Source organism: Rhodococcus oxybenzonivorans, assembly GCF_003130705.1.
Lineage (GTDB): Bacteria > Actinomycetota > Actinomycetes > Mycobacteriales > Mycobacteriaceae > Rhodococcus_F > Rhodococcus_F oxybenzonivorans.
The window spans coordinates 226,930-688,302 of the sequence record NZ_CP021355.1; the positions used below are offsets into that span (position 1 = coordinate 226,930).

Below are 461,373 nucleotides of genomic sequence, written 5' to 3' on the forward strand. Positions count from 1 at the left end.
AACGCCGCCGCGAACCGCTCGTCGGCGAACAGCTCGCCCAGCTCGTCGCGGATTCGGATCGCCAGCGCCCCCCTCGGGAACGCCGCCCGGGCCATCCTCGCCGTCAACACCGGCACACCCACGGGCCGCCGCGGCCGCATCGACACCACACACCCCATCTTGCGGCCGGGTCGGGACCAGCGAAAGACGACCGCTGCACGATCATCCGACAGGAAGATCAACAGTCACGGCACCACCGTCGGCGTGTCAACGAAAATTAGGCAACAGGGTCACGAGAGTAGAAGGATCCTGCTGACTCATTGCACATTCCCGCACAGAATCACCATCGCACCTATCTGCGTCGCGTTATCTCGTGTGTAATCCACGAGAACACGGTGGATCCGGAAGTGGGAGAAGTCCACCGATGGAAGCCGACAGGGCTGCCCTTTCCGAACAACGAGCACTGGCGACGGGATGAGGAACGCAAACTGGCCGCCCCGAGGTAGTTCTCACGTTCGGAGCGCGCCCAAGCAGGCAGGGCAACGAGGAAACCATTGCCGTGCCTACGCGTCGGCATATATCCGCTTGCCGCTCATACGCGGAGACCTTCACATCTGTCGCCCCCACTGCGGTCAGCAGTTCCGGGTCGACTCCAAAGGCGTTGCACATCAACAGACGTCGCACATTCAGGGTCGGCGTGTTCAACGGACGTCGACATATGGACGGCAACCTTCGCGCACCATGCGGTATCGAGTGTCTTCCGCGCGCGCTGTCGCGGGACAATCTTGTCGAGCAACGTCCGGGGGCACAGCAGCTCATCGTTTGGACTGGTCGTGCACTACCGTGAGCACCGGTGTACCTTCCCAACCAGTGTGTTGGCGGGCTGGTATTGATCAATATCGATTCCCGAATGATCACCTCCGGGACGGTGCGTGCTCCCAGAACCTCATCCACAGGCATCGATCATCGCTCGGTCCAGATCCACGCCGAATCCCATACCACAGGAGAGACATGTCTATCGTTTCGGAAATGACCGCACCGCAGAAGGTCGAGCTGACCGACGAGGAGATCTTCGCCGGCCACATCGGGGGGAAGCTCTCGGTTGAGACCACGACCGCCCTCGATACGCAGCGCGCCCTGTCCATTGCCTACACGCCCGGCGTCGCGCAGGTCTCCCGCGCCATCGCCGCCGACGAGACCCTCGCCGACCGGTACACCTGGACCAGCCGCCTGGTGGTCGTCGTCTCCGACGGCTCCGCGGTACTCGGTCTCGGGGACATCGGCCCGCGGGCCTCCCTGCCCGTGATGGAGGGCAAGTCCGCCCTGTTCAAGAACTTCGCGGGCCTGAACTCGATCCCGCTGGTCCTCGACACGAAGGACCCCGACGAGATCGTCGAGACCCTGATCCGGCTGCGCCCGAGCTTCGGTGCGGTCAACTTGGAGGACATCTCCGCACCGCGCTGCTTCGAGATCGAACAGCGCGTCATCGAGGCCCTGGACTGCCCGGTCATGCACGACGACCAGCACGGCACCGCCATCGTCGTGCTCGCCGCCCTCAAGGGTGCGGTCACGGTCCAGGACCGCGACCTCCACCAGCTGCGGGTGGTCATCTCCGGTGCCGGCGCCGCCGGTGTGGCCTGCGCGAACATCCTGCTCGCCGCGGGGATCGCCGACGTGACGGTCCTCGACTCCAAGGGCATCGTCTCCGCCGACCGCCAGGACCTGAACGCGGTCAAGGTCGACCTGGCCGCGCGCACCAACCCGGCCGGCCGCCGCGGCGGCATCGTCGAAGCCCTCGACGGGGCGGATGTGTTCCTCGGGGTGTCCGCGGGCACCGTGCCGGAGGAGCTGATCGCGACGATGGCCAAGGATTCGATCGTGTTCGCGTTGTCGAACCCGGACCCGGAGATCCACCCGGACATCGCCCGTAAGCATGCGGCGATCGTGGCCACCGGACGCTCGGATTTCCCGAACCAGATCAACAATGTGCTTGCCTTCCCCGGGGTGTTCCGTGGTGCCCTGGATGCCGGTGCCCGCCGGATCACCGAAGGTATGAAGCTTGCCGCCGCCGAGGCAATCCTCTCGGTCGTCGGTGACGAGTTGGCTGTGGACAAGATCGTTCCCAGCCCGCTCGATCCTCGCGTCGCTCCCGCTGTCGCGGAGGCAGTCGCCGCCGCTGCCCGCGCAGAAGGCGTCACCGACTAGCGAAACAGATGTCAGGAGAGGGGCGTACACCGCCGCGAGGTTCTCGGCGATCTTGTCGACGCCCCCTGCGTCGACCGCTGTCGCGAAACCGATCTGCAGAGGCAGGGTGCGCAGGACAGCGGGGGCCAGGGATATTGCAGGTCGTCGGCGTCGAGGATGCCGCCGAGCCCGGCCAGCGGGCCGCCTGCAACGCGATGTACGGGTAATAGGCGGTCATGAGCGAAGTCGTGGCCGTCCAAATCCGGGTGGACGCGGTACTGAATAGTGTTGCGGTGCAATTGCACCAGAGCGACTCATCCGGGGTACACACCGGCGCTGGCACTCCCCGACACGTCGCCGGTACCCTGACATCACAAACCCGGGGACATGTCATCACACCAGGTCACAACACCATTACACCCCTCACGCAGCACACGGCCCGCACCCCGGAAGTAGGGTGCGGGCCGCCGTCAGACCAAGCAGATTCAGAGCTTCGCCGGCGGTTCAGTCGGGGGTGAAGAACACAGTTCCATTCCGATCATGAACCACGCGACCATTGCAGCCATCGGCAGGAGCGGGCCCACCAAAGGGTAGAGCGAACTGGCGTGCGGGCCGCCATGGAACCGTCATCAGCCCGCACGCCACCACCACAACGGCTGGTCCCGCCCAGCTCACCCAATACTCGACCGGCGGTGGATCAGGCCCGAACGAGCTGAACGAGCCGTGCGGATACACCCGCGGCTGCAGGACATTGCCGTAGTGCTGCCACAGCATCACCGTCGGCAGATAGCAGAAGAACCCCAGCAGCAGGCCCGCGCACACCCCCAGCGAAATCCGCCAACCTCTCCCCGTCCCCGCCGGTGGTCTCAGCGCATCGGCGCGGGGACCTGCACCGACAGGAACGCCCGCCGCAACCAGGTCATCCGCGGTGAACCGGTCCGCCTCCCCCGCCCGGTCCTTGGTGCTGAACCAGGAGTCGAAGTACGCCCCGACATAGGCGTCGTCGCCCAAGTACGGGCGGCCGTAATACTTCGTCAGCGCCTCGACCGCCACAGCGTCCGAGTCCGTCGCGAGGGTGGTCGGCAACCGCAATGTCATACCCCGCACCCTCTCACCCCTCAGGCGCCGGCGACCGGGAACCGGGAACCGAGGGCGTCGCTACGCGCCGAGCCCGGAAACCAGTGTCGGTGTCGGCCGCGGCGCGGCCAAGGCGAGTTCCTCATCCACTAGCGCGACAGAGGATTTCATCGTGAGCGATCATCTGGTTCACTTACTCCGCAACTGGCAGGCAGAAGCGCCTCAAGCTCAGGGGTTCCGTAGGTGAGCAGCGTGACACCCTCACTGCTATGTTCGCTGACGTCTCGGTCGAAAGTGACTAGGAACTCGGCGTTCTCTTGCCTGACTCGTAAGTAGTCGGCCGCCGCGGTCGTTCCCGAGCTTGTGCCGAACGAAATCGACGCCACCGGCACCGGTGGCGTAACTCGGTACACCCCATCCGTACCATCGACAAGACTCAGGTGGGGCCTGGTCAGCGGGTTGGTGGTGAGCACCCTCTCCAAATCGTCGAGATCGGTCTCGCCGCACAGCTCGGGCGGCTGTTCGATGTGCCCGATGATTTCTGGCGAGTCGCCGAGGTCGGCGGACTTGACGATGTTGTTGTTGAGGCTCTCAACCTCCTCCTTGAGCGCGTCGACCTGCTGCTCGATCGCCTCGTCGCTAGATGTCTAGGACCGGCAGAGCCGGTATTTTGAGTCAAGTTCGTTGTTCTCGGGTCGGCTTCGAACGCGTAGCGTGGAACGTGCTCGCTCCACAGCGCAAAGACAGCGCACCTGACCTGCCGAAACTCATTTCGCGCCATGGTCAACATACATAGGCGTAGCGGGTGGTGGCGATCGGCCATTCTGACCGCGAGTCCCTGCGTAAGCCTGCGCCGAAACCAGAGTCGACCACGGCATGCCTTGTCGGGCTGGGGCGCAGCCCCGGTAGCATCTCCGAGTGCGAGTTGCTCGATCGCCTTCTCGATGTTGGCGAGCACGGGGGCTGCGTCGCCCACGATGTCGGTGAAGTCCCCGTAGTCCTCGGCGATTCCCTCGTAGACGCGCTGCTCGACGGTGTCGGCGTAGAAGTAGTTCGTGACGGTGATGTCCTTGTAAGACGCACCAATACGGTCGACGCGGCCGATGCGCTGCTCGACCCGCATGAGGTTCCAGGGCATGTCGTAGTTGATGAGCCGGCCGGAGGTTTGCAGATTGAGGCCCTCGCTCATGGAGTCGGTGCCGATAAGCACGGTCAACTCACCACCGCGGAACTGGTCCTTGATCACGGCCTTGCTGACTTCGGACCAGGTCTTGTTGGTGTCGTTGTAGATCTGTCCACCGCGGCCGGAGTAGCAGCCGATCTTGGTAATCCCGGCCATGATCAGCCGTTCGCGGACGTAGTCCATCGTGTCGGTGTACTGGGTGAACACGACCAGGCTGTCGTAGGTCAGGAGTGCTTGGTTGACGTCGGTGACCAGGCGTGTCGCTTTGGTGTCCTCGCCAGTGATCTTGTTCAGGTCGTTGAGGAACAGCCGCAGTTCGTGGATCTCGCCCTGGAGGCGGGTGGCGGACCCTTCGAGAGTTTCCGGTTCGAAGAGGAGTCTTCGACATCGATATTGTCGTCGTCCGAGAGGAGGTCGACCAAACTTTTGCCTTGTTCGAGGACGTCCAGACGGCGTGTGAGGGACTTTTTGATCGCCTCGAACGACGAGGTGAGGCGACGACGGTAGATGGTCATGATGAATCCGAGCGCCTGACTGGACTGGTCCTTCTTGTACGAGTTGTAGTGGCGCCGGATGTATTCCTCGATTCGGTCGTATAGCTTTCGCTCACCTGGTGCGAGCTGGATGAAGGCGTCGTTGACGTGCCGGGTCGGGATGACGACGTCGTCGCCTATGATCCCCGCGGCCTGGTATTCCCGCAGGGTGGTTCGGGTGTTTCTGAACACCCGGTCCCGCATCGGGTTGTGGCGGCGTAGCCATTTTTCCATCCATTCGGAGGCTTCGTTTGGCATCTGCGAACGCGCTTCGGCGGACGGTGGATTCGCGTGCAGCTCGGTTACCGCCCATGCGCTGACGAGCCCCAGTGCCGCATTGACCTGATCTTCGAGGTGCTGGTCTCGCTCCGCGTTCGGGTCTGCGAAGTAGTCAGCCAGCATCTCGCACTGGAGCTTCCACGCGCGGGATCGGGGATCGTGACGGAACCGCTCGAAATACTCGAGGAAGTTGGATGCGGATAACGCCCACCTCCCGTTCAACCCGAGCAGAGATCAGATCCCACGCTTCATGTGGGTTCATCTGCATCGGGGTAGCCGACGCAAGGTAGAGCGCCTGCCACATCTCGTTGTCGCGCATCTCTAGCAGCAAGCCGAGCAGCGAGTTCGGCGTGTCGCTCGGTTTCGATCCCCGCCGCCGTGAGTGGTGCGCCTCATCAACAAGGACGACGTCCCATGGTCCCGCCGCCAGGATGTCTTTCCGACGGTCTTTGCGGCGTGCAAGGTGGCTCGAGGCGAGCACGATCGGGAATGCCGACCAGGGGTTTGTCCCGGCCGGTACAGGGACCGGTTCGTCGTTCGGGTCGAGGAATTCGCCCTTCTCGAGCCGTGGCACGTCGAGGTTCATCTTCTCGTGAAGTTCTTCCTGCCACTGTCGCATCACCGATGCCGGCACCAGCAAAAGTGCTTTGCTCGCCTTGCCGGACAGGAACAGTTCACGCAGCACGAGACCTGCTTCGACGGTCTTGCCCAGCCCCACCTCGTCGGCGAACAAGTAGCCGCGCGGGTAGGTGGCTACGACCCGGTCGATCAGGCGCGCTTGGTGTGGCAGCGGCTCGACCTGTGCGGTGCCGACCGCTGTGTACGGCGACGCCTTCGGTCGGCCGGCGAGGTCGACGAGCTGGGTCCATGCCTCCTGCGCATCCACCGGTTGTGCATCTTGCCCGTCTGGTTCGCCATCTTCCTCAGATTCCGAATCCGGTGTCGCCTTCGGCAGCGGAGGCGCAGCCGGTGCATGCTCGATGAGGTGCTCGCGCACCGCCTGGGGCAGCGGCACGATCGCCCAGCCCTCGTCCGGCTGGTCATGCCAGTGTCGCTCGAAATCCCGGACTGCTTCCTGACCGTTCCACTCCCACACGGCTGGCATCCACGAGGGGTACACGTCGAAGGTTTCGTGGTTCACGGCCCACGCCCGCACAGAGGCATTGTTCGATCCGTTGAAGGCGACCCGATTGCCGTATCGGTCCGTGAACACACCGTATTTGGTGTGGAAATACCGGCCCGACTCCTGGTAGGACAGTAGCTTCCCACCGAGGCGCGGAACCCCGACCCGTATCTCGAGCCGGTCGTGGGCGACCATCCAGGCGAGTACGCTCAGGTGCTCGTTCGCGACGATTTTCGTTCCTTCGAGGGCGGGGTCCGCCAATAGTCGCGCGGCTACGACCTCGCTCAACGGCTGCCCGGACAGCACTGCCTGGACATCGGTTCCGTTCAGCTGAGCGCCCACGATGAGGCGCATTCGGCCACCGTTGGCCAGAAACTGGGCGGTCCCCTGTGCCGCGAAGGCGAGCTCAGCCGCTGACCAGTACCCGACCGCGCGATCGTAGGCGATCGCGCGCGAGAGCATCGGGATGTAAAACGTGCTCAGCGGGTGGTCGTTCGGGCTGTAGCGGCCCTGCACCCCGATTCCGACGAACGAGTCGTCGGTATCGGGGAGACCGATCAGCTCCCCCTGGTGAGCCTTTCCAGCAACGGGCAGGCCCATCAACAGTGACTCTTGCGGATCCGGCTTCATCGGTCAGTCGTCCCCGAACAGCGATCCCTGCACTGCCGGCGCGGCCAGGTCCTCGGACTCCGGCACGGTGACAGTCGGGAAGTACAGCGTGCACAGGGTGTCCAGCAGACCGGCTTCTGGAATGATCCACGCCCCCTTCGCCCTCGTGCGTGGGATCGCGTTGACGAGCCCCTGCACGGTTGAGATGAAGCCCGATTCGGCTGTGAACCCATGCTTGTCGAGGAAGCGCTTGGCCGCGGGCATACCGTCTATTTCGGCGATGTAGAGAGCTGTGTCGACGGCGTCGATCGTGTACTCAAATTTTTCGGCTTCGGTTCGGACTCCGGGAAGCTCGCTGTCCGCGTCACGCCGCAGCCGCTCGGACGGTTTTAGAAGAGAGACAGTACCGGTCTTCTTCTTCACGATCTTTGCGCGTTCGAGCTGGTCTACATCCAGGCCACCAACAGCGAGCGCCAGCAGCCGCGCGGTGTCGTAGGGGAACTCGCGGGCTCCGAAGATGTCCCACGACAGGAGCACGAAGTCGGTCATGTCGTCGACGTGAGCGGCCTTGCCGACGAGTCTGGAGCGTCGCAGCTGCACAACCTCCTCTCGCGCAAGGTCAAGTGCGTCCTCCGGGCGCAGGAGCTTGTCTTTTCCATCTTGATCCGGGACAGATGAGTACACCGGCCAGTTCTGCGATATCACGGACAGAGTTGGTCCGTAGGTGGACAGGAGCAGGTCCACGCCGTCGATGCCGTCGTGCTGGAACCGCTGCGCAGCGGCGCGGGCTGCATTGCGGATTTCCTGTTCGATGTCGTCGAGGTACACAAGTCCGGAGCCGTTGGTAGCCTCGCGCTTGCGGCATACAAGCATGATTGTGGATGCCGCCGAGTTCAGGTTCGCTTGGTGCAGCGACTGTTCTTTCTCAGTGTTGACCGGCCAGGAGGTCTCAATGGTAAATCCTGCCTGCAAGAGCCCCATGCCGAGTGTGTCCCATGCCTCGGCGCGTTTGTGGGTGAACATTACCGAGAGGACGTCATCGTCCCGTAGCACCCTGCGTGCCTCGGCGAAGATGGCCGTCATCTTCGCTTCGTAGTCGAGGTCGGCAAGTTCCTTCTTACGTCTTCCCATTGCCGCGAACCGTGCGGGGTTCGCGACCGCCTCGTTCTCCTTGTCCGTTTGGTCGCCGACAAAGTATTCCGGGACGAGGCGGCCGAGTGTTCGCTTCTCCCACACGTAGAAGAAGCCGGCGAGTTCGGCGTACATGACGTTGTCGTAGTAGGGCGGATCCTGCAGATGTGGGCCACTGAGCAGTCCTCAATAGAGGGCATATCTGCAGCGCTGCCCTGCGAGACCGCCACCCGACGTTCGAGGGGAGCTTCGCCGGCCATTCCGGATGCCCCGGTGTCTTCCAACAGTCGTGCGATCTCCGCGTAGTTGGCCTTGAGCCGGTCGAAGCACCACGAATACAGCGCGTTCGCGCCCTCGAACTCGGCGAACGTCCATTTGAATGAGAAATTGTGCTTGTCGAAGACACTGCGCATACCTTGTGAACCGATGTTCCAAGTCGAGGAGCGCGCGTTCCAGTTCACGGCCTTTCCCTGCATAAGTGCTAGCTCGAACAGAACGTCTCCTGCTTGATCGCCCATTGCCTCCTCCACTTCGACGATGAGCTTCGCAAACTCGTCAGAGAACGTGCCATGTACCAGAGCCTGCCGCGGGGTAAACATGTCGAGCCAGGTGTACCGGCCGTACAGCCGATGACCACGGTCGTAGTTCGCTTCGTCGGGAATGTCTTCCGAGGGAAGGATGCCGCGCGCCTGTCATACATCCTTGACGTCGGCGAAGCGTGCTTCAGCGGATCGGAGTGCGGCATGGTCATCTTCGGTCGGAGCGCGGAAGGTGCGTTCACCGGAGGCAGTGCGAATTGCAACGGCATACAGAATCTCTGACATGCGTCCGGCTTGCGCTTCGGCCTTGATGTAGTCACCGTCGATGACCATGTCGTCATAAGGAGAGATCGCTCTGCCTCCGGCAGCGATACCTCTGCTAGCTTCAGCAGCGTCAACGTCCCGACCGAATATGACGTCGAACTGGGGCTCGTCCAAAGCCACACCGTCAGCCTCGGTGCGCATCCGCACTGCGACTTCTTTTCCTTCAATCTTGCGAATCCACATGTCCGGCATCAACGGCACCGTCCGACCTGTCCGGGGACACGCGACAGTGTTCGCGAACAGGTACGTCGCGACCTTTTCTCCTTTGCCATGGGGGAAAAAGTCGACTAATCGCTCTTCGACGCGCTTAACCTGGATCCGTGGAGACTGCGCCAGCCGTAACGGCGTGTGAATGACGAAAGCGCCTCCCGTAGTGGGACAATCAAGATTCTCACATCACGATCGTCCACATACGGAAAGGCACTTTCAGTGCAATCATCGCACACGTTCACGACTGGGTCCGCGGTGTTCGACGAATACAATCTCGTGTCCGCGGCCGGGCTGGTCCCGGTCCTCGAACTGGGCGAACAGGCCGGCCTGTCGGACCTGATCGACACCCATGTCGACCTCGCCTCCACGCGGGTGGCCTCGGGTGCGGCGAACCCGGTGGGGAAACTGACCTCGATCATCGGCGGGATGCTCACCGGAGCCGACAGCATCGACGATGTGGACACGATCCGCGCCGGCGGCACCCCGATTCTCTTCGACCAGGTGTATGCCCCATCGACATTGGGGATCTTCCTGCGCGAGTTCACCTACGGGCACAGCCTGCAGCTCGGGGCGGTGTTGCGTCGGCATCTGATCGGCCTCGCCGCCCGCACCCCGCTGCTGCCCGGCATCGAGGACCGGGCGTTCCTCGACATCGACTCGTTGCTGCGCCCGGTGTACGGGCACCAGAAACAGGGAGCGTCCTACGGGCACGCGAAAATCGCGGGCCGCGCCCTGCTCCGCAAGGGCCTGTCGCCGCTGGTCACGACCCTGTCCACCGCGAACAGCGCCCCGCTGGTCGCGGAGATGCGGCTGCGGGCCGGCAAGACGGGATCCGGCCGCGGCGCCGCCTCCCAGCTGCGCTCGGCGATCAGCACCGCCCGCGCCTGCGGTGCGACAGGCAAGATCATGGTCCGCGGTGATTCGGCGTTCGGCAACAAGGCCGTCATCGGGGCCGCGGTCGCCGCGGGTATCGAGTTCTCCGTGGTGATGACCCGGAATCCGCGGATCACCCGGGCCATGGAGAGCATCGACGAGCAGGAGTGGACGCCGGTGCACTACCCCGGTGCGGTCACCGACCCCGACACCGGGGAGCTGATCTCCGACGCCGAGGTCGCCGAAACCTCATACACCGCGTTCTCCGGACGCCACAAGGTCACCGCCCGCCTGGTCGTGCGCCGGGTCAAGGACGCGAACCACCCGGATGCGTTGTTCCCGATATGGCGCTATCACCCGTTCTTCACCAATTGCGACCTGCCGACCGTCGACGCCGACATCACGCACCGCAAACACGCGATCGTGGAAACGGTGTTCGCGGACCTGATCGACGGACCACTCGCTCACATCCCGTCGGGGCGTTTCGGCGCGAACAGCGCCTGGGTGCTCTGCGCGGCGATCGCTTACAACCTGCTGCGCGCCGCCGGCACCCTCGCCGGCGGCCGCCACGCCGCCGCCCGCGGGGCCACCCTGCGCCGGCACTTGGTCAACGTCCCTGCCCGATTCGCCCGGCCGGCGCGCAAACCCGTGCTCCACCTACCCGCGCACTGGCCCCGACAAGCGGACTGGACAACCCTCTGGGACAACGTCATCGACTACGAACCGCCGCAAGCTGCCTGACCCGGCAACCCGGCAACCCGGCCACCCCGGCCCTGACCCAGGAACACCCAACGTGGACGAGCTGACCACCGGTTAGCAGATCAACCACGCCACCAACGGCGTCGCCCGTCGGCATCACCACAGAATCGACCCGAAAATCACCGAGATCACCGATCCGTCGGGTGGCCCGGGGGAATCGCACCCCCGGGCTCCCACAGATCCCGGCGTGACAGTCTCCCGTCACCGGGCTCTTGTCATCCTGGTCACCAGACAGACGAGACGGATGGAACCCATTTCCAGTGCGCGAACATGCGGGGATACCGTGCGGTGATCCCCTGCCAGCACTCGATGGCTTTCTTCTCAGCCCGCAGCCGACGATATTTCTTGCGGATCCACCGCACCAAGTAGGCGTTGATGCGTGAGAGGACTTGATACAGGGCAGAGCGGTGAAACGCCCCGTAGTACTGCATCCATCCCCGCACGATCGGATTGATGCGTTGCGCGAGGTCGGCGAAGGCGTGACCGGTGCGGGTGTGCAGCCGCCAGGACCGCACCGCCGCACCGATCTTCTTCACAGCGTCCTTGCTGATCGCGGGCAAGAACGCGCTGAAGTGCTGCCCGTGCTTGTTCCGCGCCCTGCGCTGGCGGAACGTGAACCCCAGGAACGTGAACGACGTGTGCTCATACGAGCCGCGCCGCGTGCCGTCCTGGCAGTAGACGATCCGTGTTTTGTCGGGATGCAGACGCAACCCGACCTGTCCCATCCTGTCGCCGATCGCGGCCAGCACCCGCTTCGCTTGATGCTCGCTGGCGCAATGCACCACCGCATCGTCGACATAGCGTTCGAACGCGATACCCGGGAACTCCCGGGCCATCCACGCTCGAACGCATAGTGCAGGAACAGATTAGCCAGTACAGGCGAAACCGCAGAACCCTGCGGGGTCCCCCGGTCTCGTTGTTGCAAGACCCCGTCGGCCCGCTGCAGCGGCGCTTGGAGCCACCGCTTCACATACAGCAGAACCCACGGTTGGTCGGTGTTCGCTTCCACCGCTTTGACGATGAACTCCCAAGGCACGGTGTCGAAGAACTTCTCGATATCGAGGTCGATGACCCAGTTGCTCTTCCAGCACCGTCTCCGGCACGCTCCCACCGCATCGAGCGCCGACCGGCCCGGGCGGTAGCCGTAGGAGTCGGGATGGAAGATCGGTTCGACCCTCGCCTCCAACCGCCTGGCCACCACCGTTTGAGCGACGCGATCGGCCACAGTGGGCACCCCTAGAATTCGGATTCCCGCGTCGTGCGGCTTCGGTATCTCCACCGCCAACACCGGAGGCGGAAAGTAACTCCCCGAGGACATCCGATTCCAGACCTGATAGAGATTGTTCTTCAGGTCCTTCTCGAACTCCTCGATCGAGCACCCGTCCACTCCCGGCGCCCCCTTGTTCGCTCTCACCTTCTCCCACGCCTCGCGCACTTCCCACTTCGAAATCTCGAACGACTTGCCTGACGATGTCAGCTCGCCCATGCGACTCCTCCCGGAACATGCCGGTTGATCGAGTGAACAAACCACGAATGACCTGGCCCCTTGGCTCCACCGCCACCGCGTCAAGCAGCAGTTTCACAGCTACTACGGGCCAGTCCGCCGGCGCGGCAATCCGCATCGGTACTCGATCCCTCACGGTTTCAGCCGCTCGGGACACTCCCTCTCACCCACCTCATCAACCCAGGATGGGCAGTATCGGACCGCGCCTTCTCACGTTCCACGTAAGAGCGGCAGATCGGGCTCACGTCGCCTGTATGCCGGACACCGCCTGGCCAGTAAGCGGGACTCCCGCCAGACTCCTCCCGGGGCTATCCGTATACCCCGGTTTTGATGTCACCCGAACCTGTTACGACATTTCAACGGCTGTGACGCTCGTCTTCCCGATCCCTGCCTGACGCATCACGTGCGCCTTTTCCCACATCGCTCACCACGACGGTCTTCAGCCAACGCAGCAGTGGGCGGCTTGAAGCCCTCCCCCGCAGGACGGCTTCGAGGGGCCATACACCCTCATCTCTTACGCAGCACCGCTTCAAGAAGCTCTTCCTACATCAAGCTCCTTTCAACGTTCGTGACACACACGGATTGAGGCTGATATGTTGGGCGATTTGTCAAGTAGGGCACGCCGAACTGGTCCTGAAACATCCATCAGGACGGGCAAATTCCGTCCCCCGGTAGTTGCCGATGGGATGGCGCCCGCAGTCGGGGTCATGGCTGGGCCGGAGGTCCACGCGGAGCGCTCGGCCTTGACCCCGGCGAGGAGCGGCGTCACGCTTGGGGCGGCGTCGGGGGAAGGGGGAGACCGTTGGTGGGGCGAGTCCGAGGTCAGCGTGTCGTTGCACGACGCGTGGTCAAAGCTGATATGCGCGGGTTGGTTACCGCAGGACCATGTGTTCGGCTGGAGCAGTGCGCTGATCTAAGGACGAGCGTGGCCGAAATCGCTTCGCGCGCTTCGGTTGCTCAATAGCCTGAGGGCGCGTTGCTCCTCGCGCTGCGGTTCCTCGCCTCGTGACCACCAACGGTCAGTTCGGGGTGGCCGGTTCAGTCGGGCATCACCGCCAGCGACCAGCACCAGCCGGCGAGCTCCCGCGCAACGGCGACGTTGGCGATCACCGGCCGTTTCCTGCGGAGGTTCAGGTTGACCCAGCGGGTGTGCAGGCGCTGATTTCCGGCGTGCCCGCGAGCTCGTGCCGCGGCCGGGGCCTGGTCCCAGCGGCGCCGCAACACCACACCCGGGTGGTAGGTGGTCCGATGGTGCCAGGCCGCCTCGACCAGCACCCGCCGCACGTGCGTGTTGCCGGTCTTGGTGATCGCGCCTTGCGAGCGGCTCTGCCCGGAGGAGTGTTCGCTGGGTACCAACCCGAGGTAGGCGCCGATGCCGGCACCGGTGAACCGCTGCCAGTCACCGATCTCGACCGCGAGCGCGAAGCCGGTCAACGTCGCGATGCCTCGCAGACACCCCAGCCGCCGCGTCAAGGCGGTGAATTCGCTGTCCCCGGCCAGCGCGATGATCTTCTCGTCCAACCGGGCGCGGCGGGCGGTGGCCAACACCACCGTCTCGTAGGCGTCGTCGAAGGCCGCCTGCGTCGACGCCTGGTCGAACCTCTGTTGCCGCAGCCACCGATCGCGCAACTCGGTCCACGCCTTGCCGCCGGAATAAACGATCCCGTTCCGCAGCAACAACTTCGACACCCGATGCCGTGACCGCATCAGATCCTGCCGCGCGGCCTCACGGGCGCGGACGAGATCGCGGGCGGATTCCTCGGCCTGGCTGGGGACCCGGACCGACACCACCTCGTCCAACCGCAGCAACCGAGCCAGGTGCAGAGCATCTCGCGCGTCGGTCTTGATTCGATCGCCGGCCGGGCGGTGCAGCTTCGACGACGCCGCCACCTCGCAGCGCCACCCCGTCGACCTCAGGGCGCGGGCCAAGCCGAAACCGGTCGGTCCGGACTCGTACACCACCGCGCACGGGCCCGGAAGTTTGCCGACCCACTCGAGCACGTCGGTGTGCGAGGGCGTCAGCCGCGTCCTGAACACCTCGCCCGTCTGTCCGTCGATCGCCGCCGCGACGACCGAACGGGCATGCACATCCAACCCAACACTCGTACGTTCACAAAACACCGGGGCCTCCTCACACCTGTCGGAAAGGCCGAGCACGGAAAACATCGCTCGGTAACCCATGAGGTTGCGTGAGCGAGGTCCCTGCCAGCAACTACTCCGCTCCGCGAGTAGTCACTACATACGGTCTAAGTGGTCACGCTCGTAAGTTCGTCGGGGGTCAGGTCCAGGTTGTTGGGTCGCCCAGATAGAGGCCGCAGGCGGTGTCGAGGGCGTCTTCGGGTGCCCCGGCCGAGTCGCCGGTCGGCAGGAACGAGTCCTCGTAGCCATCCTTGCTTGCCAGGTAGATCGCGAAGCCCCAGCGGGCGGCGGACCCGCCGTAACGTAGCCGCATCAACGACAGGGGCTCGCCGTCGGCGAGAACTCCGCTGACATAGGCGAATTGGCCGCGGAACCGGACGTCGACACCAGTCAACTGCGGCCATCGTTCGCGGGCACGTTGAGATAACCGCTGCTGCAACGACGTCTTCGTGGACGTGGGCGGTGTGGCCATGGTGTGTGATCCTGCCCGATGGGTGTGTCGCTGGCCAGTGTTGACCCGGTGACACTCGAGACTGAAGTGACTATTGGGAACATCAGTGTGGAGTGGATGAATGTCGTCGATCAGTGCGGAGCGGATCACGTTGACCGGTTCGCAGCGCCGCGAACTCGTCCGGATGGTCCGGGCGGGACGCACCGAGCGGCGTCTTGTCGAGCGGGCCAGGATCGTCCTGTCAGCTGCCGAGGGACTGCCGAACGCGCGGGTCGCGGCAGCGCTGGGGATAGGTGTGGACACCGTCCGCAAGTGGCGTCACCGCTGGCTCGCCGCACCGGGTGTGGCGTCGCTGGGCGACGCAAAACGGTCGGGCCGCCCGCCGCGGTTCACCCCGATGCAGGTCGCCCGAGTCAAGGCGGTGGCCTGCACGCCACCGGCGGAGTGCGGGCTGCCGCTGGCGCGATGGTCGTGCCCGGAACTGGCCCGCCACGTCGTCACCGACGGGATCTGTGGGGCGATCTCGCCGGCCACGATACGCAGGTGGCTGTCGGAGGACGCCCTCAAACCCTGGCAGTTTCGGCCGTGGATCTTCATCACCGACCCCGGCTTCGCCGCCAAAGCCGCGCGGGTGCTCGACCTGTACGCCCGCACTTGGGACGGGAAACCTTTGGGCAACAACGACTACGTGATCTCCGCCGATGAGAAGACCTCGATCCAGGCCCGCTGCCGGTGTCACCCCACACTCCCGCCCGGCAAGTCCCGCGCGGTGCGGGTCAACCACACCTACTACCGGCGCGGCGCGGTCGCCTACCTGGCCGCCTACGATGTTCACCGCGCGCACGTATTCGGTCGTTGCGAGGACACCACGGGCGAGTAGGTGGCGGCGAGATCAGGGTCGAGGCGTTGCCCGTCCTCCAGACGTCGTATGCGCTGGTAGGGAACCGCGAGTGCGGTTGCCACCGTGGTGATCGGGATGGCCAGTGTTCGGTCTATGTGCTGTCTGCCCGCCCGGTCGGTGCGCGTCCACACCGATCGAGGGAAGGGGTCACCGGCGGACATCCGCACGCGCACGATGCGATGGATCGCGGAGTTGGCGGTGCGGTCATCAGTGGGCTCACACCCTGAGAAGGTGGCGGTCCGTCCGGGTTGGTCATCGACTGGACCGCTTCCTCAACGAGGGGGCATGACCTTGGACCATCTTCTCCCGCCGACTCGATCTGGCGGTCCGCGCTCCACTAACTGGTTTACGCGGCAGGCCGATCATCGCTTACATCGGTGATGATCCTACTGTCGCTGACCACTCGTCTTGTGAGGGGTCTCGGTAAGCCGTCGCGGCCAACCACGACGAGGTTGCTCGTGCGTACGCGAGCTGTCGAATCAGCGCGCGTGGCGACATGCATGACCGACCTGTGATGAGGCTGAAAATCGCGATGAGGGCATGGAGGAACAAGGTGGGCACGGGGATCCTGTCGTGTGCGAATGCGTGAGATCTGTGGGGAATCGAGCTACCGATTGGTGCAGCAGGAGCTTGTGCGTCGTGGGATAAGTAACTTGACGGACTTGGCTTCGGATACGAGCCATTAGCTTGTCGTTTAACCTCGGCCATCGCCGGGGCAGTTGGTGCTGGTGTTGTTCGGCGTGTCGTCGCGGCATGAGGCGACCACCGCCTGATCATCTTGAGGTTCCTTCCACAGAACTTTCGAGACGAAAACAGGCGGTGGCCGTGAGTATCAGTGTGCCCGATCGGTGGGCGGTCGGGGAAGAATCGGTCCCCGATCCGCGTGTCGACCTGGTGTCGTTCCGCGAAGAGTTCTACCGGTGTCTGCCGGCCCGAGGTGATGCATTGTTCGAGTTGACCGATGCGCTGCTGTGTTCCGGCACCGCGGTTCGCACCGTGGTCGAGTTGTCACTGGCCGCCGAGCATCGGCGCGGTCACGGCGCATTGTACGACGCAATCAACTGCGGCAGAGTAGATTTCACTCGGCTGCGCTGCGCCCTCGGCGGGCTGACGATCCCGTGTGATCGTGGCGGCCGGATCGTTCTGGCCGTCGATGTCAGTGCCTGGTTGCGCCCGGATGCACCGACGAGTCCGCAGCGCGGGTTCTGCCACGTCTACGGCCGCGGGAACCTGGACGCCCACCCGGATCGAAAAACACCCACCGCGCACCGCATCACCACGTGGGCAAACGCCCCGAAACCAAAGCTAGAAAACCCGTCGGGGCCGCCTGCCCAGGTTAAAAATCAAGATTAGACGATGTTGTTGCTCATATGTCACCCACGCGCAGTGGATTTCGATCAGGCGCCGATATCGCAGACAGCCCGTAGACGAACTTACGGGAGGTGCCACCTTTCCGAAGTTGGGACACTTGGAACCCGACAGCTGCTGTTAGTCGGCGTTTGTACTCGGTGATGTCGATTGCGAATGCGGCGGTGATATCCCTCGGAGCAGGCCCACCAAGCGGCTCCCAAAGAAGCGCAAAGTCCAGAATGTCGTTGTCACAAAGACTGTTCCACATTTCGTTCCTATGTGAGGCGCGTGCTCAAGTTTGCGTAACTGCCGGGGATCTGTCGGATCGCCAGCCGCCCGTTCCGTCCACGTGACCCGCCGAGCGACTCACGGAACGGGACGAGGATCGTCCGTTCGCAGGGGGTGCGGGGTATGTGCCCGCTAAACTGCGTATTTCCCCTTGAGCGCAGTTGGAATCAGGTATGACCTGCCACAAACGTTCGATGAACCGGAGCCGCGACATTCCGAAGTGAACGAGGATCTCTTCCTCGTCCGGACCGCCGTATGGTGCCCACATACTGGCGAACTCGATGAGGCGCTCCGCCTCAGTGTCGCGATGCTTGCTCGTGCGGTTGACCTCGGCCCATGCGGCGCGTCGCCGTTGGGACCATCTGCGATACTCGCGAGAATTCATCGGATTGAACGATCTACTCAGGGCCTGTGGTGGCCTTCGGAATTTGGTCGTCCTCGCCGCGGCAAGGCGTGAAAGCGGAGTGACATCCGTTCAGGGGTAACTGTCAAGTTAATTTCCGCACGGCGCACTAGAGGCGAAGGGGCGCGCTGGCGATATTCGCTGGGGGTCATCCCGTACTCCGCGCGGAAGATCTGGCTGAAATGGGGGGGCGTTGAGCATGCCCGTTGCGGGCGGCGATCTCGCCCACAGGCCGCATGGCCTGGAGCGGGTCGGCGAGGTCCAGTCCGGTCCGTCCTCGGCGTGGACGCTTCGAAATCAGCTCGATTACTGCACGCCGGGCGTTCGGTCGACTTGCCTTGTGCATTGTTCAGTGATGGGGTGGAGTCCGGACGCTCAGCATGTCCGCCGGTGAGCACCGTGGCGCCGTAAATCACAGCATCGTCGACGAGGGCCGCTACGACGCCCAGTTGCCGTTCATCATCCGCCCAGCCGAACTGGTCGCCGACGCGACCCGCACCCTCGCGGAACTGTTGACGGATTGGCCGGCAACTTTCGAGCTGATCTGCGATCCGCTTGAGCGCTCCCGGCCGCGTCGCCGGATCCTGGCGGCCTCGACCGCCATCCTCGTTGCTCGTTCCTTCAGCTCAACGCTGTACTTCCGTAGTGCGGCCATGCTCTCCATCCTTCACAGGTTCGAGAGCCTCCGACAGACCCGGGGGCAATTCAGGTCCTTTGCATATCAGTACATGTCGTTCATACTCGTCGTCAGAAGACCGGGCGGGGCTGCGGTATGCGGCTGGGCAGGCGGTGTTTTCCCGGCTCCGTCCTTCCGTGTGGTGGATTATCTGGGCCACAGCGTCTTCGAGGGCCCAGACAATCCACCAGTGTGATCGCCAGCGCCTGGGTTTGTGGAGACCGTGTTTCCCGCCAGTTCCCGACCGTTCCGCCGACCCAGATGTCGAAGTACCGGTCTCTGGGAACGGCAACGGGAATGAGCTGTACTTCCCGTATCCCTTCGCCGGATGCTCGGTCGAGCTCAACATGGATGGTCGGCTCGTCACCGTCGAGGAATGCGAATCCAAGATCGCCCGTGTAGCGTGTGCGCAATTGGGTGAGCACACGCTGCACGGATGCGTGGTCGATCCCGCTCACCGTGGAACGAAACACGGGGAGGGTGCGAGTGATCTCACCGCGGGTCGCAGACCTCACCGGTAGTCATCCTTGGGGATCAGGGCCCTGATACGCAAGCCGAAAATGCAATGGTGGAACCAGGGCCATTCTGCACAGCACCTGAGCGGAATCGGTTGGCGTCCAGGTCAAAGCGGAGTGCTGCTCCTCCTACGTTCGGCGTAGTCGTTGCACCGGTGACCGGGTCGCGTATTCGCTCAGGCCGGCGAAGATCACCCCTAGTGCCAGCCAGAGCGTGGCCTGTGTCAGCGCGGATGAGATCCGAAAGTCCCACAGCAGGCTCGCGGGGAAGTCGGAACCGACTTCGTTGACAGCGGGCAGTAGCAGGTATCCGGCGGCCACGATGATCGCGAAGACTGCTGCGGCACCCGCAGCACGAACGGAGTCCATGCCGGAGCTACCAAGCCGCCGGTACGCGACGGCCGCTGCGGCTACTGCCGCGAAGCCTACGACCACCGCGGCGAGCCACAGAAGAGTGCGTTGATCAATCGTTTCCGGATCACCCACTGCGGGTGGATTCGCGGGATATTTGAGGAAGGGCACAGCCTCGATCGCGAGCCACCCGCATCCGGCGGTGATCAGGGACAATGTGACCCCGGATAACTGGCTGCGGGTGCGCGCAACGCTGATGAACGCGGCATAGAGCGCCCCCAACGCGCCTCCGCCGAGAGCCGTCGCCAAGAACAGCCCGATCCGCTGGCCGTCGCGGCTGACCAACGCCTCGCCCTCCTCATGGGAGTGTTGTGCCGATTCATGCTGAGGATTGTCGGCTTCGGTTTCGGCGGCGACGGCTGCGTCGTGTCGAGTACTGCTCTGTTCGGCCTGTTCTATCGCGATGGCGGCCTCGATGTGCTGTTCCCCGGCCAGGAATGCGACAGCCCCGGCCAGGAGCCCGGCGAGCAACCCCGCGACCAGTCCCCTGGCCAGCAGTTGGTAGAACGTTCCTTGCAGTCGCGTCGTTCCGATGTGCTGCTGTGGCTGCGCGGTCAGTGACATGGCACCCCCATCAGGTGCCGGCCATCGTGCATGAGCTCATGCAGGTACATTCCGCTCCGGGATACCGCGCCTTGATCAAACCCGACCAAGTACAACGTCAGCATCGCCGCGAGCACGGTGACGATCATCAGGATGGAGGCCAGCGCATCAAGTTTGACCGATGCTTGTCCTGCCGAGAGTGTGGCCATGGCATTTTCTCCTAGTCAATAGCCGTGTAGATATGTGGATCCGGGACTTGTCGGGAACTTCGGGGGCATTGCCGCGGGCCGTAGCGCACTGCGCCGGGCGGGTGCGCTGACCACGCGGGTGCGCGGGGGAAGGCTTTGTTTACGGTGTGGGGACTACCGTTTGGACCGGTGCTTCCATGGCTGCGGTGGTGAGCTGCACCGCAGTGGGGAACCTTGTGACATCGCCGCGCAGCGCGGCGTAGGGAATGTCCAGTTTCCATCCGGTGGCCCCGGCAAGGGGCTTGCCGCACAGGCCTTCGAACTGTTCTGATGGTTCGGATAGCATGACGCCGAGCTCGAGCAGCCATGCGTGGGTTTTGAGACGCTCACTCGGGGAGAGCGCGTCGTAGGCGTCACGGGCTTCGGTGAAGGCGGTGAGATCGGCCTTGGCCGCCCCGGTGATGATGACGTTCGTGTAGAGGGTTAGTTCGTCGAAGAACTCGCCCTCTGTCGTTCGGAGCGTTCCGCTGTCTCCGGGCAGGAGGAACTCGGAGAGCGTGTCTTCGAGCTTTTTCTGCAGGGTGGCATTCCATTTGGCGCGAGCGGCGAAGGTGTGGGCTTCGATGTACTCGGTCTTGAATCCCGGTCGCAACCCGCACCATTGCGGGATGTACCCAATCCAGTCATTGATAGCGTTGCGCCACTTACCGATCGGCTCGCCGGGCAGGACTTGCACTCCCGGGTGCATCAGCTTCGCGACGTCGAAGATCGTCCAGTTCCGGTCGCCGTAGCTGATCCGCTCGTGTGGGGCGCCGGTGAATCCGGCGGGCCGCAGGATCCGGAAGAGTTCACGGCCGTAGTCGTGGACGACGTAGCGGGCGAACGAGTCGTCAACGAACTTGTTGGTGACGTGCACGGCTTGCCGGTGGCGAACCTCGGGACGCACCCCTGGCTTGATGGTGGTGTAGCGGTGCAGGCGTTCCCACGATTGCTGTTGAGGCAGGGCGAGAAACCCACCGGTGAAGGGGTTCTTGTACATGTCTCCCCAGATGGACACGATCTGCTCGTTCTTAGCCTCGTCCAGCATGCAGTCGATGTCGTTGAGCGTCGTGTACACCGACGCGCCCCGCTGGTACTCCGGATCGCCGGTGCAGGGCAGTACACCGACACCGATCACCGGGACCCGGCGGCCGAGCTGGCCGTTGGTCAGGTGTCGTGCCAGGTCGACCACCATGCCGCTGCCGGTGCCGCCGCCGATGCCGAAGGCCATGAGCACCATCGAGGGGAGCTTGGTGTCGTCGATGCTCCTGGCGAACTCCGCGAGTTCACGGTAGAGGGCCCGGTCCCCGTCGTAGTAGGCGCGACCGTAGATCGCTTTGGCCAGAGCCCGCGGGAAGTGCTCGTTCTCAGCGGGTTGCTCGAGCTGCGCGGCGTAGCGCTTCCCGGCGGTGGGGAAAGGCGTTCCCGTCTCGATCCAGGGCGCGAAGTGTTCGGGTGTCCCACCGAACCGGGGGTATTCGGAGTCGAGGAAGGTGGGGAAACGCTGCAGGCTGTCCGCTAGCTCCTGCGGGGTGGGCACTGTGAGGGCGACCGTCTTGATCTGGGCCCGGTCGGCGGGGATTCCGCGTTCGGCGAGTCGCGCGTAGAACGAGTCCGCGTACTGCCGCAGCTGCCGCATGTCCGCTTCGCCGATGTCGACCGCCAGCGCGGTGAACCGGGCGCGCGGGTCGGCCAGGAGGTCCTCGACTTCGCCGGTCCGGAGGAAGGAGTCGATAAGTTGCGCACCCGCTTTGCCGAGGCCGACGATGTGGATGCAGTGCGGGGATTGCTTTCCGGTGGCGCTGTGGTACATCGAAAGTTGTGCCATTTTATCGTCCTTTAGTCCAGGTAGCCGAGGTCTTTGAGCACTGTGGCCGCGGTGGTGGGGCGCTCGTCGGCGATGATGGTCCGGTACTGATCGATGAAGTCGGCCGCGATTCGGGTCATCGTTCCCGCGGAAACCATCTCGATCGCACGCTCGAGATTGGTGCGGCTCAGTGAGTCCTTCCACAGGCGGTGTTTGACATAGATTTTCTCCTCGTCAGCGCCGCTGACCGACAGTGTGGCAGCGCCGGGGAGGGAGTCGATCTCGGCTCCGTCCCGGTACTTTTCGAGCACATTGTCCCAATCGAGTGTCATGGTGATCTTCCCTGCGATTCAGTGCGTGGTCTCGGTCAGTTCCAGTTCTCCGCGGATGGCCGCGTGCGGTACGACCACCCAGCACGCACAGCCGAGGATGCATTCCCCGCCGACGCCTTCGAAGCGGGTGGACGGCTCGCACAACAGCACTCCCAGATCGAGCAGCCACGCATGGCGCATCAGCTTTTCTTCCCAGTCCAGGGAGTCGTACACTTCGCGGCTGGCGACGAAGAATTCCATGTCGAGTTTGCTCAGGCGGGGGATGAAGGCGCTGACGGTGGGTGTTTCATTGGACGGGAAGACGAGGCTCCCGGGCCGCACGGCCGTGGTGACCACCGCGGCGAGTGCGCCGGCGGCCGTGTCGCCGTCCTGGTCGTCCGTCTCCTTTCCGAAGACGCGGACTTCGGCGAAGTCGGGGACGGCACTGGCCGCTAGTTCGCGGGCGCTGACAATGTCCTGACCCGGACCGGCTCCCACGCTCAGCAGGTTGATCCACCGATCGCTTTGTTCTCCGCGCGTGGCCGGATGCCAGGCGTTGGCAGGAACGTTCAGCCAGTTCAGGGCCTTGATGGATTCGTAGAGATGAGTTCCGCCATCACGTAGGACGAAATCGGCGAGGTCGCAGTCGATTTCCGTGTGAGTCTGCTGGACGTCGCCTGTGCGCTCGTAGACAGCGTTCTGCGGCACGGCGAAGAACCCTGCGGTGAAGGGGTTCTTGTAGAGGTCGCCCCACACGGCCATGACGCCCTTGTTCTTTTCCGAGTCGATCATGCAATCCAGCTCGTTGATGGTGGTGAACATGCGGCCGTCCTGCAGCTCCACCGGATCTCCGTCCGAGGGCAGGACACCGATGCCCAGGACCAACGCCCGCCGTCCCAGCCGAATCGTCGACAGATGCCGGGCCAGCTCGACGACAATGCCACTACCGGTTCCGCCAGCGAGACTGAAGACGATGCACACCAGGGGTGTCTGTGTGCTGTTCAGGACCGACTCGGCGAAGGAATCGAGTGCGGAGGTCACCTGGCCGCCCTGGTAGTACTCGATGCCATAGATTCCCTTGGCGAGGGCGCGCGGGAAGTGTGCCCCCGCGGAAGGTACTTCGAGATCGTTGGGCAACCACGGTTCGTAGTTCGGGTTCCAGTAGTAGCGGGGGTATTCCGTCTTGAGGAACTCCCGGTACCGCCGAAGCCCCGCGAACAGGGTGCTGTTGTCCGGTGCCGGAAGGCTGACGGTCTGCACGTGCACTCGGTCGACCGGGGCGTTCTCGGCTGCGTGCCTGACTCCCACGAGTTCCGCGTCCCCGATATCGACGGCAAGTGCATGGAAGGGCGTCTCGGTGTCGGCGGCGACGTCTGCGTGGGCGCCGATCATCTCCTCGATGACGTTGGCGCCGGTCTTCCCCAGACCGAGCACGTGCAGGGAGAACGGGCCCTCGTGGTCCCCAATCCGGTGCACGCCCTGAGTCACCAGCGCCTCGATGCGAGATAGATCGGTGGTAAGCCCCAGCGATTCGCTGTCACAGGCGTCGTGGTTGTGGCCGTGGTCATGTCCGTGGTCGGGCATCTATCTTTTCCTTTGCTCGAAAGTGAAAGTGAACTTGCGCGGGCGGTGACGGCGGAAGTCAGGTCAGGCCGGTATGCGTTGCGGGGTGCAGCGGCTGTTCATTCGGAAGCCCTGGGCAGGACCCGGTGGCACCCAATCCGGCTCCGGTCGAGGTCGACCGAAACGTCTAGCGGGACAAGGGCTTCTCCGGTTGGCCTTCTCGGCCGCGCTCAGGCTTCCGAGACGTTGTCGGTGGGCAGGTCGCCGACCGGGCATTCGGCGACGCCGATCGTGTCCCGGGTGAAGGCTTCGACCGATTCCTGCGCCTTCTGGGCATCGTTGACCCACAGCTTGTAGAAATCGAACGGGCAATCAGCGACGCCCTTGTCGCCGTCGCCGGCAGCGTGAACGCCGGTGTACCCACGGTGCAGAAGCTTGAACAGGTGGTTCTGGGATTGGTCGTGCCTGCGCGCGTTCCGGATTTCCGGAATCGACAGCTGCGCATACTGAATCCCGTATTCTTCCGCTCCCGTCTCCCCCAAGGTGCGGCCATCGAACCCGATGATCGCGGAATGACCGAAGTAGGTGTAGACACCGTCGAAACCGGCGGCGTTTGCGACGGCGACGTACGAATTATTGGCCCAAGCCATAGCTTTGGCCATCAGGACGGTCTGTTCCGCGGCGGGGTACATGTAGCCCTGACTGCGCACGATCAGCTCGGCGCCCTTCATGGCGCAGTCCCGCCAGATTTCCGGGTAGTTGCCGTCGTCGCACACGATCAACGAGACTTTGAGGCCTTTCGGGCCGTCGGCGACGTACGTCTCTCCGCCCGGATACCACCCCTCGATGGGAGTCCACGGCAGGATCTTTCGGTACTTCTGCACGATTTCCCCGCGGTCGTTGATCAATACGAGGGTGTTGTACGGGGGTTTGTTCGGATGATCCTGGTGTTGCTCGCCGGTGATACTGAAGACACCCCAGGTGCCCGCGTCGCGGCACGCGGCGGAGAAGATCGCGGTCTCGGGACCGGGAACCGTTGTCGCGGTGTCAAACATCTCCTGCTGGTCGTACATGATTCCGTGCGTGGAGTATTCCGGAAAGATCAACAGGTCCAGGCCCGGCAAACCGGACTTGATGCCCCGGACCATCTCGCCGATCTTGCAGGCGTTCTCCAGCACCTCGGCCCGGCTGTGAAGCCGCGGCATCTTGTAGTTGATGACTGCTACACCGACGGTGTCGTCGTTGGATGAAATGTCGCCGTGTCGCATGATTCTCCTGATTGGTCATCGAGGGAGTGCGGACATCGTCGTCCCTCAGGGTGGGGAATGTTCCGGCTACGATTCGCGAGGTGGATGTCCGTCCGAGTGGAGCCCGAAACATTCTCATTTGAAAATAGACTGTAGGTGAACGTCCGTCAATGGATAGGCGCCCTTCGGGTTGTCTCGTAGTACGCGGCCCGCCGCGCCGGGATCGTGACGATGATGCGAGCGGGCCGATGCAGTGCCCCGATGTGGTCGGGCAGAGACCGGCGTCGTCGTCGGATATGCGTGGGGCCCGCCGATGGGTGAGTCGTCGTCGAGACCGCCGACTATCACCGGCCTGCCGGTGGCGACGTTCGCTGCGAGAGATTCAGCCAGTTAGCGGTGCAGGCTATAAGGTCGTGAGGGCGTCGAAATCGAGCCCGTTGGCGACCGCCAGGTGTACCGGTTGATGCGCCCTGCGGCCTTTGAATTCGACGGTGCCGCGGGGGCCCTCGTACGCGGTCCCGTCGAGCGCAGCGTCGATGGCGGCGACCGAGGGGCTGCCGGCGCGACCGATCAGCTGCGCCAGAGTCTGCCCGCCTTCGTAACACGACTCCGATACGGCGGTGATCGGTGGGCCGTCCGGTCCGTGGAGGTCGACGTACCTGCCCAGCAGGGCCATCGAGTTCGTATCCACCTTCGACCGAAAGTAGGACGCGGCGGCGAACATTCCCACCAACGCGCCGGGCCCGCTCGCGATCATCATGTTCTCGTCCATCAAGGGTGTGAACCTGATCAGCCGGTCCTGAAGGCCGGCGCGGGCGAAGCTCCGGTTGAAGGCCACAGCGTCTTGTCCGACCAGGAGCATGCACACTCCATCGCACTCGGTCTCGGCGATGTGTCGGACGACGCGCCCGATGTTTCGGCCACCGAGACTGACGAACGACTGACCGACGATGTCCAGTCCGATTTCGTCGGCGAAGGCGTGCACGGCCGCTGCGGAGCGGCGCGGCCAGACGTAGTCGTCGCCGACGACATACCACCTCCGCATTCCCATGTGTTCGCGCATCCAGCGCAACGCGGGTTCGATCTGCAGTCGCGGCGTTTCACCGCTGCAGTAGACACCAGGTCGGTGTTCCCCGCCTTCGTACAATGCCGGATAGACGTAGGGAACTCGGCCCGCGAGCACGGGCGCGAGGGTGTGACGTACGGAGGAAATGTGCCAGCCGGTGACGGCATCGATGCGTCCCTGATCGACCAACGCACCCACTTCGGCCGCAACTCGTGCGGGATCACCACCGCCGTCCACCACCTCCATCCGGACCTCGCGGCCCAGAATGCCGCCCGCGTCGTTCAGGTCACGGGCGACCAGCTCGCTCATCGCCTCACACGAGGGCCCGAAAAGGCCGGCGGGCCCTTGCAGGGGCACCACCATCGCGATCGTCCAGTCCGACGACCGGGTACGTTCGGGTGCGTATATCATCTCAAATGAAAGTATTTGTCATGAATGCAGTTCGGGCAACAGGGGAGAATCGAGATGGCGGAGAGACAGATCCCGGACGAGGATCGGCCGGAGTCCCTGGCGGCGTCGCTGACCCGCGCGTCTCGACGCCTGGCTGCCGATATCGACACGGCACTCAAACCCCACGGGCTTGCCCTCGATCACTGGTTGGTGCTCGAGGCGCTCGCTCGAGAGCGCGGTTTGACGATGGCGGACCTGATTGTCCGGACCGCTGCGAACGGTGCGACGCTGACCCGAATCGTCGACCGTCTGGTGTCCACCGCAGCCGTGTATCGCGAGGTCGACTCGGTGGATCGCCGCAAGGTTCGCGTCTACCTGAGCGCACGCGGACGGGCTCTCCATCGCCGGCTTGCCACCGTCGTACACGAGCACGAACGCATATTCCTCGAGGGGAACCATCTCCCGGAGGCTGCTCTCCATCGACTCTGACTCACTTTCACTACGGTGACCGAGGTCAGAGCCGGGCACCGATGGCGAATCGGCGGTTTGCCTCAGTGCGACTTCACCTATGTCGCCGGCCACGACAACCCCGCCGGACCGCGTGCCGTCCGAGTTGCGGACAGCACGTGGTTCCGGACCAGTCGGCCCGCGCCGTCCGATCAGTGCGGTTTCCGTCGATCCATGGCCGGAGGGGACGTTGGCGTGCAGGCGCGGCATTTTGTAGTCGACTACCGAGGCCCCCACCGTGGCGGGATTTGACGAAATATCGCCTTGACGCATTTACACGACCTTCTTTCATAGCCACGCCCCATGGGGGTCTCGCTCCCTGCTGGCAAGAGGTTAGATGCATCACACGTCGGTGACTGTCCACCCGGCGCAGGGATTGTCCACATAGCGCAGAGACTTTCAGAAACGCAGGGGGTTTTCGTTTACTACGTCGTAGTCAGGGTTTGCGACGGCGACTGCCCATACCGCCTCCGGTACTCGGCAGAGAATCGTCCGGCGTGCCGAAAACCCCAGCGGTAGGCCACATCAGCGACCGCATCGTGGCGCGGATCCGCCTGAATCAGGTCCTGATGGGAGCGCTCGAGCCGGAGGTCCCGAAGATAGGTCACCGGGGAGACGCCGACGAACCGCGCAAATCCGTCCTGCAGGGTGCGCACGCTGACGCCGACGAGCTCCGCCAGCCCGCTGACGGTCCACGGCTCCTCGGGGTGGGCGTGCATCGCATCGAGGGCCAGCTTGATGGTGCGCGGGCGGGCGGGGGCCGGTGTCGGCGCGACCAGCAGTTCGCGGTGATCGTGATTCGCCGCCAGCAACAGACCCGTGGTCAACGCCTGTACCAGCGGACGGGACATCAGCGGATTGTAGAGCAGGCCGGCGTCCTCGTCCAGGTCCGCTGTGAGGGTCCGGACCAGAGCCAACCAGCTTGCCCCCTCCCTACGGGACAGATCGAGTACCGGGTCGAACGTCACCGGAGTTCGCGGCGGCCGTCCCAGGATCGCGCGCAGTTCGGCTTCGAGGTAGTCGCGGTCGAACTTGATGCCGTATTGGATGCCGTCTGCACTCCAGCGCGTGATCCTGGTCGCGCGATGCGGCAGGTAGATGCACGCACGCTCCGGAGTGAACACATTTGTCTCTCCGCCGGACTCCGTCTCGACGCGGCCCGACAACGGAATACTCACGTGGTAGGCGTTTTCGAGCTCACCGAAGTCCAGACTGACTTCCGCTCCGTACGACAGCCGCCCCAGGGTCAGCGGACCGAGCCGGACCGTGCGCAGCGACATGGCGAGGTCGGAGTCCGTGGTGAGCTGGGCCAGACGGTGCGGGTAGTACATCTGACCGACGGCCGCCCGGGCCTCGTCGAGATGACGGGCTTCGAACGCCAACACCCGGCGCGCCGATTCGGGGTCGCACGCTGTGCGCGATGGTTCGTGCATCTTCAGCCTCCGCGACCCAGGTTACGCGTCACCTCGGACGGGTGGCTGCGCCGGTAGTACGCGAAAAAGTGCGTTTGTGGGGCTGTTGCTTTTTGTGTGATGGCCGGTGAGAGTGTGGTGGGTCGGGTTCCGTTGAGGGGTCCGGCTCGCCTGGACTTGCGAGGTGATCGGGTGGCCGGGTCCGGTCGACCGGTCTTGCCGGGGTCTATCCGGTGGCCGGGAGGGGATCGCCGGTCAGGCGGGTGAGGATCTTGCCGATGTTGTGCACGGCGGCGTGGAAGGACCATTCACTGGTCGCCCGGTCGAGTCCGCGGCCGATGAATCGGCGGAATCCGAGGTTGTGTTTCGCGTGGGCGAACGGGGTTTCGGCGATGTGGGAGCGTTTGCGGTATGTCGTGATTCCTTCTTCGGTGCGCAGCCGGTGGGTCCTCGCGCGGATCGGGTCGGCATCGGCCGGTGATGGACCGTCGGCGGGTTGCTCGCTGGCGGCGGCCTCGAGGTCGCGGGATTTGCCGGTCGCGATCAACCGGTCCGGGCCCGGTTCGGTGAGGTTCTCGTTCGAGCAGTACCCGGCGTCGACGAGCATGATCCCGATCAGCTCCTCCGGCGTTTTCTCCTCCGGCGTTTTCTCCTGCGGTGTTGTCGGTGTCGTGCCGGGCGAGTCGGTGCGCCGCCGGGCGCTCGATCAGTGTCGCCGCCTTCCCGGCCTTGGCGACCATCTCGGAAAGTACGCGTAGTCAGCCGAACTCACTCCGACCCCGGTGGCCAGGATGATCCCGTCGGCGATGGTGAAGGCCTGACAGTTGTAGCCCTGCACCTAGCCCCGCCGCGCAACGGCTGCGGCCGGACTCGGGGTGGTTGGGTTGCGGCGCCGTTGTTCGTCGGCCTCCGCCCGGGCCCGATCGTCCGCTTGCCCCTTGGTGCGGGCGGCGTCGAGTTCGGCGCGGCGGGAGGCTGGAACGGTTCTTCCATCTGGACGACGAGGACCGGCGTCTGATCGCCGATCGGCGGCGGAATTACAACCGGCTCGGTTTCGCCGTCCAGCTGGTGACCGTCCGTCACCGCTCGCAAATGAGGTGACCCATGGCCATCACTTAGCCGGAACCGAATTGATGTTGCAGCCGTAGGTGTTTCCCGCTTTGACGCTAGCATCACCGGCGCCCGCACCATAGCCCGTTTGGTCAAACATCTTCAGCTAACGCAGCTCGGGGTAGTTTGAAGCCTCCCATCACAAGGCGACTTAAGAGGGGCCACAAAACCCTCATCTCCTGCACAGCACCGCTTCCAGCAAGGTCACCTACACAACCAAACCTCACCTTCCGCGCTCGTGGCGCACTTAAATAACAAGGAGAACGTCTGAAGACTCTGGGTGATCGGCGTGTGCTGGTGAGGAATGGGTGAACTCCTGGTAGGTCAGTAGGTGCTTAGGCCACGACCCGACCAGGAGTCCACTTGCCATCATCACCCATCGCACTGTGTCCGTCATGCCCTACCCCGGATCAGGGGATCGGGCATCGGTGCGCGGTGTACTCGTCATCCTCGTTGACCGACGCCCAAGGGGCGATTCTCGAACCACTGCTTCCTCCACCCGGCAACACCACGGGCAGTGGTGGTCGTCCCGAAAAGCACTGCCGCCGTCTGCGCCGCCGCCTGCATTCGCGCGCGTGCGGCACCAGTGCGTGGGCGATGAGGCGGCTGACGTGGTTTTCGAGGAACCTCCCTTGGCACTTGATGCGATCTTCTATGTCGTTCGAGGTGGGATCGCCTGGCGGCAGTTGCCCGCCGAGTTCCCTCCCGCGACCACGGTGTACGCGATCTTCGTCCGCTGGTTTCGCGCGGGAGTATGGCAGCGGATTCACGATGCGTTACGTGATCGGGTCGGTGCAGGGCGCCGACACGGTGGCACGGTCGAGCCGAGGCTACGACGCGGGAAGAAAATCAACGGCCGCAAACGTCATATCGCGGTCGACACCAACGGGCTGCTCTGGCGGTCGTGGTAACCATGGCCGGGATTCAGGACCGCGACGGTGCCATCCGGCTGCTGGCCGCGCTGCGTGCCCGATTCTCGACAATCAGCCTGGTGTGGGCGGACGGCGGCTATGCCGGACGCCTGATCGACTGGTCGAAATGGGTGGTGTCCCTGACGGTTCAGGTCGTCAAGCGTACCGACGATGTCAAAAGGGTTCAAGGTTCTTCCCCGGCGTTGGGTAGTCGAGCGAACCTTCGCCTGGATCTGAAAACACCGCCGATGCGTCCGCGACTACGAAACCCGGCCCGACCACCACGAAGCGATGGTCTACATCGCCATGATCGCCACCATGTCACGCCGCCTCGCCCGCACGGCGTGACCCATCCCGGAGTTCTCAGACGCGCGCTTAGCCGCCTGGGACGCCGCGGGCCTGCCTGGCGAGTACCGCGGGGCGGTGCTGACGTTACGAACCCGCCGGTTCGAACACCTGGCAGCTCCGGGCACGAGGAACCGGGTCAGCACCCGATGACATCGGGTAGTCCGCCACACGCGGAATACGACTCCACAGGCCCAGAACACCAATCCGAACACGATCAGGCCGACTCGTCTGCCACGCAAAGATCAAGGCGCGCTGTTTAGCCGGTCTTTAACACCACCCTGAACCGTGCTCCTCCGCTCATCATGTGGTCGTAGGCTTCAGCCGCGCGTTCGAGTGGGAACTCCTCGATCATCGGCCTGACGCCCGCCAGGGCGCTGAAGGCTAAGGTATCCTGCGAGTCCGCCGAGGTCCCCGACGGCCAGCCCTGAACTGAATGTCGTCCCATAATGAACTGGGCGATGGGCACCTCTACCGGCTCCTCCGAGATGCCGACCATAATCAGTTTCCCGTCGAGGCCGAGCCCGCCGGCAGTGGCACTCATTGCCTTGCCGCTTGTGACGGTCGCTAGGATGACCTTCGCCCCGCCGAGGGCGGTGAGCGCCTCTGCCACATTCTGTGCGCCGCTGTCGATGTAGTGGCGGGCGCCCAATTTCTTTGCCAACGCCTCTTTGTCTTTCCCCCTGGCGATCGCCACTGTCTCGAAGCCCATCTTGGTCGCAAATTGCACACCCAAATGTCCAAGACCGCCGACGCCGAGGATGGCGACCACATCGCCGGGTCGCGCCCCGCTGTTACGAAGCGCATTGAAGGTGGTGATGCCGGCGCACATCAGGGGGGCCGCCTCAAGATCAGAGAGGTCGTCCGGAAGCCACGCCAAGGCTTCTACAGGAGAGACCATGTACTCGGCATAGCCCCCGTCATAGCTAATGCCCGGCACAAGCGCGCGCTGGCAGAGGACAAAATCGCCTCGGCGGCATGGTTCGCAACTGCCGCAATGTCCTCCGTGCCACCCCACGCCGACCCGTTGGCCCGGTTTCCAGTCGTCCACGCCCGAACCGACCGCATCGATGATCCCGGCAATTTCATGTCCAGGAACACGGGGAAACCGGAGGCCGGGCCACAATCCCTCCTTGGTGAAAACGTCGCTGTGGCAGATCCCGCAAGCCTGCACCTTGATGAGAACCTGTCCCGTTCCGGGCTTGGGGACGTCGCGCTCTACGAGTTGCAGAGGCCCTCCAGGCTGTCTTACTTCCACTGCTTTCATCTTTCTCATCCTGTGTTCTCCTTCTAATCGTATGCTGGGCAATCGGATCAAAGTCCGAGGGGTGATTGACGTCCCGCATGCACGGGAGCAGCAGGTCATCATCAACTTGCTCTCGGCCCGTTCGGTTTGGTGAGCACCATGTCGCGGTTCGAGGACTGGAGCCTCGCAGGACCCGCACAGGCCCTCCTCACAGCCGCTCTGGATGTCGACTGGCGTCCGCACAATGCGTCGAGCATCCGTCGGGTCGGCCCGACATGGATGGTGAGACCGGAGTCGCGGAGTTCGACATCGAGGTTGTCCGGATCGAGCTTCGCGACGATGTGAAATGCTCGACGTGCAGCGAAGCGACCGGCCAGTAACCGGAGGCCGCCTAGCGCGGAAGCAGACGCTCAGGGCCGCACGAGTAGGTCTGGGTGCCCTCGGCCGGGTCCTTCAGCAGTGCCACGATGTCGAGCCGGGTCATGGGGGCAGGCGGCGTCGACCTCACCGCCATCGCCACCGGCGCGCCGACCGGCGCTGACTCGGACGGGTCAGAGTCCACGTCACACCATCAGCGTCCGGCGAATGCACCGGGGTTTCCTCGGCCTTCAGGGTAGCCCGCTCAGCCGTGTCGCGGGTGGATCCGATATCGGCCCCTCGGTCGTGGTCGAATTCGCGTTCTTGATCGCGTTCCAACCGATGATCGGCAGCGCGATCGCGGCCAGCACTCCGAAGAAGTACGCGGGGCCGAGGCCGAGGACTCCGAAGATGTTGGTCTTGCCGTGGCGATTGGATCCGAAACTCAGGGCGCGGCTCTTCGTGAGGTTCCCGAAGAAGTAGAAGAGCACGTTAGACCAGCCATCGAGGACGACGATCCATCCCAGCCGATTGGCCAGCTTCTCTTTCAGGCCGGTGAACGGCATGACCCAGGCGACCGCAATCACCATCACCCCGTTGAGAACCGGGCCGGTATGAGCACGGGCCCAACCCTCTTCGGTCCCGGGAATGTCGAATCGGACGATACGGCCGGGCCGCACTTCCCATCCCCCGAGCAGCTTGATCCATAACAGCACGCCGGAGATGAGGGTCGAGAAGATCATCAGGACCCCGTGGCCGGCCATTGTTCGTTGCAGTTGTTGTATTTGCATTTCTCCTCCACCGGGCGTGTGACGGGTACGCGGTCTGTCTCGCCGAAGAATTGCCCGCCGACGAACCGGCCTGTGAATCACGGCCTCGGCGCCACGTCGAGGTCGACACGTGTCAGTATGCGCTCGCACCGTCAGTCTGCGTGCGAGTAGTTCTGCGTAGACGTACCAGCGGCATCGACTACGGGGCGTTCCGCCTGCGATCGGAACTCCCGCGGTGGCATCCCGTACGTAGTCTTGAATAGCTTCGAAAAGTACGACGAATCGAGAAGTCCCCACTGCGCGGCGATCGTCGCGATCGGTGTCGTACTGAGCCGTGGGTCGACGAGATCGCGGCGACAGTTCTCGAGACGTCGCCTGCGGATCCACTCCGTTACGGTGGTCCCTTCACCCTCGAACATCTTCTGCAGATAGCGCGGCGAGATGTTGTGGGCGCGGGCGATGAGGTGTGAACTGAGCTCCGGGTCGTAAAGCCGGGCATCGACGAAGGCCTTGATCTGCAAAATCAGAGCAGCCCGGTGTGTCTCGGGCGGCACATTCGATTCGCAGCCGAGTTGCTCGGACAGCGCCGCCGCGAGCAGATTGAGCACCCCATTGGACAGGTGTTGGTTTGCCGTCAGCTCTTCGACGCCCCGCAACTGTTCGGCCATCCCGACGAGGAACTTCGAGACCAGGCCGCCGATCCCCCGGCGGCCGGAGACCCTCCTGGCCGTCATCTCGTCGAGGGCGTCCGGCCGCAGATGGATCAACTCGTGGGGGAACATCACCACCAACTGCGCGAAGTCCCTCTCGAAGCAGACCTGGTACGGCCGTCTGGTGTCGTAGATGCTGAAATCCCCCGGGGTCAGGGCGGCCTCCCGATCGTCCTGGGTCAAGACGCAGTAGCCGCGGATCTGCATCCCCAACTTCAGGTAGCCCGGATCCGAGCGCCGGATCGCATCCGGTGTCCGGCACACCTCCACAGCCCCTCCGCTGACCTCGGAAACCTGCAGCGAACCGACCGCCTCGGTCAGAAGTTCACCATGGAACGGGCCGGTGGTGTGGGACTTCGCGTCCAGTGGCACGAACGCGTTGGAGACCGTCTCACGCCAGGCATCGAACTGTTGGTGGGCGGGCAGATCGTTGCACGAAAAGAGGGCACTCACAGGCTGGTCCTTATTCCACAGGAAGCCGTGCGGCGGGTGGGGGCGCCGCGCTCGGCTGGACGTCGATTGTCATCAGGTAGGAGGCTCAGGCGACTGCGCATCGTCCGGCGGGGGGAACAGTGCCAAAAGCAGCAAGGTTCAGCCGTTCAACAGCAGCACCTTCGGGATGGGGCTGCGTCCCAATGGGTCTGGCCCCCGCTGGCAACGATAGATGCATCACACGGTGGCGACGGTCCATATGGCGCAGGGATTGTCCAGATAGCGCAGGAACTTTCGGGGCGTAGGGATTTTCGTCAACTACGTCGTGGCCAGGGTTTGCGACGGCGACTGCCCGTACCGCCTGCGGTAGTCGGCGGCGAATCGGCCGAGGTGCCGAAAACCCCAGCGGTAGGCCACATCGGCGACCGCATCGTGACGCGCATCCGCCTGAATCAGGTCCTGATGGGCGCGCTCGAGCCGGAGGTCCCGGAGATAGGTCACCGGCGAGATACCGACGTACCGCGCAAATCCGTCCTGCAGGGTGCGCACGCTGACGCCGACCAATTCCGCCAGCCCGCGGACGGTCCATGCCTCCTCGGGATGGGCGTGCATCGCATCGATGGCCAGCTTGATGGTGCGCGGCCGGGCCTCCGGTGCCGGCGAGACCAGCAGGTCGCGGTGCTCATGCTTCGCCGCCAGCAGCAGACCGGTGGTCAACGCGTTTACCAGCTGGCCGGACATCAGCGGGTTGTAGAGCAGGCTGTGGTCTTCGTCCAGGTCAGCGGTAAGGGTCCGGACCAGCGCCAACCAGCTGGCACCCTCTCGGCTGGACAGGTCGAGTACCGGGTCGAACGTCACCGGCGTACGGGCGGGACGGCCGAGGAGGGCGCGCAGCTCGGCTTCGAGGTAGTCGCGGTCGAACTTGATGCCGTATTGGACGCCGTCCGCGCTCCACCGCGTGATCCGGGTCGGCTGGTGTGGCAGGTAGATGCATGCGCGCTCGGGAGTGAAGATGTTGGTCTGTCGGCCGGTCTGCGTCTCGACGCGGCCCGACAGCGGAATACTCACGTGGTAGGCGTTTTCGAGCTCACCGAAGTCCAGGCTGACTTCCGCTCCGTACGACAGTCGCCCAAGGGTCAGTGGACCGAGCCGGACCGTGCGCAGCGACATGGTGAGGTCGGGGTCCGTGGTGAGCTGGTCCAGTCGGTGCGGGTAGTACGTCTGACCGAGGGCTGCCTGGGCTTCGTCGAGGCGGCAGGTGTCGAACGCCGATACCCGGCGCTTCGATTCAGGCTCGGGTACGCCCGTTGTGTCACCCGCTGCGCGCGATGGGTCGTGCATCTTCCCGCCTCCATGCCCCACGCTACCCGTGCACCCTGCGGCGTCGATCGCCGCAACCAGGGGCTGAGAACAGCGCCGACCATGCCGACTCTCCTCGATCAACTCGGAGGACGAGCTCGGCAGTGACTCCCCGCGAAAGCAAGTACACCGAGCATCGCCAGCACATCCCGCCTTCGATGCCAAAGACCCTGTGGGCACCCAGCTTGAGGGGCAGAACGTTGCAAATCCATAACGACGAGGTAGCCGCGGCTCGCGCCCGTTACTCCGCCACAATCAGACAAGTTTGCTGTGCGGGTTTGTCCAACTATCCGTGCGCCCGAGTCAATGAATGGCCGATCAGACCTGCGCATACTCGGTGATGCTGGTCACAGACCACGAACATCGGGTGAAAGACCGCTTGATGCGCCGAAGGCGTTCGGGCCGGTCACCGAACCCCTCGTCCATACCCACCGTCGCGTTCTCCGCGACTGCATGAGGAGACCATCCATGAGCAAGCGAATCGCCATCGTCGGAGCCGGAACCGCTGGCCTGCACCTCGGTCTGTACCTGAACGAGAAGGGGATCGACGCAACGATTTTCACGGATCGGAGGCCCGAGGAGTACGCGAATGTGCGGCTGCTCAACACGGTGGCGCATCACTCGGTGACCGTTGCGCACGAGGATGACCTCGGCGTCAATCACTGGCCGAACGACGGCTACTTCGGTCACTACTACTACATCGGCGTCCCCTCGATGCCGATCGAGTTCTACGGAGATTACGCCAAGCCCAGTCGAGCGGTGGACTACCGGATCTACCTGCCGCAGTTGATGCAGGACTTCGAAGAACGCGGCGGCAAGATCGAGTACCGGCCGGTCGGCGTCGAGGACCTCACCGACCTCTCGGACGAATACGACCTCGTCGTCGTGGGCACCGGCAAGGGTGGACTCGGCCAACTCTTCGCGCGAGACGAGCAGACTTCCCCGTTCAGCGAGCCGCAGCGTCAGCTGTGTGTGGGCCTGTTCAAGGGCATCGCCGAGCCGGAAACCCGCGCCGTCACCTTCTACATCGCGCCTGGTGCCGGAGAGATGATCGAAATCCCCACGGTGACCTTCTGCGGTCACTCGACAGCGTTGGTGATGGAGAATCACCCCGGTGGCGATCTGGAGATCCTCGCCAAGACCCATTATGACGATGACCCGCGCGCCTTCCTCGATCTCCTGCTCGAAAAGCTCCGCACTCACTACCCGACCCTCGTGGAGCGGATCGACGTGGAGGAGTTCGATCTGGCCAACGGTCCATTGGACATCCTCCAGGGCGGGGTGACGCCGACGGTGCGCCACGGCCACATCAGGCTCGCCAACGGCAAACTCGCCGTCCTGCTCGGCGACGCCCACGCGACGGTCGACCCGATGCTGGGCCAGGGCGGCAACATGGCCTCGTACGCTGCGCATGTTCTGGGCGAGGAGATTGCCGGCCACGAGGTGTTCGACGAACTGTTCTGTGAGCGTGTCGACGCGCGCCGCGCGAACCGTGTCCTCGGCGCCACTAGGTGGACCAACTACATGCTGACCAACCTGAGGACTCTTCCCAATGAACTGGTGGAACTCCTCGGCGCGGTCAGCCTGGATCGGAAGTTGGCCGACAAGTTCACCGACAACTTCAACTACCCCGAGGCCCAGTGGGATGTCTTCTCGAGCCCGGAGAACATGAAGGCCTGGGTCGAGCAGAACAGCACCGGCGCCGCAGAGGAGTCCGAGCGTCCTTTCGCGGAGGCGGGAGCGCAGTCATGACCCGCACCGCGCAAGCGCATCCCGAGGCGGCGCCCACCGCGCCTGCGCCCGTCGACACGGTCGCCGACTCGATTCAGTTCCGCACGTCGGTGGCCCTGTTCGCCACCGGGATCGCGGTGGTGACGATGGATGACGGAGCCGGCGGAGTCCATGGTGCCACCATCAACAGTTTCACCTCGATCAGTCTCGATCCCCCGACCGTGATGATCTCACTCAAACCCGGGTACGCCCACGAGCTGATCTCCAAGAGCGGTTGGTACGGCGTCTCCGTCCTCAGCGAGAGCCAGCAGCAACATTCGCGCTACTTCTGCGGCCGCCGGGATGCGGATTGGATTCCGGAATTTGTTGCGGGCGACTATGTTTCCACGCTGCTCGGAAGCCTGGCGCGGTTCGAATGCAAGGTCTTCGACACGATCGACGTGCACGACCACACCCTCTTCCTGGCCCGCGTCACGCGCTGTGAATCCGAGGACGGCTCCCCGCTGATGTTCTTCGCGAGCACCTACCACCAACCTGTTCTGGGCGATCGCTGACGCGATATCCCACCCTCGAGATACACGGAGAAATCATGAAAACCCTCGAACGGAAGATGTACGGTCACGGTGTGCTGATGATCTTCAGCACCCTGGTGTTCGGCCTGTTCCTGTGGATGAATCTCGTCGGCGGATTCGAGATCGTCCCGGGATACATCATCCACTTCAATATCCCGGGCTCGCCGGAAGGGTGGGCGAAGGCGCACATGGGGCCGGCCCTCAACGGCATGATGGTCATCGCGGTCGCCGTGGTCCTACCCAGGCTCGCCTTCCCGCTCAAGACCGCGAAACGGCTCGGCTACATCGTCGTTCTCGACGGATGGTCGAACGTCTGCTTCTACTTCTTCGGCAACTTCGCTCCCAGCCGCGGACTGAGCTTCGGCTCCAACCGGCTCGGCGAGACAAACATCTTCGGCATCATTGCCCTCGCCCCGGCGTACATCTTCGGTGTCCTCGCCCTCGGCGCCCTGGCCATCATCGGCTGGAAGGCGCTGCGGCAGAACACCGCCGAGGACCGCGCACTCGAATCTGCGAATGCCTGAGACCACATTCGGGGCCGAGCCCGACGGCTCGGCTCCCTCTTCACCGCCTCACCACCTATGCAGAAAGACCTAGCGATGACCACAGTAGATGCCCTCCCCGGTCTGGCCACCGCGCTGCCGGCCGGCACACCGACCGAACTGTTCGTCAACGGCCGCTGGCAGCCGGCGTCCGACGGCAGCACCTTCACCAACCTCAACCCTGCCACTGAACAGATCCTTACCGAGGTGTCCGCCGGAACACCGCAAGACATCGACGGGGCCGTCCGCGCCGCCCGCGCCCAATTGGTCGGTGACTGGGGGTCCCTGCCCGGCGTCGCGCGTGGGCAGATTCTCAACAAGATCGCCGACCTGATCGAACGGGACATCGAGATCCTTGCGACGCTCGAGGCGCTCGATGTCGGAAAGCCGGTCGGTCAGCCGAAGATGCTCGACGTCCCCAACGCGGCGGCGACCTTCCGCCACTTCGCCGGCTGGGCCGACAAGGTCACCGGCAGTGTGATCCCGACGGCCGGCTACTTCGGCAAGCCCACCCACTCGTATACGGTCCGTGAACCGGTCGGGGTGATCGGCGCGATCATCCCGTGGAACACCCCACTGATGATCGCGGCGTGGAAGCTTGCCCCCGCGTTGGCGTGCGGAAACACCGTGGTCGTCAAGCCGCCGGAAGAAGCCCCGCTGTCGATCCTGCACCTCGGCAAGCTCCTCGAGGAGGCCGGCCTGCCCCCCGGCACCGTCAACATCGTGCCCGGCAACGGACCGGTGACCGGCAACGCCCTCGTCGAGCACCCGGACGTGGACAAGATCAGCTTCACCGGCAGCCCCTTCGTGGGCCGGTTGATCCAACAGAAGGCCGCGGACACCTTCAAGCGCGTCACCCTCGAGCTGGGCGGCAAGTCACCCCAGATCATCCTCGACGACGCCGACGTCGAAGCCGCGGTGCAAGGCACCGCGATGGGTCTGTTCTTCAACCAGGGTGAGGTCTGCGCCGCAGGAACCCGGGTCCTCGTTCAGCGGTCCCTGTACAGCGACGTGGTCGACGCGCTCAGCGCCGCCGCCGACGCCCAGGTCCTCGGCGACCCGTTCGACCCGTCCACCACGCTCGGCGCGCTGGTCAGTGCCAAGCAGCGGGACACAGTCCTGAGTTACATCGAGCAGGGCAAGAAGGAAGGCGCGAAGGTCGCGGCCGGCGGAACCCGCCCGGATCACCCCGGCTACTTCGTGCGGCCCACCATCTTCGCGAACGCAAACAACAACATGACCATCGCCCGCGAAGAGATCTTCGGCCCGGTCGGCACCGTCATCCCGTTCGACGAACCCGAGGAAGCGATCCGTCTGGCGAATGACACCAAATACGGTCTCGCCGCCAGCATCTGGACCCAGGACGTCTCCCGCGCCCACACCCTGTCCCGGACAGTGCGCGCCGGCGCCGTCTGGGTCAACGGCTGGGCCGCAATCGACCCCGCCCTGCCCTGGGGCGGCATGAAGACCAGCGGCATCGGCCGGGAACTCGGCTACGCCGGAATCCTCGCCAACACCGAGGAAAAGGTCATCACAATCGTCCTCTGACCCGAATTGCGCCGGGTGACCTCACGATCCCCCGGGCCACCCGGCGCGGCCCCATTCTCGATCCATTCTCATCACCCCGGAGAAGCCATGACCACTCGGCGGACACTCACAGACCAGCCCTGCCTGCAGCTGAAAGGACTGGTCAAACGATTCGGTGACATCACCGCAGTAGATGGCCTCGACCTCCAACTCGGACAGGCTCAAGTGCTGGCCCTACTCGGCCCCAATGGCGCCGGGAAAACCACCACCATCGAAATGTGCGAGGGCTTCCTCGAACCGGACGAGGGCGAAATCTCGATCCTCGGGCTCGACCCCACCATGGACGGTGAGCGGCTCCGCGCCCGCATCGGTGTCATGCTCCAGGGCGGTGGCGGCTACCCCGGCGCCCGCGCCGGCGAGATGCTGCGGGTCGTGGCTGCCTGCGCTGCCGACCCGATCGACCCCGACTGGCTGATCCGTACTCTCGGACTTCCCGACGTGGTCCGCACCCCCTACAAACGTCTCTCCGGTGGCCAGCAGCAGCGCCTGTCGCTGGCCTGTGCGATCGTCGGTCGACCCGAACTGGTCTTCCTCGACGAGCCGACCGCCGGGCTCGATCCGCAGGCGAGGCACGTGGTGTGGGAACTGATTCACAGCCTGCGCCGAGACGGGGTAAGCGTGGTGCTCACCACGCACCTGATGGCCGAGGCCGAAGCCCTCGCGGACGAGGTCGTCATTCTCGATCGAGGTCGTGTCGTGGCCGCCGGGCCCCCGAAAGATCTGGTGCGGTGCGGCGCCGAACACCAGTTGCGTTTCACCGCGGTGCCCGGCCTGGACCTCGGATCACTGCAGGAGGTGCTCGCGGGTACTCACCGGGTCGCCGAAACGGCTCCCGGGGCGTACCTGGTGGACGGACTTCTCAGCCCCCAGCTGATCGTGACCGTCACCGGTTGGTGCGCTCGCATGAACGTCCTCATGACCGAATTCCAGGTCGAGCAGAGAAGCCTGGAAGAATACTTCCTTGATCTCACCGGACGAGAGCTGAGCTACCGATGACCAACATGACGTTTCCCGGTACCCATCCGCAGTTCTCGCCCGGCACGTTCACCCCGGCGCCGCGGACCAACACCGTCCCCGCAGTGCTGACGGCATTGACTCGGCTCGAGACCACTCTGCTGCTGCGCAACGGTGAGCAACTGCTACTGACCATGCTGCTCCCGATCACCTTCCTCGTGGGCCTGACGATGTTGCCAATCGGCGATTTTCTGACGCCGCGGGTCGATACCGTCCTCCCGGTCATCCTCGCGGTCGCGATCATGTCCACCGGTTTCACCGGCCAGGCGATCGCGGTGGGCTTCGATCGCCGCTATGGCGCGCTCAAGCGGCTCGGCGCCAACGCGATCCCCAAGTGGGCGATGCTCACCGGCAAGAGCGCCGCAGTGGTGATCGTCGTGTCGGTGCAGTCGATCATCCTCGGCACGATCGGAGCCGCCCTCGGATGGCGGCCGAGCGTCAACGAGACACTTACGCTCGCTGCAGTGATCGCGTTGGGGACAGCAACATTCGCAGCTCTCGGACTTTTGCTCGGCGGAAGTCTGCCCGCCGAAATCGTACTTGCGCTGGCCAACGTCCTCTGGTTCGTTCAGCTGGGATTCTGTGGGATCTCGACCGTGTCGAAGGGTCAGCCCAGCGCCCTGCAGACGGTTGTCGACCTGACCCCCTCCGGAGCCCTCGCCAGCGCACTCCGGTTCGCCAACGAGGGCACGATGCACCTCGCGAATTTTACCGTGCTGACGGCCTGGGCAGTGGCCGCGATCTGGCTTGCCAGAAAGACCTTCAAGTTCTCCTGACCGCCCCACCGAAATGTCAGACTGCCCGCTCTACAGCCCCTCGATGCCCACGCCTTTTGTGCGAACCCGAGGGGCGGGGGCGATTACCCTTCGGGCCATGCCGTTCCGGACTACTCCCATCCGTCGTGGAGAAGTACGGGCGCGCAGGATTCGGCCTACCCGAAATCGAAGGCTCCTCCGCAGCTGACACATTCGGAGGAACTCACGGAATATGGGCCCAGAACCAAGTCTGGCTCGTCGTTGACAGGCCCGCCGCCGTCACCCGGGTCCGGCCGGTTCGGGTCCCCGATCTTGATCACCTCCGCGCCGAAGTCGGCGAGGAGACGACCCGCGGGCCGGCGATCAACGCGCCGGCCTCGAGCACGCATACCCCTGACAGGGCCCGCACCGTGTGCGGGCTGGGCCACGGGCGTCGACGTGCCTGCGTCATGACTTCCTCGATGCCTGTGGTGGCGAGTGACCCGGTCCGCGATGCGCACTGATCCAGAAGGTGCTACCTGAGGTCGTGCTCATCCAGCCAGGCCACGACCTTGTCGCAGAAGGCCGCAACCATCCCAGGATTGCCGGTGAAGTAGTGGTCGGCGCCGGCTATGGGGTACAGCTCCCGCTCGGCATGTCCCACGCCCTCATACAAGGCACGGGCATGGCTCTCGAAGGCTGTGTTGTCCGCGGTGCCGTAGGCCACCAGGACAGGAACCGAGACGCGGGACAGGTGCTCCGGGCCGTTGGCGTTGCTGTCGTCGATGCTCCACTGGCTGAGCCAGGACCTCAGACTTGTCAGGTGTCCGAGCGTGGCCGGAATGAAGTTGGCGGAATATGTCTCGCCCCAGAGAGTCCCGGGCGGTCGGTCTGAAGGCTCCAGGGTGAGGTCCACGAACCTGGGGTCGGCGGCGGTCCCATGGACAACGAAAGGCAGGTCGTTGACCGCGCCGCCGGTACGGCTGCTGGCGGTCTCGAGCTGAGCACGCACCCAGCGTGTGATCCGGCGGTTTCTCTCGACCTGGGCGGCGCGGTACCGCGACATGAACTCCTCGGAGTACGGCGGGCCGTTCCTGATGTCGAACATGTCGAGGCTCGCGTCCCGCTCGAACGGGCGCGTCTCGTCCTTGATCGCCGGGTCCAGCCACTGCGTGTACACAATTGCCCGCCCGGGGTGGGCCATGGCGCAGATGATGCCGTCGACGGGTGGTAAGTCCGCGGCGGTGAGGTCGGGCGGGTCACCCGCCGGGGTGGAGGTGATCGTGGGATTTTCGGCCTGACTCTGGTAGAGCGACACGAGTCCGCCACCGCCGGAGTTGCCCATCAGGATGATCCGCTCGAACCCTGCTTCACGCAGATATTTGACACCCTCCCCCAGGTCGAGCACGCAGTTCTCGACGATGAGAGCGCTGTCGTTCGCGAGGTAGCGCGTGTTCATCCCGACAGCTGTCACCCCGCGCTCGGCCAGCGGTGCGAGTGCGTAGTGACCAAGGAAGTTCGATGATGGGTGCACGATGATGACTGCGGTCTTGGACTGACCGGTAGGGGGACGATGGCAGCTGGCCCACAGCTTGCCGGACAGGCGGGCGACACCGGAGTAGATGTCCATCCGCCCACCGGCGGGCATCGGTATGGCGAGCAGTTCTTGTGAGCTCATCTACTGTCCTCCGGTACCGGCGGTCACTGGGGCTGTTGTCGCCGCAGCTGGGACCGGAGACCCCTCGTTGCTGGTCGCGAGCCAGCTCCAGGCGTATTGATCGTCTGCAATATCGAGAGCCGCTGAGCCAAGCTCGAGGGGGCGAAACGTGTCGACCATGATGGCCAGCTCGTCGGTCGAGTCCTTGCCGAGGGATGCCTCGACCGCGCCGGGTTGGGGTCCGTGGACGAATCCAGAGGGGTGCAGCGAGATCGAGCCCTGTCCGATGCCGGATCCCGCGCGACTTGTATAGTCGCCGCCGACGTAAAAGAGGACCTCGTCGCTGTCAACGTTGGAGTGGTTGTACGGAAGCGGGATCGACAGCGGGTGGTAGTCAAGCTTGCGGGGCACGAAACTGCAGACGACAAAGTTGGGGCCCTGGAAAGTCTGATGGACAGGTGGGGGCTGGTGGAGGCGCCCGGTAATAGGCTCGAAGTCAGCAACATTGAACGCGTAGGGGTACAAGCACCCGTCCCAGCCCACAACGTCGAAAGGGTGCGACTGGTAGGTGAGCTTTGTCAGTCCGTTGCGGTTCTTGACGAGCACGTCGACGTCCCGGCCCTCCACGAGGAGCACCTCACTCGGGCTGCGCAGGTCACGTTCGCAGAACGGCGCCTGCTCTGTGAATTGGCCTCGCTGCGTGAGGTAGCGGTCTGCCGGACCGACGTGACCGGTTGCCTCGATGACGAGCGCCCGCAAAGGTTCGTCCTCACGTAGGACCCATCGGTGCGTCGTCGAGGTGGGGATGACGACGTAGTCGCCACGGCCGACATCGAGGGAGCCGAACGTTGTCTCAACAGACGCGGAGCCTTTCTCGATGTAGAAGACCTCGTCGCCGACAGCGTTTCGAAACAAGGGGCTGGAGTGATTAGCCGCCACGACCGACAGTCGGACATCGGCGTTGGCCATAAGCAGGTGGCGGCTCGAGACCGGGTCACCGCCGACCTCGAGGTCATGCGTCCTCAGATGGCGCGGCGTCAGCGGGTGGTTGGGCACGGTCGTCTCGGGCGGGCAGTCCACGGCGACCGCAGCGGTGATGGCCGTTGGTAACCGGCGGTGATAAAGCAGGGACCAGTCGGAGCCGAAGCCCTCGACCCCCAGCCCCTCCTCGGTGTAGAGGGTTGAATCGTCCCGAGTTTGATGCACACCTTCTTTCTTGGGAAGGTGATCCTTATGCCGAATGTCTATCCAGCCGAGGTGCGGGAGAAGGCCGTGCGCCTGGTCCTCGAACACCGTGACGAGTACGCCTCGGAGTACGAGGCGATCCGTACGATCGCCGAGCGGATGTCCCTGAAGACGGAGACGGTGCGGGTGTGGGTCCGCAAGGCCGAGGCGGCGGGTGGCGGCACCCCGGCTGCGTCGGCATCGGAGGCTGAGGCCGAACTGCGGGCTTTGCGGCGGAAGAACGCCGAGCTCGAGAAGACCATCGAAATATTGAAGGCTGCAACGTCTTTCTTCGCGCGGGAGTGCGACCCGCCACGCAAGTGATCTGCCGGTTCATCGCCGAACACCGCGATCAGTTCGGGGTCGTACCGATCTGCCGGGTGCTCACCGAGCACGGGTGCACGATCGCCCCGAGAACCTTCTACGCCTGGCGCAGCCGGCCGTTGTCGAAACGGGCATTGTGGGACGCCACCATCACCGCGGTGCTGGCCTCCTACTACGTCGAGCGGGACGAGCACGGTCGACGCAGGCCGGAGTCGCTGTACGGCTCGTTGAAGATGTGGGCCCACCTGCGCCGTCAGGGCATCGAGGTGGCCCGCTGCACCGTCGAACGGCTCATGCGCGTCAACGGGTGGCGCGGTGCCAGCAGGGCGAAGAGGGTCCGCACCACCGTGCCGGAGCCGTCGGCGCCGCGGCCGCCGGATCTGGTCGACCGGAACTTCCGGGTCGATCGGCCCGACGCGCTCTATGTCGCGGACTTCACGTACGTCCGGATGGTGTCCGGCTTCGCGTACACGGCGTTCGTCATCGATGCGTTCGCCGGCACGATCGTCGGTTGGGAGGTGTCGACGTCGAAGGAGACCGCGTTCGTGCAGCGGGCGGTGAACCAGGCCTGCACCTTGCGGACGATGCAAGGTAACCCATTGCGCGGAAACACTATTCACCACAGCGACGCGGGGTCGCAATATACGGCTCTGCGCTTCGGGGGAGACCTTGTTCCTGCAGGGACTGCTGCCGTCGATCGGGTCGGTGGCCGACGCCTTCGACAACGCCCTCGCCGAGACGACGGTCGGGCTCTACAAGGCCGAGTGCATCGCCGACGACTCCCCGTTCCGCATCGGGCCGCTACGCACCGTCAGCGACGTCGAGGAGGCCACCTCGGCGTGGGTGCACTGGTACAACACCGACCGGCTGATGCACCGCCTTGGGCGGATCCCACCCACCGAGTACGAGGCCAGGTACTACGCTGCAGAACGTGCCGATCAACCGGTCGCACACAAATAACAGTGTGTGCATCGGACCCGGGATGGTTCAGGTTCCGTGGGTTGACCTCATCTGGGTATGACGCTTGCGTGGGATCTCCCCCCACGGAGCGGTAATACGGCATGAATCGACTCCTTAGTGCGGCGTGGGCTAAATGGTTTGCCGGTTGCTGCTGAGGCCGAAGGTGTTCCTTGGCCCGCCGAAATGGCTTCTACGGAAATCGGCGGGAGGCGAACCAGAGGCTGCGGCACGGCGCAGAGTTGGCCTACTGGGTCGCGCGGTTCGCCTCGGCAAATCCGTCGTCAGCGATCGGTGTCGAATTCGATAACTCTTCTTGTGCACTCCCGACCATGGCTAACCATCTTGAATTAGCGTGTGCAACAGCGATACCCGTGATGATTCGTTGAATAGACACCGGTATCCGACGGGGTGTAAGAAAACTGGCGACCGCAATTACAGCGTGAAGGATGAGCATTGGCATTTGAAGACTCCTAGGCCTGCGGCGAGGCGCTGGTACTCGGCCCTGCTTCGTTATCCGGGGGATGTGATGGCCTCAGCAGTAGCACCCTGAAGGAGGCGTGCCGTCAGAAGACTTCAAGAGCAGGCCACGAGCCCTGTTATCCGGCTTTACTGACAACTGTTTGGGTCCTTGACGGCACCGCTATCGCTGGGACCCAATTCGCTGGGACAAAAGGCTGGCGCGCTGCTTCAGCGCGAGCGCCGAGGCCGAGTCCCAATCAGACGGCATTCTGTCGGCATGACCCATGATCGTGAGTGCACACACGACGAATCCTTGCCGGTCGAACACAGGCACGCTGAAGGCGTTGATCCCTCGTTCGTTGATGTTGGGGACCACATTGCCGATCACGCGGCTCATCCCGTGTTGCCGGACCTCGGCGAGCGTCTGCTCCAGGTTTTCCCATTCCCGGGCCGCCGTTAATTGACGGTCTCGACGACTCGTGAGCTGAATCGTCCCGAGTTTGATGCACACCTTCTTTCTTGGGAAGGTGATCCTTATGCCGAATGTCTATCCAGCCGAGGTGCGGGAGAAGGCCGTGCGCCTGGTCCTCGAACACCGTGACGAGTACGCCTCGGAGTACGAGGCGATCCGTACGATCGCCGAGCGGATGTCCCTGAAGACGGAGACGGTGCGGGTGTGGGTCCGCAAGGCCGAGGCGGCGGGTGGCGGCACCCCGGCTGCGTCGGCATCGGAGGCTGAGGCCGAACTGCGGGCTTTGCGGCGGAAGAACGCCGAGCTCGAGAAGACCATCGAAATATTGAAGGCTGCAACGTCTTTCTTCGCGCGGGAGTGCGACCCGCCACGCAAGTGATCTGCCGGTTCATCGCCGAACACCGCGATCAGTTCGGGGTCGTACCGATCTGCCGGGTGCTCACCGAGCACGGGTGCACGATCGCCCCGAGAACCTTCTACGCCTGGCGCAGCCGGCCGTTGTCGAAACGGGCATTGTGGGACGCCACCATCACCGCGGTGCTGGCCTCCTACTACGTCGAGCGGGACGAGCACGGTCGACGCAGGCCGGAGTCGCTGTACGGCTCGTTGAAGATGTGGGCCCACCTGCGCCGTCAGGGCATCGAGGTGGCCCGCTGCACCGTCGAACGGCTCATGCGCGTCAACGGGTGGCGCGGTGCCAGCAGGGCGAAGAGGGTCCGCACCACCGTGCCGGAGCCGTCGGCGCCGCGGCCGCCGGATCTGGTCGACCGGAACTTCCGGGTCGATCGGCCCGACGCGCTCTATGTCGCGGACTTCACGTACGTCCGGATGGTGTCCGGCTTCGCGTACACGGCGTTCGTCATCGATGCGTTCGCCGGCACGATCGTCGGTTGGGAGGTGTCGACGTCGAAGGAGACCGCGTTCGTGCAGCGGGCGGTGAACCAGGCCTGCACCTTGCGGACGATGCAAGGTAACCCATTGCGCGGAAACACTATTCACCACAGCGACGCGGGGTCGCAATATACGGCTCTGCGCTTCGGGGAGACCTTGTTCCTGCAGGGACTGCTGCCGTCGATCGGGTCGGTGGCCGACGCCTTCGACAACGCCCTCGCCGAGACGACGGTCGGGCTCTACAAGGCCGAGTGCATCGCCGACGACTCCCCGTTCCGCATCGGGCCGCTACGCACCGTCAGCGACGTCGAGGAGGCCACCTCGGCGTGGGTGCACTGGTACAACACCGACCGGCTGATGCACCGCCTTGGGCGGATCCCACCCACCGAGTACGAGGCCAGGTACTACGCTGCAGAACGTGCCGATCAACCGGTCGCACACAAATAACAGTGTGTGCATCGGACCCGGGATGGTTCAAGCAGCTCCTGCTCGGTGAGCTGGGCGGTCCAGGCGGGCGGCAGGTGTGCCGCGAAGACAAGCCCGGTAGCTGAGCTCAGGAGCGGCAAGACCAATCCCGTGCGCAGATTGATACTGACCGGACAGCTGGACTCCTCCCACCGGATCATGGTTGGTCCGTGGTTGCCCCAGACGGCCAGGCCCACCGTTCGGTCGAGGTCGCGAGCCAGTTCCTCGGCCAGATGTGTGGCTTCTCGCACCACGTCGAGACGTGCCGGGCTGGCCAGGGCCAAGTCGGGGGAGAACGGCCCGAGGTCATAGGCGTCTGTAACGAGGTACTTCCCGTTGCCGAAGGCCAGAGGCTTGCGGTCGGGAGTGTGCTCGATGCGCTCGACCCTGCCGAGGAAGATCCCATGGTCACCGCCGGGGTAGCTGGCTTCCATTTGACATTCGACATAGGCGGCGCAGTCATCGATTAGGGGGATGCCCCCGAGCCCCGTTCGTACCGGGATCCCGACGAACTTGTCTTCGGCCGGCCGAGCGAAGTGCTCGGCAACCTGCTTTTGCCCAGAAGACAAAATGTTGATCGCGAAACGCTCGGCTTGGCTGAAGGCCGGAAAGCTACCTGCCGCCACCCGCTGGCTCCACAGAACCAAGGGCGGGTCAAGCGACACCGAGCTGAAGGAGTTGGCGGTGCATCCATGCCGCTGACCGTCGCGATCAACCGTCGTCACCACCGTCACACCGGTCACAAACGATCCGAGGCACTTGCGCAGGTGCCCCGGGTCGATGACGGGGAGAGCGTTCGTGGTGGTCATCGGATCGGGTCGATTCCGAGAGCCTTGTGCACGCGCGGCATGACTTCATCGGCCAGCATGCGCATCGATCGATTCGCCTGGTCGTAGGGCATCAGCCCGAAGTTGTGCAACGTCGAGACGTGCCGAACGCCCATGTCGTAGAGCTCGAGGAGGCGTTCGACCACTGTGTCAACCGATCCGAACAGCCCGAGACGCGAAGCCATGACGTCCTCGTACGTTTGACTCTTTGCATAGAGCCTGGTCGCGACATACAGGTCGAATGGCTCGGTTGCGACCTGGCGCGCCTGCTCGTCGGTGTCCGCGACGTGGGTGTGCAAGGTGACGATGGCGTCGCCGGTCGCCTCGGTCGACCTCTCGGCCAGCCCGCGGTGGTACTCCTCGATGATGAGTGCGACATCCTCGAGTTTGTCGACGGAGGCGTAGGGGACACACATCATGTTGTGGCCCTGCCGGCCGACGTAGTACGCGGCCTGATGTTGAAGAACCGCAACATAAAAGGGCGGGGTCGGGCGCTGGGTAGGCAGGGTGTTGAGAGCCACATCCTTCAGGTGGTTGTAGGTCCCGTCGAAGGTGATCCGCTCCCCCGCCATGGCCCGCTGGACGAGTGCGAAGTTCTCGTCGAAACGCTCTCGCTTGGTGGCCGGATCAATGCCGAAGCCTTCGTACTCGTGCTTGAGGTATCCCGAACCCACGCCCATGACCAGTCGGCCGCCCGAGAGCACATCCACGATGGAGTAGTTCTCGGCGATCGTGATGGGGTTGTGGAAGGTAAGAACTGAAATCGCGGTCCCCAGGCGGATGTTGTTGGTCCGCTGCGAGAGTGCCGCCAGCATGATCGCCGGGTTCGGCACCACTCCGTACTCATGGAAATGGTGTTCGGCAACAAAGAAGGTGTCGTAGCCCAGCTCGTCGGCCAACTCGCCTTGCGCCAGCACCTCCCGATATAGCGCATCGATACTTCGATCACGGCCTGGGTAGTGATCGTTGACCGAGAAGTACGAGTACAGCATTGGCTGCTTGGACGAACCGTTGTGATCCATTGGTGACCTTCCCTCATAAGTTTGGCGCCTCGAAATGCGGTCCATCCTGCGAAAGTCGTTCCCAACAGGATGTGCGTTAATCGCACAAGATATGCTTTTCACCGCACGTTAAATGTCAAACTAGGTGCGCCCCAGTGCCCTGTCAAGGCCCATCAACACCTCGAGCTGAGCCCGACGGCCGGCCAGCTCCGAACAAATCGAGGTGATCCTTGACACACCACTGGCGCCTGACCTACTTTGACTCCACCGAGTGTGCGGTAGTAAGCCTCACATGAGCGATTATCGCACTTATTTCGAAGGACGGGTCTCTCTCGGGACCGGTTGAGTCAGCGGCACCGGCACCAGCTGGGGCCATAAGAACAGGCGCCCGCTCGGACACGAGCGGCCTTCCCTATATGATTGGTAGGAAGCATGGACACGGTCGAGATATTGGATCTCCGTAAGGAACTCGTCACAAGGGCGCAGGCATTGCGCCCCCTGCTCGAGAAGAATGCGGTCGTCGCCGAGGGTGAGCGCGCTCTGCCGGACGAGACCTTCAATGCGCTGATCGAAGCGGGGATGCTGAAGCTGTGCAAGCCCCGTCGTTACGGCGGCCTGGAGGCCGGGCACCGTACCTACCTCGACGTCGTGGCCGAGCTCGCCAAGGGTTGCGGGGCCGCCTCGTGGTATGGCTTCATCCTCAACATGACCGACTGGATTGTCGGCCAGATGCACCAAGATGCCCAGGACGCCGTGTGGGGAGACTCGCCGAATGCCGTCACCTGTTGCCCGCTGAACCCGATTCCCGGTTGGGAGGCTCGTTGGGGGAAGGACGGAGTGACGCTCAGCGGGGAATGGCCCTACACATCTGGCTGCGGACATGCCGATTGGGTCCTGGCGGGTTTCCCTGTCCTCGATGACGCAGGCAATCCCGTGGACAGCGCCGTGGCCCTCATTTCGATGAAGGACACGACGATCAAGGACACATGGTATGTGGCCGGCATGCAGGGAACCGGTAGTAACACCGTGGTCGTGAAAGACGTGTTCGTGCCCAACACCATGATCATGAAGATGTCCGGTCCACTGAGCAACAACCACCCGACCCCGCACAAGTCGGAGCACATGTTCCTCAGTGATCCCGGGGCCACCTTCTGGACATGCGTGGCACCGCCGGTGCTTGGCCTTGCCCAGCTCGCACTCGAGCTCACGGTGGAACGTCTGACCACCAAGCCGAAGCCAATTAGCTACTCCTTCTACACGGACTCGAGCAAAGCTCCCTCTACGCAGTTTGCTGTCGCCCAGGCTGCGACGATGATTGACGCCGCAACTCTGCAGGCACGCGCCGCCTGCGACGAGATCGATGCCCAGTCAAGGACCGGCGAACTCATGGCGCGACTGGACCGCGGTCGAAACATTATGCGGGGCGCCAATGTGATTCGACTCTGTCGTGAAGCAACCGATCTGCTGATCGATGCTCAAGGGGCGGGCTCCTTCGCGCAGGTGAACCCGCTGCAGCGCATCTGGCGGGATCTCAACACCGCGGCCCGGCATGGCTTCAACAGTGTCGGGATGAAGCACGAGATGTACGGACGCATTCTACTTGGGGCCGATGAGCAGCAGATGACACCGTTCGCGTGAGCTAGGGGCCCGCAAGATCTGCCCGCTGCACGCTGCTGAATTCCGCAGTGAGCAGACCTCGCCCCTTTCTCGACGCAGTCGTCGCTGCCGGGGTGGCCGTGTTCCGATGCGTATCGGCTCTTGGCGACCGCGATCCTCCGCCTTACCGCCGAACTGGTGCTGGCGGGCTGTCGTCACGGGGCCCGCGGTTGGTCTGCCGGCCCAGTGCATCACTCAGCGCCTCAGCGGCGGACCGCACAGATGGCAGCCAGTTCTCGCCACCATCGTGCACGTCGTAACCCATTGCACCAACGCATGCGATCGGTCTGGCGGCTGCGTCGAACACGGGAACAGTGACTGCGAGTGCTCCAGACAGAACCTCTCCGCGGGCCATCGCCCAACCTTGGCGGCGAATCGTCGCGAGTTCGTCAGTCAGTTCGGCTTGCATCTTCTCTCGTGGTACCACCCGCTCGACCTCCTCTCGATCCAGATACGCCAGGATCGCCCGTGCCGCGCCGCTCCACAGCGGGATGGCACGGCCGACCGGGAGGACAAGCGCCGCACCGACGGACGGAACCTCGCTATGGGCACAGACGACATCATGATCGCGTCGGAGCAACAGCATTCCAGTCCGCCCCGTGGCTTCGGCGATTCCTCGCAGATGGGGCGGGGCAAGGCGCGGCAATGCAGTGCGCTCCGACGCGATCGAGCCAAGTATGGCTAGTCCCATGCCCAGGTCGTAGGCCTTCGTGTCGGGATCTCGCCAGACCACTGCGGCATGTTCAAGGGAGGTGAGCAGTCTCTGCAGTCCGCGTCGCGGGCCTCCCATGGCGCGGTCAATATCCGCCAGTCGGAGCGGCCCCCGGAGTGCCAGCAAGTGGACCAGTTCCATTGCCCGGTCGACTGATTGGGAGGTTTCGGGGGGTCTTGACATTGCGGCGCACCTCCAGCAGAGTAGGCGTTAAAAGCACAGGATAGGCGATAGTCGCACATCCAGTTGGATGCTGTCAAACTCCGCCAACGACGAGAACTGCTCGGACCGTGGCCCCCGGCGTGCACGCGCACCGGACCGCCGAACCTTGGTGCACCCGTATCTACAGCATCAAACTCGCTATGGCAGAAGGGTAAGAGAGTTGTCTATCTACCGCGTCGGATTGATCGTCCCCAGCTCCAACACAACCGTGGCGACGGAGATCCCGGCGCTGCTCCATCGCCCGCCGGGCGATCCGGCCGGAGACGTTCGGCGTGCACTCCTCGCGCATGTGGATGAAGCACGTCACGCCGGAAGAGTTCAAAGCTATGGATAACGACTCGCTGCGTTGTGCGGCGGAATTGTCCGACGCGCGGGTCGACATCATGGCGTACGCCTGCCTGGTAGCGATCATGGCGCAGGGACCGGGGTACCACCACGACTCACAGAAGCGGCTCGCTTGCGCAGCAGCAGCAGCGGAGTTTGGCAATTGGTTGCCTGTGGTGTCGTCAGCCGGCGCGCTGATCGAGGGTCTGCGTCACCTGAAGGCGCGCAAAGTGGCCAACCTTCAGGAGGAGGGCATCGAGGTGGTCGACTCAATCAGCCTCGAGGTGGCCGACAAACCTCACCGTTGGACGGCTCGATCCAGATGGCCTCATTCACCTCGCCCAACGCCTGGACACATCGCGGGCCGACGCCCTGGTCCACAGCGCCTGCGTTCAGATGCCGTCTCTGTCTGTCCTGGACGCCGTCCAGCAGCGCTTCGACATCCCGGTTGTTTCTGCTGCATCTGCAACGGTGTGGCACACGCTGAGTGAACTCGGGACTGCTCGCCGGTGGGTGACCCACCGGGCGGCTGACGCACCTTGGCCGAGTAATCACGCCTGCGATCGATGACCCGGCAGGTGCATCACTTGTTCCTCGGTCCGGGACCTCGCCCACGGGTGCCAAGCCGAATCGCCAGAAAAACCGCTGGGCGCACCGGGGCGCGCGTCCGCTGACCTATTCACACCACAAGGAGACCATCATGACCGCAGCACATGTTCAGGTTGGAACTGGAGATCGGAAAGTCATCTGTCTGCACGGCTGGTTCGGCTCATCGACCGGGTGGGGCAGCTGGCCGGAGTTGCTGGACGGATCGCGGTTCACGTACGTGTTCGTCGACTACCGAGGCTATGGGGAACGCAAGGATGTGGACGGCGAGCACACGATGGCGGAGATTTCTGCCGACGTGCTCGCGCTGGCCGACGACTTGGGTTGGGACACGTTCGACATCATCGGTCACTCGATGGGAGGCATGGCCGCGCAGCGCGTGCTCGCTGACGCTCCCCACCGGGTACAGAACTTGGTCGCGATCTCACCGGCACCCGCGACGGGTGTGCCGTTGGACGACCAGTCGTGGGCGCTGTTCGCCGATGCGGCGTCGGACGACGCGAACCGGGCGATCATCATTGACTTCTCGACCGGCAGCCGGCTCTCGCGCACATGGGTCGACCAGGTGGTGGCGCACTCCGTGGAACGGTCGGACCGAGCGGCGTTCGGTGACTACCTAACTGCCTGGACGAAGACGGACTTTGCCGACGAGATCGTTGGCAAGGAGCATCCGATCAAGGTGATCGTGGGCGAGCACGATCCGGTGCTTGGTGCCCAGGCCATGGAGCACACGTTTATGCAGCACTATCCGAACGCGTCGGTGGAGGTCGTGCCCAACGCCGGGCATTACGCGATGTTCGAGACACCGGTGGCACTGGCCACCAGCGTTGAGGCGTTCCTCGCCGGCTGACAGCTCGACGCAGGAACAGATGGCCGTGCGCTTTGCACGAAAGGGCCACAACACGTTCGACTGAGTCTATGGAATGACGTTGAGGGGTCCCGCGCCTGGGCGCCGCTCCGCTCCTCATCGGGGGTGCACTCAGTGAAGGTTTGCCGTCGGCGACCACCTCATCGTGACGGCCACGGTCGAGCGAATCGAGCGTTGCGAGAGTGGCCCGTTGACCGATCACGGGCGAACCTTCGGGACGCAGGCGGCACTACCGCTCGGCGAATGAGAACAGAGGATAGCTATGTACTTACTGGTCGATCCGGACGAGATCGGCATCAAGCATGCGGAGGACTCCCCCGGCCTGCACGTAGGGCTCGGGTCCTCGTACGGCAATGGCGAACTCGATGCGCTTCTTCAACGCACAGGCTTCGGCCGCGTTCGCGAGGGCCACGCGTTCCTCCTCGTTGACCGACTGCGCGCCGGGACACTGAACACGGAAGGATTCGAAGCGATGATCTACTTCGCCAGGGGAATGGGTTGGGTGGACGGAGAATCGGTACGGGCGCACCTGGTGCACCCGGATCGGGCGCGGGTGCAGGAGGATCGGCATGAGTACCGGTAGCGCCGGCGTCCCTCGCGCACTGGCGGCGATCGCCGCCGGCTCGATGGTGGTGGTTCTCGACGACCGGGACCGAGAAAACGAGGCGGACCTGATCATGGCCGCGCAGTGTGTCGATACCGACAGCGTTGCTTTCTTCCTGGAACACACCTCCGGCTTTCTGTGCACGGCGATCACCGAAAGCCGGGCAGGCGAGCTCGAGCTTCCGCTGATGGTCGAGCACAACACCGAGAGTATGGGTACGGCGTTTCTCGACAGTGTGGACTTCGTGCACGGCACCTCCACCGGGATCAGCGCTGCTGATCGCGCGGCAACGATTCGTTCTCTCGCACAGACCGATACGAAGCCGGTCGATCTGGCCAGGCCGGGACATGTGCTGCCGCTGCGCGCCCGCGCCGGTGGCGTGCTCGAGCGGCCGGGACATACCGAGGCGGGAGTCGATCTGTGCTCCGCAGCCGGGGTGCTGCCGGCAGCTCTGATCTGCGAACTCATCACCGCAGACAAGCGAGAAATGCTTCGGGGGTCGCAGGCGAGAGCCTTTGCCGACCGGCACGGTCTCGAGGTCATCACCATCGCCGAGATCGTCGCCTATCGCACCGACCAGCTCGGCCCCCCGCAAGCGGAGCACGCGCGGGCCCGGATCCCCACGCCGTACGGCCTGTTCAATGCGATGGCCTATTCCGGGGAGGACGGCATCGAGCATGCGGCATTGGTACACGGTGACGTGGCCGGCCACGCCGAGGTAGCCGTCCGCGTGCACAGCGAATGCCTGACCGGGGACCTCTTCGGCTCGCTGCGCTGCGATTGCCGAACACAGCTGGAGCAGTCCTTGCGAATGGTGACCGCTATCGGAGCCGGAGTCATCATCTATCTGCGTGGGCATGAGGGCCGCGGAATCGGATTGGGACAGAAGCTTCGTGCGTATCGGGTGCAACAGTGTGAGGGACTCGATACCATCGACGCCAATCTTGCGGTCGGCTCGCCGGTGGATGTGCGTGACTATCGGGCGGCCGCCGCGATGCTGACCGAACTGCAGGTGCGGTCGATTCGATTGATCACCAACAATCCGGACAAGATCACTGCGCTCTCGACGCTGGGCGTGAAGGTGTGCGAGCGGATCGCCTCCGGGACCGAACCGACGGCCGAGAACCTCGACTACCTGCGCACCAAAAGAGATCGACTCGGGCATCTGTTGGAACTTCCCACCGAGGAGGAACTGACGGACAGGCCTCTATCCAGCTCAGCCGCCTGGCCGGCATGATGCGCCGCTGAGAGGCGGGCGATCCAGTTACTGGGCGGTGTCGAACAGGACGGAATAGCCCGCACGCGCGGCTTTGACAGCCACCCCGATGCGATGTGCGTCTTTCCCGATCCCGGGCGGAGCAGGATCACGTTCTCCGCCTACGCCACGAATGTTCCGGTCGCCAAATGCGCCAGCACGTCCCAAACGTAAAGGAGGGTAGGTGATCGAGGTTGACGTCCTCGAGCTCTTCACCGCCAGGTAGCAGGGCAGCCAGATATTCCTCATACCAGTTCTCGTCCCGGGCCTAGCCGGGCGGGTCGGCGGCGCGGGCGGACGCTCGAAACGCCACACCCGTATCTCTCGTGATTCCCATTGCCTACACCCACCAACACAAAGCTGACCACGAGCTCGACTCTGTGCTGCACGCACATCGGCACCAGGTCAAATGAAAATACTGCGATTCGACGTGTCCGATCTGGTTCGGAATATTCGCACAATCCGAGCGCGAAATGACAAGACCCAGCACCACCACATGACGCAGGATGTGAGGGCGCTCACAAAGGATGATGTGCCGAGCGCCCGTGGTCGGGGAATGAGACAGCCGCGGTGATCACAGGAGCGGCGCCAGATGTCACCACGGCACCGCCGCAGAAACTCAGGCAATTCTCGAGAACCGAACCACGCCCGCGCGACAACACGAAAGCCTTTGTCCGTTGCGGGAACTCAGATCGAGGAGTACAGGAATGCGATCAACAACAACGGCGGCACCGTCCGCCGTAGCGGCGATCGGTGCCGGCTATACCGTCGGCCTGGTTTCCGTCGGAGCTCCGCCCGCACTGCCCACTCCGGCCAAGGCCGCAGCCGTCGATGAACTGACGCAGACTTTCGCATCGACCGTCACCCACGAGGGAGCCGCCGCGGCCCGGTCGGACATGGCCGTTATCCAGACGATGTCCGATCAGCTGCAGACACAGACCGCTCCCGCCCTGACCGGCGCCCTCGAGATCGACCCGGAACAGTTCCAGGGATTCATGGCCCTGAGCTTCCCCGATGTCGCTAGCGGGATGGCACAAAGGGACGATGTCCTTCCCCGGTTCCGGGGAAGGACATCCGGAATCGAGCAGAACGTCGGCAGCTTCCAGCAGGCTTCGATCCTTCCGACCGCCGCCGCGGCCACGACGACGTCGACCTGGTCGTTCCTGCTTCCCGGGGCGGCACTGCTTTGGTGGGTGGTGCCGGGATGGCCGCCCAGCCGGCCGGAGCGGAGACGGTCCCCGTTCCGAGAGAAAGAGCCCTGACCAACTTCTGACGAAGCCCGACCAGGCTCCGCGAGACCCCCAGCGTCCCCCCGCCGATCGGGCTCCGCCCACACGGTTGCCACTACCCGCGGCGACATTCTCCGAAAACCCCTGAGGTGTGTAGTGATTCACCCGCCTTGCCGGTCTCGGAAGTGATCGAGCGGTGAGCTCCGGACGGTCCGCCCCCGTGGGAGGCACGGCCCGTCCACACAATCCGCAAGGAAACAACCGGCGCAAACCCGCGCTGACCATCAGGAAAAGGAGATTGGATCGATGACCGACAAGCTGAAGTTTTTCTCGCAGGAGTGGTGCGATGCCGCGCTCGAGGCGGCCAACGCGAACGACGCCATGTACGCCGGCTTCAAGGATCCGGCGACGTTCACCAACAAGATGGAGTTCGGCGTCCTCGGGCAGGGCGACGTGGCCAGCCACCTCGAATTCAAAGAGGGAAGAATTATCTCCTGGACGCCGCGCACGTTCGACGAGAGCGAGCTGTGGTTGATCATCAACGGCAGCTTCGAGACCTGGCAGAGCGCCGCCGCAGGTGAAGAAGAAGGCGGGAAACTGCTGATGAAGGGGCAGATCAAGTTCGCCAAGGGCCCGATGTCCGCGGCGATCGAGAACGCCGGCGCGATCAACAACTTCCTGCGTACCTGGGGCCAGATCCCCACCGACTGGGACGTGTAACCCGATCTCGCCCTCGCACGGGGACTCGTCCGTCTCCACCAGTCGAGTCCCCGTGCAGTACCACACGTCCCACCGTCCACCTGCTTGGAAAGGCCAACACCCATGACAACCGTCGAGCACGGCGCGTACGCCGTCACACTGTACGACGGGCAAGACGCCAACGGCGTCGCCGGAATCGTCGGGATGCTGCTCGGGCAGAATCTCGACAACTTCCCGTCCCGGATCAAGTTCGCCCGCAGGATCTCCCGGCCCGTCACGATCTACAGTACCGACACCGCTAGCGCCTGTACGATCGTGTTCGGCACCGACGAGGCGGTCGTCTACAACGACATCGTCGGCAAACCCAGCGTGACGGTCATGGCCACCGTCGACCAGATACTGGAGGTCTCCCAGCTGCCGATGAAGGCCGGCGGGTTGATCCCGGTCGGCTTTTTCACCAGCCGGGGAATGTCAGTGCTCGGCGAAATTCTGAAGCACAAGCTCATCGTCAAAGGCTTGCTGACCCACACCGTAACCGCGCTGCGCACCATCGCGTTGGTCTCGGTCGTCGAGTCATGACCTCGATCTCGGGCCGCAATCGCCCGACCACCCACGCAATCGACGAGCGGACCGACCGCTTCGAACTGCCCGAGGACCTCGACGAGGCCTGGTATGACGGCGCGCCGCCACGGGCGTCGAAGGCGATGAATATCGCACGCGGACTGCTCGTGCTCGCGCTGATCCCGGTCGGGGCGTTTTACCTGTATCCCCGGATCTACGACCTGACCGCGACCCCCTACCGGCTCGACCAGGCAGTAGTTTCCGCGGGCAACTACAACCCGGCGCTGAACCAGATCGTCGAGCACGAGAGGGTCACCCTGTCCGCGTTCGATGCGCTCGACAAGATGAAGGCATCGCTGGCGAGCGTCCTGTCGACCGACGAAACCGTCACAGCGGAACTGAACACCCTCATCGGACAGATCAGCGGCGATGTTCAGGCCACCTTGGATCTCGCGGGCGCGAACGTGACCGACCTCGTGGCCTCGCTCGACACCTTGACCGCGCACATCAATTCGCTGCAACCGGCCGCCGAAGGCGCGACCACGGCGCTCGCCGGCGACCGCGCCACTTTGGACGCCATCCTCACCGATGCACGATCGACCGCTGCCAAGGTTCACAGCGCCCGCCTCTCGGCGGAATCGTCCGCCGACGACCTGTCGGGGAAATAGGAGAAGTGACGTGATTTTCTTCGGACGCCGCGGCGGTCCGGCCCGAATGGTTCTGTCGATCGTCGCGGTAGGTGTCCTCAGCCTGCTCGCTTTCGTGGTGTTCAACTTGAACACTCGACTCGACAACCAGCAACGTGCCAACGAAACCAGCATCGCCGCCTCTCAGGCGATCGTCGATGTCAACGACCGGGTGACCAACCAACTGCAGCAGCTGACCGAGCTCACCCATACCGCACAGACCGCGCTCGATGCCACCACCGCGCTTGGGCCCCTGCTGACCAGGCTGGACGAGGCCATCACACCGGCAGCGCAGATGCTCGCCAGCAGCACCGACGGGGCACAGCTGACCAACCAGCAACTGACCAACATCCAGGGCATCCTCGGCGAAGTCCAGAACACCGTAGTGCCGCTCGTGACGTCGGCCGAAGCATTCGGCGACCAGGGTCGCCAGCTCCTCACCATCGTTCAGGGGCTCGTGAGCGACCTGCAAGGGTCCGTCGCGGCCGCGCAAACCATCAACCAGATGCTCCCGCTCCCGGGCTGAACCGCCCATCTCCTACCCGACCGATCTGTACCTACTCTCGACTGGACGTGACATGCAGCAGGGCACCGACTTACCGCCAGAGGCGTACCCACGCCGCGGTCTGGCCGGCCTTCAGCGATTCGATGTTCCCGCATCGGCGCTGCCATACCGCAAAGGCGTACTGCCCCACCGATCGGACATACCGGTTAGTGCGGCACCCGGCTCCACCGGGTTCGCCGTAGTCACCGAATGGATGGGCCGCCTTGCTGCGGCGGTGGCCCTCGTCCTGTTCGCGTTAGTGCTGGGCGCCATCCATAAGGGCCAACTCGTGCAGGACAGCGCCCGCACCATCGTGGACAACTTCCGGCTGACCAACGACTACTTCGCTCAACGTGCCGACCTGACTGCTCCGGCCACCGCACGCAAGCAACTCGACGAGCTGGCAGGTGTGCTCACCCAGCTCAACACCGCCACCGCAACCGACGTCGATCACCTCTCGGCGCTGCTGCCCGACGCGCGCGCGTTGCTTACCGCCGGCCAGGGCGACACCGCGATTGCCGGGCAGCTCGAAACGGTCGCCAACACACTGCAAGGCTCGGCCGCGTCGCTGCACCAAATTTCCGCGGACGCAAACACCACCGTCTCCGACGTGAACAACCAGCTCAGCACCGCGATCGACCTCGTCAACCAACTCAATGCGGAACTGACACGAACAACGAACAAACTGGCGCTGGTTCCCGAGCAGGGGGCCATCATTCCTGCACCTGGAGGAAACTGAATGATCAACAAAAAGGCATGGCTCGGAGTCGTACTCGCACTGGGTGTGGCGCCGGCGGTGCTGCTCTGTGCAGTCAACGGATTCGTTCCCGGAGCCGACGACGTCGTCGATCCGCTCGGCCGCCCGTCCCAGCTGAGTCTCGAGGTCATCAATTCGGCCGACCAGTTCGACACCCTGACCTCCATTCTCGTGCCCAAGCACGCTCAGTTGTCCTCGGACATCCAGGCCCTGAATCCACTGGCGAACGACCTGGAAGGCCTCACCAACAAGGCAGGGGAACTGGCCGGTCAAGCCACGACACTCAACGCCTCCACAGGCGATGTCAGCACGATCGCTGCGCCGCTACCCGACCTCGTCGCGAACGTGACCGGCCGGGCCAACCAAGCGAGCCCGACGGTCGCAGGACTGTCGACGGCCGTCGGGTCAGTAACCACCCAACTCGAGGCCATCAACCAGGGACTCACCACGATCGAAGGCACACTCGGCGCCCTCGGACCGAAAGCCACCGCCATCGCCGCAACCCTCGAGAACGTCCAGGAAGAGGCACGGCACGTCCAGGAATTCGGCCCCCTCCTCGCGGTCGTCGGCCCCCCGGTCAACTCCCTGAACCTCCCGCCCCTCGGCGTCGCGACCACCCCGTAACGCTCGACGCTGGTCAGACACTGACCACGAAACGAGTGAAAGGCAGAACACACGATGTTTCGGCTCTCCTGGGCGATCGCCCTGGCATTCACCATTGCACTCTTGTCCGGCATTCTGATCGTCACCCGCGACCTGAGCATCACCAACGACATCTTCAAAGACGGTGTCATGCAAGCTAAAACCGTGGACAAGACCACCAACGACGCACTGACCGGAGCGAAGGAGCTTCCGCCGGCCAACGCGGCCATCAACCAGGGACTGCCGCATGTCGTGGGCGTGCTCGACTCCCTCACCCGAGCCGACCACACCCTCGGCGAACTCGGTACCCAACTGCACGCGCTCGGTGACGCCTTGAAATCCGCGGACGCCCCCCTCGGCGGCATCATCGACGCCGGCCAGTCCGCGACAGACCAGGCCAACGCGGCCGCCGTCCCCGCCGAGCAGATCGTACACACCCTCGCCGACGCCGACGCGAAGGTCCAAGCCCTCGCGCCACTGCTGGACCAATCCCTCTCCCTCGGACAGACGATCGACTCGAAACTGCGTATCTCACTGCTGTTTCCGGTTGTAGGGGAATAGGGAGCAACAGCCTCATAGGAGGCTGCTCGAACCCACGCATGCTCGTGCGGTGGCGCGCGATCGACGTGACCACGAGTGGTGGTCTCGCCCGCGCTTGTAGGGGAGCTGCGGGCGGACCACCAGCCGCCGCCGGCGCCGAACAACTGCGCACCATCGCACCCGAGTTTGTGACGGAGAAGGACAATGGATTCATACGACAAGGCGTTGCTCGACTACACCACGAGGTGGTGCAACTTCGGAGGTGGGGACGAGGACATCTTCACCGAGTTCGGGCTCACGCCGGAAGTGTTCTACCGGCGAGTGCTGGCATTGCTGGAACAGCGATTCGTCACGGAACTGGAGTTTCCGGCGAGGCAGTACCTCCGAGCGTATTGTACGGAGAAACTCACGGCGTCGGCCCATCAGAGACGAGCCCACGCCGTCGGACTGTGATCTATCGTCGCTTCTCCGGCGCCGCTGCGGCGCTGTCATCCGACTCCCCTAGCATCCAGGCGCCTGCACCGGATCCCATCCCCTTATCCGTGCCGCGGGGGTGGCACATCGCAGAACCCACCGTCATCCGGACCCAGTGGAAGCGGTGTGCGCGGCGCAGACTTCGTCCACACATCGCCCACAAGCGACTGCTGCAGCCCTGCAATGCCGACGCCGCCGCCGCGCTGGAGGCCGCGTCCACGCGCCTGGACCGCAACCCCAAGGTGTGGGACGTGCTGCTCGATGGCATCAACACCGACGATGCGCACCGCGGCTCCGATTCCGACGCGTTCAAGCTGACCTACCCGTTCTCCCCGGCCCTGATCGCCACCCTGCGGGCGCTGTCTGGGCAGATGCAGCGCGAACGCACCGCGCTGAAGGTCATGCAGCAGATGCTCGAGGACAACGCCGACCGGCTGACCATCGACCACGTCATCCCGGTCGGTGAGGCGTTCGACTACATCATCGACAGCGCCCACGCCACCCCGATCAATGATGCTGCCGCGCAAACCTTCAAGACCGCCCGCAGACTGTGGACAGAGAAGCTGCGGCCGCTGCTGTTCCGCAACGCCGGAGTTCCCGAGTCCACCGCCGACAAGGACGTCCCGGCCGGGTTCTGGGCCGACATCCGTATCGCCAAGACTCTGCTGATGTCCGCGGTGGCACGAAAGTGCCCGCCCTCGCCCAGATCGACGCCTCCCGTCTGGCCTCGCTCAACCACGGCAGCGTCATCAGCCTCATCCCGGGCGATCAGTTCGGGCAGATCACCAACAAGGTCAAGCAGTGGGCCGCGGAGATCCCGGAGCTGTCCGTCACCGCCGGCGCCAACCCGATCATCTCCGTCACCCTCGAATCCGTCGACACCGAGCGCACCGTCACACGCGCCCAGGGTGAGGACACCGACGGACGCCGCCGGGAACTGATGCGGACCCTGCTCGCCGAACACTTCGCGGTGATCGGTGCCGAGCACACCGTCGACATTGCGTTCCTGCGCACCAAGATCTGGGGGCACCGAACGCCGGGTGGAGGTGATCTTCGGCAAGGTCCGCGACCACGGCTACCTCCCGGACGAGGCGTTCCGCCCCTCCCTGGACGGGGCGCTGCGGCTGGTCGTCGACTCAGCGAATAGAGACGAGCTACTTGCAGCGGTGTACTCCAGTGATGTCGAGCTTCTGGTGGCGGCCGCGCCAGCACTGCTCGCGGACAATGATCCACTCGACTCCCGCCGGCTGTGGTTCGACAGAGTGGTGGACTACGCCGAGATCAAGCGCGGGGTGTTCGAAGCGGTCGAGGCGGGAATCTGGCGAACTTGTCCCAGCACAGGCAGGGGCCGATCGGCGATGCTGTAAACACGCTCCTCGCCGCCGGGCAGGCGGACGGCATCATTTGCCCCGATGTCGATGCACGCGACGTCATCCTGCTCATCGGGTATCTAACACGCCTCGAACCCGACGAATGGGAAGGTAGGGCCCGACACCTACTCGACGTGGTTCTAGACGGCCTGCAACAGCATTGACTAGGTGTGTTGCCCCACGGTGCTGCCGTCCTCTCAAGAACAGGAGCCGCAACTGTCGTAGCCTCGGCTCTCGGCGGCATCGTTGCCCGCGGTTCGACGGGGTCGATCGGAGTTCGACTGTCGTCGACACAGTGATGGTCCATCCCTTTGTCCGACGCTGTCATTCGACATGATTGGACAGTGCACGCCGGATCGGCTCGGGCCGCTGACCCAGATCAAAAGACGCCACCGTCGCTGCGACAGTTGAGGTACCAGCGGCCGTTGCTCGCATCCTGGAATCTGACTTCGCCCACCGGTGCAATCGACGGAACACGGCCGTAGAACTGCCCTCAATCGCGCCGCCGACAACATCGGTGTGCTCGGCGGCGTCGGCGAGCAGCTGCGCGGCACCGAGCAGGCAAGCGACGTGGACATCGTGGCCGCAGGCGTGCATCACCGGCACCTCGTCGCCGGCCGCATCGGCCACGGTTACGGTGCTGGCGTACAGCAGACCGGTCGCCTCCCGGATGGGCAGGGCGTCCATGTCCGCCCGCAACAGCACGGCCGAGCCGTCCCCGTTGGCACGTACCCCGATCACTCCGGTGCCGCCGATCCCTTCGTGCACCGCGAACCCGGCGGCGCGGAGTCGCCCCGCGACGATGCCGGCGGTGTGGTGGTGCTCCTGGTGCGCGAGTTCCGGATGCTGGTGCAGGTCCCGGTAGAGCTCCTCCTGCCAGCCCCGGATGCCGCCGAGGCCCGCCAACACGGATGCGCTCCGCGAAATCGTGACCATCACTCTCCCTCCACCGGCGATACCGGAAGCGGTCCGGTCGTCGCCAGGCGATGTGTTCCGGCAGTATCCAGCCGCGCCAGCGCGCGAGCAAGCACAACACGGCCCGACCGCCGTGGCCACGATCAGCCTTACCTGCGGGTACCCGGAATACTGGACGAGCAACAGTGTGCCACTGGCGATCAGCGCGCAGGCCGCAGACTGGGTGTTCCCGCCGAAGACCGCCGGAAACCTGCCCACATCGACCTCACGCACGACTCCGCGTCGCCAACCCACCGCGGTCACCGTGCCCAACAGCACTACCGGCAGCGGGTCGAATGCTTTCGTGCATGCTCCTCACGTCGATGTTTCGGTGGGCGAAGACGTGCGAAAGTCGCGGGGCCGACCTCTACCGCCGAGCCGTCGCCCGCGGACACGACCACCCCCATGCCGTCCACATCCTCGCCCGCGCCTAGCTGTTCGTTATCTGGTACTGCTGGCAGGACAATCTGGCCTACGAACCGGACAAACAGGGCGCCCTCCACCGACTGATCACCCACCAACAACCGGCGGCTTGACATAGGGCAACTCATGCCGTCACCCCCAGCACCGAGTAGCCGTCCACCTCAAGCCGTGACGGCGGAACCCACCGATCCGACGACTCAAAGCCCGCGCCACCATCTCCCGGTCCACGACGTCCTCCGTGATCTCCCGGACTGGGCCGCAAGAATGCGAAACCTCAACCGCATCAAGCATAAACAACACACAGCCTGTATAGGCATGCACAAAACTACGAATTGCCAACCACTACAATCAGTTTCACAGCAAATGCTTCGGCATACATAATTCAATCAACGCCGCGAAATGAGCCTCCCCGCCCGGCGACCGAGCACCGGCCCGCCACCGAGCGTGAGGTACCGGACCAAGGAACCGACCGCTGCTACACCACGGGATGTGCCACCACCGCAGGCCAAGAGCACAGAACCGCGCACCGATACCCGAGCACCACCGCTCCGGCACCTCGCTGAGCTCAAGCACGCCGACACCTGCCAGCTGCTGCGCCTGGCAATGGCCGACGGAATTGACTTCCGTTGAATGGAAAAGCCGCATGGTGACGGCTATCACCCGGTGCTGTACTTCAGGGACCCACGCAGCGCGCGTCGGCCCCCATCCGAAGGAGTCATCAGGTGCCTAGCCTAGAGCGGTCGCAGTGGTACGACCTCACGCGAGACATGAACTGGACATTCACCTACGTTGATGAAAAGGACGTCTTCCCCGAGGAGCTTTCCAACAGTTATGGCGTCGCCGCCGAAGACTGGTGGACCTGGGACGAACCCTACAAGGTGACGTACACCGAGTACGTCCACAATCAGTTCGGCAAGGACTCCTCGGTCTACGCCGTCAACGCGGTCATCGGCCGTTCCAAAATCTTCGAGTCCCTCGACCCGGGCTGGAAGTCGGCGATCCTCGCCCACTACGGCGCCATCGCGGTCCCCGAGTACTCCGCCGGCATCGGCGAGTCCCGTATGGGACGCTTCGGCCGTGCCGCCGCGTGGCGCAACATGGCGATGTACGGCACGCTCGACGAGACCCGCCACGGCCAGATCCAGACGTACTTCCCGTACGGCCTGCTGGCGAAGGAGCCGCGAGCGGACTGGGCCCACAAGGCGCTCCACACTAACGAGTGGGGCGCGCTCGCCGCCCGCAGCCTGTTCGACGACATGTTCACCGCCAACGACGCGGTGTCCACCGCGATCCAGCTGACCTTCACCTTCGAGACCGGCTTCACCAACCTGCAGTTCCTGGGCATGGCAGCCGACGCGATGAGAGTCGGCGACGTGGACTTCGGCTCGCTTATCTCCTCGATCCAAACCGACGAGGCGCGGCACTCCCAACAGGGCGAGCCGACAGTGAAGATACTCATCGAGCAGGGCCACAAGGACGTCGCCCAGAAGCTGGTCGACCATATGTTCTGGCGCTCGTGGAAGGTCTTCGCGCTGCTGACCGGACTGTCTATGGACTACTACACCCCATTGGAGCACCGCGCCCACTCCTTCAAGGAGTTCATGAGCGAGTTCATCGTCAAGCAGTTCCTGGAGCAGTTCCGCGACTTCGGCCTGGAGAAGCCGTGGTACTGGGACGAGTACTTCCTGCCGGAACTCGACTGGCTGCACCACGCCTACCACCTCGGGGTCTACAACTGGCGGCCGACGGTCTGGTGGAACCCCGACGCCGGCGTTTCGCCGGAGGAGCGGGACTATCTGGAGCAGAAGTACCCGGGCTGGAACGAGAACTTCGGACGGCACTGGGACGTCATGGGCGACAACATCCGGGCGGGCAAGCCGGAGGCGACGCTGCCCGAGACGCTGCCGATGGTCTGCAACATGTGCCACATCCCGATTTGCACGCCGGCCGGATTCAACGCGGGCAAACTCGACAGCCCGCTGCCGCAGACGCTGATCCACGAGGGACGCCAGTACAACTTCTGCTCGGTGCCCTGCAGGTGGATCTTCGAGGAGGCCCCGGACCGGTTCAAGGGGCACACCAGCCTGATCGACCGGTTCCTCGGCGGCGAGATCCAGCCGCCCGACCTGGGCGGTGCGCTCGCCTACATGGGCCTCTCGCCCGAGGAGTGCGGCCAAGACGCGACCAACTACGAATGGGCCGCTGAGGCCTATGTTCCCGGCAAGACCCTTGCCGGCACGGACAAGTGAGGGACACGGAAAATGGCACTTTTCCCACTGCAGGGAATGTTCGACGGTGACTTCGTCCTCATGCTGGTCCCGGTCGACGACCAGGACACCATGACGCAGGTCGCCGAGAAGGTGGCCTACCACGCGGTCGGACATCGCGTCCCCGCCCGGGACCGTCCGATGCAGGTCCGCCACAAATCTGTCCCCGTCGCGCCGGACGCCACCGTGACCAGCGCCGGCTTCGGCCCGATGGACGTCGTGGAAGTGGGGTATGTGTGATGGCCGAGATGAAGGTCGCCGCAGACGTCGACATCAAGTGGGTCGAGGTTCCCGAGGCGCAGGACATCTGGGAGGGCGACATCGTCGACGCCGAGGTTGAGGGTGAGCAGGTCATCATCGTGCACCACCTCGACGGCACGTACGCAGCCTTCCAGGGCCTCTGTCCGCACCAGGAGGTGCTCCTGGCCGACGGCACGTGGGACGAGATCACCTGTGTGCTCGCTTGCCCGGGCCACCTCTGGGAGTTCGACATGCAGGCTGGCAACGGCATCAACCCGAAGGGCTCGACGCTGTACCGCTACCAGGTCGAGGAGAACGACGGGGTCATCCGCGTCGGGATCCCGCAGGACGGCCAAACCCACTACCTCAAGTCCTACGAGAGCTGAAGGCCAACCCTATGACCAACACCCACAGTGCCGCCAAGCTGGTCGGCCCGGTAATTCGAGGCTTCGACCCCGCCCTCGCCGAGGCCGTGATGGCCGCCGTCGAGCGGGACAACCCCGATCTGCCGGTGACCATCGACGACCAGGGCGGCTACGTCCGGATCCACACTCCCGGCCGGTGCGTGCTCACGCGAGCCACCCTGGAGGACGAGCTGGGCTATACCTACCCGATAACGCAGCTCGAGCAGGCGCTGGCCTCGTTCTCGGGCCGCGTCCTCACCTCCGACGACAGCATCGAGTGGTACCTGGAGAGGACCAACTGATATGACCACCAACACCCCTGCTAGCCGCCGCAAGCCGCGCACCTGGAGCCAGTTCGGCGAAGTGAAGCGCAAGCCCACGCCGTACGAGGTCGTCACCGGCAAGTTCCACTACCACTTCCGTCGCGAGCCGGCTCCCTTCGAGCTCGACCCGACGACACCGATCAACACCTGGTACCTGAATAACCGTGAGGGCTCGCCGCTCCAGGTCGACGACTGGGAGGGGTTCCGCGACCCCTACAAGCTCACCTACCGCGACTACGTCGCGATGCAGCACGAGCGCGAGCTCTACGTCGACGCGCTGGTGGACCGATCGGAGACCAGTGGCCTTGTCGCCGGCTTGGACCCGGCGTGGGTCGCCACCCTCGAGGACGTCTTCGTTCCGCTGCGGTTCCCGATCCACGTGCTACAGATGGTGAGCCTGTACGTCGGCCAGATGGCCCCGTCGTCCTACATCACGAACTGTGCCCATTTCCAGGCCGCTGACGAGATGCGGCGGATCCAGCGGATCGCCTACTGGACCAAGGCGCTCGCCAACACCCACGGTGACCACATCGCAGAGTCCGCACGGAGTCGGGAGATCTGGCAGTCCGACCCCGCCTGGCAGCCGCTGCGCAAGGCACTCGAGACCCTTCTGATCAGCTACGACTGGGGCGAGGCCTTCACGGCCCTGTGCGTGGTCATCAAGCCCACGCTGGACACGCTCTTCAACGACTGTCTGAGCGACCTCGCAGCACAGAACGGCGACAGCTTCGTCGCCGAGCTGGCCGCGGAGTTCGCCCGCGACTCGGCCCGCAGCCGGGACTGGACGCAGGCCCTGACGAGCTACGCGCTCGAGCGGGACCCGTCGCTGTCCGAGGTGTTCGAGGGCTGGGTCTCGAAGTGGGTGCCCGTCGCCGACGAGGCGGTCGCCGCTCTGGCTCCAGTCTTGGGCAAGGCCCCGGTCCCGCTTGATCCGGTGGCAGTCGTGAAGAGGGCTGGGGCGACCCGCGATGAGTTCATCGTTGGCACCGCCATCTGACTCGGCGGCACCGTCACCGCAGCGGTCGCCGGTGATCCCCCAGGCGGGTGCGTCGCCGCGCGGTGCCCGGTTCGCCGCCGAGCTTCCCGGGCACTACCGCGTGACCGTCGAGCCGTCGGGTGATTCGTTCGTTGTCCAGCCAGGCGAGAACATCCTCGCCGCGGGTCGCCGCGCGGGCGTCTGGCTGCCCTTCGAGTGCGGCTGGGGCTCATGCGGGACGTGCAAGGCGACCCTGATATCCGGGGAGGTCGAGCTGCTCTTCCCCGATGCCCCGGCCATTGACCCCCGGGACGAGCGACGGCGCCGCAAGCTGACCTGTCAGACCACCACCGCGACCGACGTCACGCTCAAGGTCACTCGGCTGGGTCCCTTCGAGGAGCGTCCGACGACCGACCGCGTCGCGCAGCTGGTGGACAAGCGTGAGCTGGGTCCTGGCATCTGCTCGTTCACCTTCGCGCTCGATGCACCGGCCGACTTCCGTCCGGGGCAGTACGCGATCCTCGAGCTGGGCCCGGATCTGCGGCGCTGCTACTCGATGGACGCGGGGCCGGGGGACGAAATCACGTTCGTCGCCAAGCATTACGAAGGCCGGCCGGGGAGCTCTGCCCTGCATGCGCTGAAGGTCGGAGTATCGGTGCCGATCGCGATTCCCTTCGGTGGCATGTGGCTGCGCGACGACGATTCGAGCACGATCCTGATCGCGGGCGGTACCGGCGTGGCTCCGGTGCTGTCACTGGTCCGGCACATGGCCGAGCAGCGGCGTACCCATCCAGTCACGGTTCTGTACGGCGCCAACACGCCCGAGGAACTGGTCTGCTTGGACGAACTCGCGGCCGTGGTCGCGCAATTGCGCCAAGGAAAGCTCGTGCCGGTAGTCGCGCAGGCCGATGACACATGGGAGGGCTGTCGCGGCTTCGCGACCACCCCGCTGGGTGAGATCGCCACGCCGGCGCACCGCTACTACCTGGCCGGGCCCCCGCCAATGGTCGACGCGACGATGGCGGTACTCCGCGAGTGTGGCGCAGGCCTGGACCGGATCCACGTGGACAAGTTCGGTTGATCTACCCGGGCGTATCCGGTTCACCCACCCGTTCAGCCGGGCAACCGGTAAGGGCGTGGGAGGCAGGCTGTCCGGCCGCAGGTGCGGCCCGCCACCGAACGAGACCAGGACCAGCTCGATGCACGAGCTGGCGAACAGAAAAGGAGATGAGACTACATGACCGACAAGCTGAAGTTCTTCTCGCAGGAGTGGTGTGACGCCGCACGCGAGGCTGTCAACTCGAACCCGGACGTCCTCACCGGATTCAAGGACGCATCGTCGTTCACCAACAAGATGGAATTCGGCGTGACCGGCCCCGACGACGTCGTCAGCCACCTCGAATTCAAGGAGGGCAAGGTCGTTTCCTGGTCACCGCGTGTCTTCGACCAGAGCGAGCTGTGGCTTGTCATCAACGGCAGCGTCGCGACCTGGCAGACCGCGGCCGCCAGTGAGGAAGAGGGCGGAAAGCTTCTGATGAAAGGCCTGATCAAGTTCGCCAAGGGACCGATGTCCGCGGCGATCGAGAACGCCGGCGCCCTCAACGCATTCCTGCGCACCTGGGGACAGGTCCCCACCGACTGGGACGTGTAATCGGGCCTCCGCCCAGACCTTCACACCGGCGAGCCCCTCGCATCGTGTCCTCGGCTGGGGAGGAGTCCACTTTCAGCGCCCGTTTATGAGATTCCTCCAGGAGATTTCTCATGTCAACCCGCACTATCGGCGCTGTCATCGCCTGCGCCAGTCTGATCATGCACCCCCGCGCCACGCCGCGGGCAATGGCTCGGCGGTTCCTGACAGACATCGCTGTCGCACGGGCCAACGCGCGACGGGTCTCGATGGTGGCGACACCATGGGACGAGCGCAACGACCTGCGCCAGCAATCATGAGACCGTCGAGCTCACACGGCAGTAGCCGCAATCTGCACGAGAAGCCGGTCGGGATTGGCGGCCATCGACCGGTGATCTGACCGACTGCCGCCCACTTCATTTCATGTCAGTTAGGCCCCCTCGCGCGGGACTCATGTCCTCCGCTGGAACGAGTCCCGCGCGGGTCCGAACCCTCACGAACACCATGCTTGGAAAGGCCTTGACCCATGACAACCGTCGAGAAGGGCTACGCCGTCACGATGTACGACGGCGAGGACGCCAACGGCGTCGCCGGTATTGTCGGGATGCTGCTCGGGCAGAATCTCGAGAACTTCCCCTCCCGCGTGAAGTTCGCGCGTCGCATCTCCCGGCCGGTATCGATCTACAGCACCGACACCGAGACCGCCTGCACCATCATCTTCGGCAGTGACGAGGCCGTCGTCTACAACGACATCGTCGGCAAACCCGCCGTCACGGTGATGGCGACCGTCGATCAGATCCTCGACGTCTCCCAGCTGCCGATGAAGGCCGGCGGTCTGCTGCCGGTCGGATTCTTCACCGGCCGCGGGATGTCCGTTCTCGGGGAAATCCTCAAGCACAAGCTCGTCGTCAAGGGACTGCTGACCCACACCGTGACAGCGCTACGCACGATCGCGTTGGTCTCGGTCGTCGACGCATGACCGCGCTCTCGGGCCGAGGGCGCCCGTCAACTCACGCCCTCGACGATCGCACCGATGTCATCGAATTGCCCTATGTCGGTGACCCCGAGGCATTCGAACCGGATCCGCCGCGGGCGTCGACGACGATTAACATCGCCCGCGGGCTGCTCATGCTCGCATTGATCCCGATCGGCGCGTTATACCTGTATCCGCGGATCTACGATCTGACGGCGACGCCGTACCGGCTCGATCAGGCGGTAGTCTCGGCAGGTAACTACAACCCCGCGCTCGACCACATCGTCGAGCACGAGAAAGTCACTCTCGCCGCGTTCGATTCGCTCGAGAAGATGAAGACCTCGCTGGCCAGTGTGCTGAGCACCGACGCGACGGTGACCGCGGAACTGAACACCTTGACCGGGCAGATCAGCGGCGACGTCCAGGCGACCCTGAATCAGGCCGGGGCGAACGTGACCGACCTGGTCGCGTCCCTCGATACCTTGACCACACACATCAATTCGCTGCAACCGGCGGCCGACGGCGCCACTGCCGCCGTTACCGGCAACCGGGCCACCTTGGACGCGATCCTCGACGACGCCCGATCGACCGCCACGAAGGTCCACAGCGCCCGCCTGTCCGCGGAAGAATCCGCCAACGATCTGTCCGGAAAGTAGGAGATGTTCCCGTGATTTTCTTCGGACGCCGCGGCGGTCCGGCCCGATTGGTGCTGTCGGTCATCGCGGTAGGCGTGCTCGGCCTGCTCGCATTCGTGGTGTTCAACCTCAACACCCGACTCGACAACCAGCAACGGGCCAACGAAACCAGCATCACCGCCTCCTCAGCGATTGTCGACGTCAACGACCGGCTGACCAACCAGCTGCAGCAGCTGACCGAGCTCACCCACACCGCGCAGACCGCGCTCGACGCCACTGCGGCCCTCGGCCCGTTGCTGGTCAAGCTGGACGAGGCGATCTCCCCGGCCGCACAGATGCTGGCCAGTAACACCGAAGGGGCGCAACTGACCAACGATCAGTTGACGAACATTCAGGGCATCCTCGGCGAGGTGCAGAACACCGTGGTGCCGCTAGTGGAATCCGCCCGCGCCTTCGGCGATCAGGGCCAGCAGCTGCTGGCCGTCGTGCAGGGCCTGGTCAGCGACCTGCAAGGGTCGGTCGCTGCGGCGCAGACAATCAACCAGATGCTTCCGCTGCCCGGCTGATCGGCCTTCCCCTCCCCTGTGAACCGACAACCGATCGATGACTGGACGTGACATGAAGATGGGCACCGACCTGCCGGACGAGGCATATCCACGCCGCGACCTGGCCCGATTCCAGCGTTTCGATGTTCCCGCATCAGCGCTTCCGTACCGCAAGGGCGTGATACCGCAACGCCCAGACGTACCGATGACCATGGCAGCGGACAACGGCTTCACCGTGGCCACCGAATGGATGGGCCGATTGGCCGCAGTCCTGGCACTGATCCTGTTCGCCTTGGTCCTCATGGCCATCCACAAAGGCCAGCTCGTTCAGGACAGTGCCCGCACCATCGTGGACAACTTCCGGACCACCAACGAGTACTTCGCCCAGCGGGCTGACCTGACCGCACCGGCGACCGCGCGCAGACAACTCGACGAACTCGCCGGGGTGCTGGCAGATCTCAACACGGCCACCGCAGCCGACGTCGACCACCTCGCGGCGCTGCTGCCTGACGCGCGGGCATTGCTCGCCGCCGGGCAGGGCGACACCGCGATCGCCGGGCAACTCGAAGGTGTCGCCACCATGCTGCAAGGATCGGCCGCGTCCCTGCACCAGATTTCCGCAGACGCCAACACCACGGTCTCCGCTGTCAACAACGAACTCACCACGGCCATCGACCTGGTCAACCAGCTCAACGGTGAGCTCACCCGCACGACCAAAAAGTTGGCGCTCATTCCCGCCCAAGACGCCATCATTCCTGCACCCGGAGGCAACTGAATGATCACCAAGAAGGCATGGTTCGGGGTCGTCCTCGGCCTCGGCGTGGCACCGGCGGTGCTGCTGTGCGCGGTCAACGGCTTCCTTCCCGGTCTCGACGACGTCGTCGACCCTCTTGGTCGGCCGTCCCAGCTCAGCCTCGAAGTCATCGACTCGGCCGGACAGTTCGACACCCTCACCGGCATCCTCGTTCCCAAGCACGCCCAGCTCTCCGGAGACATCCAGACCCTGGGCCCGCTGGCCGACGACCTCGAGGGTCTCACCGACAAGGCCGGCGAACTATCCGGGCAGGCGAAAACGCTCAACTCCTCGACCGGCGACGTCAGCACGATCGCGGGGCCCCTGCCGGATCTGGTCGCGAACGTGACCGGTCGTGCCAATCAGGCCGCCCCGACCGTTGCGGGACTTTCTACCGCCGTCGGGACGGTGACGACCCAACTCGAGGCCGTCAACGATGGCCTTACGACGGTCGGAGGCACTCTGAGCACCCTCGGCCCGAAGGCCACCGCCATCGCCGCAACACTGGCGAACGTGGAGGAAGAAGCACGCCACGTCCAAGAGATGGGTCCGCTGCTCGCAGTCATCGGACCTCCGGTCAACTCCCTCAACCTCCCAGCCCTCGGTGTCGCACCCACTCCCACCCCGTAACGCTCGCCGCGGCCACCCGACCGCACACGAGTGAAAGGCAGAACACAGACGATGTTTCGGCTCTCCTGGGCAATTGCCGCAGCCTTCACCATCGCGCTCCTGTGTGGCATCTTGATCGTCACAAGGGACCTCGCCATCACCAACGACATCTTCAAAGACGGTGTAGTACAGGCGCAAACGGTGGACAAGACCACCAACGACGCGTTGGCGGGTGCGAAAGAGCTTCCTCCCGCCAACGCCGCCATCAACCAGGGTCTGCCCGAGGTGGTGGGAGTCCTCGATTCCCTCACCCGCGCCGACCACACACTGGGCGATCTCGGCACCCAGCTGGCAAATCTCGGTGACGCCCTCAAGTCCGCCGACGCTCCCCTCGGCGGCATCATCGACGCCGGCGCCGCAGCCACGGACCAGGCCAACGCCGCCGCCGTGCCCGCAGAAGAGATCGTGCACACCCTCGTCGACGCCGACGGCAAGGTACAGACTCTGGGTCCCCTGTTGGATCAGGCCCTCGCCCTCGGCCAGGAAATCGACTCGAAACTGCGGATCGCGCTGATCCTTCCCGTCATCGGGGAGTAACTCGAGTAGCCGGCATCCGGCCCCGTGCTCACCGGTTGCCCAAGCAGCACGGTGAGCACGTCGGGCGCCCCTCGTGCTCGTCGGAGAAGCACGAAAACGAGACCGCACCTCGTGCGGAGCACCTCATGTATCAACCATCCGGAGTACGACGGAGAACGACATCGATTGAACCGGACCGAGTTTGATGCAGGCTCCTTAAAGAGGAAGGGCGTCCGTCATGCCCAAGCGTTTCCCTCCCGAAGTTCGTGAGCCGGCGGTCCGACTGATGCTCGATCACGTCGGCTGGTGCGCACGGCCCGAACCAGAAGGAACGCCGTCGTTGATCTCGGCGGTGATCCGCGGCGCCCATAAGGTGTTGTCCAGATCGAGCGATCCTCCTCTATGCCTGGCGGCAGGGCGCGCCCACACCGGCGGACCGGGCCGAGGCCGATGCTGCGCTCGCTCTTAGACCGTATGTAGTGACTACTCGCGGAGCGGAGTAGTTGGTACGGACCCCGCTCACGCAACCTCGTGGGTTACCGAGCGATGTTTTCCGTGCTCGGCCTATCCGACAGGTGTGAGGCGGCCCCGGTGTTTGTGAACGTACGAGTGTCGGGTTGGATGTGCATACCCGTGTTGGATGTGCATGCCCGTTCGGTCGTCGCGGCGGCGATCGACGGACAGACGGGCGAGGTATTCAGGACGCGGTTGACGCCCTCGCACACCGACGTGCTCGAGTGGGTCGGCAAACTTCCGGGCCCGTGCGCGGTGGTGTACGAGTCCGGACCGACCGGTTTCGGCTTGGCCCGCGCCCTGAGGTCGACGGGGTGGCGCTGCGAGGTGGCGGCGTCGTCGAAGCTGCACCGCCCGGCCGGCGATCGAATCAAGACCGACGCGCGAGATGCTCTGCACCTGGCTCGGTTGCTGCGGTTGGACGAGGTGGTGCCGGTCCGGGTCCCGACCCAGGCCGAGGAATCCGCCCGCGATCTCGTCCGCGCCCGTGAGGCCGCGCGGCAGGATCTGATGCGGTCACGGCATCGGGTGTCGAAGTTGTTGCTGCGGAACGGGATCGTTTATTCCGGCGGCAAGGCGTGGACCGAGTTGCGCGATCGGTGGCTGCGGCAACAGAGGTTCGACCAGGCGCCGACGCAGGCGGCCTTCGACGACGCCTACGAGACGGTAGTGTTGGCCACCGTCCCGCCGCGCCCGGTTGGACGAGAAGATCATCGCGCTCGCCGCGGACAGCGAATTCACCGCCATGACACGGCGGCTGGGGTGTCTGCGCGGCATCGCGACGTTGACCGGCTTCGCGCTCGCGGTCGAGATCGGCGACTGGCAGCGGTTCACCGGCGCCGGCATCGGCGCCTACCTCGGGCTGGTACCAGCGAACACTCCTCCGGGCAGAGCCGCTCGCAAGGCGCGATCACCAAGACCGGCAACACGCACGTGCGGCGGTTGCTGGTCGAGGCCGCCTGGCACCATCGGACCACCTACCACCCGGGTGTGGGCTTGCGGCGCCGCTGGGACCAGGCCCCGGGCGGCACGAGCTCGCGGACACGCCGGAAATCAGCGCCTGCACACCCGCTGGGTCAACCTGAACCTCCGCAGGAAACGGCCGGTGATCGCCAACGTCGCCGTTGCACGGGAGCTGGCCGGCTGGTGCTGGTCGCTGGCGGTGATGCCCGACCGAACCGGCACCCCTGAACTGACCGTTGGGGGTCACGAGGCGAGGAACCGCAGCGCGAGGAACAACGCGCCCTCAGGCTATTGAGCAACCGAAGCGCGCGAAGCGATCTCGGCCACGCTCGTCCTTAGATCGGCGCACTGCTCCAGCCGAACATATGGCCCTGCGGTAACCAACCCGCGCATATCAGCTTTGACCACGCGTCGTGCAACGACACGCTGACCTCGGACTCGCTCCACCAACGGTCTCCCCCTTCCCCCGACGCCGCCCAAGCGTGATGCCGCTCCTCACCGGGGTCAAGGCCCCGAGCACTCCGCGTGGGCCTCCGGCTGCGGGCGCCCATCCCAGCGGAAACTACGGGGGACGGCATTCCCCTGTCCCGCTAAATGTTTCAGGACCAGTCCGGCGTGCCTACTTGACAAATCGCCCAACATATCAGCCTGAATCCGTGGCGTCGACGTGGGATTGTCGGCGTGAGAACAGCGAAAACGCCTCTCGTAGTGAGACAATCAAGATTCTGACGTCACGATTGTCCACATACGGAGAGGCCCTTTCAGGGCAATCATTGCACACGTTCACGGCGGGGTCCGCGGTGTTCGACGAACGCAATCTCGTGTCGGCCGCCGGGTTGGTGCGGGTCCTCGAACTGGGCGAACAGGCCGGCCTTCGGAGCTGATCGACACCCATGTCGCCCCTCACCTCTCCGCGGGTGGCCTCGGGTGCTGCGAACCCGGCAGGGAGACTGCTTTTTGGGACAACATCATCGACTACGAATCGCCACACGCTGCCTGATCTCGACAACCCGGCCACCGGGCCACGACCCAGGAACCCGGAACGTGGATGAGCTGACAAACCGGTCAGCAGGTCAACCACGCCCGAGCGGCGTCGCCCGTCGGTATCGCCAAGGAAATCGGCCCGAGAACCACCGCGATCACCGATCCACGGATTCAGGCTTAGTCGCGCCGGTGGATCGATTTGTAGGTGACGTACTGCATGAGCCCCTCGACGCCGTACTCGACACCGAGGCCGGAGTCGTGCCGTCCACCGAACGGCGCGGCGTGGTTGGACGCGAAGAAGTTGATCCCGACGGACCCGGTGTCCATCTGCTCGGCGACCGCCTGAGCGCGCTCGGTGTCGCGGCCGAAAACGATGCCGCCCAGGCCGAAATGCGTCGAGTTCGCGATGTCGATCGCTTCGTCGACGTCGTCGTAGCGCAGGATGGTCACGACGGGCCCGAAGATCTCCTCGCGGGCCACCCTCATCTGTGGGGTGACATCGGCCAGCACGGTCGGCTCGATGAAGTACCCGGGACTTCCTGGGCGCGCGTGGCCGCCCGTGGTGACGCGGGCGCCTTCCTCACGTGCGGAGTCGAGGAAGCCCGAGACGACCTCCCACTGGCGCTTGTTGGCCATCGGGCCGAAGACGGTGCCCGGGTCGAAGGGGTCGCCCTGGGGAGCGGCCCGGACCGTTCGGGTGACCGCCTCGACGACCTCGTCGTAGCGCGCAGCCGGCGCAAGGATCCGGGTCGAGATGTAGCAGGTCTGGCCGGTGTTGCGCATGCAGGACCGGATCAGGACCTCGGAGAAGGCGTCGAGGTCGGCGTCCTCGAGGACGATCGCGGCCGACTTGCCGCCCAGTTCGAGGGTGACCGGCCGGAGCAGCTCCCCGCAGGCAGCAGCGATCCGGCGTCCTACGCCCGTCGACCCGGTGAAGGCCACCTTGTTGATCCCCGGGTGCCGGACCAGCGCATCGCCCACTCGTCCGTCGCCGGTGATGAGGTTGACCACACCCGCCGGGATGCCGGCGGCGGCAGCGGCCTCGACGATGTACCGGATGGACAGCGGGGTCGTCTCGGCTGGCTTGATCACGACCGTGCAGCCCGCCAGAAGCGCAGGGGCCAGCTTGGTCACGACGAGGTTGATCGGGAAGTTCCACGGTGCGATGAGGGCGCAGACGCCGATCGGATCCCGCCGTACGACGGTCGCGCCCCGGCCGCCGGGGAAGGGACGGCGATCCTCCCCGTCGAGGACTCCGGCGAGCCCGGCGACGTGGCGCAGAATGCCGGCCGCGTTCGCCGCGGCACCGGACGTCTCGGCCACCGGCGAGCCGTTCTCGCGGGTGTTCGTGACCGAAATCGGCTCCGCCCGCGTCTCGACCTCGTCGGCCATGCGGAGCAGCAGATCGGCGCGCTCGGCCGCGGTGAGCCGTGGCCAGGGTCCCGAGTCGAATGCTTCGCGGGCGGAGGCAACAGCGGCGTCCAGGTCGGCTGCGCACGCCTGCGGGATGCTGCCCCACTCCTTGCCAGTCGCCGGGTCGATGACCGGCAGTCGTTCCGATGAACCGGACGGTATCCAGCTGCCGCCGAGGAACAGGTCCTCGACGTGGGTGAAGGGGACGGCCACGGTCATCGGATGATGTCGGTCTTCAGTAGGGCCTCGGACCGGTCGAGACAGGCCAGGGCCATCTCGATGCCGGCCTGCGTGAGCAGTTCGGGGATGATCGCGCTGCGCAGCCGACTGCAATAGGTGGCCGGGTCCATCTTGAACCAGCCCGCGGCGAGGGCGATGCCGGCGTGGTCGAAGCGCCACAGGCGGTCGGCGTCACGCATCAGGGCGTCCTCGAGGGAGTGCGCCTCCCTGCGGGTGTCGTGACCGTCGATGATGGCCACGACCTCCTCGACGAACTCCTCGTCGTACCCCAGCGGCGGGAGCACCTCGCGAGCGATTTCGCATCCCTGCTTCTCGTGCTCGAACCGGATGGCGGCCTTGCGCCAGTCGCCGGAGAAGCCCTCGCTGAGGATCCGGCTCTCGTCGACCCGGCCCCAACCGGCGTCGTGCAGCACGATCGCGACCCGCACCAGCAGCGCGTCCGCCTCGGGGTGGGCGACCACCAGCCGCTCTGCGAAGGCGAGCGACACTGGGAGGTGGATGTCGTTCGCGCGGGCCCGGGTCTCCGGCACGATCGACGCCCAGATCGGGTCGAGTTCGACGCCGGATGCCGGACTCAGGGCGATGGGTGAGGTGTCGATCGTGCCAGAGGCGGCGATCGGTATGGGTGGAAGCGGGTGAGTCGTCATGCATGCTCTCCTTCGAGTGCCGCGGTCAGGAGCGGTTTGAGTGGGACGGTCGGGTCAGCGACCTGGTCGGCAGGAAGACTGATTTGGGCACCGAGGGCTTGCTTGACCATCATGAAGTCGAGCGGCACGTTGACGCAGTCGGCAGCGATCAGTCGTCCCTGCCGGTAGTACAGAACCGAGTGTTTGGTGGGATCGGCCGGGCTGCGATCGACGACCTGGTCATGATCGGTCGACAGGCCCGCGATCTGGAGCTTGAGGTCGCCCTGGTTGGACCAGAACCACGGGATGCCGGCGTACTCGGCCTGGCGTCCCCTGGCAGCGTAGGCCGCGACCTTGGCCTGCTCGATGGCATGATTCACGCTCTCGAACCGCACCCGGGCGCCGTCGGGCGCACCCGGGATGGGATTGGGGAGGTTGGCGCAGTCCCCGACGGCCAGGGTGTGCCCGTCGGAGGCAGTTGCGAAGCGGTCCACGACGAAACCGTTGTCGACATCGAGCCCGAGCTGCTCGGCGAGGTCGGTGTTGGGGATGACACCGATGCCGACGAGGACGATGTCCGCCGCGATCACCTCGGTGCCGATGTCGACCCCGGTGACGCGGCCGTCGTCGCCGACGATGGCCTCGACCCCGGTGCCGAGGCGGATGTCGATGCCGCGGCTGCGGTGGTGGTCGGCGAGGAACGCAGAGGTCTGCTCGCCGACGGCGCGAGCCACAAGTCGGTCGGCGTACTCGACGAGCGTGACGTCCTTGCCGAGGGTGTGCAGGCTGGCCGCAGCCTCGATACCGATGAAGCCGCCACCGATCACCACGACCCGCTGCGCCTGGGGCGTTCGCGCCTTCAGCTCGAGGGCGTCGTCGGCGGTGCGCAGATAGAGCACGCCGTCGAGGTCGGCTCCCGGGAGAGCGAGCCGGCGGGCCCGGGCCCCGACCGTGAGGGCGAGGCGGTCGAAGGCGAAGGTGCGGCCGCTGACGGAGTGGGCCGTGCCCGAGCCGTCCGGGTCCGTGTGCACCTTCTCGATGAATTCACCCTTGACGACGTCGATGTCGTGCTCGCGCCAGTAGTCCTCGCTGCGGAAGATCAGCGACTCCTTGGTGATCTTGTCCTGCAGGAACTCCTTGGACAACGCCGGCCGCTGGTAGGGCCGGTGGTCCTCGTCGCCGAGCAGCGTCACCGGGTCGGTGAAGCCCAGCGCGCGCAGCGAGACCGCGAGCTGCACCCCGGCCTGGGAGGAGCCGACGATGAGGAGTCCGTTCCTCGGGCGATTGCCGGTCATCTCAGACCTGCGTCTCGGGAAGGGCGGCGTGCAGGTCCATCCCGTCCGTCACCCGGATCTGGCAGGAGAGCCGCGAGGTCGGGAGGCGGTCGACGGCGGTGCCCCACAGCATCTCGTCCTCCATCTCCTCCATCGGGAGAAGGGTGGCGTAGTCGGTCTCGTCCACGATCACGTGGCAGGTGGCGCAGGACAGTGAGCCGCCGCATTCCGCCACGATGCCGGTGACTCCGTTGCGCACGGCGGTCTCCATGACGGAGTCGCCGGGGTTCGCGTCCAGCACGGTGGTTGCGCCGACGCTGTCGGTCAGGGTGATCTTGGCCATGGCTTTACTCCTAGGTCCTTTCAGATGAACTGTCGGCCGCCGTCGACTACGAGGGTTTGGCCGGAGATGTAGGCGGCGTCGGGGCCGGCGAGGAACAGGGCGGCCCCCACGACGTCGCCCGGCTGGCTCGCCCTGCGCAGCGCACCGCGGTCGACACCGTAGGACGCGGCGTCGTCCATCAGTCCGTAGCTGGCCTCGGTGAGGGTGAAGCCCGGTGCGATCGCGTTGACCGTGATCGCACGGCGACCGAGCTCCTTGGCCATCACCCGGGTGAGCGCGATGACCGCACCCTTGGATGCCACGTAGTGCGCCCACTGCTCCGAGCCGGAATAGACCGTGGCGGACGACAGGTTGATGACACGGCCACCCTCGGGGAGGAACGGACTGGCCGCGCGCGCCATGAGCCAGGGGCCCTTCGCGTTGACGGCCATGACCCTGTCCCACTCGTCCGGATCGATCTTCTCCAGCGGCGACCGCGTCACCGTGGCGTAGATCGCCGCGTTGTTGAGTACGACGTCGATCGTCCCACCGCCGAATGCGGCGGCCGCCGTGCACAGGGCTTCGGTGGAGGCGGTGGACGTCACGTCCACCAGGCCGTGCCAGGCACGGACGCCGGTCTCGCGGACCAGGCGCGCGGTCTCCTCGACCCCGACCGGGTCGATGTCGGCGATGGCGACGTCATACCCTCGCTCAGCGAAGCCGAGGGCGAAAACGCGTCCTAGTCCTCCCGCCGCACCGGTGATGAGCACGGTACGGCGGGAGGTGGTGGTGTCGGGCACGGGGTCAGCTCTCAAGGATCTCGACCCGGCCCGTGTTGCCGTCGACGCGGATGAGCTGGCCCGTCTGGATGGTGGTCGAGCCGTTGCCGGTGCCGGTGACGGCCGGCAGGCCGTACTCCCGGCAGACGATCGCGGCGTGCGACATCATCCCGCCGATGTCGGTGACGGTGGCTTTGATCTTGCCGAAGATCGGGCCCCAGCTCGGCGCCGTGATCGTGGCGACGAGGATCTCGCCGGCCTGGACGTCGCTGAGCTGATCGGCGTGGAAGACCACGCGAGCGGGGCCCTCGGCGACACCGGGGGAGGCAGCCATGCCGCTCACGCCGGTGTCGTCGCCGTCGTCGTCGGCGAGCCACTGCTGGACCTGCTCGGTCGTGATGCCCCACAGCATCTGGGTGAACGGCTCGGTGATCTGCGCCGGCGGGGTGTTCAGCGCTGGAGCGGGCCGCTGCGAGTCCAGCGCCTCGACGATCTTGCGGCGGCGCTCGATCTCGGCAGGCCAATACGTCGGCCCGATGGCCGGCACACCGACCGCCCAGCCGCTGACCAGATCGAAGAGCGCGTCGCGGACCTCGTTGCGGTTCAGGTAGAGGAGGTCGCCCTGCTCGCCCCAGAAACCGGCGCTGACGAACACGCGGCTGAGCTCGCGGACCTTGCGCCAGAACACACCCATCGTCCAGTGCTCGATGTAGAAGTTGTGGTTCTCGACGTACGGGTAGGCGGTGGCGGCCAGCCCGCGCTTGCCGTCGAAGGTGGCGAGGGTGTCGCCGTCGAGCAGCGAGCGGTACTCCTCGATGATGCGGTCGCGCTCAGCGATGAGCCGGTCGACCGGGCGGAGGATGTCTTGGCCGGCCTCCACGCGGCGGATGTAATCCTTGACGTAGGAGAGCGGGATCTCCTGGTGCTCGATCCAGTACTTGTCGTGGCTGTAGAAGCCGTTGCCGACGGTGAAGTTGAACCACGGGTCCTGGGCCGCCTGGTACGCGGCCACCCACTGGTCGCCACCCGGGAGGGCACTAACCGCACTGAGGGTGCCGTCGACGTCGTCGGTGTCGGCGAACGCGGACTGAAGCCCGAGCTCGACGGCCAGCGTTGCCAGCTTCTTGAGCTCGTCGTCGGGACGGAACAGCTCCATGTCGACGCCCTGCACCATCTTCGCGATGGCCTGGTCGGGGATGCCCGGGAAGACCTCCTTCGCGAAGTTGAAGAAGTCGAGGTAGGCGAGGTAGCCGAGGTTGAGGAACTCGAAGTGGTACTGCCAGTTCTGGTAACAGAGCTGGATCAGCCGGTCGTAGTTCTCCAGGAGGACCTCGCTGCCGTCCTTGGCCTTGCCCGAGACGATGTCGTCGAAGGGCACCATGTCCGGCAGCGAGGTGAACTCGAGGGCCTCCATCTCTCGGATCGTCGCGAGGACCTTCTCCTTCCACAGGACGAGCAGGCTGTCCCAGTTCTGGAAGTAGTGGCCTACGCGCCGCTCGAACTCCGGCACGCGTCCGGGAATCTGTTCTTCGGGGACGGGGACCGGGCTCATGTAGAGGTAGCCCAGGTGGATCTTGAACTCGATGCCGTTGGCCGGCGGGATCAGCAGGTGCCGCGTGTTGTACTGCCCGAGGCACTTGACCGCGAACTCGCCGCCGATGGTCTCGAACGGCTTGAACGCTGTCGGCCAGTGCTGGCTGTCACAGAACCAGAACTTCTCGTCGTCGGAGCCCGCGTTGTTGTTGAAGGTCAGGTAGTACGGGTACAGCGTCTCCCACCCCTCGGCGCCTGCCGGCACCGGAAGGGAGGACGGGCTGGGGAACGACTTCACCGTCGGAGCGGCTGAAGCAACGGTCATTACGAGGTGTCCTTGCTCTGGTGGTGGTGGGTAGGGATCGAAGGGGCGTACGAGCCACCGCCCAGCAGGGCGGCGGTGATGCCGCCGATCCCCGAGAATCCGGTGGTTGTTCTCGGCGCAGCGGCGGCAGCAGCGACCGGCTTGTTGACCGAGTGGACGGTCTCGGGACGGGCCTGCAGGAGCAGGAGGTCCTCGCCCTCGGGCAGGTCACGGTCGAGCGCCCACTCGATGTCCTGAGGGGTGCCGTAGTGGCGCTCAGCGCTCTTCGCGAGCATTGCGACCGCGTTCAGCTCGGCGTCGGTGAGACAGCGAACGGCGCAGCGCTCGGGCTCGACCTCACGCTCGGTGAGGCGGCCGGCGGTCGCGTCCGGGACCAGCTCGATGTGCTTGGCGCCGATGTGCTCCTGCACGACGCTGAGCATCACTTTGTCCATGAGGACGTTGTCCGGGGTGACGTGACCGGAGACCACCGATTCACCGACACCGTAGGAGGCGTCGATGGTCACCTTGGAGCGGTCGCCGTTGTGCGGGTTCAGCGTCATCGCAACCCCGGCGACCCGGGCGTTGACCATTTTCTGCACGGCCACGGCCATCGACAGGCCCTCTTCGCTGATCCCGTTCTTGAGCCGGTAGATGATCGCGCGGCTGGTGTAGAGCGAGGCCCAGCAGGACCGGATGTGCGAGAGCACGTCGTCCAGGCTCGTGAGCCACAGGTAGGTGTCCTGCTGGCCGGCGAAGCTCGCGTCCGGCAAATCCTCCGCCGTTGCCGACGATCGCACGGCGACGGGCACCGGCTCGGCGAACCGCGCCTGGAGGGCGGCGTACGCCGCGACCGTGGGCTCGCGCAGATGATCGGGCACCGGACGGGAGTAGATCTCCTCGCGGATCGCCGCGGAGACGAGATCGACCTGGGCGACATCGCTCGGATCGAGGCTCTCGAGCTTCGCTGCGATCACCTCGCCGAGACCCGACGCGGTGATGAAGGCGTCGTATAACGCTGTCGTGACGGCGAATCCGGGAGGGACCGGCATGCCGGCGGCCGTCATCGTCACCAGTGAGGCGCACTTGCCCCCGAGCAGTTCGTGCTCGGGCGGCAGGCCCTCGTCGAAGAACTGGATGTAGGTGGTCATGCCGCTCCTCCCCATGTCACTGGGACGTCCTGTGGAACCCGGAAGGACAAGTTCTCGCGGAACGTGATCGACGCACCGCTGCGCAACCGGAGGTCGGGCGCCAGCCGGACCAGCTCTTCCAGGGCGATCTTCGTTTGGAGCTTTGCGAGCATGTTGCCGAGGCAGTAGTGGATGCCGAAGCCGAATGACAGGTGTTCCCGGGCATTCGGACGGTCGATGTCGAACGTCTCGCCGTCGGCGAACTTGGTCTCGTCGCGGTTCGCCGAACCCATCACCAGCAAGACCTGGTCGCCCGCGGCGATCCGCACCCCGCCGATCGTCGCGTCGGTCAGTGCCTTTCGGCGCCACGCGGTGATCGAGCCGCTGTAGCGCAGCACTTCATCCACCGCCGCCGGGATCTTCGACGGGTTGTCCACCAGCTGCTGCCACTGCCCAGGGTGGCCGAGCAAGGCTCGTACCGCGTTCGAGATGAGCGTCGTGGTGGTCTCGTGGCCGGCGAACAGGAGGCTGTACCCCACCGAGGCGATCTCGTGGTCGCTGATCTCGTCCCCGGCCGCCTGGGCGCGAACCAGGTCGCCGATCAAGCTGTCAGGTTGCTTCTCGTGCGCCTCGGCCACCAGTCGCCGGCACTCGGTCCAGTACTCGACGAGGTTGTGTGCGTGCGGGATCTGCTCCTCGTCGCTCAGGTCGCCCCAGGTCATCGCGGCACGCGAGTCGGACCAGCGTTTGAAGGTCGGGACCTGGCTGGTGTCCGCACCGATCAAGGTCAGGATCGTCACTGTCGGGACGTCGTACGCCAGGTCAGCGACGATGTCGCCCTCCTGCCCCGGGCGCTCCAGCATGTTCTCCAGCAGGTTCACGACCTGCGCGCGGATGCTGGGCTCGAGAACCTTGTACCGCCGCGGGGTGAACGCCTTGGAGGCGATCTTGCGGATCCTGGTGTGGTCGGGTGGCACCCTGGCCGACAGCCCGGAGTACGCCGTGAAGCCGCCCTCCGTCATGATTCGGGTGGCTTCTGCGCCGCGCTCACGCACAGGAGCCTGGGCGTTCTCGCTGCTGAACGTCTGCCAGTCCTCGAAGACCGCCTTGATGTCGGCGTAGCGGGTGACGACCCAGTATCCGATCCGCTCGTCGAAGAACACCGGTGCTTCAGTCCGGAGCTCGGCGTACGACGGGAACGGGTCGTTCTGGTCGAAGGGCTCGTAGCCGTGCTGGGCCGTGTCTCCGTGAGGCACAGGGCATCCCGCCTGCGGGGCCGAGAGATTTGTAGTCACATGCAACTCCCGTTTAGTTGATAGAAGCAGTCTGGATCCGTGTTGCTCCGGTCACAATGGCCCGTTTCCATTCACCGGAAGTCATTTCCATCCAGTCGAGGTGGTTGCGCCCCCGGTCAGCTGGCTCGTCATCGTGAACGGGTAGCGCGCTATTGCCGCCTCGATCCGGGTGGCGGTGCCCGTCAGTACCGGAAGGTGGCGGGTGAGGTTACTGGACTGTGGCGCAGGGAGAACCAGGCCGATCGCCGCTTCGGTGGCGTCCGGTCGTCCGCGGACGGGGACGGGGACGGCGATCGAGCATGCTCCGACCCGGACTTCCTCGTGGGCGATCGCGAATCCCTGGTCGGCGATCTGTGCGAGTTCTCGGGCGAGCGCCTCAGGATTCACGTGGGTGCGTTTCGTGGGTGCCTCCAGGTGTTCGTGGAGGTAGGCGTCGCGGAACCACGGTGCCTCGTAGGCGAGCAGGACCTTGCCGACGGCGGTCGCGTGCAGCGGCAGCCGCCCGCCGATCCGTGATGCCCGGGGGACGCGCTTGGAGCTGTAGATGCGATCGACGTACAGCGCCTCGCTACCTTCACGGATGGCGAGGTGAGCGGTCTCTTGCGTGAGGGAGAAGAGGTCCTGCAGGAATGGTCTCGCGCTGTCGCGCAGGCGGACCCCGCCGCTCTGGGCGAGTCCCCACAGACGTAGACCCACGTGGTAGCGGCCGTTGTCGTCGCGCGCCAGCGCGCCCCATTCCTCGAGCTCGCCCATCAGGCGATGGGCGGTGGAGACCGGCATCTGGGTGTGCTCGGCCACCTGCGAGAGCGTCAGCATCGGGCCGTTGGCCTCGAAGGCCTTGAGAATCGCCAGGACGCGGGAGGTAACGGTGCGCCCGGACTCGTTGGTACGCATCGATCATCCCAGCGCGAGGCGCTCGGGGGCGCAATCAATCGACACAAGCTCGGCGAGGCCGCAGGCCATCGCCCCGGCCGCGTCGGTGGACAGGCGCTCGTGGACGCGGTTGTCTACGCCTGCATCCCTGGGCGTGGATCGGCCACCTCTTCGATCCTGACGTCTCTTGGGTCCGTGGTGAACGGCTGCTCGCATGTCTGCCTTCGTTTCTCGGGTAATGAGTCGGCTTACCCGAAACGGTCGTAGTGGATGGTGTCGATTGATTGGCCGCCTGCACTCAGCAGCTTCAGAACTGCGTCTACCATGGGCGGCGGTCCGGCTAGGTAAATCCGCGCACCGGCGAGGCTGTCAGCATGTGTGGCGAGCGCGTCGGTGACGTAGCCGCTGGACGTTGAGACGTCCGCGGACGGAGTCGATGTGGTGGCGTGAAGGTGGCCGTCGGGCAGTCCGGCCAGGAGGTGGGCCAGTTGCGACCGACCGACCAGTTCGGTGACGGAGGTTGCGCCGTAAAAGGCCCGCACGGGACGGGGGTCGTTGGTCGCCGCCAGTTGGTGCGCAAGGGCGAGTATCGCCGACACTCCTGTGCCGCCGGCAATCAGATAGATGGGTCGCTCGTCCTGGCGTAGCCACATGTCGCCGTAGGGCAACTCGATGGGAACAACCGACCCCAGTGGCAGGGAGAAGAGACGTTCGCTACCTCGACCACCGGCGTAGCGCTTGGCGATGAACTCGACGTGACGTTCTCCGGACGTGGCCGCCATCGAATAGCATCGCCGCAGATCCGGGCCGAGTTCGAGGACTGCGAATTGGCCTTCTCGGTAGTCTGCCGGCCGATCGAGCCGGAAACGGAACCGGCGGATGTCGGGAGCGAGCTCGTCCACCTGCGCCAAGTGCGCGGTGTAGTCGCCGGTGCCGAGATGAGTCCGCGGGGACTCATCGGTCCGGGTCGCCTTGACGACAAGGTCTGAGCCGGCCGCGCTTTGGCACGCCAAGATTCGTCCCCGCCTGGCGTCCCGCGGGTGAATCGCTGGTGCGGTGTCGAAGAGCGTGTCGATCTGGCCCTCGATGAGCGTGAGCTTACAGGTCCCGCACGCTCCCCAGCCGCACTCGAAGGGCAGCCAGACGCCGGAGCGCCGGGCAGCGGCGAGAATCCGTTCCCCCTCGCGGATTTCGAATTCCTCACCGTCCGGCGTCACTCGTACTCGATAGGCCGATGTCACCGTTCGTGGCCCCCGGACGGCATCCTGAGGCCGCACGCCTGCAGGTGCTGATGCTGTGCAGATGCGACGGCCTCGGTCAGGTCGACGGCCGCCATCGGCTGTGGCGCCTTCTCGAACATCTGACCGAGACTGCTGACGGCCTCGAGCATGAGCGGTTGCCATTGCCCGATCCAGCCGACGAGCACGTCCGCCAGCTGCGGGTCACGCTCGATGCAGTACTGAACGAGGGCGGCTGACCAGGTCTGACTGCGAGTGCTGTCTTCGCCGAACTCTGTGAAGAGCATCCGCAGGAACTCGTCCCCGTTCTCCCCGGCCAGAGCCGCGAGCTGCACGTTGAACACCGTGTCGAGAAGTGGCTTGATCACGAGGTTCAAGGCCGCAAAGCTTTCGCCCCAGTCGTACGCGATCAGGAGCCGTTCCAATGCCTCGCGCGCCGGCTGCCATAGGGGATCGTGTTCCCAGCTGGTCCGCGCGGCGTCCGTGGATGCGAGCCGGTCCCCATGGGCGTTCGCGAGAACCTTCGTCCAGTAGGCCACGCGCTGGATACGGCGCATCTCATCCGCGGCCTGGAAGTTGGCGCAGTTGGTGATGAAAGATGATGGGGCCATCTGGCCTACGTACAGTCCCGTCATCTGCAGGATGTGCAGCGGAAAGCGTAGTGGTACGAGTAGCCGTTCGAGCGTCGCCACCCACTCCGGAGTCAGGCCCCGGGCAGACTCCCCGCGTTCGTGTTGGTCGATGAGTTTGTCGACGAACACTTCCCGCTCGTCCTGCACTGCAACGTAGTCCCTATAGGTGAGCTTGTAGGGGGTCGCGGAACTGCTCCCAGTCCTCTACCTGGAATGGTGAGCCTTCCCGGTACTGCAGATACCAACCATTGAGGGGCATTCCTGCATGTTCGAACGGTTGCGGATCGCGACGGAAGTGGGTGTGGAACTTCGATGTGACGACCTCGTACGGCGTCGGCTTGCGCCGCACATCCCCCCAAGAGGCTCCATGTCTTGGGTTTGGGCTTGATCCTCGTCTTGGACGCCATCTCAATCTTTCCTTTCCAGAAACCAAACAATCTCTTCGTCGTTGACCTGCTTCATGCGACCGGCGAATCCGCTCAGTGCCGGCTCGAGTTCCACCAGTGGAAAGGCCCGCCCGAGTTCCCGCTCCAGGCTGAGTTGGGTGAGCCGGCAGTACTCGGGCACTTGAATGCGGACATACCCTCCCTCGTCGTGTACTTGGACATCCGAGTCCGGGTTGTCAGCGATGATCGCGTCCGCAACGGCATCGGCCAGGTCCATGTCGAGTCCGCGCATGAGCGGTCCCACCATCTTGAGTCTCACGTCTGCCATCTCCGCCTTCTAGCTGTCATTCGCTCGGTTGTGATGTCGTACGCCGTCGCTCGGTATGCCAACTTGGATCTGTTCATCGGCGACGCGGACGGGGAACCGGTAGAGCCGGCAGCCTGTGGGGTTGAGTCCGTTTCCGGTTCGCATGTCGAACTGCCAGTGATGTCCGGGACATTCGAGGACACCCGATTCGTCGTTCCAGTTCCCGTCGGCGAGCAACACTTCCTGGTGCGGACACATGCCCTGGAAAGCCAGGATCTCGCCACCGACGTGGTGCACCAGCAGAATCTGCTCCCCGTGCAACTCCACGTCGATGATGTCGCCTTCCCACAGTTCGTCGAGTTCGAGTGCGTCGGCCCATTCGTCCTCCACGTGACTCATCGATACCCCACCTGCAGCACATCGAGCGGGGCTACCCCCGCATCGGCCACGGTGGCGGTGTCCGCGAGTACCTGGCCGTGGAACCGGACTCGCAGAGGCCCGGGCTGGGGCGCGACGCGTCGGCCGGCGGCGTGGTGTGCCACCTTCTCCGCGACGACCGACATCGGGTCCGCGTCGTCGATCGGTATGAGCATGACGACGAAGTCATCGTCGAATATCCCTTGCACTGGAAATAAAGCCATCTCGAGCCTCCTTCTCAGCTGGCCCGGTCGCTGCCGGGTTGCCCGGCGAACGCCCATGCGTAGTTCGTTGCGTCCTGTCCTTGTTCCTCCGGCGACAGACTCATGTAGTCCAGGGCGCCGTCGATAGTCGGTGGTTGGATGACCCCGCTCAAGAAGCGATCAATGATCGTGAGTTGCCCGGCGAAGCGCTCCGGGTTCTGCTCATAGACCCACTTGCATGGTTCTGAACAGAAAAGGAGGCGGCGATCGGCCGTGTCCACTATCAGCGGCTCGGGAGTGTCCAACTTGCCGGCCAGGAAGCCGGCTGGGTTGACGAGCGGGATCTGGCACATGTTGCAGACCATCGGAAACGTTTCGGGCAGTGTGAGTTCGGTCTTTCCGGCGCGGACGTTCTCAGTGATTACGTCCCATACCTTGCCGAACGTATCGTTCCAGCCGGGGTACTTCTCCTCGAGCCATACGCGTTCCTCAGGCGAGACACCTGCATCAGGGTTCCACCAGACGGTCGGTCGCCACGTCCATACGCCAAGATGAAGGCCGTGGTGATACCAGTCCAACTCCTCGAGGAAATGGTCTTCCCAATACCACGGAACCTCGAGCCCGAAGTCTCGAAACTGATCCATGAACTGTTTGATCACCATCTCGCTCATGAACTCCTTGAACGAATGCTTGCGGTGCTCGAGGGGCGTGTAGTAGTCCATCGACAAACCGGTCAGCAGAGCGAAGATATGCCAGGTGCGCCAGAACATATGATCGACGAGCTTTTGCGCGACGTCCGCTCGGCCGTTGGTGATGAGGACCTTGATCGTCGGTTCCCCCTGCTGCGCATGCCGGGCCTCGTCCGTCTGGATAGACGAGATCAATGACGCGAAATCGACGTCGCCGACCTTCATCGCGTCGGCAGCCATTCCAAGGAACTGCAAGTTCGTGAATCCGGTCTCGAAGGTGAAGGTCAGCTGGATGGCCGTGGATACAGCGTCGTTAGCCGTGAACATGTCGTCGAAGAGGCTGCGTGCAGCGACCGCACCCCATTCGTTGGTATGAAACGCCTTGTGCGCCCAATCTGCTCGAGGTTCCTTCGCCAGCAGTCCGTGGGGAACGAAGGTCTGAATCTGGCCGTGCCTGGTCTCGTCGAGCGTCCCGTAAGTGGCCATGTTCCGCCACGCCGCACAACGGCCGAACCGCCCCATGCGGGCTTCACCGAGACCGGCGAGATACTCGGGAACTGCGATGGCACCGTAATGCGCCAGGATCGCCGACTTCCAACCGGGGTCGAGGCTTTCGTACATCGCCGACCGGGCGAGGATGGAATTGACCGCGTATACAGATGTGTCCTTGTCGACCTGATTGTGGACGTACTCCGGGTATGTGATTTTGTACGGTTCGTCCCAGATCCACCACTTCTCCGCCGGTACTCCGTAGCTGTTGGACTGAATCTGCGGCCACACCTGATCTTCCTCGACATATCGGAGTGTCCAGTTCATGTCCCGCGTCAGGTCGTACCATTCGGATCGCGCCAACTGTGGCATGTTGTCTTCCTTACCCTTGTTCTTGGTGTGCGGACCGTGCCGTGCCGCAAGCCGCGGCCGCTGTCGAAGTCTCATGTCCCGGCCCGGTGGCCTGCACCGGACTCGCAATGGTGAATAAAACGCTCGCCGAATGCGTCCGAAAGCCGGCAACAAGGTGTTTCGTATGCCTATGAGGCCGGTACTCGTACGCTCCGCTGTCAAAATCGAGCGCAGGGCCGCGGGCGACTTCGGTCACTCGAGGTGCCCGAATGCGCACTCGGCAACTCCCGCCGATCCGATCCCTCTTATCCGAGCGTTCGATGTAATTCGAAGGTGTGCAGCACAACGAGCGTGCCGTCCCCGAGGCGAGACGGCCGAATTGCAACCTCGCCCTTGCCGATCGGGACGGTGTCGTCCACGACCAGAGAGAACTCGCACCGGTCGTATCCGGGTGCGTTCACGTGTATCTCGATCGCATTGGTAGCAGCACATGAACCATGCGCCAGTATCTCGAAGACTCCCTCGGGCTCGGCGTCGAGGAGTACCCCCCATACTCCGACAACGGCGCCGGTCACTGCGGTGCCATCCTCGCCGACGATCTCACCCGCCAGAAGGAGTTCAGTGGTCCCGATGTCAAATTCACGCATCGTGAACGCCACGGGTGAGGCGAGATGTGTCAAGCTCGCCTTGGGGGGCTCGACGCTGGTGACGGACATATGAATCCTCTCCTCCTTATCCGGACGGCCGGTAGTCCTACCGAGTCCGATCCATGCGGGAATGCCGGTAAAGCACATGAAACAACTAAATTACACAGGCGCACAAAGTAATTCGCGGACTCGACGGTCGAGTGCCAGTCCTCCGCCGTCGATCCAGGTCTCCGACGGAAGCACATGATCCGGACGGGACGGCCCGTGCCTTCCAATCAATGCGTTCTCCCTCGATCGATGACCAGAGGGGAGGCGGTGTGCTGGCGCGGGGTTTTGTCCCCTGTCTGACTCTGACGACATATCGCCATGACGCTCACCTTCTTTCATAGCTACGTCCGAATGGGTCCTCGCTCGTGTAGGCAAAATGTTAGGTGCATCACACATCGACGAGTGTCCACCTGGCGCAGGGACTGGCCGGATTGCGCAACGAGTTCGAAATCGGGCGGATCGCCGTTTACTACGTTCGTAGTACGGGTTTGCGATGGCGGAGGCTCTACCCGCCTTCGGTCGTCGGCGGCGAAACGGCCGGAGTGTCGGAAACCCGGCGATAGGCCACATCGGTGCGGATCCGCCTGAACTCAGGCCCTGGTGGGCGCGTTCGAGCCGGATTTCGCGAGATAGAACAGGGGTGAGAGATAGACGTACCGTGCGGATCTGTCCTGCAGGTGCGTGCGCTGACTCCGACGAGTTGCGCCAGTTTGCTGACGGTGCACGGCTCCTCGGTGGGCGTGGATCACAGCGAGGATCGTCTTGATCGTGCGGGTTGGGCGGCAGCCGGTACCGACCGGATCAGCAGTCCGAGTAGGCATAACTGCCGCGAGGAGTAGACCGGTGCTCAACGCTTGTACCGACTGCGGGAGATGAGCGGTTGTGCCGCAGGCTGTGGTCCGCGTTCCGGTCGCCGGTGAGGGGTCGGACCAGCGCCAACCAGCTTGCGCCCTTCCGGCTGGACAGATCGAGTGCCGGGTCGAACGTCGCCAACGTACAGGGCGTCCGCCCGCCCACGGGCGAAGCGCAATGCGAAGACTTACCGGGCTGCTGTTATCAGTCCCGGGCACCGCCCTGATCGCGCCCGAGTCGATCGAGCGAGACACATTCGTCCAGGGGAGGTGCACCCCTTGACGCCGGCAACCGCGTGCAGGCCGCGGCAGCCACAGGATCGCGCCTCCTTGCTGTAGCGCAAGCTGAACATCTTCGACATGGCAGTCAGTGACGGTTCGCCGCTGCTGCCCGGATGACATGAGCTGCGCTCCACGTCGGCGCTCGTACCGGTACGAGCGCCGAGGCCACCCCGGTCACGCGTGGGCGAGGCCCGAATCGGTCCGCTCACACACAATCGACTTTCGACGACACGTGCCCACCAATCGCGGCCGGGCAGCCACGTGAGGATCGCCACGAGACGCTCCGCGGCAGCACGTGCGCCTGCCCTCGATGAGCGTGATTCCTCCCCGGCAGCCCACACCGGAAACGTCACCCGGATCGTCGTCGCCGACGGATTGGCCGGCGTGCTGTTCCTCGCCTCGCCCTTCACCAAGAACCGGGCACCGAGGCCTCGGCACCGACTAGCACGGTGTGCAGAAACATCGTCTCCACCATCGGCTGGCACCCGTCTACCCGTTCGGCGTCCTGGTCACCTACGCGCTGCCAGCCCGCGACGGGCCGGAACGGGCATGTCGAGTTCGCGTGGCGATGAACCGACCGCGGCGCGGTGTGACCGGCGTCACAATGGCTGTAGACTTTGATGTTGTGACCGAGCCTGTGCCGTCGACTCGGCGGCAGGGGCGGACATGACTGAGAAGCGGACGACCTCCGTTCCCCGCCACGAATCGAACTGCCTATGTCCGAGGCCAAGCCTGAAGACACTCAGCGCGACCAGGGTCCCGATGCAGTCGGTGCCGAACTCGATGCCGAGGGGTTCGAGGAGGCGCACGAGATCGGCCGGGGCGGATTCGGCACGGTCTACCGATGTTGGGAAAGTTCACTCGATCGAGTCGTGGCGGTCAAGATTCTCTCTGCGGACCTCGATACCGAAAGCCGCAGGCGTTTCGTCCGTGAGCAAAAGGCAATGGCTCAGCTCTCTGGACACCCCAACGTGGTGGAAGTGCTTCAGGCCGGAGTCACCATTAGGGGTCGTCCGTTCATCGTGATGCCTTATCACCGTCGCGACTCCCTTCGGGTGCGAATTCACCGCGGTGGTCCGCTCAACTGGCCCGAGGCACTGCGGATAGGAGTGAAACTTGCAGGAGCGCTCGAGACTGCGCACCGCCTCGGCATATTGCATCGCGACGTCAAGCCGGGCAATGTCCTGCTCACCGGATACGGTGAACCGCAGCTCACTGATTTCGGGATCGCGCGCATCATGGGAGCATTCGAGACCGCAACCGGAGCAGTGGTCGGCTCGCCCGCCTACACCGCCCCGGAAGTGCTCAACGGTGCGCGTCCCACCGCCGCATCCGATGTGTACAGCCTCGGCGCCACCTTGTTTTGCCTCGTCACCGGCCATGCGGCCCTCGAGCGTCACAGTGGCGAAGATGTCGTCGCGCAGTTTCTGCGCGTCGCCTCCGCGCCGGTGCCCAACCTCCAAGGGGCGTTCCCTCGGGATTTCGTTCGCGCTATCGAATGTGCGATGGCAAGTGCGCCCGCGGATCGACCGGCATCGGCTGCGGACTTTGGCAACCAGCTCCGCGACGTCCAACGCCGTCATGGCCATCGCGTCGACGACATGGCCCTCGACCAAGACGTCGACCAGCCGCATTCCCGCGAGGAGCCCCACCAGGACGCTTGGCGCGCGAAATCACCGATCAGCCACGCTTCGAGCCCCGTCGCACGTTCGCCCGCGGCCGCACCCCCCAGCGTCGCAACCAAATTTCGGCCGCCCACCGCCGCACGTGCCCTCGTCGGGCGCATGAGATTGATCGATCGGATGCGCGCTGCCGAACGCAAACGGTTGATCGTGATTCACGCACCAGCAGGATTCGGCAAGAGCACCCTGGCCGCACAGTGGCGCGACGTCCTTATTGCCGAGGGCGTTTCGGTTGCCTGGTTCAGCATCGACAATGACGACAACAACGTCATCTGGTTTCTGGGGCATCTGGTCGAAGCCATCCAACAGGTACGGCCCAATCTGGCGACGGAGCTACGACAAGAACTCGAGGAACATGGTGACGAAGCTGAGCGATACGTTGTGACGTCACTGATCAACGAAATACACTCTACACGAGAGCGATTCGCAGTGATAGTCGACGACTGGCACCGGATCTCCGATCCCGAGACCATTGGTGCGATGAAGTTCCTGCTGGAGAACGGCTGTCACCACCTGCAAATCATCGTGACGAGCCGAACCCGAGTCGGCCTGCCGTTGAGTCACATGGGGGTAGCCGATGAACTGGTCGAAATAGACTCCGCTGATTTACGTTTCGACCTCCATGAGTCGTACCAATTCTTGGTCGACCTGTGTGGTCTGACACTCGATGACCGTGAGGTCGCCGAGCTTCGACAATCAACCGACGGATGGGTCGCAGCCCTGCAACTGGCATCTCTGTCACTTCGAAATCTCGAGGACCCGGCCGAGTTGATCAGCCACCTGTCGGGACGACATCGCGCCATTGCCGAATACCTGGCCGAAAACGTGCTGAGCACACTCGAGCCGCGGCTACTCGACTTCATGCTCCGCACCTCGATTGCCGAGCGGATCTGTGCAGACCTGGCAGCAGCGTTGACCGAACGCGAACACTGCCAATCTCTTCTCGAGGAGGTCGAAGAGTGTGACCTGTTTCTTCGTGCGCTCGACGAGGAAAGGGAATGGTTTCGCTATCACCACCTGTTCGCCGATTTCCTCCGCCGCCGCCTCGAATGCGACCATCCCGAGCAAGTTCCCGCGTTACACCGCATAGCGGCGCTGTGGTTCGCCGATCACGCGCTGCTCAGCGAAGCGGTCGACCACTCACTGAAGGCGGGGGATCGAGAACGGGCCGCCGAGTTGATCGAGGCGCACGGAATGGAACTCATCGAGCACTCACAGATGAGCACGCTGCTCGGGTTGATCGCGAAGCTACCAAAGACTCTGGTAGCAGCTCGTTCCCGTCTTCAGATCCTACTCGGATGGGCTCATGTCCTGCTGCACCATCGACCCGAGGCCACCCACGCCTCGTTGGAAACCGTGAAGTCGGCCCTGACGCGTGAAGGGTCGCACTCGACAGACGCCGAAGACCAGATGCTGGAGGCGTCCCTCGTCCAAGCCGTGGGTGACTTGTTTGCCGACCGGGTGGAAGGACTGTTCGAGCGGGCATCGGAGTGCTTGACCAGGCCGGAAACGTTGCGGCCATTCGTCGTAGCCGCCGCTGCCAATGTTGCCTCCTTCGAGGCGCTCTACAGGTTCGATTTCGACTCGACCCGCCGCTGGCAAGAATGGGCCTCGCCCTACCACGAGCGAACCAGCGGTCCGTTCACCGTGTGGTACGGGTATTTTTTCGCTGGCATCGCCGCACACGAGCAACTCGACATCCCAGCTGCCGAGGACTACTTTCGTGAGGCGCTCCGCTTGGCGCGAGAGGCCGGAACCAACTACTCCATCCGACTTGCCGGCGCGGCGCTCGGTGAACTGCTATACGAGCGCGGCGACTTGGACGAGGCCGAACACCTCCTCGACGAAAGTCATCAACTCGGCTCCGAAGGCGGAGTCGTGGACATCATGCTGATCACCTACGGAACCGGGGCACGGATAAAGGCACTCCGCGGCGACATCGACGCAGCCGCACGACGCCTCGACGAGGGAGCCGGGATTTCCGCGACGCTTTCACTCCCGCGCCTGGCAGCTCGGATCGAGAACGAACGAATACGGTGCGGCCTTGTCGATGCCTCCGGCAGTTTCGCCGTGCGAACCCGCAGCGAATCCGCCGATACCGAATCTCTCGCGCAGACGCCGCAACAAGATGGCATCGCCGTGATCACCGAGGAACTTCGAGAAGACTCCTCGATACGTCTGCTGCTTCACGACGGATCCCCGCAGCAGGTCGCTCTCGCGTGTACCCGCGCGGCGGCACACGCGCAGCGAATCCCGCACGAACGGCAGAGAGCGCATCTCCAAGCCCAAATGCTGCTCGCGTCCAGCCTTTTTGCGGCGGGACAAGTCGAGTCGGCCAAGGAAGTCGCTGCACCCGCCGTGCGCAGATCCGCCGAACTTGGACTCAAACAGTTTCTCATCGAGGGCGGACCACAGATGCCCGCACTCGCAAGGAACCTGCTGACGGACAAAGAGCACAACCCATCGGCCTGGCCCCATCTCGACACCGGATTTCTCTCGGAAGTATCCAATCGGCCATCAATCGGAGGACCGCCCATACCTAGCGTCGGCAACGAAATATGTTAGAGGGCGTGGCCTAGGTGGCAAGTTTCTTGAGTCAGGTCAGGGCGGCTGCGAGGTGGAGGAACCCTTGTGCGGCCGCGGCGCTCGTAGCGAATGGTCAGCCGCCCCGTCACAGGGGCGTCCGGGCGCAGCATCTGTGTTACACACCGTCACGTGAAACACAATCGGCTAGCCGCGGTTGGCTTCGGCTGGGCGTTCGCGGCTATTCCGCGACCGGGCCCGCAACGACCTCCGACCGGCGCCGACAGGGCGACCGGCACGCCGCCGCACTGCGCGACGTCTTCAACTGACCGTTAGGTCAGCTCTACCACTGCCTCCAAACTGGCCAAACCTAGGACGAATCGAAGGCGTTTTCCTGGCTCAGCCTCCGTGTGGATCCGGCAACTGCTTGATTTCTACGTTGATCGGAGGAAGCCGGCAAGGAGATTCACTTCTCCGGTGCGTGTATGGATTCAAGACATGTTTGGCTCATCGTCATCAGGACATAGCTGACAGGTCACCGACTGCGGAGACCGTGGCGCGTGCCTTCAACTCAGCCGCTCGAATCCGATTCCGCCGTTGCTGCCCGTATGGCCGTGGGGATCCGACTACGCGCCGTCACAGAGTGCGTGACGGCGCACCATCGTCGACGTTGCCGAGCGGTCCGGGGTCTCCCGGTAAACCGTCACCACATGGCGTAAACGACACGAAGCCGGAGGCCTGTCCGAGATCTCGATGGCCCCATTCGAGCCCGCGACGTATCACGCCCGACGTCGAGGCCGTGATCGTTACTGTGATGGTCGAAGACCACCACTTCCGCGTCCTCGACGGAACAACGGAGCTATCGCTGCATGCCAGAACGACCCACCAAGCCAATCCGCAATTTCAACGCCCACCGACCCGGAAATCGCTAAGCATGTCCTGACTACATTTGGTCAAGCATGTCCCGAGACCACACACGTCACCGGAAGAGCCGTCACCGACGATCACTGCCTGCCACCCGTCTTCGTGGTCCCATTCCGCGGACTGCGGTCGCCAGGTCGGTCTGACTTCTTGTCCCTTCTCGCGAATGATCCGGGGGGGTAATGTCGCCGAACTTGACGGCACCGATCGATGGACCGCTGATAGATCGAGCTGGTCGGCCTGTTCGATCCCATCGCGGGGTGCGGTATCCATTCGATCCGCCGCCGCCGTCGGCGCGGACAACAGTCGGCCGACCTCGGACAACAGAGATGAACAGCGGTGATCTTCAGATCGGTCAACTCCGAAGCTCGCATGCCGGTGGTTACCGCGGTCTGCAGTGTGGTCGCGATCCCCAGGTAGGCCGCGTTGGTGTCGTTTCGGCGGAATGGCCAGGACGCGGCGCATCGTGTCGTCTGTTCCCGATCGCGATTGGGGCGTAGGCGAACAGCGAATGCACCGCCAGTCGGGCACTACGGGTGGGTGGGCGTTGCCGCGGTCCGTTAATTTCTGGAGCCTACGTCGGTGACCCGTCGATGGCCTTACTGCGTTAGCGATGGAAAGTCTCTTGATGCATTCTTGCGTAGTGTCTCCGAGGGCGCCTCGCCGAACTTGTTGCGATAGGCCACAGCAAAGCGTCCGAGGTGCGCGAATCCCCATCGGTACGCACTATCTGACACCGACGTCCACACCGCCGGGTTGCTGAGTTCCGCGCGTACACGCTGAAGGCGGACCTCACGCAAATAGCAGGTCGGGGATACACCGACGTAGCGTTGGAAACCGTACTGCAGCGTTCGGGCGCTGACCCCTGTCGCACGAGAGAGATCGGATATCGACCATGGTTGGTCCGGCTGCTGTTCGAGCAGGTCGATCGCCTGCTTCACGACACGCGGCCGTGCAGGTCCGTGTGTGCTGAGTAGCAGCTCGGAATAGTTGTGCGGTTGGCCGACCAGTAAGCCGGTCATCACTAATTCTTCGACTCGTGCGACCAGCAGCGGCTCGTGACCCGTCTCCGCGTCGCGTTCCATCTCAGCTTGCAGCAGCCTGACACTGTCGACCCAGGTGCGCAGTGACGGGGTGGTCAGATCCATGCTGAAGTCGAAGCACAGCGGCGCCTTGATCTCGCGGCACAGCAAACCTTCGAGCTGCCGTTCCAGCGCGTGGCGCTCGATGCGTACGAAAATCATGCTGTAGTCGGGGCTGAGGGTGATCATCGAGGGGTCTTCCGCCCGATACGCCACGCCGAGGGACGGTATCGACGGAGCGGTCTCGTGCTTGCCCCGCTGAGCTTCTGCTTTTCCGGTGAGCGGCAGCGTGAAAAAATACAGCGCTTCGGTCGTCGGCGCCTCCAGCGTGATACGAGATTCATAGCGCAAGTACGCCAGAGTTGTGTTGCCGAGTTTGGCCGCGTTCATACGGGCATCCGAAGAAACTGCACCCAGGGCCTTGACCTTGTGCGGAACAAGAAGACGCGCGCCGACATCGCGGATCACATCGAGATCACCGGTACGGAACTGAGAGCAATGTGCAAGTGGTTCCCTCAACATGTGGAAAAGTCACCTCTACCTCTGTGGTTCCCCCGGCGCGAGTGCGCGTTGCCATTGACGTTGGGGCAGCCATCCCGCGAGCATGGTGTGACCCGCGTCACGTCAGTATATGTCCTGTGAGAGTTGATCCTTCTTTCTGCCAGTGAATCTTGCTCAAATGCCCATGTCTCTGCAAGTAGAGTTTGCTCGATCTGTAACCGTCGAGGAAAGTAGGTGGGCTCGTGTGGTGACGCTGGTGACGTGCCCTCGCGGACCTGGCCGATTGCCACCAGCCGGGGAGCGTCGATTGCCACCGACCGGGACATCCACACCGTCAACGGCGACTGGGCCCGCAACCCTTCCCGGTGGTGCCCGGCCACGAGATCGTCGGCATCGTCACCGAGGTCGGCGCCGACGTCACCCGCCACAACGTCGGGGACCGCGTCGGCGTCGGCTGTCTGGTCAACTCCTGCGGTCACTGCACCAACTGCCAGGTCCCCACGCCGGCGTCGACCGCGCCGGCACCACCACCCAGGGCGGCTACTCCACTCATGTCGTCGTCGACGCCGACTACGTCCTTTCCGTACCGGAGAGCCTGGACCCGGCCGCCGCAGCTCCCCTGCTGTGCGCCGGCATCACTACGTACGCCCCTCTGCGCCGCTGGGGTGCCGGCCCCGGCAAGAAGGTCGCCATCGTCGGCCTCGGCGGGCTCGGGCACATGGCCGTCAAGATCGCCCACGCCCTCGGCGCCGAGGTCACCGTGCTCTCCCAAACGCTGAAGAAGCAGGAGGACGGCCTGCGCCTCGGCGCCGACGCCTACTACGCCACCTCCGACCCCACCACCTTCGAGCAGCTCACCGGCCGATTCGACCTCATCATCAACACCGTCAGCGCCAGCATCGACCCCCAACGCCTACCTCGGCCTGCTCGCCGTCGACGGCACCCTGGTCAACGTCGGCGCCCCAGCCGAACCGCTCAGCCTGAACGTGATGTCACTGATCGGCGGCCGCCGCAACTTCGCCGGATCGATGATCGGCGGCATCGCACTGACCCAGGGAGATGCTCGACTTCTGCGCCACCCACGGCATCGGATCCGAAGTCGAGGTGATCCCCGCCGACCGGGTCAACGAGGCATACGAGCGGGTCCTCGCCTCGGACGTCCGATACCGGTTCGTCATCGACACCGCTACCCTGAACTGACCGTCCCAGATCGCCCGTTGCACAACGGGTTCCGTCCGGGGTTCGCCACCCGCCACCCCGACACTGCAATAGCGCACGGAGGGAATCAGTTCCGATCTCGCGGCGATCATTCGAGACTGCTGAGCTCATCGAGAACCTGATCCACTGCAGTGGTCGGGATACGCACCTCCTCGACCTTCGACGCCCGGAGGCAAGCGCGTACATAGGCGAGCATGTCCGGTCGCTCACGGGTCTCATTTTGCCCCGAGCGCGGGTCTGCGATCGGAGTTGTGCCCACCAACTGCTACACCTGTTGACGTGCCGGATTCCTGCCGAACCCCGGCGCAGGACGCCTCGGTGGTGACAACGGTGGCCATGCACGAAGCGCCCAGTGCGCCGCCGATCGTGCCCATATTCGCGTTCACGCCGCTCGCGACATCGGTTTGTTCTGGTGGCATCGCTGCGACGACAACATTTCCGTACGACGAGTCAGGTCGTCGCTCTCCGTCTGCGACTTCGAACTCGGCTGACCACGTGAGCCGCTCGAGCTCGCCGCTCCGACGAATCGAAGTACAGGGTGCAGGTTATGCTCGCAATAGTGTTGCTGAGATGGTTAGCGTGACATTGCGACTGCGAACACCGAGCCACGGAATTGAGGTCCGCGGTGGCCGAATACGATCCACTGGCGACGCAGCGTGATCAAAGTCCGGATCTCGCCACGGAGTTGGCCGCGGCGGGGTTCGATGATGCCCGGGAGGTCGGTCGGGGTGGCTTCGGCGTCGTCTACCGCTGCCTGCAGCCATCCCTCGACCGCACCGTCGCAGTGAAGGTTCTCACCGCTGATCTGGATCCGGACAACCTCGAGCGGTTCATTCGTGAGCAACGGGCCATGGGCCGGCTGTCCGGGCATCCGAACATCGCCAACATTCTGCAGGTCGGTGCCACCACCAGCGGGCAACCGTACATTGTGATGCACTACCACCCGTACGGTTCGCTGGCGACACAGATCCACCGCACGGGCCCGATCGAGTGGCAGGAGGCGGTTCGACTCGGCGTGAAGATCTCGGGCGCGCTCGAGACCGCACACCGAATCGGCACCGTACATCGGGACGTCAAGCCCGCGAACATCCTGCTCACGGACTACGGGGAACCGCAGTTGACCGATTTCGGGATCGCACGCATCGCGGGTGGCTTCCACGACCAGAACTGGACCCGACCATCCGAGACACCCTGAGAGCCAGCTAGAGCACGGCACACCTGCCCGACGCAGCGAGCGACACCGGTCTGGCGAACAATCCGCCGCTGTCCGCCGCCCAGAGTCATCGGCCCACGGCGGCGCCAGAGCCCTATTGAGGGTTCCCGGCCGCGGCGACCGAAGTGAACACGGTCGACACGTCGAGCCTCTGCCGTGCTCGCGCCCTGTTAGGGGCGTTCAGGTGGACCAGTTCAGAGCTCGGCGAGAGAGACTAGCCCGTCCTGCAGCGCCCGGATCAGCAGGCCGGACTTGTCGGTAACGGGGCGCCCGACGGCCGCGTACTTCGCCCGGATCCGGATCAGGTGGGTGTTGATCGTGCCCATGCTGATTCCGAGGTCGGATGCGGCAATAGCCTTCGATTCACTCCGCAGCCATAGGCGCAGGATCTCCAGCTCGCGCGGTGTCAACCGGGGCCGCCGTGGCGGTTCCCCGACAGGATCTGGCGTGGAGCCAGGAACAGAAGTCATAGCAACTCTCGCCTTCTCGAGCCACATGATTGCCGCAGGACGCACACTGTGTGATTCGAGGCAGCGCGCCACCCAGATGGGTCTGGCTCGCGACATCGGTTTTCCGTGACCGCGGTAACAAACCATACTTGAAGCCGGTTTTCACGAGACGCAGGTGATGCTCCAGGGGCGCGTCGCTGACGCGCCCTGGTGAAATTGGTTATCGTCGGTGGCCTGTAGAACCAAGGGGGTGCGGTGACCATGAGGTCTTCGACAGTCACGGACGTGTCGACGCTGCTGATGATCGATTCGGCGTCTGCGCGGGACCGGGACGACGCCTTCTCTGTCACCCCGCTCGTCGGTGGCGGTGGGTGGACGGTGGAGGTTCACATCGCCGGCGTGGCCGACGTCGTGGAACTGGGGTCGGTCGCCGACGAGCAGGCGTTCCTGCGGGCTGAAACCCGCTACCTGCGCAGCCGCACCATTCCGATGCTCGGCGAGACGGCGGAGCAGGCTGCCACCCTGACCGCTGATTCCCGGCGCACCAGTCTGCGGGTCACCGGCACTCTCACCACCGACGGCCGGCTGGTCGACACCGCCGTAGGCCGCGCACAGATTCCGTCGGGTCGGTGTGTGGCGGTTGATCACGCCGAGGTGCCCGGCATCCTGACCGACCCGGCACATCCGCTGCACCCGCAGCTGGCCGCGGCGGATGCGGCCGCGCAGGTCCTGCTGACCGCCCGCCGCGACGGCGGTGCCCTCGCGTTCTACGACCTCACCCGCGGCTGGGCGAGCAATGAGGACGGGGCCATCGTGGCGATCGCCGCCGAACTGCGGACCGTCACCTACGTCATCGTGCAGGAACTGATGATCTCCACCAACGAGGCGGTCGCCCTCTGGTGCGTCGAGCAGGGCTTGCCGATCCTGTTCCGCAACCACCGGCCCAACCCGGTCGCCGGCAGCACCGACGAGCTGATGAATGAGATCGCCGCCGCGGCCGGGGATCCGGACCTGTTCGCGAAACTGCGCGGACGCCTGCTCTCGACGCTGCGGGCCGCGACCTACGATCCGACGGTCCACGGACATTACGGCCTGCGCCTGAGCGCCTATAGCCATGTCACGTCCCCGCTGCGGCGGGTGGCCGACCTGATCAACCAGCGGATCATCTTCGCCCACCTCGACTCCTCCCCCGCCCCCTACACCGCGGATCAGCTTGCCGCCCTCGGCGCGGATCTGAACCGGCGCACCCGCGCCGCCCGGGAAGCGAAGAAGAATCACTTCAAACACGCCGACCAACGCATCGTCGCCGAGCAGGCCACCGCCGATCTCACTGCACTCGACAGTCGACGATTCCACAAGGTCCTCAAAGCCGAAGCCGCCGGATCCCTTCGGGCTCAACTCGCCGCCGAGCTCGCCCGCCGCGTCGACGCCGACCTGATGACCGCCCCGGACGTCGCGGTCCTGATCGACGCCGCCGACCCCACCTGGCTTCCCATCCAACTCCGCGTCCTGGACACCCTCGCCGACACTCACCCGGAGATGGGGCCCAGCGTTGCGTCGGTGTGGCGGCAAACTCACCCCGATCAACCGCCCACCGACCTGGAGATCCGGCGGAACGGCGCCGCCCACAACCCACTGTTCGCCGCCCGCGCCACCCACCTCGGGGTCCGGGGGCCATGGGCCACCTCAACTGCGAAGAGGCAGGCCGAACAAGCCGCCCTCTGGGCGGCAGTGCGCGCGCAACTAATCGGCACCGACCAGCCCGACACGGAACCGGACTGGCCCACCACCGAGCCATCCCCGCAACCGACGACTCCCCTACTGGCGCCGCAGGTTTCCGGTTTCGCCGAATCCGCGGAACCACACTGTACGGCCACGCCGGCCGCCCTGAACCTGGACGGGGCGAAGAAGTCCAAGGCTCTGTCGAACCCCATCGCTTGGCTGATGAGTCTCGCCCAAAACAACAACCAGCCCCCACCTGAGTGGAACTTCTGCACAGAGGGGCCCGCACACGCACCTCGGTTCACCGCCACCGTGCGCCTCGCCGGCCACAGCGCCACCGCTGACGCGACCACAAAAACGGCGGCGAAGACCGCATCGGCGACCGCGCTCATCGAGACACTTTTCAGACAGCGCTGAAGACGACAGGTACCTACCGAAGGGGTTCTTGCTATCCGATCCCACCGCGCTTCCGGCATTGCGAGGAGTGCTAAACGAGATAGCACTCCGCGATAGCATCGATTCCGCGATGCTGACCTGCCGAAACGACTTGTCCGCCCGTGGTTCGGTCCGTCTGAGATCAGATCCAGTCGATGTGGACGGATTCGATGTGGTCGAAATGGAATCCGAACTGGTCGCTGTACCTGTCGAAGCCCTTGTTCTCCGGGTAGTCGAGAGTGGCGTGCCGCTCGAGCAAGGCGACGACCCGGGCGTGATCATCGTTAGCGAGGGCGGCGGCGAGTTCGCGGGACTCGTCAGGGCTGAACGGGGTGTCGGAGTTCGCGAAATCCAGGGTGCGGACCCGGTAGTCGTAGCCCTCGTCGGCGCCGTTGCGGACCATCACCCCACCCTTGACCCGGATCACCGCGGTCTTCGGTGTCCCATCCGGGCGCAACACCCCAGCCCGCTTCATGATGTCCTCGGCCCGCACAGTCTTGAGTTTCTTGCTGGCGTCCGCACGCAACTCGTTCGTCTCCCCCGACCGATACCGGGACACCGCCGAGCGAGACCGCCCGATCTTCGCCGCCACTACGTCGATACCACCCAATCGTTCGATCGCCGCCCGCCGTTGCGCCCGCTCGAGCACATCCGCGTGGGGAATGCGGCCCTGTTGCGCCCACCGGCGCAGTGTGCGGTCCGACGGCGGGGTGCGGCCGGCGTCGACCGCCGCCTGACGTAAACCCTCGTTGCCGAGTTCGGTGCGCAGTTGTTTGACCGTCACCTTGCTGGTCAGCCCGGCCAGCCCCCCGGATTTGACCTGCTTCGACTTCTCCACCCCACTAGTCGCAGCGTTGGCGACGGACACCTTGAGGCCGTCGAGCCCGACCGCTTGCTGCGCCGGCTTCGTGGTGCGGGGTTTGGGAAGATGCAGGGCCATCAGAGCACCCCCGCCCCGTCATCGCCGTCGTCGGCGAAGGCGTCCTCGTGGTCGGTGAAGGCGGCCTTGATCGCCAGGTTCACCTCGTGCACATCCGCCGCCGACGCCACAGCGTGCAGGAGGGTGTCGGTGAGGGCCACGTCCTTTTCCACCGTCATCTTCCCCAGCGCGCCTCACTTTCGTCGGCAATGTCCTGACCGTCGGGGAGGAGGTACACCCAGGAGTCGGTGACGGTGCGGACCGGCCAACGATGGTGTTCGCGGGCGATGCGCATCGCGACGCGGCGGCCACGCCACCGGCAGTGCGCGATGATCGACGCCCGCCACAACGGTTGATGATGATGCTGCATCCGGGTCGCGGTCCACATGTCCGGGTTCACCATCCGCCCGATGTACCCCTTGTAGCAGGACCCGATGAACCCCTTCATCGCCGCGTCCCGGGTGTCCACGGCGGTTTTGCGGGCCTCGCGCAGGATCTTCGCCCACTTGTCCAGGACCCGCCCCTGCTGCGGATACACCCAGGCCTCGGTGACGTCGAGGTCGTCGAGATCGGCGCCGATCCCACCGTCCGCGACCGGCTCCCGAAGGGCATCGAGGGTGACGGTGGTGACCCACGTCTGCACCGGCTGATCGGCGAGCATGTGCGGATGCGGCAACGGTAGTTTCTCCGGCAGCGACAAGGTCTGCCCCGCGGGCAGGGTGATCCGCCACAACCCGAACGGGGTGCCCTTCTCCCCCACCGCTGCGGCGGCCGCCGCCCCACCGGTCAGATGTGTGGGTTGCCCGTAACCGAGTTCGAGCATCCCCGCCGAGGCCAAATAGGCGGCGCGTTGATCGATCGACACCAACCGGCACGCATCCTCGAGGTCGGCTGCTTCCGGTACCCGGGTCCAGCCGACCGCGGGCTCGAGGTCCCCGCGCGGGGCCCCATCGAGCGGCGGGATGGCGCCCGGGGTGGTGACGACGATGCCCTTGCCCGATCGGGTGCGTTCGCGTTTGATCTTGTCGATGATCGCCGCCCCGGTGCGGGCCGGTGTCGGCCCGGGGAGCACCCCGAGATGCTGTGCGCACCACGCCAGCCGGCGACCCAACTCCCGGGCAGCCGCCAGGTCGTCGTCCGGGAGATAGGTGCCCGCGGCCGGTGAGCCGAGGACACCCATATCGCCGATCCGGTTGTGCCAACCGAAGTCCTTATTCCAGTAGGTCCACACATACGGTTCGATCACCACATCGACCATCGAGGTGAAGTTCCCGATCGTGCGGGACAGGTGCACCACATGCCCGGGTTCGCCGCGCAGCTCCCACCCCGCACCGAGCAACGGTGGCAGGGTGGCATGGAGGGTGGCGGTCAACTCGGATGCGGCGCTGGTCCGCAACGCTTCCATGTCGTCGACGTCGTCCTCACTGCCCGGATCGATGACCCACCCGAGTAGCTCACACGCAGCCACCCCGACGACCCAGATCTGCGCGGGTGCACCCAACGGGGTCAAAGACGCCCAGCGAATCAGCTTGTCCAGCTTCTCGAGTGAATCGACCGGACCGGTCAGCTCCCGCCCGGACGGGGTATACGTCCCGGCCGCGGTCACGATCAACGCATGCCCATCCGCGGCCTCCCCCGCCGGCAGCGCCTCCCACACCGGCGGATCGGACGCGACGGTCCCGGCCTCGACAGTGTTCACGTCGGCGGTTTCCACGTCGGGAGATTCCGGGCTCGTGGGAGTTTCGGCGACGTCAACCTGCTCGTCCGACTCAGCGTCCCCCTGCTCGTGTGATTCAGGGTGTGTGGCAACGGTGGGTTCCGAGCCCGCCTCGTCGGTGACACCCGCCTGATCGGTTGAGTTGGGGGAACCGTCTTTTTCGCAGGATTCGGGGGGCGTCGTCGGGGTGGTGTCGGGCAGTGTGAACAGGGGAATTTGCTCCCACGGGGAGCTCATGACTCCTGCTCGGCGATCCGGCCGTCGAGATCGGCCGGTGGGACGCGGTAGCGGTCGAAGAATTCTTGCAGGGCAACGTCCACGACATTGGTCACCGTGGATTGGCGATCGTTCACCAGCCAGTTCAACCGGGCCTCAGTCGAGGCCAGGACCCGGGTGTTCAGCGGAACCTTCGTCGGCCCCTTCCTCGGCTCCAGCTTCGCCGTCAACTCCGGACTCGGCATTCCCGACCCGGAGACACCTTCCGCACCGGAACCTTCCTTCCCCGACCGAGCGGCACCGCCGCGCCCACCCCCGGTCGGGCGGCGGGCGCCGCCTCCGGCATTTCCTACCTTCGCCATATCCACCCACCCGTCTTGACCCGTGTACGACCGCGTTTAAATCATCCTACGCACTACACGCCTTATTGCACGCATCTACGCGGGCGAATTCGCTTGCACATCTGCGCGCGGAGTTCGGTGCAGGGTATGCAGAAGTTCCGAGAGGCGGTCGTCACGCGTTTCCATGACCACCGCGCCTTCCTCGCGACACCCGAAGGCGGTGTGATCCCGCCAGATCCGGGACTCGTCACTCCACCAGCGTGATGGGCACCCCGGGTGTGATGTAGAGGTGATGTCGAGCGCCGCCGTGGGTAAGGGACATGGTCACTCCTATGGTGTGTCCCTCGGCGAAGCGGGAGAGCAGTTCGCGGGTGGCCTCGAATCTGGTGGGGCTGATGCCGTAGGTGACGCCATTGAAGATGAGGCTGGGCACCCTATTCTCCTTCTGCTGACCGGTGGATCGTTGCGGAAAGTGTTGTGACACCTCGAACGGCGAGGACGCCAGGTACCGTCGCGGTCCGTGGGGTATCGGCTCTGGGTGGGTTACCAGCGGTAGACGATGCTCGGGTTCGGCTCGTCGCTGCCGCGAATCGCAATCGGAGTCGCCGGTGTAATCAGCAAACGTACCGTCGAGTTTTGGCTGACAAAACCGACGAATCCGCCGTTGCCGTTGTTTTCGAAGATGCCTCTGACAGCGTCCTCGAGGCCGTGCGCGGCGGCCGCGTCGGCGAGCGGATAGCGGACCCCGTCGTAGATCGCTTCGTAACTCATGATCCTTCTCTCGCTGGTGTCGTGGTGCTCACAGCGTAAGAGTGCTGGACCGACGGTTGTGGCCGGTACCGACACATTTTCCTCAGCTGAGACTCGGTCGAATCGCTGCACTTGGGGCGACCGCGGTCAGCCCGCTCCACGCGACTGTCGACGCGCGCCGGGAGCGACGGACCGGCGGCGCCCCCCTTTAGCTTCTTTTAGCGTTGCCGGGACCGGCACCACACCTAAGGCGCGCCGGTTACCGTCTGTCGGTATGGGGACCACCTTCCACGGGCCGAGCCCGTGGCCGCACATCACCCGCGCCATCCGCACCCGCGGCGCCCGATACGCCGCGATCGGCTACCTCGGGCAGGACGCACCCGAGCTGCTCCCGCTGCGCGCCGGGGACCTGTTGGTCGTCAACGCCTCCAAGGCCGCCATCCGGGCGCACGCCACCTCCCCCGCCGCCCTCTCCTACTATCTGAACAAGGGGGTGCGGGTGCTGTCGTCACCGACCCTGCACGCGAAGGTGATCGCTACCAGTACCCGGGCGGTGATCGGGTCGGCCAACGCATCCGAAAACTCCACCCTCGCCGACGACGCCGTAGTCATCACCGACGACCCCGACATCGTCGCCTCGGTGCGCACGTTCATCGACGGCCTCGACGAGATCACCGAGGTCGATCAGGTGTTCCTCGACGACGCGATCCTCGAGTGGGAGATCGGCCGCGCCGTCCCACTGCCCGGGGTCACCGGCCGCGTCCGCACCGACACAGATTTCCTGCCCACACCGGCGCGCCGGATGTTCGTCAAACACGCCGTCGATTACGAACCCACCGACACCGAACAACAGGTCCTCGACAACCAGCGGGGCCGGCATTCGACGGCGGGCGGGCCGGTGGTGAAGTACCAACTCGAGTCGCTCCGCCTCGACACACGCGGCACCCTTCGGCGCGGTGACGTGATTGTCTTCGTCGACACCGGCGACGAGTGGATTCACCCGCCGGCCGTGGTGATCTCCGATCCGATGCGGATCCCGCGGTCCGGTGGAGCGGTGCTGTTTTTCCTGCGCACCCGCACCGACCTGCCACCCGTGCCTCTCACCGACGCCGAGAAGGCGCTCACCGACCTCGGGCACCCCGGGTCACGGCTACGGACCGATCACTACGTCCGCTCCCCCAGCCTGCGGACCGCGATACTCGCACTATGGGACCTCTGAGCGGACATGGCCACGAAATGAGCCGCGCACCAACACCAACCGCCCATTCTCCTCGAAATGCTTCGAGGTCTGCACGGAACTCGTCGGCGCTCTCTCCCACGAGATCCCATACTCGACAATGCCTGGTGTGTAACTGCCGCTTTCACCCTCAACGGCGAACACAGTCTCTGTCGATGCCACCGAACCGATTCCACCACTACCCACTCCCCACGAGAAGTCACTGCCTGGGTGGGTTGATACCCATGAGCCACCAGACGCGCGCCGCGACTTGCACAATATGTCGCCCCGACTTGCGTTGCTAGCTAGCGTAGCGTGGTTAGCTATCCCGGCCTTGTCGTCACGGCCGCGGAGCGTCTGAGCGCATGCTTGATGACGATGTCATTTCTGCGACAGGCCATCCGGTTTCGGCGGGGAAGATAGAGGACCGGGCTGCTGGGGCACTTACGTCACTGTGCTGAAACTATTCCCTCCCTCGCCACGAGGGGCACGACATTCAATCACCGACCACTCAGCGACCGAACGATTCGCCGCGCGAGTACTTCCAGTGCACCGTCGGGACGACGCCGCGTGGGCCGCGGGATGCACCGTGACCCACGCGTCCTCTCTTCGGTCAGTTCGTCTCGAAGGCGTCGTAGCCGTTGGTCTTGATCTCGTCCCACCGCGCGAAGTACTGGGGGACGCCGCCCGAGTAGTTGAGCATCTGCGCCGGCTTGCCGGGCACGTTCGCGCCCCAGTACCACGAGCGGGCTTTTGTGAACATCGAGTTGAGGAACAGTTCGTCGACGTGTGCACGCCATTGCTTTTCGGATTCTTCGGTGTTTTCGAACCGGGTGATGCCGTTGTCTCGCAGGTGCTGCAGGAACTCTACAACGAGCTCACCCTGGTACTCGGCGGACGTCGGGCCGTTGCAGAAGCCGGAGGGGCTCTGCGGGCCGTAGAGGAACATCATGTTGGGGAATCCGCGGGTGGACAGGCCCATGCAGGTGTCGACGCCGGACTTCCACTTGTCCTGGATACTCAATCCGTCGACGCCGGTGATGTCGATGGCCATGATGCCGCCGCTGTTGTTGTCGAAGCCCGTGGCGAGGACGAGCAGATCGCATTCGATGACGCCGTCGTCGGTCTCGATCCCGTGGGGCAGCACCCGGCGAATCGGGGTGAGATTGGAGTCGATGACATCGACGTTGCTCTGGTTGATGACGTCGAAGTAGTCCTGCTCGAGGGAGGGGCGCTTGACGCCGTAGGGGTGCGGCGGTGTCTCGGGCGCCACGATCGCGGCCTTCTTCGGATCGGTGACTCGCTCGAGGACCTTGTTGCGCCAGAAGTCGTAGAAGGTGCGGTTGGCCTCCTCGTCGACGAGGATGTCCTGGAAGTTTCCGAGCCACATCTCGAAACCTCCCTCCGCCCACATCTTCTCGTAGATCGCGTCGCGTTCCTCCTTGCTCAGGTCGGCGGCGTTCTGCGGCAGAAAGTCGAAGTCGAATCCAGCAAAGGCCTTGTAACGTGCCTCGAACCGCTCGGGCAGTCCCTTCCGGAACTGTTCGTTGTCGTCGTGCGTGAGTGTGCGTTGTTGCATTGGAATCGCCAGGTTCGGGGTGCGCTGGAACACCGTGACGTGTTCGGCGACGTGACCGGCTTCCTGGACGACCTGCACGCCACTGGACCCGGTGCCCATGACGACGACCTTGCGGCCGGTCATGTCGACGCCCCCCTGCGGCCAGCGAGCGGTGTGGTAGCAGTCGCCGGCGAACGAGTCGAGCCCCTCGAGGTTCGGATACAGCGGCTTGGCGCCGAATCCGGTCGCGATGATTACCTGACGCGCCTTCTGTACCTTGCCGTCCGCGGACCGTGCGGTCCACTGCCGGACCTGCTCGTCCCATCGGCAGGACTCGGCGAAGGTGTCGAACACGACGTCGCGGGTGAGATTCAGTTGTGAGTCGACATACTCGAAGTAGTTCCGGACTCCGTCGTGCCCCGGATACAGTTCAGCGAAGTCGTACTTCTTCCATAGTTCTTTGTGCGAGAACTGGTAGATCTGGCCGGTGCTGTCGGTGCGTGCACCGGGATAGCAGTTCCACCACCAGATTCCGCCGAGTCCGCCTGCGGCGTCCCAGACCTTGGCGGTGAAGCCGAGGTCGCGAAGCCGGTCCAGCGCGTACAGGCCGGAGAAGCCTCCGCCGATGATCAGGACGTCGAGCACGTTGTTGTCCGAGTGTGAGCCGGTGCGGGTGGCCGTGTCGGCCTGGGATGCCGTCATGTCGTTCCTCCTCGAGATTTTCCCGGGACGTGCATTCCCGCCCGGACGCCTATGACGTTAGAAGCGATTGTGTGATGTGAAGTGTCCGAAATCGAATCACGGGGACACACGTCATCTTTCGTTCACATACGCAGTGCCAGAACACTATCGGGTTCAGAATCCGAGATCACGGCCGATCAGTTCCTTCATGATCTCGTTCGACCCTGCCCAGATTCTCGAGACCCGCGCATCCCGCCACGCCCGAGCCACCCGGTATTCGTTCATGTAGCCGTAGCCACCGTGCAGCTGCACGCAGTGGTCGATCACCCGGTTTTGCACGTCGGCGGTCCACCACTTCGCCTTCGCCGCATCGACGGAGGTGAGGTCACCGGCCACGTGCGCCTCGACGCACCGATCGACATATGCCTGCGTGACCTCGATCTGTGTCACCAGGTCGGCGATCAGGAACTTGTTGTGCTGGAAGGTTCCGATCGCCTGACCGAATGCCTTTCTCTCACGGCAGTAGTCGACGGTCTCGTCGAGAATCTGCGCCGCGTGCGCGAGGTTGGCGATGGCACATCCCAGTCGCTCTTGGGGTAGGAACGACATCATGTGGATGAACCCGTGATCGAGCTCGCCGATCACATCGGCGTCGGTGACCCGCACGTTGTCGAGGAACAATTCTGCGGTGTCCGCTTCGTCCTGGCCGACCTTGTCGAGTTTGCGGCCGCGCTCGAATCCGGGCAGGGATGTCTCGACACCGAAGAGGGTGATGCCCTTGGCCTTCTTCTCCGGCGAGGTCCGTGCCGCGATCACCACCAGATCTGCCGAATACCCGTTGGTGATGAACGTTTTCGCGCCGGAGAGCACCCAGCTGCCGCCGTCGCGTACCGCGGTGGTCTTGAGCGCGGCCAGATCCGAACCTCCGCCTGGCTCGGTCATCCCGATCGCGGTGAGCATCTCGCCCGAGCACACCCCTGGCAGCCACCGGGTCTTCTGCTCGTCGGTGGTCAGATGCACCAGATACGGTGCTACGACGTCACAGTGGATACTGACGCTCGACGCCAGAGCTGCGTTGACCTTCGCCAGTTCCTCGATGAGCACCGCGTTGAAGCGGTAGTCGCCCGCGTCGCTACCTGTGTACTCGGCCGGAACTTCGAGCCCGAGAAGATCGTGTTTTCCGGCTTCGAGCCAGAAGTCTCGGGGCAGCGCCTTGTCGGCCCGGACGTCCTCGGCGCGCGGTTCGAAATACCGCGCCAGGAATTGGCGGACGGAGTCCCGGTAGGCCGCGTGGTCGTCGCCGTAGACTGTGCGTTTCATCGTTGATCATCCTTCGGGTCGGTCCGACGTCACCGCCTGCTGCGGTGGCGCGCGAGGAGGTCGGGTAACCCGAGGGTCACCCGTTCTGCGCCCATCGTCTCCGCTCCGAGTCGGGTGGGGATGTCCCGTTATGCGACAGGGGATTTCGGGAGGTCAGGATCCGTAGCGTCTGTTGTCCAGGCCGAGCGCACGGATTGTGCGGTACAGCGTCGACCGGGCGACCTCGAGCCGATCCGCGGCGAGGGACTTATTGCCGTCGGCTTCGTCGAGGGCACGCACGATCGTGTCCCGCTCGCTGCGTTCGAGGGAGGTGAGTTGTCGACCCGACCCGGGTGCGCGGTAGTCGTCGGGGAGGTGCTCGAGTCTGATGTCGAATCCCATCGACCTCGAGATGGCCGTCGACAGCACCGCCGACGCCACGACTGCTCGAACTCCGGCCGCAGGCCCGATGGAGCACTCTCGTACGCGTCGATGTCACGATCACCCACCCGCGCCCGGATCCGGTCGGTCACCACCCATCACCACCTCGTAAAACCTCGCAGCCAGTAGACCCATCATGTAACCGAGGTCACATCAGTTGTGAGTGTCCCAGACCGCTACACGTCGACGTCCGCGCACCACATTTGCCGCATCCGCGTCTTGTTGAGCTTGCCCACCGACGTCTTGGGGACCTCGTCCACCCGTACGAACATGTCCGGAAGCCAGAATTTCGGCAGGGTCGCCGCCAGATGTGCCCGCAGTCCGTCGTCGGAAACGTCGTCGGTCAGCCGGACCCACGCGACGGGACGTTCCTGCCACGTCTCGTGCGGCACCGCGATGACCGCGGCCTCGAGCACGGCCGGGTGCAGCAGCAGCTTGTTCTCCAGCTCGACGGAGGAGATCCACTCCCCGCCGCTCTTGATGAGGTCCTTGACTCGATCGCGGATCTCGACCTGACCGTCGGGGTGGATCACAGCGACGTCGCCGGTCCGCAACCAACCGTCATGGAACGCGTCGCCGGCATGGTCGTCGTCGAGGTACGTGCCGGTTACCCAGGGTGAGCGAGATTCGAGCTCACCGGTGGTGAATCCGTTCCACGGCAGACTTCGACCCTCCTCGTCGACGATGCGCACCTGGAACAGCGGCAGGGGCCGTCCCTGGCTCGCCGGGACGTGACCGAAGGTCCCCATCGGCGAGGTCTCGGTCATACCCCACCCGTTGACGGTCGAGACTCCGTGCCCGGCCCACCAGTTCACCAGCCCCGACGGCGGTACCTGACCGCCCAGCCACAGAGTGCGCACGCTCCCAAGGTCGTAGCGGCCGGGATCGGCGTCGAATCGCTCGCGCATGAGCGCGGCAACGGCCGGTGCGCCCACGACCACGTCCGGGGTCTGCTCGGTAGTGATGCGCAGCAGCTCGGCCGGCGAGGGGTGTGGCCCGGGAAGGACGAGGCGAGCGCCCTGCAGTACCCCCGCGTGTGGAACACCCCAGCTGTGGACGTGGGACATCTGCGTGGCCAGCAGATACGAGCGCGACCCCTCGATCGCGACACCACCGGCCGCACTGATCGCCATGGCATGCAGCACGGTGCTGCGGTGGCTGTAGACCACTCCCTTGGGCAGCCCTGTGGTGCCGGAAGTGAAACAGATCGACGACGCGGTGGTCTCGTCGAACTCCGGAAACTCCTCGATCGGTACGGCCTCGAGCAGGAGCCGATCGAAGGACCACCACGTCACCGTCGAGGACATAACACGATCGATGCCGTCGAGAGTGCCGAAGACGACCACGTGCCGGATGCGCGGCAGACGCGGGAGGACTTCGGTGAGCACCGGCACAAGGTCGGCGTCGATCAGGACCACCTCGTCCTCGGCTTTGTCCATCGTGTAGGCGATGTTGTCGGGCGACATCCGATGGTTGACAGTGTGCAGGATCGCCCCGGACGCCGGGACGGCATAGTAGGCAACGAGGTGGTCGAAGGTGTTCCACGCCAGCGTCGCAACCCTCGTCCCGAACCCGATTCCCATGTCGTCGAACGCACCGGCGAACCGGCGGGTGGACACGCCGAGATCGCGGTAGGTGAACTCCCGGTCTCCACGGGCCGCGTCGCACGAAACTCCGACCCGGTCGGCGAACACGTTCTCGGCGTGCCACAGCAACGAGCTGATCAGCAGTGGACGATCCATCATCGTGGTGAGCATGGCGGTTTCCTCCGGATCCGGTGGGTGAGCGTGTGACCAGCGTCCATGTCGAACCGCCTTATGGACCGTCCGAATTCGCGACATTCACCCGATCCACACGCCGCTTTGCAGTGCACTGTCGCGTTGTAGGACACCCGCATCGCATCGCAAGTCGCGAGACTGGGCTCACACCACCCGTACGGGTCAATCGAACTTCGACGGATGGCACAGCACGTGGCACGAGCAGAATCCGGGAAAGAGGTACCGACATGTCCGATCGTCAGCTCACCGAGATCGCGGCGGGCTTCACCTACACCGAGGGACCCCGCTGGCGTGAGGGCCGGCTGTGGTTCGTGGACTTCTACACCCACTCGGTCAACGTCGTGAACGCCGACGGATCCGTCGAACGGGTCTGTACCGTCGATCACCAGCCTTCCGGCCTCGGCTGGCTCCCCGACGGGCGCATGCTCGTCGTCTCGATGAAGGACCGCAAGATTCTGCGCCGCGAAACCGACGGCTCGCTCGTCGAACACGCCGACATTTCCGCCCACTGCCGCGGCTACGCCAACGACATGGTGGTCGCTGCGAACGGACAGGCGTACGTCGGCGAATTCGGGTTCGACCTCATGGGCGGAGCCGACCACGAGCACGGCGTCGTCGTTCTCGTCGACACCGACGGCACCTCCCGCGTGGCCGCCGACGGGCTGTCCTTCCCGAACGGCATGTGCATCTCCCCGGACGGAAAAACGCTCTACGTCAACGAATTATTCGGCAACCGCATCTCCAGGTTCGACATCGCCAGTGACGGAACACTCGGCCACCGAGAAGATTTCGCCTCTTTCGAAGACCTCGGCGACGAACCGAACGTCGAGAAGCGGCTCGCGGCATGCACGATAGCCCCCGACGGCCAGGCCCTCGACGCCGAGGGCGCTATCTGGATCGCCGACTGCGTCAACCAACGCGCTGTCCGCTTGGGCGAGGGCGGAGTCGTCCTCGACGAGGTGAGCACCGCACCGCTAGGCGTGTTCGCGGTCGCCCTCGGCGGCGACGACGGACGCACCCTGTTCCTCTCCGTCGCACCGGATTTCGACGAGTCCCGGCGCAGTGCAGCGCGGGAGGCCAAGGTTCTCGCGACGACCATCGACGTTCCGCACGCAGGAAGGCCGTGACGATGCTGAATACACGCTTCACCGAGGCTTTCGGTGTCGAACACCCCATCGTGTGCGGAGGAATGACCGGCGTGGGCACCGCCGAGCTGATCTCCGCAGTCGCCGAAGCCGGCGGACTCGGGTTCCTCACCGCATTGACCCAACCCACACCCGAAGCACTCGCGACCGAGATCGTCCGGTGCCGGGAGATGACCGACAAGCCGTTCGGCGTCAACCTCACCCTGCTCCCGACTGTCAATCCCGTCCCCTACGACGAGTACCGCGCTGCAATTATCGACGGCGGCATCACCATCGTCGAGACCGCCGGCAGCAATCCCCAGGAGCACGTCGCAGCGTTCAAGGCCGCAGGGATCAAGGTCATCCACAAGGCGGTGGCAGTTCGGCACGCCGTGAAGGCCCAATCAATGGGCGTCGACGCGGTGAGCATCGACGGGTTCGAGTGCGCCGGCCACCCCGGCAACGAGGACATCCCGGGGCTCATCCTCATCCCCGCCGCGGCCCGCGTCCTCGACATCCCGATCATCGCCAGCGGCGGGTTCGCCACCGGGGACGGGCTCGTAGCAGCACTCGCCCTCGGGGCTTCCGCGATCAATATGGGCACCCGGTTCGTCGCGAGCGACGAAGCGCCCGTGCATCCGAACGTCAAGGCCCAGATCGTCGCCAACGACGAACGCCAGACCATCCTCGTGTTCCGGGAGTTCCGCAACACCGCTCGGGTGGCCCGGAATTCGATTTCCGAGGAGATCGCAGCCCTTTCGACCCGGCCGGGCGCAGAATTCGCCGATGTCGCGGACCTCGCATCCGGGGTACGCGGACGCACCGAGGTGTTGCAGAACGGCGACATGGACGGCGGAATGTGGTGGGCCGGCCAGTCCCAGGGCCTCATCGAGGCCGTCCTGCCCTGTAAGACGATCATCTCGGACATCGTGAGCGACGCCGAAGCCGCCATCCGCAGGATCGCCGCCGACCTCACCTGACATGTAGGCAAGGAACAATCATGGAATACACGACCATCCGCCACGAGATCGAGGAAGGCATCCTCACTGTCGTGCTCGACCGTTCCGACCACCTCAACGCATTCACCGTCGAGATGGCCGACGAACTCGAGCACACCTTCGTGTCGGTGAACGATAACGACGAGGTCCGAGCGGTGATTGTCACCGGTGAGGGACGCACCTTCTGCGCCGGCATGGACCTGTCGAGCGAAGGAAACGTGTTCGGTCTCGACGAGTCGAAAAGGCCGTCCCTCGCCGACATGCACGATCTCCACGACCCGAGGCTGCGCCGGATCCGCGACACCGGCGGCCGCGTCACCCTCGCGATCCACGGCTGCCGCAAACCGGTGATCGCCGCGATCAACGGTGCGGCTGTCGGAATCGGCGCGACTATGACGTTGGCGATGGACGCGCGTCTATTGTCGAACAGGGCGCGATTCGGGCTGGTGTTCGGCAAGCTCGGAATCGTGCCGGAAGCCTGCTCGACCTGGTTTCTGCCCCGGCTCGTCGGCCTGCCCGCAGCGCTAGATCTGGTGTACCGCGCAGAGATTCTCGATGCCGCCGCCGCGCACGAGGCCGGGCTGGCGCAGGCCATTCATGAACCCGATGCGCTGCTCGGTGAAGCGCGGGCACTGGCGGACGCGTGGACACTCGACCGGTCCCCGGTATCGGTCGCACTCATGCGCCAGATGCTTCTGCGGAATTCGGCGGCACCGCATCCTGTCGAGGCCCATCGCGTCGATTCCCTGGCCATGTTCTACACGAGCATCTGCGACGGCGACGAGGGCGTGCGAGCCTTTCTTGACAAGCGCCCACCCCAGTTCCGCGGGAGGGCATCCGAGATGCCGCCGTTCTACGAGGCGTGGGTCGATGCCCCTTCCTCATGAACGTCTGATCGAGCGCAAACAGACACAGAAGGGCTACTGGCGGATGACCACGGACCGAATCGTCGTCGTGGACGGTGCACGTACTCCTTCGCAAACAGGATATTCGGTTTCGTTTATCGGGAACGCGGCATAACCGATACCCGTCACCATGGAAAAGCTTCCTGGCGTGGTCCGGATCCGTCTCGGCGGCTCCCACGTTCCGGGAAGGAAGGAACCGCAGTGCTGCCCGTAGGACCCTCATCGCCGCCCACCGACGAGATCACCCCCGGCGACCGGGACTGGCGGGAGGACGCCGCGTGCCGCGGTGTCGAATCGTCGGTGTTCTTCTCCCCCGACGGCGAGCGCGGGACCGCCCGAGCCCGCCGCCAATCCCGCGGCAAACAGATCTGCGAGGGGTGCCCGGTTCTCGTGCAGTGCCGCGATCACGCGTTGAGCACCGGCGAGCCGTACGGCGTCTGGGGCGGCATGACCGAAACCGACCGCCGACGACACGCCCGCCGGCTGGGTCGCGGCGAGCACCGGCCCCTCGAGCCGCGGCACCCTCGACCGACCTCCGCCGGCACCGGGGACGCGGCCTCCTGGTAACCAGCGGCCTGCCGATAACTAAGCGGGACGAGCGCGAAGCCCCGGCGGAGTGCCCGATGATGATGCGATGCGGATAACAGTTTCACGAGCAACTCGACGACGTGACCGACCGGCTGGCGTCGATGTGCCACCCGGGCCGGGGAGGCCATCGACGCCCTCATCCGGGCCGACCTTCCTCTGGCCGAGCGGGTGTCGACCTCACCGAGCAGATCGAGAGTCACACGGTCCGTGCGAGGAGCAGGCACTGGCGCTGCTGGCGTTGCAGGCCCGGTCGCCCGGGACCTGCGCCAGGTCGTCACCGGAGTGCATCTGGTGTCGGATCTGAGCCGAATGGGCGGGCTGGCGCAACACGTCGCCGAGAACGTGCGCCGCCGGCACCCGGACCACGTCACCTCCGGGGAGGACAAAGAACTGCTCGCCCGGATGGGGCGGGTGGCGGGCGAGCTGGCCCGACTCGCCGAACAGGTGCTCCGCAAGCGTGATCCGGCGCCTGCGGCGATAGCGGTGCTGACGCAGCTGCGCACTATCCTGGACCTGACCAACACCGAGATCCAGGTCGCCGAGACCCGAGTCACCCAGGCCAGAACCGAAGCAGTCCGGCGCGAACTCCTCGAGAACGCCGAGAACGCCCGCGGCCGGGCCGAGGCCATCGACGCCGCGATCCGTGACGTCGGGGGAATCCCCGAGCTGTGGTCCGCCCGCGGCCTGGACCGGCCCCTGAGCACCGTCCGCGCCACCCCACCCTCCTTAGGGGAACCGCTCAGCCGGGGCGGGCACGCCGAGGACGTCGCAGTCAAAACCCTGACCGCGAGCCGCGACGCCGCTCTCGAGACCGCCGAGAAGGTCACCCGCAGCAGGGCGCCGAGGGCGCCGGGGGTGCCCTGCGTTCAGTCCCCACCGGCACCGCCACCGGTGTCCCGGAATCGGGCGAGTTGCCGATCGAGGACTTCGACGAGCTCAACATCTCTCATGCGTTAATCCACCCCACGGATGATGCGACCAAGCTGCCCGCACCAGGAAGCGCACCTTGTCTAGCTGCACCGCGCCGGCCAGCACACCACAAGCGAACTCGCCGAAAAGCTGTTCAATGTCGCCCGCTCTACGGTCTACCGCGCCATCCGCCGCGCCGACAGCGCACAACGCCCACCGATCGGACCCTGAGTGTCAGATCCCCGATTGGGACGTGCACAGCCCGCCAGGACACGCCCGGACGGGGTCAGCAACGACGAACGCAACTCGCGTCCAGCTGCGCAAGCAACAGTCGGATCCGCGCGAGACGGCGAGCGTCGGTCCACAGCCACATCGACACGGAGATGGCGAAGAGGATGGTCCAGCCGGTGTCAGCAGTCACGCCCCCGCCGAGGAACTCGTCAAGGCACTTGACCGGCAACAAGACCAGCCCAACGGCATTGAAAATGATCCAGCGCGTTCTCGACTTCTTATGGCGGATCAACAGGTCACGGATCACCTCGCCGTCCGCCTCTGCCGGCAGGGGGTCGCCGTGTTCGATGGCTTTCCAGACGACGCACTCCTCGGGGCGAAACCGTCCGGTGCGCAGACGCCAGCGTCCGTAGACGGCACCGGCAAAAACGCACGCAGCCGCGACGACGACTGCGAAGACGAGCGACTCGAGCATGGTAGGTACTCCTGGGATGTCCGGCGCGGTGACCTGTGTCCGCGATGTCATCTCAGCTTCCGCTCGCTCGGCCATCCGGAAATCAACCGTGGGGTGGGCAAACGGCCCACCTAGGTGTTCCGTCCCCAACCAGCGGCTACGCCAAATCCGCCCGATTCTCGGCGGATACTACGGCGACCCCCCTGGCCGGTCCGAGAAATCTTCCGAATCGGCCTTGCTCGTTTGCGGTTGGTGACAACAGCCTCTTTCCGGCGGCCTGGGCAGGCCACCGTCCGCGCCCCCTTTCTGGCGTATACGGTTCCCACCCTCTCCACGTCGTCGAGCAACTGCACCACCTCTCCGTTCGAGGTGATGTCTACCGACCAGATGACTCATACATGGCGAAGGAACCGCGCGTGTCGCCCCGTAGTCCGGTCAACAGATCACCACTGATTCGCCTTCCGTTCAGGCTCGGCGGGGTGGGCGGCTCGAGGCTGCGTGTTTCGCTCCGGGATCCCGCCGGAGTCCGCAGGTTCGAGCTGCGTTGGGGCGCACGGTGCGGCGGGTCGCAGCATGTGGCCGAACTCCTCCAGGCAGCCGGTGCGCACGTCACCGAATTCGGTGACTGAGGTTTCGCAGGTGGGGATGGCACATGGGGTGAAGAGGTCGAGCTGGGTGAGTTGGTGTCTCGGCTCGGTCATGGGGGTTGCGTTGCCTTGTCCTTGGTGCGGGCACTCCGGGCAGATAGCTGCTGCCCGGTGTGCCCGTTTGGGGCCGATCTACGTGGTGGTCAGGATGTGTCCGCCATGCACTGCATCAGCGGGCTTGATCCGGTGTTAGACTTCGGCCACCTGGGCGCTGGCCGCGGCGGCGGCGACGTCGATCGTCACCTTCTCCAGCGCGGTTCGTGGCACATTCCAGTACCGGCCGTCGTCGCCGCCCAGCTCGGCGATCTTCACCTTGGCACCGTTCGAGAGGACCACGAACAGGGTGGTCGGATCGATATTCCGGGCCTGCTACCACTCAGGAGTGGTACGGGGGTTCGATGTCCGGATCGTCGACGACGACGTCGACACGCGAGTCGGCTACAAGCCGATCGATCGCGGCCGGGCTTGCGCCGATCGACGCGAAGTGAGGATCGATGTCGCAGGTCACGCACCACGTGCGATCGGCTGGCCACACGAACGCGGGGGTAGGTGCTTCAATGTCATCCAGCAGTGTCTTGATCTGGGCGTCCCAGTCGGCGACGTCCTCAAGGGTTCCGTGGAACAGGAAGTAGTCGCGGCCCGGGATCGAGATCTTCGGTGTCGGATCGTCTGCGGTGAAGCTCGGCCACCCATCCCAGATGCAGAAGTAGCAGTCATCAGGCGTGCCGGTGTAGTGGGCAAGCTCGGCCAGGACGACCCCAAGTTGTTCGTTGTCCGACAGCCCCTCCGGGTCGCGTTGGGCATCACCTTCCGTTTGTGCCGGATAGGCCGGGTCTGGGATGAACCGTAAGCGTGCGTACTTGTCGAAGGCGACCGGGTCGCGGGCCGCCAGCCGCGACCAGTTCTCGTCTCGTTGTTCGAGCCAGCGCGCGGCCGACAGATCGACACACCGTGTGATGCTCATTCGACCAGTGTGACCGTTCTGGCGTTTCGTGGTGTCACCTGCGACACCACGGAAGCGTCGAGAACGTGCCAGACCTCGATCGCTGACCGGACGAGGACTCGTCACTGCTGGTTGTGTGGCTGCATGTGTTTTGCAATGTTGCAATCGCAATCGTCTGGCGAAGGGCGCGTTCACCATACGCACATTGCTGGAGGCCAGAACGACCGACGCCGGTTGCCCCGGGCGGTGTACGCCTAGCTAGCTGCTCTGGAAGAAATCGCTTCGTGCGGCATCGCAGAGATCGCGATAGTCCATGCCGTAGACGGTCGCGGCGAAGCGAAATGTCTCGATTGCCAGCGCGAGCGGCCTGTCATCGTCGTACGTTGCGCGGGCATAAGTGGTGAGTGCCTCGTATTGCTGGACTTGCTCTGTCGTTCCAGGCAATCCCGACACGATGGTGCGGCTGATTCGAGGATCCTTGTCCAGTCGTGCTCGCGCTGGCCAGTAGTCGGTGAACTCGCGAGGGGGGATATCGCCTGCATCCATTGAGTTCAGAGCGTCGCGAATCCAATCGATATCGGCGATACCCGCCCGTTCGAACGCCCGGTGCACACACCATCGGGCGAATGCTCGCTGCCTCTCCGGCGGAGCCGCCTCAATCCGGTCGATCAAGTCCCGGTCCAGGCCCGCCACGTACTGTGACGCGTACACGGCCTCGAGGGCAGGGGTGAGGGGCCTTCCTCCGAACTCCTGAAGTTGGGCGCGTGTTGCTTCCGCTTCCGCACTGTTGGGGGCGACCCGCTGGATCTGGCCCTCCTGGTCGAAGACGTACACATAGTCCTGGTTGGGTGTTGGATGCTCGACGGTTTCATCTGCGGACCATGCCGCGTCGGTCTTATGGAGCCGTCGGATGCCGGGGGCACCCGCATCCGATGGCTCCATCAGCCATAGCTGAATGAAATATTCTTCGGTCGGTTCGGTGACCTCGAGACCCGCGTTCCGGTCGCGCCCCTTTGCGTGTGCCCGGACGCCGTACCGGCCCGGAGCGATGGGATCGAAGTCGGCGGCGCGGGTGCCGTCGATCTCCATTACAAGGATGTCCGTGACTGCGACAATCTCGGACTCCTCAACCACTTCCCAATCCGAGGTGCGGGTGTCGTCCGGGCCGGCGGAATCGAGGATCTCGATCGAGAGGCGGGCCGGGCCGTAGGAGATCCCGGTAAAGCTCGAGATGAACCCCGGCCCGACCTCGATCAAGGTGCCCTGCTCTACCGCGTCGAGGGTGTAGGCATCGGCCGTTCCAACCGTGAACTGGTGGTGATCAACTCGGACCACGCCTTCCATCAGCATCTGCGTACACCCTCCTTCTCGTCAAGCAGGTCGGCACTGTCCGCCGGCGATCGGCGGTGGTTCCAAGGTCACGGGCGGAGGCGACGCAGTCCCCATCGCGCGGGCACGAGGAAGACCCCTGCGATCAGGAGGACAAGCGCGGCTTCGGTGAGTTGGAACTGTCGGAACCTGTTGTCGGCGTGATAGCGCACTTCGAAGTGGTCGGCACCCTGAGTTCGCAGGCAGGTATCGAAGTCCCGTTGCTGCTCTTGGTAGAGGTTTTCGGTGCGGGCGTTGTAGTCGGCGTACGTTTCGTCCGGGCGTTGGCCGAAGTCGTCGTCGCTGTAGATCGCACGAGCACAGTGCTGCTGGTCGATGTCGACGACGTTCCCGCCGACGTCGACGTAGTCCGATCCGATCGAACAGGAATCGAACCAGTAGCCGGTGTTTCCGGAGGATGCGTATGCCGCAGCACCGCTGAGCGGCCGGGCATCGATACTTGCCGGCGCGTAGTGCGGACGGGCCCCGAGTTGCAGTCCGACCATGATCGCCACCGTCGCACTTCGCCACGATCGGCGGAACCGCCGAAGCGATCGCCGCTACGCTGGCCCTCACAGATGTCGACGTCGTCGCCGACGACCCGGACATCGAGCCGCCTTACTACCACTGAACGAATCCTCGGCTGTGCCTTGCCCCGAAACCTTCGATCCGACCGCGGGATCGATCGACCGCAGCTGCACAGAGACGGTCAACCGATCCCGCGCATGCAACACGGCGTGTTACATAGCCAGTGTTCTGTCGCAGTAGAGCGAATGTCCTCCAGCGCCACTCGCAACTGCACCGGGTCGCCGCCGAGAGGCTCGACCCCGATCGGGATAGATGCTCTCGCCGACGAGGCGGATTGCGCCAATGACATCATTATCAAGTGAGACTGACGATTCCCCGAGAGCGCTCAGCGGCGTCTGTGATCCTGGTTTTCACCGGGCTCGGCGCGCTGCTCAGCGTGCTCGGACTATTGGCGTGGCGTTACGCGACTCCCCTGGGTAACCCCGTCCACGTGGGCATTCCACCGCCACCACCGCCGCCCATGGATGACGGCAAGATCGGCTACATCTACATCATCGATGGCTACACCTACATCGATGGACCTCACTGGTTCCCGGCAACTGTCTGGTTCCTCGTTGTCGGAACCGCAATAGCGTTCATGACCGCGGCGTTGCTGATTCGAACGGGCTGGAGGCTTGTCCACGCCGCGCCGGGAGAGCCGGGGGAACGATGGCCGATCGTCGCCGCCCTATCAGCATTCGGCGGGCTCTTCGGCCTTGCAGTTTCGATCGCTGGTCGAGCCGCCCAGCCGCGGATCTACTCAGTTGTTCAGTCAGAGCCGCGTGACCCTCAAAATCCATATCCCGACTCGAACCTCATTCACTACGACATGGGCCCGACCTGGGTGATGTTCACCGGCGTGGGCGTTGCCGCCGGCCTCATAGTAGGAAGCATGCTACTTCTCGCCAATTTACGAGCAGCGCACACTGACGGCGGCGCGCAAGAGTCGACGTCCTAGGTCGTACCGGTCGTCGATCGGCGTACGGGGCGGGCTGCACACGGACCTTCCGCAGCGTTGTCGAGCCACCCCTGTGTCTAAGCCGATGGGCTGACACGAGAGGTAACGCGCACTTTGCGTCAGCCGATCTACTCGAACACAACAGCGCGAACGTGCGGGCGTCACGGCGGTGTCAGGGCGTATCGGGCGATCACGTCGGGCAACCAGTCGGGTTCGCCGAATTGCAGACCGTAGCGCTCGGCAAGTGCGGCGATCTCTGTGACATCCGGTTCGCCGGCGGCGATCAGTTCGGACATTTCCAGGAAGCAATGTTCGAAGCCTGCCGGACTGATGATCTCGATCATGCGCGCCGGCACGGTGCCGGCGTTCCACATGGCGTGCATCTCCCCTCGGGGCTTGGTGATGTATCCGCCGGGTTCGAGAACGGCCTCCCGGTCGCCGGAGCGGAATCCGATCACACCCTGGGTAACTATCGAGAATTCGTCCTCCCGCGTATGCAGATGCGGCGGCACCAGCGCACCGACCGGGAAGGGGTGCTCGACGACCGACAACACCCCACCGGTGTCACGTCCCCAGAGCTTGAATTCGACCCCAATTGGGCCCAGATCACCGGTCTGGCCGGTCCCCGAGGGCACGACGACCAGCGGTGGGGGATCGGTTGCATCCACGCTTCTCACCTACTCACCGGCGTTGAAGATCGGGTCACGAGTTCTCTGCTCAACTTTTCGCTGACGGTGCAGGCATTGTCAACGTCCTCGAGGCATGGCCGACCGATGTTCTTAGCCGGCCATCGATACGCAGGCGATGAAGACTCCGGATGGGATGGCGACGGCCAGGACTCGACACTGTTCGCAATGTTGGGCTGGCGATGGTGTCGATTGTGGAACCACCAGCGGGACGAGAACGGCGCCGAGCGCATGTCCGGCTGCCGGCGACGCCCGTCCCGGGACGGGATCGGCAACCGGTGAGAGAACAGGGGCTCACGAGTGCGGTCGTCACTGGCCCCTTGTATCGGGCTCGGCGAGGCCGGGTTGTACACAGGGGACTCGCTGTCCGTTCATCATGTGTGCGGTAGCGGTGGGATTACTCCGCCACGGGGCCCGCAGTAGCGCGACGATGAATCCGTCCTCGGCTACTGGAGCTTCGAATTCGTCGAGCGTGCTCCTGATCAGGACGCTGTGTACATCTGCGGCTGCGGTGGCCGTGAGGACCATCCATGACTCTTTCGGCAAACTCCCATCTGGCTCCGGTGGAGCGGAGCGTTGAACGCTCAGCCGTTGAAGATGCGCCGGGGGAATCCCCGATCGAGTGGTGGAGCTAGAGGGTGCGGGCTCAGAGTGAGCATCGAAGGTAACGACCAGACGCCGGAATCCTGCTCGACGAGCACGGTCCACCGGTTCGTGGCGTCCTCAAGTACCACAGCGGCACTGTTCGGGCGAGCGACCAGTCCTACAGGTATGAGCGGGGGCACAATTCTCAGGATCGGTGAGTCCAGTTCGTCAATCGCGCATTTCACCGCTGGATGGCTCCGGAGATCCTCAGGCATAGCGCCGACTCTAGGCTTGTTCCCGACCTGTAGACGGACGTCTAGTCAACTCGATGACCCGTACCAGGACGAGATCGACGCCCAGCGAACAGCCAACAGCAGTCGGCGCGCTTCCCGTAAGCCGATCCGCTTCCGGTGCTACGAGTCGGGGTCGAGGGCCTGGAGTCGACGCCGCACGCTGAGGCAGTCCCGGAATGGGAAGCTATCGCCCCTCGGGTAGTGACTCCGATGGCCCGAACCACTACAAAGGAATGAGGGCTCGTTACGCGTCGGGGCGCGACAGACGAGTCGCTAGCGCGTGATCTGTGTGGAGAGCAACTCCTCTGGGGGCGCAATTCGGAGGAGACCGCATGAGCGTTCCGCGGGCACGATCAGATGCGGATTGGGAGCGGCAGATTTCGACTGAACAGCACGGCCGCCGAGTCCGGGAACGCTCCCGATCGGCACCGGCCGGGAAACTGGCGTCGATCGCCGACTACTACCGGGCTGTTCTCCCTGCCCATGAGGCCGACGCTCCACCTGACGAGCACGACGAGTGACCCCATGTGTTTCCGTATTCTCGAACGCAGGCCGTACCGAAGGAGGACCGCACCCACCGGATGCGGTCCCGCCGACTAGTTAGACAGCCCGCACGTTCGTGGCCTGGGGACCCTTCTGCCCCTGGCCCACCTCGAACTCCACACGCTGGTTCTCATCGAGGGACTTGAAGCCGCTGCCCGAGATTTCCGAATAGTGCACGAAGACGTCCGGAGTTCCGTCGTCGGGTGCGATGAAACCGAAACCCTTCTCACCGTTGAACCATTTCACAATGCCCTGCGCCATGCCGATACTCCCTACGACCTCGATCCGGGCACTCACATCGAGTTCCCGATCTCGATACCACTGATCCTGCCACCCGACGACGGATCGGGGCCGACCGCATCTGACCGGCGGAACGTGCATACTGCACGACATCACCGCAACTCCCGACATTGCCGCCAGTCGCTCATCGAGCGCCGGGAGGGGGATCGGTAAGTGGTATCGATGCGTCCGAAAGCGCTCTCTCGGCGACAGGCACGGCCACTAGGGGCAACGTCGTCACCGAATCCAATCATCGCAATCAGCCGAAGATCGGGCCGAAGATCGTGACCAGTGGGTACACCGTGTACCAGTAATGGTCACCGAGCCAGTACCACATCGGGGAAGGGGACATCGGAGATCCCCTCGTCGATCACACGGCAAGCGCTCGCGGCCACCCCGACCTACGTCAACGTTCGCCCAGCTGGCCGGCCCTGTCAACCGAGCCCCACACATCAAGGACGCCAGGCACTCTGAAGGATCGGTGAACGGCACGGTACATGTTGGTCTTGGCTACCGTTGTTCTCGTGGCCGATGCAAAAGGACCAGAGACGGATTCCCGATGGGAGGCATCCGAGCTGGCGGAGACCGCCGAGGCGGAGTCGAGGTGGATAGACCAACGTCTGGCTCCATTTCGGGCACACACTGTGAGCTCGATAGTTCCGACCGGGTTCGAGTCGTACTGCCGAATCTTTCACCCCGCGTGGACCGCATATGAGCGTGACGGTTCAGGGGAACGGCCCCTCCGCTGGAACGTGGTCACGGCCCTGAGCGGTGCCGTGTCCCATCCCGCGATGGAGTGGGATTCCATCGTTCGGGGCGTCAGTGAGTCGTCGCGAATTTGGGCAGATCCTCCTCGGCCTGGGGAATTGAGAGTCTATGAAGCCGTGGAAGTGGCGAGGGTGCTGGCCGGTCACACCACAACCCCTGATGTCTGTTTCTTTGCCTTTACAGCGCTCGACAACATGGTCGAGTCTTTCTGCGGCGTCACTTCACGGCCGACGAAGGTCGGGAAGCGGCCGTTTCATGTATTCACTGGACCGATTGGCCGCATCGCGTCTTCGATCGGTCCTTCGATCGCTCTGTCGAGGCCGAATCTGTGGTGGCCCAGAGATGCCGCATGGTGTGTTGGTTCAGACGTCGACCTGATGACGACGTACGTGGGAGCATCCCGCAGTTGCGTGGAGCAGCTCGTGGCCCTTCAGTCGATCGAAGCCATGCCCGTGCCAGGGGACCAGTCGATATTGCGGTCAGCCGACACAATCAACGATTGAGTTCGATGCCTGCATCGGGTCGGCCGCTTCGAATTAAGACCCGATCAACGATCCACTTGTGGTGTCTCATGAAGTCGGATCTCGATAACGGCCAATTCTGCGACACATCAGGTCATTGCCGCAGCCGGCAGTCGTCGTTGCGCCATTCCCCATCCTCGAGCACCCACGGCATGTTGTTGTCGGGCTCCTGAGGGGCCGCCCAAACGGTATCGACGAACCCCCGGCTTCCGTCGACGCGTGCCGTGACCGACACGAGCTCGCGCGGCGTGGCTTGGTTGAAGTCACTCAGAGCGACATACTCCTTCTCCGAGAACGTCTCCTTACATGTCTGAGTTAGCAGCTCATAAGCCTTGACTCCGTCCCCCTGATAGAACTCCCGCTGATGGATCTCTGCCACATGCTGCAACGCGGCCTGCGGATCCTCAGCGGGATCAGGACCGTCGGGCTCCGACGAGCACCCCAGTAGAGTGCAGAAACGGTCGCAGTGAGACGACAGTGGCGAGTGAGCTTCTCATCTCACATGAATTCCAAGGTCACCACAGCCGAAACCGCCTAGGACCGACTAGGCGCCAGGCGGGGCCGATTCGCGTAGTCACAGGACCGAGGACGTGGATGATCGCGATGTGCCCTCGCAGGTGCGGTTCCACCGCCCACGAGTACCGGACGCTGCTCGATCAGTTCGGGTGGAGTGGAGTGGAGTGGAGTGGAAAGTTGTCCGGCTGATCAGTCCGGCTGCGTGCGGCGCCGTTCCTGGCGACGGACGTGGCGAGCCAAGAGATACGCCCGGTTCTTCTCGCTGCGGAAGATCTCGTGGTTCACAGCGTGTTCGATCATTCCCGGGGCCTCGAGCACCCGCTCCGCGGCCAAACGCATCAACTCGGCACGATCGGACCCCACCAGTGCGGCCAAGGCGTCGAGCCTGTCCCGCAACGGGGCATCGAAGTGCACATTCACCCTGGCGGAAAAGATCTCGGGCCTAAGATCGCGCAACGGTGCGATGTTCTCCAGGTCCCCCGCGAGATCACCAGGCTCATCGAGCAGGCGCCGAAGGGCAACCCGAACAAGCGCGGTGCTGAGCTTGTCCCCGTGCCGGCCGGCGAGGCCCCAGACCTGTTGCTTCGCTGAGGGGTTGACCATCACCTCGACCTTGTCGGACAGTCCGGTCCGCCCCGCCTCGCGGAGCATCGGATGCTTGTAACGGCCGGGGGCTTCCAGAAATCGGTGCAGCGCAATCCGCATGAGTGCACTGACCGTGGTGCCGTACTCGGCGGCCAACACCCTGAACTTCTGCGCGGTCTCCGGCTCCAGTTTGAGCGTGAGCATGACCAGCGGGACCGCCCGCCGGACTGCCGAGAGTCGCCGCGCCTCCTCGAGACGGTTGCCGACCGCTTTGGGCTGGGTGACCAGTCGTCGGCAGGCGACGCGGATCAGCGCCCCGAACCGGCGCGGGCCGATGCCCTCGGCCATCTCGTCGAGTCGGTATTTGGTCTCCGGGTCGAAGCGCAGCGCGATGGGATCACCCACCGGGATCCGCCCTGGCCTCGACTCCGTCATCCCTCCATCTTCTCGTCCTTCTCGTCCTTCTCGTCCTTCTCGTCCTTCTCGTCCTTCTCGTCCGCCGGTGCGCATGAGTGTGCCCCGGCAGCGGCCAGCCGTTCCATCAATCGCACTCGGCTGTGATCGCCGATGCAGGACACCACTGGGTGATTTCGAGACTCCCCCGCTTGTTACCGGTGGGAATGGTGAACGTACATGCCGCCAGCCATTCGCCCCGGGAGGTACGCCCCCAAGCCCGGAGCAGTCCGCGGACTCGAACATCCAGGTCAAGCCCTTCGGCTCGCACTCGAAGGGGCAGGTCGTTCGCGGATCGTCCGCCGTCGTGAGCGATGGCGGCCGAGACGTCGACCATGACCCGCTGGGGTGGGTCGACGACCCGCCACGGCTTCGGGTCGTAGACCGACTCCCATTGTTCGAACACACATTCGATCCTAGCTGCTAACGTGATGGTCGCCGCCAGCGGCCGGCGAGGGTCCCTGTGTGTTCTGTCAAGAAGGTGCGCGTTCGAACATCGGGGCTTAAAGAGCTTGGTGCGGGTCGATGAGGGAAGCGTCGACCCGCACCTTTCTGCACTCTGTGACGCACCCATCCGCCGGTGATGGTTCGACATTCGGTCGGCGATGTGAGTCGCCTGCACACCCTGAACACGTCGACCCATCCATCCGTCAGCCCTCTGGGTGCCGGTGTCGTTCGTTCTCAGACGGTCAGCGTTCCTTAAGTGGAACGACCAGTCCGATCACGATTGCGGTCGGATGACCTCCTCTGGGACCCTCGAAGAATGGGCGTTGACGGATCAGCTCCACACGAAGAGCCAACCATCGAGATCCTCTCTGGAACGCTCGAAGAAGACCTCGAATGGAAGGTGACCTGCAGGTGGCAGGCGGCTGATCGATCAGCGCCGAAAGGGAACCTTTCGAACATCTCGATGTTCGCCGCAACGGCAAAAGGTTGCTGAGTAGCGGATTCGAGGGCCCTCCTCTCTATCCCGATTCCCCCGTCAACGAATGGCGCGGAACATCTGGCGATCTTCCCTACTTTGTGATGGTGCGAACGCATTCGAGCATTGATCAGGTGGTCGCCGTGACCGGCCGCGGCACCGAGGTCGAGCTCGCCCTTTCGGCCGTAGTTCCTGAATTTGAGCTGCGTTTTGCCTGCGCAGCTCTGCCCAACGGTGAGGACCCCGGCGTGTTGCTTGTCGCGAGAGAAGGGGAAGAGCCAGCGGTCATTCGCACACCTCCACCGCCGCATCGATAGCCCGGTGTGATCGATCCTTTTCGGGACGAGCCCCGACCACTACGGACACGCCTGGGCGCCGATCTCCGTCCCGGTGCAGGTTCCGCTACCGGCGAGTCGCCGGCGATCCAGGCTTGAGAAGCACTGCACTGAATCTATGCGGGTTCGGAGACCGCGTTGAGTTTTTCCAAGTGATCGTCTCTCATGGTGCGCCACAGTCGTTTCGCGACCTGGCGTTTGAGGCAGCGCATCGCTTCCCGTGGGGTTTTACGGTCGTCGATCTCGCGTCGGTAGTACTCATAGCCCGGGCTGCTGGAGGTGCGCGCCTGGGTGACGGCGACGATGTGGATTGCGGAATTGAGCGTGCGATCGCCTGTACGAGAGAGCCGGTGCCGTTGCTTGTCGGCGCTGGCCACCTCCACCGGTGCGGTGCCGGTGTAGGTGGCGTAGGCGGCCTCGTTCGCGAACCGGGTCGGGATTCCGGTCCGAGCGAGGATGCGGCAGGCGGTGACGGTGCCGACGCCAGGAATCTTCGGCAACTTGGTGCCGCACGCGGCCAGCTCGGTCCTGATCCGGGCGGTGAGGTCCTCTATCTGGAACCGGGTCCGACGGATGTCCCCGACGATGTCGAGCCCCACCTTCTTCCGCATCGCATCGGCCTGGCTGGCTGGCCGGATCCGTTTGAGCTGGTCGGCGGCGTCTTCGGTGTCGAAGTCCCGCTCGACTCCGCCTGGTAAAAGTTCCCGCAGGATCGCGTGGAGCTGGTTGATCAGGCGGCCGTTGTGTTTGACCAGGTCGATGCGGCGCTCGTCCAGGATGCGCAGAACATCGGTATGCCCTTCGGGGGCGACCGGCCGGAAATCGCCCTGGCTGAACGCGACGCACGCCGCGGCGGCCTCGTCGATCCGATCGTTCTTGCGCCGGCCACCACGGGAGTTCACGGACCCGGGCCGTCGCGGTCGAGGGCATCCACGACCGCTTCACCTCTACCGATGAGCCATTGGGTGAGGTGATGACCGAGCCCGGAGGCGTTCTCGACCGCCCAGATGCGGTCTGGCCACTGCTTGGACCAGGTCATCAGCTGGGCGTAGTCGTCGAAGGATGCGTTGATCCGTATCGAGCCGAGGTCCTTGTTGGAATCGGAGGCGACCGCTGTCGCGGTGTGAGTGGACTTGTGCGGGTCGATGCCGATCACGATCACCTGGCGTTCTCCTCTTCCGTGCTGGTGGACGGGGTATCCGCTGCTGGCATTCCGACTTACGGTCACCGCGCGGGTGACGTCCCTGTGTTGAGCCAAGCGGCGAACAGAGACCGCGGGAAGAGCAAGACCCTCTGTGAGCCAACCCTCCGGCCGGTCGGTCGAGTGGCAGGAAGCACCTCGAGCCATCCCCACGGTCTCCTACGGCACGCTACGAAACCCGTCGGTTCGAACACGAGCCGCCACGCCATACAAGTCGGAAGCGCAGGCCGCTGGCGTCGCGCTTCGCTTCCACGCCGCGTCGGCTTTCTACCTGGCACCATAAACCCCAAACCCGCCCATTCCTGGGCGATGAGAGTAACGAGGAGACCCGTATATGGCATTGCCCGTCTTGACCCCCGAGCAGCGTGCGGAAGCACTGGAGAAGGCCGCGGTAGCGCGTGTCGCCTGCCATGAGCATGGGACCGTCTTGACCTGATTTTTGCCACCCTCATGGGACCACTCGGATTGCCAGTTATGGGACCACCCGGCGCGTCGCGCCGAAGTCCCGTCGGATCGCTCGTTTGATCGTCGTGTCGGTATCCCCGGTCACGAAGGCGGACGGGCATGGCGTTTCGGGAGGTCAACGTGAACGAAGTCAAGGAAGTGCTCCGGGTATGGCTCGGGGTTCCCGGGTCCAGGCCGCCGGGGTTACGCACGATCGCGGCGCACTGCGGGGTGGACCGCAAAACGGCCCGGCGGTACATCGAGGCCGCCCAGGCCGCGGGCCTGCAGCGCACCGACGGGGTGGAGGCGCTCGACGACGGGCTGATCGGGGCGGTGATCGAGGCGGTGCGCCCGGCCCGCCCGAACGGACACGGGTCTGCCTGGGACCAACTGCTGAGGTTCGAGGACCAGATTCGGGCGTGGGTGGCCGGGGACGGGAACCATCCACCGTTGACGATCACCAAGATCGAGACCCTGCTGGCCCGCCAGGGCTGTGTGGTGCCGTATCGGACATTGCATCGATTCGCCACCGAGCGGTGTGGTTTCGGCCGCAAGGACACCACCGTCCGCATCGTCGACGGCGATCCGGGCAGTGAATGCCAGATCGACTTCGGCTACCTGGGCTATCTGACGGATCCGGAGACCGGGCGGCGCCGCAAGGTGCACGCGTTGATCTTCACCGCGGTGTACTCGCGGCACATGTTCGTGTGGCTGACGTACTCGCAGACCCTGGCGGCGGTGATCGCCGGCTGCGAGGCGGCGTGGGCATTCTTCGGAGGTGTCTTCAGGGTCCTCATTCCGGACAATCTCAAACCGGTGGTGGCCGACGCGGACGCGGTCAATCCGAGGCTGTCGCAGGGCTGGCTGGACTACGCCCAGCACACCGGGTTCGTCACCAATCCGGCCCGGATCCGATCCCCGAAGGACAAACCTAGGGTCGAAAGGGCCGTGCAATATGTGCGCGGAAACTACTGGGCCGGCGAAAACTTCACAGATATCGCCGAGGCGCAACAACGTGCCGAATCATGGTGCCGTGACACCGCTGGGATGCGGACCCACGTCCGCCACCGCCGCCCGCCCGCTCGAGGTGTTCGACGAGGACGAGGCACCGATGCTGCTGCCCGTCCCGCCGGTCTACGACGTGCCGATCTTCAAACAGGTCAAGGTGCACCGCGACTTTCATGCCGAGGTCGCGAGGGCGCTGTATTCGATACCAGGACAGTGGATCGGCAGTGTGCTCGAGGCCCGGGCCGACAGTGCGCTGGTGAAGTTCTACGCCCGCGGAACCCTGGTGAAGGTGCACCCCCGGCAGCCCGCCGGCGGGCGCAGCACCGACCCGGAGGATCTGCCCACCGAGAAGGTGGGATACGCGATGCGGGACCTGGACCGACTCGTCGCCACCTGCACCGGTCACGGCCGCGCCGTCGGCGTCTACGCGCAACGTCTGCTCGACGACCGGTTGCCCTGGACGCGGATGCGGGCGGTCTACCGGCTGCTCGGACTGGTCCGCCGCTACGGACCCGGCCCGGTCGAGTCCGCTTGTTCAACGGCGCTCGATCTAGATGTGGTGTCGGTGAGCAAGATCGCCTCGATGCTCGAACGCGCCACCGAGACCACCGCACCGCTACTGCCGGCCGCCGGGTCGGCGGCACCGTCCCGGTTCACCCGCGACCCCGCCGAGTTCGCCACCGACCGGACCGGCCCCGCCACGTCTGGGACCACCTCCGCCACGGAGAGGACCACCCCTGACACTTCTGGGACCGATAGTGCCACCGAGAGGACCGGGCATCTGACGGTGATCACCGGCGGCAACGCCGCCACGAAGGAGACACGATGACCACCCCACCCACACCGGTGGCGGGGCCGGTCGACCCGATCGGCGCCGACCTGATCGCCCTTCTCAAGGCCCTCAAACTCGGCGCCCTCAAGGACACCCTGCCCGAGCGACTCGCCCTGGCACGCCAGCACCAACTCAGCCACGTCGCCTTCCTGGAACTGATCCTCGCCGACGAAGTATCCCGGCGCGAATCACGCTCGGCCACTTTGCGGTCCGCGAAAGCCGGTCTGGATCAGTCGATGCGGATCGACACCTGGAACGCCCTCGACGACCTCCGTTACGACCGTTCCCTGCTGTCGGATCTGGTGTCGTTGCGGTTCGCCGAGGCCGGCCACTCGGTCCTGGTTCTAGGTCCAGTTGGAGTCGGCAAGTCCCACCTGGCGACCGCCCTCGGGCACGTCGCGATCCGGCGGCGGATGACGGTGCTCTGCGCTCGGGCGGACAAGCTGTTCGCCCGTCTGCGCGCCGCCCGGCTGGACAACTCGGTCGAGGCGGAGATGCGGCGCATCGCCACCGTCGATCTGCTCATACTCGACGATTTCGCGTTGCGCCCCTTAGATGCGACCGAGACCAACGACTTCTACGAGCTCGTGGTCGAGCGGCATCGCCGCAAGGCGACGATCGTCAGCTCGAATAGGGCACCTGATGAGTGGCTGTCGATGACCACCGATGCCCTGCTCGCGCAGTCGGCGATCGACCGGCTCACCTCCGCGGCGCACACCCTCGTCATCGAGGGCCCGTCTTACCGGCAACGCACCCGCCCCGGACGTGGTGCCATTGACAGTTCAGAAGGCGAGGTCGATGCTCGATGACACCTTCGGGTCGTCCCATGCTCGTGGCAACGAGGTGGTCCCATCACCCTGGCAAGCGACAGCGCGGAAAGCACGGACCGAACTGCTGTCCGCGGTAAAGGCCGGTGACCTCACTGTTTCCGATGTCCTCGCGAAGGCGGAGACGGACGAAATAGTCAAGAAGACCAAGGTGTCGGCGTTGGTCAAAGCCCTGCCTGGCGTCGGGAAGGTACGGGCAACGCAAATCCTCGAGGAGCTGGCGATCGCCGACACGCGCCGGATCGGTGGACTGGGTACGAATCAGCGTCAAGCACTCCTCGACATCACCGCCTGACACGGCAAAGACCGGAATATCGGCGCCATCGGCGCCGTTGAAAGACGCGACGGTGTTCGACCCAATGCCCCGGGTACCACATCAGAATCGTCGCTGCGAGCGACCACTTGCCGAGAGGCGCACTGGCGGGCACCGTCACCCTGACCGGGTCAGACCTACAGTGCGTAGCGTGCCCGGGCAGGCACCGAAGCCGCTGACACCACCAGGTGCCGGCGGCTTCCCACATCAAAGGCCCCCCGAAGCGCTAGGTCGGCTGGCTTGCCGTCCTGCATCAGCTCCGCCGATTCACACTGCCCGAACCCTCACGTCGACGCGACGCGTCGAGCGGGACCGTCTGGGGTAAGGCGTGGATCAGGCGTGCCCGGTAGTCCGGAGTATCGGGCGTGTTCAGGCCGCGCCCGGTTCAGCACGGAGCCGGCGCGGCCGCACCGTGCTGGAACGATCAGTGCGCTGCGTCGAACGCTTCCTGGACGTCGGCGGGGATCCGGCCGCGTGCAGACACTTCATAGCCACTCGCGGCCGCCCACTCCCGCACCTCCCGGGCCCGCGACCGGGCCCGCGCCGAGCCCGCTTTGGTGCCGGGACGGCGCTTCTCGCCGCCGACCTTGGTGGCATGTTCGATGTAGAAGTCCATCGTCTTGAGGAATTCGCGGGCGTTCTTCGTCTTCAGGTCGATCTCGTAGTCGACACCATTCACCGAGAACGTGATGTGCTCGCCCTCGCCGGCCTCGATGACACTGCCGTCGAGGTCGTCGACCAGCTCCACGACCGTTTTCCGCGCCACCTGTGCACTCCCCTTTCCTCCGGATACAGCCAGGCAGAGACTACTGCCCAGGCGACGGAAAGCTACCTGCTTCATTGTCGCGCAGGAAGACAATCACCACGGATAACGGCTCGTCGGGGCGGACAATCAGCGGATGGGCGAGGCCGACCGGGGGGCTGATTGCCCCGATGTTGGCGACCCTGGGCGCACCGCCCGAGGGTGAATCGAGCGGGTCGTGGGCGGCGGAGATCAAGTACGACGGCTGCCGACTGCTGGCATCGGCCGGGGGCCACGGCGATCCGGTTCTGTGGTCCCGAAACTTGAACGTGGTGACGTCGTCGTATCCGGAACTGGTCGAGGCCCTGGCCGCCACTTTCGGTGGCCGCCGAAGGGTGGTGCTCGACGGGGAGGTCGTCGCGTTGGGAGCCGATGGGCGGCCCTCGTTCGGCCGTCTGCAACGCCGCATGAACGTGGTGCGCCCATCGGCGGTGCTGCGCCGCCAGGTCACCGTCAATTTCTTCGCGTTCGACCTGCTTGTACTCGACGGCAAGGATCTGATGTCCGCGCCGTATCTCGATCGAAGGGCAGCGCTCGCCGAGCTCGTCCCCGCCCACGGTGCGGGTCTGCCGGTGCAAGCACCTCCGCATTGGCTCGGACTGAGCGCGGACACCATGCTCGGCGTGGCCCGCGAAACCCAGATGGAGGGGTGCGTTTTCAAGAAAATCTCATCAATCTATCTGCCCGGCAGGCGGACCCGGTCATGGGTGAAAACACTCGTCAGACAGAGAATTTCGGCCGTCGTCATCAGCTGGATCCCTGGCGGTGGGCCGCAGCGGACCGTAGTCGGCTCTCTCGTCCTGGGCGCCTATGACCGCGAGGGCGTTCTGGTCCATATCGGTCAGGTCGGCACTGGATTTACTGTCTCGATGCGCCGGCAACTGCGCGACCAACTCGAGCAGCTCGACCAGCCCCCTTACTGTCTCGTCAACCATGCCGACGCCCCTCGTGATGTGTCTTGGGTCGAGCCTCGGGTGGTCGTCGACGTCGAGTTCCGCGAGTTCAGCAAGGCCGGCGGTCTGAGACACTCCTCCTACAAAGGCCGCCGATCGGATATCGCGCCGGAGGCGCAAAATGCGATTTATTGCCGTAGCTGCGACATCACGCATCGCGCAAAGGTGACGTTTCTGCCCGTCGCCGCTTAGCGAGCCCGTGACAACCGATCGAGAGATCACCTGGGACAGCGACACAATCAATCCGCTGCCTTCCGGCCTGTCGGGCCTGTGACCCACCCGCATGCCAGCGAAGGCCCCCACCCACTACGGGATCTGAAGCAGCAAGCGCGCTGATCTCCAAGGAATCGACCCGATCGATAGTCTTCTCTCGTGTGTAACGCCGCCCTCCCTCCGCCCGCTACACCCAGCAGGCCGGAGCCCCGCGACGTAGCGACGAGCGCATGACCAACCCGTGGTATCCGCAATGGTGGGTTGATTTCGTGCCGGCCGTCGCCACGTGGTGGATGAGCGTGACGTGACGGAGGAACGAGAGAGGCACCGGAGATAACTTGCGCCTCGTCGCGGACAAGAGCCCTAGCACCTCTCGCGACCATCCTCACCCTCGTGGTCTAGATATCGCCCCCAGCCGCCGCAGCGTGACAAACCCGTGCCACATCAACCCCCTTGGATGCACTCCATCAACGATCCTCATCCGGCTGCCGAATGAGGACCGCACCCAACGGATGCGGTCCTCCAGAAATGCTAGACAGCCCGCACATTCGTGGCCTGCGGGCCCTTCTGCCCCTGGCCCACCTCGAACTCCACCCGCTGGTTCTCCTCGAGCGACTTGTAGCCGCTGCCCGAGATTTCCGAGTAGTGCACGAAGACGTCCGCAGTTCCGTCGTCGGGTGCGATGAAACCGAAGCCCTTCTCACCGTTGAACCACTTCACAATGCCCTGAGCCATGCCGATACTCCCTGCACCCACGATCCGGGAACCCACATCGGATCCCCGATCTCGATACCGCTGAATCTTGCCACCCGAAGAACGGTTCCGGACGACCGCACCCGAACCGAGGAAAGCGGACAGACTCCTCGACACCTACTGCGACTGTCGACTCTGCCACCTCGCCATCGACGAGAACCGATCCGCCGAGGGGATTGCCCGTCCATGTCGGAGCCAACGTGCCTCTCGACGCGTACGAAATACCTCGCCACTCGACTCCAGAATTTCTGTAGTGACGACTGTAGACATTGAGGATTCGTCGTTGTAGAGTTCCTGTCGTTGCAAGGAAAGAGTTCACGAAGTGCGGGAGAGAATGTACTGCCCGCAGAGCAGTACCGCAAGAGACGGCCGTGACGGGGCACGAGTTTGTGTGAGTGTGTGAGGCCCCGGCACCTCCGGCCGGGCGGTCGAGCAGCACGATGAGCTCGACCGCCGAAAAAGTGCAGTGAATAAGGGAAGTGAAAACCGCTCCGGCCCCCGGTGCCTCACGGCGCCGGGGGCCCTGTCCGTGTGAAAGGTGTTATCCCATTCCGGAAGATTCTCCCGAGCGCAGCCCGGCCGGGGACAAGCTCGATGACGAGGACTACCCGGCCTACAGCATGGGCCGCGCCGCCGAGATCCTCGGCGTAACCCAGGCCTTCCTCCGCAGCCTCGACGCCGCGAAGCTTCTCATCCCCGGACGCTCGGAGGGCGGTCACCGCCGCTACTCCCGATACCAGCTCCGCCTCGCCGCCCGCGCCCGCGAACTGATCGACCAGGGCACCGCGCTCGAGTCCGCGTGCCGCATCATCATCCTCGAAGACCAACTCGCCGAGGCCCGCCGTATCAACGCCGAACTCGAGCACACCCACCGCCCTGCGATGGACGGCCCCTCCCCGCGCCCGGTTGAAACACCTACCGACCGTTGATGGACGCCTGACACGATGCGGCGGGGCGGCCAGGCCGGCTCTTGGCTGAACCGACCTGGCCTGGACATGACCGGTACTCCGGAATATCGGGCACGTCTGAGGACGTGGCACCCGAGCGGGCGGCGTCCGACACTGCCGGTGAGGGACCGATCCACATGGGGGTCGGGGGATCCATCATGGGCTCGATCTTGAGCAGCGAACCGGGACTTCGAGGTCCACGATGCGAGAAACCGCCGGCACCTGGCGGGGCCTGGTCCGCTGATTCGAGGGAGCGCGTCAGGAAAGGCCCTCATCGTCAGTGCAACAGACGGGCGCCACATCGCCACTGTGTGCGGTGTCGACCACGAGCGGACGGCTGACGGCAGCGTCGCGGGGTGGCCGTACGCATCGATTGGTTTGCGCGGCAAACCAAGCCAACTCGGGCGAAGGGACCCCGCCGGGTATTTACGCCAGCGTGTCAATCAGCGGTTTCGTGGCCGCCGACCCGGAATTCTCGTGTCCACTGATCCGGAGAAACCGTGTCCGTCCAACCGGAGCGAACTGACCGCCTACAAGGGTTCTGACGTGTCCGTTGACACGCCGACGCCCTCATCGCGTCGGGTGGCGGTGCCGGTCAGTCCCGTTCTCCTCGGCGGGGCGTCCGGGTGCTCGTGTGCGGGGGTGAGAAGCGCGCCGCGTGGGTTCGCGGCCTGTCCCGGGGATGGATGAAGTACGGCTGGGGCGCGCCGTCACCCGTGTCGGCGGTGCACCCGATAATGGTGCGCACATCAGTCATACCGGCAACAGGAGAACAGGCCCATGCGCCGTCGTCCCCGGGTTTGATGTCACGACCGTGAACTTTCATCAGCGTGCTCGAGGAGCAGGTCGGGCACGTGCCTACGTGTGCTCCCCCATCCGAGCTGCACATCCACATCGGCTGTGCCGCCATCGAAATCACACCTCCGGAGCAAAGTCAGGCGCAACCACAGCCGATCGAGGTCCAACCGACTCGCATAGACCACAGGTCAGAATTTGTCGCCGAACAGCTCCAGCCCGCGTGATGCCGCCGCCGAGGATGACTCCGCACCCGTCGAGGTCACATCGTCACATACGGGTCTGGGCGGGTCCGAATGCCCCTCGAGATCGATGACCGAGCGGGACCCTGGGTTCCGCATACGCACGTCGGGCGGGTCCCCTGACCCAAAGGGGACCCGCCCGCGAGCACGAACCACCCGGTTACCAGGCGTGCATGGTTGCGCAGTGAAATGTGGCCTCGGCGTCAGGAGACATTTCCCGCCTGACGCAAGCCCACCGCGATGAGCCCACTTTGGGGGCTTTGCTTTGCGTGGGTGCCTACAGCTCGTGCTGGGCGCCACAACCGAGAGGTGGAATCTTCTCTTCCGGTCCGACCTTGGTCTGTCGTGGATCCGTACCTCTGGTCTACGCCGCATTTCCAGTTAAAGCAACAGTAAAATACGGTCGGTCATTGACGAACCTCGAGTCTTGGGAAGCGGGCATCGCCGTGACCATCGGTCTGGCGCTGCTGACTACCGTCGTGTGCGCCGTCTTCGGGTCGCTCGCGCTGGCTCGTCTCGTGTTCGCCGCGATCGCCGGCATTGCTGGTCTGATTGCCGCTGTCCTCTAACTTCGTTACCTGGCGGCATCCCGCCGGCGTCAGGGCGATACGCACGGGCACAGTCCCGCCACCGCTTCGGCCATCCACGCCGCCAGAAAAAGCTGGCGCTACTGCCGTCGGGAGCCGATCCGCGGGACGCCCATCAGCACCTGCGAGCGTAGGTGTGGCGGTCGCCGCCGAACCTACCGACCAGGTCATGCTCATCAATGCACACCGTAAAGTTGCATCCAGTGACCCTAACCGCCAACAACATTCGGTCTCGAGCATCGTCCGCGCCAATAAAGGCGCGACCACGAACTTGACGTGCAGCGGGAGCGGGTCAGCACCTTCAGCATTCCCGGATGCATCTCATGCGACCCGCCTTTCGCTCTCAATCCGCTCGCTTGGCACAGCCTGAACAGATCGAAGTGGTCGACAGCAGCACCCAAACCGAGATCGACCACTACCGGAAACGTGCGTGGCGTACGACACACTCTTGGAATGGACGTTGTTAGCGTCATACGATCTGTTTCGCACCGGCTGATCCGATGCGCAGGACGGCGGTGCCGCAACCCGTGAGTTGAATTTTATTCAGCCGTCACGCTTCGCGCTGCATCACCGATTCTCGAACTGCCGGTGTCGCGGCCCCGCCGTCCGCCAGCTCCGGCGGGGTTCCGCGTGCTCGGCGTCGGCGGCAATGCCTCATTCGGTCGTCTTCGCGAAGCAGTGCAAACCTCCCGTTTCGAGTTCGCAGTGTTGTAACCCTCTCCAGCCCTTGAGGATTCATTCAGCCTTGTTTCTCACCGCGATTGACGAGTGCTCCAAGGTCAAACGACGGTCGGATTTCATTGCATGGGAGCAAATTGCACCCTTACGGCACCGTCACCTCCGGGGGTGTCGTCAAACATGGCTTTCCGTAGATATAGAACCATTTCCGGAGAGATGCACCGCTCCCCCTCCCTGGACGTCGTCGTTGCACTACCATCATGAGTGGATGTGGGCGGAGGCCACATCACGCCGCAGGTTTGTTATGAAGTTTTAGCGATTGCCGCAGTTCGCCAAGGCGACATATGAACTCTCACCCTGGCCAACCCTGTTCCGGAATCTTGTCCCTCAGATTTCGCAGACGCTCGAACTTTCCCGCAGCATCAGGGTGATGCACCGTGCATCACCCATCTACCGCGTGATGCACCGTGCATCACTGCGTGGGCGAAGGCGTCGCGAAGCATCGGGAGGTAGACATCTCGAGCCTGTCTGGCGCAGGTCACCCTAATCGCTGCGTAAAATCGGAAGCCGCTTCTAGTCGTCGCGTCCGGTGGACTGCCGTACACCCACGGTCGGATTCGTCACGTGACGAAGACCGGCTAAAGTCCATGTCCTCGTTGCGGACCGCCGCCGATTTCTTAGTGCAGGCCTCCTGTGTCGCAGCGGCTGACACCCCGGCCATCGCTCGCCCGAGCCAAAGACCATTGTCATGGTGCATTCTGTTGGGTCAACCTGCGTATGGCCTCAGTCATCCCCAAGCAAGCCGACACCGCTATTGGATACGGCGATTCCTCAGGTCGCTCAGCGGCGAACTTCTCCCGCCAACCCCCCCGAGCCACCGGTGGCGTGGCCAAAAAGACGGGACGATCCTGGACTACCATCAACGATTTCACCTCAGCCTTACCAAGATTCCCTCCCCGTTGCGTCGACCCACCATCTCCGGGCGAGGTGCGGGGAATAGCCCGAAGCTGCGCACGCACTCGTCGCCGGCACCGCCCACGGAGGGCGGGTCAGGCCGCTCGGAGGAGCACTGCGCAGCTCGCAAGGACACGGTGTACGTCGCCATGAGTACGGGCGGCGTCTCGCGCGACGCTGAATACACCGGTCCACAGCTCGAGCGGCCCCTTGTCTCTAGTCCTATTCGTATGCCACTTGCCGAAGCTGAATCCTTAACGCGCACCCGATCTGCCGTGGCCGTTTACCCGGAATCGACAACAGCTCATTCTTTTTCCATCCCAGAGTCCATAACTCGACAACGTGTAGGATCGACCATCATGCGGTGATGCACCATGCATCATCGACCCACCCGGTGATGCACGGTGCATCACCTCGCGCACAGGTGATGCACCGTGCATCACAGAGACCTATCGCCCGGTATGAGATCGACCCGTTCCGTCGACCTCACCGATCGAGGGAGATGGCGCTTTTCTCTTGGGATTCAAACCGCCATGATGGGACCATTGACCGGTCCACCTCAACGCGAAGCTCGTGTTCAGCCGGCTTTGGGAGTCGCGCCGACGCAATATATTTTGGACTACCCATCCGACTTGAATGCCGCGAGCAGTCTTCGCGGACGTTTCCACATTCTCCCACCAACTCGACTCCCTCCCGTTAGCTAAAGAACGGGCGTCTCCCTGCGGCGATAGTTCGTCAGCGATGACGCATCACTCTTCGCCGTGGGATTCAAGAGTGTGCATCCCACACCGGTGACCGCGAACTCCGGTGCGGTCGGCGTGAATCCCAGTCGTTTCTTGATCGTTCTGCAGGACGAAGCATCAACTCGTGCGGCCAGTACGAAAGCTCGCCAGTCGCCAACTATGCCCTTCTTCGCAGCACCCGACCTGTTAGCGCAATCGCAGAGTCGTCTTGGTTTGTTCGCGAGGACCGCTTCGATCTCGGTCGGGATGGTGAGTAAAGGTCAACGACCGCCGGACATCGCGGAATCTTCTGTTTAGTACCTTCGGATATGTCATGCCGACAGGGATTACGGCGCAACGCGACCTCGAGGCTCCACCGGGGCACGAAGGTCGAGAGTCAGCCCGGCCTCGACGATGAAGCGTAAGCCGTCAAAAAGTCATAGCCGACACGACCGCAAAGCTGGAAGAGTTTGTCCTCCAAATTGCAGCGGTCATTCCGCACGCTGTCCAGTTGTTTTCAGTATTGATAGATCCCTTTCGCGTGCCAGCAACCAGCCAATCGGGTGCATCGGCACCGTCCTAAAAGGTTCGGCGCGATCGACCGTTTCGTGGTCACCCAGAAATGAGCTCCTCCTGGATGCATCCGTCCGTGGTTCTTGCCCGAATCTTCCGCCGATTCGTCGCCGGCCTGATTCACATCAAACAGTGCGCTCCGGCCTATACGCCGGAAAAGACCGCTCGATTCCTTCAACGTGACTAAGCTGCAGATTTGCGCGTGTGATGGTTGGTCGACTGGGGATTGCCGGTGATTTCGCGGTGGACTTCACTTATGCCGTTCCCCATATTTTGTTGTTGGCGGCCCGCGTAAGTCGTGTGTAACTCGATGTATCACCTACTTTCTTTCATCACGTGACGTTTTAAGGGTGCTGTGATTACCTACCCGACCGCAAAGCTGTTTGATCAAATATTTTTGCCTTGGGTAGGTGCGCCGATCGCATACGATTCGGAGCCAGATTCACGCCCAGAGCGGCTTCCGCGCGTCATTTTCGGGTTTTATTTAACTCGGCGTGTCGCTGCGCGGTTTAGTTAAACCGAAAGAGCAGGATTTAAGGCATGACAACTCGGAAAAGTCGGGGCGGGCGCCCAGCCCGCGACGTCGCCGTTCGCCATATCGGGGTTGAGTTTCCCGCGGAGATCGCCGACCGGATTCTCGCACCGGTTGACGATGGTCGGGTTAAGACAATCACCGATCGAATGATCGCGCTCGTTCAGCTGGCACTCGAGAACGAGCCAGCGATTCCGGCGCAGGCCAGACAGGAAGAGTTGCCGATGACGGGCTGAACAGAGCCCAGAAAAGGCGAAACCCCCCTTCGCTCGCCAGCTCCGGGGGTTCCGCTCGTCGTACAAACCGCCACGCAATGGAGGAGGTCTGCCTTCTATGAGTATAGAACGCGCGATTCGTCGTGCGCACGCGACACGACGTGATATTGGTGTCCGTGAGGTCTCGTCTCAGCGTCGACGTGGGAATTCCGTGGACGCAGACACTATGCCGCCGGCTTTTCCGGCGATCACGCACGCCGTGAGGGGGTGCCTCTTCCACTAGCGAAAACGTCGGTGGGTCCCACCCTTTCCGGATGAGACCCACCGCTCATATTTGGCCGTTCCAACACGACCGCTCCTGTGATTGGCAGTCCCGCGAGCAGTCGTGTCGATACCGTGCGCTCTTGCCAGGGTAAGCCATGTCCCGCTGCTGATGCCAGCGACTCACGGCAACAACCTGGTTAAGGGTGCGTGAAAGGCGCGTCATGCACCCCAAATCTGCGACCTCTGCGGTCGCAATTTCCGTCAACTCTGTTCAGAACGCCCCTGTCAATGAGGCACCCTCGCCCATTGACATCGAATGGAACGCACTCGTCTCCGCCGCTGTCGAACGGGTTAATCAAGTCGAGCGGCTCAACGCGGAAAGCCAGCAGCGGGGCCGCTCATGGTCGCTACCCGTTGACCCCGGCCGACAGGCATCGACGCCGGCGTGGACCGGGCGGGCGGCCTGGCAGCACCAAGTCCGCGAGATGCTGAACTCCACGACCGGACGTGAAGTTTGCAGCCGATTCAGGGTCAGCACAGAGTTCGTTTTTGCCGTAGCTGTGACGATGGCCTCGTTCGCAGAGCGGACGACCGGCCGTCGGGTATGCGCGTCGAGGGACAAGATCGCCCACCGCAGCGGAGTCAGCGTGTCGGTAGTGAAACGCGCCCGAAGGGCACTCCAAACATTCTCCGTCGCCCGCGAGATGGTGCGAGGAAGGTACTTGAGAGCTGACGAATCGCACGCTGCTGAATCACACCATGGGCGAATTCAACGTCGCGCGGCCTCCGTCTGGGCACTAACTTCACCGAAGTCGCTGGTCATCGCTGCTAGGCGCGCGGGGAAGTCGCTGTCCAAGACGGTCCGGCGGTCGAAGGATGCGGCTCGCTCGAGTTATCCACAGCTGGGCGCTCGTGGCCCCCTATCCCCTTCCAGGGGATTTAAGTTCTTATCTCTTGTTAGAGAGTTATCACCAAAACGCGCGCAGACGCGCGCAGGCAAGCATTCAAGAAATCCGAAGACCCAGGCACAGCGGCCGCGACCGATCGACGTGCAGCGCACAGCCGCTGAGCTGCTCTCTTATGCACCAGCCTTCGAATCGGCTGGACACATCGGCGCGATCTGCGATGTTCTTACGAGTGCCGGCGTCGATGTGAATCGGTGGCGTGGGCGGGACATCGCCGCCGAACTCACACGTGACACCCAGCAACGAGGCTGGATTTGGCCCGAACGCATCGAGCGGCCCGTTGGCTACCTCCGTTGGCGGTTGACTCAGATCGATTGGAACCGGCCCTCACCATCTGAGATGGCCCAAAAAGCCGCCCAGGAGGCCCGTCAGCGCATTGCTGACCGCGATGCACGCCTCAGCCGCGGCGACCGCCCGATTGCAGCCCCAGATCATCGTCAGCGGTGTCGGGAGGCGTTCGCGTCGGGGCTTCTCAAGCGACGGAAGGCCGATAGTGGAATCTGAATGTTGCCGATATGCCTGCTGAAGGCTTATCCCCACCGGTTACTGGCATGGTGATGGAGAGGGAGAGTGACGGCGCGAGTCCTCAGGGAGTGGCGAGCCGCGGCATCGCTGTCACCCGAACCCCCTCCTCATTCGATTCCGGGCGCGGACAGGCGAGGCGTGAGAGCACATTGACCCGCGGCCTAGGGCGCGCCTCTTAGTGTGGCGAGTGTTAGACCGGCCCCCGAAGTCGTCTGAAGCGGGTGCCCGGGCGGGTGAACCGATCGCATTGCACGTAGCGGGGCCCCGGTCTTGCGACCTGTGGGTGGTGTCGAGGCGAAAAAGGTTTGGCCAATGCGATTGCCCGAGACCGGACCCCGTCAGTTGGCAGGATCGAACCGGAAAGCGCGCACCTCCTTGCAGGACCGGCAGGGGACGCAAATCTCGCAGCCCGTTCCGGTGCGGCCTCGAAGGACGGCGACCCTCGTCCGTTTTGCCACCTTCGAGCGGTCTCCTCTGCGAGTAGGTGCCCTCTTTGGCACCGTCTCATCCTCATCGACCAGTACCGGCGGAACACTCTCGCCTATTCCACCGCCGAACACCCACACGCGGGCGGCCTTCGCCTCCCCCCACCACCGCATCCGATGCATCAGAAACTGCCCGAGAGACTCTGTTCGGGAAATGCGATTAAGAACTTCGACGGCGCCCCGACTCCTCCTTCGCTTGAAAGATCGGACCGTGCTCGCCGATACGGGCGCGGTTCACACAAGGCTCGCTCGCCCAACGAGCGGAACTGGCCGTCTCGACCACGCGTCCACCGCGTACACGGCACCGTGGCGGTCATGCACGCGATCCACCGCGCCCTTGCCGTCTTGTCCGCAGTCCCTATTCATCTCCCCGCTCTCGATTGTGCCCAACTCCCCCAGCGGAAAAATTCAGTTGCTGCCTGTTGCGACAGACGTCTTCGTGTCATTCCATGCGTGTGGACATGCGACCTCTCGCGGAGGATTGCGCGCTGAGAAGACTGCCTGACAACGGAGAGCCACACGGCGATTGAACGCTTCCAACGCTTTAGTGGAACGCGCGTCCACGACGCTCCCGCAGAGTCGTAGGTGAGACATTCGAATCTCACCGTGGTCGTCAGAGGTGCTCGCACCGCCACTTCCCCGCCACCAAAATGTAGCTCCTACTCCTGATCCGGCGGCATCATCGAGTTTGAACGCGTCACTCTTGAGCCAGTCTTCCGACCGGCGGGTGAACGCTGCGCTTGTCGGGAGCGGCGGATGCCTCAATGGAAGCGCATTCGTCATGCTCGATTCCACCGGAAACACTGATTACGGTCGCCAATTCCCGGACGGTGCTGCATTCGGACCGCGTCGGACCGCGTCGGACCGATCGCGATCGTGAGGCTTCGTCTCAGTCGGCGAGGCCGACGCACTCGGTGATGCACCGTGCATCACTCAGGGCTCGGCGGGGCAGTCTCGACGAGTGAACAACCACGGCCGGATGCAGGAGCTCTAGTTTGCCGATCGGAACGTGCGTCGAATCCGACGCTCGTTTCGAGCCGAAAGACTACGCATGCCGCATGCCGCATGCAGGGGCGCCGTACCGGTTCCATCGGCAGAAGGTGTGTCACTTTCCGGAGACAGCCCGATGATGCACGGTGCATCACCGGAAGGTGTACTCGAGTGGACCGCAGAGACCAGCTCGCTCGGAGAAGCAGAGCTCCGGTCCGACTTTCAGGCTCGGATGGTGCTAGTTCATCGGTGATGCACCGTGCATCACCCGGGGCTCAACGGGGCAGTGTATCGACGAGTGAAGAACCGCGGCCAGATGAAGGAACCCTGCCGGAGGTCAGGGGAACGATCGAACGCACCCATCGGCACTTCATGACTCTTTCAACACGCTCGGCGCCGGTCTACAAGGGTGCGCTGACGTGTTCACCGGGTGCCGGGAATTCGGATCGAACTCGCTTGTGCGTGTCGAGTATTCGAGAGACGGCCCGGGTGATGCACGGTGCATCACCAAAAGCTGTACGGCGGAGGACCTCGTGGGCATCTATCAGCCGGAAGGCGTCAGACCCGTTCCCCCAGCCCATATGGTAAATCGTCAATCTCTTTGGTCTGTCCGCGAACAGTCGGATGGAATCGTCAGCCCGTCCGGCCGGTAGAGGTCGCGGAAGTGTCTCGGTAGCCGATGCCGTACAGGCAGCGGTCGAGTGGATCGCGGAGACCGCCCCGCTCGGAGAAGCAGGGTTTCGATCCGGTGCACGCGACTTTCAGGCCGGATGGTGCAACCTCATCGGTGATGCACGGTGCATCACCCCGGGATCCCAACTCGGATTTTGCGTTCGGCGTGACTACATACGGGGGAATCGCTTCCGGTGATGCACCGGGCATCACCGAGGTGCAAACGGGCGGTGGCATCGACGAGTGAACAATCATGGCCAGATCGAGGAGCTTAGATTTGCCGATCGGGATGGAAGTCGAATCTGAAGATGACGGACAAAGCGCCTACCGGTGCCCGATCGGCGCGGGCCGCAAGATCACGCATGCCACATGCAGGGTGGCCGTACCGGATCCCGTCGGCAGAAGGTGCCTCGCCTTCCGGAGGCGGCCCGGTTGACACGACGACCGAAAGACCGGGTGGTGTTAGTTCATCGGTGATGCACCGTGCATCACCGGTGCGCTCACCGATGGTGCGAGTCTCGCCTCGATGAAGCGCATAGCTCGACTTGACCGCTGGCACCGCGCTGATGCACGGTGCATCACCCAGTGTGCGACACGCCGCCGGAGGTCTCGGGCGAAGGGCTCCCCGCCCACTACGCTCCTTCTAAATACATGCAAAGCATGCGCACAGAATGGAGGGTGATGAACGCCGGGGCGACATCTGAAATGGTGGCTACCACTCAATCGACGGGTCCGGCCGCGACCAAGAGGAAGCCGACAGCCCGCAAACCCGCAGGCAGGAAGACCGCGAGTCGATTCCGGAAGTTCGCTGGCGGCGAAGATAGTGAGGAACTCGCGGCCGCGGCGTCCTCCGATGTAACTACGCCAGTGAATGGTGATGCAAACTCTGGCGGCATTACCGCCGCGCTCGCTGGATTGGCCGCGGCTGATGGTCAAACCGTGGTGCAAGTTCCGGTGCTTCAGACCGTCCCTCATCCGTTCAACGACCCGGAGAGGTCCGAGCCTCAGGTCGGCGACCCGAAGTGGGACGAGCTGGTCAATGGCGCTAAGGCCAACGGCATCAAGGTCCCCGGGCTTTTGGTGACACGCAAGGGGTTCCTTGCAAAACGGCCTGACCTCGCCAACGCTATCGGTGACGATGCCGAGTACGTGGTCATCTATGGGCACCGCCGCCGTGCGGCCGCTATTGCGGCCGGTTTGGCGACGATTCCTGCGGTGATCGATGACGCCGTGATGGATGATCATGGCGATCTCGATGCGATGACGCTCGAGAATCTTGGGCGCCAGGATCTTTCCGAGATCGCGGAAGCCCAGATGTTCGCCCGGTACTCCGAGTTGGGGTTGTCGCAGCGTGCCATCGCCGAGAAGCTCGGTGTCGACCAAGCAACGGTATCGCGGCGGCTGTCCCTGTTGCTGCTCGTGCCCGAGATCCAGGCAGCGATCGCGGCGGACGCCATCCGTAGCGCCGAAGGTGCCGCTCTAGCGGGGGCACTCCCCTACGGTCCCGCGCGGAGCTGGCAGAAGAAGGCAGATCCGGCTCAGGGCACGGATGCTCGTCGGTCCGAGCAACTTGCGGCGTTCGCCCTGATTGCTGATCGCGGAATGAGTCCGACTCGTGCCGCGGAACGTGTGTTGACCGAGCGGAAGTCTCGGGAGCAGGCATTGGCTGCGGGACTTGAGATCGTGGATCCGTGTGAGCGGTTCGGAGATAGCTTTCATGAGCATCGACTGTTCGAGGTCTCCGATGTGAATCTTGCGAGCGCAAACGTTGTCGGCGCGATCGATCCCAGCCAGGGAACGCTGGTCTTCTACGCGGTCGACAAGCCCGCCGGTGGAACTGAGGATGCCAGCGAATCGGCTGCGAGGTTAGCTGCGGAAGCTCGGGCGGCGGCACAGAAGGCGCGTCGAGAAGCGGGCAAGAAGCTTGTGGCTTCCGTTCCTTCGCGGGAGAAGTTGGTGACCCATTTCATCGACCAGTACGCCTACGGTGTTTCCGCTTTGGCGACGAGCGCGGAGGGGTGGCGTCTGGCGCAGGCGTATCTGGGACAGGAAGGTCTCGACGCGACCGAGTTCAGAATGAGCGCTCAGAACGGTGACGAGAAGCGTCGCGGTGAGATCGCTTGGGCCTGTGCGGTCGCGGGATACGAGCTTGCGGCGTCCAGTGACTCGGAGGAGTGGGGACCATCGGACCTGACGTACTTGGATCTGCTCTCCGAGCGCGCCGGGTACAAACCGACCGCGTGGGAGGAAGCCCGCCTCGATGCTGCACGCCGGGCATTGCGTGTCGCCGATTGATCGGGGTGATGCACGGTGCATCACCGATCCATATTGCCTCCGCGGGTGATGCACGGTGCATCACCCAAGCGGGCACAGCCAATTCAAGATACTTAACCGCAAGGAGTTCCTGTGGCTACCTATGCAGTAGCAACCCTGTCAGGCAGTGCTGGAAAAACGACCACGGTCACCTCGACCGCCACTTTGCTTGCTCAGGACGGATACCGCGTCCGAGTCATCGACATGGACAGTCAGGCAAACGCGAGTACGTGGCTCGGCTATCCGGAGGCCTCCGGTAAGACCGCCGCCGACGTCCTGCGGCGCCAAGCTTCCATCAAGGAGGTTGAGCGCCCAGCACGGGTGCTGCGGGGGTACGACGAAAGCGACCAGCCCGTATATGAGGAGATCCCGAACCTCACGATCGTGCCCGCCGCACGCGACACACTCGACAAGCTGATCGTGGAGTTACCCGCCGTGACGGGTGGTGTACTTCATCTCCGTGACGCCCTGGAGGAAGCGGAACCGGTCGACGTCACCTTGATTGACTCCCCCGGCTCACTGAACGTTTTGGTGATTGCTGGGATTCTCGCGACGATGGTCGATGAGGAAGGTCCGTACGGTTCGTGGGGTCTGATCACCTGCACGAAGCCGTCCGGTAAGGAGAACGAGGGCATCCCGGCGTTGGAGCAGGAACTGCGGAAGATCAAGCGGACGTACCGAGTCGACGTGCCGCTGCTGTCTATCGTTCCCTGCGCAGTCCCGCCGATCGGCGATGTCTACCGTGAGCAGATGGAAGATTTGCTGAGCGAATATGGGGATAGGGTAACGCCCCCGATCCGCCGTGCGAGCATCGTGGACGAGGCCTACACGAATTACGTTCCTGTACCGATCTACGGTTACCGGGCGAAGACGGTTACCGCCGACTATCGAGCCGCGCTGACTCATATGCAGAAGCTGGGGCTGTTCGGGCAACGGGCGGCAGTCGCGTAGGGGCCGGAGACCACCCGTGGTGAACGATGTTGGGCGGCACATGCGGCCTTCGCGCGGGACCAGCACAGTCAATGTGCCCCATGATCTTCACGCGCTCGTTCGGGCTGCCGTGCGGCTCGTGCGGCGTAAGACTGGGCGGTCGTACTCGCTGATGCAGTTCACACAGGAGGCGTTCGCAGCGCAACTGAGAGTGATTGCGGAGACCTACAACGATGGTCGCGCGATCGAGCCTGACGCCGAGCCTCTGGAGCCCGGCAAGGCGGTGTGAGGCAGCGTGGGCCGCGATGCGGTCCGAGAGTAGGTGACGAAGTTCGGAACGCGGTGTGTCGCCCTACCGAGGTAGGTCCGTCCCTCGCTGGGCTGCCTCAACAGGGATCTTCGCCGCGCTGAAGCAAGTCTCGGTGTCTCTCACCGGCATGCCGGTCTCTGGAAGCCAATGAGAGCGCTACGCGACACACGGTGGGGTGAGGCGTTGAAGCCGCCGAGTCTGTGCCGAGAACGCTGACCTGGCAGCACAGAGCGGGCTGGTCCCCCATCGAGGCACGGATGCTGGTCCGTCCCGGTATCGGCAGAGATCGCCATCAATATCGACCATGGCGGGGACGGCAGCGACCGTCCTGGCCATTCGAGGGCCTTGTTGGTGTTCTCAGTCCGCTCGGACGTCGAGATACAGCCGCAACGCTTGCTCGACCAGTGCGCTGCGGCTCCCCGCAGCCCATTCCTCAGCGAGCGCATCGAGCGTGGCGGTATCTGATGCGATGATTCCGGCGAGCGGTACGCGTGCCTGTATCTCGCTATGCCGGCGCCGCCGAGGCTGGGTGCCGACGTCGCGTCTCTTGAAGAGGCCTCCGCTGGTCTGTACAGGCTCGGCTGTCCAATGACGTTGAAGTTCGTGGGCGTGCTTTTCGACCGCGTCCAGAACGACCTGGCCGTAGGCGCGCGCGGTCGCCCGGTCGCGGTGGCGCTCGTTCAGTGTCAGTTCGCGCAGTGCCGTGTACACGGCTGGGGGTAGATACACCTCGGGTGGAGCGATCCGGGTCGGTGCGGTGTCGCTGCGGGGTTTGGCTTTTCGGCGGGGTGGAGCGACCAGTGTCGCCGCCTCCGGTTGAGGCAGGGCGGGTTCTGGTTCGAGTTCTTCTGCGTCAGTCGACTCTTCGTCGGGGACTGGTGCCGGTTGCGGCGACTCAGCGGTGGGTTCCGCATCGACCTGGAGCGGAGCGTCTTCTCTGTTGTTTGCCGGGGCCGTTGGTTGCGGGTCTGGTGAGTCCGCTGTTGTTTCGGTGACGATGCTCAGCGAGGGAAGTATGTCATCGAGATCGCCGAGAGCACCGGGATCGAATGCGGCCTTTCTGCGTCGTGCACTCATGCTACTCCCCCGGAGACTTCGTCCTTCTCCGCAGCAGAGAGCCGACTGAGGACCTCTCGGGTGAGAGATTGGTAGTCCTTGGCGAGTCCGGAAGGGTCGCGGGACCACAAACGTTCCGCGATGTTCTTCTTTTCGCGTAGCCGTTGTATCCGGTTCTTCAGTGGATCCTCTGCGACTGCAACCAGCTCCGAGGGCGTGATGTGTCGGATTCGGAGATCGACTGCGGCTGCGCGATCAGACCGAATGAAGGTTTCGAACGGGGCGGCGCCGCTCCCTTCGAGTAGCTCCTCTACCTGTTCGAATACCTCGCGGTTGCGGGCGGTCGCGCGGGGGTTTGCGTCAAACAGCACAACACCGAGAAGTTTGATGAGTGAACCGCTCTTGCGGGCTCGAAGGTAGCGGGCTGCGAGGAGTTCCACACCGGACAAGCTGGCGTCGTCATCTTTGGTCGGAACGAGCAGGTATCGCGCGGTACCCAGCAGGGCATCGAGGAGTGGGGCGTCTCCTGGTCCGGAGTCGATGAGGATCAGGTCGTACTGCTCGGCTGCCTGCAAGTCGATGAGGGTGGAGACGAGATTGCCCCTCAGGTCCATTCCTGATTGAGCGGCTGTGGCGGCGATGGCACCGATGACTGCGAGCGCCGGGCCACCGGGAATGAGGTCGAGGTTCGGGCGGACGTCTCGCGTCGGTTCGAGCGGGTGCGCGTATTGAAGGGCCATGCTAAGCCCCTTCCCTCGATCCCCCTCGACACCGAGATCCGAGGACGTGACGTTCGCCTGCTGGTCGGCGTCGACGACGAGCACCCGCCGGCCAGCAGCAGACACCATGCCTGCGACGGCTGAGACGATGGAACTCTTACCGACACCGCCTTTTTGATTGGCGACAAGCACACTGCGCGGGGGCTGCGTTGGCGACATGCCTAGCAGGCTACGACGATGCGGCCGGGTGGACGGCCACCGACACACCCCATTGGTAAGACCTTCTCACAACCCATGACCAGGACCTCGATCATGACCATGCAACAGGAGCTGCCAAAAGGTCTTCGAGAAGGTATGGCACCAGATCAGCATTCAGGTCAGATCCGTGGCCGCTGAAAACTCCGTGTACAAGATCGTGCAACAGCTCTTAGACATGGTCGCAAACAACGCGATATCAAAGGTGGTAACGAAGGCCGAGTTTCTGGTCACCAACATGCCTTTGCAGCAGGTCATCAGTAAGGGGAGTGGTACGACCGCTTACACGGTTTAAGTTACGGGCATCGCGCGGGTGGTGCACACGGACGTAGTTAAGGCCATACGTAAGGCCGCAAGGATAACTGCATGTCAGAGCCATTTTCCGCGGTGCTGCAACAGGAGATTGGACCGCTTTTGCGGGGAGATTATGACGCTGACGCCGCCACGCGCGCTAGACGAATGCACACACAGCGCAGTCGAAAACGGGTAGATCGTCATACGAGTCGGCACTCCGAGAACATGACGAAGAGGGCCAACACTCCCGGTGCCCCAGAGCCCTCAGTGGAGGAGGGGTGTCCGAAGGGTGCTGAATTCCTTACGCAGAGACGGGAAACCATGAAATCTGACATTCTCCACTGAATGAGGGAGGGGTCGCATCGGCGCGTATGGGCAGATTGTGCGAGCACTTACGACGACGGGGGGATCGGCGTGCGAGCGCGCGGCCTCTTTCGTTAGCCGAGTTCCGGACACATGGTCAGATGTACGGCCTCATATACGGCCATACCTAAGGCCATACATGAGGCCGTACGTCACTGAGTAGGCGTGGCGTTCATTTGCGCCATTACCTCTTTAGGGCGCGCCTAGCCCCGGACCACTTTGCCTCGCTGGTCATTAACATCACCCACCGATCAGTGGTCACATCCAATCAAAGCATCCGCAGGCCAATTCGTCACTTGACGAAATGTTGAAAGGGTTGTTCTTCTCGCCGGTGGTGCCAGAGTGGGTGCCGCGCGGCAGGCTCGAGCGCATCACCAAATCGATCGCGTAATGCGTCGCCATTGCTGCGCGGTGATGCGGGTGATGCACGGTGCATCACCCGGGGTCCCGGCTTGGACATAGGCGTTCGGTGCAATATCTGCAGAAGGACGCCTCATGGTGATGCACACCGCCGCCGACGCCCACCGGGGCGGCCTCTGCATCACCGCGGCCAAGCCGCTATCGCATCGCCGCCGTAGAGCGCCGCCGCTTCGGCGAACACCCTTCATCTCCGAGATGCATCCGCTGACGGATGATCGTTTGAGCGATCGGGATGCGCCGACGCTTCGGGACGGAGGCCTGTGGCGTCAGCGCCTCCCCTCGAGTGGGGGCCGCCGCGGTGCCGGCCGAAATTGATATACGAACCAACGCGGAACTCGGGCAACTGAAGTTCCGCGAGCACCAGCCGAATTACCGCAGGAATGGGCGAGAGGCGCAATGTGTGCGTGCCACCACAACGCTCAGAGCGGAATGTCCATCCACATACCGTCGAGGATTCCGAGCGCGAGGTTACGGAGGGGCCGAAGCGGCGCTGGTGAATGCGTGTCACGCCGGGGGACAGGGACCCCAGCGAACGGGGCGCATCCGCCTCGTGTTGGCGACCCCCAAGGGGAGGCGTCCGGATGCGACTACGTGGCCAAGCGCAGGGAGCGTCGCCGATCGCGCTGTTCATCCTGTTTTGTGGCGCTATCTCGGCGATCGGAATTGGTAACGCCTTCAGTTGGCAATGTGGCTCAGTGCCGAGACGGCCATCTGCGTGTTCGTGACATCGTGGCGTGAGTTCAGACTGGTGACACCATGGTCGAGCATGTTCACCTATCGGGAGACCACTCGATCTGCGCCCGTATGCGGGCCCTGGCGTTGACTCGAAGTCGTCTACCGTTGGCGAGTCCGGTCGTCCAGGTGTGGTTTCACCTTGTCCAGGCGTGTGGGCGCGGCAGAAGCCGCCAGTTCACTGCGGGGTGGAATTCGTCTGCCACGTCTCGCTTTCCACCGGTCCAGTTCTTGCGGAACCGTTACGCTCCCGGGGTGACGCGTCACCCGCAGGGACGGCAACGTCGGTCCTCCGGTTCTGCGCTACACGCCGCAGTGCGGCGGCGTGTAGCCGCCGCAGTGCGGCGGCGTGCCCTCGCTAGCACGGGCCCTGAAGTGTCTTCCCATCTAATACGACTGGGTGCGTATGTCAGGTCGTGGAATGACTTCGATGGACTTCGAGATCCAGATACGGTCGACGTCCCCATAGCCCTCCACGACGGTGCCGCCGCTCCGCAATACGGTCGTATGTTTCGCATGCTCGTGAGCGTCGCCTCCACGGTGCTGGTGGCGCTAACTCATGTGCACCCGGACTCTCGAAGTCGCGTGAGTGGTCTTCGTGTGGAGGTTGCATGGACGCAGTGAGAACGTTCCGTTTGGAAGATGAGTCAACGTTGAAGCGGCTGGGCTTTCTCGTCGTTGATGTGTCCACATTCTCTGTGGATCGTCGGTCTCTTTGGTGAATTGGGGGGTGTTACGCCGCGGTCCTTGGTCCACGGGGGCGCGGGCCGGGGGAGACTCCGAGTGCTGCGAGTGGGCCGCGCTCCTCGTCGGGCAGTTGGTCCGCTCGCCACTTCTTCACCGCCCGATAGAGCCACTGACCTACCTGTTCCCCGTCGTCGTTCACATAGTTCGCGGGAACGAGTGCATCGCCGTGTTGCTCACGGTAGGCAGCAATCTCCGCGAGCATGCGACGCCGCTTGCTGTCGGTACGAGTCACGGCAGGTAGAGGGGCGTTGTCTTCGCTCCACACGAATCCGATTGCATCGAGCTCGCGGATCCGCTGGGCAGGCAGCGTTCCGAGCATCCGAGCGACGCGCTGACGGTACTGCCAACGACCGAGCCTAAATCCACACTCTGTGACGTAGTCTTCGGGTATCACGGTTCCGGGGTGTTGTTGCCGGAAGGCCGAGTACAGTTCCACTGCTGAGGCTGCGGACCGCTGAGTTCGCATCGAGATCAGTCCTTCTGTGAAAACCCGATATGTCAAGTAGTTGGTCTCTGCTTCGATTATGTCAATCGCTTTCAGTGTGTGTCACGCATGACCCGGCAATCTGGTCGAGGGAGTCGTCGCAGCGAGCGGCATTCGGCTCGTCGGCAGGTGCAAGATCGCCACAACTCGTAGTGAGAAAAATGCCTGTAGACATGGACGGCTTCGGCACTGAGCGGATGCGTAGTTGCGATGGGGGCATAGCTGGTTTCGGCCGGCTACCGGCAGTGTTGATGGATGACCTGGGGTGAGCGGCGGAATGGGTTCTTTTGTTGGGGCTGCTCGGTGGATTCTGAGCCCGAAGGGGCGCTGACGTGGCCGCGTGTCTCAGTTGGATGCGCGCAAATACCGCAGCGAAAAGTACTCGCTGCAATGGCGATCCGATAGCTTTGTTGGATTCGCAGGTACGCCTTACTTCGCAGTAGTGTTCGCCGGGAATCGACGATGAAGGAGTGGAACTGTAGCGCGCAAAAATTGTTGTCGAACGTCTCGATGACATCGACGGGACGCCGATCAAGGATGGCAAGGGTGAGACCATTGCGTTCTCCGTTAACGGTGTCGACTACGAAATTGATCTGAAGGTTAAGAACGCCAGGGAGTTCCACGGCACTTTCAACTACTACATCGAGCATGCAGCTCGCATGGGTGGGCGGAAGCGTCGGTCGACTCCGGCAGGGGCTTCTTCGGATGGGCGGAAGCGGGCAAATGACATTCGGGAGTGGGCAACGGCCCAGGGGTATGAAGTGTCCTCGCGGGGAAGTATCCCTGCCCAGCTCGAGGATGCGTACAACGCGGCGCATTGATACTTGTGAGTGTACTTGGCCACAGCCTCCAGCCAGGGTATTCGGATTGGCTGGGGGCTGTGGTTGTCTGATCAGGAGGCTGTGGAAGCTTCGATGAGTGCTTGGCGCTGGTTCGCTCCGAGTCCGCCGATCCGGCGGGTCTCGGCGATCGACAGTTCCTCGAGGAGTTTCGCGGCTTTCACTGATCCGACACCGGGAAGTGCCTTCAGCAATGCCGATACCTTCGTCTTCTTCACGATTTCGTCCGTTTCGGCCTTGGCGAGTACCGCGGCCACGGTGAGCTCTCCAGCCTTCACGGCTGAGAGGAGTTCGCTACGCGCTTTGCGGGCTTCGGTTGCCTTCGCCAGCGCGTCGGCGCGTTGTTCGGCAGTTAATACGGGTAGTGCCATGTGGTGCTCCTTGCTGCTTCGCTCAGCCAGTTCGTCTGGCCGCTGTTCGTCATAGTGCCAGGTGGCCCGGACATGGGTGGGTAGTGATCGGCTTGAGTCCGATCGTTCGGTGGTCGATTCGGGGGTCGGACGGCGTTGCTGGGCAGGGGGAGTGAATGGCCATGAAGCAATTTCGCTCCCGAGTGGGAGTGAGATGCGCAGAAAGTCATCAGGCACTGTGGGCGGGGTTAGGTTGGTGAAAGGCGTTGCGCCGTTGACTGTGTACTTGTTCGCGTGGACGTGAACCGGCGGGCGCCGAATAGCTTGGTGTTGACTGACTGTAGGGCTTTCGGCTGAAGCTGTAAAACCAAGGCGGCTATTCTCTGGGTGCTGTAGAGACGCTGACGCCAGGGGTCTCTGCTCGTTGGTTCAGCTGGCGAGTCGATGCTGCACTCACTCGCCTCCTGCCGGAAGATCTCGGAGTGATATTTCGTGGGTACGTTGGCGCGGCCGTGTGGTTTTCGTTGAGGCGATTCGTGGTGGCCGCGGTCGAGCGGCTTCGTGCGCGATGCGGCGGTCGGATGCGCCCGACATGTATACCCGACGGTGCGGGGTGGTGTGTACATGGTGGGTACGGCATGATTCGCGATGTCAGGTGTAGGTGCGGGTGATCAGGGTGGCGTCGGTGGAGGTGAGTGATGGACCCATTCGAGTTCGTTGTTCACATTCCGTGCCCGCATTGTCGTGTGGGCGTTGGGGAGCGCTGTGTCACGAAAGACGGCTATGAACGGAAGATTCCGTGTCTGTATCGTGTGAAGCTCGCGAAATGGCCTGACGCAGAGCAACGACCGGATGCTCCGCCTGATTCGGAGTCAGACTACTGAACTTAATCTCGGCGACTGTGTGTTCGTGATTTGCCGGGTGGGCCGGCCCCTGTCGGCGGCGAAGCGCTCGGTGGACTATCCGGCTGGGTTGCGCACTTTCCATGCGGGCGTTGGGTGGATGCGCCTCATCGCTGCATCGCGTTCCCGTCGCCGACCAACCCATGCGGGCACATCGCTGCTCAGCGGTGGCGGAGCGACTGTGCGATCTGTAGCGGAGTGCTGATTCATCAGTTCCGGTCCGGGCCGCGGGGTGTGATTGCCGTTGCGGGGCACCATTGTGTGACCTTCAATGAGCCGAGTTTGTTGCCAGTAGGAATGGTGAATGTGCAGGCGCCTAGCCAGGCGCCATGGCTTGGGGTGGTGCACTGCCTGCCAGCACTCGAACATGTGTTCGATTATCCGCCAGGGTGACGCTTCTACGCCATTCGGGAGGTGATTTCTGTGTCCGAGGTCAGATGCGTGTTGAAGCGCGGGGATGCTGGTGTGAGTCGACTGGGGAGGCTGGGCGTAGCGGGTGGCGAACTGCGTTGTTCGGTTGGCGGAAGGACGGGCGGATATCTCGACGATTGTGGTCGGGAACTTGCTGGCCAATTGGTCTCAGCGGTGACGTTCCGGGTGACGCCGAGCATTCCGTCGGACAGGCGGCGAGGGTTGTCGGTGGAGCAGGTCATACTTGTGTGCCACTTCAGTCCCACAGGTAACAGGAGAACTGCCCCATGCGTCGTCGTCCCCGGTCCGCTCTTTTCGCTCTCGGTGCGGTCACCGTGCTCGGCTTGACCGGTTGCTCGGCCCTTGCTGATGCGAATCCGGGAGCCGGATCGCTGGGGGACGTACCGGCCGCCCCGTCGGTGGGGTTCGATGCGGCGTCGGCGTTGGCGAAGCTCGACACCCTCGGGGTCAAGGGCCGCGCCCCGAAGACCGGCTACAGCCGTGAGCAGTTCGGTCCGTCGTGGTCCGACGACAACGGTGTCGAGGGCGGCCACAACGGGTGCGACACCCGCAACGACATCCTCCGCCGCGACCTGGTGGACCTGACCTACAAGACCAGTACGCGGGACTGCGTGGTGGCGACCGGCACCCTGCACGACCCCTACACCGGCACCACCATCGCCTTCGTGCGTGGCCAGGACACCTCCACCGCGGTGCAGATCGACCATGTTGTCGCGTTGTCGGATGCGTGGCAGAAGGGCGCCCAGCAGCTGAGCCCGGAGCAGCGCCGCGACCTGGCCAACGACCCGCGGAACCTGCAGGCCGTGGACGGTCCGACCAATTCGAAGAAATCCGATTCCGACGCCGCATCCTGGTTGCCGCCGAACAAGAGCTACCGATGCACCTACGTCTCGCGGCAGATCGACGTCAAAGCCCTCTACCGGTTGTGGGTGACCCAGGCAGAGAAGGACGCGATGAGCCAAGTCCTGCACTCCTGCTGAGAAAAGGTCATCGCGCCGAGAGGGATGCAATTGCGGCAGCTCCTCGATGGTCATCCATTCGGGCCGACCCGGCGCGGAAGCTTTTCCGCGCCGCCGGATGTCGTGAAACCGACACTCGGGGGATACGCGTTACTCGACGGTGCTCAAACAGGGAATCAATCTCTGCGACTAGCCTCACACCGGGTGACCGCCTGATCGACAATCCGATGTGTATCGGCAGATCGAAGAGGTAGAAGGCGACTGGAACGGTGCGCCTCGCTTGGTTCAGGCGCATCTTCTGGGATCTGCCTACGAACTGTCATGGTCGACTCCTCCTCACAGAAGACGTTTCCCACCCCTCGCGGCTATGGAGTCGCTCAGTGGAGGAAGTTCGATGTCGGAGTGCGCTGTGGCATTCCGGGCCGTGTGGTCGATTGAACCGATGTTGGCCACGCGAACGCTCACCGAATGCACGGCGCGCCTCACCTCACGGTATCGAGCCGGGTGTTAGATCGAATCTACTGTTGTGAGCGAGGTGGTTGTCTTGTTCGTGCTGGTCGGGCACGTCGATACACGCGGGAGGACGCTCTGGTACGAACGGGTGCGCGTCACGCCGGGCAACACCGGGCACTTAATGGGCCAGGAGACCAGGCACGGCACTGGAAACGTCCCGTCAACCAGGACTGCCGGGACGGAAGTGTCTCGACCATATTGGACCGACGCAGCCGCAATGCCAGCCGGATCGGCGGGCGTGTCGAGGGAAAGAGGTGATCGACACTGATGTCCATCGCTGGTACTGATGGTTCTGGTGCAGTGTCGCTGCCGATTTGTTCCCGAGGAGGCGCAGTGTCCGATAGCGGTGTGCCGTTGTTGATGGTGGATCGGTCCGAGGCCCTCGACCGCGATGATGCGTTCGCGGTAACCGAACTCGTCGACGGTTCGGGGTGGAAGCTGGAGGTGCACATCGCCGGTGTCGGGGACGTCGTGCCCCTAGGCTCCGCGGCTGACGCGACGGCATTCCTGCGCCGTGAATCGAAGTACCTTTCGCGCCGGACAGTCCCGATGCTTGGCCGCGACACCGAGCAAGCGGCGACGTTGACCGAGACAGCGGAAAGATCCACTCTGCGCGTCCAGGCTGATCTGTCCGCGGACGGGATCGTGTCCGGGGTGCGTGTCGATCGCGGGCGGGTGCCGGCCGGTCGGTGCGTCACGGTTGATCATGCACAGATCGTCGAAATCCTCGGATCGGTCGACGACCCGCTACACAAGTGCGTGAAAGCTGCGAATGAGGCCGCGCAGATACTGCTTCAGGGGCGTCGCAGGTCCGGTGCCTTCGCGCTCTACGACCTCACGCATGGCTGGCGTTCCACCGAGGAAGGGGGAATCGCACCGATTCCATCCGATGTGCGGACGGTCGGGTATGTGATCGTGCAGGAGATGATGATCGCAGCCAATGAGGCGATCGCCATGTGGTGTGTGCAGGAGGATCTCCCGGTCCTGTTTCGCAATCACCGCAGCGCGGTGACCGCGGGCAGCACCGAGGACCTCGCAGCGGAGGTGGCCGTGGCGATGACTGATCCGGTGCTGTTCGAGAAGCTACGTTCGCGTCTGCAATCGTCGTTTCGTGCCGCCACTTACGCCCCGACGGTGCACGGCCATCACGGGCTTCGGTTGGCGGCCTACACGCACGCGACGTCGCCGCTGCGCAGAGTGTCGGACCTGATCACCCAACGGGTGATCTTTGCCCACCTCGACTCCGCGCCTGCCCCGTACACAATCGGACAACTCGGCAACCTCGCCGCCGATATCAACCGGCGCATCGCCGTGGACCGGGAAGAGAAGGCAGCGCACTTCAAGGCACTCGATCGGAAGGTGACCGCGCAGGTCGTCGCAGCAGGCGAACTCGAGGGTCTCGACTCGAAGCGGTGGGCGAAGGTGCTGGCTGCCGCGGCCACACGCGACCCGATCAGTGAGGTGGTCACCGAGCTGCGCCGCCGAATCAGGGCCGACGAGGTATTGGTCACCACCATCGTGACGTTGCTCGACGCTCCGGAGAGTTGGGCACCGATCCGATCCGAGGTCTTCGACTGGGCATCGCAGACGCACCCGGAATTCGGGCCGAGTGTCGTGTCGATGTGGCTACAAGCCCATCCCGATCTGCCCAAACCCGAAATCGACAGCGATCACCGTGGCCCCTCGCACACACCAGTATTCGCCGCCCGCCTCCGAGTGGGCGACGTCCGCGGACCGTGGGCAACCGCGGGCAGTAAGAAACGAGCCGAGCAGGACGCAGCGTGGGGCCTCACCCAGGCGATCGCTGCCGGAGTGAGCCACCCGGAGACGGACTCCCCACTGCGGGACGAGCCGCACACAGTTCCCCCGAGCACCACGCACGCAGGGATACGGGCGCAGCCACCGTCAGCGAGCAACGGAAGCCCGGATGCGGATGACGGGCAGGCCTCGAAACGGCGGGAACGAGCGCACAAGAACCCGATCGCGTGGGTACTTAGCCATTCCCAACACCACGGGCATCCCTCCCCGCAGTGGGCAGTAACGATGGAGGGCGCCGCCCACGCCCCGGTGTTCACATGCGAAGTCCGCTACCGGAACCACACGGCGACTGGCCGCGGAACAACAAAAACACACGCGAAAACCGCTGCAGCGGAGGACCTTATCGATTCGCTTCTCGACGAGGCGTCGCCCGCGAAATCACGCCCGTAAATCGATCTTATCCACGCATCCGCGGATTCGTTCGAACATACGCGGTGCCGTCCGTAGCAAGGTCTCGCCCCGAAGCACACCTGCGTCGGATGGGTGCCGAAAAACCTCTCACAGAACCTATCCCAGCCATGCCCCGAGGTGCTCACATAGGAACAGAAGGCCCGCGGTGCGTCCTGGCAGTTGTGGATCGTGGACTGCTTCGCTCGCCGCTCCGACCGCAGATCACCCAAGAACTCGTCGACATGTGCCGGAGTCCAGCACCACGGATACTGCGTCGAACCAGCCGCTCCCGTTGCTCGATCGTCGAGTGCCCTGGGACGCAGGTACGAGATGGTGGAAAGCTCGAGCACCCGACCAACGTTGTCCACCGCCACGGAGAACCGCCGAATGCTGCGAGCGTCTGATGCCCGAATCATGCAAAGAATGCAAGAACCTGGCAAGCACGCAGACCATCGACGCGCCGATCCATCGTCTAACGGTATAACCGCCCCCGGTGGTCCCATGAGCGGTTAGCCGGGGAGTCGTCCGATGCGCCGGTCTGTATATGACCAGGTCAACACCCGGATTTTGACAAACGGATGGCGTAATTGATGACGATGACCGATCGAATGACAATCGTGCATCAGATGCAATAATGCCCGACATACGGTGCGATAACTGAAATTTTCGTGCCCTAGTGCTCACAAAACATGAGCGACACGGAGCGATGCCAATGGAGACGCGTAGGTTCCACGATTTTTGTAGGTTCCACGTCTCCGTGTCGGTTGTCCAAGTTTCGTGTCGGTAGGAAGCCCTAACAAGACGCGTTTCAGCAGGTCACAAGACCGGATGCCCGACCTGCTATTGCCCAGACGCTTGAGGAATCCGACAGAATGCTGGGAAGCCCGGTCCGACAACTGGCTGGAAAGCCTAGGTCGCCGACATGGACGACCGACGTCGGGACCTACAATTTTTTGAGAGGCCGCTGGCGGGAAATCGCACTCTGGGACCCAGTGTTCACGATGTCCTCACTCAGGGGGTGCCCCGTCGACATCACCGGTGGGTGATGATCGACTGGGCCCTAGCTTCCGGTATCGGATCCGACCCGCGGGTGGGATCGCCTGGCGATATTCTTAGGTGTTACTCGAGAGGTTCTCGGGCAGGTCGACGTGCACCGTGAAGAGATGTGTCGATGAATAACGTGGATCCATTCGCGACCCAACGCGACGTGTCCGGTGCGGTCACGGCGGAACTCGCGGCGGCGGGGTTCGAGGATGCTGTCGAGATCGGTCGTGGCGGGTTCGGGATCGTGTACCGGTGCACGCAGGCGTCGCTCGAACGAACGGTGGCTGTCAAGGTCCTGACTGCGGATCTCGACCAGGAAAACCGGGAACGGTTCATGCGAGAGCAGCGGGCGGCGGGCCGGTTGACCGGTCATCCCAACATCGTCAACATTCTCCATGCCGACGTCACCGCCAACGGCCGACCCTTCATTGTGATGCCATACTGCGCCCGGGGCTCCGTCGACGCCCGAATCAGGCGCCACGGCCCGCTTCCTCTGCCCGATGTGCTCCGGCTCGGGGTGAAGATGGCCGGCGCCCTGGAAGCCGCGCACAAGGTCGGCATCCTCCATCGCGACATCAAGCCCGCGAACATACTGCTCACCGATTACGGCGAGCCGGCATTGACGGACTTCGGCATCGCACACATCACCGGCGGATTCGAGACGACCACCGGGGTCGTCACCGGGTCACCGGCGTTCATCGCCCCCGAAGTCGTAGCCGGACGCCCTCCGAGCACCTCCGCGGACGTGTACGGGCTCGGCGCCACCCTGTTCGCGGCGCTCACCGGCCATGCCGCGTTCGAACGCCGCAGCGGCGAGCAATTGATGGCACACTTCCTGCGAATCACCTCCGAGCCGGTACCGAACCCACGCGAACACGGTGTTCCCGAGGACGTCAGCGCAATCATCGAACATGCCATGGCCAGTGATCCCGAGACTCGCCCATCTGCCGCGGAGCTGAGCCAACATCTGCGCGAAGCCCAACTACGGCATGGATTCGCGGTCGACGAGATCGCTCTGCACACCACCGAGCCAGGAGCAGCGACCGACGCACCTCCCGGGAAAGGTGCGTCGCCTACACCGTCGTGGTCGGCCGATTCGGGGCGAGGGGGTCAACTCCCGCTGGAGTTGACCAGTTTCGTCGACCGACACACGGAGTTGAAGGAGGCGAGGAACGCGTTGTCGAACGCGCGGCTGCTGACCCTGACCGGCACCGGCGGGGTCGGAAAGACCCGTCTGGCGCTTCGTATCGCCGGCAAGGTGCGCCGGGACTTCGCCGACGGCACCACCCTTGTGGAACTCGGGGAGTTGCATGACGAGTTCCTGTTGGCGGGGGTGGTGGCGAACGCGCTGGGATTACGTGACCAATCGGCGCGACCCATTCGCGAGGTGCTTGTCGAGTTCCTCGCCGGGCGCGAACAGTTGCTGATTCTGGATAATTGCGAGCACCTGGTGTCCGCGGTCGCCAAGCTCACCGAGACCCTGCTTCGCACCTGCCCACGGCTGCGGATTCTCGCCACCAGTCGCGAATCACTCGGCATCGGCGGGGAAGCAGTGCTGCTTGTGCCACCGCTCGGCGTCCCGGATCCCGACGACCTGCCGCGAGGGATGGCGGGCAACGACGCGGTCACCCTGTTCGCCGAACGCGGAGCTACCGCGGCCCCGGGATTCGAGGTCACCGAGGACAACAAGACCACGATCGCTCGGATCTGCCAGCGATTGGACGGGCTTCCGTTACCGATCGAGCTTGCCGCCGCACGGTTGCGGGCGATGACGCCGGAACAGATACTGCAACGCTTGACCGACCGGTACGTACTGTTGACCCAGGGCAGCCGGGATGCGCCGTCGAGACAACAAACGCTCCGGATGTGCATCGACTGGAGTTACGACCTGTGTACACCGGCGGAGCAGCGACTGTGGTCGCAGCTGTCGGTCTTCGCCGGCAGTTTCGACCTCGACGCCGCCGAACAAATCTGCGGCCCAGATCTGCCCGCGCAGGAAATACTCGACACGGTGACCTACCTCGTCGACAAGTCGATCCTGATACGGGAGCCGGCCGGTGCCGAGATGCGGTTCCGCATGCTCGAGACCGTTCGCGATTACGGCCGAGAAAAGGCGCATGAGAGCGGTGAATATGCCGAACTGCGTCAGCGACACCGAGATTGGTGTGAGCGCCTGGTACTCGACACGGAATCGCAGTGGATCAGCTCCCGCGAGCTCGCGTTGATCACCACACTCGTGCGCGAGCACCCGAATCTTCGGGACGCCTTGGAGTCCTGTGTCTCCGAGAGCCCAGCCTCCGGGCTCCGGATCGTTGCCGCCCTGTACCCGTTCTGGCTTTCCCGGGGTCTGCTTTCTGAAGGCAGGCGGTGGCTCGACCGGCTCCTCGCCCGTCAACCGGCCCAGCCGACCGTCGATCACGCCAAGGCACTCTACGTCGGCAGCATGATGACTGGAATCCAGGGCGACCTACAGGCGGCGGCCGCCCTGATGAAAGATGCACAGGCGCTTGCCTCGTCGACACGCGACCCGTTGACACGCGCACACACCGACAGCGCAGTCGGCTACGCCGCCCTGTTCGGTGGACAGCCCCTCGACGCACGCGCTCACCTCGAGAAAGCTGTCCGAACCTATACCGGGCGCAACGATGTCGTCGAGGTCGCAGCGCTCATCGGCCTCGGTGTCGCCGACGAATTCCTCGGCGACACCGAACACGCCATCGAATGCTATGAGCGCGTTCTGGCAATCACCGATGCACGGGGCGAATCGGTATTCCGGTCGTATTCCCTGTGGGGGCTGGCGGTCGCCGTATGGCGACGCGGTGAGCGTGAACGAGCGGTCCGACTACTCGAACAGGCACTGCAAGCCGACCTCGAGGTGAACGACCGGCTCAACGCCAGCATGTGCCTGCAGGCGCTGGCATGGATCACTGCCCAGGACCAGAACGCGCGGCGCGCGGTCGTACTGCTGGCAGCCTCAGAAGAGCTCAGCCGGTCCGTAGGCAGTCCGACCGTCGTAGTGCCCAGTACGGGCGAGTACCAACAAGCGTGCGAACACGCGACACGAGACGCCCTGAACAAGGAGGTTTTCGCCTCCGCACACCGCGAAGGCGCGAAGCTAGGTTTCAATGCCGCGATCGCCTACGCCTTGGGTGAGCAGCCTCCTGCGACATCATCACCTGCCGCCCCGGCAGCACGCCTGACGAAGCGCGAGCGGGAGGTCGCAGAACTGATCGCCGAGGGACTGACGAATAAAGAGATCGCCACACGGTTGGTGATCTCCCCACGCACCGCGCAAGGCCACGTTGAACACCTTCTGACGAAACTAGGGTCCACTTCACGCACCCAGATCGCGGCATGGGTCGTCGAAACACGCAGGGAGAATCCCTGAGCGCGCGACTAAAAATCCGGATCATCAACTGGTGTCCGCGGTCGCCAAGCTCCCCGAGACCCTGCTTCGAACCTGCCCACATCAGCCGCCTGCGTGCGAGAGCATAACCCCGCCCGCTAGGGATAGTCGAAACATGCTGCGCTGCAATAGTAGTAGGGGAGGAGCAAAGGATTCAACCAAGGACCGTGATTGCATGCCGGTAACCGATGCCCGCCACATTGCAAGGTGCGTCGACGACCCGAACCCCGCATACGGTCCGCCCGAGTTGGGGCATTACCGGCAGGTAGATCACCTGCCCTGCCGAGCCCATGACCAGCGTGTTCACCGACGGGGTCGTGGTGCCGCTGATGCGGTTGCGCTATGTGGGTTAGGGCCTGCACCTGGGGATTCGCGATCTACCGTGCAGCAGCGCTGCCAAGTACCAGGACCCGTTCCTGGCCAACCGTCAGCTCGCAAGAAGCCCTCGACTTTGCCTGTGGTGGGCTCGGCTCTACCTCGCCGTCCCCAGCGACTGGTAACAACCTCCGGCGAAATTCTGACGCCGACCCTTGAGCGGAATGTCCTCACTCAAGACAAAGTTGCGTTGGGAACAAGCGAAATGAGCTGCTCGGCAACCGCAGTAGCGGTAGCGATGAACGATTCGACCAACGGATCGTCATTGCCACGCAGATAACCGATGCCCGCCACATTGCGAGGTGCGTCGACGACCCGAATCGCGCATGCGGTCGGCTCGCCGAGCCCACCCAGACGCCAACCGCTTTCTCCCATCAGATTTACAGTGGAATGACGCAGGACGTCCAGGGTGTAGTCGACCAAACACACCGCGTTGGTCGGAACCAATCGGTTCTCGCCGTTGCCAAGCTCGCTGAGATTCCAAAAGTTCCGCCACACCCGCGGAGCTCGAACAACCTCGAGTACCGGCTCATCCATCACCACCTGTATCGGTACTTCCGGCTCCCGTGCCAGCGGATGGTCAGGACTGGTCACCAGCACCGTGGGATCGCTGAACAGGGACTTGAACGCCAGGTCAGGATGCTCGAAAGGCGAACGAACAAGCGCAACGTCCACGATGCCCTCGAGCACGGAATCGAACTGATCCGCGAAGTTCAACTCGCGGACGCGGACATGCACACCGGGGTTCAACCTTTGGAATGTATCCAGAATCGGACCGGTCAGCTCGGCAGCAGATACCCTCCCCAGGAGACATCCCACGGTGAAGGTCAGCACCGCTTCCCCGCTGCTCAGCTGAACCTCGGTTCTTGCATCCTCGGCGTACTTGAGGAGGTAACGAGCATGAGGCAGGAGATTGGACCCGGCCGCGGTCAGCGTGACGCCGCGGTGAGAACGTTCGAACAACGCTGTGCCGATCTCGCGCTCGAGTTTCTTGAGCGCGACAGTGAGAGCCGGTTGCGCCACCATCGCGCGCCTCGCACCAGCGTGAACGCTACCTTCTTCAGCAATGAAAATGAAGTACCGAAGCGCGCGCAGGTCCATAGCGCACCTACCTGTCAACTGATGAGAACGATTCAGACCTCAGGGTACTCATATCTGCTGATCGCGCACCAGAGCTGGTGAGCGTGCAACGAGTCGCGGTTTTGGCGCACAGTTTCAGTGTGTCCTCGATACGGAGTGGTGGGCTGTCAGAATCGAGAGCGTCCATGCAATGGACACAGCGGGCCGGTTGTTCTTCAAGTGACCTTCCTGCGAGTAAATAGTTCTCGTAGTTGTCATGTGTGTTCTGTGCTGCTTACTGGGGGCGCGCACCGGAATCACGTTCATTGAGCGGACGGCAGTGCATGCGCCTGTATCACCCGGGTGTCGACCACTGTGTGGCGACGACGCCCGTGGCCGGCGCAGCTAGGTCGAATACGTGATCATGGGCCAGGTTCTCACCGCCGCTGCCGGCCAGATCCCCGCACGCAAGGCAGCTGTGGCCGCGGGTATCCCGATGAACGTGCCCGCCCTGACCATCAACAAGGTGTGTCTGCCCGGCATCAGTGCCATCGCGATGGCAGACCAGCCCATCCGGGCGGGGGAGTTCGACGTCGTCGTCGCCGGTGGCCAGGAGTCGATCAGCCAGGCCCAGCACATGCTCGAGAAACGCCGCGCCGGCTTCAAGTACGGCGACGTCACGTTGCGCGATCACATGGCGTTCGACGGCTGCACGGCATCTTCACCGACCGGGCGATGGGCAACCTGACCGAGTCGGCCAACTCCGGCGACCGTTTCGCCTCCCGTGAGGAGCAGACACCTTCACCGCGGCATCGCACCAGAGGGCCGCGTAGGCCTGGAAGAACGGCCTCGTCGTCGACGAGGGCGTGCCGGTGTCGATTCCGCAGCACGGACGATCCGATCGTCTTCGTTGCCGACGAGGGCATCCGCCCGGAACCACCGTCGAGTCGCTGGGTTCGCTGCGACCGTCGTTCTCGAAGGACGGCATCGTCACCGCCGGCTCCGCCTCACAGATCTCCGACGGTGCCGCTGGGTGTGGTGATGAGCAAGGTGAAGGCCGAGGGGCTTGGTCTGAGCTGGATCGCGGAGATCGGTCGCCACGGCGTCGTCGCGGGCCCCAATTCCACTCTGCAGACCCAGCCGGCTCGCACCATCGCGCAGGCCTGCGAGCGCGAGGGAATCGACCCGGAGGACCTCGAACTCGCGCACCTGGCCGCCTACGAGCAGATCTGCGAGACGATCCATGGCGGCGCTTACCTACGCGGTGAGGGCCTGCACTCGTCGCTGATCAGCGAGTGGCGCGAGCAACGCGACGCCGGTCTCCTCGACGGCAAACCGGCCGACTCGGAGCTCCGGAAGCTGACCACCGAGCAAGCCGACATCGCCCGCCCTGCGCCCCTAACCCGACCGCACCAACAAGCGTCTCACGACCGCCGAGGTCGACCTCAGATCATGGGAAAAGCACACGCACGCACTATTCGGGGCATCGGGACGACGGGCCGAAATCCTTTGACCTACCCACCACTGTCTGATCAACAAACCTGCCGGCGACCAACCTTGGACCTGCGACGGATCAGGCCGCCGCGTAACACCCGCTGGACTCAATCACATTGCAAATTCCGGCGCAGGGGCGGTGCAACTACGGGAGATAACAAAACAATATTACCCACGGCTCCCCTCACGATGTGAGACTCAACACACACCAATCGGCATCCGGAACGTCCGGAGGCGACGAGGGAAACGAACTGCCGGAACCCAAAAAAATTCCTGCACAGCCGCTTTCAGAGCCGAGTTCGAGATCGCACCCCATCACATCCTCCCCGAGGCGCCTCACCTCGCATCGCGCAAACGTTGGTATGCCACTAACAGTAGAAAGGCTCGCACTTCATGAACACGTCTACCACTTCCCCGTCGGTTGTCGAGACATCCTCGTCCGACGACGGTACGGCCCCTACCCACTACGACACGGTGGTGATCGGGGCGGGATTCGGCGGCCTACGGATGCTGCACGAGGCGCGCAAGTTAGGCCTGTCGGTCAAGGTGCTCGAGGCCGGCTCCGACGTCGGCGGGACCTGGTACTGGAACCGCTACCCCGGCGCACGTACCGATACCGAGGCCTGGGCCTACATCATGAGCTTCTCCGAGGAACTCAAGACCGACTGGGTGTGGTCGGAACGCTACCCCGCACAAGCTGAGGTGGAACGGTACCTGAAGTACGTGACCGAACGTTTCGACATGCGCCGCGACATTCAGTTCCACACTCGGGTCACTTCCGCGGTATACGACGAGGCAGCGAATCTGTGGACGATCATCACCGAAGCGGGCCAGTCGTTCACCTGCACCTACTTCGTCAGCGCCAGTGGTGTGCTCAGTGCCCCCCTGGACCCGCCGTTCCCTGGACTGGACTCTTTCACTGGTCAGTGGTACCAGACATCGCGTTGGCCGAAGGAGCCGGTGGACTTCACCGGCAAACGAGTCGCGGTGGTCGGGACCGGGGCGACCGCAGTCCAGGTGATCCCGGAGGTGGCGAGCACCGCAGCCCAACTCACGGTGTTTCAGCGCACCCCGAACTACGTCATCCCGGGCCGCAATCACGCGATCTCCGAGGGGCAGCAAGCTGAGGCCCAACGTGACCACAGCGAGATCGGCCGGAAGTGCCGTGAGCAGGTGTTCGCGTTTCCGATGAACGCTGCTGGGCGCACCATGGACGACGTCACTCCCGAACAGGCGCAGACGATTCTCGAGGCCGGCTGGGAGATCGGCGGATTCCGATTCGTCTTCGAAACATTCGATGACCTTTTCATCAGCGAGGAATCCAACGAGACCGCCGCGGAATTCATCCGCAACAAGATTCGCACCATCGTTCAGGACCCTGAGACCGCTGAGCTGCTGTGCCCGTCCTACCCGCTGTTCTCCAAACGGCCGCCGCTGGGGCACTTCTTCTACGAAACCATGAACCGGGAGAACGTCAACCTCGTCGACGTCAGCGACAACCCCATCCAGGAGGTAACGCCACACGGAATGCGTACGGGCACCGATGAGTACGAGTTCGACGTCATCATCTTCGCGCTCGGTTTCGATGCCGGCACCGGCGCGCTGGCGAGTATCGATGTGCGCGGCACCGGCGGGCAGACGCTCACCGAGAAATGGGCGGACGGCCCGAGAACCTACTTGGGTATCGGTGTGGACGGGTTCCCGAACATGTTCATGATCTCCGGTCCGCAGTCGCCGATCGCGAACATCCCGGTGATCGTCGACAACACCGTCGGCTGGATCGGTCGGCTCATCACGCATATGCGCGACAACGGATACGACCGGATGGAGTCGACAGCCGAGGCCTGCGCTCAGTGGCAAGAGATGTGCAACGCGGTGCTGGATGCCACGGTCCTGGCCAACGAGGACGTGGGATCCTACTTCTTCGGCGCGAATGTTCCGGGCAAACCGCGCGCCTCCATATTCTTCTTCGGTGGCGCTCCCGGATACTTTCAGCAATGCCAGGAGGTCGCCGACAACGACTTCAAGGGCATCGATTTCAGCACGACTCCAAGCGTCGGCTCCGCGAACGAACAAGCGCAGATGGCCTGACGAAGGCAAGTAGCAGATTCGACGGCACGGCTCGACGAGGATCGCGTCGGCGAGCAGCATCGCTGCCGGGTCGCCACAGGAACTCGCCCCGCAGGGCTCAGGCTGAACCGGGCGGAGACGAGGACCGTGCCGAGAAGCTGACCTAAGCACGACACCCAAACCGGCCCACAACGGTGCCGGTCCGCAAGACACGGAGGAATCATGCCCCTTACAGCTCAGAACGCCGAGTTTCTGCAGTCGCTTGCCGACGCTGGAGCCCAGCCGTTCCACACGATGGAGCCGGTTCAGTGTCGGCAGGCCTTCGACGCACTGCTCCTGAGTATGCCGGCCACGACCGCTACCGTCGCAGATATCTCCGACTCCACAATTCCGGGGCCGGGCGGAGACCTTGCGGTTCGCGTCTACACCCCTGACGGTCCTGGCCCGTTCCCTGCGCTGCTTTACCTGCATGGTGGGGGCTGGGTGATCGGAAGTCTGGACGCCAACAACAACCTCTGCACCGAGCTCAGCGCCCGGGCAGAGGCAGTGGTGATCGCTGTCGATTACCGCAAAGCGCCTGAGGCAAAGTTTCCCGCCGGAAGTGACGACTGCATGGAGGCTCTTCGCTGGATCGCAGGCAACGCACAGCAGCTCAATATCGACCCCGCACGCATCGCCGTGGGCGGAGACAGTGCAGGCGCCAATCTTTCGGCGGTAACGGCGCAGCGGACGCGGGACGAGGGGGGGCCCCGGCTGTGCGGTCAACTCCTCTTCTACCCGATGGTCAGGCTCGCGGGCGGACCGACTGCCTCCATGTTGGCCAATGCTGAGGGGCCGCTGCTCTCGCGCACGGACATCGAATACTTCGTCAACCATTACGTCGGAAAGGGAGTCGAAGCACGGCATCCCTACTGCTCGCCGTTGTTGGCAGATTCATTCGCGGATCTGGCGCCCGCGCTCGTACAAACCGCTGAGTTCGACCCCCTGCTCGACGACGGTGAGGACTACGCCAGAGCCTTGAAGGATGCTGGCAATGACGTCGTCCTTACACGTTACGACGGTGCATTTCACGGGATGCTCTGTTTCCCGACAGCTCTGGACCAAAGTAAAGAAATGCTAGCTGAGGCAATCGACTGGCTCCGTAAACGCTTCGCAGACAACTGAACCACAAGCTAATCGAAAGAAGACATATTCAAATGCGTAGACTCGAAGGAAAAGTCGCGGTCGTCACCGGCAGCGCACGGGGTATCGGCGCGGGATGCGCGGAGCGCCTCACGGCCGAGGTCTGATCGGCCACGGGCAGGTGTGGCTGGAGGTGAGGTCGAGCTCGAGATCGCACCCGACCAACGGCGCATCTACATGTCGCTGCAGGTCGTGACGCACAGGCGGACGCGACTATCGAGACCACCGCAGACTGGCTCGAGCCACCTAAACCGCCATTGCGGTTGAACGACCTACTCACCCATAAAAGGTAAGGAAGCATGATGAAATACCACCACATCGCGGTCTTTGTCAGTGACGCGGACGAGTCGCTCAAGCTCTACCGGGATGTACTCGGGTTCAAGGTTGTCGTCGATACGACTCTTCCGGACCACCCGGAGGGCCCGTTCTTCGACCAGCAAACCTTGGACGATATCTTCAAGGTTAAGGACGCGAAGTCGCGCATGGTGCTACTGACACCGCCCGAGGCGGACGGTACCTTCCTCGAGTTTCAGCAGCCGATCAATCCGCCGGTCGAGCGCAAGCCGAGGGAGACGCTCAGGTACGGCCACACCGGAATCTCCGAGCTGGGCTTCGAAGTCACCGACATCGACGACTGGTTCAAGAAGATCAAGAACGCAGGCTACGAGACGCAGACTGACTATGTGTGGGAGGCAGGAGGTATCGTACGCTCGTTCCTTTTCTATGACCCTGACGGCAACATGGTGCAGATCTGCGAGAACCTAGTCGACCTGAAGGAAGCCCTCGCCTAAAGGACATTCCGTGGCGCACACCGGTGTGGACTTGACTGAGGATGCGACACATCCGACCCCTTCTTCCCACGTATGCGGCGTACGACTCGCCCCATGCCGGGCTCAGTGGTCCTGCCCCTGTCGCCATGCACGTCCCACTCTGGCCCGGTCGTCGTGTCGACGACCGGGCGAGAAAGGTCATGGGGGACAGTATCTTTCGGGGCAGATTCGGTTCAGACCCCGAAAGAATTGAGCGATTTACCAGCCACGATGCTCCCGTTGCCGGCGAGCGGCTGTTCCCCGGGAGATAGAAGCATGCCAGGTTTTGCTCCCCAGGGGATGACGCTCTCATCACGTCCGGGCAGTAGAACTGTGATCACCCCCACTCGCTGACGAAGACACCGATCCCTAGTTCCGCTCGGAGACCGGTCTTGGGATGTACGCCCACCTCGTCCGATGCAGCCTCACACCCGGTGAAGCTGCGCACCCGAAGGAGATGAATGTTGTCTACCGAAGCACCTGTCCTCGCCCTCCCGACAGAATTCCCGATGACGATCGGCGGCCGGTCGGTGACCGTGCAGGACACGGCGCCGGTGTACAACCCGGCGACCACCGAGGTGATTGCCCACGTGCCCGTTGCGAGCTCTGACCAACTCGACGAGGCCGTCGCAGCCGCTCAGGCCGCGTTCCCCGAATGGTCGGCCACACCGCTCGCCGAACGCCAGGCCGTCGTCTCGGCGATCGGTGATCGGCTCGAAGCACACGCCGAAGAGTTCTTGGCACTGCTGACTGCCGAGCAGGGCAAGCCGCGTCCGATGGCCGAATGGGAGGTCTACGGTTCGATCGCATGGTTCCGCGAAATTGCGAAGCAGTCCTTGCCCGAGGAGGTCCTCGAGGACACCGCGGACCGTCTGGTGATCAGCCGGCACACGCCGCTCGGGGTAGTTGGTGCCATCGTGCCGTGGAACTTCCCGATCCTGCTGGCGGTGTGGAAGATCGCCCCCGCCCTGGTGGCCGGGAACACCATCATCGTCAAGCCGTCCCCCTTCACCCCCCTGTGTGACCTCAAGCTCGTCGAGCTGGTGCAGGATCTGCTTCCCGCAGGTGTGCTGAGTGCGGTCAGCGGTGACGACGAACTCGGCAAGTGGATCACGGCGCACCCGGGCATCGCGAAGATCGCGTTCACCGGCAGCACCGAAACGGGCAAGCATGTAATGCGTTCCGCTGCCGGCACTCTCAAACGAGTCACTCTCGAGCTCGGCGGTAACGATCCGGCGATCGTCCTCCCGGACGTCGACCCGGCGAAGGTCGCCCCCCAAATTTTCTGGGCGGCGTTCCAGAACAATGCCCAGTTCTGCAACGCTGCCAAGCGCATCTACATCCATGACGATGTCTACGAGGCCGTGCGTGATGAGCTGGTCGCGTACGCGCGAACCGTGGTCGTGGGCGACGGCGCCGACGCAGAGACCCAGTTGGGTCCGATTCAGAACCTGCCCCAGCTGCAGAAGGTGCAGGAGTACTTCGACGACTGCACCGCCAACGGTTACACCTTCGCCCTCGGCGGACAGATCGACTCGGACGCCGACGGCTGGTTCGTCCCGGTCACCCTCGTCGACAACCCGCCGGAGGACTCCCGCCTGGTCGTCGAGGAACCCTTCGGTCCGATCCTTCCGCTGCTGCGCTGGAGGGAAGAAAGCGATGTCATCGCCCGGGCCAACAACACCGTCTGGGGCCTGGGTGCCACCGTCTGGGGTGAGGATCTCGAGGCGATCGATCGGATCGGCCGCCAGCTCGAGGCCGGCACCGTGTGGCTCAACGAAGTCCACCAGTACTCCCCGCATCAGGTCTTCGGCGGACACAAGCAGTCCGGCATCGGCGCCGAGAACTCCCTGCACGGACTCGCCGAATACACCAACCACCAGACCATCACTCTGAACAAGGTCCCCGGCGCGGTCTCGTAAGACCATCCGCGCCCTGACCGTCTTTCGAACAGGAAAGTGCAACTATGAAGACCACAGCAGCCGTCCTGCGCTCGGCGCAGGAGCCGTTGTCGCTCGAGGAGCTCGATATCGGCGAGTTGCGCCCACGCGAGGTCTTGGTGCGGATCGTCGGCTCCGGTATCTGCCACACCGACCTCGGGGTGATCGCGACCGCGGAGGCCGACGCGGCCCCGATTGTGCTCGGTCACGAGGGATCCGGAGTCGTCACCGCGGTCGGTTCAGCGGTCGACAGCGTCGAGCCCGGCGACCACGTGGTGCTCTCGTACAACTTCTGCGCCGAGTGCGACAACTGCGCACGTTCACTTCCGATGCACTGCCGGGACTTCGTCCCACTGAACCTGGTCGGTGCACGCCTGGACGGCTCGAGTGTCCTCAGTTCCGGAGGTGAGCAGGTACGCGGACACTTCTTCGGACAGTCCGCGTGGGCGACCTACGCCGTGGCCAACGAGCAGAACTGCGTCCGCGTCGCCCGCAATCTGCCGCTCGAGTTGCTCGCCCCCCTCGGGTGCGGCATCCAGACGGGCGCCGGGGCGGTGCTCAATACTCTTCACCCGGAGGAGGGGTCGTCGATCGCGATCTTCGGGACCGGATCGGTGGGGCTCGCCGCCCTGCTGGGCGCGGTGGTCGCCGGCTGCGGCACAATCATCGCCGTCGACATCCAGCCCACCCGCCTGGCGAAGGCCACCGAGCTCGGTGCCACCCACACCATCAACTCCGCCGAGGAAGACGTGGTCGACCGGATCCGCGAGATCACCGGCGGTGTCGGAGCGCAGTATTCGGTCGACTGCATCGGCCTGGCGAACGTCGTTCGCAGCGCACTGGAATGTCTGCAGTCGCCGGGGGTCTGTGCCACCGTCGGATTCCAGGGCATCCCGAACGAGATTTCCTTCGACCAGGGGCACCTGCTGTTCGGGCGCAGTCTGATCGGCGTCATCGAGGGCGATGCCATCCCGCAGGAGTTCGTCACCCGCATGATCGACCTCTATCAGGCCGGCAAGTTCCCCTTCACCGAGCTGATCGACACCTTCGAGTTCGATCAGATCAACGAGGCGATCGACGCCGTCCACCACGGGAAGGTCACCAAAGCGGTCCTGACTTTCGGCGACCGCGGCGTCCACGGAGATTCCGGTGAGTAGGCGCAGCGCAGCGTCCCAGCCCTCGGTGGGGCCGGGCGAGATCCTGCCCTACGCCGCCGCACGGCATCCGGACAAAATCGCCCTCGTCGTCGGACACACCAGACTGACCTACCGCGACCTCGACAGAATGTCGGATGCCGTCGCCGTAGCCCTTCGTACCCGGGGGATCGGCGCCGGCGGAGTGTGCTCGCTGTATGGGCAGAACAGCTGGGAGTGGATTGTCGCCTACCACGGCATCCTGAAGGCAGGAGCTGTCGTCAACCCGGTCAATGTCATGCTCACCGGCCCCGAGCTGGCCTTCGTCCTCACCGACTGCGGGTCCGGCGCCCTGTTCACCGGCGGCGCCCAGGCCGCCACCGTCGAGAGCATCCTTGCCGAGGTTCCCTCGCTGGAGACGGTGTGCCAATTCGGTGACCTGGATGACTCGGCTTCCGTGACCGGCGCGATTTCCTTCGCCGATTTGCTCGCCGCCGCGGCGAGCGAGCCGCTGGACTCCCGCCCGCGACCACAGCCCGAGGACCTGTGCAGCATCGGCTACACCTCGGGCACGACGGGGCACCCGAAGGGGGCCATGCAGTCCCAACAATCCGTGCTCCTCAACTGCGCCCTGACCGCCACCATGCACGGCCGCACCACCGACGACATTGTGGTCACCGCCCTGCCGGGCGCACACGTCTACGGCAACGTCGCCATCAACAGCACGTTCCTGGCCGGAGGCACGGTGATCCTGATGGAACGGTTCACCCCGGGTGAGGCGCTGCGCCTGATCGAAGGCGAACACGCGACTCTGTTCGAGGGGGTGCCCGCGATGTACTCGATGATGCTTGCGGACCCAGGCTTCGACACCGCAGATCTGTCCACCTTGCGAGCCGCCACCATCGGCGGCCAGACGTTCGCTCCGGAACTGCTCGCGCGGTGGCAGAAGCGGGCACCCGTCCCGGTCCTCGAGCTGTGGGGGATGACCGAGCTGTCCGGACTCGGCACGACCCACGCGGTCCACGCACCCCCGGTGCCCGGTTCGATCGGAGTGGCGCTCCCCGGCCTCGAGGTCAGGATCGGCCCGATCGACGGCACGAGCGGCGAGGTTCCCATCGGTGAGCATGGTGAGCTACTCGTTCGCGGCCCGCTGGTGACGCTCGGCTACTACGGTCGCCCGGACGCCACTGCGGAGGCGATCACCGACGACGGGTGGCTGCACACCGGCGACGTCGCCTACGTCGACCACACCGGGCATTTCTTCATCGTGGACCGGCTCAAGGACATGATCGTCACCGCCGGATACAACGTGTACCCGGCGGAGATCGAACGCGTCATCGGCGCCCACCCGGACGTCGCGCTGGTCGCTGTCGGAGGCCGGCCCGACCCGGTCAAGGGCGAGGTCGCCGTCGCGTATGTCGTCCCTGCACCGCAGGCGCAGCTCCAGCCGGAAGACATCATCGAGCATTGCCGCGGTCAGCTGGCCGCCTACAAACGACCACGCGAGGTCGTCTTCGTCGATGCCCTGCCGACAACCTCGTCGGGCAAGCTCATGCGCCGCAAGCTTGGGGAACTCGACGGTGACCGAGGCATTGTCCGCGCGAGATAACGGGCACACAGAAAGCTATCCACAGCCCCCATACGGCGGTCCCATCATGACGGGCATTGTGATTAACGCAACACAGCAAGTTCGACGTGATCGAGGACACGAAACTCGATTCGATCAAAGGAGTACCAATGCAGGTTGTAGCCGAAGGGTTCAATGCCTTCGAGACGCAGAAGAGCCCGAAGGGTGAGGTCAAGTTCCTGGGCTCGCCCAAGGACGTGATCGAGGTCGTGCGGTCCGGGAAGTTGCAGGACTACATCCTGCTCGTTCGCGGTGGCACGACGACCTTCCTGACCCCGGCATTGAGCATGGGTGCTTCCGGCGTCATCACGATGTCGGGTGCGCCCGAGTCCCACCTCGGCATCCTTTCGCGTGAGTTCCAGATCCCCTGTGTGATGACCGCGTACCTGACCTCGAGCGAGTCCCGCTACGCCGTGGGCAACACCGACGACGCGCACTTCGAGGAGATCGCCGACACGCTGGTCGGCAAGACCGTCCAGTTGCACTGCGATGACGCCGAGGTCGGTCGCGTCAGCATCGTCAGCTGATCGTTTCCGACCACACCATGGGCAGAGAGGAACAACCCAACATGAGTCTCGAAATGACACCCGGTCTCCGCTCGACGTACAAGCAGCGCTACGAGCCGAACGACGACGGTCTGCGCTTTCAGGATCTGGTCTTCGAGGGCAATTTCGTCGGCCAGGAGCCGCTGCGCGACGGCATCCTCGGCGACAAGGTGCAGAAGCAGCGCGCCAAGAGCAAGGTTCTCGAGAAGGTCAGCAAGGAAGACGTCCTGGTCGACCAATTCACCCTGGACGAGCTCAACGACCTCAACAACTACCTGGCCTGGAACATCTGGGACGTGCTGGTCATGCGTGCCACCGAGGGCGTCTCGGGCATGATCCCGCGCCAGGAATACGAGATCCTCGCGTTCATGCACCAGTTCTACCGGTGGCCGGAAGTTCTGCGCATGACCACCGACGAGGTCGGCGCCCAGGGCATCCTGGACATCGGGGCCTCGGCGCGGCGGGAAATCGGCACCAAGGTCAACGCGGTGCACGACTGGTCGATCGGCGCCGTCGGCTTCGGCATGGGCCGCTGCGGTCTCCTTGCACTCGAGGCGATCGGACCCAATGACTACATCGAGGAGAGCAACGAGCTCCTCAAGTTCATGCAGCGGATCGAGTACGGCAAGCGCCAGGACGGGTACATCCTCAACTCGCAGGACCGCTACCGCTGCCAGATCCACGAGCCGGACTTCCTCGCGGGCATCATCAACCAGCTCGAAACGCTCGAGCCGGGAAGCCCCAAGCACGACTCCTTCACCCGCTTCAACGCGGCCGCCGAACTGCTGGCGTTCCTCGACCACATGGACTGCCGGCTCGGTCTGGGCGATACCGGACCGTACGAACTGGACAACGGCAACATCCTCATTCTCCGGGATCTGTTCGTCAACGAGCCGATCTTCCACTGGTCCGATGTGTGTGACGACGCCGGCCTGCCGCACGCTTACACCATCGCGATCGAGATCGACCCGGAGATTCTGGGGCTGCAGGAAATTCGCGTCAACGACATTTCCACCACCTTCACCCGGCCGAAGAACTACATCCCCGCCATTGTCGGTGGCGCCGTCTTCGCCCGCGAGCAGTGGGACACGCCGATGAAGGATGTGCGGTCCATCGCGATCGACGACCTGGGCGGGGAGCTGCCCAAGATCCAGGACGCCACGCTCAAGATGTACGGGAAGGTCTCTCGGATGTGCCGCCGGGACCTGATCTGGGCCGGTCAGTACGTCTACTACGTCGACATGATCCTGCCGTACCTGCGGAAGGCCGGAACGTACGAGAAGGCGTGCGACGAATACCAGCTGTGGGAAGTCGACCAGCGTGTGTCGAACTACTACTACGACATCAGCAAGCGCGGATTTGCGCAGGAAGTCGTTCCGCAGAAGATTTTCTCCGGTCAGGGCTACCTGCCCTTCGGAGAGGGCGCGGATCTGCGCCGGTCGAAGTATCGCTGGCTGTAGAACCCGTTCACCAGACCCGGGGGCGGCGGGACCGGTAGGGACCTGCCACCGGCCGCCCCCGTTCGATCGTTGGGACACAACATGACTCAAACCCTGCTCGACAAACGTCTCTACGACGTTCTCAATGCCGTGGCGCTCAAGAAAATGGCGTCCGCGGCCGCTGTTGCGGAGATCGTCGACCTCAGCCTCGATGAGGTGCGAGGGATCTTCACCGAGCTCGAAGACGGTGATCTGGTCGCGCTCATGGGTGAGACGGCCCTGCCCACCGACGCGTCCGGCCCGGTGCTGGTCGATTCTGCGGCCGCGATTTACGGACCCCTGCGCGAGGATCCCTCGGTGCTGCAAGTGGCCGACAAGTTCGAGGAGGTCAATTCCCGCTTCCTGCGGACCATGTCCTCCTGGCAGCAGATCGAGGTGGGCGGGCGCAAACTCGCCAACGATCACACCGATTCGGCGTACGACGCGAAAGTAATTACCACCATCGAGCGCCTGGTGTCCCGGCTCGAGGGGTTGCTCGAGGCCCTCGCCGAAAAGGATGCGCGCTTCCGCACGTATGTCGGTCGCTTCGAGCGTTCCCTGGGCAAGGTCGACGCCGGAGACATCGCGTTTGTCTCCGACCCCACCAAGGACTCGGTGCATAACGTGTGGTTCGAGTTCCACGAGGACTTGCTGCGCACCCTCGGTCGCGCACGTAAGGAGTGAACAAGGTGAGCTCTGTGACTGTTACGACTGGACTGACCCGCGCGTTCAGTGAACCAGGTGAAATTGACCGGAATATTCTCGGCGGCAAGGGATACGGCCTGGTCGAAATGACCCAGGAAGGGTTGAACGTGCCCGGCGGGTACGTCATCTCCACGTCGGCCTGTCACGACTACCTCGAGCACGGTTCCATGACGGCGAACCTGATCGAGGAAATACACGGCCGCCTGAGCGAGCTCGAACAGGCGACAGGCAAGACCTTCGGCGGCGGCCCCGTCCCGCTGCTGCTGTCCGTGCGCTCGGGTGCACCGGTGTCCATGCCGGGGATGATGGATACCGTCCTCAACCTGGGGCTCGGCCGCGATGCGGCGATCGCGCTGGCCGATGTCACCGGCGACACCCGATTCATGGCGGACGTGCTGTTCCGGTTCCACGGGATGTACGCCGAAACCGTGATGGGGGCGCTCGAGACGCCCGACCGCGACGATCTCGCCGCGCTGATCGACGACGTCGATGCCGACAGTCAGCCCGGACCGGTCTACGACCGGGTGTGGGAGCACTGCCAGAACCTGGTTCGCGACGAACTCGACGAGGAAGTTCCCAGCGACCCCCGAGCCCAGCTCGTCGGCGCGGTGGAGGCCGTATTCCGGTCCTGGAACACTCGCCGCGCCGTGAAATACCGGGAAGTGCACAAGATCCCGAACGACCTCGGAACCGCGGTCGTCGTGCAGTCCATGGTCTTCGGCAACCTCGACCAGGACTCCGGCTCCGGTGTGGTGTTCACCCGCAACCCCGTCACGGGCGAGCCGGGACTGTTCGGTGAGTTCCTGGCTGCCAGCCAGGGAGAGGACGTTGTCGCCGGCATCCGCACCCCGGACCCGGTGACCGCGCTGCGCGACCGGCTTCCGCACGTGTACACCGAACTGGAAACCACCTGCGCCGAACTCGAACGCCGCCGCGGTGACGTCCTCGACATCGAATTCACCGTCGAGCGCGGCATTTTGTACATGCTCCAGGTCCGCAGCGCCAAACGTACCGCCCAGGCCGCGATCCGGATAGCGGCGGACCTGCTCGCCGAGCAGGTCGTCACCACCTCCGGTGCGCTGTCGGCCCTGACCCTCGATCAGATCCGCCAGGTTCAGCGCCCCGGCTTCGACCCCGATGCCTACGCCCGCGCCCGCGAGGACGGACGGCTCCTGGCCACCGGCGTCGGAGCTGCTCCCGGGCACGTGGTCGGCGAGCTCTACTTCGACTCCGACGCCGCGCAGCAGGCGGTCAAGGAAGGCAAGACGGTCATCCTGGCGCGTCCGGTGACCAGCCCGACGGATCTGCACGGCATGATCGCCGCAGCCGGCATCCTCACCGCCACTGGTGGTTCGACCAGTCACGCCGCCGTGGTGGCCCGTGCGCTGGGGACCACGTGCGTCGTCGGATGCGGGGCGTTGGATATCGATCCCACAGCGGGCACCATGCGGGTGGCGGGCCAGACCCTGACCATCGGCGACGTCGTCTCCCTCGATGGATCGTCGGGTGAGGTGATCGCCGGGGAGATCGCGCTCAGTGAGCCGGCGGCGGAAGACGACCGCCTCTCCGGGCTGCTCGAACTCGCGCGCAAACGTGCCGGCGCACAAGTGTTCGCCCGGGCGACGACCCCCGATCAGGCGCGTCAGGCGCTCACACGCGGGGCGACGGGACTGGTGGCGGGAATCGACGATGTCCTGGCCACCACCGGACACCTCGACTCGATCATCACCACGCTGCGCGAGGGCGAGATCAGCGATGCCAGCGCCGCCCTCGAGGCGGCCGTGGCCACCGAGTTCTCGAAGCTGTTCGCCGGTGCGAGCGTGTCCGAGTTCGGGGTGCGGGCGATCGACTTCCACGCCGACGAATCCAGCGAGCTGCTACGCACTGCCGAGTTGTTCATCGCGCATCCGGAACTGGCGTTGCCGCTCGGATCCGAGGAGATCTTGTCCGCACAGTTGCGGGGTATCGCCACGGCGTTGCGCAGTGCGGACTCCGAGCTGCGCGTGCACTTCACGGTCCGCAAGATCGCCGACGGCGCTGAGATCGCCGCGCTGGTCGCGCTGCGGGACAGTCTGGCCGATTCCGGCCGGGTGGAGATCGGCGGCTATCTCACCAGCCCGCGCGGTATCGCCTCCATCGACGTCATCGCCGAGCGCAGTGACATCGTGTGGATCGAACTGCGGGTGCTCCAAGCGGCAGTGGCCGGCATCTCGCCGCGGCATCTGCTGACCAGTGAGCCGCTCGATTCGTATCTGCGGCGGGGTCTGATCACGGTTGATCCTCGCATCGAGATCGACGATCAGGTCGGAGCGCTGGTGGACACCGTAGCGGCGGTCCTTGCTCAGGATCCCACACTGCGGGTGGGGATCCGGTTGAGCGGACCGGTCTCGGCGGAACTGGTGCAGTCCCTGCAGGAGCGCGGGTTCACCCGCTTCGGCGTCGACGGTGACGAGGTGCGGCCGTCGATCCTGGCTCTGGGGCAGCGAGACCGCCGGAACTAGCCTCGGCGTCCGAGGGTGGTACACGGTGACCCGTTGCAGGTCATCGTGTGCGACCCTCGAGCAATTGCGCGCGCAGGACCACCCGGGACCGGGACGGTGGGGAGTTGTGGAGCGTCTCGGTGCGCTGCCTGTCGTGCTCCTGCCGTTCAGAACAAGAACCGGGCCACAGATCGAACTGGCGACGGGTGGTGTGTGGTGAATACCCGGACCGGGGGACCACACACCACTCTCAGCCGAATGGCGGGTGCGATTGGCCGTCCAAGTCGCTGACCGCCTCGGTCACCTGCAACAAGCGCAGCGCCAGGTCGGCGCGCATCCGATCCGAGTGTTGCGACAAGTCCAGATTGGTGAGTTTGCGGATCAGCTCGAGCCGGTAGGCGAGGGTCTTGGGATGGACGAAGAGCCGCTCGGCGGCATCCTTCTGTGAGCAGTTGGCGTCGAAGAAGGTGCGGAGGGTCTTGAGGAGGGACCCGTCGGACTGCTGGTCGTACTGGAGCAGCGGCTCGGTCACCTCTTTGATGAACCCCTGCAGGTCGGGATTGTCGCTGCTCCCCAGTAGAAGCCGGACAATCCCGAGTTCGTCGTACATCGACACCGTTCCCAGCCGACGGGAGGCGGCGTGCGCCGTCTTCGCTTCACCGAAGGCCGCCGGATAGTCCCCCGGGTCGCTGCGTGCTGAACTGACCCCCCAGGTGATGTGCAGGTCCGGGTGGCACCGCGCAGTGACCTTGTTCAATTCGTCCAGCAGGGCACGGGCACGCTCGCGGTCCTTGATCGGGGCGAGGGCCACGATCCAGTTTCCCCGCACACTGGTCAACGTCATCGGCGCCGGAGTGGTGCAGCCGCGAACACCGTTGAGAACGTTGCGCCGCAGGGCGTCCGCGGCGGAGGTGGTCCACCCCTCCTGGGCGGCAATGGTGTCGGTGTTCTCGAGCACCCCGTAGAAGACCCGGTGAAAACCCTTGAGCCGGATCCCCATCTGATGGGTGCGGCTGCGGGCGGCGGACCGTTGCTCCGGTGTTCCTTCCACCAGGTCCCACAGCAGCTGGTCGAGTGCTTCGGCGCGCGCGGCGCTCGCCGCGCGCTGCTGGAGTTGGGTGAGCGAACAGACCATGGCGGCCTGCCCGCACGCGACCTCCATGATCTCGGCGTCCTCGTTGCCGCCGATCAAACAGACTGCACCATACTGGTTTTCGGCGGCCACGACCGGGTGGGCCCAAATGGTGCGGCCGTCACGTGCCACGAGCTTGGTCGCACGTTTCGGAAGAGCACCGTTCCGGCCGGCCACGTCGTCGAGCAGATCGGCGGTATCGAAGGTGCGAGGAAAGGTGGCTTCGATTTCGCCGGTGTCGGAGATAATGGCGACGTCGCAGCCCAGCTCGGTTCCGACGGTGCGGGCGACGGAGCTGGTGACGGCGGAGTTGGCGAGCACGATCTCGATCAACGAATGCTGCAGGGTGGAGGAACGGTTGAGTAGGCGTAGTTGACGTTCCAGGGAAATGCGGGTGTTGTCGAGTTCGTCGACGGTGGCTCGTTGGGCGTCGTAGAGCCGACCGTTCTCGATGGCGATGGTCGCGAGGTCGGCCAACGCCACCAGCCTGCGGACGTCGCGGTCGGTGAACGACGAGTAGCGGCGCCGCCACACCTCGAGGACACCGATCATGTCTCCGTGCACCACCAGTGGCACTGCCAGCGCCGAACGAGTCGCTTCCTGTTCGGCGAGGGACATGAAATCCTTGCTGATGGTGGCGTCCTGAAGGTAACTGTCGATCTTGGCGACCTTGCCGGTCTCGAAGACCAGTCCGGCCACGCCCTGCCCCTTTTTCATGCGCAGCCGCGCGGTGTCGATCACTCGGTGCCCGGCGCAGCTGCGCATGCGCAGCTCCTCACCCTCCCGGAGGAAGACGCCACAGATGTCGGAGTCGGACATGCGCAGGGTCTGGGTGGTGATGTTGAGAAGCACCTGGTCGAGGTCATGGGCGCTGAGGATCTGGTGCGCCACGGTGCGCATGACCTCGGCCTCGTCGTCGAGCGCTGCAAACTCCTCGGTGGAGGCATGTGCCTGGGCGGTCAGGTCGATCCAGACACACAGCTGGGCCAGCAGAGTGCGGTGCGCCGCGACCATCTCGTCCGGTACCGCCGCGTCGACGACGACGGCGACGTTGCCCACCGTGGCCGCGCGCGGCATGAGCGGCCCGGCGGCGCATTCGAGGGCGGTCAATTCGGTCTGGTCGGCGCGGGCTTTGCTGCCGGCGAGGACGGACCAGTCGAGGTCATGACGGTGGAAGACGGTGACCGGAAGGCTGCTGCCGAACGCGGTCACAACGGCTTCAGCGGCAGCGGCAGCAGTGTCCGGCAAGGTCGCCAGCAGGTCCCACAGCCGCTCGACGGGAAATGCTCCGTTCGGCATCGTGCCGAACGGGGTCGCCTCGTGTGACCGCGGAGAGCGCTGCGCAGTCTGCGGGCCACCGCCGTGCCGGGATCTGCTCGGGTCGTCCATTGCCGCCTCGTCGGTAGTGTGCCTAGGACACCTCGATGACTGCCTTCAGCGTACGGCGCTCGGTCATCGCTTCGTACGCAGCGGGCGAGTCCTCGAGGCCGACTCGCAGGTCGATGATGACGGTCGGGTCTATCGCCCCGGAGGCCACCAGACCAGAGAGCTGGTCACGATCGCGGATCGCGTTCCCGATCGCGAAGCGCAGCGTCAGCTCGTCGGCGAACGCCCGTCCCACCGGTAACGGCCAGGTCGATTGTTGATGCACTCCGACCGAGACGACGGTTCCGCGGCGGCGGACCAACCCGAACGCGGTGTCGAGTCCGCGGGGGCCGCCGACGGCCTCGATGACGGCATCGGCGCCGCGCCCGTCGGTGAGGGCATCGATGAGAGGGCGAGCCTCCTGCGGGGTCGCAACCAGGGCGCCATGCGCCTGGGCGATCGCTCGCCGCTCGGTGACCGGTTCGACCAACACGACCGGCCCGGCCCCGCAGGCCTGCGCGGCGAGGCTGGTCAGCTGTCCGACCGGACCACCGCCGATGACCGCGACGGTGTCGCCGGGGGAGAGGTCACACCGCTGTACCGCCGCGTACCCGGTTGCCAGCACGTCCCCGAAGAACAGGGTGGCCTCGTCCGAGACCCCGTCCGCGATCGGATGCAGGACGACGTCGGCGTGCGGTACGCGGACGATCTCTGCTTGCGCGCCCGCTAGTGCGGGACCGAAAGCCTCTCCGGTGCCGAAGAATTGGCGCTGACTACACTCCCAGTGGTTGCCGTGACGGCACCACCAGCAGTGCCCGCACGCGGTGAAGTCGGCGCCGCTGACGCGATCTCCGGACGCGAAGGTCCGCACCGCGGACCCGACCGCGACGACGGTGCCGGTGAACTCGTGCCCGAGAACGGCTCCACGGTGCATGCCGTCGGGATGGCTGATCGTGTGCAGATCGGTTCCGCAGATCGCCGCCCGATGCACCTTGACCAGAGCGTCTGTCGGATCGACGAGAACGGGATCGGACACACTGGAGACCTCGACGGCGCCGACGCCGGCGAACACCACCGCTCTCATGACGGTGCCGATGTTCGCTCGAGGTCGGCCACCCGTTCCGCGATCCGGGCGGCGGCCGTGCGCACTGCCGCTAGCTCGTCCGCCGCCAGCGGCAGCTCGACGATCTCCCGCAATCCGGTGCGCCCCAACCGGGCGGGCAGGCCGACGTAGCCGTCGGCGATGCCGTACTGCCCGTGCGCACGCACGGTTGCGGCGATGATCTCGTCGGAATTGGTGGCCATGGCCAAGACCATCCGCGCGGCGGAGGCACCGGGAGCGAAGAACGCGCTACCGGATTTGAGTAGTCCGACGATCTCGGCGCCGGAGTTGCGGGCCCGGTCGACCAGTGCGGTGACCTTCGCCTCCGGCAGCGCGGCGGTGATCGTGGTGCCGCCCACCCGGGCTTGGGAGAGCGGGATGACCATCTCGTCGCCGTGACTGCCCAATGCCAACGCGCTCACTGCCGAAGGGGAGGAGTCGGCGGCCAACCCGGTCAACGCCTGGAAGCGGGAGCTGTCGAGCACCCCGGCCATCCCGATTACCCGCTCGGCGGGCAGTCCGGAGGCGCGCCAGGCATGGTGGGTCATCTCGTCGAGCGGATTGGTGACCACCAGCAGCACCGTCTGGGGTGAGATCGCGGCCGCCTCGCGGGCGATGCCGCCGACGATGGCGGCGTTCACCTCCACCAGATCGGTTCGGCTCATCCCGGGTTGGCGGGCACGGCCTGCGGTGATGACCACATAGTCGGCGGACCCGGCCTCCGCGAGGCTGGTCACCCCACGGACCTTGGTATCGAAGCCGAGCAGCGCCGTCGAATGGGTCAGATCCAGCGCGATCCCCGCCGCCAGGCCTTCGGCGATATCGACGAGGACGACCTCCTCGATGATGTTCGCCTCGGCGAGCTTCATCGCGGTGATCATTCCGACATGCCCGGCGCCGACGACCACCACGCGCTTGACCGACTTCCCGGTGCCTACGCCCTCGGGGCGTCGGGGGCGGGCTGATGCAGCGCGGCAGGTGCTACGGAGGGATGCAACGGCGCCCCGCGCCGGTACAGAGCCGGGGCAGGCGGCCGAAGCGGAGCCGGGGGAGTGTGCGCGTCGTTCGACGAGGATCGAGTGAACACCGGTGTCACCGGGGCGGGCGACGGGTGGGTCGACCCGTTCGAGGTGGCCGAGCCGACCGGGGTGGTTTGGTTCGCCGAGGCGAGCGGGGCGGCCGGGCGGGCGGTAGCGACGACGATTCGCACGCCGCGTTCACGGGCCAATTCCCGTGCCAGCGGGGTGATGATGTCCTTCGCGCCGACAACCAGCTCGCCGGTCCCGGCGGACTCGACCGCGTCGACGCCGAAGACGGTCATCGCCGGGCCTCCTCAATCCCCTCGAGAGATTCGAGGGCGGCGACCGCGGCATCGCGGGCGGTCGCCACTTCGCTTTCACTGCCGGCCAGGAACAGACGACCGAACCGGCCCACGGCGCGGATCTCGATGACATCGATGTCGGCGGCCTTTTCCGCTTCGTTCGCGGCCAGCGCCACATACGCTGCGGGGGAAACTTCCATGACGAACAGGCTCGACCCCGGCATCAGGAGCGTGCCCTTGCGCCACTTGTTGAGCAGCTGCGCCTGGTATCCGTGCACGTTGGTGATGAACTGGGTCGAGGCAACGACCGGCTTGATCCGGTCGGTTTCCTTCATGCCGAGCGCGTCGAGCACAGCCTCGCCGGCCGCCAGGACATCCGCCTGATGCTCGGAGTGGATCTCGAGCAGGCCGAATTCTCGCTCGATGATCTGCAGGGCGGGCCGCACACTGGATGACTTCAATGCGATGTCCGCCGCCCGGAATACCTCATTACCCGGGGCCATCTCGACGAACAACTCTGACATGCCAGCCAACGGCGGGTCGCCGGGACTGGTGGCAGCGACGTGCGCCGCACACTGCGGCTGCATTCGATCGATGAATGCGTATGTCCGGAGTGTGGCTGTGCCTGTCATGACGCGTACCTCGCGATTCCCAATGGAGTGATGAGCAGCGCGTGCGGATAAGCCCGCACGCGCCGCCCCAGGTATTTGCTGATGGTCGTATCGGCGCCCGGAAGCATCAGAGCGCCCCCGGCGAGATGAAGGTCGAGGTGTTCGGCACCTCGGGTCAGATCCCGTATCGAGGAGCCGATCCTCTCGATTCCCGGCCGTAGGATGGCGAGGTAGTCGCCGGAACCGGCGCGCTTGCATTCCTCGGCTTCGGCGACGGTGACCCCCAAGGCGCCGGCGAGAATGAGGTCCAGGTGGTGTCCCCCGCCGGGCCGGTCATCGAGGGCAGTCAATTGCCCGGATTCGAAGACCCCCACCCCGGTTGAGCCGCCACCGACGTCGATGACCACCCCGTCGTTGACCTCGAGGGTCTTGTTGGCCGCGCTGACCTCGTCGACCAAAGTGACCTCGTCGAAGCCTGCACTCTCGAGGACGAACCGGCAAGCCCGGCTGTCGGCCTCCCCGATGCACGGGGGAAAAGCGGTGGCCGCATTGACCAGCTCGATCTCCAGTTCGGCCTCGGCGGTGGCCTTGAGTTTGCGTACCGCGGCAGCCGCTGCGGCGAAGTCCACCACGACACCGTCACGGATGGCGGCGGTGCGATCGAAATCGATCCACACCGGTCGGCCCGCGGCATCGACCACGGTGATCACACAGGTAGCGGTCCCCAAGTCGATGCCGGTGCGCAGATCACCGTCGTGATCCGTTCTGGCAGAACGGATGTGCTGGTGCGCCTCCTCGAGTGTCTGCGCGATCTTCTCGGAAGACATCAGTCGAACACTCCACGCCACGGCCGGGCCTCGTGAGCGATGCGCTTGATGTTCACCAGGTGCAGCGGGGTGACGTTGTCCGAGCAGATCGACCCGCTCCAGGTTCCGGTACCGATCTGGAAGGAGGGATCGACGTTCGTCGAATACCCCATCCCACCGAAGAGGGCGGGGGTGTTGACGACGATGCGGCCGGCCGGCAGTTCCCCGAACTTGGCCACCACCGTCGGATCGGAGCTGTGCACGGCCACGGTATGGCCCTCACCACCGAGCGCCAGGATCTCCCGGCAGCGCCGCCACCCGGCCTGGTAATCCGCCTCCCGGTAGATGGTCAGCACCGGACCGAGGATCTCCCGCGAGAGCAGTGCGTGGTCGCCGACCTCGGTCATCTCCGCGGCCAGTACCTTCGTCGTCGCCGGGACGGTGAACCCCGACATCTCGGCCAGCCGGACCGCGGACTGACCCACCGCGTTCGCGCGCAGTCCGCCGCGCTCGTCGAACAGAGTCTTCGTCAACGCGGTCTGCTGGTCCGGGGTCAACCAGGCGGCACCGGCGCGGGAGAGTTCCCCGACGAACCGGTCAGCGACAGCGGTGGCGACCACGACGGATTGCTCGGCGACACAGGCGGTGCCATTGTCGAAGGACTTCGAGGTCACGATCATCGTCGCGGTCTCGGCGAGATCGGTCACCGACGAATCGACGTACGCCGGGACGTTCCCCGCGCCGACCGCAATGGTCGGTTTGCCGCTCGAGTAGGCGGCGGCGACCATGGCGGGACCGCCCGTGGCAAGAACCAGACGGACATCTCCGTGCCGCATCAGCTCCCGGGTCGCCTCCAGGGTGGGCTGCTGCAGGCAGGAAACCAGACTCTCCGGGGCACCGGCACGCACCGCCGCCTCCGCCATGATCTCCGCCGCCCGGGCAGAGCATCGCGCCGCCCGCGGGTGCGGCGCATGCACCACGGCGTTTCCCGCCTTGACCGCGGCCAGGCTCTTGAACAACACGGTCGCAGTGGGGTTGGTGACCGGAATGATCGCAGCGATCACGCCCATCGGCGACCCGACCGCGGTGACCTTGTTCTCCTCGTCGGCCCAGAGCACGCCGACCGCGCGGCGCTCGAGCATCCACTCCGCCACGAAACCGGTGTTGAACCGGTTCTTGATGATCTTGTTCTCGTACACGCCGTAGCCGGTCTCGTCGACCGCCATCCGGGCGAGCTCTTCGGAAGCGGCGTAACCCGCCTTCGCCATGGCCCGGACGATGTTGTCGAGCCACTGCTGGTCGGCGCCTTCGATCGCGTCGAATGCCTTCTTCGTGGCGGAAACCTGCGCGCGAACATCAACCAGCGCCGCCAGGTCCGCGTCAAGCGTTGCTGTCACGGTCTTCTACCTTCCATGGCTCGGTCCGGAGCGCAGACAGAGGTCGCTGCGCTCCGAGCGAGATCGATTCTCAAGCACCCTTGGGCTGAGTCAGGTTCGACAGCACACTCTCGGTTTCGTCGTGCGGGCGCGGGATGACGTGCACCGAGACGACCTCGCCGGCCTTACCTGCGGCAACTGCGCCGGCATCGGTGGCGGCCTTGACTGCGCCGACGTCACCGCGGACCATCACGGTGACCAAGCCTCCACCGATCTCGCGGTGCCCGAGCAGTTGGACGTTGGCCGCCTTGACCATGGCGTCGGCTGCCTCGATCGCCCCGACGAGACCCTTGGTCTCGATCAGGCCGAGGGCGCCGGCGCCGCGGGCGGGCAGGGTGGTCTGAGTGGTTGCCATGGTCTTTCCTCCATTTGTGGTCTTGCTGGGTGAATCGACGGGTGGTGTGGACACTGCGTCAGTTTCTGTGGTCATTTCGAATACGTGACCTCACCGTGAGTGACGATCGTGTCCGCGATGGCGACGATCGCCTGGTCGACCGGGACACCGGTGGTGGCCTGGTCCACTCGTGCCGCGCTTCCGGACACAACCAGGACGACCTCGTCCTGCCCTGCACCGACGAGGTCGACAGCGGCATACCGCCCGCTCTCGCCATCTGATTCGGGGGCGATATCCTCGACGACCAGAATCGTCGTTCCCGACAGTTCGGGAACCTTGGCGGTGGACACCACCTGGCCGACAACACGTGCAAGTCTCACCGTGAGGACCGCCTTCTCTACTGGTCGCCGAAAACGAACGGGGATCGATGCACTCCCGCTCACCCCCTTGTGACCCGGGAGTGCATCGATGAGGACGCTACGGTGACGCACCCCACAAGGTCGTTATCTCTGCGGGACAGCTCTCGCCCGGGCAGTTATCCCACGAGGATGTGGCGGGGGCATCTCGGCTTCGGCAAGGTGTGCGGTGACGAGGACCGCGTCGGGTAATCACACCGTGCGGCAACCGCCAGAGCCTAGGAGAGTCAGATGATCGAAGACATCGACGCCGATTTCCACACCCCCACCAGCGACGATCCCACATGGACGGAGACGAACTTCTTCGGCTTCTACATCCCGGAAGCCACCCTGAACGTCGGCGTCTATGCGCTGTTCCGACCGAACGCGGGCGTCGCGATCTCCACGATCGCCATGAACTCGAAGTTCGTGGAGGCGCCCTGGCAAGCCGAGTACTGGGACGCCCAGCACCACCTTCCGATTCCGGAACCCCGCAACCTGCGCGACTACCGTTTGAACAACGGCCTGCACGTGGTCTGCCGCGAGCCGAACCGGGTGTGGGACGTCGAGTTCGACAACGGTGACGACGTCTCGTTGGCCTTCCGCTACACCGCGATCGCCGACGCCTTCGACATTCACGACCCCAAACAGGATCCGATCGTCGCCAAGCAAGCCGACGAAGGCGTGTTTGCGTGGGGCGAGGCGTACGCCGGGCACTTCGACCAGTCGGGCCACTTCGTGGGTGAGGTGAACCTGCGCGGCAAGAAGTACGCCGTCGACTGCATCTCGACGATGGACCACAGCTGGGGTCTGCGCTCGGAGCACCAGGGGCACACCATGAGCTGGCTGCACGCGCACTTCTCCAAGGACTTCGCCATCCACGGAATCTTCGACTTCGATCCCACCGGTGGCCCCGACGCCGCCACCGAACTGACCCTCCAACACGGTTACGTCGTCGACAAGGGTGAGCTGTACGGGTTGGCCGCAGGCCGCGGCCGCACGATCCGCGAAGGATTCTTCGCGAAATCCGTCGAACTCGAACTCACCGACAGCGAGGGCCGAGTGTACGAGCTCCAAGGCTTCGGGCGGACGAGTTTCCCCTGGCAGGCCGGCCCGGGCACGGTGGGATACAACGTGCTCGCCGAATGGCGTTCGGGAGCACAACGCGGGTGGGGCGAGATCCAGGACTTCATCGGCCCCCAGCAGTTGTGCAAGATCTACAGCGCGTCAGACGCGACCGGCAGCTGACCGTGTGCCGACCAGAGCCGCCCCAGGCTGTGATCTTCGACCTCGACGGCACTCTCGTCCAGACCCGAGAGGCATCCTGGCGCGTTTTCGAAAAGATCAGTGCCGCACACCATCTCGGTGTCACAACACCCGAGCAGTTCTACGAGATGTTCGCCAACAACTTCTTCGTCTCCCTGCGCGGTCTCTGCCGAGATGCCGAGCACGCGCAGGTGGTCGAGGAGGACTTCATGCGCAGCCTCGGCGCCGACTACGCCCCGCTGATGATCCCCGGCATGGTCGACGTCGTGAAATCGCTGGTGCCACATGCGACACTGGCTGTTCTGTCGTCGAACTCGACGGAAGTCATCCGCAGAATCCTGCGCAAGAACAAGCTCGAGTACTGCTTCGGGCACGTGTTCGGTGGCGACGTCGAACCCGACAAGGCCAAGGGCATCGAGCGGTTCCTCGACGACGCCGCTCAGGGCTCTGGTCGGCGCTGCCAGGCGTTCTACGACGAATCGGCGACCGGCGGTGCGGTCCCTGCTGGGGCGACCGCCATCATCACCGACACGGTCGGTGATGTCGAAGCGGCAGTGAGGGCCGGGATCCGTGCGGTCGGAGTCGCCTGGGGCATGCATACCGAAGAGCAACTACTCGCCGCGGGCGCGGAGTTCGTCGCGATTTGGCCGCAGGAAATTTTGGCGCATCTATTCGCCTATGCTCCCGAGACATCGACATGCGCGTGCCCGGCCTCACCGGTCGTAGCGTTGCCGCCGCAGGAGGTGCCGGCGCGGGTGCAGCGCAGAACTTCCGGAGCGAAGGCCTTACAAGCACGAATCACTGCGCACCGGCCGCCGGCGACACAAAATTCGCAGCCGCACGCGACCTCTGTCTCGGCGCCCAGGGCAGAGCCGTTGGTCAACGGCACCGAATCCGCCGCGGACAACGAACTGCTGCTCGCCGTGCGGTTGGCGATGCCATGAGGCGCCGACCACATGTACTGGTCACCAACGATGACGGGATCGACGCGCCAGGGTTGCTCGCTCTCGCTCATACCGCATGCGAGCAGGGGTATGACGTCACGGTCGCCGCTCCTCACCGTCAAGCCAGCGGTTGCGCCGGCGGTCTGACGATGTTCCTGGTCGACGAGCGCATCGAGGTAAGCCATCGTCGGCTGCCGGGTCTACCTGGAGTGGAGGCCTATGCTGTGGCGGCGCATCCGGGCATGATCGCACTCGCTGCCGTGCTCGGCCGTTTCGGCCCGGTGCCCGACCTCGTGCTGTCCGGTATCAACGAGGGTTCGAACCTTGGTGCAGCGGTGCTGCATTCGGGCACGGCCAGCGCGGCAATGGTCGCCGGAGTCCACGGCGTGACCGCGCTGGCGGCATCGCTGCACCTGGACTTCGAGATCGAACAGCCCGCGGCGGTCGGCGCCGCACGTCACTGGGACACCGCCGCGGCCGTGGTCGACGCGATCTTGCCGAACATCATGAGCGCGGATGCCGGATCGGTGTTCAACCTCAACGTGCCCAATCTGCCCGGTGAGCAAGTGCGACCTCTGGTCGCGGCGCCGTGGACGCTCGCCGGCACGGCACCAACCCTGCTGCCGTTCATCGCCGCCTTCGATCGGCACGCCGATGCGTTGCCGGTACAGGACCTGCCGTCCCCAGATATCACCATCGTCGAGGGCTCCGACATCGCGCATGTGCGCGGCGGTCACCCCACGCTGTCACTGCTCCGATGGAACGGCGACACGGCGATCGAGTGGGTCGACAGCGTGCTCACCTAGTTCCATCATTCACCGTAATCGTCGAGATCCCCGTGGCTGTCACAGCCACGGGACCTCGACGATGTGGTCCCGTATGGCGTCAGTTGACCGGGGGAATCGCGGCCGACAGCACGTCCTCGGTATCACCGTGCGGGCGAGCGATGACATGCGAGGTAGCCAGTTCCCCGGTTTCGCGGGCGGCAACGACGCCCGCGTCGACCGCGGCCTTCACCGCTCCGACATCACCGCGCACCATGACCGTGACCTGGCCATTTCGCAGAGTGCGGTAACCCACCAACTCCACGTTGGCAGCCTTCACCATCGAGTCGGCCGCTTGGATCGCTCCGACCAGCCCCACCGTTTCAATCAGACCAACAGCGCCGAAACTCATTGGCCGGCCTCCTTCGCGTTCGTTATGCGATGTCCATCACATCCAGAGCCGACGTTAGTGGCGGCTACCGCAGTGGTCGCTATCCCGCAGGGATATAACCTGCGTCAAATTATCGCTACGGGAGAAGGGGTCATGCAGTAGCAACACCATTAGGTTAAGAGGCATTAACTGAATCTGCGAAGTGATGAGGCGTGATGCTAGGCAATGACCCGAGCAACAGGATTGAGCACACCAAATTGGTGGACGAGCTGCGGTCGAAGCTGGCCGTTGCGGCTCTGGGCGGTAGTGAGAAGTCGCGCGAGCGGCACGTGAGCCGGGGCAAGTTGCTCCCGCGCGATCGAGTAGACACCCTGCTCGACCCCGGAAGCCCGTTCCTCGAGATCGCCCCGCTCGCGGCGAACGGCCTGTACGACGACGAATGCCCCGGTGCGGGTGTGATCGCGGGGATCGGTCGGGTGTCCGGCCGGGAATGCGTGATCGTGGCCAACGACGCCACGGTCAAGGGCGGCACGTATTACCCGATGACGGTGAAGAAGCACCTGCGGGCGCAGGAGATCGCACTGCAGAACCAGCTGCCGTGCATCTATCTCGTCGACTCGGGTGGCGCGTTCCTGCCCCGGCAGGACGAGGTGTTTCCCGATCGCGAGCATTTCGGCCGGATCTTCTACAACCAGGCGACGATGAGCGCGCAGGGCATCCCGCAGATCGCGGCGGTCCTCGGCTCCTGCACGGCGGGCGGCGCTTATGTGCCCGCGATGAGCGACGAGGCGGTCATCGTCCGGAACCAGGGCACGATCTTCCTGGGCGGTCCGCCGCTGGTGAAGGCCGCGACCGGTGAGGTCGTCACCGCGGAAGACCTCGGCGGCGGAGACCTGCACTCGAAGGTGTCGGGAGTGACCGATCACCTCGCCGAAGACGATCAGGACGCGCTGCGGATCGTGCGCAACATCGTCGCCACGCTCGGACCGCGCGCCGCGCGTGCGTGGGATGTGATCAGCGCCGTCCCCGCGTCGGCGCCGCAGGCCGAGTTGTACGACGTGGTCCCGACCGACCCGCGCACCCCGTACGACGTTCACGAGGTCATCGGCCGCATCGTCGACGGCGGGACCTTCCAGGAGTTCAAGGCCGAGTACGGCAAGACGCTGGTCACCGGTTTCGCGCACATCGAGGGTCATCCCGTCGGCATCGTCGCGAACAACGGGGTGTTGTTCGCCGAGTCGGCGATGAAGGGTGCCCACTTCATCGAACTGTGCGACAAACGCAGGATTCCGCTGCTGTTCCTGCAGAACATTGCGGGCTTCATGGTCGGCCGCGACTACGAGGCGGGGGGCATCGCGAAGCACGGCGCGAAGATGGTGACCGCGGTGGCCTGTGCCCGGGTTCCCAAGCTGACTGTCGTGATCGGCGGCTCCTACGGGGCGGGCAACTACTCGATGTGCGGGCGGGCGTACTCCCCGCGTTTCCTGTGGATGTGGCCGAACGCGCGAATTTCGGTGATGGGCGGTGAGCAGGCGGCGTCGGTGCTCTCGACGGTGCGCAGCGAGCAGCTCGACAGTGCGGGCAACCCGTGGTCGGCGGAGGACGAGGAGGCGTTCAAGGCGCCGATCCGCGAGCAGTACGAGGCGCAGGGCAACCCGTACTACTCGACCGCCCGCCTGTGGGACGACGGCATCATCGATCCCGCCGATACCAGAACTGTTCTCGGGCTGGCTCTTTCGGTGTGCGCGAACGCACCGCTCGAACCGGTCTCCTACGGCGTTTTCCGGATGTGAACGGACATGACTGACATGACACGGATAGATACCGTCCTCGTCGCCAACCGCGGTGAGATCGCGGTGCGGGTAATCCGCACCCTGAGGACCATGGGAATCCGCTCGGTCGCGGTATACAGCGAAGCGGATCGGGACGCGCGGCATGTCCGCGAGGCCGACACCGCAGTGCTGCTCGGCCCGGCCGCCGCCCGGGAGAGCTACCTGGTGATCGAGAAGGTGATCGCGGCCGCCCAGACCACCGGAGCTCAGGCGATCCATCCCGGATACGGGTTCCTGTCGGAGAACTCCAAGTTCGCCGGGGCCTGCGCAGACGCCGGCATCGCCTTCCTCGGCCCGTCCGCTCACGCCATCGAGGTGATGGGCGACAAGATCACCGCCAAGAACGCCGTCGCGAAGTTCGACGTGCCCGTCGTACCCGGCATCGCCCGGCCCGGCCTCTCCGACGACGAACTGATCGCGGCCGCAGGCGAGATCGGCTACCCGGTCCTCGTCAAGCCGTCGGCGGGCGGCGGCGGCAAGGGCATGCGTCTGGTCGAGGAGCCCGGGGCGTTGGCCGACGCCCTGCGCAGTGCACGCCGGGAGGCCGCGTCCGCGTTCGGTGACGACACCCTGTTCCTCGAGCGATTCGTGCTGCGGCCCCGGCACATCGAGGTGCAGATCCTCGCCGACGGGCACGGCAACGTTGTCCATCTCGGTGAGCGCGAGTGCAGTCTGCAGCGTCGCCACCAGAAGGTCATCGAGGAGGCGCCCTCGCCCCTGCTCGACGAGGCGACGCGGGCCCGGATCGGCGAGGCGGCGTGCAACACGGCGCGCAGCGTCGACTACTCCGGAGCGGGAACGGTCGAATTCATCGTCTCCGCCGACAAGCCGGACGAGTTCTTCTTCATGGAGATGAACACCCGGCTTCAGGTCGAACACCCGGTGACCGAACTCGTCACCGGCCTGGACCTGGTCGAGTGGCAGGTGCGGGTGGCCGCGGGTGAGCCGCTCGGCTTCACCCAGGGCGACATCACCCTCACCGGACATGCCATCGAAGCCCGCGTCTACGCCGAGGATCCGAGCCGAGGCTTCTTGCCGACCGGTGGTCTCGTCGCCGACGTGATCGAACCCGCCGGCCCCGGAATCCGCGTCGACTCCGGGCTGCAGCCCGGCACCGTGGTGGGCAGCGACTACGACCCGATGCTGGCGAAGGTCATCGCGCACGCCGACGACCGCGCCGGTGCGCTGCGGAAACTGGACCGGGCGCTGGCCGGCACCGGTGTGCTCGGTGTGGTGACCAACATCGAGTTCGCGCGCTTCCTGCTCGCCGATCCCGACGTGGTGGCGGGCAACCTCGACACCGGTCTGCTCGACCGCCGGCTCGAGGACTTCGTCGCTGCGGAGGCCACCGATGCCGCCCTCATCGCCGCGGCCGCTTTCCGCTGGTTGCAGCGCTGGCCCGAGCGTGCACAGGCCGATCCGTGGGACGTGCCCAGCGGCTGGCGGGTCGGGGTTCCCGCGCCCACCAGTATTCGGCTGGCATCGCCGACGCGGACCGACCACGTGCGCATCACGGGCAGTCCGTCCGAGGCCACCGCGCAGGTCGAGGACGGCGACACCCTGTCCCTGACGGCGGCCCTCGACGGAACCACCCTGTCCGTCGTGATCGACGGCAGACGTGAAACCTACCGGGTCGCCCAGACCGACGGGCACATCTGGCTCGCCGGATCCGAGGGCACGACGATGCTCCGGGAAGTCGAGGAGCTCAGCGTCCGCACAGGTGACGTCCACGCCGGCGAGGCCGAGATCACCAGCCCCATGCCCGGATCCGTCATCGCCGTCGGCGCCGAAGCGGGCTCCCACGTCACCGCGGGCCAGAGCCTCGTCGTCGTCGAGGCGATGAAGATGGAGCACTCGCTCACCGCACCCATCGACGGCGTCGTCGACATCCTCGTCGCACCCGGTGACCAGGTGATGGTCGACCAGCTGCTCGCACGAGTCACCCCGCACACCGACACCACCGACACGAAAGAAGATGCGTCATGACCGACCTGCTTGCCCATGACGTCACGCGAATCGTGCAGCGGGGCCTGTGGTTCGAGGAGTTCGAACTCGGAGCGGTCTACGAGCATCGCCCCGGCCGCACCGTCACCGAGGCCGACAACGTCCTCTTCACCACCCAGACGATGAACACCCAGGCCCTGCACCTCGATGCCGCCTACAGCGAGGGCACCCAGTTCGGTGAGCGCCTCGTCAACTCGATGTTCACCCTCTCGACGCTGGTCGGGTTGTCGGTCGCGCAACTCACCCAGGGGACCATCGTCGCGAACCTGGGATTCTCGGAGATCAGTTTCCCGAAACCGCTGTTCCACGGCGACACGCTGTACGCGGAGACACGCATCGCCGACAAGCGGGAGTCGAAGAGCCGACCGGGGGAGGGCATCGTCACCCTCGAGCACACCGGGCGCAACCAGAACGGCGACGTGGTGGCGATCGCCGTGCGCAAGACCCTCGTCCAGAAGAAGCCGTCGTGAGCTGGGCACTGCCCGGACCGGCCTGGCTGTTCTGCCCGGCCGACCGGTCGGAGCGTTACGCGAAGGCGGCTGCGGCAGCGGATGTCGTGATCCTCGATCTCGAGGACGGGGTGGCGCCTGCGGACAAGGAGGCGGCGCGGGTCGCGCTGATCGACACCCCGCTCGATCCGGAGCGAACAGTGGTCCGTGTCAACCCCGTCGGCACCGACGGCCAAATCCGGACGAAACGATCAAACGCCCGATTCGCGGTCCTCTGACCGTGCCAACTGGATGGCAGCCGTTCTGCCGTTGCCGATACTGCCCTGGGGAAACCTGAGCCAGTGGCGATCACAATCCGGGCGCGGTGATCGATCAGATGCTCCGGCGCATCAGTCTGGTCACCCATTTTCTTCCTCCGTCTCCATGAGTTCACGGAGTTTCAGTTTGTTGATCTTTCCGACGGGGGTCAGTGGCATCTCGGTGACGAAGTGGATTCGCTTTGGCGCGGCCACGGGGCCCTTGAGCAAACGGACAGCGTCCGTGATGACCGCCGGATCGATCGTGCTGGCGGGATCCTTCAATGCCACGGCGGCGACAACCGACTCACCCCACTTCTCGTCACGACTGCCGTTTGCGCCGAGGTCGGTCGATTACCGGGCTTGGCGGGCCGAGGATGTGTTTGCTGCTCGTCCCATGGTTGAGGACGGCCAGAGGATTTGGCTGGGCGAAGGGGGCGCTCGGCAGGCTGTCGGGAACGGCCGCGGCCGAGGACGTGGTCGCGTTCCTCTTCGGACATTCCACCCCAGCTGCCGAAGGCTTCTCGGCCGGTGAGCGCGTGGTCGCGGCACGCCTGTCGAACGGGGCACTGGGAGCAGATCTTCTTCGCCTCGACGATCCGCTTGTGCCGTTTAGGCCCGCGCTCGTTGGTGGGGTGGAAGCGCGACTGACGATCCGGCACAGGGCCGCCAGTCGCCAGTTCACTCCCTCAGGGACGGGTGTATCGCTGTGTCTCACGGTTCCAAAAGGCCCGCATCACGAGCACTCCTGCGGGGATCGGTGGTTGGGCCCCGCACCACCATGGGTGCGGGGCACGGGCGGTCAGGGGACGCTGACGAAGTTGGTGAAGCCGCCGTGTCGGGCGGGCAGGTCGGCGAGGGCCTCGTTGATCTTCTCGAGCGGGAAGCTGTGATGCTCGAAGACCGACAGGTCGAGGACACCGGCGCCGGCGAGGTCGGCCATGTCCTGCGCCTCGGCGGTGGAGAACCACAGGCTTCCGAGGACGCTGATCTGGCTGCACATCAGCGAGAACATGTCCAGCGGTGGGCGCTCCATCATGCCGCCGATGTCGACGGCCACGCCGCCGCGGCGCAGGGTGGTGATGGCGTCGAGGAACGACTCTGCCGGGGCGCCGGGGCCGAGTGAGTCTATAACGATGTCGACGCCCTCCCCGTTGTTGTGTTCGCGCACCCAGCTGCGCAGGTCGCCTCCGCCGGCGGGGAGGACGTGGATGCGGTCGGGGGCGATGGATCGGACGTCCTCGAGGAGATCGGCGTTGCGGCCGGTGCCGAAGATGCGGCTCGCACCGAGCGCGAGGGCGCTCAGGCAGGTGCCCAGTCCCAGGGTTCCGGAGATGCCGTCGATCAGGACGGTGGAGCCGGGTCCGGCGCCGGCTTTGCGCAGTGCCGAGTATCCGGTGCCGAGGTATCCGAATCGGGCTCCTTCGTCGAAACTGACGGAGTCGGGCAGCTTCACCAGGTTGCGTTGCGGCGCAGTCAGATACTCGCCGAGCCCGCCGTAGGGGTAGGCGTCGAAGATCTCCTGGCCGTCGGCGCCGAAGGAGAAGTAGCCCATGAAGGTGTACTTGTCGCAGTTCTGATCGTGCCCCTGCCGGCAGGGGCGGCAGCCGCCGCAGGAGATACCGGGGTTGACGTAGACGCGGTCGCCGACGGCGACATCGGTGACGTGGCTGCCGACGGCGGCGACGACGCCGGCGGAGTCGAGGCCGAAGATGGCGGGGAGCTCCGGAAGCGGCAGGTAGGGGAACCATTCGCTGTAGGTGGCGAGCACGTTGGAGAGGTTCGGTACGACGTTGCAGGCCTTGACCTGCACCAGCACGTCGGTCGCCCGCGGTTCGGGGATCGGGAGTTCCTCGATCTTCATCGGCTGGTTGATCTCGTGGAGGCGGGCAACGCGCATGGTCGACTTCATGAAGGGAACTCCTGAGGGGTTGTTCGTCTGGCTGGATAGCGGGATGTCAGGCACACGGAGTGCTGGTGTGGGCGCCGACGGGAGCCCACACCAGTGCGGCCGGCTGCGGTTCGGTGTGGTCAGGCGGTGGTGCCGGTGATCGATGCGGTCAGGGCGGTCCGGATGTCGTCGACGGTGGCGATCTCGGCCAGCAGTCCGAGCGAGTTGATGCTCGCCTCGTGCGCTTCGGGGTTGGCCGCCGAGCACGCGTCTTCGACGATCACGACGCTGTAGCCGAGATCGCTTGCAACGCGGGCTGTTCCCTCGACAGAGGCGTTGGTGGCCACACCGGCGAACAGGAGTGTGGTGATGCCCTTGCCCCGCAGGATGGTGTCGAGGTCGGTCCCGGCGAAGGCGCCGATCCGCTGGTGCGTGAGCACGATGTCGTCGCCGTGCGGCTTCAGCGGTTCGACGATTTCGGCGAGTTCGCTGCCCTCCTTGAGACAGCCGGACTGGGCGACGATGCCCAGCAACGGTGAGTTGACCTCGAGGTCGGAGAAGTCGGGTTTCCAGGCGACCCGGGTGTAGACCACGGGGGCGCCGGCCTCGCGGGCCGCGGCGATAAGCGCGGCGATCTGGTCGATGACGCGGCGTTCGCTCACCTGCTGGTGGAAGAAGTCGGCGAAAGCGCCGGTGGGGCCGACGATGTCGCCCTGGCAGTGAACGGCCACGACGGCGGTGGTGCGGGGGTCGAGTTCCATCAATAGCTCCTGGTTCGGGGGGCGTGTTTAGACGTGAGCGAGGATCGAGTGCCCGATGTTGTCGATGTCACGGGCCGCGGTGAAGGGGTTGGACAGGAAGACCTGGAGGATGTCGACGCCGGCCTCGCGCATCAGGGCGGCCTTGTCCCGCAGCTCGGCGGGTGATCCGTAGAGGCACCAGTAGTCGACGAGTTCCTTGGTGATGATCGGCCGGTGCCGAGGGTCGAGTCCGCGCAGGTACTTCGCCCAGACGTCGAGGTAGTGCGGCTGGTCCGGGGCCTTCGGGTCGCCCAAATACTGCTGCGCGGCGGTGATGGAGGCATCGACGATGGGGTCGCCCAGCTGGTCGCGGTGCTGGTCCATCAGGCCGGCGTTGGTGATGCACGAGCTGATCGGTCCGGAACCGAAGCCGTTGGTGACACCGTCTTCCCAGGTCTCACCGCTGCCGAGTTGGTAGAACCAGGACAGGGAGACGAGTTTGACCGAACCGGGCGCTCGGCCGGCGCCGGCGACCGCCTTGTCGAGGCGACTGCGGATCAGCTTGATCATCTCGACGTTCGGTCCGAGGCAGTAGACGACGGCGTCGGCGTACTTGGCTGCTTCGGCGAGTCCGCGCGGTCCGCCGGCGGCCACCCAGATCGGGATGTGGTCGGTGACGTTGTAGAAACCGCTTTCCTTGTCGAGGAACTCCACCTCCCGGGATTGTCCGAGCCAGTTGTGGGTGACGCGTCGTCCGGCCATCAGCTCCCTCGAGACCTCGATGGCGTGCGTGAGTTCGGAGATCTTCGCGGGGCGGTTACCCATTGAGCGCAGCGCGTTGTTGGCGGTGCCGATGCCGAGGAAGGTGCGCCCCGGTGCCAGGGCGTTGAGGGTGGCCATTGAGTTCGCGGTGACCGGGGCGATCCGGGTCAGCGGATTGGTGACCATGGTGCCCAGATTGATCGAGCTGGTCTGGGTCGCTGCGAGCGCCAGGTACTGGTACGGGTCGGAAAACAGCAAGGGTCCTTCGCCGACACCGAAGTGCGAGAACCCGAGGTCCTCGGCCTGCTTCACCATCGCGACCTGGTCGATCCTGGCGCAGGTGCCGATACAGAGTTCCATCTTCTTCTCCTTGCATTGACCCGCTGGTGTGGTTCGACGCCGTGAACGAGGGCGATTGGCTCGCGGGATGGGCGATCCGGGACTGTGTGTTCGGGTCCCGGGTCAGGGGCTCGCAAGCGCCGGAAGTGAGCGATTCCGTTGAAAGGGAACGGCATTGAGCGGCGCGATCCCGTTCCGGAAGGGTTGCCACCCGACCCGTTGCGCTGGTAAAACAAGCCGTACACCTCAAATTGGAATTCTAGCGTTCCAGATGACCGTAGCTGACAGTGACGCGGACCACAAGTACTAGAATGCAAGTTACTGTGGTGAGCGCCGCAGACGAGGGGGACACCATGGCCAGCGCGCCCGACGAAAGCGTGTACGTATGAGCACCACCAGCACCGATCCGGAGGCTGCCGCCCTTCTCGCGAATGTCCGAAACTCGGGCGCACGGCTCTCGGCCGCCATGTACGACATCCTCAAGACCAGACTGCTCGAGGGACGCTACGCGGCCGGGGAAAAGATCGTCGTCGAGTCCATCCGCCAGGAGTTCGGGGTCAGCAAGCAGCCCGTCATGGACGCCCTGCGCCGACTCTCCAGCGACAAGCTCGTCTACATCTTCCCGCAGAGCGGGTGCGAGGTCGTCTCTTATACCCAGCGTGAGGTCGAGGACTTCTTCACCCTGTTCGGGGGCTTCGAGGGCACGATCGCCGCGGTCGCCGCCGCCCGCCGGACCGAAACCCAGCTCATCGAGCTGGGCCTGATCTCGTCCCGGATCGATGCACTGCTCACCTCCCACGACCCCGAGGTGCGCGCGCACGGATACCGCATCCACAATCGCGAATTCCACGCCGCCATCCACACAATGGCGCATTCGCGGATCATGGCCGAGACCAGCCAGCGGATGTGGGACATGTCCGACTTCCTGATCAACACCACCGGAATCACCAACCCGCTGTCGAGCGCCCTGCCCGAACGCCAGGACGATCACCACGCGATCATCGAGGCGATTCGGCAACAGGACGAGGCGGGAGCCCGCGAGGCCATGGAACGGCACATCGTGGGAACCATTTCGGTCATCCGCGACGAAGCCGACGACTTGGCCGGCTGAGACGCCCCACAGCGGCCCGCCCCCGCAACCACGCGTTGCACGGGCGGGCCTTTTCTATGCCCACCGCCGGTCGAAACACCCCTTTGACGGGGACCGGCACCCTGCGCCAGTCAGTACCGCGGGTCGCATCTCGTCCACCGGAGAGACTTGCGTCACCTTCCACGGAGGCGTAGCTTCTCTTCTAGACGTCTAGCATTCCAGTTGCAATGTTTCTCTCACTTCCCTCAGAGAAAGGAGCGGCCATGACGACCGCTTCGCGCAGGTTGGTCCACGCGGCGCCGGCGTGTTTCGGGCCGCGGATCGGAGAAGCCCGACCGTGAGCAACACCTCCGCTTCCTCGACGAAGCCCGCAGCCACCTCACCGCTACGGGTGGCGATGGCCAGCTTCATCGGCACCACGGTCGAGTATTACGACTTCTTCATCTACGGCACCGCCGCCGCCCTGGTGTTCCCCACGCTGTTCTTCCCCGATGTGTCCCCGGCAATCGGAATCCTGCTGTCCTTCGCGACGTTCGGGGTCGGGTTCCTCGCCCGCCCGCTCGGCGGCATCGTCTTCGGTCACTTCGGTGACCGGGTCGGTCGCAAGAAGATGCTGGTGATCTCGCTGGTCGGAATGGGCTCGGCCACCGTCCTGATGGGACTGTTGCCCGGTTACGCCCAGATCGGAATCGCCGCCCCGATCCTGCTGACCCTGCTGCGCCTGGTGCAGGGCTTCGCGGTCGGCGGCGAGTGGGGTGGGGCCACACTGATGGCCGTCGAGCACGCCCCGACCGCGAAGAAGGGCTTCTTCGGATCCTTCTCCCAGATGGGCGCCCCGGCCGGGACCAGCGTCGCGACCCTGGCGTTCTTCGCGGTCTCCCAATTGCCCGACGAGCAGTTCCTCAGCTGGGGCTGGCGCCTGCCGTTCCTGTTCAGTGCGGTACTGATCGTGATCGGGCTGTTCATCCGCCTGTCGCTGACCGAGAGCCCCGACTTCGCCGAGGTCAAGGCGCAGAGCGCGGTGGTGCGGATGCCGATCGCCGAAGCATTCCGCAAGCACTGGAAGGAAATCCTGCTCATCGCGGGGACCTACCTGTCCCAGGGCGTGTTCGCCTACATCTGCATGGCCTACCTCGTCTCCTACGGCACCACCGCCGCGGGGATCAGCCGCACCTTCGCCCTCGCCGGGGTGTTCGTCGCCGGCATCGTCGCCGTCATCCTCTACCCGGTCTTCGGGGCCCTCTCCGACACCTTCGGCCGCAAGACGATGTATCTGCTCGGGGCCGTGGCCATGGGGGTGGTGATCGCCCCGGCGTTCGCGCTGATCAACACCGGCAACCCCTGGCTATTCATGGCCGCACAGGTGCTGGTCTTCGGGATCGCGATGGCACCCGCCGCCGGAGTCACCGGATCCCTTTTCACCATGGTCTTCGACGCGGACGTGCGCTACAGCGGCGTCTCGATCGGATACACCCTCTCCCAGGTCGTGGGCTCGGCGTTCGCGCCGACGATCGCCACCGCCCTGTATGCCTCCACTAAGTCCAGCACCTCGATCGTCGCCTACCTGCTGGTGGTCTCGGCGATCTCGGTGGTCTCGGTGATCCTGCTGCCCGGCGGCTGGGGCCGCAAAGGCGCAGCGAGCCAACTCGTTCGAGACGAAGCCGGCTCCGCCCGGCCCACCGCCGCGGTGACCACATTCTCAACCCCGGACACGGCCACGGACCTGCGTGTCCTCGACAAGTGAAGTGATGACAGACATGAGTGACCACGACCGAACCTCCTACGACACCGACGTCGTGATCGTCGGACTCGGGCCCGCCGGTGGCACAGCGGCGCTCGCCCTGGCCACCTACGGCCTGCGCGTCCACGCCGTCTCGATGTTCCCCTGGGTGGCGAACTCGCCGCGCGCGCACATCACCAACCAGCGCGCCGTCGAGGTGCTCCGCGACCTGGGCGTCGAAGACGAGGCACGCAAATACGCGACACCGTGGGACCAGATGGGTGACACGCTGTTCACCACGAGCCTGGCCGGCGAGGAAATCGTCCGGATGCAGACCTGGGGAACGGGCGATACCCGATACGGGGACTACCTGTCCGGCAGCCCGTGCACGATGCTCGACATCCCCCAACCGCTGATGGAGCCGGTGCTGATCAAGAACGCCGCCGAACGCGGCGCGATCATCAGCTTCCACACCGAATACCTCGACCACACCCAGGACGCGGACGGGGTGACCGTCCGGTTCCGCGACGTCCGCTCGGGCACCGAATTCACCCAGCGAGCCCGCTTCCTGCTCGGTTTCGACGGTGCTCGCTCGAAGATCGCCGAGGAGATCGACCTTCCCTTCCAAGGCGAACTGGCCCGTGCCGGCACCGCCTACGTGCTCTTCAACGCGGACCTGAGCAAGTACGTCGCGCATCGGCCGTCCATCCTGCACTGGATCGTCAACTCGAAGGCCGGTTTCGGTGAGATCGGCATGGGCCTGCTGCGGGCGATCAAGCCGTGGAACCAGTGGATCGCCGGCTGGGGATTCGACATGGCCAAGGGCCAGCCCGACGTCTCCGACGACGTTGTCCTCGAACAAATCCGGACCCTCGTCGGCGACCCGCACCTGGACGTCGAGATCGTGTCGCGGTCCTTCTGGTACGTCAACCAGCAGTACGCCGAGCACTACCAGTCAGGCCGGGTGCTGTGCGGCGGCGACGCCGTGCACCGGCACCCACCGAGCAGCGGGCTGGGATCGAACACCTCCATCCAGGACGCGTTCAACCTGGCGTGGAAGGTCGCGTTCGTCGTCAAGGGCTACGCCGGGCAGGGCCTACTCGAGTCCTATTCGCCCGAACGGGTCCCGGTCGGCAAGCAGATCGTCGCTCGCGCCAACCAATCCCGCAAGGACTACGCCGGGCTGCGCGAGTGGTTCGACTCAGGCAGCGACGATCCGGTCGCGGCCGGTCTGGCGAAGCTGAAGGAACCCACGCCCGAGGGGGTCGCCCTGCGCGAGCAGCTGTACGAGGCGCTCGAGGTGAAGAACACCGAATTCAACGCCCACGGCGTCGAACTCAACCAGCGCTACGCCTCCTCCGCGGTCGTCCCCGAGCCCGAGGCGGGAGACGAGGTGTGGGCACGAGACCGGCAGTTGTACCTGCAGGCCACCACCCGGCCCGGCGCGAAGCTGCCGCACGCGTGGCTGGTCGGCGCCGATGGCACCCGCATCTCCACTCTCGATGTCACCGGGAAGGGAATGATGACCCTGCTCACCGGAATCGGCGGCCAGGCGTGGAAGCGTGCCGCCGCCAAACTCGACGTTCCGTTCCTGCGGACCGTGGTCGTCGGTGAACCCGGCACCATCGACCCCTACGGCTACTGGCGGCAGATCCGTGACATCGACGAGGCCGGCGCCCTCCTCGTCCGCCCCGACGGGTACATCGCGTGGCGGCACAGCGCCCCAGTCTGGGACGACCGCGAAGCACTGACCAGCCTCGAGGAGGCGCTCACCACGGTCCTCGACCGCCCGTCGGGCAGCAGCGCACCGGCCCCGGACGCCACGCAGGAGCCGCAGTACAACACCCAGGCCGTGCCGATCACCGTCCCGCACACCATCCCCGCGGACGCAGCACCTGCCTCCGCCACCAGCACCACAACCGAGGGAGTAAACCGATGACCCGCCCGTACACCAGCGTCTGGAACGACCTGAACCAGGTCGAATTCAGCCAGGGCTTCATCCAAGCGGGCCCCTACCGGACCCGGTACCTACACGCCGGCGACACCTCCAAGCCCACACTGATCCTGCTGCACGGCATCACCGGCCACGCCGAAGCGTATGTCCGCAACCTGCGATCGCACGCCGAGCACTTCAACGTGTGGGCGATCGACTTCATCGGCCACGGCTACAGCAGCAAGCCCGATCACCCGCTCGAGATCAAGCACTACATCGACCACGTCCTGCAGTTCATGGACGCGATCGGTGTGGAGAAGGCGTCGTTCTCCGGCGAATCGCTCGGTGGCTGGGTCACCGCCCAGTTCGCGCACGATCACCCGGAGAAGGTCGAGCGGATCGTGCTCAACACCATGGGCGGCACCATGGCCAATCCGAAGGTGATGGAACGTCTCTACACCCTATCCATGGAGGCGGCGAAGGACCCGAGCTGGGAACGCGTCCAGGCCCGGCTCGAGTGGCTGATGGCCGACCCGGCGATGGTCACCGACGACCTGATCCGCACCCGGCAGGCGATCTTCCAACAGCCGGACTGGCTCAAGGCCTGCGAGATGAACATGGCTCTGCAGGATCCGGAAACTCGCACACGCAACATGATCACCGATGCCACCCTCGAGGGCATTACGGTGCCGGCGCTGGTGCTGTGGACCACCAAGGACCCCTCCGGTCCCGTCGACGAAGCCAAGCGGATCGCCTCCCACATTCCCGGCGCGAAGCTCGCGATCATGGAGAACTGCGGGCACTGGCCCCAGTACGAGGACGCGGAAACGTTCAACCAGCTGCACCTGGATTTCCTGCTCGACCGCGCCTGATCGTCCCGTGGGTGTCTGCCACCGCGAGCAGGCACCCGCGATCGGCGCCCCTTACATAGCCACCCCTCGCACTCCGTCGACGAACCGCGCGAGAACCAGAAGGAAACAGACGATGCCCGTAGCGCTGTGCACGATGTCGCATTCCCCCCTCATGGGACGAAACGACCCGGCCCAAACCGTGATCGACGACGTCGATGCCGCGTTCGAGAATGCGCGCACGTTCATCGCCGACTTCGCCCCCGACCTGATCGTGATCTTCGCCCCGGATCACTACAACGGGGTCTACTACGATCTGATGCCCCCGTTCTGCATCGGTGCCGCGGCCCAGTCGGTCGGCGATTACGGCACCGAATCCGGACCGCTGAACGTCGACCGCGACGCCGCCTACGCCCTCGCCCGGGAAGTCCTCGCCAGCGGCGTCGACGTCGCGTTCTCCGAACGCATGCACGTCGACCACGGCTTCGCCCAGGCCCTGCAGCTGCTGGTCGGCTCGATCACCGCGGTCCCGACCGTGCCGATCTTCATCAACTCCGTCGCCGAACCACTCGGCCCGGTCAGCCGGGTCCGGCTACTCGGCGAGGCCGTCGGGCGGGCCGCGGCGAACCTGAACAAGCGGGTGTTGTTCGTCGGATCCGGTGGGCTGTCCCACGATCCGCCGGTGCCGCAGTTCGCCACCGCCCCCGCGGAGGTGAAGGAGAAACTCATCGACGGTCGCAACCCCACCGAGGCTGAGCGCAACGCCCGCGAACAGCGGGTCATCGACGCCGGTCGCGACTTCGCTGCCGGAGTGGCCACCATTGCGCCCCTCAACCCGCACTGGGATCGCAACCTGCTCGACGTTCTCGCCTCCGGCGAGATCGAGCAGATCGACTCCTGGACCAACGAATGGTTCGTCGAACAGGCCGGGCACTCCTCCCACGAAGTACGCACCTGGATCGCCGCGTATGCGGCGATGAGCGCCGCCGGGAAGTACCGCGTCACCTCGACCTTCTACCGCGAAATCCCGGAATGGATCGCCGGATTCGGCATCAGTACCGCCGTCGCCGTCGACGAATAGACCCCGCCGCTCCCATCACGCCGACCCACGAAGGGACCCCGGATGGCCTCCGTCCGCTCAGTAGACAATCACCTGATCGAGGACGCCGCCGCACGGCTGGCCGACGCCGAACGTGCTGGCGCCCCGTGCACCCCGGTACGGGATCTGATCGGGCGGACCGACATCGACACCGCCTACCGGGTACAAACCCGCAACGTCGATGCGGCGGTCGCCGCCGGTCACCGGATCGTCGGCCGCAAGATCGGCCTGACCTCACCCGCGCGCATCTGGGAAAAGCTCCGGTCCGCGCTGCTCGCCCGATTCCAGTCAGCTCCGCCCGAACAGCGTGCCGCGATCGATGCCGCACTCGAGGTCGGGCTGCAGAAGGTCCGAGCCGAGCAGTCCGGAGTATCGATAGCTGACGAGCTCGCGGCCGCCTACTCGCGGGCGGATGCGGGCGTGTTCGCCCCCCTGCGTGCGCAACTCGGCCTCGACGAGGTGGTCCTCCTCATGACCGGGGCCGCGCCCATCCCACCCGCCGTCCACGAATTCTTCCTCGCGATCGGTCTGCCGCTCGCTGAGGGCTTCGGAATGTCCGAGACCGGTGCCCTGGGCATGACCAACCTGCCCGGCGACATAAGGCTCGGCAGCGTCGGGAAAGCGATGCCGGGCACCGAGGCACGCACCGCCGACGACGGAGAACTCCTCCTCCGCGGGGCACACGTGATGCGCGGATACCGCAAGGATCCGGTGAAACTACCGAGGCCATCGACGAAGACGGCTGGCTGCACACCGGCGACATCGCCACGATCGACGACGAGGGTTTCGTCCGCATCGTCGACCGCAAGAAGGAGTTGATCATCAACGCGGCGGGCAAGAACATGTCACCCGTCAATATCGAAAGCGCGCTGAAGGGCGCGTCTCCACTCATCGGGCAGGCGTGCTGCGTCGGAGACGGGAGACCCTACAACATCGCACTGCTCGTACTCGACCCCGACGCCGCCGCGGCATTCGCTGCCGAGCACGGTCTACCCGACGCGTCGGCGCACGCGGTCGCGCAGGACCCCCGAGCGCAGGCTGCGGTAGCGAAAGCCGTCGAGAATGCGAACAGTCGGTTGTCCCGGGTCGAGAGCCTGTTGCAGAATGCGTGTCGTCGGGACTGATCGTGACGCTCGTCTGGGAAAATTGGGTATGGCCAAGGGGTATCGTCCGGTGTTGCGCGATCAGGTGTTCCTTTTGCCTCCGAATATGCGGGAATGGCTTCCTGCGGATCATCTTGTCTGGTTTCTGTTGGAGACGATCGAGATGCTCGATACCCATGAGTTCGACCGGCGTCGTCGCCGTGGTGGGGTGGGCGCGGCCGGTTACGACCCGCGGATGCTGCTGGGACTCCTGATTTATGCCTACTGCAGAGGGATTCGATCCTCGCGGCAGATTGAACGGTTGTGCTCGACCGATGTCGCGTTCCGGGTGCTGTGCGCGCAAGACGTCCCCGACCATTGCACGATCGCCCGGTTCCGTGCCGAATGCCAGGACGCGTTCACCGGGTTGTTCACGCAGGTACTGATGATCGCCGGCCACGCCGGTCTAGGGCACTTCGGAACGGTCGCAATCGATGGCACCAAGATCGCCGCGAACGCATCGATCGACGCCAACCGCGGGCATGAGTGGCTGAGCGAGCAGGTCACTCGCATGGTTGCCGAAGCCGAACAGACCGACGCCACCGAGAACATCCGCGCTGCACAGCGTGCACATGATGACGATGATCGGGTTCCTGCCCGGCTGATGGACCAGAGCAGTCGTGCACGGCGAATCCGTCAAGCGGCCGACGAGGTGGCCGCACAATTGAAACGCCAGCGCATCAACGAAGATGAGCGCGATGCAGCGGCACGGGCACGGTTGGCGAAATCTCGAGCGGGTGAACCTGTGGTCGGTCGTATCCCTGACGGACCGCACCGGCTCGCGGAAGCACGCGCCCACCTGGCACGTGAAATCGCCACTCACCAGTCGAAACTCGAACGGCGTGCCGCACTGATCGCCGCGGGGAAGAAGCCGATGGGCGCCCCACCTGTTCCATTGGAACAGCACTCACGAATCATCCGCGCCCGACGAGTCGTCGAAGCCGCACTGGCAGCCGAACGCACAGCTTCCGCCACGAAGCCGGCCACACCTGTATTGCCGAAGACGGTGGCCAACACCACCGATCCACAATCACGGTTAATGCCGACCAGGCGCGGATTCCTCCAGGGCTACAACGCTCAACTCGCCGTTACCAGCGATCAGATCATCGCGGCCGTACAGATTGGTCAAAGTCCCAATGACATTGCATCCCTTGTGCCGATGATGGAGGCAAGTGTGCGCGCCGCCGCGATGCTGCACACCGATACCGGCCGGCCTGAACACATCATCGGTGTCGTCCTCGCTGACGCCGGGTACTGCAGTGACAGCAACCTTTCTGCGCCCGGACCAGAGCGGTTAATCGCGCTGAACAAGACACGCGACCACGCGAAAGCGGTCATAGAACAGCCCGTGACAGGACCACCTCCGGAAGGTGCGAGCCCGAGACAGGCGATGTCGCATCGGCTACGCACGCCAGAAGGATCCCGTCTCTACAAACGCCGCGGGGCCACCGTCGAACCCGGCATCGGCAACCTGAAGAAGGTCCTCGACCGATTCTCCGGCCGTGGTCTAAACAGCGCCCTCGGCGAGCTCAACCTCGCGGCCAGCGCATTCAACCTGATGAAGATCCACCGAGCAACGGCCAGCTGAACGCGCCGGCCCGGAACGAGTCGGCCACCTCAGAATCGGCAGCAAACGAGAAAATCGACTGGACTGCTCCACCTTTTATGTCAGCGCGCATTCTGCGACGGGCTCTCGAACAGATCAAACGGTACGAACTCCTCGACGAAGAGTGGTTGCCGGACAGCGCGGAACTCACCCCCACGATGAAACTCAAGCGCCGGTCGATCTCGGGCAAGTACTCCGACGTGATCGAGAGCCTGTACAGGTAAGGCTCAAGGCGTGGGCGCCAGTCGTCCGGAAACCAGCCGGCGACCGGCCCCCTGAGGCTGCCCCCTTTGAGTGGACACCCCTGACAATGGTTCTAGTAGAGCCAGGAGGGATGTCGAGGTGGGACGCCAGTCTCTGTACCCGGAACAATTCCGGAAGGATGCGATCGCGCTGTACCGCGCGGCCGGGCCGGTGGCTTTTCCTGATGTGCGGTCCCACCGGGCCCGGAGGGTCGTTCGTGTGGCCTGATAGCGCCTCTGTGTGTCAAGCAGCCGTAGGTGGTGCGTGTTGTTGGTCCCTGAGCATTCGGCGATAGAGGACGTTCGCGAGGCGGCGTTTGAGTGCGCGCCGGGCTTCGGCTCGTGTCTTGCCTTCGTCGAGTTTGCGCTGGTAATAGACGCGGCCGGGCCCTGGGTCGCGGGCTTGGCAGACGGCGATGGTGTGCAGCACGGAATTGAGTTGACGATTGCCACCGGTATTGAGCCGGTGGCGTGTGTTCTCGCCGCTCGACGCTGCGAGAGGAGCGGTGCCGGTGGAGCCGGCGAAGTGATCGGCCGAGGGGAATCGGGTGATGTTCCCGATGTGGCCGAGAAGTTTGGCGGCAAGGACGGTGTTGATTCCGTGGACTTCCTGCAGAGTCGTCGTCGTGGCGGCGACTGCGTCGCGCATCTGAGCTTCGTTGGCTTTGATGTTCGAATCGATGCGCCGGAGGTCGGCAAGCACGTCCTTGGCCAAGTCCCGGCGGCAGGCGTCGGTGGCGGTGGTCGGTTTGATCCGTTGCATCGCAGCGCCGGCCTTGTCCGCCGAAGCCCGATCGGAACGCCGCCTGGAATCAGTTCCCGTAGCAGCTGGTGCAACCGGATGACCTCACACGCGTCTTCTCACGTGTGAGGTCATCGCGGCGCTCGGACAGCAGCCGCAAGATCGTGCTCTGGTCCTCGCGGTGAACTTGATGTAAGCCGTGGTGGTACAAGGCGGTCAGCGCGACGGCCCGGGCATCGTCGGGTCGGTTTTGCGTCCGCCGCCGGTGCTCAGGACCCGGACTTTCATTTGCGAGGGTGGAAGGAACGTCAACAACGTCCTCACCACGCGCGACCAGAATCTGCGCGATGCCCGGCCGAGTCCCTTTGCTCCCTCGATCGCGTATTGCCGTTCTGGCCATCGCTGGCACCATTTCACCAACGCGGTGGCGGTGCCGGCATTGACCACGAACCGACGGGACCCGACGGTGACGCCGCTGCGGCCGACGGCAACTGCGGTGAATGACGACTTGTGCGGGTCGATTCCGATGATGACCACCTGGCAGTACTCCTTCGGTAGGCGAAGTCGAACGTGCCTGCGGAGGGCATCCTGACTTGAAGATCTCGTTCACGCCTCTGTCGAGCCACACCGCAGGGCGGGTGTCGACCGGCATGGCACGCTATCAGTGAGCCAACCTCCGAAGATGGTGGCAAGAAGCCTGCGAGCCTGCGCCGATCGACACCCTGGACGCTACGAGACTGCAGATCCCGATCACATCCACAGGTGATTTAACAAGTCAGAAGCCTGCCGCTGGTGCCCGATTGAGGCCTGCCCGCGAACGCACCGATCCGACGCCATAGCCCTCAACCGGATTGGAGTCACCAGTTGATCGTGATCGGAGTCGACGCCCACAAATCCACCACACACTTGTCGCGGTCGACGACATCGGCCGTCAGGTCGGGCAGCGGACCGTCAAGGCCACCACCGAGGGTCATCTGCCGGCGATCGAGTGGGCCGCCCAATGGCCGCAGGTGCAGTTCGCGCTCGACGACTGCCGCCACGTGACTCGGCGACTCGAATCGGATCTGCTGCGCCGCGGTTACGCGGTGGTCCGCGTCAAGACCCAGTTGATGGCCGTGCATCGGCGCAGCGCCCGCCAGCCGGGCAAATCCGACCCCATCGACGCGCAGGCCGTGGCGATGGCCGCGCTGCGTGAGGAGAATTTGCCGATCGCCCAACTGGACGGACCCACCCGGGAGGTCAAGCTCCTGTCCGATCACCGACGCAATTTGGTCTGCGAGAGAACGAAACTTATCAACAGGCTTCGCTGGCACCTGCACGAGCTGGAGACCCTGAACTTGTCATTCCCGTGCGGGGGATCCGGCGGTATCGCGTCATGGATGAGCTCGCCGAACGGCTGACTGCGTTCACCGGTGTGGTCGCCCAGATCGCGGGCGAACTCCTCGACCGGTGCCGGCAGCTGACCGAGCAGGTCAACAATCTCGAGCGCCAGATCCGTGACCGCGTTCGGCGGATCGCGCCGTCGCTACTCGCGATACCCGGGTGCGGGGTTCTCTCCGCCGCCGTCATCATCGGCGAGACGGCCGACGCTCGACGTTTCCACTCGAAAGATGCCTACGCGAAGTCAACGGCACCGCTCCGATCCCGGTCTGGTCGGCCCACGAGCGGGTCCGTCTCAATCGCGGTGGCAACCGTGCCGTGAACTCGGCGCTGCACGCGATCGCCACTACGCAGGTCGCGCGCGGCGGCCCAGGTGAGGACTACGTGGCGAAGCTGCAGGCGGCGGGGAAGACGAAGCGGGAGGCTGTGCGCCTGCTCCGCCGACGTGTTTCCGACCGGGTGTTCCAGGTCCTGCGCACCGCCGAAACTGCAATCAAAAACCGTTCACAAGGGCCACTTTCGGCGGCGGCTTGACATAGAAGCATCAAGGAGGTGAAGTGAAGACCCGCCGCTGGGACTTCATCTCCGACCATCGCGCCGAGTTCTTCCGTGCTGCGGCTGTGCCGGGTGCTCGGGACCTCCCGATCCGGATACTACAAACACTTGGCCACCGAGCCGGCCCGAGTCGAGCGCCAGGCCGACGAGGCCGCGACGGTCGCCGAGATCCGCGCCATCCACGCCGAGCACCGCAGCGCCTACGGCGCCCCGCGCGTGCACGCCGAACTCCGCTCCCGCGGGCGCAAGATCAACCGCAAACGGGTGACCCGATTGATGCGGATCCACCACGTCGTCGGTCGGCACCTGCGCCGCACCAAGCGCACAACCATCGCGGACAAGTCGACTTCACTCGTTCCGGATCTGGTGATGCGGGACTTCACCGCCCCAGCCATGAACATGAAGTGGTGTGGGGACGTCACCTACATTCCAGTGGGATCTTCATGGTTGTTCTTGGCCACGGTGATCGACATCTACTCACGTCGGGTGGTGGGCTGGTCCATCGCCGACCACATGCGCACCGAGCTCGTCACGGACGCGATCGAGATGGCGGTTCGCACCCGCGGTGGTGACGTCCGTGGGGTCGTATTCCACAGCGATCGCGGCTCCCAGTACACCGCAACGGATTTCGGCGATGTATGCCGCCGTCATGGGATCCGCCCGAGTCGAGGACGGGTCGGCTCGAGTTACGACAATGCTCTTGCCGAGTCGTTCTTCCAAGGACTCAAGAGGGAGTGGCTGCACGGACGGAGTTGGATGTCGAAGTCGCAGGCACGGATGGAGCTGTTCGAGTGGCTCTCGTACTTCAACCGACGTCGCCGTCACTCCGCGCTGGGATACCTCACCCCGGTGGAGTTCGAACAACGGCTGATCGCGTCGTCTACGCTGTCAGTTGCCGCATGAAAACAGGTGTCCACTCTCAAGGGTCAACCTCATGCGCGACTACGAAACCAGACCCGACCACCACGAAGCCATGGTTCACATCGCGATGATCGCGACCACGACCAGGCGACTCGCCCGGACCTGACGGTTTTCAAACACACTCTGAGCTTGATCTTTAACCTGGGCAGGCGGCCCCGACGGGTTTTCTAGCTTTGGTTTCGGCGCGTTTGCCCACGTGGTGATGCGGTGCGCGGTGGGTGTTTTTCGATCCGGGTGGGCGTCCGGGTCCGGGTCGACTGGGTTTCGGTGCACTGGCCGGAACAGGCATCGTCGCGCGGGTGCGCGAAAACCCTCGACGAACCTGTGCCGGCGTCAATCGTGTTGGTGGGACGGGTCGTTCCCACGGGCGGCGTAGGTCCTCGGCCAGAGGACGGGCGAGCCGGAGTTGGGCGTAGGCCACCAGCACGATCCAGGTCCAGCGGTCGGCCGCCTCGGGACTGCGGAGCTTCGGGGCGGTCCACCCCAACGTCTGCTTGAAGAAACGGAAGGTGTGTTCGAGGTCGAAGCGCCGCAGAAACATCTGCCACAATCGGTCGATATCGGCGGTTCCCGCACCAGGATGTGAGTACCAGAGCCACACCGGTTTGGGATGCCGGTCCCCGGGCAGGTGATCGACCGTCAGCCGGATCACCGTGCCTTCGACGATCGGTGGCGGTCCCGGGTGGTCCGCCCACGAGCCACGATGGACGAGCCTCGGGTGCAACCGATTCCACGCCGCAGCGGTGGCTGTTCCGTAGCGATCGGTGTCGGTGCTGGTGGTGGTCTCGGGTTCGGGCCAGGTCTGGGGGTCGGCGAATTTGAAGTCGGAACCGTGCCGGGGTGGGCGCCCGGTACGGCCCGGTGGCGGCGCCGGGAAGCACAGCACCCGGTCCGAACGCATCCGACCCAGCACCTGCACCGGGAGATCGGCGAGCACGAACGCCAGCCGGGCCAGCTCGTACCCGGCGTCGAACACCAGCAGAATGTCCGGGTCGCCGTCGCGGTGGTGCCCGGCGTCGCGCAACCGCGTGATCACTTCACGCACCTGGGTGGCCGTCACAGCGGTTTCGTCGTCGTCGGGGCGTAGGCGGACCGCGTCGAGCACCGTCGTCCACGAGGTACGGCCGGTCTCGAGGGCGGCGACGAACGAGTACGGCCACCCCGGGATCAGCTGTGCCTGATTCTTCCCGCGGCCGTAGACGTGGCAGAACCCCCGCTGCGGACTCGTCGGTGCATCCGGGCGCAACCAGGCACTGATGTCGACGGCCAACACGATCCGGCCGCCGCGATCACGCGGGATTGTCAGCCCGCCGAGGGCGCGGCGCAGCCGAGTGTAATCTATTCGGCCGCAGTTGATTGCGTCGTACAAGGCGCCGTGACCGCGCCGATGCTCGGCGGCCAGTGACAACTCGACCAGGGTGCGAACCGCGGTGCCGGAACACAGCAGCGCATCGGTCAACTCGAACAAAGCATCACCTCGGGCCGGCAGGGACCGGTAGAACTCTTCGCGGAACGACACCAGGTCGACACGCGGATCGGGGACCGATTCTTCCCCGACCGCCCGCCGATCGGGCACACTGATACTCACGGCCACCGCCTGTCTTCGTCTCGAAAGTTCTCTGGAAGGAACTTCAAGATGATCAGGCGGTGGTCGCCTCATGCCGCTGCGACACGCCGAACAACACCAGCACCAACTGCCCCACGCCACGGCAGAGGTTAAACGACAAGCTGAGAGCGGTCATTTCTCGGGAATCATCCCGGTCGTGCGACCGTCGTCAAGTGGCCCGAACCCGGGATGGATCGCTGACGCTGGGACTACCCGCCTTGTGCTCTTCCGTCAGTCGGTGCATTGCCTCGAGGCGTCGCTGACGTCGCTTCTGGGCCTCAGGAGCCATCAGGTCGTCATCCCAGTTCAGCCCGTCATCGTGCGTTACCACGACCTCGCTGACGCCCTCCAGTTCGCGTACTTTACGGAGTGCCTCACCTTGCATGAAAGGCACAAACTCGCAGAACGGGGAGGTGAGCCGGAGGATAATCTCCACACGCCCGGTCGAAGTGACATTGACATCCTCGATCAGACCCATTTCGCCAAGACCCATCGACAGCGACATCGACACGCTGCACGGATCTTGGATCTCGTCTAGGACTCGATGGATCTCGTGCACGAGCGCAGCACGGTCCAGCCCCGGTGCGTTCATGAGGCAGGGACCGTCGGGAGGTCGGGCGCGGAAGCCGTCGGACTGCCCTTCCGCCGTTCCTCCTCGATCTGGGTCCACTTCGAGGTAGTGCTCCACGGCTGGGGATTCGGGTCTTCCCTACGTGCCCGGCTGAATTCGTCGTCTGCGATGGCCTTCTTCGTAGCCTCGATATCGAGCCCATGCAGGCGCGCCCAGTTGCCGGCAAAGATGTTGCGCTTGTGGTCGTCTGAAATCTGCTCGATAGGCGCGAAGAGGCCACCCTCTTCGAGCAGGTCCTCGGGAATCAGGTACTCGCAGAAGGCCTCGATACCCGGGCGTGGGTGGGCGACAACGCAGCCGGTTGCCCAAATGAACCGATCGTAGATGGCCGTTCCACCAACCTTCATGAGACCCAGAAGAATCTTGGAGAACATCCGCGGCCGGCGCTCAAGCACGAAGTTCAAGATCTCCATGTTTACATAGACGTTGGGGAAGCGTCCCAGGAGCCAGGCAGTTTCCTCGGTGAAGGCGAGTCCGCCGTGGACAATCTCGAACGCCAAATCGGGGAACGTACCCGCTGCGCCTTCGAGGTCGCCGACCGCGCTGGTGTCTCCATCGATGAGAGGGCCGGTGGGAAGCGACTTGTGAACAGCGACGACCTTGATGCCGAGTTCCATGGCGCGCTCGTAGAGCGGGAACGCGAACTTGGGATCGTCCATCTTGAACGGGATCTGGCGTTGCGCGTCGATGTCCCAGCTGGTCGGATAGAGTTTGAGCCCGGTCGGATTCAACAACTCCACTTGCCGGTCGAGTTCGTCGAGCGCGGCCTTGCCCTGCAGGGGATCGACGGAGGCGTATGCGCGCATGCGGTTCGGCCAGCGCTGAACTGCCTCCAGCGACTTCTCGACCGAACAGTAGCGATCCTTGAACCATCCGCCGAACGGCAAGGTGTGCACGACAGCCAGGTCGTTCGGGCTCTCGCGGAACAGGACGTTCGCGGTGTCTTCCACCGACCAATCAGAGATGTACGTGTCGTGGGGAACCACACACTCAGGATTCGGTGAGCCAGCGTTGAACCCAAACGCCATCTCACAGATCATCGCGGCCGGCTCTGGATCGCGGTAGTTCTCCGGGCTGTGGTTGTACGGATGCGCAACCGCATCAATGATAAATTCTTTAGTGGGATCCAGCATCACAAATCATCCCTAACATAGCTGATCGAATATGAGGTCACATCGAGGTATAGCCGCCATCAACCGAGATGGCCTGGCCTGTTGTATATTGCGACTCGTCTGCGGCCAGGTACACAGCGAGACTGGCGATTTCGTCGGGCCGTCCCCAACGAGAAATGGGCGTAAGTGCAATAGTCTGGTTGCCTGCTTCCGTTGGATCCTTCGGCTGAACCTGGGTAGCCAACTCAATGTCTCCGTTCTTTCCGGATTGTGAGAGCGGGGTCTCGATAGCGCCAGGACAGATCGAGTTCGCGCGGATACCCTTAGCGCCGTACTCGACCGCCGTCGCGCGCGTCAGAGTGATGACACGCCCATAGATGCGCAGTATGCCGGTATACCCGGAACGGCGACGATGCCGACCATTGACGAGATATTGATTATTGAGCCGCCACCTCGTTCGAGCATATGTGGAATCCCTGCCTTCATTGCCAAGAAAACTCCTCGCAAGTTGACGTCGATTACCCGGTCGAAATTCTCGAGGGTGCACTCGGCCGTGGGAAGCCAATCCCCGTCGATGCCAGCGTTATTAACGAGCACATCGAGACCACCAAACTGTTCTACCGCGGTGGAGGCCATTTTCTGAACGTCTTCCCACTTCGTGACATCCGCTTGGACCCCGACCGCGTTCTCACTGAGCTCCGCCGCCGCCTTCTTTACGTCATCGTTGACATCCGCCAGAACCACCTTTGCGCCTTCAGCGTGTAGGGATCGCGCAATGGCGAAGCCAATGCCTTGCGCGGCTCCGGTAACTACGGCAACTTTATCTAGCAGGCGTTCACCCATTTTGTGGTCCATCCTATAATGGGCTGCTGGATCTTTTTAGTATTGGCCTCAATTCACCGCGACATCAGCCCAGCGCACTGCTCGGATCAACGGGTCGCCTGAGAAAAACGTATTATGCCGAACTTGAAGTGTCTGGCCGCGCGTTGCGGGCACCCTCTTGATTGCCTCATTGACAATCTGTATTTGATGATGCCGATTAACCAGAATAGCCCGCACCAGCCAAACAGAGGCTGAAACTGTTCTCTGTCGGTGCGGTTTATCTGCCTGGCCAAAGACCGGTCTTAGGTTTCTGGCCGTCCGCCATGGCGCTACTTGAGCTGTGTCGCTATGGCAAGCTGCAGGTCTCGTGCGGCTACCAGGGTCGACGGCGCGGCGGTGAACGGCTGTTCTCGATTGATGTCTGCCCAGTGGTCTGCCACCGCCTCGATTGTCAGATCCGAACTGGCGAAGCAGGGGCCTTGTGCCATAAATACGCGCGTCACCCCACCGTAGCCTGCGTGGAACACCTCACCGGTCACTTCACACGACTCATGGGCAAGCCACGCTACGACGGGGGAGATATGGTGGGGGGATCCGTCCAGGTCCGTCGGCGTCGAGGCGGGATCGATCACCGACAATTCGGGGGGAATTGCCTCAGTCTCCGCGTTCATAGTTGTCGACAGTGGCGTCGTCGCGTTCGGCCATAGGGCGTTGACGTTGATGCCATGGCGACTGCCCTCGATGCTGAGGGACTTCATGAACCCGTACACGCCCGCCTTCGCGGCACTGTAGTGGGAGAGGTGGGGGAGTCCGACCATGCCGTTTGAGCTCGTCATAATAATACGACCGAAGCCCTGTTCTACCATGTGCGGCCAAGCGGCGCGGGTCACGAGGAACGTTCCCACTGTGTGGACCTTTAACATCAGTTCGAACTCTTCGAGGGACATCGAGTCGAATGGCTGGAAGCGACCGATACCAGCGTTGTTCACGACGATGTCTACGCGCCCGAACTCTTTGAATGTCTGTGCCACCAGCTCACTGGTGGCCGCCTCCGAGGAAACGTCCGCAAAGTTGAGACTGGCGGTGCCTCCTGCGTCGCGGATCTCTGCGACCACTTGCTCGGCAGGCTCCCGAGACGCTCCGCCGCCGAACGCTCCGCCGCCGAGGTCGTTCACCATTACAGCGGCTCCCCGACTGGCCAGCAGCAGCGCATGATCCCGCCCTATACCCCGCCCGGCCCCGGTCACGATCGCTACTCGACCGTCGAAACGAAGCTGACTGTCGGATGTTATCGATTCGTTCGCTTGCGTCATTACACCGCTCCAGTTACGTCGTCGCTCGGTCAGCTGCTCTTGGCGTCCTTGGAGGAGAGGGTCAGGCCGGAGTCGTGGACTGCGCCGGCGTCGAAGTACTCAGTCCAGTGCTCGATCTTGTCGTCGTCATTGAACCGCATGACCCCGACGAGAGGGAATCCATGCACAAGCGTGCCATCCGCTCTGTAGACCTTGTCGACGCGCTCGATGATCACGAAGCGGCCATTCTCCCAGATGTGGTGGATATCGACGTGAAGCGTCTCGAGGCCCTGCATTTCCTTACAGAGACGCCAGATTTCTTTGGCGCCCTCCGGTCCGTGCGTGGTCATGAGCGGCTCGTTCACCCATACATTGTCGGCCGCGAACGTCCGATCGAATCCCTTGAGGGCCTCGTCGTAGCTCACTCGCCAGGAGTTGAAGAGATCGAGTGCGACATTCTTGAGCACATCAGCCATTGTTTCGTCCTTCGTCGAGATGCGTGAGATGTTGTGAATTGCACCGGCCCGACCGGTCAGACGGTCGGGAACAATGTGATCTATGTAACCATGCACCCGGGAAAGTCGTCAACTATAAACTGATGCTGTTTACCTGCGGTGTTTGTGGATTGGGTGACGCGGTGACATCTAGGCTCTTCGACTTATTTCGGGCAGTCAGCATCAAGTCTGAGTCGCGGCCCGCTGTTTGCGGGTGCAGTGGAAGACTATCCGGCGGGCCGAGTTCTCACGATTTCGGAAGCCGCAACCGGCGCGCTTCACAGCCTTCACGAGCCGGTTGTAACCCTCGGTCCGGCATCGGTGATCCCGGTGCTGACGAACGCGTTGATCTCGGCCACCACGCATGACGGTCTTCGCCAACGTCAGTAGTTCGGGGATGTTCGAGTCGATGCACCAGGCGAGGAACCGGTGCAGCCGATGCTGGGTCAGATGGGGATCTCCCCCGATCTTGACGGTGAACAACAGCGTGCGGAGTTCCTCCTTCGTGATGTGCGCCGACAAAATGTGAGAGGTCGGGTCCTCGCCCACGATCACGTTCCACATCTTCGCGAAGTTCCTGTTCGAGAGTCGTTCTCGCGCGGTGAGCAACCGACGTCGGTTGGCCCATTCCGGGTCCCGCTTTCCGCCGCGGCGGATCTTGAGCTCCCAGGTGACCCGGCGCCGGACCTTGGTCACCGCGTCGTTCGCCAACTGAACGAGGTGGAAATGATCGACCACCAGGGTCGCGTTCGGCAGCAATCCATCGGTGGGGACCGCGGCCGCGTACTCGATCGCCTCTCGAAACTCCGGCGTACGTTCTTTCAACCAGGTGATCACGGCCGGGGTGGTGCGCCCCTCCTTCTGCCCCAGTAGACCCTGGTTACCGGACAGGTCGACGAAGCCGGTGTCCCACGGATCGACCCGCACTCACCGGCCGGCTTTGTGCAGTAGTCCCACCTGGGCTTACCGCGTGGGGGATCATCGATCCCGAGGACCCGCACCGGTGTGGGTCCTCGGGCGGTCGGCCAGGACACCCCGTGGGCGGTAGCGACTTCGGATACCGATCTGGCGGCGTCGCCGATCGCCGTCCCGATCTGGGTGCGCAACCGGCCGGTGGTGCGGGCCCGGGCCGGGATCTGCTCGATCGCCTCGGTGAACGATCCGCGAGTGCAGTACTCCTTCTGGCATCTCCACCGGGTCTTATTCCACTGCAACAGTATTCGGTCTTCCCGTAGGGGTTATCCTTCGGTCTGGAGGTCACACGCTCCTTGACGGAGGTCGAGAACACGCCGCACGACGGGCACGCCGCCGCGGTGTCCTCGTCGGTGACCAACTCGACCAGTCGGATGCCACCGGATTCCCGGGACACGCGGCCCACCCCGTACTCCTGGCAGCCCGAACAACACTGTCGTACTCTCGACCACACCCTTGGTCTTCCGTTGCCTGATGTGTCGCAACATCCAGACTTCAGGAGACCAAGGGCCCTCAGTAGATCGACGCGCCGAACACCTCAAATCTCGGGTTGCCCGCTCAAGATGAAGAGTCATATGAGCAGTTCTGTCTTTCAGGTCGCGACAAACACCTCGCGCACGTGTTCTGTATCCATAAATTCTTTAACTTTTTGGATCTTTCCATTACGGATCACAAAGGCGAAGTGATACAAATTGTTGTATACTCGCCCATTGGCGAGTTCTGCATAGGACTCGGTTTCGACGGCGACCCTGTCTGCTTCGGCCGTCCAACGCTTCGGGGTGAGAGTGATCGCCCCGGTTTTGAGATACGCGGATTGAGCCGAGAGGATCTCAGCGAATTCTTTCTTGGTCTTCTCTCCGGAGATTCCGTCGATATTGCCCGCAACCCACCAGGTGGCTGAATCGTCCAAATATGTCAGGATGCGATCGACATCTCCTGTGGAGAAGACCTTCATGAACTCAACTACTAATTCCTTGTTCCTGTGCTCGACGGTGCTCATGCCAAGTACTCCTTCGGTCGGTTCGGTCGGTTCGGTTGGCTGTGCGTGAATCATTCGAGATGAGTCTCTATTCGGCGGGACGGTCAGTCACGCCTGGTGAACCTCGATATTCGGCCCAATCGCAGGGCCGCTGGCGCCCCGTGGCCTTCCGGAACTGGGGCAGGCGTTTCTCTTGCAACGCCCGGACGCCCTCTCGGTGCTCTTCGCTGCCGTTGGACTTTCGGCAACATTAATCACCACGCCGAGAAAGGTCCGGGCGGATCACCATGCGTTCGACACCGGTTTGCGGGTCAACGAGGACTGCTGTATTTGCGGCCGCTGTGTTGCGACGCAATTATGTGTGGCTCATCGCGGACTTATACTGGCATCGTAGTCTTTCGGTACCCCTGAGTCGGATGGCGATCATTCAGACGTGCGGCCCGGCCCGGAAACAGCTTTTCCCGCAGGGTGCCGGGAGCGTATTCGCGTTTCATCATTCCGCGTGCCTGAAGTACCGGCACGACATGATCGATGAATTCGGTATATGTTCCGGGTGTGGTCATCTGGATGATATTGAACCCGTCGACTCCCGCGTCAGCCCAGGCCTGGAGGGTGTCTGCGATCGATTCCGGGGTGCCGACGATGCGGTATTGACTGGAAAAGTACTTTCCCAGATCGGCGACCGTGGGGTTCGAGTCGGCTGGCAGTCTGTCGATGAACATTTCCAGAATGCCTCGCACGGCCGATGTCTGCTGCGCCAGCTCGGCCAGCGGCATGTCCGGGGCGAGCGCCGCGAGATCGGCACCGAAAACTCCGGAATATTGCGCCAGCAAACTTTCACCGTCGACGTATTCGTCCAGTTCTGCGGCCTTGCGCTCGGCCTCTTCCTCGGTGGACCCCACGATGATGCTGGTGCCCGCGATGAACTTCGCGTCATCGGGCTGGCGGCCTGCGGCGACGAGGCGGGCTCGCACATCATCGATGAATGCGGCCGCATCCGCGGGGGAGTCGGCCATGAGGAAGATGCCCTCGGCGTGCCGGGACGCGAAGTCCCGGCCGGCCTCCGAGGCGCCGGCCTGGAACAGCACAGGTGTGCGTTGCGGTGAGGGTTCGACAAGATGTGGTCCCTGCACCGAATAGTGCTCACCGACGTGATCGATCCGGTGGATCTTGGACGGGTCAGCGAAGATTCCCTTTTCCCGGTCGGCAATTATTGCGTCGTCTTCCCACGATCCTTCCCACAGCTTATACACGACCTCCATGTACTCTTGGGCTCGCCGGTAGCGTTCATCGTGATCAGTCAATTCCGTGTGACCGACGTTGAGATACGCGTTCTCCAGGTAGCTCGTCACAATATTCCAGCCGACTCGACCCTTGGAGAGGTGGTCGAGTGTGGAGGCGGCGCGCGCAAAGCTGAAGGGCGGTTGCTGGATCATAGATCTCGTGTATACGAATCCGAGGTTCTCGGTGGTCGCAATCATTGCCGACAGCAGCATCTCCGGATCGCTGACCGGGAAGTTGATGCCACGTTCGGCGAGCATGTCAGTGCTCCCGCGGTACACGCCCTGCTGTCCCGCAAGGTCGGCGATGAAAATGGTGTCGATGCAGCCTCGCTCGGCAAGTCGGGCGAGTTCTAGCCATGTATCGAGATCGTTATGCTGTAGCGCCTTGCTGTCGGGATGACGCCACATGCCGTGGAAAATGTGCGACACGGAGTTCAGGGTGAAGATATTGAAAATCAGTTGTTTTGCCATTTCGCATCCATTCAGGGATTGAAAGCGTATTAGTTAGCTCTTGCTGAATCGTTCTTGTCGGCCGGTCACGACACCTCCTCCTGCCGGGTGGTGGCGGTCTGCAGTCCGTAGGCGCCGCGGTGGAACAGCAGCGGACGTAGGGTTTTGTCCTCACCGAGGTCGGTGACCGATGCGACGACGACGGTGTGATCGCCGCCGTCGTATTCGGCCCACAGACTACAGTCCACCCATGCCACGACGCCGTCGAGAATTGGAGCGCCCTGCAGACTGGGTCGCCATGCCACGCCGGCGAACTTGTCGGTGCCGGAGCGGGCGAAAGCGTTCGATACCCCGTCCTGGCCGTCGGCGAGCACGTTGATGCAAAACTGCTGCGCGCGGCGGACTTTCGGCCAGCTGCTCGACGTGCGGGATGCACCGAAACTGACCAGCGGCGGATCGAGGGACAGCGAGGCGAAGGATTGGCAGGTAAAGCCGATCGGGCCGGCCGGACTCATTGCGGTGATCACCGTGACACCAGAGCAGAAATGCCCGAGCACGTTCCGCATGTCTGCCGGACCGATTTCGGTTGCTTGTTGTGTGATTGTCATGTCGTCACTCCTGGGATGGCAGCAGTCGATGCCAGGCGAATTGGAAGGTGACACGATGCTCCGGTGGATCGCCCCGGCGCCGGCGCTTCATGTCCGGAGTCTTGCTGCGTGTGTAACGTGAATCCTTCGTAGCCGCGTTCGGCGATCCGATCGACATCACGCCGGTACCGCCTGAAGGTGGCAAACTCGATCAGTCCGCCGCGGCGCTGCCGGTATAGGGGGTCCTCGTCGTAGGCCTTCCGTATTCGCTCCGGCAGGAGCATATTTTGTCTGGTGATCAACTCAGAAACACTGGATGTTTCCGCGGGAGAATACGTCATCCCAACCTTCCCCTTCGTGTGAACCGAATGGCTGGCCTTGACCGGCCGCTTGACTTGGCGCGCCGAGGTCGTGACCCAAGCGCTCTCTTTTGGTCCGCAGATACTGCGCGTTGTGCGGGTTTTCTGCGCCCTGCAGAGCAACCCGGCCGAGGATGTCAATGCCGTGACCCGCAAGCCCGCCGTATTTCGCCGGGTTGTTGGTGATCAGACGCATCCGGCGGATGCCGAGGTCCCTCAGGATCTGGACGCCGACGCCATAACTACGCGCGTCCACGGGAAGCCCCTGCGCGATGTTGGCGTCGATGGTGTCGAGCCCGTCGTCCTGCAGGGCGTAGGCGCGGATCTTGTGTGCGAGTCCGATCCCACGTCCTTCATGGCCACGCAGATACACCACCGCACCGCATCCCTCCTCGGCTACGAGGCGCGTCGCCTGCTTGAGCTGCCCGCCACAGTCGCAACGCAAGGAGCCGAGGGCGTCCCCGGTCAAACATTCACTGTGAACGCGCACCAGCGCCCCCTGCTCAGATGCGCTGGCGCGTGCCATGTCGCCGAGTACAAGTGCGAGATGTTCGACGCCATCGAGAGTGGATCGGTAGGCCACGGCGCGGAAGTTGCCGAATTCCGTGGGCATGGTGGAGCTGGCAACGGGTGTGACGAGCCGCTCGGTAGAACGTCGGTAGCGGACCAGATCGTCAATCGCGAGAACCGGCAGCCCGTACTGCTGCGCGAACTGGCGGAGGTGTTCGCCGCGGCGCATGGAGCCGTCCGGGGCAACGATCTCGCCGATGACGGCGACGGGCTCGTGGCCGGCTAGAGTCATCAGATCGACCGCCGCTTCGGTATGCCCCCGGCGAACCAGCACGCCGCCATCGCGAGCACGCAGCGGGAAAATATGGCCGGGCCGGCGGAAGTGTTCGGGACGAGAGGCCGGATCGGCGAGGGCGCGCAGAGTGCGGGCACGGTCGGTGGCTGACACGCCCGTGCCACTGTCGACGTGGTCGACGGTGACGGTGAACGCGGTGCCGTGGAGGTCGGTGTTGCTGGCGACCATCTGCGGTAACTGTAGCGCGTCAGCGTGCTCACCGGTCATCGGCGCGCACAGGATGCCGGTGGTGTGCTGGACCATGAAAGCTGCCTGCTCGGTGGTGACGGTGGCTGCGGGCACGATGAGGTCGCCTTCGTTCTCGCGGTCCGCGTCGTCGATGACGACGACCATGCCGCCGGCGGCGATGGCGGCCACGGCCTCGTGCACAGATCTCGTGGAAGGCTGCGACCCGAGTAGTTCGTCGATGGACTTATCTGCGGAGAGCGTCATCGCAATTCCTTCTCGACTGAGCGTCCTGAAGCAACAAAGAGGTCTGCGGAATCGACTTCCAAGCGCCAAGGTGGGGGTATAAACCGGGGGAGATCAGCGGTGACCGGACCACTGACTTGAACCGATCAGCTGTGTACCGGGTTGTCGTAGTTCTCCGATTGCGTTACCGAGCTAACCAAGCAGGTATTACGTGCGTCACGGGGAGAACTACCTGTTCTCGCCTTCGAAACCGCCGCCGCGGTCCACAGGTGTGGGGTTTTCGTTCGGCGTCGGCATCGACGCCCGCGCTGCGCCGTGGTCGAGATCCTCAGCGACCACCAGCGTGGTAGACCCGGCGATCGGGACCGACGGTGGCATCGCGACCGCGCCCCGGTATGACCAGTGGCGTGCCCCCGGTGAATGGGGCCACCCTGTTTTAGGGTCTTGTCGCCCGTGAACTGGGCGGATAGGACGATGGAGAACATGGCTGGACGGAAGCGGAACTCCGCAGAGGACTGTGCGCACACTGCACCGTGCGGACGAGCTCACTGCTGCTGGTAAGACGCAGGAGGAGATCGCTGCGGAGTTCGAGGTGTCGGCAGCGACGCTGTACAACTGGCGCCGCCATACGGCGGTATGGCCACCGACGCAGCGAAGGAACTCGAGGAGCTGCGCGAGCAGAACAGCAAGCTTAAGAACGTGTCTCATGTGGGGAGCTTCTTGAAGCAGGTGAGTGCGGCGGCGAGGTGAAGGAAGCCGGCGAAGTGTTCGCCGTGGCGCTCGTAGCGGATGGTCATGCGCCGGTAGTCGGTGAGCCAGGCGATGGTGCGTTCGATCTTCCATCGGTACCGGCCTAGGCGATCGTTTCGCTCGATGCCGCGGCGGGCGATCCGTGGGACGATGCCTCGTTCGCGCAGCCACCGTCGGTGAATGTCGTAGTCGTAGCCCTTGTCGGCGCGAAGCTTTCCTGGCTTGCGTCGGCGCGGTCCGCGCCGAGACTTCACGCCCGGAATCGCTGCCACCAATGGTTGCAGCATCGTGCTGTCGTGGGCGTTCGCCCCGGTCACGCCCACGACCAGTGGGATTCCATTCGTTTCGGACAGGACGTGGATCTTCGATCCCTTCTTACCGCGGTCGACCGGGCTGGGACCCGTCAGTGAGCCCCCCTTTTCACCCGCACGCTTGCCGCGTCCAGGATCGCTGCCGTCCAGTCGAGTTCGTCCGCGCTACCGAGTCGATCGAGCACCTCGCGATGGAGTTTCTCGAACACCCCATCCCGCACCCAGGCACTGAACCGTCGATGCGCGGTCGGCACGGTTACCCCGAACGAGGGCGGCAGGTGCCGCCACGCACATCCGCTGGTGAGCACGTACACGATCGCGGTGAACACCGCCCGGTCATCGGCCGGCGCACTGCCACCTCCCTGCGGCCGGGCGACAAAAGGAGGAATCAACGATTCGACTATCTCCCACAACGCATCCGGAACCAACCTCAGTGACAACTCATCTACCACGTGTCACATTATGCCCACAGGCCACTACATCCACATGAGACACGCGCTAAAGCGGCTGCTCGCCGAGGCCGAGCTGGAGAAGGACGCGCTGCGGGAGGTAGCGAAAGGAAAATTCTGAGCCCAGCTGCCAAGCGTCGCGCGGTCGACATGCTCGTCTCCACGATCAGCATGTCGAAGCGGTTGGCATGCAGAGCGGTTGAGCTCGCCCGCTCCATCTACGCCCGAACACCTCTCGCTCAGACACCAGCAGACCCCGATGCCGCTCTGAGAGCGGCGCTGCGCGAATACGCCCGCACGCCACCCGCTGCACGGATTCTGTCGCGCCTGGGCGCATCTGAGGCACGATCAGGGCGCGGTGGGGGACAACAAGAAGGTCCACCGGCTGTGGAAGGAGGAAGGCCTTCAGGTTCGGATTCACCATCCACGCACACGGTCCGGTGCCAGCTCGTGCCCGCAGATCGAAGCCGACGCCCCGCATGTGGTGGCTGTGGATTTCTCGTTCGACTCCACCATCGACGGGAAAGCGATCAGGATCGCCTCGATGATCGACGAGCACACGAGGCAGTCGCTGCTGAAGATCGTCGAGCGATCGATCACCGCGCAGCGGTTGACCGACGAGCACGGCAAGGCATTCGCGTTGTGGGGCGGACTGCCGCTGGTGCTGCGGATGGACAACGGTCCGTAGTTCATTTCGACTGTGCTGCAGCAGTTCTGCAGGGATCGCGTCGGTATTTAGTACATTCCGCCGGGGACGCCGTGGAACAACGGGCACATCGAATCATTCAATAATCGTTTGCGGAAGGAATGCCTGAACCGGAACCACTGGACGAGCCTGCTCGAAGCTCGAGTGGTGATCGAGGACTTCAAGGACGACCACATATCGGCACAGTCGTTGGGCTACCTGACGCCGGCCTGGGGGTCCCTCCCGCTTGCGGGGGCGTACGCTGCCCACTGCACCCACACCCACCAACCGGTGCACGGGTGCGAGATCGACTGAACTCACACAATCGCGACTCTACAACGACGGGGTCCGACTATTGGGGACCTGCCACCAGAGCCACCGATCTGGGGCAGGTCGCCCGGCCCGCCGGGAACCCGCAGGGTGCTTGCTCGAGGAAAGACCTCACCCGGGTGGTGCGCAGCTGCAGTTCAGCGACGCCGACGGAGACCCAGTCACACCGACATCGCGATGGTCTGACCGGGTCTCGGCTCCGCCGAGGTCGACCGGCGCGAAGATCGGTGTCTCGTACAGGCCCAGGTATTCGACCAGCTGTATTTCCAGGCGGTCATCGATGTTTCCGCCGTACGTCACGACGCCGTCGATGTCATTCGCCGACGGTCCCGCATTGTGGATCGCGCGCAGCGTCCACCAATCGCGGCGTTGGGCTGGACCTGTCACGGAACCCACCGGATCGCGCCGCGCGATCGAGGCACAGAACGAGCAAAGTGATGTGGCCTCCTCGCGCCGTTGGTGGGAGACCGGCTGGGTTGTCGGCTTGCCGCACCGCGAAGGCGGAGTCTTCTATTGCCCTCGGTTTCATGCCGTCGACGACGGTTCGGAGACGAAACAGGTAGTTCTCCCCGTGACGCAGGTAATACCTGCTTGGTTAGCTCGGATGCGCGATCTAGGTCGCTGTGAGGACGCCGGTGCTTCGCGACCCGTTGAAACGAGTGACGGATGCGGCCGGTCCCCGGCATGTCCATCTGGACGCGTCTCCGGTAGTGAAACGAGAGGACCTGACAGGTGACGAAACTGGATTTTGAAGATCGCGTGGCGCCAGCGGCACTAGCCCAGTCCGGACGAGGCAACAACCGACCAGTCCGTCTGGTCGGGCGGGCGATCCGTAACCGACGCTTTACCAATGGAGGATGAGGGACGATGACTACGCATTTTTCAGACATACAGCCGGAGGCGATTCGGGAGGAAGCCGCCTCCTACAGCCTTCACGACCAGAGTCTGGCCAAGAGCCCGTGGGATCCCTGGCGGCGCTTCCGCGCAGCGTCGGAGCTGCTGCGCAGTGATCAGGACGGCGGCTTCTGGATTCTCAGCCGCTACAGTCAGATCCGCGAGGCCGCCGGACACGAGGAGACCTTCTGCGCGCGCCACGGCCGGGCGCTACCACCGCATCCCGAAGGCCTGCTGCCGTCAGACGCTGATGGGGCGGTTCACCGAGAGTACCGGCGAATCATCAATCCATGGATGACCGCCTCCGCGATGGCCTACATGGAGCCCGAGGTCACGGCGTTCTGCGCGCAGCGGCTCGATCAGCTGGTCTCCAGGACGGAGTTCGACATCGCCAAGGACTACGTCTCGCCGGCGATCGTAATGAGCGGGATGAAGTGGCTTGACTGGCCCGTTGAGGAGTATGAGAAATTCGGCGACTGGGCGCATGCCATGCTGATTCCCAGCCACGGCACCGTGGAGGAGAAGCTGCGCGCCTGGAGCGAGCTGTCCGACTGGGTGGCCGGCGACATCGAGCGACGCCGCGCCCAACCACGTGAGGGTGTCATCAACGCGGTGATCGACGCCGAGGTTGAGGGACGCCCGATCACCGACAAGGAGATCCTTCAGATCGTGATCTCTCTGTTCCTCGGGGCAGTCGAGACGACCGGCTCGACGCTCAACTCCGCCTTCCATTACCTGGCGGACCATCCCGAGGCGCGCGAGTATCTGCGTGAGGACCCGGAGGGGCGCTTGCCACTTGCCGTTGAGGAATTCCTGCGCACCGCCGGGTCACTTGCCTACACGGCGCGCACGGTAACGGAGGACACGACGCTCGATGGCTGCCCGCTGAAGAGGGGCGACAAAGTTGCGTTGCTGATGAGCTCGGCCAGTCGCGACGCCGACGTGTTCGACAACCCGGACGAGGTGGTACTCGATCGTAAGCCGAACCGGCATTTCGCATTCGGTGCCGGACCGCACAAGTGCGCCGGCGCCACGTTCGCGCGCATGATGCTGCGGATCGCCATCCAGGAGGCCCTGGCGAAGCTGGGTGACTTCCGGGTCGCCGACGAGTCGGCGATCGGGTGGGAGATGGCCCAAGTGCGCGTGTGCACGAGTATGCCGATCATTCATCAGCGAGGCTGAGATGACGGCACAGCTCGATTTCGGTGGCCGGGTGGCGATCGTCACCGGCGCCGGTAAGGGTATGGGACGGGCACATGCACGCATGCTGGCGTCTCGGGGCGCTCGTGTCGTCGTCAACGACATCGTGGCGGCGGACGCCGACATGACCGTCACGGAGATCGGCGGCGACGCGATCGCCGACCACAGCGACGTCGCGCTCGACGCGACGAGCGTCGTCGACGCGGCAATCGGCGCATTCGGCCAGCTCGACATCATCGTCAACAACGCGGCGATCATTCGCGCCGGCCAGTTCGCCGAGCAGGACCCCGACGAATGGTGGAGGGTGTTTGACGTAAGCCTGCGCGGCACCGTCGAAGTGACCCGCGCGAGTTGGCCTCATCTGGTCGCGTCGGGGACTGGTCGGGTGATCAACGTCGCGTCGAGCGGGATGCTTGCGAACTCCGGATTAAGCGCCTACGGGGCGGCGAAGGGTGCAATCTGGGCACTCGGCAACATCCTCGGCGCCGAGGGGGCAGAGGTTGGTGTGCAGGTCTCGACACTGCTGCCGACCGCATGGACGCCGATGGTCGAAAGCGTCCAGACGGATCCGGACGTCGTGGAGACGATGCGAACGAAGCTAACGCCGGAGCAGGTCGCGGCGTTCGTCGCCTTCCTTGCCCATCAGGACACCACCCTCACGGCCGACACCTTCAACGTGGGCGGCGACCGCGTATTCCGGATGGCACTCGCCGGCCTGCCTGCCGTGAGCCCGAAGGCGGCGACACCGGAGGGCTGGGCCGAGGTGTCGGCTGCGCTCGCTCGCGACAGCGACCAGCTCACCCCATACCGCACCACGCTCAGCCTGTTCGTGGACAAGCTAGTCGCGGCGAATCCCGGGCTCGCTGCGTGCTTCGGAGCGAAGCTCCCAACGGATCTGGCCGTCTGAGCGGTCGCCTCACGCCAAGGAGGGCGGATGAAGAGCACGATGATGGATTCGCCACTGACCATAGCCCGCATCCTGGAGCACGGGCGGCAGTGGCACGCGGCGCGCGAGGTCGTGACCGAGATCGAGCACGGACCGCGCCGGCGGGCCAGCTTCGCTGCTGTCGCCGCGCGCGCCGCCCGGCTGGCCAACGGGCTGTCAGCGCTCGGGGTCAGCGGCGACCAGCGTGTGGCCACCTACATGTGGAACAACCAGGAGCACCTTGAGGCATATCTCGCCGTTCCGGCGATGGGCGCGGTGCTGCACCCGGTGAACATCCGCCTGTCCCCCGAACAGGTCGCGTACACCATCGACGTCGCCGAGGACGCGGTGGTGATCGTCGACGAGTCGCTTGCGCCGGACCTGGCACGGCTGCTGCCCGACCTGCCGACCATTCGGGCTGTCGTCGTCAACGGCACGGTCGACCGCGACCTGTTCGCCCGCAGCGGCTGCGAGGTCGTGAGCTACGAGGCGTTGATCGCCGACAGCGGCGCGGAGCGGACCTGGGCCGATGTCGACGAGCGTGACGCGGCCATCCTCTGCTTCACGACCGGAACCACGGGCAATCCGAAGGGCGTCGCCTACAGCCATCGCTCGATCGCGTTGCAGTCACTGGCCTCGGCGACCGCGAACGCGCTGCGGATCGGTGCGGAGGATCGGATACTGATCGCGGTCCCGATGTTCCACGCCACCGCGTGGTGCTACCCATACAGCGGCTTTTGGTTCGGCGCGGACATGGTCATGCTGGACCGCTTCCTCAAGCCAGAGTCGATCGTGGGCGCGATCGAGCAGGAGCGGGTTACCTTCGCCAACGGCGTGCCGACGATCTGGAACGACGTACTGGCCCTGTTGCGGGCAGAGCCCGGGCACGATCTGTCGTCGCTGCGCTGCATCGTCGTTGGCGGCGCCGCGGTTCCGCGGTCCTTGATGGCGGCCTTCGACGCCGAGGTCGGTGTGCCGATCTTCCAGGGCTGGGGTCTGACCGAGACATCCCCGCTAGTGGCCGTGGCGCGGCCACCGGCGGGCGCGACTCCGGCCGACGCCGACGCCGCTCGTCTATCCCAGGGCCGCGTGCTCGCCGGTGTCGAAATTCGGATCGTCGATCCGGACACGCTCGCGGACCTGCCAGCCGACGGGAACACCATCGGCGAGCTGGAGCTACGCGGGCCGTGGGTAACCGGCTCGTACCTCAAAGACGACGGGACAGACAAGTTCCACGACGGCTGGCTGCGTACGGGCGACATCGGCACCCTCGACCCGTCCGGTTACGTTCGGTTGACCGATCGCACCAAGGACGTGATCAAGTCCGGCGGCGAGTGGATCTCGTCGGTCGCGCTCGAGGAAGCACTGCTCGCCCATCCGGGCATCACAGAGGCGGCCGTCATCGGCGTGCCGGATCAGCACTGGGGCGAGCGTCCCTGCGCGCTCGTGGTGGCCGCCTCCGGCGAGTCGCTGGAGCCGGAGGCGATTTACGCTTGGCTTCAGGAGCGGGTGCCGCGCTGGTGGATTCCCGAGTATTGGGTCCGCGTCGGTGCGTTGCCTCGGACGAGCGTCGGCAAGCTAGACAAGAAGCTGTTGCGCAGCCGCCATACGGTCGGCGAGCTGGACGTGATCGTGGTCGGCAAGTGACGTGACGGTGGGACCGCATGGCGCCACCAGCCTCGCAATACTCGTGATTCGGTTGTCGGCCTTGGCTGTACGGTGTGGATGACGCGCTTGCGGAGCAGGTTCAGGTTTGCGCGTCCGTACATCTGGCGTTTGAGCATCTTAAAGGTTACGTGGAATCTGGCTGTGGGGATGATCGTGTCTCCTCGGTGTTGACCACGGAACTGAGGAGACGGCTTGAGCGGCACGGTGGTGTTGGAGGAGAAGTGGCCGGTGCTGGGCCGGCATGTGCAGGCGGCCGGGTGGCTGCGGGTGTGGGCCGATCTCGGGAGGGCGCCTCGGACGATCGACGCCTTCGCACGGGGGCTTACCGAGTACCTGGAGATGTGCGAGCGGGAGGGTGTCGACCCGCTCGCGGCGAGCCGGGCACATGTCGGCGTCTATGTGCGGGAGTTGACCGAACGGCCCAGCCGCCGAGGCGCGAACGTGGTGTCCATCGACTCCGGATCCGGGCTGGCGAATGCCACGATTCAGCAAGCGGCTGGTGCCGGTGCGGCTGTTCTACGACCACCTCATGGAAGAGGGCCTGCGCGAGTCCAATCCCGTTGGCCGGGGCCGTTTCACGCCTGGCCGACGGGGCGGCGGGCATCAGCGTGGGTTGGTGCCCAGGTTGACGAAGCTGCCGTGGATCCCCAGCGAGCGACAGTGGGCGGGCATCCTGACCGTCGCCGCCGAGGAACCTGTCCGTAACCGTGTGATGCTGGCGCTGGCCTACGATGCCGCGCTGCGCCGTGAGGAGCTGGGGGCGCTGCGCACCGACGATCTCGACCCCGCCCACCGCACCCTGCGGATCCGGGCAGAGACGACGAAGAACCGGCTCGAGCGGGCCGTGCCCTACTCGGCTCCCACCAGGGTGCTGCTGTCGGACTATCTCGCGCACCGGGCGAGTCTCAGCAGGGCACGCGGACCGCTGTTCCTGTCGGAGTCCCGCCGCAATCACGCCCAACCGTTGAGCCTGTGGACATGGTCGAAGGTGGTACGACGGATTGCCCTGGCCGCCGATGTTCCGCGGCTTCGCGCTCGTGACACCGGTAACGAAGCGGTTCACCGACGTCGACGGGCTGCGGTGTTGACCGCGTTCGTCACCAACGCCGCTCGCGGTCAACCGGCCGCTCTGGAGTTGCGGCACCGGCGTCGCGCCCGCTGCGAGGATCGCATCCGCACAGCCAAGGACACCGGCCTGACGAACCTGCCGCTGCACGGCTTCGCGCAGAATCACATCTGGCTCGCGGTTGTGGCCCTCGCCGTCGAGCTGACAGCGTGGATGCCGATGATCGCCCTGCCCGACCACGCCGCACGTCGGTGGGAACCGAAACGTCCACGGCTGCGCCTGTTCTCGATCGGCGGCCGGTCGCCCGCGACGCCAGACGAACCCACCTCCGCCTGTCCGTGCACGCACCGTGGAAGGGGCTGATCGGAGCCGCCCTCACCCGGCTCGCGGCGATACCCGCGCCGACCTGACCAGCAGCAACCGCCCGACCAGATGAAAGGACCTCTCACACCGGGACCGTGGAACCCGGCGCCCACCCGACCGCGTCGGCAGGTCGCTCGAGCCCGAGGGCCGGGCACACTACCGAAACAACCAATCCGAACCCGACCAGCACAGCACATCAGCCCGAGGAAAGATCGAGGCTAACTCCGCCCGTTGGCCACAAGCTGGCCACGCTCATGCACATTGGAATAGGTCAGCGACCGTTTTCCTCCTTAGAAAGCCACGCCGCGACCTGCGTACGAGACTTGAAACCTAATTTAGCGAGCGTGCGCTCGACATGACCCTCGGCCGTGCGTTGCGCGATGAAGAGTCGGTCCGCTATCTCTTTGTTCGTCAGACCCCGGGCCACGAGCCGTGCGACCTCAGCCTCTCGTCGAGTGAGGCCCACCTCCTCAAGCACCGAGGAGCCGGATCCAGTACTCGTTTCCGACTGTCGGCTGGCGAGCGCGATCGCCTCCTGCACGAGCAAATGCTCGCCGCGGCGGTATTCTTCATAGAAGGTCTTCACCCCCAGCGCTTTCCGGATGCGTTCGACGTAACGATCGCTGTGATCGATCAGGACCTCCTGTCCGAACAGCGGGCTCCCGCCGACCGAGGACCACAATATGCGTGCGGCGCCGAACAACTGGCATGCCAGCCGTGACCGGCCTTCCTCGGCCGCGATCCAGGCGAGTAACTCGACGCACGCAGACATGCCCAGTTGGTCGTTCAGATCGTATTTCATATCCAGCGCAGCCGTCAGGTCGGCACGTGCCTTTCGATGTTCACTTCGTGTCCAATGCGCCAGACCGGATACCCACAGGGCCCAAGAGAGCGTCCATTGTTCTCCTACGGGTTCACAGGCGGCCCGGCACTGATTGCACAACTGGATCGCCCGGTCGGCTTTCCCTAACATGGTCAATACGAACGCCAGCTGCGAGACCCCGACCAAAGTGAGTGAATTTACAACGCCTTGTTTCTTGTGAAATGCGGTGGGTTCAGCAAGAAGCTCTTCCGCGCGAGAGAAGTTCCCGCGAAACTGTTCCGCCGAACCAAGGAACTGTTGCGCCCACATGCGAGCGGCTTGGTCGTCCAGCTGATCAGCGAGCCGGATGCACTCGTCGAAATATGCGCGAGCGGAGACATTATCGCCCTGATCCATTGCGATCCAGCCATTGACCCACAAAGCATTCGCACGCTCGCGGGTTGGCCGCTTATTCAAGCACAGCATACGGTCGATCCAGTATCGGCCCTCCTGCTCATGGCCACAATTCCAGTAGTAGCACAGCATGGCCACCATGCGGAGTCCGGCTGCCGACTCGGCGGAAGGGCTTAGGCAGGAATCCAGGGCGGCCCAAAGATTTGACTGCACACGTTGGAGTCGATTTACCCATTTCACCTGATCCGGACCGAACCAGGTCTCGTTACACAGCTCGGCAAGATGCAGATAATAGTCCCGATGACGTCGTCGAAACACCGGTTCATCCCCGGACGCCACAAGATGTTCCCGCCCGTAGGCCAGGATCGTCTCGAGCATGCGATAGTGGACTTCGGCACCGGTTCCGTCCCGTATCACAATTGATTTGTTTATCAATCCTGTTAAAACCAGGATAATTTCGTCCGCGCCGAGATCCTCGCCGACACAGACGGCTTCGATCGCTTCCAGGTCAAACCCACCCACAAATACGGAAAGTCTGGACCACAGCAGTCTTTCTTGCGCCGAACAGAGTTCGAAGCTCCAATCAACCATCGCCCGAAGTGTCTGATGGCGACCCGGTCCTCCGCGATTCCCTGAGGTCAGAAGTCGAAAGCGATCACCGAGTCGTCCGACTATCTGGTCTAGCGACAATGCGCGCAGGTGCGCCACCGCCAGTTCGATGGCCAACGGCAACCCATCCAACTGCCGGCACAGCTCCGCTGCGGCCGGCATCGACGCGGAGTCCAATTGGAATGCCGGCTGGACCTCCCGGACCCGTTCTTCGAACAGGTCGAGTGCCTCGTGACCATATCCGCGACGGCCCGGCGTGGACGTGATGTCGGCGATGGAGGGGAACGACAGGGGCGGCACGATGCGGCAATGCTCGCCGAGCACCCCAAGTGGTTCTCGGCTGGTAGCCAGGATGGTCAATTGTGGCGCAGCTCGAAGCATGCCACCGACCAGTCTTCCGCACACTTCGACCAAGTGTTCGCAGTTGTCAAGAACCAGCAGGAGGTGTTTACGTTCCAGATATGCGACGAGGACATCCTCGATGGAGCGCGTGGACTGATCACGGATCCGCAGTGCCGCCGCGATCTCGTGTGGCACCAGATCAGGTTCGGACACGTGTGCCAGTTCAACCAGGTACACGCCATCGCCGAACGCCCCGCTCAATTCGCGCGCGACTTGTGTCGCTAGCCTGGTCTTGCCCACACCCCCTACGCCGGTGAGCGTCACGAGCCGCTTGGATGACAAAAGGCGCTTTGTTTCGGCCATCTCGCGGCGACGTCCCACGAAGCTGGTGACGTCGCTGACGAGCTTGATGGCCGACGGCGCGCGAATCACCTCCTCGTGCCGCGGTGCGGGCTCCCCCCCGCACTCTCGAGGAAGTGCCATTTCGTCCACCACGCCGCCGCCTCGTCGTTCAATCTCACGCAGCTCGTCACCGAACGCAGCGGCCGTCAAGGCTCGATCCGCGGGGTCGGCGGCCATCGCATGTTCGATGGCGGCTGCCACATCTCCTGGGATGCCATTTTTGCGCAGATCCGGAACGGGGTGTTCGGTGATGCGGTCGAATTGGGCGACGACGTCCTCGCCGCTAACGCGTTCGAACGCCGCATGTCCGGTGATCGCGAAGAACAGCGTTGCTCCGAGGCTGTATACATCGGACGCGACCGTCGCCGGCTTGCCCCTTAAGACCTCCGGCGCCGTGAAGGCCGGCGAAGCGATGATCGTGCCCGCGCCAGTTCCGAATCCACCGGCAACGTGTGCGATGCCGAAATCGCTCAGCTCAGGTTCACCATAGTCCGTTAGGAGTATGTTTCCGGGTTTAACGTCGCGGTGCAGGACATCGAGGCGGTGCGCAGCCTCCAACGCTCCCGCCAACTTGACGGCGATATGAAGGGCGTGGGACAGATCGATCGGTCCGCTCCGCCGAATCCGCGTCGCCAGAGAATCGCGCTCATAGAAGGGCGTCACGATGTACGGCTGCCCGCTGTGCAGCGTGCCGGTCTGGTGGATGGTGACGATGTTCGGATGCCCTGACAGCCTGCCCATCGCATGCTGTTCGCGAAAGAAGCGCGCGAGATTTTCCGAATCCCGATCCGTTGTAAGGACCTTTACCGCGACTGTCCGGTCGAGAGTGGGCTGCCTGCATCGATAGACTACCCCAAAGCCGCCATGACCGACCTCTTCTGCCTCCACGAAACCAACCGACGCCAGCTCCGCAGCGATGTCGGGCATCGGTCGGGTGACGGGCGGCTTAACCTCCGCCATTCGCGCCCTCCAAGTTTATTGATACTGACGCAATCGAAGGAGAGGACGGATTCCGGCTCCGGAGCTCCGAGCTACCCGCATTGCCCGACGCTGGTCTCGCCCACCATCGCCCAACCAGTCTATCCTTCCGATCATTTATTAGGCGTGGGCGACGCCGGACGATCCGCACCCCCTCGGCGTGGTTTTTCCTCGAAACGTATCCTGGCATCGACTCGATGGTCTCGGCTTGCGGGTGCTGCGTGAACTCGTGGTGGATCTTCTCGTCCAGCTGACTCGACAGTCACGTCTTCCCGGTCGAGACCCACCATCTGGTCATAGGCGGCCAGACAGATCTGCTCCAGCTGTTCGAACACTCCGGCGTCGATCCACTCGTTGCGCCGGCTGCGGATCGCGCTCGCTGAGCAGGTCGAATCAGCTATGCGTTCGTAGGCGGCACCGAGCACGATCATCTGGTGGAATTTTGCGAACACGACCCGGTCCGGGATCAGCCGTGGCCGGTGACAGCCCAGCGGATGGATCACATTGCGTTCGGGAAGCGCGGCGAACTGATCCCATAGCGGTTCGATGACAGAAGATGGCAGGGAAGGCACAGGCACCTCGCGGGGAAGAACGAGACTTGACACCTCATTCCCCTACCTGTGCTTGTGCCTGCTCCACGTCACCGACGCGCACCTATCCGCGAAATCTCTTACAGGGCGAATGTTCTGGTATCGGGCGTCCGTCACAACTCCGCGACGATGTTTCTGGCCCAGGCGACCGCGATATCAGTGAACGGCTCTCCGCTGACAGCGTCGTGTCGGCCGGTCTCGCCGATCTGGCGTGCACCGAGCGCGGTCAGATCCTTGACGAGGACACCGATCGCGTTGTTGTAGGTTTCGTAAGTGCTGTCACCGAGCCCGAAGGCGGCGAACCGCAACGCGGAAAGGTCGGGCCGGGCATCGAGAAGGGCCTGCTGAAACGGCGCTGCCATCGCAGGCAATTCCCCCTCGCCATAGGTGGAAGTGATGACGGCGATCGTCTCTGTCTCGGAAAGGTCAGCGACGTCGACGTCCTCCATTGCAACAACTTCGGCTTTCACTCCGGCGTCATTGAAGGTACCGGCGATATCGTCGGCGACGAGTTCGGCGTTGCCGGATTCGGTACCGAACAGGATGCTGATTGCGCCCAATTTCATGCTCCTCTTGTCGTGTAGATTCCCGTGCAGTCCGGGGTGAGATGCCGATCGCGGATGGCACTGTCGCTGGCGATCGAGATCATCTGGTTGAGGTCGGTGATCTTGCGGCGGCAGCGATTGGCATTCGCGGTTTTTCGTTCGGCCTCGTCGATCGCCTGCCACCCGGCGAAGCTCGTGGACAATCCCAGCTGCGGCAGGATGGCCCTCAGCCCCCCGCCGTCTCGGTGCGGGATGCGTCCCTCGGCGAAATCGCTGACAATCCCTCTGGCTACCGCCTGCGCGTGCTTCCGGTTCTCGGCGATATTGCCGCGCCCGCCTCGCTCGAGCCAGCCGACCCGATAGACGTGCGAACCCGACCAGGTCTTCGCTGGTACGTCGTCGCGAGCCTCGTCGGCCTGGCAGAAACCGATCGCGGTAATAACCGTGTCTGCGGCGAAGGAGTCCTGCTCGCCAGATGCGCGGATGACGTCAAGGATGGTGCGCCCGTCCTGGTGCCGGACAGCGGCGGGCACGGTCTCGAAGTGGAACGTCACCCGTGTTCTGCCTGTGTGTTCTCCGTCGGAGTTGTGACTCGCGCGTAGCTGGTCACGCAGCAGATCCGCGACAGGGCCTGTCGTGGATGCGTCAAGTCCCTCGGTTCGGATGTCAACGCTGTCGATGTTGCAGAGTTCGCGCAGCATCGCGAGGTCGAACTTCACGTTTGCCGCCGATGATCGGCCCAGGACGCGGACCGAACGTGGCGGTGCCGGGCGCAGCAGCTCGAGTGCAGGGTCGTGGATGTCGGAGCCGGTGAAGTGCCGAGACGGTTTCGTGAGCAAACGCACGACGTCAATCGCCACATTGCCGTTTCCGACCACGATGATCTGCTCGCCCAGCTCCCTGCCTAGCGAGGTGTCCCAGGACGCAACTTCCCCGGGGTACGCATTCAGGGCACGCAGCAGTCCACCCGCCCCGATGACGTGGGCGGCCTCGTCATGCGGGATGGGGAGGGGGCGATCGCTCGGCAGGCCGGTCGCGACGACCACGATGTCGAAGGCACTGGTGATGTCTTCGAAGCGAACGTCCACCCCAATCCGGGTGTTCCCGACGAAGTTGATCGCGCCGCGCTCGAACATGCGGTCGAACTGCCGGGTGACCGCCTTGGTGCCCTGATGGTCGGCCGCAACCCCGTAGCGGGCCAGCCCGTAAGGCACCGGGAGCGCCTCAAAGATGCTGATCTCGGCGTCCGGCAGCTCCTTGCGCAGGAACTGTGCTGTATAGCAGCCCGACGGGCCACTGCCTATGACAGCGACGGTGGGCCTGAACAGCGTAAGTAGCGGACTAGCGGTCACCGGTGGTCTCCTCGTGATCCCGGACGGGCGTATGAGCTTGCCGTGCGTCGTCGACCCACCATCCGGAGGCCGCGCAGTCGGCCGAACTTCCGGAAGCAAGCCATGATGCCCCGGTAGCGAGAAGTGATCGACCGACCATCCAGTCGGTCGGGAAGCATGCGATCTATGTAACCATGTAGCCGGATACTGCGTCAACCATGAATGCCCGGCCCCTACTAACCCCTCGTCCACTTTGTCCCAAAACCGACGCTGCAGTTCTCGTCGATGCCCCGGATGCCCAGGTGAGCGCATCGGCGCGCGTTGCGTGACTTCCGTGACCCAGTTCAACGGTCGTCCCACAGCCCCTCCTCATCTAGGGTGTTGCCTCCACCGGTTGAGCCTGATTCGTCAACCTTCGACGGCGAACACGGACCGATCGAGCACGGGGGCTGATCGACACGGGGTGGGCTCTGGCAATTCTTGACAGCCGACCGGAGTGCCTGTTAAAAAGACCCACCCGACCGACTATACGGGCGACAAGCGGAGATAAATGCAACGATGCAGGACACCCAGCTCTCGGACCTCTGATCGGCCAGTATTCGGGTCTCGGTCGACCCGCTTCTAAGAGAGAAGTCAAATTGTTCAGTGACGCCAGGGCGCCAGGCGCTCAATCGACGGATGTGGCAGGCGATGTGCCTCAGTCGCTGATCGTTGAGGTGCGCGATGGCCTCGCATGGGTCACCCTCAATCGTCCGGCCGCCTTGAATGCCCTGGATCAGGAGGTCATGGATGGGTTGCTCGAGGTCTTGGACTCGCTCGCACGTGACCGTTCCGTGCGGTGCGTTGGCCTTCGTGGTGCCGGTCGTGCCTTCGCGAATTGGCCGCGGAACCGGACGTCGACACCAGTCAACTGCGGCCATCGTTCACGGGCACGTTGAGATAACCGCTGTTGCAACGACGTCTTCGGGGACGTGGGCGGTGTGGCCATGGTGTGTGATCCTGCCCGATGGGTGTGTCGCTGGCCAGTGTCGACCCGGTGACACTCGAGACTGAAGTGACTATTGGGAACTTCAGTGTGGAGTGGATGAATGTGCAAGTCGATATCGTGGGCACTGGTCATCGCGTGGTCCTTCATCGAGTGACTGTGGTAGGTCTCTCGGAGTCACGCGATGGCCACCTTCGTTGGCTACGACACGCCGGTCAGATACGGAACCGGTTCATACGCATAGATGATGGATACGGCCGCGGGGTGACGTGACCCGGTCGTACACCGACGCCCCTATGGGGGACTGTCTTCAGATGGATCTGTCCGTCACCTCGTGGCTGCGCGCATCGACCCGGCAGGCATGGCTTGATAGCGCCTCTGTGTGTCAAGCAGCCGTAGGTGGTGCGTGTTGTTGGTCCCTGAGCATTCGGCGATAGAGGACGTTCGCGAGGCGGCGTTTGAGTGCGCGCCGGGCTTCGGCTCGTGTCTTGCCTTCGTCGAGTTTGCGCTGGTAATAGACGCGGCCGGGCCCTGGGTCGCGGGCTTGGCAGACGGCGATGGTGTGCAGCACGGAATTGAGTTGACGATTGCCACCGGTATTGAGCCGGTGGCGTGTGTTCTCGCCGCTCGACGCTGCGAGAGGAGCGGTGCCGGTGGAGCCGGCGAAGTGATCGGCCGAGGGGAATCGGGTGATGTTCCCGATGTGGCCGAGAAGTTTGGCGGCAAGGACGGTGTTGATTCCGTGGACTTCCTGCAGAGTCGTCGTCGTGGCGGCGACTGCGTCGCGCATCTGAGCTTCGTTGGCTTTGATGTTCGAATCGATGCGCCGGAGGTCGGCAAGCACGTCCTTGGCCAAGTCCCGGCGGCAGGCGTCGGTGGCGGTGGTCGGTTTGATCCGTTGCATCGCAGCGCCGGCCTTGTCCGCCGAAGCCCGATCGGAACGCCGCCTGGAATCAGTTCCCGTAGCAGCTGGTGCAACCGGATGACCTCACACGCGTCTTCTCACGTGTGAGGTCATCGCGGCGCTCGGACAGCAGCCGCAAGATCGTGCTCTGGTCCTCGCGGTGAACTTGATGTAAGCCGTGGTGGTACAAGGCGGTCAGCGCGACGGCCCGGGGCATCGTCGGGGTCGGTTTTGCGTCCGCCGCCGGTGCTCAGGACCCGGACTTTCATTTGCGAGGGTGGAAGGAACGTCAACAACGTCCTCACCACGCGCGACCAGAATCTGCGCGATGCCCCGGCCGAGTCCCTTTGCTCCCTCGATCGCGTATTGCCGTTCTGGCCATCGCTGGCACCATTTCACCAACGCGGTGGCGGTGCCGGCATTGACCACGAACCGACGGGACCCGACGGTGACGCCGCTGCGGCCGACGGCAACTGCGGTGAATGACGACTTGTGCGGGTCGATTCCGATGATGACCACCTGGCAGTACTCCTTCGGTAGGCGAAGTCGAACGTGCCTGCGGAGGGCATCCTGACTTGAAGATCTCGTTCACGCCTCTGTCGAGCCACACCGCAGGGCGGGTGTCGACCGGCATGGCACGCTATCAGTGAGCCAACCTCCGAAGATGGTGGCAAGAAGCCTGCGAGCCTGCGCCGATCGACACCCTGGACGCTACGAGACTGCAGATCCCGATCGCATCCACCGGTGATTTAACAAGTCAGGAGCTTGACCTCCGCAGTCTCATCTATGTGCTGTCTGCCCGCCCGGTCGGTACGTGTCCACACCCATCGAGGGAAGGGGCATCATCTGTGGGCACCGACCACGAGAGCAAGATCAGCGTCTATGGGGGAATCGACACCCACAAGGACACCCATCACGTCGCGGTCATCGACGAACACGGACGGCCACTCGGTGACCGCGGGTTCGGCGCCACCGGCGCCGGCTACCGGAAGGTCATCGATTATCTCCGCGGTTTCGGCGTCGTCGTCGCGGTCGCGGTGGAGGGCACCGGCAGCTACGGCGCCGAACTGGCGCGCATACTGCGCCGTGCCGGGATGACCGTTCTCGAGGTCGCACGGCCCGACCGCCGTGCACGCCGCCTGCACGGCAAGTCCGACCCGCTCGACGCGTTCCAGGCGGCCGTCACTGCACTGTCCGGGCGCGGGCTGGCGACCCCGAAAGACCGCGACGGGCTTGTCGAATCGATGCGGATCCTGCTCACCGAGCGTTCCTCGGCTCGCAAGGCGCGAGGCGCGGCGATGAACCAGATCCATGCTCTGTTGGTGACCGCACCGGAACAGATACGCGCGACCTAAGGAATCTCGGCAGCGTGAAACTCGTTGCCGCACTCGCGCGCGATCACGGCCGACTTCCGGTCACGGCCCAGATCAAACCCTCCGCGGCTCTCTGAAACGACTGGCCGTGCGCCATCAGCAGCACACGTCCGACATCGATGGCATCGACACCCGGCTCGGTGAGTTGGCAGCCCAAGTCAACCCGGCCTTATTGCAGCTGCCCGGCGTCGGCCCCCTCGTCGCCAGCCAGCTTCTGGTCGCCTGCGGTGACAACCCCGAACGACTGAGCAGCGAGCAGCAGTTCGCCGCGCTGTGCGGAACTGCACCCATCCCCGCATCGTCGGGCAAGCATCAGCGGCACCGGCTCTCCCGGGGCGGTGACCGCACCGCCCAACTCCGCGATCCATCGCATCGTGCTCGTGCGAATGTCCGCCGGTGACACACGCACCGTCGACTACATTGCGCGACGCACAGCGGAAGGCAAGTCCGAACGCGAGATCATCGCTGCCTCAAACGCATCGTCGCGCGCGAGGTTTTCAAGCTCATCCAAAATCCGCTGCCAGTGAACAGCAGCACAGGCCGACTTCGCCAACGTCGCCGAACACTGGCCATCCCGATCACGACGGTGGCAACCGCACTCGCGGTTCCCTACCAGCGCGTACGGCGTCTCGAGATCGGGCAACGCCTCGACGCCGATCTCGCCGCCACATACTCGCGGTGGCTCACCGACCGCGAGCAGCAGTCCAGCGCAACCAATTTCTTCCACAGATCAAACGGGTGAGCCGCATAGCTCTGGTTGTGAAAGCGGTAGCAGGCCGCTAACTCTTCCACTGGCGGGTCAAACCTTGTGTTGGCATTCTTCGTCTCTCCGCCGCGTTTGGTTGTGGGTGGTGGATATCTTATGTGCTGTCAACGGTTGGACCGGTCAGCCAAGCCGGGTCGTTGCTGTCCCGCCCGATCGGGCGGTTGAGATGATAGCTCAGACAGCACGTTGTCAAGGTCTCGGCCCGGGTGTTACTGCCGGTTCGGCGGAACCGGGCGTGGTTGCAGAACTAGGTCGTGACGGTCGGGAGTCCGAAACCGTGACCAACAGTCCATCTCCAGTACAACTGAACGGCTGGGATTCTCGTCCGCCAGCCAGGCCGAACCGGCCGTGGCGCCGGTCAATACGGTGGGCAGTTCTTGACAGCCCCGGGGACGCCTGATAGAAAAGGTATCGACCGACCGGACGGGCGAACGGAGAATATAGAACATGAGTGTCCCAGACAGTGACGTGTGGAACGCGGTGGAAACGGTCGACCGGTCCGAGCTGATCGCGAAACAAAATGCGGTTCTGCCGGAACGAATCGAGAAAGCCTACGTAGAGGGCGGTCTCTACCGGAAAATGTACGATGCCGCCGGAGTCTCGCCAGGCGACTACGGCTCCCGCGCCGATCTCGGCCGGCTTCCGCTGGTCTCGAAGGACATGGTCCGCGCCTTCCGGGCGGAGACCGGCGACCCCTACGGTGGGTTGTCCTCGGGTGTGGTTCCGGGCGCCTCGATCAGCCATGGCTCGGGCACGTCCGGCACCCCGACGCTACAGGTCAGCTCGCCCGCCGATCGGGAGACGGTGGCCGACGAGCTGGCGTCGATGTTCTGGATGGCCGGGGCGCGCGAGGGGACGCGGATTTTGACTATGCAGAATTTCGGCGTCCGGGTCGAGCTCACCCTACCGTTGGCCGCGTTCAAGATCGGCGCGGTGCACATCCTGCCCGACCTCGGCTCAGCCTCGGTCGACCAGCTGGAGTTCCTGCGCCCGGAGGTCACCTGGGCCTATCCGGGCTGGCTTGACGGCCTCTCGGCTGCCGCGGCCAAGTCGGGTCGCAAACTGGACGCGGTGCTGGACTCCCTGGAGACGCTGTGGTGGGGCGGGCGGTACCTGTCGCCGCTGAAGCGGTCCCGGCTGCAGGAGCAGGTCGGCGCCACCATCTACGAGATGGGCGGGATGGGCGACGTCGGCCTGCACACGAGCTCGTGCTCCGCCCAGGACGGCATGCACATCCGCGAGGATCTGTTCGTCGTGGAGACCATCGATCCCGACTCCGGACAGCCGTTGACCGACGGGAGTCCGGGCGAGCTGGTGTTCACCTCGCTCTGGGATGAGGGCATGAATCACGTCCGCTGGCGTTCCGACGACATCGGCATGGTCAAGAGCGAGCCGTGCTCGTGCGGACGCACCTCGGCCCGCATCTTCCAGCTGGGCCGGGTCTGGGAGCGCACGGTCGTGGACGGCGTGCTGGTGATGCCAGGGCAGGTCGATGACATCCTCTACGACGTCACCGAGCAGGACGTCCCGTTCCAGCTGGTGCGCAGCGCCGACGGCAGCAGGCCCGCTTTCCTGCGGGTCGCCGTACCCAGCGATGGCGGCGTGAGCGTGGACGATCTCGGTGCGACCGTGTGTTCCCGGCTCGGTGTCGAGCTCGAAGTGCGAGCGACAACGACCGAGGAACTGGTCGGTTCGGCCGGCGCCAAATATGCCCACAAATACGCCCAGGTGAAGGACGAATAGTCATGCCCAGCAACGCGATAGAAACCGCCCGGGCCGCCATCGTGGCGCCCGAGGGCACTGGCATGGGCCGCCTGACGCTAACCGACATCGCCGAGGAACATGCGCGCAGCCGCCCGAACGAGATGGCGGCGATCTGCCAGCAGCACCGGATCACCTACGCCGAGCTCAATGTGCGCGCCAACCGTCTGGCCGCGTGGTTGCTCGCCCAGAACGTGGCGCCGGGTGATCGTATCCTGTGGCTCGGGCAGAACTGCCACCGGATTCTGGAGGGCATCTTGGCTGCCGCGAAGATCGGTGCCGTGTTCTGCCCGGCCAACTGGCGGGGCAGCGCGGAGGAATTTGCGTTCGTGCTCGAGGACCTGCAGCCGACCGTGGTGTTCTGGCAGGAGACCGAGGTCGGCGACAAGACGCGCGCGGCCCGCGGTTCGGTATCGGTGAATGCGGTGTGGGTGCGGCACGACACCGACGAGCCGGGCGGATACGAAGACGTTCTGCGGTCTGGGTCCGGTGACCACGCTTACGGGGAGGCGGACCCGGACGCGCCGGTCCTGCTGCTGTACACCGCCGCCTGGGAAGGCAAGCCCAACGGTGCGATGATCCCGCACCGCGCGATCATCGCGCACAACCTGATATGGGCCTGGCTCTCGGATATCGATCCAGCTTACTGCTATCTCAATTGTGGTCCGCTTTTCCACGTGGCCACGATGTATCCAATGATGGCCACGTTCCACATGGGTGGCAAAAACGTCTTCCTGTCCCGTGCCGATCCTCGTGAGATCTGCGAAACCGTGGACCGGGAACGGTGCAACGGGGCGTTTATCATCGAGCCGACGATCTCGAAGATTCTCGCGCTCGACGATCTCGAGAGGTACGACCTGCACTCGCTCAAGGTGTGGCCGACGCTCAACCCCGAGTGGGTCCAGATCACCTCGCCGGACGCCAGCCTGTGGGGACGGGGCGGCGCCACAGGCTACGGCCAGACCGAGTGCATGGGGCTGCTCACTGCGGCCGGTCTCGGCGGGCAGGGGGCGCACGGGCGGCCTGTTCCCGGCGTGCAGGTCCGCCTGCTCACCCCGGGCGGCGACGAGGTGGGTGTGGGTGAGGTCGGCGAGATCAGCGCCCGGGGCCTGACCGTCATGGTCGGCTACCACAACCGGCCGGAACTGAACGCGCGTCGCTTCGAGAACGGCTGGTACCGGACCGGGGACCTGGGCCGGCGCGAGCCCGACGGCTCACTGTCGTTCGTTGGCCCCCGAGGCCGCATGGTCAAGTCGGGGGCGGAGAACATCTACGTCGCCGAGGTCGAGGTCTGCATCGCCACGCATCCGGACGTGCAGGAGGTCGGCATCATCGGCGTCCCGGACGAGCAGTGGGGGCAGCGGGTCACGGCCATCGTGGTGGCCGACCCGGCAGCCGGGGTGACCGAGACCGCCGTCATCGAGCACTGCCGGACCCGGCTGGCCACCTACAAGAAGCCCTCCGTCGTGGTGATCCGGCCGCAGCCGTTACCCCGCACAGGTGCCGGGATCGACTACGACGCGCTGGACGAGCAGTACGGCGGTGGGGGCTACCCGGGTTCCGAGCAATTCCGCCGGAACGCGCGCTTCTGATGACCTTCGAGGAGGTGGATTGATGACCCTCAAGACCGAATACCGGAACGGTCCGGTTCCTTGTGACGTTCCGGTCGAACGCCCGTACTGGGAAAGCTGCCGCGAGCACGTGATGCGTATCCAGGCGTGCGACGCCTGCGGCAACTACCGGTTCTATCCCGGCTATGTCTGCGATCGGTGCGGCAGCACCGCGCTGACCTGGACTCCCGTCAGCGGCCGGGGCGAGGTGCACACGTTCAGCATCGTGCACCGTCCCGCCGCGGGATTCGCCGACAGCCCCTATGCGTGGGCGCTCATCGAACTCGAAGAAGGCGCCGTGATGGCGTCGAACGTCGTCGGCTGCCCGGTCGAAGACATCCATATCGGCATGGCGGTCGAGGTGGTCTACGACGACCTCACCGCGGAGTGGACCGTGCCCAGGTTCCGGCCGTCGGAGAAAGGGGCCTAGCAGTGGCTGAGGAACTCGCCGTCATTGTCGGGACCGGGACCACGCGGTTCGCCCGCGTCCGCCCGGATACCGACCAGCTCGGCCTGATGGTCGAGGCATCGCTCGCAGCAATTGAGGATGCGGGCCTGAAGACGACCGACATCGACGGCATCGTGGCTTACGGCGGCAACATCGACGACCGCCTGGAAATCCAGATGAGCGAGCATCTAGGTCTCTACGAGACGCCGGTGTTCGCCTCGATAGACGCCGGCGGCGGAGGGTCCGGGCACCACGTCGAGTTCGCCCGCCACGCGCTGCGCCGGGGCCGGGCCCGACACATCCTGTGCGTCACCGGCTTCCAGGAAAGCTCGTGGGGCAAGCCCACCAAACACGCCAGCGGCTCGGTCGAGGACCTGGCTGGCGCCTCTGGCACCAGCGGCCCGACCGCGCACTTCGTCAATACCGAGCGCCCCTATGGCGGCACGCTGCCGGCGCACTACGGCGCGATCGCCCAGCGGCACATGCACCAGTACGGCACCACGCCCGAGCACCTGGCTGCCGTGGCACACGCCATCCGGGCCAACGGTTCGCTCAACCCTGAGGCGATCAACCGGAATGCGCCGAGCATCGAGGAGATCCTGGCCTCACCGATGATCTCCACCCCACTGACCAAGCTGATGTGTTGCCTGATCAACGACGGTGCCGCCGCGTTTGTCATGACCACGGCCGACCGGGCGCGGGACCTACCCCACAAGCCGGTCTACGTGCTGGGCACGGGCGCCGGGGCGCTGGGTTACTCGCCCAACATCCTGGCCAAGGGCAGCAACGGCTACGACCTGGTCAACACCATGGGCAAGGTCGCGGCCGACGAGGCGTTCAAGGAGGGCGGGCTGAAGCCCAGCGATGTCGACGTGGTCACCCTGTGCGACAACTTCGCCATCACCCCGCTGTTGGCGCTGGAGGACTACGGCTTCTGCGCCAAGGGCGAGGGCGGTGACTTCGTCGGGGACGGGAGCAGGTTGAAGATCGGCGGCGAGTTGCCGGTCAATCCGCACGGTGGCTGGCTCTCGTGCAGCCATGCCGGCATCTTCCACACGAACCTGGTCGAGGCGGTGCGCCAGCTCCAGGGAGTGTGCGGCGAGCGCCAGGTCGACGGGGCCGAGGTCGCCCTGCACGGCGCCAACGGCGGCTCGTTGAACACCCACTCCTGCGTGCTGCTGGCGAACGGGGCGTCATGACCCCGGCCGTGGACGCGACACGTATGAGGATCCCCAGCGGCGACGTGACGCTGGTGGCCGATGCATTCGGCGACCCGGGCGACATCCCTGTGGTTCTGCTGCACGGCGGCGGACAGACCCGCCATTCCTGGCGGGACACCGCCGCCGCGCTGGCCAAGGCGGGGTGGTACGCCGTCGCGGTCGACCAGCGCGGACACGGCGAGAGCGGCTGGTCCTCGGACCGTCGCTACGACCTGCAGCGATTCGCAGCGGATGTGGTCAGCGTCGCCGACCATATCGGCCGGCCACCGGTTCTGGTCGGGGCCTCGCTCGGCGGTAACGCCGCGCTGTCCGCGCTGGGCCGCTACCCGGAGCTGGCGCTCGGGCTGGTGATGGTCGACGTCTCGCCGTTCCTGCAACCGAAGGGACGAGAACGGATCCTGGGGTTCATGACCGGTTACCCGGCCGGCTTCGCCTCATTGGATGAGGTGGCCGACGCGGTCGCCGCCTACCTGCCGCACCGGCCCCGCCCGCGCAACCTGGAAGGGCTGCGCAAGAACCTGCGTGAGCGTGACGGACGGCTCTTCTGGCACTGGGATCCCGAGTTGATGCGGAGGCAGACCGACGACGCGGTCCAGCGGGACGTCCTGCTGGACCCGGCCCGCCTCGGCGCGGCGGCCAACTCGCTGCGGATTCCCACCTTGCTGGTGCGTGGGGCTGAGTCGGACGTGCTGAGTCAGCAGGACGCGCGGCGATTCCTCGAGCTCGTGCCGCACGTCGACTTCCGTGAGGTGGCCGGCGCCCATCACATGGTCGCCGGTGATGACAACACGGCATTTGGCTCGGTACTCGACGAATTCCTGCAACAGAGGATACGTCGCAGATATGAGCTGCTCGCTGAACAGAAGCCCGACAACTGAGGTTTCTCAAACACAATCAACAGGGAAGGTCACAGTGTCTGGCGATAGATGGTTGAAGAGGTTCTTCCGCGAGTTGGAAGGCGCCGGGGTGAAGCCGATGCACGAGGGTAGCCCGGACGCGGCCCGCGCGCAGATTCGAGATGTGGCGATGCTGAACGGAATCGGTCCCGTGATGCACCGGGTGACCGATGACAGCGTTGCGGTGGCGGGCGGCGGATCGGTTCCGGTCCGGATCTTGGTGCCTGTGGCGCGGCCCCGAGCGGTGATCGTCTACTACCACGGCGGCGGCTGGATCGGCGGCTCTATCGACTCGTCGGAGACGATCGCCCGCAAGCTGGCCGAGCGCACGGCCAGTGCGTTCGTCCTGGTGGGCTACCGGCTGGCGCCGGAGAACCCGTACCCCGCCGCCGTCGAGGACGCGTACGCGGCGTTGCAATGGGTGTCGAGCCGGCTGGGCGAGATCGCTGGTGGCGAGGTGCCGCTGATCGTGGCCGGGGACGACGCGGGCGGCAACCTCGCGGCTGTGGTCGCGCTGCGGGCCCGCGACCAGCACGGACCTTCGATCGACCGCCAGATCCTGGTCTGCCCGATTCTGGGCTTCGAGGCCGATCGGTCCACCCCGCTGGACGGCGAGAACCTGTGGGTCGGCCCCGAGACGATCGAATGGTTCTGGGAGCAGTACCTGCCCGACGGCGGCCGGGACCAGGCGCACGCGTCGCCGTTGCTGGCGACCGATCTCGGCGGCCTGCCGCCGGCCATTGTGGTGACGGCCGAGCACTCGCCGGCCCGGGCCGGCGCCGAGCAGTACGCGCAGCGGCTGCGGCAGGCCGGCGTCGCTGTCGATCTCCAGCTTTACCACGGGCAGATTCACGGCTTTTTCAACACGCTCATGCTGCCCCAGGGCGAGCGGGCCTTCCAGCAGGTCATCAAAGCCATCCGAGCACGTTCCGTTAGGCCGGCTCCGTCGACGCTCTGACGTCGGCGAGCAGAAGGAGGAAGTAATGGCACTATCCACGCAACGACCCGTATCGGGCCGTTCCGGCGAGCCAGGCGCCTCGAGTACCGCCACGTATGACGCGGTGGTGATCGGGGCGGGCTTCTCCGGGCTCTACGCGCTGCACCGGCTGCGTGACACGCTGGGCCTGTCGGTCCGCGTGTTCGAGGAGGGCGGAGGAGTGGGCGGCACGTGGTACTGGAACCGTTATCCCGGCGCCCGATGCGACTCCGAGAGCTACGTGTACTGCTATTCCTTCTCGAAGGAGCTGTCTCAGGAATGGCAGTGGTCCGGCCGTTATCCCGAGCAGCACGAGCTATCGGCCTATCTCGAGCACGTGGCCGACCGGTTCGAGCTGCGACGCGACATCGAGCTGAACACCCGGGTCACCTCGGCCCACTGGTGCGAGGACCGCGCGCACTGGGAGGTCGAGACCGACCGGGGCGAACGGGTCACCGCGCAGTACCTGCTGACCGGGGTGGGACTGCTGGCGGCCAAGCGCTACGTGCCCCGGATCGAAGGTCTCGACTCCTTCGAGGGCGAGTGGCACCACACCGGGCGGTGGCCGCAGCAGGGCGTCGACCTGCGCGGAAAGCGGGTCGGCATCATCGGCACCGGCTCGACCGGGGTGCAGGCCATCCCGGTGATCGCCAGGGACGCCGAACACCTGCACGTCTTCCAGCGCAGCCCGCAGTTCACGATTCCGGCCCGGCACGAGCTGGTCGACCGGGCCTTTCTGGACGACATCAAGGCCCACTACGACGACGTCTGGCGCAAGACGCACTGGTCCGCCGGCGGGTTCCCATGGGAGCACAATGGTCTCTCAGCGCTGGAGGTGACCCCGGCCGAGCGGCAGGCGACCCTCGAGTGGCTGTGGGCGGAGGGCGGCTTCAAGTTCGTGTTCGGCTCGTACAAGGATTTGCTGGTCGACCGGCGGGCCAACGACTTCGTCTCGGAGTTCATCCGGTCCAAGATCCGCGAGCGAGTGAACGATCCCGCGGTCGCCGAAAAGCTGTTGCCGGTCGACCACCCGTTCGGCTCACGGCGCCCGATCGTGGACACCAACTACTTCGAGACCTACAACCGGGACAACGTCACGCTGGTCGACATCCGGGACAACCCGATCACGGAGATCACGCCCAAGGGAATCCGGACCGAGGACGGTGACGTCGATCTCGACGTGATCGTGTTCGCCACCGGGTTCGACGCGGTGACCGGCCCGTTCTTCCGCATCGACATCCGGGGCAAGGACGGGCTCACGCTCAAGGAACACTGGAACGAAGGTCCCCGGTCCTACCTGGGCCTGGCCAACACCGGCTTCCCCAACCTGTTCACGATTTTCGGACCCGGATCGACGTTCCCCAACGCACCGGTCGGCATCGAGCATCACGTGGACTGGATCGCGGACTGCATCCGTCACATGCGCCAGAATGGTGCGGACGTGGTCGAGGCCTCGCCCGAGGCCGAGGAAGCTTGGATGGACCGGCTGCGTGGGGAGGCGGACAAGACGCTCGTCCCGCTGGCCGACTCCTGGCTGACCGGCGCGAACATCCCCGGGAAACGCCGCCAGGTGCTGATCTTCATCGGGCACTTCGGCCACTACCGCAAGCTGGTCGACGCGGTGGCGACCAACGGCTACCAGGGATTCGAATTCGCCTCGCAGCGGGTGGTCACGGCATGAAGGTAGCCGGGTCATGGTGAATATCGGTCTCGTCTCGGCCAAGTGGGCCGCGCTCACCCCGGAGCGCGACGCGGTGGTCGACACCTCCACAGGTCGCCGTATGAACTGGAGGAAGCTTGATGAGCGGGTGCGCAGGCTGGCCAACGGTCTGCGCGGCAGCCGGGACGGCGGCCTCGGCCTGAGCAAAGGCGACGGAGTCGCGGTTTTGGCTCGCAACAGCATCGAGCTGCTCGAGGTCTACCTGGTTGCCGCCCGGGTCGGCCTGATCGCCGAACCGCTGAACTGGCGGCTGAGCACCGAGGAGCTTGGGCGCATCGTTCGTGACGCCGGCCCGAAGGTCCTGATCAGCTCGGACGAGTTCGCCCACATGACCGTCGACCTGCAGTCCGAGGTCGACGTGGCGCACTGGCTGCAGTGCGGCCCGGACGGGGATGGTTCCTACGAGCAGCTGGTTGCCCGGTCGTCGGATGAGGAGCAGCAGTGGTCGTGCGAGGTGGGCGACGACGATCCGTGCTTCATGCTCTACACGGGAGGTACGACCGGCAAGCCCAAGGGGGCGCTGCACAGCCACCGCTCGGCGTTGCACGGCATGTGGAACCAGACCGTCGCCGAGCGCATCGTGCCCTCGGACGTGCATTTGGTGACCGGGCAGATGTTCCACATCGTGATCCTGCTGGCCTGGAACTATCTGCGGCACGGCTGTCCGATCGTGCTGATGAACTTCGAGGCCCGGACCTCGCTGGAGGTCATCGAGGCCGAGCGGGTCTCAACTTTCCTGGGCGTGACCACGATGCTCAACTGGATGATGGCCGCGCCGGGCTTCTCCGGCTACGACCTCTCCAGCCTACGCAACATCCAGTACGGCGGCGGACCCATGCCCTCCTCGGTGGTCAAGGCGGCGCTGGACGCCTTCCCGTGCACCCTGAACCAGGGCTACGGCATGACCGAGGGCGGCACAATGTGCTTCCTGACCCCGGAAGAGCACGTCGACGCGCTGCGGGGCGTGCACCCGGAACGCCTGCGGTCCTGCGGGCGCGAGGGCATCAACACCACCCTGCGGATCGTGGACGAGTACGGGCGAGAGGTACCGAGGGACGGCCGGACCATCGGCGAGATCGTGGTGCGCTCCGAGGCGAACATGCTGCGCTACTGGAACCAGTCGGAGCTGACCGCGCAGACGCTGCGCGACGGCTGGCTGTGGACCGGCGACCTCGCCGCGTGGGATGACGACCGGTACGTGTTCATCATCGACCGAGCCAAGGACATGATCATCTCGGGCGGCGAGAACATCTACTCGGTGCAGGTCGAGGAGGCGGTCAACCACCACCCGGCGGTGCTCGAATGCGCGGTGATCGGGGTTCCCGACGAGGAGTGGGGCGAGACCGTCAAGGCGTTCGTCGTGCTCAAACCGCGGTCCACGGCGACCGAGGCGGAGATCATCGACACCGCCCGGGTACACCTGGCCTCCTACCAGAAGCCGCGGTCGGTGGAGTTCGTGGACGCCCTGCCGAAGGCCCCAACGGGAAAGATCCTCAAGCGAGAGCTGCGCGAGCGCTATCTGTCCTGAGTGGACGACCGCCGGGCGTGAGTGCACAAGACATCGATGAACGGAGAGGAGAACGCGAATGAAGGTCGATCTTTCGGCGGAACAGACGGAGTTGGGGGAGGCCTCGCGTCAGCTGCTGATGCGGGAGTGGACCTCCGCCGACGTGCGCGCGGCGGCACGGCCCCTGGGGTCGGGCCACGCCCCAAAGCTGTGGCAGCGTCTCGCCGACGCGGGCTGGCTGTCGCTGGCTTTCCCCGAGTCGGTCGGCGGCGATGGGGGCTCCCTGATCGACCTGGCGGTCATTGTCCGCGAGGCCGGCCGGGCGCTGGTACCCACCACGCTGTCCAGCACGCTGCACGCCGGGCTGCTGCTGCACCAGCTGGGCACCGAGGAGCAGCTCGAACGCTGGCTGCGCCCGCTGATGCGAGGCGAGCTGCTGGCCACCGTGGCCTACGCCGAGTCATCGGCCGAGCACAAGCCGGCCGCTTACGAGACGCTGGCCCGGCCGGCGAGCGGCGGGTGGCGCGTGAACGGCCGCAAGATATTCGTCGAGAACGCGTCGGTGAGCGACGTGGTCATCGTCGTCTGCCAGGTCGCCCAGCAGCAGGCCGACCCGGGGTTTGGCCTGTTCGTGGTGCCCCGCGACCGCCCGGGCGTGCGGCTGCGGCCGCTGGCGACCTTCGGGCACGACCTGCAGGACGAGCTCACGCTGGACGACGTGGTGCTCGACTCTGGCGCACGGCTGGGCAGCGGCGCTGACGGCGGGCCGGATGCCCTGTCTCGCTTCTACCACGTGGCCGAGGTGATGGCCGCGCTCACCAGCGTGGAGATGATCGGCGGCGCGCAGGCGGTGATCGACCAGACGAGCGATTACCTGGCCGCGCGGCACGCGTTCGGCAAGCCGATCGGCTCGTTCCAGGCCGTGCAGCACCACATGGCCAACGCGGCGATGGCGGTCAAAGGCGCCGAGCTGGCCGGATGGCAGGCGCTTTGGCGCCTCGCCGAGAGCTTGCCCGCCACCCGGGAGACCGCCATCGCCAAGTCCAGCGCCGGCCGGGCCTACCGGGAGGCGACGGTGATCGCCCACCAGTTGTGGGGCGGCATGGGATACGCCGAGGAGAGCGACCTGCATCTGTGGTCGCGCCGGGCGGTCGCGGCCGACCTGCGGCACGGCTCCTCGGCCTGGTACATCCAGCGGCTGGCCGACCGGTTCGCGCTATGACCGTAACCGACGAACGATTCCAGGGGTGCTTGCGATGAGTGGAGATGACCAGGGCGGAATGCGTTTCGCCCTCACGCCGGACGAGCAGGCGTGGCAGGAGGAGGTGCGGTCGTTCGCGCTGCACTACGTGGAGGCCGGGCTCGATCGGATCGAGGACGAGCGACGGTTCGGCCACAGCGCGGGCCCGCTGCGCGAGCTGGAGCGACGATTCTACGGGGACCTCGGCGAGCGCGGCTGGAACTCGCTGCACTGGCCGCGCGAATACGGCGGCCAGGAGGCGAGCGCGGCGGTCAGCGCCATCCTGAACTTCGAGCTGGAGTATCACGGCCTACCCGAGCTCGACTGGACCGTCTCGACGCTGGCCCCAGCCATCATCAAGCTCGGCAGTCTCGAGAACATCGACATGTGGCTGGAGAGGATCCGCCGTGGCGAGGTCAGCTGCTCGCTGGGCTACTCCGAGCCCGAGGCCGGCACCGATCTGGCCAGCCTGCGCACCAGCGCCGTGCGACGCGGCGACACCTACGTCATCAACGGCGAGAAGTGCTGGCAGAGCGGCGCGCACCACATGACTCACGTCTGGCTGGCCGTGCGGACCGATCCCACCGCGCCCAAGCACCGGGGCATCTCGATCGTGATCGTGCCGCTGGACGCGCCCGGGATACGGATCGACCCGGTCTGGGTCTGGTCCGGCTACCGCACCAACATCATCAGCTTCACCGACGTCGAGGTCCCGGTCTCCCACCTCATCGGGGAGGAGAACGGTGGCTGGAAGCTGATCACCGCGGCGCTGGACTTCGAGCGGGCCGAGGTCGGTGCCCGGGTGATGGGCCGGCTGCGGCGCATGCTCGACGACCTCGTCACGTACTGTCGCACCGCCGTGTGCGACGGCACGGTGCTCATGGCCGATCCCGAGGTCCGCCGCCGGCTGGCCGAGCTGGAGTCGGAGGTCGAGATCGTCAGCCTGCTCACCCACGAGGTGTGCGCGCTGGTCGACCGGGGCGAGACGCCCACCGTAGTCGGCACCATGCAAAAGGTGCTGGCCTCGGAGCTGCGGACGAAGGTCACCAGCGCAGCGTTCGACCTCATGGGGCTACCCGGCCAGCTCGACGGCAGCGACCCGCTGGCCCCGATGTACGGCCAGCTCGAGAAGGAGTATCGGGACGCACCCCGGCAGCGGTTCGGCGGCGGAACCAACGAGGTGCTGCGGGACGTCATTGCCCAGCGCGGGCTGGGACTGCCCCGCACCGCTCGATAACACCAATTTGAGGAGTGAGCATGAACTACGCCGACTACACGATGCTGAAGTTCCGCGAGGACGACGGCGTCCTGACCATTGCACTCAACCGGCCGGAGCGGCTGAACGCCTGGAACGAAGCACTGCACAACGAGTTGTCCCAGGTGTTCGACGACGTCTCGCGGGACTTCAGCATCCGGGCCGTGATCCTCACCGGCAACGGCACGGCGTTCTCCGCTGGCGGTGACATGGACTGGCTGCAGGAGCTGGCCGACGACCAGCAGCGCTGGGACCGCATCGCTGCCGAGGGCCGGCGCATCGTGATGGGGATCCTGGAGTGCCGCCAGCCGGTCATCGCCAAGCTGAACGGGCCAGCAGCCGGTGGTGGCGCGACGATCGCCCTGTACAGCGACGTCGTGTTCGCCTCGGACCGCGCGAGCATCGGTGACCCGCACGTCCGGGTCGGCTTCGCCGCCGGCGACGGGGGCTCGGGAATCTGGCCCTACCTGGTCGGTTTCACCCGAGCCCGGGAGTTCCTGTTCACCGGCGAGATGATCCCGGCGGCCCGGGCGGCAGAGATCGGCCTGATCAACCATGTCGTAGCACACGACGAACTCGATGCCCGAGTCGAACAGTTCGCCCGGCAGCTGGCCGACGGGCCCATTCAGGCGATCCAGTGGACCAAGCAGGCGGTCAACCAGCCGCTGCGCCAGCTGGTGGCGGCCAACCTCGACCTGTCGCTCTCGCTCGAGGCGCAGTCGAACTCGACCGAGGAGCACCGCGAGGGAATCCGAGCGCTCAAGGAGAAGCGCAGCCCCCGGTTCCGTAACGTGCCCAGCCCGGCCTGACGACCGGCGGCGAGGCGGCGAGGCGGAGGTGGCAGCATGCAGCCGATCCACGGCACTGGAACTTCGAACACGGCCGGACGGTGCACCCCGATGCGCGGGTCGTCCGCTACGACGACACCAGCACCGCGAGCCTCACCTTCGCCGAGCTGGCCGATCAGGCGGCACGCCTGGCCGGTGCGCTGCACGGCCTCGGGGTGCGCCGGGACGACCTGGTGGCGACTCTGTGCTGGAAACATCCCTGCTCAGTCGCCACTTCGCGGTGCCGTCTATAGGCCGGTGCTGCACACGCTACGGGTGTATTTGACGGTTCACCCGAGACCTACCACTCGGCGAGTCTCAGGTGGGGGAACCGCAACCTCAGGGTCCAGACGGACCGGGACAACTTCCGCCTTGAGGGCTTTCCGGTATGCCAACGCGGCTATTCCGTTGCGGAGTTTCGGTGTCATCGTCCGCGCCAGACGGGGCGCCGCTTCTCGGCGAATGCTCTGGCTCCTTCCCGTGGTCTGCCCATCTACTTCGCCAATCCCCAACAGCCCTTGGCAACGCGGGACCAACGAAAACACCAGTGGGCTACTACACCAATACTTCCCGAAGGACACCGACCTGTCTTTCCGCGGGCCGGGCATCCTCGACAACGTTGCCGCCGAACTCAACAACCGGCCCCGCAAACATCCACGGATTCCTCAGGCCCGCCGAAAAACTCAACGAAATCCTACACTCACACCTGACCGATCCTGTTGCAAGCGACCGCCTGAATTTACCGATGACACGCTTCGTCGCGCGGATGGCGAGCGCGGCGTTTTCGGCGATCCGCTCCGAGAACTTCAGCGCCGCTTCCAGTGCTTGTCCGTCATCGGCCACGACGTTAACGAACCCGAGATCCGCGCCGATGGGTCGAGGGCGAAGGTACTATAGATTTTTCGGTAATTGAGTGAGAATTTCTCATGGAGAAAGTCCGGTGTGGTCGAGGAAACCGTGACACAGGTCGTAGCTCGAGCACATCCGGGTCAATCCGGTCCCGGCCGCGATGCGGACCTCGTCGAGGATATCGGGGCACAGGTTGGCAGTTCGGTGGACCTCATGTTGCCCCGGACTTGTTCGATGGGATTGAGTTCAGGCGCATACGCTGGCAGTCGTTCGACGTGAAGCCAATCGCGTTGAGTGGCCAGCCACGCGGTCATCGCCTTGGGCCGGTGGGCCATGAGCCCGTCCCGGATCACAATGATCTCCTCGCCCGTGAAGTGGGCGCGCAGTTCGGTGAGGAACTCGATGAGCTTGTCGGTGTTGTACGAGCCGTCGGTCATGGAGAACACAAACGCGCTTTCGCTGCGGTCGGGCCGATAGGCCAGGACTCCGGCCATGGACATGCGTGTCCAGGAGAATCGGTGATGCAGCACAGGTGTCACACCTTTCGGCGCCCAGGTTGCGCGGACCGCCGGGAGCAGTGACACACCACTTTCGTCCTGGAAGCAGATCCACGCACCTCGGCGCCGCGCCCTTTTTTACCGCGGCCGCTCGTTCTCGCTCCAGGCGACGATAGCGTCCTCGCCGCGTTCGACCGCCCGCCGTGCGGGGCGCTGCCGACTCCAGCCCAGTCGGGTCCGCAGGATCGTCCAGGTCTGCGTGGGTCCGTAGGTCACGCCGGTGAGCCGCTCGATCACGATAGCGACCCTGCCCAGGGTCCACACTCCGGTAGCGAAGCCATTCGCTTGGGGTCCTTTGCGTAGTACCTCTCGGATCGCCTCGATCTGGGCGTCATCGAGCCGCGGCCGGCGCCCCGCACGCCCAGCACCTTCCAACGCCTCACGGCCGCCCTCGGCCCACTGCCGAAACCAGCGTGACGCGGTCTGTTGGGACACCTCCAACTCGACAGCGACCTCGACCTGCCGTCGTCCCGCGGCAAACATCTCCGCCGCCCGCATCCGCCGACCACGCAACGCGTCGAGATTGCGGCGACCGCTGCGCTGCTTGACTTTTCGTGCGCCGGACTCCTTGCCGGAACCGGTTTCCTTCCCTGTCATTCATCAATGATCAAGCAACACGATGCGAAACACGCGCAACGACACACCCTATTACCGAAACACCTTTGCCTCGCGCTTTCACCCTGAACCGGAAGTGGGCCTGTGTTGCTCAGAAGGAAAGGTGTCCTGAACTGCAAGAATATGACTTGCTGAGGGTCATGTTCGTGCGAGTTCGAGGAGCCCCGACCACGCCGCACGTCGGTGGGAACCGAAACGTCCACGTCTGCGCCTGTTCTCGATCGGCGGCCGCGTCGCCCGCGACGCCAGACGAACCCACCTCCGCCTGTCCGTGCACGCACCGTGGAAGGGGCTGATCGGAGCCGCCCTCACCCGGCTCGCGGCGATACCCGCGCCGACCTGACCAGCAGCAACCGCCCGACCAGATGAAAGGACCTCTCACACCGGGACCGTGGAACCCGGCGCCCACCCGACCGCGTCGGCAGGTCGCTCGAGCCCGAGGGCCGGGCACACTACCGAAACAACCAATCCGAACCCGACCAGCACAGCACATCAGCCCGAGGAAAGATCGAGGTTAGTAGCTCCCTCACTCGGCCGTGGGGCGACTGATCAGCGCGCCACCTCAGAAGAGTCGCCTTATCCAATGGCTTGCTACCCACCAGCAATCAGGCTTTGATGCCCGACATCACCAGATTCCAGACGTGCTCGGTGATCTTCTCAGTAGTCACCGAGCCACCGGGCCGGTACCAGTTGTATGGCCACCCGCACAGAGCGAAGATGCTGAGCCGGATCATCCGCACGTCCGGAATGACAAAATCACCCGAGTCACGCCCGACCAGCAGTACGTACTCGATTTGCTCGTTGTAGTACTGACGTCGCTCGGAGATACGGGCACGCATGGACGACGGGAGGAACTCTGTTGCATTCTCATAGAAACACCGGACCTGCCCTCGATGGGTGTCCAGGGACGTCAGCATATCCTTCATGAGCAGGAACAGCCGATCTGACGGGGGCAGCTGCCGGCGCTCCGGGTCCTCCGACGCAGTGATCAGCATCTCTAGGTACTCGCCCAGGAGCTGATTCAGGAGCGCGGCCTTGGACGGGAAGTAGTGGTACAGCGTCGGTTTTGCGATACCGGCCCCATCGCAGATAGCATTGAGTGAAGTATTCTGGTAGCCGAGCTCCGCAAACGAGTCCGATGCGGCGCGCAAGATCAGGCCACGGCGATCTAGACTCTTGGTCGGCACCACAGCCTTCGGTTCGAAGCCGATCACGGCATCCTCATAATGACTCGACATAAACGCTAGGCTACCAAATGACCGAACGGGCGGTCGACCGGCCGCTGAGAGTCCCAACCGGTCACTTGTACCGGAGATGAAACCGGTGTCAGGCGTTCACCGGGACCCCACCGCCATCGACCTCGCTAGGCAGCCGTTTCAGGGTCGAGACCCCGACGTGGTGACCACAGAGCTATGCAACACCCTAAACCGATCGATCGGACGGGGAGCACGTCACGCTAGCCGGCGTGATCGCGAGAGGACGGCTAGCGCCGCGCCGGCGTTGATCCCGAGGATCGATCCCTGGATCGGCAGCGGATAGCCGGTGGCGCCCTGCATCAGTGCGCCCGCCAGGCCGAGCGCGGGACCGACGAGGAGCCGCGACCAAGGTCCGGGGAACGCGCACCTCGGATACAACGAGCTGATCCTCGCTCGCCCCGCCACGCGAAGCCAGGATGGCGACGACGTCGGATCACAGGATGGAAGCTCACGGTGTCCGCGTCCGTGGTGGGTGCCCGTTCCGGGCCGAAAATGGTGTGATGGGCACGTCTCGACGCCGTCTCTCTATGGTCCTTCGAGGCCGCCGCCTAGACGATATGGAGTGACGCAAGACTTGTCGTGGGAGAGTTCGCTCCCGCTGAAGCCCAGAGGAGGTTCTCCCCGGTCCGGTGAAGAATTCGCCAGCCGGGAACGGCAACGGCCTCGATGCTCGTCACTGACCGGCGCTGGCAAGATGCTGGCCTCCAGTCTACCGACCCATCGGTCGAGTCAGATCGCCCACCATAATCGGAGGTCGATGACGACATGGTTGCAAGCTGGGACAAGCTGGGACGGGCGAGGCTGGACGTACCAGGATAAGCTTGTTTTGCGTTTCGGCTGGTACGGGCCGTGGCATTCGCGGTTGACGAAGCATCCGGCTACATGGTTACATGTAGCCTACATCGCTCCCGACCGCCTGGATGGTCGGTCAATCCATCTACGAATTCGACAAAGGACATCTCACTCGTGTTGTCAAGAACCTTCGAGGCGGTTGCGCCGATACAAGGGTCGGGAGTGGGAGCTTTGGCGGATCGATATTTGAGCCGACAGGTACATTGCTCGCAGCAGAACTTGGTGGTATCACGTAGGCCGTCGCAGTTTTCCGTTGACGCGGCCGGAATCGCGGGGCTGGGGAGCGAGGTCGGCGAACCCGGCCAGCTGGCCGACGCTGGTGAATGCATTTATGTCGCCGCCTGTGGCGGCGAGGAACTCCGCACCGAGTTTGGGTCCGAATCCGGGCATGCTCATGATGATCTCGGCGGATTGGTCGTCGCAAAATCGGGTCTCGGCGTCGTCGAGGTCGGTGAGCTCCGTGTGGGCCGGCACCCCTTTCGCCAGACGGGCGACTACCTGCGCGGACACGGTGTCGCCGGGCAACGCGATGCTCTGCTGGTCCGCGGCGGCAACAACTTCCAGGGCCAAGGTCGCGGTAGCGCGAACGTGCGGTTTGCGCCGTCACGCCTCCATCCGTGCTGCTCCGGCTCGTCTGATCTGACTTGGGGTTTGATACCGGGTCAGCAAGATCGGCGGGCCTTTGTTGGTCAGAGTCAGCGCACGTTCCAGGGCGGGGAACACTTCGAGCAGTTGTGCCCGCAACCGGTTGATCTGTCGGGTCCGGTCGAAAACCACATCGAGGCGACGTCCGGTCAGTATCCGCATGTCGACGGCGATCTCATCTCCGGGGCACATGAGGCCGATATCGCGTCGAACGCGTGTCTGATCAGCGATGATGAACGCGTCGCGAGCGTCGTCCCCGCCCCGGTTGAGGTCAATCGCCCTCAGCACCTCTTCCCCACCAACGAGGGCGAGGGCTGTGTCGCGATCAGTCCGGCAAGGGCGGTCTCGTCGTTAGTGAGGCGTTCCGACAGCAGTCGGTCACCGGCGGAGTTGATGACCCGTAATGGTGATGTTCTTACTGATATCGCTTCCTGCCCAGACAGTCTCGGGTACCAGCCTTACCCTCTCGATCGGAATGCTCCAGTCGCGCAATCCCCTGGCAGCCTGGACCGACGCACTCGAGTTCGCTGGGCGGCGTGCCCGGCTCGCGGGCGCCCCCGGGCTGACGGGCCGAAAAGAGGAGACTGAGGATGCAACACGCTGCCGCCATCGTTGGCGCGGCCGTGACCGAGGTCGGGAAGGTCTACGGCCGCAGCGGTCGGTCCTTCGCCGCGGAAGCGGTACGGCTCGCCGTTGCCGACGCGGGTCTCACCCTGGCCGACGTCGACGGGCTACTGATCAACACGGGCAAGGCCGGCGGTGTCGACCTCACGCTGGCCCGGCGCCTGGGACTGCGTGACCTGCGGGTGCTCAGCGAGGTCAACGCCTTCGGTGCGTCGGCCGGCATCATGGTCGCCCAGGCCGCTGCCGCGGTTCTCTCGGGAACAGCGGAGGTGGTGGTGTGTGTCTTCGCCGACGCACCTCGGCAGCCCGGCGATTCGTCCGGCGCCGCTTACCGGGCGTCCTCCTTGCAGGCCACCGGGTTCCGCAGCGCAGAGACCGCGGCCGGGTTCACCAGCGTCAACCACCGGTACGCCCTCGCGGCCAGCCGCTATCTGAACCATTACCGGATCCCGCAGGACCATTTGGGCGCCGTTGCGGTGTCCCAGCGAGCGTGGGCCGTGGACAACCCCATGGCCCAGATGCGCACCCCACTGACCTTGGACGACTACCACCGATCGCGCTGGATCGTGGAACCGTTGCACCTGCTTGACTGCTGCCTTGTCTCCAACGGCGGCGCCGCCGTCGTGGTCACGACCCCGGAGCGTGCCGCGGACCTCGCCCAACCGCCCGTACGGGTCCTCGGCTGGGGACAGTCGCATCCGGGCTACATCCTCGAGCGCGGGTCGGACTTCGGGCTGGTCACGGGCGCGGCTTCCGCGGGGCCCGCCGCGCTGAAGATGGCCGGGCTGACCCCCGCCGACATCGACCTGCGGCAGATCTACGACTGCTACACCTACACCGTTCTGGTCACGCTCGAGGACTACGGATTCTGCGGTAAGGGTGAAGCAGGCGAGCTCGCCGCGAGCGGAGCCCTCGCCCCGGGCGGGACACTGCCGACCAACACCGGCGGCGGCCAGCTGTCCGCTTTCTACCTCTGGGGCATGACGCCGCTGATCGAGGCCGTGACCCAGATACGCGGGCATGCCGGCGTACGTCAAGTACCCCGTCACGAGACGGCGATCGTCAGCGGCAACGGCGGAATCCTCGATCATCACGCCACACTCGTGCTGGGAGGTGTCTGATGGCAGAGCTACGCCCACACCGCGACGAGGACTCGGTGGAATGGTTCGACGGGCTCGCCGCAGGCCGGCTGTTGATCAGATGTTGCGTCGCCTGCGGCCGCGAGAGCCGGCCCGACACCACTGCCTGCCCTGGGTGCCGGGGCACGGATCTGGGATGGGCCACGGCTTCGGGCACGGGCACGGTGGTCAGTCTCGTCGTCGACCACAGCCGGCCGGAACCGCTGTCCCTGGGTTTGGTCGAACTCGACGAAGGACCGTGGCTGCACGTGCGGATCACCGGAAATCCGGGTGTGGCGATCGGCGACCGCGTGCGCCTGACCGTGTGCTCGCCGGAAGACAGTAACCCCATCCCCGTGTTCGCCGTCGAACGTTGACGAATCAGGCTAACCAACCGGCACCGTCCTCAGCGGAGGTAACCTCGATTTCCAGGATTTCCCGGTAGCCCTCCGTTGACCCCAACAGCGACCAGGGTGTGCACGTTGACCATCCTCCCGTTCTCGCGGACCTTGAGGACGAGGGCGTCGGCGGCCACGAACGTGTACGGGCCGGCGTCGAGCGGGCGGCTGCGGAACGCCTCCACCTGGGCATCGAGATCCTTGGCCATCACGGACACCTGCGATTTCGGCAGCGAGGTGATACCGAGGGAATCGACGAGCTTTCTCCATCCGCCGAGTGGAGACTCCGAGCAGGTAGCAGGTGGCCACCACCGACGTCAGGGCCTTCTCGACACGCTTGCGGCGCTGCAGCAACCAGTCCGGAAAGTATGAGCCGGAGCGCAGCTTCTTCGATCGCCACGTCGAGAGTGCCGGCACGGGTATCGAAGTCCCGATGGCGATAGCCGTTCCGGCTGTTGACGCGGTCCTGAAGAGCGTTCACCGAAGCCGGCGCCGCATAAGCTGTCGGCCTCGGCGCCCATGAGTGCGTCGATGAACGTGGACAGCAGTTGCGCAGCAGGTCGGGGCTGGCGTGGTGAGGCGGTCGGTCAGGAACTGGTGCAGGTCGATATCGTGGGCAGTGGTCATCGCGTTCCTTCATCGAGTGACTTTGGTCGGTCTCTCGAAGAGTCACGCGATGGCCGCCTTTCTCTGGTTACGAAACGCCGGTCAGATCCGAATCCGGTCCGTACACATAGATGATGGATACGGCCGCGGGCCCCGCGGTTGGTCGCTGGACCGGCCGCAACAAGCCACACCGGGCCGGATCGATGCTGGGTGCAGGCGTGGAGTCCTGAGCAGATCGCGCATCGAATCGGAACCAACTTCCCGGACGATCCGCTGTTGCGAATCAGTCACGAGGCCATCTAGCAGGCTACACGTCGAAGGGCGGGGTGGTCTTGATCGAGAGAGATTCTGACCTGAGTTGCACCAGTTTAGTGTGCCGACCCTGATCGGCGAATCGGGATTTCGAGGGCATCGAGAATGCTCTCTCGGCGTCGTCGGTGAGTGGATCGAGGGCTGTGCTCGTGGCCGGTGATCGAGATGGCGATTTCCTGCAGTGGACGCAGGGTCCGCACAACTTCGCAGCGATCAGGTCAGCGAATCGGTGAATTCAGGACGATTTGTCATCCCCGAAGGGGCGGGGCCTGTCAAAGGGTGCTGTTCAAGCTGTTCCGGCCTCCATGCGGACGGCGCCGGACAAGGGCCGTCGGTCAAGATGCAGCGCCCGCAGCGCAGCGAGGACGAACGATCTTGACGGTGGCCCGGAACGGCGCACACTGATGCGAGAGTCGGGGGCGGTGTGTCGTTGTGTGTGAGGCAACGTCTCCAGTGTGATGCGTATGGGTTTGGGGCAGGGCCAGATTCCTCCGGCTGCCGGTCATCCCTTCGTCCGGCGATGGGGCGGACATGGAGCGGTGCGGTGGCAACACCGCGGGGTCAATCAAGCGGCACGACCACACCGCGATGCGGGGTCAGACAAATTAGCGGCCGCGCGCGTGCTGCGTCCGGGTGCTCACGCCGCCGTCCTCTTGTAGGCCAGGTGCGCGGATGTGCTCGTCGCGCAGCCCGTAGTAGACGAGGGTGAGCAGCTTGGGGGCCGCGGCGACCTTGCCGATGTTCTTGCCGCGGCGGGCCTCGATGCGTGCACGATCGACGGAAAGCTTCGTGGCGGCGGGTTGGTGCTGGATGGCCTCGACCGCCGCCCATCGGACCAGTTTGCTGCCCTGCTTGGTGATGTGCCCACGATGGACGACGGTGTCCGACTCGTGGTGACGCGGGGTCAGTCCCGCCCACGAACACAACCGGTCCGGTCCCGCAAACCGTTAGCCGTCTCCGATTTCGGCGATGAATACCGCACCGAGGATCGGACCAACGCCGGGCAGCTGCTGAATGACGCGGTAGCCGGGATGATTCCGCAGCTGGCCGGCGATCGCGGTGGTGAAGTGTGCCTCATGGCTGTCGAGGACGTCGATCACCTCGAGCAGTGAGACAACCCGCTGCGCGTACGCCGCGCCGAGTAAGACCTTCGCCAGCCGTCGGCGGCCGTCGACGCCGAACAGGTCCGAAACGGGGATCAACTGGCCTTCCTTGGCAAGCACTGCGTGCACCTGCGCCTTGAGGCCAGAACGGATCGCGACCAGCTTTGCCCGGTAGCGCACCAACTCGCGCAGCTCCCGCACCGGAGGAGGCGCGATCCAGGCCTCGGGTAGACGGTTCATCCGCAGCAGATCCGCCAGATCAGACGCGTCGCGGACATCGTTCTTCACACGACGGTAGCGGAATCCTTGGACACCCAACGGGTGTGCCAGATGTACGCGTGCACCGGCAGCCTGCAGTGCGTCGACCGCCCAGTACCAGCCGTAGGTGGCTTCGAGTACCACTTCCTGGTGTTCTCCGGCTTTCTCGAGCTGCAAGACCAGGCGAAACAGGTAGTTCTCCCCGTGACGCAGATAATACCTGCTTGGTTAGCTCGAATGCGAAATCTAAGTCGCTGTGAGGACGCTGGTCCGGACGAGACACGTCGTGACAAACCCGGCCGGCATGGAAGCACCGACTCAATCAGCCCTCCAGGAGGTCGAGAACGATGAAGTTTGGTCTTTTTGCGATGCCCAACCACCTTCCACATGAGAACTGGACACTCTCCTACGACTGGCATATCGCTGAGATTGTCAAGGCCGAGGAGCTCGGTTTCGACGAATACTGGATCGGTGAACACCACACCGGAGGACGTGAGAACGTCCCGTCGCCTGAGCTGCTGTTAGCAAAAGCGTCGGCATTGACCAGTCGCATCCGGCTCGGCACCGGCGTAGTCTCGCTGCCGTACCAGGATCCGTTCCTCGTCGCTGAGCGAATGGCATTTCTCGACCATCTAACGCACGGGCGCTTGGAGTATGGCTTCGGGGGCGGTGGCCTGCCGACCGACAGGGCATTGTTCGAAGTACCCGCCGAGGAGGCCCGGGCACGTACCGACGAAGCACTGGAAATCGTGTGGAAATTCCTGACGTCGGACGATCCGGTCAGCTACGACGGCAAATACTGGACATACAAGGAGCGCCGTATTCAGGTCGCGCCGTATCAGGACGTGCCGCCGTTCGCTGTTGCCGGACTCACGGGGACGCACAACTACGCGAAGTGCGGTGAACGGGGATGGAAGTCGATGAGTACCTTTATCTCGCCGGTGAACACCGATAAGAATCCAGCCGCGCCGGATCTTCGAGCCCACGCGGAAGCAATGTGCAACGCCGCTCAGGAAGCCGGTAGGGACCCGGCGCAGGCGAGGGAAAACTGGCGGATCAGTCGCGAGGTCTACGTTTCCGACAGCAAGGACCAGGCAATAAAGGAGATCCGGCAAAATGCGGAGGAATTCTACAAAGGCTACCTCTTCCCTCTCGGTATCTCGGGAATTCTCAAGACCGACGAGAACATGGCCGACGCGGATCTCACTGTTGAGTGGATGATCGAAAATTCTCCGTGGATCATCGGCAGCCCGGAAGACTGCGTCCGGCAGATTAACGAATTGAACGAGCAAGTGGGCGGTTTCGGCACGCTGCTGATCAACTCTGCGGGCTGGGTGACAATGGACCGGTGGACTCGATCGCTCGAGCTCTTCTCGCGTTATGTCGCCCCGCACTTCCAGCCCAATCAGCGCATACAGCGCCGCCTCGAATCGCAAGCCGACCTATTCTCATTCGGCGAATCGGCCCGCAAAGGCTGAAAGCACATACCCACTAGGTTCTGTCTGCTAATTGCGCAGACGGTGTGTTGTGACTGTTGAGGCGAGGAGTACGCCACCGAGGTAGGTGATGGCGTACTTGTCATACCGAGTTGCTATACCGCGCCAGTGCTTGAGTCGATTGAAACCCACTCAACGGTGTTGCGGTGCCGGTAGAGCGCCGGGTCGAAGGCCGGTGGTCGCCCGCCTCGGAAACCTTTCTCCTTCCGTCGTGCGACCTGATCGGATCGTTCCGGAATCGTGTGCGCGATGCGCTTTAACCGCAGGAGATTTCGAGTCGAAGGATGGGAGTACGCCTTGTCTGCCAGCAACCACATCGCGCCACCGTGGCGATCCGGATAGATCTCGAGCAGCGGCGCCAGCTGGGGGTTATCGCCGACCTGCCCGGCGGTCAGCAGCAGGGCGAGCGGAGCGCAGGTGCCGTCGATGAGGGCGTGGATCTTTGCGGTCCAACCGCCCCAGGGCGTGATCGGTGGGCTCGCCCGCAAACGTGTAATTCGACTCAGCCCCCTGTGGATCTGGCAGCTGGTGCACCCGCCGCGTGCTGGTGGGCACGCACGCTGGTCGAGTCGATCGAGACCAGAGCCGCCAAGGTGTCATCGTTCTCATCACGGACCGCATGCACGGCGTGGAACATCGCCTCGTAAGTTCCGTCGATCGACCAGCGCTTGTGTCGAAATTTCCCGGCTGCACCGCACATCGAGCGCAAACAGCAACAGCGCAGCGAAGCCGCTGACACCGCACGTCCCCACTGTTCAATGAAAAGAAGGCCATCCCCATGTCAATTCGAGAATCTATCGACAGTGCCCCGATGGGCAAGTACCAAATGTCGATTGTCGGAATCTGTTTCGCGATCATCCTTGCCGAAGGATACGACCTTCTGCTGATGGCGTTCGCTGCAACCGTCGTCGCGGAGGAGTGGGGGCTCAGCGGCTCGCAACTCGGGGTCCTGCTCAGCAGCTCGCTGATCGGCATCGGTCTGGGATCACTGTTCGTCGCGCCGCTGGCCGACCGAACCGGCCGGCGGCCGCTCTCACTCGGCTGCCTGCTCTTCGTCGGCCTGTCAATGGTGTTCGCGTCGGTTAGCACAAGCTACGTCCAGCTCGGAATCAGCCGACTGCTCACCGGCATCGGGATTGGCGGTCTGGTCGCATGCCTGCCGGTCATCATCGCCGAGTTCTCCCCGCGCAGGAGAAGGACGAGCATGATCCTTCTGTACACCACCGGGCTGCCGATCGGCGGAATCGCCGCCGGCGCGGTTGCGGTTTCGCTCAACTCCTCCTACGGCTGGCGTGCAAGTTTCGTGGTTGGCGCAATCGTCACTCTGCTGCTGTGCGTTGTGGTGAATCTGCGGATGCCGGAGTCCCTCGACTACCTGGTCTACCGCCGTCCGCCCGGCGCCCTCGAGCAGATCAACGCCACACTGCCCAAAATGGGCCTGGCGCCGATCGCGGCCCTGCCGGAACCGGAGCCACATTCGCAGGGAATGAAAGCGACCATGTTCGAAGGGCGCAACGGTGTGCGCTCACTGCTGCTGTGCAGCGCGTTCTTCTTCGCGATGGCGGCGTTCCACTTTGCCGCCAGCTGGACCCCGCGGCTCCTGCAGCAAAGCGGGATGTCCACCCAGCAGGGAATCAGCGGCGGGATGCTTTTCAACCTTGGTGGCATCGCCGCAACCGTGACGTTCAGTGTTCTAGCGGTGATCGCGACGCACAAGCTCCTGATCATCGTTTCGGCCATCGGCGCGGCGCTGTCCTTCCTGGCAGTGGGAGTCGGGCTCGGCACCCTCACCTTCGCGCTTATCGCGGTAGTCGCAGTCGGCTTCTGCATGCAGGCGACCAACTCAGGCCTGCTCGCGCTCGCACCTGACTGCTACCCCGCGCAGGTGCGTACCACGGCTTTGGGCTGGGCGCTCGCTGTCGGGCGGATCGGGTCGATCCTCTCGCCCATACTGGTGGGCATCCTGGTTGACAGAGAATGGTCTCCGTCATCGATATTCGTCCTCTTCGCGATTCCGCTGCTGGTCACCGCACTGCTCGTCGCTGCGATCAAGATTCCCGTCCAGCCGCCAATGCGGACTGCTACCAAAACGGCACCGGCTTGATCTCCCGTGTCACGATCTTCGGCTCAAAGGAGGAATCCCGGTCACGGGGCACGGCGAGCTCAACCGGTCCGGCCTCGGGCAACACGGTCTTGGCGCGTCTGCCGTTGCGGAGTTGCCGCTGTCCCTGCCTGCCGAGTCATTCTTGCCGTAACCTAGGTGGTCGTCCATTTCGCCCTCGAGCGCGGACTCGACCACCAGCTTGGTCAACATCGCCAGCAACCCACCGTCTCCGGTGAGCTGCAACCCCTCGGCCCGCGCCTGATCCACCAGCTCCTGCAGCCGCGCGTCGCTGACACCCACACGTGCCGAGTTCGACTCGGCCTCATGATCAATCACATCAGTCACAATGGTGTTTTCCGAATGTGCTCGCGACGTATCCGTTGGTTCGACCCGGGACCTCGCCGAAAGCACGGAAGGTTCGATAAATGCACGTACTCATCCTGCACGCTGCGATCGCGTTCGCCAGACTGCTGACACCCCAAGGTGTCACGGAGGTGATCCAACGCACTCTCGCGAATATCGCGATCGCGCAAGCCACTAGGCGATGGTTGGCCATGGCTGCGAACGAACAGTAGGGGGACTCTGGCGATGGTCCATTGAGAGACGGACCGGCCGAGCCGAACACCGTGACCCAAGTGAACCGACCCACTCCCTGGAGCGCAGCCATTCGGTCGGCGTCCGCAAATTCCCGGTCAGCTGGGGAGCAGGCGTATCGATTTTCGCGGAGGAAGCTCGCCGACGCCGTACCGATGAAACGACTCGGCTCACCAGACGACGTAGCCGGCGCCGCACTTTTTGACCTCACCGCTCGCTTCCTACATCACCGGACAGGTCATCGGCGTCGATGGTGGCGCATCGGTCAAATACCCACTAGCCGTGATGACAGATACACACTAAGAGGAGATGGCGAGATGACCACGACAGTCTTCGACCCCAAGGAACTGCGCAGAATCTTCTCCGGCTGCCCCAGCGGTGTCGTCGCCATCTGCGCCGAGATCGACGGCGCACCCACGGGCATGGCGGTCAGCACGTTCGTACCGGTATCCCTCGAACCGGCACTGGTAGGGGTGTTCATCCAGAACACCTCACGCACCTGGCCGATGCTCGAACGAGGAACCCGGCTCGGACTGAGCGTGCTCGGGTCGGACAACGAGTACGCGGCCACCGCGTTGGCCATGAAAGAGGGGAATCGGTTCGAATCGATCACCACCACAGTCGCCGACTCCGGCGCCGTCTATGTCGACGGCGCAACAACATGGCTCGAGGGCGCGGTGTGGTCGAAAACCTCGGCAGGAGACCACTTCATGGTCCTCTTGGAAGTGCACTCGGCCACGATTCACGACGTCGCCGGTCCCCTGATCTTCCATGCCAGCAACTTCCACAGACTTCCGGCCTGACCAAGGGGTGTCCACCATGATTCGATCAGTGACAATGCACAACGAGACGGCGCCGTCCTTCGTGCCGGAACGCATCGTCGAAATCTCGACATGGTCGGGTCCACGAACCTACGAGGAACTCATCGACGCCGACGCCGACGCCGTCGAACTCGACATCGAAAGCCTCGACAGATACGAGCAGGCCGCACTCGGTGTACGCGCGGTTTACGCGGCCGCAAACCTTCCCACACCACCACTGCTGATCCGCATCAATACCTGCCTCGCCGCAACAGCACGCGAGGCGATGCAAGAGTTCGAGCGGACCGTCGGCCGCGGTAGCCAAGCCCACCGCAAACATGTCTGGTTCGTCGGAACCGAGAACGGCCTGCGTGGCCTCGTCCAAGACCTTCAAGTCCTCCGTCTCGGCGACGGCGTGTCATGCATCCCCGCTCCCCAGTTGACGGCATCGGCCCACTGACGACCGGCGCTGATCCGTCCAGCACGGACACCCGAACTCCAACCAACCCCGGACGCAGCTATTCCAACGATGTGACATCGGTCCGCGTTGCTGCGACCGGTCTACGGGCACCAGAAGAAAGGAGCTTCAGATGGGCACGCGAAGATCGCCGAACGTGCCCCGCGTCGCAAGAGCCTCGTACCGCTGGTCACGACCCTGTCCACCGTGATCAGCGCCCCGGTTCACCTGATCCGCCCCTCTGCTCCGGCTTGCTACGGGTCTCTACCTGTCCTAGGTCCGCACAGCCCGGATACGGCGCAAGGAGCGCCTGCAATGCGCAGTGGTGGTGCTGCACCTTGCGGACCGATGGCCAATAGCGCGAGGCTGACCAGTGGTTATCGAGGTAACCGGCGACAGGGTCTGGTGTCGAAGATCTGGATGCATGACGAACCGAGGCTGGTCGGCGTAGTCGATAGGCTCATACCGTGGAGGTGGTGAGACTCTCGAGGGAATTCAAGAGTCCTTCAATACCGCGCAGACCGGAAACAAGCGGATCTCGTTTGCCGACCTTGTCGTGCTCGGTGGCGTCGCTGCCGTCGAGCGGGCCGCGAAGGATGCCGGACACGATGTCGAGGTGCCCTTCACTCCCGGTCGCACCGATGCCACGCAGGAACAGACCGATGTGGAGTCGTTCGCTGCGCTCGAGCCGACTGCGGATGGTTTCCGCAACTACCTCGGCGAGGGCAACCGTCTACCGGCGGAATTCCTGTTGGTCGACAAGGCGAACTTGCTGACGTTGACCGCTCCCGAGATGACCGTTCTCGTCGGGGGCCTGCGCGTGCTCGGCGCGAACTACAACACCAGGTCGGAAGCGGGCGTCTTCACGTCGAAGCCGGGGACGCTGACCAACGATTTCTTCGCGAATCTGATCGACCTCGGCACGACATGGGCGCCGAGGTCCACGGACTCGGAGATCTACGAGGGCCGCGACCGCGTCACCGGGGAGGTGAAGTGGACCGGAACCCGCGTCGACCTCGTGTTCGGGTCGAACTCCGAACTGCGTGCTCTCGCCGAGGTGTACGCCTCCGATGACGCAAAGCAGAAGTTCGTGCGGGACTTCGTGTCCGCGTGGGACAAGGTGATGAACCTCGACCGGTTCGAGATCGCCAAAGCCTGAATCTGAGACGCGTGGCACTCCTGAGTGTCTCATCTCCGTGGGTGCCGCGCGTCTGGTGAATTCGTCATTCTTGTGACGCTGGATTCAGCTGGTGAATACTGAATGCCCCGTGCGGTGTTGCACGGCAAGAATTACACTTTGCGCCGCCGTAATCTCGCCAGCAAGTTGGCCGATGTGCGGGGCACCGCCGGCCGGATCCGTGCCATCGTCGATACCGTCCGCTCCGGACTGTCCAACGACGAGGACCCAGACATATTGAGGCACGCAATTCGCGATGTCGAGGTCACCGGATCACTCGTTACTACTCAATGCTTTTCACCGAACGATTGCGTGGATGATTGCCGCCGAGTCCGATCTGGATGAGGTCGTCGATCTCACACATCGTGTTGCTCTCAATCGGCTGGCGGACCGCTGTGCCAGGTTATTCGATGGGTGCAGTTGGGACTTGACTGAAAGTGTTGGCAACAAGAAAGTATCAGGATGTCGACCGCGAAAAGTGGCGTTCTCTTGCTGGATCGACATCTGAGCCGTCGATCGGTGGTTGACAACGCGATGGACCGTCGACTATACAACAGTGATAGGCATCACAGACGTGAGCCATTCATCGACCCCTCCCACTCTCTGTGGGGTCTCCTGCAGACCGACGTGACATCCGTAGCCATCGCCGAGGACTTGGCGGCTACAGCGGGTTGCTCGGCTCCAACACATCGAAGGTATCCCATGACCAAAGTACGGAAATCGTCGATTGCGTGGTTGGTGATCGGAGTTGTACTGATCCTCGCCGCCGCCGCGATCAAATGGTTGATTCTTCCCTCGCTGACGAAGTTGCCGTCCGATCTGAGTCAGAGCCAGAAGTACGAGGGCACGATGAGCGCCCTGAACCCGCAGGCGTTCGCGGCCAACGATCTCGCGAATCTGATCATCCCGGAGATGCCGATCAGCGCGGACCGATCGCTGACAGTCGATGCGACCGAGGGGGATACCGCGATCGTCACGAGCAACACCGCGATTACGTTGCCGGATGGGTCGACGCAGAAGGATGTGCACAGCTATGCCATCAGCCGGGTCGACTTTGCGCCCGTTCGTCTCTCCGAGCAGGAGAAGCAGTCGTTGGTTCCCGCCCAGTCCCAGTCCACGTTCGAGGGGCACGAGGGCATCGCGGTGAGTTTCCCGATGAGCCCGGCCAAGGACGGCAACCTGCTGTATGACTCGGTCACCCGGACCGGGCAGGAGGCGCGCTTCGTCGACGAGGGCACCGTCGAGGGGCGTGAGGTGTACAACTATGAGGTCGACGCCGCCGGCCCCATTCAGAGCCCCACGGTGTTGGCACAGTTCAAGGACTTCCCTCAGCAGCTCCCGAAGGCCGAGGTCGCAGGTTTGCTTCAGGCCGGTCTCGTGCCTGCGGATTCGCGGACGGTGATCGAGGACAACATCGCCGGTCTCCCGGATCTTCTCGACATCGGTTTCGGTAGTTCCAATATGGCGAAGGTGGCCGTTGATGAGCAGTTCGGTTCACCTCTGGTGGTCGATCAGACGCAGAGCATGTATGTGACCGTGCCGGTGAATGGTGAAGACGTCGCGGTGCTGCCCCTGTCGACAGTGAAGATGCACACCGCCGACAGCGAAGTCACGGCGCTGGCGGCGGACCTGTCGAAGAACGGGACGCTACTGACCGTTGCCGGGGTGTGGGTTCCCGCGGTGCTCGCGATCGCCGGTGTGCTTCTGATCGCGCTTGCGGCGAAGCGGTGGCGGCGACCGGTCAGCGACAGCACGAAAGCAACCTTGGCGCACGTGTAACGACCTTAAATCTGGGCGGCTCATGCCCCAAAGTAGGTATGAGCCGGCCAGATTGGGAGCTCAGCCATCGTTCGGCGCTGATCCGAACAGGGACGCCACCTCAGTTGAGCCGGTCACCGTGGGCGACGACTGCGACGCCCGCACTGACCTCGTCGGGATGCTCGGCGGCTGAGGAAATTGCATTGTTCGTGACCCGAGTCGGCCGGCGGCTCTCATCGGATGTGGTCGAGAAACTGGTCACCAAACACGCCGTCCGAGCCGCGGAGAACTGCCCAACACTGACCGGCAAGAACGTCACCTCGCACACGCTGCGTCACTCGGCGGCAATGGCTTTGCTGCACGCAGGTGTGGACACCTCGGTGATCGCGCTATGGCTCGGCCACGAAGACCTCGCCTCCACCCAGCCCTACCTGCACGCCGACACGACCATCAAGGAGCAAGCCCTCGCCCGCGTCCAACCCCACCACACCAGCCCCGGTCAATACCGAGCACCCGACGGCCTCCTCGCCTTCCTCGACGGAATTTGACCCCCGGCAACAACCCCGGATTATGCCGAACACACCACAGACTCAACCCCACGGACCAGCACCGTCACGCCACGGTCGGCATAATCCGGTGGTCGGCATAAGCGGACGATTTCGTCATCATGGTGGTCGGGACCAAAGCGCATGCGGACGCACTCTGGGACGAAGTTGCGGACGTGATAGCCCCTCTGGGGCTGCGGTTGTCCGCCGAAAAGTCCCGGGTTTGTCACCTGGACGAGCGGTTCGACTTTCTCGGGTTCCGCATCCAGCGGCGCCACAAGAAGGGCACGAATAAGATGAGCGTCTACACCTATCCGTCGAAGAAAGCATTGCTTTCGATCATGGCGAAGGTGCGGGCCCTGACGAAGAAGGCACGTCATCATGGCCTTGCTGATCTCCTTGGGCGCCTCAATCCGGTGCTCCGAGGATGGTGTGCGTATTTCCGCCACGGTGTAGCGAAAGCAACGTTCGGCTACCTCGATGCCTTCGCCTGGCATCGAGTCACCCAATGGCTGCTCAAACGGCACAAACGGATCACGTGGGCGGATCTCTACCGGCGATTCCTGACCGGCAGGCCAGGCAATCGTCCGCAAGAGAAACGGGATCATCATGTGCGACACCACCACCGTCGCGATTACTCGGTATCGGTGGCGGGCAAGCAACATCCCCACACCGTGGACCAGCAGAGCAGAGACCTTGGTCCCTGCTTGACACGACGCAAGGGAAGTCCAGGCGGTTGCCACTGCACTCAACAATCGACCGCGCAAAACGCTTGGGTGGAGAACACCGGCGGAAGTTCTTGCCGATCGAGTACGTTTGCGTAGACGGCGCGGTGTTGCGACGACTGGTTGAATCCGCCCTAGCTCCCCGCATCGCTGTGATGCACCACACCCGTTGAGGTAAAACGGATGTCGACTCTCCTGCGGGTGAACAACGCCTGCTTGAGCACTCCGGTGACCAACACGGTGGTCTTCGATGTCATCACCTGCCACCCGAGGATCCGGCGGGAGAACACGTCGACGCAGAACGCCGTGTACACGAATCCGGTGAGTGTCCACACGTATGTAAAGTCCGCGACCCACCACTGATCGGGACGGTGCGGGACGTTCCATTTTCTGTTGATCAGATCTTCGGTGTCGTGGTGCCCGCTCGTCGCGCTCGGTGGTGGTCGTGCGGCGTTTGCCGCGGACCACTCCTCGGATCCCGCAGATCTTCATCAGGCGGGCCACCTGATCGCGCCCGGTGTCGTGGCCGGTGTGTTTCATCGCCCACCAGATCTTGCGGGCACCGAAGAGGCGCTTGTTGGCCAGTACACCGTGTGCACGGCGTACGCCTCGTCCAGGTCGGTGTCGGAGATGGGGCCGCGCTGCTTGGCCTTGTAATAGGTGGACGGGGCGATGCTGATGCCGTGCTCGGTGAGCACGGCACAGATCGGGTCGACCCCGAATTGAGAACGGTACGCGTCGATGTAGTCGACGATCACCGCAGTCGGCGTGGGGGTACCTCCCGCTTGCGGGGGACGACCTCCGCCGCCGCGAAAAACGCACTCGCGGTCTTCGAGATCTCGTTGGCTCTGCGTAATTCGGATACTTCTCGGCGAAGTCTGGCGACCTCGGCCAACACGTCAGGTGCCGAAGACGATACGCCGGGGCCGGGCGGCTCTCGTCCCGCTCGATCCAGTTCCTCAGCGTCGCCGGTGCGATGTCGAGCAGCTCGCCGACATGGCGATGGGCGGCGACTTTCGAGCCTCCGTGCTCGGCGATCCCGTCCCGATACATCCGGACGGCGCGTTCCTGGGTCTCGGGCGTCGTACTTCTTCGGTGCAGGCATACCGGCATTCTCCCTGTTAGATCAGGAGTCTCCACCTCGTCCAGGACGGTTCATCGCCGGGCTGCCGGGGTGCGTCGGCGAAGACACACACCACCACCTCCGCTGTTCCCGAGAGAACCGCGGCAGCGGCCTGGGCGACCATGATGCCGGCCGACGCACCGAAGGCGTTGACCTCGCTGAGCACCCGCAGGTCACGCAGTCCCAGGCGCCGGGCCAGCGTGAGGTCGACACCGCCGGCCTTGCCCGTGTTGATCAGTAGCCCGTCGACGTCGGCCAGGGTGAGACCCGCGTCGGCAACGGCGAGCCGTACCGCTTCCGCGGCGAAGGACCGACCGCTGCGGCCGTAGACCTTCCCGACCTCGGTCACGGCCGCGCCAACGATGGCGGCAGCGTGTTGCATCCTCAGTCTCCTCTTTTCGGCCCGTCAGCCCGGGGGCGCCCGCGAGCCGGGCACGCCGCCCAGCGAACTCGAGTGCGTCGGTCAGCTCGCCCGTCGGGCGAGCAGCCGGCGGTACTTTGTCACGACGGTCTGGCCGTTGTGGGTCAGCACGCCGCTCAGGCGGTCGCCTCGGCAGTAGAGCGCGACGAAACGGTCCTCGTCCACGGCCGTGCGCCAGAACTGCATCACCCGGTGGGTGGAAACGCCAGGATCTCTTCGATCGCAACTGTGGAGCTGCGGGCGAACCCCAGCTGAAAGAACCGCTGCAACTCGTCTATTGATAAGTGCTTACCGTGCCCACCCGTCCAGCCGTGCGGTCGGTTGGTTTAGAAAATTGTGCAACTGTGGAGACGCCACGTCAAGGTCAGCTCAGGGGTGCGGCTGCCTACGAGGTCGGTGACGGTGTGGGGTGAGGGTTCCGAAACGCGTGATTACCAGTTCTCTCCGGTATCGGCTGGAACTGAACGGTTGGGGCTCTCGCCGGCCGACCGGACCGGCCCGGGGGTTCGGCTGCCTGCATTTCTTGACAATGGGCGGGAGCACCTGTTAGAAATCAACGACCGACCAGTCGGGCGGGTTGGCCGGGATACGGAGACACGTGGACAGCACAACGCAAGACACCGAGCTGGGAGTCTCGGACCGCAGACCGGCTGTGCTCGGTCTCGGTCGACCCGCTTCGGGGCTCGCTTCCAGGAGGAGAAGTCAAATTGTTCAGTGACGCCAGGGCGCCAGGCGCTCAATCGACGGATGTGGCAGGCGATGTGCCTCAGTCGCTGATCGTTGAGGTGCGCGGTGGCCTCGCATGGGTCACCCTCAATCGTCCGGCCGCCTTGAATGCCCTGGATCAGGAGGTCATGGATGGGTTGCTCGAGGTCTTGGACTCGCTCGCACGTGACCGTTCCGTGCGGTGCGTTGGCCTTCGTGGTGCCGGTCGTGCCTTCTGTGCCGGAGGAGATCTGAGCCTCATTGAGCAGCGGCGTGAGGAGGCTGCCGCGGCTCCTTCCCCCGGAACGGTCATAGATGCCCAACACCGAGTCTTAGCTCATCAGGTCAAGGCGGCTCAGATCCTGCGCGAGATGCCGAAGCCGACCATCGCGGCAGTACACGGGCACGCCGTGGGCGGGGGGCTGGCACTGGCCCTGGCATGCGATTTCCGGGTGGTGTCTGAGGATGCGAAGCTGTGCGCTGGCTTCGCCGCCCGTTCGTTGAGCGGTGACTACGGGATCAGCTTTCTCTTAGTTCGCACCGTGGGCTCGGCGAAGGCGCGCGAGTTGCTTCTGTTGGACCCGACCATCGACGGTGTTGAGGCGCATCGGCTTGGTCTAGCCACTGTGGTTTGCGCTTCATCCGAGCTGCGTGCGAGGGCCGACGCGCTAGGCCGACGACTGGCGGAGGGGCCGACGATCGCCCTAGGGAGGATGAAGGACAACATCCTTTTGGCCGAGACAACGAACTTCGAGCGCGTCCTTCAAGCAGAGACGCTCAATCAGCGCGTGAGTGTGAGCACTAGCGACGCCGAAGAAGCGGGTCGCGCGTTCGCGGAGCGCCGAGCTCCTCTTTTCACCGGTAGTTAAGAGTTTGCGCAATCCCGGCCATGCCACGGACACGGTTGACTGCACCGAGGGCGGCGGATGGCTGGAGACATCGATTCGACGTCTGTCCCTCGTCGAGGCAGGGAAGACGGTGGACTGCTCGACTCGATTGAGTGCCCATACTTAACCGGCGCGTTTAGGAGGAACCTGCATGGAGCGCACTATCTTCGACGCGGACCACGAGGCATTTCGCGGCTCGGTTCGGGCGTTCGTCAATCGGCATGTGCGGCCGAACATCAAAGAGATGCAGACCAGCCACGCCATCCCACGCGAGGTCTGGATCGAGGCCGGACGGCAAGGTCTGCTCGGGCTCCAGGTTCCTGTGGAATACGGGGGATCGGATGCAGGGGACTACCGCTACACCGCGGTGCTCACCGAGGAGTTGGCGCGCGAATCTGCCGCGCTCGCCTCCTGCTTCACTATCCACCTCGACGTGAATGCGCCTTACCTGACTGAACTGACCACCGCCGAGCAAAAGGAGCGCTGGCTGCCCGGCTTCTGTTCGGGTGAGATCCTGACCTCCATCGGAATGACTGAACCGGGAGGCGGATCCGACCTCGCCGCGCTCAAGACCACCGCGGTCGCCAGCGGTGACGATTGGGTGCTCAGAGGATCCAAGACGTTCATCACGAACGGGTACTCCAGTGACCTGGTTATCGTCGCCGCGCGGACGAGCCCCGGACGTGGCGCGCACGGGATCAGCCTGTTCGGAGTGGAATCGACAACTGACGGGTTCAGCCGCGGAAGGAAGCTGGACAAGGTCGGTCAGGACGAATCCGACACTGCCGAGCTCTTCTTCGATGACGTCCGCCTCGATCGGTCTGCGCTCATCGGGGAACTCGACCGCGGCTTCATTCACATGATGGAACGGCTCCCTCAAGAACGCCTTGTCTGCGCTGTCGCGAACATCGCGCACGCCGACCAGATTCTCCGGGAGACGATCGACTACGCCAAGGACCGCCAGGCGTTCGGCCAGAGCATCGGCTCCTTCCAGCACAACAAGTTCCTGCTCGCGGAGCTTGTCACCAAGGTCGACGCGACCCAGGTGTACGTCGACCACGCGATCGCTCTCCACACCAGAGGCGCGCTGTCAGCGATCGAGGCTGCCAAGGTCAAGTGGTGGTCCGCCGAAGTTCAGAACAACGTCCTGGACCACTGCGTGCAGTTGTGGGGCGGGTACGGCTACATGAACGAACACCGCGTGGCCCGCGCCTGGCGTGACGCTCGCGTGACCAAAATCTGGGCCGGTTCGAACGAGATCATGAAGGAACTCATCGGGCGTGACCTGGGACTCTGAAAGACGCAGTAACCCGCACGCAAAGCCGCAGACGAGAGTGAACAATGACTGACGCTGCCCCTGAGTATGTTGCGATCGTGACCGGAGCCGGAAGGGGAATCGGCGAAGCTGTGACCCGCCGACTAATCGAGGAGGGCCTTACAGTCGGGCCTCCTCGATCTGGACGACGATGCGGCAGACCAAGTCGCACGCTTCCTTCCGGAAGGCCGGGCACTGGCCGTGGGCGCCGACGTCGGCATTGTCACGCTAATCGAAACCCATAGCAGTGAAGCTCGTTTGGGACAGCGAGTTACGGGACACCGCCCGGCCGTTCACTTCAGGCAGCGGCGTCGGTTGCGGTGACGTGCTGCCAGACCGCGAAACGATCGGCCGTCTCGCTACGCCATTCGGGTGCCGAGAGTTTGTGCCGGTTGGGCCGGAAATGCGGTGAGATGCCTGAGAAGGCGGACAGGAATCGTTGCGCGTGCCCTGACGATTTGAAGCGCTTCATCGCATGTTCTCGCTGCCTGGTGGGTTGATGCGAGTTCTCGGCTCGATTGTTCAAATACTTCGACCGGCGATGCTCGACCGAGGCCAGCATCTCGCGCTGCGCCATCTGGTAACTGGCGAGCTTGTCGGTGATGATCACTCGCGGCACGTACCGCAACCCCTTGAGCAGCTTGCGGAAGAACTTCTTGGCTGCCTCCGCGTTTCGGCGTGACTGGACAAGCACGTCGAGCACGTTGCCGTCTTGGTCGACCGCCCGCCACAGGTAGTGCAGTTTGCCGTTGATTCGGAGGAAGACCTCGTCGAGGTACCATCTGTCACCGGGCAGAGCCCGCTGTCGGCGCAGCTGATTGGCGTAGCTGACCGCGACACCGCGTTCGAGCATCATCTCCTTCGATCTCACGGAGGCTGAGCGGAAACCGGTAGTACAACCACACGCAATGGTTGATGATCTCGGTCGGGTAGCGGTGGCCTTTGTACGACGGCGTTGGGTTGGGCACGCCACCTTCTCCCGGTTTGCCGGCGTTCAACAACGTGACAGTGCCCCCGAAGGCCCGTCCGCGGACGGGGGCGCGCGGTGACTCTGATAGACGCCACAGGATCACCCACCACTCCGATCCCACTCGATGCCGGTGGCAGGATCCGCTTCGGTCTCGAACACCGCCGCCCCTACACCGTCCGCGCACGCTCGGAGCACTTCGTCGTCTGCACCCGCCCACGCGACTTCGCCACCACCGGTGAGTTCGTCTACACGGTCATTGACAGGCGCAACGGAATCCGCGGACCGATCAATGTGATCGAACTACAGGTAGACGTGAGCACTGCTGGACGGTGCCGCGACCTCGTCGAGAACCTGGAAGCCGGCCGGTGGGAAATCAACCACCGCAACCGCGTCCAACTCGACATCCTCGACCGAGACCAGTCATGACAGAGCACCTGCCCGAGAGTCCTCTCGCACTGCTGCTGCTCTACATCGCCGGCAGTTACCGTGCGGGGGCTGCATGCGACGGCGAGACCTATCTCGGAAAGAGTTCGCACAGACTGCTCCGTGGGCGGTCGCCCGTGGCGCTCGTTGACCAGAAGCCAGTTTTCGCAGGCGATACCGTCCTTGTCTCGGTCGAGCTTCGACGAGTAGCCGGGTGTCGGGCGTGAACTGCCGAAACGTCCCGGTAGTGACTGTAGAACGTGGATCGCCCGATATCGGCGCCAGTGGTGCGGATGTATCCCGTTTCCAGCAGCACTTCGATCAGAACTTGGTGCGGGAGCCCCTTCGTCCGCCGAACACGGCGATCGGCTGTCTTCACCATCGGCTGCTCCCGTCGTTACCGAACATTTCGCGATCAACTGTTCCAAATCGGACGCATCCGGGCCATTTGGTTCTGGTCCGGCAATGCTATTGGGGAAATGCTGAACTCATGTCCGATACCGAACAATCACAGTCCACCCCCCGTCGACCCGGGCCGGGCAACGAAGCACCGCCGGGCATTCTCATCACCCGTGTCCGCGGATACAACCTTTTCAACACGGTCTTCTTCGGCGGACGCCGACGACGATTCGCCACCGCGCTCGCGGCGGAAAGCGGGGCGAGCCGCGGTGATCACGTGCTGGACATCGGTTGCGGGCCATGACGATTTGTCCCGACCCCTGGCCGAACAGCGCTGGATCGTCATGTCGAACCCTCCGGCACGGCGTGCCGTGGCGGCAGCGATGCGACCGGAACCGATCAGGCCGAGTGTGGCACCCGTTACATCTTGCCCAGCAACAGGTTCGGCGACCAACCGAAAAACTCGCCTAGCCGAAGGAATCCGTCGGCATCAACGCAACGTCGGGCGGTAGCGAGGATCAGCAGCAGCGCGATGTCCGCTGTCGGCGCGGTGAGCACCCCGAGGGTATTTCCGACCATAATTCCCCGAGCGGTGGCGGCGGCAACGTCGATGTTGTCGAATCCCACCGCGTAGTTCGAGATTCCGTCGATCCGTGCGTCGGCGAGTTCCTCGGCGCCGAGGCGATCGGTGAGCTGGGACAGCACGACCGAGTACGTCCCCGACTCGCAGGCGGCCACCAGTTCCTCCGGGGAGTGCTCGTGTTCCCATACCGTGACCGATCCCGCAGCGGCAAGCAGGCCAGTGGCGGGATCCGGCAGCGGTGTGGTGACGAGGAATCGCGGAGTGCTCACACCGCGTCCTCAAAGAGCGCGGGTGTGCTGATACCTGATGCGTCCAGGTGAGTACATGTCTCGGCGAGGACTGCACCGTCCTGGAGCATTACCGCGTGGAGGGTGCCCCGCGCACCGGTCCAGGCAAGGTCACGCCCCATGGCGGTGTTCACAATGTCGTTGCCCTTTGTGTTCGGGCGTTACCACCAGGCCTGGTGCCAACCACCTAGATATCGCCCGACGCGGTATCGATAGGAATGATCGGCTCGGCAGGTACCGGTGGAAGGTCGAACGCACTATGTGCGCCGCGAGGCGCTCTGTCGTATCCCCGGTTCAGCCGGGAAGGACTTGGAGGGAGGTTCTTGGGTCGGGTGGCTGACCTGGATCCGAAAGGTGAAGGGGACAAGAGCATGCCAGGACACCCGGTGGTCGGGCCCAGTGGTCGGGGCGACGCATTGGGGAGGACCGGCGTGATAGGGCGAAAGAGGGATTGTCTGAAGCCCAATCTCCAGTTGATGCAAGTTCCCATCTACCGGAAGGACCGCTGTAACCGGTGCCGTGCTCTGTGTCGGAGTCGATGGTGACCGACACAACCTCCGGAGCGCGGAGCGACGCCCAGCGAGGGTGTTCAAGGAGATGAATGGGCCGCCTACGTCACGCTGCTACGTACGACAGAGACGAACGCGGGATCGCCTACCGGGCGCGAGCCCCATGGCGACGGAAGCCTCGCAGTAGTCGCCGGAGTCACGACCGGCCGAGGAGGTCGGGAAAGCCGACCACAAGGGCGAAGGAGGCCAGGTGATGTGGACACGACCAGATCGGGAGGTATGCGTAATGCAGAGCGCCGAAACGGTGCTGAGTGTCCTGTGTGAGCGCGGCAGACGCGGGCTGCCGTGCGATGAGCTGTATCGGCAACTGTTCAATCCGCAGCTGTATCTGCTGGCCTACGGGCGAATCTACGCCAACCAGGGTGCGATGACGCCCGGGGTCACACAGGAAACCGTGGACGGCATGTCCCAGGCAAAGATCGGTCGCATCATCGGTGCGATGCGTCACGAGCGCTACCGATCCCGTCCGGTCCGCAGGGTGCGCATCCCGAAGAAGAACGGGACTACGCGCCCGCTGGGATTGCCGACCTGGTCGGACAAGCTCGTCGGTGAAGTGATATGGCTCCGTATGGAGGCGTACTGCGAGCCGACGTTCTCCGATCGTTCACACGGATTCCGTCCCGGTCGCGGTTGTCACACCGCCTCGCGGGAGATCGCCCACACCTGGACCGGGACGGCCTGGTTTATCGAGGGAGACATCGCCGACTGCTTCGGGTCACTCGACCACGACATGATGATCGAGACCCTGTCGGAGAAGATCCACGACAACCGGTTCCTGCGGCTGGTGCGCAACATGCTCGAGGCCGGATACCTCGAGGATTGGACCTGGGGTGCCACGCTGTCGGGTGCTCCCCAAGGCGGAGTGGCTTCCCCAATCCTGTCCTCGATCTACCTGCACAAACTGGACGAGTTCGTCGAGACGGTCCTCATCCCGGAGTACACCCGAGGGGAACGCAGGGCGCGCAACCCTGCCTACCTGGAACTGCAGAACTGGCTGGCCAAGGCCCGTCGACGCGGTGACCGGGCCGAGGCCCGGAGCTGCGGCGGGAAATGGTTCGACCTGCCCAGCTCCGATCCGGATGACCCGGGACATCGGCGGCTGCGCTACTGCAGATACGCAGATGATCATCTGCTCGGGTTCGCCGGACCGAAGGCAGAAGCCGAGGAGATCAAACAGCGGTTGGCGCAGTTCCTGCGTGATGAACTCAAACTGGAACTGTCCCACGACAAGACGCTGATCACCCACGCCCGCACAGGCGCGGCCCGATTCCTCGGTTACGAGATCACCGTTCAGCACAACAGCAGCAAGTTCACCCGGCGCCGCCGTGCGGTCAACGGGCAGGTCGCGCTGCGTGTGCCGCTGGAGGTGATCAAGGCCAAATGCGCCCCGTACCTGCAACGCGGCAAACCCGCCAAGCAGGCAGTCCTGACCAACGGCGACGACTACACCATCGTCTCCACGTTCGGGGCCATCTACCGGGGCATCGTCCAGTACTACCTGCCGGCCGGAGACGTCCACCGGCTGCATCGATTGCGCTGGGTCATGGAGACCTCGATGCTCAAGACCCTGGCGGGTAAGCACCGCTCATCGGTGTCGAAGATGGCGGCCAAGCACAAAGCCACTGTCCAGACACCGCACGGGCCACGCACCTGCTTCGAAGCGCGTATCGAACGCGACGGCAGACAGCCACCGGTCGCACGGTTCGGGGGCATCCCACTCCACCGGCAGAAGTCGGCGACGCTCGTCGACCGCCAGCCGACCCGGGTCGACTATCCGCACAAGGAACTGATCACACGGCTCCTGGCGGATACCTGCGAGATCTGTCGGCAGACGGGCAGCGTGGAGGTCCACCACGTCCGCGCTCGCAGATCACGGCATACCCGGCCCCCTACGCCCCAAATGGGCTGAGGCCATGGCGAAACGGCGGCGCAAGACCCTCGTGGTCTGCACCACCTGCCATGACCACATCTACACGGGGCAGTCGGCCGCATCGCCCACGCAATAGTCACCGGAGAGCCGGATGATCGAGAAACCATCAAGTCCGGTTCGGCCGACCCATCCGCCTGGCTCACCGGCTACCGACGCCTGACCATCCGCTACGAACGCCACGGGGAACACTTCCACCTCGCCGCCGCACTCACCTGTTTCAAGAAACTCCCACAAGAGACAAGCTCTCTAAGAGGAGATGGCGAGATGACCACGACAGTCTTCGACCCCAAGGAACTGCGCAGAATCTTCTCCGGCTGCCCCAGCGGTGTCGTCGCCATCTGCGCCGAGATCGACGGTGCACCCACGGGCATGGCGGTCAGCACGTTCGTACCGGTATCCCTCGAACCGGCACTGGTAGGGGTGTTCATCCAGAACACCTCACGCACCTGGCCGATGCTCGAACGAGGAACCCGGCTCGGACTGAGCGTGCTCGGGTCGGACAACGAGTACGCGGCCACCGCGTTGGCCATGAAAGAGGGGAATCGGTTCGAATCGATCACCACCACAGTCGCCGACTCCGGCGCCGTCTATGTCGACGGCGCAACAACATGGCTCGAGGGCGCGGTGTGGTCGAAAACCTCGGCAGGAGACCACTTCATGGTCCTCTTGGAAGTGCACTCGGCCACGATTCACGACGTCGCCGGTCCCCTGATCTTCCATGCCAGCAACTTCCACAGACTTCCGGCCTGACCAAGGGGTGTCCACCATGATTCGATCAGTGACAATGCACAACGAGACGGCGCCGTCCTTCGTGCCGGAACGCATCGTCGAAATCTCGACATGGTCGGGTCCACGAACCTACGAGGAACTCATCGACGCCGACGCCGTCGAACTCGACATCGAAAGCCTCGACAGATACGAGCAGGCCGCACTCGGTGTACGCGCGGTTTACGCGGCCGCAAACCTTCCCACACCACCGCTGCTGATCCGCATCAATACCTGCCTCGCCGCAACAGCACGCGAGGCGATGCAAGAGTTCGAGCGGACCGTCGGCCGCGGTAGCCAAGCCCACCGCAAACATGTCTGGTTCGTCGGAACCGAGAACGGCCTGCGTGGCCTCGTCCAAGACCTTCAAGTCCTCCGTCTCGGCGACGGCGTGTCATGCATCCCCGCTCCCCAGTTGACGGCATCGGCCCACTGACGACCGGCGCTGATCCGTCCAGCACGGACACCCGAACTCCAACCAACCCCGGACGCAGCTATTCCAACGATGTGACATCGGTCCGCGTTGCTGCGACCGGTCTACGGGCACCAGAAGAAAGGAGCTTCAGATGGGCACGCGAAGATCGCCGAACGTGCCCCGCGTCGCAAGAGCCTCGTACCGCTGGTCACGACCCTGTCCACCGTGATCAGCGCCCCGGTTCACCTGATCCGCCCCTCTGCTCCGGCTTGCTACGGGTCTCTACCTGTCCTAGGTCCGCACAGCCCGGATACGGCGCAAGGAGCGCCTGCAATGCGCAGTGGTGGTGCTGCACCTTGCGGACCGATGGCCAATAGCGCGAGGCTGACCAGTGGTTATCGAGGTAACCGGCGACAGGGTCTGGTGTCGAAGATCTGGATGCATGACGAACCGAGGCTGGTCGGCGTAGTCGATAGGCGCATACCGTGGACGCGGTCGTGGTCGGTCAAGTTCGGTAAGGATGTACGCCCGGCGCTCCGACCGGCGCATCGATCGACCGGAGCCCGCGTACTGCGGAATCGGTTCCGGCCGCGGGTGGGAGCGCCCAGGGATATCCTTAGGTGTTGCTCACTACGTTCGTCGGCCAGTTCGACCTGCAACCGTGAAGAGATGTGGCGATGAACAACGTCGATCCATTCGCGACTCAGCGCGACGTGTCCGGAGCGGTCACGGCGGAGCTTGCCGCGGCTGGGTTCGAGGATGCGCTCGAGATCGGACGCGGCGGGTTCGGGATCGTGTACCGGTGCACGCAGACGGCGCTCGAACGCACGGTGGCTGTCAAGGTCCTTACCGCGGATCTCGACGAACAGAACCGGGAACGGTTCATGCGAGAGCAGCGGGCGGCGGGTCGGCTGACCGGTCATCCCAACATCGTCAACATTCTCCATGCCGACGTCACCGATAACGGCCGACCCTTCATTGTGATGCCTTACTGTGCCCGGGGCTCTGTCGACGCCCGGATCCGGCGTCACGGCCCGCTTCCGCTGGGCGACGTGCTCCGGCTCGGTGTGAAGATGGCCGGCGCCCTGGAAGCCGCGCACGATCTCGGCATCCTCCATCGCGACATCAAGCCCGCGAACATACTGCTCACAGACTACGGCGAGCCGGTGCTGACGGACTTCGGCATCGCACACATCACCGGTGGGTTCGTGACCACCGCAGGGGTGGTCACGGGGTCACCGGCTTTTACTGCGCCGGAAGTCATAGCCGGACGTCCCGCGACCACGTCCGCGGACGTCTACGGTCTCGGCGCGACCCTGTTCACGGCGATCACTGGTCACGCCGCGTTCGAACGTCGCAGCGGCGAGCAACTGATGGCGCAGTTCCTGCGAATCACCTCCGAGCCGGTACCGAACCCACGCGAGCACGGCGTTTCAGAGGACGTCAGCGCAATCATCGAACAGGCCATGGCCAGTGACCCGGCGGCTCGCCCGGCTGCCGCGGAGTTGAGCCACCATCTGCGCGAGGCCCAATTACGGCATGGATTCGCGGTCGACGAGATCGCTCTGCACACCACCGAGCCAGGAGCAGCGACCGACGCACCTCCCGGGAAAGGTGCGTCGCCCACACCGTCGTGGTCGGCCGATTCGGGGCGAGGGGGTCAACTCCCGCTGGAGTTGACCAGTTTCGTCGACCGGCGCACGGAGCTGACCGCGGCGAAGAACGCGTTGACGAGCGCGCGGCTGCTGACCCTGACCGGCACCGGTGGGGTCGGAAAGACCCGCCTGGCACTGCGTATCGCCACCAAGGTGCGCCGCGACTTCGCGGACGGCATCACGCTTGTGGAACTCGGGGAGTTGCGCGACGAGTTGCTCTTGGCAGGGGTGGTGGCAAACGCGCTGGGATTACGTGACCAATCGGCGCGACCGATACGCGAGGTGCTTATCGATTTCCTCGCCGGGCGAGAACAGTTGCTGGTCTTGGACAATTGCGAGCAACTGGTGCCCGCGGTCGCCAAGCTCACCGAGACCCTGCTTCGCACCTGCCCGCGGCTGCGGATTCTCGCCACCAGTCGCGAATCGCTCGGCATCGGCGGGGAAGCGGTGCTGCTTGTGCCACCGCTGGGCGTCCCGGATCCCGACGACCTGCCGCGAGGGATGGCGGGCAACGACGCGGTCACCTTGTTCGCCGAACGCGGAGCCGCCGCGGCCCCGGGATTCGGGGTGACCGACGACAACAGGGTCACCATCGCTCGGATCTGCCAGCGATTGGACGGGCTTCCGTTACCGATCGAGCTGGCCGCCGCGCGGTTGCGGGCGATGACGCCGGAACAGATACTGCAACGCTTGACCGACCGGTACGTACTGTTGACCCAGGGCAGCCGGGATGCGCCGTCGAGACAGCAAACGCTCCGGATGTGCATCGACTGGAGTTACGACCTGTGTACACCGGCGGAGCAGCGGCTGTGGGCGCAGCTGTCGGTGTTCGCCGGCAGTTTCGATCTCGATGCCGCCGAACAAATCTGCGGCCCAGATCTGCCCGCGCAGGAAATACTCGACACGGTGACCTACCTCGTCGACAAGTCGATTCTGACACGGGAGCCGACCGGTGCTGAGATGCGGTTTCGGATGCTCGAGACCGTGCGCGACTACGGCCGAGAAAAGGCCCAGGAGAGTGGCGAGTACACCGAACTGCGTCAGCGACACCGAGACTGGTGTCAACGCCTTGTTCTCGACATGGAATCTCAGTGGATCAGCTCACGCGAGCTCGAGTTGATCACCACACTCGTGCGGGAGCACCCGAATCTTCGGGACGCATTGGAATTCTGTGTCTCCGAGAGCCCCGAAACCGGGCTCCGGATCGTGGCCGCCTTGTACCCGTTCTGGCTTTCCCGGGGTCTGTTCAGTGAAGGCAGGCGATGGCTCGAACGGCTTCTCGCCCATTCACCGTCCGCGCCGACCGCCGATCACGCCAAGGCACTCTATGTCGGCAGCATGATGGCCGGAATCCAAGGGGACCTGCAGGCGGCGGCCGCCCTGATGGACGATGCACGCGAGCTCGCCGCTAAAACACACGACCCGCTGACACGCGCACACATCAACGGTGCAGTCGGCTACGCCGCCCTCTTCGGTGGACATCCGTCAGACGCACGTGCTCACCTTGAGAAAGCTGTCCAGACATACACCGGGCGTAACGATGTCGTCGAGGTCGTAGCGCTCATAGGCCTCGGCTTGGCAGACGAATTCCTCGGCGACACCGAACACGCCATCGAATGCTACGAGCGCGTTCTGGCAATCACCGATGCACGGGGCGAATCGGTATTCCGGTCGTACTCCCAATGGGGGCTGGCGGTCGCCGTATGGCGACGCGGTGAGCGTGAACGAGGTGTCCAGCTCCTCGAGCAGGCCCTGCGAGTTGACCTCGAGGTGAACGACCGGCTCAATGCCAGCCTGTGCCTGCAGGCGCTGGCATGGATCGGCGCCGAGGACCAGAATGCACGACGTGCGGTCGTACTGATGGGCGCCTCACAAGAATTGAGCCGGTCGGTGGGCATGCCGATCGTCTTATTGCCCAACTTGAGTGAGTACCAGGATGAATTCGAAGGCGCCACGCGGCGCGCGTTGAGCAAGGAAGCTTTCGCGTCCGGGCACCGGGATGGTGCGGCACTGACTTTCGACGCCGCCGTCGCCTACGCGTTGGGTCAGCACCATCCTCCTGAAGCGCCGCCACCTGGCGGTCCCGCCGCACACCTGACAAAGCGCGAGCGGGAGGTTGCTGGATTGATCGCCGAAGGCCTGACAAACAAGGAGATCGCCGCTCGGTTGGTGATATCCCCGCGCACTGCACAAGGGCACGTCGAACACCTGCTGACGAAACTGGGATTCACCTCACGTACACAGGTCGCTGCATGGTTTGTCGAAAGGGAAAATTCTTGATCCCGCGACTCAAAACGATATCGCACGCAGTCTCTCCGCCCCACGAAGCCTCGATGAGCGCCTGCGCACGGAACAACGGTGTAACTCAGAAAGGAGATGCGCACTATGACTGATGTGATTCGATCGTGAGATAGAGACGAACTCGGTTCAGCTGACGGTCAACGATCCGCGGCTGAAGGAGCTGGTCGAGCAGGCACGGGCCGAAGGGTTGATCGGTTGCCCGGTGACGGGGAGTTGCTGGCGGAATTGACCAAGCTGGTGGGGGAGTCCGCGCTCGAAGGCGGGACGGGCGACGGTGGCTGTTCCGTCAGGACCTGCCCGAGGACGAGCATCACGCAATCGGAGCGCTGTTACGGCAGCTGGATTTTCTCGGCAGCGAACTCGTCACCGCAGACCGCGAATTGGCGATCGAGGCGCTCGCCGATCCGGTGGTGCGCCGCCTGATGACCATCCCCGGAGTCGATGCGGTGGTCGGGGTGTCGGTGGTCGCTGCCGTCGGTGATTTCGGGCGGTTTGCCTCGGCCGAGAAATTGGTGGCTTACCTGGGTCTGCATCCGAAGATTCGGCAGTCCGGAAATCAGCCGGCCAGTCACGGTCACATCACCAAGTCCGGTCGTGCGCAAACTCGCGGCATGCTGGTCGAGGCGGCGTGGGTAGCCTCCCGCGCACCAGGACCATTGCGGGCGTTCTTCAACCGCATCAAAGCACGGCGCGGACCTCGAGTCGCGGTGGTTGCTACGGCGCGGAAGCTGGCCGTCCTCTGTTGGCATCTGACCGCGTCCGGTGAGGACTATGCGTTCGCCCGACCCAGCCTGGTGGCGTTCAAGCAGCGCAAGCTTGCCCTTACCGCCGGCGCTCCGCGTGCACACGCCCGCCGGGGTCCCGGTTATGACTACAACGACAAGCAGTTGCGCAGGCACGAGCGAGAAGTGATCGAAGTTGCCGAACGCGCCTACGAAACACTTATCGCAGGCTGGCAGCCGCGGCGGCCGAATCACACCGCGACCGCAGCCTTCCGCGGTCGATCCAGCGGATCATAGGGTGCCCGACTCCGCGGTCAAGGCAAACCGCTGCGCGGTGGCCTGGCGGCCAGCCCTGACCACGGACCCTGGCCGCCCACAGCTTGCTCTGAACCGACCGCGGAAAGGACGTAATGAGCTGTCCTGCTTAACCGTGGAGACTTGACGATTACATCCGTCGAGCAGATGACACGCCTGATCTCGACGTCACATAGTCGAGGAAGGGAATGAATTCCGTCCAGGCGTTCTGCCAGAGCCGGATGATCGCCCGATACCTCGAGCCCCATTTGCCGGTGAACTCGTCGAACTGCTCCCGCGCCGCAGCCTCGTTGGCAGCGGTATAGATCGGTCGTAGATCTTGTGACATCTCGTCCCAGTACTTGCGGGACGCGTACCGAAACGTGTTGCGGAGCAGATGAATGACACAGGTCTGGACTATCGTTCGATCCCACACCGCGGTGATCGCGTCCGGCAGGCCGTTGCAGTCCGTCACACACCACAATGCACACATCGGCGACACCTCGGTGCTTGAGCTCGTCGCCCCGAGCATGCAGCTCGCGCCCGCCTTCGTCCAGCATGTTCGCTAGCATCGCGTAGCTGCGGTCCTTGTATTCCGACAACGTGACTCGAATAAATATCAAATCCCCGAGGCGAGAATCCGCTTCGGAATCGTGACCGCTGTAAGCCATGCGTCGGCCGTATTCGGCATAACTAACGCCGTGCTCAATGGCAATATGGTCGATCGTTGCGCCTAGCCTCTCTCGGGGTGCGAGGTCGGGCGCAATCGCATACAGCCCGACGTAAACGGACCCGATTGTTGTAGCGACGAGCCCTGCGAATGTAGGCAGCGCGAGAGCGACGCGAGCAACTCGCCCTGGTAGCTTCCAGATCGCTGTCGAACGTTGCGCTAGCGACGCCGACGGGGCTGGTGGCCGCAACCGTAGTCGCCGACAGTCTGAAGTCGGACGTCTTTGACTTCGAACGTTGTTGGACGTCGCCTTGGACGCTGGCATGCTCGCAATATTCTCATTGACGTACCCGATGTTGGGGAAAAGACTGCACAAACATCAGACTTCGGATTTGGTCGCCAGTTGGCCGATGTTTCTAATGGCGAACGATGACCCGCACGTCCCGAAAGCCGACCCATGACCCGAACGAACTGAGCTGCACGGTCCCAATAGCCCCCCGGTCCGGTGAGAGCCCCGATTCGGGGCGACGAACGGGACGCGGTTGATCGGATCTGGATAGTTATGCGCTGTTTCGGGTTGTCTCTCATTCGGCCGTTACTGGGACGGTCAGAGCTGAGACACCGGCCGGAATTGGGTGTCGGCCGGGCGGCATCGTCCTGGAAGAGCCCGACGGCTGCTCGGCAGACGTTCTGGTGCCGAATCGGCTGTTGGCGTTATCAAACTGTGATGTGTCTCAGAAACCCGTCTCACCCTCTTAAGTGCCCACTGGAACGTGTCGGACGTTTCTGGGACAGTCATCGCCTGTGAGCGCCATATTCGGGTATCTGAGGGTAAGTGGCACCGATCAGGTGCTGGATTTGCAGAGGGGTGCTCTGGCGGCCGCCGGGTGTTCGAGAGTCTGGGAGGAAGTGGCGAGCGGTGCCAAGAAGGACCGCCCCGAACTGCTGGCCCTACTCGGGCATCTTCGCGTCGGCGACACCCTCGTAGTGTGGCGCCTGGACAGGCTCGGGCGATCGTTGAGCCATCTGATCGAGACGGTCGAAGGCCTCCAGGAACGCGGGGTGGCATTCAAATCGCTCACGGAGACGATCGACACTTCGTCTCCCGGTGGGATGCTTATCTTTCAATCTTCGGTGCGCTAGCACAATTCGAAAGAGCGTTGATTCAGGAGCGGACGGTCGCCGGAGCACGGGCCAGGGGGAGGGTCGGTGGGCAGCCCAAGGCAATCGACGCAGCGAAGGCGCGTCATATTCGACAGATGATCGAGGCCGGGACCCCGAAGAGCGAAATCGCCTCAGTTCTGGGGATCGGCCGCGCGACGCTGTACCGGCATCTCTCGGCCACGTCGCTATGAGGCGCTCCCCATAGCGACAGATGTTTGCGCATAGCACTTCTGACCACTGGGGATATCAGAAGCCCTGACGGGGGAGCGTCAGTCGTTGGGATTACCCCCGCGCTCGCGGGGAGCACTCCTGCACGATGACGTCACCGTGCTTGTACTCGGGATCACCCCCGCGTTCGCGGGGAGCACGGTTCGATATCTTTCCCGACCTTGAGAGTGCCGGGATCACACACCCCCGCGTTCGGCGGGAGCACTTGATGTCGCCGGCGTCGGCGTAGCTGTTCATGGGATCACCCCCGCGTTCGCGGGGAGCACAACTCGGCCTCGACACGGATGGCGACCGGGGTGAAGACGTCTGCACCCCAGGGTATCTATCTCGACCGACCGCAGTTCCCGATGATTTATCTACCGCCGCAGAACGCGACGGAAACCAGACAAGAGGACACAGCATGAACACACTCGCCACGAACACCATCGAACCGACCGACGTTATCGACCTCGAAGCCGCGCTGGAACTGGACGCGCTCGAGGAACTCCTCGCGACTCCCGCACTCAGCCCGGACCGGCGCGGCTACATCTCCGCGTACCGGTACTACTGATCAATACCTGGTTCCGGGGGCGAGGCGTCTGCCTCGCCCCCGAACCATGAAGGCGGTAAGTATGAACCTCGGGCATACCCGATCCGTCCAGCAGCTATCGGACAGCAGGTATCTCGTTGCAGGGTATGCGGAGGCATTGGAGGTGCTTGCCGACCGGCGGCTGGCCAACGACCCGTCCAATGCTGCGGCTCAGCACTCCGACATCACATCCCAGGTCGCTGCGCTTCAGCGCCGCGGCACAAGCATGCAGATGTGCGATGCGGCGCGGCACGCTCAGCTTCGGCGGGCCGTGGCGCCCGCCCTGACGCCAAGCCGTTACGATGCGCACCTGGCTCGAATGGAACAGCGGGCACGTCACTCGCTCGACGCCCTCCGTGCCCGCGGTGAAGGCGACCTGGTTACCGAATTCTTGTTGCCGCTGGTGTTCTCAGTAATCTGCGACCTGCTCGGAGTGCCGGCGGCGGACCGCAACCGCGTACTAGCCTGGTCGGAGGACTCCACCATGGAGGATCCCAATATCAGCGCGACCGGCGGCAACGCCCTCGACGAGTACATTGCGTCGCTGCTGGCCGCCAAGGCCGAGTGCCCGTCCAATGACTTGTGCAGCGAGCTCGCCGCCGCCCGACAAGCCGGCCGGCTCTCGGACTCCGAAGCGGTGGGCACCGCCTCCTTGATGGTGGTCGCGGGGTACGAAACGACCGTCAGCTTCCTCAGCACCAGCGCCCTCACCCTGCTGATGGCTCCGCGGCTGCGACAGTTGCTGGTGCAGCGACCGGAGTTGCTGCCAATGACAGTCGAAGAGCTGTTCCGCTACATCACACCCACCCGAGCGACATGGACACGATTCGCCACCGAGAACGTTCCGATCGGTGACACCGTCATACCAGCCGGAAGCACGGTGACGATCGATCTTGCTGCAGCCAACCGCGATCCACTGCACTTCACCAAACCCGACCGCATGGACCCCTCCCGAGGCGACAAAAAGCATCTGGCGTTCGGCCACGGTCCCCACTACTGCCCCGGAGCAACCCTGGCTCGTCGGCAGTCACAGATCGTATTCAAGGCCCTACTCCCGCGCTTGGCTGACCTACGGCTCGCCGCCCCGGTCGACGAACTGCGCTGGCACCAGAACCGATTCAGCAGGCGACCACAATCGTTGCTGGTCACCGTAGTCGACTCCCACCCCGAGGATATGGACACTGAATGAACGCGAACATTAGGACGCTCACCCGTCGCTACATTGTGCTCAATGTGCTCAGCTGGCTGCCGACCGGGCTGTGCGCCCCGGTACTTGTCCTGTTGCTCGCCGCGCGCGGGATCGACGTGGCCACCATGGGCACCCTCCTCGCCGCATACGGGCTGACTGCTGCGTGCCTCGAGCTGCCGACGGGCGGAATCGCCGACGTCCTCGGCCGCCGTCCGGTGCTCATCGCCGCCACGGCGCTATTTCTGCTTTCCACGCTCCTCGTCGGGCTCGGCACGAGCATCCTCGTCATCACCGCTGGAATCCTCCTCGAGGCCGTCGGCCGTGCACTGGACTCGGGCCCGCTGCAGGCCTGGTACGTCGACGCCGTCCACGCCGCGGACAGAGATGCCGACCTCACCCCGGCGTTCGCAAGAGGTCGAACGGCCGGATCGTTCGCGTTGGCCGTCGGAGCGGTCGCGGGCGGGGCTCTGGCGGGCGGTGCCCTTGCCGGATGGGTGCCATTGCCTGCTGCCGGCGACACACCGGTCCTCGGACTATCGCTGCCCTACCTGCTGGCAGCGGGCATTGTCGTGGTCCGCGCCCTCACCCAGCTAGCGTGGGTTTCCGAGGTGAAACGTCGACCGCGAGCGGTCGTTCGCGACGTACTCGCCGATATACCGCGGACAGTGCGCGACGGGGTCCTGATCTGCACCCGAACCAGCACGCTCCGCCGGATCACCATCCTGTGCGGTGTGATCGGTGTCGCGCTCGCAACGATCGAGTTCCTCGCTCCGCTGCGAATAGCCGAACTCCTCGGCGCGGACAGTAAGGCCGTCATTGCCTACGCCGTCTTCACGGCGCTGGGCGGCTTTGCGATGGCAGCCGGGTCGTCCATGTCCCCAGCGCTTTCGCGGCTGCTCGGGACCGGCCGTCGAATGGTGGTCGTGGCGCTCATCGTGACCGCCGTCGCCGTCGCCGCTCTCGGCGCCCCACTGTTCCTCATAGCCGCCGCCGGCTACGTCCTCGTCTACCTCGCGCTCGGCGCACCCGAACCACTGTTGGACACACTCACTCACCGCGCGGTCACATCCGGTGAACGCGCCACGGTCCTTTCCATCCAGTCGCTTGCCTTGCGGCTCTGCGGCAGCGCCGGTGCAATGGCCGCCGGACTAATCGTTGCGCATACCTCCATCGCCTACGCCTGGGCACTCGTCGTAGGCGTACTTGGAATCGGCGCAATCGTTGCGGCCGGGCTTTCGACCCACGATCAATCAGCCGCCGAATCATCCAGCACATCAGCAGAACCCGACGAGGCCGTTCCCCTGGAACTAGTGTGACCAAGGATTCCCTCAGGGCACTGTCCGGCCGCCCAGTCGGATCGCCGATTTGTGCCGCGGTCAGGTGGTGGTGTAGCCGAGCTGACGGGCCGCACCGTCGATCGGCCGGACAAGCCGGGATGCGACAAAGGCAGCGACAACGCTGGCAGCGCTGGGAACGCGTCGGTGGCGCGTTCGACCACGCCAACACACGCACTGCCGGCGAAACGTCCGCGGTAGATGATCCCATCGAGCTTCTCGTGCCCCGGTGAATGGTGCGGGCCCAGTGCTGGGTTCGGCCGCGCGGCGGAGTCGAGGGTGACGGTCGACACCCGACGGACAGAAGAAGGCAATCGCCCGCAAGATGAAAGGCGCCGGCGTCTCCATGACCGCGATCGCACAAACCCTCGGGGTCGCCAGATCGACGCTATACCGCACCCTCGACTAGTTGCTCCCGCGGTGTCACTGTCGCTTCAGATCGACGCCCACCGCGTGCACCGCACTTCTACCTGCAAGATTTCAGAAGACAGCTGCACAGGCGGGGAATCACCAGGATTCCGCGAACACAACTCTTGAAACTGACATCGGGTATCTGAGGGTAAGTGGCACCGATCAGGTGCTGGATTTGCAGAGGGACGCTCTGGCGGCCGCCGGGTGTTCGAGAGTCTGGGAGGAAGTGGCGAGCGGTGCCAAGAAGGACCGCCCCGAACTGCTGGACCTACTTGGGCATCTTCGCGCCGGCGACACCCTCGTAGTGTGGCGCCTGGACAGGCTCGGGCGATCGTTGAGCCATCTGATCGAGACGGTCGAAGGCCTCCAGGAACGCGGGGTGGCATTCAAATCGCTCACGGAGACGATCGACACTTCGTCTCCCGGTGGGATGCTTATCTTTCAAATCGCTGTCGCAAAAGTATCGCTCTCGCGGAAAGCATTGCTATCCCGGCTGGCACGCCCGTGCACTGCTCGGCATGGGAGCGGTGCGGATCGGGTGGCAGGCGAGGTGGATACGACGGTTGGGGGACGGTTATCCCGAACTCACCGGTTGAATTCCGCTGCCGAATTTGGCCACCGTATGCACCTCACTCCACCGGTGCGTCTTCGACAGGTTGCGCGTGGCCTTCTGGAACGCACACCGCAGCTGAGTGTCCGAGCTCGCCAGGCGCTAAGAGTAAGGTGCCCCGTACCCGCGAGATTCGAGAGCCCGCAGCAAGGTCGCTCTCGTTGCATGCGCGACCGTCGCCGGCGTGGCGTCGCGCTGACCGCCCCCCGCGATCGCGCACGCAGACCCCAGGGTGTGACCCAGGTCGAGAAGGACGCGATGAGCCAGGTCCTGCACTCCTGATGAGCAACAACCCGACCTACATGGGTTCGACCCGCGACGGCCGCGGTGGCCATGCTGAAGTTTCGGGCGCAAAGCCGCGATCTTGTCGAGCCGCCGGAATCATCTTAAGGCCAGCGGGATTGACGGTCAGATTCGCGCTTCGCGTTTGTGGTCGTCGGGCGGGGTGACGGACAGCCGATCCGGTGCGCTGGCCGAGGTGCGCGGGCCCCGCGGGCGCGGGCTGGGGGAGACCCCGAGAACGGCGAGGTGACCACGCTCGTCGTCCGAAAGGGCGTCGGCCCGCCACTTCTTGACGGCCCGGTAGAGCCACTGACCAACCTGTTCCCCGTCGTGGGTGACGTAGTTCGCGGGAACCAGTGCGTTCCCGTGCTCTTCGCGGTAAGCGGCGATTTCGGTGAGCATCCGTCGCCGCTTGCTGTCGACCCGGGACACGGCGGGGCAGTGGGTGTCGTCCTCGCTCCGCACGACCCCGATCGCATCGAGTTCCGCATACGGTGCGGTGGCAGGGTGCCGAGCATGTGGGCCACCCGTTGGCGGTCCTGCCAACGGCCGAGGTTAAAACTCCCTTCAGTGACGTAGTCGACCGGAATCGCGGTCGGGATTGTCGCGGCGGAAGAATGCATAGAGCTGCGCCGGGGAGGCTGCGGGCCGGGTCGGGGCATCGCAATCGCATCCTTCCGGAAGCCTTCACACGTTGGCGGAACTTCATTTTGTTCAAGTATGTCCACCAGTTGCGGCAAGAACGTTCGCCCATGTTTGCATGCAACATAGTTCCGACAGGGCATCGTAATGGAGGACTTGAAGGATGAGTGTGTTTATCGGGTAGTTGTTGTCCACCGTGCCGGAGCGACGGGAAGATCGAATAACGTTGCACCGATAGGGCTGTCTGCGCCTGGGGTTGAGGCGACCCGAAACATTTCGCCTACGTGGCTCTGCTCGCGGTGATGCTAGCTATCCCATTGCCCGAGGTGCCGGGAAGCGTCCGGAAGTGGCTCAGGCGCTGATTCCTGCGGTGAGGATGGCGGCGAGTTCGCGGTAGGCGTGGGCGTCGTCGAGGCCGGTGCTGTCGCGGACCCCGCGTTGCTGAATGCGCACCATCATGGTGGTCACGAGATCGGCGGCGAACGCGGCATGGACGTCACGGAAGTCTCCGCCCGCCACACCGTCGTCGATCGAAGCCTTGACGCGCCCGGCCGCGATCTGTGTGTTCTGCTGGTAGACCTCGCGGGCCGGCGGGAAGGCGTCGAGGTCGGCCATGAACTGGTCGGACGCGGCCGTAAGTGCGGTACCGACTGCGGACAGGTAGGCGCGGATCCGCTCTCGGGCCCCGTTGATTTCTGCGATGTGCGACTCGACGTCCTCGGTGGCGCGGCGGAAGAAGTGCACCGTGGCCTCCCGGACGAGCTGCTCCTTGCTGTCGGCGAGGGTGTAGAGGGTGGATTTGGAGCACCGCAGCCGCGCGGCGATCTCGTCGAGAGTCAGATGGGCGAACCCTTCGGCCAGGAAGAGGTCGACCAGCGCGTCGAAGAGCTGGGTGCGCCGTCGCGTCGCGAATCCCGGTCGGGTGATCTGCTCCATACACCGGATAGTACTGGCGCATTCCTTGCAGTACTACTTTCGCATCAGTACTGTGGGCCGTAGCTCAGTACTGTTCTGTCGTCTTCTCGAGGAGAAATTTCGTGGCCGTCGATCGTTTGCTGCCCACCGACGAAGCTCGTGACCTGATTCAGCTCACGCGCGATGTCGCCGACAAGGTCCTGGCGCCGATCGTCGACGAGCACGAAAAGTCCGAAACGTATCCCGAGGGGGTCTTCGCCACTCTCGGTGAGGCCGGACTGCTGAGCCTGCCGTATCCGGAGGAGTGGGGCGGCGGCGGACAGCCCTACGAGGTGTACCTGCAGGTTCTCGAGGAAATCGCCGCCCGGTGGGCGGCGGTCGCGGTGGCGGTCAGCGTCCACAGCCTCGCCTGCCATCCCCTGATGGCCTTCGGCACGGACGAGCAGAAGCAGCAGTGGCTTCCGGACATGCTGGGCGGCAACACCATCGGCGCGTACAGCCTGTCGGAGCCGCAAGCCGGATCGGATGCCGCCGCGCTGGCATGCAAGGCTGCCGCGACTGATGGCGGATATGTGGTGAACGGTGCGAAGGCGTGGATCACCCACGGCGGAATTGCCGATTTCTACAATCTCTTCGCCCGTACCGGCGAGGGGTCGAAGGGCATTTCCTGCTTCCTGGTGCCGAAGGGCACCGAGGGCCTCTCGTTCGGCAAGCCCGAGGAGAAGATGGGCCTGCACGCGGTACCCACGACGTCGGCGCACTACGACGACGCCTTCGTCCCGGTCGAACGGCGGATCGGCGCGGAGGGGCAGGGTCTGCAGATCGCTTTCAGTGCACTCGATTCCGGGCGCCTCGGTATCGCCGCCGTCGCCGTCGGTCTCGCCCAGGCCGCGCTCGACGAAGCCGTGAGCTATGCCAAGGAACGGTCGGCATTCGGCAAGAAGATCATCGACCACCAGGGGCTCGGATTCCTGCTCGCCGACATGGCCGCCGCAGTCGACTCGGCGCGCGCCACCTACATCGACGCAGCGCGCCGCCGTGATGCCGGACTGCCGTACTCCCGCAATGCTTCGGTGGCCAAACTCGTCGCCACTGACGCGGCCATGAAGGTCACCACCGACGCCGTCCAGGTGCTCGGCGGCTACGGCTACACCCGCGACTTCCGCGTCGAGCGGTACATGCGGGAAGCGAAGATCACCCAGATCTTCGAGGGCACCAACCAGATCCAACGATTGGTTATCAGCCGCACCCTCGCCGGCAACTGACGAACCCCCCACCTCAGAAAGGTCTTCCGCATGCCCACCTCTGTGATAGTCGCCGGCGCCCGTACCCCGATCGGCCGCCTGCAGGGCTCACTTGCCGGATTCTCCGGCGCCGACCTCGGCGCCATCGCCATCGACGCGGCGCTCGGCAAGGCCGGTGTTGCCCCGGATCGGGTGCAGTACGTCATCATGGGACAGGTCCTGACCGCCGGTGCCGGGCAGATGCCCGCCCGCCAGGCCGCCGCGAAGGCCGGGATCCCGATGAGCACCCCGTCGCTGAACATCAACAAGGTGTGCCTGTCCGGGGTCGAGTCGATCATCCTGGCCGACCAGTTCATCCGCGCTGGTGCGTTCGATGTGATCGTCGCCGGCGGCATGGAGTCGATGAGCCAGGCACCGCATCTGCTGCCCGGTTCACGCGGTGGGTTCAAGTACGGCGACGTCACCCTCGTCGACCACATGGCCCTCGACGGGTTGCACGACACGTTCACCGATCAGCCGATGGGGTTGCTCACTGAGGCCGGCAACGACAAGGACGTCATCGCCCGCGAGGACCAGGACGCGTTCGCGGCCCGCTCGCATCAGCTGGCCGCGAAGGCCTGGGACAGCGGAATCTTCGACGACGAGGTCGTCCCCGTCGAGATCCCCGCCCGCAGGGGTGAGAGCACCTGGCTGCGCCGCGACGAAGGCATCCGCCCCGACACCACCCCCGAAACCCTGGCCCGGCTGCGCGGCGCATTCCGCAAGGACGGCACGGTCACCGCGGGCAACGCGTCGACGATCAACGACGGCGCCGCCGCCGTCGTGGTGATGAGCAAGGAACGCGCCGAGGCGCAGGGCCTGACCTGGCTCGCGGAGATCGGCGAACATGGCATGGTCGCCGGACCGGATTCGGGTCTGCAGTTCCAGCCCTCCGGCGCCATCGCGAAAGCCTGCGCTGAGGCCAATATCTCGCCGGCCGAGCTGGATCTGATCGAGATCAACGAGGCGTTCGCCGCCGTCGGGATCGCCTCCACCCGCGAACTCGGCGTTGACCCCGACCGGGTCAACGTCCACGGCGGCGCGATCGCCCTCGGCCACCCGATCGGCATGTCCGGCGCCCGGATCACCCTGCACCTGGCGCTCGAACTTCAGCGCCGCGGCGGCGGTACCGGTGCCGTCGCTCTCTGCGGCGGCGGCGGACAGGGCGATGCCCTGATCCTGCGCGTCGCCTGATATTTCCTCTTTTCCACTTTGCCGCAACATATTCGAGGAGAACTCGTGAAGCTTGAAGGAGCCGTAGCCGTCGTTACCGGCGGAGCATCCGGACTCGGCAACGCCACCGCCCGTGCTCTGCACGAGCGCGGCGCCCAAGTCGTGCTGCTCGACCTGCCCTCATCAAGCGGGGAGGTGGCCGCCAAGGAGATCGGAAAGGGCTCCTACTTCACGGCCGCCGACGTCACCTCCGCAGAGGAAGTGGCATCGGCGATCGACTTCGCCGCTTCCCTCGGCGACCTTCGCGTGGTGGTCAACTGCGCCGGAATCGCAACGCCCGGCAAGGTCCTCGGACGCTCGGGGGCTCTGCCCCTCGATGATTTCGAGCGCGTCGTCCGCATCAATCTTGTCGGCACCTTCAACGTGCTCCGCCTGGCTGCGGAGAAAATCGCCCAGACCGAACCCGTCGACGGGGAACGCGGCGTCATCATTGACACTGCCTCCGTCGCCGCGTTCGACGGCCAGATCGGCCAGCCCGCTTACGCGGCATCCAAGGGCGGCGTCGTCGCGATGACGCTGCCGATCGCCCGCGAACTGGCCCGCCACCTGATCCGTGTTGTCACCATCGCACCAGGAATTTTCGAAACGCCGATGATGGCGGGGCTTCCGGAGGATGCGCAGAAGTCTCTCGGGCAGCAGGTACCGCACCCGTCCCGGTTGGGTAAAGCCACCGAGTACGCAGCCCTCGCCGCACACATTGTCGATAACGCCATGCTTAACGGCGAAACCATCCGCCTCGACGGCGCCATCCGAATGGGACCTCGATAGAGGGCCTGACACAGAACACCTTGCCGCCTCCCTTATGTGTCCCAGGAGAGGCGGCAAGGTGTCTTCTCTTACGGAGCCTGGCCGAGGCGAGACGCCCGGTTCACCTCTCCGCGGACAGGGGGGCGCTCCGCCGAAGGTCTGATTGCTGCCCGTCGCTTTGGAACGCGAACCTGTCTCCGGCGATGTCATCCGACCACATTGCGGGACCTCAAGGCCACCTGGGGTGCCGTGGACGTCGGTATGCTGCTGAAACTCGATTGCCGGGCTGCGGCAGATTCGCTCTGATCGAGGCAGGCCGAGCCCTTCGCTGGTGTTGGCCGGTCCAGGGCCTCCGTCCAGCAGAGTCCATTAGCTCGACATCGTGATGCTCTTTCGACCAGTCATCTCCCACGAATGACTGAACCGATACTTCTCCGATCGTCCTCGAGCTCGATCGCGTTCGGCAGCGTGCGGGAGAACCATCAGCGCGCTAATGAAGCAGTGCTCACGCCGGAGCGGGCACGACCCATCAGCGATTCCGTTCTCCCGGCGGACGGGCAGGCTCGATGTCTGGCCCGATCGGTCGGCGCAACTACCCGAATGGGTGACCACGTAGTTGACCACGTGGTCACCCGCCTGTGTGCAGCTCGCGGATCGACCATTGTGATTCAGGTCATACCGCGATCTCGTCCCCGCCGAAATGTGTGGCGGACGACGAGCCGAGTTGCATACCAGGAAGGTCATTTCCATGACGCACACCGTTGATCGATCAGTGTCCGCCCTCGCCGATCGGGCGCCTGTCGACTATCTCGCCCGGGCGAAGGCGGTCGCTCGCATCGTCGAGCAGGAGGCGGATGCGATCGAGCGTGACGCGACGATCACCAGGCCGGTGTACGAGGCCCTCGCAGAGGCGGAGCTCTTCTGGACCCTCGTCCCCACCGAGTTCGGTGGCGGCGGGCTGGGCATCGTGCAGGCACTCGAAGTGATCGAGGAGATCTCGCGGGCCGACGCGTCGACGGGCTGGGCGCTGATGGCCAACTCGTTCAGCACCGGCATCGCCGCCGGGTTCATGAACGACGAGGGCGCCCGCGAGATGTTCGGCGGTCCGGACCGGGGAATCACCGCAGGCATGATCATGCCCACCGGCAAGGCGGTCCGGGTCGAGGGCGGCTACCGCGTCACCGGCCGTTACCAGTTCGCGAGCGGGTCGGCGCACGCCACCTGGATCGGCGCGGGATTCGTCGTCCATGACGACGACGGGAACCCCATCCTGGACGAGGCGGGCACCCCCGACTGCCGCGTCGGGTTCCTGCCGCGCGCCGACGTCGAGTTCCTCGGCAACTGGAACGTGATGGGACTGGTCGGCACGGGCAGCTACGACTACGCCGTCAACGACCGCTTCATTCCGGACAAGTTCACGATGGAGACGTTCTCGACCACCCCCGTCCGCTCCGAGCCCGTGTACCGGCTGGGACTGCTCGGCATCGGCGTCGGCGGGCACGCCCCCGTGGCACTCGGACTGGCGAAGCGGGCGCTCGAGGAGATCGTCCGGATCGTCGCGAAGAAGGCGCGTCCCGGCTACGCCACGGTGGTCGGCGAGTCGGAACTGTTCCGCCGCGAATTCAGCAAGTACGAAGCCCTTTATCAGGCAACCCGCCTGTACGTCTACGCCGCCCACGAGGACGCCGAGGCCAGTGCGCGCGCCGGTGCGGAGATCACCGAGGAGCAGCGCGCCCGGTTGCGTCAGGTCATCACCTGGTCGCAGGAGGTGGCCGGTGAGATCGTCGGTTTCGCGCACCGCTGGGCCGGCAGCCAGTCGATCCGTAACCCCAGCGCCCTCGGCCGGTGCGTGCGTGACGCCACGGTCGCGACACAGCACATGCTGGTCGATCAGATCACCCTCGTCGACGCCGCCACACCGATCATGCGCGCATACCAGAAGCCCACAGTCTGAGAACCCTGTTCACAACCGTAGGCACAACGGAAGGACCCCTGATGGGACAGCTCGAAGGCAAGGTCGCACTGGTGACGGGAGCCGCACGCGGGCAAGGGCGCTCGCACGCCATCCGGCTCGCGGAAGAAGGCGCCGACGTCATCATCGTCGACCTCTGCGCCAAGCCGGCAACAACGAAATACCGCGGAGCGACGGAGGACGAACTCCGGGAAACGGCCCGGCACATCGAGAAGTTCGGGCAGCGTGCGCACGTCGCGGTTGCCGACGTGCGGTCGCTGAGTCAGCTCGAGGACGTGGTCACCGAGGGCGTGGCGAAGCTCGGACGCCTCGACACCGTGGTGGCGAACGCCGGCATCTTCTCGTCCGCTCCGCTGCACGAGCTCACCGAAGAGCAGTGGGACGAGATGGTCGACATCAACTTGTCGGGCGTATGGAAGACGATGCGCGCGACTGTGCCCGTCCTGATCGAGCAGGGTGAGGGCGGATCGATCGTCCTGATCAGCTCCACCGGCGGTTTGCAGGGATTCCCCAACTTCGCCCACTACGTCGCCGCGAAGCACGGCGTCACCGGTCTCGCCCGCACCGCCGCTAATGAGCTGGGCGCCCACCGGATTCGGTGCAACTCCATCCACCCGACGTCGGTGCTGACGGACATGATCGACAACGAGGACATGTACCGCCTGTTCCGTCCGGACCTCGAGAAGCCCACGCACGAGGACTTCCGCGAGGCCTGCGAGACGGCGATGAACGTGCTGCCGACTCCGTGGATCGAACCGGTAGATGTCAGTAACGCCGTGGTGTGGCTGGCTTCAAATGCGGCACGCTACGTCACCGGCATCGCGATGCCCGTCGACGCGGGCGCCCTCAACAAGGTCTGACCAGCACATACTGCGAGTGCGGGGCACCCGGAACTAGCCCGGCGTGCCCCGCTCCGCGTGCGCGAACGCGGCGGCGATCTCGTGACGCCTGCTCATTCCCAGTTTCTCCAGAATGTGTTCGACGTGCCCCTCCACCGTGCGCGGCGACAGCACCAGCTTGGCGGCGATCTCCTTGTTGGTCATGCCGGCGGCAACGTGCGTCGCCACCTCGCGCTCCCTCGGGGAGAGGACGTTCTCCGGGCGGGTGTGACCCGCCAGAGCGGGAGCGCCGGCCGGTACCAGTTCGCCCAGCGCGAATCCGGTGATCTCGGAAACCGACATCGCGGCTCCCCTTGTCTGACACTTCTCGAACTGTGCGTCTCCCAGTGCCTTTCGCGCCTGCTTCTCGAATCGCGCACGTTGCTCGACCCAATGACTGGAGCCATACAGTTGCTGGCCGAAGGACTCCCACATCGACGATGCAGCACCGAGCAGGACGGCTGAGCGTTCGGCCGTGCCGGCCTCGACTTCGGCCCATCCCAGAAGGTCAGCGACCAACGTCGTTCCGATCACGTCTTCGAAGTCTTCCCTCAGACGGAGGCTTTCGGATCCGAACCGCAGCGCTACCTCGAATTCCCCCTTCATCAGGGCCACCAATCCGAGTCCGTAGACGGCATACGATTGGAACCATGATTCTCCTACTGCCACTGCGCGGTCTCGCACCGTCTCGAACTGTTCTGCGGCACGAGTTGTGTCAGAGGTGAAGCTGTAGAGCATGCCCAGATGGATCCGCAGCATGTGCTCGAGATCCTCACGAGTGGGAATCTGTTGATACATCTCGTGCGCGGCCGAGAGCAGCCTCTCCGCTTCGTCGAATTCGCCGGCGAAGAACGCCTTCAAGCCCATCACATGGGAGGTGAACGTTTCGGTGATCGCGTCACCCTCCGTCCTGCTGATGGCATCGGCCTCCGTCAATGCGACGTCGGCTGACTGACGGTCGCCCTGGAGAGTCTCGACGAGACCCAAGGTGGCCAGGGCCCTGGCTCGAGCGATCGTGGGCGCCGTCTCGAGTTCGAGGACCCGGTTCAGCCACATGCGGTGCTCACGTACCGACAACCCGCACGACCAGAGAAACCATGCACGGGAGACCATTTCGCTGGCTGTGAACACGCCGCGGTCGTCCGCGGATTCCACAAGCGCGGTGTGCAAGGCCGCTCGGACGTTGGCATGGTTGCGGCGCAGTCGTTCGCCGGCCGCTCGCTGGTCGGAGCTGAACCAGTTGTCCGCGGTGGTCGCGACCAGTCTCGAGCACCATTGCAGGTGTCGCAATTTGAAGTCGTGCACCTCGGTCGCTGTCAGTTTGCTGTTTCCGTATTCGCGGATTGATTCGAGCATGCTGAATCGGATGTGTGTGCCGCCTTCCTCGCGGCGCAGGATCGACTTGCCGACCAGCGCGGATATGCCGTCGAGAACGGACTCCGCGCGGACGTCCTGGCCGTCGCTGCACACCTCTTCGGCCATGCTCAGTTCGAACCCGCCGGCGAAGACAGAGGCGCGGGACCAGAGGAGTTGCTGTTCGCGAGTACACAGTTCATAGCTCCAGTCCATGGTCGCCTGGAGGCTGCGATGCCGCTGGGGCCCGGTGCGGTTACCGGTGGTGAGCAGGCTCAGCCGGTGATCGAGACGATCAGCCAGTTCGGACACCGACAGCACGGGTAGTCGCGCGCAGGCCAATTCGATGGCGAGGGGTAAGCCGTCGAGTCGATCACAGACGCGCATCACCGCGTCGCGGTTCTCGTCGGTCAGCTCGAATTTCGAGAGCACTGCGGCGGCCCTGTTCACGAACAGCTCCACCGCGCTCCCGGCAGCGTGTCCCGGGAGTGAGCCCGGTCCCGCATGGGTGGACAGCGGTGCGAGTGGATAGACGAATTCGTCGGAAACCGAGAGGATCTCGCGGCTGGTGGTGACGATGCGTAGTTCTGTAGTCGATCGCAGTAGCACCGATACGAATCGGGCACATTCGTCGAGAAGATGCTCACAGTTGTCGAGGATGAGGAGCATCCGCCGCCGTCGGAGATAGTCGATGATCGTCTTCTCCGTCGGGCTTCCGTGCACCTCACGGTTGGCGAGGGCGAGACCGTCCGCGACGGTCTGCGTCAGCAGATCGGGGCTGCGCAGCGCGGCGAGTTCGATCACCCGTACCCCATCGGGAAAGGCGCGCCGATACTCGCCGACCGCAGTGATCGCGAAGCGCGTCTTGCCTATTCCCCCCGGTCCGGTGATGGTCACGAGACGGTGGTCGCCGAGTAATCGCCGCAGTTCGAGCAGTTCGGTCCGGCGCCCCACGAAGCTGGTGCCGTAGACCGGGACCGACGGGATCGCGGACACCGTGTCGGCGGCGCCGTCGTGGGACTCGCTCGTCGACAGCTCTGCGCGGATGCTCGTGACCCGGCGGGCCAGCGTGGTCCTGGACTTGGTCCATTGGATCCGTCGCGCGATCTCTGCGATGGCGATGTCGGGGTCGTCGGCGATCAGGTCCCGGATGGCCGAATCGACGGGGTCTGCGACGGAGCCGCGTCGGCTTCGGTGGTCGGTGGGAGGTTGGTCGAGAGTCAGAGCGCGGCGCACCGTGTTGCGCGACATTCCGAGCTGCACAGCGATGTGCTTGATGGGAGATCCTTGCCGGTGGAGTCGGCGTATCTCTTCCCACTCGTCAGCGTTCACAGGGCCCCTTCTGGACTCGAGACCGGTCGGTCGACCTCCCGGTGATTGAGATCTGGATCACTCTGGGCGCTGATGATGCCCACTGTCAACTTGCGGGGTCAAGATGTGTCACCGCGCCGCGCCCTCTCCAGAATAGCGCCCACGCCTGGCCGTCGTTAATGCCGCTAGCCTGCGCAAACACCGGAATCCTCGATTGAGCACACGTCACCGTAGCGAACCACGTAACTGGACGGTTCCGCCACACCACCGCTCAGGGCAAGGTGATGTACACCACAAAAGACTCGTGGTGCCGACATATCCGAAAAGCGACGATGGAGTCCGCATGACCAACACCAATGCCGCCGCCCTGAAGGCAGCTTTCGCCGCCGCAGACGAGGGAAACCCGGTTCCGCTCGTCGAGCTGTACTCGGACGAGATGACATGGGCCGGTTTCACCCTCGAGGGGACCCTTCGCCTCTACACCAAGGCCGAATTCCTCGAGGCCTTCGGCGTCCTGGCCAAGCTCGACGAATCGCGTAACGAGGTCGTCTCCGTCGACGTCGTTGGTGACGACCTGGTGACCGCCAATGTCCGGGCGTACCGCCGCCTCGGGGAACTCGAACTCGACACGACGATCGTGATGACGCACCGCTTCGAGGACGGCAAGGTCACGCGCGGCACCGATATGTGCTCGGCGACGTTCGAGGAGTTCTGGGCCAAGACCGGGCTGTCGGTCTAGCGGCTGTCGGCCGCCGCCCTCGCGCGGCGGCTGACGAGCTCGGCCCGCCGACCCATTCAGCACAACCGCCCTGCCGGGCGGGCTCTCCACTTCCAGTCTGAAGAAGGTACCGATGCGAACCACAACCCGCCCGCACATCAGCGCCACGACCCCCGACGACATCCGGGACGCGTACCGCACCGTTCTCGGAAAGTTCTGCACCGGTGTCGTTGCCGTCACCGCACTCGACGACAACGGTAACCCTGTCGGGCTGACCGTCGGTTCCTTCAGTTCCGTCTCACTCGACCCCGCCCTGGTCGCCTTCTTCGTCGGATGCAACTCGACGACCTTCCCGAAGGTGTCCCGCTACGGCCGGTTCTGCGCCAATATCCTCTCCGCCGACCAGCACGAACTCGGCCGAGCCTTCGCTCGCAGTGGATCGGACAAGTTCCACGGAATCGACTGGACACCGTCACGCACCGGGTCACCGCGGCTTGCCGGCGCTCACGCCTGGATCGACTGCGACATCGATCTCGTTCAACCCGTCGGCGACCACCACCTCGTCGTCGGCCGCGTCGTCGAACTCGGAGCGACCGACGACCGGGACCCGTTGTTGTTCTATACCTCCACCTTTCACCAGCTCACCCCTGCGAGCCCGGCATGAGCACCATCGAACAGTGCCTCGAACAGTTGCGCGCGGGTAAACCGGTCTTGGTGATCGACGACGAAAGCCGCGAGAACGAAGCCGATCTCGTGATGGCCGCCCAATTCGTCACCACCCAGGACGCCGCCTACTTCCTCGAGCACACCTCCGGCTACTTCTGCGTCGCGATGCCCGCCGACCGCACCCGTGCCCTCGGACTTCCGCAGATGGTCGAGCATCCCACCGACCCGCTGGGCACCGCGTTCACCGTCAGCGTCGACGCCGCCACCGGCACCTCCACCGGCATCAGTGCCGCCGATCGGGCCCGCACCATTCGGCTGCTCGCCGACCGGGAAACGGTCGACACCGACCTCACCCGGCCGGGCCACGTCCTGCCGCTGCGCGCCCGCGACGGCGGAGTCCTCGTCCGGCCCGGTCACACCGAGGCTGCCGTCGACCTGTGTACCCTCGCCGGCCTCTCACCGGTAGGGCTGATCTGCGAAGTCACCACCGCAGACAGGCGTGACATGCTTCGCGGTGACGCGGTACTCGAATTCGCCGCCCACGAGGAACTGCCCGTCGTCACCATCGAGCAACTGGTGGACTACCGGCGCCGCACCGCGAGCATCGAACGCTGCGCCGAGGCCGCCATCCCCACCGACTATGGCACCTTCACCGCCGTCGCCTACCGCTCCACCAGCGGAATCGAGCACCTGGCGATGGTCTTCGGCGAACCGGCCGGCACCACCGCACTCACCCGTGTCCACAGCGAATGCCTCACCGGTGACACCCTCGGCTCGAGACGCTGCGACTGCGGCCCACAACTGTCCGCAGCACTGGAACGTATCGCCGCCGCCGGATCAGGGGTCCTGCTGTACCTCCGCGGGCACGAAGGCCGCGGCATCGGACTCGCCGCGAAGATCGCCGCCTACCAACTCCAGGATCAACTGGGCCTGGACACAGTGGACGCGAACCTGCAACTCGGGTTGCCCGTCGACGCCCGCGACTACGCCGACGCCGCAGCCATCCTCCGCGACCTCCGGATCAAGCAGGTCAACCTGCTCAGCAACAACCCGGCCAAAGCCGCGGGCCTCACCGCAGCCGGCATTGCGATCACCGACATCACACCCCTCGAAATCACACCGAACTTCCACAACACCCACTACCTGGCAACCAAGCGAGATCGGCTCGGCCACATTCTCACCCGAACGAGCCTGACCCCCGCACCACTGTGAACCTCGCAGATAGGCAACAGATGATTCCCGCGTCGACGATGCACACTCTCGTGGCCACCACCAGGCAACAGACACTCGGCGACCTCCCTCGCCGTTCGGCAGCGCGTTTCCCGGACAAGCTTGCAATCGTGCACCGCGACGTGCGACTCACGTTCGCCGAATTCGATGCCGTGATCGATCGGGTCGCGGCAGCATTGCACGCGGAGGGGTTACGGTCTGGCGATCGGCTCGCGTTGTTCATGCACAATTGCTGGCAGTTCCCGGTGCTGAACTTCGCGACCGCCCGGCTCGGCGTCATCCTGGTACCGATCAACTTCATGCTCACAGGTAGCGAGGTGGCCTACATCCTCGACGACTGCGAAGCAGACGTGTTCGTCGTCGAGGACGCCTTGGTGCCCGTCGCCGAGCAGGCACTCGCGGAGTCGAAGGGAAGCGTCCGGTTGCGGGCGACGATCCCGCTCGGCGACACGGTCACACCCGATGGCTGGCGTTCGATGACGGACTGGGCGGAAGGCGAATTCGGTTCGCCACCCGATGTATTCGGGGCGGACGACGACGTGGTCCGCATCATGTACACCTCCGGAACCGAATCCCGGCCCAAGGGTGTGATGCTCACCAACCGGTCGCTGATGTGGCAGTACATCAGCTGCATCGTCACCGGAGGCATGAGCAGCGACGACGTGGAGGTGCACGCGCTGCCGCTGTACCACTGCGCTCAGCTCGACAACTTTCTCAGCACCGACATCTATCTCGGCGCGACGAGCATCATCGTCGACGGGCCCGACCCACGGGTATTGCTCCGCACCATCGAGGCGGAGAAGGTGACCAACCTGTTCTGCCCGCCGACGGTGTGGATTGCGCTGCTGCAGTCGCCCGACTTCGACGGCACCGATCTGCGCTCGCTGCGCAAGGGCTACTACGGGGCGTCACCACTACCGGTGGAGATTCTGCGTGAGATGAACCGTCGACTGCCCGGGATCCGACTGTGGAACTTCTACGGGCAGACGGAAATGGCGTCCCTCGCGACAGCTCTCGGGCCGGAAGATCAAGAGACGCGTGGTGGTTCGGCGGGCAAACCCGCCCTCAACGTGGAGACACGTATCGTGGACGACCGGGATCTGCCGTTGCCGGCGGGCGAGGTCGGCGAGATCGTGCACCGCAGCCCGCACGCCGCGGTCGGCTACCTCGGGCAACCCGAGAAGACAGCGGAAGCATTCGCCGGCGGCTGGTTCCACTCCGGCGACCTCGGTTACCTCGACGACGACGGGTACCTGTGGGTGGTCGACCGCAAGAAGGACATGATCAAGACCGGCGGGGAGAATGTATCCACCCGTGAGGTCGAGGAGACGCTCTACGAATTCGACGGCGTCGGTGAGGCTGCAGTGTTCGCGGTGCCGCACCCGCGGTGGATCGAGGCAGTCGCCGCCGTCGTGGTCCCGTCCGCCGGCGTCGAACTCGACGAGCAGGACATCGTGGCACACTGCCGTGGCCGGCTCGCCGGCTACAAAGTCCCCAAGTACGTGCTGCTGGCCGAGTCGCTGCCGAAGAACCCCAGCGGAAAGATCCTCAAACGGACGCTCCGCGATCAGTTTCGTTTATCGACGTGAAAGCACACTCGGCGAAATGTGTGCGTCGCGGCGGACGGCTGGCCGTGTCCGGGTGTTCGACAGAAACCGGGACAAGCCGTAAATGTGACGCAGATCAATACTGTCCCCCTAAGTGGACTGGGTCACAAAGCAATGAGTTCGTAGCCTTCAACCAGCGCTGATAGGCGCTTTCGAGCCAATCCACGCCCCCGCGCGCGAAACGGAGCAGTGATGAGCGAAAATCTGAACGAGGTCGGGACCGGAGTCAATCTCTTCACCACAAGTCAGGTGCGAGGAACCGCCCGCTGGTTCAACGACACGTCCGACGTTCTGTCGATCGACGACGACGATCTCGAGGACACCATCGCATTTGTCAGCAAAGGCGGAATGACTTTCCTGTCACCGATTCTGCCCGACCTGCGGGCGATCGTCTGCACGGCAGGTAGCCGCGAATCGCACCTGGCGATCTTGTGCCGGGAATCCGACGTGCCCTGTGTGCTCGCCGCCGAACTGACCGGAACAGTCACCGACGGTGACACCGTCGTTCTCGACCTCTCCGACGCCGAGGCAGCGCGGGTTGCCGTCGCCGCAGGGGCGGTGACGGTATGACAGCGCAACTCGCAGCGTCCGCGAATCTGAAGGCGCTCTACACAGACCCGGACTACGAGCCGACGCTCGACGAGTGGAACTGGCTGGTGCATGCTGCCGGTGCGGCCTACAAGTCCGAATTGTCGGCGCGGACGGTATTCGAGTCGGAACTGTTCGGGATGAACACCTACATCTTGATGTCGATGATGGAGGACTACCTTCGTGTGCCGGAACGCCTCCGCACCATCCTGCAGCACGCCACGCCCACCGAACTCGTGCGCAAGGCCCTGCCCATCGGCAACAAGCGCAGCTTCATCAACCTCGCGGCTACCCCACTGCACTATCTCACCGGCCGCGAACTGTTCGTCGACCTCGGTGAAAACAGCTTGTCGGACGGTCTCGCCGATCAGTTGGAGGTCCTCCGATTCTGGCGTGAGGCCACCATTGCGATGCGCACCGACAACGTGCTGTTCAACATGGATGCCGAGCCCGCCAACAGCTCGCACGTCATCGATGACGTTCTGCTGGCCGAAATTCGCGCGAACCTTATTCCGGCCGACGACGCCGTCAAGGCCGGGATCCGCAAGTTCGGTGCACGGCTGACGGGATACGCCTTCCTCGAAAACTGCGATGCACGGACCGCGGTCTGTGACACCGGACCGTATCAGCTAGAGGACGGCAGTTTCCTGGCCCTGCGCGAGACCTGCACGGACGGGGACGGCGACTTCCCGTGGGTCGACGGTATTCGCGAAACGCTGCCGTACCATCACTTCGTCATCGCGTACCGGCTGCCGGCCACCGTGAAAATGGACAACAATGTCTGGGGTACCGCCTGGTTCACGCCGAGCGACTATCAGGCCGACATCATCGACACCCGGGTGTTCTGCACCGACGACGGCACGCTCCGTCCGCTGGGTACCGACGAGGTCGAAGAAGCCACCAAGTCGATCCGGAAGGCGCACCGAGCGCTGTATCAACGCTTGGCCGAGACCGACCCCGAGGAACGCAATCTCTATGCCACTGAGATGTACGCATGGAAACTCAAGGCGTGGGCTCGCCTGGCCGGCTGCTACGACGAAATCGATTGGTCCATTACACCCCGGATCGCCGAATCTTTCGAAAAATTCAGTGATCCGGCACTCGCACTGCAACTGATCGGCGGTGTCTTCGTGCCGGGAGACCGCGACGGCTGTTTCCGACCGTTGGGAGAGTGAACATGTCCGTTCTCGGCAAGGGCGTTCCGTCCTATTCCTTTGCTCCGGTCACCGGCACGCTGCGGTATTTCCGGTCCCCGGATGACGTGATTGCATCCCTCGACAGTGACCTCGAATCGACGATTGCGTTGGTCGCCTCGGGAGGAACCACGTTCCTGTCACCCATCCTCGGACGACTGGGCGGCATTGTCTGCCTCGACGGCACGCTCCGATCGCATTTGGCGATCGTGTCCCGCGAGTTCGAGGTTCCGTGTCTCGTGGGCGCCGAATTGCCGGGCGACATTCCGGACGGCACAACGATCAGCCTGCGCATCGCGGACGGAGCAGGGGTGGTCGCCCAGGAAACGACCAGTCACGAACAGACGCCGTCCACGGCAAGCGTCAGCGAGAACTGGTGGGAATACATCCGCCGTGTCGGCGACGAGATCGCAGTCAAGGACTTCAACCTCGAGATTTCCGCGGAGATTCTCGATCAGCTCATTGCGGAGGATCTGACCGACGAACGGCTCAACGACCTGGTGCAGCACATGGGAAGGGCTTTCAAACCCGAGATCACGCGTCGGTCGGGCTTTACTTCCGAACTCTTTCCCATGCTGCCCTACATGTCTTTGTCGGTCATCGAAGACTTCCACAGTTACGCCGATCGAGTACGGGTGATTGACGACGCGATGCCGGCCGAGGAGTTGGGTCGGCGCCTCCGCGAAGGTCCGAACAAAATCAGCCCTTTATGGATTTGGATGATCGGTTACCACTACCTGTGCGGGCGCGAATGTTTGATTCAGATGGGCAAGCTGGCCCCGGATGAGCGCCTCGAGGACGTCCGTACGGTCGTCGACTTCTGGCGTAGGCTTTCCCTCGCCCACCGCGGAGACGGAACGCTCGATTACAAGGACGCAGGCTTCACCAACCGTTACCTGCCTACGGACGTCGTCGACGACCTGACCAGCGGAGCAACGAGACTGGACCCGATCACGGCAAAGGGCCTGAAGAGGCTCAACGCGACCGTCTCGGGATACTCCTTCCTCTACTTCTGCGACTCACGGGTCGGCATCTGCGACTCCGGTCCCTATCCGCGTCCCGTTGGCAGCCAGCAGACAATCGTGCGTGACTATCTCTCGCTTGCACCCAGTTCCTTGGCGTACCCGTGGGCGGAAGATCTCGATCCGCCCTACACCGGACTGACCATGGCCTTGACCTTCGACCGCTCGGCGTTCACCGAATTCGAAATCAACGACTGGGGGACCACGTTCACCGAACCCGAACAATTACTCGGGTCGGTCACAGAAGCCGCGGTCTACGGATATCGCACCGACGGCACTCGCGAACTGATTCCACCGGCGCAGTGGTCGAGCGTCGCGGCCGAGCTCAGCCGGTGCCACATGAAGCTGTATCAGCGGTTCGCGGCGATGAACCGGACCGAGCGAATCATGGCCGCCACTACCATGTACACCTCGGGGTTGCGGCCGTTCGCGGCGTACGCCGGTGTCACCGACCAGATCGACTGGTCGATGTCCCCTAATACCCTCGCGCTCTATCCGGACCCATTCGACGACGACGATCGGGCCGCTGCGATCTTCGGCAACGCCCTCGTCGCCAACGATCTCCCCGGCTCGTTCTCACCGCTTCGCTAGTCCCCCTGAAAGGAGGCGCCGCCGTGCGCCAATCAATGCAGAAACTCGTTCCCGCCGACGAGCTGTTATACCACCAGACCCCCGAAACGTTCGCGACGATCAGTCAGGCCGATATTGCCTGGACCGAGAAGCTGTGGGGATCACTGTTCGCCCGGGACGGCTCCATCCAATTGGACGTGGGCATCGGCAAGTACCACAACCGGAACGTCATCGACATGTTCGCCGGAATCTCCAGGGGCAAAGAACAGCTCACGGTCCGTGCGAGCCGGCAACTCGATGCCGATCCGGAACGGGTCGGGGTCGGCCCCCTCGACTACGAGGTCCTCGAACCGTTGCGCAAGGTCCGATTCGTTCTGCAGGAGAACGATATCGTCCCGATCCGCTTCGACCTCACCATCACCGGTGTTCTGCCACCATTCCTAGAGCAGAAGGACTCCCAGCGCGAACCGCAGGGATTCCGGGTCCAGTCCGACCTGCTGCGGTACCATCAGGCGTCGACCGTGAGCGGTGAGATTTGGATCGACGGCAAGCGGATCGAGGTACGCGACGAGGAATGGTTTGGCTTCCGCGACCACTCGTGGGGAGTCCGGATGGATGTCGGCGAACCCGCACCGGACGTCTTCAAGCACCAACGACTCGATAGCAACTTCCTTCTCACCTGGAGCCCGATGTGGCTGCAGCGGCCAGACGGGACCAGCTACGAGATCCACCACTACCTGCAGTGGGTCGACGGTGCGGTGACCTACTTCTCAGGTTTCGAGAACCTTCCCGACGGCACCCAACGTCCGCTGCAGGGACTGCGGGACGAGTTGAAGTACGATCCCGACAATCGGCGACTGCTCGGCGGCACGCTGACCTTCGACGCGGGGTGGGGCGAGACCCGCACGATCGAGATCGAACCGGTCAGCGACACCGGGTTCCACCTCGGTACTGGGCTGTATTTCGGTTTCAAGGGCCAGCGGCACGGACAGTGGCATGGGGCAGAGCATCTGGACGGTGAGCGTTACGACGATGTGTCCGAGGCGAACACCGCTCGGGAGGTGCACCAGTTGCGGGACTGCGTAATCCGCTGCCGCGAAGGCGATGCTGTGGGTTACGGCATTTTCGAGTCGATGGTGATCGGTGAACATCCTCGCTACGGACTGACGAAGGAATCGTCCTTCCTCTGACCGGAGCGTGACGGGGCCGCGGACGAATTGTCCGCGGCCCCTTTACCTATATCCGCTGAGCTCGGGCGAGCAGCGCCAGTTCCATCCGCGACTGGCACCCGGTAGTCGTCAAAATACGGGTGACATACTTCTTCACGCTGTCCTCAGCGAGGGAGAGGATCTCGGCGATCTGCGCGTTCGACAAGCCGTCCGCGACGAGCTGGACAACCTGCCGCTGCCGCGCGGAAAGTCGCGTGAGCGCTGCCTGCGGCCTCGACGCCGGCAAGCCGCGGGCCATCGCCGACATCTGCTTGCTGAGCAGTCGTAATGTGGCTGCTTCAGAAGGGCCAATCTTGCCCGGTTCCGGATCGAACATCCCCAGCAGGGCGGTGTGCCCCGAGTTCAGCTCCAAGCGCAGCGCCGCAGCGGTGTTCATCCGCCACGTCGACGACAGAAAATACCTGACGTACGCGTCAGCGCCTGCGGGCAAATGACCCATGGATTGCAACTCGTCCAGTGAGGACAAGCCGCTGGAGACGAGCTGGCGCATCGCGGCGGGGGTACCGAACACGTCGTATCGTGCCCACCGGTCTTGGTATTCCGGAAGCATCTTGGCAGTTTTTCCTGCCGTCAACGGAGCTGCGTCCTCGAAGATGGTGTGAAAGGTCGCGCCGGCGAAGAACGAGACGTGACGGAGCTCGAAATGCTCACTGAGGGCGTCTACGGCGCGTTCTTTGAAATCGGGAAGGCAGGCCGCGTCAGCGCACGCCTCTAGGACATCGAAAGCGCGTTCGTAATCTGCCTGGTGGAGGTTGGCGCGGAGCGGGGAGCGAGTGCGGGGAGTGGACCGTGTGGTCTTCGACGAACCCTCGGAACTGTCCCCCAACGTGGACTGGGTCACAGTGACGATCATAACTAGATTTTCCTCACAAGGAAAAGAAGCTAGGCGTAAGGGCCCAGCTCGAGCCCAGATTCCCGCGTCGGTGGCCGAACGGCCACCACACACATCAGCGAGGTGACATGTCCGACTCCGTGGTTACGACCCCGAAATGGGGATCGACCGAAATGCTGCCATTGCCCGGTCGCTTCAACGCCGCAGTGCGGTCATTGGCAGCGCAACGATTCGCGGCATCCGATGAGCAGTGGAAAGACATTGTATTTGAACGTCAGTTTGATCTCTTCTCCGTGAAGGATGCCCGGGCCATCGAGCTGGAGACCCTCGACTCCGGGTACCGGTTCGAATACTCGGCGACAGCCTCGCTCGAATCCGAACCGGACAAGTACAAGCGCGCAGACCGCCCGGCGAGTTCTTTCACGGACGGGTTGGACTCCGATGGTCGCCGTCACGTCGGCGTCGGTGACAACGTCATCAAGAAGTCTCAGACGGTCAGCGGACCGGTCGCGTTGGTCTCCACCATCGAGCAGGTCATGGAGTTCCTCACGGACGGCATCCCTCCCGGCACGATCGCAGTGATCGACGACTCCGGCGGCACCTTGACCGCCCCGATCATCGAAGGGTTCGCCGGTGTCATCTGCCTCGGCGGCACCGTGCGCTCGCACCTGGGCATTCTCGCCCGCGAGTACGACGTCCCCACCCTGATGAACTGCAAGATCAACGACCTGAAGAACGGCGACATGGTCGAGCTCGAAGTCACCGCTGCACCCCCGGCAGCGGACGCATACGAAACGGGTGACACCGGGCATGCCCGGATCTGGCTGATCGAAAACGAGGGCTGAGACATGGCGAACCTGAATTACCGGTCACTACTGGAAACCAACAACTACCTGCGGAATTTATCCGACACCACATACTGGCTGTGCATCACGCGCACCGTGCAGGAGTCGAAGCTGTTCCCGATGAACCCCTACATGCTGGTGAGCTACCTCAACAGCTTCTACCGGCTGCCGACCCTGCTCCGCGAGATCGACGCGGCGACACCGGCGGAGGAACTCGGCGACCGCGCCCGCGAGGTCAGCCTGAAGGTAGACACGGTGAACGCCGCCTGGGGTATGCCCGCGTTCTATCTCATCGGCCGTGAAATGCTGATGAACTGGGGCCTGCTGCGACCGACCGACGCGGTCGACGATGTGGTCGACGTGCTCGATTTCTCCCGCCGGTTCAATCTGGCGTACCACCGCAACGACGGTCACCTGACCAACAAGGAGTTCGGCGACCGCAGCCAGTTCCTGCCCGAACGAACGCTGCAGGTATTCGAATCGGATCTACACGGTGTCGTTCCCGGCGACCGGCTGCACACCGCCGCCACCAAACTCGTCGCCCAACTGTCCCAGTTCGCGTTCCTCGCACACTGCGAATGCCGAATCGGTCTGCACAACAGTGGACCTTACGACTTCGGCAACAACCGGCAGATGATCATGCGCGACTTCTTCGATCTCGCCGAGGGTGACTACCCCTGGATGGACGGGATCGCCACCCAGTTGCCGCTCAACAACCTGACCATCCCAATCGTGTTCAAAGACACCAACTTCCATCTCATGGACGATTGGGCGTCCTTCGAAGCCGAACCCGGATACAACGCCGCGAACATCGAAGCAGTCGGAATGTACACCTCCGATCCGTTGACCGACGGCTACATCCCGGTCGGCATGGACAACGCAGACACCCTCGCCGACACCATGGAGCAGTACCGCGAGATCCTCAACGAGGCAACCACCGACCTGTGGAAGAGGATCGCGAACTGGTCGCGTGAGCAGATGATCGACGCCGGTGCCCTGGTCTACTCGTCGGTGGGCAAGGACTTCGCGCACCTCGCCGGAACGTACCGGCAGGACGACTGGTTCCAGATCGACGAACGGGTGCAGCGGTTCAAGCCGTTGATGAACGATGAATACGGTCGCGACAACCTGGGCGAGATGGTGGGACTGCTGAGCCTGCCACACCAGAAGTCGAATGAATACACCATGGCGCGGTACTCCGGGATGAACCAGAACATGCTCACCGGAATTCCTTACTCGGTGCTCACCGACGACGATTACGCACCCACCGCAGGCGATCAGTTCTCCGGATCATCCAGCCTGCCCGAGAAGTCCGGACTGTGGACCACCAGCGCCGGCCGGATCGACATCGACGAGTACAACCGGCGTGCGCAGGGATTTGTCCCCGCCGTACTCGACGGGACCCACCGGTACCTCGACGAGGAATGGGTGAAGTGGAACCACGGCACCGCGCAGGCGGACGAGCTGTACCGCCTCACCCAGCGCGGCTCCCGAAACCTCGAAGGCCGCGGTTCCGGGCTGCGCCGCGCCGATCTGCCCACCACCGATACCGCGAAGGGGAGCGACGATGCAGATCGGTGACCTGATCCGCCGCGCCGGTAAGCAGTTCGGTTCCGCCCCCGCCTTGATCGACGGTGGCCGGGTGGTGAGCTTCGCCGAGTTCGACGCGCTCACCGACCGCCTGGGCCACGCATTGCTGGCCCGCGGCCTCGATGCCGGTGACCGCGTCGCAGTCCTGATGCCGAACGGCATCGACGGTGTCGTCGTGTACTACGCCCTCGCGAAGGCCGGCCTGGTTCGTGTCCCGTTGAACGTGCGCGAGACCGTCCATGAGCACGCCTACAAGGTCGAGGACTCACAGGCGCGTGCCCTGGTCTATGCCGGGGATCCGCCTGCCCACGTCGAGGTGATGATCACCGCAGATCAGCTGCCTGACCTCATCGCCGACGCCCCGGACGGCCCGTGCGATGTGCGGCGGGATCAGGATGCGCCGCTGCGCCTCGCCTACACCGGGGGCACGACCGGCAAGCCCAAAGCGGTCGTGCTGACCACGCGCAGCGAGCTCGCCGAAGTCGCGAACTTCCTGGTCGACCTGCTGCCTAACCTGCGGCCGGATTCGGTGATGCTGCACGCCGCGCCGATCACCCACGGCAGCGGCGCGTTCTTCCTGCCGCACCTGGTCAAGGGCGCGCCGAACGTGATCGTGTCGAAGTTCTCGCCCGGCGCCTTCCTCAAGGCTGCGCAAAAGTACAGGGCCACGTCGACGTTCATGGTGCCGACGATGATCGCGATGCTGCTCGAGGACACGGCAACCGCGGCTGCGGACCTGGCGCTCGAGCGCCTGTGCTATGGGGGTGCCCCGATCGCCACCAGCGTGCTCCAACGCGGAATCGACATTCTCGGCCCGGTGTTCACCCAACTCTACGGTCAGGCGGAGGCACCGTTGGCGATCACCTGCCTGCAGCCGTGGGAGCACACCCCCGACCGGCTCACCTCCGCCGGCAAGCCCTACACCTTCGTCGAAGTCCAGGTCCGGTCCACTGCCGGCACCGTCCTCGGGCCAGGTGAGGTCGGGGAGGTCCTGACCCGGGGACCGCACACGATGAGCCGCTACTGGCGCCGCCCCGAGGCGACCGCCGAGACGATCGAGCCGGACGGCTGGTTGCACACCGGCGACATCGGTCGCTGGGACGACGACGGCTATCTGCACCTGCTCGACCGCCGGCACGACGTCATCATTTCGGGCGGCTTCAACGTCTACCCCCGTGAGGTCGAAGATGCCTTGCTGACCCATCCCGCCGTTATCGAGGCCGCGGTCGTGGGCCTGCCCGACGACAAGTGGGGTGAACGTGTCGCCGCCGCTGTCGTCACCCGCTCCGCCGCCGAGCCCGACGAGATCCTCGAGTTCTGCGCCGACCGATTGGCCGGTTTCAAACGACCCCGCTCCCTAGAGATTTGGCCGAACATCCCCACCAGTCCGGTCGGGAAATCCTTGCGCCGCGAGGTGCGCGACCGCATGGTCGCCGCCGCGCGGGCATGACCCCGACACTGAAAGGACCCATCATGCTCGACCCGTATGAACTCACTGTTCACACCCTGACCCTGCGTCAGCTCGGATCTGCCGAACAACTGGCGGAGATCAACGCCCTCCCGATCGGCGATGTCGAGGATGCCTTGGAGAAGGCCGTCGCCGATGGTGCGGTCATGGCTGCGCGCGGCAACTACATGATCACCCCCGCCGGCCGTGCGGTCCTCGACGGCGTGTATCCGCGTGCCTTCGCCGACCTGCGTTCGGATCCGGCCATCACCGAGGCGATGGACTCGTTCGAGACCGGCGTGAACAAGCAGGTACTCGCCCTGACCACCGACTGGCAGACCGTCGAGGTCGACGGCACCCGAGTGAGCAACGACCACGCCGACGCCGACTACGACAACAAGATCATCGCCAAGCTCGGCCGCGTGCACGAGAAGACGCAGAAGGTCCTGCGACCCCTCGCCCACCGGGATCCGTTGGTCGATCGATTCCTCGATCGGATCGGCGCGGCACTGATCCGCGCCGAAGGCGGCGAGAGCGACTACGTCAGCGGCGTCCGCGTCGATTCCGTCCACACCGTGTGGTTCCAGATGCACGAACACATCCTCCGTCTGACTGGACGGGAGCGCCCCGAATGAGCACCGTGACGAGTTTCCGCTGGCTGGTTATTCCCGACGAGACCGCCACGGAGCCGAGCCGAGACCTGGTCGGCGGGAAGGCATGGAGCCTGTGGCGGATGCGGTCACTGGGCCTGCGGGTGCCGCCGGCCTTCGTGGTCACCACCGAGGCCTGCGCGGCCTACTTCGCCGAAGGTGGCCTGCCCGACGGGCTGGCCGACGAACTCGTCTCCGGAATCCGGATGCTGGAGAAGCAACTCGGCCGCACCTTCGGTGGAACGGAACGCCCGTTGCTGGTGTCGGTGCGATCCGGCGCGGCGATCAGCATGCCCGGCATGATGGACACCATCCTCGATCTCGGTTGCAACGACGCGGTCGAGGCCGCGCTGGCAGCCGAAAGCGGTGACCCCGACTTCGCGGCCGAGGTACACCGCCGCTTCACCGGCTTTTACGGCCGCCTCGTCCTCGGTTGCACTGACGACCTCGAGGACCTGCCCGACACCGCGTCGGTGCGCGCCGCGATCGCCGGCGACGTCGACGAAATGGTGCCCGCCGACCCGTGGGAGCAGTTGCGCGCCGCGGTTGCCGCGGTGTTCCAGTCCAGCCGGTCCCGCCGTGCGGTCGCGTACCGCAAGCACTACGGCATCCCGGACGACCTCGGTACGGCGGTCACGGTGCAGGCCATGGTGTTCGGCAACCTCGACGATGACTCCGGCACCGGGGTGCTGTTCACCCGCAACCCCGTCGACGGCACCCGCGAACCCTACGGCGAGTACCTGCAGCGCGGCCAGGGTGAGGACGTCGTGTCTGGCCGTGTCACGCCGAAACCACTGACCGACCTGCACGAGCGCTGGCCCACCGTGCACACCGAACTGCTCGAGGCCGCCGACCGCCTCGACCGCGAAGGAAAAGACGCCCAGGACATCGAATTCACCGTCCAGAGCGGAGAGCTGTTCCTGCTGCAGTCTCGCCCGGCGAAGCGAACCGCCCGCGCCGCAGTGCGGATCGCGGTCGAACTCGTCGACGAGGGCGTCATCGAACCGGCCGAGGCCCTGTCCCGGGTCACCGCAGATCAGATCCGCACCCTGCTCCGGCCGGAAATCGCCGCCGGTGCGGCAGATTCCGCCGAGGTGTTGGTGTCCGGAGTGGCCGCCAGCCCCGGTGTTGCCACGGGCGTCGTGGTGGATACCCCGGAAGCGGCGCAGGCGAACCCGGGGTGCATCCTGGTCCGCAAATCGACCAGCCCGGACGACGTGCACGGCATGATCGCGGCCGCTGCCGTCGTCACCGAGCAGGGTGGTGCAACCTCGCACGCCGCCGTCGTCAGCCGCGCCCTCGATACCCCCTGTGTCGTCGGTTGCGGCACCGGAACAGTCGAAAGCTTGGTCGGTCGTATCGTCACCGTAGACGCGACCACCGGCCGCGTCTACGCCGGCGAACTGCCGACCTCGGCGGTCGACGAGAGTAGGGACGAGGACCTGCGCCGTCTCACCGAATGGGCCGAGGGCGCGACGCCCCTGCAGGTGGGTACCGATGTCGCCGTCGAACCGGTTTTCGACGCCGACACGCTCCCCGCCGAGGAACTCGGCGAGCAACTTCCGGACATTCCATCCGGAACGAAAACCGTTCGCGGAGCGATATTCTGCGCCCCCGACGGCGTCCGCGCCGCCCTCGACTCCGGAGTAGATGCGATCGTCACCGCCCACCGGTTGCCGGTGCTACTCGCCGCCATCGCACACCACAGGAGAACCTCATGAGCACACCGGAGCGCATCACCCACCGCGAAGTGCGGGAAATTCTGCGCACCTTCCACGACTCCGGTTGGGCCGCCATGACGCTGGAAATGGACGGCATGCGCATCACCGTTGGCAAGGACGGCCCCCCGGCAGCACCGACACCCACCGCCGCCCCGACAGCATCCGCCCCGACAGCATCCGCGGCCACGGTGCCGTCGACACCGCCCGCCGCCCCCGCAGCACCGACCACACCCGTGCCCGCCGAGGTACAGGCCACGGCCGGCAACGGCGGTGCGGCACCCGTCGCCGCGGCACCGGTCCCAGCTGCGGCCGCCGACACCACAGGCTGCATCGAGGTGAAATCTCCGACGGTCGGCGCGTTCTGGACGGCGCCGAGCCCCGGCGAGGCACCGTTCGTGAAGGTCGGCCAGACCATCGAGGCAGGCCAACAACTCGCGATCGTCGAGGTGATGAAATTGATGAACCCCGTCGTGGCACCCCAGGGCGGCGAGATCGTGCAAATCTGCGCGAACAACGCCGAACTCGTCGAATTCGACCAGCCACTGTTCCTGATCAGGCCGACCGATGGCTAGCCCGACCACCCTGACCACCGAGGCACCCGCCAGAACGCCGCTGCAACGGGTTCTGGTCGCCAACCGCGGGGAAATCGCCGTGCGAGTGATCCGGGCCTGCCAGGCGCTCGGTATCGAGACGGTGGCCGTGACCTCCACCGTGGACAGAAACGGCCTCGCCGCCCGGATGGCCGACCGCGCCGTGTGCATCGGTCCCGCCCCCGCCGGGCAGAGCTACCTGTCGATCCCGGCGGTGCTGGCCGCGGCACTGGGCACCGGATGCGATGCGGTGCACCCGGGATACGGATTCCTCTCCGAAAATCCCGAGTTCGCGGCCGCATGTGTCGCCGAGGGCCTGATTTTCATCGGTCCCCGTCCCGAGGCGGTCGCCGAGGCCGGCGACAAGGCGCGGGCACGGGAGCTGGCACGCTCGGCCGGAATTCCGGTGCTGTCCGGGTCCCCGGTGCTCGACTCAACCGAGGCGGCGGTCACCGCAGCTGCCGAACTGGGCTACCCGGTACTGGTCAAAGCTGCTGCCGGCGGCGGGGGCCGCGGCATGTCGGTGGTCGAGAACGAGACCGAACTCCGGGCGCGATGGGCCCCGGCCGCGGCCGAGGCGCAGTCGGCGTTCGGTGACGGCCGCACCTACATCGAACGGTTCATCCGCAACGCCCGGCACATCGAGGTGCAAGTCCTCGGGGATAAACACGGCTCGGTCATCCACCTCGGAGAGCGGGACTGCACACTGCAGCGCCGCCACCAGAAGGTGGTCGAGGAATCACCGGCGCCCAACCTTCCGGAGCAAATTCGGCAGGACCTGCGCCGACGCGGCGTCGCCTTCGCCGAGGCGCTGGGTCTCGACAGCGCCGGCACCGTCGAATTCATCTACGACGCCGACACCCACGAGTACGCCTTCCTCGAATTCAACGCACGAATTCAGGTCGAGCATCCGGTCACCGAGATGGTCACCGGGGTCGACCTCGTCGCCGAACAGCTGCGATCGGCGGCCGGTGAACCCCTGCGGCTCACCCAGGACGACATCCACGTAACCGGGCATGCCATCGAGGTCCGCATCACCACCGAAGACCCCGCCCGCGGATTCATCCCCAATCCCGGCACCGTCGAACAGTGGGAGCCACCGACGGGCGAGGGTATCCGCGTCGACAGCCACTGCGAACCCGGCTACGTCGTCACCCCGTACTACGACTCCCTACTGGCCAAGGTCGTGGCCCACGGCCCGAACCGGGACACCGCCGCCGACCGGATGGTGGCCGCGCTCGCAAACCTGGGGGTCTCCGGCGTCCCCACGACCGCGGATTTCGCCCGCGCCGCCCTCGACCATCCGGACTTCCGGGCCGGAACCGTCACCACCGACTGGATCGCCTCTCGGGGCCTACCCGACTATTTGGAGAAGATCTCATGAGTTACCTCGATTGCGCCCCCCGCAACGCCGACGGCAGCCGCCGCAAGATCGACATCGTGGACCAGACCCTGCGGGACGGCCCGCAGAGCTGGTGGGGCATGCGCCTGCGCAAGGACATGGGCCTGCCCATGGCCGCCGAACTCGACCGCACCGGCTTCCACACCATCGACCTCGTCGGTAGCTCCATCTTCGAAGTCCTCGTGCGGCACTGCAAAGAGGACCCCTGGGAGCAGCTGATCTCCCTGTCGAAGGCCATGCCGCAGACCACGGTCCGCGCCGGCACCCGCAGCAACGGCATCGTCACCTTCGGGCTGACCGCCGACAGCGTGATGGACCTGTGGGTGCAGCGGCTGTGCGCCCACGGCATCGGCAGTTTCTGGATCTACGACGGACTGTTCAACATCGACAAGATCGGCCGCCTGGTCAAGACCGTGCAGGCCGAAGGCGCGAAAGCTCTGCCGTGCATCCTCTACGCCGACAGCCCGCACCACACCGACGAGTACTACGCTGCCCGCACCCGCGAACTCGCCGCGCTCGGCGCGGACGGTATCGAGATCGAGGACGCGGCCGGACTGCTCACCCCCGAACGCACCCGCTCGCTGATCGCCGCCATCAAAGGCGCCGCCGGCGACCTGCCCGTGGAGATCCACTTCCACAGCAACAACGCCCTGGCTCCGGTGAACTACCTCGAAGGCGTCCTCGCCGGCGCCGACCGCGTGCACACCGCGAGCCGCCCACTCGCTGCAGGGGTTTCCCTGCCCTCCACCGAGAACACCGTGGCGAACCTGCGCTACGCCGGCTTCGACGTCGATCTCGACGACTCCCACTTCGCCGCGGTAGAAGAGCATCTGCTCCGCGTCGCCGAATATGAGGATCTGCCGGTCGGCCAGCCCGCCGAGTACTCCCTGTTCCAGTACCGTCACCAGCTTCCCGGCGGGATGGCGGGCACCTTCAAGGCGCAGCTGCGCGACCGTGGCATGGAGGACCGTTTCGAGGAGGTCCTCGACGAAATGTCCCGGGTACGTGAGGAACTGGGCTACCCGGTGATGGCGACCCCGTTCTCGCAGCTGGTCGGCACGCAGGCGGTGCTCAACGTGGTGACCGGCTCGCGGTACTCGGTCGTGCCGGACGAGGTGATGATCTACGCGAACGGCTTCTACGGCAAGCCGGTCGCCCCGCTCGATGCCAACGTCCTCGACAAGATCACGAGCTCTCCGAAGGCGAAGACCTACGAGAACTGGGAGCCGCCGCAGCCCACCCTCGGCGAGCTGCGCAAGAAGTTCGGGGAATCGATCAGCGATGACGAGCTGATTCTGCGACTGTTGGTGCCCGAGAACGACATCGATATCATGCGCGCCACCCCGCAACGCCACCGTGATTTCGCGCCGACGAGCAGGGAAATGCGTTACATCCGGGAACTGGTCGAAACCTCGGTGGGTGCCTACCTGCATATCGAGGCCGACGACTTCACGCTCACCCTGGAAGGGGATCACTAATGAGCGAGCTGGGGGTGGGCCGGCCCACCAAACGCCGGGCCGGGGCCGCGGTCGGGGGCCTGCCGGTCGCCGACTCTCGGCCGGTCCTCGACGGCGACGCCGTGCTCGGCTCGCGTTGCACCGTGTGCCGGTACCCGACCACACAGCAAGGGCTCCCGTGGTGTCCGGTGTGTTACGAGGCCACCGAACCGGATCGGTTCGCCCGCACCGGCAAGGTGTGGTCCTCCACGGTGGTCGCTATCCCGGTCGGTACCCGCCGGCCGCCCTTCGGGCTGGCGTATCTCGATCTCGACGACGGCCCCCGGGTGCTCGTGCACCTCGCCGAACCGGCCGTCCTCGAACCCGGTGCACGTCTCGAAATCACCGGAACAGACGACGGCGACCTGGTCGCCACCAGAATGGAGCAGTGATGGAGCAGGCGATGCTGTGGGGTGTCGGAACCTCCGCCTACGGACGGTTCCCGGACCAGCGGGTCGAGTCACTCGCCTGGACCGCGGTGGCCGAAGCGGTCCGCGACGCCGACATCCGACCGGACGCGATCGACGCGATCATCGTCGGCTCGGTCTTCGGTCCCCCCGGGGTGGCCACCCGCATCCAACGCGGCCTCGGGATTTCCTCCGTGCCGATGTGGACGATCGAGAACGCCTGCGCCAGCGGCACCAGCGCCTACCACGAGGCCGTCGAAGCGGTACGGCTCGGCCGGTTCAAGTGCGTCCTGGTACTCGGAGTGGATCAAATGTCCACCCTGTTCTCCGGAGCCATCGTGCCCGAAGCAACCGACCCCGAAGGCGCGTCGTCACTGCCCCTGCCCGGGCTCTACGCCCTCCAGGCACAGCGGTATGTGAGCGAGTTCGGGGTCACCCCCGAACAACTCGCCGCCATCGCGGTGAAGAACAAGAGCAATGGCATGGATAATCCCCGCGCCCAACTGCGGGACACAGTGCCGACGATTCAGGAAGTGCTCGACTCCCGCATGATCGCCGACCCCCTGACCTTCCTGCAGTGCTGCCCGACCAGCGACGGCGCCGGAGCAGCCATTGTCGGTGGTGACCGAGGCAACCCGGACGATCTGCGGATCGAGGCCTCCGCCATGGTCTCCGGTGCCCTGTGGGACCAGCGCAGCGAGGATGTTTGGGGATTCGCCAGCGTTGCCCGCGCCGCTCAGAAGGCCTACGCGCAGGCTGGTCGCAGCCCACAGGAGATCGATGTGCTCGAGGTGCACGATGCCTTCACCATCGGCGAGATCCTCACCCTCGAGGCACTCGGGATCGCCCCGCGCGGCAAGGGCGCCGAACTCGCCCCCTCCGGTCACACCACCCGCGACGGTGTGCAACCGGTCAACCCGAGCGGTGGCCTGCTCTCGCGCGGACACCCGCTGGGCGCGACCGGGATGGCGCAGCTGGCCGAAATAGCATGGCAGCTCCGCGGCCAGGCCGGCGCCCGGCAGGTCGACCGGCACCGCGTCGGTCTCGTGGAGACCATGGGCGGCGGCGCGGCCGGCATGGACGGTAACGCCTGCGTGGTCACAATCCTGTCCGCCCAGGCATGACCACCTCCTACACGGGGCTCCTGGGATTCCGCGATGTCGGAGGCTTGCGCACCAACGATGGAGGACAGGTCCGGCGCGGATTGCTCTACCGCAGTGGAACCCCGCAATTCCTCGACTCGGACGCTGCCCGCGCGCTGATCACGGACACCGGAATCCGCGCCACCATCGACCTGCGGTTGCCGCACGAAGTCGCCGTCGAAGGGCGCGGGCCGCTCGACGAGCTCGGGGTGCGCCACCTTCCGCACCCGTTCAGCATCAACGACACGGTCTCCCCGGACTCGGCGGTGGCCCCGATGCCCGGCGACGACCCCTTGGTTACCAGGTATCTCGCCTACCTGGCACAGGACGCGGCCGGTGTCATCTCCCTGATCTCCCGGCTGCTCGACCCAGGCGTGCTGCCCGTATTGGTGCACTGCACCGTCGGTAAGGACCGCACCGGTGTGGCCGTCGCACTGCTTCTCGACGCCATCGGTGTGCGGCGGGAGGACATCGTCGCCGACTACGCCACCGCCGCCGACGACGTGGTCGCGTCCATGCACCGGTTGCGCGAGATGGCCTCCTATGGTGCCGCGGCCGACCTGTACCCACCGCAGGTGTGGACCGCGCCGCCCGACGCGATGGAACGATTCCTCGACAACCTCGACGACCAGTACGGCGGTGTCTTGACGCTGCTTGCCGACAACGGCGTCGGACCCGAGGCGGTCGACCGGCTGACCGCACTGTTGATCACCCACGACGACACTGTCCCGGAGGACACGACATGCAGATAACCGAATCCCGAGTCATCACTGCTGAACCGGATCGCGTATGGAAAATTGGTGGGGACACCGCCAACGTCGCGGACTGGGTTCCGGCGATCGAGAAGTCGACCCAGCGTGGGGACCTGCGGCACGCCACCTTCGCCGACGGTGGCGGCGAGGCAATCGAACGCATCGTCGAACACGACGACCAGCAACGGCGGTACGCATACGACTACGTGTCAGGCCCGCTGCCGCTGCGCTCGTACCGGTCGACCTTCGCTGTCAACGACCATCCCGATGGTGCTCAGGTCATTTGGGACGCGGAGTTCGCGACCGCCTCCGCGGAGGACGATGCCGCCCTCGCCCAGGCAATCGCAGGCATCTATCGCGCTGCCCTGGACGAACTCGCCAAGCACGTCGCCGCTACCCAGAAGTAGATAGGAGAGCAGGCCAGGCCACGATGAGGCCAACGGCCGATCTGCATTCACCCACGTATGCACGTCAGGTCACCACTGCCCAACTCGAGGCATTCGCCACGCTCATGCGCCGTCTCTGGCGGGGCGCGGCGATCCGCGACTAGCACGGCCGATGGGGAGCTACCCGGCAGTCACTCAATCAGGATTTCGACGAGCACATCGCACCCGCCATCACCGTCGTCGGGCCCTTCACCTTGGCACTGGCCGGCGGACGTCGTCGTTTGCACCCTTCTTCAGCGACGACACAGTCCGCCGAATGTCGAAAACGGTCCGGGTAGTAGCCGAGCAGGCGGGCCGCGACCCGGACGCGGTCAAAATCTGGTCCTGTTACGCCACAGTCACGACCGATCCGGACGGAAACCGTCCTGCTCGAAACAGCCGACCGCATGGCCACCTATTCGCACGTCCACGGTGCGGACCAACAACGGGGACCCGCCGACTACGACCGGTGCACAGTTACCAGGACCAGTTCGTGATTCCGGTCATGCGGGGAACCGGCACTGACGGGCCCCCGGTCTCGACGCAGATTCGGGGCCGCGGTCCCTCTGTGCGTCGGCGCAGAACGATCGTCCGGTGAGGTGAGGATGGATCGCCGGACTAGGTCGTCGCTGGTGTGTAGGTCTCAGCCAGGACGATGGTGAGTGCTTTGCCCTGGTCAGCCCAGCGATGAGATGGTCGCGATGCCAGTTGCGACGGTGATCCGACTGTGTACCGTTGCGGCGACCTTCGCGTGAGCCGAACGACTGCTAGGGCGGCGTTCTCGGCCGAGGCACTATTCTGGGGTGGTCGTGTGATGGGTGGAGCGGGGATGGAGAAACCATGTGTGCTGCGAAGGTGACTGATTCCAGTGCGCGCACCGGGCGGCAGGTGATCCTCGACTCTGCGGTGGCGAATATGAATGAACGCGGATATCACGGCACCTCGATGCGTGACATTGCCCGCGGCGCCGATATCACTGTTGCGTCGATCTACCATCACTTCGCGTCGAAGCAGGAGATTCTGCAGGAGATCATGGTGCGGGCCTTGCACGACGCCCTCGCGATGACTCGGGGCGCATTGTTGCGCTCGGGGGGTTCCCCAGCCGATCAGCTGCAAGCGTTGATGCGGGCATGGATCTTGTTCCACACCACTCGTCAGTTGGATGCGATGGTCGGCGCCACCGAGCTGCGCAGCCTTGACGACGTCGGCCGGCGACTCGTGGTCGCCCTTCGGGACGAACAGGAGCACCTGTTCCGCGACGTCATCGAGCGTGGTGTGGAGGAGGGTGATTTTGCGACGAAATACCCGCGGGACGCCGTCCGAGGAATCATCAACATGGGCCAGTCGGTGTGTGCGTGGTGGCGCCCTGACGGCCCTATGAAGCCCGACGAACTCGCCGATCGCTACGCCGACTTGGCCCTTGCGATGGTGAGACCGGTCGTCCCGCCGCGGGTTTGAGCAAGCCGGTTTCGTCAGCGCACCGATGTGTTGGCGAAGCGTTCCTTCAGCGTGCGTTTGACGAGCTTTCCGGTCGGTGTCCGGGGGAGGTCGTGGGCGAATTCGATCCGGCGGGGCAACTTGTACTTGGTGATGCGTTCGCGGAGGTAGTCGAGTAACTCGGTGGCGAGGGCGTCGTGGCCGTCGACCTCGGTTCCCGGGTCGATGACTGCGGTGACGATTTCTCCCATCTCGTTGTCGGGCAGGCCTATTACGCAGGCGTCGAGAACTTTGGGGTGCTCGACGAGTGCGTTCTCGATCTCCTGGGGGTAGATGTTGACGCCGCCGGAGATGATCATGAACGAGTCACGGTCGGTAAGGAAGAGGTAGCCGTCCTCGTCGAGGTAGCCGACGTCACCGGTGGTGGTCCAGGTGGGGTGGACCGGATGTTGTGCGCCGCGGTTCTCCGGTGCGTTGTGGTACTCGAACGGCAGGGTGTCGCGTTCGAAGTAGATCGTCCCGGTCTGCCCTGCCGGTAATTCCTGGCCCCGATCCCCACAGATGCGGACGATGCGGGAGGTGGCCATGACGCCTCTTTCACGGTAGATCCCAGATGTCGCCTAGCGATCGTTCGGGTGCTGCCGGAGAACCTATGCGACACGGCCCACCGTCGTCAACACCTTCCAGGCGGATGTCGAGAATCGGCACGGATACCACCCCGATATCGGGCGATCACCAGGCCAAGGGATGGAATCGTTCGCCGGGATCGGTCGGCCGCGTCGATCATTCGGCGTTGACTTTAGTGATCGTTAAGGCAACACTGGAAACGGTAGACGATCGATCGTTCGGCGATAAGGATTAACGAAGGGGCCCACGCGAATGACGACGTCCTCCGCCGACGCGACCGCACGTGACGATCGGGAGATGGCCGCGGGTCTCGATGTGGCGGCGCTGACGACCTATCTCGCCGACGCGCTCGACGAAGGACTGGGTGGGCAGCTGACGGCGTCGTTGATCAGCGGTGGTCGGTCCAATCCGACATACCGGGTGACCGACGGGAGCCGAACATGGGTGTTGCGGCGTCCGCCCTACGGGCACGTGTTGCCCAGTGCCCACGACATGAAACGCGAGTTCACCGTGATCCGGGCCCTGTCGGGTACCGGCGTGCCGGTGCCGCAGGCGGTGCTGCTGTGTGAGGACACCGAGGTGCTCGGCGCGTCGTTCTACCTGATGGAACTGGTCGACGGCACACCGATCGGCACCGTCGAACAGGCCTCCACTCTCGCACCGGCCGAGCGGCGGCGACTCGGATTCGCGCTGGCCGACACCCTCGCGGACTTGCACGAGGTGGACCCGGACGCCGTCGGACTCGGTTCCTTCGGCCGGCCCGACGGCTATCTCGAACGCCAACTCGATCGCTGGGCGCGTCAGTGGGAGGCCTCGCGCACCGCAGACCGCCCGGAAGTGGCGGTGCTGCTGGACAAGCTGCGCCGCGCGCTGCCGGAGACCCGATTCCCGGGCATCGTGCACGGCGACGTCAAACTCGACAACGTCCTCGCCGCGCCCGCCGATCCCGGACGGATCGTGGCGGTGCTGGATTGGGAGATGGCCACCCTCGGTGACAGTCTCGCGGACGTCGGGATCATGCTCAGCTTCTGGGACCAGCCCGGCTCGGTGGACAACCCGATCACCAAAGGTCTGGCTCGCCTCGACGGGTTCCCCACCCGCGCGGAACTCCTCGACCGGTACGCCACCCGGCGGGGGATCGAACTCCCGGACGTCGACTGGTACACCGTGTTCGCCGACTTCAAGATCGCCATCATCCTCGAGGGCATCGGCGCCCGGCACGCGCAGGGCGACACCGTGGGGGAGGGCTTCGACCACATCGCCGACATGGTCGGGCCGTTGCTGCAGCGTGCCCTCGACCTGGCCGCGACCTCGACAGTGACCGAACTGCGTCGCTGACCGCATCGACAAGAGAGAAACCGAGAGATGGATTTCGAATACAGCCCGAAAGTGCAAGACCTGCAGGCGAAGCTGACCACGTTCATGCAGGAGCGGGTACTGCCGGCCGAGGCAATCGCCGAGCAGCAACTCGCCGACAAGCCCGACCACTGGGGTGCACCGCCGATCGTGGCCGATTTGAAGGCGGCCGCGAAACGCGAAGGCCTGTGGAACCTCTTCCTGCCCGCGCGAGAGGGTGCGGGCCTGACGAACCTCGAGTACGCACCACTGGCCGAGCTCACCGGGTGGAGCCCGCTGATCGCGCCCGAGGTGTTCAACTGCAACCCGCCGGACACCGGCAACATGGAACTGCTGCACCTCTACGGCACTGACGAGCAGAAGCAGCAGTGGCTCGAACCGCTTCTCGCCGGCGACATCCGGTCGTGCTTCTCGATGACCGAACCAGAGGTCGCGAGTTCGGACGCGAACAACGTCCGGCTCGAGATCGCCGAGGACGGTGACCACTGGGTGCTGACCGGCCGCAAGTGGTGGTCGACTGCGGCGCTCCGGCACGACTGCCGGGTCGCGATGGTCATGGGCGTCACCGACCCGGATGCCCCCGTCGGACAGCGGCACAGCATCGTCCTCGTGCCGATGGACACACCGGGGGTGACCATCTCCCGGTCCACCACCGTTCTCGGCTTCACCGACCGCCACGAGGGCGGGCACGGCGAGGTCGTCTTCGATCAGGTCCGCGTGCCCAAGGCCAACCTTCTCGGCCCGCGCGGCAAGGGCTTCGCCGTCGCGCAGGCCCGCCTCGGTCCCGGTCGTATCCATCACTGCATGCGGTTGATCGGCATGGCCGAGCGGGCGATCGCGTTGATGACCGAACGCGCCCGCACCCGAGTGGCTTTCGGCAAGCCCCTCGCCGACGAGGGCGTCGTGCAGGCGACCGTCGCCGATGCCCGCATCCACGTCGACGCCGCCCGGTTACTGGTGCTCCGGGCCGCCTGGCGGATGGACGCCGAGGGCACCAAGGCGGCCCGCCACGACATCGCCGCCGCCAAGGTGATGGTCCCGCTCACGGTCAAGCGGATCGTCGACGACGCGATGCAGATCTTCGGTGGCGCCGGGCTGTCGCAGGACACCATCCTGCCGGTGCTGTACGCACAGGCGCGGTTCTTGCAGATAGCCGACGGCCCCGACCAGGTGCACCGCCGCTCCCTGGCCCGCGCAGAATTCGCCGCCACCCCGGTATTGAACGAAGTCCGTTAATCACCGCGTGATCGCCACGCCCCGGGGCGCTCGCCATGCTGGACGCCCACACGTCATGGAAGGTAGCAATCACCGTGCCCGGTCCACTCCACGGTCTCGAGGTCCTCGAACTCGCCGGCATCGGCCCCGGGCCGCACGCGGCAATGGTCCTCGGCGACCTCGGAGCCGATGTCGTGCGAGTCGAACGCCCCCAGGGCGGGCTCGATGTGACCAATGGGAAACCCGATCACATGCTGCGAAACCGGCGCTCGGTCAGCGCGGACCTCAAGACCGACGAGGGTCGGGATCGCGTTCTCGCGCTCGCGTCGGTCGCCGATGTGCTGATCGAAGGCTTCCGGCCCGGAACGACGGAACGACTCGGCCTCGGGCCGCAGGACTGTGCCGAGGTCAACCCTGGCCTGATCTACGCCCGCATGACCGGCTGGGGGCAGGACGGTCCGCTCAGTACCCGGGCCGGACACGACATCAACTACATCTCTTTGACCGGAGCTCTGCATGCGATCGGTGACCCTGAGGGCAAGCCGACACCACCGTTGAATCTGGTAGGCGACTTCGGGGGAGGGTCGATGTTCCTCCTCGTCGGCATCCTCTCCGCCCTGTTCGAACGGCAACGATCTGGTTCGGGGCAGGTTGTCGACGCCGCGATGGTCGACGGAACCAGCGTGCTCATGCAGATGATGTGGTCCATGCGCGGTGCGGGGGCGTGGACCGACGAAAGGGGAGCCAACCTCCTCGACGGTGGTGCCCCCTTCTACGACACCTATCCCTGCGCGGACGGCAAGTGGATCGCCGTCGGTGCGATCGAGCCCCAGTTCTATGCCCAGCTGCTCGATGGCCTCGGCCTCGACCCCGCCGAGCTACCCGACCAGAACGACCGCGAGCAGTGGCCGACCCTGCGGCAATGCCTGGCCGACGTCATCGCCACCCACGATCGGGATCACTGGGCGGCGGTGTTCTCAGGAACCGATGCTTGTGTCACACCGGTGCTCGCGCTCGACGAGGTGGGCGCCGATTCCCTCCTGGCACACCGAGGCAGCGTCATCGAGATAGACGGTGTGCGGCAGGCGGCGCCGGCGCCGCGTTTCTCCCGAACACCGTCCGCATCACCGAGGAGCCCGCGACCGGTCGGGGCCGACACCGACGCTGTACTCGTTGATTGGCTGAGGGTCTCTGCCCGGCGAGGTTCCGCAGACGCCTTGTAGATCTGCCACAGTGCCGCTGTGCCCAGCGATACCGGATCTTCAGATGCCCACCAGGGCAATTAATGATCACGCAGCATTGCTGCACTCCCGCAAAGGATTTCGTGATGAGTCTTCCTCCCGTCCTGCAAGACCGGTTGCGCCTGCCCGTCGTCGCCTCACCGATGTTCATCGTGTCCGGTCCCGACCTGGTGATCGCCCAGTGCACCTCGGGCGTGGTCGGCTCTTTCCCGTCCCTCAACGCCCGGCCACAGCCGGTACTGCGGGAATGGCTCACCCGCATCACCGAGGAGCTCGCCAAGCACGACGCCAACAACCCGGAGTCACCGTCCGCACCCTTCGCGGTGAACCTGATCGTCCACAAGAGCAACGACCGGCTCGACGAGGACCTCGCCACCGTCGTCGAGTTCGAGGTCCCGATCGTCATCACCTCCCTCGGCGCCCGCACCGACGTCAACGACGCCGTCCATTCCTACGGCGGCATCGTTCTGCACGACGTCATCAACAACAGGTTCGCGAAGAAGGCCGTCGAGAAGGGTGCCGACGGCCTGATCGCCGTCGCCGGGGGTGCGGGCGGACACGCAGGCACCCAGTCACCGTTCGCGTTGCTGCAGGAAATCCGCGAATGGTTCGACGGCCCCGTGTTGCTGTCCGGCTCGATTGCCCACGGACGTTCGGTACTCGCCGCGCAGGCCGCCGGTGCCGACCTCGCCTACATCGGATCCGCCTTCATCGCCACCGAAGAGGCCAACGCCGACGCCGCCTACAAGCAGATGATCGTCGACTCCACGGCTTCGGACATCGTCTACTCCAACCTCTTCACCGGCGTGCACGGCAACTACCTCCGCGGCAGCATCGAGGCCGCCGGACTCGACCCGCACAACCTCGCCGAGTCGGACCCATCCGCCATGGACTTCGGTGTGGGCGAGACCGCGGACACCGTCGCGAAGTCGGAGGCCAAACCCTGGCGCGACATCTGGGGCGCAGGGCAGGGCATCGGTGCCGTCGACGCGGTGGTCCCGGTTGCCGAGATCGTCGAGCGACTGTCCCGCGAGTACGCCGAAGCACGGGCAGTCCTGCTGCAGCAGGAGTAAAACCTGGCGTGGTTCCGCCACCTGTCCGGCTACCTGGTTGTTCCCACTAAACGAGAAGGCGCAAGCAGGCCGGCGGAGCCGCCTACCGTGAGGCGATATCATGCCCGATGATTTCCTGCATGATCTCGGTTGTTCCGCCGTACATCATCTAAATACTGCTGTCCACGAGCGACCACGCTGCGGGCTCTCGAGCGTTACGCGCGGCCGGTGGGGTACTTGAAGTACCCCTAGCCGTCGTGCAACTGGACACGGCGGTCGACCACTCGGTTATGCGGTTCACTGGCCTACCACTTACCCTTCGACGCGGCGACGGCAGTGAGTTCGCTTACTCAACGCGAGTCAGCACCGGCCGATGTGCGAGTCGGTCACCTCGATCTCGGTTCGGCATCGCCGCCAACGCGAACCAACCGGGTGCTCTGCAGATCGCCGATCGGCTTACCGAACACTTTGCGCTCGAACACGTAGTCCCTTGCCCGCTGGTACGCGACCTTCACCGCAGCAGTCGAAGACTGTGCACCCCACTCCTGACCGACATCGTCAGAAGTCGTCGCACACGATCACCGCGCACCGGCTCGCGGTGCAGTCGTCTTCTGACGCTGGCATGGGCTAGGCGAGGAACTCGACCGCCGAGCAGACCGCTGATTCGCAGAGAGCGTTCTCAGCCCGCCGGCTGTTCGCGCGTGTGGACAGATACCCGAGTGGCGCGACACCATCACGCCCTCAGCTCAAAGATCTCCTCTCACACCTGAGGGAAGGCGACACCGTGGTCGTGTGGCGGCTGGCAAATTTAGTGAGTTGAGGTCGGGCCCGCGTGCGGTGCTCAAGAAGTTCAATCGTAGGGTCCGTGGGGAATGGTTTCTGGCTAGCGCGTGTGTTCGCGAGAGTATCCTGCGTTGGATACTTGGGCTAATGCGCTGTGGGCCTGCCGTAGTTCGCGCTTGAGTATCTTCCCGCTAGGGTTCTTTGGGAGAGCGTCAGCGGTGAGGATGAACTTAGGTATCTTGTAACCGGCCAAACGTTTTCGACAGTGTGCGAGTATCGCTTCCTCGTCGAGTGCTAAGCCTGCAGTGGGCACGATGACTGCTGCGATGGCTTCGATCCAGCGGGGGTGGGGTACCGCGAAGACGGCGGCCTCCTGAACGCCCGGTATTTCGAACAGGACTTCTTCGACTTCGCGGCTGGCGACGTTTTCTCCACCGGTCTTGATCATGTCCTTGTGGCGGTCCACCACCCATAGATAGCCGTCGGCGTCGAGATAGCCGAGGTCGCCGCTGTGGAACCAGCCCCCGTGGAACGCTTCTGTGGTCTTCTCCGGCAGGTTCAGATACCCGATGGTGGCCTGCGGGCTGCGGTGGACGATCTCGCCGACGGTGCCGGGTGCCACGGGTTCGTTGTTCTCGTCCACGATCCGGGTCTGCACGTTGAGTGCGGGGCGTCCTGCCGAACCGCCCCGTGTCGTCTGGTCTTCGGGCCCGAGAGCTGTTGCCAACGAGGCCATCTCGGTTTGACCGTAGAAGTTCCACAACCGCAGCCCTGGCAGCAGGGTTGTTATTTCCCTCAGCACCTCGGCGGGCAATGCGGAGGCGCCGTAGTAGCCCTTGCGCAGCGAGGCCATGGCGTTGGGGGTGAAATCGGGCGATCGGAGCAGCGAGATCCACACCGTCGGTGGGCAGAAGAGTTTGGTTGCCCGCTCGGCGGCGATGGTGCGCAATAGGATTGCCGGATCGGGTCGGTCGACGATGATGCTCGTCGCGCCGAGGAAGATGTCGGTGCTGAGAAAGTTGTCGAGTTGGGCACAGTGGTAGAGCGGCAGGGAGTGCACTTCGATGTCGTCGGCGGTCATGCCGCCGGTGATGATGCAGCTCATGTACTGCCACATCAGGGATCGGCTGGTGTGCATGGCGCCTTTGGGGCGTGACTCTGTTCCGGAGGTGTACATGATTCGGATCAGATCGTCGTCGGCGACGACGATCTCGGGTGCGGGGTCGCTCTGCGCTTCCGACCACTCGGTGATGGACGTCCAGTCTGACCCGTCGGACAGCGGGATCGATAGGTGCAGGCGGACAGTGACGTCTGCTGCCGCCTCGGCGAGTGCGGCCGTTGGAACCAGGGCGTCTTCGACTACCAGTGCGTCGGCTTGGCAATCGGAAAGGATGTAGGCGACCTCGGGAGCCGTCAGCATGAAGTTGATGGGCACCACGACAACGCCGATCCGTGCGGCGGCGAACACCACCACGGGGTACTGCCAGCAGTTGTGGGAGAGCAGGGCGAGCCGGTCGCCCTTGCGTAGGCCGTCGCGGTACATGGCGGCGGCGAAACGGTCGATGGCGTGGTCGAGTTCGGCGAAGGTTAGACGTACGTCGCGGTGGACCACGGCGAGCTTGTCTGGGTACCGTGCGGCGGAGCGGCGCGGAATGTCACCGATCGCCTGACTCCGGACTGTGCCCATCGGATCCGTGGCTGGGTCGGTCATGGTCGGACACCTTTCACGTGGGGACTTGATCAACGAAAGTAGTGAGTACTGGAAGGTAGCTGGGAGTACTATCAGTGGGTATGTGCGGTAAACAGTGCGAATCGGCGCCCGCCCGGCTGTGGGTGGTGTGCGAGTGACTCCCGGTCGGACCTGGCACGAAGCGCTGTCGAAGAAACAGATGATGGGCATCCTCTCCGTGCTCGAGATCTGCGAGGATGCGGGCGGCGGGCCCGAGTTCAAGAAGGCCCTGGTCGAGGCCATCTCCACGTACTTCGACGTCCGTGACGTCACGTTCTTCCACGGCCCCACATTTCCCGAGATCTTCAATGATCCGTCCCCGCTGCTGACCGGCGCCGCGGAGCCGCTGCTCATGGTCTACCACGAGAAGTGGCAGGACAAAGACGTCTTCGCGATGCCGCAGGCGCGCCGCGTCCTCACCACTGCAGGCTTCACCACTCTCGATGAACTGTCCCGGCTGCCGGTGCCGCAACGCTCGTATGTCGTCGATTATCTGAACCCGAACGACATGACGACCGCGTCTGCGATACACCTGCCGCTCGCCGACGGGGAGGCCCTGATTGGGATGTTCGGTCAGGTCCGGACGTGGGGTGAGTCGGACATGCTGGCCGTGCGTATGCTCGCCCGCCAGCTGCGAGCCCGCACTGCGACGATCGCCGCCGCGGCTGAATCTGCAACCGTCGACCCCCTCGAACACCTCACGCCGCGCCAACTCGAGGTTGCCGAACTCGTCAGCGACGGCCTGAGTAACTTCGAGATCGCGCAGGAGCTCTCGCTGTCGGAACTGTCGATCAAGAAGTACATCAGTCGGATCTTCGACATCACGGGTCATCGCAACCGCTCCGAACTCGCGACTGCGGTGCTGCGTCGCGTTCGCAGGCCGCAGGCTTAGCTCGATCACGCAGGCGACACCGGTGTGTAGGCAATCACCGTCAGCCCGCTCGGTGAGGTCAAGGTCAGACGGATCTCGTGGCCACCCTTGGCGGGTTGTCCGACGCTCCAACCGAGTATCCCCGCCCGCGCGGCCACCGCGTCAAGGTCGGAGGTGCGTGCCAGCAAGGCCCATGGCGGGCCGCTCGACTCGTCGGACAGACTGAGTTCCTTCCACGCCGACCAGCTGCTGCCGTCGGAGAACATGGGGTCACCCAGGACGGCGGACAGCTCCGAGAAGGTATTCGACCAGGCCGCACTCGAGTGCATCATGGTCACGCGGTCGAAGAGGTCGCCAAAGGTCTCAGTCATTCAGATCACTGCTTTCTCTGGGGAGAGATGATGGCCGAGCCGGTCTCGTTTGGTCGCCAAATAGCCGAGGCTATCGGCGGTGGCCGTAATCTCGAGTCCGACGACCTCGGCGACGTCGACACCGTGCTCACGCAGCGCCTCTGACTTGGCCGGATTGTTGGTGAGTAACCGAATCCGTCCGGCGCCGAGGTCATGCAAGATGGACGCGGCGTCACGGAAGTCACGGTTGTCGACGGGCATACCCAGGCGCAGATTCGCGTCGACGGTGTCGAGGCCGTCGAGGTCCTGTAGCCGGTAGGCCGCGATCTTTGCGGCCAGCCCGATGCCGCGTCCTTCGTGTCCGCCGAGATAGATCAGGATCCCCGAATCCGCCGCAGCGATCTCAGACATCGCCGTGCGCAACTGCGCGCCACAGTCACAGCGCCGGGAACCGAGGGTGTCGCCGGTGAGGCATTCGCTGTGTACTCGGACGAGGGGGGTGCCGACACCGATCTCACCCTTGATCAGCGCCAGATGCTCAGCGCCGCCCGAGGACCGGTAAGCAATTGTTTCGAAGTAGCCGTAGTCGGTGGGTAGTCGGCACCGGGCGCCACGCGATATCGCACCGGCGCGACGGTGTGCGACGAGCTGATCGATGGTGATCACGGCCAGACCATGGTGTCTCGCGAACGCACCGACGTCGCCGCGCGACAACATTCCTCGACGATCGGCACTGATGATCTCGCAGATGAGCCCCACCGGCTCGAGCCCGGCTTCGGCACAGAGATCGACGGCGGCCTCTGTGTGTCCTCGGCGTTCGAGTACTCCGCCAGCGCGGGCACGCAGCGGCATGACATGACCGGGACGGGTGAAATCGGTGCGGACGGCGTCCGGCGCTGCCAGCATGCGGATCGTCTGGGCACGATCTCCCGCGCTGATCCCGGTGGTGACGCCGACCACCGCATCGACGCTGACGGTGAACGCGGTGCCGAGAGGATCTGTCGAGTCGGTGACCATCTGCGGTAGGTCGAGTTCAACCGTGCGCGATTGCGGCATGGCGACACAGAGGAATCCGGAGGTGTGGTCGAGGAAGAAGGCGATACTGTCGACCGTCGCGAACTCCGCCGCCATCACCAGATCGGCTTCGTCCTCGCGGGATTCATCGTCAACTACGATCACCGGACGCCCGAGGCGTAGCTGCTCCAGGCACCGGGCCACGGAGGAGTTGGCGTCACCCATCATCCGTGAGCTCGCAAACCGTGGAACACCGAGCGATGAAAGACCAGCGGTTCATTCGGTTGTGGGACAACCAGCGCGTCCACATGGCCGACGACCAGGTCGTGGTCGCCGATGCTCTGCCGCTGATCGAGGGTGCAGTCGATCCAGGCGTGCGCTCCGGCCAGGCGCGGTGAACCGTTGGTGGCGGGTGCCCAGTCGGTACCGGCGAACTTGTCGACACCACTGCGCGCGAACGTGCGAGCGAGCCCGTGTTGGTCTTCGGACAGCACATTGACGCAGAACCCGCCCTCGGCGATGATGTGCGGCAGCGTGGTCGAGTTCTGACCCGCGAAGAATCCAACGAGCGGCGGATTCATCGAGATCGACGTGAACGAACCAACCGTCATCCCGACCGGCGAACCGGTGGCATTGGCCGCCGTCACTATCACCACCCCAGAGCAGAAGTGTGCCAGCGCTTCCCGGAATGCGGTGCCGACACCAGTTGGGTCGGCGACGTTGATCGCGTGGTTGCCGTCGGTGATGCAGTGCGTACTCATGGTTCCTCTCCGGCAGCGGTTGGGAGTTGGTCGGCGCGGAGAAAATGCACCGCGCCGACCTCGACAGTTGTGATCACACAGCTACTACTTTGGACTTCAATTCGTTGAGTGCGTCGGAATAGATTCCGTCAATCGCTGCGGCGAGCCCCGCCTCGACCTCGGCCGACTCGGCGCCGAACTCCGCCGACCAGCGCACCAGGCAAGTGTTGTCGGCGGCCTCGAGCACCCGGATGGTCGACTGATAGTGCTGCAACGGGAGTGGTCCGTCGATGTACTGGTAGGTGTAGGTCCGCTCCGCATCGATGTGCTCGATGATCCGTTCGCGGGCCGGTTCCCCGTCGGTGAAGACGACATGGCGCACGTCGTCCTCCATCCGGGACGAACCGATGGCCGGGATCCACGACGCGATGTCGCCGGCGTTTCCGACCCAACTCCACACGGTGTCGGCCGATGCCGGAAAGTCTAGTTCCACAGTTACATTGAACATGGTCCTCTATGCCCGTCCCAATTCGGCTGCGTATTTCTTGGTCATGTGTTCGACAGCCTTGACGTGCTCGGCGGCCTGGCCCTCGCGAACTGCTTGCGCGCGTGCGGCGGCGTCGAGCATCGGCTGCGCCTGACCCTGGAAGTGTGGCATCACGTCTTGCGCGAACAGCTCGTACGAGCGCCGGGTGGCCTGCGGGTTGGCCCAGTCATGGCCCTGGATCAGCAGGGTGCCGAAGCCGCCGGATTGGTCGACGAGCCGCTGCACCTGTGCGCGTGCCTCTTCTGCAGTGCCGATGACGCCGATGCCGGAGGTGTTGATGAAGTCGATCATCTCTTCGCAGTTGGTGCCGCGGACGTCCATCTGCGGGAAGGCGGCGACGTGCTGGAGATAGTTGAACCAGTACTCGATGCCGTATGCGACGTCCTTGTAGGCCTGCTCTTTGGTCTCGGCGATGTGAAACGGGCCGACCAGGCGCCAGGTGGAGCGATCGACCTCGTCGCTACGGCCGGCCTGGGCCGCGAACTCCTCGAGCATGCCCCAGTGATGCTGCAGCGCACTGAAACCGTCGGCGGTGAGCGTGGCTGCGATCGACAGCAGGCCGATGCCGTACTTGCCCGCCAAGCGGGCGCCGGTGGGGGACGCGATGGCGGCGACGACGACGTCGAACAGTGGGTCGGAGTATGGCGCCATTTGGATTTTGGCGTCGAACAGTTCATGGGTGCGCGTCTTTGCCGACACGGTCTCGCCGCGAAGCAGCCGCATGATGATGTCGGTGTTCTCCGCCAACAACTCCCGGGTGTCGATCTGCGAGAGTCCTAGCATGGCGGCGTCGGTGGGCAGCGAGCCCGGACCGAGACCGAATAATGCGCGACCCTGTGTCAGGTGATCGAGCATCACCATGCGCTCGGCCGCCCACAGCGGATTGTGGTACGACACCGACGTGACGCCGGTGCCCAGCTTGATGCGGCTGGTGCGCTCACCTGCGGCGGCGATCATGATCTCCGGCGAGGCGTAAATCTCGGCACCGGCGGAGTGATGTTCACCGAACCAGGCCTCGTCGTATCCGAGAGTTTCGAGATACTGGACGAATTCGAGGTCACGCTGCAGTAGCAGTGTCGGGTTCTGTCCCGGTGTGTGTATTGGTGCGAGGAAGGTTCCAAACTTCAGTCGATTCATGCGACACCCCTTTGTGTGAGTCAAATAACAACAAGGAGAGACATTATGGGCCCGAGCACCGTGCGGACAGTCCGCGAAAGTAGACATCTGGCGGCAACCGTCACGACAACAGCGGCAGTATTGAGGTCAGCAGACGGTGGCGGCACAGACGATGGCCCCCGCATTGCTGAGTGCCGGTTCGAGATTTTTGGTCGCCCTTGGCAAGTTTGCCGCCTGGGGTACGGGAGGCGATTAACCAAGAATTGCAACAGTTCATCGGCGAGTTCGGGTATCCCTTCGACCTCGGGTACGGGTTGAACGGCTGCGAGTGCCGTTTCACCCATCTCGTCGTCGGGGATCCAGATCATCGCAACATCGAGGACTTTTGGGTAGCCGGCCAGCGCGTTCTCGATCTCCTGGAGAGAGATGTTGACACCGCCGGAGATGATCCTTAACGTGGCGCGGTCGGTGAGGAACAGACAAGACAGCGGTCCGCATCGAGGTAGCCCACCGTCGCCGGTGGGGGCCCAGTTGTCGTGCCCGGGATGCTGCGCCGGCTTTCGTCTTGGCCGGGTCATGGTTAGTCTGCGAAAGTGGACAGTCGTCCCAGTGCGCGTTCTCGATAGCTAAGTGGTTGGATTCGCTTATTCGTCGGGGGTCATGCCGCTTGTACGGTTCGGTCGTGGTGGTCGTGTCGTTCGAGGTGCCGGTGCAGGTCCGCGGGGCTGACCATCACCACGACACACCATCCGAGAAAGAACCACTTGGATCACTCAAGTCACATACACCACACCGGTCACAGCACTTCCGAGGCAATGACACGTCGGCCGCCACGAAAGTCACGCTGATCGGGCACCATCACACCCATGCCGACGCCACTGGAATCAACGAAGAGCTCAGTGCGCTGGAAGCTGCTGGATCGGGCCTGGACCCGGTGGCCGGAACTGGCCACGATCATCACCCGATTCCGCAGCAACTTCGCCTACGTCGACGGCGTGCTGACGACGGGACGGTGATCCCGTTGATGCGACTGCGGTACGGCGGATACGCCAGTGTGTGGGGATTCGCGGTCTACCTCGGCAGCAGCGGCAAGTACCAGGACTCGGCCCTGCCCAACGGAAACGTCGCCAGCAGTCCCGAACACGCACTCGACTGCGCGTGTGGGCTGTACCTGGCCGATCCCACCGCCTGGCAACAACGCCCGACGAATTAACGGGTCAGACCACTAAGCCATGCCAATCACTCTGTAGGGCAACATATCCCACTAGACCCCGCTATTCGCCATCGACGACGCGGCAACCGCCGGGCACCGCCGATACATCGAGGGGTCTGGCGGCTGTAAACCCTGTCGAGATGAAAGCGCTATAGCGCAATACTATCGACGTATCCGCAGGAGGAGAGGCCTGTGCCCGGTGGACGGTTGGACGGGGGCGCGGTTCAGGGCCGTACCAGCACCTTGATCTCGTCGTGCTTGTCATATGCCAAGCGGTCGAATCCGGCAGTGATCACATCGTCGAGAGCGATGGTGGATGTGATCATGCCCGCCAACGTTTCCGCTCGCGTTGCCGCGTGCGCGACCGCATCGTCGAAGTCCTTGCTGGTGTACGCCAGACTTCCATGTAGGGACACCTCCCGGAACAGTAGGCTGGTTGGATTGAACTCGACGCCGCGTTCCCACGCCGCGATGTTGATAACACGTCCGTGTACACCCGTGATATCGATCGCGACGTGCAGACTGTCTGGAGCGGCGGCAGCGTCGAAACTCGCCCCGACCCGACCGCCACCGGTGATCTCGGCGATCCTGGTGCGAACGTCCTCAGTGAACGGATCGATGACCGTGGTTGCGCCACACCGGGTGGCGGCCGCGGCTCGAGACGCGCCGGGCTCGACTGCAATGATGGACTCAAGGCCCATGGCGCTCAGGACGCTCAGGACCATCAGCCCGATGGGCCCGGCTCCGAAAACCACAGTGTGGTCACCGGGGTGCAGTTCCGCCATCTTGACGGCATGGATGGCGGTCGCCAGCGGTTCGAGCAGCGCTCCGACCGAAGGGAGTACCGAGTCCGGGATAACGTGCGCGTTGCGCTCGTGAATCACATCGAAGGCAGCGAACGCGCCACCGCCGCCGCTGACCCCGTGGAATCCGATACTCTGGCACACGTTGGTCGAGCCCTCCAGACAGGGCGGGCACTGTCCGCACCACAAGGCGGCGTTTGCGGCCACCTGCTGTCCAACCGCGATGCGCTCGACACCCTCGCCCACCGCCACAACCGTGCCGCAGAACTCGTGCCCGAGCACGATCGGCGTCTGCTCGCCGGTGAGTGGATGCGGCGCCTGCACGGGCGTAGAGATCGGACCGCTCTTGTATTCATGGATGTCGGATCCGCAGATTCCGGCCGCTTCGACTGCAACTTTGATCATTCCTGGGCCGGGCTCTGGTTCGGGAATGTCATCGAGACGAATGTCGTTGGCCCCGTAGTAGCGAAGAGCTCTCACTGGGCCAGCTCCTGGTCGCCAGTGGTGTAGCCGTCGCGTTTGGTGTTGACGAAGAAGCCAAGACCGACAGCGATTGCCATTCCGATCGCGTAGACTAAAAAGACACTCGTGTAGCCGCTTTCGACCGACAATGCGCTGTCTGATATCAGTTCTCGGGTCAGGAGTACGGTTCCGATCGCGGCGGCGAGAGCGCCGTAGATCATCTGCAGGATCAACGCCATGCCGGCAGTGATGCCGATTTCCTCATGTTTTGCCTGCATGGCGAACACCGACCAGCCAGCCGGCAGGAACAACGCCACCCCGACGCCGAACATCGCTGCGTACGCGTACATCTGCCACAGTTCGGACTTGAAAGCCGCCATCAATATGAACTGGAGTGTCAAGATTGCTGATCCGGTGATCAGCACCCATTTCGGCCCGACGACGTGCATCAGCCGCCCGACGACGGGGCCGAGAAGAGTGACCAGAATCCCGACAGGGATGAGGATTAGGCCAGACTCGAAGACGCTGACTCCGAAGCCGTATCCAGTCTGTTCGGGTGGTGCTTGTGCGAACGCTGAGGCTGTCAGGTAGTAGCCGTAGGCAAGCAGGCCGATGCATGCGGTCGCGTAGTAGCCGACGAGTGCGTTACCGCGGAGCATCCGGAGCGGGATGAGCGGGTTGTCCGAGGTCAATTCGAAGCGCAACCAGCATGCGAAAGCGACGATTGCGAACATCAAGACCCCAAGCGCCGACCAGGAAGCCCAACCCCAAGAGTTGCCGAGGCTCAGGTACAGGCAGATCGGCAGTACCCAGGCGCCGATCAGCACCGACGACAAGAACGGAATTCGAACGTTGCGCCACCCCTGAGTGTGTGGAATGGCCAACAGCATCAGGACGCAGGCGGCTGCCAGGACTGCGGTTACCCAGAAGACCGTAGTCAAGCTCGATCCCTGGTCGATGAGGAAGCCGGCCAATAGGAAGGAGGGGACGACACCGAGTCCGTTGCCGAGTGTCACCATCCCCATGCCCATCTGCATCTGCTTCGCTGTTCCCAGCGATTTGAGGATCGCGATACCCATCGCTGCTGCGATGTTGATGCCGACGAGAGCGCGCCCGAATAGCATCAATGCGGGGAAGTGCCACGCCAGCGCCAGGGCGCACAGGGCGTTCCCGATCAGGACCGCGGTCGCCGCGATGACGTAGATTTTCTTCGGTCCGATCCGGTCAGCGAGCCGGCACAGAGGGCCGGTCAGAATGGCTCCAGAGATTAAGGCCGAGAGGACGATCCACGTCGTGACGGTGGCTGATACATCCAGCGATGTTGACAGCAATCCCATTAGCGGGATGACCATCAGTTGTTGGATCTCGAACGACGCTGCGACGACGGCGAGGATCGTTGCGGTGAGCCAGAACTGCTTCGAGGTCAAGCCCTCGGTGGGTGGCAGGGAAGGATCTACAGTACGCCGGTCCCGCGGCTGTGCTGTAGTACCGTGGTCAAGCATCTAATGACCTGGCCTTTCGATTGGGTTGCGTCGGTCACCGGATGACCCGCGCGTGTAGGGTGCTGCGGCGCAGAGCGACTGCGGTCAGGCTGTTCAACAAAAACTCGGGAAGTGATTGGCTAACAGTCAGTTGAAGGCTATGGAGGACATCACTGCGGCGATAGTCCACCGAAGTGGGCATTTCGGCCGACGATTCCCCGGCTACCGACTGGAGAGGAATTCCTCGGCCGCGGCGACCACGTCTGTGGCGAACGCTCCGAGCGTCACGTTTGTGGCACCACCGTCGACCGGAATCAGGGTTCCGTTCACATAGCGGGACAGATCGCTCGCGAGAAATGTTGCGACCGCTGCGATATCGTCCGGGAAACCCACTCGGCGGGACGGCTGGCCGGCGCTCAGACGGTCAGCGAGGAACTCAAGGAATTCGTCGGCGTCGGAGTCGGGTACCCCGAACGTGCGGGACATGATCGGGGTCATGATGATCCCTGGGGCGATCGCGTTGGAGCGGATACCCGACGGACCCAGCTCGGCGGCAGCCTGGCGTACCAGTCCAACAACGGCGTGTTTCGCCGTCGTGTAACCGGTTGTGCTCCACCCACCCTGGATGGCTGCGGCACTGGCCGTGGAGATAATACTGCCCGACGATTGCTGGCTTATGAACTGTCGCGCCGCGTGCTTGTGTCCGAGCAATACCGACCGTGTCAGAAGCGCCAGGGTGTGGTCGAAACCATCCGGGTTCGCGTCGACAATGGGTGATGGATCGCCCTGCGCACCGGCGTTGTTGACCATGATGTCGAGCTTTCCGAACGTGCTCACTGCGGTAGCGATCGCGTCGGCGATGTCGGACTCGGCGGTGACGTCGGTGTGCGCGTACTGGCATGAATCACCCAGCGCATCTGCCAGGGCGGTACCTCCGGCGTCGCTGATGTCAGTGAGCAGCACGGCGGCGCCCTGGGCGACGAAGTGCTCGGCTATCGAGCGTCCGATGCCGCTCGCGGCCCCGGTGACGACTGCGACCTTCCCGTCGAGGAGGCCGTTCTGGATTTGATGTGACATTCGTGGCTCCTTTGCCCGGTGACGGTCGAAGCTGCCCGCATGGACGGCCTGACCTCGCGAAACGCTAACATTGCAATGAGGCGCACCGTAGTCCTCTAAAGTAGACATTGGTGACGCGAGTCACGTGCGCGGTGCGAGGGCGGACGCCGTCATCCGTGGCTACGTAGCTAAAAGCAGACCGCAGGTGAATACCCGCAGCGACGGCAGCGGCGGACCCTTACCGCCAGCCGTCGTATTCGCAGACCATGCGAATAACCAACTAACGATTTGACATAATATCAGTTATCGGCTAGTGAAAGTAGTTGGGGGAGCGGGCCTTTCAGTTCCTCGGCCGTCCTTGATCTGAGCGTTCGTCGAGCATGTTGCGCAGCATGTCGGTGACCTGGTGCTCGTCGCGGAAGCCGCCATAGCTGCCTTACCGCAGCCCCGTTGCGGCACAGCTATCGCGACATCTCAACGGTATGGTCCCAGTGGCGGCCAGTTCGGCTTGGCGGCAACGGGTAGGCCAGCGTGGTCGCCCAGGGATCACTGAGCGGCATATGTGTGGCCCGGACATAAGAGATCTGGGGTGACTGCCCATTCCGCTGCAGTGAGCCATCGTCGAACGGGCTCGGTCAGGTTGCCGTTCTTCGCTTGTTCGGCGAGCGCGCCGGCGAGGATGGGTCCGTCGCCGCAGACGCTGCAGGCGATGTCGAATGCCGGTTGCCCGGGTTCGCAATGCCGACAGTGGTGCCGGCTGAGGACCCTCCCCGGGTGGTGGGGATCGGCGTGGAGCCACGTCACCGCGAGGTCGGCACGTTGGTGCGCTGCCTCGGCGCGAGTGGTCGGCTCATATCCGCAGGATGGGCACGTCCGAGACGGGCGGACAGGAGGATCGGCGACCACGGCGCTCTCCTGCGCGACCGGTGCCCGGCGTGTGTTCAGATGCCCATAGACCGTGGTGCGCGGCACCTTCAGCATGCCCGCGATCTGCGCGACGGTGTGCTCGCCGGCGCCGTAGAGGCGTTGAGCGAGTTCGATCTGATCCGGGCTGAGCTTCGACGGACGGCCGCCCTTGCGGCCGCGGGCGCGGGCGGCCGCGAGGCCGTCACGGGTGTTCGCCACGATCAGCTCGCGCTGAAGCTCGGCGAGGACCGACAACATGCCGCACATGGCGCGGCCCTCGGCGGTGGCGGTATCGATGCCCTGCTCGAGCACCTTCAGGCCGATGCCGCGCTCACGGAGCTCGGCACCGAGGGTGACCAGGTGCAGCACCGACCGTCCGAGCCGGTCGAGCCGGGTGATCACCAGGACATCGCCCTCGCGTAGCCGCGCCAACGCCAGATCCAGCTCGGGACGTGACGCCTTAGCCCCACCCGCATGGTCGATGTGGACGTTCTCGGCGGCCACCCCGGCGCGGACCAAAGCATCGATCTGATGGTTGGGGTTCTCGTCTGCACTGGAGCGGGCGTAACCAATCAGCATGTGTCGACAATACGCAGACGGAGGGTTTATCGACACAGTTTTCGACATTGGTTCTCGACGCCCGTGAGCTCGCGAATGTGCTGTTCGGGGCGGATATCGGAGACGAATCGATTATCGTCAGCCCGGGTCTTGGCTAGCTTGTAGTCGCCCTCGCCTAAGGTCGCTGTTCAGCTCGTAGACCTTCTCTTCCTCCAGTCGGATGCCGGGGTGCCGACCGGCTCGGTGAGCATGATGTCCGCACTTACTGGATAGTCCGTGATCGGCAGCGGATCCACGAGGTACTTTGCCGACTCGCCAGTTGCGGCCGCGCCACTCCCCTGTCGGTGGCGATCCGTAGACTCGAATTCGTTCTGGTGCATCCCCCCATTCATGTTTCCGGAACACCCCTTGTGCCCCAGCGTCACAGATGCTGGGGCACAACTATGCGCATCGGCGGTGGTCGGCGGTCGGCGGTCGGCGGTCGGCGGACGAGAAGAGCGATAAATGACTGAGTCGAGGCCAGGGCGGATCCCGGTGGGCGATCCCATCGCGCTGCGCTTCGACCCAGAAACCAAACACCGACTCGACGAGATGGCCGAGGGCATCGGCCCGCGCCGGTTCGGGGCGCTGATCCGCGTCGCCTGCCGGCGACTGGTCACCCAGCCCAAAGCCGTCCCCAACCGTCTCGAGGAAGCGCGGCGACTCTCGGCAGTCCGGCGGGCGATCCCGCTGGTCATGCTCACGCTCAAGCTGGAACCGGACACAGTGCGGAAGTTCACGGCGCTGGCCGTCGAGTACGACACCACGGTCAGCGCACTCATGCGGATTGCCCTGCACCGATTCCTGGAAACCCCAGGCCGCTACAAACATCCCATGCTCCGCGAGGCAGAGCGGACCGGACTCTCCGACAAGGTCGAGGGCATGGTCAACCCCTCGGCCAAGCACCAGATCTGGCGTCTCGCCGGCCGACACGGGGACAAGCTCAACACCGCGCTTCTCCAGGTTGCTCTTCGCCGCCTACTCGGTAAGCCCGGTGACCTCACCGCAGACCTGGAGAACATCGCACCGCTGCGCGATCTTCGGCCCGAAATCTATCCGGCCAGGGTGAATGTGCACTTCGACGAGCCCCTGCGCGACAGGCTCGACACCTTGGCCGCCCGGCTGGGGTCCGATCGTGCCGAGTTGATGCGTCTGGCCGCGGAGCGTGTGCTCGAGGCCCCCGGCATGATCGAACAGGCTGTGAACGGCGAGATCTTCCGCAGCGAGAAGAACAGAGCGCATCTCATGGCCCGCCACGCCCGCCGCCAGGCGCGACGCCGCACACAGCCCGACTGATCAACCGGACACCCTTCCGCTTCACACGAACTGGTCGACTGCAGCTGCTGGTCAGTAATGCCGGGGCGGGGTGGCGTGTCGATGTACCCACCTCCGGCGGGCCACCTGCGGTGTTCCCTCAAGTCGAGCTGCGCTGTGCTCCCGCCCGTGAGATCGTTCACGTGCGCGCGTGTGAGGTCGGCGGCACGCACGGGATGCCGCCGCACGTCACAGGTGACCGCAGAATGGCGCTCAGCCCGTTTTGCCTTGTCGGCGGACACAGCCAAGTCGTCGGCTGACCGCCCGGCCCAACCGCCTAACGGGCAGTCTGGAGACTGCGAATACGACCACGCGCGGTAGCACTCCTCTTCGGTTGCTGTCGCTGAGGGCATTCCATGGTGGCACCCACCTGCACGGTCCCAAAGGATGGGGTAAGGCGGTGACGTCTCGGTGCGCAGTTTCTGGAGTAGAACCGACCAGGCCGATTATCGGGGGCCCGCCAATCGAGGCTAGACGAGACAAGTGGTCGCCGAAACAGGATCTTGCGTAAATTCAGCACAATTAATTAGACCCTCGTAAACCGCAACCTTCCAAAATGACACGCCGAAATTCTTTACGATAGATGACTTACACCTATTAAGTTGAACCAGCAGTTCAGCAGTCCCTCCTATTTCAAACAATTCACGGAATAAATCGATCTTCTCAAGAAGCTCATTCAGCGCTCCGATGCTAAACGAGTCACGCAATTCAAGCGTATCTAAGTGAAACTCTACGCATTGGCGGACTTCTGGGTCCAGGCTACTACTTCCCTCAAAATCGAAGTAGGGCGTACCATCTTCGACTGTCACAATGCACGTCAACAAGGGAGAACACGCCAAAGGGGATGTGGAAGGATAGATATATCGCCGGCCAGGCACACCTACGCCATCCCGCTTTTTTTGATTGCAACGTGGACACGCCGCGATCAGGTTATCTATTAGTATGCTGTACTCAGGGAATTTCTCCTTGGGCAGGAAGTGATCAATCGTCGAAACATCGTTTCTTCCGCAGAAGGCGCATAGCCCGTTTCTCGCCGATGCTAGAATTTCATCGCGTAGAGACGCTAGCGGCCGCCCACGGCTAAGCAAGTCATAGTTACTTATCAGTGCCTTTCGCTCCGCAGGGCCAAGGGGCAGTTCATCGTTGTAATCCCACGGCGCCTCTCGCAGCTTAGGGTAGTCCGTGTAATGTTTAAAAACTCGACTGCGAAGACCCTCGATCAGGGCCTTGTTCGCAGCAGATCTATGTGACGCTGCAAGATCATAGTCCGTTTCCGGTTTGCGGATAACCGGATTTCTATGCCACATGCTTACCGTGTCCTTGCGTTTCTGCGGGATAAGGTAAGCAAGTATGCGCGCGCGTTACTACTAAGCTCGCCATCGAAAACCGCCTCAATCTGTTCAATGGTTAGCTCGCGTGACAACCGCTGAAGAACTGAATGGTAGTCAGATCGCGCACTGTCCAACCCGAATGATTCTCGGGTAAGCGTTGCAATATTCTCGCCAAACGTTTCTCCTGTTGGACTTGATACCTGGGAAATGCTTCCAAATCTGGAGATTATATGCACGTACTTCCTGGGGATCTCTTGCAGAACAACAGGAGAATGTGTAGCAACCACCGCATATGAATCAAATTCATTAAGCACTAAAGTCAACGATTGAATAAAGGCTGCGAGGAGGGAGGGATGCAGGTGAGACTCAGGTTCATCGATCAGTACAAGTGAATTTGGATCACACCTGGAGATCAACTGCGTGAGAACATTAAGTACGATCTTATGACCTGTGCTGAATGTTTGAAAGTGGTTGACCCATTGATCGATGTCATCAAAGCTTAATTCTTCGACAATCCCGGGGCGCCCAAAAGATGGATCCTCAAACAAGATTTCAAGCGCGCGTGCCAGCACCGGCTGGCGACGAGGTGTGCTTGCAGTACTTAGTGCAGCGACAAATTCCTTAGTAATGCTGTCGATTGACTTCAGTGAATTCGGTGTATCTTGAGACGCGAAGTAATTCTCCCGTAAGCCAAAATAGGAATATCCAAATACTTCACCGTGTTCAAGTAACTGTTGGGCGGCCTGCTGCCTCTCGGCGCTCCCAAGGATGTGATCTGGGAGAGTGAAAGTATCGAATGCGCTATACGAGACGGTGATTACCGAACTGAATAGGATAGACGAGTTGGATAATATGGATCCGTACTGGCGTTCGTCAGCGTCTTGGTGATTCCCAGTCGTTGCGGCGAGGGCCAGGTTTGCCAGAAGCTGAGTCTTTCCACTGCCATTGTAACCGATTACGGCATTGATCCTGGATGGTATAGGAGACGTTGTGCTAAATAAGAAGTGTGTTTGAAACCAGTTTCCCCCGACGCTGGTCTCAAAAGTGAAGCTTCTTTCATCATTTGAGCGTTTGCGTTGCTGTGAAAAAATCGACGGAGCGTCCAGTAAGGCCCTTTTTGCCGAACTCATCCGCGCTAGTGATGTAGACCAAACTTTCTGCTGCTGGGCCCTTTTTAAGATACTTGCGTCCAGCACCGTATCGCGTAGTCCTCGCAGTATCCGTTCATGAACTTGAACGCCTAGCAACTTCAAATTTTCGTAGTAAGAGAAGTTCTGGCCTAAGGAAAAGTATTCGGGAGGCAAGGCCTGAAAGGGCTCATCGGGGATACCGATCCTCCCTGTGTACTGCCCATGTCTAGCAATCTTTACGAATCCAATTGTATATTGAGACTTAGCGTCCAGATGCACGGTCAGGTGGAATAGCGACTTTACCCCAAAGTCGTCCCAATCATCAGAACGGAGTACCGCAAACGGAAACTCTTGTATTAGGACCGGTTGATCTCGATCTACGGAAATGAACGTTAGTTCCCCAAGGGAAACCTTACGCCAACGATATTCGGTGGACTGTGTTACGGTCGTCTTTGGAAATATGAACGGTTTCAGGTGCGGGCGGTCGGCTCCTGGCGGATGCACGACAAGCGTCACGTTGGCACCCGCGGCATCAAGTTGAATGACCATGCCCTCAGCGTGGGGGCGTTTGCGACTCAGATAGTCGACCAGAGCATCTTCGATGTGTCTTACCGATTCGGCCTCTTGTTCGGGCGATACGATAATTGCGACGACAGTTGCCCGTCGAGCGCGTCCCGATTGTTCGAGACGGACACTGATGTTTCGAGCAAGATCCACAGTGGCGCTATAGGCCGTTAAGCCTGGGACATCAACGACTTTCTCAATAAACTCGTCCAAGGGGCGGTACTTGGCATTGCTCGTAGAGGAAGGGTCGATTGCCCTGATTCTTCGCCATAGGCCGTGTTCGATCGACTCTGGCTTCCCGTTGGACATGCGGCGATGTTAACGTGTCGCTTCACTACTCTGCCTATATGCATTCCCCACTGCTCTACGAGAAGCGGAGATGACCTGTGTACGCGAGTGCCGCAGGTGCGTCTAGTCTCGCATTCTTGCGCTGATCGACGGCGGCCCGAGGTAAAGGCCCGCGAGGTGGTGTACGACGTCGTCGCGGGATTTGTGAGTGTGTGGCGTAACGGTTCCATGAGGGATCGTTGTCAGGACCGGTGTCGATGCCTGGAACTGACTCACGCGTGATTTGGTCACCCGTCTGGGCTGGCGTGCGAAGGACCCGTCGCTTGCGGGCGTCGGCGGCTCGCTCTGCCTGCTGACCTGATCAGAAGCCTGTCCGTCTGTAATCGAGTAGTGCAAGCTACGGCGCCGGCCACGGGCCCAGCGGAGGAGTGAAGCGCCCGATGACCCGACGCGGGCACCCGCGGGGTAGTTCTCGGACCCAACAGCAAGCCGCAGCGCGGCCGAGGTGTGGCGCCACGTCCCCCCGTGCAAGGGTGAGCGCGTCGTTGTGGTGGTGCCGTCCGGTTTCGCGCGGCGCCGCCGGCCACCACGGCTGCGGGCTATCCCGTTCCCGCTACCCGCGTCAACAGTGCATTCCTACCGGTCGACCCCGTCTTGGCGAGCAAGGACTTCACGTGGTCGTTGACTGTGTGCTCCGACACCACCAGGCGCGCGGCGACGGTGTGCGAGTCCGCTCCCATGGCGAGCTGCTCGAGCACCTGACGTTCACGCGGGGTAACCCCGTGCGCGAGCGCGAACACCTCCAGTCGCTCCATGGGGGTGCTCGCCTCGATGCTGACGGCGATGTCGCCTTCGCCCGCCCCAGTCGGGCTGATGCGCGCGGCGCGCAGGGTGACCCATCGGCCGAAACCGAGGTGCACCCGCGACCATGGCGGCCCGACGGGAACTTTCTGCTCCTCCGCAACGAGGGCGGCCGCGACATTGTAGGCGGCCGCCGGAACGGTCGGAATCGGATCGTCGGGAGGGTTCAGCCGGTAGAGCGCCTCCGTTGCCGCGGAGGTCTGCAGCCGAACCTGCAGGTCCGGGCTCAGCATCACGACAGCGGGCCCGCCGATGGGCGTCGGTGCACTGTCCGCGACGAAAGTGCGGGCCTGCGCTCGGCGCAGCCCCTCGGTGACCGGAGCGGTGAGCGCGGCGAGGAATGCGCCGTCAGCGCGCGTGAACGGCACAGCCGGGCCGTACCGCCACAGATCGAGCCACGCCCAGCACCCGAATCGATCCCAGAACACCACCGCCGCAACATCGATCACCCCGAGCCCCCGTTGGTCTCGCGCCACAGGGCCGACGCCGTCAGGTCGCCCCCGGTGCTCTCGTGCAGCAGGGCGACGGCTGTACCGGCATCCATCAGATCGGCCCAGCGGTTCAGTCGGGTCAGGTACCGCCACCGGCCCAGCCGGGGCAGATTCGGCCACTGCAGTCCGGGAACGTCGGCCAGCGGAGAGGTTCCGACCCGCGAGACGGGATCGGTCAGCAGCCACACGTGCGCGTCGAACGGCACGACTCGACGAATCTCGGCCAGCACCTGCTCACGTAATGCCTTCACGGTGAGCGTGCCCGCGCAAAGCCGCTCGATGCGCCCCAGCGCCACATTCTCCCGGGTGTACACAGTCGAAGCCTACGACCGCGAACATGAGGATCCCCAAGATCGGGGATGGGAACCGAGCTGCCGACAACCGATGCTCGAAGCGTCAGGAAAACACCCCAACCGAGGAGGACACCATGTTTGCACTGCACATCGAGAACAAGGTCGAAAACTACGAAAACTGGAAGACGGGGTTCGACACGTACAACGACTTCCGGCGAGACAACGGCGTGCTCGCTTACCGCGTCTCGCGCCACGCGCACGACCCGCACCTGGTCTACGTCGATCTCGACTTCGCGACCCGAGACGAGGCGGCAGCGTTCATCGAACATCTCGACGAAATACGGCGGACACCGCAATCACGGGCGGCCGTGCTCAGTTACCAGCCTCCGGAGCTGCGGGACGTCACCGACCAGCGCACACTGCGCTGACTCGCCACACGCACTGGTCACGGTACGTCTCCGGAAGAGCAGCAGCGCTTCACGGCGACCGGTGAGCTACCTCCGGTCAACCTCGCGAATCGGCACTACCCAGCTTCGATCACATCCCCCGTGACCGCGAGAGAGGAGCGTCGTCCGAGCTGCGGCGGTTCCGGCCGAAGCAACTTCCCCCGCGTCTAGCGGCCTTACGGGTCACGCTCACCGCAGCCTCACCCGCCGAACCCGACGACCCTCTCGGCCGAACGCATACTGGTTACGCCCCAGGTCTCGCGCCGAACGAACTCTGGGAGCGTGGCCGGGGGATCTGGAAGTTCCGGGCAGATCACGTCGCCGCCTCGAAGATCATCCTTCTGGTCCACGACAAGACCGTTGTGCTGGTTGCGTCGATCACCGGACTGACCCTGCACCGCGGGTCTGGCCATCCTCGGTGAGCCACTCACCGATCACCCTCTCATCGGACGGTAGGCCGGACCCGCTGCATACACCGAATCCCCTCGCTCACGGCGTCATCACTCAGTGACAGGCCCCGTGAGCAGCTGAACCGTCGGAAGCGGCAGGGGCCCCGCCGGAATACCACCAGCTCGGCCCATGTTGAAGAGGGCGACGGTGGCGCTCATACCCCGGGTACCACACCAGAAAAGTCGCTGCGAGCGACCACTTGCCGAGAGGCGATATGGCGTCACTGTCACCCCCGAGCCGGGTAAGACCTACATTGCGTAGCGTTCCCAGGCGTAGGGGATGAGGAGCCGCTGACGCCGGGGAAGGTGTCGGCGGCTTTCCTCTGGCCGGTCTACAGATCCTCCACCCGCACCGATCGAGAATCGACGTCGAAGCGCCGGCCCTTCAGAGAGGGATGCCGCAGCCCACCCGCCGTGTGCGCCCTGTAGGCGACGTCCACGACCAGCCGAGGAGTCAGCCACTGAACCCCAGGGAAGATCTCCGCGGCCGCTGACGGGTCCGTGAGAGGGCTGCTAGGGCGCTCGAGCGGCCGGAAGTCCTCCCGGAGCTGTCGGCGCATCGGCACCGTGAGTCCGGAGGAGACGGAACCCACCTGGACCAACCGTCCTTCGGCGTCGTACGCTCCGAGGATCAGCGCCGCGACCGATCGGCTCGAGCCGACGAAGCCGATCACCAAAACCGAACTGCGCATGCGGATTGCGTGTTTGATCCAGGATCTGCTCCGCTGGCCCGGAAGGTAGATCGATGCCGATCGTTTGGCCAAAATGCCCTCCATGCCAGCGCTTTTCGCTGCATTGAGCATGATTTTGCTGCTTTGATTCTCCCAGTGCGGAGGGACGGTAATAGGCAGGCCGCCGACGTCCTGGATGATCGAATCCAGCCCGGCCAGCTCCGCTCGCCGATCCAGGTACGACTCGCTCATGAGATCCAGGTCGCCGAGCACCAGGACGTCAAACGGTAGAAATGTCACAGGTATTCGCCGTTGCAGCGGCTTCGTCGCATGGGCAACCCCCATCCTGCGCTGGAGCAGTCCGAACGAGGGCTTGCCGTGATCGAGCACGACAACCTCCCCGTCGAGAACGATGCGCCCGCGGGCGCCGAACGCCGCTGCCAATGCCTCGGCGATCTCGGGATACGAGGGCGTCACCACGTTCATGGCGCGGGTCCACAGCACCGGCTCGCGCCCGCCGCCCACCGAGACCAGCATCCGGCACCCGTCGTACTTCATCTCGAAACTCCACGGGCGGTCCGTGTTGTCCGGGAGGGAGCCGGCCGTGGCCAGCATGGGCGCGATCAGCCGCATACGCCCGATTGTGCCCGTGACCTGGGAGCTACGCAGGGGCTTACCTGGTGACGTTGGCGCCCGGTCGCGTATGGCGCGAATTGGGCCCGACCTCTCCTCCTCTGCCACGTTGATCACGGCCGGAGTATCGGCGCGTGGGGCGTAGGTGCCGGCTATCACGCAAGGAAGTCGTTCGGCTGTGTCAGAAATGGCGCCACGACGCAGTCGGTCTCGACCACAGGACGGGTCGCTTCGAGGGGCTGCGCAGTGTCGGTCAGGGGGGGTTCACGTTGCCGTCGCAGTCGATGGTGAATCGTCCGGTGGTCTTGCCCTTGAATGTGGCGGAGCGGACCCATTCGATGATGGCGTCGGCTACGGCTTTGTGGGGACCTTCCCAGGTTGGTGCTGTTTCGTAGTGCAGGAAGTGGCTGGCGCAGCCGAGTTCGATGAGGACTTTCTGCTCGGTGGTGAGGGCGTCGTAGAGGTGGGGGGCGTTGGCTGGGAGGACGGAACGGTCTTCGGTGCCGTGGAGGACGAGGGTGGGGATGGTGATCGCCGCGGCAACGTCTTTGTTCCAGCCTGAGACGGTGAATGTGGGTGAACGTACGAAGCCGGCGGGTGTGGTGACACTGCCGCCCCATTTGGCGCCGACAGCGTCGAGGAGTTGGGCCTGTTTCGCGAGGGCTTTGTCGGCACCAGGTGGGATTCGGTCGGCGGAGGGGGTGTCCCAGCCCACGGTGTTGAGAACGAGCGGAAACGATGTGGACGTTTCGATGTCGTCGAGATCGGCCTCGTCGGTGGGGTAGTCGACGGGTCCTGTCGGGAGGGTGTCGAACAGGGACGCCATGAAGATGAGGCGGTCGATGCGGTCGGCGGCGGTGATACCGAGTTGCTGAAGGGTTCTGCCGACGCGGGGGCCACCGAACGAGTATCCGAGGAGGGAGACGGTGGGTAGTCCGGTTTTGATGAGCGCGTCGTTGATGACCTGGCGGATGTCTCTCGCCCAGAGGGCGGTGGTGCCGAAATACGTTGCGCTGGAATGGTTTGCGTAGGAGGTGCCGAGAGGGTTCGGCTGGAGCCTTTTCTGCTGGTCGAGCGGGAAGATGAACTTGTTGCGGCTGCGGTCGCATTGGTCGATGGTGGGGTCCCCGGTGGGCGTGCATTCGGGGCGGCTGGCGTTCTTGGGGTCGTCGAGGCTCAGTCGCGTGGAGAGGGCATATCCGAGGAGGTCGGGGGCAAAGGTGTCGATGCCGGCGTGCGCGAGGGCTTCTTGGAGGCTGAGTGGGCCGGTGGCGGGAGTTGTGTGTTGCAGGTCGAAGGAGGTCGATCCGCCAAGGGTTCGGCCGTGAACGAGAACGATTGCTCTGGCGGGCTTACAGTCGCTGTTGGCGTAGGTGGGGCTGACGCGATGTACCCGCAATGACGCGTGAACTGAGTCGAACTGCCTGTCGGGCATGAGGCCTGGGGGGATCTTGAAGTTGAGACGGTAGTCGGTATGGATGATGCCGGTTTGCACACACGGGGCGGGGAGGTGGTGCATCGTTCCGCGTACACCCTTAACGTGCCACCCCGGGGGACCCACCCTGACCGGGTCGTCGTTCGCGTCGACGACGGTCGCGAAGCCCACCCACTTGTGGCCGTCCATGTGCCAGATCTGCAGCTCCTTGGTGCCGTCGAGATCATGCCAGAGAATGTCGTCTCCGCCGGGGCCGCCGAAGTGACCGACACCCATCACATGCCACCCCGGGGGGCCCACCCTGACTGGGTCGTCGTTCGCGTCGACGACGGTCGCGAAGCCCACCCACTTGTGGCCGTCCATGTGCCAGATCTGCAGCTCCTTGGTGCCGTCGAGATCATGCCAGAGAATGCCATTAGTGCTGCTGCCGCCGAAGTCACCGACACCCACCACATGCCACCCCGGGGGACCCACCCTGACCGGGTCGTCGTTCGCGTCGACGACGGTCGCGAAGCCCACCCACTTGTGGCCGTCCATGTGCCAGATCTGCAGCTCCTTGGTGCCGTCGATGTCGTGCCAGAGAATATCGGAGCTGCCGCTACCGCCGGGGCCGCCGAAGCGACCGACACCCACCACATGCCACCCCGGGGGACCCACCCTGACCGGCTGGTTGTTCTTGTCGACAACGGGCTTCACGTCCACCCTCCGGTGGCCGTTCATGAACCAGATCTGCAGCCCGCGGTTGCCGTCGATGTCATGCCAGAGAATGTCGGAGCCGCTGCTGCCGCCGAAGTCACCGACACCCACCACATGCCACCCCGGGGGACCCACCCTGACCGGCTGCCCGTTCTCGTCGACAACGGTCTCCACACGCACCCACCGGTGGCGGTCCATGAGCCAGATCTGCAGTTCCTGGATGCCGTCGACGTCATGCCAAAATATGCCCGCCACGGTTGCATCTCCTCAGGTGGAACCAAAACCCATTCATCGATGTAAACGTCCGAGGTACGAATTCCAGAGTCGTGCGTGCATCGAGTCGTACCTGCACACTTCGCAACAGGCCAGTTCTAAGCCTGATGCCTGAAGAGCCGTAAACCACCAAGACCAGTCTGTTTGATTATCCCTCGCCAGAGCCGAACATGGAACCCGGCACGGTGGTCCGTCACGTTCACGGTCCGCTCAGAAGAGGGCGACCTGATGTTCGTCCGCAGGGGCGTTCTGACGCTGTCCGACTGGATGGACGGCACCTGTCGGTGGGTCAGGCGGTGGTGACGATCCGAATCTCAGGATCGGTATCGCCTGCCCGCAGGCGGTAGTGCGGACATCCAACGACTTGGCGAGGCGCCCGGATCGCCTGCCAGTCGGCGCCGAGGTAGAGCCGGTAGGCCAGCTGCCCGTCCCGGTGCTCACCGGTGTCCGGGTCGACGGCGCCGAGGAAATACCCCTGCGCCGCGTCGACATCTGCGAAGATCGCCCGCGCCCACTCACCCGGCTCGGTGACCGGGAGATAACGCGGTCGCCCCGTTGCGGCGTCGACGATGTACACGAGCACGGTGACCACGAACCCCGATGCCGCCGGCACCCACTCCTCGGCCGCCACATCGAACACCGTGAGCCACGTGTGGATCCGCAGCTCGACGTTCGTGCCGGTCCGGGCAGGCACGGTGATCACGTGCGGATCCGCAGAACCCAATGCGGTCAAGGACGGCAGCACCGGGGGATGCTCGGCGGAGAGGTCGTCGGAGGGAGCGGACACCAGCAAAGACTACGGATCTATCCCGCAAGGGTCGGCCTGAGCGCCCCGTGGACGACGCCCCACGAGGCCCACGTGTGTGCACCGCTCTGATGCGCTTTCAGGCACCCTGCTGGCCCGGAGAAGCGCCAGCACAGAGTGTCGAAAACTCGTGTCGGAAACCGGCATTCGGCGCACCTCGGCGGGTTCCTTCCGCGCCGAGGTAACCACAAGGATACACGCAGTTCGAAAATATGTTCGACTACACTGGTTGGGGTAGATCGATCGGGTTAGGGATGTGTGAAGGCGGCGAGTATGAGCGAACTGCCCATTGCGCCTGCCTCGAACGGGCTCACCAAAGCGGAGAAACTCGACCAGCTGCGGCGGAAGATGGCGGCGATTCCCGCTCGATCCGAGGGCACCGAACCGGCGAGGCCCGCGGTGATGCTGCGGTCCGTCGACGAACCCGCACCGATTGTGGCCACCGCCCAGACCACGCTGCGAACACTTCCGGTGCCCTCTCCGATCGCGGAGCTACTTCCACGTGGAGGACTTGCCCGCGGCACCGTGGCCAGCGTCTCCGGTGCGAGCGCAGTGCTGATTGGACTACTCGCGTCGGTCACGGCCGGCGGTTCGCACGCGGCCGTGATCGGACTGTCGAATCTCAGTCTCCTCGCCGCTGTCGAGCAAGGTGCCGACCTGTCCCGGATAGCGATGGTTCCCGAACCGAAGGACTCCGCGGTCGCGGTCGAGGCCGCAGCTATCCTTCTCGACGGAGTTGATCTCGTCATTCTCGGGCTTTCGGGCGCGGCCGTCACCCCATCGAGGGCGAGGGCAGTCGTGGCCCGGGCACGGTCGAAGGGTGCCGTCCTACTGGTGACCGAAGGCCACTGGGATGGAGTGGACCTGCGCATCGAATCCCAGGTCACCGGATACTCCGGTCTCGGTGACCGGCACGGACGCCTCACCGCGGTACAGCTCGACGTCGCGGCCGCCGGGAAAGGGTTCCAACGCCGGACGAGTCGGATGGAGATCCGCAGCGACTCTGGTTCGGTCACCTGGCGCGCCGACACCGACGGTCACGTCACGGAACACGCACCACTGCGAGCCGCGCTGTGATCAACACCGACAACTGGACCGAACGCTGGCCCCAGCACCCCGTCATCAGGACCTTCGATCCGCCACGAGCAGTTCAGGTCGACATCGGCAAGGCGTTGCCGCTCGGACGTGGCGGGGCGGCCCGGGCCGACTACGTCAGCTTGAGAGTGAAGAGTTCGTCGATCTACCTGGCCGGGCTGCGGCCGGCTTTGCAAACGCACTGGCTGCGAATGCATGACGGACAGTGGTTGGCCGCGATCACCGTTTATGTCACCGACGCCGCAGGAACCAATAGCCTCGAACTCGACATGATCGTCACCGCCGACGCCATCACCGAACCACCCGCACCCTAGCTGGCCGAGTCCAACGCCTGCACAGGATCGATGGCTCCGGTCAGGGGAGTCAGTGTAGGTACCGAGCGGCAGTTGTCTTCCGTTGGCGATCCGCCTGCCCGGCGGCCGCCTGGCCACCTGCGGTGTCCCCCGATTCGAGCTGTAGGGTCTCGGTGCCGGTGACATTTTGTAACACTGCCACCTGCGCGTTTAGCGTTTGTCTCACTGCATGTCCACACTGTTCTGTCTCAATTCCCTGGCAGTTCTTATCCGACATCACGATGCGGGGCGGGCCGTGCTGGGATGGGCGAACACGACGCCCGTGATAATCAGACCTCAAGGGGAGTTGGGGCACAGCAGGTCTGGGATCGCTGGCCACCCGTCCTCTCGTCCGGTTGGTGCCGTGGATGCCGCCGGATCATCCCGGGCGATGACCCGCGACGAGGCCGCCGAGCTGCTGGCGAAGGATGTGCCGCTGCGGGAGCGGGTGCGGACGATGCTGTACGAGACCGCGCTCGCGCTGACGAGCTGCTGAGACTCGATATCGGCGACATGGATACGGCGAACCGTTGTGACACGGTGACCGCAAGGCAGGGTCACGGATGTGGTGGCCTGGCAGACCGGGGCCGCGCGGCTGCTGCCGCGACTGTTGGCCTGCCGCAGGCGCGGGCTTGTGTTCCTGACTGATCGGAAGGCGAAACCGGGGATGGGCCGTAGACGATATCGACTCGTCGACCCTGCGGGGGCGGTTGTCGTATCGGCGGGCCCTCGAGATGTTCGAGCACCATACCGTCGACTTCGCTCGTGGGCCCTTCACGCTGTATCAGCTCCGTCATAGCCGGTTGACGCACGCGGCGGAGGACGGTGCGTCCACGCTGATGGTGGTGTGTGCGCAGGTCGGGTTTGGGCGGTTGTCGCGTGATGGCGCTGGTCGGTGTGTGTGGGTGTGATTGGTCGGCAGCGTGGCGGTCGCGGATGTGCGTGTTGGTCGCGGTGGTGGGCTTCTCGGTCGCTGTGCGATGTTGCCTCGCCCGCGACGCTGGTGGCGCGGCGGCGGTTTCGGCTGAGGTTGCCGGTCGTGAATGGTCGTGGTCGGTGTGTGGAGGGTGCTGTGACTGATCCGCATCACATTTGACAGTCGACCAGCCGCAGTGCTGGGCGACTCACCCTGATGGGCTGCGCGGCGGGTGGTGACCGGTCGGTGGTGGTTGCTCACCGCGCGCCCAGGCGGTGACGCGTTTGCTGGCGGAGCTGTGGTGTGGGGCGGCGATGATGACGAGGTCGCCGCTGCGGATACGGGTGCGGGGCGAGGGAATCAGGATTCGGTTTCCCCGCAGGATGGAGGTGATCAGCCCATGGGGCGGGGTGAGATCTTTGAGTTGGCGACCGGCGATGTACAGGTCGTCGGTGACCCGGACCTCGATCATCTCGGTGTTGATGCTGCCGATGGGCACATTCTCCGCGACCGGGTCGAGGGCGGTGGTGTTGGTGCGCAGACCGAGCCAGCGGGCGACGAGGCGGATGCTGGATCCCTGCACCGCGGCCGAGACCAGGACGACGAAAAAGATTATGTTGAAGATGAACAGCCCGTCCGGATACCCGGCCACGAATGGGAAGGTGGCGAGCACGATCGGGACCGCACCGCGCAGTCCCGCCCAGCTGATGAGTGTGAGTTCCTGCCACCGATACCGCAGCCAGACCAGGCACAACACCACGGCGATCGGGCGCGCGACGAGCACTAGGACGATCGTAACGATCAGCCCGGGACCGATCACGGCGGGCAGCTGCGAGGGGAACACCAGGACACCGAGGAGCAGGAACAGCCCGACCTCGGCGGTGCCGGACAGTCCGCGATGGAAGGTGCGGATGCCCCGGCGATGTAGCGGTACCTGGGCACCGACGATGAGGCCGGTGACGTACACCGCCAGGAAGCCGGAGGCACCGGCTGCGGCGGCCGCGCCGTAGGACAGACCCGCGATACCGAGTGCCAGCACCGGGTAGGCGCCCTCGGGTCCCAGATTCACGCGCATCAGCGTCCAGCTGCCCGCGATACCGATGAGCCCGCCGATCGCAAGCCCGCCGCCGAGTTGCAGCACCGCGAAACCTGCCCAGTCGGCAACCCCCGGAGCACCGCGCCAGGTCTCGATCAGTCCGATCGTCAGCATGATCGCGAGGGGATCGTTGGCTCCGGATTCGACTTCCAGCAGTGAGGCGAGCCGGCGAGGTAGCGGCGCGCGGCGTAGCACCGCGAACACCGCGGCGGCGTCGGTGGAAGCGACAACAGCGCCGATCAGAAACGCGGTCAGCACGTCGATGTCGAGCAAGAAATAGGTGCCCGCACCGACAACTCCCGCGGTGAGCAGCACGCCGACCGTCGCCAGGAGCGATCCCGGCACAGCGCCTGCCCACAGATCCTTGGGTTTGGTGGTCAACCCGCCCTCATACAGGATCAGCAGAAGCGCTATCGTGCCACCGATCTGGGCGACACGCGGATCGCCCAGGCTGACCAGACGGAGCCCGTCGTCCCCGATGACCATGCCCAGCACGAGGAACAGCAGCAACCCCGGCAGCCGTAACCGGCTGGCGAACCCTCCTGCGAGCACACCACCGACCAGCAACGCTGCGACGACCAATATCCACCAGTCGGCCGGGAGTTGGATGCTCATGATCTCCAGGGTTTCCGATCCGGACAAATCGGGAATAGCCTACCGATCGGCCCAGATTTACTCGAGTCGAGACTATGTGGTGGTGAAGTGATGAATCGCGACGGGCCGGTCCCGTGTGTGGTGGTGCCGCTGGACGGATCGGCGCAGGCCCGCCGGGCGCTGGATCCGGCGATGCGCGTCGCTCAGGTCTTGGGCTGTTCGATCGAGCTGGTCACAGTCTATGACCCGGTGCGTGGGCGGTGGGCGCGCGATCTGGACGACATCGCCGACCGGATGCCTTTTGAACAGGTCGAGGTTGCCGTCGTCGGATCGGGCTGGCCCGGTGAGGTCCTTGCCGATGTGGCCGGCGACCATCCGGGAACCCTGATCTGCATGGCCACCCAGGACCACGACCAACTCCAGCGGCTGGCCCTGGGCAGCGTGTCCACCCATCTGATGCGCGCGACCGACGGCCCGATTTTGTTCGTCGGCCCCGGCTACACGCCCCAGCAGGACCTGCCGAGATATCGCGACCTGGTGGTGTGCATCGACAATTCCTCGCGCGCGGACACCGCCGTGAGGCTGGCGGCTGTGTGGGCGGCGCGACTCGGACTCGGCATCACACTCGTCCACGTCGCCGCAGACCTCGCCGGCCAACTGGAAATGGAATCCGAACTCGCCGCCTACGTCGACCGGCTCACCGACGGTGGCGCGGCAGCCACCGCGACGGTGCTGATATCCGACAGCCCGGCTCACGCCGTCGCCGAACTCCTCGGATCCCGCCCGGACGCCCTCGCGCTGACCGTGTCACAAGGCCGCGGCAGCTTGACCCGGCTATTACTCGGCAGTGTCACCTCCGAACTGCTCGCCCGCAGCCCCGCCCCCGTACTCGTCGCATAGGCACCCAACGGTGGTGAAGGTGCGCCCGGCTGGGGCGCCGCTAAACGTCGGAGTGCCCCGCACCGGCCGTGTCCGCGCCGGCGTTGGTTGCTCATGGCGAATTCCCTATTGCCGACGCGGGAGTGGCGGTCGCGGCGTGGGAGCGGTGCCGGACGAATTCGCCACATCGGCTACAACGTGTCTTTTGCCGATGGCGGTGCTCGGGTACGTCGTCTCCCGGGTGGTCAAGCCGCCCGCGGCGATGGCGAGCACGGCCGCGATCATGGGGAAGCCGTGTAAGTCCGTCACGCCGGACCACGCTTGCCGCTGAGCTGATCGAGGCGGCGTTCCACGTCGGCCAACCGGTCTTGGATAGACGTGCTGTGCAGCAGTTCGGCCGCCTGATCGGCCTCGTCGGGCTCGAGGGTAATGGTCTGCAATGGGGTGTCGTGGGTATCGGGGTGATAGATCACGATCTGCCGAGCCCCGTCCGGGCGCACGATCAGACAGAACCGCGACCCGTCGCGGGTGCGGCAGTGGTGCAGCACGCCTTCACCAGGGACCGTCGACAGGTCGATGTGCATATCGGCGTCTCCTTCCCGAACGACCAGCGCTCGCGCTGCTCTCAGTCTCGGCCCAGTGGTGGCACTCGAGCTATGGGTGGGAACACCCATTTGTCGAGGCCGAATGGGCACGCACGATCACCGAATGGGTGCCGCGCCCCATGGGCACCACCGTGAGCGGCGATCAGACTGACCTCATGAGCAGTCGTGCCGGTACTGCGATAGACCGGTTGTGGGCACGCACACCCATTCCCCGCGGGTGCGCTGTTCCGCCGTGTCGTCGTCATCAACGGGCTGGTGTTCACCCTCGGCACTCTGGTGCTGGCGCTGTCACCGGGCCTCGGTGTCCTCCCGGGTGCGGCTGACCGAGATCCCGGTCCTCGTGATCGACTCCGTAAGGTGACGTACCTCCCTGTTCGTCTCGGTCCATCACGAGTAGTCCGGTGTGCGGGTCACGGGTACAGGTCGGCCGATCGATCCGATCCGGCGGGGCCCGTTCTCGCTGTTCGTGCTCATCGGAAATCCGCTGATCGTCGTGCTGATCATGGCCGCGATGCGCTACCCGGTGCGGGTCGGATTCCTGGCCGGTCTGACCATCGCCCAGATCTCCGAGTTCTCCCTCATCCTTGCCGCGTTGGGGCTCAGTCTCGGCCACATCAGTAACGCCACCGTCAGCCTGATCACCGTCGTCGGGCTCGCCACCATCGGCGGCTCGAGCTACCTGATCCTGTACTCGCACCAGCTCTACCACCGGCTCGAACGGTGGCTTCGGGTGTTCGAGTGGACCGGGACCCGCACAGCCGACGTCGCCGACGACGATTCCGAGGTGTACGTCATCCTTTTACGGGCTCGGCCGGTTCGGCCGGCACGTCGCCGACCACCTCAGCAGGGCCGGGCACCGGGTGTTGGCGGTCGACTTCGACCCGCACCAGGTCGGAGGGAACGATCGTGACGGCGTGACCGGCGGTCTACGGCAGCGCCGAGGACGTGCACTTCCTGGAAACGCTGCCCCTGGCGCAGGCCCGGTTCGTGATCAGCACCATCCCGTTGCTCGAGACCAACCGGGCGCTCCTGCGCGCCCTACGCCGCCACGAATACCGCGTCACATCCGCTCACCGCTCACCGCGCTCACCGCCCACGACGCCGAGCAACTGTGCGCGCCGCCGGTGCCGAGGTGATTCTCGAACCCTTCTCCCTCACCGCCGAGGCCACGACCGAGGTGCGCGACCACCTCATCGAGGACGACGCCCGCGGCGGCGACCGCAACGGACACCCCTGACGGTGCGCACCGGGGTGGTACCGCGTCGTCCGGTCGGGCCCGGGGACCCGTCCGGCCGCGTGTCCCGGCCGTTGTCGGTGAACACATCGGGAACGCCGTCGGCGTCCGCGTCGACCGTCTCTTCCTCGGCTATCAGCCGGTAGGCGCGGTTGCGGATCCTCAGGATGACGGCGGCGACGAAGGCGGCGATCAGCGAACCTGACAGGACACCGATCTTGACGTGATCGTCGCGCGGGCTGGCCTCGCCGAAGGCGAGTTCCCCGATTAGCAGGGACACGGTGAACCCGATGCCGGCGAGGACCGCGACCCCGAGGACGTCGATCCAGCGCAGCCCGGAATCGAGGGTGGCCCGGGTGAATCGGGACAACAGGTAGGTGGTGCCGAAGATGCCGCAGGTTTTCCCGAGCACGAGGCCGAAGATGATGCCCAGCGTGATCGGATCGGACAACGCGTCGGACAACCCGGTCAGCCCGCCAACGGTCACGCCGGCGGCGAAAAACGCGAACACCGGAACCGCGAACCCCGCAGAGAGGGGGCGGATTCGGCGTTCGAAGTGCTCGGCCAGCCCGGGCCCGGCGTCCGGACCCCCGGCGGCCCGGCTGCGGATCACCGGCACCGTGAATCCCAACAGCACTCCGGCGACGGTGGCGTGCACCCCGGAGGCATGAACCAACGCCCACGTCGCCGCCGCCAGGGGAAGCAGCAGCCACCACGACCGGACCCGCCGCTGCACGGCAAAGGCGAACGCCGCCAACGGAATCAGCGCCGCCAACAGCGGCAACACCGAAAGTTTGTCAGTGTAGAAGACGGCGATGATGGTGATCGCGAGCAGGTCGTCGACGACCGCGAGCGTCAGCAGGAAGGTGCGCAGCGTCGACGGCAGGTGGGTGCTGATTACCGCCAGCACCGCCAGAGCGAACGCGATGTCGGTGGCCGTGGGAATCGCCCACCCCTGCAGCGCGTCGCCGCCGGTGCGGGCATTGACCGCCACGAACACCGCCGCTGGCAGCGCCATGCCGCCGACCGCCGCCGCGATCGGCAGCGCCGCCCGCCGCGGGTCACGCAGATCCCCGGCGACGAACTCACGTTTGAGTTCGAGACCGACGACGAAGAAGAAGATCGCCAGCAAACCGTCCGCCGCCCACATCCCCACCGACAGATTCAAGTGCAGCGCCTCGGGCCCGACCGTGTACTCGCGCAGGGCGTCGTAGCCGCTGGACCACGGGGAATTGGCCCACACCATCGCGACGACGGCGGCCATGAGTAGCAGCGCGCCGCCGACGGTCTCCCGGCGGAGGAGCTCGGCGATGCGAGAGGTCTCGGCCCACGATCCCCGCGGGAACAGGGCCGCCTTGGCAGTGGGTCGGTTGTTCACACTGCATCCTCCCGTGTGTGTGGAGTCGCGGAGATCAACTCGGCGACGGCGTTCGAGGCCTCACGCAACGTCAGGTGCCCCACCCAGGCAATGGTGCACACCTGGACTCCGAGCAGCGATCGCACCCGTGGCTGCAGGCACTCGGGGCTGACCAGCTTGCCGTGCTCGCCGGTCGCGACGACGATCGGGACCCGCCCGGACCAGCGGCGCACCGTCCGGGCGGACAGACGGCGCGGCAACCGATCGGGGAAGCAGGGTTCGCCGATCATGCTGTACCAGCAAACCGGGCTCAAATCCGGAGAGAACCGGGACCCGATCAGATACGCCCGCAGTTGGTCGCTGTTGTCGAGTGAGGGATTGAGGCGCGACATGACCGTCGCCCTGCGATCGAGCCCGGGAGTACGTCCGGGCCTCGCCCGGTGACGGGGTAGTGGCAAGATCGCTGCCTCGGGAATTTGGTCGGCGGCGTGGGTGAATTCCAGCCGTGGTCCCAAATCCAGGAAGAAGAACAGCAATAGGAAGTCACGCAGGCTGACCAGCCGTGCCCCGAGCGTGTCCCGGTACGGGGTGCTCGCCAGGGATACCCCGGCCAGGAAGGCGCCCACTTCGGAGCTGAAACCGAGTGTGTCGCTCACCGCGGCGATCGAGACAGCGTAGGACACCCCGAACAGCACGAGCAGTTCCTGGGATCGGGCGATGTGGTGCAGCAGCCAGGGCAGCACGTAGCGCATCAGCACGGCGACGGCGGTGAGCAGGCCGAGGCCCTTGGCGATGACCAGCGTGATGTTCAGTGCCAGGCTGTCCCCGCTCTGCCGTCCGAAGACGTTGAGAGCGATCATCACCAGCACCACGACGATGTCCTGGACGATCAGGAAACCGACCGCGATCCGCCCGTGGAGCTGTTCTAGTTCACGTTTGTCCGACAGCAGCTTCACGATGATGATCGTCGAGGAGAAGGTAAGAGCGACCGCGACATACAGTGCGGTCACCGAGTCCATTCCCAAAGCGATCGCGATCAGGTACCCGACCACGGAGGTGAACAGGACCTGCCCGAGACCGGTGGCCAGGGCGACCGGCCCGGTGCTGCGGATCAGGTGCAGGTCGAGCTTCAAACCGACCAGAAACAGCAAGATGGCGATGCCGAGGCGTGCCAGAAGCTCGATCGTGCTGTCGGCGACCACCCAGCCGGTTCCGGCCGGTCCGACCAGGATGCCGACTCCGATGAATGCGACGATCATCGGCTGCCGCAGCCGGGTGGCCAGCAATCCTGCGCACGCGGCGATGGCCAGGATGACCGCGATCAGTGCGAAGTCGTGCAAGTCCGCCATGCGGGACTCCTTCGCGTTGCGGCAGTGTGCATCGTCGCTCCCCGGCTCGCCACTGCTGGGAACTCAATTCAGGCTTCCTCCGGCGGCGAGGTAGCCATCGATGGCGCGCTGGAGGCGGTCGAGGGCGGTGCCGTAGGCGGTGAAGTCCCCGGTGTGCTGCGCTTCGCGCAGGCTGGCCAGGGCCTCGTTGAGTTCGAGGACCGCGGCGGTCAAGTCCGCCGGCCCGGCCGGCGGCGCGGGAATCGGCGCGGCTCCTTCTACCGGCGGCGCGGGAGTGGCCTGCGGGTCGGGTGGCGGCGCGGTGGCCGCATCGCCACCCGGGGCGGTCGCGGCCCGACCGGTTCCTGCTCCGAACACCTGATCGAGCGCCTCGGCGAGGGTGGGGGCGTAGCCGACCCGGAGGCCGCCGGTGCCGGGTTCGCGGTAGCTGACCAGGACGCGGGCCAGTTGCGGGAACGTCGACCCGTCCGCGGTGGTGGACAGCCGCTCGGTGTAGAGGGGTTCGACGTAGAGCACGCCGCCGTCGGCGATCGGCAGGGTCAGCAGGTTCCCGTAGTGGATCCGGTTCGAACGCTCGAGCAGGGTGCGCTCGGACGCCACCCGGGTGTCGGAGATCATCGAGTTCTGGATCTGCTGCGGACCCTGGGTCAGGGTGTCCGTCGGCAGCTGCAACACCTCGATGGTGCCGTAGCCGTCGGGGTCCGAGCGCACCGAGAGGTAGGCGGAGAGGAATTCACGGTTGAACCCGACCATGGCGGAGGCGAGCCGGAACGAGGGCGCCGCGGTCTGCGGGTCGCCGACCAGGACGTAGTACGGGGGCTGCTGCCCGGCGGCGTCCGAGGTCGGATCGGAGGGAACGGACCAGAACGCATTATTGGTGAAGAATTCCCGCGGGTCGTTGACGTGGTATTTCGCGAGGCGTTCGCGTTGCATCCGGAACAGGTCCTCGGGGTAGCGGAAGTGGGCGCGCAGGTCCTCGGAGATGGTCTCGTCGGGCCTGACGGTGCCGGGGAACACGCTCATCCACGCGGTCAGGACCGGATCGTCCCGGTCGACCTGATAGAGGGTGACGGTGCCGTCGTAGGCGTCGACGGTGGCCTTGACGGAGTTGCGCACGTACGAGATTTCCTCGCGGGGCAGGGTTCTGCCGGTGTCGGTGACGACTGGTTCGGTCAGGGCCCCGGCCTGCGAGTAGGGGTAGTGCTCGAGGGTGGTGTACGCGTCGACGATCCAGGTGATCCGGCCGTCGACGACGGCCGGGTAGGGGTTGGTGTCGGTGGTCAGCCAGGGGGCGACGTGTTCGACCCGGGTGGCCGGGTCGCGGTTGAAGAGGATCTTCGACTCGGCCCCGATCGCACCGGAGAACAGGATGTTGCGTTCGCCGTACTGGGCGGCGAACGCCAACCGGTTGATCCAGTTCCCGACGGGCACCCCGCCGGCCCCGGTGTAGGTGTACTGGGAGGTGTCGGTGTCGTACTCGCGCGGCGCGGCCCCCGGTTGTGCGCCGACGATGGCGTAGTCCGGGACGTCGGACTGCGCGATGACCTCGCCGTAGTAGATGCGGGGTTGCTGCACCGGGATCAGTTGCCCGCCGGCTGCCTGGGAGGCGAGATCGCTGACGGTGTAGATCGGGTAGCCGCTGTCGCTGCTCGCGCTCTGACCGGCAGCGTCCCGCACGGCGGCATTGACCCGGTTCGCCGGGGCTGCGACGAATCCGTTGCCGTGGGTGTAGACGGTGTGCTGGTTGATCCACTGGGTCTGGTTGCCGCTGAGACTGTTCGGAGAAAGCTCGCGGGCGGCGACGATGTAGTCGGCGAGTTCACCGTCGATGGTGTAACGGTCGATGTCCAGGGTCGGGGTGAAGCCGTAGAAATTCTTCAGCTGCTGCTGCTGGGTGAACGTGCGGGAGAGCACGTTCGGGTCGAGCAGCCGGGCGTTGGCGATGGTGGTGACATCGGCTGGCACGTCCCGCGGCGGCCGGGTACCGACCCCCGGATAGTCCTGATACCGCACCCGGTCCGGGCCGATCCCGTAGGCCTGCCGGGTCGCATCGATGTTGCGTTCGATATAGGGGCTCTCCCGGTCGGCGGCGTTCGGGCGCACCGAGAACTGTTCGATCAGCGCCGGGAAGATCCCGCCGACCAGGATCGAGGACAGCACCAACAGGGCGGCGGCCATCGCCGGGATCCGCAGATCCCGCACCACGATGGCGGCGAAGAACGCGACCGCGCACACGATCGCGATCGAGAACATGATCAACCGGGCCGGCAGCACCGCGTTGATGTCGGTGTAGCCGGCGCCGGTGAAGGTGGGCTCCTTCCGGCTGCCCCACAACAACGCATACCGATCCAGCCAGTACGCGACCGCCTTGAGCGCGATGAACGTCCCGGCCAGCACCGCGAGTTGAATGCGCGCCGCCCCGGTGACCTCGATCGTGCTGCCCTTCTTCGGAGACAGCCGGATCCCGCCGAACAGGTAGTGCGCACCCAGGCTGAGCAGGAACGCGAGGAACACCGCGACGAACAGCCAGGTCAGCACCAGCCGGTAGAGCGGCAGGTCGAAGACGTAGAAGCCGATGTCGTGCCCGAATTCCGCATCCACGGTTCCGAAGTCGCCGCCGCGCAGGAACAGCTGCACGGTGGCCCAGTTCGCCTGCGCGCTCAGCCCGAACGGGATAGCCAGCAGCAGCGGGATGCCGATGCCGAACAGCCGGGGCCGACTCATCACCACGGTCCGGTACTGCTCGATCGGGTCCGTCGCCGTCGCCGCGGCCGCGAACAGCGGCCGTGACCGGTAGGCCCACATCACGGCGCCGAACAGGAGCGCACCGACGACCAGGGTCACCGCGGTGAACAAGGTCAGCCGGGTGACCAGGACGGTGCCCCACACGGTTCGGTAGCCGACCTCACCGAACCACAACCACTCGGTGTACACCGCGATCAGCCGCGGACCGATCACCAACAACGCCATCAGGCCCAGCAGCACCCAGATCGAGATGATCGCCCGCCGGGACAGCGGCCGCACACTCTCGGACGGTTGCATGCTCACCTCCCACGGACCGCACAATGCCGCAGCGGCCCGATCGGCACATTCAGCGCCCAACAACGACGGTGCTGTCCGTTTCGTCTCATTTTAGAGGTGCTGGCACCCGCACAAGCAGCGCCATCAGGCCCGCCGCACCGAGTACGCCGGCCACCCGGGGAATTGTCGTCGTCGCGATGAGAACGTGGCAGCAAGCATCGAGACAGCGGTCAGGGCCGGTTCCGCGTTCATCCTCGTTCATCCGGTTCACCTGGCCCTGTCCCGGTCACCTCGGCCGCACCGCGATGCGGCGGCGGGCGGATCGGGCGCCCACCGGCCCGTTCAGGCCTGGGGATGCCCGCCGGATCGCCCACGTGCTCATCGGTCTGGTTCCGTTCCTCTGACGGATTGATCGACACTCAACACCCCAAGCTCATGATCGGTCACGGCGCGAGCGCGCACCATCCGGGCCAACACCCATTTCCGGTGGCGGTGAACCCGTACTCCGGCCGCGAACATGGGCACTGCCACGGATTGACGACCCCGCGGCGGGGCGGCAGGCTGGAATATAGTGCAGCCCACGGCGACTTCGATGCCCGCGAAGCCATACCGCGTTCGTCACCGCCCACACCCGCGATAGTGGAGGACATCCGTGTGACGAGGAGGCCGGCGAATCGTGTCGTTGTTCTGGCGGATCTTCCTACTCAACGCAGCGGTCCTCGCCACGGCCACCGTGCTGTTGCTGATCGGGCCCGCCACCGTATCCACCCCGGTCCTGCTCGCCGAGGCACTGATCCTGACCGCCGGGCTCGCCATCACCCTCGTCGCCAACGCCGCCGTGCTCCGGATCGGTCTCGCCCCGCTCCGCCGCCTCACCCGCGCCATGACCACCATCGACCTGCTGCGCCCGGACCCACGACCGCCAGTGACCGGGCCCGCCGGTATCGCGGACCTGATCACGGCCTTCAACGCGATGCTCGACCGCCTCGAAGCCGAGCGCGCCACCAGCAACGCCCGCGCGCTGTCCGCCCAGGAATCCGAACGCCACCGCATCGCGCAGGAACTCCACGACGAGGTCGGTCAGACCCTCACCGCCGTTCTGCTCGAACTCAAACGGGTCGCCGACCACGCACCCGAGTCCACCCGCACCGATCTGCGGGAGGTCCAGGAGATCACCCGTGCGAGCCTGGACGAGATCCGCCGGATCGCCCGCCGCCTCCGCCCCGGCGTCCTCGACGAACTCGGTCTGGTCAGCGCCCTGAAAGCCCTGGCCGACGAAACCGCCGGACACACCGGAATCACCGTGCACCGCTCGTTCGACACCGACCTGCCCAGCCTGGGCACGGAAAAGGAACTTGTGGTGTACCGCGTCGCCCAGGAAAGTCTGACCAACATCGCCCGCCACGCCCAGGCGCACAGCCTCCACATCGCTCTGCGCCGCAACACCACCGACGAAATACAGCTGCGCATCCGCGACGACGGCGGCGGGCTCGGCGATGCGCCGGAAGGAGCCGGGATCCGGGGGATGCGCGAACGCGCACTGCTGATCGGCGCGCACCTCACCCTGGGACCGGGTCCTGGCGGCGGCACCGAGGTGCGTCTCGACGTACCCACCCCGACGAGAGAGCAGTGACCATGCCAGCGACGACCCCCACCCGCATCCTGCTCGCCGACGATCATGCCCTCGTCCGCCGCGGGGTCCGCCTCATCCTCGACAACGAACCAGACCTCACCGTCGTCGCCGAGGCCGGCGACGGGGCCGAGGCCATCGAGAAGGCCCGCATCCACCGACCCGACCTGGTCATCCTCGACATCGCGATGCCGCGGCTGACCGGTCTGCAGGCCGCGCGGGAACTGTCGCGACTGACGCCGGGCCTGCACATCCTCGTCCTGACCATGTACGACAACGAGCAGTACTTCTTCGAGGCCCTCAAGGCCGGAGCCTGCGGATACGTCCTCAAATCCGTCGCGGACCGCGACCTCGTCGAAGCCTGCCGCGCCGCGATGCGCGACGAACCGTTCCTCTATCCGGGCGCAGTGACCGCACTCATCCGCAACTACCTCGCGCGCGCCGAACAAGGTGAGAGCATCCCCGACAAGGCCATCACCGACCGGGAAGAGGAAATCCTCAAACTCGTCGCCGAAGGGCACTCCTCCAAGGAGATCGCCGACCTTCTCATCATCAGCACGAAAACCGTTGAGCGACATAGGTCCAACCTGCTGCAGAAACTCGGACTACGTGATCGTCTGGAACTTACCCGCTACGCGATCCGCGCCGGGCTGATCGAACCCTAGCGACGACTGGCGTCCCACAACCTGGAAATGAGACGCTTCCCGGGCCCGCGTCCGGATACCGTAAACACCCAGCTCGCAGCGTCTCAAAAGTTATTCCACAATAACGTGTCACAACAGCCGTACAAGTCTGACTTTCGGTACGCTCCAGAAATGGAGTTGGGATACGCGCGGGTGTCGACGAGCAAGCAGGACCTCGCGCGGCAGATCGACGCCCTCACCAAGGCGGGGATCGACCAAGCGAAGATCTACGTGGACAAGAAGTCCGGGGCCACCACCGAGCGGCCCGGGCTGCAGGCGCTGCTCGGGTACGCCCGCGGCGGCGATGTGATCGTGGTGCACACCCTCGACCGGCTCGGCCGTACCGTCCGCGACACCCTCAACCTGATCCACGACCTGCACCAGCGGGGCATCGGGTTCCGCAATCTGGCCGACCCGATCCGGATCGACTCCACCGATCCGGACGACCCGATGGGGCAGCTGGCAGTGGTACTGCTGGCGTTGTTCGGGCAGATGGAACGCACCTACGCGGTCGAACGGGCCGCCCACGCCCGCACGGTGGCCACCGAGAAAGGTCGCCGCACCGGCCGGCCCAGCGTCGTCACCGACGCCCAACTCGCCTACGCCACCCAGCTACGGGACGGCGGGGCCACCATCGCCGAGATCACCGCCAAGACCGGGCTCACCCGCTCCACCCTCTACCGGCACCTCCCGTCCCGGCCATTGGAGACACTCACCGCCGACACCGCCCCGGCCGAGGAAAAGCCGTCACCGTCCACGACTCCGGCGGCGACACCGCCGGCGGCCAGATCGTCGGCCTGTCCAACCTGCGGATACGAGCCCGCTGCCCGCCGCGACCTCGTCCCGCACCGCGCCGACCTCGCCACCATCTGGCTGCACCTCGACGAGTGCGGCGAGGTGCACGAGACGCGGCACTGTGCCCGCTGCCAACCGCACAGCCACGTCCTGGTGATCAGCTGCTCGCGGTGCGGCGACGGCCCGCTGGTCACCAGCACCAGGCCCGGAACCGGCGAACTCCCGCTCCCGGTCAGGGACTGGTTCGAACGACACGGATGGATGATGACACCCGATCCGTTGTGCCCCAACCACATCTGAACGTCAACAACTCGGCGCCCGGGTATCGCAGGGAAGTCGTCACCCACCGGTCGACCTGTCACTACTGCCAGGCCTGACAGAAACGCTCTGTGACGGTGTGGAGCACTAAACTATCCGCGCAGTCCAGGTCTGGAAGTCCGTTTCCTGGCCGAGCCGCGGCCGCGACGACGTTGGAGGGTTCCGATCAACACCGATCCCGGTACGGACACGTCCAGGCACGCCACATGTTCGAGGCCAGAGAATGGGTGAGTCGTGGGACGAAGTCAGCCTCAAGGATGCTCGGAAGTCGTTGGACAACGAGGTCTACGCCGTGGTTGAGGACCTCGTGAAGAACAAGGGCTGGCGACTGCGGGAACAGGGGCACAAGTACGCGATCTACTGCCCCTGCACGGACGGTCGGGCGAACTTCATCACGCTCCCCGGGACGTCCAAGAACCCCGGAAACGCGGCCAAACGGATAAAACGCTCCGCATCACGATGCCCTGACCGGCACGAGCTGATGAAATAACAATCTCTGTTTCCAGTTGACAACAGCACCGGGGATGAGGAAGCTGGGGTCATGTCCCCGACCGAATTCGAGCTTATTTTCGTGACCCCAGAAGTCTCCGGACCCGGTGACACCCGGATCGCGGCGGTCGAGCAGCTCCTGGACATCGTGGTGGAGTCGCACAGCGGTTTGACGCTCGCCACCGTAACCGCAGAGGGGGACGACGCCGTGACCGCGGCGCTGGACGCTGCGGCAGTGCTGTCGTCGTGCGGCCTCACGGTGGTGCGGTCGTACCCCGACCTGGTCACCCGCCAGGACATCGCCGACCGAGCAGACGTGTCGCGACAAGCAGTCGGAAACTGGGTGCGCGGTGACCGCATGCAATCGGATCCTTTTCCCGCGCCGGTGAACCTGGTCGGTGGCGGTGCGTGGCTGTGGGGAGATGTTGTCGCCTGGCTCCGCCGACAGAACTACGAGATCGACGACATCGAGTTCCCCTCGATGGACGACCATGCCCGCATCGACGCCGCACTCGTCGGCGCCCCGAAAAGGACGCCGAAGATCACCGGCCATCTCGAAGCGAAGGTCGGGTTCGCCCCCTCTGTTGTCGGAAGCAGTCGCGACTGGGCCGGAGACAGCTTTCAGTCGAGCTATGCACTAGCCGTATGACAGAAACATCGCCTCCTCGCACTGTCGCCGACGCCCGGGAGCTCCTCGAGCTGACAGAGCTCACCGATATCGTGTTCTTCGAAACGGGTGCTCGGCGCAAACCTGACGTGGAAGAAACTCCACTCTCCATCCAGATTGCGCTGCGCCGCGAAGAACTGCTCTTGGAAGTTCGATGCCGGGCAACCGTCTCCGGCTCAGGGGGCGAGTACCTCGCCGACGCCTCCGCGGTCTTCACCCTCCGGGAGCCGATCGAAGCCGCCGACGCGATCATCACAGAATTCGTCGAACGTGTCGGAGTGATGTCCGTCTACCCATACCTCCGCGAATCCATCACCCAGTCCGGTGCCAAGCTCGGCCTCGACCGCCCCGTCTTGAAATTGCTCCGACCGGGCGATATCCACATCACTGTCGATGACTCCGACGACAAGGATTCAACCGAGGCCACCTGACACGTCAGAAAATCGTCACACTCACTGGGACCTCAGGTGCCGGCGCCCAGCTTCGCCGGTACGGCAGGCCTCGCTCGGTGGACGAATCTGGATGCCGTATTGCTTCGCGATCCGGCTCATCCGCGGCACGTCGCGGCCCGCCTCGTACCCGAGTTCCCGCAGTGTTCGCCGCTGATTGACGTACTGGTCGTGGAACCATGCCGGATCGACCGGCGGGCCTCCGGCGGTCGGCGTGATGCCGTGATGTCGTGCCAGTCGACCCGCCACCTTCCTGCTGACTCCGATCATCGCGGCGATCTCGGCGAGGGTGCGGCGCTGACCGCAATAGAGGTCGACGAACTGCGTCCGGCTCAACGCCTCCACCGCCGCGGTCTGGGTTGCGCGTCGACCGAACCGTTCTGCGGCAGTGGGCGATGCGGGTGCGGGGTGGTTTTCGAGGAGGTGGCGGATCACGTCAATGGTGGTGCCCAATTGCCGCGCGATCTCCGACAGCGCGGTGCTGTCGCGGCGGACCAGGTCATGGAGGTCGGCGAGGTCCACGGCGCCGGGATCAGAGGCGGGGATGCGGCGAGTGTGATCTCCGACCACGAGAGGGCCCGCGCGCTGATCAGCCTCACGTGAAGTCTCTCGGGTGTGCCGGTGGCCCGAACCCGGTTGACCCACGCCGCGGTCAGCTCACTAGACACCTCCGAAAAGACCGCGTTAGAGCTCGACGGATATACGTCTGTATCGTGCGGGTTGTGGTGTTTCCTGCGGCCAAGGCGAACTCGATACGGCAGCGCAAGTTTCGTCACCAAAGATGTGATTGTCGAACCCGGTCATGTCCGGTGGTGAGGACGTTCAGTTGCTGAGCGGTTGATGATGGAATCTCGTGTCGCCCTTGTGGCGGGGGAGGACGAAATTTTCATCACAGTGACGTAAGTGCCCGAGCGGTTCTGGTTCCCAAACTTCTCCGACTGAACCGGATGGTGTGACGCAGAGTGGCATCGCGTGCCCAGACGCTCCGCGGGCGCGACATCAAGGCGAGGATAGCTAACACCGCTACGCTAGCTAGCAACGCAATGGGGTTGCATGGTGGGCAACGCACGACGCCCCGTCCTGTGGCTCATGGGTAGTGACTACCCCGGCGGTCACTTCTCGTGGGGAGTGGGCGGTGGTGGAGCCGGTCGACGGCATCGACGGAGACTGTGTTCGGCGGTGAGGGCGAAGGCAGCAGTTACACGCCAGGCATTGTCGACGGCGAGAGTTCGCGGACGGGAACGCCGACGAGTTCCGTGCAGACCTCGACGCATTTCGAGGAGGGGAATGGGCGGTTCGGTGTTGGGTGCGCGGCTCATTTCGTGGGCATATCTGCTCAGAGGTCCCATAGTGCGAGCAGTGCGGTCCGCAGGCTGGGGGAGCGGACGTAGTGATCGGTCCGCAGCCGTGACCCGGGGTGCCCGAGGTCGGTGAGCGCCTTCTCGGCGTCGGTGAGAGGCACGGGGGGCAGGTCGGTGCGGGTGCGCAGGAAAAACAACACCGCTCCGCCCGACCGCGGGATCGGCATCGGATCGGAGATCACCACGGCCGGCGGGTGAATCCACTCGTCGCCGGTGGAGACGAAGACAATCACGTCACCGCGCCGAAGGGTGCCGCGTGTGTCGAGGCGGAGCGACTCGAGTTGGTACTTCACCACCGGGCCGCCCGCGGCGTTGTGGCGGCCCCGCTGGTTGTCGAGGACCTGTTGTTCGGTGTCGGTGGGTTCGTAATCGACGGCGTGTTTGACGAACATCCGGCGCACCGGTGTGGGCAGGAAATCTATGTCGGTGCGAACGCGGCCGGTGACCCCGGGCAGTGGGACGGCGCGGCCGATCTCCCACTCGAGGATCGCGTCGTCGAGGAACACCTGATCGACCTCGGTGATCTCGTCGAGGCCGTCGATGAACGTGCGCACCGAGGCGACGATGTCGGGGTCGTCGGTGATGACTACGGCGTCGTCGGCGAGGGTGGAATTCTCGGAAGCGTTGGCCGACCCGATCACCGCCCGGGTACTGGTAGCGATCACCTTCGCGTGCAGGGTCGGTGACGACAGCACCCGCACCCCCTTGTTCAGATAGTAGGAGAGGGCGGCGGGGGAGGTGGCGTGCGCCCGGATGGCGGCCTTGGAGGCGTTGACGACCAACAGGTCCCCGGCGCGCAGCGGGAGCAGCTCGGGTGCGTCCTGCCCGAGGTAGCCGATCGCGGCGTACCGGGCGCCCCGGGTGCGGATGGCGCGGGTGATGTGCGGCCACGGGCTCGGCCCGTGGAAGGTGGTCCCCATACCGACAGACGGTAACCGGCGCGCCTTAGGTGTGGTGCCGGTCCCGGCAACGCTAAAAGAAGCTAAAGGGGGGCGCCGCCGGTCCGTCGCTCCCGGCGCGCGTCGACAGTCGCGTGGAGCGGGCTGACCGCGGTCGCCCCAAGTGCAGCGATTCGACCGAGTCTCAGCTGAGAAAAATGTATCGGCACCGGCCACAACCGTCGGTCCAGCACTCTTACGCTGTGAGCACCACGACACCAGCGAGAGAAGGATCATGAGTTACGAAGCGATCTACGACGGGGTCCGCTATCCGCTCGCCGACGCGGCCGCCGCGCACGGCCTCGAGGACGCTGTCAGAGGCATCTTCGAAAACAACGGCAACGGCGGATTCGTCGGTTTTGTCAGCCAAAACTCGACGGTACGTTTGCTGATTACACCGGCGACTCCGATTGCGATTCGCGGCAGCGACGAGCCGAACCCGAGCATCGTCTACCGCTGGTAACCCCACCCAGAGCCGATACCCCCACGGACCGCGACGGTACCTGGCGTCCTCGCCGTTCGAGGTGTCACAACACTTTCCGCAACGATCCACCGGTCAGCAGAAGGAGAATAGGGTGCCCAGCCTCATCTTCAATGGCGTCACCTACGGCATCAGCCCCACCAGATTCGAGGCCACCCGCGAACTGCTCTCCCGCTTCGCCGAGGGACACACCATAGGAGTGACCATGTCCCTCACCCACGGCGGCGCTCGACATCACCTCTACATCACACCCGGGGTGCCCATCACGCTGGTGGAGTGACGAGTCCCGGATCTGGCGGGATCACACCGCCTTCGGGTGTCGCGAGGAAGGCGCGGTGGTCATGGAAACGCGTGACGACCGCCTCTCGGAACTTCTGCATACCCTGCACCGAACTCCGCGCGCAGATGTGCAAGCGAATTCGCCCGCGTAGATGCGTGCAAGAAGGCGTGTAGTGCGTAGGATGATTTAAACGCGGTCGTACACGGGTCAAGACGGGTGGGTGGATATGGCGAAGACGGGAAATGCCGGGGGTGGCGCCCGCCGCCCGACCGGGGGCGACCGGGGGCGACCGGGGGCGGGCGCGGCGGCGCCGCTCGGTCGGCGAAGCGCGGTCCCGATGAGGGCGTCTCGGGGTCGGGAACGCCGAGTCCGGAGTTGACGGCGAAGCTGGAACCGCGGAAGGGACCGACGAAAGTTCCGCTCAACACCCGGGTCCTGGCCTCGACTGAGGCCCGGTTGAACTGGCTGGTGAACGATCGCCAATCCACGGTGACCAATGTCGTGGACGTCGCCCTGCAAGAATTCTTCGACCGCTACCGCGTCCCACCGGCCGATCTCGACGGCCGGATCGCCGAGCAGGAGTCATGAGCTCCCCGTGGGAGCAAATTCCCCTGTTCACACTGCCCGACACCACCCCGACGACATCCCCCGAATCCGCCGAAAAAGACGGTTCCCCCAACACAACCGATCAGGCGGGTGTACCCGACAATTCGGGCCCGGAACCAACCGTTGCCACACACCCTGACTCACACGAGCAGGGGGACGCTGCCGAAACTCCCACGATCCCGGGGTCTCCCGACGTGGATACCGCCGACGTGGACAGCAACGTGGCGGACGCCGTCGCGGTCGATCCGCCGGTGTGGGAGGCGCTGCCGGCGGGGGAGGCCGCGGATGGTCATGCGTTGATCGTGACCGCGGCCGGGACGTACACCCCGTCCGGGCGGGAGCTGACCGGTCCGGTCGATTCACTCGAGAAGCTGGACAAGCTGATTCGCTGGGCGTCTTTGACCCCGTTGGGTGCACCCGCGCAGATCTGGGTCGTCGGGGTGGCTGCGTGTGAGCTACTCGGGTGGGTCATCGATCCGGGCAGTGAGGACGACGTCGACGACATGGAAGCGTTGCGGACCAGCGCCGCATCCGAGTTGACCGCCACCCTCCATGCCACCCTGCCACCGTTGCTCGGTGCGGGGTGGGAGCTGCGCGGCGAACCCGGGCATGTGGTGCACCTGTCCCGCACGATCGGGAACTTCACCTCGATGGTCGATGTGGTGATCGAACCGTATGTGTGGACCTATTGGAACAAGGACTTCGGCTGGCACAACCGGGTCGGCGATATGGGTGTCCTCGGCTCACCCACCGCCGGAACCTATCTCCCGGACGACGACCTACCTGCCGCCCGGGAGCTGGGCCGGCGGCTGGCCTGGTGCGCGCAGCATCTCGGGGTGCTTCCCGGGCCCACACCGGCCCGCACCGGCGCCGCGATCATCGACAAAATCAAACGAGAACGCAGCCGCAGCGGTAAGGGCATCGTCGTCACCACCGCGGGTCCGGTGCCGCCGCTCGACGGGGCGCCGCGCGGGGACCTCGAGCCCGCGGTCGGCTGGACCCGGGTACCGGAGGCAAGTGACCTCGATAATGTGTGCCGGTTGGTGTCGATCGACCAACGCGCCGCCTATTTGGCCTCGGCCGGGATGCTCGAACTCGGCTACGGGCAACCGAAGCATCTGACCGGTAGGGCGGCGGCCGCCGCAGCATCAGGGGAGAAGGGCGCCCCGTTCGGGTTGTGGCGGATCACCCTGCCCGCGGGGCAAACGCTGGCGTTACCGGAGAAGCTGAGGCTGCCCCCTTGGAGTGGACACCCCTGACAATGGTTCTAGTAGAGCCAGGAGGGATGTCGAAGTGGGACGCCAGTCTCTGTACACGGAGGAATTCCGGAAGGACGCGATCGCGCTGTACCGCGCGGCCGACGGCCAGCGCACATACGCGGCGGTCGCCGCGGACCTGGGCATCAGTGGCGAGACGCTACGGACGTGGGTCCGCAAGGACACCGCCCGCAATGGACGCCCGGAGGCCCGTAGCACCGCCGGTGGGGAGACCGAAGCGGACGAGCTCGCGCGGCTGCGGGCAGAGAACGCCCGGTTACGCGGTGCCGAGAAGGAATGGCAGCTCGAACGCGAATCCTGCGCCGGGCAGCCGCGTATTTCGCGAAAGAGGTGAAGTGAAGACCCGCCGCTGGGACTTCATCTCCGACCATCGCGCCGAGTTCGGCGTGCAGCGGCTGTGCCGGGTGCTGGGAACCTCCCGCTCCGGTTACTACCGGCACCTGGCCACCGAGGATGCTCGCGCCGAGCACGCGGCGGAGAAGGCTGCGACAGTCGCCGAGATCCGCGCCATCCATGCCGAGCACCGCAGCGCCTACGGCGCCCCGCGCGTTCACGCCGAACTCCGCTCCCGCGGACGCAAGATCAACCGCAAACGGGTGACCCGGCTGATGCGAATCCACCACGTGGTCGGCCGGCACCTGCGCCGCAGCAAGCGCACGACTATCGCGGACAAGTCGGCTCCGTCGGTGCCGGATCTGGTGATGCGAGACTTCACCGCTACGGCTGTCGATACCAAATGGTGTGGGGACATCACCTAATGGGTGAGTCGGACCAACGATCCGACACGCACAAGGCGACTGGCGGGAGGTCCCTGAGATATTACCGATCCAGGCGCAGTCTGAGCATTGAGCTGCTGGAAGGGGATCACTGCTGTGATGGCAACCGACTGTGTGAGAGGTCTGAATGTAGACGGTGACCCTGCCAGTCGCTGGGGCACGTGATCGGCTTGTGAGATGCCGCGCCGAAGAGCGCTTCCATTAGGTCGCCGCACAACCCCCGAGCTCACAGCAAAATACGCCGCTGGACAGGAGGTTGTACATGAGCATCAACTGCGGGATCGATTGGGCCGAAGTGCATCACGATGTCGCCCTCGTCGACGAGAACGGCACCGTCGTCGCCCGGAAGCGCATCGACACCGGCACAGCGGGATTGACCGCGCTGCTGGAGGTAATCGCGGAGAGCGGAGGCGCACCCGGCACCACCCCTATCGCGATCGAAACCGACAAGAATCTACTCGTCGTGGCCCTGGTGGAAGCAGGATTCACCGTATACCCGATCAACCCCCGTGCGGTGGCCCGCTACCGCGAACGCCACGGACAGGCCGGCGGCAAGTCCGATCCGGGTGACGCCGCGATTCTGGCGAATATTCTGCGCACCGACCGAGCGATGCACCGTCCGATGCCGGCGATCAGCGAACACGGCCGGGCGATCAAGGCCCTCGCCCGTCAGCACCAGGAGGCGATCTGGGCGCTGTATCAGACCATCAGCCGACTACGTTCTGTATTGCTGGAATTTTATCCTGGTGCACTGCAGGCATTTCCGAATTTGAAGCACCGCGCCGCGGTCGCGGTGCTCTCCGCGGCGCCCACCCCTGCATCGGGTCGAGCCCTGATCAGACGCAAAGTTGTGGCGCTCCTGCATCACAGTGGCCGACGCAACGACCCGAACCTGGTCGAGCGGATCCTGCGGGAGCTGAAAACGCCCGCGCTCGGGCAGCCGCCGCAGGTCGAGGAGGCACTCGGTCATGCTGTCACCGGCCTGCTCGCCGTCATCGCCTCGATGCAGCAGTCCGTGGACAGCCTGGAGAACGCGCTGGGTCGCGAATTCGACAGCCACCCCCTCGCACCGATCCTGCGGTCGGCTCCGGGTCTCGGTCCGATTCTCGCCGCCCGGGTCCTGGCCGAGGTCGGCGACGATCCTGCACGGTTCGCGACGGCGAACGGGTTGCGCGCGTTCGCCGGCACTGCGCCGATCACCCGCGCCTCGGGCCGATCGCACTACGTCAAGGCGCGAAAGGTCCGCAACAAGCGACTCGGCGACGCCTGCCACTGGTGGGCGTTCGTCACCCTCACCAAATCAGCGGGCGCACGTGCCCACTACGACAAACGGCGAGCCGCGGCGACCACCACAACGCCGCGCTGCGCAACCTCGCCAACAAGCTCCTCGGACGCATGTGGTGGTGTCTGCAACACAACGAACCCTGGGACGACCACGCCGCCTGGCCCGACCATCAGATCCCGTCTCAACGTCACCACCGCGGGTGCGAACCGCCATCTCGATCGCGTCCGTGACGAGCTCGGTGCGCATGTGGTCGGCGATGGACCAGCCCACCACCCGACGTGAGTAGATGTCGATCACCGTGGCCAAGAACAACCATGAAGATCCCACTGGAATGTAGGTGACGTCCCCACACCACTTCATGTTCATGGCTGGGGCGGTGAAGTCCCGCATCACCAGATCCGGAACGAGTGAAGTCGACTTGTCCGCGATGGTTGTGCGCTTGGTGCGGCGCAGGTGCCGACCGACGACGTGGTGGATCCGCATCAATCGGGTCACCCGTTTGCGGTTGATCTTGCGCCCGCGGGAGCGGAGTTCGGCGTGCACGCGCGGGGCGCCGTAGGCGCTGCGGTGCTCGGCGTGGATGGCGCGGATCTCGGCGACCGTCGCGGCCTCGTCGGCCTGGCGCTCGACTCGGGCCGGCTCGGTGGCCAAGTGTTTGTAGTATCCGGATCGGGAGGTCCCGAGCACCCGGCACAGCCGCAGCACGGAAGAACTCGGCGCGATGGTCGGAGATGAAGTCCCAGCGGCGGGTCTTCACTTCACCTCCTTGATGCTTCTATGTCAAGCCGCCGCCGAAAGTGGCCCTTGTGAACGGTTTTTGATTGCAGTTTCGGCGGTGCGCAGGACCTGGAACACCCGGTCGGAAACACGTCGGCGGAGCAGGCGCACAGCCTCCCGCTTCGTCTTCCCCGCCGCCTGCAGCTTCGCCACGTAGTCCTCACCTGGGCCGCCGCGCGCGACCTGCGTAGTGGCGATCGCGTGCAGCGCCGAGTTCACGGCACGGTTGCCACCGCGATTGAGACGGACCCGCTCGTGGGCCGACCAGACCGGGATCGGAGCGGTGCCGTTGACTTCGCGTAGGCATCTTTCGAGTGGAAACGTCGAGCGTCGGCCGTCTCGCCGATGATGACGGCGGCGGAGAGAACCCCGCACCCGGGTATCGCGAGTAGCGACGGCGCGATCCGCCGAACGCGGTCACGGATCTGGCGCTCGAGATTGTTGACCTGCTCGGTCAGCTGCCGGCACCGGTCGAGGAGTTCGCCCGCGATCTGGGCGACCACACCGGTGAACGCAGTCAGCCGTTCGGCGAGCTCATCCATGACGCGATACCGCCGGATCCCCCGCACGGGAATGACAAGTTCAGGGTCTCCAGCTCGTGCAGGTGCCAGCGAAGCCTGTTGATAAGTTTCGTTCTCTCGCAGACCAAATTGCGTCGGTGATCGGACAGGAGCTTGACCTCCCGGGTGGGTCCGTCCAGTTGGGCGATCGGCAAATTCTCCTCACGCAGCGCGGCCATCGCCACGGCCTGCGCGTCGATGGGGTCGGATTTGCCCGGCTGGCGGGCGCTGCGCCGATGCACGGCCATCAACTGGGTCTTGACGCGGACCACCGCGTAACCGCGGCGCAGCAGATCCGATTCGAGTCGCCGAGTCACGTGGCGGCAGTCGTCGAGCGCGAACTGCACCTGCGGCCATTGGGCGGCCCACTCGATCGCCGGCAGATGACCCTCGGTGGTGGCCTTGACGGTCCGCTGCCCGACCTGACGGCCGATGTCGTCGACCGCGACAAGTGTGTGGGTGGATTTGTGGGCGTCGACTCCGATCACGATCAACTGGTGACTCCAATCCGGTTGAGGGGCTATGGCGTCGGATCGGTGCGTTCGCGGGCAGGCCTCAATCGGGCACCAGCGGCAGGCTTCTGACTTGTTAAATCACCTGTGGATGTGATCGGGATCTGCAGTCTCGTAGCGTCCAGGGTGTCGATCGGCGCAGGCTCGCAGGCTTCTTGCCACCATCTTCGGAGGTTGGCTCACTGATAGCGTGCCATGCCGGTCGACACCCGCCCTGCGGTGTGGCTCGACAGAGGCGTGAACGAGATCTTCAAGTCAGGATGCCCTCCGCAGGCACGTTCGACTTCGCCTACCGAAGGAGTACTGCCAGGTGGTCATCATCGGAATCGACCCGCACAAGTCGTCATTCACCGCAGTTGCCGTCGGCCGCAGCGGCGTCACCGTCGGGTCCCGTCGGTTCGTGGTCAATGCCGGCACCGCCACCGCGTTGGTGAAATGGTGCCAGCGATGGCCAGAACGGCAATACGCGATCGAGGGAGCAAAGGGACTCGGCCGGGGCATCGCGCAGATTCTGGTCGCGCGTGGTGAGGACGTTGTTGACGTTCCTTCCACCCTCGCAAATGAAAGTCCGGGTCCTGAGCACCGGCGGCGGACGCAAAACCGACCCCGACGATGCCCCGGGCCGTCGCGCTGACCGCCTTGTACCACCACGGCTTACATCAAGTTCACCGCGAGGACCAGAGCACGATCTTGCGGCTGCTGTCCGAGCGCCGCGATGACCTCACACGTGAGAAGACGCGTGTGAGGTCATCCGGTTGCACCAGCTGCTACGGGAACTGATTCCAGGCGGCGTTCCGATCGGGCTTCGGCGGACAAGGCCGGCGCTGCGATGCAACGGATCAAACCGACCACCGCCACCGACGCCTGCCGCCGGGACTTGGCCAAGGACGTGCTTGCCGACCTCCGGCGCATCGATTCGAACATCAAAGCCAACGAAGCTCAGATGCGCGACGCAGTCGCCGCCACGACGACGACTCTGCAGGAAGTCCACGGAATCAACACCGTCCTTGCCGCCAAACTTCTCGGCCACATCGGGAACATCACCCGATTCCCCTCGGCCGATCACTTCGCCGGCTCCACCGGCACCGCTCCTCTCGCAGCGTCGAGCGGCGAGAACACACGCCACCGGCTCAATACCGGTGGCAATCGTCAACTCAATTCCGTGCTGCACACCATCGCCGTCTGCCAAGCCCGCGACCCAGGGCCCGGCCGCGTCTATTACCAGCGCAAACTCGACGAAGGCAAGACACGAGCCGAAGCCCGGCGCGCACTCAAACGCCGCCTCGCGAACGTCCTCTATCGCCGAATGCTCAGGGACCAACAACACGCACCACCTACGGCTGCTTGACACACAGAGGCGCTATCAAGCCACACGAACGACCCTCCGGGCCCGGTGGGACCGCACATCAGGAAAAGCCACCAGCCCGCGAGCCGGGGCAGCGAAATAGCGAACGAATCCCACCGGACCCCTCCAGGATGACATTGATGCGAAATACGCGGCTGCCCGGCGCAGGATTTCGCGTTCGAGCTGCCATTCTTTCTCGGCGCCGCGCAGCCGGGCGTTCTCCGCGCGCAGCCGCGCGAGCTCGTCCGCTTCGGTCTCCCCACCGGCGGTGCTACGGGTCTCGGGGCGTCCATTGCGGGCGGTGTCCTTGCGGACCCACGTCCGTAGCGTCTCGCCACTGATGCCCAGGTCCGCGGCCACTGCCGCGTATGTGCGCTGGCCGTCGGCCGCGCGGTACAGCGCGATCGCGTCCTTCCGGAATTCCTCCGGGTACAGAGACTGGCGTCCCACTTCGACATCCCTCCTGGCTCTACTAGAACCATTGTCAGGGGTGTCCACTCCTAAGGGGCAGCCTCACAGCTCCGTGAGGCGGATGCCGAGCGAGGCGGATCAGTCGGTGTCGTTTGCGTTGGTCGTGCGGGACGAGCCGCGGTCGGTGGAAGCTGCGGGGGCGGGCACCTCAGCGGGTTCTGGATTTGTTGGGGTTGGCGCTGTATGCGGTCGATGCGGACGGTGGGGTGCGGCAGCTCTTCGGCCGCGCATGAAGACCTGCCGCCCGGCACGGGCGGAGACTGGCCAGCAGGGTGGCCATGAGCATCGCCATATCCCGTGCTGGTGGGCATGGTGCGGTGATGGGGCTACAGCTCAGTCGGTGAGAGCCGTGTCCTCGGAATCGGTGGTCGCGGGTTTCGAGCCCCGCCCGCCCCACCGCCCCACCGCCTCGATCGCAGGCCGCCGCGGGCCCGTGAGACGAAGTCATCGCGCGGGTCGAGTGTGTGCGATGCGGTGACATACGGCGGTGGCAGTTTCCGCGCAGATCAGCGGAGACGGAGGATTGCACCGTTTCTGGTGTGGAGTCGTTCGGGTCCTCTGATGCTCCGACGGTCTCAGGCGCAGTCGCGGCAGATCAGCTGCGCAGCGTCGGCGAGGCGGCTGCGGTGGTGTACCAGAAAACAACTGGTGCAGGTGAATTCATCCGCCTGCTTCGGGATGACGCGGACGGTGAGTTCTTCGCCGGACAGGTCGGCGCCGGGCAGTTCGAAGGATTCGGCGGTGTCGGAGTCTTCGACGTCCACGACGGGGGACTGGGTGTCTTTGCGGCTGGCGGTCAGCTGTTCGAGGGACGTGTCCCCCCTCGTCGGATTCGGTGACTCGCGGGGCGTCGTAGTCGGTGGCCATGCCTGATCTTTCCTCATGCTCTGGGTGTTCGGATCCGCCAGATTAGAGGGTCCGCTGCCGGGACACGCATCCGGGGTTATCGGGTGCTGTGGTTGCCCCACCGCCGATGCCATCCCGCCGACGCAAATGCACGCCGCCGCGCCGGTCTCGCCGGAGCGGCGACGCGATGGGCGGGAGCGCTGAGGGTGGCCCGGTGATCCGTCGGCGCCTCGGTGAACCGCACTTCTTCATGCTTGAAATTACGTTGTGATAGAGAGATTCAACATTCGCACTTGTCCAGGCAACGAGCATTTGAGCGAGTGCTCGTCCTTTTCGGAAGTCAGGTAAGCAGTATTGCGCGACCCCTCGCGATGCGCCGGAGGAGATCGGCGCTCATCCAGTGTTCCCGTGTGATGTCGCGGGAGCAGTCGTTGCTGCTTCGGGCGTAGCACTGCGGATTGGCGTAGCCGGTGCGGGGACCGACGAGTAACGCGGCAGGTGCCGCTGCAATCCACGAGTCGTCCTTGGCTCGGTGGCAATTCTTCGCCTGCCGCAGAGACCCGCATGGGCAATGATCCTCTGGCGCAGGACCGAAGTATCGGCCGTTATCACGCAGTCCCGACACGCGGACGACGGAATCGAGTGACCTCACGGCGTAAGGTCTCGAGCGGAGCTTCGGCGGAAGGTCCGGTCGGCGCGGTAGGTGTTCCGCGATTCACGTCTGTCATGTTGGCGATCGGTTCATCGCGGACGATCTGGTTGCGGCGGGTGTTCCTGTCGGGGAGGTGCCGACGGCGGCTCGGGTGATCCTGGACACCGAGGCGGAGGCGGTGAACGCCCTTCTGACGCCGTGGGCCCGAATCGGGACTGGGTCCGATGAACCGGAACCCGCTGGGTCCGGTGTGGCCAGGCTGGAACCTGGTAACCGCCCTCTGGGCGTTGTCGGGGTCGGCCGGGATGAAGGCGACGAAGTTGAACGATCGTAAACGTCTGCGGCTGTATCCGATTTCTGGAGTCGGTGGTTGGTCAGGTGCTGGGTACCGTCGTCTCACCTGCGGTGAGCGGCCTTTCCGGTCACGTTGCGGCGTTGGTTGCAGCGGCCGTCCAGTGTGGGCATCGTGATCGGCAGTTTCGGGCCGTGGGCGAGCTTCCTCGGTTTCGGTACCAGCTGGATCGATGGTGACAGCATCTTGACGCTGATCCTGGGGCTCGTTGGGGCCACGGCGATCTTCACGTTGTGGGGATGGGGCCGGTCTCGGTACGGACTCCGGTGGGTCGGCCCAGTCGTCGGTGCGCTCTGCCTTGTGGTGGCGATCGTGGACGTCTTTGCCGTGACCTCGATGCGCGGCGAGTTGTTCGGTGAGCCGATCGGCGCTCGGGTCGGGTGGGGTTTGTGGAATGGTTGTCCTCGGGTCGTTGACGTTGTGCGTCACCGCGTCGATCGCGGCGGTCCAGATCGGGCAGCGCACGGATCCGGGTCGACAGCCGCGCCCGCAACCGGCATCCCCGAGCGGTGGTGGTCCTCCGGGATGGATGTGGGTACTGCTTGGCGTCTTGACGGTCGCGGTGCTGGGGTTGGTTGGGTACATCACGATCGGACCTCGACTCGCGGAAGAGGCCAGAGACGCTGACCGTCCGGCCAACCCGACAGAGTCCTCGATACTGGCGCCACCGGCCACGCTGAACCCAGCGTTGCCGGTACGGGAACCGGTCGAGGCGTTGCCCTCGACTGCCCGGCCGTGCCCACCGGTGTTCAACAACCCCGAGTTCACGTCCTCGGCTGTCGGTACCGCCGTCACCTCGCGCGGATTCGCTGAAGAGGTCCGCCGCCAGTACTTGAGTCAATTGCAGCGTGGAAGGCCCGTGACGATCGTTGCGGATAGCCCGGTCACCGGACAGCGGTATTCGATGTTCTGCGGCGGAATGCGGGTGGTGACCTGCACCGGGGGCAACAACGCGGTGGTCTATGTGTATTGACCCGGGCCGGTGACGTGTGGTCGCGGCGTGTGCCGCGCAGAGGTCATAGGAACGGGTACAGCGCGTTCGGGCAGACCGTCTGGTCGTTTGTGGGGCCGGTGACGATTCGGAGGAGATGTGGTGTCAGGAAGGATGGGCCCGGACGAGTAGGGCCGGTTTCAGGTGAGCGTATTCGGCCATCGGCATCAGCGCCGGTCAGTATGCCCCCTTGCTGGTGACGACGCACCCGCATCCGGACCCTTCGCTGAGGCAACGCGATCCTCATTGGATTCGCCCTGTGGAGGGATGAGCAGGCTGAGTTTCCCGGGGTGGGGCGATTCACGCATGAGGTGAAACTCCCGACGCGAAAACGCGTCCGGGTGAAGTCCTGGACGCGGCGTAGTCACCAGTCCTAATCGAATATCGAGGTGAGATCCGGGCTATCTTCCATGACGCGGGTGACCGCGTACCTCGCCAACGCAGACAGCGATGACCTAGCGGTTCCTGCAGGCAGCGCGGTGAGGGCCTCTGTCGCGCGGCCGGCGTAGTGCTGCGCGAGCGTCCGAGATGTCTCGAGTGCGCCGGTCGCGCGCACGATCGCACATATCGCCGGACGATCCGTTCCGTGGTCTCCCCGGTCGAGCAGTTCGGTGAGTTGCCCGGAGCGATCGCGGCGCACTGCGAGGAGCATCGGGTACGTCAATGCGTCGAAGGTCTGGGTACGTGGCGTTGGTACGTCGTCGAGGTCGAGCACCTCATCCATTAACCTGTAGGCGAGCGCGAGGTCCCGACCGTACGCCTCGACGTCCTGCGCGACAGCATATCCCGCTCCGGCCACCAGCGCACCGAGCCGGCATGGCAACTCGAACGGGAGTGTCGATTTGAGTCGGATGATCCGGAGTCGTTCGGCGAGATCGAGGTGCGCATTTTTCGCATTCGCGGTTTCGAGGAGCTGCCCGGTGCAGACGTTGGTGATCGCCGTGGACATCGCCGTGAGTACGTCCGGGCCGGCGCGCGCCGAGAGCTGTGTTGCCTTCGCGAGGAGGAGATCGGCGACGAGGATCGCGAACTTGTTGCCCCAGTTCGATTGCGTTGGTGCGTTGTCAACCCCCAATTGACCGAGCGCGGCAAAGCAGCCTAGCTCGACCGCGGCTGCCGTGTCGATCAGCTGCCGCCGCTTGGAGTCACCGAAGTAGGAGCACAGCAGCAGGAGCAACGCCGGCCGGAATGGCACGCCGGGGTCGCCCGATTGTGTCATCACCAGGCGGGCGAGGAACGGCCACTCGCCGCGTACCGCCGCGGTCATCGTTTCGCCGACGCCGAGCAGGTCGGCGGGGATGTTCGAACCCGGTGCGATGAGTGCGCTGACGTCGTCGGTGAGTCGGGACGCCTGAAACTCCCCGGAACCCTCCGAGAGCAGGACCGCCCGTCGACACAGAGCGAAGGGAGGTCGCTCGCTGTCGAACGTGCTCTCGAGGACATGCCACATCAGCTTGTACCGATGCATCGATGCTCGGCCGGTGCCGAAGTAGCCCGAGTACGCATGCTCGAGCAGTATCGGGTAGTCCAGTAGATCCGGGGGTGTGCACCCCTGCCGCAGGCTTCGATCGACGACATCTGCTGCGGTCATACCCGACTCGAGCGCGTAGCTGATGCCTTCGCCGGTAAAGGGGCTGGTGAGCCCGGCCGCGGCACCGACCAGAAGAATGCCAGGGCCGACGCAGCGTTTCGGTGCAAAGTCGAAACACAGTGGTGCGCTCTGCAAGCGCCCATGCCGGATGAACCCCCCGCGCTCACGACGGAGCCGTGCGACGAACTCGTCGAGTAGCATGTCGATCTCACCGGCTAACGACGGTTCATATAGTCCAATACCAACATTCGCCTCGGTGCCGCCCAGGTAGTGGATCCATCCGAATGACCGCATCACATGCCGTTCGCTGACATCGGTGAGCGGGAGGAAGATCTCCTGCAAATCCGACTCGCATTGCACGTTGGCGAACCGACCCTGGACCGCGAGTCCGAGTCGACCCTGGGTCGGCATCGCGAGCCCAGCGGCTCGCGCGAGCAACGACCGTGGACCGTCGGCAGCGATGACGACATGCGCCCGCACATCGACCAGCGCGTCGGCCAGACGTACCTGGACGCCGACCACTTGCCTATCGTCGAGCACGGGGCCTGTGACGTCGGCGCCGGTCCAGAGGTCGGCACCGGCGTCGACGGCTCGTCGACTCAGAGCATCGTCGAGCAGGCGACGCGGAACTACGAGCCCTTCGGCGTCTTCGGTGTAGTGGAGATCGCGGAACTGGTGTCCCCGCATATGGACTCGGGATCCTCGGATGCGGTGGTGTTGCGGTAGCGAGTCGAGCACACCGATTTCGGCCAGCAACCGCACCGACCGCGCTGTAAGCAGATCGCCGCACGCCTTGTCGCGCGGGAACTGGTGGCGCTCGAGGATTAGCACGCGCCTCCCCTTGGCTGCAAGACGGTACGCCGCCGCCGAGCCGGCGGGACCCGCGCCCACGACGATCGCCTCGTACCGAATTGTGCTCATCGGTCGCGAGCGATGACAAGGTCGGTCAGCGCTCGGAGCGCGCTGCGTGCTGCTGTGTCGGGGAACAAATCCAATTTGCGGTCCGCCCGGTCCGAGTACTCCCGAGCGAGTTCTCCGGTGGCAGTCGGCGCACCGCTTGCGCGGACCAGTTCGGCGGCGGCGCCGACTGTTTCCGAGGCGCCGAGCCGTTCACGGAGTGTGGCACCAGTCGGTTCCCGCAGCGCGAACAGCACAGGGTAAGAGTAGATTCCCCGGTCTAGGTCCGTCCCTGTCGGTTTCCCCAACGCTGTTGTTTCTCCTTCGAAGTCAAGTAGATCGTCGATCAGTTGAAAGGCGATCCCGAGGTTGCTTCCGTAGCGTGCGACCGCGTCGACCTGGCTGGGCTCGAGTCCCGCTAACATCGCCCCGATCCGGCAGGGTAACTCGAACAGGGACGCCGTCTTCATCCTCAGAATGTCGATATACGTGTCGAGGTCAAGGTCGAGGTCGTACGCGTGTTCGGTTTCCCGGAGTTGCCCAGTGCAGACGACGAATGTCGTGTCCGCGACCGACGCGACTACATCAGGCGGCAGGCCTGCGAGCAACGCCGTTGCTCGCGCCATGATGTGGGTCCCCACGAGGGCCGCCGTTTCGTCGCCCCACAACGCGTTCGCGCTCGAACCGCCGCGCCGGATCGACGCCTCGTCCATGACGTCGTCGTGGTGCAACGATGCCACGTGCAGTAACTCGACGACGGCCGCCGCCCGAAGGGCGATGTCATCGTCCGCGTCTCCGAGTTCGGCGCACCGCCGAAGCAACGTCGGGCGTAGGCGTTTGCCACCACGACGAAGCAAGACGGCAGCCATTGTGCTCATCGCCGGATCGGCAGTACGCACGGCGCCGAGCAGCACGCCCTCGAGTCGGGCGTTCACCCCGTCAGGTGAAGTCGGCACGGAAGTTGTCGAAGTGCTCGCGCATCGCACCGGAGGTGAGTGCGAGCTCGGCAAACTTCACGAAGAATCCGTAGGCCCGGTGGAGGTCCTCCGACGGTGCGCGCACGATGATGTCCCCTCTGAAGTACGCCTGCAGCGGCGTGATCTGGCCTTGCATGATCGCTTGCGCCGTCTCCATGTAGATGGCGCCACTCGCGTTTTCGCCGTCGCCGAGACCGGGATCGATGGTTACGTCGTCGTGCGTGACCCGTACGTTCATCCGGCCGGTGCCGAAGACGGCGATGTTGGCCGCGCGACCGTCGAACTCGCGGACGAGCTCGAGGAACTCGGCGGGATTGTCTGCCTTGAACGTCGCAATCGCGTGACGAGCTCGATTCGCGACCAGCTGATCACCTGGAGTTACGCTCGCCTCTCGCGGGGCGAAATCATCGGTCATCGAGGACCATCCTCTCGTTACGGGGGCGGTGTCGCGTTGACAGCGGCGAGCGCGTCGATGCGCCCACACCACAGCAGCGGCAGGCTCGGAAGGCGCAGGGTATTGACGATGATCAGCCGCGCGACCTGCCGCGGGATCAGGTTTGGATTCTTGGCGAGGATCAGCGCCGCAACTCCAGCGATGTGGGGAGCCGCCGCACTGGTGCCGCCTGCCCTGATGATGCCCGGTTCGACAGTCATCGCGCCGGGCAACGTCGGGATGCCTGTCGCTTTCAGCGACCCGATGTCGCCGCCGGGGGCAAGCACCTCGGGCTTGAGCCGACCGTCAGGCGTCTCGCCAGTACTTGAAAACGACGACAGCGTGTCATCGTCCTCTGTCGATCCCACGGTGAGGACGTTGTTCGCCATCCCCGGACAACAGATCATGGTGTCGTAACTGCCGCAGATATCCTCACCGGAGTTGCCGGCAGCGACGACATTCAGAACGCCAAGCGCAGTGGACTGATCCGCGGCGACGCACAAGACACAGGATCCGTCGGGATCCTCCCACTCGCCGTCCTTGTGCGAAAAACCCCAGCTACTGTTCGCGACGTCGGCGCCGGCGGTCACCGCTGCGGCCAACCCAGCAACACCCCAAGATGGTTGCGCGGTGCCGGTACCATCCATGACCCGGATGTCGACGACCGTGGCGCCGGGAGCGATTCCGCGGTACTTCGTGTGACTGCTCGCGACGATTCCCGCGCAGTACGTACCATGCCCACGATCATCGCGTCGTACGGCGGTGCCGGTCATGTCCTGCTGAGCCCCGATACCGAGACCGGCCAGAGATGGATGGCTGACATCCACACCCGTGTCGAGGATCGCGACCGTGACCCCCGCACCAGTTATCCCCACGGGCATGACGTCGGCCTTGATGATGTGCCTACTGACATCGAGTAGTTGCGCGAAGTGCAGCTGATTGCTGACGATCGAGCTGACGTCCAGTCGTCGTGCGATCGCGACGACCTCCGATGTCGTAAGCGTCGCCTGCACGCTGTGTGTCAGCCAGAACTCCTGTTCCACCTCGATTCCGCGGCGTGCGAGATCATCACGGATCTCCCGCAGCGAGAAGTTGGCTTCGTCTCGGCGCGCTCGGACGGCATCGTCCCGACGTTCCTTCGGCACCTGCTCACGGCGACGCACCTTGCCGGACGCGAGATTGATCAGCACCCGGTGTGCCGGGAGTTCATCGGGTACGGGCGTGCCTGTCCACTGCGCGAACTTCGACTCTTCACGCTCGTCGAGGATCCTATGCACAATCCACGGATCGAGCTTGGCAACGACATCCGCGCCGACCGCGGCTTCGAGCTCCGCCCGCTGCTTCGGTCGACGTTTCTGCAGGAACCAGTCGACCGATTCTCGGCTGCTGTCGGCTGTCGGCCTGATCATCCGGAGTCCTTTCGCGCGTTTTTACAGCTCACTCGACCGAGGCGAGTCGAGCACCACGTGCCGCACTTCAGGAAGGGCCGCAACTGAAATCAACAACGCCACTGGCAACCCAACTGCGACAGCATTGCTGATCCAGAGTTCGCGCACGTCATGTATCCCTGCCGCAGCAAGTTTATCGAGAACGCCAGCCGCGATGACGCGAAATGACGTACACAAATCGGCCGTATCGCCCGACACGGGTTCGAGGATCAGTAGCACAGGCAGTTCGGCGGTCGCAGAGGACCGATCGATCACCTGCAGAAGCGCTCGATCGAACTTCGCTCGGACCGACTCAGGCAATTCGCGCATGCGGCCCTATCTATGCAAGTCTGCCCCATCAATACATTGGCTAGTCCGGGATCCTGCCAGAGGACGAGGTCATCGCTGAAGCACTAAATGATCCACCCAACTGGTTGAACGCGTTCGCCGACTAAAAGGTCACCGTCATCCTCCCGATCTGTCAATTGTAGGACCAGAAGTCGAGCTCCCGGTTCCGCGCGATCGCCCGCATGCCTTCCCCGGGGATGTCGCGTTCTCACAACCTCGCCTGGAGCCGGGGCGGGATCGCATTGTGGCCGCCCTCGACCACCTGATCGAGAAAGTACGGCTGTGGTCGGGCCGTGTCGAGTCGGCGGGCCAGGGTCGTCGCGATGCCCACGGCCAAAGCCCGGTGGGTGGTCATCCGCGGTGATACCAGTATGTATAAGTGCAGTTGGAGGCGGTTTGTGTGGCGTTGACCGGTGATGTCGAGCGTGATCTCCGGGCGATCCCGGCGGAGACGGAACTACTGCAGATCAAGTTGCTGCGTGCGGTGGCGCACGCGACGGACAATCAGGTGCCGCAACGGGTGATCGCGAAGAATCTGGCGGTCACGCAACCGGAGGTCAGCCGGACCGCGAAGAAGCTGCGGTTGAACCCGTCTGCCCTCGACCGCTCCCCGCGGGAGGTGCTGCTCGAGCATGCCGCGAAGCGGATCGATCACGATCGGATGATGGCCGAACTGATCGCCTGGGACTACACCTTCGGCCATGTCCCGGCTGACGACCCGCTCGGGGAGAGCTATGTGCGGGGCACATGGGATCAGATCGAACGCTCCCGCGACCTGCTCAGTGATGATGACTATCGGGTGCTGCTCGCGGCCACCGCGGATCGGCGTGCGCAGGCGAATGCACTCTGACCCCGCTGCCGTCGCTGCCGACCTCGAAGCCTGGTGCCGGCCCGGCGGGATCCTCGACAAGAACGGTCCTGCCGCCTCGATCCACCTGTTCGACCCGGTCGCTCGACGCCGCACCCGGGATGCGATCGTCGACGCCTACCTCGCGGAACAAACCGACGTCGGGGTCGGCCGTCAGTTCCTGGCGCCCACGACCGCCGGGCCCACCGGGGGGTGGGAAGTCGTCGAGTATCGACCGCCGGCACCTCGCCGGGCAAGGATGGCGGGTACTCGATGCGGACACGATCAAGGACTACCCGCTCCGCGACGCCATCGAGCGGGGCGTCTACACCGACCTGCTGAGCATCGACCTTTCGGACGGGCACCGGCTGATGCCTCGTGAACTCGCCACCCTGGTGCACACCGAGTCGACGAAACTCCTCGACACCATCACGGAGATCTGTCTGTCCCGCGGGGAGAACCTGGTCCTCGAGGGCACGTTCAGCTGGCCCGGCCTCGGCCCGCGGCTCATGCGCGATCTTGCGTACGCGGACTATGAGAAGTTCACGATCCTCGATGTCGAAGCACCCCAACACATCACCCGCGCCCGGGCGTTGACCCGGTGGTGGCGGGGCCGGCAGGAAGCGTTGCGCGGTGGTGGCGGTCTTGGTGGCCGGTTCACCCCGGGGTTCGTCATCGACGCCCTCGACACCGGTGACTCCGAGGAGACGGTGTGCGCCTGCAACGCGAGGGCTGCGTTCGATCACCCACTGTCCGCGGAGATCCCGACCGTCGAGTTGCTCGTCGAGCATGCCGACGGCGGTGACGTGACGTGGGTGAAGGAGAACGGTGTGGTGGTCTATCCGCAGGTTCCGGCCGATCGACCCGAGCCGTGACCGTCCGGGTCTGCGGCGCAGTCGCGGCCGATCAGCTGCTGCTTGTTGACGAGTCGCCTTGGTGATGGACCAGGAGGCAACTGGTGCAGGTGGATTCGTCGGATTGTCTGCCGATGAGGCGGGCGGCGAGTTCTTCGCCGGGCAGGTCGGCGCCGGGGTAGTTCGACGGTTCTGCGGTGTCGTTGTCTTCGCCGTCCACGGCGGGGCCGGGTTGGTAGTCGGTGCGGTGCCACAGGCGCATTCGGGTGACCGGGGTGGGGAGGAATTCGGGTTCAGCGCGTACCGGGCCGCGGATCCCGGGCAGGGACACGATCCGGCCGATCCGCCAGATCGCGGTGGCGTGGGAATGCTGGGTCGACTTCGTGATCTCGTCGAGGGTGTCGATGTACCTGCGGGCGGCCGTGCCGGGGTTGTCGGTGATCATGACGGCCTCATCGGTGATGGTCGAGCCGCGGGAAGCGCCGGTGGATCCGGCGACCGCCCGCCGGCTGGTGACGAGAACGCCTGCGTGCAGATTCGCCGGTGGACAGCACCCGCACCCCGGCCTGAAAGGTAGTGGGTGAGGGCGGTGGGGGAGGTGGTGTGCGCGCGGAAGGCTGGCGCGGGCGGTGTTGACGACCAGGACATCCCCGGCACGCAGCGGCAGCGGATCGGGGGTGTTGGCGTCGAGGTAGGCGATCGCCGCGTACCGCGGCCCTGTGGGGACGACGATGACGCCGACTGCGAGTGACCACACTCCACATGCGGTGCCGCGGTCATGACAGTGTTCTCCCGGCTGCTGGGGAGGTGGCCGGCGCGCCTGCGCCGTAGGGTTCGGTACCGCTGCTACGCGAGTCCGGGAGACGCTGCACCTCCGGAATTTCCGGCACAGTCGGCGGTGGGTAGATGGTGGGCCGTAAGGCGCACGCCCGCTCGCCGCCCTGAACTAAAGAAATCGTCAAAGCCCGCCACACTAAATCACCAGACGCCGAGGATATTTCGGGATTACGTAGGAGATTAACCCCTGCCATGGTGGGCCACCCCTCGTCCTGCCTAAAGCTCGATGCGATGTGAGTGTGGGCTCCAAAAGGGGTCGTGTTGGTCTGCCCACATGGACAATGTCTTTAGACAACTGAAATGTCAGTTCGGATGAAGCTTCCGCATTACCGAGACGGACCTGCCGTTACTGTGTGCGGTCGACGATTGCCGATGTAGAAGGAGAGCACGATGGCGGTATCACCGAGGACTTCCGAAGGTTCGGCGAAGAGGACGACCAGGGAGATCCGTGAGTGGGCGATCGGAGAGGGCCGTGAAGTGTCGCCCCGCGGTCGGATTTCGGCCGAGATCGAGCAAGCTTTCCATGACGCTCAGGCAGAAACGGCGCCAGCGAGGAAGGTGGCCGCGAGGAAGACGGCCGCGAAGAAGGCAGCGGCGGCGAAGAAGGTGGTTGCGAAGAAGTCACCGGCGGCGAAGAAGGTGGCTACGAAGAAGGCTCCGGCGAAGACAACAGCGCCGAAGACGACGGCCGCCGAGAAGGAGGTCGCCACGAAGGCGCCGGCGAAGAGAGCGGGTGCGGCCGGTAAGGCTCCGGCGAAGACGACGACTAAAGAGATTCGCGAGTGGGCGATCGGAGAGGGTCGCGAGGTGTCGCCCCGTGGTCGGATTTCGGCCGAGATCGAGCAAGCTTTCTATGACGCTCAGACAAAGGAGGTTCAGGCAGAAGCGATGCCGGCGAAGAAGACGCGTGTGAAGAAGGTAGTCGCGAGGAAGGCTCCGGCGGAGACGTCGGTCGCGAAGAAGTCAGCAACGAAGGCGGCAGGAGCGAAGACGGCTGTGGAGTCGGCCGCGGAGACGACGGCCGTGAAGAAGAAGGTCGCGAGGAAAGCTCCGGCGAAGACGTCGGTGGCGAAGACGTCGGTTGCGGAGTCGGCAGGGGCGAAGTCGGCGGCTGCGGAGTCGGCGGTTGCGGAGTCGGTGGTTGCGGAGTCGGCTGCGGAAGCGACGGCCGTGAAGAAGGCTCCGGTGACGGGAGCGGCGGCGGGCACCACTCCGGCGAAGGCGACGACCAAGGAAATTCGCGAGTGGGCAATCGGGGGAGGGCCGTCATGTGTCCCTCCGCGGTCGGATTTCGGCCGCGATTGTGCGAGCCTTCCATGACGCTGCGGCAAAGTTGCCGCTTCCGCTCGGCTGAAACAGGTGGGGGTCCGTGATCGAGCCTGACCGACCGACTCCTGTTGCCGCGGTATGCCGTCGCGGCCGGGCCGTCGCCCGCGCCGCGATGGAGGGTGATCGCATGTTCGGCGCTGTGGAGGTCACCCTCGAGAAGCTTGCTGAGTTGCTCGAACGCCATATCCTCCCCGTGACCAGGATGCTGCGCCGCACTGACTTTGTCTCTCGTGGGTCGAGCGGCGCGCTCTGATGGCCGCCCGTTCAGGGCAAGAAGACGGTGTGCGATCGAACCGCAGCAGACCTCGAGCGTCGACTCGCCATGCTCGCCTATGTACGCGGCTGTCTCCGTGGGTCGGAGGGCGAAGAGTTCCGCATCCCGACCACTGCGCTCGACGAGGTTCTTGACGAGAGGGGGGCAGTGTGGAGCGATCACTGTGGGATCCGAGGTTATTGTTGGCGGTGCAGCACCCCGAGGCATGGTGGTCGCGATGCAGTTCACCCTGGGTCGGGGACGGTGGTGCCGGGGTGGTGCGGTCGGGTCAAGTGAGGTTGCCCCTTGAAGGTGGACACCGGATTTCATGCGGCGACTGACAGCGTAGACGACGCGATCAGTCGTTGTTCGAAATCCACTGGGGTGAGGTATCCGAGGGCGGAGTGACGGCGACGTCGATTGAAGTACGAGAGCCACTCGAACAGCTCCAGCCGTGCCTGCGACTTCGACGTCCAACTCCGTCCGTGCAGCCACTCCCTCTTGAGTCCTTGGAAGAACGACTCGGCGAGAGCATTATCGTAACTTGACCCGACCCGTCCCCGACTCTGCTGGATCCCATGACGGCGGCATACATCGACGAAAGCTGCTGCGGTGTACTGCGTTCCGCGGTCACTGTGGAAGATGACGCCACCGACGTCACCACCGCGGGTGCGCACCGCCATCTCGATCGCGTCCGTGACGAGATCGGTGCGCATGTGGTCGGCGATGGACCAGCCCACCACCCGGCGTGAGCAGATGTCGATCACCGTGGCCAAGAACAACCACGAGGATCCCACGGGGATGTAGACATCCCACGCGGGTCAGATGTCAAGCAGCCGCCGGTTGAGACGGGATCTGATGGTCGGGCCAGGCGGCGTGGTCGTCCCAGGGTTCGTTGTGTTGCAGACACCACCACATGCGTCCGAGGAGCTTGTTGGCGAGGTTGCGCAGCGCGGCGTTGTGGTGGTCGCCGCGGCTCGCCGTTTGTCGTAGTGGGCACGTGCGCCCGCTGATTTGGTGAGGGTGACGAACGCCCACCAGTGGCAGGCGTCGCCGAGTCGCTTGTTGCGGACCTTTCGCGCCTTGACGTAGTGCGATCGGCCCGAGGCGCGGGTGATCGGCGCAGTGCCGGCGAACGCGCGCAACCCGTTCGCCGTCGCGAACCGTGCAGGATCGTCGCCGACCTCGGCCAGGACCCGGGCGGCGAGAATCGGACCGAGACCCGGAGCCGACCGCAGGATCGGTGCGAGGGGGTGGCTGTCGAATTCGCGACCCAGCGCGTTCTCCAGGCTGTCCACGGACTGCTGCATCGAGGCGATGACGGCGAGCAGGCCGGTGACAGCATGACCGAGTGCCTCCTCGACCTGCGGCGGCTGCCCGAGCGCGGGCGTTTTCAGCTCCCGCAGGATCCGCTCGACCAGGTTCGGGTCGTTGCGTCGGCCACTGTGATGCAGGAGCGCCACAACTTTGCGTCTGATCAGGGCTCGACCCGATGCAGGGGTGGGCGCCGCGGAGAGCACCGCGACCGCGGCGCGGTGCTTCAAATTCGGAAATGCCTGCAGTGCACCAGGATAAAATTCCAGCAATACAGAACGTAGTCGGCTGATGGTCTGATACAGCGCCCAGATCGCCTCCTGGTGCTGACGGGCGAGGGCCTTGATCGCCCGGCCGTGTTCGCTGATCGCCGGCATCGGACGGTGCATCGCTCGGTCGGTGCGCAGAATATTCGCCAGAATCGCGGCGTCACCCGGATCGGACTTGCCGCCGGCCTGTCCGTGGCGTTCGCGGTAGCGGGCCACCGCACGGGGTTGATCGGGTATACGGTGAATCCTGCTTCCACCAGGGCCACGACGAGTAGATTCTTGTCGGTTTCGATCGCGATAGGGGTGGTGCCGGGTGCGCCTCCGCTCTCCGCGATTACCTCCAGCAGCGCGGTCAATCCCGCTGTGCCGGTGTCGATGCGCTTCCGGCGACGACGGTGCCGTTCTCGTCGACGAGGGCGACATCGTGATGCACTTCGGCCCAATCGATCCCGCAGTTGATGCTCATGTACAACCTCCTGTCCAGCGGCGTATTTTGCTGTGAGCTCGGGGGTTGTGCGGCGACCTAATGGAAGCGCTCTTCGGCGCGGCATCTCACAAGCCGATCACGTGCCCCAGCGACTGGCAGGGTCACCGTCTACATTCAGACCTCTCACACAGTCGGTTGCCATCACAGCAGTGATCCCCTTCCAGCAGCTCAATGCTCAGACTGCGCCTGGATCGGTAATATCTCAGGGACCTCCCGCCAGTCGCCTTGTGCGTGTCGGATCGTTGGTCCGACTCACCCATTAGGTGATGTCCCCACACCATTTGGTATCGACAGCCGTAGCGGTGAAGTCTCGCATCACCAGATCCGGCACCGACGGAGCCGACTTGTCCGCGATAGTCGTGCGCTTGCTGCGGCGCAGGTGCCGGCCGACCACGTGGTGGATTCGCATCAGCCGGGTCACCCGTTTGCGGTTGATCTTGCGTCCGCGGGAGCGGAGTTCGGCGTGAACGCGCGGGGCGCCGTAGGCGCTGCGGTGCTCGGCATGGATGGCGCGGATCTCGGCGACTGTCGCAGCCTTCTCCGCCGCGTGCTCGGCGCGAGCATCCTCGGTGGCCAGGTGCCGGTAGTAACCGGAGCGGGAGGTTCCCAGCACCCGGCACAGCCGCTGCACGCCGAACTCGGCGCGATGGTCGGAGATGAAGTCCCAGCGGCGGGTCTTCACTTCACCTCTTTCGCGAAATACGCGGCTGCCCGGCGCAGGATTCGCGTTCGAGCTGCCATTCCTTCTCGGCACCGCGTAACCGGGCGTTCTCTGCCCGCAGCCGCGCGAGCTCGTCCGCTTCGGTCTCCCCACCGGCGGTGCTACGGGCCTCCGGGCGTCCATTGCGGGCGGTGTCCTTGCGGACCCACGTCCGTAGCGTCTCGCCACTGATGCCCAGGTCCGCGGCGACCGCCGCGTATGTGCGCTGGCCGTCGGCCGCGCGGTACAGCGCGATCGCGTCCTTCCGGAATTCCTCCGTGTACAGAGACTGGCGTCCCACTTCGACATCCCTCCTGGCTCTACTAGAACCATTGTCAGGGGTGTCCACTCCAAGGGGGCAGCCTCACAAGCCGGGTGGCGACCGCGCACGCGGTGGCCGTGTTGGCGGTTCACAGGTGCGCCAGCATGGGGAACAGGGCGATCGCGGAGACTGTGATGCCCGCGGCGCTGGCAACGACGCCCAGTAGGGCCCGCAACGATGCCGCCTCGTCGTCCGCTACCGCGGACCGCGACGCGGCGATGGCGCCGCAGACCACCGCGGCCACTCCCCAGGAGGGAGCCGAGTGCGACCACCCAGAAGGATGCAACGGACAATGCGCCCAGGGTGATCGACACGGCGGGCAACCACCAGCCATGCTGCTCAGCAATCTCGTTGCCGTCGACGGAGGAACACAGGCGGGAGACGGCGACGGTTGGTGGATGTAACGGACACCGAGTTCGTATCCGACGAGGTCGCCGCGTTCGCGCAACCGGTGGGCGGGGTCCAGCCGGTTGCTGTCGCGCGAATGCAGCGAGTCGGTTGTGTGCTGGGCGCATCTGGGTGTCCGCAGGCGGCAACGTGGCAGTCGACTGCTCCGGGGCGGTTCGATCTCGGATTGTGTTCGTGCTGATCGGGTCGCGTACCGGGCCGGTCGGGTGCTTATGCTCGATCTTGGGAGTTTCGCCGAGCGAAGAGGTGCAGCAGCATGGCCCGAAACAGCGGCAACCGGCCGGTCGATGGCCCGGAGTTGACGGTCGGTGCCCGGGTGCTGGTCCGCAGGAGCGCCGGAGCCGATCTCACCGGTGAGGTGGTCGAGGATTATGCGGCGGTGACCGATCCGGGCGGTGGTGGGCACGAGTGGGCGCCGGTGCATCGGTGGGCGGTCGCGCTCGACGACGGGCGGCTGGTTTTTGCCGACACCGAAGACCTGACCATCGATCCGGGCTTCCACCGCTCCGCCGCGAACCCGGACCTGAACCCGAACCAGGAGTCGGCTGTGCGGGCACCCGGCCGACACCGGGGAGAGTGATCGACGGCAGCCGCTTCGTGGCCGGTTCTGGGCGGCGCCGGGCATCGTGCACACGAATTGCGCTACCCGTCAGTCGATTGCATGAATCGTGCGGATGAGGTCCCGGAGGGGGGTACGTCGATCTCACCGGACGATCTGTCGGGGTATGCCTCAGTCGTGGCATAGCCGCACCGGACGTGTTTGCGCTGTGGTGTTGTTCGGAACTGGGGCTTCTGGCTTACCGTGTCGGGTATGAGAGGTGATGAGGCTCGCGTGGCCCGGGACTTCGCGGGGTGGTTGTCATCTCAGGGGTGGACGGTGGTGACCGATTCGGATGTCGTGGATATCGTTGCCGAGAAGGACGGTCGTCGGCTCTACGCCGAGGTCGAGGGTGCGTCCACCGTGCCGGGGTTGGATGTCGATACCGCGATCGGGCAGTTGGTGAGGCGGATGCCGAGCGAGGCGGATCAGTCGGTGTCGTTTGCGTTGGTCGTGCGGGACGAGCCTGGGTCAGTGGACGCGGCGGGGAGGGCACCTCAGCGGGTTCTGGATTTGTTGGGGATGGCGCTGTATGCGGTCGATGAGGACGGTGGCGTGCGGCAGCTCTTCGGCCGCGCATGAAGACCTGCCGCCCGGCACGGGCGGAGACTGGCCAGCAGGGTGGCCATGAGCATCGCCATATCCCGTGATGGTGGGCTTGGTGCGGTGATGGGGCTACAGCTCAGTCGGTGAGAGCCGTGTCCTCGGAATCGGTGGTCGCGGGTTTCGAGCCCCGCCCGCCCCACCGCCTCCATTGCAGGTCGCCGGGAGGTACCTGAGACGAAGACATCGCGCGGGTCGAGTGTGTGCGATGCGGTGACATACGGCGGTGGCAGACTCCGCGCAGATCAGCCGACCCGGAGGATTGCACCGTTACTGGTGTGGAGACGTTCGGGTCCTCTGATGCTCCGACGGTCTCAGGCGCAGTCGCGGCAGATCAGCTGTGCGGCGTCGGCGATGCGGCTGCGGTGGTGGACGAGGAAGCAACTGGTGCAGGTGAATTCATCGGCCTGCTTCGGGATGACGCGGACGGTGAGTTCTTCGCCGGACAGGTCGGCGCCGGGCAGTTCGAAGGACTCGGCGGTGTCGGCGTCCTCGACGTCCACGACGGGGGACTGGGTGTCTTTCCGGCTGGCGGTCAGCTGTTCGAGGGAGGTGTCCGCCTCGTCGGATTCGGTGACTCTGGGGGCGTCGTAATCGGTGGCCATGGCTGTGTCGTCCTCATGCTCTGGGTGTTCGGACTCGCCAGGATAGGACGGGGTCGGTGGCAGTATGCAACCGGGCGGCTGCCGCCCGATCCCAGGCGGACGGGGATCGTGCCCCGCCGGTTCGGCTCGGTGGCCGCCAATTGACCCAGTGTCGTTTGCTGTCAGAGGAATTGGCTGGATCGGTATCGGGACGGGGGGGCGCGTGGATCTTTTTCGCGGCTGGCCGGTGCGGTGATTGGTCAATCTGGATGTCGGCGCATACCCAGCGGCCAGGGCGGGAATTTATAGGTGCGCCAGCATGGGGAGCAGGGCGATCGCGGAGACGGTGATCCCCGCGGCGCCGGCCACGACGCCCAGTAGGGCCCGCAACGATGCCGCCTCGTCGTCGACCACTGCGGACCGCGAGGTGGCGATGGCGCCGCAGACCACCGCGGCTACTCCCAGGAGGAAGCCGAGTCCGACCACCCAGAACGACGCAATGGACAACGCCCCGAGGGCGATCGACAGGGCGGGCAACCGCGAGCAATGCTTCCGTTTCTCGTTGTGGTCGACGGAGGAACTCATGCGGGAGACGGCGGCGGTCATGGTCCTCCTTCAAGCGGTGACGAGTTGGGTCGGCGGGCACGGTTCGCTGCATCAGAGCCGGGCGCGTCGTCGGGCCTGTTCGGTCCACGAACTCGCGCGGCGTTGTCGAGGCCTGCTGACCACGGCTCCGTGCTCAAAGTGCAGGCGTTGACGGTCGCGGCTCGGTCGAGATCTCACAGCTTGTGACCCGGACCTCAATGACAATTTAGCACTTAGACCGGCAGAGTGCTAACTCTTTTTGCTAAGTAACAACCGTGCCGTCATGGATCTTGCACCCGGTCCAGTGTCGGGCGTGCGGGCCCCTGTTCGGAACGGGGCGCGGTGTCCGGGTCGACGTCCGGTGATCTGACTCGACATTCACCGCGTTAATAGGGTCGCCGCCGACGGCTACTGCCCCCGAATGTCGGTGGGGTCGGCAATGGGGCGGGCGGTATCGGTCCGCTTTGGGTAGCTGTGGTGGAATGATTCAAGATGAATCAGGAGGTGCGTGGTTGTGGACACCATTGATCGCAAGGCCTTGGCCGCCCTTGATGCAGCGGCCGCACGGCGCAGGGTCGCCGACCTCGATGTCCGGCGGGCGGTGGCCGAGGCCAACGCCGCCCACATCACCCAACGGGTGATCCATGAGCACATCGGAATCTCCCAACCTACGATTCACCGCATGCTGCGCACCGTGCTGGAAAACCCGGCCCTCCTCGACCGAACACCGACCGAGGTCATCGACCGCCGCACCGCCGGCGAGATCAGCGATACCGAGATGATGCAGGTGCTGCTGGACTGGAACTTCACCTTCGGCACGGTTCCGGTCAGCAGCGGCATCTCGGCCGACGCATACGAGCCCGGCAGCTGGGACGAGATCGAACGCGCCTACTACCGCGGACTGCTCACCGACGACGAGATCGGCCGGTTGACGGAACGCAACACCGACGCCCTCGAGCAGGCGGCACGGTCTGCGTGAATTCCCCGGATCCACTGCGCGGCAAGGTCGCCGCGCAGCTCACCGCCATGTCCGTACCCGGTGGCCCGCTGCACACCAAATCCGACACCAGCACGATGATCCGCTTCGCGGCATCCCTCACCCGGCTGCGGTTCCGACGCACCGTCATCGACCGGTATCTGGCGCGGGAAACGCCACCGGACTCTACGTTGCAGAGCGTTCCGCCGGCACCCAGGGCGCGGGTGTTCAACTGTCGGTGGCCGGCCCAGGGATAGGGGGCGGGGGGTTGTGGGGGTGTCGGACGTCCCGGATGGCGTCGGCGAGGTCCGCGGCTGTCGGTAGGGCGGGCCGGAGGTCGGCGGGCAGGGACCGGTGTGTGGTGTAGGTGCTGACGGCGAGCGGCGAGTCCAGACCGCGAAGGGCGTATTCGACGACGATGTCGTCGCGGTCGGCGGCGAGGAGGATGCCGATGGTGGTGCCGTCGCCGTGCTCGGGTTTGCGGAGCAGGTCATCGACGGCGTTGACGTAGAAGTTGAGCTTGCCGATGTGTTCGGGCTCGGCGTGGCCGATTTTGAGCTCGAAGACGACGAAGCGGCGCAGGCCCAGGTGGAAGAACAGCAGATCGAGGTAGTAGTCGGAGTTGCCGACGGTGAGCTTGTACTGGCGTCCGACGAAGGAAAAACCACCACCGAGCTCGGTGAGGAAATGGGTGAGTCGGCCGATGAGGGCATCTTCGAGTTCGCGTTCGCTGTAACCGGCGTCGAGGCCCAGGAAGTCGAGGTTGTACGGATCCTGCAGGATTTCGTGGGCGAGGTCGGATTCGTGCGCCGGCAGCGTGGTGGGGAAGTTGTTCGGTGCGGCACCGACACGCAGATGTCTGTCCGAGGTGATGTGGTGGACGAGTGTGGCACGGGACCAGCCGTGATGGGCCGCCTGGCTGGCGTACCAGTCGCGGACACGGGGGTCGGGGACACGGTCGAGGAGGACGAGGATGTGTCCCCACGGCAATTGCGCAGCAGGGTGCTGCGCAATGGGGTCGGGGTACGCGGTGGCAAGGGTGCGCATGTAGACCAGATTGCGTTGCGACAGTCCTCGCATGCCGGGGAACTCGGTGCGCAGGTCGTCGGCGAGCCGGGCAATGACCCGGGTGCCCCACCCTTCCTCGTTCTGCCGAGCGCGGATCAGCTTCCCGATCTTCCAGTACAGGAGGATCAGTTCGGTGTTGACCTTGCGAGCAGCATGAACACGGGCGGTGCGGACCTGGGACTTGATGTCCTCGAGTAACGCGCCGTAGCCGGCGGGCTCGATTTCTTCTGCTCGACTCATCGTCGCCATCTTCTCCCATCCGACCGACAGATGGTGCAGCCGGGCGTACAGACATACATCCGGCCTCTGTATCGACCTCTAAGGCACCGGCTGGTCGTCGCTTCTCGAGAAGTGGAAAGACGCGGGGAACCGGCATTTACGCAGCAAGCTGCTGCGCAAATAGGCATGCCGAGGTGAGGACGTCACGATCGCGGTCCTCAACCCCAGGCCGGCCTGGCGGGAATCAATCAGGACGGCTTACTGGCCGGATTCATTTGGCGTGACTACCGAGACTCCCGCATCGAGCCCTTACCTGCACGAACATCTGGTCGGCACCCTGACCGCGGCGGGGGTGCGGTCCGACGCACGACCGCACACTCCGGTGATTTTCGGTGCCGACACGGCCAAGACGGACGCGCCGTGATAATGGTTGAACAGGCACACCACCGGACAACACCATCGATGCCACAGGTGCTGTCGCCGACCGGGGATAAGGACGGAACCGTGTCATCGACTTCCCCCTTGTCGACTGCCTCCTCGGAAGGGCTCATCGTTCGGACGCAACCCGGCAGGGTCCGGATGCGTGGGCACCGACCCGGGTGGGTACCCCGTAGATGGTGATGTGAGATGACCTCCCACGACGCGCTCCGACGTTGGATCGCGCAGCAGATGTGCCTTGACCTCGAGACCGCCGATCCGGCTGCCCTGGTCTACCTCGAGGAGGTGACGGCGGTGGCCGAGGCGGGCTACGTGCGGTCCCTCCTCGAGCTCGGGAGTTACCGTCCCTTGGTCGGTTGACCTCCGGACAGGTCCCCGCCCGGTTGCGTGTCGAAAAGTCGATCCGACCCGAGGGCGTATTCTCTTCGCATTCAGCCAGATTCGTCCGCCCGGTCAGGGAGCGGGCGGGTGGTACTGCCCGTACACGCCGCCGGGGTGGCCCTGCAGGTACAGGTTGTGCTCGTAGGTCGCTCGCGCGGCGAGCTCCTGCCGTCGTACGTGCTCGGCACCCTGACGGGCGCGGTGGTTCTCCCACACTCCGATGCCGCCGTACGCGATCGCGGCGAGGGCAGCGCCTGCGGCGATCACCCACCAGTACTTGATGATCAACCCGAGCACGAACAGGACGCCCAGACCGGCCAGGACGGGATGTCGGGCAGCGAAAGACCGGCCCACGTGCTACTTCTTCGTCAGTGTGACGACGACCGGATCGCCCGCCGGCGGCGATGGTGCCCGGGCCCGGCTCAATGCTGACGGCGGTCCAGTTCGCGGCCATGATCACAAGGGTGTCATACGGGTCGGCGGAGGCGAGGGAGACGTTGGTCAGGCCGAACGTGGACAGTTCCTGTTGCACGATTTCACCGTTGCGTCCAGCGACGGCAGGTCGCGTGACCTGAGTCGGAACCGTGGTGGGCGCTGCGGTCGTGGTGGTGATCTTCGGTGCCAGTGCCGCGACCGCAGTGGTGGTCGGTGCAGTGGCGGCGGACTTGTTGTTGTTGCAGCCGCCAGCGAGGCCGGCGATGACGGCGGGGAGCGGGCGCAAGCGAAGGTGGAATACGAGGCGTTCCTGGCGACCTGTCCCAGCCGACAGCTCCTCGACCGGATCTGCGACAAGTGGGGACGCTGGTCCTGACGGTGCTGGGCAGCGACGGACCACGTGAGGGCGAAGACTGCATCGGCGAGCCGCGGCATTTGCGCTACCTGGAGCTGTCCCGCCGGCTGGCCGGAGTCAGTCAGAAGATGCCCACAACAGACGCTGCGCTCCCTCGAACGCGACGGCCTGCTCACCCGCACGGTGACGCCGCCGTGCCGGTCACGGCACCTACGAGCTGACTGACCTCGGACTCTCGCTCCACACCCTCATGAGCGATATCAAGGCGTGGGTGGAGGTGCACATGGACGAAGGTTCTCGCTAACAGAAATGACTACGACACCCGCGTCGAATTAGCGCGCTGCACTTAACCACTCACGGGGAGTGGAGCGCCCTCGAAGCGTTCGCGGAGGGTGGATTCTGCGTACTCGTTCCGGAAGATCCCCTTCTTGCGGAGGAGCGGAACGACGTGATCGACGAAATCGGTGAGCCCGGAGGGGAATCCGTCCGGCATGAGGTTGAAGCCGTCCGCCGCGCCCGCCAGGAACCATTCCTCGAAGGTGTCGGCGATCTGTTCGGGTGAGCCGACGACGAGCCGGTGGCCGAAGCCGCCGGCCTTGCGGAGCAGTTCGGACACCGAGTACCGGCTTTCGAGTGCCAGTCGCACGACGGCTTCCCGGAACCCGAGCGATCCGGGGAACGTCGGATCGACCGGAGCACGGAGCAACTCCTCCGGGATCGGCCGGTCCGGGTCGAGCGAGCTCAGGTCGATGCCGAGCATGCCGCCGAGCCGTTCGGCGGAGAAGCCGTCGGCGGCCTTGGATTCCCAGTCTTCGTACCGGGCGATCGCCTCGGCCTCGGTGCAGCCCACCACCGTGACGAGGCCGGGAAGGATCTTCACTGCCTGGGGATCGCGACCGGCGGCACGCGCGACATCCTTCACGTCCCGGTAGTGTTGCCGCCCGGCATCGAGTGTGAGCTCCGCCGAGAACACAGCGTCGGCGCTGCGTCCTGCCAGCGTGCGACCCTGCGGGGATCCGCCGGCCTGCACGAGCAGGGGGTGGCCCTGCGGCGACGGCGGCACGGGCAGTACACCGTGAACGTGGAAGAACTCCCCGTCGTGGTGCACCGGGTCCCGGGTGGTCGCCGATTCCCACAGTGCCGTCACGACGTCCACGAATTCCGTGGCCCGGCGGTACCGCGACTCGCGGTCCGGAATCCGGGAGCGACCGAAATTGTGGGCGGTCCCGGCGTGGAACGTGGTCACCACATTCCACGCCACCCGTCCGCCGGACACGACGTCGAGGGAGAGGAATCGGTCCGCCAGGTCGAACGGATCGTTGAACGTCGTCGACGCCGTGCCGATCAGGCCGAGGTGCTCGGTCGCGCTCGCCACCACCCCGAGCACGGTGGTCGGTTCGAGGGCCCGCGTCGGCTTGACGGCGGGATCCTCGCGGAGCGCCGGACCGTCCGCGAGGAACAGCGCGTCGAGGGTGCCGCGTTCGGCGATCTGCGCGACCTCGGTGTAGTAGTTCGGGTCGATGAACGACGTCGGGTGCAGGTCGGGAGCCCGCCACGCGGACGGGTGGAAACCCACGTCCAGCACGTTGACGTTGAGGATGACCTCTCGTTGCGCGGGCATCAGCCGGCCGGCTTCGCGGCCGCGCCGTCGAGATTGGTCTGGCTGCGGTCGGTGGCCTTCGCCGATTCGATGCTCTGCGCCACCCGGGAGAAGAACGGGTCGCTGTCGATGAGCTGGCCGATCCGCGGGTCGTGGTAGGTGTCGAGCAGCGGCGCGAAGTCGGGGTTGTCCTTGTTCGTCTCGTTGATGACGACCTCGATCCAGTACAACTCGTAGGCGGGGGCGTTGAAGACGATCTTGTCGTCGGGGACGTCGGCGAGGTCGAAGTTGGACCGCCAGCCCAGCGCCAGGTCGATGTCGGGGAGGGTGCGCGGCAACTGCGCCAGCGCGGCCTCGGTAAACTCGAACGACTTCGGGTTGTCCTTGACGTCGCGGATGGTCACGCGCGACGGGTCGACACCGTCCTTGAGGGTGAGCTGGCCGAGGTCCTGCAGGGTCTGCAGTGCCTGCGCCTGATTCGACGGGTCGTCGGGGATGGCGACCTTCGCGCCCTTCGGGAGATCCTCGAGTTTGCCGTACTTCTCGGAGTAGCCCGAGAACTTGAGGACGTACCAGTCTCCGGCCGCATACAGTCCGAGGTTGCCGTCCTCGTTCTGCACGCGCATCCATTCCTGATGCTGGCTGTGGTTGGCGTCGATGTCGCCTTGGGAGACTGCGAGATTCTTGAGCTTCGAATCCTCGATCTGGACGGGTTCGACGGTGATGCCGTGGTCGGGGGCGAGTTTCGCGACTTCCTTGGCGAGCTTTTCGTCCAGGATCGATCCGGCGGTGTATCCGATCTTGAACGTGGTCTGCGGGCCGTCGCCCTCGGTGCGGTCGTTGCCCTCGGCCGCGCCGCACGCGGTGAGGAGGAGAAGGAGGGTGGCCGTCAGTCCGCCTGCCGCCGCAGCGCGGGCGCGCGTTACCGAGCGGGGTCGATTCGTCATGGGTGTTGTCCTCTGATCTGGGTGGATGTGAAGGAAGGTTCAGCGCCGGTTGGTGAGGCGGGCGGCCAGATCGCCGACGAGCTGGATGACCTGGACCAGTACCACGAGTGCGATGACCGTCGTGATCATCACGGTGTTGTCGAATCTGTTGTAGCCGTAGGCGATGGCGAGGTTGCCGATGCCGCCTGCGCCCACCGCGCCGGCGATCGCCGACATGTCGAGGATGCCGATCAGCGCGATGGTCAGAGCGCCGATGATCGTCGGGACCGCCTCGTGGAGTTGCACTTTGCGGATGATCTGAAAGTTCGACCCGGCTGAGGCCCGGCCCACTTCCACCACTTCGGGGGGAACGTCGCGCAGCGAATTCTCGATCAGACGCGCGACGTACGGCGTCGCGGCCAGCGTCATCGGAACCGCCGCGGCCTGCACCCCGAGCGACGTGCCGACGATGAACCGGGTGAACGGAATGATGGCGGCCATCAGCACCAGGAAGGGAAGTGATCGACCGAGGTTGACCACCCAGCCCGCGACCGCGTTGACCGCCGGGTTGGGGAACAACCCGCGGGGAGCGGTGTTGTGCAGGATGACCGCCAGCGGAGTGCCCAGCAGGATGGCCAGGATCACCGTGATCCCGACCATCTGCACGGTCTGCTGCAGGGCGGGGAGGAACAGCTCGGGAAGTTCGTCGACCGGAGTCGAAATGGCGAGAACGGCAGTGCCCGGGGCGCTCATGCCGCTGCCTCCTCGGTGGTACGCGCGGATGTGGCGTTCTCGACCCGGGTTCCGTGCAGGCCCCACGACGACAGCAGGTCGCCGACGGACGGATGCTCACCGGCCACCGAGATGGTGACCCGACCGGCCGGGCGTCCGCCGACCGATTCCACGGTCCCGGACAGCACCCCGATCGACCAGCCGGTGGCCTTGCCGAGAAGTTCGATCCAGTTGGTGGGAACGGTGTCGGAGCCGTAGGTGACGTGCCAGAGCACGTCCCGGTCCGCCGTGGTGATGTGGGAACGGTCGGGGAGGAGGCCGACACCGAGTTCGGACCGGGGATCCCGGAGGAGTTCGATCACCGGGCCCGATTCCACCACCCGCCCCGCATCGAGGACGGTGACCACGTCCGCGACCTGCCGGACGACATCCATTTCGTGGGTGATCAGCACGATCGTCAGTCCGAGGTCGTCGCGCAGTTCACGAAGCAACGCGAGGATGGATCGGGTGGTACTCGGATCGAGCCCGGACGTCGCCTCGTCCGACACCAGGACCTTGGGGGCGAGTGCCAGCGACCGGGCAATCCCCACGCGCTGCCGCTGCCCGCCGGACAGCTGCCGAGGGTAGAGGTCGGCCTTGTCGGACAGACCGACCCGTCCGAGCAGCTCCTCCACCCGTGCTCGCCGCTCGGTGCGGCCAACACCGGCGAATTCGAGCGGCAGGGCCACATTCTCCGCCGCCGTGCGACGGGCGAGGAGACTCGACGCCTGGAAGATCGTGCCGATCGCGCGGCGCTGATCCCGGAGCCGGCGTTCGGACAGTCCCGAGACGTCGACACCGTCGAGCAGAATGCGCCCCTCGGACGGACGCTCCAGCAGGCTGATGATGCGCGACAGCGTGGTCTTGCCCGCACCGCTCTGGCCGATCACCGCCGCGATCTGGCCTGTGCCGGCGGAGAAGTCGATGTCGTGGAGCACTTCGACGGAACTGGATTTCTTCCCGAATCGTTTCGTGACGGAACGGACTTCGATCATGCTGAACCACCTGTGTCGGATGACGGCACCTCGGGTCGGCCGTCGGGACGGAAAATCCCGGCCCGCGAACGGGCCGGTCGATTCCCGAAACGATAGGCGTGGGTAAACGGAAAGTCATGCCTAAGAATCGACTTGATCAGAAGAACGCTAGTTCTTCGCGCCCGGATAGACCGGACGGCGGTGGGCCGGTGCCGGCGCCGGTTCGGGCAGCCGCAGCGTCGCCCGGAGCGACCGCTGCCGGTACCCGCGGGGCCGAGTCGGCCTCGGCCACGCGGTGAAGCCGGCGTCGAGGTCGGTGACGGTCGCGATGTGACCGTCCACGTCGGTGGCGCCGGGATCGTCGGCGACGAACAGCGATGCGCGCTCACGCACAGCCGGCCCGTGACGGTCGACCTGGCTGCCGTCCAGCACGACGATGTCGGAAACCTCGGCTGCGGAGACCATGTCGTCGCCGTCCTGCGCCCACCACGCGACGGGAATCTTCTGCTGCGGCGGGGTGGGGACGTTGAGGGGGCCGGTGATGTCGAAGATCCCGCGGTGGTCGGCGTAGACGATCCGGTCGGAATCGGCGAAACGCAGGTCGTGCGGGCGCCCACGGATCGTGTCGGCCGGCCAGCTCTCCCACAGGGTGCGGGTGGCGTGGATCGCATCGGTCGTGGCTGCGGGACTCGGCCCGGCATCGATCCACACCCCTTCCCGAGTCAGGTTGTCCGGCGCCGATCGGTCTTCCACACCGGTGAGCCAGCCGACCCGGCCGCGGCTGGTGTGATCGAGCGATGCGAGTCGGCGAGCCAGGTTGTACGGGTGGTCGAGGTGGGGGACCGCGGTGACGAACACACCGACGTCGTCGGTGGCGGCGATCAAGGCCGCGGCGGACACGCTGGGCGACAGCGCGGCAGTGGGTCGGGGAGCGGTCCGCGACACCCGCTCGACGCCGAGCAGGACGAAGTCCGCGCCCGTGCGGGTGATGAATGCGGCGAGTTCGTCGACCCGGCCGCGGCGAATCGCGTCGACGAGCAGATGCTCACCGAGTGCGAGGCCGTAGAAGGTCCTGCTGCGCTGGATCACACTCATCGAAGGTCTCCCGTTGTCGGTTCGAGGGTCTGCTGTCGTGATGTCAAAGGTCATCTCCTGAGAAGAGGGTGGATGTCGCGAGGGCGAGGGACGCCATCCCGAGGATCACCAGCAACATCGATACGGACGCACTACGCCGTAGGACACTGGACCGCGGATTCCGCGGGTCGTACCACAGCCAGAGGACCTGCCCGACAACGAACTCTCCCCTATCCGCGTCGGGCAGAAACGCACCGTGCGTCGGTCCGGGATCGAAGGTCCGCCGCTGACCGACGAACTCGTCGCTTCCGACCCGGTACGAGTAGCTGATCGATGGCCGTACGTCGACGACCGAGCACTCGGACCCGGTCCACGACCGGGATCTCCACAGCGCGAATACGCCCGGAACCCCACGGAACAGAAGGAACGCACCCGCGATGACCCAGACGGTGATCACACGGGCCACGCTACGGCCCGCGTCGGTGTGTGGTACAGCCTTCTCCGCAGCGTGAGTGGAAACACGAACCCCGTGCTTTTCGATACCCGGCAGGTGAATGCGGCTCGAATAGCTCTGTCCGGCAGACCGTTAGGAAGGTCGTTGCGATCAGGACGAGCGGAAAACCCCATCAGCGGTTCCGTCATCGCGGTGATCCTCGGACTGGTCCTCGCAAGGGGGCTCGGCCTGACGTCGGCGTACTTCGGCCGGGCCTGCTGGATACCCAGATCTTCGCGGTCGCCCCGCACATCCACGACTTCCGCACCGCGGCCACCTCCGTGCCCTGGTTCTACGACACGTGGACGGAACGCAAGTGAGTGCTACTGGGCGACAGAATGTTTCATGGCCTCACGTGACCAGAATCAGACTGAGCGCAACGCTCGTCCGGTGAGTGATGCTCTGGGAGGGTAACGACTATCGCGGAGAGGGGAACCGTCATGAGCCGTCATTCCGTCATCGGACTGCACGTCGACGCCGCACTCGTCATCGAACTGCTCCACCCGAGAGAGCCGGCGCGGCGAGAAGAGTTCGGACGCAGCATCGACGAGTCGGGAATCGACTTCGTCGTTCTTGGCGGCGACCGGCTGGACGCGGGGGACGCGAGTCACCCGACGATCGATGCGACCGTGGCCGCCACCGTCCTGGCTCGTCACACGACGTCGGTCGGGCTGGTGGTGGCTGATACTCCCGTCCGCGATCACCCGTTCAATCTCGCGCGCCGGCTCGGCTCGCTCGACCACGGATCTCACGGCAGGGTCGGCTGGCTGATCGGGTCACCCTCGGTGGACGCGGCGGTCGATGCCGTGTCGGTGGTCCGGAAGTTGTGGGAGAGCTGGCCGGGTGACACCATCATCGACGACGCCGAGCGTGGCATCTTTGCGGAATCCGAGCGAATCGTCTACATCGATCATGCGGGCACGTACTCGGTGTCGGGCCCGCTCAACGTCCCCGAGCCACCGCAACGCAAGCCGCCCGTGTTCTGGCGTCCCGTGAATGAAGCCGGACTGATGACGGCGCGGCGCACGGCCGACGCCGTGATCCTTGCGGACGAGGATGCGGTGCGACGCTATCGGGCGCACTTCGACCCCGATGCCGCCCGCGACCAGGTGTTGCTGATCGACCGGCACTGGGCGCCCGGCGGCGTTTCCCCTCTGACGGAGGCCGACGGCGTCGTCTTCCGAGGGGCCACCACGACCACCTTGCAGGCTCTGCTCGACGCGGTACGGCGGGAGCCGATCTTCCAGGACCCGCGGCGCACCCTGCGTGACCGTCTGGGCCTGCAGGCGGCGGAGACCGTACTGTCCGGCGGCCGCAGCGCGTTCCCGATCAGCTGAGCATTCCACCGAAGGCAGGAGATTCACCATGACAGCGGTATCCGAGGTCCCCGCACCGGGGGCGGTGCGTCCACCGGCACGCGGCTCCGCCGAACTGGCCGCCGTGATCGCCGAGATCGCCGAGGACGCCTCGCGGCGACGCACCCGTGGCGGAACCGAAGGCCCGCAGCGGGCCGTCGAGTTGATCCGCGAACACCGGCTCGGGGCCGTGCGTGTGCCGCGGGAACACGGCGGCGGTGGCTATACCTTGCAGGATCTCTTCGATCTGGTGATCGACCTCGCCGAGGCCGATCCCGATGTGCCTCACATCGTCCGGGTTCATTACGCCTTCGTCGAGGAAGTGCTGCGGGCACCGCGGACGGAGCGCAAGGACGCGTGGCTGCCGGAGATCCTGTCGGGCAAACTGTTCGGTGGCGCGTCCTCGGAGCTGAGCACCCGCGCAGTCGGCTCCTACAGCTTCGAATCCACTCTGACACCGGCACCCGGCGGATACCGCCTCGACGGGGTCAAGTTCTACAGCACCGGTTCGCTGTACTCCGATTTCATCCGGGTCTCCGCCAACCTCCCGGACGGCAAGGCGCTGAGCGCCATCGTTCCCGCCGATCGGGCGGGGATCGTCCACAAGGACGACTGGGACGGAATAGGCCAGCGTCACACCGGCAGCGGGACGACGGTGTTCGAGAACGTCGCCGTCGAGGAGTCCGAGACGCTGCCGTTCCGCGGTGGCGACGAGGAGACCCGGCCGCGGCAGGCGCTTCCCCAGTTGTATCTCCACGCGATCGCGGCGGGCATCCTCCGCACCGTCACGACCGAGTCCGCCGAGCTGATCCGCAGCCGCAAGCGCAGCTTCGTGTTCGCTGTCGCCGAGGAACCACGGCACGATCCGCAGTTGCTCGAGATCGTCGGAACACTCTCCGCGGCGGCCTTCGCGGCGGAGTCCGTGGTCCGGGCGGCGGCGGCAGCACAGGATGTGGCCGCGGACATCGCGCGCATCGCCGGGGTCGACGCCCGGCTCGAGCAGCAGGCCGCGGTACTTGCCGCCAAGGTGAAGGTCTCTATCGAGGACATCGCGCTCCGCGCAGCCGGCCGGTTGTTCGAGGTCGGCGGCGCCTCGGCCACCCGGGAGTCGGCGCACCTGGACAGGCACTGGCGCAACCTGCGAACCCTGTTCTCCCACAACCCAACGGTGTACAAGGCGCGGGTGATCGGCGACCTCGTGGTCAACGAGACCCCGCTTCCCGACACCGGATTCTTCTGATTCGGAAGGCACTGCCGTGAGTAGCTCCCGCCGCCAACTGGTGCTCAACGTGAACGTCCTCGACGTGGGAATCGCCCCCGGCGCGTGGACACTCGACGACGTGCACACGCACTCGTTCGTCGATCTCGACCACTTCACCAGGATCGCGCAGATCGCCGAACGTGGCACCCTTGACGCGTTCTTCCTCGCCGACGGTCCCGGCTTCTGGGAGAACCCCCGGGTGAAGCCGACCCGGGCGCTGGAACCGTCGGTGATCCTGGCGGCCGTGGCGACGGCGACGGAGCACCTGGGCCTGATCGGGACCGCCTCCACCACGTTCAACGACCCGCGCGATCTCGCCGAACGCTTCCTGTCCCTCGACTACCTCAGCGGCGGCCGGGTGGCGTGGAATGTGGTCACCACGTATTCGCCGACGGCCGCAGCCAATTTCGGATTCGAGCAGATTCCGGGCCGCGACTACCGCTATCGCCGTGCCGAGGCCTTCGTCGGTGTGGTGACCGCGCTGTGGGAGAGCGCCCGGAGCGGTGTCCCGGTGTCGCATCACAGCGAGTTCTTCGACGTCGACGGCGTGCTGCGGGTGCCGCCGTCGGAGCAGGGGCAGCCGCCGCTCATCCAGGCGGGCGGGTCACCCGCCGGGCGTGACCTCGCCGGCCGCACCGCACACGGCGTGTTCTCCGCGGAGCTGACGCTCGACGCCGGACGTAGGCATTACAAGCACGTCAAGGATGTCGCGCGTGCAGCCGGCCGCAACCCCGACGATGTGAAGATCCTGCCCGGGCTGATCACGGTCATCGGCTCGACCGAAGCGGAGGCGGTCGCTCGCCACGAACAACTTCGCACTCACGTCCCCGCGAAGTTCGGCTGGGACCGGCTGAGCCTGACCCTCGGAGTCCCGCTGGCGGAACTCGACCTCGACCAGCCGATCCCGGCATCGCTGCTGGACGGACCGCCTGACCCGGCGACGTTCGCGGGTTCCCTCGGGTTCCGCGAATCCGTGGTCGGGCTCGCGCGTGAGCGGAGTCTGACTGTGGCCCAGCTCCTTCGCGAGTTGGACGGCGGTGGTGGGCACCGCGCCGTGATCGGCACACCGGGACAGGTGGCCGACACCATCGAGGCGTGGTTCCGCGCCGAGGCGGCCGACGGATTCAACCTGATGCCGGACGCGTTCCCGTCCGGACTCGACACCTTCGTCGACGAAGTGGTGCCCCTGCTCCGCAAGCGGGGACTCTTCCGCCACGAATACGCGGAGAAGACCCTGCGTGAGCGTTTCGCGGTGCCGCTTCCCGAGTACGGCGCCGCACGCTCGGCCTGAGTTCGTTCAGACCGCGTTTCGGCCTCGCAGGCGGTGGAACGGGCGATCACGGTACTCGCGTGCTTCCTAGGGGGCCACCGGCCTGACCGTCAGCGCGCTCGCCGCCCGCACCGGGTTGGCCGCCCGCACCGCATATCGGATCGTGCAGGCCCTCGTCCCCGGCGCGTTCGGGGTCCAAGCGCCCCGCCGGCGTCTCACCGACGATCTGGTGCGGCAGATCGTGCCGCCGATGCGGGGCGTCGCGGCGCGGATCGGTGCGGGCGCCGGAACGACATTTCTCGCATTCCGGTAGGGAAAAACTCAGGGTGAACCTTTCTTCCAATGTGAAAAAACCCTTGTAGCAACGTGGTTCAGGACTCGATGATGATCGCGACGTATCGAATAGGCCCGAAACCAGGAGTACTCAATGACACTCACCACCGCTGCACCCGCCGACTCGGATCGGACCGCCGACACCGCACTAGAGGTTCGTCCCGTCGCCGGGCACATCGGCGCCGAGATCTCCGGAATCGACCTCCGGAAAGAACTGGCCGACAACGAGGTAGCGCAGATCCGCGACGCCCTGCACCGCCACAAGGTCCTGTTCTTCCGCGACCAGGAGATCGGGCACGCCGAACAGATCGCATTCTCGCGAAAATTCGGTGACGTGACGCCGTCGCATCCGTACGACGACGAAGCCCCCAAGGGTTTCCCGCAGATCCTCGCCGTCGACAGCCGCAAGTACGAGAAGCGCTTCGGGCGCAAGAAATACAGCTACGACAACAAGTGGCACACCGATGTCACCGCGCTGATCAACCCACCTGCCGGCACGATCCTGCGCGCGCACATCGTCCCGGAGCAGGCTGGCGACACCCAGTGGACGAACCTCGTCGCCGCATACCAGGGTCTGCCGGACTCGCTGAAGGGCCTCGTCGACGGACTCCGCGCCGAGCACCGGTTCGGCGGACGGCACCCGCAGTGGGCCGAGGACAGCAGCTACGCCCAGAAGACGCGGGAGAACCCCCTGGTCACCGAACACCCGGTGGTCCGTGTGCACCCGGTGACGGGGGAGCGGGCACTGTTCGTCACACCCGGTTTCACCAGCCGGATCGTCGGGGTCTCGCCGTCGCAGAGCGATCGCCTGCTGGACCTGCTGTTCGCTGAGGTGACGAATCCCGCGTACACGGTGCGCTTCCGCTGGGCGCCGGGCAGCCTCGCGTTCTGGGACAACCGTGCCACCGCCCACCTCGCGCCCACCGACCTCGACCACCTCGACGTCACCCGCGTCCTGTACCGCACCACCCTCGAGGGCGACGTTCCCGTCGGCCCCGACGGCAAGGAGTCCACGTCCATCGCCGGTGCGGCGTTCCGCGGCGAGAAGTAGGCGGCTCGGCCGCCCGTGCATGGTCTGCGAGTCTCTGGGCTCGTCAGCCAAGCACGGGCTGCGGAGTGCCCTGCCGGGCTTCCCCACCTGACCGGAGTCGCGATCGATTCCATCGCAACCGCCTGAGGGGTCCGAATCCGGGCGTCTCGGCTTCGTGCCCGGCCTACGAGGGTTCGTTGTGGAGGGCCACAGGCGTTAGGACCGCACTCTTGCCGACGCCTCCATCGGGAACCGGCCCAGCCGTCTTATGCTGCGGGTGCGTCATTCTTGTGTCGGTCCCATCTACGACAGGACCGAGAACGCGGGACGTCAGTAGCCTGAGTCGAACTGTCAAGTATTTGAATCAGGTCGAGTTGAATGTGCCCACGCGGAATCATCCGACGGTGTCCGTGGTTGGGGCAAGCAGCAGTCGCGACGTATCGCGGCACTCGACGAAGGGGCACAAGAGATATGCGCATCGGAATCATCGGAGCTGGTCAGATCGGTGGCACGCTGACACGGAGGCTGACTGCGCTCGGTCACGATGTGCGCGTGTCGAACTCTCGGACACCCGACACCCTCGCCGACCTCGAGGCGGAGACCGGCGCAAAGGCGGTACTGAACACCGAAGCCGCCGAGGGTGCGGACCTGGTGATCGTGAGCATCCCGCAGAAGAACGTCGTGGACCTTCCCGCCGACATCCTCGCGGGCGCGGGCGATGGTGCTCCGGTGATCGAGACCAACAACTACTACCCGCAGCAGCGAGACGGCTTGATCTCCGCCATCGAAGACGGTCAGGTAGAAAGTGAATGGGTGCAAGAACACCTCGGCGTGCCGGTGTTCAAGGCATTCAACGGAATTTGGTGGAAGCACCTTCTCGAGAAGGGCCTACCGGAAGGGGCGAGCGGCCGGATCGCGCTCCCCGTCGCCGGCGACGACGCACTGCAGAAGCAGGTGGTATTCGATCTGATCAATCAGCTAGGCTTTGACCCTGTCGACGCGGGCACAGTCGAAGATTCCTGGCGTCAGCAGCCGGGAACCCCGGTCTACGGCAAGATTTTTGATCGGGAAGCGACGTTGAAGGCACTGGCGCAGGCAACGCCTGAGCGCACAGACGAGTGGCGTGCTGTGACGCAGTGAGCGCTCGGTGTCGAGCGGCGGTTCCCGAACATGAAGACGCCGCTCGGCCGGTGGGTTAGTCCTGGTGCGACGCGTGCGCCCAGGACGGCATCGGTATCGTTAACGGCGGTCGCGCGGGCGCACGATCCGGGTCACGGCCAGCCGGTAGGTAGCTGCGGGAGGACTCTTTTCGGTAGCGTTGTTGCGGGCGGTCGACCTGGTCGACGATTCGGTCCCTGGCTGCGGGGCGGCCTACCGACACAACACCACAGCGCGACCATTGCTGACTTCGTCAATCACATGACATGGCGGCGCTAGCGTTGTGCCGCGTCGGTCAACAACTCGGCGACCAGATCGAGGTCATCGGTGGTGATGTCGCGGCCGCCCACTGCACGGACCCGTTGAAGCGACTGCAGACGTTTGCGGGTGAACCACAGATCGACGTGGATAGCGATGTCCTGCACCGTGGCCGCTTCGACGGAGCGAATCTGGGCCAGCGCCGCCGCGCGGGTGGTGTCGTCGAGCACGAGGTGCACGATGTCGAGTAGGTCGGTGCCCTGCTTGTCCGTCGAGCGATTCATCACCGCTTGGAGTTTCATCGCGATCAGCGGCCCGGGCTCGGCGACCGGGGTTGTGACTGCGACGCGCTCACCGCTGGTGCGGATCACCTCGATGGTCATGTCGGTTGCGGTGTCGTTGGCCCAGGCGTGCGCCGAGGCGTGAAGGCGGTCCCCGGGATCGTCGCTCGGTTGGTCGAGTTCGACCTGACGGACTTCGAGGACGTCGACCTTGACTGATCCGTACCGGGTGGGTAGGAGGACGGCCGCCGGCTCGACCGGCTCCGCGCCGTCGGCGGCGCGAAGGACCTCGAGCTGGGGGAGGTGGCCGAGAAGCCGGTCGACGAGGTCGAGGTCGACGGTGGCGCGGTAGGGGTTCGACAACCGTGACAGCACGGCGAGGCCACCGACGATGACGGGCGCCTGGCCGATAAGTGCCCGAACCTCGATGACACCTTGGACGACGGCGGCCATCGCATCGCCGACGAACACGACATGGCTACCAGACACGGGTCCACCGTTCCCCGGGTGTCCAGGCGTCCAGAATTTCCCGGCCCCGCCCGAGGTCTTGGGCGAGATCGAGCGCGACGAACACCGGATGCGCAAGCGGCCATTCGAGCGGGTTGGTGTCCAGCTCGATCCGGGACTGGACGACCGCGGGAACGGGCGCGACCCGCACGGTGGCGTGCGCGTGCCGGGCTGATTCCGCGGTACCGAGGAGGGTGCTCGCGCGCCGGAGGATCGATGGGTCGGGGACGAAGAAGTCGAGGGTGTGGCCTGCGCGGAATGCGAGGGGTGCGCCGTACGCGGCGGCGGCGGCGGAGTCGGTCAGTGCCCACCCGGGTCCGTCGAGCGCGTCGAGACCGAGTCGAAGCGTTCGTTGCAGGCTGGTATCGCCCGGCGTCGGTGGCTGTGCCAGATGAACACGCGGGCTCGTCCAGCGGCCGGCGACCTGCCAGAACAGGTCGGTGCCGACCAGAATGTTGTTCGCGTCGAGGAGGTCGTCTCGGCGTAGGGCGGCGAGAATTTCCGAGACCGTGCTGGGGGAGCGGCCGAGTTCGCGCGCCAACCCGCGCACCGTGCCGGCTCGTTCGGGGTGCAGCAGCATGGCCGTGGCGACCTCGAGTCCGGCCTTGCCGCCGAGCGCCTCGGACCGTGCGGTGCGTTCCTTGACCGGCTGCACCTCGGCGTCGATCACCAGGCGATCGGTGCGCAGAGCGAGTCGGCCACGCAGGTCGAGGTAGCCGCCGTGGTGGCGGATGAGCACTGTGCGCGCATCTTCGGTCACCCGGTCGGCCACGACGAGCAACGGTGTGGGCGCGGCCGCGGCAATCGAGGGCGCAATGTCGGTGAGCAGCCGCTCGGCAACGTCGACGGTGATCAACGTGCGGAACTCCAGGTGGATCGGCACTGCTACGCCGTCCGGGTCCACGACAAGGTCGGCGTTGCTCCCGGATACCGTTATGGGCGGGCGGGCCTCGATGTCCAACTGCGCGAAGGCATCGACCACGAAGGCCTCGATGCCTGCACCTGCGCGGCTCTGCGGGATCCGCCCTGCGTTCACCGTTCCGATCCTCGCAGGTGTTCGGTGTTCGGTCAATACCGAACACCGAACACTGATGCCCACGGAGTGGTGTCGGGCATGCAGGGGACGGTCACGCGTGGTGCCGCGGCACCGGTCGCGGTGTCGGTAGCCGGCGGTGCGGAGTTGTGTGCGCAGAGCCTGGGAATCCGCAAGAAGTCGTCAGCGTAGAGGAAATCGATGAAACCGAGCTCATAGAGCCGCGAGCGACGAGAGTCCAGTAAAGAGAGCCGTTCACGACAATGGCGAGCGGAGGGAGTGGGGGACGACGTTGCACTGCTTCTGTCGTGCCACTGAGTGTAGGTTGCTGTACCCGGGTGGCCGCCGGCGGCCCGGTGCGGGCGTTGCGGGCGAAGTAGCCGGCGTCGTTGTATGCCTTGGCCAGGGTGTTCTGGGTGATTTTGGCGTAGTGCTGGGTCGATTCCGGGCTGCGGTGCCCGAGCCAAGCCTGCAGCTCGAACAGCGTCATCGGTTCCTTGGCGTTGTAGAGCTGTGTCGCGATGGTGGAGCGAGCGCGGTGGCTGGTGATCGGCCCGCGAACGTCGGCTGCCGGAACGTCGGCCTTGCGGCAGAGCGCGGGATGATCGTGTCGTTGATGTAGTTCTTACTGATCCGCCCGCCCCGGACAGCAAACAGGAAGTGCACCTTCTCACCGGTTTTTCGGTCCAGCATCGGTGGTTGCGCGGGGCGCAGGGCCTGCCAGCCGCCGCCGGCGGTTACCAGGCCACCTGCGGTGTCCCCTTGAGTCGAGGTGCGCTGTGCTCGTCCTTGGAAGGGGAACGGCGTTGATCTGCGCGACCTGCTCGCGGGTGACCTTCTCGAGGATCGGTCGCGGGCTGGTCTCCCATCTGGTGAGGATGACTGCCGGCAGCAAATCGGGTGGAAAGCTTTCGATGCAGCACAGTGAACCATTTTGGTACTGGGCGGCCGTCTCACCTTTTGAACCGAACTGGGCCCTGAGCACGACCGGATTCTTGGCACGCCTGACTACGCATCACGCCAGTCGGTCCTCCCACACGATCCGTGAGAATTCGGTCAATCTTGAGGCGGCCGCACGGACGGGCTAAGGACCAATGGTCGTCTCGACAATCTCATCAACGGTGAGTGCAACGATCCGAATGTTGCGGAATGCGAAGGCCCCGGAGCTCCCCTCCTTGCGCGCTGAGAGGACCGCACGCGGTGGTCGTAACACTGCGGTGCCGCTGGGAATTGGAGTCAATGCGTCCGACGCCGCTATCAGTGAGAAGGTTTCCAAAGCGGCGAATACGGGGGAAGCTGGCGCCTGGAATGACGTCTGCGATTCGGGGCGTGCGGCGGCGACGCTGCCATCGCGCAGTTCGAGGCGGATCGTGACTCGTGAATTGAATTGGAGATCCACTCCCTCCACTGTGCCGGTTGCCGTGACGAGGAGTGGATGGCCTGCGTCTAGATCCAGCACAGCTATCCGCTGAAACTGAGTCGAGTCGATGGGGCCGGAAGTTGTCAGATCGTTCAGAACACGCAGCTTGCTGGGCATGTGGCACCTCAGTGGTTGGTTGCGACATCGGGATTGAGCAAGGCTCCAGAACTAGTAAATACCGATTGTTCACTAAACGGTTGAGCCGACGAGGGCTAACTCGCCGGCCGAGATGTGAGATATCGCGACGAGGCGTGTGCGGCCGCAATCGAGGTCGGCGCGGTTCCGGTCACGGGCTGGGAGGTGCGGGACTGAGTGGCCGCAGCGGCTACGAGATCTCTTCGCGGCCGGATCCTCGCCGATGTCCAAGAACTGTCTGGCCCCAGCGTACTGAGCCCCTTTCGGCACGGGGCGGCCCGCGCCGGACACGGCGTGCACCGGGCACGGCGTGCACGCGTCATCCCGGTCGATCGGGCTCAACGTGTCGTGTCGACGCGAGGGTTCGGTCCAGTTACGGATCGGCGGAGCTGATGCAGGGATGCGAGCCAGGTCTTACCTGGCTCTTCGAGTGCCTCTGGCGTGGGAAGCCGCTGGCACCTGGTGGTGTCAGCGGCTTCGTTTCCTGCCCGGGCACGCTACGCGCTGTAGGTCTGACCCGGTCAGGGTGACGGTGCCCGCCAGTGCGCCTCTCGGCAAGTGGTCGCTCGGAGCGACGATTCTGATGTGGTACCCGGGGCATTGGGTCGAACACCGTCGCGTCTTTCAACGGCGCCGATGGCGCCGATATTCCAACCTTTGGCCGCTCTGGCGGTGATGTCGCGGAGTTTCGTGAAGGATTCGGCGGACCTCGGCGAGTGCAGCGGCCCTCTGCTCGGGGGTTGCTTGCGTGGCGTTGCGGTGTGCGATCGCGGTGCGGCGAGCAGCCTGTTCCCGGCGCCGTGTTGCGTCGGCGGTGGTGCGGAGTTGGCTGGGGGAGGGTCCGGTCCAGTTGATGTTGGTGAGTCGCCAGCGGAGGAGGGCGACCGGTGAGCCGATGTGGTTTGCGGTGGGCCAGGTCCACCCGCGTTCGCGGGTGTCGCGGTCGAGGGTGTGTGCGATGTCGTGGCCGGTCCAGTGTGTGGTGTCGATGCCAGCGGCTTGGATGGCGTCGCAGATGTGTCCGATGTGCCGGTGCGCGGTGAGGGCGGGTGAGGAGGCGATGAGTGTGGCGGCCGCTCGTTGGAGGTGGAGTGGTCGGGGTTGTGGGGTGGGTGTGTCGTGCCGCGCGTGTGCGCGTTGGTGAGTACTTCGTGACGAAAGATTATGGGAAGGAACGTAAGTACTGGGGGATAGGGTGTCAGCGTCGGTGGCCTGGGGATTTGTTGTGGTGGCCGCGGGGGTGGGTCGTTGGGGTCGGGTGCGGTGGCGTGTGAGGGGACGTTTGGTGCGGGCGCGCTTTGGGCGCGATATTTGTTGCGAGCGTGGGGGAGTGGACTCGACAACGTCTTTGGGGGAGCTGAGTGCCCAGACGGAGGATGCTTGGTGTTGTTGGCCGCCGTGGTGGAGTTCCGCGGCCAGGTATTCGGCGGTGCGGAGTGTTCGGCCGCGTTCGAGTTCGACGCCCATGTGAAGTTGCTTAAGGACGCGGCGGGCGCGGTTGACGACGGAGAGTGAGACGCCGGCGTGGTGCGCGATGAGTTGCCGGGATGCGGTGACCCCTCGGCCGGTGGCTGAATCGGCGAATCGGGCATGGGCTGTGGCGACGGCTATCAGGCGTTCGATGCTGATGCTGTGTGTGGTGAGTGCGGTCTGGCCGGTGGTGATGTGGGTGATGTGGTGGCGGAGTTGGCGGAGCCATTCGGTGCGGCTGGTCCATACGGGGATGGTGGCTTCGCGTCCTGGTGTGGTGGGGAGGGTGAAGGATCGGCCGCGTTGCCCGGTGTCGCGGTTGTGCTGGTGGAGTTGGTTGATGGCTTGGGTGGCGGCGTGGACGGAGGCTTCCCAGGTGTCGACTTCTACCGACTGCGGAATGCGGGTATCGGCGCGTGTCGATGACGTGGTGTGGGTGGTGACAACGAGTTGTGTTGATGCCGGTTCAGCGCATGCGTTAGCATCAGACGTACCTGCCATAGGTAAGTCCCTTCGGGGAATGCAGAACGAGCGCCGAAAGGTCTGAACTTTCGCCACTCACCTCAGAGAATGTGACGGCCCGGCAAGGCCTTCACCCTCTTGGTTGAGGAGGACCGGCAAGTCCTCCTCAACGAAATGCCGCGGAGCGGTTCGTGAATCCGAAACCACCCCCACCAAGGGGGTTTTCTTGTTTCTGCGGTCTGCGCACTGTTATTTGTGTTTCGGGGTTGCGCTGTTGCTACTCGGTCAATGGCATCGCCTTACTGTGGGCATGTGTGAGTGCCGATCCACGACGGCCGCCACGTGAACAGTGGGGGTTTCGCGCGGGTCGCTGAAAGGGATTACAAAAACGCGGTTATGGCTGCAGCCCAACCAGTTACGGCGACCGCGGCACCGACTGCACACCAAGCAACAGGCGCGCCGCGACGGCGACCTCACGGATCTGCTCGACGGTCGCTGTTTCAGGATCGGATGCGACAAGATCGACAACGTCCACAAGCGCATCGCATGATCCCGCACTGAGACGAGACCCGCCTGGCGAGAGCCGGACTGGACCATGCGTGTCGATAAGATCCGCGGCGGACATCACGGTCGACCTGCCCGCGTCGGCGACGAGTAGCGCGCACATGATGCTGTCCATCGCGATGAGCTCCCACGTTCGCCCGTGGCGGTCGGTGGCGGTAACACCCGTCATGCGACCGCCCCTCTCGTCGCGGGGTAATGCAGGCGTAAGTTCCACGACTCGATCGCCGCGGCGATACACATCTCGGCGACAACCCCTGGTTTCGCGGCCAGATGCGCCCAGAAGACGGCGGCGACAGCTTCCGCACCACTGAACTGATGGCCGCCCAGGTAGTCGCGGGCGTCGACGACGGAATCGGCGACCGCAGACCAGGCGTACATAGCCGCTGACTGAGCGCGGCCGGCGCCGATCGCAGCCAGCCGCTCCATCGCCTCCCACCGGACAGTGAGAGAGTCGACGGGTCCGGTCGGAGTGGCGCGGCACAACGCGGCCATGGTGTATCCCACGGGCGTGCAGAAGCCGGGAACGGTGGTGAGACCCCACACCGGGTGAGTGTAAAGATCAGCGAGCCACCCCCAACGCAGTGAAGCGGGCCCTTCTGTTCCAGGGCACTCGACCTCGCCGGTCGCCATGAGAAGGACGCGGTCAGAAAGCCGGATCATGCCGCCGACCCCCGTTCGACTACTCGTTGCCCCTCGCCGCGGTTGTAGTGCATCCGAAGCTCACGATCGGTGGCGATCAATGTTCCGACGTGGCGATCTCCAACACCCGCCCGGATCACTGAAGGTTTCGGATCCCCACCGGCCGCTATCGTCACCGTATCCGCGCAGCAGGTCTCGAATCGCGGGTGCTGCACGCACTCACACTGCGCATCGAACATCGCCCCATAAGGCCTGTCATCTACATCCCACGGCGCAATCACGACGCCCACCGCGCTGGCGTCGACATTCTCTGCGCTACAGAGAGAGTAGGGACCGGGAAGGGCTGCTTCTGGTCGCGGAGACGGATGCCGTCCCGCGTTCGCACCCACGCCGACAGCGCGGAGATTTTGATCGGCTCGCCGTCGCGGTCATAAGCCACCGCGGCCCACACCATCGATCGTGCTGGGCCGACCTGCGCCTGCTCCTCGCAACTCGCAAAGAACGGGCAACTTTTGCAGGTGTCGATCGCGGCCAAGAGTTGACCTGTGCTCGCGACGTCGGTGTCCCATCCGCGTGGATTGCGCGCGCACGGGAGACGGCCGTCGGTGGCCTGAAGCCCGTCGACGCGATCGGGAAGGTTTGTGCTGAGCCGGCGGAAGAAGGCCTCTTCGTGCGCTGCGCGGTACACCGCGCAGCGCTCAGTACCTGTAAGGCATCCGCACGCTGAGTCGTGGGCACGAATGAATCGTCGAAGTTGAGCAGTTGTCCAACTCAACACGTCAGTCTCGTCGACACTTCCGCCGACGTCGCCTATCGTTTGCATTGGCAGATCTCCATTCTGCTAGCTGAAGAAATACGCTGATCAGGGCGGCAACCCTGTTCGGTTCAGGCCCCCGCCCGGCGGTAACCGGGCGGGGGCCCTTCTGTTAGATCACCGACCCTTCTTGGTTGGCGGAGTCATATTTGATCTATTTCCGTGAGGCAAAACTGTGTACTGAAGTGATCGTAAGGGGGATAGTGCAAGGTGTCCAGGAGTGATGGACGGAGTGTTTCGGTGAGCCGACGGGTGATGCGCGGATTCGATCCTTCTCGGCTCAAGGCACGTCGTGAGCGCTCCGGCCTGAGTCGGCCCGAACTCGCTCGCGTAGCGGGTATCGGGCACGCGACCCTCTACCAGTGGGAAACGGGAGCAACGTCGCCACAGGTAGACCTTCTCAAGCGGGTCGCCGACGCCCTTGGCGCGAAGATCAGCGATATCGTCATTGTTCCGGAGGCGGAGCGACTCCCAGGCGATTGGCGAGTTCTTGCGGGTTTGCTGCAGCCGCAACTCGGAAAACTGGCGGAGGTCAGCACCACGACGGTGGCTCAGGTCGAGCGTGGGCAGGCGGCGTTGACGGAAGACAATGCCCGGAAACTCTCGGCGGCTCTGGGCGTGTCCGAAAGTGTCTACCGCGCCGCATACGAGCGCGCACGGAATCGGCCTGCTGGCACCCCGGCGTGACCCTACGCAACCGATCGCTGCGGCGGCGGTATCCAGCCGGTTGATTGTCGGGCGTGTTCGCTCTGTGTGAATCGTGTGCAGGTCGGCGTCAATCCGCTCTCTACCACTGCTTATTCCAGAATCTGGCCACATCACATTCTTTCCGATGGTGACGTCCGTCTTAGACCAGGGATCAGGCTACGTTTCGCAACTTACAATTGCAAGTTGCGAAAGATCTGTGCTGTTGCGAGAATGCGGGTAGTCAAGAGTGTTGCCTGTACCTACGGGTCAATCCGGGCTAAAAGGTTGAAGGGTTGGGCAGGAACGATGAGCAGCTTCGCTGAAAGGCTTCGCTATCTCTTTGACACCGTCCACCCGAAGGACCGGGGCCCATACACACAGACCGAGGTCGTCGATATGCTCCGGTTCAGCGGCAGCAAGATGACTACTGGTTACATGTCGCAGTTGCTCAGTGGGAAGCGATCGTCGCCCGGCTTGGAGACAGTCCGAGACATCTGTCGGGTATTCCGTGTGCCGATGGACTACTTCGGGGACGAAGAGACCTATCAAGAAATCAGGCAGCAGATTGAATGGATTCAGAACCTACGAGATTCACAGGATCAGCGTGTCGCGGCCAGGACCTACGACCCATTTCGGAAGCTGACCAGCGACGAGGACTAGTCCTAAGCAATTAATGCGTAGGTCATACCAGCAGCGACGGCGCCCGCGATCGAACCGACAACGACCTGACCTTTCGTGTGGTCCCCGAGATGGACCCGGGACCATCCCACCAATGGTGTGAAGACCAACGCCAGCAGCCACCACGGTGACACCGCCAGAGCCAACACAACGGTCACACCGGCTGAAACGCCGGTATGGACGCTTACCTTCCAGTGGAAAATGCTCGTGATGACCGCGGCGACTCCCAGTGCCACCAGGCCCGCCGACATGAACGCGATCATCTCGATCGGTGCGTGCCCGAGGATCTGAATGATCAAACCACCCACCGCAACAACCAGAAGCACGACGATCAAGAGATGTCGCTCGTTGATCTGGGTGACATGGTGGTCGCCTATCCGCGACCTCCGCATCCCGAACAGAATGACGGCCATCGGGACGACTCCCGTACACAGCGCAACGAACGCGCCCCAGCCCGCGGTGCCGACGGAAAAACCAATCACCATCGACGTCACGATATTGATGACCCACGGGGCACCGACTTCAGTCAGTACGCGTGCGGCCATATCGGTTACAGTACGGCGGTCCCGAAAATCGATCTCCGTCATTGCTCCAAGGCCATCTCTCGTTTGTCCGCGTGGGCGATTCGATAAGCGTTGCCCAACATGCACGCCCACATGGTGTCAGTGGTTCCGGGATCTAAGAAAAAGCTGTTGTATCCCAATCGGTCGGGAAGTCGACCGGTGACGAGCCATTCGGTGATTGCGTCGACGGCCAACGGCTGGGGAAGAGGTTCGCCCGGCGGCATCCCACTGTGATCGACTTCCAGGCTAAGAGCATCAAGTAGCTCAGCTGCTCGGTCGTCGACTTGCTCGGCGGCGCTACTGCCGCGTTTCGATTCTCGTTCGGCGTTCGGCCACCGCGTCAGCAGCTCGGCTCGAAGGTCGGAGAACTGCTTGAGCGCAGCCCGGGCTCCAATCCAGTTCATCGCCAGGGCAGTAAGTACTCCTGCGGCGATGAGTAGCACGCCGGTCAGGGCGAGCGTACGGGAGATGGCGAACGGTGTGGGTGTCGGCTCCATCAGTCCGTAGCGCGTGGCGACCAGGTATCCGATTCGAAGGGCGGCGTATGCAGTCAGGATTGCAGCCCCCGGACAGATCAAGAGCAATCCACGGCCGGTGACGGTATGTCGGTCTGCCTGGACGATCGTTACCACCGTCACCATCAGGCATAGCAGAAACGGGTATGCCATCGCGAGAATCAGGCCTTCGGCATATCCAGGTAGGAACGCATACTCGTTGTCGAACGTGCGATTGTCCACGTTCGCCGGCCATGGCGTTTTGAAGAAGAACACGAAGGAAATGGCGGCTGTGAACAACGAGAGTGCGACGTGAAGCCGGATCAACTTGGTGCGCTGGCCGGCCTTGCTCGTCACATCCGTGAACACGGTGGCAGTACCGATACAGATTCCATAAACCAACAGCATTTTGAGGGCACCAGGCATGCCCGCGCCCAAGGAAGATTGAACGAATTCCTCAATGGGCTGGATGTTGAGCATCATGTGAAGTGACATGCATGCCAGGATGAGCGCGGCACCAGCGAGAGTCCATGAACGACTGAACCACCACCGATGCAGCCGGGTTGCCGCCGCCACGCCCAACAGTGCGGCAGCCAGCGCGGTGATCAACCGAGGGCCTCGTCAAGCCGTGACCGAACCGCAGGGTTGTGGCTAGTCCGACTGCTACCTTTCAAGCGTCGCAGCAGCAGGCTCGCGAACGCTTCAGCGTCGGCCTCCTCGGTGGACCGTGTATCCGTGCAGTCGCGCTGAAGCATCAGTTTCGCTAGGTCGTGAGATTCAGGCGGAAGGTAGTCGGTAGCCAGTTCGATGGCGGGCCTGCCGACATGTCCCAGTGCCATGTGGCCGAGTTCGTGGGCGATGGTTCGCTCCCGAGCATGCACCCACAACGCATATTTAATTTCGTCATGGTCGGGGTTGCGTACCCATTGGCCGAACACTCGGGACGGCAGGTCGGGGCCCTCATGAATCAACAGTGGCCGTCCGCGATCGCGCGCGAGAGCATTCGCCATGCCGGTCAATGATCGTGCTTCGTCGCCCACCGCAATGCGGAACAGGTGATCGACGGCACGTGTAACTGCCGCTCTATGTGCCACTCCCGGAACCTCCTGCCGTCAGCATCCCCCGCGATGCCGACAGACAACGGTAGTCGTCTGGCGCGAGTACGCCCAGTCGGGGGGCGGGCGGCGCCCATGAGAAGTTCCACGCGGTCTCGACTAGGATCGCCCGAATGCCGATCAGCCTCCGTCTGTCTCGTCACGGCACCGCTTGTGCGGCCATCATGGCAGGTACCTTGCTGCTAACGATGAGCGCGCTCGCTCCGACATACGCCGCGAGTCAGCTCGTTAAGATTCCCCTGGACGTTGAGGCGGACACGGTCTCCACCGGTTCTGCGCAACTGCTCAATGCGGCCGCTCTGACGAAGGGCAAGCTGGAGATCGATCCCACAGTACCGATCACTGTCAACCAACGGGTCACTGTCCAAGATCCGTCCGATTCAAATACCGTGACTCTGCAGTCTGCCGTGCAGATGACGCGGGATGACCGGAACGGACCACGCTCAGTGATCAATGCAAGCGTCGACCGAACTACCGTCGATAGGCGAACCGGTTACGCTGTTTCGGAGCCCTCTGGATCCATCCAGTCTTCGCTCGATAAGCCGGCGGAGCCAGTTGCTCACGAGGGACTCCAGTTTAAGTTCCCCTTCGACACAAAGAAGCTCTCCTACCCCTACTTTGATACGACCCTGCGCTCAAGTCGCGCCATCGACTTTGTGAAAGAGACCGAGATTAAGGGCCTCCCGGTCTACCAGTTTCACCAAAGGATCGAGCCGACCTCGATCGGGGGTGCTATCACACTTCCGGCGGTGAACTGGGGGAGAACCGGAACGGACTCGGTGTCCCTGAAGCGCGTCTACGGCGTCACTCGGGATCTCTGGGTCGAACCGGTTTCCGGTGCAATTGTCCAGGTACGACAGCATTACAACCAGCACTTTGGATCCGACATCGACGATCCGGACCCAGTCACCATCATTGATGTCACAACGATGCTCGACGAGCAAAGCGTCGATGAACAGGTGGAACGAGCCGTCGCATACAAGCGGCAAATTCAATGGGGCACCGTCTATGGTCCCGGGATTGGTGCAGCAGCTGGGTTTTTGTTAGTCGCCGGCGGGGTCTACCTCGGTGTTATGTCATCCCAACGAGCGCCAGCTAAACAAAAACCATTGGAAGAGGTTACGGTCACTGAAGAGCCTGTCGGCGTGCGCGATCGGGTGAGCAGCGCCAATACGTGACGCTCTCGAAATCCAGGACGGCTGGCAGGTCCGCCGCCAGACTCGGTTCGGCCCCTCGAGGCATTGCGATGCGCCACCGACCGAGTAAGTCGATGCTGTAATCACGCTGGACACAACAGTCCACTCGGGTGACGAGACGATCAACGGCTGTCTCCACAAGCGAAGGACGCCAGTCCCGCGGTCCTGTGAGGATTTCGCTATGTGCCCGCCCTGCACTGTGGTCGCGATCGTGCTGATGGGCCCCGATCAACCTCTAGCGCCGCTGATCTCGCAGCTAGTTCAACTCGTAGAAAGCCGCACGTGCGTAGGGCAGTGCCTCGGCGTATGCGCTGCGGACCTTGTCTTCGGTGCCGAGATAGGACATGTTGTCGTCGTAGGCTTCGCGGTCTTCGAAGTACGTACGGCCGCCGAAGTGGTCGGACAGCTGGATCGCCACGGCGTAGTCGACCGGGTTGCCGTTCTTTGCGGCTTCCCCTTGGCTATCCGCACCTGCATAGAAGGTCTGGATTGCGTCCGTGACGGCTCCGGCGTCGAGGGCAGGTCGGTTGTCCCACTTCTGGCTCCATCCGAAGAGGTTCCGTCCTGCCGAGCCGGAGTGGTGGACCCGCCAGAATCCTTCAGCTCGTGAGGCGACGAGAGCCGCGATGATGGCGTTGTCAGGCGCCTTCCGCTCGTTGCCGAGAGCGATGATGCGGGTGACGGTTTCCTTCTGCTGTCCGTCGGCGGTGTCGTCGACGAAGGGATCGACGACCTGGGTAGTGGTGTCGATCGTGGGTGTCGGTTGTGATCCGGTGTCGTCGTTCGAGTTGCTGCCGCACCCCGCGATGACCGCGGTGGCGAGCACCATGGCCGTCAAAGCTGTAGTGACGCGGTACTTCAAGGTTCCCCCTCGCTCGTTCGGTTGCGTTCAGTAGGTGAGGTTATCGATCAACCATCGGCCGTCTGCTTCGGTAAGGGTGAGCCAAACTGTAATCTCGGGCTCGACGGGGTGGGGAGTGTCGCCGATGACCGCGGTTTGGGTGATTGTGGCCACCCGGTGAGCGGTGGTGTCGGTGTCGGGTGGGCAGCCGGAGCAACCGATGGCGACGTCGGCGATGACCCGGGCGTTGTCGTTGCTCCATTGCTGCCATTGCAGGCTGGGTCCGCGCTCGTACCGGACATCGGAAGTGAGGCGTGCAGCCAGGGCCGGTGTGAACCACTGTGTCGCGCGACGGAATCCGCTGGTGGGGCTCTCGTCGGTGGCAGGGGCCCAGGTGAATGTGACGGTCATCGCCCGGCGGGCGACTTCCTCCGGCGATGTCGGTTCCGGTCGCTGAAATGCGCTGGTGCCCATTTCCGGTGCAGGGGTCGGTGCGGTCGTGGTGCTTTGCGGTGTCGCGTTACCTGAGGGGTTGCCGTCGCCGCGGCAGGAGTAGAGCAGTACCGCGACTGCGGCGATAATCACTATGAGCACGATCGAGGTTTTGCGCATGGTTCCTCTCCTCCTGGGTCACATACGGCGGGAGCGCATGTCGGCCATCACCTGTGCTTGTTTGACGACGTCACCGGTGGTGGGTGCGTGAACCATCTGCCCGTTCCCGGCGTAGATACCGACGTGGCCCGGACCGCCGGCCGCCCAGGATCCGAAAACGAGGTCCCCGGGCTTGGCCTGGGAGATCGGGATTTCAGTGCCCACCTTCCATTGGTCCTCGGAGGTACGGGGAAGGATGGTCTTGCCCCCGGTGGCCCGGGCATAGGCGTACTGGGTCAGGCCAGAGCAGTCGAACCCGCCATCGGACGGGCCACCCGCGCCGCCGCCGCCCCACACATACGGGGTGCCGAAGTACTGGCCGGCGGCCTCGACGACATTGCTGCCGCCGGCGGTGGGGGAGGGGACGAACTCGCCGCGGCCGCCAGGTTGCTCGAACTGGGGAATGTAGGAGAGGACTTTCTGCACGTACGGGCGGGTTTCGCTGGAATAGTCACCACCGGAGGGCATCCCACCGGCTCGCTTGATGGCACCCTCGCCGGCGTTGTAGCTGGCGATGTAGAGCGAGAGTGGATCGCCCTTCACGGAGCCGTCGGCGATCCAGCTGTCGACCGATCGCGCGATCTCACAGAAGTAGCGGCCCTGAGCCATCACCGCATCCCCGACATCCGCTTGAGACACTCTGCCGTTGCCGTCGTCGTCGCGGCCGTACACGGCCCAGGTGCCATCCATGAACTGGGTGTAGCCTTTCGCTCCTGCGGGGCTGGTGACAGCGCGGAACCCGCTCTCGGCTTTGGTGTCCGCAGCGAGCAATGCCGGGCTGATCTGGGGGCACAGCGATCCGCCCTTGCGGAACCATTCTTCGAATGCGGTTGGGACACTGCCGGGTTTGAGGTCGCCGCCGCCCGCGGTGCCGAAGCCCTTGCCGCAGTCGAGTGGGGTGGATGCGGCCATGAGAGAGATGGTCGATCCCGGTGTGCTCGAGTCCCGTCCGGATGGTGCAGGGACGCCGCCGAGCTTGGGCATAGGGTCGATTGCGGTGCCGTCCTGCAGGCGGCCGCCTTCCCAGTATTCGAAGTGCAGGTGTGGCCCGGTCGATCCGCCGGCGTTACCGACGTCGGCGATGTGGTCGCCGGCCTTGACGCTCTGCCCGGGTTTGACGTGGATCCCGTTGGCGTACATGTGCCCGTAGACCGTGGAGACCGGCCGGCCGTCGACCGCGGAGTCGATGATGATCCAGTTCTCGAAACCGACACCGGGACCTTCACCGCTCGAACCGGCGGCGACGACGAGGCCGTCGAGGGCGGCGTAGATCGGGGTACCGACCGGGCCTGCGAAGTCGACACCGTTGTGCATCGCCCCCCATCGGGGTCCGAAACCGGAGGTGAACCTGGTGGTCCCCGGTGCGGTGGGATGCTGGATCGGCCCGGACGGGATCAGCGCGGCCGCCGGCGGATCGTCGGGTGTGCTGTCTGCGCGCGTGCCCCCGGAATCGGAGTGGGCGGGCCGGCATGGCTTGGGCAGGTCGATGATCGCCCCGCCGGTGCAGGCGCTGGCCATCCCGATGGTGAATGACGCGGCAAGTGCAGCCGCGGTCAGACGCCGAGCGGTCATGCGATCGGGCCTGGCAGAGGCGTGTCGAGTTCGGGGATTGGGATGGGGCCGGGGACCGGCACGGGGGCGAGGACGGTGGCCTGCTGCGCGGGTGGAGCAGACTCCGAAGACAATTGGTGCTCGGGGGTGCGCTCCGGGCTGGGTGCGGTGACGGGTGACGGCGTGGTGGTGCGCGGGGTGGCGAGAGCCGCGGCCACGTCGTCGAGGTCGAGCGTCGGGAGGGGGGAGTCGACCCGCCAGCCGTCGTCAGTGGCGGTGACCGCGATCGTCATGGTCCCGGCACTGGTGTCGATCTCCACGGTCGTTCCGGTGGTGCCGGTCCCTGACAGGGTGCGCGTCGGCCCGAGAATCGACACCGGAGCGGTCGGCCGAGCCGCCGCAAGGGTGTCATTGACGCGCTCGGGGCGGGTGACACGGCTGAGCGCGACCGCCCACTGAGTTGGCGATGCGGTGGTGTCGACGAACTCGTGTGCGTAATACATCGCCGCCGTTGCGGGACTACGACCGATCGAGCTGGTTGGCATCGACGCGACTTCAGTCTCGGTGATCTCCTTGGCTGCGGCGGTCGGGGTGGCCACCGGCGTGGTGTGGGTGTTCGCCGCGTTCGCGAGTGGCTCTGCCGTGTCGCCGGCTGTCCCGGTGACTGTGGTGATCATCAGGCGGGCGAGGTAGAGGAGCGCGACCATAATTGCGATCCCGCTGGCGAGTCGGCCGGGACTGCGCAGGACCCAGCTGCGGATCGCGGTGGTAATCGGGTTGACGGTTCTCACCAGCTCACTCCCAGCTCCCGATTCGGCCGGTCGAGCACTTCCGTCGACTGCTCCGACGCGGTGTCCTCACGCAATCGAGCGCCGGGCAGATCGCTGCTCGCGGGCCCCGCCACCGCCGTGGCAGAGGCCGGTGCGGGCCGGGTGTTCGACACCCACGGACGCTTCGCCTTTCCAGTCGCTTCCGCATCCTCATTCGGCCGGTAGATGGTGGTCGGTGCGATGACCGCGTCCGGTCCGCCGTCCCACCGGGTCGTGTCCTGACGGGCAACGAAGATCTCACTGTCATCGGTGTCGAGGGCCTCGAAACCGTCGGTGAAACCCGTTGCGGGGGTGTGTTTGCGCAGGTCTGCGAGTCCGGTGCTTCCGTTGCCGCCGGCTTGGTCGGCGGTGAGGTCGACACCGGGTAGCCGGGTGCCGGACTCGGGCCTGTCCGGGGACGTTTTACGCAGATCGGCCATCGCTCCACGGTCGCCGCTGCGTAGGGCGGCCAGTTGTGCTTGGCGGGCGCGGTCGCGGTAGTCGTCGGTGCGTGCGGCCGACAGTGCTCGTCCTTCTTGCCGGACGATCGGGGGCTTGTTGCCGCCGATCATGTCGGACCACTGCCGACCGGCACCGTCGGCGGCGCGGTTGGTGCCGGCGCGGGCGAGTTCGAGGCTCTTCTCGGCCAGTCCCATGGCGGGGTTGGTGACCATCGAGCTGGCGGTGAGCAGTTTCTGCTTCCAGGAGCCGTGCTTGTGCCGGTCCATCGCCCCGCCGATCATGCCGCGATGCGACTGGGTAACGGTCTGTGCGAGCCGTTTGAACGGGCGCAACAACATCCAGAAGACGATGGTGAGGATGACCAGGAACCACAGCCGCCAGGTTCCGTCGACCGCATCATTGCGGTACAGCTTGATCAAGATCAGCAGGTAGACCGACATCAGCACCGCAGCGGCTACCGCCCACAGGTAAATCCCGCCGAGGATGCGTCCGACACGGATCAGGATCGATCCGGAGACGATGGCGAGCGGAACCCACACCGGTGCGGTGACGATCGCCAGCCGGATCGCCAGAAGCGCCGAGAGTTTCAACACCGAGGAACCGATCCACAAGAAGGAGGGCATCGAGGTCTTGACCATCGACAGGAACCCGGTCGAGACCCGGCTGCTGTCTTTGCCTTGAAAGGTGTAGAACGAGAGCCCCTTGCTCTCCAACGGTTCGACGACCTCCCGCCGGAACTTCTCGGCCTTGGCCTCGTCGATCTCCTTCTGTGCCGCGTTGTCGGCCTGAATTCTGGCCTGCTCGTCGTAGGTGTAGGCGATTGACTCCCGCAGCTTCGGCCACAGATCATCGAGCGTCCGGCTAGATGCGTTTGACCCGAAATAGCCTCGCTGCACGTCCGGGATGATGATTCGGTCGGTGATCACCAACCGCGGGTCATCGGTCATGCCCGCAGAGTTGAAAATCTCGCCCTGAGTTTTCGTGATCAGCGCGCTGAACGTCTCGTCGGAGATCTGGATCGCCTTCGCTGGTGCACCGACCATCAACCCACCGATCGCCAGCGCGCCGGCACCGATCGCAAGCTGCCGGAACACCGCTGGGGCATCTGATCGCAGACCGCGGTAGAGGATGATCAGCCCGGCCGCGGCCACCCCCAGCCCGAGCCACGGCCCGTAGACGGTCGGCCGCAACGAGTCGGAGACCGCGAGCACGATCTCGTCGAACTGCGCGATCGCTCCCTGCCGTCCGGTCTCGCGGCCTTCGGCGGGGGTGTTGGCCTGCTCGTCGAGCCAGAACGCCGCGGCAGCGAATGATTGCCCGATGGTGAGGAAGGTGTTTCCGATGTCGGTCTTGTTGCGCACCAGCGATACCCCGGTGATGTCTTCACCGCAGCCGAGGTCGTAGATGTGCCACGTCAGACCTGCCCAGCCGTGGCCGCCGTACCCGGTGCCCGACAGTTGGGATTCCGTGGGCTTGTTAACCGATCCGGAGTCGAAGAACGCCGGCGCCGCCGAGTTCGGGGACTGCGGTGCCGGCACGTCCTTGCAGTTGAAGCCCGCGGCGTGGGCGGTGGCCTGCCCGCACAGGGCGCTGAGCCCCACCAGAATCATGACCGCGCACAGTTGGATGATCCGCTGCAGCAGGTGCGCGGATGATCTGGTGGTGCGGGCGGTGGCGGGCATCGAGAAGGTCCTTCCCAAGGAGGGGGTCAGGCGGCGGTGGCCCGGGAGTTCAGTGCTTGCGCGACGTGGGCGATGTGGGTGAAGTTCGTCCAGTTCGCGCGCACCAGCTCGATGTCGCCGCCGAGGCGGACGACGTAGGTGCGGGCCTCGTCGGCGCCGGTCTTCGCGGCGCGCTGTTTACGGGCTTTGTTCGCGCGCGGGTCGTAGGTGTCGTTGCGGCCCCCGCCGAGCTGGTTCGCCAGGATCGTCTCGTACCCTTCGCCTTCGTCGAGGCCGAGGAGTTTGAGTGCGTCGGAGATCGCCCGTTCGGACGAGCCGAGTCGGCCGATGATGATCTCGTCGGTCAGCTGTGACTGGTCCTGGTCGTCGGCGCCGTCCGTCAGCCCGAGGAAATCGCCGGCAAGCTGGCTGCATACCAGTGCGCGGGTGCGGAACTTGCGGGTGTCGCGACCGAGCCGGACGTAGAGAGTGCGCCCGGCCCCGGACTGCTTGAGGTACTTGTTCTCGTCCAGGAACAGCAGTTTCGGTAGTGAGCGCGGCTTGTCGTAGACCAGCCGGGTCGCCAACCACGCCGCGAGGTGGATCAGCGGACCGGCCAGGCGTTGGCTGTCGGTGGCCGCACGTCCCTCGGCCTTGTCGTCGATCTGCAGGCCGGGCATGGTCAGGATCGTCAGGCGCTCGTCGAGGACCGAGTCGAACAGTTCGGCGGCGGCGTCGTCACCGGCGCTGGCTGAGGGGAAGAGCACCCGGGCATCGCGCAGCTGCGACATCGTGCGCAGCATCGGCCCGATCCGGCCCGCGGCGGTGCGCAGTCCTTCACCGATGACCTGAGTGCTCTCGGAGCCAGCGGCCTGGCCATCGGTCGTGCTGTGGGCGGCCCCGTGGCCGTTGGTGTAGGCCACACCGGCAGCGATGTGATCGATTGCGTCGAGGACCTTGCCCAGATGGTTGGTCGGCTGGCCCCCGACCAACGCTGCTGCCATCCGGACCACGCTCTTGGCGTCCCGGTCGCTGCGGTCGTCGGCGTCGAGCATCGAGATCAGCACCCAGGACGCGAGCTGGACTCGCTCGGCATGGGCGGCACCGCGATCGTCCTCGTAGGCCGCTGCTGCGGCGGCTGCCGGGTCGGATTCGTGTGCGTAGTCGGGATGGCCGGGGCGGTAGATCTCGTCGGCCGGGTCCGGTTCGGACACGACCCGGTAGACGTTGAGGACGCCGGGCTTGGCGCCGCGGCCGGTCAGCTCGTAGACGCGGGTGAAGGGCTTGAGTTCGGGCAGCTCGGCGAGCGCGCGCAGCGGACCGGACGGGTCGAGGATCACTCCGTGCGCGCCCAGGCGCAGCGCCTGATAGGTGATCATCCCAGCCAGATGGGTTTTGCCGGCTCCCTGGACGCCGACCAGGGGGGTCAGGCCGCCCTTGTCGAAGAAGTCGTGGGCGGCGAAGAGATTCCAGGCAACGGGGCGTACCGAGATCGACGCGGTTTCGCCGAGGATGATGCCTTCCTCGTCACCTATCCGGTCGGCCGCCGCGCCCATCCCTGCCGACATGGCCAGGACACTCATCCTGCGCTTGTGGGCGGTGTTGGCGAGCTTCTCACCGGGCATGAACTCTTTGAGCAAGTGGTACTGGCCGTTCTCGACTTCGAGTTCGATATCCGGTGCGTACTGCTGCTGCAGCTTCGAGACACGGTCCCGCACCTGTTGGGGGGAGGAACCGGACACGGCGATCCGCCACCACCCCGATCCTCGGGTGGCAAGTGCCCCACCGTTCGACATCTCCGTCCGCAGGCGCCGGGACAACCCGTGCTGTGCCGCCAACTCATCGGGTGGGGTTTCGTCGTGCTCGACGGTGTAGTGCCGGTACTGCGCCTCGATCGCGTTGCGCTGCTTCTGTATCTCGCCGAGTGTCTCTTCTGGGGTGTGCAGGGTGATCCGCTCGGACCACTCCAAGGGCAACCCGAGCTGGTCGCCGAGCAGCTGCCACGGCATCTTCTGTTCCGGGATGGCCAGTGGTGCCATCCTCCCCACTGTCAGCACGGTCACGTACGACCTATAGGTGCGGTCGGCGATCGTGCCTTCGACGACAGTGTGTCCGGCGCCGGGCGTGTAGTGCATGTCCGTGAGGTTGCTCAGCGACAACAGATCGGGCAGACCCCACCCTGACGGTGCGCGTGCGGCGGCCGGTTCGGTCAACGGCATTCCCACCGCGGCGGAGCGGCGCAGCAGATAGTCGATCTGTCCGCTGTCGGCCGGCAGGGCTTCGACACCGGGGGAGAGCATTACGCGTTCGATCTCGGCGATGTGTTCGGCCGCAGCGTCCTGTTCGGCGCGCAGGACCTGCTCCGACCACTTCGACAGCCGCGGTCCCAATCCCTTCACCGCGGTGCACATGTCGGCCACCGCGACGATTGCCTGGGCGGTCATCGATCGGCGGGGCAATTCAATGCCCCAGTATCGGCGCTTGCGGGTCGGGGCGGAATCAAGCAGCGCCACTTGCTGACCGACGAGGTACTCGTCCCACGCGAGAGCGTCCGGGACGTCGGGGAGTCGGTTCTCGGCGAGTCGTGCGTGGGCGCGTCCCCATTCCTTGACTGGCCAGGGCTCGCGCACGGTGCGCCGGTGGATACCGGCCACCCCTTTGCTGCGCAGTTCCGCCAGCACCAACGCTTCGTCCCGGATGAACCGCGACTGATCGGCAATTGCCCGCATGCTCCACGTGCCGGGCGATTGCACGAACCACAACGTGGCGGTGTCGTCGGTGATCGTGACGTTTCCCAGCACCGCCCGCAGCCGCCACTTGGACTGCTTCCGCAGCCGCGCCCTGCTCCCGCGATCCGCGGCGGCACTGGTCGAGTGCCCCTGCGGACCCGGTCGGGACTTCTTCCCGCGCCGTTTGCTGCCCGTGCGGCGGGTAGGTTCTGCGGTCACGTCCTCTTCATCGTCGGAACTGGCGACCGGGGAAAGGTCGGTGGGCAGTGCACGGCCCAAGCTCGCTTGTGGTGCAGTGGTGGTGTGGGGGTCGGCGGTCTGCAGTCCTGCTTGGCGCGCCGCGCGTAACCATGACTCGGGCAGCACCGGGGGCAGTGCTCCGGGGGGTGGGACGAGGTCGGCCGGGTCGAACCGGTTACCGGGATAGCTCATGACCTACCTGCTCGTAGTCGTAGGAAGTCGTGTGATCAGCGGCAGCGGGGGTGAGGCGAACGCGCGCGATCTGGTCGGGGATCGACACTCGCTGCGGCGCGTTGCGGATTTGCTTGTCGAGCTTGACCGCAGGGCGTGGGGAGGTGAGGTCGTTGATCGCGGACCGGGCCAGTGACCGGATGGTGCGTTCGTGGCCGAGCCCGTCGACGATCCGTTTCGTCCCGAGATAGGTCAACCCCAGAACCGCGGTGACGCTCCAGCCGCTCCACGGCACCGACAGCACCCCCATGACGAGGATGTACGACAGCAGCAGTAACAGCAGGCCTATACCCATCGCCTGCCATCTGATCGGTCTCGGGAACGCCCGCCCCGGTGGTCCTAGCCAGTGCTGATCCACCCGGTACAGGTCGTCATCGGTTTCAATCACCGCTGTCCCTTACCGGCGCTCGTTGATGGCGCGACCGATTGCGAACACGATGGCGGCGGCGATGATCACGCCGAAGATGATCGTCATGACGGACATGGGTTTGGGTTCCTCTCGAAAGTGTTGAGTCCGTGGAGTTGTTCCGCTACCGGTCATGCACCGGGGACGATCAGCCGGATGATCCCGGTGCCGACGTTCATCGCCGCGTCGGGGTTCGCCGATAACCCGAACCAGCCCAACCCGATCAGAGAAAGGCCGGCAATGGTGATGACGGCAGACCAAGACGAGCGAATGGCCTTCGTGAGAAGCACAATCGCTCCCACGCCGAGGATCGGCGGGACCACCTGCTCGCGGAGGAATCCTCCCACCCCGGTGGTGTCGATCCCGTCCTGCGCCAGGTACGTCAGCTGTGACGCAGCCTCGAAAGTCTCGTGAAGCATGTTCTCTCCCAGAAGATTCACGACAACACCGGATGGTGACGGAACGAACAATGGCACAGGGTGGCTTCGGTGCACGAAGACCCCCGCACGCACTCGGGCGTGTCGCTGGTCCGCTGAGGGTGGGGACGGTCGCTGGGAGGACTCGGGCTCCACCATCGGGGCACCCTCTCGGGGACAACTCTGGTGAGGAACGTGATTCACCCCATGTGGGGTAAGCGTCGACCGATTGCGGCATCGGTGATGCCTGAGCCCCACTCCCTTCGGGAGACGCCTCCCCCCTACGGGGGGAGGCGAAGTTGCAAATAGCGCCACAGCCCGGTTTCGGCGAGAGTGGGCCAAACACCACTGGCAGAAGTCTTTTGAACTCCCCGGCCGGGTTGGTGTCACCGCGGTCGAGGACGCATTCGCGAAAGATGCGAGCAGGGCGACACGCCCGAGTGCGTGCGGGGGTCCTTGGTGAATCCTCTGGCGAGCGGATTCACTTGTGCGCATCAGCACGACGCCGATGTCCGATCGAGAAGGGTTTCTGCGATGCTGTCGAATGACCCTGTGGGCGAGTTTTTCCGGGATGTGTTCGGCTCGTCCGGTACCTCGTCTGCCTCCGGTGGACGCAGGCGTTCCGAACAGTCGGGGGAGGAGGGTGCGCGTTTCACCCCGTGGGTGACCGTCGTCCTGGTCGTCGCTGTCGCCGCTTGGTGGATGCCGACCCTGCTGGTCTCCGCTCCGGTGGCCGAGCTGTGGCCGCGCGCGCCGCTCTGGTCACAGTGGCTCATCGACTTTCGGCCCAGACTCGTCGTCGCGGTCGCTCTCGTCGGTGCCGGGGACCTGATTCGGTTCCTGCGGTACCGCCAGCGGCGAATCCTGTCCGCGGTGGTACGGCAGACCACCGGTCACAACCCCGCACTGATCAGGCTCAGCGTGCGTACCGGGTGGCACAGCACCGCGTGGGCGGCGATCCGTCTGCCGCAGGGATCGGTCGTCGATGCGACCCGGCAGGAGCGTCTCAATTCGGCAGTCAATGCGTTGATCGTCGGGTCACCGCTGTGGCACCGCGTGCGCGCTGCGCTGCCGGCCGTCGCACCCACTCGTCCCCTGCGATTCCTGCCCCGAATGGCGGTGGCGCAGATCGACCGTGTCCCGGCGGGAGAACCTGCACCCGACAGTAATTCCCCCTCGACGTCGAAGGCGGATCGATGAACCGATTCCTCGGACCCACAGTCACCGACTGGAAGTACGTCACCGACTTCCGGGCCGACAAGAGCACCATCACGATCACCCGCCGACCGGTGCTCCCGGACACCCGCAGCCCACGGCACCGCATGCTCGCCGAACTGTTCTCCGACGGCAAGGCCCTGCGGGACGTGACGGTCTCAGTCGGCGCCTACGCCAACGACGGAACCGAAGCCTCGTACCGCATCCACTACAAGCACACGCTGGCCACCGGCATGGAAGCCAACCGCGACAAGCTTTCCGAGGCTCTGCTCGCCGCCCTCGGTACGCACGAGTCAGGTCAGCTGTGGCGAGTCGATTGGAACCCGGAGCAGCCCATCATCACCCTCTCGCTCCGCAAACCACTCGAGAAGATGATCTTGCACTTGCTGCCGACACCGGCCCTCGAGCTACCTGGGCCGAGGCTCGACAAGCACGGCATCGGACGTCAACAGATCGAGTGGCCGAGTCGGGTTCCGAACAAGCCAGGACAGCGCCTGCACGTCCCGTACGCCTCGTGCGAGATCGGCTCCGACGTAGTCGACGCGTTCTGGAACGTCTCACACCGCTCGTCGGCACCACACATGCTGGTCGTCGGACCGACCGGCGGCGGCAAAACAGTCCTGCTGACCACGGTCATCACCGAACTGGTTCTCCGCGGTATCCCGGTCATCGGTGTCGACCCCAAACGCATCGAGCTGCACCAGTTCCTCGGCTACCCCGGTGTACCGGCAATCGTGTTCGAACCGCTGCGCGCGGCGAAACTGATCTACGCACTGTGGTGCGAGATGCACGCACGCACCAAATACATGCAGATCCAACGCATTGCGCCCGCGAATATGCCACTGCTGGTGGCCGTGCTCGACGAGTTCTTCATCCTGTCCGCCTCATGGACTCAGATGGCCAAGAGCGGAACCGACGTGGAGAAGGACGTCCTGAAGTTCTGCAATCCACTGGGGCGGATCGGTGAACTGGTCGCGCTGGCCCGCTCGACAGGTATCCGCCTCGCCGTGGGTGTTCAGCGTCCCGATGCGCACCTGTTCGGACGCGATTCCGGTGGTGTGCGCGACAACTTCAAGACCCGCGCCTCGCTGGCCCGCCTCAGCAGCGACGGCGCCTACATGATGTGGGGAGACACCACCGTCGGACGCGACATCGATGCCGCCATCGCCGGCCGCGCCACCGTCACCGATCCCTCCGGTGACCCGGCACTCGCCCAAGTGTGGTTCACCCCCAGCGTGGACGCTCACCCCGCAGTACGCGCCGATATGTCCAACGAAGAACGCTGTGCCGTCGACAGTCTCCGCCCAGAGGTGGACACCCCGGTGTTCTGCTTCTCCGCCGAGTTGCCGGAATTCGTCGCCGAAGAACAAGCTCTGATCGCCGCAATGGCCAACGACGTGCGCGACCCCATCGCGATCTCGAGTAGCATCAGCACACCGAGTGCGGCCGACACCATCGCGGATGCGATCCCGGCCCGCTCCATCGAAGAGGGCATGCACATCGTCGTCGGACTCGACGACGACCCGGACCTGACCGGACTGGTCGCCTCGGTCGAAATCGCCCGCGAAGTCGACCGCACCAACGACGGCACCGTCACCGACGAAGGCAAGGTCATCGTCGGCATTGCCGTCGAGAGCGCCGGCCGCCGCCCTGAGGTGCTGTTCGTCGAGTACAGCGGCCTCGACACGGTCGTGCTCGTCGCACCGGAACTCCCCACCGCCACCTGACTTTCGCATCACCCACCACCGCTACCAGCGCAACAAGAAAGGTCCCACGATGGCAGTCCGGCAGATCGAACGAGCAGTCATCCTCGAGCCCGAGGACATCGAGGCCATGCACCGCCCGTTCATCAACAAAGGCAACTCCGACCCCGTCGTTCGAGCGTTCCGCGAAGCGTTGCGAGCCTCCACACCCGGGTGGCTCTCGGCCTTGGACTCGGAAAGCAAGACCGTCTCCCGCAGCCGACTCGACGAGCTCCTCACCGCGATCGGTCATCGACGGGACCTGGTGGGCGCACTTCCCAACGGCGAGGTCAAGACCGAGGCACTCGAGCAGCTCACCAGCCTCGATGAGCTGATCACCGAGATGCTCGCCCAGCTCGACGGCACCACCTCCGGCACCGGGAGTCTCTGATGTCGGCCCCGCAGATGACCGTCGCCATCGACGACGGAGGACGCCACGCCACGGCGCATGTGCCGTCGCAGGCCGCGACGCTCGACCTGCGAGGCGACACCGAGCAAGACCTGATGACCGCCGTGTTCGCCCAGGCCCACGCCGAAGCACGAAGCAGCGGCCAAACGATCACCGTCGCGGTCAGCGGCGGCATCGACACCGCGCCGATGCGGCTCGAGGTCGACCCCGACCAGACCATCCGCCCGGCCCCAGAACAGACCCCGGGCCAGGGACCCGTGACACCCAACCGGGAACGGCCCCAGGGCCGCCCGGGCGGCGGCACTCCCGTCGTAAGGATCCAGGCAGAGGGCACTGAGCCTTCCGTTCCCGTGCGGTCGCCAGCGAGCGATCCGACACCCGAATCGGCAGCCGTGGCCGCCGAGGAGGAGGACGGACACGCTCACTCACCCGCCCGGCCACTGCACCCAATGTCTGGGCTCGCGGCCCCCGAAATCGCCCCCGGAGCTGGCGAACCCGCACGTCTCGGAGTGCGAGGCCGACTCAACGCCATGTTCGGGTTACGCCTCGCACCCCAACCGCAGTCACCGGAGATGCGGCTGCGGGCCGCCGAGTCGGTGATCACCCGGACGCTGCCGGATTTCTCCGTGATGACCGTCGCCAACCCGAAAGGAGGAGTCGGCAAGACACCGATCGCCGTGGCTCTCACTCAGACCTTGGCCAACCTCCGCGGCGCCGGCACCGTGGTGTGCGCAGATCTCGGCGAGGTCGGAGGCAGTCTCGCAAAGCGGGTCGCCGTCCGTCCGCCGCACGACAACGACATCCCCGCATTGCTGGCCGCCCATCCCGACCCGCGCGCCCCCATCCGGCCCTCGGAACTCGCGCAGCACCTGACCCGTCAACCGTCGGGTGAGGACATCATCGCGGGACGCCGCGGCGGTGCCACGTCGGTTCTGGGCCGCAATGACGCGGCGCATCTGGCCGCGATCGTGGCCCAGCACCGCGACATCCTCGTCGCCGATACCGGCAACAACCCCCTCGCCGGGAGCTGGCAGTGGGCAGTGACGGCAGCCGACGCCGTCGTGGTGCCCGTTCCATTGCGCTGGGACGCCGCAGATGCCGCGGAAGAAATGATCACGGAGCTGGCGTCGACGGGCAACATTGTCCTGCAACGCACGATCGTCGTGATCACTACCGGCCCCGGAGACGCCCCGATGGTCGAACACGACACTGTCGAGGCCCTCCGCGAACTGGGAGTACCACTTGTGGCGCGCATGCCATTCGAGCCGCTGTTCGCTTCCGGGGAACGCCTGGCACTGTCCCGGCTCCAACCCCACACCCGGGCCGCGTTGACCCGACTGGCCGAAGAGGTCGTCAAGACGATCACCGGCCCCTGACGCAGCCATCACCACTCTGCTATCTCAATCCGGCCTACCCCGGCACATCCGTCCTTCGATCCCACCTTCCAGGCCAATTCCTCCACGTCATGAAAGGCACACAATGAGCAACAACCCCACCGGCGACCGCACCGCCCGCCACGCCCGAGGCCGACACCGCCATCACAGCGCCACCCAATCCGCCACCGCGCTGGCAGTCCTCACCGCAGCCCTGGCTTCCGGAATCGCCTTGTCCCCGTCCGCAATCGCCGACCCGATCCAAGGCGGTGTCACCGGCGACAGCAACCAAGAAGGCGTCACCGGCGGTGGCACCCCCAGCGGAACCACCACTCCTCCACCAGCACCCGCGCCCACCTACGTGCCCGAAACCCCGCCGGAACCGGTGTACTGGGTCGATCCGCCCGCCGAATACCAGAACATCGAGTACCAGCCACTCCCGAACTACGACTACGAGACCAATGCGTATGTCGAGGCAGCGGACTACTACGTCGCACCAGTGCAATTCGACCAGCTGCACTTGCCGACCCCGGTGGAGCCGACGAAGCCGTTCATCGCCCCCCGGGACACCCTTCGTCTGGGTGAGCTGCACATCACGCAACCGAACTGGGTGTCCGACATGGACCGGGACCGCACGAACAACACGATGGCGGTGGTCCAGGCAGGCGTCTCGACGGGTTGGCGGTCGATCGGTGTGGAAACCTCGCGGGCCGACCGGATCGCCGCCGCCCAGGTCGGTGCCGGAGCGGCCGGGGCAACAGTCGGTGCCCTCACCGCAGGCGGGGCGGCCGCCACCGCAGGCGCTCTGGTCGGTGGCACGATCGGCGGCCTCGCCGGGATGACCGCGGGCACCGTCTTCCTTCCCGGACTCGGGTGGGTGCCCGTCGGCATCGTCGGCACCGCCGCCGGGGCGGGAATCGGTGCCGCGGCAGCGGGTATCCCCGCCGCCGCTGCCGGCGCCCTGGTCGGCGGCGGAATCGGAGTGGCCGCGGTGACCCCGATCGCTGCCGGCGACAAGGGCGAACCGAAGGAGATCGACGTCCCGGACATCGACTCCGAAGCCGTGACCGTACAGACCGAGACGGTCCTCACCGACTGGGAGAACTCCGGACCGATCGGACAGGCAGCCGCCTCCGCCGTGCAGGACACCGTCGAGTCCGCGCCCGCGATCGACCACCAGGCCCGCGACTTCGTCGCTGCCAAGCCCGGCGGACAGCAGATCATCGAGCAGGTCGACAAAACCCTGAACTCGTTCTTCAACGACGCCACGCCCGGCCTGGCCGCAAACCTGCTGTCGGGAGCCATCAGTGGCGGCATTCCGACCGCCAACTGACCCGGAAGGTGGGTGCACAACCATGACGAAGCCGAACATCCGCCGAAACACTGCACGGCATCCCGCCGTACTCGACCTCCTTCGCAGCACACCCACCGCCCATGCGCCGGGCGCCCGCACCAAGGCGCTCGGCGGCCCGGCCACACCACCGCACACACGGCCGCGTCTCCCGTCCACGAGCGGCGGCCGCCCGGGAAAGAAGGCGGTGGCCGGCATTGCGGTGGCCGCCGTCGCCGTGGCCGGTGCGGTGGCAATAGGCCACCTGCGCAACGAAGACAGCGAAACCGCGGCCACCTCCAGCGCCACCGTGGCAGTGGACGAGA

At 64.6% G+C, this 461,373-nt stretch carries 394 protein-coding genes, 65 pseudogenes and 2 other annotated features (2 of these 461 cut by a window edge); of the genes and pseudogenes, 245 read left to right on the forward strand and 214 right to left on the reverse strand.

Annotated elements, in window-relative coordinates; genetic code table 11:
- Positions 1–158, reverse strand: a pseudogene (locus CBI38_RS40980) (transposase) (its annotated part extends 1,222 nt beyond the left edge of the window); the annotation flags it as partial.
- Between the two features lie 832 nt (positions 159–990).
- On the opposite strand from CBI38_RS40980, the gene CBI38_RS31980 reads away from it, so the two are divergent.
- Complete coding sequence (locus CBI38_RS31980; RefSeq protein WP_109335595.1) at positions 991–2,184, forward strand: NAD(P)-dependent malic enzyme; 1,194 nt, start codon at positions 991–993, stop codon at positions 2,182–2,184.
- A gap of 483 nt (positions 2,185–2,667) precedes the next feature.
- On the opposite strand, the gene CBI38_RS39580 is transcribed toward CBI38_RS31980, so the two are convergent.
- The 6 genes from CBI38_RS39580 to CBI38_RS32010 form a co-directional block, all read right to left on the reverse strand.
- The gene (locus CBI38_RS39580; protein WP_230990397.1) at positions 2,668–3,261 is read right to left on the reverse strand and encodes a DUF6308 family protein; all 594 of its coding nucleotides are present in this window, start codon (positions 3,259–3,261) and stop codon (positions 2,668–2,670) included.
- Positions 3,262–3,691: 430 nt separating this feature from the next.
- Complete coding sequence (locus CBI38_RS31990; RefSeq protein WP_109335596.1) at positions 3,692–4,630, reverse strand: helicase-related protein; 939 nt, start codon at positions 4,628–4,630, stop codon at positions 3,692–3,694.
- 83 nt (positions 4,631–4,713) lie between these two features.
- Positions 4,714–5,358, reverse strand: coding sequence for a dimerization/docking domain-containing protein (locus tag CBI38_RS31995; protein WP_109335597.1), 645 nt, complete (start codon positions 5,356–5,358; stop codon positions 4,714–4,716).
- Positions 5,348–6,988 carry an SNF2-related protein gene (locus CBI38_RS32000; protein ID WP_109335598.1) on the reverse strand — a complete coding sequence of 547 codons (1,641 nt, stop codon included), beginning with the start codon at positions 6,986–6,988 and terminating at the stop codon, positions 5,348–5,350. Before CBI38_RS32000 ends, CBI38_RS31995 begins: the two co-directional genes overlap by 11 nt.
- Positions 6,989–6,991: 3 nt before the next feature.
- Complete coding sequence (locus CBI38_RS32005) at positions 6,992–8,233, reverse strand: hypothetical protein (RefSeq protein WP_109335599.1); 1,242 nt, start codon at positions 8,231–8,233, stop codon at positions 6,992–6,994.
- Positions 8,234–8,790: 557 nt separating this feature from the next.
- Positions 8,791–9,153, reverse strand: coding sequence for a hypothetical protein (locus CBI38_RS32010; protein WP_109335600.1), 363 nt, complete (start codon positions 9,151–9,153; stop codon positions 8,791–8,793).
- 237 nt (positions 9,154–9,390) lie between these two features.
- Here CBI38_RS32010 and CBI38_RS32015 point away from each other — a divergent pair, with 237 nt between their 5' ends.
- Positions 9,391–10,785, forward strand: a complete 1,395-nt coding sequence (locus CBI38_RS32015) for an IS1380 family transposase (protein ID WP_109335601.1) — start codon at positions 9,391–9,393, stop codon at positions 10,783–10,785.
- A 242-nt stretch (positions 10,786–11,027) separates the two neighbouring features.
- Here CBI38_RS32015 and ltrA read toward each other — a convergent pair.
- From ltrA to CBI38_RS32035, 3 genes and pseudogenes are all read right to left on the reverse strand, one after another.
- Positions 11,028–12,289: pseudogene (gene ltrA / locus CBI38_RS32020) on the reverse strand (group II intron reverse transcriptase/maturase).
- Between the two features lie 1,056 nt (positions 12,290–13,345).
- Positions 13,346–14,428, reverse strand: a complete 1,083-nt coding sequence (locus CBI38_RS32030; protein ID WP_109336083.1) for an IS110 family RNA-guided transposase — start codon at positions 14,426–14,428, stop codon at positions 13,346–13,348.
- Positions 14,429–14,585: 157 nt separating this feature from the next.
- Positions 14,586–14,918 (reverse strand): hypothetical protein, encoded by a 333-nt coding sequence (locus tag CBI38_RS32035; protein WP_109336084.1) that lies wholly within the window; start codon positions 14,916–14,918, stop codon positions 14,586–14,588.
- A 100-nt stretch (positions 14,919–15,018) separates the two neighbouring features.
- On the opposite strand from CBI38_RS32035, the gene CBI38_RS32040 reads away from it, so the two are divergent.
- Together CBI38_RS32040 and CBI38_RS32050 are read left to right on the forward strand one after the other, a co-directional pair.
- Positions 15,019–15,777 (forward strand): IS630 family transposase, encoded by a 759-nt coding sequence (locus tag CBI38_RS32040; RefSeq protein ID WP_109335602.1) that lies wholly within the window; start codon positions 15,019–15,021, stop codon positions 15,775–15,777.
- Between the two features lie 858 nt (positions 15,778–16,635).
- A pseudogene (locus tag CBI38_RS32050) lies at positions 16,636–17,025 on the forward strand (transposase); the annotation flags it as partial.
- An 813-nt stretch (positions 17,026–17,838) separates the two neighbouring features.
- On the opposite strand, the gene CBI38_RS40730 reads toward CBI38_RS32050, so the two are convergent.
- Entirely contained in the window at positions 17,839–18,255 is a 417-nt protein-coding gene (locus tag CBI38_RS40730) for a helix-turn-helix transcriptional regulator (protein ID WP_418328365.1), read from the reverse strand.
- On the opposite strand from CBI38_RS40730, the gene CBI38_RS32065 reads away from it, so the two are divergent.
- The gene (locus tag CBI38_RS32065; protein WP_162603340.1) at positions 18,220–18,711 is read left to right on the forward strand and encodes a hypothetical protein; all 492 of its coding nucleotides are present in this window, start codon (positions 18,220–18,222) and stop codon (positions 18,709–18,711) included. The genes CBI38_RS40730 and CBI38_RS32065 overlap by 36 nt on opposite strands.
- A gap of 448 nt (positions 18,712–19,159) precedes the next feature.
- Here the strand turns inward: CBI38_RS32065 and CBI38_RS32070 are convergent, their stop codons facing one another.
- The 7 genes from CBI38_RS32070 to CBI38_RS32100 form a co-directional block, all read right to left on the reverse strand.
- Complete coding sequence (locus CBI38_RS32070; protein WP_109335607.1) at positions 19,160–20,005, reverse strand: CbtA family protein; 846 nt, start codon at positions 20,003–20,005, stop codon at positions 19,160–19,162.
- On the reverse strand, positions 19,996–20,193 hold the full coding sequence (locus CBI38_RS32075; RefSeq protein ID WP_109335608.1) for a CbtB domain-containing protein: 198 nt from the start codon (positions 20,191–20,193) through the stop codon (positions 19,996–19,998). Before CBI38_RS32075 ends, CBI38_RS32070 begins: the two co-directional genes overlap by 10 nt.
- A gap of 139 nt (positions 20,194–20,332) precedes the next feature.
- Positions 20,333–22,039 (reverse strand): hypothetical protein, encoded by a 1,707-nt coding sequence (locus tag CBI38_RS32080; protein ID WP_109335609.1) that lies wholly within the window; start codon positions 22,037–22,039, stop codon positions 20,333–20,335.
- Positions 22,040–22,050: 11 nt separating this feature from the next.
- The gene (locus CBI38_RS32085; RefSeq protein ID WP_109335610.1) at positions 22,051–22,350 is read right to left on the reverse strand and encodes a hypothetical protein; all 300 of its coding nucleotides are present in this window, start codon (positions 22,348–22,350) and stop codon (positions 22,051–22,053) included.
- Between the two features lie 18 nt (positions 22,351–22,368).
- Positions 22,369–23,913 carry an FtsZ/tubulin family protein gene (locus CBI38_RS32090; protein ID WP_109335611.1) on the reverse strand — a complete coding sequence of 515 codons (1,545 nt, stop codon included), beginning with the start codon at positions 23,911–23,913 and terminating at the stop codon, positions 22,369–22,371.
- Between the two features lie 209 nt (positions 23,914–24,122).
- On the reverse strand, positions 24,123–25,160 hold the full coding sequence (locus CBI38_RS32095; protein WP_011600029.1) for an aliphatic amidase: 1,038 nt from the start codon (positions 25,158–25,160) through the stop codon (positions 24,123–24,125).
- Positions 25,161–25,542: 382 nt separating this feature from the next.
- Entirely contained in the window at positions 25,543–26,616 is a 1,074-nt protein-coding gene (locus tag CBI38_RS32100; RefSeq protein WP_109335612.1) for a substrate-binding domain-containing protein, read from the reverse strand.
- 54 nt (positions 26,617–26,670) lie between these two features.
- Between CBI38_RS32100 and CBI38_RS32105 the strand changes: the two genes are divergently transcribed.
- On the forward strand, positions 26,671–27,084 hold the full coding sequence (locus tag CBI38_RS32105; RefSeq protein WP_109336085.1) for a MarR family winged helix-turn-helix transcriptional regulator: 414 nt from the start codon (positions 26,671–26,673) through the stop codon (positions 27,082–27,084).
- A gap of 443 nt (positions 27,085–27,527) precedes the next feature.
- On the opposite strand, the gene CBI38_RS32110 is transcribed toward CBI38_RS32105, so the two are convergent.
- Together CBI38_RS32110 and CBI38_RS32115 are read right to left on the reverse strand one after the other, a co-directional pair.
- On the reverse strand, positions 27,528–28,535 hold the full coding sequence (locus tag CBI38_RS32110; protein ID WP_109335613.1) for an AraC family transcriptional regulator: 1,008 nt from the start codon (positions 28,533–28,535) through the stop codon (positions 27,528–27,530).
- Between the two features lie 205 nt (positions 28,536–28,740).
- A complete protein-coding gene (locus tag CBI38_RS32115) occupies positions 28,741–29,121 on the reverse strand; it encodes a transposase (protein WP_109335614.1) in 381 nt (126 codons plus the stop codon).
- A 368-nt stretch (positions 29,122–29,489) separates the two neighbouring features.
- On the opposite strand from CBI38_RS32115, the pseudogene CBI38_RS40735 reads away from it, so the two are divergent.
- The 3 genes and pseudogenes from CBI38_RS40735 to CBI38_RS40390 form a co-directional block, all read left to right on the forward strand.
- Positions 29,490–29,594: pseudogene (locus CBI38_RS40735) on the forward strand (DUF4158 domain-containing protein); the annotation flags it as partial.
- A 425-nt stretch (positions 29,595–30,019) separates the two neighbouring features.
- Positions 30,020–30,334: pseudogene (locus CBI38_RS40740) on the forward strand (hypothetical protein); the annotation flags it as partial.
- A gap of 203 nt (positions 30,335–30,537) precedes the next feature.
- Complete coding sequence (locus CBI38_RS40390) at positions 30,538–31,143, forward strand: hypothetical protein (protein WP_335743646.1); 606 nt, start codon at positions 30,538–30,540, stop codon at positions 31,141–31,143.
- On the opposite strand, the gene CBI38_RS32130 is transcribed toward CBI38_RS40390, so the two are convergent.
- The 5 genes from CBI38_RS32130 to CBI38_RS32145 form a co-directional block, all read right to left on the reverse strand.
- Complete coding sequence (locus tag CBI38_RS32130; protein ID WP_005253588.1) at positions 31,140–32,156, reverse strand: alcohol dehydrogenase; 1,017 nt, start codon at positions 32,154–32,156, stop codon at positions 31,140–31,142. The two genes, CBI38_RS40390 and CBI38_RS32130, sit on opposite strands and share 4 nt — an antisense overlap.
- Before the next feature lie 361 nt (positions 32,157–32,517).
- Positions 32,518–32,688 carry a hypothetical protein gene (locus CBI38_RS38085; RefSeq protein WP_162603342.1) on the reverse strand — a complete coding sequence of 57 codons (171 nt, stop codon included), beginning with the start codon at positions 32,686–32,688 and terminating at the stop codon, positions 32,518–32,520.
- A gap of 46 nt (positions 32,689–32,734) precedes the next feature.
- Complete coding sequence (styC, locus tag CBI38_RS32135) at positions 32,735–33,274, reverse strand: styrene-oxide isomerase StyC (protein WP_230990399.1); 540 nt, start codon at positions 33,272–33,274, stop codon at positions 32,735–32,737.
- Positions 33,275–33,405: 131 nt separating this feature from the next.
- Positions 33,406–34,416, reverse strand: coding sequence for an AraC-like ligand-binding domain-containing protein (locus tag CBI38_RS32140; protein ID WP_204165042.1), 1,011 nt, complete (start codon positions 34,414–34,416; stop codon positions 33,406–33,408).
- A gap of 297 nt (positions 34,417–34,713) precedes the next feature.
- Positions 34,714–35,736, reverse strand: coding sequence for an AraC family transcriptional regulator (locus CBI38_RS32145; protein ID WP_109335617.1), 1,023 nt, complete (start codon positions 35,734–35,736; stop codon positions 34,714–34,716).
- Positions 35,737–36,222: 486 nt separating this feature from the next.
- Between CBI38_RS32145 and styA the strand changes: the two genes are divergently transcribed.
- From styA to CBI38_RS32175, 6 genes are all read left to right on the forward strand, one after another.
- A complete protein-coding gene (styA, locus tag CBI38_RS32150) occupies positions 36,223–37,506 on the forward strand; it encodes a styrene monooxygenase subunit StyA (RefSeq protein WP_109335618.1) in 1,284 nt (427 codons plus the stop codon).
- A complete protein-coding gene (gene styB, locus CBI38_RS32155) occupies positions 37,503–38,039 on the forward strand; it encodes a styrene monooxygenase NADH-dependent flavin reductase subunit StyB (RefSeq protein WP_109335619.1) in 537 nt (178 codons plus the stop codon). The genes styA and styB overlap by 4 nt, the downstream gene beginning before the upstream one ends.
- A gap of 35 nt (positions 38,040–38,074) precedes the next feature.
- Positions 38,075–38,581, forward strand: coding sequence for a styrene-oxide isomerase StyC (styC, locus tag CBI38_RS32160; RefSeq protein WP_109335620.1), 507 nt, complete (start codon positions 38,075–38,077; stop codon positions 38,579–38,581).
- Positions 38,582–38,656: 75 nt separating this feature from the next.
- Positions 38,657–40,147, forward strand: coding sequence for a phenylacetaldehyde dehydrogenase StyD (styD, locus tag CBI38_RS32165; RefSeq protein WP_109336087.1), 1,491 nt, complete (start codon positions 38,657–38,659; stop codon positions 40,145–40,147).
- Between the two features lie 87 nt (positions 40,148–40,234).
- Complete coding sequence (locus tag CBI38_RS32170; protein ID WP_109335621.1) at positions 40,235–41,182, forward strand: ABC transporter ATP-binding protein; 948 nt, start codon at positions 40,235–40,237, stop codon at positions 41,180–41,182.
- Entirely contained in the window at positions 41,179–41,976 is a 798-nt protein-coding gene (locus tag CBI38_RS32175; RefSeq protein ID WP_109335622.1) for an ABC transporter permease, read from the forward strand. The genes CBI38_RS32170 and CBI38_RS32175 overlap by 4 nt, the downstream gene beginning before the upstream one ends.
- Positions 41,977–42,469: 493 nt before the next feature.
- Here the strand turns inward: CBI38_RS32175 and CBI38_RS32185 are convergent, their stop codons facing one another.
- Positions 42,470–43,612 (reverse strand): alpha/beta fold hydrolase, encoded by a 1,143-nt coding sequence (locus CBI38_RS32185; protein WP_109335624.1) that lies wholly within the window; start codon positions 43,610–43,612, stop codon positions 42,470–42,472.
- Positions 43,613–44,833 carry a homogentisate 1,2-dioxygenase gene (locus CBI38_RS32190; RefSeq protein ID WP_109336088.1) on the reverse strand — a complete coding sequence of 407 codons (1,221 nt, stop codon included), beginning with the start codon at positions 44,831–44,833 and terminating at the stop codon, positions 43,613–43,615.
- Between CBI38_RS32190 and CBI38_RS32195 the strand changes: the two are divergent.
- Positions 44,825–46,099: pseudogene (locus tag CBI38_RS32195) on the forward strand (IS3 family transposase). The gene CBI38_RS32190 and the pseudogene CBI38_RS32195 sit on opposite strands and share 9 nt — an antisense overlap.
- Positions 45,097–45,228 (forward strand) — a sequence feature (AL1L pseudoknot). (Overlaps the previous pseudogene by 132 nt.)
- 640 nt (positions 46,100–46,739) lie before the next feature.
- Here CBI38_RS32195 and CBI38_RS32205 read toward each other — a convergent pair.
- On the reverse strand, positions 46,740–47,069 hold the full coding sequence (locus CBI38_RS32205; RefSeq protein ID WP_230990401.1) for an IclR family transcriptional regulator domain-containing protein: 330 nt from the start codon (positions 47,067–47,069) through the stop codon (positions 46,740–46,742).
- Positions 47,070–47,094: 25 nt separating this feature from the next.
- On the opposite strand from CBI38_RS32205, the gene CBI38_RS32210 reads away from it, so the two are divergent.
- Positions 47,095–48,368 (forward strand): IS3 family transposase gene (locus CBI38_RS32210; RefSeq protein WP_109325563.1). Its coding sequence is split into 2 segments (ribosomal slippage): positions 47,095–47,371 and positions 47,371–48,368, totalling 1,275 coding nucleotides; the frame shifts between segments, so codons are not numbered across the junction.
- Positions 47,367–47,498: a sequence feature (AL1L pseudoknot), on the forward strand. (Overlaps the previous gene by 132 nt.)
- Here CBI38_RS32210 and CBI38_RS32215 read toward each other — a convergent pair.
- Together CBI38_RS32215 and CBI38_RS32220 are read right to left on the reverse strand one after the other, a co-directional pair.
- Positions 48,347–49,195, reverse strand: a complete 849-nt coding sequence (locus CBI38_RS32215) for a flavin reductase (RefSeq protein WP_230990402.1) — start codon at positions 49,193–49,195, stop codon at positions 48,347–48,349. The two genes, CBI38_RS32210 and CBI38_RS32215, sit on opposite strands and share 22 nt — an antisense overlap.
- The gene (locus CBI38_RS32220) at positions 49,192–50,235 is read right to left on the reverse strand and encodes an LLM class flavin-dependent oxidoreductase (RefSeq protein WP_204165043.1); all 1,044 of its coding nucleotides are present in this window, start codon (positions 50,233–50,235) and stop codon (positions 49,192–49,194) included. The genes CBI38_RS32215 and CBI38_RS32220 overlap by 4 nt, the downstream gene beginning before the upstream one ends.
- A 411-nt stretch (positions 50,236–50,646) precedes the next feature.
- Between CBI38_RS32220 and CBI38_RS32225 the strand changes: the two genes are divergently transcribed.
- Complete coding sequence (locus CBI38_RS32225; RefSeq protein WP_109335626.1) at positions 50,647–51,852, forward strand: acyl-CoA dehydrogenase family protein; 1,206 nt, start codon at positions 50,647–50,649, stop codon at positions 51,850–51,852.
- 142 nt (positions 51,853–51,994) lie between these two features.
- Here CBI38_RS32225 and CBI38_RS32230 read toward each other — a convergent pair whose 3' ends face one another.
- Positions 51,995–52,765: an IclR family transcriptional regulator gene (locus tag CBI38_RS32230; protein ID WP_230990403.1), complete on the reverse strand. Its 771-nt coding sequence runs from the start codon at positions 52,763–52,765 to the stop codon at positions 51,995–51,997.
- Between the two features lie 199 nt (positions 52,766–52,964).
- Here CBI38_RS32230 and CBI38_RS40745 point away from each other — a divergent pair.
- The 4 genes and pseudogenes from CBI38_RS40745 to ribB (CBI38_RS32250) all read left to right on the forward strand — a co-directional run bounded on the left by CBI38_RS40745 (position 52,965) and on the right by ribB (CBI38_RS32250) (position 56,443).
- Positions 52,965–53,698: pseudogene (locus tag CBI38_RS40745) on the forward strand (maleate cis-trans isomerase family protein).
- A gap of 130 nt (positions 53,699–53,828) precedes the next feature.
- The gene (locus tag CBI38_RS32240; RefSeq protein ID WP_109335627.1) at positions 53,829–54,584 is read left to right on the forward strand and encodes an alpha/beta fold hydrolase; all 756 of its coding nucleotides are present in this window, start codon (positions 53,829–53,831) and stop codon (positions 54,582–54,584) included.
- Between the two features lie 280 nt (positions 54,585–54,864).
- Positions 54,865–55,185, forward strand: a complete 321-nt coding sequence (locus CBI38_RS39600; protein ID WP_230990404.1) for a hypothetical protein — start codon at positions 54,865–54,867, stop codon at positions 55,183–55,185.
- The gene (gene ribB / locus CBI38_RS32250) at positions 55,172–56,443 is read left to right on the forward strand and encodes a 3,4-dihydroxy-2-butanone-4-phosphate synthase (RefSeq protein ID WP_109335628.1); all 1,272 of its coding nucleotides are present in this window, start codon (positions 55,172–55,174) and stop codon (positions 56,441–56,443) included. Before CBI38_RS39600 ends, ribB (CBI38_RS32250) begins: the two co-directional genes overlap by 14 nt.
- On the opposite strand, the pseudogene CBI38_RS38625 reads toward ribB (CBI38_RS32250), so the two are convergent.
- A pseudogene (locus tag CBI38_RS38625) lies at positions 56,431–56,729 on the reverse strand (ATP-binding protein); the annotation flags it as partial. The gene ribB (CBI38_RS32250) and the pseudogene CBI38_RS38625 overlap by 13 nt on opposite strands.
- A gap of 439 nt (positions 56,730–57,168) precedes the next feature.
- On the opposite strand from CBI38_RS38625, the gene CBI38_RS32260 reads away from it, so the two are divergent.
- From CBI38_RS32260 to CBI38_RS32300, 9 genes are all read left to right on the forward strand, one after another.
- The gene (locus CBI38_RS32260) at positions 57,169–57,723 is read left to right on the forward strand and encodes a hypothetical protein (RefSeq protein ID WP_109335629.1); all 555 of its coding nucleotides are present in this window, start codon (positions 57,169–57,171) and stop codon (positions 57,721–57,723) included.
- Positions 57,724–57,996: 273 nt separating this feature from the next.
- A complete protein-coding gene (locus tag CBI38_RS32265; protein WP_109335630.1) occupies positions 57,997–58,410 on the forward strand; it encodes a hypothetical protein in 414 nt (137 codons plus the stop codon).
- Between the two features lie 102 nt (positions 58,411–58,512).
- Positions 58,513–58,968, forward strand: coding sequence for a hypothetical protein (locus CBI38_RS32270; RefSeq protein ID WP_005253562.1), 456 nt, complete (start codon positions 58,513–58,515; stop codon positions 58,966–58,968).
- A complete protein-coding gene (locus tag CBI38_RS32275) occupies positions 58,965–59,618 on the forward strand; it encodes a hypothetical protein (protein ID WP_109335631.1) in 654 nt (217 codons plus the stop codon). The genes CBI38_RS32270 and CBI38_RS32275 overlap by 4 nt, the downstream gene beginning before the upstream one ends.
- Before the next feature lie 10 nt (positions 59,619–59,628).
- Entirely contained in the window at positions 59,629–60,162 is a 534-nt protein-coding gene (locus CBI38_RS32280) for a hypothetical protein (RefSeq protein WP_109335632.1), read from the forward strand.
- A gap of 52 nt (positions 60,163–60,214) precedes the next feature.
- Complete coding sequence (locus CBI38_RS32285) at positions 60,215–60,919, forward strand: hypothetical protein (protein WP_109335633.1); 705 nt, start codon at positions 60,215–60,217, stop codon at positions 60,917–60,919.
- Positions 60,920–61,561: a hypothetical protein gene (locus CBI38_RS32290; RefSeq protein WP_109335634.1), complete on the forward strand. Its 642-nt coding sequence runs from the start codon at positions 60,920–60,922 to the stop codon at positions 61,559–61,561.
- 54 nt (positions 61,562–61,615) lie between these two features.
- Positions 61,616–62,140, forward strand: a complete 525-nt coding sequence (locus CBI38_RS32295; RefSeq protein WP_109335635.1) for a hypothetical protein — start codon at positions 61,616–61,618, stop codon at positions 62,138–62,140.
- A 183-nt stretch (positions 62,141–62,323) separates the two neighbouring features.
- Positions 62,324–62,572 (forward strand): hypothetical protein, encoded by a 249-nt coding sequence (locus CBI38_RS32300; RefSeq protein WP_109335636.1) that lies wholly within the window; start codon positions 62,324–62,326, stop codon positions 62,570–62,572.
- An 83-nt stretch (positions 62,573–62,655) separates the two neighbouring features.
- Here CBI38_RS32300 and CBI38_RS40750 read toward each other — a convergent pair whose 3' ends face one another.
- Positions 62,656–63,090 (reverse strand): hypothetical protein, encoded by a 435-nt coding sequence (locus tag CBI38_RS40750; protein WP_418328366.1) that lies wholly within the window; start codon positions 63,088–63,090, stop codon positions 62,656–62,658.
- A gap of 191 nt (positions 63,091–63,281) precedes the next feature.
- Between CBI38_RS40750 and CBI38_RS40755 the strand changes: the two genes are divergently transcribed.
- Genes CBI38_RS40755 through CBI38_RS40760 form a run of 3 tightly spaced genes read left to right on the forward strand, consistent with a single transcriptional unit; the run spans position 63,282 to position 64,127 of the window.
- A complete protein-coding gene (locus tag CBI38_RS40755; protein ID WP_052024061.1) occupies positions 63,282–63,740 on the forward strand; it encodes a hypothetical protein in 459 nt (152 codons plus the stop codon).
- Positions 63,634–63,960, forward strand: coding sequence for a hypothetical protein (locus CBI38_RS39605; RefSeq protein ID WP_230990406.1), 327 nt, complete (start codon positions 63,634–63,636; stop codon positions 63,958–63,960). Before CBI38_RS40755 ends, CBI38_RS39605 begins: the two co-directional genes overlap by 107 nt.
- Positions 63,843–64,127 (forward strand): SbtR family transcriptional regulator, encoded by a 285-nt coding sequence (locus CBI38_RS40760; RefSeq protein ID WP_418328367.1) that lies wholly within the window; start codon positions 63,843–63,845, stop codon positions 64,125–64,127. Before CBI38_RS39605 ends, CBI38_RS40760 begins: the two co-directional genes overlap by 118 nt.
- Before the next feature lie 268 nt (positions 64,128–64,395).
- Here the strand turns inward: CBI38_RS40760 and CBI38_RS32310 are convergent.
- A pseudogene (locus tag CBI38_RS32310) lies at positions 64,396–64,899 on the reverse strand (M20/M25/M40 family metallo-hydrolase); the annotation flags it as partial.
- A 1,163-nt stretch (positions 64,900–66,062) separates the two neighbouring features.
- On the opposite strand from CBI38_RS32310, the gene CBI38_RS32320 reads away from it, so the two are divergent.
- From CBI38_RS32320 to CBI38_RS40765, 16 genes and pseudogenes are all read left to right on the forward strand, one after another.
- The gene (locus tag CBI38_RS32320) at positions 66,063–67,589 is read left to right on the forward strand and encodes an aromatic/alkene/methane monooxygenase hydroxylase/oxygenase subunit alpha (RefSeq protein ID WP_043790658.1); all 1,527 of its coding nucleotides are present in this window, start codon (positions 66,063–66,065) and stop codon (positions 67,587–67,589) included.
- 12 nt (positions 67,590–67,601) lie between these two features.
- Entirely contained in the window at positions 67,602–67,847 is a 246-nt protein-coding gene (locus CBI38_RS32325) for a toluene-4-monooxygenase system B family protein (protein WP_005568706.1), read from the forward strand.
- Positions 67,847–68,233: a Rieske 2Fe-2S domain-containing protein gene (locus CBI38_RS32330; protein ID WP_109335637.1), complete on the forward strand. Its 387-nt coding sequence runs from the start codon at positions 67,847–67,849 to the stop codon at positions 68,231–68,233. Before CBI38_RS32325 ends, CBI38_RS32330 begins: the two co-directional genes overlap by 1 nt.
- 11 nt (positions 68,234–68,244) lie before the next feature.
- The gene (locus CBI38_RS32335; protein WP_005568703.1) at positions 68,245–68,553 is read left to right on the forward strand and encodes an MmoB/DmpM family protein; all 309 of its coding nucleotides are present in this window, start codon (positions 68,245–68,247) and stop codon (positions 68,551–68,553) included.
- 1 nt (position 68,554) lies between these two features.
- Positions 68,555–69,571, forward strand: a complete 1,017-nt coding sequence (locus tag CBI38_RS32340; protein WP_005568702.1) for an aromatic/alkene monooxygenase hydroxylase subunit beta — start codon at positions 68,555–68,557, stop codon at positions 69,569–69,571.
- Positions 69,555–70,631 carry a 2Fe-2S iron-sulfur cluster binding domain-containing protein gene (locus CBI38_RS32345; protein WP_162603343.1) on the forward strand — a complete coding sequence of 359 codons (1,077 nt, stop codon included), beginning with the start codon at positions 69,555–69,557 and terminating at the stop codon, positions 70,629–70,631. Before CBI38_RS32340 ends, CBI38_RS32345 begins: the two co-directional genes overlap by 17 nt.
- Before the next feature lie 156 nt (positions 70,632–70,787).
- Positions 70,788–71,201 (forward strand): hypothetical protein, encoded by a 414-nt coding sequence (locus tag CBI38_RS32350; protein WP_005568698.1) that lies wholly within the window; start codon positions 70,788–70,790, stop codon positions 71,199–71,201.
- 110 nt (positions 71,202–71,311) lie between these two features.
- Positions 71,312–71,497, forward strand: coding sequence for a hypothetical protein (locus CBI38_RS32355; RefSeq protein WP_109335639.1), 186 nt, complete (start codon positions 71,312–71,314; stop codon positions 71,495–71,497).
- A gap of 206 nt (positions 71,498–71,703) precedes the next feature.
- Entirely contained in the window at positions 71,704–72,156 is a 453-nt protein-coding gene (locus tag CBI38_RS32360) for a hypothetical protein (RefSeq protein ID WP_005568696.1), read from the forward strand.
- A complete protein-coding gene (locus CBI38_RS32365; protein WP_109335640.1) occupies positions 72,153–72,806 on the forward strand; it encodes a hypothetical protein in 654 nt (217 codons plus the stop codon). Before CBI38_RS32360 ends, CBI38_RS32365 begins: the two co-directional genes overlap by 4 nt.
- An 11-nt stretch (positions 72,807–72,817) precedes the next feature.
- A complete protein-coding gene (locus tag CBI38_RS32370; RefSeq protein WP_109335641.1) occupies positions 72,818–73,351 on the forward strand; it encodes a hypothetical protein in 534 nt (177 codons plus the stop codon).
- Positions 73,352–73,403: 52 nt separating this feature from the next.
- Positions 73,404–74,105, forward strand: a complete 702-nt coding sequence (locus CBI38_RS32375; protein ID WP_109335642.1) for a hypothetical protein — start codon at positions 73,404–73,406, stop codon at positions 74,103–74,105.
- Positions 74,106–74,753 (forward strand): hypothetical protein, encoded by a 648-nt coding sequence (locus CBI38_RS32380; RefSeq protein ID WP_109335643.1) that lies wholly within the window; start codon positions 74,106–74,108, stop codon positions 74,751–74,753.
- A 51-nt stretch (positions 74,754–74,804) separates the two neighbouring features.
- The gene (locus CBI38_RS32385; protein WP_109335644.1) at positions 74,805–75,329 is read left to right on the forward strand and encodes a hypothetical protein; all 525 of its coding nucleotides are present in this window, start codon (positions 74,805–74,807) and stop codon (positions 75,327–75,329) included.
- Between the two features lie 600 nt (positions 75,330–75,929).
- Positions 75,930–76,995: pseudogene (locus CBI38_RS32390) on the forward strand (IS110 family RNA-guided transposase); the annotation flags it as partial.
- A 526-nt stretch (positions 76,996–77,521) separates the two neighbouring features.
- A pseudogene (locus CBI38_RS40765) lies at positions 77,522–77,738 on the forward strand (hypothetical protein); the annotation flags it as partial.
- 207 nt (positions 77,739–77,945) lie between these two features.
- On the opposite strand, the gene CBI38_RS32400 reads toward CBI38_RS40765, so the two are convergent.
- The 16 genes from CBI38_RS32400 to CBI38_RS32475 all read right to left on the reverse strand — a co-directional run bounded on the left by CBI38_RS32400 (position 77,946) and on the right by CBI38_RS32475 (position 92,985).
- Positions 77,946–79,400: an aldehyde dehydrogenase family protein gene (locus CBI38_RS32400; RefSeq protein ID WP_109335645.1), complete on the reverse strand. Its 1,455-nt coding sequence runs from the start codon at positions 79,398–79,400 to the stop codon at positions 77,946–77,948.
- The gene (locus CBI38_RS32405) at positions 79,397–80,068 is read right to left on the reverse strand and encodes an HD domain-containing protein (protein WP_109335646.1); all 672 of its coding nucleotides are present in this window, start codon (positions 80,066–80,068) and stop codon (positions 79,397–79,399) included. Before CBI38_RS32405 ends, CBI38_RS32400 begins: the two co-directional genes overlap by 4 nt.
- Positions 80,065–81,342: an NAD(P)/FAD-dependent oxidoreductase gene (locus tag CBI38_RS32410; RefSeq protein WP_109335647.1), complete on the reverse strand. Its 1,278-nt coding sequence runs from the start codon at positions 81,340–81,342 to the stop codon at positions 80,065–80,067. Before CBI38_RS32410 ends, CBI38_RS32405 begins: the two co-directional genes overlap by 4 nt.
- Position 81,343: 1 nt before the next feature.
- On the reverse strand, positions 81,344–81,664 hold the full coding sequence (locus CBI38_RS32415) for a 2Fe-2S iron-sulfur cluster-binding protein (protein WP_005568684.1): 321 nt from the start codon (positions 81,662–81,664) through the stop codon (positions 81,344–81,346).
- Between the two features lie 20 nt (positions 81,665–81,684).
- Entirely contained in the window at positions 81,685–82,443 is a 759-nt protein-coding gene (locus CBI38_RS32420; protein ID WP_204165044.1) for an SDR family NAD(P)-dependent oxidoreductase, read from the reverse strand.
- Positions 82,444–82,447: 4 nt separating this feature from the next.
- A complete protein-coding gene (locus CBI38_RS32425; RefSeq protein ID WP_109335649.1) occupies positions 82,448–84,280 on the reverse strand; it encodes a PEP-utilizing enzyme in 1,833 nt (610 codons plus the stop codon).
- Positions 84,280–85,410, reverse strand: a complete 1,131-nt coding sequence (locus CBI38_RS32430) for a PEP/pyruvate-binding domain-containing protein (protein ID WP_109335650.1) — start codon at positions 85,408–85,410, stop codon at positions 84,280–84,282. Before CBI38_RS32430 ends, CBI38_RS32425 begins: the two co-directional genes overlap by 1 nt.
- On the reverse strand, positions 85,407–86,645 hold the full coding sequence (locus CBI38_RS32435) for a cytochrome P450 (protein ID WP_109335651.1): 1,239 nt from the start codon (positions 86,643–86,645) through the stop codon (positions 85,407–85,409). The genes CBI38_RS32430 and CBI38_RS32435 overlap by 4 nt, the downstream gene beginning before the upstream one ends.
- A gap of 120 nt (positions 86,646–86,765) precedes the next feature.
- Positions 86,766–87,578 carry an IclR family transcriptional regulator gene (locus CBI38_RS32440; RefSeq protein WP_109335652.1) on the reverse strand — a complete coding sequence of 271 codons (813 nt, stop codon included), beginning with the start codon at positions 87,576–87,578 and terminating at the stop codon, positions 86,766–86,768.
- Positions 87,579–87,805: 227 nt separating this feature from the next.
- On the reverse strand, positions 87,806–88,774 hold the full coding sequence (locus CBI38_RS32445) for a 2Fe-2S iron-sulfur cluster binding domain-containing protein (RefSeq protein ID WP_005568675.1): 969 nt from the start codon (positions 88,772–88,774) through the stop codon (positions 87,806–87,808).
- 20 nt (positions 88,775–88,794) lie between these two features.
- Positions 88,795–89,556 (reverse strand): ferritin family protein, encoded by a 762-nt coding sequence (locus tag CBI38_RS32450; protein ID WP_230990407.1) that lies wholly within the window; start codon positions 89,554–89,556, stop codon positions 88,795–88,797.
- A 279-nt stretch (positions 89,557–89,835) separates the two neighbouring features.
- Positions 89,836–90,141, reverse strand: coding sequence for an MmoB/DmpM family protein (locus CBI38_RS32455; RefSeq protein ID WP_005568670.1), 306 nt, complete (start codon positions 90,139–90,141; stop codon positions 89,836–89,838).
- Between the two features lie 9 nt (positions 90,142–90,150).
- A complete protein-coding gene (locus tag CBI38_RS32460) occupies positions 90,151–90,519 on the reverse strand; it encodes a Rieske 2Fe-2S domain-containing protein (RefSeq protein WP_005568668.1) in 369 nt (122 codons plus the stop codon).
- On the reverse strand, positions 90,516–90,761 hold the full coding sequence (locus tag CBI38_RS32465; RefSeq protein ID WP_043790662.1) for a toluene-4-monooxygenase system B family protein: 246 nt from the start codon (positions 90,759–90,761) through the stop codon (positions 90,516–90,518). The genes CBI38_RS32460 and CBI38_RS32465 overlap by 4 nt, the downstream gene beginning before the upstream one ends.
- Positions 90,762–90,775: 14 nt before the next feature.
- The gene (locus CBI38_RS32470; protein ID WP_109335654.1) at positions 90,776–92,290 is read right to left on the reverse strand and encodes a ferritin family protein; all 1,515 of its coding nucleotides are present in this window, start codon (positions 92,288–92,290) and stop codon (positions 90,776–90,778) included.
- A gap of 284 nt (positions 92,291–92,574) precedes the next feature.
- Complete coding sequence (locus CBI38_RS32475) at positions 92,575–92,985, reverse strand: hypothetical protein (RefSeq protein ID WP_109335655.1); 411 nt, start codon at positions 92,983–92,985, stop codon at positions 92,575–92,577.
- A gap of 1,828 nt (positions 92,986–94,813) precedes the next feature.
- Here CBI38_RS32475 and CBI38_RS32485 point away from each other — a divergent pair.
- On the forward strand, positions 94,814–98,344 hold the full coding sequence (locus CBI38_RS32485) for a serine/threonine-protein kinase (RefSeq protein WP_109335657.1): 3,531 nt from the start codon (positions 94,814–94,816) through the stop codon (positions 98,342–98,344).
- A 1,478-nt stretch (positions 98,345–99,822) separates the two neighbouring features.
- On the opposite strand, the gene CBI38_RS32490 is transcribed toward CBI38_RS32485, so the two are convergent.
- Complete coding sequence (locus CBI38_RS32490; protein ID WP_109335658.1) at positions 99,823–100,827, reverse strand: AraC family transcriptional regulator; 1,005 nt, start codon at positions 100,825–100,827, stop codon at positions 99,823–99,825.
- Positions 100,828–101,127: 300 nt separating this feature from the next.
- Here CBI38_RS32490 and CBI38_RS32495 point away from each other — a divergent pair.
- Positions 101,128–102,006: pseudogene (locus tag CBI38_RS32495) on the forward strand (NAD(P)-dependent alcohol dehydrogenase); the annotation flags it as partial.
- Between the two features lie 106 nt (positions 102,007–102,112).
- Here the strand turns inward: CBI38_RS32495 and CBI38_RS38090 are convergent.
- Positions 102,113–102,283, reverse strand: a complete 171-nt coding sequence (locus tag CBI38_RS38090) for a hypothetical protein (RefSeq protein ID WP_162603320.1) — start codon at positions 102,281–102,283, stop codon at positions 102,113–102,115.
- Positions 102,284–102,649: 366 nt separating this feature from the next.
- Here CBI38_RS38090 and CBI38_RS32505 point away from each other — a divergent pair.
- A pseudogene (locus CBI38_RS32505) lies at positions 102,650–103,180 on the forward strand (serine/threonine-protein kinase); the annotation flags it as partial.
- Positions 103,181–103,431: 251 nt separating this feature from the next.
- Here CBI38_RS32505 and CBI38_RS32510 read toward each other — a convergent pair.
- Positions 103,432–103,707 carry a LuxR C-terminal-related transcriptional regulator gene (locus tag CBI38_RS32510; RefSeq protein WP_109336091.1) on the reverse strand — a complete coding sequence of 92 codons (276 nt, stop codon included), beginning with the start codon at positions 103,705–103,707 and terminating at the stop codon, positions 103,432–103,434.
- Between the two features lie 240 nt (positions 103,708–103,947).
- On the opposite strand from CBI38_RS32510, the gene CBI38_RS32515 reads away from it, so the two are divergent.
- Positions 103,948–105,825 carry an RNB domain-containing ribonuclease gene (locus tag CBI38_RS32515; protein WP_109336092.1) on the forward strand — a complete coding sequence of 626 codons (1,878 nt, stop codon included), beginning with the start codon at positions 103,948–103,950 and terminating at the stop codon, positions 105,823–105,825.
- 160 nt (positions 105,826–105,985) lie between these two features.
- On the opposite strand, the gene CBI38_RS32520 is transcribed toward CBI38_RS32515, so the two are convergent.
- The 5 genes and pseudogenes from CBI38_RS32520 to CBI38_RS32540 form a co-directional block, all read right to left on the reverse strand.
- Positions 105,986–106,783 (reverse strand): hypothetical protein, encoded by a 798-nt coding sequence (locus CBI38_RS32520; protein ID WP_109335659.1) that lies wholly within the window; start codon positions 106,781–106,783, stop codon positions 105,986–105,988.
- Positions 106,783–108,716, reverse strand: a pseudogene (locus tag CBI38_RS32525) (hypothetical protein). The gene CBI38_RS32520 and the pseudogene CBI38_RS32525 overlap by 1 nt, the downstream one beginning before the upstream one ends.
- Complete coding sequence (locus tag CBI38_RS32530; RefSeq protein WP_109335660.1) at positions 108,713–109,057, reverse strand: hypothetical protein; 345 nt, start codon at positions 109,055–109,057, stop codon at positions 108,713–108,715. Before CBI38_RS32530 ends, CBI38_RS32525 begins: the two are co-directional and overlap by 4 nt.
- A 226-nt stretch (positions 109,058–109,283) precedes the next feature.
- Complete coding sequence (locus CBI38_RS32535) at positions 109,284–109,469, reverse strand: hypothetical protein (RefSeq protein ID WP_109335661.1); 186 nt, start codon at positions 109,467–109,469, stop codon at positions 109,284–109,286.
- Between the two features lie 110 nt (positions 109,470–109,579).
- A complete protein-coding gene (locus CBI38_RS32540) occupies positions 109,580–109,807 on the reverse strand; it encodes a hypothetical protein (protein ID WP_109335662.1) in 228 nt (75 codons plus the stop codon).
- A gap of 253 nt (positions 109,808–110,060) precedes the next feature.
- Here CBI38_RS32540 and CBI38_RS32545 point away from each other — a divergent pair, with 253 nt between their 5' ends.
- Positions 110,061–111,005, forward strand: coding sequence for a phospholipase D family protein (locus CBI38_RS32545; protein WP_109335663.1), 945 nt, complete (start codon positions 110,061–110,063; stop codon positions 111,003–111,005).
- A gap of 610 nt (positions 111,006–111,615) precedes the next feature.
- Here CBI38_RS32545 and CBI38_RS32550 read toward each other — a convergent pair.
- The 4 genes from CBI38_RS32550 to CBI38_RS32565 all read right to left on the reverse strand — a co-directional run bounded on the left by CBI38_RS32550 (position 111,616) and on the right by CBI38_RS32565 (position 116,738).
- A complete protein-coding gene (locus CBI38_RS32550; RefSeq protein ID WP_109335664.1) occupies positions 111,616–113,262 on the reverse strand; it encodes a flavin-containing monooxygenase in 1,647 nt (548 codons plus the stop codon).
- A 153-nt stretch (positions 113,263–113,415) separates the two neighbouring features.
- Positions 113,416–114,561: an acyl-CoA dehydrogenase family protein gene (locus tag CBI38_RS32555; protein ID WP_109335665.1), complete on the reverse strand. Its 1,146-nt coding sequence runs from the start codon at positions 114,559–114,561 to the stop codon at positions 113,416–113,418.
- Positions 114,562–114,714: 153 nt separating this feature from the next.
- On the reverse strand, positions 114,715–114,981 hold the full coding sequence (locus CBI38_RS32560; protein ID WP_109335666.1) for a helix-turn-helix domain-containing protein: 267 nt from the start codon (positions 114,979–114,981) through the stop codon (positions 114,715–114,717).
- A gap of 176 nt (positions 114,982–115,157) precedes the next feature.
- Positions 115,158–116,738: a long-chain fatty acid--CoA ligase gene (locus CBI38_RS32565; RefSeq protein WP_109335667.1), complete on the reverse strand. Its 1,581-nt coding sequence runs from the start codon at positions 116,736–116,738 to the stop codon at positions 115,158–115,160.
- A gap of 248 nt (positions 116,739–116,986) precedes the next feature.
- On the opposite strand from CBI38_RS32565, the gene CBI38_RS32570 reads away from it, so the two are divergent.
- The 6 genes and pseudogenes from CBI38_RS32570 to CBI38_RS38630 form a co-directional block, all read left to right on the forward strand.
- A complete protein-coding gene (locus tag CBI38_RS32570; protein WP_109335668.1) occupies positions 116,987–117,886 on the forward strand; it encodes an SMP-30/gluconolactonase/LRE family protein in 900 nt (299 codons plus the stop codon).
- A 2-nt stretch (positions 117,887–117,888) separates the two neighbouring features.
- Positions 117,889–118,863 (forward strand): NAD(P)H-dependent flavin oxidoreductase, encoded by a 975-nt coding sequence (locus tag CBI38_RS32575; RefSeq protein ID WP_204165045.1) that lies wholly within the window; start codon positions 117,889–117,891, stop codon positions 118,861–118,863.
- Positions 118,864–118,883: 20 nt separating this feature from the next.
- The gene (locus CBI38_RS32580; RefSeq protein ID WP_109335670.1) at positions 118,884–119,768 is read left to right on the forward strand and encodes a crotonase/enoyl-CoA hydratase family protein; all 885 of its coding nucleotides are present in this window, start codon (positions 118,884–118,886) and stop codon (positions 119,766–119,768) included.
- A 219-nt stretch (positions 119,769–119,987) separates the two neighbouring features.
- Entirely contained in the window at positions 119,988–120,353 is a 366-nt protein-coding gene (locus CBI38_RS32585) for a WhiB family transcriptional regulator (RefSeq protein ID WP_109335671.1), read from the forward strand.
- 122 nt (positions 120,354–120,475) lie between these two features.
- Positions 120,476–120,851 (forward strand): annotated as a pseudogene (locus CBI38_RS32590) (phosphate signaling complex PhoU family protein); the annotation flags it as partial.
- A pseudogene (locus CBI38_RS38630) lies at positions 120,852–121,330 on the forward strand (hypothetical protein); the annotation flags it as partial.
- Between the two features lie 239 nt (positions 121,331–121,569).
- Here CBI38_RS38630 and CBI38_RS32600 read toward each other — a convergent pair.
- The 6 genes from CBI38_RS32600 to CBI38_RS32625 form a co-directional block, all read right to left on the reverse strand.
- Positions 121,570–122,040: a hypothetical protein gene (locus CBI38_RS32600; protein ID WP_204165046.1), complete on the reverse strand. Its 471-nt coding sequence runs from the start codon at positions 122,038–122,040 to the stop codon at positions 121,570–121,572.
- Positions 122,041–122,411: 371 nt separating this feature from the next.
- Positions 122,412–122,669 (reverse strand): hypothetical protein, encoded by a 258-nt coding sequence (locus CBI38_RS32605; RefSeq protein ID WP_109335673.1) that lies wholly within the window; start codon positions 122,667–122,669, stop codon positions 122,412–122,414.
- Between the two features lie 135 nt (positions 122,670–122,804).
- Positions 122,805–122,951 carry a hypothetical protein gene (locus CBI38_RS32610; RefSeq protein ID WP_230990408.1) on the reverse strand — a complete coding sequence of 49 codons (147 nt, stop codon included), beginning with the start codon at positions 122,949–122,951 and terminating at the stop codon, positions 122,805–122,807.
- A 40-nt stretch (positions 122,952–122,991) separates the two neighbouring features.
- Positions 122,992–123,579, reverse strand: coding sequence for a hypothetical protein (locus CBI38_RS32615; protein WP_204165047.1), 588 nt, complete (start codon positions 123,577–123,579; stop codon positions 122,992–122,994).
- A 237-nt stretch (positions 123,580–123,816) separates the two neighbouring features.
- Entirely contained in the window at positions 123,817–124,908 is a 1,092-nt protein-coding gene (locus CBI38_RS32620; protein ID WP_109335674.1) for a hypothetical protein, read from the reverse strand.
- Positions 124,909–124,976: 68 nt separating this feature from the next.
- Positions 124,977–125,432, reverse strand: coding sequence for a hypothetical protein (locus CBI38_RS32625; protein WP_162603344.1), 456 nt, complete (start codon positions 125,430–125,432; stop codon positions 124,977–124,979).
- Positions 125,433–125,812: 380 nt separating this feature from the next.
- Between CBI38_RS32625 and CBI38_RS32630 the strand changes: the two genes are divergently transcribed.
- Complete coding sequence (locus tag CBI38_RS32630) at positions 125,813–126,451, forward strand: hypothetical protein (RefSeq protein ID WP_162603345.1); 639 nt, start codon at positions 125,813–125,815, stop codon at positions 126,449–126,451.
- 161 nt (positions 126,452–126,612) lie between these two features.
- Here the strand turns inward: CBI38_RS32630 and CBI38_RS32635 are convergent, their stop codons facing one another.
- Together CBI38_RS32635 and CBI38_RS38635 are read right to left on the reverse strand one after the other, a co-directional pair.
- Positions 126,613–127,119, reverse strand: a complete 507-nt coding sequence (locus CBI38_RS32635; protein WP_109335677.1) for a cupin domain-containing protein — start codon at positions 127,117–127,119, stop codon at positions 126,613–126,615.
- Positions 127,120–127,446: 327 nt separating this feature from the next.
- Positions 127,447–127,665 carry a hypothetical protein gene (locus CBI38_RS38635; protein ID WP_204165048.1) on the reverse strand — a complete coding sequence of 73 codons (219 nt, stop codon included), beginning with the start codon at positions 127,663–127,665 and terminating at the stop codon, positions 127,447–127,449.
- Positions 127,666–128,347: 682 nt separating this feature from the next.
- On the opposite strand from CBI38_RS38635, the gene CBI38_RS32650 reads away from it, so the two are divergent.
- Positions 128,348–128,536 carry a hypothetical protein gene (locus CBI38_RS32650; protein ID WP_109335680.1) on the forward strand — a complete coding sequence of 63 codons (189 nt, stop codon included), beginning with the start codon at positions 128,348–128,350 and terminating at the stop codon, positions 128,534–128,536.
- A gap of 79 nt (positions 128,537–128,615) precedes the next feature.
- On the opposite strand, the gene CBI38_RS32655 is transcribed toward CBI38_RS32650, so the two are convergent.
- The 5 genes and pseudogenes from CBI38_RS32655 to CBI38_RS32680 all read right to left on the reverse strand — a co-directional run bounded on the left by CBI38_RS32655 (position 128,616) and on the right by CBI38_RS32680 (position 134,099).
- The gene (locus CBI38_RS32655; protein WP_073365012.1) at positions 128,616–128,819 is read right to left on the reverse strand and encodes a cold-shock protein; all 204 of its coding nucleotides are present in this window, start codon (positions 128,817–128,819) and stop codon (positions 128,616–128,618) included.
- 1,401 nt (positions 128,820–130,220) lie between these two features.
- The gene (locus tag CBI38_RS32665) at positions 130,221–130,514 is read right to left on the reverse strand and encodes a hypothetical protein (protein WP_162603346.1); all 294 of its coding nucleotides are present in this window, start codon (positions 130,512–130,514) and stop codon (positions 130,221–130,223) included.
- Between the two features lie 317 nt (positions 130,515–130,831).
- Entirely contained in the window at positions 130,832–131,662 is an 831-nt protein-coding gene (locus tag CBI38_RS32670; RefSeq protein ID WP_109335683.1) for a ribbon-helix-helix domain-containing protein, read from the reverse strand.
- Positions 131,663–131,768: 106 nt separating this feature from the next.
- On the reverse strand, positions 131,769–132,086 hold the full coding sequence (locus CBI38_RS32675; protein WP_109335684.1) for a hypothetical protein: 318 nt from the start codon (positions 132,084–132,086) through the stop codon (positions 131,769–131,771).
- Between the two features lie 967 nt (positions 132,087–133,053).
- Positions 133,054–134,099: pseudogene (locus tag CBI38_RS32680) on the reverse strand (IS110 family RNA-guided transposase).
- Between the two features lie 373 nt (positions 134,100–134,472).
- Here CBI38_RS32680 and CBI38_RS32685 point away from each other — a divergent pair.
- From CBI38_RS32685 to mihF (CBI38_RS32700), 4 genes and pseudogenes are all read left to right on the forward strand, one after another.
- A pseudogene (locus tag CBI38_RS32685) lies at positions 134,473–134,544 on the forward strand (integration host factor, actinobacterial type); the annotation flags it as partial.
- Between the two features lie 158 nt (positions 134,545–134,702).
- A pseudogene (gene istA, locus CBI38_RS32690) lies at positions 134,703–136,419 on the forward strand (IS21 family transposase).
- Complete coding sequence (locus CBI38_RS32695) at positions 136,416–137,231, forward strand: ATP-binding protein (protein ID WP_109335685.1); 816 nt, start codon at positions 136,416–136,418, stop codon at positions 137,229–137,231. Before istA ends, CBI38_RS32695 begins: the two are co-directional and overlap by 4 nt.
- A complete protein-coding gene (gene mihF / locus CBI38_RS32700) occupies positions 137,221–137,544 on the forward strand; it encodes an integration host factor, actinobacterial type (protein ID WP_230990411.1) in 324 nt (107 codons plus the stop codon). Before CBI38_RS32695 ends, mihF (CBI38_RS32700) begins: the two co-directional genes overlap by 11 nt.
- A 442-nt stretch (positions 137,545–137,986) precedes the next feature.
- Here mihF (CBI38_RS32700) and CBI38_RS32705 read toward each other — a convergent pair whose 3' ends face one another.
- Positions 137,987–138,328 carry a histone-like nucleoid-structuring protein Lsr2 gene (locus CBI38_RS32705; RefSeq protein WP_109335686.1) on the reverse strand — a complete coding sequence of 114 codons (342 nt, stop codon included), beginning with the start codon at positions 138,326–138,328 and terminating at the stop codon, positions 137,987–137,989.
- 167 nt (positions 138,329–138,495) lie between these two features.
- Between CBI38_RS32705 and CBI38_RS32710 the strand changes: the two genes are divergently transcribed.
- Complete coding sequence (locus tag CBI38_RS32710; protein WP_109335687.1) at positions 138,496–139,509, forward strand: ATP-dependent DNA ligase; 1,014 nt, start codon at positions 138,496–138,498, stop codon at positions 139,507–139,509.
- Between the two features lie 552 nt (positions 139,510–140,061).
- Here the strand turns inward: CBI38_RS32710 and CBI38_RS32715 are convergent.
- A complete protein-coding gene (locus tag CBI38_RS32715) occupies positions 140,062–140,265 on the reverse strand; it encodes a cold-shock protein (RefSeq protein WP_109336094.1) in 204 nt (67 codons plus the stop codon).
- Between the two features lie 566 nt (positions 140,266–140,831).
- Here CBI38_RS32715 and CBI38_RS32720 point away from each other — a divergent pair.
- The 5 genes from CBI38_RS32720 to CBI38_RS32755 all read left to right on the forward strand — a co-directional run bounded on the left by CBI38_RS32720 (position 140,832) and on the right by CBI38_RS32755 (position 153,693).
- Entirely contained in the window at positions 140,832–141,212 is a 381-nt protein-coding gene (locus CBI38_RS32720) for a MerR family transcriptional regulator (protein WP_109336095.1), read from the forward strand.
- 1,465 nt (positions 141,213–142,677) lie between these two features.
- Positions 142,678–142,836 (forward strand): hypothetical protein, encoded by a 159-nt coding sequence (locus tag CBI38_RS38095; RefSeq protein WP_162603321.1) that lies wholly within the window; start codon positions 142,678–142,680, stop codon positions 142,834–142,836.
- A gap of 3,485 nt (positions 142,837–146,321) precedes the next feature.
- On the forward strand, positions 146,322–146,549 hold the full coding sequence (locus CBI38_RS32730) for a hypothetical protein (RefSeq protein WP_005262432.1): 228 nt from the start codon (positions 146,322–146,324) through the stop codon (positions 146,547–146,549).
- 4,465 nt (positions 146,550–151,014) lie between these two features.
- Positions 151,015–152,724, forward strand: coding sequence for a ParB/RepB/Spo0J family partition protein (locus CBI38_RS32750; RefSeq protein ID WP_230990412.1), 1,710 nt, complete (start codon positions 151,015–151,017; stop codon positions 152,722–152,724).
- 111 nt (positions 152,725–152,835) lie between these two features.
- Positions 152,836–153,693 (forward strand): ParA family protein, encoded by an 858-nt coding sequence (locus tag CBI38_RS32755; protein ID WP_109335690.1) that lies wholly within the window; start codon positions 152,836–152,838, stop codon positions 153,691–153,693.
- 646 nt (positions 153,694–154,339) lie between these two features.
- Here CBI38_RS32755 and CBI38_RS32765 read toward each other — a convergent pair.
- From CBI38_RS32765 to CBI38_RS32775, 3 genes are all read right to left on the reverse strand, one after another.
- Positions 154,340–155,059: a hypothetical protein gene (locus CBI38_RS32765; protein WP_109335691.1), complete on the reverse strand. Its 720-nt coding sequence runs from the start codon at positions 155,057–155,059 to the stop codon at positions 154,340–154,342.
- Positions 155,056–155,976, reverse strand: a complete 921-nt coding sequence (locus CBI38_RS32770) for a ParA family protein (protein ID WP_109335692.1) — start codon at positions 155,974–155,976, stop codon at positions 155,056–155,058. Before CBI38_RS32770 ends, CBI38_RS32765 begins: the two co-directional genes overlap by 4 nt.
- Before the next feature lie 2,578 nt (positions 155,977–158,554).
- Entirely contained in the window at positions 158,555–159,034 is a 480-nt protein-coding gene (locus CBI38_RS32775; RefSeq protein WP_109335693.1) for a helicase associated domain-containing protein, read from the reverse strand.
- Between the two features lie 509 nt (positions 159,035–159,543).
- Here CBI38_RS32775 and CBI38_RS32780 point away from each other — a divergent pair.
- A complete protein-coding gene (locus CBI38_RS32780) occupies positions 159,544–159,873 on the forward strand; it encodes a histone-like nucleoid-structuring protein Lsr2 (protein WP_109335694.1) in 330 nt (109 codons plus the stop codon).
- 71 nt (positions 159,874–159,944) lie between these two features.
- Here the strand turns inward: CBI38_RS32780 and mihF (CBI38_RS32785) are convergent, their stop codons facing one another.
- Positions 159,945–160,262: an integration host factor, actinobacterial type gene (gene mihF / locus CBI38_RS32785; RefSeq protein ID WP_109335695.1), complete on the reverse strand. Its 318-nt coding sequence runs from the start codon at positions 160,260–160,262 to the stop codon at positions 159,945–159,947.
- A 677-nt stretch (positions 160,263–160,939) separates the two neighbouring features.
- On the opposite strand from mihF (CBI38_RS32785), the gene CBI38_RS40770 reads away from it, so the two are divergent.
- The 4 genes from CBI38_RS40770 (at position 160,940) to CBI38_RS32800 (ending at position 169,687) form a co-directional block, all read left to right on the forward strand.
- Complete coding sequence (locus CBI38_RS40770) at positions 160,940–161,125, forward strand: zinc finger domain-containing protein (RefSeq protein ID WP_418328368.1); 186 nt, start codon at positions 160,940–160,942, stop codon at positions 161,123–161,125.
- Positions 161,126–161,841: 716 nt separating this feature from the next.
- Positions 161,842–162,555, forward strand: coding sequence for an HNH endonuclease family protein (locus CBI38_RS32790; protein ID WP_109335696.1), 714 nt, complete (start codon positions 161,842–161,844; stop codon positions 162,553–162,555).
- 852 nt (positions 162,556–163,407) lie between these two features.
- The gene (locus CBI38_RS32795; protein WP_204165055.1) at positions 163,408–165,255 is read left to right on the forward strand and encodes an RNB domain-containing ribonuclease; all 1,848 of its coding nucleotides are present in this window, start codon (positions 163,408–163,410) and stop codon (positions 165,253–165,255) included.
- Between the two features lie 1,171 nt (positions 165,256–166,426).
- On the forward strand, positions 166,427–169,687 hold the full coding sequence (locus CBI38_RS32800; RefSeq protein WP_109336099.1) for a protein kinase domain-containing protein: 3,261 nt from the start codon (positions 166,427–166,429) through the stop codon (positions 169,685–169,687).
- Positions 169,688–170,254: 567 nt separating this feature from the next.
- Here CBI38_RS32800 and CBI38_RS32805 read toward each other — a convergent pair.
- Positions 170,255–171,181, reverse strand: a complete 927-nt coding sequence (locus tag CBI38_RS32805; RefSeq protein ID WP_109335697.1) for a LysR family transcriptional regulator — start codon at positions 171,179–171,181, stop codon at positions 170,255–170,257.
- Positions 171,182–171,563: 382 nt separating this feature from the next.
- On the opposite strand from CBI38_RS32805, the gene CBI38_RS40775 reads away from it, so the two are divergent.
- From CBI38_RS40775 to CBI38_RS32865, 13 genes and pseudogenes are all read left to right on the forward strand, one after another.
- Positions 171,564–171,887: a thiolase family protein gene (locus tag CBI38_RS40775; RefSeq protein WP_418328370.1), complete on the forward strand. Its 324-nt coding sequence runs from the start codon at positions 171,564–171,566 to the stop codon at positions 171,885–171,887.
- A 124-nt stretch (positions 171,888–172,011) separates the two neighbouring features.
- Positions 172,012–172,113: pseudogene (locus CBI38_RS40780) on the forward strand (hypothetical protein); the annotation flags it as partial.
- Positions 172,114–172,180: 67 nt separating this feature from the next.
- Positions 172,181–172,828, forward strand: coding sequence for a hypothetical protein (locus CBI38_RS40785; RefSeq protein WP_418328373.1), 648 nt, complete (start codon positions 172,181–172,183; stop codon positions 172,826–172,828).
- A 198-nt stretch (positions 172,829–173,026) separates the two neighbouring features.
- A complete protein-coding gene (locus tag CBI38_RS32815; protein ID WP_109335698.1) occupies positions 173,027–174,724 on the forward strand; it encodes a flavin-containing monooxygenase in 1,698 nt (565 codons plus the stop codon).
- Positions 174,725–174,925: 201 nt separating this feature from the next.
- On the forward strand, positions 174,926–175,867 hold the full coding sequence (locus CBI38_RS32820; RefSeq protein ID WP_109335699.1) for an alpha/beta hydrolase: 942 nt from the start codon (positions 174,926–174,928) through the stop codon (positions 175,865–175,867).
- Between the two features lie 317 nt (positions 175,868–176,184).
- Positions 176,185–176,676 carry a VOC family protein gene (locus tag CBI38_RS32830; RefSeq protein ID WP_208960998.1) on the forward strand — a complete coding sequence of 164 codons (492 nt, stop codon included), beginning with the start codon at positions 176,185–176,187 and terminating at the stop codon, positions 176,674–176,676.
- 479 nt (positions 176,677–177,155) lie between these two features.
- Entirely contained in the window at positions 177,156–178,616 is a 1,461-nt protein-coding gene (locus tag CBI38_RS32835; protein ID WP_204165049.1) for an aldehyde dehydrogenase family protein, read from the forward strand.
- Between the two features lie 44 nt (positions 178,617–178,660).
- Positions 178,661–179,791 (forward strand): NAD(P)-dependent alcohol dehydrogenase, encoded by a 1,131-nt coding sequence (locus tag CBI38_RS32840; RefSeq protein WP_109335700.1) that lies wholly within the window; start codon positions 178,661–178,663, stop codon positions 179,789–179,791.
- A complete protein-coding gene (locus CBI38_RS32845) occupies positions 179,784–181,376 on the forward strand; it encodes a class I adenylate-forming enzyme family protein (protein WP_230990413.1) in 1,593 nt (530 codons plus the stop codon). The genes CBI38_RS32840 and CBI38_RS32845 overlap by 8 nt, the downstream gene beginning before the upstream one ends.
- A gap of 128 nt (positions 181,377–181,504) precedes the next feature.
- Positions 181,505–181,921: a PEP-utilizing enzyme gene (locus CBI38_RS32850; protein WP_109336102.1), complete on the forward strand. Its 417-nt coding sequence runs from the start codon at positions 181,505–181,507 to the stop codon at positions 181,919–181,921.
- Positions 181,922–181,962: 41 nt separating this feature from the next.
- The gene (locus CBI38_RS32855) at positions 181,963–183,399 is read left to right on the forward strand and encodes a hypothetical protein (RefSeq protein ID WP_109335702.1); all 1,437 of its coding nucleotides are present in this window, start codon (positions 181,963–181,965) and stop codon (positions 183,397–183,399) included.
- Between the two features lie 81 nt (positions 183,400–183,480).
- Positions 183,481–184,101 carry a hypothetical protein gene (locus tag CBI38_RS32860; protein ID WP_109335703.1) on the forward strand — a complete coding sequence of 207 codons (621 nt, stop codon included), beginning with the start codon at positions 183,481–183,483 and terminating at the stop codon, positions 184,099–184,101.
- A 14-nt stretch (positions 184,102–184,115) separates the two neighbouring features.
- The gene (locus tag CBI38_RS32865; RefSeq protein ID WP_109336103.1) at positions 184,116–186,623 is read left to right on the forward strand and encodes a pyruvate, phosphate dikinase; all 2,508 of its coding nucleotides are present in this window, start codon (positions 184,116–184,118) and stop codon (positions 186,621–186,623) included.
- 229 nt (positions 186,624–186,852) lie between these two features.
- On the opposite strand, the gene CBI38_RS32870 is transcribed toward CBI38_RS32865, so the two are convergent.
- The 9 genes from CBI38_RS32870 to CBI38_RS32910 all read right to left on the reverse strand — a co-directional run bounded on the left by CBI38_RS32870 (position 186,853) and on the right by CBI38_RS32910 (position 195,089).
- Entirely contained in the window at positions 186,853–189,123 is a 2,271-nt protein-coding gene (locus tag CBI38_RS32870; RefSeq protein WP_230990414.1) for a helix-turn-helix domain-containing protein, read from the reverse strand.
- A 22-nt stretch (positions 189,124–189,145) separates the two neighbouring features.
- Positions 189,146–190,183, reverse strand: a complete 1,038-nt coding sequence (locus tag CBI38_RS32875; protein ID WP_109335704.1) for an alcohol dehydrogenase catalytic domain-containing protein — start codon at positions 190,181–190,183, stop codon at positions 189,146–189,148.
- Positions 190,180–191,112 carry a malate dehydrogenase gene (locus CBI38_RS32880; protein WP_230990415.1) on the reverse strand — a complete coding sequence of 311 codons (933 nt, stop codon included), beginning with the start codon at positions 191,110–191,112 and terminating at the stop codon, positions 190,180–190,182. Before CBI38_RS32880 ends, CBI38_RS32875 begins: the two co-directional genes overlap by 4 nt.
- Positions 191,113–191,135: 23 nt before the next feature.
- Complete coding sequence (locus CBI38_RS32885; RefSeq protein ID WP_109335705.1) at positions 191,136–191,522, reverse strand: hypothetical protein; 387 nt, start codon at positions 191,520–191,522, stop codon at positions 191,136–191,138.
- On the reverse strand, positions 191,519–192,154 hold the full coding sequence (locus tag CBI38_RS32890; protein ID WP_109335706.1) for a hypothetical protein: 636 nt from the start codon (positions 192,152–192,154) through the stop codon (positions 191,519–191,521). Before CBI38_RS32890 ends, CBI38_RS32885 begins: the two co-directional genes overlap by 4 nt.
- Entirely contained in the window at positions 192,151–192,960 is an 810-nt protein-coding gene (gene eutJ / locus CBI38_RS32895; protein WP_109335707.1) for an ethanolamine utilization protein EutJ, read from the reverse strand. The genes CBI38_RS32890 and eutJ overlap by 4 nt, the downstream gene beginning before the upstream one ends.
- On the reverse strand, positions 192,960–194,336 hold the full coding sequence (locus CBI38_RS32900) for an aldehyde dehydrogenase family protein (protein WP_109335708.1): 1,377 nt from the start codon (positions 194,334–194,336) through the stop codon (positions 192,960–192,962). Before CBI38_RS32900 ends, eutJ begins: the two co-directional genes overlap by 1 nt.
- Before the next feature lie 70 nt (positions 194,337–194,406).
- On the reverse strand, positions 194,407–194,730 hold the full coding sequence (locus tag CBI38_RS32905; protein WP_109335709.1) for a BMC domain-containing protein: 324 nt from the start codon (positions 194,728–194,730) through the stop codon (positions 194,407–194,409).
- Positions 194,731–194,801: 71 nt separating this feature from the next.
- Complete coding sequence (locus tag CBI38_RS32910) at positions 194,802–195,089, reverse strand: EutN/CcmL family microcompartment protein (protein ID WP_109336106.1); 288 nt, start codon at positions 195,087–195,089, stop codon at positions 194,802–194,804.
- Positions 195,090–195,356: 267 nt separating this feature from the next.
- Between CBI38_RS32910 and CBI38_RS32915 the strand changes: the two genes are divergently transcribed.
- Genes CBI38_RS32915 through surE form a run of 3 tightly spaced genes read left to right on the forward strand, consistent with a single transcriptional unit; the run spans position 195,357 to position 198,120 of the window.
- Entirely contained in the window at positions 195,357–196,352 is a 996-nt protein-coding gene (locus CBI38_RS32915) for a DUF7064 domain-containing protein (RefSeq protein WP_109335710.1), read from the forward strand.
- A gap of 2 nt (positions 196,353–196,354) precedes the next feature.
- The gene (locus CBI38_RS32920) at positions 196,355–197,314 is read left to right on the forward strand and encodes an HAD family hydrolase (protein WP_162603347.1); all 960 of its coding nucleotides are present in this window, start codon (positions 196,355–196,357) and stop codon (positions 197,312–197,314) included.
- Positions 197,311–198,120 (forward strand): 5'/3'-nucleotidase SurE, encoded by an 810-nt coding sequence (surE, locus tag CBI38_RS32925; protein ID WP_162603348.1) that lies wholly within the window; start codon positions 197,311–197,313, stop codon positions 198,118–198,120. Before CBI38_RS32920 ends, surE begins: the two co-directional genes overlap by 4 nt.
- A gap of 79 nt (positions 198,121–198,199) precedes the next feature.
- Here surE and CBI38_RS32930 read toward each other — a convergent pair whose 3' ends face one another.
- Positions 198,200–198,490, reverse strand: a complete 291-nt coding sequence (locus tag CBI38_RS32930) for a BMC domain-containing protein (protein WP_109335712.1) — start codon at positions 198,488–198,490, stop codon at positions 198,200–198,202.
- Positions 198,491–198,684: 194 nt separating this feature from the next.
- On the opposite strand from CBI38_RS32930, the gene CBI38_RS32935 reads away from it, so the two are divergent.
- From CBI38_RS32935 to CBI38_RS32950, 4 genes and pseudogenes are all read left to right on the forward strand, one after another.
- Positions 198,685–200,262 carry a carboxyl transferase domain-containing protein gene (locus tag CBI38_RS32935; RefSeq protein ID WP_109335713.1) on the forward strand — a complete coding sequence of 526 codons (1,578 nt, stop codon included), beginning with the start codon at positions 198,685–198,687 and terminating at the stop codon, positions 200,260–200,262.
- A 15-nt stretch (positions 200,263–200,277) separates the two neighbouring features.
- Positions 200,278–202,287, forward strand: coding sequence for an acetyl/propionyl/methylcrotonyl-CoA carboxylase subunit alpha (locus tag CBI38_RS32940; RefSeq protein WP_109336108.1), 2,010 nt, complete (start codon positions 200,278–200,280; stop codon positions 202,285–202,287).
- The gene (locus CBI38_RS32945; RefSeq protein WP_109335714.1) at positions 202,284–202,775 is read left to right on the forward strand and encodes a MaoC family dehydratase; all 492 of its coding nucleotides are present in this window, start codon (positions 202,284–202,286) and stop codon (positions 202,773–202,775) included. Before CBI38_RS32940 ends, CBI38_RS32945 begins: the two co-directional genes overlap by 4 nt.
- Positions 202,772–202,984 (forward strand): annotated as a pseudogene (locus CBI38_RS32950) (aldolase/citrate lyase family protein); the annotation flags it as partial. The gene CBI38_RS32945 and the pseudogene CBI38_RS32950, both read left to right, overlap by 4 nt.
- Before the next feature lie 168 nt (positions 202,985–203,152).
- On the opposite strand, the pseudogene CBI38_RS32955 reads toward CBI38_RS32950, so the two are convergent.
- The 5 genes and pseudogenes from CBI38_RS32955 to CBI38_RS32975 form a co-directional block, all read right to left on the reverse strand.
- Positions 203,153–203,371 (reverse strand): annotated as a pseudogene (locus CBI38_RS32955) (AMP-binding enzyme); the annotation flags it as partial.
- On the reverse strand, positions 203,332–203,712 hold the full coding sequence (locus tag CBI38_RS32960) for a WhiB family transcriptional regulator (protein ID WP_230990416.1): 381 nt from the start codon (positions 203,710–203,712) through the stop codon (positions 203,332–203,334). The pseudogene CBI38_RS32955 and the gene CBI38_RS32960, both read right to left, overlap by 40 nt.
- 140 nt (positions 203,713–203,852) lie before the next feature.
- On the reverse strand, positions 203,853–204,962 hold the full coding sequence (locus CBI38_RS32965; protein WP_109335716.1) for an alcohol dehydrogenase catalytic domain-containing protein: 1,110 nt from the start codon (positions 204,960–204,962) through the stop codon (positions 203,853–203,855).
- Positions 204,963–205,081: 119 nt separating this feature from the next.
- Positions 205,082–205,702 (reverse strand): cysteine hydrolase family protein, encoded by a 621-nt coding sequence (locus tag CBI38_RS32970; RefSeq protein WP_109335717.1) that lies wholly within the window; start codon positions 205,700–205,702, stop codon positions 205,082–205,084.
- A gap of 27 nt (positions 205,703–205,729) precedes the next feature.
- Positions 205,730–206,803, reverse strand: a complete 1,074-nt coding sequence (locus CBI38_RS32975) for an LLM class flavin-dependent oxidoreductase (RefSeq protein ID WP_109335718.1) — start codon at positions 206,801–206,803, stop codon at positions 205,730–205,732.
- A gap of 364 nt (positions 206,804–207,167) precedes the next feature.
- On the opposite strand from CBI38_RS32975, the gene CBI38_RS32980 reads away from it, so the two are divergent.
- The 9 genes from CBI38_RS32980 (at position 207,168) to CBI38_RS38100 (ending at position 216,444) form a co-directional block, all read left to right on the forward strand.
- The gene (locus tag CBI38_RS32980; RefSeq protein ID WP_109335719.1) at positions 207,168–207,893 is read left to right on the forward strand and encodes a GntR family transcriptional regulator; all 726 of its coding nucleotides are present in this window, start codon (positions 207,168–207,170) and stop codon (positions 207,891–207,893) included.
- Positions 207,894–208,269: 376 nt separating this feature from the next.
- The gene (locus CBI38_RS32985; protein ID WP_204165056.1) at positions 208,270–209,616 is read left to right on the forward strand and encodes an MFS transporter; all 1,347 of its coding nucleotides are present in this window, start codon (positions 208,270–208,272) and stop codon (positions 209,614–209,616) included.
- 4 nt (positions 209,617–209,620) lie between these two features.
- The gene (locus CBI38_RS32990; RefSeq protein ID WP_109336109.1) at positions 209,621–211,531 is read left to right on the forward strand and encodes an FAD-dependent monooxygenase; all 1,911 of its coding nucleotides are present in this window, start codon (positions 209,621–209,623) and stop codon (positions 211,529–211,531) included.
- On the forward strand, positions 211,528–212,397 hold the full coding sequence (locus CBI38_RS32995) for an alpha/beta fold hydrolase (protein WP_109335721.1): 870 nt from the start codon (positions 211,528–211,530) through the stop codon (positions 212,395–212,397). Before CBI38_RS32990 ends, CBI38_RS32995 begins: the two co-directional genes overlap by 4 nt.
- Before the next feature lie 112 nt (positions 212,398–212,509).
- Positions 212,510–213,454 (forward strand): 3-carboxyethylcatechol 2,3-dioxygenase, encoded by a 945-nt coding sequence (locus CBI38_RS33000; RefSeq protein WP_109335722.1) that lies wholly within the window; start codon positions 212,510–212,512, stop codon positions 213,452–213,454.
- A 42-nt stretch (positions 213,455–213,496) separates the two neighbouring features.
- Positions 213,497–214,291, forward strand: coding sequence for an AMP-binding protein (locus CBI38_RS39630; protein WP_335743647.1), 795 nt, complete (start codon positions 213,497–213,499; stop codon positions 214,289–214,291).
- A complete protein-coding gene (locus CBI38_RS39635) occupies positions 214,288–214,596 on the forward strand; it encodes a hypothetical protein (RefSeq protein ID WP_230990446.1) in 309 nt (102 codons plus the stop codon). The genes CBI38_RS39630 and CBI38_RS39635 overlap by 4 nt, the downstream gene beginning before the upstream one ends.
- A 28-nt stretch (positions 214,597–214,624) precedes the next feature.
- A complete protein-coding gene (locus tag CBI38_RS33015; RefSeq protein ID WP_230990417.1) occupies positions 214,625–216,202 on the forward strand; it encodes a transposase in 1,578 nt (525 codons plus the stop codon).
- A 77-nt stretch (positions 216,203–216,279) separates the two neighbouring features.
- On the forward strand, positions 216,280–216,444 hold the full coding sequence (locus CBI38_RS38100; RefSeq protein WP_162603322.1) for a hypothetical protein: 165 nt from the start codon (positions 216,280–216,282) through the stop codon (positions 216,442–216,444).
- A 262-nt stretch (positions 216,445–216,706) separates the two neighbouring features.
- Here CBI38_RS38100 and CBI38_RS39640 read toward each other — a convergent pair whose 3' ends face one another.
- Complete coding sequence (locus CBI38_RS39640; RefSeq protein WP_230990320.1) at positions 216,707–217,225, reverse strand: transposase; 519 nt, start codon at positions 217,223–217,225, stop codon at positions 216,707–216,709.
- A gap of 195 nt (positions 217,226–217,420) precedes the next feature.
- Positions 217,421–217,741, reverse strand: a complete 321-nt coding sequence (locus tag CBI38_RS39645; protein WP_230990418.1) for a hypothetical protein — start codon at positions 217,739–217,741, stop codon at positions 217,421–217,423.
- 327 nt (positions 217,742–218,068) lie between these two features.
- Between CBI38_RS39645 and CBI38_RS40985 the strand changes: the two are divergent.
- Together CBI38_RS40985 and CBI38_RS33030 are read left to right on the forward strand one after the other, a co-directional pair.
- Positions 218,069–219,118 (forward strand): annotated as a pseudogene (locus tag CBI38_RS40985) (IS110 family RNA-guided transposase).
- A gap of 11 nt (positions 219,119–219,129) precedes the next feature.
- Positions 219,130–220,042 (forward strand): annotated as a pseudogene (locus CBI38_RS33030) (IS3 family transposase); the annotation flags it as partial.
- A gap of 154 nt (positions 220,043–220,196) precedes the next feature.
- Here CBI38_RS33030 and CBI38_RS33040 read toward each other — a convergent pair.
- From CBI38_RS33040 to CBI38_RS33105, 14 genes are all read right to left on the reverse strand, one after another.
- The gene (locus tag CBI38_RS33040; protein WP_257015423.1) at positions 220,197–221,648 is read right to left on the reverse strand and encodes an NF041680 family putative transposase; all 1,452 of its coding nucleotides are present in this window, start codon (positions 221,646–221,648) and stop codon (positions 220,197–220,199) included.
- Between the two features lie 187 nt (positions 221,649–221,835).
- Positions 221,836–222,258 (reverse strand): metal-sulfur cluster assembly factor, encoded by a 423-nt coding sequence (locus CBI38_RS33045; RefSeq protein WP_109335723.1) that lies wholly within the window; start codon positions 222,256–222,258, stop codon positions 221,836–221,838.
- The gene (locus CBI38_RS33050) at positions 222,255–223,430 is read right to left on the reverse strand and encodes an amidohydrolase family protein (RefSeq protein ID WP_109335724.1); all 1,176 of its coding nucleotides are present in this window, start codon (positions 223,428–223,430) and stop codon (positions 222,255–222,257) included. The genes CBI38_RS33045 and CBI38_RS33050 overlap by 4 nt, the downstream gene beginning before the upstream one ends.
- A gap of 37 nt (positions 223,431–223,467) precedes the next feature.
- Complete coding sequence (locus tag CBI38_RS40060; protein ID WP_250645722.1) at positions 223,468–223,797, reverse strand: SDR family NAD(P)-dependent oxidoreductase; 330 nt, start codon at positions 223,795–223,797, stop codon at positions 223,468–223,470.
- The gene (locus tag CBI38_RS40065; RefSeq protein ID WP_250645721.1) at positions 223,764–224,252 is read right to left on the reverse strand and encodes an SDR family NAD(P)-dependent oxidoreductase; all 489 of its coding nucleotides are present in this window, start codon (positions 224,250–224,252) and stop codon (positions 223,764–223,766) included. The genes CBI38_RS40060 and CBI38_RS40065 overlap by 34 nt, the downstream gene beginning before the upstream one ends.
- 308 nt (positions 224,253–224,560) lie before the next feature.
- Positions 224,561–225,544 (reverse strand): SDR family NAD(P)-dependent oxidoreductase, encoded by a 984-nt coding sequence (locus CBI38_RS33060; RefSeq protein WP_109335725.1) that lies wholly within the window; start codon positions 225,542–225,544, stop codon positions 224,561–224,563.
- A 29-nt stretch (positions 225,545–225,573) separates the two neighbouring features.
- Positions 225,574–225,999 (reverse strand): limonene-1,2-epoxide hydrolase family protein, encoded by a 426-nt coding sequence (locus CBI38_RS33065; protein ID WP_162603350.1) that lies wholly within the window; start codon positions 225,997–225,999, stop codon positions 225,574–225,576.
- A 201-nt stretch (positions 226,000–226,200) separates the two neighbouring features.
- Positions 226,201–226,944: a transposase gene (locus CBI38_RS33070; RefSeq protein ID WP_109335727.1), complete on the reverse strand. Its 744-nt coding sequence runs from the start codon at positions 226,942–226,944 to the stop codon at positions 226,201–226,203.
- Positions 226,851–227,231, reverse strand: coding sequence for a helix-turn-helix domain-containing protein (locus CBI38_RS40790; RefSeq protein WP_418328369.1), 381 nt, complete (start codon positions 227,229–227,231; stop codon positions 226,851–226,853). Before CBI38_RS40790 ends, CBI38_RS33070 begins: the two co-directional genes overlap by 94 nt.
- A 350-nt stretch (positions 227,232–227,581) precedes the next feature.
- Positions 227,582–227,989, reverse strand: a complete 408-nt coding sequence (locus CBI38_RS33080; RefSeq protein ID WP_109336111.1) for a nuclear transport factor 2 family protein — start codon at positions 227,987–227,989, stop codon at positions 227,582–227,584.
- A 356-nt stretch (positions 227,990–228,345) separates the two neighbouring features.
- Positions 228,346–229,722, reverse strand: coding sequence for an LLM class flavin-dependent oxidoreductase (locus CBI38_RS33085; protein ID WP_109335728.1), 1,377 nt, complete (start codon positions 229,720–229,722; stop codon positions 228,346–228,348).
- Between the two features lie 65 nt (positions 229,723–229,787).
- The gene (locus CBI38_RS33090) at positions 229,788–230,309 is read right to left on the reverse strand and encodes a flavin reductase family protein (protein ID WP_230990419.1); all 522 of its coding nucleotides are present in this window, start codon (positions 230,307–230,309) and stop codon (positions 229,788–229,790) included.
- A gap of 282 nt (positions 230,310–230,591) precedes the next feature.
- Entirely contained in the window at positions 230,592–231,944 is a 1,353-nt protein-coding gene (locus CBI38_RS33095) for a bifunctional 3,4-dihydroxy-2-butanone-4-phosphate synthase/GTP cyclohydrolase II (RefSeq protein ID WP_109335729.1), read from the reverse strand.
- 683 nt (positions 231,945–232,627) lie between these two features.
- Positions 232,628–233,436 (reverse strand): IS5 family transposase gene (locus tag CBI38_RS33105; protein WP_204165050.1). Its coding sequence is split into 2 segments (ribosomal slippage): positions 232,628–233,097 and positions 233,097–233,436, totalling 810 coding nucleotides; the frame shifts between segments, so codons are not numbered across the junction.
- Between the two features lie 355 nt (positions 233,437–233,791).
- On the opposite strand from CBI38_RS33105, the gene CBI38_RS33110 reads away from it, so the two are divergent.
- A complete protein-coding gene (locus CBI38_RS33110; RefSeq protein WP_109335731.1) occupies positions 233,792–234,121 on the forward strand; it encodes an integrase catalytic domain-containing protein in 330 nt (109 codons plus the stop codon).
- A gap of 54 nt (positions 234,122–234,175) precedes the next feature.
- The gene (locus tag CBI38_RS40795) at positions 234,176–234,433 is read left to right on the forward strand and encodes an integrase core domain-containing protein (protein WP_109335732.1); all 258 of its coding nucleotides are present in this window, start codon (positions 234,176–234,178) and stop codon (positions 234,431–234,433) included.
- Between the two features lie 126 nt (positions 234,434–234,559).
- On the opposite strand, the gene CBI38_RS33120 is transcribed toward CBI38_RS40795, so the two are convergent.
- On the reverse strand, positions 234,560–234,835 hold the full coding sequence (locus CBI38_RS33120; RefSeq protein ID WP_162603352.1) for a hypothetical protein: 276 nt from the start codon (positions 234,833–234,835) through the stop codon (positions 234,560–234,562).
- Between the two features lie 480 nt (positions 234,836–235,315).
- Here CBI38_RS33120 and CBI38_RS33125 point away from each other — a divergent pair, with 480 nt between their 5' ends.
- From CBI38_RS33125 to CBI38_RS40410, 5 genes and pseudogenes are all read left to right on the forward strand, one after another.
- Complete coding sequence (locus tag CBI38_RS33125; protein ID WP_109335734.1) at positions 235,316–236,524, forward strand: cytochrome P450; 1,209 nt, start codon at positions 235,316–235,318, stop codon at positions 236,522–236,524.
- 1 nt (position 236,525) lies between these two features.
- Positions 236,526–237,449 (forward strand): SDR family NAD(P)-dependent oxidoreductase, encoded by a 924-nt coding sequence (locus CBI38_RS33130; RefSeq protein WP_109335735.1) that lies wholly within the window; start codon positions 236,526–236,528, stop codon positions 237,447–237,449.
- A 27-nt stretch (positions 237,450–237,476) separates the two neighbouring features.
- The gene (locus tag CBI38_RS33135; protein WP_109335736.1) at positions 237,477–239,114 is read left to right on the forward strand and encodes a long-chain fatty acid--CoA ligase; all 1,638 of its coding nucleotides are present in this window, start codon (positions 237,477–237,479) and stop codon (positions 239,112–239,114) included.
- Between the two features lie 733 nt (positions 239,115–239,847).
- Positions 239,848–240,099, forward strand: a pseudogene (locus CBI38_RS40405) (site-specific integrase); the annotation flags it as partial.
- Between the two features lie 91 nt (positions 240,100–240,190).
- Positions 240,191–240,611 (forward strand): annotated as a pseudogene (locus tag CBI38_RS40410) (transposase); the annotation flags it as partial.
- A 224-nt stretch (positions 240,612–240,835) separates the two neighbouring features.
- Here CBI38_RS40410 and CBI38_RS33150 read toward each other — a convergent pair.
- The 4 genes and pseudogenes from CBI38_RS33150 to CBI38_RS33165 form a co-directional block, all read right to left on the reverse strand.
- Positions 240,836–244,093 carry a protein kinase domain-containing protein gene (locus CBI38_RS33150; protein ID WP_109335737.1) on the reverse strand — a complete coding sequence of 1,086 codons (3,258 nt, stop codon included), beginning with the start codon at positions 244,091–244,093 and terminating at the stop codon, positions 240,836–240,838.
- Between the two features lie 272 nt (positions 244,094–244,365).
- A pseudogene (locus CBI38_RS33155) lies at positions 244,366–244,683 on the reverse strand (IS5/IS1182 family transposase); the annotation flags it as partial.
- Between the two features lie 131 nt (positions 244,684–244,814).
- The gene (locus CBI38_RS33160) at positions 244,815–245,267 is read right to left on the reverse strand and encodes a flavodoxin domain-containing protein (RefSeq protein ID WP_204165051.1); all 453 of its coding nucleotides are present in this window, start codon (positions 245,265–245,267) and stop codon (positions 244,815–244,817) included.
- Positions 245,264–246,598, reverse strand: a complete 1,335-nt coding sequence (locus CBI38_RS33165) for an FAD-dependent oxidoreductase (protein ID WP_162603354.1) — start codon at positions 246,596–246,598, stop codon at positions 245,264–245,266. Before CBI38_RS33165 ends, CBI38_RS33160 begins: the two co-directional genes overlap by 4 nt.
- A 695-nt stretch (positions 246,599–247,293) precedes the next feature.
- Between CBI38_RS33165 and CBI38_RS40800 the strand changes: the two genes are divergently transcribed.
- A complete protein-coding gene (locus tag CBI38_RS40800) occupies positions 247,294–247,515 on the forward strand; it encodes an enoyl-CoA hydratase/isomerase family protein (RefSeq protein WP_162603355.1) in 222 nt (73 codons plus the stop codon).
- A 432-nt stretch (positions 247,516–247,947) separates the two neighbouring features.
- Here the strand turns inward: CBI38_RS40800 and CBI38_RS39660 are convergent, their stop codons facing one another.
- Complete coding sequence (locus CBI38_RS39660; RefSeq protein WP_230990320.1) at positions 247,948–248,466, reverse strand: transposase; 519 nt, start codon at positions 248,464–248,466, stop codon at positions 247,948–247,950.
- An 848-nt stretch (positions 248,467–249,314) separates the two neighbouring features.
- On the opposite strand from CBI38_RS39660, the gene CBI38_RS39665 reads away from it, so the two are divergent.
- The 16 genes and pseudogenes from CBI38_RS39665 to CBI38_RS39680 all read left to right on the forward strand — a co-directional run.
- Complete coding sequence (locus tag CBI38_RS39665) at positions 249,315–249,821, forward strand: IS110 family transposase (protein ID WP_230990420.1); 507 nt, start codon at positions 249,315–249,317, stop codon at positions 249,819–249,821.
- A 106-nt stretch (positions 249,822–249,927) separates the two neighbouring features.
- Positions 249,928–250,239: an IS110 family transposase gene (locus tag CBI38_RS39670; protein ID WP_230990421.1), complete on the forward strand. Its 312-nt coding sequence runs from the start codon at positions 249,928–249,930 to the stop codon at positions 250,237–250,239.
- 123 nt (positions 250,240–250,362) lie between these two features.
- On the forward strand, positions 250,363–250,581 hold the full coding sequence (locus tag CBI38_RS39675; protein WP_230990422.1) for a hypothetical protein: 219 nt from the start codon (positions 250,363–250,365) through the stop codon (positions 250,579–250,581).
- A 471-nt stretch (positions 250,582–251,052) separates the two neighbouring features.
- Positions 251,053–252,348 (forward strand): phenylacetate--CoA ligase family protein, encoded by a 1,296-nt coding sequence (locus CBI38_RS33185; RefSeq protein WP_109335741.1) that lies wholly within the window; start codon positions 251,053–251,055, stop codon positions 252,346–252,348.
- Positions 252,349–252,350: 2 nt separating this feature from the next.
- Positions 252,351–253,958, forward strand: a complete 1,608-nt coding sequence (locus tag CBI38_RS33190; RefSeq protein WP_109335742.1) for an AMP-binding protein — start codon at positions 252,351–252,353, stop codon at positions 253,956–253,958.
- A 22-nt stretch (positions 253,959–253,980) separates the two neighbouring features.
- Positions 253,981–254,406, forward strand: a complete 426-nt coding sequence (locus CBI38_RS33195; protein ID WP_109335743.1) for a Zn-ribbon domain-containing OB-fold protein — start codon at positions 253,981–253,983, stop codon at positions 254,404–254,406.
- A 2-nt stretch (positions 254,407–254,408) separates the two neighbouring features.
- The gene (locus tag CBI38_RS33200; RefSeq protein ID WP_109335744.1) at positions 254,409–255,623 is read left to right on the forward strand and encodes a thiolase family protein; all 1,215 of its coding nucleotides are present in this window, start codon (positions 254,409–254,411) and stop codon (positions 255,621–255,623) included.
- Positions 255,620–256,522 (forward strand): alpha/beta fold hydrolase, encoded by a 903-nt coding sequence (locus tag CBI38_RS33205; protein ID WP_109335745.1) that lies wholly within the window; start codon positions 255,620–255,622, stop codon positions 256,520–256,522. Before CBI38_RS33200 ends, CBI38_RS33205 begins: the two co-directional genes overlap by 4 nt.
- Before the next feature lie 52 nt (positions 256,523–256,574).
- Positions 256,575–257,498: an alpha/beta hydrolase gene (locus tag CBI38_RS33210; RefSeq protein WP_162603356.1), complete on the forward strand. Its 924-nt coding sequence runs from the start codon at positions 256,575–256,577 to the stop codon at positions 257,496–257,498.
- A 25-nt stretch (positions 257,499–257,523) separates the two neighbouring features.
- Entirely contained in the window at positions 257,524–259,197 is a 1,674-nt protein-coding gene (locus CBI38_RS33215; protein WP_109335747.1) for a flavin-containing monooxygenase, read from the forward strand.
- Positions 259,198–259,210: 13 nt separating this feature from the next.
- Positions 259,211–260,764, forward strand: coding sequence for an AMP-binding protein (locus tag CBI38_RS33220; RefSeq protein ID WP_109335748.1), 1,554 nt, complete (start codon positions 259,211–259,213; stop codon positions 260,762–260,764).
- Between the two features lie 58 nt (positions 260,765–260,822).
- Positions 260,823–261,965: an acyl-CoA dehydrogenase family protein gene (locus CBI38_RS33225; RefSeq protein WP_109335749.1), complete on the forward strand. Its 1,143-nt coding sequence runs from the start codon at positions 260,823–260,825 to the stop codon at positions 261,963–261,965.
- 34 nt (positions 261,966–261,999) lie between these two features.
- Positions 262,000–263,220 (forward strand): acyl-CoA dehydrogenase family protein, encoded by a 1,221-nt coding sequence (locus CBI38_RS33230; protein ID WP_109335750.1) that lies wholly within the window; start codon positions 262,000–262,002, stop codon positions 263,218–263,220.
- Between the two features lie 20 nt (positions 263,221–263,240).
- Entirely contained in the window at positions 263,241–264,047 is an 807-nt protein-coding gene (locus CBI38_RS33235; protein ID WP_109335751.1) for an enoyl-CoA hydratase/isomerase family protein, read from the forward strand.
- A complete protein-coding gene (locus CBI38_RS33240) occupies positions 264,044–264,319 on the forward strand; it encodes an AMP-binding protein (RefSeq protein ID WP_335743651.1) in 276 nt (91 codons plus the stop codon). Before CBI38_RS33235 ends, CBI38_RS33240 begins: the two co-directional genes overlap by 4 nt.
- 228 nt (positions 264,320–264,547) lie before the next feature.
- Positions 264,548–264,716 (forward strand): annotated as a pseudogene (locus tag CBI38_RS39680) (transposase); the annotation flags it as partial.
- 338 nt (positions 264,717–265,054) lie between these two features.
- Here the strand turns inward: CBI38_RS39680 and CBI38_RS33250 are convergent.
- Positions 265,055–265,498 carry a transposase gene (locus CBI38_RS33250; RefSeq protein ID WP_230990423.1) on the reverse strand — a complete coding sequence of 148 codons (444 nt, stop codon included), beginning with the start codon at positions 265,496–265,498 and terminating at the stop codon, positions 265,055–265,057.
- Positions 265,499–265,549: 51 nt separating this feature from the next.
- Positions 265,550–266,068, reverse strand: a complete 519-nt coding sequence (locus tag CBI38_RS33255) for a winged helix-turn-helix domain-containing protein (RefSeq protein ID WP_230990309.1) — start codon at positions 266,066–266,068, stop codon at positions 265,550–265,552.
- A gap of 193 nt (positions 266,069–266,261) precedes the next feature.
- Between CBI38_RS33255 and CBI38_RS33260 the strand changes: the two are divergent.
- A pseudogene (locus CBI38_RS33260) lies at positions 266,262–266,429 on the forward strand (IS1380 family transposase); the annotation flags it as partial.
- A gap of 262 nt (positions 266,430–266,691) precedes the next feature.
- Here the strand turns inward: CBI38_RS33260 and CBI38_RS33265 are convergent.
- The 4 genes and pseudogenes from CBI38_RS33265 to CBI38_RS33280 form a co-directional block, all read right to left on the reverse strand.
- Positions 266,692–267,300, reverse strand: a complete 609-nt coding sequence (locus tag CBI38_RS33265) for a TetR/AcrR family transcriptional regulator (RefSeq protein WP_162603357.1) — start codon at positions 267,298–267,300, stop codon at positions 266,692–266,694.
- A 261-nt stretch (positions 267,301–267,561) separates the two neighbouring features.
- Positions 267,562–267,760: pseudogene (locus tag CBI38_RS33270) on the reverse strand (iron chelate uptake ABC transporter family permease subunit); the annotation flags it as partial.
- A 662-nt stretch (positions 267,761–268,422) separates the two neighbouring features.
- Positions 268,423–268,764 (reverse strand): transposase, encoded by a 342-nt coding sequence (locus CBI38_RS33275; protein ID WP_109335755.1) that lies wholly within the window; start codon positions 268,762–268,764, stop codon positions 268,423–268,425.
- 33 nt (positions 268,765–268,797) lie between these two features.
- Positions 268,798–269,127 carry an IS110 family transposase gene (locus CBI38_RS33280; RefSeq protein ID WP_109335756.1) on the reverse strand — a complete coding sequence of 110 codons (330 nt, stop codon included), beginning with the start codon at positions 269,125–269,127 and terminating at the stop codon, positions 268,798–268,800.
- 302 nt (positions 269,128–269,429) lie between these two features.
- Here CBI38_RS33280 and CBI38_RS33285 point away from each other — a divergent pair, with 302 nt between their 5' ends.
- Positions 269,430–270,584, forward strand: a complete 1,155-nt coding sequence (locus CBI38_RS33285; RefSeq protein ID WP_109335757.1) for a thiolase family protein — start codon at positions 269,430–269,432, stop codon at positions 270,582–270,584.
- Positions 270,584–270,958, forward strand: coding sequence for a Zn-ribbon domain-containing OB-fold protein (locus CBI38_RS33290; RefSeq protein ID WP_109335758.1), 375 nt, complete (start codon positions 270,584–270,586; stop codon positions 270,956–270,958). The genes CBI38_RS33285 and CBI38_RS33290 overlap by 1 nt, the downstream gene beginning before the upstream one ends.
- 29 nt (positions 270,959–270,987) lie before the next feature.
- Here the strand turns inward: CBI38_RS33290 and CBI38_RS40805 are convergent, their stop codons facing one another.
- The 3 genes and pseudogenes from CBI38_RS40805 to CBI38_RS40815 all read right to left on the reverse strand — a co-directional run.
- A complete protein-coding gene (locus CBI38_RS40805) occupies positions 270,988–271,188 on the reverse strand; it encodes a transposase (RefSeq protein WP_418328358.1) in 201 nt (66 codons plus the stop codon).
- A gap of 109 nt (positions 271,189–271,297) precedes the next feature.
- A pseudogene (locus tag CBI38_RS40810) lies at positions 271,298–271,396 on the reverse strand (hypothetical protein); the annotation flags it as partial.
- Positions 271,397–271,430: 34 nt separating this feature from the next.
- A pseudogene (locus CBI38_RS40815) lies at positions 271,431–271,619 on the reverse strand (hypothetical protein); the annotation flags it as partial.
- Positions 271,620–271,734: 115 nt separating this feature from the next.
- Between CBI38_RS40815 and CBI38_RS33300 the strand changes: the two are divergent.
- Positions 271,735–271,928 (forward strand): annotated as a pseudogene (locus CBI38_RS33300) (IS30 family transposase); the annotation flags it as partial.
- Positions 271,929–272,534: 606 nt separating this feature from the next.
- On the opposite strand, the pseudogene CBI38_RS39690 reads toward CBI38_RS33300, so the two are convergent.
- Positions 272,535–273,441: pseudogene (locus CBI38_RS39690) on the reverse strand (IS110 family RNA-guided transposase); the annotation flags it as partial.
- A gap of 164 nt (positions 273,442–273,605) precedes the next feature.
- Here CBI38_RS39690 and CBI38_RS33310 point away from each other — a divergent pair.
- On the forward strand, positions 273,606–274,736 hold the full coding sequence (locus CBI38_RS33310; RefSeq protein ID WP_109335759.1) for an LLM class flavin-dependent oxidoreductase: 1,131 nt from the start codon (positions 273,606–273,608) through the stop codon (positions 274,734–274,736).
- A gap of 27 nt (positions 274,737–274,763) precedes the next feature.
- On the opposite strand, the pseudogene CBI38_RS39695 reads toward CBI38_RS33310, so the two are convergent.
- Positions 274,764–275,430: pseudogene (locus CBI38_RS39695) on the reverse strand (IS5 family transposase); the annotation flags it as partial.
- 102 nt (positions 275,431–275,532) lie between these two features.
- Between CBI38_RS39695 and CBI38_RS33325 the strand changes: the two are divergent.
- A complete protein-coding gene (locus CBI38_RS33325) occupies positions 275,533–276,858 on the forward strand; it encodes an MFS transporter (protein ID WP_204165011.1) in 1,326 nt (441 codons plus the stop codon).
- 4 nt (positions 276,859–276,862) lie between these two features.
- Here CBI38_RS33325 and CBI38_RS33330 read toward each other — a convergent pair.
- Positions 276,863–277,158, reverse strand: a pseudogene (locus CBI38_RS33330) (transposase); the annotation flags it as partial.
- A 125-nt stretch (positions 277,159–277,283) separates the two neighbouring features.
- Here CBI38_RS33330 and CBI38_RS38640 point away from each other — a divergent pair.
- From CBI38_RS38640 to CBI38_RS39700, 7 genes and pseudogenes are all read left to right on the forward strand, one after another.
- Positions 277,284–277,433, forward strand: a complete 150-nt coding sequence (locus CBI38_RS38640; RefSeq protein ID WP_204165012.1) for a hypothetical protein — start codon at positions 277,284–277,286, stop codon at positions 277,431–277,433.
- A 336-nt stretch (positions 277,434–277,769) separates the two neighbouring features.
- Positions 277,770–278,255, forward strand: a complete 486-nt coding sequence (locus tag CBI38_RS33335) for a flavin reductase family protein (RefSeq protein ID WP_109335763.1) — start codon at positions 277,770–277,772, stop codon at positions 278,253–278,255.
- Positions 278,256–278,283: 28 nt separating this feature from the next.
- Complete coding sequence (locus CBI38_RS33340) at positions 278,284–278,712, forward strand: hypothetical protein (RefSeq protein ID WP_162603359.1); 429 nt, start codon at positions 278,284–278,286, stop codon at positions 278,710–278,712.
- 478 nt (positions 278,713–279,190) lie between these two features.
- A pseudogene (locus CBI38_RS33350) lies at positions 279,191–279,868 on the forward strand (peroxidase family protein); the annotation flags it as partial.
- A gap of 720 nt (positions 279,869–280,588) precedes the next feature.
- A complete protein-coding gene (locus CBI38_RS33355) occupies positions 280,589–281,665 on the forward strand; it encodes a porin PorA family protein (protein WP_109335766.1) in 1,077 nt (358 codons plus the stop codon).
- A 38-nt stretch (positions 281,666–281,703) separates the two neighbouring features.
- Positions 281,704–282,192 carry a tyrosine-type recombinase/integrase gene (locus tag CBI38_RS33360; protein ID WP_109335767.1) on the forward strand — a complete coding sequence of 163 codons (489 nt, stop codon included), beginning with the start codon at positions 281,704–281,706 and terminating at the stop codon, positions 282,190–282,192.
- Between the two features lie 338 nt (positions 282,193–282,530).
- Positions 282,531–282,689 (forward strand): annotated as a pseudogene (locus CBI38_RS39700) (group II intron maturase-specific domain-containing protein); the annotation flags it as partial.
- A gap of 362 nt (positions 282,690–283,051) precedes the next feature.
- On the opposite strand, the pseudogene CBI38_RS33375 reads toward CBI38_RS39700, so the two are convergent.
- From CBI38_RS33375 to CBI38_RS33385, 3 genes and pseudogenes are all read right to left on the reverse strand, one after another.
- Positions 283,052–284,019: pseudogene (locus tag CBI38_RS33375) on the reverse strand (IS3 family transposase); the annotation flags it as partial.
- A 58-nt stretch (positions 284,020–284,077) separates the two neighbouring features.
- Positions 284,078–284,419, reverse strand: a pseudogene (locus CBI38_RS33380) (thiolase family protein); the annotation flags it as partial.
- 81 nt (positions 284,420–284,500) lie between these two features.
- Positions 284,501–284,644: an oxidoreductase C-terminal domain-containing protein gene (locus CBI38_RS33385; protein WP_162603360.1), complete on the reverse strand. Its 144-nt coding sequence runs from the start codon at positions 284,642–284,644 to the stop codon at positions 284,501–284,503.
- A 521-nt stretch (positions 284,645–285,165) separates the two neighbouring features.
- Between CBI38_RS33385 and CBI38_RS33390 the strand changes: the two genes are divergently transcribed.
- Both CBI38_RS33390 and CBI38_RS33395 read left to right on the forward strand, forming a co-directional pair.
- Positions 285,166–286,032 (forward strand): enoyl-CoA hydratase/isomerase family protein, encoded by an 867-nt coding sequence (locus CBI38_RS33390; RefSeq protein WP_162603361.1) that lies wholly within the window; start codon positions 285,166–285,168, stop codon positions 286,030–286,032.
- A gap of 169 nt (positions 286,033–286,201) precedes the next feature.
- Positions 286,202–287,347 (forward strand): acyl-CoA dehydrogenase family protein, encoded by a 1,146-nt coding sequence (locus CBI38_RS33395; protein ID WP_109335769.1) that lies wholly within the window; start codon positions 286,202–286,204, stop codon positions 287,345–287,347.
- 316 nt (positions 287,348–287,663) lie between these two features.
- On the opposite strand, the pseudogene CBI38_RS33405 reads toward CBI38_RS33395, so the two are convergent.
- Positions 287,664–288,333: pseudogene (locus CBI38_RS33405) on the reverse strand (IS6 family transposase).
- Between the two features lie 77 nt (positions 288,334–288,410).
- Between CBI38_RS33405 and CBI38_RS33410 the strand changes: the two are divergent.
- Positions 288,411–288,761 carry a hypothetical protein gene (locus CBI38_RS33410; RefSeq protein ID WP_109335770.1) on the forward strand — a complete coding sequence of 117 codons (351 nt, stop codon included), beginning with the start codon at positions 288,411–288,413 and terminating at the stop codon, positions 288,759–288,761.
- Positions 288,762–288,922: 161 nt separating this feature from the next.
- Here CBI38_RS33410 and CBI38_RS39705 read toward each other — a convergent pair.
- Positions 288,923–289,186: pseudogene (locus CBI38_RS39705) on the reverse strand (excalibur calcium-binding domain-containing protein); the annotation flags it as partial.
- 62 nt (positions 289,187–289,248) lie between these two features.
- Between CBI38_RS39705 and CBI38_RS39710 the strand changes: the two are divergent.
- Positions 289,249–289,461 carry a hypothetical protein gene (locus tag CBI38_RS39710; protein WP_230990443.1) on the forward strand — a complete coding sequence of 71 codons (213 nt, stop codon included), beginning with the start codon at positions 289,249–289,251 and terminating at the stop codon, positions 289,459–289,461.
- Positions 289,462–289,521: 60 nt separating this feature from the next.
- On the opposite strand, the pseudogene CBI38_RS40820 reads toward CBI38_RS39710, so the two are convergent.
- Positions 289,522–289,611 (reverse strand): annotated as a pseudogene (locus CBI38_RS40820) (hypothetical protein); the annotation flags it as partial.
- Positions 289,578–290,009, reverse strand: coding sequence for a Rossmann-fold NAD(P)-binding domain-containing protein (locus CBI38_RS33420; protein ID WP_418328359.1), 432 nt, complete (start codon positions 290,007–290,009; stop codon positions 289,578–289,580). The pseudogene CBI38_RS40820 and the gene CBI38_RS33420, both read right to left, overlap by 34 nt.
- 211 nt (positions 290,010–290,220) lie before the next feature.
- Here CBI38_RS33420 and CBI38_RS38645 point away from each other — a divergent pair.
- From CBI38_RS38645 to CBI38_RS33455, 6 genes and pseudogenes are all read left to right on the forward strand, one after another.
- Positions 290,221–290,367 (forward strand): annotated as a pseudogene (locus CBI38_RS38645) (IS5/IS1182 family transposase); the annotation flags it as partial.
- A gap of 455 nt (positions 290,368–290,822) precedes the next feature.
- Positions 290,823–292,602, forward strand: a pseudogene (locus CBI38_RS33430) (reverse transcriptase/maturase family protein).
- Positions 292,603–292,790: 188 nt separating this feature from the next.
- Complete coding sequence (locus CBI38_RS33435; protein ID WP_109335763.1) at positions 292,791–293,276, forward strand: flavin reductase family protein; 486 nt, start codon at positions 292,791–292,793, stop codon at positions 293,274–293,276.
- Positions 293,277–293,304: 28 nt separating this feature from the next.
- The gene (locus CBI38_RS33440; RefSeq protein WP_162603362.1) at positions 293,305–293,727 is read left to right on the forward strand and encodes a hypothetical protein; all 423 of its coding nucleotides are present in this window, start codon (positions 293,305–293,307) and stop codon (positions 293,725–293,727) included.
- 656 nt (positions 293,728–294,383) lie between these two features.
- Entirely contained in the window at positions 294,384–297,641 is a 3,258-nt protein-coding gene (locus tag CBI38_RS33450; protein WP_109336116.1) for a protein kinase domain-containing protein, read from the forward strand.
- A gap of 401 nt (positions 297,642–298,042) precedes the next feature.
- Entirely contained in the window at positions 298,043–298,681 is a 639-nt protein-coding gene (locus tag CBI38_RS33455; RefSeq protein ID WP_109335772.1) for a transposase, read from the forward strand.
- 146 nt (positions 298,682–298,827) lie between these two features.
- Here CBI38_RS33455 and CBI38_RS33460 read toward each other — a convergent pair.
- A pseudogene (locus tag CBI38_RS33460) lies at positions 298,828–299,196 on the reverse strand (transposase); the annotation flags it as partial.
- Between the two features lie 1,010 nt (positions 299,197–300,206).
- Between CBI38_RS33460 and CBI38_RS40825 the strand changes: the two are divergent.
- From CBI38_RS40825 to CBI38_RS40835, 7 genes and pseudogenes are all read left to right on the forward strand, one after another.
- Positions 300,207–300,491, forward strand: a complete 285-nt coding sequence (locus tag CBI38_RS40825; RefSeq protein WP_418328360.1) for a recombinase family protein — start codon at positions 300,207–300,209, stop codon at positions 300,489–300,491.
- Positions 300,492–300,607: 116 nt separating this feature from the next.
- Positions 300,608–300,703 (forward strand): helix-turn-helix domain-containing protein, encoded by a 96-nt coding sequence (locus CBI38_RS40830; protein WP_418328371.1) that lies wholly within the window; start codon positions 300,608–300,610, stop codon positions 300,701–300,703.
- Positions 300,704–301,140: 437 nt separating this feature from the next.
- Positions 301,141–301,290: a hypothetical protein gene (locus tag CBI38_RS38115; protein WP_162603363.1), complete on the forward strand. Its 150-nt coding sequence runs from the start codon at positions 301,141–301,143 to the stop codon at positions 301,288–301,290.
- Between the two features lie 61 nt (positions 301,291–301,351).
- Positions 301,352–302,497 (forward strand): cytochrome P450, encoded by a 1,146-nt coding sequence (locus tag CBI38_RS33470; protein WP_162603364.1) that lies wholly within the window; start codon positions 301,352–301,354, stop codon positions 302,495–302,497.
- On the forward strand, positions 302,494–303,813 hold the full coding sequence (locus CBI38_RS33475; protein ID WP_109335774.1) for an MFS transporter: 1,320 nt from the start codon (positions 302,494–302,496) through the stop codon (positions 303,811–303,813). Before CBI38_RS33470 ends, CBI38_RS33475 begins: the two co-directional genes overlap by 4 nt.
- Positions 303,814–304,144: 331 nt before the next feature.
- Positions 304,145–304,240: a helix-turn-helix domain-containing protein gene (locus CBI38_RS39715; RefSeq protein ID WP_335743652.1), complete on the forward strand. Its 96-nt coding sequence runs from the start codon at positions 304,145–304,147 to the stop codon at positions 304,238–304,240.
- A 135-nt stretch (positions 304,241–304,375) separates the two neighbouring features.
- A pseudogene (locus tag CBI38_RS40835) lies at positions 304,376–304,691 on the forward strand (recombinase family protein); the annotation flags it as partial.
- Between the two features lie 569 nt (positions 304,692–305,260).
- On the opposite strand, the pseudogene CBI38_RS33495 reads toward CBI38_RS40835, so the two are convergent.
- Both CBI38_RS33495 and CBI38_RS33500 read right to left on the reverse strand, forming a co-directional pair.
- Positions 305,261–305,796: pseudogene (locus CBI38_RS33495) on the reverse strand (helicase associated domain-containing protein).
- A gap of 331 nt (positions 305,797–306,127) precedes the next feature.
- Positions 306,128–306,712 carry a TetR/AcrR family transcriptional regulator gene (locus CBI38_RS33500; protein WP_109335775.1) on the reverse strand — a complete coding sequence of 195 codons (585 nt, stop codon included), beginning with the start codon at positions 306,710–306,712 and terminating at the stop codon, positions 306,128–306,130.
- A gap of 101 nt (positions 306,713–306,813) precedes the next feature.
- On the opposite strand from CBI38_RS33500, the gene CBI38_RS33505 reads away from it, so the two are divergent.
- From CBI38_RS33505 to CBI38_RS33525, 5 genes are all read left to right on the forward strand, one after another.
- Positions 306,814–307,956, forward strand: a complete 1,143-nt coding sequence (locus CBI38_RS33505) for an acyl-CoA dehydrogenase family protein (RefSeq protein ID WP_109334601.1) — start codon at positions 306,814–306,816, stop codon at positions 307,954–307,956.
- Between the two features lie 30 nt (positions 307,957–307,986).
- Entirely contained in the window at positions 307,987–309,168 is a 1,182-nt protein-coding gene (locus tag CBI38_RS33510) for an acetyl-CoA C-acetyltransferase (protein WP_109335776.1), read from the forward strand.
- Between the two features lie 45 nt (positions 309,169–309,213).
- Complete coding sequence (locus CBI38_RS33515; protein ID WP_109335777.1) at positions 309,214–309,975, forward strand: SDR family NAD(P)-dependent oxidoreductase; 762 nt, start codon at positions 309,214–309,216, stop codon at positions 309,973–309,975.
- 727 nt (positions 309,976–310,702) lie between these two features.
- Positions 310,703–311,908 (forward strand): acyl-CoA dehydrogenase family protein, encoded by a 1,206-nt coding sequence (locus tag CBI38_RS33520; protein ID WP_109335778.1) that lies wholly within the window; start codon positions 310,703–310,705, stop codon positions 311,906–311,908.
- Positions 311,909–311,949: 41 nt separating this feature from the next.
- Positions 311,950–312,786 (forward strand): mycofactocin-coupled SDR family oxidoreductase, encoded by an 837-nt coding sequence (locus CBI38_RS33525; protein ID WP_109335779.1) that lies wholly within the window; start codon positions 311,950–311,952, stop codon positions 312,784–312,786.
- 33 nt (positions 312,787–312,819) lie between these two features.
- Here the strand turns inward: CBI38_RS33525 and CBI38_RS33530 are convergent, their stop codons facing one another.
- Positions 312,820–315,489 (reverse strand): LuxR C-terminal-related transcriptional regulator, encoded by a 2,670-nt coding sequence (locus CBI38_RS33530; RefSeq protein ID WP_109335780.1) that lies wholly within the window; start codon positions 315,487–315,489, stop codon positions 312,820–312,822.
- Between the two features lie 322 nt (positions 315,490–315,811).
- On the opposite strand from CBI38_RS33530, the gene CBI38_RS33535 reads away from it, so the two are divergent.
- The 8 genes from CBI38_RS33535 (at position 315,812) to CBI38_RS33570 (ending at position 324,252) form a co-directional block, all read left to right on the forward strand.
- Positions 315,812–316,207 (forward strand): nuclear transport factor 2 family protein, encoded by a 396-nt coding sequence (locus CBI38_RS33535; RefSeq protein WP_054245667.1) that lies wholly within the window; start codon positions 315,812–315,814, stop codon positions 316,205–316,207.
- Positions 316,208–316,319: 112 nt separating this feature from the next.
- Positions 316,320–316,850: a flavin reductase family protein gene (locus tag CBI38_RS33540; RefSeq protein WP_109335781.1), complete on the forward strand. Its 531-nt coding sequence runs from the start codon at positions 316,320–316,322 to the stop codon at positions 316,848–316,850.
- Entirely contained in the window at positions 316,847–318,064 is a 1,218-nt protein-coding gene (ribB, locus tag CBI38_RS33545) for a 3,4-dihydroxy-2-butanone-4-phosphate synthase (RefSeq protein WP_109335782.1), read from the forward strand. Before CBI38_RS33540 ends, ribB (CBI38_RS33545) begins: the two co-directional genes overlap by 4 nt.
- Before the next feature lie 20 nt (positions 318,065–318,084).
- A complete protein-coding gene (locus CBI38_RS33550; RefSeq protein ID WP_230990312.1) occupies positions 318,085–319,671 on the forward strand; it encodes an acyl-CoA synthetase in 1,587 nt (528 codons plus the stop codon).
- Between the two features lie 210 nt (positions 319,672–319,881).
- Positions 319,882–320,259, forward strand: coding sequence for a PEP-utilizing enzyme (locus CBI38_RS33555; RefSeq protein WP_109335783.1), 378 nt, complete (start codon positions 319,882–319,884; stop codon positions 320,257–320,259).
- A complete protein-coding gene (locus CBI38_RS33560; RefSeq protein WP_109335784.1) occupies positions 320,256–321,452 on the forward strand; it encodes a hypothetical protein in 1,197 nt (398 codons plus the stop codon). Before CBI38_RS33555 ends, CBI38_RS33560 begins: the two co-directional genes overlap by 4 nt.
- 2 nt (positions 321,453–321,454) lie before the next feature.
- Positions 321,455–323,083, forward strand: coding sequence for a PEP-utilizing enzyme (locus CBI38_RS33565; protein ID WP_204165014.1), 1,629 nt, complete (start codon positions 321,455–321,457; stop codon positions 323,081–323,083).
- A gap of 23 nt (positions 323,084–323,106) precedes the next feature.
- Positions 323,107–324,252, forward strand: a complete 1,146-nt coding sequence (locus CBI38_RS33570) for an Rv3169 family protein (RefSeq protein WP_230990313.1) — start codon at positions 323,107–323,109, stop codon at positions 324,250–324,252.
- A gap of 46 nt (positions 324,253–324,298) precedes the next feature.
- Here the strand turns inward: CBI38_RS33570 and CBI38_RS33575 are convergent, their stop codons facing one another.
- Entirely contained in the window at positions 324,299–325,144 is an 846-nt protein-coding gene (locus CBI38_RS33575; RefSeq protein WP_109335787.1) for a helix-turn-helix transcriptional regulator, read from the reverse strand.
- Between the two features lie 272 nt (positions 325,145–325,416).
- Here CBI38_RS33575 and CBI38_RS33580 point away from each other — a divergent pair, with 272 nt between their 5' ends.
- From CBI38_RS33580 to CBI38_RS33640, 13 genes are all read left to right on the forward strand, one after another.
- Positions 325,417–325,968, forward strand: a complete 552-nt coding sequence (locus CBI38_RS33580) for a PEP-utilizing enzyme (RefSeq protein ID WP_109336118.1) — start codon at positions 325,417–325,419, stop codon at positions 325,966–325,968.
- A 3-nt stretch (positions 325,969–325,971) separates the two neighbouring features.
- Positions 325,972–327,549, forward strand: a complete 1,578-nt coding sequence (locus tag CBI38_RS33585) for a hypothetical protein (RefSeq protein ID WP_109335788.1) — start codon at positions 325,972–325,974, stop codon at positions 327,547–327,549.
- Positions 327,536–329,008, forward strand: coding sequence for a class I adenylate-forming enzyme family protein (locus CBI38_RS33590; protein WP_109335789.1), 1,473 nt, complete (start codon positions 327,536–327,538; stop codon positions 329,006–329,008). The genes CBI38_RS33585 and CBI38_RS33590 overlap by 14 nt, the downstream gene beginning before the upstream one ends.
- A 23-nt stretch (positions 329,009–329,031) precedes the next feature.
- On the forward strand, positions 329,032–329,640 hold the full coding sequence (locus CBI38_RS33595; RefSeq protein ID WP_109335790.1) for a hypothetical protein: 609 nt from the start codon (positions 329,032–329,034) through the stop codon (positions 329,638–329,640).
- Positions 329,637–331,376 (forward strand): pyruvate, phosphate dikinase, encoded by a 1,740-nt coding sequence (locus CBI38_RS33600; RefSeq protein WP_109335791.1) that lies wholly within the window; start codon positions 329,637–329,639, stop codon positions 331,374–331,376. The genes CBI38_RS33595 and CBI38_RS33600 overlap by 4 nt, the downstream gene beginning before the upstream one ends.
- The gene (locus CBI38_RS33605; protein ID WP_109335792.1) at positions 331,373–331,948 is read left to right on the forward strand and encodes an acetyl-CoA carboxylase biotin carboxyl carrier protein; all 576 of its coding nucleotides are present in this window, start codon (positions 331,373–331,375) and stop codon (positions 331,946–331,948) included. Before CBI38_RS33600 ends, CBI38_RS33605 begins: the two co-directional genes overlap by 4 nt.
- Positions 331,941–333,350: an acetyl-CoA carboxylase biotin carboxylase subunit gene (locus CBI38_RS33610; RefSeq protein WP_109335793.1), complete on the forward strand. Its 1,410-nt coding sequence runs from the start codon at positions 331,941–331,943 to the stop codon at positions 333,348–333,350. Before CBI38_RS33605 ends, CBI38_RS33610 begins: the two co-directional genes overlap by 8 nt.
- Complete coding sequence (locus CBI38_RS33615) at positions 333,347–334,846, forward strand: carboxyltransferase (protein WP_109335794.1); 1,500 nt, start codon at positions 333,347–333,349, stop codon at positions 334,844–334,846. Before CBI38_RS33610 ends, CBI38_RS33615 begins: the two co-directional genes overlap by 4 nt.
- Positions 334,846–335,256 carry a Zn-ribbon domain-containing OB-fold protein gene (locus tag CBI38_RS33620; protein ID WP_109335795.1) on the forward strand — a complete coding sequence of 137 codons (411 nt, stop codon included), beginning with the start codon at positions 334,846–334,848 and terminating at the stop codon, positions 335,254–335,256. The genes CBI38_RS33615 and CBI38_RS33620 overlap by 1 nt, the downstream gene beginning before the upstream one ends.
- Positions 335,256–336,395: a thiolase family protein gene (locus CBI38_RS33625; RefSeq protein ID WP_109335796.1), complete on the forward strand. Its 1,140-nt coding sequence runs from the start codon at positions 335,256–335,258 to the stop codon at positions 336,393–336,395. Before CBI38_RS33620 ends, CBI38_RS33625 begins: the two co-directional genes overlap by 1 nt.
- Positions 336,392–337,165 (forward strand): tyrosine-protein phosphatase, encoded by a 774-nt coding sequence (locus tag CBI38_RS33630; protein WP_109335797.1) that lies wholly within the window; start codon positions 336,392–336,394, stop codon positions 337,163–337,165. Before CBI38_RS33625 ends, CBI38_RS33630 begins: the two co-directional genes overlap by 4 nt.
- Positions 337,156–337,572, forward strand: a complete 417-nt coding sequence (locus CBI38_RS33635) for an SRPBCC family protein (protein ID WP_109335798.1) — start codon at positions 337,156–337,158, stop codon at positions 337,570–337,572. Before CBI38_RS33630 ends, CBI38_RS33635 begins: the two co-directional genes overlap by 10 nt.
- A gap of 858 nt (positions 337,573–338,430) precedes the next feature.
- The gene (locus CBI38_RS33640) at positions 338,431–339,048 is read left to right on the forward strand and encodes a TetR/AcrR family transcriptional regulator (RefSeq protein WP_109335799.1); all 618 of its coding nucleotides are present in this window, start codon (positions 338,431–338,433) and stop codon (positions 339,046–339,048) included.
- Between the two features lie 14 nt (positions 339,049–339,062).
- Here CBI38_RS33640 and CBI38_RS33645 read toward each other — a convergent pair.
- Positions 339,063–339,599 (reverse strand): annotated as a pseudogene (locus tag CBI38_RS33645) (AMP-binding enzyme); the annotation flags it as partial.
- Between the two features lie 307 nt (positions 339,600–339,906).
- Between CBI38_RS33645 and CBI38_RS33650 the strand changes: the two are divergent.
- The 5 genes and pseudogenes from CBI38_RS33650 to CBI38_RS33670 form a co-directional block, all read left to right on the forward strand.
- Positions 339,907–340,992 carry a phosphotransferase family protein gene (locus CBI38_RS33650; protein WP_109335800.1) on the forward strand — a complete coding sequence of 362 codons (1,086 nt, stop codon included), beginning with the start codon at positions 339,907–339,909 and terminating at the stop codon, positions 340,990–340,992.
- Positions 340,993–341,019: 27 nt separating this feature from the next.
- Positions 341,020–342,246, forward strand: coding sequence for an acyl-CoA dehydrogenase family protein (locus CBI38_RS33655; protein ID WP_109335801.1), 1,227 nt, complete (start codon positions 341,020–341,022; stop codon positions 342,244–342,246).
- A 74-nt stretch (positions 342,247–342,320) separates the two neighbouring features.
- Positions 342,321–343,448, forward strand: coding sequence for a CaiB/BaiF CoA transferase family protein (locus CBI38_RS33660; RefSeq protein WP_109335802.1), 1,128 nt, complete (start codon positions 342,321–342,323; stop codon positions 343,446–343,448).
- A 104-nt stretch (positions 343,449–343,552) separates the two neighbouring features.
- Positions 343,553–344,539: an NAD(P)H-dependent flavin oxidoreductase gene (locus CBI38_RS33665; RefSeq protein WP_109335803.1), complete on the forward strand. Its 987-nt coding sequence runs from the start codon at positions 343,553–343,555 to the stop codon at positions 344,537–344,539.
- Between the two features lie 622 nt (positions 344,540–345,161).
- Positions 345,162–345,338: pseudogene (locus CBI38_RS33670) on the forward strand (recombinase family protein); the annotation flags it as partial.
- A gap of 63 nt (positions 345,339–345,401) precedes the next feature.
- On the opposite strand, the gene CBI38_RS33675 reads toward CBI38_RS33670, so the two are convergent.
- A complete protein-coding gene (locus CBI38_RS33675) occupies positions 345,402–347,012 on the reverse strand; it encodes an acyl-CoA synthetase (RefSeq protein ID WP_109335804.1) in 1,611 nt (536 codons plus the stop codon).
- A 133-nt stretch (positions 347,013–347,145) separates the two neighbouring features.
- On the opposite strand from CBI38_RS33675, the gene CBI38_RS33680 reads away from it, so the two are divergent.
- Positions 347,146–347,922: a helix-turn-helix transcriptional regulator gene (locus CBI38_RS33680; protein ID WP_230990314.1), complete on the forward strand. Its 777-nt coding sequence runs from the start codon at positions 347,146–347,148 to the stop codon at positions 347,920–347,922.
- Between the two features lie 5 nt (positions 347,923–347,927).
- On the opposite strand, the gene CBI38_RS33685 is transcribed toward CBI38_RS33680, so the two are convergent.
- The 5 genes from CBI38_RS33685 to CBI38_RS33705 form a co-directional block, all read right to left on the reverse strand.
- On the reverse strand, positions 347,928–348,272 hold the full coding sequence (locus CBI38_RS33685) for a hypothetical protein (protein WP_109335805.1): 345 nt from the start codon (positions 348,270–348,272) through the stop codon (positions 347,928–347,930).
- Positions 348,273–349,493, reverse strand: a complete 1,221-nt coding sequence (ribB, locus tag CBI38_RS33690) for a 3,4-dihydroxy-2-butanone-4-phosphate synthase (RefSeq protein ID WP_335743633.1) — start codon at positions 349,491–349,493, stop codon at positions 348,273–348,275. It lies immediately after the preceding gene.
- Positions 349,490–350,026 carry a flavin reductase family protein gene (locus CBI38_RS33695; protein ID WP_109335807.1) on the reverse strand — a complete coding sequence of 179 codons (537 nt, stop codon included), beginning with the start codon at positions 350,024–350,026 and terminating at the stop codon, positions 349,490–349,492. The genes ribB (CBI38_RS33690) and CBI38_RS33695 overlap by 4 nt, the downstream gene beginning before the upstream one ends.
- A gap of 73 nt (positions 350,027–350,099) precedes the next feature.
- Entirely contained in the window at positions 350,100–350,513 is a 414-nt protein-coding gene (locus CBI38_RS33700) for an SRPBCC family protein (RefSeq protein ID WP_109335808.1), read from the reverse strand.
- 6 nt (positions 350,514–350,519) lie between these two features.
- Complete coding sequence (locus CBI38_RS33705; protein ID WP_109335809.1) at positions 350,520–351,689, reverse strand: LLM class flavin-dependent oxidoreductase; 1,170 nt, start codon at positions 351,687–351,689, stop codon at positions 350,520–350,522.
- A gap of 991 nt (positions 351,690–352,680) precedes the next feature.
- On the opposite strand from CBI38_RS33705, the gene CBI38_RS40415 reads away from it, so the two are divergent.
- A complete protein-coding gene (locus CBI38_RS40415; protein ID WP_335743634.1) occupies positions 352,681–352,881 on the forward strand; it encodes a hypothetical protein in 201 nt (66 codons plus the stop codon).
- A 224-nt stretch (positions 352,882–353,105) separates the two neighbouring features.
- Here the strand turns inward: CBI38_RS40415 and CBI38_RS33720 are convergent, their stop codons facing one another.
- The 4 genes from CBI38_RS33720 to CBI38_RS33735 all read right to left on the reverse strand — a co-directional run bounded on the left by CBI38_RS33720 (position 353,106) and on the right by CBI38_RS33735 (position 358,168).
- On the reverse strand, positions 353,106–354,164 hold the full coding sequence (locus tag CBI38_RS33720; RefSeq protein ID WP_109335811.1) for a 2,3-butanediol dehydrogenase: 1,059 nt from the start codon (positions 354,162–354,164) through the stop codon (positions 353,106–353,108).
- On the reverse strand, positions 354,161–355,573 hold the full coding sequence (locus tag CBI38_RS33725) for an MFS transporter (protein ID WP_162603365.1): 1,413 nt from the start codon (positions 355,571–355,573) through the stop codon (positions 354,161–354,163). Before CBI38_RS33725 ends, CBI38_RS33720 begins: the two co-directional genes overlap by 4 nt.
- Before the next feature lie 276 nt (positions 355,574–355,849).
- Complete coding sequence (locus tag CBI38_RS33730; RefSeq protein WP_109335813.1) at positions 355,850–356,704, reverse strand: SDR family NAD(P)-dependent oxidoreductase; 855 nt, start codon at positions 356,702–356,704, stop codon at positions 355,850–355,852.
- 525 nt (positions 356,705–357,229) lie between these two features.
- Positions 357,230–358,168, reverse strand: a complete 939-nt coding sequence (locus tag CBI38_RS33735) for a recombinase family protein (RefSeq protein WP_109335814.1) — start codon at positions 358,166–358,168, stop codon at positions 357,230–357,232.
- Positions 358,169–358,651: 483 nt separating this feature from the next.
- Here CBI38_RS33735 and CBI38_RS33745 point away from each other — a divergent pair, with 483 nt between their 5' ends.
- A complete protein-coding gene (locus tag CBI38_RS33745; RefSeq protein WP_109335816.1) occupies positions 358,652–359,482 on the forward strand; it encodes a ribbon-helix-helix domain-containing protein in 831 nt (276 codons plus the stop codon).
- Between the two features lie 488 nt (positions 359,483–359,970).
- Here CBI38_RS33745 and CBI38_RS33750 read toward each other — a convergent pair whose 3' ends face one another.
- The 4 genes from CBI38_RS33750 to CBI38_RS39725 form a co-directional block, all read right to left on the reverse strand.
- Positions 359,971–360,807 (reverse strand): HNH endonuclease, encoded by an 837-nt coding sequence (locus CBI38_RS33750; protein WP_109335817.1) that lies wholly within the window; start codon positions 360,805–360,807, stop codon positions 359,971–359,973.
- A 2-nt stretch (positions 360,808–360,809) separates the two neighbouring features.
- Complete coding sequence (locus tag CBI38_RS33755; RefSeq protein WP_204165016.1) at positions 360,810–362,738, reverse strand: AAA family ATPase; 1,929 nt, start codon at positions 362,736–362,738, stop codon at positions 360,810–360,812.
- 674 nt (positions 362,739–363,412) lie between these two features.
- A complete protein-coding gene (locus CBI38_RS33760) occupies positions 363,413–364,123 on the reverse strand; it encodes a helix-turn-helix domain-containing protein (RefSeq protein WP_230990315.1) in 711 nt (236 codons plus the stop codon).
- Positions 364,120–364,479, reverse strand: a complete 360-nt coding sequence (locus tag CBI38_RS39725; protein ID WP_230990316.1) for a hypothetical protein — start codon at positions 364,477–364,479, stop codon at positions 364,120–364,122. The genes CBI38_RS33760 and CBI38_RS39725 overlap by 4 nt, the downstream gene beginning before the upstream one ends.
- Before the next feature lie 113 nt (positions 364,480–364,592).
- Between CBI38_RS39725 and CBI38_RS33765 the strand changes: the two genes are divergently transcribed.
- Positions 364,593–364,886 carry a hypothetical protein gene (locus tag CBI38_RS33765; protein ID WP_162603366.1) on the forward strand — a complete coding sequence of 98 codons (294 nt, stop codon included), beginning with the start codon at positions 364,593–364,595 and terminating at the stop codon, positions 364,884–364,886.
- Between the two features lie 799 nt (positions 364,887–365,685).
- On the opposite strand, the gene CBI38_RS33775 is transcribed toward CBI38_RS33765, so the two are convergent.
- From CBI38_RS33775 to CBI38_RS33785, 3 genes are all read right to left on the reverse strand, one after another.
- Positions 365,686–366,657, reverse strand: coding sequence for an ATP-dependent DNA ligase (locus tag CBI38_RS33775; RefSeq protein ID WP_109335820.1), 972 nt, complete (start codon positions 366,655–366,657; stop codon positions 365,686–365,688).
- Positions 366,658–366,910: 253 nt separating this feature from the next.
- Positions 366,911–369,043 (reverse strand): alpha/beta hydrolase, encoded by a 2,133-nt coding sequence (locus CBI38_RS33780; protein WP_109335821.1) that lies wholly within the window; start codon positions 369,041–369,043, stop codon positions 366,911–366,913.
- Positions 369,044–369,350: 307 nt separating this feature from the next.
- Positions 369,351–369,806, reverse strand: a complete 456-nt coding sequence (locus CBI38_RS33785; protein WP_230990432.1) for an N-formylglutamate amidohydrolase — start codon at positions 369,804–369,806, stop codon at positions 369,351–369,353.
- Between the two features lie 333 nt (positions 369,807–370,139).
- Here CBI38_RS33785 and CBI38_RS33790 point away from each other — a divergent pair, with 333 nt between their 5' ends.
- The gene (locus CBI38_RS33790; RefSeq protein ID WP_109335823.1) at positions 370,140–370,943 is read left to right on the forward strand and encodes a hypothetical protein; all 804 of its coding nucleotides are present in this window, start codon (positions 370,140–370,142) and stop codon (positions 370,941–370,943) included.
- Positions 370,940–371,275 (forward strand): hypothetical protein, encoded by a 336-nt coding sequence (locus tag CBI38_RS33795; protein WP_109335824.1) that lies wholly within the window; start codon positions 370,940–370,942, stop codon positions 371,273–371,275. The genes CBI38_RS33790 and CBI38_RS33795 overlap by 4 nt, the downstream gene beginning before the upstream one ends.
- A 1,142-nt stretch (positions 371,276–372,417) precedes the next feature.
- Here the strand turns inward: CBI38_RS33795 and CBI38_RS33800 are convergent.
- The gene (locus tag CBI38_RS33800; RefSeq protein ID WP_204165017.1) at positions 372,418–373,920 is read right to left on the reverse strand and encodes a potassium/proton antiporter; all 1,503 of its coding nucleotides are present in this window, start codon (positions 373,918–373,920) and stop codon (positions 372,418–372,420) included.
- A 90-nt stretch (positions 373,921–374,010) separates the two neighbouring features.
- Between CBI38_RS33800 and CBI38_RS33805 the strand changes: the two genes are divergently transcribed.
- Positions 374,011–374,799 carry a universal stress protein gene (locus CBI38_RS33805; protein ID WP_109335825.1) on the forward strand — a complete coding sequence of 263 codons (789 nt, stop codon included), beginning with the start codon at positions 374,011–374,013 and terminating at the stop codon, positions 374,797–374,799.
- 284 nt (positions 374,800–375,083) lie between these two features.
- On the opposite strand, the gene CBI38_RS33810 is transcribed toward CBI38_RS33805, so the two are convergent.
- Positions 375,084–375,362, reverse strand: a complete 279-nt coding sequence (locus tag CBI38_RS33810; protein WP_109335826.1) for a cation:proton antiporter regulatory subunit — start codon at positions 375,360–375,362, stop codon at positions 375,084–375,086.
- 243 nt (positions 375,363–375,605) lie between these two features.
- On the opposite strand from CBI38_RS33810, the pseudogene CBI38_RS40840 reads away from it, so the two are divergent.
- Positions 375,606–375,729: pseudogene (locus tag CBI38_RS40840) on the forward strand (sensor histidine kinase); the annotation flags it as partial.
- Between the two features lie 57 nt (positions 375,730–375,786).
- Positions 375,787–376,293, forward strand: a complete 507-nt coding sequence (locus tag CBI38_RS40420; RefSeq protein ID WP_204165018.1) for a hypothetical protein — start codon at positions 375,787–375,789, stop codon at positions 376,291–376,293.
- A gap of 280 nt (positions 376,294–376,573) precedes the next feature.
- Here CBI38_RS40420 and nhaA read toward each other — a convergent pair whose 3' ends face one another.
- The 3 genes from nhaA to CBI38_RS33835 all read right to left on the reverse strand — a co-directional run bounded on the left by nhaA (position 376,574) and on the right by CBI38_RS33835 (position 382,365).
- Complete coding sequence (nhaA, locus tag CBI38_RS33825) at positions 376,574–377,995, reverse strand: Na+/H+ antiporter NhaA (RefSeq protein ID WP_109335827.1); 1,422 nt, start codon at positions 377,993–377,995, stop codon at positions 376,574–376,576.
- Positions 377,992–379,323: a cation:proton antiporter gene (locus CBI38_RS39740; RefSeq protein WP_230990317.1), complete on the reverse strand. Its 1,332-nt coding sequence runs from the start codon at positions 379,321–379,323 to the stop codon at positions 377,992–377,994. The genes nhaA and CBI38_RS39740 overlap by 4 nt, the downstream gene beginning before the upstream one ends.
- Before the next feature lie 63 nt (positions 379,324–379,386).
- On the reverse strand, positions 379,387–382,365 hold the full coding sequence (locus tag CBI38_RS33835) for a UPF0182 family protein (RefSeq protein ID WP_204165019.1): 2,979 nt from the start codon (positions 382,363–382,365) through the stop codon (positions 379,387–379,389).
- Between the two features lie 655 nt (positions 382,366–383,020).
- On the opposite strand from CBI38_RS33835, the gene CBI38_RS33840 reads away from it, so the two are divergent.
- The 6 genes from CBI38_RS33840 to CBI38_RS33865 all read left to right on the forward strand — a co-directional run bounded on the left by CBI38_RS33840 (position 383,021) and on the right by CBI38_RS33865 (position 387,357).
- Positions 383,021–383,977, forward strand: a complete 957-nt coding sequence (locus CBI38_RS33840) for a HAMP domain-containing sensor histidine kinase (RefSeq protein ID WP_109335829.1) — start codon at positions 383,021–383,023, stop codon at positions 383,975–383,977.
- A 2-nt stretch (positions 383,978–383,979) separates the two neighbouring features.
- Complete coding sequence (locus CBI38_RS33845; protein WP_109335830.1) at positions 383,980–384,639, forward strand: response regulator; 660 nt, start codon at positions 383,980–383,982, stop codon at positions 384,637–384,639.
- A gap of 150 nt (positions 384,640–384,789) precedes the next feature.
- Positions 384,790–385,752: a recombinase family protein gene (locus tag CBI38_RS33850; protein WP_109335831.1), complete on the forward strand. Its 963-nt coding sequence runs from the start codon at positions 384,790–384,792 to the stop codon at positions 385,750–385,752.
- A 241-nt stretch (positions 385,753–385,993) separates the two neighbouring features.
- Positions 385,994–386,260, forward strand: coding sequence for a hypothetical protein (locus CBI38_RS33855; protein ID WP_109335832.1), 267 nt, complete (start codon positions 385,994–385,996; stop codon positions 386,258–386,260).
- Between the two features lie 51 nt (positions 386,261–386,311).
- Positions 386,312–386,908 carry a helix-turn-helix transcriptional regulator gene (locus CBI38_RS33860; RefSeq protein WP_109335833.1) on the forward strand — a complete coding sequence of 199 codons (597 nt, stop codon included), beginning with the start codon at positions 386,312–386,314 and terminating at the stop codon, positions 386,906–386,908.
- Positions 386,905–387,357: a hypothetical protein gene (locus CBI38_RS33865; RefSeq protein ID WP_109335834.1), complete on the forward strand. Its 453-nt coding sequence runs from the start codon at positions 386,905–386,907 to the stop codon at positions 387,355–387,357. Before CBI38_RS33860 ends, CBI38_RS33865 begins: the two co-directional genes overlap by 4 nt.
- A gap of 21 nt (positions 387,358–387,378) precedes the next feature.
- Here CBI38_RS33865 and CBI38_RS33870 read toward each other — a convergent pair whose 3' ends face one another.
- Together CBI38_RS33870 and CBI38_RS33875 are read right to left on the reverse strand one after the other, a co-directional pair.
- The gene (locus CBI38_RS33870) at positions 387,379–387,945 is read right to left on the reverse strand and encodes a death domain-containing protein (RefSeq protein ID WP_230990318.1); all 567 of its coding nucleotides are present in this window, start codon (positions 387,943–387,945) and stop codon (positions 387,379–387,381) included.
- Positions 387,946–388,711: 766 nt separating this feature from the next.
- Positions 388,712–389,656: a phospholipase D family protein gene (locus CBI38_RS33875; RefSeq protein WP_109335835.1), complete on the reverse strand. Its 945-nt coding sequence runs from the start codon at positions 389,654–389,656 to the stop codon at positions 388,712–388,714.
- A 253-nt stretch (positions 389,657–389,909) separates the two neighbouring features.
- Here CBI38_RS33875 and CBI38_RS33880 point away from each other — a divergent pair, with 253 nt between their 5' ends.
- The 6 genes and pseudogenes from CBI38_RS33880 to CBI38_RS33905 all read left to right on the forward strand — a co-directional run bounded on the left by CBI38_RS33880 (position 389,910) and on the right by CBI38_RS33905 (position 394,609).
- Complete coding sequence (locus CBI38_RS33880; protein ID WP_109335662.1) at positions 389,910–390,137, forward strand: hypothetical protein; 228 nt, start codon at positions 389,910–389,912, stop codon at positions 390,135–390,137.
- 112 nt (positions 390,138–390,249) lie between these two features.
- Positions 390,250–390,435: a hypothetical protein gene (locus CBI38_RS33885; RefSeq protein WP_109335661.1), complete on the forward strand. Its 186-nt coding sequence runs from the start codon at positions 390,250–390,252 to the stop codon at positions 390,433–390,435.
- A gap of 375 nt (positions 390,436–390,810) precedes the next feature.
- On the forward strand, positions 390,811–391,023 hold the full coding sequence (locus CBI38_RS33890; protein ID WP_109335836.1) for a hypothetical protein: 213 nt from the start codon (positions 390,811–390,813) through the stop codon (positions 391,021–391,023).
- A pseudogene (locus CBI38_RS33895) lies at positions 391,020–392,279 on the forward strand (hypothetical protein); the annotation flags it as partial. The gene CBI38_RS33890 and the pseudogene CBI38_RS33895, both read left to right, overlap by 4 nt.
- 55 nt (positions 392,280–392,334) lie before the next feature.
- A pseudogene (locus tag CBI38_RS33900) lies at positions 392,335–393,073 on the forward strand (IS3 family transposase); the annotation flags it as partial.
- Between the two features lie 283 nt (positions 393,074–393,356).
- Positions 393,357–394,609 (forward strand): annotated as a pseudogene (locus tag CBI38_RS33905) (IS110 family RNA-guided transposase).
- Here CBI38_RS33905 and CBI38_RS33910 read toward each other — a convergent pair.
- Both CBI38_RS33910 and CBI38_RS40990 read right to left on the reverse strand, forming a co-directional pair.
- Positions 394,563–395,148 (reverse strand): annotated as a pseudogene (locus CBI38_RS33910) (IS3 family transposase); the annotation flags it as partial. The pseudogenes CBI38_RS33905 and CBI38_RS33910 overlap by 47 nt on opposite strands.
- Before the next feature lie 11 nt (positions 395,149–395,159).
- Positions 395,160–396,210, reverse strand: a pseudogene (locus tag CBI38_RS40990) (IS110 family RNA-guided transposase).
- 847 nt (positions 396,211–397,057) lie between these two features.
- On the opposite strand from CBI38_RS40990, the gene CBI38_RS39745 reads away from it, so the two are divergent.
- Positions 397,058–397,576 (forward strand): transposase, encoded by a 519-nt coding sequence (locus tag CBI38_RS39745; protein WP_230990320.1) that lies wholly within the window; start codon positions 397,058–397,060, stop codon positions 397,574–397,576.
- A 139-nt stretch (positions 397,577–397,715) separates the two neighbouring features.
- Here CBI38_RS39745 and CBI38_RS33925 read toward each other — a convergent pair.
- Positions 397,716–398,023 (reverse strand): annotated as a pseudogene (locus CBI38_RS33925) (transposase); the annotation flags it as partial.
- Between the two features lie 13 nt (positions 398,024–398,036).
- On the opposite strand from CBI38_RS33925, the pseudogene CBI38_RS39750 reads away from it, so the two are divergent.
- A pseudogene (locus CBI38_RS39750) lies at positions 398,037–398,277 on the forward strand (hypothetical protein).
- A gap of 342 nt (positions 398,278–398,619) precedes the next feature.
- On the opposite strand, the pseudogene CBI38_RS33935 reads toward CBI38_RS39750, so the two are convergent.
- Together CBI38_RS33935 and CBI38_RS38655 are read right to left on the reverse strand one after the other, a co-directional pair.
- A pseudogene (locus CBI38_RS33935) lies at positions 398,620–398,911 on the reverse strand (DUF4193 domain-containing protein).
- Between the two features lie 1,027 nt (positions 398,912–399,938).
- Entirely contained in the window at positions 399,939–400,079 is a 141-nt protein-coding gene (locus tag CBI38_RS38655; protein ID WP_204165020.1) for a hypothetical protein, read from the reverse strand.
- 209 nt (positions 400,080–400,288) lie between these two features.
- Here CBI38_RS38655 and CBI38_RS33940 point away from each other — a divergent pair, with 209 nt between their 5' ends.
- Positions 400,289–400,867, forward strand: a complete 579-nt coding sequence (locus tag CBI38_RS33940) for a serine/threonine protein kinase (protein WP_230990321.1) — start codon at positions 400,289–400,291, stop codon at positions 400,865–400,867.
- Between the two features lie 391 nt (positions 400,868–401,258).
- On the opposite strand, the gene CBI38_RS33945 is transcribed toward CBI38_RS33940, so the two are convergent.
- From CBI38_RS33945 to CBI38_RS38125, 6 genes are all read right to left on the reverse strand, one after another.
- On the reverse strand, positions 401,259–403,397 hold the full coding sequence (locus tag CBI38_RS33945) for a geranylgeranyl reductase family protein (protein ID WP_109335837.1): 2,139 nt from the start codon (positions 403,395–403,397) through the stop codon (positions 401,259–401,261).
- Positions 403,394–404,329: a polyprenyl synthetase family protein gene (locus CBI38_RS33950; protein WP_162603368.1), complete on the reverse strand. Its 936-nt coding sequence runs from the start codon at positions 404,327–404,329 to the stop codon at positions 403,394–403,396. Before CBI38_RS33950 ends, CBI38_RS33945 begins: the two co-directional genes overlap by 4 nt.
- Complete coding sequence (locus tag CBI38_RS33955; RefSeq protein WP_109335839.1) at positions 404,313–404,765, reverse strand: hypothetical protein; 453 nt, start codon at positions 404,763–404,765, stop codon at positions 404,313–404,315. Before CBI38_RS33955 ends, CBI38_RS33950 begins: the two co-directional genes overlap by 17 nt.
- Before the next feature lie 17 nt (positions 404,766–404,782).
- Positions 404,783–406,192, reverse strand: coding sequence for a S8 family serine peptidase (locus CBI38_RS33960; protein ID WP_109335840.1), 1,410 nt, complete (start codon positions 406,190–406,192; stop codon positions 404,783–404,785).
- A gap of 21 nt (positions 406,193–406,213) precedes the next feature.
- On the reverse strand, positions 406,214–406,540 hold the full coding sequence (locus CBI38_RS33965; RefSeq protein ID WP_109335841.1) for a hypothetical protein: 327 nt from the start codon (positions 406,538–406,540) through the stop codon (positions 406,214–406,216).
- A 226-nt stretch (positions 406,541–406,766) separates the two neighbouring features.
- A complete protein-coding gene (locus CBI38_RS38125) occupies positions 406,767–406,913 on the reverse strand; it encodes a hypothetical protein (protein WP_162603369.1) in 147 nt (48 codons plus the stop codon).
- A 45-nt stretch (positions 406,914–406,958) separates the two neighbouring features.
- On the opposite strand from CBI38_RS38125, the gene CBI38_RS33970 reads away from it, so the two are divergent.
- Positions 406,959–407,408 carry a hypothetical protein gene (locus tag CBI38_RS33970; RefSeq protein WP_109335842.1) on the forward strand — a complete coding sequence of 150 codons (450 nt, stop codon included), beginning with the start codon at positions 406,959–406,961 and terminating at the stop codon, positions 407,406–407,408.
- Positions 407,409–407,527: 119 nt separating this feature from the next.
- Positions 407,528–408,280: a zeta toxin family protein gene (locus CBI38_RS33975; RefSeq protein ID WP_230990322.1), complete on the forward strand. Its 753-nt coding sequence runs from the start codon at positions 407,528–407,530 to the stop codon at positions 408,278–408,280.
- Positions 408,281–408,311: 31 nt separating this feature from the next.
- On the opposite strand, the gene CBI38_RS40845 is transcribed toward CBI38_RS33975, so the two are convergent.
- Positions 408,312–409,016, reverse strand: coding sequence for a DUF4193 family protein (locus tag CBI38_RS40845; RefSeq protein WP_230990323.1), 705 nt, complete (start codon positions 409,014–409,016; stop codon positions 408,312–408,314).
- A gap of 470 nt (positions 409,017–409,486) precedes the next feature.
- On the opposite strand from CBI38_RS40845, the pseudogene CBI38_RS39760 reads away from it, so the two are divergent.
- Positions 409,487–409,576, forward strand: a pseudogene (locus CBI38_RS39760) (hypothetical protein); the annotation flags it as partial.
- A 50-nt stretch (positions 409,577–409,626) separates the two neighbouring features.
- Here the strand turns inward: CBI38_RS39760 and CBI38_RS39765 are convergent.
- Both CBI38_RS39765 and CBI38_RS39770 read right to left on the reverse strand, forming a co-directional pair.
- Positions 409,627–409,806, reverse strand: a complete 180-nt coding sequence (locus CBI38_RS39765; RefSeq protein WP_230990324.1) for a hypothetical protein — start codon at positions 409,804–409,806, stop codon at positions 409,627–409,629.
- Positions 409,807–409,971: 165 nt separating this feature from the next.
- Entirely contained in the window at positions 409,972–410,328 is a 357-nt protein-coding gene (locus CBI38_RS39770; RefSeq protein WP_230990325.1) for a hypothetical protein, read from the reverse strand.
- Positions 410,329–410,465: 137 nt separating this feature from the next.
- Here CBI38_RS39770 and CBI38_RS33990 point away from each other — a divergent pair, with 137 nt between their 5' ends.
- Positions 410,466–410,678 (forward strand): hypothetical protein, encoded by a 213-nt coding sequence (locus CBI38_RS33990; protein ID WP_230990326.1) that lies wholly within the window; start codon positions 410,466–410,468, stop codon positions 410,676–410,678.
- Between the two features lie 326 nt (positions 410,679–411,004).
- Here the strand turns inward: CBI38_RS33990 and CBI38_RS33995 are convergent.
- From CBI38_RS33995 to CBI38_RS34005, 3 pseudogenes are all read right to left on the reverse strand, one after another.
- Positions 411,005–411,484, reverse strand: a pseudogene (locus CBI38_RS33995) (IS3 family transposase); the annotation flags it as partial.
- 22 nt (positions 411,485–411,506) lie between these two features.
- Positions 411,507–412,727: pseudogene (locus tag CBI38_RS34000) on the reverse strand (IS110 family RNA-guided transposase).
- Positions 412,728–413,010: 283 nt separating this feature from the next.
- A pseudogene (locus CBI38_RS34005) lies at positions 413,011–413,749 on the reverse strand (IS3 family transposase); the annotation flags it as partial.
- A gap of 125 nt (positions 413,750–413,874) precedes the next feature.
- Here CBI38_RS34005 and CBI38_RS38130 point away from each other — a divergent pair.
- From CBI38_RS38130 to CBI38_RS34020, 3 genes are all read left to right on the forward strand, one after another.
- The gene (locus CBI38_RS38130; RefSeq protein ID WP_162603370.1) at positions 413,875–414,174 is read left to right on the forward strand and encodes a hypothetical protein; all 300 of its coding nucleotides are present in this window, start codon (positions 413,875–413,877) and stop codon (positions 414,172–414,174) included.
- Between the two features lie 260 nt (positions 414,175–414,434).
- Complete coding sequence (locus tag CBI38_RS34015; protein ID WP_109335844.1) at positions 414,435–414,758, forward strand: hypothetical protein; 324 nt, start codon at positions 414,435–414,437, stop codon at positions 414,756–414,758.
- Between the two features lie 252 nt (positions 414,759–415,010).
- On the forward strand, positions 415,011–415,358 hold the full coding sequence (locus CBI38_RS34020) for a hypothetical protein (protein ID WP_109336123.1): 348 nt from the start codon (positions 415,011–415,013) through the stop codon (positions 415,356–415,358).
- Between the two features lie 335 nt (positions 415,359–415,693).
- Here CBI38_RS34020 and CBI38_RS34025 read toward each other — a convergent pair whose 3' ends face one another.
- Entirely contained in the window at positions 415,694–415,984 is a 291-nt protein-coding gene (locus CBI38_RS34025) for a DUF4193 domain-containing protein (protein ID WP_109335845.1), read from the reverse strand.
- Between the two features lie 282 nt (positions 415,985–416,266).
- On the reverse strand, positions 416,267–416,569 hold the full coding sequence (locus CBI38_RS34030; RefSeq protein ID WP_230990327.1) for a hypothetical protein: 303 nt from the start codon (positions 416,567–416,569) through the stop codon (positions 416,267–416,269).
- Between the two features lie 493 nt (positions 416,570–417,062).
- Between CBI38_RS34030 and CBI38_RS39775 the strand changes: the two genes are divergently transcribed.
- Positions 417,063–417,527 (forward strand): winged helix-turn-helix domain-containing protein, encoded by a 465-nt coding sequence (locus CBI38_RS39775; protein ID WP_230990328.1) that lies wholly within the window; start codon positions 417,063–417,065, stop codon positions 417,525–417,527.
- Positions 417,524–417,781, forward strand: coding sequence for a hypothetical protein (locus CBI38_RS34040; protein ID WP_109335846.1), 258 nt, complete (start codon positions 417,524–417,526; stop codon positions 417,779–417,781). The genes CBI38_RS39775 and CBI38_RS34040 overlap by 4 nt, the downstream gene beginning before the upstream one ends.
- On the opposite strand, the gene CBI38_RS34045 is transcribed toward CBI38_RS34040, so the two are convergent.
- On the reverse strand, positions 417,753–418,841 hold the full coding sequence (locus CBI38_RS34045) for a PDDEXK nuclease domain-containing protein (protein WP_109335847.1): 1,089 nt from the start codon (positions 418,839–418,841) through the stop codon (positions 417,753–417,755). The genes CBI38_RS34040 and CBI38_RS34045 overlap by 29 nt on opposite strands.
- 250 nt (positions 418,842–419,091) lie before the next feature.
- On the opposite strand from CBI38_RS34045, the gene CBI38_RS38135 reads away from it, so the two are divergent.
- The gene (locus CBI38_RS38135; RefSeq protein WP_162603371.1) at positions 419,092–419,235 is read left to right on the forward strand and encodes a hypothetical protein; all 144 of its coding nucleotides are present in this window, start codon (positions 419,092–419,094) and stop codon (positions 419,233–419,235) included.
- 203 nt (positions 419,236–419,438) lie between these two features.
- Positions 419,439–419,609: a hypothetical protein gene (locus tag CBI38_RS38665; protein ID WP_204165021.1), complete on the forward strand. Its 171-nt coding sequence runs from the start codon at positions 419,439–419,441 to the stop codon at positions 419,607–419,609.
- A 93-nt stretch (positions 419,610–419,702) separates the two neighbouring features.
- Here the strand turns inward: CBI38_RS38665 and CBI38_RS34050 are convergent, their stop codons facing one another.
- Positions 419,703–419,984, reverse strand: a complete 282-nt coding sequence (locus tag CBI38_RS34050; protein WP_109335848.1) for a hypothetical protein — start codon at positions 419,982–419,984, stop codon at positions 419,703–419,705.
- Positions 419,985–420,357: 373 nt separating this feature from the next.
- On the opposite strand from CBI38_RS34050, the pseudogene CBI38_RS39780 reads away from it, so the two are divergent.
- Positions 420,358–420,770 (forward strand): annotated as a pseudogene (locus CBI38_RS39780) (winged helix-turn-helix transcriptional regulator).
- Here CBI38_RS39780 and CBI38_RS34060 read toward each other — a convergent pair.
- The 6 genes from CBI38_RS34060 to CBI38_RS34085 form a co-directional block, all read right to left on the reverse strand.
- Positions 420,767–422,041, reverse strand: a complete 1,275-nt coding sequence (locus tag CBI38_RS34060; RefSeq protein ID WP_109335849.1) for an NtaA/DmoA family FMN-dependent monooxygenase — start codon at positions 422,039–422,041, stop codon at positions 420,767–420,769. The pseudogene CBI38_RS39780 and the gene CBI38_RS34060 sit on opposite strands and share 4 nt — an antisense overlap.
- Complete coding sequence (locus CBI38_RS34065) at positions 422,041–422,967, reverse strand: MetQ/NlpA family ABC transporter substrate-binding protein (RefSeq protein ID WP_109335850.1); 927 nt, start codon at positions 422,965–422,967, stop codon at positions 422,041–422,043. The genes CBI38_RS34060 and CBI38_RS34065 overlap by 1 nt, the downstream gene beginning before the upstream one ends.
- Before the next feature lie 39 nt (positions 422,968–423,006).
- Complete coding sequence (locus CBI38_RS34070; RefSeq protein WP_109335851.1) at positions 423,007–423,699, reverse strand: methionine ABC transporter permease; 693 nt, start codon at positions 423,697–423,699, stop codon at positions 423,007–423,009.
- Positions 423,696–424,712: a methionine ABC transporter ATP-binding protein gene (locus CBI38_RS34075; protein WP_109335852.1), complete on the reverse strand. Its 1,017-nt coding sequence runs from the start codon at positions 424,710–424,712 to the stop codon at positions 423,696–423,698. The genes CBI38_RS34070 and CBI38_RS34075 overlap by 4 nt, the downstream gene beginning before the upstream one ends.
- A 147-nt stretch (positions 424,713–424,859) precedes the next feature.
- On the reverse strand, positions 424,860–425,786 hold the full coding sequence (locus CBI38_RS34080) for an LLM class flavin-dependent oxidoreductase (protein WP_109335853.1): 927 nt from the start codon (positions 425,784–425,786) through the stop codon (positions 424,860–424,862).
- A gap of 43 nt (positions 425,787–425,829) precedes the next feature.
- The gene (locus tag CBI38_RS34085; RefSeq protein ID WP_109336126.1) at positions 425,830–426,222 is read right to left on the reverse strand and encodes a DUF3592 domain-containing protein; all 393 of its coding nucleotides are present in this window, start codon (positions 426,220–426,222) and stop codon (positions 425,830–425,832) included.
- Positions 426,223–426,698: 476 nt separating this feature from the next.
- On the opposite strand from CBI38_RS34085, the gene CBI38_RS34090 reads away from it, so the two are divergent.
- The 6 genes from CBI38_RS34090 to CBI38_RS34115 all read left to right on the forward strand — a co-directional run bounded on the left by CBI38_RS34090 (position 426,699) and on the right by CBI38_RS34115 (position 432,647).
- Entirely contained in the window at positions 426,699–427,595 is an 897-nt protein-coding gene (locus tag CBI38_RS34090) for an LLM class flavin-dependent oxidoreductase (protein ID WP_109335854.1), read from the forward strand.
- 28 nt (positions 427,596–427,623) lie between these two features.
- A complete protein-coding gene (locus tag CBI38_RS34095; protein ID WP_109335855.1) occupies positions 427,624–428,853 on the forward strand; it encodes an acyl-CoA dehydrogenase family protein in 1,230 nt (409 codons plus the stop codon).
- A 16-nt stretch (positions 428,854–428,869) separates the two neighbouring features.
- Entirely contained in the window at positions 428,870–430,165 is a 1,296-nt protein-coding gene (locus CBI38_RS34100; protein WP_109335856.1) for an LLM class flavin-dependent oxidoreductase, read from the forward strand.
- Positions 430,166–430,307: 142 nt separating this feature from the next.
- Positions 430,308–430,457: a hypothetical protein gene (locus CBI38_RS39785; protein WP_230990330.1), complete on the forward strand. Its 150-nt coding sequence runs from the start codon at positions 430,308–430,310 to the stop codon at positions 430,455–430,457.
- 114 nt (positions 430,458–430,571) lie between these two features.
- On the forward strand, positions 430,572–431,528 hold the full coding sequence (locus CBI38_RS34110; RefSeq protein WP_109335857.1) for a TauD/TfdA dioxygenase family protein: 957 nt from the start codon (positions 430,572–430,574) through the stop codon (positions 431,526–431,528).
- A gap of 357 nt (positions 431,529–431,885) precedes the next feature.
- Positions 431,886–432,647: an NADPH-dependent F420 reductase gene (locus CBI38_RS34115; protein WP_335743637.1), complete on the forward strand. Its 762-nt coding sequence runs from the start codon at positions 431,886–431,888 to the stop codon at positions 432,645–432,647.
- A gap of 293 nt (positions 432,648–432,940) precedes the next feature.
- On the opposite strand, the gene CBI38_RS34120 is transcribed toward CBI38_RS34115, so the two are convergent.
- The 8 genes and pseudogenes from CBI38_RS34120 to CBI38_RS34165 form a co-directional block, all read right to left on the reverse strand.
- Entirely contained in the window at positions 432,941–433,693 is a 753-nt protein-coding gene (locus CBI38_RS34120) for a nucleotidyl transferase AbiEii/AbiGii toxin family protein (protein WP_230990331.1), read from the reverse strand.
- Positions 433,683–434,747, reverse strand: coding sequence for a helix-turn-helix domain-containing protein (locus CBI38_RS34125; RefSeq protein ID WP_109335859.1), 1,065 nt, complete (start codon positions 434,745–434,747; stop codon positions 433,683–433,685). Before CBI38_RS34125 ends, CBI38_RS34120 begins: the two co-directional genes overlap by 11 nt.
- A gap of 469 nt (positions 434,748–435,216) precedes the next feature.
- Positions 435,217–435,294, reverse strand: a pseudogene (locus CBI38_RS40850) (hypothetical protein); the annotation flags it as partial.
- A gap of 534 nt (positions 435,295–435,828) precedes the next feature.
- Positions 435,829–436,281 (reverse strand): hypothetical protein, encoded by a 453-nt coding sequence (locus CBI38_RS34140; protein ID WP_109335861.1) that lies wholly within the window; start codon positions 436,279–436,281, stop codon positions 435,829–435,831.
- 642 nt (positions 436,282–436,923) lie between these two features.
- Complete coding sequence (locus CBI38_RS34145; protein WP_230990332.1) at positions 436,924–438,270, reverse strand: Rep protein; 1,347 nt, start codon at positions 438,268–438,270, stop codon at positions 436,924–436,926.
- A gap of 376 nt (positions 438,271–438,646) precedes the next feature.
- Positions 438,647–438,964: a hypothetical protein gene (locus tag CBI38_RS34150; protein WP_109335862.1), complete on the reverse strand. Its 318-nt coding sequence runs from the start codon at positions 438,962–438,964 to the stop codon at positions 438,647–438,649.
- The gene (locus CBI38_RS34155; protein ID WP_109335863.1) at positions 438,961–439,455 is read right to left on the reverse strand and encodes a hypothetical protein; all 495 of its coding nucleotides are present in this window, start codon (positions 439,453–439,455) and stop codon (positions 438,961–438,963) included. Before CBI38_RS34155 ends, CBI38_RS34150 begins: the two co-directional genes overlap by 4 nt.
- Before the next feature lie 256 nt (positions 439,456–439,711).
- The gene (locus tag CBI38_RS34165) at positions 439,712–440,122 is read right to left on the reverse strand and encodes a hypothetical protein (protein WP_109335865.1); all 411 of its coding nucleotides are present in this window, start codon (positions 440,120–440,122) and stop codon (positions 439,712–439,714) included.
- A 366-nt stretch (positions 440,123–440,488) separates the two neighbouring features.
- Between CBI38_RS34165 and CBI38_RS34170 the strand changes: the two genes are divergently transcribed.
- Together CBI38_RS34170 and CBI38_RS34175 are read left to right on the forward strand one after the other, a co-directional pair.
- Positions 440,489–440,935, forward strand: coding sequence for a helix-turn-helix transcriptional regulator (locus CBI38_RS34170; RefSeq protein WP_374434926.1), 447 nt, complete (start codon positions 440,489–440,491; stop codon positions 440,933–440,935).
- A 306-nt stretch (positions 440,936–441,241) separates the two neighbouring features.
- Positions 441,242–441,595 (forward strand): helix-turn-helix domain-containing protein, encoded by a 354-nt coding sequence (locus CBI38_RS34175; protein ID WP_109335867.1) that lies wholly within the window; start codon positions 441,242–441,244, stop codon positions 441,593–441,595.
- A gap of 2 nt (positions 441,596–441,597) precedes the next feature.
- On the opposite strand, the gene CBI38_RS34180 is transcribed toward CBI38_RS34175, so the two are convergent.
- The 3 genes from CBI38_RS34180 to CBI38_RS34190 are packed head-to-tail and all read right to left on the reverse strand — an operon-like array spanning position 441,598 to position 443,764.
- A complete protein-coding gene (locus CBI38_RS34180; RefSeq protein ID WP_230990333.1) occupies positions 441,598–442,200 on the reverse strand; it encodes a phosphatase PAP2 family protein in 603 nt (200 codons plus the stop codon).
- Positions 442,197–443,279: a hypothetical protein gene (locus CBI38_RS34185; protein WP_109335868.1), complete on the reverse strand. Its 1,083-nt coding sequence runs from the start codon at positions 443,277–443,279 to the stop codon at positions 442,197–442,199. The genes CBI38_RS34180 and CBI38_RS34185 overlap by 4 nt, the downstream gene beginning before the upstream one ends.
- Positions 443,276–443,764 carry a hypothetical protein gene (locus CBI38_RS34190; RefSeq protein ID WP_109335869.1) on the reverse strand — a complete coding sequence of 163 codons (489 nt, stop codon included), beginning with the start codon at positions 443,762–443,764 and terminating at the stop codon, positions 443,276–443,278. The genes CBI38_RS34185 and CBI38_RS34190 overlap by 4 nt, the downstream gene beginning before the upstream one ends.
- A gap of 134 nt (positions 443,765–443,898) precedes the next feature.
- Here CBI38_RS34190 and pgfA point away from each other — a divergent pair, with 134 nt between their 5' ends.
- On the forward strand, positions 443,899–444,963 hold the full coding sequence (pgfA, locus tag CBI38_RS34195; RefSeq protein ID WP_109335870.1) for a cell envelope lipid trafficking protein PgfA: 1,065 nt from the start codon (positions 443,899–443,901) through the stop codon (positions 444,961–444,963).
- 274 nt (positions 444,964–445,237) lie between these two features.
- Here the strand turns inward: pgfA and CBI38_RS34200 are convergent, their stop codons facing one another.
- From CBI38_RS34200 to CBI38_RS34235, 8 genes are all read right to left on the reverse strand, one after another.
- Positions 445,238–445,843, reverse strand: a complete 606-nt coding sequence (locus CBI38_RS34200; protein ID WP_162603372.1) for a hypothetical protein — start codon at positions 445,841–445,843, stop codon at positions 445,238–445,240.
- 27 nt (positions 445,844–445,870) lie between these two features.
- Positions 445,871–446,434 carry a hypothetical protein gene (locus CBI38_RS34205; protein WP_109335872.1) on the reverse strand — a complete coding sequence of 188 codons (564 nt, stop codon included), beginning with the start codon at positions 446,432–446,434 and terminating at the stop codon, positions 445,871–445,873.
- An 18-nt stretch (positions 446,435–446,452) separates the two neighbouring features.
- Positions 446,453–448,045: a peptidoglycan DD-metalloendopeptidase family protein gene (locus CBI38_RS34210; RefSeq protein WP_109335873.1), complete on the reverse strand. Its 1,593-nt coding sequence runs from the start codon at positions 448,043–448,045 to the stop codon at positions 446,453–446,455.
- The gene (locus CBI38_RS34215) at positions 448,042–448,815 is read right to left on the reverse strand and encodes a hypothetical protein (protein ID WP_109335874.1); all 774 of its coding nucleotides are present in this window, start codon (positions 448,813–448,815) and stop codon (positions 448,042–448,044) included. The genes CBI38_RS34210 and CBI38_RS34215 overlap by 4 nt, the downstream gene beginning before the upstream one ends.
- Complete coding sequence (locus CBI38_RS34220) at positions 448,812–450,977, reverse strand: hypothetical protein (RefSeq protein WP_109335875.1); 2,166 nt, start codon at positions 450,975–450,977, stop codon at positions 448,812–448,814. The genes CBI38_RS34215 and CBI38_RS34220 overlap by 4 nt, the downstream gene beginning before the upstream one ends.
- 26 nt (positions 450,978–451,003) lie before the next feature.
- Positions 451,004–454,117, reverse strand: a complete 3,114-nt coding sequence (locus CBI38_RS34225) for an ATP-binding protein (RefSeq protein ID WP_109335876.1) — start codon at positions 454,115–454,117, stop codon at positions 451,004–451,006.
- Entirely contained in the window at positions 454,101–454,544 is a 444-nt protein-coding gene (locus CBI38_RS34230) for a hypothetical protein (RefSeq protein ID WP_109335877.1), read from the reverse strand. Before CBI38_RS34230 ends, CBI38_RS34225 begins: the two co-directional genes overlap by 17 nt.
- Positions 454,545–454,693: 149 nt before the next feature.
- A complete protein-coding gene (locus CBI38_RS34235; protein WP_204165022.1) occupies positions 454,694–454,981 on the reverse strand; it encodes a hypothetical protein in 288 nt (95 codons plus the stop codon).
- 531 nt (positions 454,982–455,512) lie between these two features.
- Here CBI38_RS34235 and CBI38_RS34240 point away from each other — a divergent pair.
- The 6 genes from CBI38_RS34240 to CBI38_RS34265 all read left to right on the forward strand — a co-directional run.
- Positions 455,513–456,178 (forward strand): hypothetical protein, encoded by a 666-nt coding sequence (locus tag CBI38_RS34240; protein WP_109335879.1) that lies wholly within the window; start codon positions 455,513–455,515, stop codon positions 456,176–456,178.
- A complete protein-coding gene (locus CBI38_RS34245) occupies positions 456,175–457,920 on the forward strand; it encodes an FtsK/SpoIIIE domain-containing protein (protein WP_109335880.1) in 1,746 nt (581 codons plus the stop codon). The genes CBI38_RS34240 and CBI38_RS34245 overlap by 4 nt, the downstream gene beginning before the upstream one ends.
- A gap of 49 nt (positions 457,921–457,969) precedes the next feature.
- Positions 457,970–458,326 (forward strand): hypothetical protein, encoded by a 357-nt coding sequence (locus tag CBI38_RS34250; RefSeq protein ID WP_109335881.1) that lies wholly within the window; start codon positions 457,970–457,972, stop codon positions 458,324–458,326.
- Positions 458,326–459,720, forward strand: coding sequence for a CpaE/TadZ family protein (locus CBI38_RS34255; RefSeq protein WP_109335882.1), 1,395 nt, complete (start codon positions 458,326–458,328; stop codon positions 459,718–459,720). Before CBI38_RS34250 ends, CBI38_RS34255 begins: the two co-directional genes overlap by 1 nt.
- 103 nt (positions 459,721–459,823) lie before the next feature.
- Positions 459,824–461,050 carry an insoluble domain protein gene (locus CBI38_RS34260; RefSeq protein WP_109335883.1) on the forward strand — a complete coding sequence of 409 codons (1,227 nt, stop codon included), beginning with the start codon at positions 459,824–459,826 and terminating at the stop codon, positions 461,048–461,050.
- A gap of 22 nt (positions 461,051–461,072) precedes the next feature.
- Positions 461,073–461,373, forward strand: partial view of a DUF8176 domain-containing protein gene (locus CBI38_RS34265; protein ID WP_109335884.1) — the start only. Its footprint extends 392 nt past the window's final position; the window shows 301 of its 693 coding nt (coding positions 1–301); it begins with the start codon at positions 461,073–461,075; the stop codon falls past the right edge of the window.

What these genes read in the sequence shown, in the direction of transcription:
- CBI38_RS31980 (WP_109335595.1), top strand. Translation starts at nt 991, where the DNA reads ATGTCTATCGTTTCGGAAATGACCGCACCGCAGAAGGTCGAGCTGACC.
- CBI38_RS39580 (WP_230990397.1), bottom strand. Translation starts at nt 3,261, where the DNA reads ATGACATTGCGGTTGCCGACCACCCTCGCGACGGACTCGGACGCTGTG.
- CBI38_RS31995 (WP_109335597.1), bottom strand. Translation starts at nt 5,358, where the DNA reads ATGCTGGCTGACTACTTCGCAGACCCGAACGCGGAGCGAGACCAGCAC.
- CBI38_RS32000 (WP_109335598.1), bottom strand. Translation starts at nt 6,988, where the DNA reads ATGAAGCCGGATCCGCAAGAGTCACTGTTGATGGGCCTGCCCGTTGCT.
- CBI38_RS32005 (WP_109335599.1), bottom strand. Translation starts at nt 8,233, where the DNA reads ATGTACGCCGAACTCGCCGGCTTCTTCTACGTGTGGGAGAAGCGAACA.
- CBI38_RS32010 (WP_109335600.1), bottom strand. Translation starts at nt 9,153, where the DNA reads ATGCCGGACATGTGGATTCGCAAGATTGAAGGAAAAGAAGTCGCAGTG.
- CBI38_RS32035 (WP_109336084.1), bottom strand. Translation starts at nt 14,918, where the DNA reads ATGGCCACACCGCCCACGTCCACGAAGACGTCGTTGCAGCAGCGGTTA.
- CBI38_RS32040 (WP_109335602.1), top strand. Translation starts at nt 15,019, where the DNA reads ATGTCGTCGATCAGTGCGGAGCGGATCACGTTGACCGGTTCGCAGCGC.
- CBI38_RS32065 (WP_162603340.1), top strand. Translation starts at nt 18,220, where the DNA reads ATGTCCGCCGGTGAGCACCGTGGCGCCGTAAATCACAGCATCGTCGAC.
- CBI38_RS32070 (WP_109335607.1), bottom strand. Translation starts at nt 20,005, where the DNA reads ATGTCACTGACCGCGCAGCCACAGCAGCACATCGGAACGACGCGACTG.
- CBI38_RS32075 (WP_109335608.1), bottom strand. Translation starts at nt 20,193, where the DNA reads ATGGCCACACTCTCGGCAGGACAAGCATCGGTCAAACTTGATGCGCTG.
- CBI38_RS32080 (WP_109335609.1), bottom strand. Translation starts at nt 22,039, where the DNA reads ATGGCACAACTTTCGATGTACCACAGCGCCACCGGAAAGCAATCCCCG.
- CBI38_RS32085 (WP_109335610.1), bottom strand. Translation starts at nt 22,350, where the DNA reads ATGACACTCGATTGGGACAATGTGCTCGAAAAGTACCGGGACGGAGCC.
- CBI38_RS32090 (WP_109335611.1), bottom strand. Translation starts at nt 23,913, where the DNA reads ATGCCCGACCACGGACATGACCACGGCCACAACCACGACGCCTGTGAC.
- CBI38_RS32095 (WP_011600029.1), bottom strand. Translation starts at nt 25,160, where the DNA reads ATGCGACACGGCGACATTTCATCCAACGACGACACCGTCGGTGTAGCA.
- CBI38_RS32100 (WP_109335612.1), bottom strand. Translation starts at nt 26,616, where the DNA reads ATGATATACGCACCCGAACGTACCCGGTCGTCGGACTGGACGATCGCG.
- CBI38_RS32105 (WP_109336085.1), top strand. Translation starts at nt 26,671, where the DNA reads ATGGCGGAGAGACAGATCCCGGACGAGGATCGGCCGGAGTCCCTGGCG.
- CBI38_RS32110 (WP_109335613.1), bottom strand. Translation starts at nt 28,535, where the DNA reads ATGCACGAACCATCGCGCACAGCGTGCGACCCCGAATCGGCGCGCCGG.
- CBI38_RS32115 (WP_109335614.1), bottom strand. Translation starts at nt 29,121, where the DNA reads ATGCTCGTCGACGCCGGGTACTGCTCGAACGAGAACCTCACCGAACCG.
- CBI38_RS40390 (WP_335743646.1), top strand. Translation starts at nt 30,538, where the DNA reads ATGGCCGGGATTCAGGACCGCGACGGTGCCATCCGGCTGCTGGCCGCG.
- CBI38_RS32130 (WP_005253588.1), bottom strand. Translation starts at nt 32,156, where the DNA reads ATGAGAAAGATGAAAGCAGTGGAAGTAAGACAGCCTGGAGGGCCTCTG.
- styC (WP_230990399.1), bottom strand. Translation starts at nt 33,274, where the DNA reads ATGCAAATACAACAACTGCAACGAACAATGGCCGGCCACGGGGTCCTG.
- CBI38_RS32145 (WP_109335617.1), bottom strand. Translation starts at nt 35,736, where the DNA reads ATGCACGACCCATCGCGCGCAGCGGGTGACACAACGGGCGTACCCGAG.
- styA (WP_109335618.1), top strand. Translation starts at nt 36,223, where the DNA reads ATGAGCAAGCGAATCGCCATCGTCGGAGCCGGAACCGCTGGCCTGCAC.
- styB (WP_109335619.1), top strand. Translation starts at nt 37,503, where the DNA reads ATGACCCGCACCGCGCAAGCGCATCCCGAGGCGGCGCCCACCGCGCCT.
- styC (WP_109335620.1), top strand. Translation starts at nt 38,075, where the DNA reads ATGAAAACCCTCGAACGGAAGATGTACGGTCACGGTGTGCTGATGATC.
- styD (WP_109336087.1), top strand. Translation starts at nt 38,657, where the DNA reads ATGACCACAGTAGATGCCCTCCCCGGTCTGGCCACCGCGCTGCCGGCC.
- CBI38_RS32170 (WP_109335621.1), top strand. Translation starts at nt 40,235, where the DNA reads ATGACCACTCGGCGGACACTCACAGACCAGCCCTGCCTGCAGCTGAAA.
- CBI38_RS32175 (WP_109335622.1), top strand. Translation starts at nt 41,179, where the DNA reads ATGACCAACATGACGTTTCCCGGTACCCATCCGCAGTTCTCGCCCGGC.
- CBI38_RS32185 (WP_109335624.1), bottom strand. Translation starts at nt 43,612, where the DNA reads ATGAGCTCACAAGAACTGCTCGCCATACCGATGCCCGCCGGTGGGCGG.
- CBI38_RS32215 (WP_230990402.1), bottom strand. Translation starts at nt 49,195, where the DNA reads ATGACCACCACGAACGCTCTCCCCGTCATCGACCCGGGGCACCTGCGC.
- CBI38_RS32220 (WP_204165043.1), bottom strand. Translation starts at nt 50,235, where the DNA reads ATGGATCACAACGGTTCGTCCAAGCAGCCAATGCTGTACTCGTACTTC.
- CBI38_RS32225 (WP_109335626.1), top strand. Translation starts at nt 50,647, where the DNA reads ATGGACACGGTCGAGATATTGGATCTCCGTAAGGAACTCGTCACAAGG.
- CBI38_RS32230 (WP_230990403.1), bottom strand. Translation starts at nt 52,765, where the DNA reads ATGTCAAGACCCCCCGAAACCTCCCAATCAGTCGACCGGGCAATGGAA.
- CBI38_RS32240 (WP_109335627.1), top strand. Translation starts at nt 53,829, where the DNA reads ATGACCGCAGCACATGTTCAGGTTGGAACTGGAGATCGGAAAGTCATC.
- CBI38_RS39600 (WP_230990404.1), top strand. Translation starts at nt 54,865, where the DNA reads ATGTACTTACTGGTCGATCCGGACGAGATCGGCATCAAGCATGCGGAG.
- ribB (WP_109335628.1), top strand. Translation starts at nt 55,172, where the DNA reads ATGAGTACCGGTAGCGCCGGCGTCCCTCGCGCACTGGCGGCGATCGCC.
- CBI38_RS32260 (WP_109335629.1), top strand. Translation starts at nt 57,169, where the DNA reads ATGCGATCAACAACAACGGCGGCACCGTCCGCCGTAGCGGCGATCGGT.
- CBI38_RS32265 (WP_109335630.1), top strand. Translation starts at nt 57,997, where the DNA reads ATGACCGACAAGCTGAAGTTTTTCTCGCAGGAGTGGTGCGATGCCGCG.
- CBI38_RS32270 (WP_005253562.1), top strand. Translation starts at nt 58,513, where the DNA reads ATGACAACCGTCGAGCACGGCGCGTACGCCGTCACACTGTACGACGGG.
- CBI38_RS32275 (WP_109335631.1), top strand. Translation starts at nt 58,965, where the DNA reads ATGACCTCGATCTCGGGCCGCAATCGCCCGACCACCCACGCAATCGAC.
- CBI38_RS32285 (WP_109335633.1), top strand. Translation starts at nt 60,215, where the DNA reads ATGCAGCAGGGCACCGACTTACCGCCAGAGGCGTACCCACGCCGCGGT.
- CBI38_RS32290 (WP_109335634.1), top strand. Translation starts at nt 60,920, where the DNA reads ATGATCAACAAAAAGGCATGGCTCGGAGTCGTACTCGCACTGGGTGTG.
- CBI38_RS32295 (WP_109335635.1), top strand. Translation starts at nt 61,616, where the DNA reads ATGTTTCGGCTCTCCTGGGCGATCGCCCTGGCATTCACCATTGCACTC.
- CBI38_RS32300 (WP_109335636.1), top strand. Translation starts at nt 62,324, where the DNA reads ATGGATTCATACGACAAGGCGTTGCTCGACTACACCACGAGGTGGTGC.
- CBI38_RS32325 (WP_005568706.1), top strand. Translation starts at nt 67,602, where the DNA reads ATGGCACTTTTCCCACTGCAGGGAATGTTCGACGGTGACTTCGTCCTC.
- CBI38_RS32330 (WP_109335637.1), top strand. Translation starts at nt 67,847, where the DNA reads ATGGCCGAGATGAAGGTCGCCGCAGACGTCGACATCAAGTGGGTCGAG.
- CBI38_RS32335 (WP_005568703.1), top strand. Translation starts at nt 68,245, where the DNA reads ATGACCAACACCCACAGTGCCGCCAAGCTGGTCGGCCCGGTAATTCGA.
- CBI38_RS32340 (WP_005568702.1), top strand. Translation starts at nt 68,555, where the DNA reads ATGACCACCAACACCCCTGCTAGCCGCCGCAAGCCGCGCACCTGGAGC.
- CBI38_RS32350 (WP_005568698.1), top strand. Translation starts at nt 70,788, where the DNA reads ATGACCGACAAGCTGAAGTTCTTCTCGCAGGAGTGGTGTGACGCCGCA.
- CBI38_RS32355 (WP_109335639.1), top strand. Translation starts at nt 71,312, where the DNA reads ATGTCAACCCGCACTATCGGCGCTGTCATCGCCTGCGCCAGTCTGATC.
- CBI38_RS32360 (WP_005568696.1), top strand. Translation starts at nt 71,704, where the DNA reads ATGACAACCGTCGAGAAGGGCTACGCCGTCACGATGTACGACGGCGAG.
- CBI38_RS32365 (WP_109335640.1), top strand. Translation starts at nt 72,153, where the DNA reads ATGACCGCGCTCTCGGGCCGAGGGCGCCCGTCAACTCACGCCCTCGAC.
- CBI38_RS32375 (WP_109335642.1), top strand. Translation starts at nt 73,404, where the DNA reads ATGAAGATGGGCACCGACCTGCCGGACGAGGCATATCCACGCCGCGAC.
- CBI38_RS32380 (WP_109335643.1), top strand. Translation starts at nt 74,106, where the DNA reads ATGATCACCAAGAAGGCATGGTTCGGGGTCGTCCTCGGCCTCGGCGTG.
- CBI38_RS32385 (WP_109335644.1), top strand. Translation starts at nt 74,805, where the DNA reads ATGTTTCGGCTCTCCTGGGCAATTGCCGCAGCCTTCACCATCGCGCTC.
- CBI38_RS32400 (WP_109335645.1), bottom strand. Translation starts at nt 79,400, where the DNA reads ATGACCGTGGCCGTCCCCTTCACCCACGTCGAGGACCTGTTCCTCGGC.
- CBI38_RS32405 (WP_109335646.1), bottom strand. Translation starts at nt 80,068, where the DNA reads ATGACGACTCACCCGCTTCCACCCATACCGATCGCCGCCTCTGGCACG.
- CBI38_RS32410 (WP_109335647.1), bottom strand. Translation starts at nt 81,342, where the DNA reads ATGACCGGCAATCGCCCGAGGAACGGACTCCTCATCGTCGGCTCCTCC.
- CBI38_RS32415 (WP_005568684.1), bottom strand. Translation starts at nt 81,664, where the DNA reads ATGGCCAAGATCACCCTGACCGACAGCGTCGGCGCAACCACCGTGCTG.
- CBI38_RS32425 (WP_109335649.1), bottom strand. Translation starts at nt 84,280, where the DNA reads ATGACCGTTGCTTCAGCCGCTCCGACGGTGAAGTCGTTCCCCAGCCCG.
- CBI38_RS32430 (WP_109335650.1), bottom strand. Translation starts at nt 85,410, where the DNA reads ATGACCACCTACATCCAGTTCTTCGACGAGGGCCTGCCGCCCGAGCAC.
- CBI38_RS32440 (WP_109335652.1), bottom strand. Translation starts at nt 87,578, where the DNA reads ATGCGTACCAACGAGTCCGGGCGCACCGTTACCTCCCGCGTCCTGGCG.
- CBI38_RS32455 (WP_005568670.1), bottom strand. Translation starts at nt 90,141, where the DNA reads ATGGCAGACGTGAGACTCAAGATGGTGGGACCGCTCATGCGCGGACTC.
- CBI38_RS32460 (WP_005568668.1), bottom strand. Translation starts at nt 90,519, where the DNA reads ATGAGTCACGTGGAGGACGAATGGGCCGACGCACTCGAACTCGACGAA.
- CBI38_RS32465 (WP_043790662.1), bottom strand. Translation starts at nt 90,761, where the DNA reads ATGGCTTTATTTCCAGTGCAAGGGATATTCGACGATGACTTCGTCGTC.
- CBI38_RS32470 (WP_109335654.1), bottom strand. Translation starts at nt 92,290, where the DNA reads ATGCCACAGTTGGCGCGATCCGAATGGTACGACCTGACGCGGGACATG.
- CBI38_RS32475 (WP_109335655.1), bottom strand. Translation starts at nt 92,985, where the DNA reads ATGTCCGTCACCAGCGTCGAGCCCCCCAAGGCGAGCTTGACACATCTC.
- CBI38_RS32485 (WP_109335657.1), top strand. Translation starts at nt 94,814, where the DNA reads ATGTCCGAGGCCAAGCCTGAAGACACTCAGCGCGACCAGGGTCCCGAT.
- CBI38_RS32490 (WP_109335658.1), bottom strand. Translation starts at nt 100,827, where the DNA reads ATGTTGAGGGAACCACTTGCACATTGCTCTCAGTTCCGTACCGGTGAT.
- CBI38_RS32510 (WP_109336091.1), bottom strand. Translation starts at nt 103,707, where the DNA reads ATGACTTCTGTTCCTGGCTCCACGCCAGATCCTGTCGGGGAACCGCCA.
- CBI38_RS32515 (WP_109336092.1), top strand. Translation starts at nt 103,948, where the DNA reads ATGAGGTCTTCGACAGTCACGGACGTGTCGACGCTGCTGATGATCGAT.
- CBI38_RS32520 (WP_109335659.1), bottom strand. Translation starts at nt 106,783, where the DNA reads ATGGCCCTGCATCTTCCCAAACCCCGCACCACGAAGCCGGCGCAGCAA.
- CBI38_RS32530 (WP_109335660.1), bottom strand. Translation starts at nt 109,057, where the DNA reads ATGGCGAAGGTAGGAAATGCCGGAGGCGGCGCCCGCCGCCCGACCGGG.
- CBI38_RS32540 (WP_109335662.1), bottom strand. Translation starts at nt 109,807, where the DNA reads ATGAGTTACGAAGCGATCTACGACGGGGTCCGCTATCCGCTCGCCGAC.
- CBI38_RS32545 (WP_109335663.1), top strand. Translation starts at nt 110,061, where the DNA reads ATGGGGACCACCTTCCACGGGCCGAGCCCGTGGCCGCACATCACCCGC.
- CBI38_RS32550 (WP_109335664.1), bottom strand. Translation starts at nt 113,262, where the DNA reads ATGACGGCATCCCAGGCCGACACGGCCACCCGCACCGGCTCACACTCG.
- CBI38_RS32555 (WP_109335665.1), bottom strand. Translation starts at nt 114,561, where the DNA reads ATGAAACGCACAGTCTACGGCGACGACCACGCGGCCTACCGGGACTCC.
- CBI38_RS32565 (WP_109335667.1), bottom strand. Translation starts at nt 116,738, where the DNA reads ATGCTCACCACGATGATGGATCGTCCACTGCTGATCAGCTCGTTGCTG.
- CBI38_RS32570 (WP_109335668.1), top strand. Translation starts at nt 116,987, where the DNA reads ATGTCCGATCGTCAGCTCACCGAGATCGCGGCGGGCTTCACCTACACC.
- CBI38_RS32575 (WP_204165045.1), top strand. Translation starts at nt 117,889, where the DNA reads ATGCTGAATACACGCTTCACCGAGGCTTTCGGTGTCGAACACCCCATC.
- CBI38_RS32580 (WP_109335670.1), top strand. Translation starts at nt 118,884, where the DNA reads ATGGAATACACGACCATCCGCCACGAGATCGAGGAAGGCATCCTCACT.
- CBI38_RS32600 (WP_204165046.1), bottom strand. Translation starts at nt 122,040, where the DNA reads ATGACATCGCGGACACAGGTCACCGCGCCGGACATCCCAGGAGTACCT.
- CBI38_RS32605 (WP_109335673.1), bottom strand. Translation starts at nt 122,669, where the DNA reads ATGACCGAGCCGAGACACCAACTCACCCAGCTCGACCTCTTCACCCCA.
- CBI38_RS32615 (WP_204165047.1), bottom strand. Translation starts at nt 123,579, where the DNA reads ATGAGCATCACACGGTGTGTCGATCTGTCGGCCGCGCGCTGGCTCGAA.
- CBI38_RS32620 (WP_109335674.1), bottom strand. Translation starts at nt 124,908, where the DNA reads ATGCTGATGGAAGGCGTGGTCCGAGTTGATCACCACCAGTTCACGGTT.
- CBI38_RS32625 (WP_162603344.1), bottom strand. Translation starts at nt 125,432, where the DNA reads ATGGTCGGACTGCAACTCGGGGCCCGTCCGCACTACGCGCCGGCAAGT.
- CBI38_RS38635 (WP_204165048.1), bottom strand. Translation starts at nt 127,665, where the DNA reads ATGGTCCTCACGGCCACCGCAGCCGCAGATGTACACAGCGTCCTGATC.
- CBI38_RS32650 (WP_109335680.1), top strand. Translation starts at nt 128,348, where the DNA reads ATGAGCGTTCCGCGGGCACGATCAGATGCGGATTGGGAGCGGCAGATT.
- CBI38_RS32655 (WP_073365012.1), bottom strand. Translation starts at nt 128,819, where the DNA reads ATGGCGCAGGGCATTGTGAAATGGTTCAACGGTGAGAAGGGTTTCGGT.
- CBI38_RS32670 (WP_109335683.1), bottom strand. Translation starts at nt 131,662, where the DNA reads ATGACGGAGTCGAGGCCAGGGCGGATCCCGGTGGGTGATCCCATCGCG.
- CBI38_RS32695 (WP_109335685.1), top strand. Translation starts at nt 136,416, where the DNA reads ATGACCACCCCACCCACACCGGTGGCGGGGCCGGTCGACCCGATCGGC.
- mihF (WP_230990411.1), top strand. Translation starts at nt 137,221, where the DNA reads ATGCTCGATGACACCTTCGGGTCGTCCCATGCTCGTGGCAACGAGGTG.
- CBI38_RS32710 (WP_109335687.1), top strand. Translation starts at nt 138,496, where the DNA reads ATGTTGGCGACCCTGGGCGCACCGCCCGAGGGTGAATCGAGCGGGTCG.
- CBI38_RS32715 (WP_109336094.1), bottom strand. Translation starts at nt 140,265, where the DNA reads ATGGCTCAGGGCATTGTGAAGTGGTTCAACGGTGAGAAGGGCTTCGGT.
- CBI38_RS32730 (WP_005262432.1), top strand. Translation starts at nt 146,322, where the DNA reads ATGACAACTCGGAAAAGTCGGGGCGGGCGCCCAGCCCGCGACGTCGCC.
- CBI38_RS32765 (WP_109335691.1), bottom strand. Translation starts at nt 155,059, where the DNA reads ATGAGTGCACGACGCAGAAAGGCCGCATTCGATCCCGGTGCTCTCGGC.
- CBI38_RS32770 (WP_109335692.1), bottom strand. Translation starts at nt 155,976, where the DNA reads ATGTCGCCAACGCAGCCCCCGCGCAGTGTGCTTGTCGCCAATCAAAAA.
- CBI38_RS32775 (WP_109335693.1), bottom strand. Translation starts at nt 159,034, where the DNA reads ATGCGAACTCAGCGGTCCGCAGCCTCAGCAGTGGAACTGTACTCGGCC.
- mihF (WP_109335695.1), bottom strand. Translation starts at nt 160,262, where the DNA reads ATGGCACTACCCGTATTAACTGCCGAACAACGCGCCGACGCGCTGGCG.
- CBI38_RS40770 (WP_418328368.1), top strand. Translation starts at nt 160,940, where the DNA reads ATGGACCCATTCGAGTTCGTTGTTCACATTCCGTGCCCGCATTGTCGT.
- CBI38_RS32790 (WP_109335696.1), top strand. Translation starts at nt 161,842, where the DNA reads ATGCGTCGTCGTCCCCGGTCCGCTCTTTTCGCTCTCGGTGCGGTCACC.
- CBI38_RS32795 (WP_204165055.1), top strand. Translation starts at nt 163,408, where the DNA reads ATGGTGGATCGGTCCGAGGCCCTCGACCGCGATGATGCGTTCGCGGTA.
- CBI38_RS32800 (WP_109336099.1), top strand. Translation starts at nt 166,427, where the DNA reads ATGAATAACGTGGATCCATTCGCGACCCAACGCGACGTGTCCGGTGCG.
- CBI38_RS32805 (WP_109335697.1), bottom strand. Translation starts at nt 171,181, where the DNA reads ATGGACCTGCGCGCGCTTCGGTACTTCATTTTCATTGCTGAAGAAGGT.
- CBI38_RS40775 (WP_418328370.1), top strand. Translation starts at nt 171,564, where the DNA reads ATGGGCCAGGTTCTCACCGCCGCTGCCGGCCAGATCCCCGCACGCAAG.
- CBI38_RS40785 (WP_418328373.1), top strand. Translation starts at nt 172,181, where the DNA reads ATGAGCAAGGTGAAGGCCGAGGGGCTTGGTCTGAGCTGGATCGCGGAG.
- CBI38_RS32815 (WP_109335698.1), top strand. Translation starts at nt 173,027, where the DNA reads ATGAACACGTCTACCACTTCCCCGTCGGTTGTCGAGACATCCTCGTCC.
- CBI38_RS32820 (WP_109335699.1), top strand. Translation starts at nt 174,926, where the DNA reads ATGCCCCTTACAGCTCAGAACGCCGAGTTTCTGCAGTCGCTTGCCGAC.
- CBI38_RS32830 (WP_208960998.1), top strand. Translation starts at nt 176,185, where the DNA reads ATGATGAAATACCACCACATCGCGGTCTTTGTCAGTGACGCGGACGAG.
- CBI38_RS32835 (WP_204165049.1), top strand. Translation starts at nt 177,156, where the DNA reads ATGTTGTCTACCGAAGCACCTGTCCTCGCCCTCCCGACAGAATTCCCG.
- CBI38_RS32840 (WP_109335700.1), top strand. Translation starts at nt 178,661, where the DNA reads ATGAAGACCACAGCAGCCGTCCTGCGCTCGGCGCAGGAGCCGTTGTCG.
- CBI38_RS32850 (WP_109336102.1), top strand. Translation starts at nt 181,505, where the DNA reads ATGCAGGTTGTAGCCGAAGGGTTCAATGCCTTCGAGACGCAGAAGAGC.
- CBI38_RS32855 (WP_109335702.1), top strand. Translation starts at nt 181,963, where the DNA reads ATGAGTCTCGAAATGACACCCGGTCTCCGCTCGACGTACAAGCAGCGC.
- CBI38_RS32860 (WP_109335703.1), top strand. Translation starts at nt 183,481, where the DNA reads ATGACTCAAACCCTGCTCGACAAACGTCTCTACGACGTTCTCAATGCC.
- CBI38_RS32870 (WP_230990414.1), bottom strand. Translation starts at nt 189,123, where the DNA reads ATGGACGACCCGAGCAGATCCCGGCACGGCGGTGGCCCGCAGACTGCG.
- CBI38_RS32875 (WP_109335704.1), bottom strand. Translation starts at nt 190,183, where the DNA reads ATGAGAGCGGTGGTGTTCGCCGGCGTCGGCGCCGTCGAGGTCTCCAGT.
- CBI38_RS32885 (WP_109335705.1), bottom strand. Translation starts at nt 191,522, where the DNA reads ATGACCGTCTTCGGCGTCGACGCGGTCGAGTCCGCCGGGACCGGCGAG.
- CBI38_RS32890 (WP_109335706.1), bottom strand. Translation starts at nt 192,154, where the DNA reads ATGACAGGCACAGCCACACTCCGGACATACGCATTCATCGATCGAATG.
- eutJ (WP_109335707.1), bottom strand. Translation starts at nt 192,960, where the DNA reads ATGTCTTCCGAGAAGATCGCGCAGACACTCGAGGAGGCGCACCAGCAC.
- CBI38_RS32905 (WP_109335709.1), bottom strand. Translation starts at nt 194,730, where the DNA reads ATGGCAACCACTCAGACCACCCTGCCCGCCCGCGGCGCCGGCGCCCTC.
- CBI38_RS32915 (WP_109335710.1), top strand. Translation starts at nt 195,357, where the DNA reads ATGATCGAAGACATCGACGCCGATTTCCACACCCCCACCAGCGACGAT.
- surE (WP_162603348.1), top strand. Translation starts at nt 197,311, where the DNA reads ATGAGGCGCCGACCACATGTACTGGTCACCAACGATGACGGGATCGAC.
- CBI38_RS32930 (WP_109335712.1), bottom strand. Translation starts at nt 198,490, where the DNA reads ATGAGTTTCGGCGCTGTTGGTCTGATTGAAACGGTGGGGCTGGTCGGA.
- CBI38_RS32935 (WP_109335713.1), top strand. Translation starts at nt 198,685, where the DNA reads ATGCTAGGCAATGACCCGAGCAACAGGATTGAGCACACCAAATTGGTG.
- CBI38_RS32940 (WP_109336108.1), top strand. Translation starts at nt 200,278, where the DNA reads ATGACACGGATAGATACCGTCCTCGTCGCCAACCGCGGTGAGATCGCG.
- CBI38_RS32945 (WP_109335714.1), top strand. Translation starts at nt 202,284, where the DNA reads ATGACCGACCTGCTTGCCCATGACGTCACGCGAATCGTGCAGCGGGGC.
- CBI38_RS32965 (WP_109335716.1), bottom strand. Translation starts at nt 204,962, where the DNA reads ATGAAGTCGACCATGCGCGTTGCCCGCCTCCACGAGATCAACCAGCCG.
- CBI38_RS32970 (WP_109335717.1), bottom strand. Translation starts at nt 205,702, where the DNA reads ATGGAACTCGACCCCCGCACCACCGCCGTCGTGGCCGTTCACTGCCAG.
- CBI38_RS32975 (WP_109335718.1), bottom strand. Translation starts at nt 206,803, where the DNA reads ATGGAACTCTGTATCGGCACCTGCGCCAGGATCGACCAGGTCGCGATG.
- CBI38_RS32980 (WP_109335719.1), top strand. Translation starts at nt 207,168, where the DNA reads ATGAGCACCACCAGCACCGATCCGGAGGCTGCCGCCCTTCTCGCGAAT.
- CBI38_RS32985 (WP_204165056.1), top strand. Translation starts at nt 208,270, where the DNA reads ATGGCCAGCTTCATCGGCACCACGGTCGAGTATTACGACTTCTTCATC.
- CBI38_RS32990 (WP_109336109.1), top strand. Translation starts at nt 209,621, where the DNA reads ATGACAGACATGAGTGACCACGACCGAACCTCCTACGACACCGACGTC.
- CBI38_RS32995 (WP_109335721.1), top strand. Translation starts at nt 211,528, where the DNA reads ATGACCCGCCCGTACACCAGCGTCTGGAACGACCTGAACCAGGTCGAA.
- CBI38_RS33000 (WP_109335722.1), top strand. Translation starts at nt 212,510, where the DNA reads ATGCCCGTAGCGCTGTGCACGATGTCGCATTCCCCCCTCATGGGACGA.
- CBI38_RS39630 (WP_335743647.1), top strand. Translation starts at nt 213,497, where the DNA reads ATGGCCTCCGTCCGCTCAGTAGACAATCACCTGATCGAGGACGCCGCC.
- CBI38_RS33015 (WP_230990417.1), top strand. Translation starts at nt 214,625, where the DNA reads ATGGCCAAGGGGTATCGTCCGGTGTTGCGCGATCAGGTGTTCCTTTTG.
- CBI38_RS38100 (WP_162603322.1), top strand. Translation starts at nt 216,280, where the DNA reads ATGTCAGCGCGCATTCTGCGACGGGCTCTCGAACAGATCAAACGGTAC.
- CBI38_RS39640 (WP_230990320.1), bottom strand. Translation starts at nt 217,225, where the DNA reads ATGCAACGGATCAAACCGACCACCGCCACCGACGCCTGCCGCCGGGAC.
- CBI38_RS33045 (WP_109335723.1), bottom strand. Translation starts at nt 222,258, where the DNA reads ATGAACGCACCGGGGCTGGACCGTGCTGCGCTCGTGCACGAGATCCAT.
- CBI38_RS33050 (WP_109335724.1), bottom strand. Translation starts at nt 223,430, where the DNA reads ATGCTGGATCCCACTAAAGAATTTATCATTGATGCGGTTGCGCATCCG.
- CBI38_RS40065 (WP_250645721.1), bottom strand. Translation starts at nt 224,252, where the DNA reads ATGGGTGAACGCCTGCTAGATAAAGTTGCCGTAGTTACCGGAGCCGCG.
- CBI38_RS33060 (WP_109335725.1), bottom strand. Translation starts at nt 225,544, where the DNA reads ATGACGCAAGCGAACGAATCGATAACATCCGACAGTCAGCTTCGTTTC.
- CBI38_RS33065 (WP_162603350.1), bottom strand. Translation starts at nt 225,999, where the DNA reads ATGGCTGATGTGCTCAAGAATGTCGCACTCGATCTCTTCAACTCCTGG.
- CBI38_RS33080 (WP_109336111.1), bottom strand. Translation starts at nt 227,989, where the DNA reads ATGAGCACCGTCGAGCACAGGAACAAGGAATTAGTAGTTGAGTTCATG.
- CBI38_RS33085 (WP_109335728.1), bottom strand. Translation starts at nt 229,722, where the DNA reads ATGGCAAAACAACTGATTTTCAATATCTTCACCCTGAACTCCGTGTCG.
- CBI38_RS33090 (WP_230990419.1), bottom strand. Translation starts at nt 230,309, where the DNA reads ATGACAATCACACAACAAGCAACCGAAATCGGTCCGGCAGACATGCGG.
- CBI38_RS33095 (WP_109335729.1), bottom strand. Translation starts at nt 231,944, where the DNA reads ATGACGCTCTCCGCAGATAAGTCCATCGACGAACTACTCGGGTCGCAG.
- CBI38_RS33125 (WP_109335734.1), top strand. Translation starts at nt 235,316, where the DNA reads ATGACTACGCATTTTTCAGACATACAGCCGGAGGCGATTCGGGAGGAA.
- CBI38_RS33130 (WP_109335735.1), top strand. Translation starts at nt 236,526, where the DNA reads ATGACGGCACAGCTCGATTTCGGTGGCCGGGTGGCGATCGTCACCGGC.
- CBI38_RS33135 (WP_109335736.1), top strand. Translation starts at nt 237,477, where the DNA reads ATGAAGAGCACGATGATGGATTCGCCACTGACCATAGCCCGCATCCTG.
- CBI38_RS33150 (WP_109335737.1), bottom strand. Translation starts at nt 244,093, where the DNA reads ATGGCGGAGGTTAAGCCGCCCGTCACCCGACCGATGCCCGACATCGCT.
- CBI38_RS33160 (WP_204165051.1), bottom strand. Translation starts at nt 245,267, where the DNA reads ATGAAATTGGGCGCAATCAGCATCCTGTTCGGTACCGAATCCGGCAAC.
- CBI38_RS39660 (WP_230990320.1), bottom strand. Translation starts at nt 248,466, where the DNA reads ATGCAACGGATCAAACCGACCACCGCCACCGACGCCTGCCGCCGGGAC.
- CBI38_RS33185 (WP_109335741.1), top strand. Translation starts at nt 251,053, where the DNA reads ATGAGTGTCCCAGACAGTGACGTGTGGAACGCGGTGGAAACGGTCGAC.
- CBI38_RS33190 (WP_109335742.1), top strand. Translation starts at nt 252,351, where the DNA reads ATGCCCAGCAACGCGATAGAAACCGCCCGGGCCGCCATCGTGGCGCCC.
- CBI38_RS33195 (WP_109335743.1), top strand. Translation starts at nt 253,981, where the DNA reads ATGACCCTCAAGACCGAATACCGGAACGGTCCGGTTCCTTGTGACGTT.
- CBI38_RS33205 (WP_109335745.1), top strand. Translation starts at nt 255,620, where the DNA reads ATGACCCCGGCCGTGGACGCGACACGTATGAGGATCCCCAGCGGCGAC.
- CBI38_RS33215 (WP_109335747.1), top strand. Translation starts at nt 257,524, where the DNA reads ATGGCACTATCCACGCAACGACCCGTATCGGGCCGTTCCGGCGAGCCA.
- CBI38_RS33220 (WP_109335748.1), top strand. Translation starts at nt 259,211, where the DNA reads ATGGTGAATATCGGTCTCGTCTCGGCCAAGTGGGCCGCGCTCACCCCG.
- CBI38_RS33225 (WP_109335749.1), top strand. Translation starts at nt 260,823, where the DNA reads ATGAAGGTCGATCTTTCGGCGGAACAGACGGAGTTGGGGGAGGCCTCG.
- CBI38_RS33230 (WP_109335750.1), top strand. Translation starts at nt 262,000, where the DNA reads ATGAGTGGAGATGACCAGGGCGGAATGCGTTTCGCCCTCACGCCGGAC.
- CBI38_RS33235 (WP_109335751.1), top strand. Translation starts at nt 263,241, where the DNA reads ATGAACTACGCCGACTACACGATGCTGAAGTTCCGCGAGGACGACGGC.
- CBI38_RS33255 (WP_230990309.1), bottom strand. Translation starts at nt 266,068, where the DNA reads ATGACAGGGAAGGAAACCGGTTCCGGCAAGGAGTCCGGCGCACGAAAA.
- CBI38_RS33285 (WP_109335757.1), top strand. Translation starts at nt 269,430, where the DNA reads ATGCAACACGCTGCCGCCATCGTTGGCGCGGCCGTGACCGAGGTCGGG.
- CBI38_RS33290 (WP_109335758.1), top strand. Translation starts at nt 270,584, where the DNA reads ATGGCAGAGCTACGCCCACACCGCGACGAGGACTCGGTGGAATGGTTC.
- CBI38_RS40805 (WP_418328358.1), bottom strand. Translation starts at nt 271,188, where the DNA reads ATGGCCAAGGATCTCGATGCCCAGGTGGAGGCGTTCCGCAGCCGCCCG.
- CBI38_RS33310 (WP_109335759.1), top strand. Translation starts at nt 273,606, where the DNA reads ATGAAGTTTGGTCTTTTTGCGATGCCCAACCACCTTCCACATGAGAAC.
- CBI38_RS33325 (WP_204165011.1), top strand. Translation starts at nt 275,533, where the DNA reads ATGTCAATTCGAGAATCTATCGACAGTGCCCCGATGGGCAAGTACCAA.
- CBI38_RS38640 (WP_204165012.1), top strand. Translation starts at nt 277,284, where the DNA reads ATGCACGTACTCATCCTGCACGCTGCGATCGCGTTCGCCAGACTGCTG.
- CBI38_RS33335 (WP_109335763.1), top strand. Translation starts at nt 277,770, where the DNA reads ATGACCACGACAGTCTTCGACCCCAAGGAACTGCGCAGAATCTTCTCC.
- CBI38_RS33355 (WP_109335766.1), top strand. Translation starts at nt 280,589, where the DNA reads ATGACCAAAGTACGGAAATCGTCGATTGCGTGGTTGGTGATCGGAGTT.
- CBI38_RS33360 (WP_109335767.1), top strand. Translation starts at nt 281,704, where the DNA reads ATGAGCCGGCCAGATTGGGAGCTCAGCCATCGTTCGGCGCTGATCCGA.
- CBI38_RS33385 (WP_162603360.1), bottom strand. Translation starts at nt 284,644, where the DNA reads ATGCAGTTCTGGCGCACGGCCGTGGACGAGGACCGTTTCGTCGCGCTC.
- CBI38_RS33395 (WP_109335769.1), top strand. Translation starts at nt 286,202, where the DNA reads ATGGAGCGCACTATCTTCGACGCGGACCACGAGGCATTTCGCGGCTCG.
- CBI38_RS39710 (WP_230990443.1), top strand. Translation starts at nt 289,249, where the DNA reads ATGTCCGATACCGAACAATCACAGTCCACCCCCCGTCGACCCGGGCCG.
- CBI38_RS33435 (WP_109335763.1), top strand. Translation starts at nt 292,791, where the DNA reads ATGACCACGACAGTCTTCGACCCCAAGGAACTGCGCAGAATCTTCTCC.
- CBI38_RS33450 (WP_109336116.1), top strand. Translation starts at nt 294,384, where the DNA reads ATGAACAACGTCGATCCATTCGCGACTCAGCGCGACGTGTCCGGAGCG.
- CBI38_RS40830 (WP_418328371.1), top strand. Translation starts at nt 300,608, where the DNA reads ATGATCGAGGCCGGGACCCCGAAGAGCGAAATCGCCTCAGTTCTGGGG.
- CBI38_RS38115 (WP_162603363.1), top strand. Translation starts at nt 301,141, where the DNA reads ATGAACACACTCGCCACGAACACCATCGAACCGACCGACGTTATCGAC.
- CBI38_RS33470 (WP_162603364.1), top strand. Translation starts at nt 301,352, where the DNA reads ATGAACCTCGGGCATACCCGATCCGTCCAGCAGCTATCGGACAGCAGG.
- CBI38_RS33475 (WP_109335774.1), top strand. Translation starts at nt 302,494, where the DNA reads ATGAACGCGAACATTAGGACGCTCACCCGTCGCTACATTGTGCTCAAT.
- CBI38_RS33500 (WP_109335775.1), bottom strand. Translation starts at nt 306,712, where the DNA reads ATGGAGCAGATCACCCGACCGGGATTCGCGACGCGACGGCGCACCCAG.
- CBI38_RS33510 (WP_109335776.1), top strand. Translation starts at nt 307,987, where the DNA reads ATGCCCACCTCTGTGATAGTCGCCGGCGCCCGTACCCCGATCGGCCGC.
- CBI38_RS33520 (WP_109335778.1), top strand. Translation starts at nt 310,703, where the DNA reads ATGACGCACACCGTTGATCGATCAGTGTCCGCCCTCGCCGATCGGGCG.
- CBI38_RS33525 (WP_109335779.1), top strand. Translation starts at nt 311,950, where the DNA reads ATGGGACAGCTCGAAGGCAAGGTCGCACTGGTGACGGGAGCCGCACGC.
- CBI38_RS33535 (WP_054245667.1), top strand. Translation starts at nt 315,812, where the DNA reads ATGACCAACACCAATGCCGCCGCCCTGAAGGCAGCTTTCGCCGCCGCA.
- CBI38_RS33540 (WP_109335781.1), top strand. Translation starts at nt 316,320, where the DNA reads ATGCGAACCACAACCCGCCCGCACATCAGCGCCACGACCCCCGACGAC.
- ribB (WP_109335782.1), top strand. Translation starts at nt 316,847, where the DNA reads ATGAGCACCATCGAACAGTGCCTCGAACAGTTGCGCGCGGGTAAACCG.
- CBI38_RS33550 (WP_230990312.1), top strand. Translation starts at nt 318,085, where the DNA reads ATGATTCCCGCGTCGACGATGCACACTCTCGTGGCCACCACCAGGCAA.
- CBI38_RS33555 (WP_109335783.1), top strand. Translation starts at nt 319,882, where the DNA reads ATGAGCGAAAATCTGAACGAGGTCGGGACCGGAGTCAATCTCTTCACC.
- CBI38_RS33560 (WP_109335784.1), top strand. Translation starts at nt 320,256, where the DNA reads ATGACAGCGCAACTCGCAGCGTCCGCGAATCTGAAGGCGCTCTACACA.
- CBI38_RS33565 (WP_204165014.1), top strand. Translation starts at nt 321,455, where the DNA reads ATGTCCGTTCTCGGCAAGGGCGTTCCGTCCTATTCCTTTGCTCCGGTC.
- CBI38_RS33575 (WP_109335787.1), bottom strand. Translation starts at nt 325,144, where the DNA reads ATGATCGTCACTGTGACCCAGTCCACGTTGGGGGACAGTTCCGAGGGT.
- CBI38_RS33585 (WP_109335788.1), top strand. Translation starts at nt 325,972, where the DNA reads ATGGCGAACCTGAATTACCGGTCACTACTGGAAACCAACAACTACCTG.
- CBI38_RS33590 (WP_109335789.1), top strand. Translation starts at nt 327,536, where the DNA reads ATGCAGATCGGTGACCTGATCCGCCGCGCCGGTAAGCAGTTCGGTTCC.
- CBI38_RS33595 (WP_109335790.1), top strand. Translation starts at nt 329,032, where the DNA reads ATGCTCGACCCGTATGAACTCACTGTTCACACCCTGACCCTGCGTCAG.
- CBI38_RS33600 (WP_109335791.1), top strand. Translation starts at nt 329,637, where the DNA reads ATGAGCACCGTGACGAGTTTCCGCTGGCTGGTTATTCCCGACGAGACC.
- CBI38_RS33605 (WP_109335792.1), top strand. Translation starts at nt 331,373, where the DNA reads ATGAGCACACCGGAGCGCATCACCCACCGCGAAGTGCGGGAAATTCTG.
- CBI38_RS33610 (WP_109335793.1), top strand. Translation starts at nt 331,941, where the DNA reads ATGGCTAGCCCGACCACCCTGACCACCGAGGCACCCGCCAGAACGCCG.
- CBI38_RS33615 (WP_109335794.1), top strand. Translation starts at nt 333,347, where the DNA reads ATGAGTTACCTCGATTGCGCCCCCCGCAACGCCGACGGCAGCCGCCGC.
- CBI38_RS33620 (WP_109335795.1), top strand. Translation starts at nt 334,846, where the DNA reads ATGAGCGAGCTGGGGGTGGGCCGGCCCACCAAACGCCGGGCCGGGGCC.
- CBI38_RS33625 (WP_109335796.1), top strand. Translation starts at nt 335,256, where the DNA reads ATGGAGCAGGCGATGCTGTGGGGTGTCGGAACCTCCGCCTACGGACGG.
- CBI38_RS33630 (WP_109335797.1), top strand. Translation starts at nt 336,392, where the DNA reads ATGACCACCTCCTACACGGGGCTCCTGGGATTCCGCGATGTCGGAGGC.
- CBI38_RS33635 (WP_109335798.1), top strand. Translation starts at nt 337,156, where the DNA reads ATGCAGATAACCGAATCCCGAGTCATCACTGCTGAACCGGATCGCGTA.
- CBI38_RS33640 (WP_109335799.1), top strand. Translation starts at nt 338,431, where the DNA reads ATGTGTGCTGCGAAGGTGACTGATTCCAGTGCGCGCACCGGGCGGCAG.
- CBI38_RS33650 (WP_109335800.1), top strand. Translation starts at nt 339,907, where the DNA reads ATGACGACGTCCTCCGCCGACGCGACCGCACGTGACGATCGGGAGATG.
- CBI38_RS33655 (WP_109335801.1), top strand. Translation starts at nt 341,020, where the DNA reads ATGGATTTCGAATACAGCCCGAAAGTGCAAGACCTGCAGGCGAAGCTG.
- CBI38_RS33665 (WP_109335803.1), top strand. Translation starts at nt 343,553, where the DNA reads ATGAGTCTTCCTCCCGTCCTGCAAGACCGGTTGCGCCTGCCCGTCGTC.
- CBI38_RS33675 (WP_109335804.1), bottom strand. Translation starts at nt 347,012, where the DNA reads ATGACCGACCCAGCCACGGATCCGATGGGCACAGTCCGGAGTCAGGCG.
- CBI38_RS33685 (WP_109335805.1), bottom strand. Translation starts at nt 348,272, where the DNA reads ATGACTGAGACCTTTGGCGACCTCTTCGACCGCGTGACCATGATGCAC.
- ribB (WP_335743633.1), bottom strand. Translation starts at nt 349,493, where the DNA reads ATGATGGGTGACGCCAACTCCTCCGTGGCCCGGTGCCTGGAGCAGCTA.
- CBI38_RS33695 (WP_109335807.1), bottom strand. Translation starts at nt 350,026, where the DNA reads ATGAGTACGCACTGCATCACCGACGGCAACCACGCGATCAACGTCGCC.
- CBI38_RS33700 (WP_109335808.1), bottom strand. Translation starts at nt 350,513, where the DNA reads ATGTTCAATGTAACTGTGGAACTAGACTTTCCGGCATCGGCCGACACC.
- CBI38_RS33705 (WP_109335809.1), bottom strand. Translation starts at nt 351,689, where the DNA reads ATGAATCGACTGAAGTTTGGAACCTTCCTCGCACCAATACACACACCG.
- CBI38_RS33730 (WP_109335813.1), bottom strand. Translation starts at nt 356,704, where the DNA reads ATGTCACATCAAATCCAGAACGGCCTCCTCGACGGGAAGGTCGCAGTC.
- CBI38_RS33735 (WP_109335814.1), bottom strand. Translation starts at nt 358,168, where the DNA reads ATGCTGATTGGTTACGCCCGCTCCAGTGCAGACGAGAACCCCAACCAT.
- CBI38_RS33745 (WP_109335816.1), top strand. Translation starts at nt 358,652, where the DNA reads ATGACTGAGTCGAGGCCAGGGCGGATCCCGGTGGGCGATCCCATCGCG.
- CBI38_RS33750 (WP_109335817.1), bottom strand. Translation starts at nt 360,807, where the DNA reads ATGTGGCATAGAAATCCGGTTATCCGCAAACCGGAAACGGACTATGAT.
- CBI38_RS33765 (WP_162603366.1), top strand. Translation starts at nt 364,593, where the DNA reads ATGTTTGCACTGCACATCGAGAACAAGGTCGAAAACTACGAAAACTGG.
- CBI38_RS33775 (WP_109335820.1), bottom strand. Translation starts at nt 366,657, where the DNA reads ATGCGGCTGATCGCGCCCATGCTGGCCACGGCCGGCTCCCTCCCGGAC.
- CBI38_RS33790 (WP_109335823.1), top strand. Translation starts at nt 370,140, where the DNA reads ATGAGCGAACTGCCCATTGCGCCTGCCTCGAACGGGCTCACCAAAGCG.
- CBI38_RS33800 (WP_204165017.1), bottom strand. Translation starts at nt 373,920, where the DNA reads ATGAGCATCCAACTCCCGGCCGACTGGTGGATATTGGTCGTCGCAGCG.
- CBI38_RS33805 (WP_109335825.1), top strand. Translation starts at nt 374,011, where the DNA reads ATGAATCGCGACGGGCCGGTCCCGTGTGTGGTGGTGCCGCTGGACGGA.
- CBI38_RS33810 (WP_109335826.1), bottom strand. Translation starts at nt 375,362, where the DNA reads ATGCACATCGACCTGTCGACGGTCCCTGGTGAAGGCGTGCTGCACCAC.
- CBI38_RS39740 (WP_230990317.1), bottom strand. Translation starts at nt 379,323, where the DNA reads ATGGCGGACTTGCACGACTTCGCACTGATCGCGGTCATCCTGGCCATC.
- CBI38_RS33835 (WP_204165019.1), bottom strand. Translation starts at nt 382,365, where the DNA reads ATGCAACCGTCCGAGAGTGTGCGGCCGCTGTCCCGGCGGGCGATCATC.
- CBI38_RS33845 (WP_109335830.1), top strand. Translation starts at nt 383,980, where the DNA reads ATGCCAGCGACGACCCCCACCCGCATCCTGCTCGCCGACGATCATGCC.
- CBI38_RS33850 (WP_109335831.1), top strand. Translation starts at nt 384,790, where the DNA reads ATGGAGTTGGGATACGCGCGGGTGTCGACGAGCAAGCAGGACCTCGCG.
- CBI38_RS33855 (WP_109335832.1), top strand. Translation starts at nt 385,994, where the DNA reads ATGGGTGAGTCGTGGGACGAAGTCAGCCTCAAGGATGCTCGGAAGTCG.
- CBI38_RS33860 (WP_109335833.1), top strand. Translation starts at nt 386,312, where the DNA reads ATGTCCCCGACCGAATTCGAGCTTATTTTCGTGACCCCAGAAGTCTCC.
- CBI38_RS33865 (WP_109335834.1), top strand. Translation starts at nt 386,905, where the DNA reads ATGACAGAAACATCGCCTCCTCGCACTGTCGCCGACGCCCGGGAGCTC.
- CBI38_RS33875 (WP_109335835.1), bottom strand. Translation starts at nt 389,656, where the DNA reads ATGGGGACCACCTTCCACGGGCCGAGCCCGTGGCCGCACATCACCCGC.
- CBI38_RS33880 (WP_109335662.1), top strand. Translation starts at nt 389,910, where the DNA reads ATGAGTTACGAAGCGATCTACGACGGGGTCCGCTATCCGCTCGCCGAC.
- CBI38_RS39745 (WP_230990320.1), top strand. Translation starts at nt 397,058, where the DNA reads ATGCAACGGATCAAACCGACCACCGCCACCGACGCCTGCCGCCGGGAC.
- CBI38_RS38655 (WP_204165020.1), bottom strand. Translation starts at nt 400,079, where the DNA reads ATGCTGTCACCATCGATCCAGCTGGTACCGAAACCGAGGAAGCTCGCC.
- CBI38_RS33940 (WP_230990321.1), top strand. Translation starts at nt 400,289, where the DNA reads ATGGTTGTCCTCGGGTCGTTGACGTTGTGCGTCACCGCGTCGATCGCG.
- CBI38_RS33945 (WP_109335837.1), bottom strand. Translation starts at nt 403,397, where the DNA reads ATGAGCACAATTCGGTACGAGGCGATCGTCGTGGGCGCGGGTCCCGCC.
- CBI38_RS33955 (WP_109335839.1), bottom strand. Translation starts at nt 404,765, where the DNA reads ATGACCGATGATTTCGCCCCGCGAGAGGCGAGCGTAACTCCAGGTGAT.
- CBI38_RS33960 (WP_109335840.1), bottom strand. Translation starts at nt 406,192, where the DNA reads ATGATCAGGCCGACAGCCGACAGCAGCCGAGAATCGGTCGACTGGTTC.
- CBI38_RS33965 (WP_109335841.1), bottom strand. Translation starts at nt 406,540, where the DNA reads ATGCGCGAATTGCCTGAGTCGGTCCGAGCGAAGTTCGATCGAGCGCTT.
- CBI38_RS38125 (WP_162603369.1), bottom strand. Translation starts at nt 406,913, where the DNA reads ATGACCACCCACCGGGCTTTGGCCGTGGGCATCGCGACGACCCTGGCC.
- CBI38_RS33975 (WP_230990322.1), top strand. Translation starts at nt 407,528, where the DNA reads ATGCGATCGTCGACGCCTACCTCGCGGAACAAACCGACGTCGGGGTCG.
- CBI38_RS38130 (WP_162603370.1), top strand. Translation starts at nt 413,875, where the DNA reads ATGGGGAACAGGGCGATCGCGGAGACTGTGATGCCCGCGGCGCTGGCA.
- CBI38_RS34015 (WP_109335844.1), top strand. Translation starts at nt 414,435, where the DNA reads ATGGCCCGAAACAGCGGCAACCGGCCGGTCGATGGCCCGGAGTTGACG.
- CBI38_RS34025 (WP_109335845.1), bottom strand. Translation starts at nt 415,984, where the DNA reads ATGGCCACCGATTACGACGCCCCCAGAGTCACCGAATCCGACGAGGCG.
- CBI38_RS34030 (WP_230990327.1), bottom strand. Translation starts at nt 416,569, where the DNA reads ATGACCGCCGCCGTCTCCCGCATGAGTTCCTCCGTCGACCACAACGAG.
- CBI38_RS34045 (WP_109335847.1), bottom strand. Translation starts at nt 418,841, where the DNA reads ATGGCGACGATGAGTCGAGCAGAAGAAATCGAGCCCGCCGGCTACGGC.
- CBI38_RS38665 (WP_204165021.1), top strand. Translation starts at nt 419,439, where the DNA reads ATGACCTCCCACGACGCGCTCCGACGTTGGATCGCGCAGCAGATGTGC.
- CBI38_RS34060 (WP_109335849.1), bottom strand. Translation starts at nt 422,041, where the DNA reads ATGCCCGCGCAACGAGAGGTCATCCTCAACGTCAACGTGCTGGACGTG.
- CBI38_RS34065 (WP_109335850.1), bottom strand. Translation starts at nt 422,967, where the DNA reads ATGACGAATCGACCCCGCTCGGTAACGCGCGCCCGCGCTGCGGCGGCA.
- CBI38_RS34070 (WP_109335851.1), bottom strand. Translation starts at nt 423,699, where the DNA reads ATGAGCGCCCCGGGCACTGCCGTTCTCGCCATTTCGACTCCGGTCGAC.
- CBI38_RS34075 (WP_109335852.1), bottom strand. Translation starts at nt 424,712, where the DNA reads ATGATCGAAGTCCGTTCCGTCACGAAACGATTCGGGAAGAAATCCAGT.
- CBI38_RS34080 (WP_109335853.1), bottom strand. Translation starts at nt 425,786, where the DNA reads ATGAGTGTGATCCAGCGCAGCAGGACCTTCTACGGCCTCGCACTCGGT.
- CBI38_RS34090 (WP_109335854.1), top strand. Translation starts at nt 426,699, where the DNA reads ATGAGCCGTCATTCCGTCATCGGACTGCACGTCGACGCCGCACTCGTC.
- CBI38_RS34095 (WP_109335855.1), top strand. Translation starts at nt 427,624, where the DNA reads ATGACAGCGGTATCCGAGGTCCCCGCACCGGGGGCGGTGCGTCCACCG.
- CBI38_RS34110 (WP_109335857.1), top strand. Translation starts at nt 430,572, where the DNA reads ATGACACTCACCACCGCTGCACCCGCCGACTCGGATCGGACCGCCGAC.
- CBI38_RS34115 (WP_335743637.1), top strand. Translation starts at nt 431,886, where the DNA reads ATGTGCCCACGCGGAATCATCCGACGGTGTCCGTGGTTGGGGCAAGCA.
- CBI38_RS34140 (WP_109335861.1), bottom strand. Translation starts at nt 436,281, where the DNA reads ATGCCCAGCAAGCTGCGTGTTCTGAACGATCTGACAACTTCCGGCCCC.
- CBI38_RS34145 (WP_230990332.1), bottom strand. Translation starts at nt 438,270, where the DNA reads ATGGCAGGTACGTCTGATGCTAACGCATGCGCTGAACCGGCATCAACA.
- CBI38_RS34150 (WP_109335862.1), bottom strand. Translation starts at nt 438,964, where the DNA reads ATGACGGGTGTTACCGCCACCGACCGCCACGGGCGAACGTGGGAGCTC.
- CBI38_RS34155 (WP_109335863.1), bottom strand. Translation starts at nt 439,455, where the DNA reads ATGATCCGGCTTTCTGACCGCGTCCTTCTCATGGCGACCGGCGAGGTC.
- CBI38_RS34175 (WP_109335867.1), top strand. Translation starts at nt 441,242, where the DNA reads ATGAGCAGCTTCGCTGAAAGGCTTCGCTATCTCTTTGACACCGTCCAC.
- CBI38_RS34180 (WP_230990333.1), bottom strand. Translation starts at nt 442,200, where the DNA reads ATGACGGAGATCGATTTTCGGGACCGCCGTACTGTAACCGATATGGCC.
- pgfA (WP_109335870.1), top strand. Translation starts at nt 443,899, where the DNA reads ATGCCGATCAGCCTCCGTCTGTCTCGTCACGGCACCGCTTGTGCGGCC.
- CBI38_RS34205 (WP_109335872.1), bottom strand. Translation starts at nt 446,434, where the DNA reads ATGCGCAAAACCTCGATCGTGCTCATAGTGATTATCGCCGCAGTCGCG.
- CBI38_RS34210 (WP_109335873.1), bottom strand. Translation starts at nt 448,045, where the DNA reads ATGACCGCTCGGCGTCTGACCGCGGCTGCACTTGCCGCGTCATTCACC.
- CBI38_RS34220 (WP_109335875.1), bottom strand. Translation starts at nt 450,977, where the DNA reads ATGCCCGCCACCGCCCGCACCACCAGATCATCCGCGCACCTGCTGCAG.
- CBI38_RS34225 (WP_109335876.1), bottom strand. Translation starts at nt 454,117, where the DNA reads ATGAGCTATCCCGGTAACCGGTTCGACCCGGCCGACCTCGTCCCACCC.
- CBI38_RS34235 (WP_204165022.1), bottom strand. Translation starts at nt 454,981, where the DNA reads ATGCTTCACGAGACTTTCGAGGCTGCGTCACAGCTGACGTACCTGGCG.
- CBI38_RS34240 (WP_109335879.1), top strand. Translation starts at nt 455,513, where the DNA reads ATGCTGTCGAATGACCCTGTGGGCGAGTTTTTCCGGGATGTGTTCGGC.
- CBI38_RS34245 (WP_109335880.1), top strand. Translation starts at nt 456,175, where the DNA reads ATGAACCGATTCCTCGGACCCACAGTCACCGACTGGAAGTACGTCACC.
- CBI38_RS34250 (WP_109335881.1), top strand. Translation starts at nt 457,970, where the DNA reads ATGGCAGTCCGGCAGATCGAACGAGCAGTCATCCTCGAGCCCGAGGAC.
- CBI38_RS34255 (WP_109335882.1), top strand. Translation starts at nt 458,326, where the DNA reads ATGTCGGCCCCGCAGATGACCGTCGCCATCGACGACGGAGGACGCCAC.
- CBI38_RS34260 (WP_109335883.1), top strand. Translation starts at nt 459,824, where the DNA reads ATGAGCAACAACCCCACCGGCGACCGCACCGCCCGCCACGCCCGAGGC.